Raw genomic sequence first — 461,373 nt, forward strand, 5'->3', positions numbered from 1 at the left:
ATTTGCCAATCGTTGGAGTACTTTCAGGAAGCCTACCGCTACGAGCATTTGTACGATCCCGCACAACCGGTGATCCAAAAAATTGGTCTGCAAGGCAGTGCCATGACGGTGGCGGTCTGCACCGAAAATGACAGCATTCGCGAGGATATTCAGGCGTTCAGCCGGATTTTGAATGACAACGGCGAAATGATCGGCGAACGGCTGCGTACGTTGTCGGCCATTTTGAAGGAAATGGGGTATTGACATGTTTTCCAATCGATACGTTCGGACCGTCATCCTTTCCCGAGTGCTGCTGCAATTGGGCATATGGATTCGGAACTACGCGGTTTTGCTGTTCGTGACGCAATGGACGAACAACAATCCCGTATACGTTTCCCTGATTTCGGTCGCGGAATTTGCCCCGATCTTTCTGTTCGGACTGATTGGAGGCACGTTTGCCGACCGCTGGAAGCCGAAACGAACGATGGTGTGGAGCGATCTATGGTCTGCACTGTCGGTGGTGGCCGTATTGTTGACCGTGATGAACGGGGGATGGATCGCGCTTCTCATCGGATCATTCGTTTCCGCCAGCCTGTCCCAGTTTTCGCAGCCTTCTGCGATGAAACTGTACAAACGCCATGTTCCGGCAGAACAAATTCAGGGCGTGATGGCCATGTCGCAAACGCTGGTGGCCACATTCATGGTGCTTGGTCCGGTGATCGGGACGTTTATTTTCATCCGGTTCGGCATTGAAGTGTCCCTTGTTTTGACGGCAGTTCTATTTCTGGGATCTGCGCTGATCCTGTCCTCACTGCCTCGCGACGAAGAAGAAAACCATTCCGGTCAAACGGGCAAATTCATGGCGGAATTGGCTGCCGGACTGAAGTACATTGGTGCCAACCGATCGTTAAGGACGCTTAGTTTGACGTTTGCCGCCGTCGGATTGGCCTCGGGATTAACGCAGCCGCTACAAATTTTTCTCGTGATCGAGCAATTAAGGCTGGACGTGTCCTATTTGCAATGGTTCGTTATGGCGAACGGGGCGGCGATGCTGATCGGCGGTGCCGTTATCATTTCCCAGGCCAGGAAGATGAGTCCGCAAACGATGCTTATGGCAGGTCTGCTCGTCTCTTCCGTTTGCACGATCGGCATCGGAGCCTCCACTTTGATCTGGCTCACGGTTCTGCTGCTTGTCGTTAGCGGTTTGGTCTACCCATGCATTCAAGGCGGTATCCAAACATTAATCGTAGGAAACAGCGAAGCGGCTTACATCGGGCGGGTATCCGGGACCATTACGCCTGTGTTTATGGGCATGATGGTCGTCGGCATGCTTGTATCCGGATATATGAAGGATTCGTTTTCGCTGCTGGCCGTCTATGCGGTGAGCGGAGGTTTGATTATCGTCGGGGCACTATTGCTTGTTCCGATCCTTCCCCGCAAGAAGGAGAAACAGGCCAAGATTCAACAGGTTTAAAAAGGAAGGTGAGTTTACATGAACAATCAAGGAGCTTACGTGCTGTCGCCGGAGAGGATATGGACGGAAGCGGAGCAAAAGCTGGTATGGCATAAACCGGATTCCCATAAAACGAGTCAGGAGGAACTGCGGATCACCGAAGAAATCAAACGCAATTGGCATCGCGGAGAGATGAAGATCGCCAATATTTTGCTGGAAGGCGATGCCGGATCGGGCAAAACACAATTGGCGAAGGCGCTGTCGGCCAACTTGGGGCTGCCGTATACGAAGGTCACCTGTTTTGCCGATATGGATAAGTCGGATATCATTGGCGCCATTCTTCCCGTCATCGGGCCGGAGCAGATGGAACAGCTCGATTCCTCGGATCAAAAAGCGCTTCAGGCTTTGTACGAGAGCGATGGGTTCCGAAGTATCGCCGAAGTGCTGACAGAGGCATGGGGAGTGACGCAGGAGCAGGCTTCTGCCCGAATGAAACGGTTGTTACAGCAGGTTAAAGATCACGCCAAACGTGAAACGGTCGAATACCGCTTCTATCCCTCCGAGATCGTCAGAGCTTATCGAAACGGTTATCTTCTGGAAATTCAGGAGCCTAACGTCATTCGCGATGCCGCGGTGCTGATGGCATTAAATTCGGCGCTGGAGCTGGACGGCAGCATCAATCTCCCGACAGAGATCATCCGCAGACATCCGGATTTTGTCGCGGTGATTACCGCGAACCGCAGCTATGCGGGCGCCAGACCGCTGAACGAAGCATTGCGAGACAGGGTGCAGCATTCGGAGAAAATGGATTTGCCGACTAAAGAGGTCATGGTGGAACGGGCGAGGGCGAAAGTTGGATTCCACGATGAAGCGGTATTGAGCGTGCTCGCGGAAATCATTATTTTGCTGGATCAGACGGCTCGGGCCAATGCCATCAAAGGCGTTGCCGGCATGCGCTCATTCTTTTACTGGACCGATGCCGTAGCCCGAGGGGCTTCTGCCCGCGAATCAATGTACTATAAAGTGATATACAAAATGACGACAGATGCCGAAGAAATCAGGCTATTGGAGGAAGCGCTCGAAAAACGCGGGCTGCTCGCGGAACTGGATGACGTTTTCGAAAAAAAAAACGGAATTTGAGCGAAGCGGCGGATATTCAGTTGGAGGGAGATATTTTTCAGCAAAGCAATGAACTTGAAGAACTCTCCGGGGAGCAAGGCGCTTCGTTCAAAACGTCGGCAGACCACGAAGGGAGAAGCACTGAAGTCCCGGATGACGCGGCTTACACCGAGCGATCGGAAACCGAGGGCGAAGCAGAACCGCAGTATCATCAGGTCGATCATAGGCAAGTACTGGAGGAGTCCCAACAGCAAGAGCGGGATATTCGCACAAGACTGAACCGGGATGCACGGCAGATCGCTGCCGATTCGGTCCACCGAGGGATCCGGCTTATCGTCCATCGTCCCGACTACAGTGTCCAGGATCAGGAAGCGTATCTTCGCATGAGCAAAGAGCTGTTCCCGATCATTAGGGAAATCGCCAGGAAGGCGCTTCCGCTGCTCCAGCATGAAGAGTCACCTGACTTTTCAAAGAATCGCTATTATGGCAGCAGGTTTCAAGCGGACCACGTGGCCTATGGGGATTATCGATATTTTGCCCAAAAACGTCCGCCTTCCGAATCTCCATCCCTGGTCGTTGGACTCAGGGTCGATGAATCGGCCTCCATGTCTGCGTTCGGAAGGCTGGAAGCCGCTAAGCGCGCAGTCCTCGCAGTGTATGAATTTTGCCGCATGTGCGATGTGCCTGTGCTGATCTACGGGGATACGGCGGATGTATCCAGGCTGGAGCAAATGTCCGTTTTTGCGTACGCGGATGGTGACAGAACAGATGATAACGACCGCTTTCGGTTGATGACCATCGCGGCCAGAAGCAACAATCGGGACGGCCTTGCGTTGCGGATCATTTCCGAACGACTGGTGGCTTCCACGCAGCAAACCAAGCTGCTCATCAGCATTAGCGACGGTCAACCGAAAGCGATGGAGAACTACACGGGCAGCTATGCGATGGGAGACATGCGGCAAACCATCGAAGAGTATGAACGAAAAGGCATTACGTTTCTGGCTGCCGCCATTGGGCATGATAAAGAGCTCATCGGCGACATTTATGGCCAAGAACGATTTTTGGACATTACGGATCTGAAGGAATTCCCGGCCAAGTTGGTGCGTACGATTGCGCGTTACCTTTAGATGCTGCGGATGAAGCTGAAGTGCTGTGCAGAAAACAATCGTTTTGGAGCCGTCGATGTTTGATTTTGCAAAATGGGTGTTATTGATATACATTCCTCGGAATACAAATTTATACTATGATTAGGGCGTACCTGAAACTTGCCTATAAGATGAGTTTTCAGGTACGCCTTAGTACTTCAAGTTTGGAGGAATCCCATTGTATAAAGCAGGTTTTTGGGTCAGACTCGCTGCAAGCATTCTGGATAGCATCATCATCACGCTGCCTTTGGCCGTCATTGCAGGCATCCTTACGGGAGATTATGACAGCAACAACCCGGTGGCGAACCTTCTTAGCGGGCTGTATTCGATGCTTCTGCCGGTATTTTGGCAGGGCCGGACGATTGGAAAGCGCATATGCGGAATTCGAATTCGGAAATACGACTCGCATGAGCCGCCGACCATCGGCACGATGCTGCTGCGCGTCCTCGTCGCCGGGATCGTTTATGCCATTACGTTTGGAATCGGAATCATTGTGAGTGCCTTTATGGTAGGTTTACGCGAGGATAAACGTGCCATTCACGATTTTATCGCAGGCACGGAAGTGGTCTGGGATTAGGGGAAAGACCGAAGCACCAAAAACGTCGTTCCTGCATGCGAACGGCGTTTTTGTTGTTGATCCTTTTTATGAAAGGGAAGGGGATGACTTTGCGATATAAGACAGAACAAGAAGATTTGATTTGTATTAACTCCTTGTTATATGCACCTTGTCGTCTGTGACAATCCGTAGGTTAGTTAAGTCTCCATCCAGTTTTTTCAGACTCGGCAGCCATATCGCTAAAGTTGCGCATACCAAAGGAAGAAGTCCAAAGGCGATGAACAAAAAAGGCAAACCATAACGCTCGGCTATTGCTGCGCCTGCCAGTGCACCAATAGGCTGCAATCCTCCGCCAATCAAAAAACGGATGGAATTGACGCGCCCTTGCAGCTGCCGGGGGACGAGCGTACCGTGCAGCGATGAGCTAAGCGATCCGAAGAAAGGGATGGCCACACCCGTTGCAAATAGAAGAACAAGCGCAGAAGGATACGTCGGGAACAGCCCAAGCAAAACATGGAACAAACCGATCGCAGCCAAACTGCCAAGCATAACGGTCCTCCTTTTTTGAACATCGCCCATCCAAGAGATGATGGTCAGCCCTGCCAATGTACCGATGGCTGAAGCTGTACTCAGCGTTCCAAGGGTGGCGGCGTCACGGTGCAGCACCTCCCGGACAAAAGGAACCATCATGGTCGAAATGGCAATGGAAGACATGTTGCTGACGGCTACCATCCCCATGATGGATAACATGGCAGGAAAGTGCAGATAAAACGTGAAGCCTTCTCCAATGTCTTTGATATACGACCGCAGCGAGAAGGATTTATCTGTTATTGTGTTTGGTTTCTGCATGGCAGGCAGACATAACAAGAAGCCAATGGCCATCATGTAACAAATGGCATTGATGCCCAGCGTCGGCAATGCCCCAGCGGCAGCGGTGGCAGCCCCTGCCAAAGAAGGCCCCAACAATGCTGCCGCATTACGGCAGCCATCGATCACGGCGAATGCCCGTACAAGTTTGCGTTCTTGCGCCACTCCAGGGACGACTGCCATGGCTGTAGGCATAAACAATGCGGAACAAGCACCGCTTAATACGGCAGCAAGAAATAACTGCCATAATTGCAATTGTCCTGCGAGGCCCAAGCCGAGAGGAAAAAGCAGGGCAAACAATCGTACAGCAGCCAGTCCGGCCATGAATCGGCCACGGTGCAAACGATCGGATAGGGGGGAGCCGATCAGCCGAAAAACCAGTTCGGGAATGCCGTAACAGAGTGCCAAGGCACCCATAGCCAGTTTGGATGCCGTCAATTCGTACACAAGCCATTCCATGGCCAAGAGGCCGAATGCATCACCGAACGAACTAAGAGTAATGGTGGCCAGAAGGCCGTAATAACTTCGCTTGAGCATGCGGGTTCCTCCAGTTGGTTGTATTGCACAGAAAGGGGCGGGATGTTCTCCTATTTGCCTTGAATGTATGAACCGATTTGCTGCGGGAGATCATGCAGTGCTTCAAGGCGCAGACTGTACGCGGTATTTTTTTGGTCGTAATGAACGATGACCAGTCCTGCTGCCCGCAGAGCGATAAGATGGTAGTGTATCGTGCTTTTGGACAATTTAACGTCACGAACGATCTCGGTAAAGGTCAGCTGTTGTCCAGCCAGCAGGCGCAGGATATACAATCTGGTTTCGTCGGACAATGCACGCGTCAGACGTAAAAGGGCATCTGTCGGCCGTCCCGGTTCGGGTGGCATAATATCGCAAGAATAGCTGCTGAAAATCACTTCATCATAGAACGCCGAAATAACAAAGGGACGGGCATGATATTGAGGAATCAGGACCACTTGTTTCAGTGCATCGCTAGGATACAATCTCATGCCCGCGGTAACCTGTTCGTAAACCTCAAGGCCATTGCTTCCGTTCAATGTGGAACGTCTCGTTTCTGCTTCCCGCGCAAGTCCTTCCAAAATGGCAGGGTCAATCTGCGAAAAATATTGCCGGTCCCATTCCCGTACGGCTTCAGCCGTCCGACTGCGCAGCTCCGGCAGATTGGAAGGGACGGTTAACTGTAGCTTTGCAGCGATATCGTACAGTTGCCCTGTGGACAAATCCTCCAACCAATTCAAAAAGCCATCTACCGATCGATCTCCCGGGCAGCTCCAGATATAAGGCGCAAGACTGAAATCGTCGGTGGCCTTCATGATTTCCCGCATTTGCTGCAGTTTTGTCGGTGCAAATCGGTCTTGCACATCACGCACCCATTGTTTTCCTAGATCGAGAACCCCATGATTTTGTTTGTTCATAAAAGCGGTCATGCTGCTGACACATTCATAAATCGGTGCAAAGTCAAACTCGACGTTGTCGTTCATGCGGATGGTTGCCCTCTCTTTCATTGGTTCTATATTTATAGAACAAATTCTTTGTTTTATTATATACGAACTATAAGAGAAGTATCAACTACCATTTCCACGAATAGATGAGTTAAGGGTGGTGGTTATTACGATTGTTCATTCATTCGTACTGCAAAACAAAGAGCAGGAGGAAAACCTCGCTGCTCTTTTGTGCATTAGGTATTCTTTTTTTTTAGATTCCAGTAGCTCACTATCTCACGGTGTATTCGAAAAGTTGATCCTGGATCTTGATTTCAGCCTTCAACGGCTTGTCGCTTTTGGCGACTTCGTTAGGAATTTCTACAAGATAAAGAAGGGTGCCTGATTTGAGCGGATCAATCGTAGTAATGTTCGTGTAAGTAAAGTCTTCACCGCCACCCTTTTCAATGGTACTAAACGTTCTGTAATCATATTGATTGTCGAATTTCAAATTGACCTCTGCAATTTCATCTGCACCGATTCCTTCAGTGTTCAGGTTTTTCGCTTTGATGGTCAAGGCAAAGTATGTGGAGTCTGCCTCTTTCGATTCGTAATATGTATAGAAAGTTCCTGGGTTGGAAGGCTCTATTTTTTTTGCAATTTTGCTTCCGCTCACCGTTATGTCGGCAAATTTTTCAATGGTTACTTTTTCTCCTTTCTTGAGTGGGGTAACCGTTTCTTCTTGTTTCTGTTCAACGACTTCTTCTGGTTTCGTTTCTTCGGTGTCGCTCGCATTCGAGTTCTCTGTCTGATTTTCACTTGTTGTTGAAGCATCCGTAGTCGTGGCCGACGGCGTGCTTGTCGTTGCTGTACTTGGAGTAGAAGAACAAGCTGTAAGCGTCAATAAAGTGGCAGCTAATAAAATTCCTGTAGCAATTTTCATTTTGTAATGTAGTCCTCCTGGAAATATTTATTTGTATAGTCTATCAGACCTAGGAATATTTTTCTACGTTTTATTGAAATTTGATTAAAATACAGGGCCAAGAAACTATTACGGCGATTCATGCTCCCGAGTTCACTCTTCTCGGTATTCATTCATTGGATCAGAAAAATTCGATTCGGAACAACATGCTGCCTTGAGGGGATAAGAAGAATATATGGAAATTTATGTTGACGGGCTGCCGCCGCTATGCTATATTACAACCAGTTAATAGTAATAATTACGATTAAGCGCAGGGAGAATCGAGGTCATATGGTGAACAAAATAGTCGATTTTGTCAAATTTAATCCAACGCAAAATATGACGATTCTTGTAACAACGAGTTATGAAGACGATCTTGGACGACTGCAAACGGCCAAAGAACTTATGGCATATGGCCATCTTCATGCCGAACAGGTCGGATTCATCGAGAAACCTCGCATCATTTCGGCTAGCGCGGCTCTTCGAATGGCCGGTGGCGAGTTTTGCGGAAATGCCTGTATGGCCTTGGCGGCATGGCTGTGGTCCGGTAACAACGATGACCGGCCGAATGAAGGTGAACTGATGCTGGAAGTTTCGGGAACCGATCGCTTGGTGGCTTGCCGGGTCAGAAGGGAAGGCGAGAATTACCGCTGCCGGGTTGAAATGCCTGTCCCTGTCGGCTTTGAAGCCTTCCACGTTTCGTATGGCGGCAGGATATGGCACATGGTCAAGCTCAACTATAGCGATGCCATCCATATCATTATGGAGATCCAATCTTTCAATGAGGCAATCCGGTCCCAAGCGGAAGAGTTGGCTCGTTTGCTGGGCAAAACGACGGGTCAATCGCTTGTCGGGATCATGCTGTATCAAGCCGACATTAGGCAAATGGCCCCGTTGATCTATGTCAGAACGCTCGACAGCCTGGTCTGGGAACGGGGATGCGGCTCCGGGACGGCTTCCATAGGAGCGTACCTGGCATGGAAGCTTCGGAGTCATGTCAGCGTGCAAGTCAAGCAGCCTGGCGGCATCATTGAAGCGGAGGCTTCGTACACGGACGGTGAGGTCACATCCGTCCGCATCGAAGGCAGCGTAGGTATCGTTGCACAAGGGAAAGCATATGTTCATGTCGGCGAAACAGCAGAAAAGGAGGAGGTCGGTATCGCATGGCAACGATGATCGATTTTCAGCGCGAGCTGCATTCCTTCATGGAATCATTCACCGATTTGGCCCGCGAATTTGATGGAAGCGCAGGGCATGGAGTACGGTTGGAGCACATCATCAATGAATATTCGGGCTTTATAACCAATGAAAGAAATGAAGCTTTGTGGACCAGGCTGCTGTATGAGAAGCCGGCCACGTCAAGAAGACTGGGGGCAGAGCTCAGGCAAATTTCCGCACGCTGCGTGAGCATGATGGAAAAGTATCGGGCTTGGAAGCTGGAGCGTGGGGAGATGCGGATCGACGACTACTTCCAAAACATCGAAGCTTGCATCGAAAAGGAGTTCGGCAGTTTTCGCCTGACGTCCGAATCTAGAGTGCTCATGGTCGGTTCGGGCGCATTTCCTATGACCCCGTTGATGATTGCGAGACGAACCGGAGCCGAGGTCGTCGGCATCGATATCGATGAAGATGCGCTTGCGCTTGGCCAAAATGTCATCCATACCCTTGGACCGGAGCTGAACGTCTCCTTCTCGTCATCGCCCTTGGATGACCTGGCCGGTATGGACCGGATTACGCATATTATTTTCAGTTCCACCGTGCCCGAGAAATACGAAATGCTCCATCGGCTCCACCCGCTGACTTCTTCAGAAATCGTGGTTGCAATGCGCTATGGAGACGGGCTGAAGTCCCTGTTTAATTATCCGATGCAGGAAGTGGATGAACGGGCGTGGAGGCTCGAAGGCTGCATTTTGCAACCCCGCGATGTGTTCGATGTCGCCTTGTATCGAAAGGTTCCGTAACGTTAAGGAAGAAAAAATAGACCAAGAAAGGATGGATGAGGTTTCGAATGAATCCATTTGAACGTGTGTTGATCGCTGGAACGGGTCCTGCCGCCATTCAGCTGGCTGTAACCATGAACCAGCAAGGCAGCTGCGCCGTTGCACTGGCAGGCAGGGAGTCTGCAGGCTCGTCGATCCTGTTCGCGGCGTTGGCGGAGAGTCGTGGGACCGTCCGAGCGGAAACACAGAACGAATCGCATCGCCGAATGCAAGGAGAGTGCAGGCTTGACCGGGTGTATCCGCGCTATGCGGACATTGATGAACCGTGGGATGTGCTCGTTCTAGCCGTTACGACAGATGCCTACTGCGAAGTACTTGAGCAGATGGATTCTTCTGTTCTGCGCCAGCTTCGGTGCGTCATTCTGGTGTCGCCCACATTCGGTTCGGGCAGTTTGGTCAGTCATTATATGCGTAACAGGGGCCATGATCAAGTGGAGATCATCAGTTTTTCCACATACTTCGGGGATACGCGATGGAAGGAAGGCACCCCTTCTTTCCAGGTTCTGACGGCAGGTATTAAGAAAAAGGTATACATCGGCTCAACTGCCCCGGCATCGCCTAACGTGGCACGCTTGACCGGGCTGTTTTCGCGGCTCGGCATTCAATTGCAGAATGCAGGAACGCCGCTTGCGGCCGAGACGCGCAACATTTCGCTGTACGTTCATCCGCCGCTGTTTATGAACGATGTCGCTTTGGAAGCCGTATTTCACGCATCCGCTCCAAGGCGATACGTCTACAAGCTTTTTCCGGAAGGACCGATCACCATGCGGTTGATTGAAGAAATGCTGGACTATTGGAAAGAAATCATGGACATCACGGAGCGTTTATCGCTTCCAAAATTGAATCTGCTCGCGTGCATGAACGAGGACAGCTATCCTGTCCGTCCGGAGAGCTTGGCGCGGGAAGATATCGAACGTTTTACGGAGCTGGAGCCGATCCATCAGCAATATCTACTGTACGTCCGTTATGCCTCATTGCTGATCGATCCGTTTTCCGATCCCGATCCCGAGGGGAAATACTTTGATTTCTCGGCCGTGCCGATTCGCCAGACTTACGTAAACAAGGAAGGGAAGCTGGATATTCCCCGAATGCCGAAGGAGGATTACTATCGCATCAAAATCATTCGCGGCATGGCCCGACGCCTCGGCGCAGCCAGTCCGGTGATGGACCGTTTGATCGCAAGGTACGAATCTGCCTTGGAACGCGCTGCGGCCATTCATGCCCCTTTTCCGTTATCCCGAGCCTTTGCTGCGTGCAGCTTCGATGATCACGTCGACATGATCTACAGCGATCCGATGATCAGGAAGAACGATGGTTCCGCGCAATCCATATAGCTGCCGGTCACGGCAGCCATGACCTATCATGAAATCGAATCAGGAGGAATCAAGGTGTTATCAATCAGGCATATCCCCAAATTAGCAGCATTGCTGCTCATCGCATCGCTATTTCTTGCAGGGTGCGGTACAACTTCAGGACAAGGAGAGACGTTCAACCAAACGGCAAGTTCGCCGGAGGATGCCGCACGGCCATTCGAATTGGTCTACGCGACTGCCAAGGATATCCAGGACATGAACCCTCACCTGTACACCGGGTCGATGTCGGCGCAGGGCATGGTGTATGAATCTCTCGTGGAGAACACCTCCGAGGGCATCAAGCCGCTGCTGGCGGAGTCCTGGGACATCACGGAAGACGGCTTGACCTATACGTTCCATTTGAGAAAAGGGGTTCAATTCCATGACGGCACGCCGTTCACCGCGGACGCCGCAAAGCAAAATATGGATGCGGTGCAGGCCAACGCCGAGAAGCACAGCTGGATCAAATTATCCACCAAAATTCAAACCATCGAAGCGGTGGACGAACACACGCTCAAGATTAAATTGAGCGAACCGTATTACCCGGCATTGGCCGAATTGTCCATGACGCGTCCATACGTGTTTTTGTCGCCCAACGATTTCAAGGACGGCGAGACGAAAGATGGCGTAAACGGATTTCATGGAACAGGCCCTTACCGGATCACAGAGCATAAACCGGATGAATATGCCGTGTTCGAAGCCAACGAAAACTATTGGGGCAACGCGCCGCAAATCCCAAAAATTACGGCAAAGGTGCTTCCGGCGGGAGAGACCACGTTCCTTGCCCTTCAAAAGGGCGAAGTCAATTTTGTTTTTACCGACGATCGGGGAGCGGATAGTTTGGACGTGCAGGCGATGGATCAGCTGATCCAGTCTGGAACGTACCAGATTATTCGCAGCGAGCCGATGAACACGCGCATGATCGTGGCCAACACGGGAAAATCCGGCAGCCCTGCCGCGGAAACGGCCGTGCGTCAAGCCATCTGGCTGTCCATCGACCGCGAAGCGATCAGTTCGGGGCTGACCGAAGGGACCGAGCTGCCTGCCAATACGCTGTTCTCCCCCAACGTCAACGATGCGGACGTGGAGTTGAAGGCAAGAAGCTTTGATCAAGCGAAAGCGGCGGAATTGCTGGACCAAGCGGGATGGAAAGCCGATGCGAACGGCACGATCCGCACGAAGCAAGGTGCGCCGCTGACGATGAATTTGTATTATGACAGCAATGCGCCGGCCCAGAAAGCGATGTCCGAGTTCATCCAGCATAGTCTTAAAAGCGTGGGTATGGAACTGAAACTTGTGGGCGAGGAGTCATCGTCCATTGCAAGCCGCAGGGCAAGCGGCGATTATGATTTGTTGTTCAACCAGACTTGGGGTCTCGCGTATGATCCGCAGAGCACGATCGCGGCATTCACGTCGGCGTCTGCGTACCGACATGCCACCAGCGGCATCGCGGAAGCGCAACAGCTATATCGGAAAATCGACGATGTGATGGTGTCCACGGAGGAAGGGAAGCGGAAATCGCTATACGCCGACATTCTCGGCATCGTGCACGACGAGGCCGTATTCATTCCGCTGACCTATGGCCGCGTAAGCATCGTTGCCCCAAGCGAGCTTCAAGGCATTGCTTTCAAACAGTCCCAATACGAGCTGCCTTTTGAGCAGATGTTCGTACGATAGGCCGCAGACGATGGGGAGTTATATGATTAAACGAATGGCGCTCACCGTGCCGCTGTTGTTTGTCATCTCTTTGCTTGCGTTTCTGCTTGTGAATCTTTCGCCGATGGATCCGGCGGAAATGGTGCTGCGGGCGCAAGAAGTTCCGGAGATTACGGAACCGCTGCTGGAACAAACGCGCGAACGTTTGGGGATGGATCAGCCGTTGTTGGTCAGGTACGCGCAGTGGCTGGGTGACGGCTTGTGGCTAAACTTCGGAGAATCCTATGTGTCCGGGCAGCCGGTCTGGTCCATGCTGGGACCAGCAATGTGGAATACGGTCAAACTGACGTTAATATCGTGCCTGCTCATCATCCTGCTGTCGGTGTTCTTTGGTGTCGTTTGCGCGCTGAATGAAGGACGAACGCTGGACCTTTCCGTGAGGGGAGTGACGTTTCTGCTGACGGCAATGCCTTCGTACTGGCTTGCTTCGCTATGCATCTGGTATTTCTCCGTGAAGCTGGATTTGCTGCCGACGAGCGGCATGGATTCGTATCTTAGCTACATACTGCCCGTGTTTGTCATTGCCTCGGGGTACGTCGGCTTGTATTTTCGCAACGTCCGCAGCGCCATGCTTGCCAACCTGCATGAAGGTTACGTTCGGTATGGCCGTGCTTGCGGATTGTCCGAAAGCACGATTCTGAAACATGTTCTTCGCAATTCGCTGCAGGTGGCCGTATCGATCTTCTGCATGTCCGTTCCCATCATCCTTGGCGGTACCGTGGTCATCGAAAACGTGTTTGCCTGGCCGGGAGCGGGCAGACTGGCCGTCAAAGCCATATTGGGCAGGGACTTGCCCGTGATTCAGGCCTACGTGCTCGTGTTGGCAGTCACTTTTGTCGCGTTTAACGCACTGTCCGATCTGATCCATGCCGCTCTCAATCCGCGGTGGCGGAAGGAGGCATCATAAACATGAACATCGTTCGCCGTTTGAGCCAAGACAAGCTTGCCTGCATCTGTTTGTCATGGTTGGGCCTGGTCATGCTGGCGGGACTGCTCGCTCCGTGGGTATCGCCGCATGCGCCGGATGCCGTCGACATGAGCCTGCGTTACGCGCCGCCTTCCTGGGCATATCCGCTCGGCAACGATCATCTGGGCCGATGCGTGCTGTCGCGGCTTATCTATGGGATTCGGCCGAGTTTGCTCGGGGTGCTGGCCACGCTGGGCATATCGCTTGGCATCGGAACGTTCGCGGGTCTGGCCGCCGGTTATTTCAAGGGAAGGATCGACAGCATCGTGATGCGGGCATGCGATGTCATGCTTTCCTTTCCGGGTTATGTCACGACGCTGGCGGTGGTGGGGCTGCTCGGGCCTGGCCTGGAAAACATTTTGCTCGCCTTTGTCATTTCAAAATGGGCTTGGTTCGCACGGGTAATTCGGACATCCGTCATGCAGCATTCGGAAGCGGGATACGTAAAGTTCGCCAAGGCTGCGGGGATCGGGCATTTCCGCATTCTACGCAAACATATGCTGCCGATGGCGCTGGCCGACATCGCCGTGGTCGCCAGCAGTTCGATGTGCTCCATGATTTTGCAAGTGTCGGGCCTGTCGTTTCTCGGGCTCGGCGTACAGGCGCCGACGGCGGAATGGGGGATGATGCTGGGTGAAGCAAGGGATGTTATGTTTTCGAAGCCCGAATTGATGGTTGCTCCGGGACTTGCGATCATTCTCGTCGTCTGTGCGTTCAATTTTGCGGCAGATGGATTACAGGCGGCCTTGGATCCCAAATTGGCTTCCTCCCGGCAAAGGAAAGAAGTAAAAAAGGAGCGTGGAACGTATGAATATGCTGGAAGTTGATCGTTTGCGCGTATGGGACGCGAAGAGCGGACACGTCATCGTGCACTACAGTTCTTTCCGGCTGGCCGCCGGAGAATGCCTGGCCATCGTGGGCGAGAGCGGCAGCGGCAAGTCGATGACCTGCCGCTCGATCCTGAGGCTCCATGATCCGTCCATTCGGCAATCCGGCGAGATCCGTTTTCAAGGCGAATGCTTGTCTGACCTGCCGGAGAGGGACATGAGAGAGCGAAGGGGGAAACGCATCAGCCTGGTCATGCAGAATGGCATGAATGCCTTCGATCCGTCCTGCAAAGTTCGCGTTCATTTCAGGGAAACGCTGGGGCGGCACATGGGCTGGACGCGCAGGCAAGTCGATGAACGGGCGGAAATCGCCCTGGCGCAGGTCCAACTGCGGCCTGCCAAGGACGTTCTGAATAAATACCCTCATGAGCTTTCGGGAGGCATGCTGCAGCGTCTGATGATTGCGCTATCCCTGCTGCTTGAACCGGAGTTGATCATCGCGGACGAACCGACAACCGCGCTGGATGCCCTTTCCCAATACGAGGTGCTGGTGCAGCTCCGACAATTGAAGGCGCGCATCGGCTGCGCAATGCTGCTGATCTCGCATGATCTGGGTGTGGTGCGCACGATGGCTGACCGGATTTTAGTGATGAGACAAGGAAGAATCGTGGAGGAAGGGGATGCCGGGAATGTGTTGTCTCATCCGCGCCATCCTTATACGCAGCATCTGATTCATACCCGGCGCCAGCTCACGGAACCGTTCAAAACGATGTTGGAGGAGGGCGGATATGCTGAGCATGAACGGCGTCGAAAAGTATTATAGTGCTGGGGGAATGTTATTCAGAAAGCGTCAGCACATCTTAAGGGACATCCATCTATCCGTTGCACCAGGCGAGTGCTTGGGAATAATCGGGGAGAGCGGCAGCGGCAAATCCACGATCGGACGCCTGCTCTTGGGCATCGAACGCCCCGATTCGGGCAAGGTGCTGCTGGAGGGACTCCCCGTCTCCCGCAGGTCCGTGCGTGCGGGCAGGGTCAGCGCCGTTTTTCAGGACTACACGTCGTCGATCCATCCGTTTTATACGGTGGAACAAGCGTTATGCGAACCGGTCGCCGCCCTTCCACGGTCAAGCGCATATCGCCAGGAGCTGCCGGAACGTCTGGACTTCTGGCTTGAACAGGTGGGGTTAAGTCCGGCATACCGCAAAAAATATGCGCATGAACTGTCCGGCGGCGAGGCCCAGCGCGTCTGTATCGCCCGGGCGGTATTGACCCGGCCGCAATTCGTTGTCATGGATGAAGCGATCAGTTCGCTGGACGTATCCGTTCAGGCACAGGTGCTCGAGCTGTTGAAACAACTGAAGGAAACGTATGGCATGGGTTATGTTTTCATCACACATGACATTCAGGCGGCGGCCTATCTGTGCGAGCGGCTTGTGATACTCAAGTCGGGACGGATTGAAGAAACGGTAGACGTGTCGAAGCTGGGACAGGTTCGGTCCGATTACGCCCGGCGGCTGTTGGCATCCTCGATCGTATTATGAGCGGGGCCGCAGGGGATTTCCTTCGAGTTTTGCGCATAGTCGCAACGGCGCAATCACAGTCAACCATTTTGAAGGAGGAACATGGGTGAATGGAGCTTTAGCTTGGCCTTTCATGCGCCTGTATCTGCTCACGCTGCTCTATTTCAGTGCCAATGCGGTGCTGAACGTCATCATTCCGCTCCAAGGCGCCGCATGGGACGCAAGCAGCGCGACGGTTGGCCTGATCATGGGCGCGTACATGCTGACCACGATGTTTTTTCGCCCGTGGGCAGGCCGCATCATTCAGAGGCACGGGGCCGTCAAAATACTTCGTATGATTCTGCTGCTCAACGGAGCAGCTTTGATTTTGTATACATTTACGGGCATTGGCGGCTATATAGCTGCCCGTTCGTTACAGGGCGTGTGCACGGCCTTTTTTTCCATGGCCCTGCAAATCGGCATCATCGAAGCCTTGCCTGACAACGATCGCGCGCAAGGCATCTCGATGTATTCCCTGTTCAGTTACATTCCCGGCATCATGGTTCCCTTTCTGGCTATTGCCTTGTGGCAAAGCGGAGGCATGCCGTCTTTTTCGGTGCTTCTGATCGTGATTGCCGTGGCGACGGCGATATTCGGATATACGATTCGCTCGGACCAACAGGAGCACCCTGACAAGAATAGCAAAGCGTTTGGCAGAGAAACGGAACAACGGAGCATGTGGGGCATGTTCGCTCAGCTGGTGAAGCAGCCTGCACTGCGAACTTGCGGCATGCTGATGTTGTCGGCATCCGTCGTGTTCGGGGCGGTCACGGCTTTTATGCCGTTATACGCGCAAGAGGTGGACGGGGCCAATGCGGGTGGGTACCTCGGCATACAGGCTGCGGTCGTCGTTGCCGCCCGGTTGTTCTGGGGGAAAAAGCTGCCTTCCGGGGCACGGTGGAGTGCCCCCTTGATCATGGGCATGATGACGCTAATCTCCCTTTCGGCATTGAGCATTAGTTACGCTGCCGGCGGCGGTGCTGCCTTCTTATATTTGGGGGCAGTGCCGATGGGCATCGCGCAAGCGATTCTTTACCCTGCACTCACCACGCATTTATCGTTCGTGCTCCCTGCAGAAGATCGGAATGTGCTGCTTGGCTTATTCATCGCCACGGCCGATTTGGGCATTTCGCTTGGCGGCATGGTGATGGGAATGGTGGCGGATGCCGCCAATTATGCCCAAATGTTCATCGTATGTGCCGTGCTCGGTCTGGTCATGCTGCCTGTTGCCTATCGCCGCTGATGTCTTGCGTGCATTGGAGCGGCAGCATGATTTCATGGTTTGAAAAAACGCTGAAACGTTGAAGGGGGTTGTTTAGAAAGCTGCCTGATATCTGTCGTTTTTTTGATTCTGCATCGTCCCGGGCGAATGCCAAATCCCGATCCGATGACTTTTTCGACATGTTCCCGACTTTAGAGACAACCACTTCATGATTGCAGACGTTCATTATATAGAAAGGAATGGAATATAATGCAAGTCGATTTCTTAGTATGGAGTTGATCATGATCGTGGACGAGTCGAAGAATAAACGATGGAAAAAGGCGTTGTGCGGAGCGGCTGCTCTAGCTCTGGTATTAAACGGTTGTTCGTTGTCCAATGCGAAACCGACTTCGGTGCAGGTAGAAACAGAACGTGAGGTGACCCAGCCCGAGACGAGAAAGCCTAACGATGCTGCCGTTGATTCGGTCGTTTTAGGCGAGAATAACGGGATCGTTATCACGACGCCGGCCAAGAAAGGGAGCAAGATGCAGCGTGAAATTACGGTGGATTTGCGGGGAGATGTCCAGAAAACGTTTGTCTGGAACGCCGATATGGACGCGAATCGCCCGCCGACGATTGAGGAAGTTGACGTGAATGGGGACGGAGAACGGGAGATTGTCGTAAATATGAATGCCGGCAGGGGAACCGGGATCTCCATCTATGAAATTCATATTCTGAATTCAAACACGCTGGAGGAACTGGCGGTGGAGGACCCCATCCAAGCGTTAAATAAGAGGGTTATTTCTTCCGTGAAGCATGAGTCCGGGAAAACGTTTGTCCATGCAGAGTTGAACGGCCAGCATTTGAGCAAGGTGTATGACTATGAAGAGGGAGCTTGGGGAAAAAGGGTCGGTTTTGGCTCCATCGTATATTATGAGGTGGTGGATGGGCGATTGCGGGCAAAACTCGATGGCCAGGCCTCCATTTCGGAATTTCCGCTGCAGGTTGTGGTCGATTACGGCCATGATCTTCATATCGCGAATGTAGAACTCCATAGCGCTTACTTTATGGAGACGCCGCTAAACGAGGAAGATATCAACGTCTTGCTGCAGCACTGGCTGCCGAACGATGAGTGGGAGGTCAAACAGACGGATGATCAGTATACCGTGACATTCGTCAAAAAAGACCAGGATGCCGAGGCCATGGTGATGAAGGTCAATCCGATGACGGGCACGGTGCATGACAGCACTTCCGGAAGCCCGCTGAAAAGCCTTGTCAACAAGGATGCGCCAGATCTTGCGAAAATCACGAATGGCACACGGTATCAGGCTGAGCTGTATAAGTTGGCCGGGCCTTTGCTGGAAGCTGCCGATTTGCAGCCGGTTAACCGGGAATGGATCGAAGGATTCATCGGTGATGGATATTTGTTCGGGCGGGTGAAGCACAACGATCGGCAATTCATCATTAAACTGGATGTATTCACCGGGCAGTGGGAAGAAATCAAGGATCCGTTTGGGGAGTCGCCATGATGGCGGCTTTTTGCCGTCAAGTGTAATCGTTCCTGCCCTTGGTCAGGAGATGCACTCCAGAGACAAGGACAGGAACGAAGGGAGTGTTACTCGAAGCGTTCAATCACGATTTTGCCTGTCATACGGCCTTCTTCCAATATGGCATGGGCTTTTCGCAGATTGGCTGCGTTGATCGGGGAGTAGATTTTTGCCACCGTAGTCCGCAAACGGCCCTCGTCGACCATGCGGGAAACTTCGTTTAACAGGTTGTGCTGTTCTATCATATCCGCCGTCTGGAACATCGGTCTGGTGAACATCAGCTCCCAGGCAAACGTTGCGCTTTTGTTTTTGAGCAAGGTCAGGTCGAGCAGCTCATCCGTCTCCACAATGGAGCAGATCTTCCCTTGCGGGGCAATAGCCTCGGCCATTTTGGCCCAATGCTTCTCCGTGCTGTTCAGACAAAAAATGTAGTCAACGTGTTCGAAGCCCATCGCTTGAAGCTGGGGAACGAATGGTTCGTAATGGTTGATGATATGGTCGGCTCCCATCGATCTGGCCCAGTCGGACGATTCGGGGCGGGAAGCCGTACCGATCACGGTCAATCCGGCGTATTTGGCCAGCTGCGTTGCGATGGAACCGACGCCGCCCGCCGCGCCGATGATTAGAATCGTTTTGCCTTCGTTGCGCTCTTTGTCTGCGGTTATGCCCAAGCGGTCGAATAGTCCTTCCCATGCGGTAATGGCAGTTAACGGCAGAGCGGCTGCATGCGCAAAATCCAACGTTGCCGGTTTGCTGCCGACGATTCTCTCGTCGACGAGATGGAGCTCGCTATTCCCTCCAGGGCGGGCAATGCTGCCTGCGTAATAGACTTCATCGCCGGGTTTGAACAGCGAAGATTCCGGTCCGGCTTGCTCGACCACGCCTGCAACGTCCCAGCCGAGAACTCTTGGCGTGCTTTCGGTCCGATTTTTGGGTGCCCGCACTTTAACGTCGACGGGATTGACGGAGATGGCTTTGACTCGGATCAGCAAATCCCTCCCTGTAGGCACAGGTGCATCGATCACCACGTCCAGCAGGCTTTCAGGGTGTTCGATAGGCAAATAGTTCAACAGTCCAACGGCTTTCATTTGTTTGGTTGACATTATGGTTTCCTCCTCGGATATGCATGTATTATTGATTTATGGTTGTAAATATAACGCATATCAACTACCATGAATAGTACGCACATTAATGTTATGTAGTATACATTTGTATACCAATAAAAGAGGAGGCTGCAAAATGCGTGACCGCAAATCCGGATACGGCTATTGCCCGAATGAAGAAGGCTGCCCGGTGGAATATACGTTGGACGTCATCGGCGGAAAGTGGAAAGGGGTGCTTTTGTACCATATGATCGAAGGACCCAAACGATTTAATGAATTCCGGAGGATTTGTCCTGCCATTACCCAAAGAATGTTGACCCTTCAGCTTCGGGAGCTCGAGGAAGATGGCGTCGTGCATCGCGAAGTGTATCAGCAAGTTCCTCCCAAAGTGGAATATTCGCTTTCGGAATTCGGTCGTACGTTAGTGCCGATCATTACGGAAATGAAAATCTGGGGGGAAAAGTACAAAAAGTTGTCGGGTGCGGCTTCCGAACATGCGGAGTCCGCTGTGAAGTCGGTGCCTGATTCGATGTAGCGGGTCGGTTTCGCAAAGCTAAAAAGTTAGATCGTAGACGAAGGATGGCTTGTTGAAAAATAAGGCGTTTGAACTATTTGAATTCCAAATATTTACTTATAGTATATAAATGTAAAAATAAAGGAGGAGAGTGTTATAAGTGAAAAAAAGTAAATTTATGCTTGTTTTTATGAGCATGATGTTGGTCTTGGCTTTCACCGGGCTGGGCCAGACCGAAAGGGCAGCGGCGGCAACGGCACGAACGCCCGTTGTTTTTGTCCACGGTCTAACAGGTTCGGATAGCAATTTTACGTTCATTGAAAGTTATTTGCGCAGCCAAGGCTGGGCGAAAGACGAATTGTTCGCCATTGATCTGCCGAGCAAACAGGGCAACCAACTGTTGAATTCGGCAGCGATCAGCCAATTCGTTGATGACGTGCTGCGCCAAACCGGCCATTCGAAAGTGAACATTGTGGCTCACAGTATGGGCGGAGCGAACAGTCTGTATTACATATTGAACCGCGGCGGAGCGTCCAAGGTCGACAAGCTTGTAACCCTTGGCGGAGCGAATCGCCTTACGACCAATACCGCGCCGCAAGGCATTTCGGTGACCTCGATCTATTCCTTGAACGACACGATCGTGTCGCCTGTGCTTTCCCGGCTGGAAGGTGCTACGAACATTCCGGTTTCCCTCGTGTCCCATGTCGGACTGCTGTTCAACTCGCGGGTGAACGGTTTGATCAAAACCGCTTTGAACGAATAGTTGAAACTCTACGCACCTAAAGTTAAAAAGCTCTCGCAAATCCCCATGTCCAACACGGCTGCTTGAAGCAGCCGTGTTTTTGCATGTCTTTTTTACATGTCTGCCTGCTCGGCGTCATGACCAACCGATATTCCACCGAATGAACCGATCTTCCAGAACAGGGTGCCCAGGTGAATTGGTTCATGCGGCGGAGGATTGCACGATTGATGCGCAGGTATCGGACCCTTAACATGTGAACCACAGAACCAGCTCATCAATCCCATCATCCATTGCAAAAGGGGGCAAAGACAGGTATGGCTGACCGATCGGAAGCATCGACGCCGCACCCCGGAGTCAGCATTAACCCAAGCATCCGTGAAGGTTACTTGAGGAACATTAGAAAACACTGGATGCTCTATGTCATGATCCTTCCCGGCATTTTGTTTTACATCATTTTTAAATACATCCCGCTGGGGGGAAGCGTCATCGCTTTTCAGAATTATCAAATCATGAGGGGGATCTGGAACAGCCCGTGGGTGGGACTGGATAATTTCAAGTTCATTTTTACGTATCAGGATTTCTATCACGTTCTCCGCAATACGGCATTGATTGCTTTTTACAAGCTGGTGATCGGCTTTCCTGCTCCGATTCTGCTGGCACTCCTGTTCAATGAAGTGAGAAAAATGCTCGCCAAACGATTTTTGCAAAGCTTGTTTTATTTGCCGCATTTCTTATCCTGGGTCGTCGTCGGCGGGATCGTGTTTGAAGTGCTGTCCTCCGGCGGTTTCGTCAACATGGTGAGAGGATGGTTTGGCTTTGAAGCGATTCTGTATATGCAGCAGGAAAAGTATTTCCGCTCCATCGTGGTGTTGTCGTCCATATGGAAAGAAGTCGGTTGGGGCACGATCATTTACCTTGCTGCCATCAGCGGCATTGATCCGAACCAATATGAAGCGGCCGTGATGGACGGGGCGAACCGGTGGAAACAGACGATGTATATTACGCTGCCCGCGCTGTTTCCGACCATTCTGATCCTGTTCCTGTTAAACATCGGCAACTTCCTGGAGCTTGGCTTCGACCAGATCTACAACCTGTTGACGCCGATGACGTACTCCGTAGGGGATATCATTGAAACGTATGTATACCGTTCAGGGGTGCTGCAAGGGCAATATAGCGTAACGACGGCCATCGGCCTGTTTCAGTCGGTGATCGGTTTCATCCTGCTATGGATTTTCAATCGGCTGGCCAAAAAATCCGGGGAGGGATTGTGGTGATGAAGCAGACGTTCGGAGAAAAAAGCTTTCAGGTCTTCAACTACGTCTTTCTTACGGCAGCCGCCCTGACGATGATTTTGCCTTTGCTTCAACTGTTGGCCGTTTCGCTCAGTTCGCCGGTTGCAGCCGATTCCCAAGCCGTCTTCCTGTGGCCGGTCGAATTTACGCTGGATTCCTGGAAACATATTTTGAAAAGCACAGGATTATGGCAGTCGTTTGGCGTAACTGTTTTCATTACGGTAGCAGGTACGGCGCTCAGCATGCTTTTTTCGGTATTCACCGCCTTCCCGCTGTCCCGCAAGGAATTTCTGTTCCGGAAACAAGTGATGCTTGGCATCGTGATTACGATGATTTTTAATGCTCCGATGATCCCGTTTTTTCTGACGGTCAGGGAGCTTGGCATGATGAATTCACTGTGGTCCTTGATCATTCCTGGGGTGATCGGTACGTTCAACATGGTCATTTTGCGTACGTTTTTCATGAATTTGCCCAAGGAGCTGGACGATTCCGCCCGAATCGACGGATGTCATGATTTCCGCATTTTGTTCCAGATCTACCTGCCGCTCTCCAAACCGGTACTGGCCACGGTCAGCTTGTTCTATGCGGTGGGGTACTGGAATACGTTCCAGCGGGCGGTGCTTTTTATCCGCGATCCAGGGTTATGGCCCTTGCAAATGAAGCTGCGTGCGTATTTGACCAGCCCGGAGGAATTGGCTCAGGTGAACATGTTTCTCGGTGATTACAACTTCAATACGACGACGTTGAAGGCAGCAACGATTCTTTTTGCAAGCGTTCCCATCATTTTGGTGTATCCTTATTTGCAGAAATATTTCGTGAAAGGATCGCTCTTGGGGTCGCTCAAAGAATAAACGAGGATTGAGGGGGACAATTTCATGAGACAAGAATGGACACGTAAAATCGTACCGGCATTTCTTAGTCTGGCGCTGCTGCTGATCGCAGGTTGTGGAAGCGGCAGCCCGAATGCCGGATCGCAGGACGGCGAGAATGAAGGAGGAAGCTCCGGTGCTGCCAAAGTCAAAGTATTCAAAAGCCACATGGGCGTAGGCACATTGCCTGCTGCGGATAATCCGCATGTGAAGTATGTCGAGGAGAAAACCGGCGTCCAATATGAACTGATCACGACACCTCCCGGATCGGAGCCGTCCGAATACTTGAATTTGTTGATCGCTTCGAATGAGCTGCCGGATATTTTGCGCCCGATCGGAGGCGTGGAGCAAACGCTGATTCAGCAGGGCGGTGCGCTGCCATTGGATGAACTGCTGCCCGAGTACGCACCCCATGTCTGGGAGAGCATTCCCCAGGAAGCGTGGGATATCGTGCGCTCCGCTTCGCCTGACGGCAAAATCTACTATGTGCCTAAAGTATTTCTGGTTCCCGAGCGTGCGCCACTCATTCGCAAGGATTGGCTGGATAAACTTGGATTGGAGATGCCTAAAACGACCGATGAATATGTGGAGGTACTGCGAGCTTTCCGGGACAAAGACCCGAACGGCAACGGCAAAGCGGATGAGCTGCCTACCAGCGGCAGGGAGTTCGGCCGATGGATGGACCAATTGTTTGCGATGTACGGGGTAGCCATGTGGGAAGGATATCCTGAATGGGACGAATATGACGGCAAAATCCAGTACGCAGGCGTAACGGACAACATGCGCGAGGCCATCAAGTTCATCCGGAAGTTATACGAAGAAAAATTGCTGGACAACGAAACGTTCCTCAACAAAGGGGAAGTATGGCAGGCCAAAATCAACAACAATCAAGTGGGCAGCTGGTATCATCTGCCTGCGAACGTGCGCGATCGGTACAATGCCATGCTGACGCAGGCGCCGGATGCTTACATTGCAGCGATGCCGCTGCCGAAAGCAGAGGGGTTCGAAGCATTTGTTACACAGAAGAGCATGGGTGAGCCGGAGTGGATGATTCCGACCGTAAACAAGGACAATGCCCCCAATGCCCTGAAACTGCTGGATTTTTTCTACAATGCTGAAAACGATGAATTTGGGCGCTTCGGCCTCGAGGGCGAACAGCATGAAGTCGTCAACGGACGCAAAGTGATCCTTCCGCCCGCAGACAACAAACCGCTTGCCCTGGGCATGAAAAATTTGACGACGGCAGAGGACATGGACAAACGGATCGAAGAAACGTATCCGGAAGACCAGCAGCAGATGGTCAAAGACATGTTCGTCGTCAGCACCGCCGATGCGCGCCAAATTGCCGGTGACGGACTCCCGGCCTCGGTATATGAAGGATTTCCGGATATCCAGTCCCATAAGTTGTTCCAGGAGGTTTTGACCAAAATCGTCATTGGTGAGCTCCCGATCGAGGCTTATGACGACTATGTGGACAAATGGTATGCTGCCGGCGGTGAAGCCGTGACCCAGCGAGTGCAGGAATGGTATGAGAAGGTTAAAAATTAAAAACATGCATTCGCTAACCTCCCCATGGCTTGCGAGCAGTTCGATGGCAAAAAAGGCGAAATTTCGTAGAAACGCGGGAAATGATGACGGGACGGGGGAGGAAAATTAGGAGGTAGGGCCGGGTCGTCTTGGTCACATCACCGCTGTATAATGGCGTTATCACGCAAATAAGGTGGGAGACGGCCATGCCCCTTTCGTTTTTGAAATGGTTGAAATTTAATTTGACCAATACCCAAACCCGGCTGCTGCTGATTTTGACGATTGCGGTGTTCGCCATCATCATCGCCGTTGGCATGACGACGTATTATTCCTCCAAATCCGTGCTGCAGCAGGAGCTTAGCGAACCCCAACATCAGATGCTGCGCATCGGCATGAACGACATTGACGAGATGATGCGGGAAAGCGACCAAATCGCGGTCAAAATCGCCCTGAACGGGAACGTGTATCAATTTCTGACGAGCGACGTCCAGGCTTCGTACCAAAACATCACGGAGCTGCTGAAGTTTATGGAAACGCTGATCAGCAGCACGTCTTTCATTAAAAGCGCTTACATTTATGACGTGGAACGTGGAAGCATGGTTGCTTTTCCCCAAGGATTCAGTTCAAGCAAAGCCAACTTTCCCGATTCCGATTGGGTAGACGTTGCCGATGATTTTAAGGACCGGCCCATGCTGGTCAAACAGCGGGAAATCCCGTCGGCCTCGGGCCCACCCGCCAGGCAAATCACGCTTTATCGCAAAATCATGATATCGGGCCAGTTCAAGGGCATCATCGCCGTGAATTTCAAATCGGAGCAGATGTTCAGGCATATGCTGCAATCGTCGGTCTCCCGCCTTGACAGCCGCCGTTTCATTCTGGATGTAGATCATCAACCGTTATACGAGCTGGGAAATTATCGCGTTGGGGCAGAAGTGGTGGATCAGGTTCTCGCACAGCTGGATGGGGAGAAGATCGGGGAATTCGAGCACGAAGGCAAAACCTTGCTTGCTTCGCAAATCGTGTCCCCGTATACCGGATGGCGCTACTTGTCCGTCATTTCGCAAGACAGCCTGCTCGCGAGCGCGCAGAAGATCCGCAATACCGTTTTTGTCGTATCGCTGCTTGCGCTTGCGGCCGGAGCGGCGGCCATTGCCTTCTACAATGCATCCGCCTTCAGGCCGGTGAAGCGGATGCGACAACTGCTCAGCGGTTATGACAGGGTACGGATGGATACGGGCACGATCGATCTGGAGAAAATCACGAGCCAGCTGCTCACGGACCATGCCCAGCAGGCGATGAATTTGCGGCAAACGCTGCCGGAGGCTTCGAGCAAATTTTTGATGGACATCCATGCCGGCCATATGTCCGGGACCCGGGAACTCAGCGAGAAGTGGGAGCGATATTTCAGGGAATGGGATCCAGCGCCGCTCATCATCGCAATGTTGTCGATCGACGACTATGAGGCGTGGTGTAAACGATTCAACAAACCGGATCATTCCCTGTTGAAGTTCGCCATCGCCAATATCGCAGCCGAGCTGCTGTCCGGGCAATGGCGCGTGCTGACCGCCGATCTTGGGAGAGATCGCATGATGGTGATGCTTCAGCCCCTTGGTCGTTTCAGTGACGGCGACGCAGTGACTGCCATCGGAGAGACGCTCCCGATGATTCGCAGGCTGCTCAAATTCCAGGTGTCGGCAGGGGTCAGCGCGAATCACGACGGATATATGCACTTGCAAAAAGCGATGCAGGAAGCCGAGCTCGCCTTGGACTATAGACTTTATCGGGGGTATGAACAAGCGATTCCGTTTCGTGAGGTGGCAGCTGCGCCATTGGACGATGGTGTTAGTGAAGATCAGGAGACGATGGCTCCTTTGACGGAGAGTATCGAAGCCGGTCAGGCGGAGGCGGCGCTCCATGTGTTGGATAAAATGCTCTCTCGCCTGCAGCAGGAGAATACGCACCCTTCGAGAGCCATGGCCTGTTTGCGATCCGTGGCTGAAACCTTGGAAACCCTTCGTTTAAGTCGTGCCGCGGAATGCCGCGATCTCGAATTGTCCAGCTTGCGCACGATGCATCTGGAGGATGTCCGGGCGCTGCTTAAAGAGCAGGTCGAGGCGATGTGCGCGTGGTTTGGCGGCATGCTGCTCAGCAAGGATTTCGTTCTGTGCCAGCAGATGATTGCGTTCATGAACGATCATCTGGAGGAGCCCATAGGCATTCAGGACATTGCCGAGCACGCCGGGATCGGTACCAGCCTGGCCAGCCAGCTTTTCAAACAGGAAATGAACGAAACCATCCATGGATATTTCACCAAATTGCGGATGGAGCGTGCATGCAGGCTGCTGGTGGACACCGATTATAAAATTTCGGAAATCGCTTCCATGGTGGGGTACCAGCACGAGAACAGCTTTATTCGCGTATATCGCAAAACGAAGGACATTACCCCGGGAAAATACAGGGAGATGATGCGCACCCGAAGGGATTCCCTGTTGGAACCTTGAAGATTTTGCTGTGTATTTCTCTGTTTTGAACGGAGTTGAAAAGGAGGAGCGGACATATGATGGATCGCCAATCGATCGTCACTAGAAACCATCCGGTGCTGACGCGGATCGAACCTCTATCCCCTTTATCAGTGGGCAACGGGGAATTTGGATTCAGCGCCGATTTCACAGGGCTCCAGACCTTTCCGGAAGCCTACGAAATTCCTTTGGGAACCCAATCCGCTTGGGGTTGGCATTCAACCGGAGGCCGCCATGTATTCGGTGACGAGCATATCGTCTTCCAGCCTTTCGATACCTATGGCCGGCAAGTATTATATCCGATGAAACCGGAAGGCAAAGACGAGGCCTATCATTGGCTGCGCCAAAATCCGCATCGTCTCCAGCTTGGACGCATCTCGTTTCGGCTGTTACGGCAAGACGGACAAGAGGCGGAGTTGAGCGACGTTGTTCCGATCCGTCAGGAGATGCATCTCTGGACAGGCGTGCTTCACAGCATCTTCGCGGTGCAAGGTACGGAAGTCAGGGTGGAAACGACCTGTGATCCGCAGCGGGATTGCATCGGCATTCGCGTGCACTCCGCTTTGATTCGCGAAAATCGCCTGCAGCTGTTCGTTGCGTTCCCTTCACCGGACATGACTCACCGCAGCTGGTCGAAGTCTGTTTTTCCGGAATGGAACCGGGATGACAGGCACAGCACGGCGCTGATCGAAACAAGGGATGGTTCCGCTGCATGGAAACGTTTGCTGGATGAAGACGAATATGCCGTGAAATGGATGTGGGACGAAGGGCGGCTGACGCAAACGGGAACTCACGAATTTACGCTAATGCCGCGCATGGATTCCGACTCGGAAAGCTGGGAATGCAGCATCGCGTTTGCTCCCCGTAATCCGGAGCCGCAGCCGGCGCATGCCATTATGCAAGCAAGCTCGGATCACTGGCAGCGATTTTGGAATGGCGGGGCCGCCGTCGATTTGTCCGGCAGCACGGACCCGCGCGCTGCCGAACTGGAACGGCGGATCGTGTTATCCCAGTTCCTCTCTGCCGTACACAGCGCAGGAAGCATGCCGCCGCAGGAAACGGGGTACATGTACAACAGCTGGTTCGGCAAAATGCATCTGGAGATGCATTGGTGGCATGCGGCGCATTTTCCGCTGTGGGGGCGTGCCGATCTGCTGCTGAGAAGCATGGATTGGTATGTGGCCATCCTGCCGGAGGCTCGCAAATTGGCTCGTTCCCAGGGCTATGCGGGTGCCCGCTGGCCCAAGATGGTCGCGTACGATGGGCAGCAATCGCCGTCGCCCGTCGCACCGGGTTTGATCTGGCAGCAGCCGCATCCGATAGCACTGGCCGAAATGTGTTATGCGGCACGCCCGGAGGTATCGTTGCTGGAACGATACAAAGACATCGTGTTCGAGGCGGCTGATTTTATGGTTTCCTATGCTCATTGGGATGACGAAAAGAAGGCGTATGTTCTGGGTCCGCCGCTCATTCCGGCACAGGAAAACCATGCCATGGCCGAAAGCCTGAATCCGCCGTATGAGCTGGAATACTGGAAATACGGGCTGGACATTGCGGTGCGATGGGCAGAACGGCTGGGCATAACAGCTCCGCCGGAATGGATCGATGTGGCCTCTCAAATGGCGAAACCGCGGCACGAGGAAGGCGTGTACCTAGCGCATGAACACTGCCCGAACACCTTTACCGCCAAAAATCAGGATCATCCATCGATGCTCGGAGCGCTCGGCCTGCTGCCTGGCTCCTTGGTCGACAAAGGCATCATGAAAGAAACGCTGCTCAAGGTAAAGCAATGCTGGGACTGGGAGTCTGCCTGGGGGTGGGATTTCCCGATGTGCGCCATGACGGCGGCCAGGCTGAACGAACCTGAGCTCGCCGTCGATTTCCTGCTGATGGAGGCGACGAAGAACACGTATTTGCCAAATGGACACAACTATCAAAGACCCGGACTATGGGCATACCTGCCCGGAAATGGCGGATTGCTGACGGCGGTGGCGATGATGGCCGCAGGATGGACGGGAGCCGCTGAACGGGAGAATCCGGGGTTTCCGCAAGACGGGAGCTGGAGCGTGAAGTGGGAAGGGCTTAAACCGTTGCTTTGATGACCAGTTTCATCTTTATTCATAACAACACCTGGCACATGCCGGACAATCGTTGAAGAACACGACAGGGGGAGAGCGATATGGGCGAAATGTCGGCAAACGCAATACAGCGGCAAAGCAGAATGTCCGCCAAAATCGCGGATACGCTGCTGTCCGAGTGCACGGACGGGAACCACCCGAAGCTTGCGGGAAAATGGGGCTACGTTGCCGGAATGACGCTGATGGCCCTAGAGCGTGCGGCAGCCTGGAATAAAGAAGCGAAATATGCGGAAATGGTCCACCGCCACATGGACGGCTTGATTGGCGACGACGGAACGATCCGGACCTACTGTCTGGAAGACTATAACCTGGACATGATCAATGAAGGGAAAAACCTCTTTTCCCAGTGGAGAAAAACGGGCGACGAGAAATACCGCCTGGCGATATTGCGGCTGGTCGCGCAGTTGAAAGGACAGCCGCGCACGAGCGAGGGCGGGTTCTGGCATAAGAAGATTTATCCGTATCAAATGTGGCTGGACGGCGTGTACATGTCCTCTCCGTTTTTGGCCGAATATGCCAGTACGTTTGATCATCCTGAGAGCTTCGATGAAGCGGCACGTCAAATATTGCTGATCGAGCGGAGAACGCGCAATTCCAAGACGGGGCTGTTGCATCATGCCTGGGACGAGAGCAGGGAGCAGCGTTGGTGCGACAAGGAAACCGGCCAATCTTTTCATGTCTGGGGCCGGGCGATGGGCTGGTATGCGATGGCTGTGGTCGATGCGTTGGAGCATTTTCCGATCGATCACTCGCAGCGCGGGCAGATCATGGGCATTTTCGAGCGGATGGCTTATGCGATTGCCCACGCGCAGGACCATGACAGCGGGCTATGGTATCAGGTCATGGACCAGAACGGCAGGGAAGGCAATTACCTGGAAGCTTCCGCTTCCTGCATGCTGACTTATGCGCTGGCGAAGGGACTGCGGCTTCGGTATTTGGCCGAGTTGGATCGCAGCGTCATTGAACGTGCGTATGATGGAATTTTGAACAGGCTGGTTACCGAGGATGAAAAGGGGATACACCTGCACCATATTTGCCACGGCGCAGGCCTTGGCGGCAAGAAATACAGGGACGGCTCATACGCTTATTACATTAGCGAAGAGATCGTGAGTGATGCGCAGATGGGCGTTGCTCCGTTCCTGCTGGCAAGCATTGAAATGGAGAAGCTCGGGGCAGGAGAACCATGAGCAGCTTGGCAGGAGATTCGAATGCCGCCAGACCGGACCAAAACAGACTGCTGTTGAAATATCCTGCATCGTGGTGGCAAGGCATGTGGCGTGAAGCGCTTCCTTCGGGCAACGGCAGACTTGGCGCTTCCGTTCAGGGAGGAGTTCAGGAGGAAATTGTGTTATTGCAGCATGCCGATCTATGGCATTGGGGCCAAAAGCACGAACTGCCTGACGTCAGTCATACGCTGCCGGAGACGCGTCGCCTGATGGATGAGGAACGTTATTTGGAGGCGAGCTGGCATTTGACGCGAACGCTGCAGTCGCTTGGATATGCCTCCCGATTGTCTTCGCGGTTTCCGCTCGCAGCGCTGACGGTAACGATGCCTGGCAACCGTGCTTTCCGCAGCTACCGCCGGGAACTGGAGATGGACACGGGTGAGGTTCAGGTTCGCTGGCAAGACGGCGAGCGGGAATACTCCAGGTGTTTGTTCGTCTCCCGGGCGGACGATTGCATCGTCTACAAGGTGGAAGGGAGAGAGCTGGAAAGAACAAACCCGATAAAGGGTACGGAAAACCGGGCTGAAGCACCGCCTGAAGGTCCGCTCGAAGGTTGGATCGAAGGAATGATCGGGCTGCGGTTTCACCCCGGCGACAAGGTGCGGGAGGATGACGAATTCAAGGCTTTGGCGTCTTCGATCACTGTACGAGTAGAAGACAACACGATTTATTACGGCGGCCGCAACGATGACGGGCAAGATTTTGGCGCGGTGCTTGTATTGAATCCTTTAGATGGCGGGCACACGGTAAGGAAGGATTCAACGGATGTAGGCAGTACTGCTCAAAAGGGCAGTGACAAGCAGGCAGAAGGTTCAGGCAAAGCTGATCAGAACGAAGGAAGCGGCCAAGCGCTTGCGGGTCATCTCCATTTTCGGATGCCAGGCACATGGCTGATTTTGGTCAAAGTGTTTGCGACCGGGGAAAGGCAGCGGCAATGGTCTCGTTTAAAAGAGGAATTGTCGCAGCTCGCCTCCGATTACGATGTTTTGCTCGCCAGGCATGTTGCGCTGCATCAACCGCTATTCCGCTCTGTCGGACTTGATCTGGATGATGAAGGCGATGATGGCCGCTGCAATGAAGAGATGCTTCTGGCAGCCTACGAAGGTACCGCTCCTGCGGGGCTGGTTCGCAAACTTTGGGCTTTCGGCAGGTACCTTTTCATCAGTGGAACGCATGAGCACGGGCAAACGCCTTTTGGTCTTTATGGTTTGTGGGGCGGGGATTACCGGCTGATCTGGGGCCATCACATGGCCAACGAAAACGTGCAAATGATGCATTGGCATTCCAATGTGGGCGGGTTGTCCTGCCTGAACCGGGCATTGTTCCGTTACTATAACGGTTTAATGGAGGATTTCCGGGATAATGCACGCAAGCTCTACGGCTGCCGGGGCATCTATATCCCTGCCGGAACGACGCCGGGCATCGGTGTGCCGAACCAGATCGTGCCGGTTATCATGAACTGGACCGGAGCAGCGGGCTGGCTTGCCAGGCATTATTACGAACATTACAGATATACCGGCGACCTGCATTTTCTGCGGGACGAAGCTTTGCCGTTTATGCGTGAGGCTTTGCTGTTTTATGAGGACTTTCTGGTGCCGGGCCCGGACGGGAAATATATCATCTATCCATCGGTCTCTCCGGAGAACACGCCGCAGAACTTCATGCCCAAAGACGGGCAGCAGCTTGCACATCCAATGCCCACCGCTATGAATGCTACCATGGATGTGGCCATCGTGAAGGAATTGCTTCAGCATACGATTCAGGCCAGCCATTTGCTCGGCATTCACAAAGAAGACATCCCGCGCTGGGAAGCCATGCTCGGCCGTTTGCCTGCGTATATGGTCAATCCGGCCGGCGCAGTGAAGGAATGGCTGCATCCCGCGTTCGAGGATCGGCAGGATCATCGTCATCTTGCGCATTTGTATCCGGTTTTTCCGGGACAGGAAATGAGCCGTGAGCAGCAGCCGGAGCTTTTCAAAGCATTCGAAACGGCGGTGCATCAGCGCCGACTCGGCGCCCAGAGCGGCTGGTCGCTTGCACATATGTCTTCCGTCTATGCACGCCTGGGCGATGGTGATCGGGCACTGGAGTGTCTGGACGTTCTCGCGCGCTCCTGCGTGCTCCATAACGGTTTTACCCTGCATAATGACTGGCGCCAAATGGGGGTGAGTATGACGATGCCTGCTGCACCCGTGCAGTTGGATGCCAATTTGGGCTGGGTCAATGCGGTACAGGAAATGCTGCTTTACGTTTCACCGCAGTGGATCAAACTGCTGCCGGCATTGCCGTCCTCATGGGTGAAGGGTTCTTTCCGCGATTGGCGCATACCGGAAGGAAGCCTGTCTCTCCACTGGGATCGGTCAGCAGGAGCATTCCGCGCAGAAATAAGCGCACTTCGTCCGATGGTTGCCAAGCTTCAATTGCCGCCATGGGTTCCAGGCATTCATGCCTATGGACGAAAGGATGGCATTTCGGGACCAACGGCGCCGGGTGAGTATAAGCTGCAACTAGAAGCCGGGGAGAGGCTTGTGGTTGAACAGGCATGATGTCAAAATGATGAACTGGATGTTATAATTTGGTTTTAATACATTAGCTGAGTAGAGCAGGGAAAGGTGAGATGAGGAGCATGGCTCAAGTCAAAATTTTCGGGATAAAGGAACGCCTGAATCCGGTGAAAGCGAGGTTGTCGGACATCGTCCATGAGTGCGTTGTCGCAAGCTTCGATTTGCCTGAAAGTAAAAAATTCCATCGGTTTTTCCCCATGGACCGGGAGGATTTTCATTATGCGCCCGGACGCACGGAAGCGTATACGATCATTGAATTGAGCATTTTCGAAGGCCGGTCGGAAGCGGCGAAGAAACAGCTGTTTCGTTCGCTTTTCGAACGAATCGAGCAAGAGCTGGCTATTGCCGTTCAGGATGTTGAAATCACGATCTTCGAGACGCCGAAATCCAACTGGGGCATACGGGGATTACCCGGAGACGAATTGGATCTTGATTATAAGGTGGATGTGTAATTAAGTAAGGAATAAAAGATGCCAAGCCGCCGAAAGGTGGCTTTTTTGGTTTTTATGAATCAGGATGGTGTTGGGGTTGCCGATGGAAGTTTAAGATGCGCAATTCATTTTTTTCTTGACATGTGATGAGAGATGCAATAGATTTTATCTATTAAATAAATCAATTGAATGATTTAGAGGTGGCCGAGAGTGGACGAAAGAGAATTTAGAGACGGCTTGTTTATTGAATTCGCTCGGATTGGTAAGTGTTTATCCAGTCCCAAGCGGTTGGAAATTTTGGACGTGCTGACGCAGGGACCGAAATCGGTAGAAAGCATTTCCAAAATGACTTCGATTTCTGTGGCGAACGCTTCCCAGCACTTGCAAACCTTACATCAAGCTAAATTGGTCGTATCCAAGAAACGTGGAAATTATGTGTTTTACGAGCTTTCCGATCCGGCAGTATTACATTTTCTCCATTCTCTTTACGGACTTTCAGAGAAAAAGCTGGTCGAAGTCCAACATATTAAAGAGCAATTTATGGGGCAATTTTCGGATGTGGAGGCCGTCACACTGGATGAATTGTCAAAGCGTATGGATGCAGGAGAAGTCGTGCTTTTGGACGTGCGTCCGATAGATGAATACGAAGCGGCACATATTCCGGGGGCGGTATCAATCCCCATTGAAGAATTAGCCGAGCAATTATCCTCATTGCCGCAAGATGCCGCCATCGTAGCTTACTGTCGTGGACCATATTGCCTTATGGCGATCAAAGCTATTGAAATGCTCAAGGCTCGGGGTTACGAGGCCTTCCATCTTGATCGAAGTGTTCATGATTGGAATGATTACGTGAGTAAGGAAGCAACCACTTCATAAACTTGGAACCAATCAGCAAGGTCTGACCGATATGAAAAATCAGCCTGATTCAGGGAAAGGTGTTAACAAGATGGGAATGGCAAGCTCTGTCACAAGGCAACAAGAATTGATTAATAGCTATGCGGAGTCCCCGGAGAAACAACGGGAGCTGTATCGGCGTACACTTGCAACAGTGATTTTCTCGCAAATTTTTGGAGGTGCCGGCCTTGCCGCCGGAATCACGGTGGGCGCTTTGCTGGCTCAGGACATGCTGGGTACGGACAGTTACGCGGGTGTACCCACGGCACTGTTTACGTTGGGATCGGCTGCGGCAGCCTACATGGTCGGCAGGTATTCTCAGAAAAAAGGGAGAAGGCTTGGCCTGGGTCTGGGATTTGTAATCGGGGGCATAGGCGCAATCGGGGTGATTTTCGCGGCACTCCTGAACAGCATTTGGCTGCTCTTACCTTCGTTGCTCGTATACGGTGCCGGGACAGCGACCAATTTGCAGGCGCGTTATGCAGGAACAGATTTGGCATCACCGAAACAGAGAGCAACTGCAGCGAGCATGGCGATGGTATTCACGACCTTTGGTGCGGTTGCTGGACCTAATCTGGTCGACGTTATGGGCGAATTTGCGCTTACGATTGGTGTACCTAAGCTTGCGGGACCCTTTATTCTGGCTACGGCCGCTTATTTTTTGGCTGGGATCATACTGCTGGTCTTTCTTCGACCCGATCCACTTTTAGTTGCGAAAGCTGCTGCTACGCGAACAGTGCACAATACAACATCTGCGGGACAAACGGAAACACTGCTTGAACGCAGAGGAATCATTCTTGGTGCTTCCGTGATGATTCTGACTCAAATCGTTATGGTTGCCATTATGACGATGACCCCGGTACATATGAAACATCATGGGCACGGGTTAAGCGAGGTAGGGATTGTCATTGGTTTCCATATTGGATCGATGTATTTTCCTTCGTTGATTACAGGCATTTTGGTGGATAAAATCGGTAGAACGACCATGGCCATCGCATCGGGGGTAACGTTACTCCTTGCGGGAATCACGGCAGCGCTTGCGCCAGCCGACTCCATGACACTGTTAATCATTGCCCTTTCGCTTTTGGGGCTCGGATGGAATTTTGGACTCATCAGTGGTACGGCACTTATCGTGGATTCAACGAGATCGACGAATCGTGCAAAAGTGCAAGGTTCTGTGGATGTATTGATCGCGCTTGCGGGTGCCTCTGGCGGAGCGCTGTCCGGTATGATGCTGGCACATACCAGTTATGCGGCCTTATCTTTTGCAGGAAGCGCGCTATCGACATTGCTGATACCGATTATGTTCTGGCCTCGTAAAAGGCAAGCGAACGTAGCATTGAATACAATGGGGCTTAACGAATCGAAGGGTGAATAAGGTGGATTGTGACTATCATTGGCGCCGCTGGGCACTCCATGTCTATTCTTGCGAACATATGTTAAAATGGAACAGTACTTACGTTTTAGCAAATAAGGAGGCCCACATGCAGCTGATACAACCCCAAGATATCCAATCCCGGATCGATCGGCTGGCCGATCAGGATCTGTACGTACACCTGGAACTGACGTCAGGTGCATATGCCAATCATTATGACAGCTCGAAACACCCGGCTTCGGCATTCATTACCAATGCGGTTATTCGATATACGCAAGGTTCCATCTCCGGTACAAACCCTTACCGTGTCGGTTTGAAGACAACGCAAGGCTGGATCTATGCCGAAGGACTTACTCACGTCGACGAAAACGAGCAGGAGCGATTGATCCTGGCCGGGCACGATAGCCAAGGCAAATTGGTTGTCGCCCTGCAGTTGAGCCGGGAACCCTTTTGAAGAAAGCGGAGGATCAAGCAAACATGAACAATAAAACATATGAAAATCAACGCATTCTTGTCGTGTTTCCCCATCCTGACGATGAAGCATTCGCTGCATCGGGAACGTTGGCCAAGTACATAGCCGGAGGTGCGCAGGTAACTTATGCTTGCCTTACGCTTGGCGAGATGGGTCGCAACATGGGCATTCCGCCGTTCGCCAACCGGGTCACTCTGCCGATCATTCGCAAAGAGGAACTGAGGGAGTCTGTCGAGGCGATTGGCATTCAGGATTTGAGAATGCTCGGCTTCCATGACAAAATGATCGAATTCGAAGACAAAGACCTGCTCGACGGTCAGATCATGGAACTGGTCAAGGAACTGAATCCCGCACTTGTCATTACCTTCTATCCAGGGTACAGCGTACACCCCGATCATGATGCGACCGGTGCCGCCGTCATTCGTACGATCCAACGGTTGCCGGCAGAAGAGAGACCGCTCGTATACTGCGTGGCGTTTTCCCGCAATCATGAAGAGGCGATCGGAAAACCGGACGTGTTGGTGGACGTCAGTGATTTTCTGGCCAACAAGGTGAATTCGATTCGTGCGCACCGTTCGCAATTCCAGGCAGCAGAGCTTTTCGGAAACCGTGAGCTGGACGATGAAGAAATTCGCGGGAGGTACGGCCGGGAAGCATTCTGGACCTTTCGTTTCGAGTAATTTCCATGCATCCGTCCATATGATTACACATCAAAAAGCCGCCATTGGCGGCTTTTCGTTTGATCAGGCCAGCCAGTATTTACTGGTTGGCCTGTTTTGCCGGTTTGGATTCGAAGGTTTCCCATCGTATGGCAACCTCCATCACAATGGCTACAATGACTCCGACGATGAGCCCGTTCGAAAAAATCGGCGACCACAGCGGCGGAAAATCCGCGAATGCGGAGGCAGGAATGTTCATGATGCCGATCCCGGTCAATACCGGAAGGGCCACGCGATAGATCGTTTTGTCGTTGAACGAAGTCAGCGTGAATGAGCGGATTGCCGTACCGAACATTTGCAGATACGCAATGAACAGCACCGCGCTGCCCACCGACATCGGAAGTGTGGCTAGCCAGTGGCTAAGGGCCGGAACGATCCCCACCAGCACGAGTAAGGCTGCCCCCAGCACAAATGCGGCGCGGCGCAGCACTTTCGTATTTTCCAGAAAGCCGATGGAGGAGGCAAACGTGCCGAACGGTATCAAGCCAAAGCATGCACCGATCACCGAAAACGATTTGGTGAACAATAACGAGCGCACAAATCGCTTGTTTTCAATGTTTTGCTGATACAGTTTGCCCGCCGCCGTGAGACTCGTTAAGGTGTTGGTCATGTTAACGAGGCCGGCGACGAGGCCGACGAGCAAAATTCCCGGTTCGAAGGAAGGCTTGCCCCAAGGCATCCAGTTCCATATAGCGATGCTGCCCGTGTTCGCTGATGCCGTCCCGTCATGCTGGCCGAACAATGCTGCATAAGCGATCCAACCGATAACCAAGCCGCCAAGCAGCGAAAATTGGCCGATTTTGCCCTTTCCTTTCATGTGGATCAGCGATACAACCACCATGACAAAAAGCGACAGTCCCGCAAGCTTCAAATCCCATTTGCCCTCTTCGTTGAAGCCGATCAGGCCTTTAAAAAACGTATTCGCCAGTTGGAAGGTCAGCAGGAGCAGATAAACACCCATAACGATGGGTGTAAATATACGCTGCAGCAGCTTCAAGAAGCCGAATAACGTCAATGCCATCGCCAGGACGCTGGACAAAATAAACCCGCCTGTCAAATTCGCCGCAACGGTGGCCGCATCCATGCCCATGGTCGGGGCGGAAGCGATGATGCCCAAAACAAGCCCCCACCAAACCCCGGCAGGTCCATCCATAAGTGCCAAACGATGTCCCCAGAGAGCTTGCACGATGCATAATATGCCGGTCAAAATAAACGAACGCTGCATCGAAGCAGCAAGATCCGGAGCGTTCAGCCCAAGCGCATGGCCGATCGACAGCGGCACAAGCACCGTGTTGGTAAACAAAAAGAAAAGCCACTGCACGCCTGCTAGAAGGGTGCTGATGGCATGTTTAGACTGTGCAAATTCCATAATTCATTCCCATCTTTCTGTACTATACAAACCGACTAATCAATACGGCTTCTATAAACATATTTGATTAAGCGTATTAGCGGCCGCCCGCCGCTTTCAGAATCGCGATCATTTCGATATATCCGCGTTTTTCCGCATGTGCCAACGGCGTTACTCCTTCGTTGTCGGGCAGGTTTACATCGGCCCCGTGCTCGGTCAACAGCTGCACGATCCGGGTGTGTTTGGTGCCGCCATGACCCAAAATAACGGCTTCCAGCAGAGCAGTCCAACCCAGATTGTTGATATGATCGATGTTGACGTCGGAGTGCTCAAGCAAGTACTGCACGATGTCCACATGTCCGCGGTCGGCGGCCGGAATGAGTGCGGTCCCGCCGAACCGGTTCGTAAGCGTCGTGTCTGCTCCCGCCTCCACGGTCAGTTTGACGATATCCAGCAAGCCTTCGGCACCTGCGTACAGCAGCGGGTTATCGAAGCGATGATCGCGCTGGTTGATGTCGGCCCCCGCATCGATCAGCGCTTTTAGCGTGTCCGGATGGTTGCCATGGGTGGCAGCTAATGCTGCGGTCCGTCCGCGTTCGTCGGTAGCGTTAATGTCGGCGCCGGCCTGAAGCAGGGCGAGGATCTTTGCGGTGTTGCCCTGTTCGGCAGCTGCGAACCATTCTTTTTGCATAACTTGATCTCCTTTCGTGTTAACCGTACAACCTGCCAGAATGATAACTATCGCAGCCAAGAGGCCTTGGGTTAAATAACTCACATTATCCCTCCATGAATAGGTAACGTTTTTATGTTATCATGGGATTTATCTATATGAAAAATATTAAATTTGTAGCGAAAGTATATGAAAAAAGTATGTTTGATCACGCCGTCAACCATTCATGTACGCATTTACCGAGTATGGAGGAACTCATGGATATCAAACAGTTGCGTTATTTCATCGCCCTTGCCGAGGAAAAGCAGGTGACTTCGGCAGCGCGCAGGCTTCATATGTCCCAGCCCCCGCTCAGTCAACAGCTGAAGCTGATGGAAAGCGAGCTGGGCGTACGGCTGTTTCACCGGAACGGGCGTCATTTGGAGATGACGGCTTCCGGGAAAACGTTGTACGAGCATGCATTGACGATTACCCGCCTGATGGAGGAAGCCAAAGAAGAGGTGCGCGAATCCGGCACGGATATTCGGGGGAAATTGTCCATTGGAGTCAATACGTTGTCCGATCCGGGGCTGCCGGGTGCACTAAGCCGTTTTCGAGAGCAATATCCCAAAGTGACGTTCAAGATCCAGCAGAACGAAACGAATACGCTCATCCGGTTGATCCGGGAAAAGATGCTCGACATGGCGATCGTCCGCATGCCCGTCGATATGGAAGGACTGGACTACACGCTGCTCGGGGAAGAGCCTCTTCAATTCGTTGTCGGGGAGAACGGACCGGCATCCGTAGCAAACCTTGCTCAGGCCGTATCCTACGAAACGATCGCGGGCTATCCGCTGCTGCTCCCCAGTACGGAAGGTCTCGGACTATACAATCTGTTGCTGGAGCAATTCCGCTCCAAAGGGCTAACGCCGGACATTATCGGAGAATGCTCCGACATCGGCATGCTGCTGGAACTCGTTTCCTCCGGATTCGGGGCGTCCATATTGCCCAAGACGTCACTGGCGAGATATATGGATCATCGCCTGCGAACGTATCGCATCGATGATGCAAAGGCGGTATCCGGTTCGGCCGTAGTCTGGCTGAAACGCCATTATTTGAGCAAAGCGGCCATGCTGCTGATCGATTCGATATCGGACAGGTCATCCCGCGAGCGTTAAAACCGGTATTGTTGCATCGGCATGCCGCATATGGGCAACCGGATCAAACTTGTGTTAACATGTGCACTAACGCATTCATAGCAACATGAAGAAGGTGAACCCATGTCGATTCGAATCAAAATGCTGTTGTCCTTTACGGGGATGGTGGTCATAAGCCTGTTGTTTGTCTTGTTTACGGCAAGTCTCTATACCATTGCAGCGACGGGGGATCTGCAAAGCTTCCGCGATATTTATAAAGTACATTACCAAGTCAACCCGCTAACCGATCAAGGAGAAGCCATCTTCCAGGAATTGAAATATACAGCCAAAAACAGCCCGGACGACCTTCAGGACGTCGTTTTGCTGCGCGAGTACGACATGAAGCTGCGAGTCGAGAAATCAGGGCTGTTCGTCAGGCGCGAGAGTCATCAGATTTTCGAATCGCTGACGTTCAATCAACCGGAACTGGGGAGGGCGCTGCCTCCCTATGATCTGAACAACAACCAAATCCGCAGCACGTTTAACATCAGCGAACGATTCTATGCTTACGCCAAATTCGATTTCACATTTTCGGACGGTGAGCGGGGGAGCGTGTTCGTCATTCGGGAGAGAAGCCCGGTTGCCGAACTTACGAGTAAACTGCTTCCGGTTATGTCGCTTTTGCTGATCGGCGTGCTGATCGTTACGAACCTGCTGCTTTACCGCTGGATCACTCGAAGTTTCATTAAGCCGTTGAATCAACTGAAAGACTCTGCAGAGCGAATCAAGGAGGGCAACCTCGCGTTCCAACTCAAGCGCAATTCCAATGACGAGGTCGGACAATTGAGCGAAGCTTTCGAGAGCATGCGCAACCAATTGCAGCGTTCGAACGAGCTCCGGAAACTGGACGAACAGAACCGAAAGGAGCTCATTTCCAACATTTCGCATGATTTGCGTACGCCGATCACCAACATTAAAGGATACATCGAAGGCATTCGCGACGGCGTGGCCAACACCCCTGAGAAAATGGAAAGCTACGTCAACATCATTCACGCCAAAGCCGTTAGCATGGACAAGCTGGTCGATGAGCTCTTCTTGTACTCCAAGCTCGACTTGAATCAAGAACCGTTTCTGTTCAAAACGGTGGACATCGTCGATTTTTTGGAAGACAGCATCGAGGAATTAAGATACGACATGGAAGGCAAAGGCGTCGTCTTCGGTTGGTTCAACCATGCGGCCGGGCCAGTCATGGCATCAGTGGATTTGGACAAGCTGCAGCGTACGGTGGTCAACATCGTGGACAATGCGCTTAAATATATGGAAACCGACGGACAGAGGCGATTCGGCATTACGCTGGATGCGGACAGCGAATGGATCACGATGGCGTTCATGGATAACGGAAAAGGCATACCGGAAGAGGCCTTGCCCCATATTTTCGAGCGTTTCTACCGTGCGGAGCCATCCCGCAATTCCGCAACGGGAGGGAGCGGACTAGGGCTTGCCATCGCCCGTCAAATCATCGACGGCCATGGCGGCTTGATCTGGGCAGAGAGCGAGAAGGGGGCAGGGACGACGATTTTCATCCAATTGAAACGGCTGACGGAAGAGGAGGTACGGCATGGAGAAAGCCAACATATTGATCATTGAGGACGAAACGACGATTGCGCAATTGGAGCGGGATTATTTTGAGCTTCACGGATTCGCTGTCGATCTTTGCCATACCGGAAACGAAGGGCTGAAGCTGGGGCTGGAGGAAGACTATAACCTGATCGTTGTTGACCTGATGCTGCCGGGATTGGATGGTTTCGAGTTGTGCAGGCGCATTCGCGAGGTGAAGGAAGTGCCTATTCTCGTCGTGTCCGCCAAAAAGGAAGAGATCGACAAAATCCGGACGTTCAATCTGGGCGTCGACGATTTTATCACGAAACCGTTCAGTCCAAGCGAATTGGTTGCCAGAGCCAAAGCCCATTTGATGAGATACGAGCGGCTGCTCGGCAAAAGCAAACCCGCGGAGCAGGATGAAATTCATGTTCGCGGACTGCACATCGACAAGGCATCCCGCCGCGTGTTTGCGAATGGCGAAGAAATCGCGATCACTACGAAGGAGTTCGATCTGTTAGTCTTCCTGGCCAGCCATCCTAACAGGGTATTTGGAAAAACCGAATTGTTCGAACGTATTTGGGGCATGGATTCCAGTGGGGATATCGCCACGGTGACTGTGCACATTCGCAAGCTTCGCGGAAAGCTTGAGGCTGATCCGTCGAATCCGGAGTATATCGAAACGGTATGGGGAGCAGGGTACCGGTTTACGGTCTGAGTTTCGATAAAAATTCGCCAAAGTTTATTTTTTGTTAATCTTTTTGCCCTTGGGAGTTTCTTTCTATCCTCTATGATAGGAATACAGGCAATAACAACCCATTAGAGGAGGAAATTCAGCATGAAACTCACAGCCAAAAAATTCGCCGCATTGTTAACCATAGCCGCATTAGGAACGACAGCACTTCCGACCTCTTATCATCAGGCATACGCAGCTCCAAGCACCGTGAACGTCTCGGCGACAGGATTGCAGTTGGCCTCACAGATTGAAGCCGCCATTAAGGAATTGAACGATCTCGGCATCATGAACGGATATGCAGACGGCTCGATGGGAGAGCAGCGGGAAATCAACCGCGCCGAACTCGCCACATTGTTATATAAAGGGTTTGGACTGGAAAACAAGTCGGGTGAAGGCGTGCAATTGTCCGACGTCAATGCCAATGCATGGTATGCGCCATACGCATCGAAGCTTGTTGAACTCGGCATCATGAAAGCCGACAACGGTCAGTTCAATCCGCAAGCCACCATAACGGATGCGGAGCTCGCTGAAGCCGTTTCCTCGGTGCTGCAGCGGGACATCAAATCCGTTCAGCACTGGATGAACGCATTTTACGTGGAGAGCAGCCCAGTAACGCGGGGAGAAACGGCGGTCTTGCTGCAAACGGCCCGTTTGGCCATTCCTTCCGAAGAAGCACAGGTGACCAGCGTTCGATCGCTGAACGCCATTACGCTGATCGTTACGTTCGACAGACCATTGACAGCAGCGGATGAAGTTTTTGCCAAAGCACAAACGGATTTGGCGATCAGCGGAGGGTTGAAATTAACCAACATGCCTCGTTTGAAAACAGGGTCGATCGCAACCTATATCGTTCCGACGTCCGTTCAGAACGAGGGCGAATTCTATCGTCTTACATACAAAGGGAAAGCTGCAGGCACATTCACGGGCAGCGGCACCAAACTGAATATGACGACAGCAACCCAGATCACGAACGATACATTTGAGCTTGAAGCTCTGCAAGCGAATGGCGTCGTCGACTACGGGTACGTCATTTCCGCATACAGCGGCGGACGTGGCGCAAACGCATTCGTGCTGGACGACAGCGAAGAAGCAGCAGGAAAAACGTATCAGATCATCTCTTCCATGCAAGCAAGAGAAGTGGTGATCACACCGGAAGGCGGCGAGCCGATTGTTGCGAAATACGTTCCGTTCACCCAATCGACGGATGGCAAACAAAAGCCGAAATTCCGCATGCCGGAAGGGCAGGTGCTGCAACCTGGCGTGAAATATACGGTGACTTCCGATTGGGCAAACATTGCCAATCCTTCGTTCGTGGCGTCAACGTTCGAACCGCTCCAGATTGAAAGCGCGCAGGCCTTGAGTGAAACGTCCGTGGAAGTCACGCTGGCCCAAGATCCTGGCGATGAACTGTTCTCCGGCCGCAGCGTCACGCTGACATCGCCGGAAGGAGACGTATTGACGGCGACATACAAATATTCGAGCCGCAAAGGCGCGACAGGCGTATTTGACCTGTCTGGCGACGGCAAGCTGGTAACTGGCACAACGTACACCGTGGCACCTGTCGGTGAATGGGCAGTCGCTGTTTCGGTAACGACGACATTTGAGTAAGAGAGCGGACGTAAACATTCCGGACCGAGGCGGCGTATCGCCGCTCACCCACGCCAAGTACAACGGATTTAAGGAAATAGAAGCCATCCCTGCTGCAGGCAATTGCCAAAGAGTAGACTTAGTTTCAAATTGCAAATCCCATCAAAAACGAAAACCGGCCTTCTCCTAATGTGGGGAAGGCCGGTTTTTTGAAATCACCAATGTTTATCGGTGCAATGACAAGGCTTAAAAATCGAAATTGTCCGGGTCGGGTCCGACGCGCAGATTTTCGTTCATCGCCGTAATTTGCTTCATTTCATCGGCGGACAGTTCAAAGTCGAACACATCGGCATTGGAAACGATCCGCTGCTCTTTGGTGGATTTCGGAATCGTCACCACGCCATTTTGCAGATCCCAACGGATGATGACTTGGGCCACTTCCTTGTTGTGTTTGTCCGCGATTTCCCGGAGCAGCGGATGGTCAAGCAATTGTCCTTGCATCAACGGTGACCACGCCTCCAATTGAATGCCGTGCTCGCGGCAGAAGTCGCCGACTTCCTGCTGGGTGAGACGAGGATGGTATTCCACCTGATTGACCATGGGCACAACTTTGGCGTCCTTCATCAAATCCTGCAGATGATGAACCTGGAAGTTGCTGACACCGATCGCTTTCACTTTGCCGGATGCATAGAGCGTCTCCAATGCTCTCCAGGCCTCTTTATATTTTCCGGCAACCGGCCAATGAATGAGGTACAGATCCAGGTAATCCAATCCCAATTTTTGCAGACTTGCCTCATATGCGGCAAGAGTGGACTCATATCCAAGATCGGCATTCCATACTTTCGAAGTGATGAACAATTCGTCACGGCTTATTCCGGCATTTTTCATACCTTGGCGGATGCCTTCGCCGACTCCTGATTCATTGCCATAAATAGCAGCGGTATCGATGCTCCGATAACCTTGCCCAATCGCATATTGAACCGCATGAACGAGTTCCTGTCCTTCTTCCACCTTGAATACGCCGAGGCCCAGGCCTGGCATGTTGACTCCATTATGCAGCGTGACTGTATCTTGCAAATTTTTTATCATGATTGTGCCTCCAATGAATGGTTTTGTTGGTATTGTGTTTGTTGCGGTTTATCGGCTCGGGCGTCGCGTTTTTCAAGCAGCCGGCTCCAGCCTGTAAGAATAACCGCGCCTGCGACCATCAGCGCTCCGATCCAGGCGGTGTGGATCAAGCCGATCGAATCGGTGATCACGCCGCCGAGATACGAGCCGATGGCGATGCCTGCATTAAATGCCGCGATGTTGATCGCGGACGCGACATCCACCGCTGATGGAACATAACGCTCTGCAAGCACGACGACATGCGACTGCAAGCCGGGAACGTTCATGAAAGCGAACAAGCCCATGAGAATTAAAGTTATGAGACCGGCAACCTTATACGGTGCTGTGAAGTACATGGCAAACAGGACGATGGCCTGAATGATGAACATGAAAAATAATGCGCGCAGCGTATTCCGGTTAGCCAGTTTGCCGCCAGCCATGTTGCCGATGGCGATCGCAACGCCGTAGACGAGAAGAATGATGGCAACGGTGCTTTCTCCAAATCCCGTAATGGTTTGAAGCATTGGCGACAGGTACGTGTACACCACGAAGGTGCCGCCGTATCCCAAAGCGGTAATCATGAACATCAACAACAAGCGTCCGTTCGTGATCAGCTTGTACTGATCCCGGAAAGAAGCCTTCGCGCCTTTGCGCAGATCGGACGGAACGAGCAGGGCGTTTGCGACAAATGCTGCTGCACCGATGGCGACGATAATGATGAATGCGACGCGCCATCCAAATTGCTGCCCGATAAAGGTACCGATCGGCACTCCGGTTACCGTAGCCACGGTAAGGCCGGTAAACATGATCGAAATGGCGCTCGCCCGTCGGTGCTCAGGCACGACGTCCGCGGCGATCGTCGACCCGATCGACATAAACACGCCGTGGGAGAACGCGGACACGACCCGTGCGGCCAGCAGCATGCCGATGCTGGTTGCCGACGCCGCCAGCGCGTTGCCGATGATGAATACGACCATAATCCACAGCAGCAACGTTTTGCGTGGTATTTTCGAAGTGACGGACGTCAGTACGGGCGCTCCGAACGTGACGCCCAGCGCATATAGTGAAACGGTCAGCCCTGCCGTTGTGACGGAAATATGCATGTCCTCCGCGATCAGGGGCAGCAGCCCGACGCTGATGAACTCGGTGGTGCCGATGGCAAAGGCGCTAATGGCCAAAGCCAACAGCGCAAGCAGGCTGCGTTTGTTGTCCGTAGACATGAATGTTCCCTCCTGTATAGGTTATGATGCAAAGTAGATGCCAGCTTGATTTGTTAATCCGTAAAGCGTGGCACTTCTCGGCGACAAATGCTATTATGGAGGATGAATTCAAAGGTTGGAAGTACGTACTTTTTTGTACTATAGGAACCTGAAAGTACGATAGGTACTTTTTGGTGCCTACCTTACGCAATGGAGAGATGAAGATGAAGGACAAAAAATATAACATCGGGGTAGAGGCAACGCTGGACGTCATCGGGGGGAAATGGAAATGCGTCATTCTGTGCCATCTGACCCATGGACGGAGAAGAACCAGCGAGTTGAAGCGGCTCATGCCAGACATCACGCAAAAAATGCTGACGCAGCAGCTGCGCGAGCTTGAAGCCGACGGCATTATCAAACGGATCGTGCACCATGAAATTCCTCCCAAGGTGGAGTATGAATTGAGCGAATACGGGCAAAGCCTGCAAAGCATTCTCGATGCGTTATGCGCATGGGGGGAACAGCACATCTGTAATGTGTACGGCCATTACGACGTGCTCGACCAAAATCCGCTGAACGAACATTTGCGATCCTCCGCGAATGAACCGCAATAACGAACCCGCAGAATGAACTTAAGCCGTCTCGTAGCCCTCTGGAAAATGACCAAAGCCCTGCCAATCCATGGATTGGCAGGGCTTTTGAAGGTTGTTACATCGTCTAACATGGATACTCTACAGCATGATGTATGCATGGGAGTTGTTTTGCATTCAACGCGGTTCCTTGGTTGCCCGTGCAGCTTTCACATATTTAAGCTGTGCAACGATGATCACGCTGATAATGACCAGCAAAAACCAGGAGCTGATCTTGCTGAAACTGACCAGATGCCAGGTTTCGTGCTGGTCCGGATATTTCCAGCCATTAAAAAAGGTAGCGATATTCTCGGCTGCCCAAATGAAAAATCCGACAATGAGGAACGCGATCGTTAACGGCATGCGATATGTTTTGGTACGTACTCTATAGATGATCCAAGTTTTCCAGAAGACGATAAACACCAACGCCGTCAACCACCAGCGAAAATCAGGAATGAAATGATGGGTGAAAAAGTTGAGGTATATCGCTCCGCCAAGCAGGAAGGAAGACGCGCCTCCAGGCCATCCGGTCATATCCATCCGCAGCCTGCGCCAGATCTGGCACATGAAGCTCGCCACGCTCGCGTACATGAACCCGCTGTAGAGCGGAACTCCGAACAGTTTGGTATACGCTTCTTCAGGGTACGACCAAGATCCCATCCAGACTTTATACAATTCAAGTGCCAGGCCGATGACGTGAAAGACGCAGATGACTTTGATTTCGTCGAGGGTTTCCAGTCCGCTGAGGTACATAACATACTGCACGCCGAGCAATATGAGCAGGATCGCATCGTAACGATGCAGGAAAGGAATCTCGATGATGCTGGTCAGGGCCAGCGTTCCAAAGATGGCGACCGGGAAAATGCAGCTCATCGCCTGATGATATCCAAAATGGAAAAGTTGAATGAAAGCTTTCAAAACGGTTGTGCTCCTTCCGATGCACTGCCTGAATGCGATGGATGACATGACGTCATTCATTCGTTTTAATGTCTATAGAAACCGCGTTAATCAATCACACAAGGCCACTGCGAGTGCAGTACCATCTTCCGATCGCTGTTATCCCCAGATTTTTTTGAATCCCCTTTCTAAGGGGAAAATCCGGTGATAAATGCGACCGCTTCGCTTCTCCAGACTGGTTCTGCCTCTCCGTTAACGTGTGTATGTTTTTTGCGGTTTATTTACATAGCCCATTCATCATAATATATGTGATCAGGCAGAAAAAGAGAAAAAAACGGATATACATCTTCTTGTTTTAGCCGAAAAGGAATGAAAGCGAACGACTGCTTTTAGCATAACGCACACAAAAAAAGCCGGACACGCCTGTTGCAGGCGGGACCAGCTTCTGAGGAATACGCGATAAAAGCAGCGCATGTGAATCAAACGGTTATTACATGTTCGTGTACTTCATCATGGTCTTAATTTGCAGCAGTGGTTGAAACGTACTTGGCACGGGCAATTTTAGTGGCATCGACCATGTTGCGCAGGGAAGCGATCGTTTCTTCCTGTCCCCGGGTTTTTAAGCCGCAATCCGGATTGATCCAGAACAGCTTCGGATCGAGCACCCGCAAGGCACGGTCGATCATGGTGCTCATTTCCTCGACGTTTGGAACGCGCGGACTATGGATATCATAGACCCCGAGACCGATGCCCAGTTTGTATGTGTTCAGCTCAAAGCTGTGAATCAGCTCGCCATGGCTGCGGGACGTTTCGATCGAGATGACGTCGGCATCCATCGCTTCGATCGAGTCGATCATGTCATGGAATTCGCAATAGCACATATGCGTATGGATTTGCGTTGTTTCCTGCACGGTACACGTCGTGATTCGGAATGCTTTGACCGCCCAATCCAGGTAATTCGCCTGCTCCGCTTCCTTAAGCGGCAAACCTTCGCGAACTGCGGGTTCATCGACCTGAATCATGCCAATGCCTGCCTGTTCTAAAGCTTCGACTTCTTGTCTAAGCGCGTAAGCCAGTTGATAAGCGATCTGCTCACGCGGGATATCGTCGCGCACGAACGACCAGTTCATGATGGTGATCGGTCCGGTCAGCATGCCTTTGACCGGGCGATCGGTTCGGGATTGGGCGTATTTGGTTTCTTCAACGGTCATTTCTCCGATAAAGGCGACATCACCATAGATCACAGGCGGTTTTACGCAACGGGAACCATACGACTGGACCCAGCCGAATTGCGTAAACGCAAAGCCGGCCAGTTTTTCACCGAAAAATTCAACCATGTCGGTACGTTCGAACTCCCCGTGTACGAGTACATCCAGCCCGATATTTTCCTGAATTTCAATCCAAGCATCGATCTGTTTCCGGATAAAGTCGGCATATCGTTCATCACTGAGCTCGCGTTTGCGCCACGATTGGCGTGCTTTCCGCACTTCGGCGGATTGAGGGAAGCTGCCGATCGTCGTCGTTGGGAAAAGAGGCAACTGCCATTTGGCTTGCTGCAAGGCGTAACGTTCCGCAAAAGGAAGGGAACGCTTCGGCTCTTGCTTACTCAATGCAGCCACCGCCTGATGAACGGCAGCCCGATTCCGCTCTGCCGATTGCTGAAGAGCCTGAAGGGCTTGCTCTGCATCATGCAATTCGGTTTCGATCTCTGCTTTCCCGGAAGACAGGGCTTTGGTCAACAGAACGATTTCATGGAGCTTCTCATCGGCAAAAGCGAGCGCGTTGTTCAACTCGGACGGAAGCTTCGTCTCTCGCTCCGTAGTAACCGGCACATGAAGCAGGCTGCAAGAGGACTGCACGATGATGCGTTCCGACGGCACGATTTTGGCCAAAGACTCCAGCAACAGCAGCTTGTCCTGAAGGGAAGCCTTCCAGATTCCACGCCCATCGATGACGCCTGCACCGAGCACCTTGTCTGCCGGGAAACCGGACGTTTGGATGGACTTCAGATTGCCGGAAAGTCCATGAACGAAATCAAGACCGATGCCTTGTACGGGCAATGCCACGATGTCGTCATAATGTTCCACCGATTCAAAGTAGGTTTGCAGCATGATGTTCAGGCCTGGTGCCGCTGTGGCAAATGTCTTGTAGATTTTGTTGAGCCGGCTGATATCCGCTGTATCCAAGGAAGTGACCAGAATCGGTTCATCGATTTGAACCCACTGAACGCCTTCGTCCGCAAGCTCTTTAAGAAGCTGCGAATAGAGTGGAAGGAGGCGATCGAGCCAAGCATCGGTTTCGGATTTGTCGTACCCTTTGGACAATTTCAGGAAAGTCAGCGGACCAACAATCACGGGTTTGCCTTCAATCCCCAGCTGTGCTTTGGCTTCGCGGTAAGCGACCAGCGGTCTGTTCTCGGTGAGCGCCGGTTCGGCGCCATCCAGCTCGGGAACGATATAGTGATAGTTGGTGTTGAACCATTTTGTCATTTCGCTGGCTGCCGCATCTTTCGTACCGCGGGCAATGCCGTAATAAACGGATAACGGAACGGCGCCGCCGTCGTAAGAAAAGCGTTTCGGAACGATGCCAAACATGACGGCCGTATCCAACATGTGATCGTAGAAACTGAAATCATTCACGGGAATGAGATCGACGCCTTTGGCCTGCTGTTTGCGCAAATGGTCTAAACGAATGTCTTGCAGCCGCTGCAAAAATTCCGTTTCTTCCAGTTTTCCCGCCCAAAAGGCTTCCAATGCTTTTTTCCATTCACGGTCCGCGCCGATTCGCGGATATCCCAATACACTGCTCTTCGTCATTGCTCATAACCCCTCTACAAATGTGTTACAGAAAAGGTATCATAGAATGCCCGGCACCATGTAATTCCAGAAAATTATATCTAGCTATAGCTAAAAGCTATAGTGGGAATGACGATGACTGCATGGAGCGAACCTGAAGAAGCTTCGGAAATGTACGGGAGATCGGCATCACGAATGGACCAATGGTTGTGGGGCATAATAGTCATCGAAATAGAGGGGGGATTACGATATTAAGTTACTATTCATTTAATTAGTAACTTTCGTAATTAAGTTATGGGGATACGATCAATGTTTCAAATCTAAGACGGAACGGTTACATATTCCAAGCGTTTATTTTGTGTATAGTAGCTTGATTTTCGTCAAAATCGTTTATACTGGAGGAATCAACATGACGGATCTTAAAGACAAGGTTGCCATTATTACGGGCGGGGCTTCCGGTATAGGTTTGGCAACGGTAAAAGCTTTTCTGGACAAAGGCGCGAAAGTCGTGATCGCCGATTACAATGAGGAGCACGGAAAAAGCGTGGAACAAGAACTGAAACAGACCTATAAAGATGTTGTTTTTATCAAAACGAATGTAGCCGATGAGAAACAAGTCGAAAACTTGGTGGCAGAAACAGTTAAACAATTCGGAAAATTGGACGTGATGTTTAACAATGCCGGCGTTGGCGTGCAGAAACCTTCGCATGAATTGACGGACGAAGAATACAAACGTGTCATTTCCATCAACCAAGACGGCGTATTCTACGGTTCAAAATATGCCATCCGCGAAATGCTGAAAACAGGTGGAGGTTCTGTCATCAGCACGTCTTCGATTCTTGGTTCCGTGGGTGAACCCACGTCCATGCCTTATGCAGCAAGTAAAGGTGCCGTCAACCAGATCACCAAATCGCTTGCTCTGGAATATGCGGATCGTAACATCCGCGTTAATGCCGTAGCTCCCGGATTCGTCGAGAGCGGCATGGTCAACAAAGAGGCACTGGGAGAATTCTACGACGGTTTGGTCGCGAAACATCCGCTGGGCCGCTTGGGCAGACCGGAAGAGATTGCTCATGCCGTCGTATTCCTGGCTGAAAATGATTTTGTTACAGGAACAACCGTGTTAGTGGACGGCGGATATCTGGCCCAATAACTACCCGATCTATAGCATTTGAAGCCGAAAAGCGGTACAAACCTGAAAATGGTTTGTGCTGCTTTTTTTGTTTGTTTTGGCAATGCCTCCATTCTTGATGGGAAGTTCTGTCAGTATAGCATGCTTGATTGGTATAAAAAGGGCTTTGGATCTTTGAATAATTCTCTCCTAGATGTATAGGCTGCTCCTGTGCTATGTTGTATGGTGCAGGAGGACGCCTGCTTATCGATGATGAGAAGCGAGGGACCATTCATGTATAAACAAAAGACGAAACAAACCGATTGCAGTGTCGTTGAATTCATCGAAAGCGTGGACAACCCGAAAAAACGGGAGGATGCCTATCGATTGCTGGATATATTCACGAAGGCTACGGGAGATGAAGCCAAGATGTGGGGCCCGACCATCATCGGATTCGGAGCGTATCATTACAAGTATGAATCCGGCCATGAAGGCCATGCGCCGCTGGTGGGATTCTCCCCAAGAAAAGCAAAAATCAGCTTGTATTTTGCGACAGGAGACCCGCAGCGGGAACATCTTTTGAAAGATTTCGGCAAACATACGACAGGAAAAGCATGCGTCTACATTAACAAGGTGGACGATATTAACGTCGGGATATTGGAAGCTTTAATCCAACAGTCGGTCCGCTTTTTGAAGGAAAGGTACCCCGCCGGCCCGGCTTGAGGCAAGATAACGTAAAAGCAGGAAAGCATCCGTGATGTACTAACATCTAACTATATGAAAAAAGAATGAGGCGGGAATGTCTATGAAGTTGGAACGATTGATCTCCATCATTTATAAGTTGATCAATCATGAAGTGATATCGGCTTCCACATTAGCCCAAGAGTTTCAAGTCTCGCAAAGAACGATCTATCGGGATATTGACGTGATCTGCGCTGCCGGTTTCCCGGTTGTATCGCACCAGGGAACCAAGGGCGGGTACGGCATGATGGAGGGCTACAAAATGGATAAAAGCCTGCTCGGATCGTATGACGTGAGTACCTTGATCACCGTGCTCCAAAGTCTGTCCACCGTGTTTGACGACGAGCGTGCGCAGGGAACCATCGAACGGTTGCAAACGATCGGGCCTGAACATCGGACGCCGAATGTATCGGTCGATTTGGAAACCCGCAGGACGGCACCCGAAGCACTTGAGCTTTTGCGTAAAGCCATAACGAATCGAAGCGTCGTTCGCTTTGACTATATCAATGCCAACAATGAACGTACGCTTCGCGAATTGGAACCGATGAGGCTTCATTATAAATATCGAAATTGGTACATTTACGGATTTTGCCGGACTCGGGACGACTGCCGGGAATTTCGGTTATCCAGGTTGATGAACTTGGTTCTGACTCAAGAAACTTTTCAACCGCATGAGGAGCAGCCGGAAGAAACAAGGGGATCGACCCAAGCATGGCAAGGCGAGTTGGAGGATGTTGTGATTCGCGTAGGACCTGAAGCTTTGGCGGAAGCGTTGGATCAATTTCATCACATGCACAAGCAATTTCATGCCGACGGCAGCATGACGATGCGAATTCCCGTGTATAAACCGTTGGAAGCGAAGTGGCTTTGGTTCATTCTGCTCGGATTCGGCAGCAGGGCAGAGGTGCTTGAACCCTATGAATTGCGGGGCATCTTAAAAAAACAACTTCAAAATACGCTCCAACTTTATGAAGAAGGCTGACACGCTGTTGTCAAACTTCTTTTTTTATAATCATGTTCAGAAACGTAAACAAAATCATTGCTAATTCAAAGGAGACGCTACGAATGACAAATCATGCAACGGAAATGTATCATTACCATGTTTGGGCGAACCAAACGATCTTAGGGAGAATTGGCGAGCTGCCATCCTCGGTGCTGCATCAGGAAGTGAACAGCTCGTACCCCACGATCGCCCATGCCCTCAGCCATATTTATGCGGTGGATACGATGTGGTACAAGGTATTGTCAGGAATGGGCATGCAAGAGGCGCTCCAGGAAGGTATGCCGCTAAACGCTCAGATTTTGCCGTCCATCGAAGAATATACCCAGGCTTTTGCCGAGTTGGCGGAACGATTGAAGCAATGGCTCCAAGGCCAAAACGATTTGGAACAAACCATTTTGCTCGATAATCCGTTTGCAGGCATCCGCGAAACGCGTCTATCGGAAATGGTGCTGCACCTTGTTAATCATGGGACTTACCATAGGGGGAACATATCCACAATGCTGCGTCAGTTGGGTCATGCTTCAACGATGAATGACTATGCTTTGTATTGGTATCAAGGCTTGGCGTGAATCCATTTAACTCGAAGGGAGCGATAATCAACACGATCCAAAGCTATAAAAGCCAGCCAAAAAATATACACTAGCCGATTGGACAATTTCATTGCGAACACGAGAGAAAACATCATGTATGGTCAGTGGAATGATCAGGGTCGTTTGTTGGATTATTAGCAGTTGATATTACTCGGATCGTGAAAATTAACCCAGGAAGTCGCCACAATGGCGGCTTTTTTGGCCTTTTGGAACAATTATGCTGTCATCTGTTTCAGATTCATTTAAGAAAAGTTTTTTAAGATGAATTTCAATAAACAGATTAAAAAGCAAAGAGGTGGATGAATCATGACAGTAAACAAATGGACCAAGTTGGTCGGGGTGGCGATATTATGTTCATCCATGTTGGCAGCATGCAGTTCGGGCAGCCAAGGAACTGCAAGCGAAACTGGCACAACCAATGAAGCGAGTACAGATAATCAAAGTACATCTGACGGAACTGCGCAAACAGCTTCATATGCGGAGGAGATCGATAAAACAAAGATCATGTCCATCTCCATCGACGCAGATGAAGATGCATGGCAGCAAATGCTCGACAATGCCACGAATGAAGAGTACATTTCTGCAGACATCACGATTAACGGAACAACGATCAAAAATGTCGGTATCCGTCCAAAGGGTAACTCCAGCCTTAGACAAGTGGCGTCAGACGATACGACGGACCGTTACAGTTTTAAAATTAAGTTCGACGAATTCGTTGAGGATCAAACGTGGGAAGGGCTTGACAAACTTGTCGTTAACAATATGATTTCGGACAGCAGCTATATGAAAGAATATTTGAGCTACGACATCATGAGTTATATCGGCGTGGATGCACCATTGTTCTCGTTCGCCAACATTAGCGTTAACGGGAACACTTGGGGACTGTATCTGGCAGTCGAAGACATCGATGGATCATATAAGGCTCGTGCCAAAAATGATGAAGGCGAAATATACAAGCCGAACAATGATGATAATGATATGGGCGGAGGCGGCATGGGTCAACCAGGAGGTAACCCGCCAACTCCAAACGAAACAACGTCTGACGGCGATCAACAGACGGATCAAGCACGGGCGGCTGGTATGGAACCGCCCGATGGTGCTGAATTTCCGGATATGTATGGGAAGCAAAGCGGATATGGCGAGAATGGTTGGCCGCAAGGTGGCATGGGGGGAAACCGTGGCCGCGGAGGCGGCATGAACGGCGGAGGCAACGGCGTTTCGCTGGAATACACCGATGATGAAATCTCCAGTTATTCTGCGATCTTCGACAATGCCAAGACGAAGACAACGGAAGAGGATGAACAGCGCGTTATTGAAGCGCTCAAAAACTTGAGCACAGGCACGGATCTGGAGAAGTACGTGGATGTGGATGCCGTACTGAAATATTTTGCGGCGCATACGGTCGTCGTAAATATGGACAGCTATACGTCCAGTATGGGACATAACTATTATTTGTATGAAAATGACGGTAAAATCAGCATGCTGCCATGGGATTACAATATGGCGTTCGGTGGCTTCCAGTCGGGCAGCGCGTCCGATGTCGTCAATCAGCCGATCGACACGCCGGTGTCCGGCGTCAGCATGGAAGAACGGCCGATCCTGAGCAAACTGTTAGAGGTGCCGGAGTATAAGGAGAAGTATCATGAATACTTGCAACAAATCATGGACGGCTACTTCGCAGATGGGAAATTTGAGGAGAAAGTGCAAAGTTTGAACGACCTGATCGCAGAATCCGTGAAGGCAGATTCTACGGCGTTCGTAACGTATGACAAATACGAAGAAGCTGTAGCGGAATTGTCCAAACTGGGCACATTGCGTGCGCAAAGCATCCAAGGCCAACTGGACGGAGATATCCCTGCCACGACTCAGGAGCAGCAAGCGAATTCGAACTCCCTGATTGACACTTCATCCATCGACTTGTCCAAATTGAGTGATGGCATGGGAGGTGGAGGACGAGGATTTGGCGGCGGCCAGCGTAAGGATCAAACTGAACAATCCACCGACACCAGCACGAGTACCAGTACCAGTACCAGTACCAGTACCAGTAACAACAGCAGCACTGGCAAGGAATCTAAATAATTTAGCGAAAACATATTCACGCAATCCATGTGCAGTACGATGCTAAATGAAACAGAGTATGTTGCAATACGAAATGTCAAAGAGGTCCATGCCGAAAGGCACAGACCTCTTTGTTGCGTTTATATAAATTGAAATATATAAACTGCAAAAAACATACACACGTTAACGGAGAGGCAGAACCAATCTGGGGATAACAGCGATCGGAAGATGGTACTGCACTCGCAGTGCCCTTGTGTGAATGATTAATGCGGTTTATATAGCCAACCACATGAGTTAACCTTTCACCGCACCGGCAGTAAGGCCGCTGACGATATATTTCTGGCCGAACAAATAAAGAATGAACACGGGCAGCGACGTCAGCACGAGGTTGGCGAAAATCAAGTTCCAGTCCCGGCTGTACTTGCCGTAAAAGTTGTAGATGGAAAGCGGCATCGTCCAGGTGGAGCTATCCGTCAGGAAATAAACCGGTATCGTGATATCGTTCCACACGGACATGAACACCATGATCGCAACGGTGGCGTTAACAGGCAGGATCAGCGGCGTGACGATTTTGAAAAAGACCCCGAAGACGCTCGCCCCTTCCAAAAAAGCCACTTCGTCCAGCGCTTTCGGAATCGTTTTGATGAAACCGCTGTACAGGAACACGCTGAATGCCGTATTCAGCGCGGCATAGATCAGAATGACGCTGGTGATGCTGCCGTAAAATCCAAGTCCTTGCACGACGCGAATCGTCGTGATGATGGACATCGGGGCGATCAATCCCATAAAGAAATACATATAGATCGCGCCGGAAACCTTCGTTTCCCTGCGTGCCAAAATGAACGATGCTGCCGAAGAGGCAACGATGTTAATGATGGACGAGATCCCCGTAATCCAGATGCTGTTCAAGAAAGCGCGGGATAATCCGCCTTCTTGAAATACTTTAACGTAGTTCGAGAACTGCCACTCTTTCGGGAAACTGAGCGAGAAGCTGAGCACTTCGGCACTCGTTTTGAACGAACCGGAAATCAGGATGATCAGTGGCAAAAGAATAAGCAGTGAAGCGAGAATCAGTATGCCCTCCACAATATAATTGCGAATGGCGAGTTTGCGTGTGTATCCCATGTTATTCGGTAACCTCCTTGCGCCGCATGAAAATCAGAAGCGGAATGGCGATGATGGTGACTGCCACGAACAATAGCGTATTGACCGCGGTACCAAGTCCCCAGTTGCCTTCGCCGAACGAACGCAAAATAATCGTACCGACGACCTGCGATGCATTGCCCGGGCCACCGCCGGTCATGACGTATACTTCGGAAAATACTTTGAGTCCGCCAATCAGCGTCAGCATCACGTTGATGTTGATGGCAGGCAGCAGGAGGGGCAGCGTAATTTTAAAGAAGCTTTTCCAGGAGCTTGCTCCGTCGATCCTGGCCGCTTCGTAGTATTCCTGGGAAATGGATTGCAATCCGGCCAGATAGATGGCCATTTGAAACCCGGCGCTCTGCCAGATGGACACGATGGCAATCGTCCAGATGACGAGCGAAGGATTCGTCAGCCAGGCTTGGCTAAGCGAATGCAGGCCGACCGCATCAAGTACGTTGTTAATCGTACCTTCCGTACGCAGCATCGGCGTGAACAAAATGCTGATCACAAGAATGCTGAGAATGGAAGGGGAGTAGAAAATCGCGCGCAGCAGGTTTTTCGTTTTCAATCGCATGTTCAGCGCTACCGCAAGCAGAAGACCGATGATGTTTTTGCCGGCAACCGTGACTACGGCGAAAATGGCCGTGTTTTTCAGCGCGAGAATAAGCGTTTTGTCGGAAAAGATTTTTTCGAAATTGGCCCAGCCGATAAATTTCAGGTCGATCCGGTCGAGCCGCCAGTCCGTAAACGAATAATAGAAGGCCGCAAGGGCCGGAATGACGAAAAAAATGGAGTAGATGAGGATTGCCGGAAGTATCATGTAATACGAATATAAGTTTTTTGCCCTTTTCATGTCTCACGCTCCGTTATGGCTTGGGCAGCACAACATCTGGAATGTCATGCTGCCCTTTATTTCGCTCTCTTAGAAACCGGCTACGCCTTTGTCTTGCATCAGTTGACTGAATTTCTCATCCCATGCTTTGAGCACTTCTTCCGGCGTCATGCCGCCGGCAAACTGATCCTGCAGCAAACGGTACAGCTCGCTGCGGTCAACCAGCATGTATGCATCCGTCGTCAGCACGGTTTTCTTCGGCGTAATGTAGTTGTCTACGATGTCTTGTTTGTAAGCCGGCAGCTCCGGCGTCGTTACGTCGCTGAGATTGGATACGTAGCCTTTGGAATCTACGATTTTCTGCGCTACGTCTTTGGAAGCGATGAAGTCCAGAAACTTTTTGGCTTCTTCCAAATGTTTCGCTTTTTTCGGAATGAACAGCTGACCGCCGAGTGGGCTTGCTCCCAGGCTAGCATCTTCGGATGAAGGGATCGGGAATACGCCCAATTCCATGCTCGGGTCTTGCTGGGCCACGCCTTCGATCAACCAGTCACCCATAAACATCATGGCGACTTCCTTGTTCAGGAACTTGCCAACCGCCATGTCGTAACTGTCGCTAAGCACGTCTGCGTTGGTGTACCCTTTTTTATACACTTCGTACTGCTGTTCCAGGAAGGTTTTGAATTCCGGGATGTCAGACCATTTTCTTTTGTTGCTGTTCAAGTCATCGAAGAAGGTCGGATCATTTTTGGACACAAAATCGGCAAAGGCTGCCGCAGGCCAGATGTTGGCTGCCCAAGCGTCTTTATATGGCATAAAGACCGGCGTAATGCCGCTCGCTTTGATTTTTTCGCTGACTTCCAGGAATTGATCAAAATTTTTCGGGATCGACAAGCCCAGGTCGGCAAAGATCTGTTTGTTGTACACAACGCCTTGCATACCCGTATCCTGGCTGACATGGAAGCTGTAAATATGGCCGCCTGCAGACAGAACGTCTTTGTTCACGATTCTGCTTGCCCAAGGCTCGTTATCCAGAATTTCGAAGTTGCGTTCCAGGTTTAAGTCCGTAACGGCGCTGGCCAGGTTGTATTGAATAATATCCGGCGTTTCATCCACGGCCAGCTTGGTTTGCAGGACGGTCGTCGTTTGTTCGGCCGGAATAAGCTGCAAATTCACGGCGATGTTGGTTTGCTTTTCGAATTCGTCCAAAATGTCCTGCTGGATAAAGGCCGAATCTTGAGAGCTTTTGGAGATGGCCAGCTCCAGCGTGACTTTGCCACCTTTGCTTTCGCCGCCTGCGGACGATCCTGAATCCGAGCTACCCGAGCCGCATGCCGTCAACGCGATGGACAATAATCCGGCCAGAAGAACGGACGCCGTTTTTTTTCTTTGATGAATCTTCAATGCAAATCCCCCTCTAAAACGTTTGATTGAATCCGCTTACAGACCTGATTATACGTTTTCCTCCATGCAGGGTACATGTCTGTGGTTGAGCGTTGATGTGTAAAATTCTGAACTTGAAATCGCTATCATTTCATGATCACTCGTGATACAGTAAGGAATGAATGCAAACGGATTCGACAACAAGACAGAACGGGAGGCGGTCTCGCAAGTGGCCAAGTTCATGCATCGCGCAACGCAATTCAGTTTGCAAACCAAGGTGTTTCTGACGTTTCTGGCACTGCTGTTGTTTGTGCTGGGTTGTTTCCTGGTGTACGTCAATGTCGTGGTCATCCGGCCTCTTAAAGAAAAAACGGTTCAGGATATGTTGATGACGGCGACCAAAGTCAGGGAGCAGGTCGACCTTTATATTGATCATCAGAACCAGCTGTCACAGCGGCTGCTGTCGAATAAAGACATTTTCGCTACCATGGACAAAAGCTATGAGGCCCAGAACAGCTATGAGAGACTAAAGCAAATTCGCAAGTTAAAAGATATCATGTTTCAAGCGATTGGGCCTAGCATGAATATCAAGGACATGTCCATTTATGATCCAAGAGGGGTCATGCTTACTTCGTACTTGGGAGCAACCAATCGGGAGTTGTCCTTGCAGCGGACGCTGGAGGGCAGTGAGGCGGGGCGGCAGTGGTCAGGCAGCGGATTCGTGTTGCTCCGGCATGCGGACACCATTTCGTTCATCCGCTCCATCAATGATCAGAATGGCACAATATACGGTTATCTGAACATTCAGATGGACCAGGATTACGTGCAAAAGCTGACCGAAGGAGTAACGGCTGGAGAGGTCTATATCCTTAATCAATACGGAGAGCAGATGACCGGCTTGGATGAGGGCGCTCAGCAAGTGAAACAAATTGAACCGTCGTCGTCCGAGGGGCTGGATGTCGATGAGCAAGGCAATTACATAACGCATTCCCAATCGTTGCATTCGGGATGGATTACGTATATCGTTACACCGAGAAAATCCGTATTTGGATCGGTGAATTCGGTGCAGCTGATTTCGATCCTGCTCATTACTTCCCTTATGCTGGTTTCTTTTGTGTACATTTTAGTTTCGACGCGGAACCTGCTGCTTCCCATCCGCAAGCTTCGCAGCCAGATCTGGCGCATCAATTATAGCAATATGAATTTAAAGGTTGACGATCGTCCCAAAAATAACGATTTGCTGCTGCTGAATGAAGCCTTCCAGGATTTGATGCAGCGGCTGCAGCAATCGATCGACCGGGAGAAAGTGGCGCTGCATGAAGAAGTCATGGCCCGGAATTCGGCGCTTCAGGCGCAGATCGCACCTCATTTCATTCATAATGTGTTATACCTCATCAGCATTGCAGCCCAAGAGGGCAAAACGAACGTTGTTTCCGATATGTGCAAACATTTGTCGGACAGCTTGCGTTATATCGTATCTTCTCCATACGCGCATGTGACTTTAGCCGATGAGCTTGAACATACGAGGCATTACTTGTCGTTGGTTCAACAGAAGTACGAGGAAGATTTGGAATGGGAGATCGTATCGGACGATTTGTCCAACGAAATTCAATTGCCGAGACTGGTGATTCAGCCCTTTGTCGAAAATTGCATTGAGCATGCATTTATGAATACGGCTCCTCCTTGGAGCATCCGGATTACCGTAAAACAATTCAACGGTTTATGGGCTTTGGAGATCAGAGACAACGGGGACGGATTCAGGGCGGAGAAAATACAGGAAATTATGAACAATATTCGAGAGAACGCTTCGAATGCGAGTCAAAGACAAAGCCGGCATACCGGGCTGGGCAACATGGGGATCGTCAACAGCGTCAACCGGCTCCAGCTGATGTATGCCAATCGGCTTATGTTTAATATTTTCAATCACCATTCTGATCAGGAAAAAGGCGCAACGGTACAGATTATTGGCTCCATGAGCCAAGATTTTTACCAAGAGTAGGAGGCGGAAGAGATGTACAACGTCATCATTGTAGAGGACAGCAAACCGATCTTGCGCAACATTAAGACCCTGTTGGATGCGCTCGACATGCCGCTTCGGGTCGTCGCCACGGCAACGAATGGAGAGGAGGCGCTTGAGGCGATACGCCATGAGTCCATTCATATATTGCTGACGGATATCCGGATGCCCAAAATGGACGGATTATCATTGATTGAACAGGTCAAACAACTGCACCCGAATCTTAAAGTGGTGCTGATCAGTGGTTATAGCGATTTTGAATATACGCGCAAAGCGTTGAATCTGCAGGTGTTTGATTATTTGCTCAAACCGGTGGATCGCAAAGCGCTGGAAGAGGTCATGGCTCGCGTCATCGACCAGTTGAACCGGCAAATGCCCAATGATGCGGAGCTGTTGAAGGATATCGTAGCCCCCGAGTTATACGCGAACTTCAAGCTGGGAGAAGACCTGTCCTTGGTCGGACAGGTGATGTTTGTTCTTCGCAGACAGCCTTTCACAGGCGGCGGCCAACAGTGGGGAAGAGAGACGATCCTGTATGCGCTGACGGAATATTTGGCTCCTTATCCTTGCAAGGCGTTTCCGGCGCAGAGCTCGCAACAAATCATTGCGTTCGTAAACCGTGCTGTTCTGGATCGTTACTCATCCGTGTATGAGTGCCTCGAATCCGTTCGGCGGCACTTATCGAAGCAGGGCATGGACGTAATGATCGGAGGACAGCTGTTAACCGGCGAATCCGGCAGATTGCCGGAGTTATACCATCGGATCTCCGGAATTATTGGGGAGCAGCAGCGGATCAATCAGGGATGTGCGCTGGACACGGGGAATCCCGTTTCGCTTGCCCGTTCGGAAACAGGAAGCATGGGCATCGCTCCGGAAACGGACGTTGTGCGCATGATCCAACGGAATCAGAAGGAACGTTTTCAACTGAAGCTGTCCGAGCTGCTGGTGAAATGGAAGGAACATAATGTACAGCTGGCGGAGCTGGAACGATTCATCGGTTTATTGGTCGATACGTTTGCCCATTTGCTGGAGGAGCGGGGGTCGGGGATTCGGCTTGGTCTTGAAGCACGTGCTAAACAGCTGCTTGAAGAAACGAATTATGCCGATTTTGGCATTGCGTTCATGGCGTGGACGGGACAATGCTTCGACATGCTGCAATCGCATTCCCGCAAAAGCAGGGAGGTGCTGTTCGAACAGATTGACGAATATATGAAAATGAACCGATACTCGTCATTGTCGATCAATGACCTTGCCGTAAAATTTCACGTGAGTCCGTCATATATTAGCAGAGTCATTAAAAACTTTACCCAGAGTACGTTTGTTCAGTATTATACAGGGTTGAAAATCAAAGAAGCATGCCGGCTGATGGAGAGCAAACCGCACATGAAATTCAGGGAGCTGTCCGATTTGCTGGCATTCAGCGATCAACATTACTTCTCCAAAGTGTTCAAGGAATACACCGGTTTCAGTCCCACAGAGTATAAGGAGCAGTTAAGGGAGGGATCAAGGTGAGTGAAAACAAGGAAACGCCGGAATACATGAGGGAACGTTTAATTCAAGAAGAACAACGTAAAGATTCTCCGATGGTGGTATTTAAGGACGGTATGGATCGGGCTGCGGGCGGCAGCCTGTCGGAACTGATGCGCGGTTTGGGGTGGAAGGGAACCTTGATCGTTGTGCTGGTGCTTGTCGTTGCGATCATCGTAATGCCGAGGTTTTTTTGAATGGGGCGTGTGGATCGAGGTGAAGTCGCCAAATCAGGTATTTTTTTAGGAAGGTTCAATAGAACTATTGGAACAGGAGGCAGATTTGGATAAAATATCCTTGATTCTAATCACATTCGCTTGGAAGGAGAAATACAAGATGACGGGTACCGAGAAGAGGAAAGGCACCATTCTACGAAGAGGTGGGCTGCTGGCCTTAAGCTTGCTGCTGATGTCCCTGGCCCTTCTGCCGGCGGGTTCCGCCCAGGCTGCAGACAGCAAATGGATCAACCAGATATGGGACAAATACAAGGCATATAACAAGAAAACGGTCTCAAATTATAACGCTTATATGAAAAAGGCGACGGATACATACAAAGCCTATCTTCAGAAACAAAACAGCCGCCTGGACGAACTGGAAAGCATTGTTTTGGAAGACCAAAAAAAGTGGAACGAATGGCTGAAGGCGGATTTGGCGAAACTTACGGAAAAATACGGGGATAACCGCGAGCTGCGGGATGCATTGAATCAGTACGAACGCGATATCAATCCGAACTCGCTCAGCAGCCCCATGGGTCTTTACTCCCGGGCGGCCAACCGCAATTCCCTGAGCAGCACGATGGGCATATATGACCGCGCAATCAACGAGAACGCACTGACCAGCTACATGGCCGAATATAAAAAAGCGGTTGATCCAGACAGTTTAACCAGTCCCGCTTTTGCGCTGAAAAAAACGGTATCGGATCGTTACCTCACCAGCCCGATGTATCTTTTAATGAAAAACTCCAGCACTGACTACCTCACCAGCCCGATGTATCGTTATTCGATCGGAAAGATCAGCAAATCCAAAGCACAGCAGCAATACAGCAAACTGTATAAAGACTATACCGCCCAAATTTCCAGGGATACTGCGGCTTACAAAAAGGAGATCGCCGAAAAGGTCGCATCCGCCGATCTGAAGATTCAGAAGCTTTATCTGGAAACCATCCAGGCGCTCGAGAAGCAGCGTAATGAAACGCTGCAAAACATTTCCGACCAGCGCAAAAAAATGGGCGAGGAAGGATTGACCTGGGAGCCACTGCTAGTAATCCCCGCAAAAAAGTGAATGGTAACCCTCAAGATGGACACTTTGAAAAAAAGGGACCGTCCTGCCGATTTTTATATGTTGAGGACAGGAACTTGGTTCCCGTGCCTTTAAAGGACGATAGCTGTTAGCCGAGGAGGCAGTCAAGGACAAATGCTTGTCCTTGGCTGCCTTTTGTCATCCAACTTACGGCCGGCTCATCGCGGTTTCCCCGGTTCGTGTCAGCTCAAGCAGGCCATATGGCTCGAGAAGCTGAAGCAGGGCATTGTTTTGCGCCATCTCGCCGACAACCTGCACAACGAGCGCGTCCAGACCGACGTCGGCAATGGTGCATCGAAACGTTTCCGCGATCGAGCCAATTTCCTGCCGCTGGACAGGCAACGCCTTCAGCTTCACGAGCATCAATTCCCGCGACAGCTTGGGAGCGGGATCAAGCGAATGGACTTGGATTACGTCGACCAGCTTGCTCAACTGCAAGATCAGCTGATCGCGCATTTGACGGTTGCCCGCGGCGACGATCGTCATCCGCGACAAACCTTCGAGCTCACAGCCGCCTACCGTAATACTCTCGATATTATATCCTCTGCGGCTGAATAAGTTGGCGACCCGCTGCAGCACCCCCGGATGATCATTGGTCAATACGGAAATGGTATGTCTATCCATTGGTTATCTCTTCCCCCGTCATCATATCGCTCAGCGCCATCCCTTGCGGCACCATAGGATATACTAGCTCATCCCGATCGACTACAAAATCGATCAGAACAGGTCCTTCCGTTTCCATTGCAAGCTGCCACACCCGTTGTGCTTCCTCTGGGTTCTGCGCCCTTAATCCCGTTATGCCGTAAGCTTCCGCGAGTTTGACGAAATCCGGACTGCCGGACAAATCGATATGGCTGTGGCGTCCTTCATAGACAAGCTCCTGCCACTGTTTGATCATGCCCAGCGTGCGATTGTTGATCACAACAATCTTCACCGGGATTTGGTGGATGGCGCACACCGCCAGTTCCTGTGCGCACATCTGCATTCCGCCGTCGCCATTGATCGATATGACAGTGCGCCCGGGATTACCGATTTGAGCGCCAATCGCAGCGGGAAAGCCGAATCCCATCGTACCGAGGCCGCCTGAAGTGATCAGCGTACGGGGGTGGTTAAAGCGGCCGAACAGCGCGGTCCACATTTGGTGCTGTCCGACGTCCGTCGTGATAATGGCTTCGCCCCCGGTGGTTTCGGCAATCATCTCGATGACATATTGGGGCTTCAGTTCCTGTCCGTCTTTGCGGTAACGCGGCGGGTGAAGCATTTTCATCCGGTTCAGCTCGGAAACCCACGATGCGGTTTGGTTGGCATGGCCGTACGTACCTGAATCTGCCCGCAGCTCATCAAGCAGTGCGCGGAGTACCGTACAGGCATCCCCCGTAACCGAGATGGACGAAGGCACCAGCTTGCCAATCTCGGCGGCGTCAATGTCGATGTGGGCAATGACCGCCTGCGGAGCAAAGCCGTCAAGCCTCATGGTCACCCGGTCATCAAACCGGGAACCAACGGCGACAAGCAAGTCGCACTGCAATAAAGCCCGGTTGGCGGTAACCGTTCCATGCATGCCTGCCATGCCGAGCGAAAGAGGATCATCGGAAGGAAATCCCCCGATTCCGAGCAGCGTGGTCGTCACCGGGATGCCGCAGTGACGAGCCAGTTCCGACAGCGCCTGTTCAGCCCCGGCGTGGATAATGCCTGCCCCCGCCAGAATGAGCGGTTTCCTGGCACTCCGCAGAACGGCGGCCAACCTGCCGATTTGATCCGGTCGGACAAAGGGAAGCGGTTGGTAGCCCCGTATGGAGATTTCCTCAGGATATATAAACTCTGTCATCTCAGCGGAAACGTCTTTCGGGATATCGACCAGCACCGGTCCTTTTCGTCCGGAATTGGCCAAATGAAACGCTTCACGAAGCACTCGGGGCAGTTCATCCGCCGTACGTACCATATAGCTGTGTTTGGTCACCGGCAGGGTCATACCGACGATATCGGCTTCTTGGAAAGCGTCGGTGCCGAGCAGCGACGTAGCCACATTGCCGGTTATAACGACCAGCGGAATGCTGTCCATATGAGCGGTCGCAATGCCGGTGATCAGATTCGTTGCACCAGGTCCCGATGTTGCCAGACAAACTCCTGTCCTGCCAGTGGAGCGGGCGTATCCGTCTGCGGCGTGAATGGCTCCTTGTTCATGTCTGGTCAGGATATGCTTGAAATCCGGGTTTCCATGCATCGCATCATATATATACAGCACGGCGCCCCCAGGATACCCGAAGACACATTCAACCCCTTCAAGAAGCAGGGTGCGCAGCAGTATCTCCGATCCGCTGATTCGGTCTCTCTTTAACAAACGTTCACGATCCGTTGGATTCATGCACATTCACTCCCTTCATTTACACGGTAACATGCGGAAACGAAGGAGAGTACTACCCATCCTGTTACTTTGATAGTATACTTTTGGCTAATAATTTAACCGGGAGCGTACCGAACATGGAAACGATAAGGGATGTCATGATCAGGCTTGGTGCCGAGGAATTTACGGGGAGAGCCTTCGAATGCCAATATTTCGGCAGGATGCTGGAAGCCGGCAGGGAGGGAACGGCACAAATATTAAACGTGCACGGCACGGGCGGAATCGGCAAAACCACGCTGCTGACGCGCTTTAGCCGCTTGGCGGACAATGTCGGTGCCGGGTTCGTGCGGATGGACATGCAGGATTATATGGGCAGCCCGGACCTTTTTATGCAGGATCTGGCGTCCAGACTGGACTCGGATGGGCAAAGACCTATGGGGACAGTGACTGCAGAACGAATTATCGAGCATCTCCACAACAGCACAGCGGGAAAAAGGATCGTGCTCGCACTGGATCAATACGAGGAGGCCGGAAGCATTGATTCTTGGCTCCGTGAAACCTTTTTCCCCCTTCTCCGGTCCGACCTGCTGATCGTCATTGCGGGGAGGTACCCGCTGGGCGGCCCCTGGAAGCTGTCTTCGTTATGGAGGAGGCTGATCGTTAATCTTCCGCTGACCGAATTGCAGTATGAGGAGGCTAGGACCTATCTCCGGCGGCAGGGAATCACGGACGAGTCGTTGATCGACCGGCTGTGGCTGATCTCATCAGGGCATCCGCTTTCCTTGTCGCTGCTCGCTGTCAATACGGGAAGCGGCCAATTCCGCAGCAGCGCTAAGCGGGAAACGCACGCGGAACTGCTGCAATATTGGCTTGAGGAGGTGCCTGACGAAACGCTCCGGTCCTTGGTATATGCGGCATCCGTTCCACGGAGCTTCGATCTCGAAATGCTGCAGCGGATGATGGAGGCAGAGCTGCCTCGCGAAGTATTCGAACGTTTGATCAAGCTTTCCTTTGTCGGAAGCTCTGCGAGAGGATGGCAGCTGCATGACCTTGTCCGTGACGCTGCCCGGCAGAGTTTTCGGGAACGGCAGCCGGATACGTTCGCGCTGTACCTTGAGCGGCTGATCGCGGTTCTTAACGAACGGATCCGTTCAAAAATGGAGGGGGGGTCAAGCGCCGCTGCGGATATATACGAGTTGATCAGCCACACCGGCCATCCGATTCTGCGCGCACATTTTCGGTACAATCGCAGCTCGGCAAATTATTGGGAGCCGGTGACGGAGCAGACACTGCCGGAAATGGAGAAGTATATCGAACGGCGGAAAGCCGCGGCCAAGACGGCCAGAATCGTATGCTCCGATCCGGACAGTGATGAGTGGTTCCGATATGAGTTGACGGGGCAAGAGAGCCTGCTCCGGTTAACCGGATGGCATCCAGCCGAATTGACCGCATTTGGGCTGGATTCGTTCCGTCTGCTGCGGGGACCGGATGGCGACGTTCTCGGGCTGGCGGCAATGCTGTCCGTTCGGGCCGATACGCTGCCGTATTTACTGCGGAACCCGCTTTCGGCTCCTTGCTTCCGTTTGTTAACGGAGGCACATGATCCGCAGGAGAACGAGACATGCAAATTTATATTCGCCGTAGATGTGATGGACCCGGAAAGCCGCGAATTGCGTTCGGACAGCGTTAATCTGATCATGGAACACGTTTTATCAGGGACTTTGCTCATCGCTTGCCCTCCGGCATTGCCCTTTTACCGGGATTCCCATATCAGCATGGGCTTTGAACCCTTACTCGGCATAGAATGTCCTTATGTTTACAACGGCGGCGTTCAGGCCGCAGCGTACCGTTTGGATACCCGTGGGAACAAGCTGCACGCATTTTTGGAGAAGACGGCAAGTTTACGAACGGAAAATGGTTCAATGAAAGAACATCCTCATTCGGCTCGACGAAAAGCGGAGGGCTCCCTGATAAGCCGACTAACCCCGCGGGAGCTTGAAGTAGCCGAACGCATTGCCAGCGGGTCCACGAATAAGGAAATTGCCGGCTCGCTGTTTATTAGCGAAGCGGCCGTCAAGAAACATCTGAATGCGATGCTGCAAAAGACGGGCCTAAAGAACCGTACGCAAATTGCTGCCGAGCTGCTGAATTCGCGGACAGACCTTTAAAAAATGCAATCCCATTTAGGCTGCCATTTAAGTCCGGTGATGAACCGGGCTTTTTGTTTGCGGTTATGAAGCTTTATCCACTTTATTTAACCCCGAGTTAAAATGGAATGCGAAAATGATCGTTATAATGTGGGTATATAAACCGTACTAATCAATCACACTAGGGCACTGCGAGTACAGTACCATCTTCCGAGCGCCATTATCCCCAGATTTTTTTGAATCCCTTTTTCAAAAGGGAAAATCCGGTGATAAGCCTATGCTTCCGATGCAGCTTTCTTTCAGAAAGCTTTTAGCGCACGCTTTGCTTCTTCAGATCGGTTCTGTCTCTCCGTTAACGTGTGTATGTTTTTTGCGCTTTATATTGTCGGGAAAAGGGAATAGATTTACTTCTCCGACACTGTGAAATGAATCGGATCCTGCAAACGAATGGTACAGGAGGAATCAAAAACGCGTGGAAAACAATAAAGTCGTAACCCCGCATGAACCGAAAAGCAAACTCAAAGCACTTCTTGAAGTGTTGACCGTATCCACCAAACTCGGCCTGACTTCATTCGGAGGACCGATTGCCCATCTGGGGTATTTTCATGAGGAATACGTGCGCCGCCGAAAGTGGATGGATGAACGTAGTTATGCGGATTTAGTAGCATTGTGTCAGTTTTTGCCTGGCCCTGCCAGCAGTCAAGTAGGGATTGGCATTGGCGTCATCCGTGCCGGATTGCTTGGGGGATTGACGGCCTGGCTGGGTTTTACGCTTCCATCAGTCATTGCTCTGATGTTGTTCGCTCTCCTTTTGCAAGGGATGGATATTGGAAGTGCAGGCTGGATTCATGGTCTTAAAATCGTTGCTGTTGCCATTGTCGCACAAGCCGTGCTTGGGATGGGGCAAAAACTGACGCCTGACCGCAGCAGGGCAACCCTTGCTATGGTTACCGCTTCCGTAATCCTCTTGTGGCAAACGGCCTTCACTCAAATCCTGATGATTGTTATTGCAGGCATCCTTGGAATGATGCAATATCGTAAAACAGCAACTTCTGAGATGACAGACTTGTCCGTACCCGTTAGCCGTAAATTCGCCCTTTTCTGTATAGCTGCCTTTGTTGGACTTCTTATTCTTCTCCCGTGGCTTAGCCCGTTGGATCGCTCGGGCTGGCTGTCTTTCTTTGATCGCTTCTACCGATCGGGAGCGCTTGTGTTTGGCGGTGGTCACGTCGTTCTTCCGCTGTTGGAACGTGAAGTCGTCCCTACAGGTCTGGTCAGCGAGTCCGACTTTTTGGCAGGGTATGGTGCGGCACAGGCTGTACCTGGACCACTATTCACCTTTGCTGGATATTTGGGAACAATGATAAGCGGGTTTACAGGCGCTTTGATTGCCACGCTCGCTATATTTTTGCCTGCTTTTCTTTTGGTCGTAGGTGCACTGCCCTTCTGGAATTCTTTACGCAAAAGCTCAAAAATGCAAGGAGCTTTAACCGGGATTAACGCAGCCGTTGTAGGCATCCTGTTGGCGGCGCTGTATGATCCGCTTTGGACTACGGCGATTGTGGCCCCTGTTGATTTTGCACTGGCATCCTTTTTATTTCTGATGCTCGTTTTTTGGAAAGTACCGCCGTGGGTCGTGGTTGTTGCCGGCGCATTGGGAGGCACCATCATTAACTTTCTTTCACCTTGTTTTTGTTAAAATATAGGGGAATGTGGAATTAATCGATTAATTATTCCAACAACGAAGGTGAAACCGGCGTAAAATTGGGCTGGTTTCACCTTTTTTAATCGCTATTTATATTATTACAATATATGAAAAATTCACAACAGAAAAAACAATCTCCGCTCATCATATTACGAATCCATACACATTCCCACGCCCATCGAAAAACCGCATGATGTGCCACACTCCTTTCAAAAAAGCAAATATACCCTCTACCATTATCATGGCATATATAGATTGAATTAGACATTTACACCAAAACGGAGAGGTCAGAAAGAATCTGGAGAAGCGAAGCGTTCTAAAAGCTTTCTGAAAGAAAGCTGCATCGTAAGCATAAGCTTATCACCGGATTTTGCCCTTGAAATAAGGGGATCACAAAAATCTGGGGATAACAGCGATCGGAAGATGGTTCTGACCACGTAGTGACTCGGTGTAAAAATCAATGGTTCCAGCTTATATAATAAAAAAAGTGAAGAAAAATTCGCTCTCGCTTGTCTACTAGATATCTCATCCAGAAAGGAGCGTCAGGGGTGAACGAGCATGAACTGTTTCAAACTTACAGCAAAGATGTTTATCGTACCTGCCTGTACATGCTGAAGAACAGCCAGGATGCGGAAGACGCTTGCCACGACGTATTCGTCATCGTGTTCCGCCAGGACTGGAGAAGCGTGACCTATCTGAAAAGCTGGATTATGCGCATTGCGATGAACCAGTGTCTGAACGTGATCCGAAAAAACAAAGTCAAACATGACAAGCAGCATCAATTGCAAGCATTGCACGACCAGATGAGCCAAAAAACCGATGCGGTGGACAACATCGTCATGACCAAATTTTCGAACGAGGAATTGGAGAAACAACTGCAGATGCTGCCGGACAAGCTGCGCAGCGTCATGACGCTGCGATTTATCGGTGATCTTACCATTGCCGAGATCGCGGCAGCGCTAGGCATACCCCAAGGGACGGTAAATTCAAGGCTGCACAAGGCTCTGAAGTTGATCCGAAAGAAGATGGAGAGTTACGAAAAACGCACCATGAGAGGAGAGAGTTATGTTGGACTCCGTTGAAACCAAGGTTAAAAACCATATGAATCATGCAAACCACGTCAATTATCCTGATTTTGATCAAATGTTTGCCAGCATTCAAAAGGATCAGTTGCGCATGGGCATTGAGGGCGTTGACTCACGCAACAGGTCAAAAACGAGAACGGCCATCGTGCTTGGTTTATCGGCTGCCATGCTTGCAACTCCCGTCTATGCGGCCTTCCAATACGATTGGAGCAGCATCCTTTCCAGCAAATCGGGCATCGAATCCGCGCTAAAGGCCGGTTACGGACAAGTCATCGAACAAAGCGTGACGAACCATGGAGTTACTTTAACGGTTCACACCGCTTTTACCGATGAAAACAGAACCGTTCTGTTGTATACGCTAAAGCCGGAAGCACACATGAACGGACAAGAAATCAGATATGACGAGATCGTGCTTAAAGACGCCAACGGGACGCCGCTTGGAGGACGTTATTATCAGGAGTGGAACGCGGAGCAGGGCGTATATCAAGGTTATTACGAAACAGAGCAGGTGATGGACAAGCCGCAGTCACAGCTTCAATTCTCCATTACCAACGTACGTTATCTTCAAGATGTGCAGCAATCCATTGCGTTGGACCCTGCGGATTCGGGCACACAGAGGTTCGATATTCAGAAAGACGGAATTTTATCGGTTGAAGTGCAGTCCTTCAAACATGCGGAAGGAGAGACGAGAATTCAATCCAGCGTGATCTTTGCTCAACCCGAATTGAAGGCTCAGACCTGGGCAAGAATTATGGCCTATGACAAGGATCAGAGCCTCATCAAAGAAACAGAAAGCCCGGGTTATGGCACGGACGGCCCAACGGGGGAATACTTCAGCAGGCAGATATTCGATGAACAGAAATGGCAGCAGCAGGGAAACCGTTTCACCTTTGCATACACACATGAACAGGCACGAACGGAGGGCACATGGAGCCTGGATCTGTCTTTGTCGGGGCAGCAAATGGAGACTGGGGCTTTTAAGAAGGCACTGAACCTACCGCTGTTTGACCATCCTTCCAAAGTGGACATCAACGAACTTGTTGTGACGCCAACGCAGATTCGCGTAACGTTGAACCATGATGAAGAATACTTCAGATTGCCATACCGGACTTATCAACTGGAGGTCGGCGGAAAAATCATGGACGGTTACGTCAATGTCGAGGGAACACCCGATCCCCACCAGACCGAGTTGAGGTTTGAACAGAACGACTCCATCCTGATGGACATGGACGAACTCGTCAACAAACCGATGACATTGATCGCGAAAGAGCGCGTAGACGAACATGCGGGGAGCGGAGTGCCCATCCGTTTGCAAAATATTTCAGAACAACCCCGGACGGTGACAATGGATTATGAAGGATTTTCGGTCAAGTGGACCTATTACAGCAAGGACGGGAATCTGTATGTCGATTCGGAAAGCACGGACGATACCTTTGGCGGGATCAACCAAACCTATTTCCTGAGCGGGGGCGACAAACAGTATTCGACGCCACAGTTTTATAACGATGCCGAAAACAAGCATACAGATGTGTTCAAAAACGTACACGCTGCTGAGCTGGATTTGTATGTGCACAACTATACCACCAGACAGAAACAGGATGAGCTGCGTATTCCGCTTACGACAACAAAGTGATATTTATCCATAGAAATTAGTAACAGAACGATCCTTTTCACAATATCGTATGAATTTCCTAAAGAGCTGCCTGCTGGCAGCTTTTTTAGCTTATATATAACCGAAAAAGACATACACACGCGTTTTAGTGCGTTTATTTAACTGTCACTTTGCCCAAAAGGGAAGCGCGTTTGCCCGTTCAGACAATGTATTAAATGTGGATCGGTTGTATGATAAAGGAATAAGACGACTATAGGGGGAACCTCATGTTTGGCAAGTTCAAAAATAAAGAGGATACAAATGAACTGTTTGCGTTCAGGCTGCCCATTCTGATCTGGCTTGGACTGGTATACGCAGCTACGATAATCATGCAGTCGATCAAGGAACCCATGATCGTTTCGTCATTGTGTTTTTCCTTACTGTTTATCATTCATGTCTATCTTCATCTCAGTTCTTATCGCTTCCTTGAAAAAAACTTCTGGTTATACTTTTTTTTACAAAGTATTTTGATTTACTTCTGCGCCATTATTATGCCAGAAGGGTATCAGCCTGTTCTGATCGGGCTGCTTCCGGCGCTGATTGCGCAAACGCTCGGATATTCCTTTAGCGTCAAAAGAGCCGTGTTCGTTTCCATCATTAGTGTCATGATCTTTTTTGATTCTGCCTTAACGGTGGGAGAGCGACAAGAGCTCTTTTTATTTATCCCCATCTTCATTATGATGCTGATTATCGTCATCGCGTATACGGTGTTGTTTTTTCGCCAAGTGCATGAACGGCTTCGTATTCGAAGCTTTCTCATGGATTTGCAGGAAGCGCATAAAAAGGTGGAGGAGCTGACCCTTTCCAATGAACGGCAGCGTATGGCAAGGGATCTGCACGATACGCTCGCACAAGGACTTGCGGGAATCATCATGCGGCTGGAAGCGACGAATGCGCATTTGGCGCAAGGACGCACCGAGCGGGCTCACGAAATTGTTCAGCAGTCGCTGACGCAGGCACGAAGAACATTGGCTGAGGCAAGAAGGGCCATCGATGACCTGAGGTCAACCTCAACGTCTGATATGAATTTCAAGGAAAGCATCGAAGACGAGATGATTCATTTCAAACATGCTACCGGCATTCCGATCGAAGCGACTATTCGATGGAGCAGACCTTTAACGAGACTCATCATGGAGCATAGTCTGCACATCGTTAAAGAATGCCTTACGAACATTGCTCGGCACGCCAAGGCGAACATGGTATTATTGACGGTGACCGATCAGCATGGTGCCTTAACCATTGAGATTAAGGATAACGGGGTCGGCTTTAACGTGGACACCATCGGCAAACTTTCCGGGCATTACGGATTGCTTGGCATTCAAGAGCGGGCCAGATTAGTGGGCGGAACGCTTACGTTGTCCAGCAGTGAAGACGGAACATGCATTACATTGGAAATCCCATTGGATGAGGGAGTACATGATGAATGATGAATACGTATAAAATCATGATTGTTGACGATCATTATGTGGTCCGTGAAGGTCTCAAGCTTATTCTGGAGACAGGCGAGCAATTTCAGGTCATCGCTGAAGCGGAAAACGGGAAACAAGCCGTACAAATGCTGGAGAAACAGCTGCCGGATATCATTTTGATGGATCTGAACATGCCGGTCATGGGCGGATTGGAAGCGATGCAAATCCTCAAGGATCGAAACTGTGAAGTGCCGGTCATCATTTTGACCACTTATAATGAGGACGAATTGATGATTAAAGGGCTTGCGCTCGGCGCCAAGGGGTATCTGCTTAAGGATACCAGCCGCGAAAGCCTGTTCCGCAGCATTGAATCCGCAGTGAGAGGTGAAACGCTGCTCTCCTCGGATATGTTGGAGAAGGTCATCCAGGCCAAGATGCAGCCCAAAAGCGAAAGCACCACGGTAAGCAGCAAGTTGGCACTGACTGACAAAGAACTTATGATTCTGCAATTTGTATCCAAAGGATATAAAAGCAAAGAAATTGCTGCAGCCATGGATGTATCCGAGCGTACGATCAAAGCGCATTTAACGAGCGTGTATAATAAACTTGGCGTCGATTCCAGATCACAGGCCGTTGCCATCGCCATGGAACGCGGCATATTAAAATCATAGAGGGTTAAAGGAATGCGAAACGATCAGATGGCCATCTGATCGTTTTTTGGTTGGTTACGGGCTTGCCCGTTTTTGCCCAAAGGTACATGCCCGATGGTACGATGCTGCTGCGCGCAATCTCCATTAACCTAATAACAGATCAAGAAATTTAATGTTATTGGATTGGAGTTGTTGGCGGAATGGCTAAAATGTTGTATCGACTGGGATGGTGGTCGGCCAAAAATCGATTGAAAGTGATATGGATCGGATTACTGAGCCTGCTGGTCACCGCAGGTTTTGCATTATCCATCGGACCGGCGTTTGGTGAAGGTTCGTCCATGCCTGGATTGAAATCACAGGATGCATTGGAACTGCTGTCCAAGGAGTTCCCTTCACCGAAAGATGATGGCGGAAAGATTCAAATGGTGATGAAAACGCCTTGGCATGAAGATCTGTCCGCAAGTTCAGCCCGGCAGTTCATTCAGCAGAATTTGAAAATAATCGCCAAGGATACAAGCGTACAATCGACTGTAAGTCCTTATGACACCAAAACCATTAGCGAAGACCAAACCATAGGGGTTGCGACAATTAACTACAAGGTTGCGGGTGACGAAGTTACAGACCAGTCCAAAGAACGGGTGGAACAGGTTGCTCATGCGATGCGCGATGCAGGCTGGGGAGTTGAGCTAACCGGCACGGGGTACGTGCAGATGGAAACCGGCGGGGCGACCGAAGCCATCGGCATCCTCTTTGCCTTTATCATTTTATCCATTACCTTCACTTCGTTTCTGACAGGCATGCTGCCCATTATTACTGCTATTGTGGGGCTCGTACTTGGGCTGATGGGCGTGCTTTTGGCTTCGAATGTAACGGAAATGACTTCAAGTTCGCTTTCATTGGCAGCCATGCTTGGACTGGCCGTGGGCATCGACTATGCGCTGTTCATCGTTTCCCGGTTCCGTCAGCAACGAGCAGAAGGATATGGCATACATGAATCCATTGCGATTGCCAATGCTACTGCGGGTAGTTCCGTCGTATTCGCGGGCATCACGGTCATCATCGGACTGATTGGGCTTTCCGTCGCACAGATTTCGTTTTTGACGGCAATGGGGATTGCAGGTGCATTGTGCGTATTCACGGCGGTCATCACAGCAATTGTTATTGTGCCCGCCATTCTGGGGCTGCTTGGAAAACGGTTGGATCCGGAAAAGAAAAACCGTTTCTTATCCCTGTTTGTGAGCAAGTCCAAAAAAACGGGCGTAGATAGCCGCTGGGGAAGTTTCGTGACAAGACGACCTTGGTCCATTCTGGTGATCGGGGCCGGCCTGCTTGCCATTGTTGCTTCACCATTCAGTCATTTGAATTTGGGCATGCCGGATGATGCGCAAAAGTCCACGGCCAAGACGGAGCGTCGGGCATACGATTTGTTATCCGAAGGTTTTGGTGCCGGATACCACAGTCCGATTATTGTGCTGGCGAAAACGTCGGGCAATGAAGAGAACGATTCGAATACGGAAAAGATAAATCAGGTGGTAAGCGAATTTAAAAAATTTCCGAATGTGGCCAGTGTGTCCCCTGCAATCCCAGGTTCGTCGGGAGAAGTCAGCATGATCCGCATCATTCCTTCCACAGGTGCGCATGATGTTCAAACGAAAGAGCTTGTGGAACAGATTCGCAGCAAAGCCCCTGAGATGCAAAAAGAACAAAACGTGCAGGTCATGGTGACCGGAAGCACGGTCGTCAGCATTGATATTTCACAGAAATTGAATGATGCAATCCCGAAATTTGGGTTGGTTGTTGTCGGTTTGGCCTTTGTTCTGCTTATGGTTGTATTCCGTTCCCTGCTTGTACCCATCAAGGCAGTACTGGGTTTTGTGCTCTCCTTTATGGCAACCCTGGGTTTCGTCGTTTATGTCGTTCAGGATGGCAAGCTGGGCCACTGGTTTGGATTCGAAGCTCCCGGGCCTGTGCTGAATTTCCTGCCGATTATCGTCGTCGGCGTTCTTTTCGGGCTCGCCATGGACTACGAAGTGTTTTTGGTCAGCCGGATGAGGGAAGAGTATAAACATACGGGGAATGCGCGACGAGCCGTTTTGGCAGGAATCAAAAATAGCGGTGCTGTCGTGACGTCTGCCGGCCTGATCATGATCTCGGTGTTTACGGGGTTTATGATGGCTGAAGATCCGATCGTTAAATCGATGGGGTTTGCGCTTGCATTCGGCATTCTGTTCGATGCATTCGTCGTGCGTTTAATGCTGGTGCCTGCCATCATGACGATCCTTGGGAAGTCTGCCTGGTATTTGCCGAAGTGGCTTGATCGCCTCATACCGAACCTTGATATTGAAGGCGAGAGCGTATTGCAGGAACTTGAACGGGACAAAGCGGCGTAAGGACAAGGCGGCTGTATAAACCGCCAAAAATATGCACACGTCAACGGAGAGGCAGAACCAATCCCAGATTTTCCCTTCGAAGAAGGACATTCGTAAAAATCGGGGATAATGGCGATCGGAAGACGGTACTGTACTCGCAGTGATCGAGTGTGATTGATTAGTGCGGTTTCTTTAGTCGCAAGTGTCTCCAGCCATGAAATGAAAAACGTTCTACCGGAGGTGAGCGAACCATGATGAATCTTTCGTTAATCATCCCTGTTTGCAATGACGAACGAAATATTTATGACCTGTATATGGATATTAAGGACGCTTTTCATGAGCGGCTGGAACGTTATGAAATTATTTTCGTCAATGACGGGAGCAAGGACGGCAGCGATCGGGTATTGCGTGAAATTGTGCAAATCGATCCTTGCGTGAGAAGGATCAGCCTTGACCGGACATACGGGAAAAGCGCGGCCATTCAGGCAGGCATCCTGCATTCCAGCTATCCGCTCATCGCGCTGATGGATGCCAGCATGCAAACCCATCCCAAAGATATTTTCAAATTAATGCCGTTTATCCGCAGAAAAGATTTTGTGAACGGAAGATGGCGCACATGCGACGACAAATTTCTGAATAAAGTGTCCATGGATTTGGGAAGCCGCATCCGATGTTGGATTACAGGCCATAAAAATATAGATTCGATATGTCCGCTGCAGCTTTTTAAAAGGGAAGTAGCCGATCGTTTGTTTTTCTTCAATGGCATCGATCGATTTCTGCCCGTGATGGCGAGGATGCATGGATTTTCCGTGATAGAGGTCACGGTTGAACGGAATCGTGCGAGGAGCAGCACACAACGTCGTTTCTTCCATAATATCTGTGCAGGCGTGATGGACGCCATCGTCGTCGCATTGCTGAAGACAAGAGTGATCCGGTATAAAACGAAGAGCGGATAACGGTTTCCACGATAGGCACCGTGAATAGCGCTTCACCGGCTTAGGAAGGATAGAACGCCCGTTTGATCCCTGCTTGTGTTAATATTATCCTGTGCCGAGCATAATCAAGCAGAGGAGATCAACTTATGAGCAGAACGATTCTGTTAACCGGTTTTGAGCCTTTCGGCGGGGATGCAATCAATCCGGCGCAAAAGGTACTCGAATGGTTTGAAGGGCGATCCATCGAGGGTTATTCGATCTATGCCAAGGAACTGCCGACCGTGTTTGGTTCGTCGATCGAGCAGCTTTGCGAAGCGATCGACGAAATAAAGCCGGAGTTGGTGATATGCCTTGGCTTGGCTGCGGGCCGACCTGACATTACGGTGGAACGGATCGCCATCAATGTGGATGATGCACGCATTCCGGACAATGAAGGCAATCAGCCTCCGGGCCAGCCCATCTTTCCGGACGGTCCGGCCGCTTATTGGTCGACGCTTCCCATTAAAGCTATGGTGAATGCGATGAACGAGCAGGGCATCCCGGCTTCGGTATCCAATACGGCAGGAACGTTTGTGTGCAATCATGTTTTTTACGGTTTAATGCATAAACTCGAACAATGCGGAGGCCGCGCTCGGGGAGGCTTCATCCACATCCCGATGCTTCCGGAACAAGCGGTATCGCGCAGCGGACCGAGCATGGGCATGGAGATGATCCTGAAAGGAGTGGAAGCAGGCATTCGCGCGGCCATCTTGCATCCGAGCGACATTGTTGCTGCCCACGGGCAGATATGTTGAAGTCCAGCTGTTGGTCTTTAAAAGTTAAACCCGGGAGCCGCGTTTATAGCGGCTCTTTTTTGTTAGGCAGCTTGAGCTTGCATCAAACGGAATCAAGTTCTTGCCAAAAACAAGCGGACAAGAACTTGATCCAACGTTTATTTGCCAAAAACGAGCGTGGTATTGGATGATCCGGCGTATTTGGTCACGAATTCGCGGGCATAGCTGGCATCCCGCACTTCGTAGCTGTAATTGCTGCTGGGTCTCCAATTGGTTTTGGGTGATTTGGGAGCGGTCAAGGCTGGCGTACTGCCTGTATCGGTGAATTCGCCATTGCCCTTGTCATCGAGAATGCCGCCTTTTTCGGCACCTGCTCCGAAGTAATTGTTTTCCGAGTAAATGCGAGCTTTTTCGCCGATGGTCATCGCCTGGTTGAAGTTGTTGGCGTAGTTATTTTTGATGTGAAAGTATCCGTATCGCATAAGACCGGGCCCGCGAACGTACAGGTTCTCGAAGTAATTGTTGGCCATCGTGACGTGAGGCACGCCATTATAAGCACTGTTACCATCATTAGGGTGCCCCAGAATGATTCCGTATTTGTGATTCGCGAATTTGGAGTTGCTGATCGTAATGTAGTCGGCACGATCGCCGATGTAAAGCAGCTTGTCCAAATCACTGCCGCTGGAACTGTACGCATGCCCCGAGAAGGTTACATGGTCAATCCAGTAGTTCGTGCCGGAGGTAATGTACATCTGGATGTCGTCATTTCCGTTTATGCTGGCAGAATGTTCAAACGTGAGGTTCTGGAAAATGACGTTGCTTGAGCTGGAGGTGGAGCGGAAATGAATATTGGTGAGCGTGTGGTTGTTGTACGAACCAACAATGGTTTTGTTGGCGCCAAAGTTCACTTTTTGCAATGTGGATGAAGAAATGTTTTTTTCAATGACAACAATTTTCGGCGTAGTATCTGCAACTTGGGTTCGCAGGTCGCTCAAGGTACTGATATAGACGATCTGACCGTTTTTGCCGCCGGTGACGGCCGACTTGGAAACGCCATTTTCGTTTTTGGCGTTCCCGGCGAAACCGGTAAGTCCCGTTGTGCCGGTGTTCGGAAAACTGGCTGCACCATAAGAGGGTGAACTTGCGGGGAAGTTCAACAAAAACAGCACAGCGGCGAGCAATAAAATTGAAAGCCTTTTCAAAACAGGTCACCATCCTTTGTTTTGTCCTTAATTTTACATATTGATTATATTATGTATTTCGTTTCGCATCAATAATAATGATTTAATACGATATAAACTGCAAAAAACATACACACGTTAACGGAGAGGCAATGTATATAGGATTAATAAGAGAGGCTTTGAACTCAGGAAATTGGATTTCCTTTTTCAAGAAATAATAAGCAAGTTATTTGTTTTTCTGCCAAAATCATAACAAAAAAACGAATCAATAAGTCCGGTGCTGCAAATCCTAATATTAAAATTTGAAATTTTTCATTTTCATGCAATGAATTGGAATGTATAATGGGCAATACACGTGAACAAACATGTCACGCTAAAGCGGGAAAGAAAGATGTTATCCGGTGAGGGCCGAGAAGAAGGAGGACACATGAAAACAACAAAGGTCTCATTTGCATTACTATCCATGCTGCTGTTTCTGGTGGCGGGATTAACCGGATGGGCAGGTACCACTGCCGCACAATCCAATGAAGTCAAAACGTACGTCATCGGTACGGATATTACGTTTGCTCCGTTCGAATTCCAGGATTTGAACGGTGATTTCGTCGGCATCGATATGGACCTGTTGAATGCGATCGCCAAAGATCAAAATTTCAAGGTACAAGTTAAACCGCTTGGATTTAACGCAGCCGTTCAGGCACTGGAATCCAATCAGGTCGATGGCGTGATTGCGGGTATGAGCATTACCGATGAGCGTAAGCAAAAATTCGATTTTTCCGAAGCCTATTTCCAATCGGGCGTTGTTATGGGCGTAAGTGCCAACAATGATACCGTGAAAAGCTATGAAGATCTGCGTGGCCAAAAAGTCGCTGTTAAAACAGGGACGGAAGGTTACACGTTTGCAGAATCGATTGCTTCGAAATACGGATTTACGATCGTTCCGTTCGACGACTCTTCGCAAATGTACGATGATGTCAAAACCGGAAATTCGATCGCGTGTTTTGAAGACTATCCCGTTATGGCTTATGGAGTCACCCAAAATAACGGATTAAAGATCGTGACGGATAAAGAACCGGGCGGTTCTTATGGCTTTGCGGTCAGCAAAGGACAGAATAAAGAGCTGTTGGTGAAGTTCAATGCAGGTCTGACCAATATTCAAGCAAGTGGCGAATATGACGCCATCCTCGCAAAATACTTGGGTGAAGGTTCCTCCACGGCTGCGCTTGGCCGCTGGGAATTGATCCAGAAATCGCTGCCTGCGCTGATTAAGGGCATGGGCAAGACGTTATTGTACACGATCGTATCGTTGTTCTTTGCGTTCATTCTGGGACTGATCTTCGGTTTCATGAAGGTTGGCCAGAATAAATTTCTGCGGGGCGTAGCTACGGTGTTTGTCGATTTGTTCCGCGGTGTGCCGTTAATTGTATTGGCTTTCTTTATTTATTTCGGCATTCCGCAGGCATTAGGATTTACGATGCCGTTGTTCTTGGCTGCGATTCTGACACTCAGCTTGAATGCTGGGGCTTACGTCACCGAAATCATTCGCGGGGGAATTCAGTCGGTGGATCGCGGACAATTGGAAGCGGCTCGCTCCCTGGGTCTGCCTTACCGCAAGGCAATGATCAAGATCGTTATTCCTCAGGCGATTCGCGTTATGATTCCGGCATTTGTCAACCAACTCGTGATCACCTTGAAGGATACGTCTATTCTGAGTGTCATCGGTCTGGTCGAGCTGACGCAATCCGGTAAAATCATCATTGCCAGAACCTTTGCTTCGTTCGATATCTGGTTGACGGTTGCCATTATGTATTTGATCGTGATCACCATACTAACCAAATTGTCAGGCTATCTGGAGGTGAAGCTTCGCCGTGGGTAAAATCAAAGTCGAAGGATTGAAAAAAAGTTACGGATCGAATCAGGTGTTGAGAGGCATCGACATGACGGTCAACGAAGGCGAAGTGGTTTGCGTCATCGGGCCGTCCGGCTCCGGAAAAAGCACGTTTTTGCGCTGCATCAACAAACTGGAAGAGATCACCGAAGGAAGGGTCATCGTGGATGACCAAGACTTGAGCGATCCAAAAACGGACATTAACAAAGCACGCGAAAATATCGGCATGGTCTTCCAGCATTTCAATCTGTTCCCGCATTTCAGCGTACTGAAAAACATCATGTTTGCGCCGATGGAACTCGGTAAGCTCAGCCAAGAAAAGGCCCGTGATACCGCGCTTCGTTTGCTGGAGAGAGTGGGATTGAAGGATAAGGCAGACAGCTTCCCGAGCCAGCTTTCGGGTGGACAAAAGCAGCGGGTAGCGATTGCCCGCGCGCTTGCGATGAACCCGGACGTGATGCTGTTCGACGAACCGACATCCGCGCTTGATCCCGAAATGGTCGGCGAGGTGCTTGGCGTCATGAAGGATCTTGCCCGTGAAGGCATGACCATGATGATCGTAACGCATGAGATGGGATTCGCGCGCGAAGTAGCCGATCGCGTCATTTTCATGGATGGCGGCTATATTTTGGAGCAAGGCAAACCTGAAGATATTTTTGTGAATCCACAAAATGAACGTACCATCACCTTTTTGGATAAAGTGCTGTGACGTGTCGTAACGTGTTAACCACAAAATCAAAACCTTCCGGACTTTTAGGTCTGGAAGGTTTTTTTGCGGCATGGCTGTCGATTGCTTCGATCGGCTAATAACAAAAAGCACCTTCGAGAATATTCCTTGCCCGAGAGACAACGGGGAATTCTCTAGGGTGCTTTTCATAAGTTTCAGCGTTTTTCTTGTGCATTCAGTTCTGCGATCAGTTTGTCTCCTTCGACGTCCAGGTTTGGAAGCATGCGATCCAGCCATTTCGGCAGCCACCAAGCTTTGTCGCCAAAGAGGGACATCACCGCAGGCACAAGTGCCATACGGACCGCGAAGGCGTCGATCAATATGCCAAGCGCAAGCGCGAATCCAATCTGTTTGATCATAATATCATGGGTGAAAATAAATCCGGCGAACACGGATACCATAATGATGGCTGCTGCGACAACGACGCGGCTTGCCATTTGATAACCATGTTTGACGCTGTCGTTTCCGCGATGTCCGTGCACATAGGACTCTCTCATCGAGGATACCAGGAAAACCTGATAGTCCATGGCCAATCCGTAGAGAATGCCTGTAACCATGATCGGAATAAAGCTAAGCAGAGGACCGCCCGTGTCAAACCCGAACCATTCTTTTGCCCAACCCCACTGGAACACGGCTGTAGTTAACCCGAACGTAGCAAGGATACTCAGCAAAAACCCGATGGTAGCCTTAATGGGTACCAGAATGGACCGGAAGACCAGGAGCAGGATGACCAATGAAAGGATTACAATGATTCCGATATATACCGGGAAAACTTCTGCCAGTTTGGCAGACATGTCGATGTTGACCGCAGTAAGTCCTGTAACGCCAAGCTTCATATCCTGATCGCGTGCAATCGCAGAATCTGGTGAACGCAATTCCTCGACCAGCTGTTTGGTCGCCTGATCCGTTGGGCCTGTTTCAGGAATGAGGCTTAGAATGGCCATTTTGCCGTCTTTGCTCACACCGGCAGGCGTTACAACCGAAACGTGGTCCAATTGTTGCAATTGCTGGGCAAGCATGCCCAACGTTTGAAGCGAGACCGTCTGCGACGCATCGTTAGGCTCGGCCACAATGAGCAGAGGCCCATTGAAGCCTTCTCCGAATCCCTTCGTAATGGCGTCGTAACTTTGGCGCGCGGTTGTATCCAGATTGGCCGTAGCGCCTGATGGCATGCCAAGTTCCATTTTGGCAACCGGGAGCGCAGCCGTGCCGAGAATGGCAATGACGGCGACGATGACGAGCCAGCGAAACTTCACGACGCCGGAAACCCAGCGATCCGCGAGTTTGTTTGCCTGTTTAGCCCCTTGTGTATGATTCTTTTCTCTTGCTTTGCGGGAGCAGATGCGTTCGCCCAACAGGCCGAGCAAGGCCGGAAGAAGCGTCAAGGCAATCAGCACGTTGAACAGTACGGTAACGGAGGCGACGAGCGCCATCATGCTCAGGAAGGAAATGCCGATCACCAGCAATCCGCACAGCGCGATGATCACGGTCAGACCCGCGAAGAATACGGCGCTGCCTGCGGTGCCGACGGCCCGGCTCGCCGCTTCGCGCGCGCTTAGGTTTTGGTCAAAAATCAGTCTCCGCTGCCGGTTGACGATAAACAGTGCGTAGTCAATGCCGACGGCGAGGCCGATCATAAGCGCCAATACCGGTGTAAAGGAGGTCATCGTCACGAAATTCGAGATGGCGAAGGCACCGCCTACACCAGCGGCTACACCGAACAATGCGATGACGATTGGCAAACCTGCCGCAACGACGGAGCCCAGCGTCATAAACAGAACGATTGCGGCAATAACCAGGCCGTAAATCTCATTGCTTCCGATCGGGATGCCGACTTCTTTCAACGAATCGCTCGGCAGGATGGTTATATTCGTTCCTTGTTCGGCTTGCGATACCGCCTGAATGACGGAATCCGTGACGCCTTTGGGCAAGGAGTTCTGCTGTACCGTGAACTGGAATTGGAACAATGCCACGTTGCCGTCTGAGGAAATATTCACGCCAGGTACGGGCATGCCATTAACTATAAGAGGCCCATAAGGCGGTAACTCCGTTTGCTCCGAGCTTGTTTGTCGGGATGCGGCGGCCTGCGCAGCCTGCTGCTGCATGGCTGAAGCGTCGGCACCGGCAGCAGCGGCCAGCTCCGCAGGATTGATAACGTAATCCAATTGATATACATCATTCACCGCTTTGGTGATGGCGCTAAGGTTATCGGGCGTATCCAAACGCTCTCCTTCGGGAGCGCTGAAAATAACGCTGCCTTGGCCTCCCGATGCTTCGGGCAATTCCTTTTCCAAACGGTCCAGCACTTGCTGGGAAGGGGTTCCTTCGAGTTTGATGTCGGACGAGACATGCACGCCGTTCATGCCCAAGGCCGCTGCGACGATGCCCAGAATCAGAACCCAGCCCAAGATGAAGTACCACGGTTTGTCGTAAGCTTTCCTTCCAAGTCTATAAAGTAGTTTTGACATCGTTTTTTCGTTCTCTCCTAACGTTCGTTAAATCTGGAATCCATTGCGCAAATAAGTAAACGCGGAATCGATATATTCATCGAATGAAACGGAACCCGGCGTATCCTCGGAAGGCAGCCCAGGAATGTTAACAGGGACGCTCCCATCCAGCAGGGGGATGATCGCCGCGCAAACGGCGCCGGCAAGAAAATGGTTATAGCCCACCGGATAACGGTTTTCGAACAGTCCATTCAGCGCTTCCTGGGCAGCGGTCTGCAATCGGTGCAACAGGCTGAGCGTGTAAGGAGCCAGCGTCGGATACGTTTTCGACAGTTCCAGAATTTGATGGATTCTCCGAAGGACCTCTTCCGTCAATTGCATTTTGATGAACTGGTACATGACTTCAAGCGGCGTCGTATCTTCGGGCAGCCGTTCAATCATGTCCAAATATTCGTCAATCCCGTGAAAATGCTCGCCCGCCATGACTACGGCTTCCTCCTTGCACGAAAAATGATTCGCGAACGTTCTGCGGGAATATCCTGCGCGCTGCACGATATCTTCGACCACGAAACCATCCAGCCCGCGTTCCAGGGCAAGTTGAAAAGCGGCTTCAGCCAAAGCGCTGGCGGTGGCTTCTTTTTTGATAGCGCGTAAACTGCGGTTCACGATGGTTCACCTCCGATTCCATAAAAATGTGGGAAAGATGCCTCAATCATATCAATTAATTGCCCAATGTGCAATTTTGCCTAAAGTGCAATATTTAAAATCGAGAAAGTTGCATGAAAAAAAGACCATAAGGCTGAGGGCCCAAGGTCTCACATGCAAGTCACATACGTCTATTGCTAGCGTACGTTACATACAACCAATCAGACACTGAACATGTGCCAGAGTGCCAATATGAACTGATAGGAGAAATAGAATGAAAATCCCAATAAAAGTATGCCTGCAATGACGGAGACAAAACGAATCATGGCCCGGCTCATCACTTTGCGCGAAACGGAAACGATGGACATCAAGCCCAAGTCATGAATCACAATGCCGCATAACACGCCGATGGCCGCAATGGCAAAGCTTTCTTTGCCTGAATTGTAAGAAGCCGATAACACGGCTCCGAAAACGGAGATCCAGAAGATCAGATTGCCGGGGGATACAGCAACCAGCAGTCCGCTGAAGAATGTGCTCCAGAACGATTTTTTCGTTTTTTCATCTGCCGGGGTGATGTCCTGGTCTGCGTTCCGGATCGAATCATAGCCCAGGTAGGCCAGAACGGCTGCGCCCGCAAGCCAAAGCGGAATTTGCACATAAGGCAATGCAAGCAAGGAAGCAAACCCGAAATACATCGCCAGGATCAGCGAAACATCGACCGTCATGCCGCCCAGACCCACGGCCCACCCGTGAACGAACCCGTTTTTTAATCCTTGCTTCGTCATCTCGACCGTAATAGCGCCGACAGGCATGGCTATGGCGAGACCGATTAAAACATATTTGATGTAAATTTCCATAAAAAAGCTCCTTTCACTATCGGGAATCCACGCGGAGACATGAAAAAAGACTGGATGGGCAAGCTACTTGAAGCAACATCACTCACTCATATGAAAAAGGAATGAATCCATGGGTACTGCATCAAATGCATCAGATAAGGAGAAAAAACTGAAATGGTGGCAGCTAAGCCTGCTTGGCGTTGCTGGCACGATCGGTACGGGTTATTTTTTGGGATCGGGACTGGCCATCTCCATCGGCGGACCGGCGGTATTGTTTGCTTATGTTTTGGCGGCGCTGGGGACCTATGTAGTGTTCGATGCCCTGGCTCGGATGACGGCCGGTCATCCCGAGCAAGGCTCCTTTCGTTCCTACGCGAAGAACGCGTATGGCAGCTGGGCAGGGTTTGCGAGCGGATGGATCTACTGGTTTTCGGAGCTGCTCATCATGGGAAGCCAACTGACCGCATTAGCTATTTTCTCGCGATTCTGGTTTCCTGCAGTTCCGCTCTGGCTGTTCGCTGCCGGTTTCGGACTGGCAGGCATGTGCATCGTCTTTTTCGGCAATAAAGGATTCGACCGGGTCGAGCACGTGTTGGCGATCATCAAGATTGCTGCCATTGCGATGTTTTTGATACTGGCATGTTCACTTCTGGCCGGATGGATCGGGGGAGCGAAATTCAATGCCGATATGCCCCTCGATGCTGCAGAGGTCCTGCCCAAAGGATGGAACGGGCTGTGGTCGTCTTTTCTGTTTGCGTTCTATGCTTATGGCGGCATTGAAGTGTTAGGTATCTTGTCCTATCGGCTAAAAGACCCCAAACAGGCGCCCAGAGCCGGGAAAGTCATGTTGATCACCCTTGCGGCAGTCTACGCCTTATCCATCGGACTTGCCGTAAGCATGGTTCCATTAAGCGCGTTTAATCCGAAGGAAAGCCCGTTTGTGTTGGCGCTGAGCAGCGATCATCTGAAATTCATCCCCCACGTGTTCAATGGAGTGTTGATCATTGCCGGATTTTCCACCATGACTGCATCCCTGTACGCCGTTACGTCGATGATGATCACCCTAGCACAGGAGGGGGATGCGCCTAAGCTTTTTTCGCGAAAATGGAAGAAAAAATATCCGCTGTTTGCGTTAACCCTCATCGGCTGCGGCTTGATCGGAACCATTGCCGTTTCCATAATGCTGCCGGAAAAAGTGTATGAATACGTCACGACGGCAGCCGGATTAATGTTGCTGTACAACTGGTCCTTTATTTTGATGTCTTCGGGCAAATTGGTAAAGGCGACGGTTTTCGCGAAAATCAAGCGCTGGGTCGGATTGCTGCTCATCGGAGCGGCCGTTACGGGAAGCTTGTTCCATCCGCTCAGCCGCCCCGGATTTTTCGTCAGCCTGCTGCTTGTTGCACTGATTGGTGCAAGCGACTTCATGGTCCAGCATGTCCGCAAAAAGAGGGCGCGTCTGTCAGAGCCCCATCCAGGGAATGCCGATGCGATGCATTTTTCCGAACGGATGCCGACATTTGCGAAGCGAAGAAACAAACTGAAATGATGAAGGCATGACAAAAGCCCTCTTTCGAAAGGACTGCTTTTAACATCTTATTCGAAGGAGGGTCCTTCTAGGACAAGGTTCTGTTAATTCGTTGACAAGCACGTTTCGAATCACTCCTGCCGCTGTCCTTTTTGCAGGGCGCGATGAAACGGGCACTTGGATAAAGAAGTCTCGTCATCCCGCAGAAAATACTGCCTGTATTCAAGGTTTCCTTGCGATCCGTACGGTTTCAATTCCGGGTGGGCGGGAGCAGCATCGTATTTGACCAAGCGCTCGCGGATTCTCGGAGCAATGGCAGCAGCCTTTTGGGGATGGGCATTCCAGCGATCAAGCACCCAACGGGGCGTTAAGGCTAACATGAAATAAGGGAAGCTGCGGCTTTGGCGAAGGACGTGCGCCGGCGTGCCGCAATAGACAAAATAACGTTCTCCGTCATAACAGTACTCCCACATGGCATTTTCCGGATCTTCCGGAATGTCGGACGGCCAGGATGCATCATCGAGACCGCTGACCTCACTTAACAGATTCCAGAATAACGTTTCATAACTCAATACGTCTTCAACATTATCCCCGGGTTCAAAAAAAACGACCAGGGAAGAATAATCGCCGAAAGAGCGTGAATATTGTCCATATTCTGCAATGATGGCTGCCAGTTGGCTGCCTGCAGACCCATTGCCCGAATTGGACACGAACCCATAACGGAGGTGGCCCAGTGCGAAGGCATGCGTTGCCGGAATGCAGGGAAACCGGTGTTCCCGATCGCCCATTTTGGAAGCGAATCGCTTACAGGCGTCTTTTTTCCAGTCATCCAGTGAAAGCTCTTCACGCTCGATCTCCGTATGTTCGAACAGCAGCGACATGAACAGTCCTCCTTTTCTCTATAGGATATCGCCCAGAAGGAAAATGGTGACTGTCCAGTTGACGTTTTGCGCAAGGCCTATAACGACAACAGGCGCGTGCTTTCTTGCCCGTGTAAACAAACAGCCCAGCGCACATCCGGAGATTGAATGGGCTGCTTTGTTTGCACGAAGGTATTCGGCAAGCCGTCCTTAATGGCGGCTTTTTCCCGCTTATGGATCTTTACATCCAACCTGATCCCATTTAAGATGAATATGATTTTGGCCTCGTTGAAATAATGACAAAGACAAGAACTAGGGGGGCCAGAATTTTTGATTTAATGATCTTTGGGAGATGGAACATATGCTCGAAATTACCCCTAATCTTGATCCGGCCTCGGATGAGCCGATGTATTTGCAGCTATATGAATACCTGAAAGACGAAATACAGAAAAAAAGAATTCCGGCTAACGGCAAATTGCCTTCGCAACGGCGCTTGTCCTCGTATTTGAACATCAGCCGCAATACGGTAGACGCGGCATACCAGCAGCTCGTTGCCGAAGGGTACGTCATCAGCGAAGAACGCCGGGGGCTGTTCGTCGCCGAGATGCAGGATACGTTTCTGCTGGCCGGCCTTCCGCATGATGCACTGCAGTCCGGAAGCGAAGGTGAAGCTGCCGGACTCGAGGGACCGGCGCAAAAGTACGCATTCGATTTTAAATATGGGGAAGTGGACCTGACTCATTTCCCCTTCAAGCTATGGCGTCAAATGATGATGAAAAGCATCATGGCCGAACAAAATAGCGTGATTTTGGCCGGGGAACCGCAAGGAGAACTTGGACTGCGCAAGCAAATTTCGGAGTACATCTATCAATCCCGCGGCGTAAATTGCCGGGAAGAACAAATCGTTATTGGTGCGGGCACGCAGTATCTGTTAAGCATGCTATGCAAGATCATCGGCAGGGAGCATGGTTTCGGGGTGGAAGATCCCGGGTACGATCAGGCCCTTCTGGTCATCAAGGATTACGCAAAACAAGTGGAACCGATCCCTCTCGACAAACACGGCCTGAGCGTGGTCGAGCTGATGAACACGGACGTAAAGGCCGTATATGTTACGCCTTCGCATCAGTTCCCGACAGGTACCGTCATGCCGATCTCCAGGCGGTTGGAGCTGATCGAATGGGCAAAAAATAACGACGGGTACGTCATCGAAGACGATTACGACAGCGAATTCAGGTATGAAGGCAGGCCTATTCCGTCACTGCATAGTTTGGATATGCATGGAAACACCGTGTATTTAGGCACGTTTTCCAAACTGTTGATGCCTTCCATACGAATCAGCTTCATGGTGCTGCCGGAAAAACTGCTAGGAACGTACAACGAGCGGTACGCGGGTTACAAACAAACCGTGTCCAAACTGGATCAGCATACGCTGGAGATGTTCATGGAAAGCGGCGAATGGAGCAAACATCTCAACAAAGCCAGAAACATTTATAAAAAAAGACATCATGCGTTATTGACGGCAATCAAGGATTACATGAAGGACAGCGTTCAAATCATCGGTTCGGCTTCAGGGCTGCACCTGGTGCTGGAGCCGCGCAACGGCATGACCGAGGAAGAACTTATCGCCGCCGCGCAGCATAATGGCGTTTTGGTCTATCCGATGTCTGCTTTTTATGAGAAAAAGCATCATTCGGGAAACGCGCAGGTCCTGCTTGGTTTCGGAGGATTGAATGAGGAACGGATCCGCGAAGGCGTTTCTCTGCTCTGCGAGGCTTGGTTTCGTGGACGATAATTTGTCCCGGTTTTGCACGGTAACGCGTTGTGGTCCTATATAAAATTTAAAATCTGGCCCTACCCATTACTCCCGGAATGGTTTAATTTATAAGAGCCAGTTAACAGAGACGAAATAAAAGCATGCAATGCTTGGATGGTTCGTTCGAATTCGGATAGGGGGACTACAGATGAATACAGGTACCGATCGTGTGAAAAGAGGCATGGCAGAAATGCAAAAAGGCGGCGTCATCATGGACGTCATGAACGCCGAACAGGCAAAGATCGCAGAAGCGGCCGGGGCAACGGCAGTCATGGCGCTGGAGCGCGTGCCATCGGATATCCGTGCCGCAGGCGGCGTTGCTCGGATGGCAGATCCAACGATCGTGGAAGAAGTCATGAAAGTGGTAACGATCCCGGTTATGGCCAAAGCACGCATTGGCCACTACGTGGAAGCCAAAGTGCTGGAATCCCTGGGTGTGGATTACCTGGACGAGAGTGAAGTGTTGACACCAGCCGATGAGGTGTACCATATCGACAAACGCGAATTCGTCGTTCCGTTTGTTTGCGGCGCGAAGGATCTGGGTGAAGCGCTGCGCCGGATCGGAGAGGGTGCTTCGATGATCCGTACCAAAGGCGAGCCGGGAACCGGAAATATCGTTGAAGCGGTCCGTCATATGCGTTTGATCAACAGCCAGATCAAGAAAGTGGCGGGCATGTCCAAAGACGAGCTGTATCATGAAGCCAAATTGCTCGGCGTTCCTTATGAGCAGCTGCTGGATGTACACGAAAACGGCAAACTGCCGGTCGTCAACTTTGCGGCAGGCGGTGTAGCCACCCCGGCGGATGCGGCGTTGATGATGCACCTGGGCGCAGACGGCGTATTCGTAGGATCAGGCATTTTCAAATCGGACAGCCCTGAGAAGTTTGCGCGTGCGATCGTGGAAGCAACGACGCACTACACGGATTACAAATTGATCGCCGAAGTATCCAAAAACCTGGGTACGCCGATGAAAGGCATCGACATTGCCACGCTTGCACCGTCGGAGCGCATGTCGGACCGCGGCTGGTAAGATCATCAAGACCACGGTGTGTGACCGTGGAGGACTATAGGTCAAGAAAGCACCACTCTTTATGGAGTGGTGCTTCTTCTTTTTACGCAGGGCAACTGTACGAAAAGGGGAAATGCCGAAGGAACGACTTACACTTTTAATACCCTGCCAAACCTTATACAATAAGGCATATCCGCAAGAAGAAAGGAAGATGAAATGATGCCACTGACCCCTGCAGGAATTCAAGCGATGGAGCTTCGGATGGACGTGAATGGGGAAGCGTTCGTCGTACATCCGACATTGTTGTGGGACGAGCAGCATGTCGTTCTCGTCGATACCGGCATTTCCGGGCAATTGGACCTGATCCGTACGATGCTGGAAAAGGAAGGGTTTGCTTTGGACAATCTGACGCATGTCATCATCACGCATCAAGACCGCGACCATATCGGCAGTCTGCCGGAAGTGGTGCAAGCCAGGGAAGGCCAGGTCGCGGTGCTGGCGCATGAGAAGGCCGTCCCTTATTTGACCGCAGCGATCCCGCTCATCAAAAGCAAGGTTTTTGCACCGTCCGTGCAGGTGCATACGGCACTTCAGGATGGCGACATTCTTCCGTTGGCCGGCGGCATTCAGGTCGTCTATACGCCGGGGCACACGCCGGATCACATGTCACTGTACCATATTCCGAGCAAAACGCTGATCGCCGGTGACGCATTGACTTCGCAAGAAGGCAATCTTCTCTCCTTTGACCCCCAACATACGTTAGATCCATCCACCGCTTTGCAGTCGATCGCGAAATTGCTGGAGCTCGACGTGGATGCAGTGATCGCTTATCATGGCGGTGCCGTCACGAATCATGTGAAGGAACGGCTGCAAGAAATCGTACATACGACACCCGTCATTCGACCATGTGCGGAGAGCGATGAACCTGCCATTTTCCGCATTATTAACGATGCAGCTATCGCCTATCAAGGGGTTATTCCGGAAGATCGGTATCATGTGCCGTATATGAGCCTGGAAGAGCTGAAGCAGGAGATGAACAGTGGCGTAAACTTCTGGGGCGTCGAGCTTGGCGGACAACTTGTCGGCGTCATGGGTATCCAAGACAAAGGGGATGTGGCGTTAATCCGTCATGCTTACGTACAAACGACAAGCCGCCAGGGCGGCATTGGCACCATGCTGCTGAATCACATCGTTGGATTTACCGACAAACCGATCCTGATCGGCACATGGGAAGCGGCATCGTGGGCCATCGCGTTTTATGAGAAAAACGGCTTCGCCCTGGTTCCGCCGGAGAAAAAAGCGGAGCTGCTGCAGCGATATTGGGACGTGCCGGAAAGGCAGATTGAAACGTCGGTCGTGCTGGCATCTCCGAATGTTTTAAAGTAAATATGTTCATCCGTGTACGGTTTCGATTCATGGTAAAATGGAAAGGCGATTATCATCGTCAACTGAAAATATTGCTCTTGAGGAGGGGGATTATGGAATTTTTTGCGGAATATTTGACGCGCATCGATCATCCGGAGCACCGTGCCCGAATGGAAGAAGTATTGAATTGGGTAAAGGAGTCTTATCCGGTCTTATCGCCCAAAATTGCATGGAATCAGCCCATGTTTACCGATCACGATACGTTTATTATCGGGTTTAGCGTGTCCAAACAGCACATCGCCGTAGCTCCCGAGAAGGTGGTCATTGAACGTTTTGCGGATGACATTACCCAAGCGGGCTACACCCATACCAAGGAACTGATTCGTATGCCGTGGAAAAATGAAGTCGATTTTGGTTTGCTTGCGAAACTGATCGAGTTCAATATATTGGACAAGGCTGAGTGCACTACGTTTTGGAGAAAATAGAAAGCAAGCTCGAAGCACACTACAAAAATAAAAAGGGAGATCCCGTCATGGCAAAAATCGGCCCTAAAATCAAAACGTTTTTGATGTTTGAAGGTCAGGCAGAAGAGGCGATGAACTTCTACGTGAGTCTGTTCGAAGACTCTGAAATCACAAGCATTCAACGATACGGCCCGAATGAAGATGGTCCGGAAGGTTCTTTGCATCAAGCAACATTCAAGCTGGCCGGGCAAACGTTCATGTGTATCGACAGCTACGTGAAGCATGCTTTTTCGTTTACGCCTGCCATTTCCCTGTTTGTGGAGTGTGAATCGGATGAGGAAATTGAACGCACGTTTGCCAAATTGCTGGATGGAGGAACCGTGTACATGCCGCTTGGCGCTTATCCATTCAGTTCCAAATTCGGCTGGGTCGGAGACAAATTCGGCGTGACGTGGCAGCTTAACCTGGCCTGATCCGTTCTCTGAAAAAGCGCGTAAATCGTATGCTGAAAGCAATCATGACGGAGCAAGATTGCGGACAAGCTTGCTCCGTTCAATGTCATCGATTGCTCCGATAAGCAATGATTTCAGGCTTCAAGACCCACGCCTTCATAAAACTGATACTTGTTTTTGCCGCTTGATTTGGCTTGATATAATGCGGCATCCGCATGCTCAAGCAGCGTGGACAGATCGATATTCATTTGTTCGGTATAAGGAATGATGCCAATGCTCACCGATAATTGGAATTTCTCCTTATCCCTGAGACTGTCCCAGGAGGATAACCGGCCCAGAATCAACTCTGCCTGCTTCACAATCTGATGCTGATCCGACAAATGATGATAATAAACCACGAATTCATCCCCGCCAAGCCGAACGACAAACCCGTCATTGTGCAGCATCAGCTCTTCCAAACGAAGGGACACTTCCTTCAATACCAAATCTCCCGCATGATGGCCGAACAAGTCGTTTACATTCTTGAAGCCATCCAGATCAAGGAACAACAAAGCTCCATATGCTGTTGGATGTTCATCAAAGTATTTATGCAGGAACTGTCTGTTGTAAGCCCCCGTTAACGAATCCCTGAAGGCCAATTTTTCCAAATCCAAATAATATGAAAACAGCCTCGCCACTTTTTGAAACAAATTCACGCTTGTGCGGTCAAATACCGAAGCCGTGGAATTCACGGCGCATAACGTGCCGAATACATCCCCGTTTCTCAGGATTATGGGAACCCCTAGGTAGGAACCGATACTGGCTTCCTTTAAAGCAGGCAGCAGATCATCCAACGCCGAGTCTTGGGTGATATCTTCATAGACCAACGGCGCATCGCATGAGAAATCAATCCGGTTGCATACGGTGGAGTCGACTTGAATCGTCATCCCTTCATGAATTCCGATCGTTTTATCATTGTCCAACACTTTCAGGATGACTTGCTCTGTGTCGGTGAGGGAACTCAGGAATAAAAACTTATCCCGGAGAATCTGATTGGCCATTTCCAAAATATCGTGCGTGACCTCGTTGAAATTTGTATAAAAAGGAAATTCTTTGATGGGCTGACTCATAATGTAACTCTCCTTAATATCAAATATATATAGTTGCAGACGATCAGGTTATCGCTGTGAAATATGTATTCAAGACCGGGTGTCCGGGTCTTCTTGTTGATTTCGTTTAAAAATAGTATCAACCTATATATTACTAAAAACTTACATTCAAAAAAACAAAAATATTTTTCAATTTTTAATAAAATGAAAAAACAGGACTTCCTAAAACGAGGTTTAGGAAGTCCTTCGTATAATGCTGACCAATTGGAAAATGTTCTAGGGAAAAGTAAAATGTTTAGTTGGATCAAAAAAGAGCATGAGAGGATCATCAAGCGGCTTTAGGCGCCGCAGGTTTGCTGTTTACGATCCAAATGCCGAACAGGACGAGGGCGATGCCTCCAAGCGTGGCGATCTTGAAGGATTCATGTAGGAAGAGCCAACCGGACAACACCCCGATGATGGGAACAGTCAACAATGTAATCGATGCTTTGCTGGCCTCAAGTTTGGACAGAATGTTGGTCCATAATACAAACGCAAGCGCGGACGCAACAATGCCGGAAAACAGCAAGTACAACACAGCGTTCAGATTCCAGTGGGTTGTCCCATGTTCGAACAGCAGGGAGCAAATGAACAGACCGATCGTTCCGAATGCCATCTGCCAGGTCGTGAACTGCACTTTGTCACAGTCCTGAAGCTTTTGTTTGATGATCAGGTTGGAGATTGCCCAAGAGATTGCGGACGAAAGAGCCAGCAGTAAAATCCAAGGATTCCCGGAGAAACGAATGTCCATCGCGAGTCCCAATCCCAGAATGCCAACGATGATTCCAATGGATTTGCGGGTCGTTAACCGGTCGCTTGGAATGACGTAATGTGCCATTAAGGAGAGAAACAAGGGCATGCTGTAGGTCAGCACGGACGTTAAGCCGGCACTGATGTAATTCAGGGATACCTGAATCGCAATGTTAAAATAGGACGTTTGCAAAATGCCGCAGATCACGTAGTTTTGATAATATATCTAAAATTGACTAAAATAGATTAAGCAATTTATTATGATCGAGGTGTATACATGTCGATAAAATCCTACCAATGGGAGAGGTTTTGGTGTGAACGTACAGAATCATATAGTTTGACTGAAAAGGGATACTTAATGGATCCAACTTCCGAGTATGGGAAGCTTGTTAATCATAATATAAAAACAACTGAAGATATTTCACGTTTTAAATGTGTTGTTTTATTAGGTGAACCCGGAATCGGAAAATCAGAAAGTATAGAAAATTTAGTGAATACAGAGGATAATCACAGCAAAACTTTGCGTATAAATTTGAGATCGTATGGTTCAGAAGAAAGATTGATCAAAAATTTGTTTGAAAGCCCTTTATTTTTGGAATGGGAAAAGACTAAAGAAAATAATATATATCTATATTTAGACAGTTTGGACGAGTGTTTGTTGAGGATTAATCATGTTTCTTCCATATTGGCCGATGAACTTCAGAAATATGATGTGCAACGCATTTACTTAAGAATTGCTTGCCGCACCTCAGATTGGCCACACCAGTTAGAAAAGGACCTTGCGGAGCTATGGGGGAAGGAACAGTTCTTGGCACTTGAGCTATTACCATTACGTGAAAAGGATGTTATCGAGGCAGTAAAGGACAAGGATTTTCAAATCAATAACTTCATGACTGCACTATCTGAAAAAGATATTGTCCCTTTTTCAATCAAGCCTATAACGTTACAGATGCTAATTGATATATGTCAGAACAGAGGGAGATTTCCAGAAACACAAAGTGAAATATATCTTCAAGGATGTCAAATCCTATGTGAAGAACCGAATGAGACCCGTAAAAGATCAACTCATGTTGATCCAAGGAGAAGATTGACTATAGCTTCTAGAATAGCTGCATTAACTGTATTTACAAATAAATACGCTATAGGGTATAGCAGAAGTATTCGAACTACAGCAGAAGAAGATATTCAAATATCAGATATTATAGATGGATCAAATAGAACCCTGGAAGATGTTTTAGTGTTGAATGAAAGTGATGTTCTTGAAGTACTCTCAACAGGACTTTTTACTTCGCGAGGAATTAATCGTCTGGGATGGGCTCATCAAACTTACGCAGAGTATTTAGCAGCTTTATATATTGTAGAGAATAAACTGGAATTAGAGCAGATAATTAGCTTAATTAGCCACCCAGAGGACGGGCATATAGTTCCTCAGCTGTATGAAGTAGCTTCTTGGTTGGCTTCATTTAATATGGATATTTTCAAGTATATCTGGTCGCGATCCAGAAGTGCTACTAAGAAGTGACATCAAAGGCACAGGCGATACAGCAAAAAAGGAATTGGTTACAGCTCTTCTAGATAGATATAATTCTGGTCTAATGCATGATGGAAATTACGAGATAATTCGTTACTTCGATAAGTTATGGCATAATGACTTGGGATCGCAGTTAGAACCCTATATAGTGGATAATTCCAAAGATATAATAGTTAGAAGAGTTTCGATACGTATAGCCAAGGCGTGTAATATAACAGAAGTAAAGCAACATCTTCTTGATCTTACATTCAATAAAAAAGAAGAGTACTATTTACGTGTAGCAGCAGGTAGTGCTTATATAGAAATGTGTGATGACGAAGAGATTGTAAAGTTGCTCCCCCTAATTCGTTTTGACTATGATGACCATCCTGACGAAGAATTGAAAGGGATGGTATTAAAGGCTTTGTGGCCTAATTACATTTCTGGTCAGGAGCTATTTTCAAATTTGAATTTACCAAAGAGGAGTAATTTGATAGGATTATATCGAGATTTTATAAGTCATGATATCATTACCACTCTACATGATGAGGACCTGCCATTCGCACTAGAATGGATAGAACAATTCGTTGATGTTCATAGAATAAAGTTAACCATACAGGGACTATTCCATGAAATTATGGGAAGGGCTACTGAACTTATAGAGATTCCATCTATTTTGGTGCCATTTATGAGAGTGTTGAAAAAGAGGATTAAACATTTTGATCATTTTGAATACCTACCAAGACTCAATAATGATGAGGTTTTAAGAAAAGCAATTATCACCACATTAATTAAAGAAATTGAAACTCCTTCGGACGCCACATATATTTCATCATCGGCGTTTTTACGTTCCTCGGATGTTCCATGGCTATTAGAAAAAATGCTCATGATAAAAGAAATTGAAATTCAAAGAGAATATGCAAAGATTATAAACAGAGTATTTAACCCGAATAATTACGAGCAGGTACATTTATTAATTGTTGCAGCTCAAGAGAATGATATAATAGCCCAAGAATTTAAATATTATTTTGAGAGTGTACAATTAAAATCGGAAAAAGGAATAAAGTTAAAAGAAAATTACTATTTTTTAAGAACTAGCCGTCAAACAGAGAGAGTTGAGATACCACCTCTATCACAAAGAATTAATAAATATCTATCGCAAATTGAATCAGAAAATATTAAGGCATGGAGACGTCTTTGTTACGAACTTTCTTTTGATAAGGATGGTGGTGGTTCAAATGAGCTGGAGTCAAGTTTAAAGAATTATGATAGCTGGTTAGAATTAAATGAAAATGATCGGAAAAGAATTATTAATTGTTCTGAAATCTATATAAAGCATATGAAATTAAAAAGAGATCAATGGTTTGGAGAGAAATACAATAAGTCATTTATGGCCGCTTATAAAGCAATAAGATTAATCTACGGTTCTAAGTATAATGTTATACTCGAACTAAACAATGATGTTTGGACAAATTTTTCACCAGTGCTTGTAACGCAGTATACTGACTCAAATCAAGAAAAGTCGATTCAACTAGAGCTTATTGAATTAGCATATTCTAGAATTCCTGATCAGGTAATATCTGATTTGCTAATCGTTATGCAAGAGGAAAACAAATCTCTTAATAACATTTTTGTGAATAAACTAATTGCAAATTGTTGGGATGAAAAAATGAAACGCGCCATCTTTAATTTTTTTATATCCTATGATTTAGCTCCTCAGTCTAAAAAAGCTATACTTGAAGATCTACTTTTACATCAAGTACATGGAGTAGAAGAGTATATACTAACTGAGATCGAATCTGTATTGATTAATGGTAACATGGAGAAGAAAAGTGTAGCTATTTTAGGGGCAGTAGCACTTTGTAATTATTCTACACAAGGGTGGAAAAGAGTTTGGAATTTTAATACTCAAACAGAGTTTCTAAAAGAGTTTTTTTTAGCAGTAGCAAATGAGAGCCAAGCGTCGCTAAAACTTAACTCTGTAAAAGAAACACTGCTTGCTGATTTATATATATGGTTGGTGAATCATTTTCCACATGAAGAGGATCCAAAATATGAAGACGATGAAATGGCCCATTTTGTAGGCCCACGAGAGAGTCTGACTGAACTTAGAGATAATATGTTGAAGCTTTTGAAAACACGTGGAACTAAGGAATCACAATTTGAATATAAAAGAGTTATTGATGAATTGCCGCATTTGAGTTGGCTGAAATGGGGATTAGCTGAGGCGGATCTGGCTGCTAGACGCAATACGTGGACTCCTCCTCGACCTATTGATATTATTTTATTTGCAAGTAATAAAGAAAAGAGACTCGTACGGAGTGGTGAAGAGCTTCTTGATGTCATTCTTGAAGCATTAAATAGAATTGAAAAAAGGCTTCATGGCGCCACCCCAGAAGTACGTTCTTTATGGAATGATTTAGGGAATAGTAAATTCACTCCTTGGAACGAAAATGAGTTTTCTAATTATATAAAACAACGTCTAGATGATGAATTAAGAGGGAGAGGAATCATTACAAATCGCGAAGTTGAACTTCAACCTACATTAGGATCGGAAATAGGAGAACGAACGGACATCCATGTAGATGCTGTTTTACCTGATAATAATAAATATGAGAAGATTACAGTTATAATAGAGGTCAAAGGGAATTGGCATCCAGAGCTTTTTGAAGCTATGCAAGACCAGCTATCCAACAGATATTTGAAAGAAGGAAAGACACTGTATGGGTTGTATTTGGTAGCATGGTTTGAGAGTGATAAATGGGACCCTAATGATCCGCGCAAAAGAAAAAGTTCTAAACACGATATTACAGAGGTGAAGAGAGTTTTACAGAAACAAGCAGAATGTTTATCGACTAATAAATTGATAAAACAATACGTAATGGACGTGACTTATTAAGTGTAAATATATAAACACCACAAAACGCGTAAATGCCCCCTTCGAATAAACATTGGAAAACACCTTGATTATTCCGATGAATTCTTAGGGGTGTGTTTTTGTGTCAGGATGACAACGGCTATGGATGAATCACAAAAAAGCTGATACGCTTTGCACAAACGCCAAATTAATAAGACATACCACACTGGGGAGCATGTGGCGGAGAATCTGTGTCGGCGAAACTTTACAGTAGCAAATCTGAATCAGAAAAAGGAATACTTTCCAAATTTATAGAACCCTCTTTATATAATATCAACTACACATACAAAGGAGGCTGTTATGGACCAAGAGAGATTTATGATCATCGTTAAAGGGGTTGACAGGACACGGGATGTATCCTCATATGAAATGGATCCTCCAAAAGTATGGATTAAATACGAAGGTTCTTCTAAGGCTTATTCTTATGGACTCAATGATGTACAGTTACTGACGCCGACTATTCAGGACATAACGGAGGATATGGCTGTTTTTCACGATGGATATCCTTTTGATAATGTAAAAAGAGTGCTAGATTTCGGTCCAAAGATTAGGGTGTGTTTCAACAATGAGAGTATTCGTACATACGATAGGGAGCGTATTCAAGTTAGAAATAGTAGTACTCAAAACGCTGAAGGGCGTGAGATGCTGGACTATTGGCGTGCGATTTCAAAACATGTGAAGAGTGAGGATGAATACGAGAACAAGGAAACTTTTTTAGCAAAACAATTTGCAAAACTAAACTATGTAGATCCAGATAGTGTTTTAAGTCAATATCTTCTGAAAAAACCTATAAAGAGCCATATCTCGGATACAAGGGAGCCGATTTTCCCGTTTAGGTACAATTTGAGTCAAAGAACTGCACTTGAGCAGGCTTTAAAAAGCACCATCAGTATTATCGAAGGCCCTCCGGGAACGGGTAAAACTCAGACGATCTTAAACATCCTTGCGAATTTGGCGGTTATGCAGGGAAAAAAGGTAGCGGTTGTTTCGGGTAATAATGCTGCAGTTCTGAATGTGCAAGAAAAGATGGAACGGCAAGGGTACCACTTTTTTATAGCTAGTTTGGGCAACCAAGAGAACAAAAAAAAATTCTTTGCCAATCTACCAAATTGGGATGTATCGGAATGGTCAAGCGAGTTGCCAGAGGACGAGTTAAACGCCACACTACAAGATTTGAATCAACGGATTCACTGTTTAATGGAACTGGATCGGGAGAAGGCACAGCTTATGCAGAAGCTGTCGGCCTACTTGCTTGAACAGGAGCATTTTGAGCATTATTATGCTAGGCAGGATGTTCAATCTATAGAGAAGTTTTCATTTTACCAGCAGACATCAAAGCGGATTTTAGAGTTTATGAAAGATAGTTTTCTGGCTGTTGAGATGAAAAGGAAATATAAACTCCTTTATCAATTCAAGTTATTTTTCAAGCATGGTTTTACGGATTTCAAAAGATTGAAGGAGCATGGGCTGGATGTCATCTTGAATGTTCAGCGTAAATTCTACATGTTAAAAGTTAAGGAGCTATCAGATCGTATTCAGGAGCTTGAGAATGAATTGGAGTCCCAAGACTATCAAACCTTAATGAATCAGCACCAGCAGATTTCTGAAACGCTCTTTCGTCACAGATTACATGAGAAATACCATAACCGTCCGGCTGTTGACTGCAATGAGAAGACATACACTCAGAGCAAAAAGTTCAAAACGTTTATCGAGCATTATCCAATTGTACTTAGTACAACGCATTCTTTACGGAATTGTGTACCCACAAACTACTTATTTGATTATTGTATCATTGACGAATCTTCGCAGGTTGATCTGCTGACAGGGGCTTTAGCTTTGTCCTGCTGCAAGCAGGCTATTATTGTAGGTGATACCAAGCAACTACCACATATCGTTGGGAAGGAGGTTGAACAGAAGATCCAGAGTCAGGTGGCTCCTAACATGAATGGAGCTTACAGTTATATCGAGCATAATTTGTTGTCATCCATGTTGGCTTTATACGGCGATTCAATTCCAAAAGTGATGTTAAGAGAGCATTACCGCTGCCATTCTCAAATTATTGAATTTTGCAACAGGAAATATTACGACGGCGAATTAATTGTTTTCACCGATCCAGGGATTTCTGAATCTCCTTTATTGATTTACAAGACGTCACCGGGCAATCACATGAGGGAAGTGACCCATGGTAAAAAAGGAAAGTTCAATGTCAGGGAACTTGATGTCATTGAACAGGAGATTCTATTGGGATACCTTGAAGCGGCAGTAGGTCATGCGGATATCGGCTTTGTAACGCCATATCGCAAGCAAGTGGAGAAAGCGACTCAGCAATTCACTGCAGATATTGAGAGTGACACGATCCATAAATATCAAGGCCGTGAGAAGTCTGTTATGATCATGTCTACGGTGCTCGACCGAACCAGAATAGGAGGCATGGGGATGAAATTTGTTAATGATCCCTGTATGATCAATGTGGCTGTGTCCCGTGCGAAGGAGAGGTTTATTCTGGTGACCGATCAGTCAGCATTTCGCAAGTATGGGAATGAAGTGGGAGATCTCATGAGATATATGGAATATAGCACGCTGGACAACAATGTAGTGGAGAGCGAGATTCATTCTGTATTTGACTTGTTATATAAGGAATATTCTAAAAGTCTTCAGAAATTTCGAGAAAGCGTTCGTTTCTATAATAAATCAAGGCATCGGAGCGAGAATATTATGCAGGCCTTGCTCGACCAAATGTTACAGGAGCCTATGTTTAAGGATTTTGAACTAGGGAATCAGGTTCTACTGATGAATTTGTTTAGCGACCTGGAGCGGTTAACTGAGGAAGAGCGTAGATTCGTGAAACATGGTTCTTCTGTTGATTTTGTGATTTATCATAAACTGGACCGATCGCTAGCGCTGGCGATTGAAGTAGATGGATTTGCCTTTCACGAGAACAATCCTGAACAACTAAAGCGAGATAAGAAAAAAGAAGAGATTTTCAAAAAATTTGGAATGGAATTAGAAAGGTTCCGTACCAACGAGAGTGGGGAAGAACAGAGGATTAGGGAGCTGTTAAACTCTATGTTATATAAGGCAGAGTGATTTAGATAGACTAATCATCTTCGATTTTATTTTATTAGTTCAACGTTTTCTCTTTAAACGTTCGACTCTCATCAGTGGTTTGATATTTTTTGCAACCGCGGCATTAGGTCCTTCCACAACTGGTTATCTGTAATGGTTTCGGTTTTTCTTTCAGATTGGCCTTGTATTTCGCAACGGCCTTTTTCCAAAAGAAGTATTGGCAATCACTACAAGCTTGGTTCCGTCAGGAGGTAGTGCTCTCAACGACATATATTTTTCCTTAAAAAGTAGCTCCAGTAAATTACGATTTCCAATATCCTCTTTTATTTGCTCCGAAAGGAAGCGGTCGATGGTACGGAAATCTGGAACTTATAGCCCGGCAAGCACATAAATATGATATTTCCCGGACAGTTTTAGCGATTTGACGGGGACGGCAGATTCTTTTGGTGAGCATATTGGATGATAGCTAAAAAGGCGAGCACCGGAGTACGCAGCAATGAATTTGAAATCACTCAGGCGATTGACAAGTATGGTTTACCATCGAACAAGGTGATTTTCGGGGGATGTCACTCTCTAAATCCATTGGCAAACAAAATTGATCCATTCTATATTGAAAGTACAAAGAAACCGTCTCCTTTCGGATGTTGGGTAGTACCTCCATTTAACCAAGGAATGGTTTCTTTTTTTATAATTTAAAAAAGGATGTATATAGCCATTTTTATGACTTTTTGGACAACTCCTTTAGTGTTTTTTGTATTGGAGGATAAATAACCAAAAGGGCTAAAGTAACAAATAGTCTTGTCAAAAGTGTACCCGCATGATAAAGTTGATAACGATTATCAATATCATTAAAAAAGGGTGGATTCATTTGTTGAAACGGACAACTTCAATCTGGCTTATGCTTGTACTGGCCATGGTGTTAGTGCTGAGTGCATGCGGCCAAAAAGCGACTACAACGACCGAGACGACAACGAATGCGTCTGCGGGAGCGGACCGTTCGACCGATACAAGTTCTTCGGAGGCAACAGCGGTAACGGAAGAAGAAACGGTGACGTATCAATCCGATGCAGGTGAGATACAAGTGCCTAAAAATCCGCAGCGCATCGTCGATCTGACGGCATTCTCGACAGGTTATTTCGTTGCGCTGGATGCACCGGTCGTCGGAGCGCTCTCGGGCGCGATGAACAACAAATACATTAAAGATCAATTGGCCGGCCAAGGTACGACGGACCTGGGCGAGCAGCCGACAGCCGAGCAAATCGTCAGCCTGCAGCCGGACTTGATCATCGCTTATACAGGAACCGAGGGAATTGATCAATTATCCCAGATTGCTCCCGTCGTACAGCTCAAGTATGGTGCGCTAAACTACAAAGACCTCATGCTGGAGCTGGGCAAACTGACCAATCGGGAAGATGCGGCCAAAGCATGGGTCGCGAACTGGGAAGCCAAGATTAACGAACTGAAGCCGCAGGTGAAGGCCGCGGTAGGCGACCGCACGGTTTCGATCCTCAACCCGTATTCGAAGGGGCTATATGTATTCGGCCATAATTTCGGCCGCGGCGGGGAGATCATCTATGGGGAATTTGGCCTTAAAGCACCAGCCAAGGCTCAAGCCGAAGCGATCGACAGCGGAACAGGCTGGGCTTCCATTTCAATGGAAGTGCTGCCGGAATACGCGGGTGACATCATCTTTACGAGTCCATGGTCGGGCGATACAAGTGATCCGCAGATTGTTTACGAGAACAAGATCTGGGCTAATCTGCCTGCGGTGAAGGCCGGACATGTATTCCAGCTTGACCCTACCTCGGACACGTACAATGATCCCATTTCTTTGGAAGGCCAGTTGAAGTTTATTACCGATAGCTTGCTTTCCGCCAAATAAATCCTTATCCGTCCATAACGTTTAACCATAAAAACGAGTATTCCTGAAAGGCTTCCTAGCGGCGGTTCAGGAGTACTCGTTTTATTTCACGTCTATTTAAATAGGATATAACGTTCGAAGAGAAGGGATACATCGAGAAATACAGAATATTTGAGGGTGTATGCTGGGAGCTTGCTTTGGGGTATTCGTCGTATCAGCGATTGTTACAAGTTATGATACAGGGAGGAAATGATCCGTGGTACTAGATGACGAAGCTTTTAAAAAGCTGATATCCACCAGAAATGTTGGGAAAGTCACGTATGGAATAGAAAAAAGGGAAGCAGAGAACGAAAAATGGATGAATGATTTATTGGTCAAAATGGGGCATAACTCGTCGAGAATCGAACATCATTGGAGATCGGTAACGAGGGAGTATGCCCATCAGATTCTTGAATTCATCTTTACCATGGAAATGACCCACAACCTGGCCATAAATTCTAAGCCGTTTGCGCACTCCATAAGCAACTGTTATCTGAATCAATTCGGACCAGAGGCAGAATTTTACACGAATGGACTGTTCGATACTTCTGACGGCTCTTTCAAGCTCTATGCCTGGACGTCTATTACAGATGGCGAAACGTATACCTATGATACAGGGGTCATCGGGATCGATACAGAGCGAATTGGAATTCTTTGGGCGACCGATCCTATGTAGATAAAAGAAAAAAGGCCTTCCCTCTCAACGAATTGGAGTGATAAAGCCGCTATTTCGCGATGCGAACCTGAATCTCCGTCAAAAATTCATCGGTATGGATCGTTTCCCGGTTGTCGATTTCATAGATTTCGAAAGGGGCATCCAGCAATGCATATCCGTTTTCACTGGCATGGTCCATGACGTCCATGATCCGCTTTGCACTCTGAGTATAATCCCCTCGGTAACAAAGTGAAAGGTACTCCCCGGCGGGAAGCAGATCATCGTAGTCGCGGGCGTTTCGATCCAAAATGAAAAAGATGGAGTCGAACACCTCCTTCATGCCTGCCTGCAATTCCTCGACGGCCACGGATGCTCCGAATAATTGATTGCCAAAATCACGGATTTTGCTTTCATGCTTTTGATGCAGCTTTTTGATCGCCAAGTCCATTTCCTCATCCCTCGTGATCCGCATCTTTAGCTGTAAGCAAGGCCGATCGGGATAGGATTTGATCGTGAATACTCCAGTTTCAATGTTCTTTGCTGCAGACAAGACATGGATTCGTTCCTGGATAAGTTGTTGCTTGAAACGCAGCCTTTCGATCTGTTCGCTGATCAGCGCCTCCTCCGTATGGAACAACGAAAGCGTACTATCAATGCTTTGATGGTCCAAGTACTCTTTGATCTGCTGCATGGAGAAGTCCAATTGGCGCAAATCGCGAATAATGTTCAATTTGTATATGTCATGCAAGCCATAGAGCCTATATCCATTGGTGTCCCGTCGTGGCTGGAGCACGCCCAATTTCTCGTAATAACGCAAGGAGTCCGCGCCGATTTGATACAGTTTGGATATTTCATTGATTTTAAAAACACTTTTCATGCCTCGATCCAATCCTTCTTCAATAAGTAATCAGTCAAAAAACAAACGATGGAACGCCAAATGGCTTTTTGCCTTGCGGAATTCGCCTGGCGAACATCCGACAATGCCATGAAAGACTTTGATAAAATAACTGCTTCCCGAGAAGCCCACTTGTTGGGCAATTTCCTCGATGCTAAGATCGGTTTCGCGCAGCAATCGCACCGCATGGCCGAGCCGGATCTTGGTCAAATACTGCAGCGGGGACATTCCTATGGTTGCCGTAAATCTTCGAATAAAATGAAACTTGGACAAACCTGCCGCCTGTGCACAAGCATCAACGCCTGAAATAACCGGATAATGCTCTTCCATCCAGGCCAAAGCCTTGCGAATCGCTTCCGGATGGTCGCCGTCTCCGTCTGTATGGCTGGTATAACGTCTCAATTCCATCATGAATCGGTAGACGGATGACGAAGCACGGAATGCATCCGATAGCTGACCATCCCTGGCATCGAGAAAAATATGCTCCAATGTATGGATTACCGAATGGTGACGCGGAATGGGAACGATCGGGCCGTACTTTTTTTTGACAGCATGCCAGTGGTCCTGCAGCCCTGTAGGACGAAACAGCAAAAAAAGGAATTCCCAGGATTCGTCACGGTCATCGAAGCGATAACAGTGATCGTCCGGGATTTCCACGAGCAATGCCGTCTCCTCCGGAACGAGGTACTCTTTGCTGCCTACACGGAGGCGTCCTTGTCCGGATAACGTATATTGAAAAAGAAAAAGGGGGCCGTCGGACCGCTTCAATCCGTCCCAGGAATAGAGGGGGGACGAGACCTGGTCGCGACCGACGGCATATAGTTCATAAAGGCCCATGGCTTCCGCTTCGGAAAAACGGAACCCGATCGTTGAATACTCAGGCTGATTCAATTTTGGTTTAGTCATCTTCTAAGTATATGGAAGTTTACGGTTCGAGTCTATACAATGCGGCTCCATGCGGAGCAATCTCGGCAGACAACGTCCCGTCATTGACGTTAACGTGCTTTCCTGTCCAAAGCTCTTTCGCGCCAGAGGAGCGGGTTACGCCGATTTGCTGCAATCGAACGGAGACGGTGGTCGCTTCGTCACCAACATTAAACAATGCGACGTACACGGAGCCGTCCGTATGATTGGCTTGCCATACAACCTTGTTATCCTCACGGGATACCTGGCGTGCGCCAAAGCCGTTTCTGTGCAGATCAAGCACGTCCCGGTTGGTCAAGAGGGATAGCGTCCAATCGTCGTTGTCCCGCATTTCTCCGCCAAACATGAGTGGCGAACGGAAAATGGACCACAAGGTCATCATCGTCAATTGTTCGTCCTTGGTAAACCGCGTCCACCGATCGCTGCCTCCGCCGTCCACGGAACGAATGCCGAGATGGCCGAGGGGCAGCATGTCGCAATCAGGCCACTGGCCTGGCTCCACATGTTCGGCCCACTTCTCGCAGCGTTCGAACATGCCGAGCAGCAGGGGCCACAGATCCCAGAAATCGTCGGTCATGCGCCACATGTTGGCATTGGCTTTGAATTCCTCGGCGTGCTCCAGAGGGGCTGGCCCCGGTGAAAGGCTGAGAACCATCTCTCTGCCGCTGCGGTCAATGGCTTTGCGAATCATTTCGATTTCAGGCAAATGGGCTTGATACAGGCGGGATGCAGCAATGTCATCCACTTTAACGAAGTCGACGCCCCAGGATGCATACAGTTCAAACAATGAATCGTAATAGGCCTGAGCACCTTCTTTGGCTGCATCTACGCCGTACATGTCCGTGTTCCAAGGGCAGATCGAATTCGGGTGGGCGATGTCCCGAGCCGTGGCCGAGGTGCCCAGAATCGGCGTTGCCGCATGGGCAGCTTGACGCGGGATGCCGCGCATGATGTGGATGCCGAACTTCAGGCCCAAACTGTGCACGTAATCCGCCAATGGTTTGAATCCTTTGCCCCCGGCGGCAGAAGGGAAGCGGTTAACGGCTGGCATCAGCCGAGAGTATTCGTCCATTTCCAGAGGCACAAACGGCCGATACTGCGAAGATATTGCTCCAGGTTCGTACCATTGGATATCGACGACCACGTATTCCCATCCATACGCCTTCAAGTGCTCTGCCATATACTCCGCATTTCCGCGAATCTCTTCTTCGCGCACGGCAGCACCATAACAATCCCAGCTATTCCAGCCCATAGGCGGGGTAAGTGCAAATTGGTGATGATTCATGTCCAGATCCCATCTTTCGTTGATAAAGTATGTTCTGGCTTCATTTTATGGGAACGAAGGATAAGGGACAATCATAAAGTATTGCTCAGGTTGTAAAATATTGCTGTTCTATTGGCGTGACGAACCACGTTGTAATGCCTGTAACGGGTTAGATAGGCTGAATCATGATATAATAGGCTGAAATGGAATAAATATGATGAACATCGAGACTACCAGAGGGTATGGAATGGAGGGAAACGTATGGACCACCGGCAGCTGCTTCCTTTGGTCGAACGGCTGGATGCGAGAGGCATCCGTTACGCTTTAGGCGGCAGCGGATTACTGCGTTATCTGAACTTGATTCAAAGCGTAAACGATTGGGACTTGACGGTTGAATGCTCCAAAGTCGAGCTGCTGGAAGCCATCCATGGATACGACTACAAAGAACAGCCGAGTGGAGACCCCCCGTTTGCCAGTGAATACCGATTGAGTTTGCCTTCATTGAACGTGGATATCATCGGGGGCTTTGCTATATATTCAGGCAAGGGTGTGGTTAAATTGCCCATCCGGCGTATGAGCTTCTGGGACGGAGTCCATGTTTCCCATCCGGAAGTCTGGTATGTTGCTTACAGATTAATGGATCGCGGAACGAAAGGCGATATGTTGTTTCAGTATTTGCAGTCCAATAAAAGGTTGGTCAATCAGGACCTCGTTCACGAGCTGCTTGCTGCCGATCATCTTGATCCGTTTTTGCGCAATGAGCTTAACGATTTGTCATTACCCGCAGAATGAGCATGACATGGAACAGGCGCTATCCTCATCATTGCAGCTCATTTATTTCCCTTTTACGACAGACATAAACGAAAGCCGGAGGGAAGTTGAGCGGAACGAATTCCACTTTATCGATGACGAATGTTTCGGTCAATTGCTTTTTCATTTGAAGCGAATACTGGAAAGCAATGAACTGCCCGCCAGGTTTCAGAGCCGAATGAATCTGTTCGACCAATGCATCCCTCAGTTTGCGCTCGAAATTGAAAAAGGGAAGTCCGCTAAAAATGCAGTCCAATTGCTCGACATTCGCTTGTTGGATCGTTTCCACCAGGTGGGTCGCATCGGCATGACAGGTGAAACGCGGATATTCGGCCTGCAAATTGTTTCTCATGGCCGCGTCCATTTCGAACAAAAACACCTTTGTCGCTTCGGTTGCCCGGGCTTGAATTTGGCGGGTGATTGCTCCCGTACCCGACCCAAGCTCCGCGGCGGCCTTCATTTCATGCCATGGCGCATGTTTCACCATGGTGTTCGCCAAAAAGCGGGAGCTCGGCATGAGGCTTCCGACCCGTTTCGGGCTTTGAATGAAGCTTCTCAAAAATAATAGATTTTCATTCAGAGTCAACGTTTCCACCTCCATTTCCGTTAACATTGCAAAAATAGAAGCGAAGCCAAGATATATGCTAACCAGCATACGTGCCTGCTGCAAAAAAGGTAATGGTCCAACATCACGCACTCGTGGTTGGAAGCAGGGCAATTTTTCGATGATCGGCTTCATGGCTATCTTAATGAACATAACTTAGGAACCACCGGGGATATTTCTAAAGAAATTCTAAAGAATTCGTTGCTATATAAACCGCACTAATTAATCACATCAGGCCACTGCGATTTATATAGCGATACGGAGTGGATATAAAGGCAACAAAAAAACCTTGCCAACCTTCGTTGACAAGGAACGATTACAGAACCGTGAGAAGTCGCTTTATGGCGGCTTTTTTGGCGTTTTAGCACGTACGAAGAATGGAGGAAAGGAGGGCGTTTTATAGAAAAAAAGGAATAGATCCGGTTTACAAATCGTAATAATTACGATAAACTAGCTTTTGCAAAACGTAATTATTACGATTAACAGGAGTGCCAGACATGATCTTATCCTCTTTGCGGGATGTTGTATTTGGCTATGGCCATGAACCGGTCATCGAACAACTCTCGCTAGACATTGCTGCCGGACGGTTCATCGGAATCACGGGGGCTAACGGAACTGCCAAAACGACCTTGCTCAAACTGATGCTTGGATTGCTCAAACCTTGGAGCGGTACGGTGTCGTTCAATAATGTGCGGGAAGACGGAACGAAGGTGATCGTGGGATACGTGCCGCAGCAAGTATCTTCCTTCAATGCCGGCTTCCCAAGCAGTGTCATCGAGCTGGTGCGTTCAGGTTGTTATGCGCGCTTGGGGTGTTTCGGCCGATTCAGCAAACATATGCATGACGTGGTTGAGCAAAGCTTACGGCAGGTCGGCATGTGGGAATACCGTCATCGCAAAGTCGGCGAGCTGTCGGGAGGACAGAAACAACGCGTATGCATCGCACGGGCGCTTGCCCAGGAACCGGATGTACTCGTGCTGGACGAACCGGTGACCGGTCTGGATGCCAAGAGTAGGATCGAGCTGTATCGATTTTTGAAGGATAACGTGACAGCGCATGGGAAAACGGTAATTATGGTTACCCACGGCCTGGAGGAATTGGCACAGTATCTTGACACGGTCATCGAACTGGAAAGAAGGGAGGATGAGGGATGGCGATGTTCGGTTACGAATTCATGCAGCGTGCTTTCTGGGCAGGCGCAATGATCGGCATCATTGCCCCGATTCTGGGAGTGTATTTGATGCTGCGCCGACAAGCGCTGATGGCCGACACGCTCTCACATGTCTCCCTTGCCGGCGTGGCGTTGGGATCGGCCTTGTCGCTTAATCCTTCGCTCAGCGGATTTGCCGTAGCGATCCTTGGAGGCATACTGATCGAGCAGCTTCGGCGCTCTTATCGCACCTACAGCGAGCTCCCGGTAGCGATTATCATGATCTCCGGCCTGGCACTCGCCGTTGTCCTGATGAGTCTTAAGCAAAATTGGAGCAAAAGCTTGAGTTCCTACTTGTTTGGTTCCATCGTTGCCGTAAACGACACCCAACTGCTGCTGATTGCTGCGGTGCTGCTTACAGGACTGGTGTACTTTATTATCTTAAGACGTCCGTTATACAACCTGACCTTTGACGAAGAGACAGCCACGATTTCGGGCGCAAAGGTGAAGCTGCTGTCCTTTTCCTTTGCCGTACTGACCGGCATGACCGTAGCGGCAGCGATGCCGGTTGTGGGCGTGCTTTTGGTGTCGGCATTGATCGTGCTGCCCGCCTCGCTTGCGTTAAGGATTGCGCCAGGGTTTGCAGCCGCGATACATATCGCGATTGGCACCGGTCTGGCCGGTATTTTTTCCGGTTTGAGCTTGTCCTACTACATCGACACACCGCCTGGCGGTACGATCGCATTGGTTTTGCTCGTTTTCCTGCTTGTCACGATGCTTTTCCAAAAGCTGCTGCAGCGCCGCAGCCGGCGAAGCGTGAAATATGCCAAAGAACGAATGAACAAAAGGAGTGCATGAATATGAAATTTTGGAATCGCAGTTTTATCTTTTTAGCTTTGTCGCTTGTATTGGTTCTGGCCGGATGCGGCACGAAATCGAACAGTGCGGGCTCTTCAGCATCCGATAACGCAGCGTCTTCAACGGCCGAAGCATCCACTGACGATGCTGCACAGAAAAAGCTGGAGATCAAGACCAGCTTCTATCCGATGTACGAATTCACTCGTCACGTCGCCGGAGATTTGGCCAATGTCGAAAATTTGGTGCCAGCAGGCATGGAGCCGCATGATTGGGAGCCGACCGCACAGGACATGGCAAAGCTGACCGAAGCCGACGTGCTGGTATATAACGGTGCCGGTTTGGAAAGCTGGGTAGGCCAAGCATTGGATAGCGCCACAGGCTCGAATCTGAAAGCCATTGAAGCAAGCCAAGGAATCGACATTATGGAAGGCTCGGAAGCGCATTCCGAAGAAGAGCATGACCATGACCATGAACATGGCGAGCATGCACATGAGGAACACTCGCATGATGAAAGCGGGCATGTTCACAATCACGGCGGTCTGGACCCTCACGTATGGTTGTCGCCGCAGCTGGCGATTCAAGAGGTTCGTAATATTGAAAAAGGATTATCCGAAGTTGCCCCGGAATACAAAGAACAGTTTAAAGCCAATGCCGATGCATACGTCACCGAACTCGAAGCGCTGGACAACGAATTTACGGAAGGTTTGAAGGATAGCAAACGCAAAGATTTCATTACGCAGCACGCGGCCTTTGGTTATTTGGCCAAACAATACGGGTTGACGCAGGTACCGATCGCTGGATTGTCCCCCGATCAGGAGCCATCTCCGGCCCAAATGGCAGACATCGTGCAGTTTGCCAAGGAGAACAACGTTAAAACGATCTTCTTCGAAACACTGGTCTCTTCCAAAGTGGCCGACACGATCGCTAAAGAGATCGGAGCGAAAACAGATGTTTTGAATCCCATTGAGGGACTTACGGAAGAAGAGCTTGCCGCAGGAAACGACTATGTGCGCGTGATGCGCAGCAACCTTGAAGCATTAAAAACAGCATTGAACGAATAGCGATACGTTGCAAACACGAATCCATGTATACAAATCCAATAAACGAGAAGGCGTTGACTTTTGTGGTCAACGTCTTTTTGTGCACTGCATATCATGGATTCCATCACAAATTGGACACAATTTCCAAATGGGTATAGCTACGTCGAGCTATATGGGAAAGAGGCAAATGTTTGTACACTAAACACAGTTTGTTGTTATCGATGACGTTGCAATCCTTTCGTGGCAATGACGAAACCCATGATGAAAGGAGGGAAATTCCATTCCAAAAGCAGCCGGATCAACGCGTTCGCTGTTCTTGTTTGATGAAAAGCTGTTATTTCGATGGCTTGTCAGCATGCTTGCTTTGGGACTAATGAGCATGTTGTCTTTTTACGGCATTGCCTTTGCTGAAAATAGCAGCGGCCCGATCCCCTTGCAGCCACGGATCGACCGCGCTGTTAATGGCGAAGTCATTACATTGGCACCAGGTACATATTCGGGACCGATCGTCATCGACAAAAGCGTTACGATTCAGGGCGATGATTCCGTCGTGCTGATCAATCCAAAGGCAGCTCCCGCCATTTCGGTTCAATCCGACGAGGTGAGATTAACAGGGTTTCGCGTGCGGCAAGAACATCTCGGCGAGCATGCGGCAATTCACGTGACGGCAAATCAGGTCGTTCTGTCCGATCTTGATATAGAGAGCCAAGGTTACGGCATCATTCTTAGAAAAGCCAGCCAAGGAACCCTGCAGCATAATCTCATTCGTTGGACGGGGCCGTCGAGCACGAAGAATGCGCTGAAGGGAAATGGGATCGACCTGTATGCATCGCAGGAAATCCGGATCACGGATAACGAAATTCACGATGTGCGCGATGGCATTTACATGGAAAACAGCCGCAGCATCGAGGTCGCCAATAATAGGTTATTCGGCAACAGATATGCCATTCACTTGATGTATGTTCACCTTTCGAACGTCACGGGCAACCTGGGCGAGAGAAATGTAACCGGAGCCATGGTCATGGGTGCCAATAAAGCTGTAGTTACGGGAAATACGTTCCGCAAACAAAGCGAAAATGTTCATTCCCAAGGCATTCTGCTCTATGACGTGCAGCGTTCGATCGTCGCGGATAATGTACTTGAGGGAAACCGTGTCGGATTGTATATCCAGGAGTCTTCCGAAAACGAGATCAGCCGAAACGATCTTTTGCGAAATTTCGTTGGCGTGCAATTCAACCATGCGGAGGGAAACGAGCTTCACTCCAACCGATTCGTATCAAACGTGATCGAAGCGCAAGCGGTGGAAAGCCGAAACAACGTCATCCGCCACAACTACTGGGATTCGTTTCAGGGCCTTGACCTCAATGGGGACGGGGTAAGTGAGGCGGCTTATGCCATCAACCCGTTTTATCAGCGTTTGATACAACGCAACTCGGCCTTTCAATTGTTTTTTCAATCCCCGGGCATGATGTTTCTGAGCGACCTGCATACGGAAGGCAGAAGCGAATGGCTCACCGATCTTTCGCCGCGAATGAAACTGGATGCTGCTTCCCGGGCTTACGCAGGAGATAACGAGAACAATCGGTTCGTGCCATGGCTTGGGGGACTGTTATTACTTGCTGCAGGATATATGTTCTATTTGGGAGGAAGACGAAAATGAAAATGAAATGCTGGACATTCACTTTAATCATGTTGTGGTCCATCTTTCTGTTATCGGGCTGCGGCGCGAAATATGCGGCTGTGCCCATCAATGAGGACGTCGATGTATGCGTGATTTGCAATATGCAGGTTAAAGACGATGCTTTTGCCACCCAACTGACGACAAAGGATGGCCAAACGTACAAATTCGACGACATCGGCTGCATGAATGAATGGAAACAACAGAACGGGACGGACCAAATCGGCATGGATTTTGTCCGTGATTATAATGACAAAGAATGGATCGAATACGGCAAAGCGACTTATGTCTACGATGCTTCCCTAAGAACGCCAATGGCTTACGGCATCGTTAGCTTCAAGGACAAGCCGTCCGCCGAAGCCTTCGTTCAGGAACAGGGCGTCGGCCGAATCATGACTGCCGAAGAACTCGCATCCCACGACTGGAAGCAAAATACGGAGGGCATGGACATGCATGGGGAAGGTCAGGGACATACCCACAGTCATCAACAGGAAGCAGGGAGTGAGGAAACGAATCATGCTAACGAAAAAGCAGGAGATGCCGGTCATCATTAATCCGAAAGTCGGTGGAATGCCATGATCTCGAACCTGATTTACGTCGCCAACCGGGAAATCAAACTGGGTTTCCGCAACCCTTGGGCTTATTCGTTCCTGATATTGTTCTGCATGTTCGGTTTGAGCCTGCTGGTGCTGAATGCTCAAAATGTCGTTGAAGGTTTTTCGGGTACGACGGGTTCCTTGCTAAATTTAATTCTCTATCTGCTGCCGTTGATGGCCCTCTTCATCGGATCGTTTTCGTTGACGTCGGAGAGGGAAGACGGCGCTTGGCAATTGTTGTCCACCTATCCTTTGCGTACGTCTTCCTTCGTGATCGGGAAATACCTGGGTTTGTGCTGCGTGCTGATTACGATTGTCTTCTTTGGTTACGGACTTATGGGGGTCGTCAGCGGATTCATGGGCAACGCATTGGACCTGTTGACGTATGGGCTGTTTACGATGTTTTCAGCAGGGTTGGTATGTATGTTCGTAGGGGTGGCTTTATTGATTGGTTCGATCTGCAGCAATCGGTGGCAAGCACTCACCATTTCGGTTTCCGTCTGGTTCTTCCTGGTCATTGCCTGGCCAGCCCTGCTTATTGCGATCCTGGGTTTCGTTCCTTACGCATGGGTGCAGCCGCTTTTGTCTGTTTTGACGTTGCTGAACCCGGCAGAGCTCGTCCGACTGTTCGTTGTCATTAAGCTTGGCGGCGGTTCGATCCTCGGACCCGAATATTATCGGTGGGTTTTCTGGATACAAAAACCCGGCGGAACAGCAATGTTCATGATTGCCTTATGCATTTGGATTGCCTTGTCCATGCTGATCGTTCATCGGATATGGGAAAGGAGGCGATACCTTGGCTGACCACGTTATGCCCTATGTAGTGCACGTCAACAAGTTATGCAAGGTAATGAAAGGAAAGGCACTTGTGCAGAACGTTTCATTCACCATCCATGCCGGACAGATTCTGGCGTTATGCGGCGGAAACGGGGCAGGCAAAAGCACCGTGCTGCGCATGATAGCAGGCATTATGCTCCCCACTTCGGGAGAAGTGAACGTTAACGGCCAAAGCCCAAAGTCGAAACGAACACGCTTCGCCGAGCAAATCGGATACATGCCCGACGATTTTCGCTTCAGCCACAGCCTTTCCGCCGAGGAGACGCTTCAGTTCTGGGCAGACTTGAAAAATGTCGGTACGGACAGAGTGACCGACGTTTTAGAAATGGTTGGGCTCGGGAATCACAAAAAGCAACGCGTCACGACGTTCTCCAAAGGGATGCGGCAAAGATTGCTTTTCGCCCAAGCCGTTCTGTCCAAACCGCCGCTGCTCATTATGGATGAGCCGACGAACGGACTAGACCCGTACTGGATGCAAGAATTCGCTCGGTTGATGAAAGGCATCCGGGCCGAGGGGCAGATGGTCGTTTTCTCGACGCACCAATTGGAGATTGCGGAGGACGTTGCCGATGAGGTGGTGTTTCTGAACCAAGGCCAGCAGGCGGACTTCGGCCCGACGTCCCGGTTCCGGGAACGATTCGGCACGCTGCATGCTGCGTTTCGCCACAGTTTGGGATTAAAGTGAGGTTAGCGTATTGCGATTTCTATCCATAATCATGCGGCGCGCACTGGCTTGGACGATCATCACTGCAGCAGTTGTATGCGCGGTTGCGGTTGTATTGCAACCATATGCAGATTCACGACAGAAGGCCGAAAAGGGGATTATTGCCGTGGGAGAGACGGCTCCCGATTTTGCAGCTGTCGATTTGTCAGGGGAACAAGTACAACTTTCGCAGTATCGCGGGCAGGTCGTGCTCCTTCACTTTTGGGCCTCCTGGTGTGCTCCCTGTGTCAGGGAAATGCCATTATTGAACCGGTTATCCCAATCCCATAATAAAAACGTAAAGACGATTTTCGTCAATGTGGGGGAGTCCAAAGCAACCGTCCGCGAATATCTCGCCGAGAACGGCTTTGAACTTGACGTCGTGATTGATGCGACCGGCAAAATCGCAGGATCCTACCATGTGCCGGGATTGCCTGCAACGATGATCGTCGATCGGAACGGAACGTTCGATCATATCCTTTTTGGCGAACTGCATGAGGACATGCCGATCGACCGATGGCTGGCTGAGCTTTGATCTTGAGCAGGGCACGGGCTCTTTTGGAAACCGGAGAATGAGAGCCGGAATCATCAAGTTGTAAAGGAGGGCTGCGCCCGAAGCGTTGGGATTTGCTTCGAGCGCAGCTGTTTTGGTCATATTGACACAGGGACCGGAAGATGGTTCAGACCGCGAGGCGATCCCGTGCATTCAACTTAGATTTTGGATGGCCAGTTGCCGTACCAGGCGTAGCCGGCCCGTCTCTCTTGGTCGATCTCGCTGAGATTGTATCTGACAATCCCGTCGCGGCCGACAAAGATCGGCTTGTCCGTGCCGATTTCATAGAAACGTGCCCACAGCGGCGTTGTGATGCTGGAGTCTTTAATGACTTTGCCGTCCCCGTTTTCTCTCACGAATTTGATGCCCGTCATCTTGACCTTGTCAAACCAAGCCTGGGCACCGTTAATGGACGCGGTAATCTTGGCATTGGCCGGTCGTGTTTTCAGGAATTTTACGATAGTGCTGCTCTCTGCGGCGGAGAGGGAGGGAACTTCGTATATCCGTGCTCCCGCTGGTTTCAACGTGCTGGAATCATGCTGCTGTCCCCAAGCCGTCAGCTTGCCGCCAACGACGACCTGTGTATTCAGAATGGCATCTACGCCTTTGTTAACGGCATTCCGGCTGCGATCGGCCAGGGAACTGTCAATAAAGGAGAAATCTCCCTTGCGGTTAGCGACTTCATCCAGCAGGTACATGACATTGATCATCGCGTCGTCATTATACGTGATGTGTTTGTGGTAACCCGAGCTTTGGTAAATTTGAGGCCATCCGCCGTTGGCATACTGCATGTTCAGCAAAAAGTTGATGCCTTTGATCGCTGCAGCGGAATATTGGGGATTGTTGGTCTTTTTAAATTCGCTGGCAAGTCTTCGGATTTCAGAATATGTAGCTTTGTTATCGATCGTGGATTTTGCCCATTCTCCGCTCGTTTCTTTGTAATCTTTTCTCCATCCTCCGTCAGGACGCTGGTTTTTCAAAATATCGGAAATGCTCGCCGTCGTTCCGGATGCATCCGCCGCATAGACTTGCCCCGCAGGTAGAATTGCCGTTCCGACAACAGGAAGTGCCAGGGCACAGGCCATCATCAAAGAAGTCACCGTTTTTTTCGCGTTCAACATCTCGTATACCCTCCTAAGTTTAAAATGATAACGGTTCCAAAATATCGATTACCGCTGCTACAGCCTCCTTTTTTGATTCTGGAAAACCATTTTCATCATGTCCATTCCAATTTGTGGATATGGACAAGCTCATTTTATGCAAAACTTTAAAAAATATCAATCTTTGCACATACCATATGGGTGTATATTTTGAATATATTGTTCATCAGAGATAATCTTTAATTAAATTGAATCATATAGACGTATAGGGATAATATACAAATTTTATATGAATATAGTTTCACAATAAAATGGAAGCACACATTTATTTTCAAAAAATGCATTGTGAATGAGCAAAGTTTGTGCTACGATCTTAATCGTTATTATTACGATTAATTTTCAGGAGGAAAACATGAAGTCTACATTTTTGATGGGAATGGTGCTTTTGCTGGTGGTGTTAACCGGTTGTGGACAGCAGGCTAACCAGGATGACGAAGCTGGAGCCGCCAAGGACGAATTGGTTTTTGCCAGCACTAAAGATATTCGCGACATTAATCCGCATCTGACGGGCGGAGAATTGGCGGCGCAAAATATGGTTTTTGAATCACTCGTCGTGAATACTGCGGACGGCGTGCAGCCTAAATTGGCCGAAAGCTGGGAAATCTCCCCGGATGGTTTGACATATACCTTTCATTTGCGCAAAAACGTTGTATTTAGCGATGGCGAAGCCTTCAATGCCGAGGCCGTAAAGAAAAATATCGATGCTGTCGTGTCCAATTACGATAAGAACGCCTGGCTCAATCTGGTGCAGGAAATCGACAACACGAAAGTGGTGGACGAGCACACATTGGCATTGACGTTAAAGCACCCTTATTATCCGACTTTGGAAGAGCTGGGGCTGACAAGACCGTTCCGCATGATCTCCCCCAAAAGCTTCATCGACGGCACGACCGCGAACGGGGTAAACGGTTATGCCGGGACCGGACCATACATACTGACGGAGCACAAAGACAATCAATATGCCTTGTTTGCTTCCAATGAACGCTACTGGGGAGAGCAGCCCAAAATCAAACAAGTGCGTTGGAAGGTCATGCCGGATCATCAAACGATCCTGCTGGGATTGCAAAAAGGCGAAGTGGACCTGATCTTCGGAGCCGACGGTGACATGCTGGACGCCAATGCGTTCAGCGCACTGCAAGAGGGTGGAAAATACGCGACGAAAATCAGTCATCCGTCCGGATCGCGCTCGATCCTGCTGAACAGCAATCGCGCGTTCACGAAGGACAAGCTCGTACGCGAAGCACTGCAATATGCCATCAACAAACGGACGATCGCTACAGGCATTCTGAACGATACGGAACAGATCGCGGATACGTTAATGTCCAAGGCCACGCCGTATGCGAACATCGATTTGAGCATCCGTTCTTACGACGCCAACCAGGCCGAGCAATTGCTCGATCAAGCAGGATGGGTAAAATCGGATGACGGTTACCGCTACAAAAACGGGCAGAAGCTTCATCTGCTGCTCTCGTATAACTCGGACAATGCGCAAGAAAAAACGATCGGCGAATCCATGCAAAGCGATCTGAAAGCGATCGGGGTGGAACTCGAAATTTTGGGTGAAGAAAAGCAAGCTTACTTTGACCGCCAAAAATCCGGCGATTTTGATTTGCAATATTCCCTGTCTTGGGGACTGCCGTATGACCCGCAAACGTACGTCTCCACATGGCGCGTACCTTCCCACGGCGATTACCAAGCCCAAGCGGGATTGGAAAAGAAAGCTTGGTTGGATCAAACCATTAGCGAAGTTTTGCTTGAACAGGACGAGTCCGCGCGAGCGGAAAAATACAAAGAAATCTTTACTTACGTGCATGACGAAGCCGTGTATTTGCCTTTGACGTATTCGGTCGTGAAAGCCATTCACTCGGATCGTTTGCAGGGCGTGGATTTCAATGTATCGCAATACGAAATTCCGTTTGAAAAGATGTATTTTCAATAACAGAGAGCGAGTCGAACGATGAAAGCATACCTGAGCAAACGAATCATCGGCGCCATCCCGCTGCTTGTGCTGGTTACCTTCCTGGCATTCATCCTGATCAACTTAAGGACAAGCGATCCGGCGGAAATTGCCTTGCGCGTCAACCAGATTACGCCGACGGACGAGATGGTGCAGAGCATGCGCGAGGAGCTGGGCCTGAATCAGCCGTTCCTCGTGCGGTACAAGAACTGGATCGTTGACAGTTTTAACGGGGAGTTCGGCACGAGTTATGTCAACAACAAACCCGTATTGGAGGAATTGCGGCAGGCGATTCCGCCAACCTTGCAGCTGGCAGCAGCAACGCTGGCGATCATCGTCATCTTCAGCATGTCGATCGGCATATTGTGCAGCGTGTTCGAGAACCGGTGGCAGGATCGTTTCCTGAGGGGCATCGTATTCGTGCTTGCCGCCATGCCGAGTTTCTGGATCGGTTTGCTGCTGATGTGGTATTTCTCGGTGCACCTGGGACTCCTGCCGACCAGCGGTATGGAGGGACCGACATCGATCATTCTTCCTGCGGTCACGCTGTCGCTTACGTTTCTATCGACGTATGTGCGCTTGATACGCAATAACATGGTTCAGAACAAACATGAAAATTTCGTCCTTTACGCCAAGGTGCGCGGTTTGAAGCAAAGCACGATCACATGGAAAATCTTCACGAATTCGATCCAGTCCTCCTTGACGGCATTCGGCATGTCCGTTCCACGGTTAATCGCGGGTACGGTCGTCGTCGAAAACATATTCGCCTGGCCGGGAATCGGCAGATTGTGCGTCAAAGCGATATTCAATTCCGATGTTCCCGTGATCCAGGCGTACATCTTCATGATGGCTGTGCTGTTCATCGTGTGCAACCTGATTGTGGACATCCTGATCGTGCTGATCGACCCGAGATTACGGAGGGAAGCAAAATGAGTTTTTTCAAACGTTTGCGCGGTGATCGACTGGGCATGGTGTGCCTTGCATTTCTGTCCATGGTTACGCTGGCCGGCCTGTGTGCCCCTCTCCTTGCACCCTATGATCCAACCTTGGTCAATGTCGCCGTGAAGCTCTCCCCGCCAAGCGCGGATTATTGGCTCGGTACCGATCATTTGGGTCGGGATTTGCTGTCGCGTTTGTTGTTCGGCATTCGTACAACCTTTTTCTACGCATTCCTGGCCATGATCGTGACCATTGCGTCGGGATTGATCTTTGGCTTGATGGCCGGGTATTCCAACGGAAAAGTGCGCGAGGTCATTCTGCGGTTCTGCGACGTGATGTTATCCTTTCCGTCCGAGGTCATGATCTTGTCCATTGTCGGCATATTGGGGCCGGGGATCGTCAATATCGTCATCGCCAACATCTTGTCCAAATGGGCCTGGTACACGCGGATGATCTACAGCAGCGTGCAGCAGTACCGTGCCAAAAATTACGTGAAGTTTGCCCAAGTTCACCAAGGCTCTTCTTTATATATCATGAGAAAACACATTCTCCCGGGCATCTCCGGCGAACTCACCACGCATTCGACGCTGGAAATGGGCTGGGTCATCCTGAGCATTTCCTCATTGTCCTTCCTTGGATTGGGCGTACAGGCACCCGTGCCGGAATGGGGCATGATGCTGAATGAAGCGAAAAACGTTTTGTTCACGAATCCATGGCAAATGATACCTGCGGGCGTTACGATCCTGCTTGTCGTTGCCGCGCTGAATTTCCTGGGGGACAGCATGCAGCATGCGCTGAACGCCCAATCTTACGTCACTGGCCGCAAACGACAACGAAAGCTGTTCCGATTCGGCAGAGAAAGGAAGATCAATGATGTCCATCTTGACCGTAAACCATCTTAATATCGTAGATACCAAAACCAACAAGGTCATCGTCAAGGATGCTTCTTTTACGGTGGAACAGCAAACATGCCTGGGGATCGTGGGGGAGAGCGGCAGCGGGAAGTCCATGACGGTTCGGGAAATCATGGGCGTGAATCCGCGCTGGATCCGTTCGGAAGGTGAAGTTCTTTTCGAGAATCGCAACCTCCTGGAGGATAACGACAAGCGCAGAAGATCGATTCGCGGCAAAAAAATCAGCATGATTTTGCAGGACGCCATGACGGCCTTCAATCCGATTGAAAAAATCGGAGCCCAGATGAACCAAACATTCGTACAATTGCTCAAGGTTCCGAAGAGAGAAGCGGAGCGGCTGAGTCTGGAAAGCCTTGAAATGATGAATTTCCAGGAACCGCGTACCGTTTATGGCAGCTATCCCCATGAGCTTTCGGGAGGCATGCTTCAGCGATGCATGATCGCCATTGCCCTTGTCATGAAACCCGACGTGATCATCGCGGATGAACCGACGACCGCACTGGATTCCATCAATCAGCTGGAGGTCGTCAAGCAATTCCGTTCCTTGAAGGAGCTGACGGGCACAACGATGATCCTGATCTCGCATGATTTGGGCGTCGTACAGCGATTGGCGGACAACGTGATCGTCATGAAGGATGGGGAGATCGTCGAACAAGGCGTAACATCAACCGTTTTCAATGATCCGAAACATGCGTACACGCAGTATTTGGTGAATACCCGCCTGCAGCTGACGAACAGCTTTAACGATTCTTTGCTGAGTGGAGTGAAAGCTAAACCATGATATCCGTAAAGCACGTCAAGAAAAGGTATAAAATGCCCGGAAAATTCCTTCGTCCCGTCCAAAAAAATGTGCTGACAGATGTCAGTTTTCATCTGAACGAGGGCGACTGCCTCGGAATCATCGGAGAAAGCGGCAGCGGCAAAAGCACGTTATCCCGCATGCTGCTTGGTTTGGAACAGCATGATGGAGGCGAAATCCAAATCGACGGTGTGCCGCACAAGAAATGGATCAGTCAGAATAAAGGCAAGATTAGCGTGGTGTTCCAGGACTACCGCACATCGGTCAATCCGAACTGGACGATCGGACAGATCATAGAGGAACCGTTGAACATGTTGGGCGACATGAAAACAAACCAGGTTGAACGAACGCAGTGGATTGCATCGCTGGTTGGAAAAGTACAACTTCCTGCCGACGTCTTAAGCAGGCATCCGCATGAATTGAGCGGAGGACAGCTGCAGCGGGTTTGCATTGCCCGTGCATTGACGACCCGCCCGAAATACGTCGTTCTGGATGAAGCGATCAGCTCCCTGGATGTGTCGGTACAAGCTCAGATTCTAACGTTGCTGAAGGACCTGCAGTCCGAATTTCGATTAAGTTATTTGTTTATCGCCCATGACCTTCAAGCCGTAGCCTATCTTTGCAACCGTTTGGCTTTTTTGCGGGATGGACGCATCATCGAAGAATTGGACTGCAATCATTTTACGTGCGCGGAGAGCGATTACGTCAATCATTTGCTGGAATCGATCATTCCTTTTAAATCCGATTATAACGGGGAGAAGAGCTTGTGATCCGGTTTGATCATCTTCGAAATGTAGAGAATGGACCTGTTTAAGACGCTGATTAGCGTCTTTTTTGGTTTTCAGTTTATCAGGAACAAAAGTATGCTAGTCGTAAGAACAGCGGCGGTTTACCATTAGTTTACGTTTCGTTCCCGGATGGTTTACCATTTTACATTATAATGGTTCTAACTACCTTGAGAGGAAGACGTATAACCATGAGCGTAAAACGCCGACTCTACATCTCCAACTTCCTGATGCTGGTCATGCCGGTTTTGCTTTTGATCTTGACGAGTATTTGCCTGATGTTAATCTACACAGGGATCACGGGAATTCGCGAGAAACCTCCTTTGAATTATGGAGAACTGTTTTCGAAACGCATGGAAAAGGTCGAAGAGCTGGCCGCAAAGCAAAAATCCGTCACCAGCAAGGAACCCATTCAGTCCGATATAGACGAATTCAACCGTCAGAACGAGGGAACGGGGATGAACTTGTCACTGTATCAGGGGCAACATCGGATTTATCCGGTTTCATCGACTAACGTTGAAATGCCTGACATGAACCATTCCCAATCCAACGTGATTATCGTGACCGACCAGCTCGCTGTTTACCGGGCCGAAGCGGGGGATTATGCGCTTGTACTGAGTGATTCTAATTTTACGGTCAATAACCATGACACATTCGAGAAACGGATATATGGCGGAGCTTTGATGCTGACGATCCTCATAGTCGTGGCCATCGTGACGAACAGGGCATTGACGAAGTTTGTTTTCCGCAGCATCATGGATCCGATTCAGATCATCGTGGACGGCGTGCATCAGCTTCGGGACGGGAATTTGAAGTATCGGATTCATTACGATAAACAGGATGAGTTTGCTTCCGTGTGTGTGGAATTCAATGACATGGCAGAACAGTTATCCAACATGGTCGAAGAGCGAAAAAAGAACGAAATTAATCGCCGGGAGCTGATCGCGGGTATTTCCCATGACTTGCGCACACCGTTAACTTCCATCAAAGCGTACTTGGAAGGGCTGGAGAAAGGTGTGGCGACCACGCCACAGATGCGAATGAAATATTTTGATACGATTAAAGCCAAAACGGCAAGCCTGGAACACATCATTAATCAGCTTTTCTTGTTCTCCAAACTGGATATCGGCGATTTCCCGCTGTACATGGAGCTTGTAGACATCGGTGCTGAAATGAAGAGAACCATGGCTGCTTTCGAAGTAGAGTACAGCCCCAAAGGGCTGAATCTTCACTATGAACAGCAATTTCCGCAAGCCGAGACGCTGATCGATGTGGTGCAATTCCGCAATGTGATTCAAAATGTTCTGGAAAATAGTCTAAAGTATAAAGACAAAGAGCGCGTCGACGTAACCATCACATGGATGGAAAATGAACAATGGGTAGAAATGCGTTTAACGGACAATGGTCCAGGGGTATCTCCTGAAGAATTGGGCAAGTTATTTGACGTGTTCTACCGCAGTGATGCATCACGGAAGAGGCCTGATCTGGGCAGCGGTCTGGGATTGGCCATTTCCAGCAAAGTGATTGAACGGTTGGGCGGACGCATTCATGCGGAACTGGAGCCAAGGGCTGGACTTTCGATTATTATAACGATTCCCAAATACAAGGGCGTAAAAGGAGAAGACGATGAAGAGAATCTTAATCATTGAAGACGATACGGCCATCGCCGAAATTGAACGGGACTTTTTGGAGATCGAAGGTTTCGAAACGAGCATTGCGACGGACGGACATGAGGGCTTGCTTTTGGCTTCCGGAGAGTATGACCTGATTCTTCTTGATCTCATGCTGCCCGGTATGTCTGGATATGACCTGTGCAGAGCTATCCGCGAGAAGACGAATATTCCCATTATTATGGTTACGGCCAAAAATGAAGTGTCGGACAAGGTTCGCGGGCTCGGTCTGGGTGCGGACGATTACATCGCCAAGCCGTTTTCACCAACGGAGTTGATTGCCCGCGTGAAGGCCAACTTGTCGCAATACGACCGCTTAACCAATGGTGGAGCCAAGCACTCTCGCGAAGTCGAAGCCGGTCCCATTCGTATCAACAGGTTAACCCATCGGGTTTTCGTCTATCAGCAGGAGGTTGAGTTCAAAAATAAAGAATTTGAATTGTTATTGTTCTTGGTCTCGAATCCGGACATCGTGTTTAGCAAAGAGCAGTTGTACGAACGGATATGGGGGATGGACGCGATCGGTGATCTCAAGACGGTTGCCGTACACATTAATCGGTTGCGCGAGAAGATCGAACAGGACCCTCAGAATCCGACTTACATTCAGACCATTTGGGGTGCAGGTTATCGATTCAGGTTATAAGAGATTTGAACATTGGTTTACCTTTTATTAAACACTTTCCCCCTGTCAGTTTAAATTCTGCTGTTATGATGAGCTCAGACATCAAATGAAGGGGGAAGTCATATTGAGCAAGTTAAGGCTGACAGACATCAAGAAATCATACCATAGCGGTGAAACCGTGCAGGCGTTAAAGGGGATATCCCTGGAATTCAGGGAAAGCGAATTCGTTTCGATCCTGGGACCTTCAGGTTGCGGCAAAACAACGCTGCTTAACATCGTGGGCGGACTGGACCGTTATGATGAGGGAGACCTTTCGCTTGGCGGGCGATCGACCAAACATTTCAAGGATCGGGATTGGGATGCTTACCGCAATCATTCCATCGGATTTGTATTTCAAAATTATAATCTGATCGCTCATCAAACGATTCTACAAAACGTGGAAATTGCCATGACATTGTCGGGAGTACCTGTTTCGGAACGGAAACAAAAAGCCAAAGCGGCTTTGGAATCCGTGGGCCTCGGCAGCAAGCTGGATAAAAGACCGAATCAATTGTCGGGCGGACAGATGCAGCGGGTTGCCATTGCCAGGGCGCTGGTCAACGATCCGGACATCATTTTGGCTGACGAACCGACGGGAGCACTCGATAGTCAAACCAGCGTTCAAGTCATGGAGATCCTCAAAGACATCTCCAAAACGAAATTGGTTATTATGGTTACCCACAACGCCGACTTGGCTGAGGAATACAGCAGCAGAATCATTCATTTGCGGGATGGAGAAGTGCAGTCGGACAGCAATCCGATGTTGAACGACAAAACAGGATATGAGCAGCAGAGCTCGTCCGGAGCTGAGAAACTTAGCTTGGGCAAAACCTCAATGTCCCTGGTGACAGCTGCCTCGTTGTCTTTCAAAAACTTGCTGACGAAAAAAGGGCGGACGCTCATCACCTCGTTTGCAGGCAGCATCGGCATTATCGGCGTTGCCCTTGTATTAGCCATATCCACCGGTTTATCCAATTACATATCCAAAATGCAATCCGAAACGCTGGCGGGATTCCCGCTGACCATATCCGAGAATGTGCAGCAAATCGAAGGACCGCCGGATTCGGCAGCAGGCATACTCACAGGAAATAGCGGTGGGGAAGACGATGAATTTCCAAACGGGGATGTTCTTTATTCGCACGACAGCGCGGCGAACACGCAACAGCATACCAACGTATTGACTGCGAGTTATTTCGATTATGTCTCCAAAATAGGACAAGAACTACCCGGTGCTGTAAATGCGGTAACCTACGGCCGTGACGTTGATATGAACATACTCGCTAAAGGCGACAAGGATGTCGTGAGATTTGAGACTACGGTGAACGCTTCGTCTGACATGTCCCCGGGATTCGGGTCCGCCCCGACCTATTGGCAGGAGCTTCCGGACAATGAAGAATTCATTACTTCCCTCTATGATTTCATTGGAGAGGGCAGCCGTTATCCGACGGCTGAAAATGAAGTTGCCCTCGTCGTTGATTCTTACAACCGATTGGATCAAGCGTTTTTTGAGAAATTGGGTATCTTCACAGAGAATGAAGAGTATAAACTTAGCGACTTTATCGGCAAAAAAATATTGAAGATCGTTCCGAACGATCAATTTTATACAGAAAAGGAGAACGGCATTTTTGCTCCGGCAACAGCTGAGTCGTATCCCGAATTGTATGAGGATGCAGATGGGATGGAGTTGACAATCACAGGCATTTTGAGATTGAAAGACGGAAATGCATCATCCAGCGGATACTTGTCCGAAGGAATCGTATACACGCCGAAGCTGACGGACTATATTGTGAACGATTCCGGAAAATCAGCGATTGCCCTGGCGCAGCAGGCTTCCGATCGGGATGTCGTTTTGAATACTCCTTTTGCCAATGAACAGGCCAAGGATGCTCGCCTGAGAGCGCTGGGTGCGGTCACGACACCTTCAAGCATTAGCATTTATCCAAAAGACTTTGGTGGCAAGGATGAAATCAAACAGTATCTGGATGCGTATAATGAAGGCAAATCGGAAGAGGACCGGATCGTATACACGGACATGTCCGAGATGATCGGATCGGCTATTCAGACCGTGCTGGATACGGTATCCTATGTATTGATCGGTTTTGCCGCAATTTCTCTCGTCGTCTCGACCATCATGATCGGAATCATCACGTATGTCTCCGTATTGGAGCGCACCAAGGAAATCGGTATATTGCGCAGCATCGGAGCAAGAAAAAAAGACATTTCCCGCTTGTTTAACGCGGAGACGTTAATCGTTGGTCTTGTGGCCGGAACGCTGGGCATTGTCATTTCTTACCTGTTGACTTTGGTCATCAACAGCGTGATCGCTAATCTGCTGAGCATTGAGGGGATTGCCCAATTGACGGTAACCCATTCCGCCATACTAATCATTGGCAGCATGCTTTTGACCCTGATCGCGGGGATGATTCCGGCTAGAGCGGCAACCAAAAAAGACCCGGTCATTGCTTTAAGAACGGAGTAACGCGCTTGACCGATGTTGACTGAACATTGCATGTAACATTTGAACGTTAACCAAAAGCAGCCATCCAAAGATCAATGTCCTTAAGATAAGTTCTAAACTTAATGACATTGATCCAAGGAAGGCTGCTTTTTTTTGGTTAATCGGATGCATGATCGCCAAACATGTCCTTTTGATTCTGTTTGCGGAAACTGCGCGGGGATTCGCCAACCGTTTTCGTAAAAAGAATCGTGAAGTAGTTCGGGTTGTCGTAGCCGACCAGTTTGGCAATTTCCCATATCTTTTTATTGGTCGAAACGAGAAGACGGGTCGCTTCGCCCATCCGCCGCTGAATTAAGTAATGATAGGGGGAAGTCCCGTAACGATTTTTGTACATATGGATCAAATAATAGAAGTCGATATGGAACTGTTCCGCCAGCTCCTTCAGCTTGATGTTTTGCCGATAGTTCGTGTCCAGATAATCTTTGATGCTTTCGGCGAGCGTGTTGCCGCGAACAATTTCTCCGGTGGCAAGCTGATGGCGTGACATGCGCTCAATGATCATTAACAGTGCTTTGAGTACATGCTGGGATACCACCTCGTAACCGTCTTCACGAATCGAAAATTCATTAAACAAGGTTTGCATCAAGGAGCGGATTTCTTCCGAATAACGGTTCGCGCGAAGGATGGGTTCACTGCCGGGGGGAACGACCCAATCATGATTTACGCGGGTACCTTCCTTGAAACGGAAGCCGCAATACAGCGTCGATAACGGGAAATCCGGGTTCGACTTTTCTTCGTGCAGCGTCCCTCTGTTGTAAATGAGCAGATCTCCCTTTTGGGCCAAATGATTGATCCCATTGATGGTAAACGAACCTTTGCCGTCATTGACGTAGATGATCTCGTGCAAATCGTCATGCTTATGCGTTGGAAAACTCCAATGAGGATGGTCGGCCAGCTTGCCTACATAAATAATGATGCAATCCTGATCCTCATGCCGATGGCCGGATTCATGGCGTGTATTCATTAATGATTAATGTCTTCCCTTCAACAATCTGAATTGAAATGACAACATATATAATGTTTTGAGACAACATCACAACAACCTTGATTGTCGCTTTTCATGTCTGACAGTACAATTTCACTATCCAATAAGTAATATATATTGAAACTGAAAGGAAGGGAAAGCAAAATTATTATAAAAAGAGGTCTGTTCAAGAAAATAAAGCGCTTGCAACATTAGAAAGGAATAGTGAGGGTTTATAAATGACCAGAAAAAGTGAAAATTTACTTATTTTAATACTCACGCTCGTCAGCTTTGTATTGGGGACGACCGAATATGTGATCGTTGGCGTGCTGAAGGAAATAGAAAGTTACATGCAAGTGTCGCTGGCAGCCGCAGGAACGCTGGTGTCCGGTTTTGCCATCGCCTATGCGATCGGAACGCCGTTTGCGGTTGCGTTTCTGGCCAAAATATCGAGAAGAAGCTCCATATTGATTGGATTTGCGATTGTGATTGCCTTGAATTTGCTGACCGTGTTTTCGACGTCATTTGCTTCCTTGATGGCGATTCGCATCGTTTCGGCCATCGCTTGCGGGCTTACGATATCGCTTTCGATCTCGATTGCCAACGATGCGGTCAGCCGGGAACGCAGAGGGGAAGCCATCGCGTGGATCTTGGGCGGCTTTTCCATCGCCAACGTGCTTGGCGTTCCGCTGGGTACCTTCATCGGCCAGCATTTGAACTGGCCCATGACCTTCGTGGTTACGGCATGTATCGGCGCTCTGCCGTTTGCGTTGATGTTTCGCGTGCTTCCGCGCCAAACGACGACGATCGTCGGTTCGTTCAGCGATCAGATGACGCTCTTTATGAAACCGCGCATTTTGCTGGCCTGCTTGATTCCGGTGCTTGGAAACAGCTGTATTTTCGTGACATTTACGTATATCACGCCGCTGCTGGGACAGTCCATGGGCGTGCCTGAACGCTGGATCAGCGCCGTGCTTCTCATCTATGGAGCCTGCAGCATTTTGAGTAACTGGATCGGCGCAAAAATCGCCAAGGGCGATTTTATGACCAAGCTCAAGTGGCTGTTTGTCATCCAGGCTGCCGTCTTTCTTGGGCTCAGCTTCGCCGTGTCCCAACTTTGGCTCGGCTTGGCGTGTTTGTTCCTGATCGGCTGCTTATCCTCCTCAATGAGCGCGGCATCCCAGCTGTACCTGTTCGAGGTAACCGGAGCGATTGCTCCGAACTCCAAGCCGTTTGCTTCGACGCTGCTGCCTGTTGCTGCTAACGTGGGCATCGCGCTCGGCTCCGGTGTCGGCGGACTTGCCGTTAATCTGGGCGGCGTCAACTGGGTGCCTCCGGTTGCCGTGATCCTGGCTTTGCTGGCATTTGTCATTACGAGAGTATGTCATAGCTCGATTCAATTGAAACCTGAAGAAGACAAAAGTACACCAAAGGTGTTACCTCAATCCCAGTACCAATGAGTAGAACAACAGATGTCATTCCAGGAAAAGTCGCGATGATGGCGACTTTTTTCGTTTTCAAAGAAATGAATTGGGGCTTGGGAAACGAGCTTTTGCCTAAGCGAACAAAAAATAGACATGAAGCGGCAACATTCTGCTTCCGCCATTCGTTTATTTCGTTGAGGTGATCCATATGAAAACGATGATGTTTGGTCGATCGCTAATGACGTTATTTTTAGTTCTGATGCTTCTCGTGGGTTGCAATACTGCGGAAAAAGGGCAGGAGACGTCGAAGTCAGCATGCAAGGAAGTGGTTGACTGGGTTGATTTTATGATCATCAACGAGATTACCTATGTCCGAAACAGCGATGAAACGATGGTCATCAAGCCGGAACAAATCGGGGATAAGGTAGGGGAGGTCAATTACACGTTGAGCGGTCATGCTTGCTCAGACCATGTATCCCAAAACGGGGATGCTGCATTTCTGCCCATCGGAACGGAAGTGCGTGAATTAAAAGGGTATCAATCGCAATTCCGCGTTGTCGCAGAAGGTAAGATTTACCAAGCCGACGATAACCCTAATGCCAGCACGCTGGGTGACCTTTTGGATATTGAAGGCAAAGTGCAGAAAGTTAGCCTCGAAAGCGGCATTGACGGCAGTAGGATCGGCGACTTCTCTAAAGATGCGGCAGCGGACTTCATTAGCGAACTGATTCCCTTGAAATATGTCGGGTTCGATGAGGTTTATAAAAAAGCAAAACATGAGTCCGGCGTTTTTTTGCGCGTGCACCTGCAGGACGGTACGTCATTCAGGATGGTGTTTTATCCAAAAGCAAATGCATTTACGGACGGAGCGTTTGGGACGGAAAAATTAAAGAGGTTGATCATGTCACAAAGACAACAAATTAAAGCAGCTGCAGGAATGTAACAAACATTCCGCAGCTGTTTTTTTATTTTAAAAGAATAATAATGTTTTGTTAAACAACAATAATTTATTGTAAAACGATAAATTTCATGATACATTCATTTCACGAAAACAAGCGAGGTGTTTAAAAGTGAAACGAGGTTCAACCATTTTTCTGAAGGCAGCCGTCCTGTTGATTGGGATTCCGGTTCTGGTTTTGGGCGTTTTTGGACTGTATTGGTTCATGAATCATCCGGCAAATCCTGAATATGCTCACATGCTGTATCCCGCGTTGTTGATTGCCTATGTCTCGGTAATCCCTTTCTTCATGGCGCTGGTACAGGCGTTCCGGCTTCTGGGTTACATTGATGCGAACCAAGCGTTCTCCGAGGTTTCGGTGAGGGCCTTGAAGAAAATCAAACAATGCGCCGTTGCGATCAGCATCCTGTATGTCCTCATGATGCCCTTTGTGTATCTCGTTGCAGAGAAAGACGATGCGCCAGGCCTCATTTTGATCGGAATGATCCCGATCTTTGCTTCACTGGTCATAGCAGTCTTTGCGGCCGTTCTTCAGCGACTCTTGCAGGAAGCTGCAGACATCAAATCAGAGAATGACTTCGTTATTTGAGGTGAAAGCATATGGCCATTATAATCAATATTGACGTCATGCTGGCGAAGCGAAAAATGAGTGTCACGGAGCTGTCCGAAAAGGTGGATATCACGTTAGCCAACATGTCCATTCTGAAGACCGGCAAGGCGAAAGCCATACGTCTATCAACGTTGGATGCGATATGCAAGGCGCTCCAGTGCCAGCCCGGAGATATTCTGGAATACGTGGATGAAGAAGAAAGCGATAATTGACGATGGTAGTACAGAATGTCTTACGCCAGGCCAAGAAGTCCCCAGCATCGGGGACTTTTTTGTCCCAAGAATTCATATTCCTTAAAAAGAAGGCTGTATTAGACTTACTTGTTGATTTGCATTACAAAAGTTAACCGCCCACTGAATGGCGGTTAACTTAAACCAATGACTATTCATCTATAAGTGCTTTTCATAAAATACCATCGTCATTTTGTCGTTAATTACTTTTGTTGAACCCGTTTTTTTATAGCCTATCTTTTCATACAAATAACAGTTTCCTTTCTCTTGTAAGATGGTACCCAATTTCCATGACTTTGCATCATCATAGATCTGCTCAACTATTGTAAAGACTTTTTGAGCAATTCCTTTTCCTTGATGTTCCGGCAGTATAAAAATTGGGCTAACACTATAGATTTGATTTTCTTTTTTCACAACTCTAATTCCACCAACAGCAACCTCAAGATGATGAATGATGAAATAATCTGTAAAAGATTGATTGATTTGAGTAATCATTCTTTCTACGGTTTCATTGGCGGGGCTTGTTTCAAAATCCTGATATTTTTCCAACAAGGGCATAAATGCTTTGACTTTCATTTCATGAATGGTCACTGCATCTTTTACATCTGCTTTGCATAATGAAACCTCCATTAAATATATACCTCCTATTGAGATGCTTGCTAAAAATACAATTTATAGTACATGCTCTGTGAACTTAGTACAAGAAAGATGTTCGTCTAAATATCAATATTAAGGATTAACATAGTCATTAAAAACAAAAAAAGCAACCTGCAAACGGCTGCTTTGGTTCGTCACTTCAGATCCTGCAAAAGATTTTTCATTTTCTTGTAATGTCCGCTGACGCGATCGACCATGTAGTTATACAATAGTTGGTTCTCGGCAAGATCTGCCATTTCGATATCGATATCGACGTTGTTGCGATTGTTGTTCATCGTTGTATCGGTATGTTCAACGATCCGGTAAGGGACTACCGACGAATGGGGAGCCTTGGCGGGCAGATGTTTCGGATGAGTCTGTTTCAAATCCAGCTCCGGGGTGTTGCCGTTTTCGATCATCCGGCGAAGCTCATCCTCGAACGCAACCGACTTCTTTTTGTAGTTGGGTGTGTCCGCATTGGCAATGTTATTGGTAATTACACCGTGTTTCGTATTCAGTATTTGTAAAAGCGATTCATTACGTCTTGAAGTGTTGGTTTCTATCACGTCTTAGCCTCCTTCACGGCGAATGCTTTCCATCCTCTCCATGATAGAAAGCAGCATGCAGACTGTCAACATAGCAGTTGTTACATATAGTTACATGTACATATCATTTATAACACTGATTTTTTACAAAATGGACATCCATTCTTTATTGGGCAATGAATGTTGAAAGTTCTTGAAATCTCCGCGGTTATACACGAGAATTACATTAAGTTCATGACGAGACGAGGCTGCAATGAGGCCATCGATGAAAGGGAGTGCGAATGTGGGAAATGCTTTGACGGTCAATCAGTTTTATTTGGGAGCTTGTTATTATCCCGAACATTGGGATGAATCGCTATGGGCGGATGATCTGCGAAGAATGAAGGAACTGGGATTCAACATTATCCGAATCGGAGAGTTTGCCTGGAGCATTTTTGAGCCGGAAGAAGGGAGATTCGAATTCGGGCTGTTTGATCGCTTTTTGGAGCAAGCGGTTACATTCGGGATCAGCGTGATCATGGGTACGCCTACGGCTACGCCGCCGGCCTGGCTTACGTATAAATATCCGGAAGTACTGAACGTATCTATGGAAGGGATTACATATCATCATGGGCAGCGGAGGCACTACAATTACAGCAGTCCCGTGTATTTAGAGCTCTGCGCCCGTATTACGAGGGAAATGGCGCAACATTACAGAGATCACCCTGCCATTATAGGTTGGCAGATTGATAACGAGTTGAACTGCGAAATGAACGTGTTCTATGCCGAAGCGGATCATGTGCAATTCCGTCGTTGGCTGCAAACGAAGTACGGCACGCTGGAACGGCTTAATCAAGCATGGGGCACCGTTTTCTGGAATCAAACCTATGATCGCTGGGATCAGGTTCATCTGCCCCGTCCAACCGTCTCTGGGTCACCGAATCCACATCAGGCGCTGGACGAGAAACGTTTTATCTCGGATAACGCCATTTCGTTTGCCAAAGCGCAAGCCGACATCCTCAGAGCTGAAGCGCCAAACCAGTGGATCACGACCAACGGTCTGTTTGGGCACCTGGACAGCCACCGGTTGTCGGATGAAAACCTGGATTTCATATCCTATGATTCCTATCCGCAGTTCAGCAGCATCTATCCTGACACCGGCGAACAGCCGCTCCTTGATCGAAAATGGAGTCTTTCCCTGAGCAATGTAAGGGACATATCCCCGAATTTCGCGATCATGGAACAACAAGCCGGTCCGGGCGGATGGGTAAACCGGATGGAGATGCCGGCGCCGCAACCGGGACAAATGCGTTTGTGGACATACCAGAGCATCGCTCACGGAGCGGACATGGTTCTGTATTTCCGCTGGCGAACAGCCATCTTTGGCACGGAAATTTACTGGCATGGCATCAATGACTACCACAACCAGCCCAATCGTCGCGTAGCCGAAGCAGGCCGCGTAGGTCAGGAGCTGCAAAAGGCAGGAGAACGCATTATCGGCAAACGTTACTTGGCCCAAGCTGCCATACTTCGCGATTACGATAACGAGTGGGATGGGGAATTGGACCAATGGCACGGTTCTTTGGCCAGACCTAGCGAGCTTGGCTGGTTTAAGGCGTTACAGTACGGGCACATTCCTGTTGACGTGGTCACCATCCGACCGGGAGCCGAAGAAGAGCAGGGAAGGGAGCTCGGGAAATACGATGTATTGATTTATCCTCATGGAGCCATTTTGCGGGAAAGCACGGCTGCGATGCTGCAGCAATATGCGGAACATGGCGGGACCGTGGTCTTTGGATGTCGCACAGGTTACAAAGACGAAGCAGGCCACTGCCGGATGCAGCCATTGCCGGGACCGGCTGCGGCGCTCAGCGGCATTGTCGTCGAAGACTTTACGATGGTGAATGGCACTGCGGCCCCCGTAGCGGTGAGATTCACAGATGAGGGGACAGAGATCGATGCGCCTCGTTTTAACGATATTCTAAGCGTGCAGGCTGACACGGTTGAAGTTCTCGCCACATACGAGTCAAGTTATTACAAAGGAAAACCAGCATTGACGGTGAATCGGATTGGCAAAGGGAGCGTTTATTATTGGGGAGCGTCCTTTGATCTTCCTGTGGCGAAGGAACTTCTGAAACGTTTGCCGTTAACTTCTCCGCTGCATGATTGGTGTGAGGTGCCTGAAACGGTGGAGGTTGCCGTTCGAGCCGATGCCGCGGAAGAGCTCGTATTTTTGTTGAACTACAGCAGCGAACAGGCGAGGGTCTATTTTCATGAGCAGGCTGAGGAATTGCTGACAGGTCAAACGCTTGAGGGGAACACCACATTGGAGCCTTTTGGGGTATGGGTTTTAATAAAAAGATAAAAAACAACAATGGCGCTGACAGTGATTGTCGGCGCCATTTTCAGTTGATAAATGCAGCACATAACAAGTACATAAAATCCAAATCGGGCGGTACTTGTTTGAATGTTTGAATTTACAAAAAGATTAAAAGAAGTATACCTGCAACAAAGCAGTAATACGAGAAGTAGATCAGGTTGCCCTTGGCCATAATGCCCATGAACCACCGCATGGCGAAATAAGTCGCAACAAGCGTGGTAATGAAAGCAATCAGATACGGAAAGGCCAGCTGGGAACGATTCGGATCGTGGGCAATATCGGATGCACCCAAAATTAAGCCGCCGATGCTGATTGGAATGTAAAGCATAAATGAAAATTTCAGTGCCGTTTCCTGCTTCATTCCGACCGCGATGGAAGCGATCACCGTCGACCCCGAGCGGCTGATGCCCGGAATCAGCGCGACGGCCTGTGCCAAACCTACCAATATCGCGTCGCGAATCGAGAGATTGCCGTCTCTCTTTTGCCCGCGCAAATTGCGAATCAGCCAAAGAGCAACGCCTGTAAGCAATAAACTAATGGCAACGGTATGTACGGAGGTGAAGATTCGTTCAATGGTGTCTTTGAAAAATACCGCAGCTACGGCTGCCGGTATGGTGCCGACGATGATGTAGACGCAAAACATGAAGTCGGTCCGATACTCGGTTTTGCGCGTCTGCAAATAACGTACCGCACCGATAATAAAGTCTTTGATGTCTTTGCGGAAAATGAAAATGATTGCGATCAATGACGCTGTGTTTGTCAAAATTTCAAAGGATAATCCGTTCTGTTCCATGCCGAGCAGTCGCTGCACAATGATCAGGTGTCCGCTTGAGGAGACTGGTATGGGCTCCGTCACCCCTTGCACGATACCCAGCAGCAAATATTTCAGCCAAGTTACCAGGTCTGCCATGATTCCCTCCCAATGGTGTATTCAATTTATGAATCTATCGATGCCACTCCAGTACATGGAAGCTGACGACAAGACTCACAATACATAATGATACAATAGGGGACGCATGTTCTACAAATTCCTTTTCATAGATAGAGTAAGCGTGGGTGCAATATAATTCTTTGCCATTTGATATAATGGTTGCAAAGTAGAGACGAGGAGGGGGATCGGATTGTCTGGCGTTATTTCAAAAGCAGTGCAAATATTGGATCTGCTGCTGCCCCAGGGCACGGAAAAGGACATGAGCGTTACGGAAATCAGCAAGGCGCTGAACATGCCGGTGCAGAGCGTGCATCGTTTGCTTTCCTCGCTTGCGGAGCATGGTTTTGTCACGCAAAACACAAAGACCAAACGGTACAAGCTCGGCCTGTCCCTGATGAAATACGGTTTCCTGATGTGGGATAGCCTGATGCTGCGTACGGTCGCAAGGCCGGTTATGGAGGAATTGTCGAAACGAACGAAAGAGACCGTATATTTGTCCGTTCGCGAAAATGCAGAAGGGATCTACATCGATTCGGTGGATTCGCCGCAAGTATTGAAAATTTCCGAGCCGATTGGCCTGCGCCTGCCTTTGTTCATCGGAGCCTCCAATCGGGTGATTCTTGCTTTCCTGAATTCGGGGTTGCAAAAAACATTGTTAGACTCGTTCGACTGGAATGACATTCCTTCGCTTAAGCCGCTTTCCCGCGAATATATCGAGCAGGAACTTGCGAAGATCAAACAGAACGGTTACGCCATCACGTCCAGCGAGGCAACGGAAGGCACCACCGGCATCGGTGCGCCGATCTTCTCTTACGAGAATACGGTCATCGGTTCGTTGAACGTAGCAGGTCCTTCCATTCGGTTTGATGAAGAAAACGTTGAAAAATACGCCAATTTGGCCATTAAATATGCCAATCTCATATCCAATGAACTGGGATATCGCGGCAAAAGCCGACATGGATGAGGTTCTTCGCAAAGGTTCGACCATCATATTCCAATGGAATATAACCATCAATACATGAGGCCTTCTGTCAATCAATGACGGAGGGCCTTCTGCTGTAATTGCCACGTTTTCACTTCCAGTAATGTGCTCCCTGCATCATTTTCAGCAGGTTTACGATCCATTCCGGAAGAGCATAAGGGAGTGTAACATCGAATTCATCCCGGTATTCGGGAAAGGGGATAAACCTATATCAAATTATTTTGTCATTATCTCATTATTCGGGATAACTGCATTGATGATATTGAAAAATGAGATATGATTATGATTATTCTTTGAAGTCGAGGTGAGCTTATGAAAATTATTGCTTTTCGTCATTTTGCATTCGATGATCCATCCGTGATCGTGTCATGGTCCGAACATGCCGGGCACGAATTGCTTTTGCATGATCCTGCTCAAGGCATTCCGCAAGAGTGGCTCCAAACGATGGACCTTCTTGTGGTGCTGGGTGGACCGATGAGCGTTTACCAAGAGAATGAACACCCGTGGCTCATCCAGGAAAAAGCGTTTGTAAAACGTGCCATCGACATGGGAAAAAAGGTGCTGGGCATTTGCTTGGGAGCTCAAATGATTTCGGAAATTCTGGGGGGAACGGTAACCTCCAATGGGGACAAGAAGGAGATCGGCTGGCACCGGATGCAAAGAACGAAGGAACGTCATCCGTGGCTCACGCACGTACCCGAACAATTCATGTCATTTGCTTGGCATGGAGATACTTTTACGCTGCCTGAAGGGGCTCGGCATCTGATGTATTCCGAAGCTTGCGAGCGGCAAGCGTTTGCGTACGGGAATCATGTTCTTGGTTTACAGTTTCACCTGGAATCCACGCCAAGCTGTATTGAGCAAATGTTGTCCGACTGGACTCATGAACTTACGGATTTGCCATTCATTCAGCGTGAATCGGAGATTCGAGATGGCATGGTACATAGCGAGAATTCCAAGATGCTGTTATGGGGAATTTTGGACAAGATTGCATTAAACAACTCGTTGAAGACAAATTCTGGTTAAGGCTCATTCGCTTACAAGCCAAGCTTTGGCGACCTCCGGATCATCAAAATATTTAATCGGGAACGAAATGGGATGGGGAATTTTCTTCATCTCTTGGCGCAAACGCAGCTTGTCCCAGAACGTGAAGCCTACAATCGCGAGTTTTTTCGTGTAGTTTTGGAGATGACCGATATTCTCCGCAAATTTGATCAAGACAGAAGTCGTTAGCTTCGTTTCGTAAAAATCAACCCATATATTGAGCTGGCGGTTTCGGCTTGTAATAAAATCTTCTTCTGCTTTCATTAACATAAATAACGCATCCGCATTGGTGTGAAAACTTCCATATTTCAGGCAGTGCAATTCGCCTCCTTTGTAATAATAAGGAAATAACGAGCCCCCGGGCGACTTTATGCTTCTCACTATGCATTCCTCCTTAAAATCATCAGCTATATAAACCGCAAAGCATCCACACGTTAAACGGAGGGGCAGAACCAATCCGGAGAATAACAGCGACGGAGGATGGTGCTTCACTCGCAGTGCCTTGTGTGAGTAATTAGTGCGGTTTATATAGCCATTTTTTTGGTTAAGGGGCTATGTTGAACGATTACAGATGCCTTTGAATCTTGACATCACATTCGGACGTTGTCGCCGTGACGTACTCCATGTAATTTACGGAACCATTAAAATTCAAATAAGCCTCGTAACGCATACGAATGGCAGGTAAAGTGATCAGATCCAGGACATGTTCCTTGGGAACCCACCTGCAATCGCTGGTTTCATCAGAAGTGGCTAATTCCCCACCTACAGCTTTGCACACGAAATCAAACATGACCTTCGTAGGTACGTCAGTCACGCCATCATACCACTTATGTATTGCTGTATTCGACACAACACTTATCATGTGGCTAACCGTCGCATCGATGCCGCTTTCCTCTTTAATTTCACGAATGACGCCATCGATCAGGTTTTCTCCAACTTCAGTGATCCCGCCAGGATACACCCAACCATCGTCATGTGCTTTAACCAAAAGAATATTGCCGTGCCCATCTTCTACGATTCCGCCTGCCGATACAATATGTGTTGGAAACGCCATTTAACGACCTCCTCATAAATATATAGATGTATATTTATTCCATGTAAATGTGGATATTTCCTGCTTGCGTCATTTTTTATACTTGAAGATACATACGGCGATTGAATGAACCTGTCTTTGCTCTTGTTGCTTTGTTGGATTCTTCTTGACATTTTGGTCATGCTTGAATCGGAGTGTCGGTGCATATATTTAGTGCGATGGGTTCCTCAGTTCTGAAAATAGGGCGAAGGCCCTTGAGTTCACAGTACCCCTTTTGTTATCAAATGCATTGACAACATGTATATACAGGTGTAAAATCGGTCTTGCTTGTATATACAGGATTATTCAAGTAGCATCGGAGGGGGTTCACTGTGAACAAGCGGAATTTAAACGATTGGTGGAGAACATCTACCGTTTACCAAGTCTATCCAAAGAGCTTTAACGATACGTCAGGTTCGGGATTGGGGGACATCCGGGGATTAACGAATAAACTCGATTACCTCAAACAGTTGGGCATTGACATCGTATGGCTTCAGCCGGTTTATGTCAGTCCCCAAAATGATAACGGTTACGACGTAGCCGACTATTACCGCATCGCTCCTGAATTCGGCACTATGGCCGACTTTGACGAGCTGGTCCGGGAATTGAAACACCGCGACATGCATCTCATGATCGATATCGTGGTAAACCATTCCTCGACCGAGCATGAGTGGTTCAAGGCTTCGCGTTCATCCAAGGACAATCCGTACCGGGATTACTACATTTGGCGAGACCCGGCACCGGATGGCGGCGTACCAAACAACTGGCAATCCAAATTCGGTGGTCCGGCATGGCAGTATGACGAAGCGACAGGTCAATATTTCCTCACCTTGTTCGATAAAACGCAGGCCGACCTGAATTGGGAGAATGAAAAGGTTAGAGAGGAAGTCGTGAAATTGCTGACGTTCTGGGCGGAAAAAGGCGTCAGTGGATTCCGAATGGACGTGATCAACCTCATTTCCAAAAATCAGGACTTCCCGAATGATGACGGATCAGTTGCGCCGGGTGACGGACGCATCCATTATACGGACGGCCCGCGCGTTCATGAATATCTGAAGGAATTGCACGAGAAGGTTTTCGCACCATATAACCTCGTCACTGTAGGAGAGATGTCGTCAACGACGCTTGAACATTGTATCCGCTATTCCAATCCGGCGGAAAACGAGTTCTCGATGACGTTTAATTTTCACCACCTGAAAGTGGATTACCCGAACAACAATAAATGGGAGCTCATGCCCTACGATTTCGAACAGCTCAAAAGCCTGTTGTCCGAATGGCAGACCGGCATGCAGCAAGGCGGGGGATGGAATGCGCTATTCTTTAACAATCATGACCAGCCAAGAGCGATTTCCCGTTTTTTGAATGACGATGTATATTTGGCCGAGAGTGCAAAACTGCTGGCAACGACGCTTCACGGTTTGCAAGGCACGCCGTACGTTTACCAGGGCGAGGAGATTGGCATGCCCAACCCGAAATGGAACGATATGAGCGAGTTTCGGGATATCGAATCAACGAACATGTACCGGATCTTGCTGGAACGCGGCAAAACGGCGGAAGAGGCCTTTGCCATCATCAAAGAACGCTCAAGGGACAATTCCCGCACGCCGATGTTATGGGAGAACAGCCCGCACGCCGGATTTACCACGGGAACGCCGTGGATCAAGGTGGATGAACGTTATCCCGAATGGAATGTGGAGCAGCAGCTTTCCGATCCGGATTCCGTGTTCCATCATTACCGCAAATTGATTTCGTTCCGCAAAACGATTCGTGTGTTCACCGATGGCACGTACGAACGTTTGGATCAGGCTCATCCCCAAATTTACGGCTACAGTCGCAGCAACGGGGACGAAACGTTGATTGTTATCTCCAATTTCAGCGGAGAAGCGGCAGCGTTTGAATTGCCGGATGCGTCGTGGCAGCACCTGGAAGGGAAGACATTTGAGCTGTTGGTCGGAAACACGGGGGAAGAAATGGAACTCCGGAAACAGCTGGAACTTGGTCCGTACGCGTCTTACATGTGGATCGTTCGCTAACGATTGGGGAGTATGAGAAATGAGGAGGAGTGAGGTATATGTCAGTGGATCGTAAAAACGTGGAAAAGATCATTGAAGCGATTGGCGGTTCTGCGAATATTGAAGCGGCCACGCATTGCGTGACCCGCCTGCGGTTTGCGCTGCGTGACGAGAGCAAGGTCGATGAGGCGTCATTGGAGAAGAATGATTTGGTCAAGGGTCATTTCTCCACGCAAGGCCAATTTCAAGTCATTATCGGACCAGGTCTGGTCGACAAAGTATATGAAGAAATGATTCAACTCACCGGGGTTGAGCGTGTATCCAAGGACGACGTGAAAAACATCGCCGGCAAAAAACAAAATCCGATTCAGCGTGCGATCAAAACGCTGGCGGATATTTTTATCCCGATCTTGCCGGCGATCGTTACCGCCGGTCTGCTGCTCGGGATCAACAACATTTTGACAGGTCCCGGCATCTTTTTTGAAGGGCAATCCTTAATTCAGGTTTATCCGCAATGGAAGGACTTTGCATCGATCATCAATACCATTGCCAGCACGGCGTTTACGTTTTTGCCTGCATTGATCGGATGGTCAGCCGTCGTACGGTTCGGGGGCAGTCCGCTGCTCGGTATCGTACTCGGATTGATCCTTGTTCATCCCGATCTGTTAAGCGCTTACGGGTATGCCGAAGCCAAGACGAACAATGCCGTTCCGGTGTGGAACCTGTTCGGCTGGGAAGTCAACAAACTCGGATATCAGGGTCAGGTGCTTCCGGTCCTTGTATCCGCTTATATTCTCGCCAAGATTGAAACGTTCCTGAACAAAAGGGTAGCCGACTCCATCAAACTGCTGGTTGTCGCGCCTGTTACCCTGCTGATCACCGGATTCCTCGCATTTACGCTGATCGGGCCGATTACGTTTGCGCTCGGTAATGCGATCACATCCGGATTGGTGTATGTATTTGATACCGTACCTGCACTGGGCGGATTGATTTACGGCGGATTGTATGCGCTTCTCGTTATCACGGGTATGCATCATACGTTCCTCGCCGTTGACGTTCAACTCATCGGATCTCAAGGCGGAACATTCCTTTGGCCGATGCTGGCTCTCTCAAACATCGCGCAAGGCGCGGCCGCGCTTGCCATGATGTTTGTGTTCAAACAGCAGAAAAGCAAAGGTTTGGCCGTCACGTCTTCGGTCTCGGCATTTCTGGGCGTCACGGAGCCGGCGATGTTCGGGGTGAACTTGCGCCACAAGTTTCCGTTTGTGTTCGGTATGATCGGTTCGGCATTGGCAGGTGTGCTGCTGACCATGAATCATGTCCTCGCATCCTCGATCGGAGTAGGCGGGATTCCAGGATTCCTGTCCATCTTCCCGAACCAATGGGGCGTATTTTTCATCGGCATGGCCATCGTACTGGTGGTTCCATTCGTTGCTACTGTGGTTTACGGCAAATGGAAAGGCAATGCGGTGTTGGCAGACGGTGATCCAGCGGATGTTCGTGACAGCCGTGCTTCCGGAGTACAACAGGCTTCTGCCGAAGTAGCCGTAGGCGAAGCCGGGGGCAACGTCGTATCTGCGGACAGAACGAAGCCAACTCTATCGGTATTGGAGATTCAGGCTCCCATCAAAGGAAATGCAGTCGCGCTTGATAACGTGCCTGATCCGGCTTTCGCCAGCGGAGCGATGGGGCAAGGGATTGCCATCGAACCGGAAGAAGGAAAAGTTTTTGCCCCATTCGACGGAACGGTGTCTCATGTGATCAAGAGCAAGCATGCAATCATTCTGGAGCATGAGAGCGGCGTTCAAATCCTGATCCATGTCGGCATCAACACCGTTGCCCTTAAAGGAAGCGGATATACGCCGCATGTACAGACCGGCGATCGCGTCAAAGCAGGCCAGCTTCTGTTGGAATTCGACCGTGAACTGATCGCCGATGCAGGGTACTCGTTGGTTACGCCGATTATTTTGCCGGATGGGCAGGATCGGGTCGATGTGGTCGAAGAGACGAAGCTGGGTCCGGTGCAGCATCAAGGTGACGTTATTTTGCGGGTGCATTTGAAGGCATAACGTTTCCTGCACAGCGTGTTCATGATATGACGAATCCGTATTCAGAGCGGCTTTTATGGATTTATGCCGATTCCGTGTTAGAATGAGTATGGTGATTACGTTGAACAAAAATATTTATTTGCAAATTTACAATGATTATTCCGAAAAAATCCAGAATGGCCGCCTGGCACCGGGGTCCAAATTGCCTTCGGAAAACGATTTTACGGCCGAGTATGGCACTTCCAGGGAAACGGTGCGAAAGGCCTTGAACCTGCTTGCACAGAATGGATACATCCATAAAGTAAGGGGAAAAGGTTCTTTCGTGCTGGACATGGGACGCATGGACTTCCCGATTACCGGACTCATTTCATTCAAAGAAATGTCGGAGAAGTTGGGCAGGGATACGCGAACCCATGTGGAAGAAGTCGCTCGGATCTCTGCCAATGCCGCGGTGGCCAGACATCTGCAAGTTCCCGCGAACGAGCCGGTCTGGAAAGTGATTCGGGCAAGGGAAATCGAAGGCGAACGGATTATTTTGGATAAAGATTACTTTCTTACGTCCGTTGTCGAGCAGTTGACGGAGGACATTGCCGCTCGTTCGATCTATGCTTATCTCGAAGGAGAGCTCCAATTAAAAATCAGTTACGCCAAAAAGGAAATCTCCGTCGAAGAGGTCACGGCCGAAGATCGAAGGCTGCTGGATCTGGGCGATTACCGACACATCGTCGTCGTCCGCAACTATGTATATCTTGAAGACACGATGCTGTTTCAGTTTACGGAATCGCGGCATCGGCTGGACAAATTCCAATTCGTCGATTTTGCGCGGCGGGTGCATGTGGAGGATCCTTCCAAGGATTTGTTCTAACATCGGTGCATACTGGCGTTGACATGCACCCCTTACCATGATTTACAATGAAATTGCAACAGATGGTTCCTGATGTTAATGAGCAGCCATCCCAGTTGCAATTTTTTTGCATACTTTATAAACATTCTTTATAAAGTGCGTACGAACCGTGAATTCGCGTGTTCCGCTTGTTTAGACGAAACGAAGGAGATGGACGTATTGCTGGAAGAAGAGCGGATTTTTAACGGCATTTTATTCAGTCCCGCGGACTCGGAACTGAGAGCAGTAAAGCGGCGTGCCCACAATCTGAGCAGTGAATACAGCCGCACATTCGAGGATCAAACCGAGGAACGCGAAGCATTGCTGGCGCAGCTGCTTGGCGGCAAAGGGAAGCATTGCTTCATGCAAGGCCCGATTTTCTTTCACTATGGCGTGCACACCAAGATTGGCGACCATTTCTTTGCCAACTACAATTTGACCGTACAGGACGACGCCAAAGTGACCATCGGCAACCATGTCAGTTTTGGGCCGAATGTCACGATCGTTACGCCTGTTCATCCGCTTATTGCCGCTGAGCGCAGGCAAATGATTCATCATGATGGAGAACCCAAGTCTTTATGTTACGCCAAACCCGTCACGATCGGAAATGACGTATGGCTTGCAGCCAACGTCACGGTATGTGGCGGCGTGACGATCGGGGACGGTGCCGTCATCGGCGCAGGGAGCGTCGTGACCCAAGACATACCGGCAAACACAATAGCTGCAGGCGTGCCTTGCCGAGTGATTCGCCCCATTACGGAGGCGGACAGCATGCGCCATAAACCGGAGATATTGGCCGATTGTCGTGTCATCGAATAATTTAGGAAGCACGGACTTGTCTGATGGAAAAGGCGAGAACGTGCTTTTTTTTATTGGAAAGAGAGTAAGGGTGAAAACGTAGTTATACTTATGTAAACTAGATTACGAACGGCTGATGCTTTATACAACCCATACATCGGAGGAGTTTATCCGTCAGGAATGTACGACCAGACTACTTCTGCTGAATCTATGGATTCCGAACGATAAGCCCATGAGGAAAAATGGCTGTTCTATGACTGCTATGCCCCTGCTTGGGCGATGAAATGTACGCAAATTCCCCAATTGTACCTACCCCGGAGACTTCAAATTACACTATTCTTTTCTCGTAAGGAAAGCGCTACCATCTATCGACTGAATTTCATTTACAGAGGAGGTAGGAATGAATTTGAAACGAATGGGGAACAGGTTGGCGACGGGGCTGTTGGTGCTAATCATGACGGCAGTGCAATTCGGCTTTATTGGAACGACACGCAACGTGGCTGAGGCGGCGGATGCCAGTTTGGCCGAGAAACCGTACATGGGCTGGAGCAGTTACAGCATGCAAGTGTATGAGCCCTCCGGTCAGTGGACATCCGCAGAGAGCATTAAGAAGCAATCCGATGCCATGCGTGAGAAACTGCAAGCCCACGGCTATGAATACATCAACATCGATGCAGGCTGGAATGGAGACATGGATGAATACGGGAGGCCCATTCCGAGCGAAAAGCTGTATCCGAACGGGTTTCAGGAAGTGATCGATTACGTGCACAACAATGGACAGAAGATCGGTATCTATCTGATCCCTGGATTGTCCATCGATGCGTATAACCAGAATCTCGAAATTTACGGAACGGATGGCGCCTGCCGCATGCAGGATATCGTGTACCAACCATTAACCGTAATGGATTATTGGAATTCTTATACGTACAAGATCGACTTTTCGAATCCGTGTTCCCAGAAATACGTGGATTCCATTGCGGATATGTTAGGTGAATGGGGAATCAACTTCGTCAAGTTCGACAGCGTAACTCCGGGATCGGGGATAAACAACCTGAGCCGGGATGCGCGCGGGGACGTAGAAGCGTGGTCGAAGGCGCTGGCGCGGCATGACATCTGGTTCGAGCTTTCCTGGGCGTTGGACCATAATTACGTAGACTTTTGGAAAAAGCACGCCAATGGATGGCGCATCGATTGGGACGTCGAGGCATACGACAGCAGCGTAGGGCTGACGCAATGGGCGAATATCGCCCGCTTGTTCCCGATCGCGGCATTGTGGTGGCGGGATGCGGGGCCCGGAGGATGGAACGACTTCGATTCCTTGAATGTCGGCAATGGTTCCATGGATGGACTCACGAAGGACGAGCGCAAAACGGCCATGACGTTCTGGGCGATTTCCTCTGCGCCATTGTATACGGGAAATGATTTGACCAGACTGGACAGCTATGGCTTGGAGCTGTTGACGAATGACGAGGTCATTGCCGTCAATCAGGCGGGCCGCCCGGCTCATCCCGTATCGATGGATACCAAGCAGCAGGTATGGTACGCCAACAACGGGGATGGAACATACAGCGTAGCCTTGTTTAACCTGGCTAACCGGAGCGCCGAGGTCAACGTCAAATGGAGCGATATCGGGTTGGAAGGTCCCGCTTCGGTTCGCGATCTGTGGAGCCATTCGGAGCTGGGCACCTTCAACGAGGGCTTCAGCGGAGGTTTGTTGGAACCCCATGCTTCGCGAATGCTGAAAGTGACGGCGCTAAGCGGCACGTCGACGGTGAACAACGATGACACAGGCATGCGGTATCACGGCGAATGGAAGCGCAACGGGGGCAAAGAACAATCCGAAGGCACGCAGGACCTGTCCCTTACAATTCAAGACTCTGCAACCGCTGGTTCGGAATCCGCGATTGCAGATTTGCCTGAAGGCGCAAATGCGACGAACGATGAACCCGCCGCCGTATTGGAAGACAAGGCTGCCGTAACCGATGTAGTTTACGTTAACGATGACAGCAGTGACATTCAATACACGGGAACATGGAGCCACAATTCGGGGCGTGGTTTGGGCGACCATAACGATGATGTGCATTTTACGGAAAAGAACGGCGATTATTTCGAATACACGTTTACGGGTACGGGGATTGAGCTGCTGATGGAAAAGCATGGGGAACAAGGGGACATGATCATCACGCTTGATGGCGGGGAGCCAGAGAAGGTGAGTGCATATACCGACGGAGACCGGGAAGTACAGCAGATCCTGTACAGCAAACGGGATTTGCCTAATGGCACACATACTCTAAAGGCTGTGAAAGATTCCGGGCAGTACATGCTCCTGGATGCACTTACAGTAACCAAGGAAGTGCCGACAGGCGAGCAGGACAGTACGATTCAACCGACCGTCACCAACTTCGACAAAGCGGTGGAACAGCAGAAGGATATCTCGATTACGCTGAACTTGAACGGCAATACCTTCGTAGGTGTCGAACGAGACGGCGTTCTTCTGGGCGAGAATGATGTTGAGGTGGCTGAAAACACGCTGACTATCAAGAAAGCATATCTTGCGCAGCTTCCCGTGGGCACAACGACGCTGAGCGTCACTTTTAGCAGCGGCAGCCCACAGGTCCTGACGGTGAAGGTCAGCGATACGACAGGCGTGCGCTTCGTGACGATCAACAACGATGACCCGGCCATCAAATATAACGGGAACTGGAACCGCAGCACGGGTAGAGGGTTTGGCGACTACAAGGACGATGTGCACTATGCCGAGCAGAACGGCGAATATTTTGAATACGAGTTCAGAGGAACGGGCATTCAATTGTTCACGGAAGTCGACCCGTCACAGGGGGACATGGATATCTACGTGGACGGCGAGTTTAAGGAAACGGTCAGCGCGTACCGCACCGATCGACTGGCACAACAGAACCTCTACAGCATCTCGGGTCTGACGAACGGATTGCACACGCTGAAGGCAGTGAAGAAATCGGGACGCTTCATGCTGCTTGACATGCTTAAGGTGGAGATTCCGAATAGCATCCAACCGGTAAGCGCCGTGTTTGACAAAGCGGAAGCCGCTCAGGCAGACATCGAAGTGAGGCTGCTGCAGGAGCCGGCAAGTTTCAGCAAAATCAAAAACGGGTCCAGTGAGTTGGTGAAAGGAACCGACTATGAAGTTTCAGGCGATCTGATCACCTTGAAAAAATCATATCTTGCCGCTCAGCCGCTCGGTACGTTAAACCTCACCTTTGTCTTTAGCGGCGACTACCTCAATGATGTGCACTATTCGGCAGAGAACGGCGATTATTTTGAATATGTCTTCAAAGGCACCGGCATTCGCATGATTACGCCGACCGGTCCGGAACAGGGAGAGGTCGACATTTACGTTGACGGACAATGGGTTCAAACGGTAGACGCATACAGCGCAGGCCGTAAAAACATGCAGGAGATATTCAGCGTATCCGGATTAACAGCAGGGGCGCATACGCTCAAGGCCGTCAAGAAATCCGGGGAACTGATGTTCACGGATCAGTTGAAATTCACGATTGCGTCTGGCAACGAGGGGCCTACGAACCCGACAAACCCGACAAACCCAACAAACCCAACAAACCCAACAAACCCGACCAATCCGACAAACCCATCGGGTTCATCTGTACCATCCGGCCCAAGCGGACCGTCAACGGCTGCACCTACTCCGGGAACAGGCACCCATGAGGAAACCGCAGGCAGCACGGATCAGGAGCTTCTTCGTCATCGGGCTTATATCCATGGCTATGCCGACGGATGGTTCAGACCGAATCGCCAGATTACCCGTGCGGAAATGGCGAGCATTTTGGCCAAGGTTTACGATCAAGAAGCAGCAGAAACCAATGCTGCATTCAGCGACGTACCTTCCGACCATTGGGGAGCGGAGGCGATTGCCAAGGTTGCCAAAACGGGACTGATGAAAGGATACAAGGACGGTACGTTCAAGCCGGATCAACCGTTAACCCGCGCAGAAATGGCCATCCTTGCTGTTGCTGCAGCCGCGTCGAAATCACCGGTGTCAGGAAGCGGATTTACCGATATCCGCGGCCACTGGGCAGAAGAGGCGATCCTCGCGGCGCAAGGCGCAGGCATGTTGAATGGCTACAAAGATGGAACATTCCGTCCCAAAGCGCTGTTGACGCGAGCCGAAGCCGTTGCTGTGATCAATCGTGCGCTGGGCAGAGGGCCGTTATCCGGCATTTCGCAGCAAAGATGGGGCGATGTTCCGGCTTCGCATTGGGCTTTCGGAGATATTGAGGAGGCATCGACCGATCATGCGGCGAAGCCAGGTGCAACAGGCGGAGAACAATGGGTGGATGAAACGCAGCAAAAATAGAAAGCGGAATAAACCGCAAAACAAACACACGTTAACGGAGAGGCAGAAGCAATTTGGAGAAGCGAAGCGTTCGCCTTTATCACCGGATTTTCCCCTTAGAAAAGGGGGATCAAAAAATCTGGGGATAACAGCGATCGGAAGATGGTACTGTACTCGCAGTGCCCTAGTGTGATGATTAGTGCGATTTATAGAGATTGTCTTTGGGGACCACGCGGTGGTCCCTTTTTTCTGAATAAAGGAAGTGGGCGCAGGTCAATCCATATGTCGCAGGAGATGCAGTCGTATAGAGGGGGAGCATCATGGAAAAAAACATTGGATGAAACGCGAAAGTGGTATAATCTGTGTTTATGATAACGCTACCAACATCTCTGCAAGGGGAGGGTCTACCCATTAGAAATTCCAGCGTGTTTCGGAAGTTTTTAATTTCCTACGTGATCATTTTGGTGATTCCCAGCATCGGCGGATATATGTCCTATTTGACCTCCATATCCGTTACCCGGTCGATCTCCATCGAAAACGGGGTTACCCAACTCCAGAAGGGCCAAGACATTTTGGAGCGCCGCATGGCTGAGGTGGAGGCGTTCACCAGACAGCTTGCGGTCAATCGGGAATTGAACGTGCTCATGAACGAACGGGACAACGAAACCAATGTGTACGGCATTTGGAGAACGATGGAGAACGTGCTTTCGTTTGGCCGCAGCAACGATTTTTTGCAAAATTATTATATTTACCTCGCGAACTACAATCTGATTCTGACGCCGGGTTCGTCATACAGGCCGAATCATTATTATGCCGATTTCCATTATAACGACCTGTCATTGGAGGAATGGACAAAGGACATATTGGATACCCACCACCGCAGCGAAATCAAGCCGCTCAGCCCGTTTATGACGAGAGGCCAGCAAACGTCGGTCATCACGTACATGCAGTCGTTGCCGTTGGACAGCTTTAACGATTCATCGCCGGCGGTCGCCGTCGTTTTGATTGACGAAAAGCTGATTACGGGCCTGCTGTCCGGCATGACGGAGCGGTACGGCGGTTGGGTTCGGATCAGCGATTCGCAGGGAAAAACCATTGCGTTAAAGGGAAGCGAAGAAGCGGAGATGGCCAACATGTCCCTTGATCCGAAGTTCGACCCGAGCAAGGCCAGCCAGTTTTATGGGGACGATCTGGTCATTACCACGCAATCCAAAACCAACGGGTGGGTGTACCAAGCGGGAATCCCGCGCGACCTGCTGCTCGAGAATGCCAACAAAATCAAGAAAACGAGCATGCTCATCACCGGCGGCACGCTGCTTATCGGACTTGTGGTGGGGTTAGTGCTGGCTTACCGCCACAGCGTACCCATCAACCGGCTGCTGAGCGTCATGAAAGAACAATTCGGGAAGGATGAGCGCTCGTCCAGAAACGAGTTCGACTTTCTGAGCGGGAATATCGCCGACATGATTACGAAAAACAAGCAGCTCGAATCCGAGCTGAACCGCCAGCTTCCGCTGGTGAGGGATGCATTCCTGAAAAGGATGTTCTCCGGCGAATTCAAATCCAGGGAGGAGATTCACTCCGCTTCGGAGCAAGCGGGAGTTCGTTTGCGGCAAAGTACGGGGTATGCAGGCATCGTCCAGATTAAAGGCTATGGCAGCATGGACAATGTCGAGATCCTGAATGAGCTGAACGCATCCCGTCTGCTGCTGAAACAGGCGATGGCGGATCTTGGCACCGATGCCTTGATGACGGATTGGGATTCGGACAAAGTCGCCATCCTGTTTTTCTCTGCCGAGGAGGATGAAGAATCAGATCGTGCCGTGAACGAGATCACGCATACGATGGAGAATCTGGCGGAATACCTCTTTAATGAATATCGAATAACCATCCAGTCGGGCTTTGGTCAGCTTTTTGCCTCCTTGACCGAAGTGAGCCTTTCCTTCGAACAAGCCCATCAAGCGCTGGAATATGCCATCCACACGAATCGAAAGGGCATGGTTTGGAACAACGAAGCCCATATCGAACATACGACCTATTATTATCCGTTGGATTCCGAGCAGCGCCTGATCACGACGATTCGGGCCGGAGAGCTGGAAGCAGCCGAGCGGATCGTTGAGGGCATCATCGCGCAAAACATGCAGCAGCGGGAGCTGTCCATCGAAATGAAGCATCAGCTGATCGGTGAGATGAAGGGAACATTCATCAAACTGCTGGATCAGAAAGTATTCACCGAATACGACGCTGCCGAGGATATTAAACGGCTTGTTATCGATATCTCGCTTTCAGAGCCGCTGGAAAGCATCAAAACCACCTTGTTTGCAATCATGAAAGAGCTGTGCGGATTCATTGCCAACAAAAAGAAAGACGTCCACGGCCAAATCGTCAAGCAAATCAAAGCATACACGGCCGAAATGTATTCGGATACCGAACTTACACTGTACAGAGTTGCCGAACATGTCGAACGTCCGGAGAAGTATATTTCGCAATTGTTCAAGGAATATACAGGCATCAATTTCTCCGATTATTTGATCAAGGTCCGCATGGATCAAGCGATGGTTCTGTTAAATGAGAGCAAATACACGGTGGACGAAATTGCGTCCAGAGTCGGATACAACAGCTCGCACTCCTTCAGGCGTGCCTTTAAAAGACTGAATGGCATATCTCCAAGCGTGTACAGACAATCGGGTGGCGGTTAAACGCTGCGGGTTCTTGAACCGGCTTTGGCATGTATGGGATAGAGCGGCCTTTTTAGGGGCAGATGTACCGGTGCAAACGGAAAAATGGCCGTTCTGGCGCTGTTTTGTGCCCTTGATCACAGGATAACTGTACGCCGAACGGCGCAATTGTACCTGTTTATGGGATGGCCGTTTCCTCTATGATCAATTTGTGGAAAGCGCTATCATTTTCCTGTTCCACAGACTGTCGTTAGGGGGGGTTGTTCTGAAGGAAGAAGTCACCGTAAATCGCAGGTCATTGCCGCAGAGAGCAGAAACGAGCTTTTGGATCGATGCCCGCAAAAAAATGAAGAAACACTGGCAATTGCATCTGCTGGTTATTCCGCCCTTGCTGTTTTTTCTCATATTCAAGTATTACCCGATGATCAATACGGTCCTTGCCTTCAAGGACTACAACGTCATCAAAGGAATATGGGGAAGTCCGTGGGTTGGATTCCAACATTTCCGACTCTTTTTCGAAAATCCGTTATTCTGGACACTGGTCAAGAACACGATCTTGCTCAGCGGGTATTTGCTGCTGGCCGGATTTCCGATCCCCATCCTATTGGCACTGATGATCAATGAAGTGAGGGGGACGAAGTTCAAAAAATTCGTGCAGCTCGTCTCGTTCGCTCCCTATTTCATTTCAACAGTGGTGATGGTTTCCATCATCATGCTGTTTCTGGCGCCACGGCTCGGATTTGCCAACATTGCCCTTCATTTCTTCGGGCTTGAATCGGTCAATTTCCTTGGCGAACCCGGCATGTTCCGTTCGATCTACGTGTGGTCCGACATTTGGCAGACTGCGGGTTATAGTGCCGTCATTTATTTGGCTGCGCTCGCCGGCATCGATCCGACGCTCTACGAAGCGGCCAAAGTCGACGGTGCCTCGCGGTTTCAAAAAATCCGCCACGTCGACCTGCCGGGAATTGTGCCGACCATCGTAATCATTCTGATCCTCAATGTAGGCAATGTCATGGCCATCGGCTTCGAGAAGGTGTACCTGCTGCAAAATCCGCTCAATCTTGCTAACTCGGAAATCATCGCAACTTATGTTTACCGGATCGGCCTGCTGAACGCCAACTATAGCTTTGCGACGGCAGTCGGCCTGTTCAACTCGCTGATCAATCTCGTTTTGCTGCTGACCGTGAACGGTTTGGCCAAAAAAGCGACCAACCACAGCATCTGGTAGGAAAGGAGGCTCCCCATGGCAGTACCCGTGCAGAAACGGATTCGAGAATCCGCCGCCGACAGGACATTCCTGATTGCGATTTACATCGTGCTCAGTCTTGTCGCGTTGGCCGTCATCTATCCGCTCATTTTCATTATCAGCAGTTCGTTCAGCAGCCCGGCAGCCGTCACGTCCGGTCGTGTATGGTTATGGCCGGTCGACGTTTCGCTCAGTGGATATAAAGCCTTGCTCCACACGCCCGAAATTTTGACGGGCTATGGGAATTCGATCTTTTATACCACAGCAGGAACCATCATCAGCGTGGTGCTGACCATCATGATCGCCTACCCGCTATCGCGGAGAAGCTTCTTTGGCCGAAATGCTTTGATGATGGTCATTACCTTTACGATGATCTTCAGCGGCGGTTTGATTCCGACGTACATGGTCGTCAAGCAGCTCCATCTGATCGATACCCGCTGGGCGCTTCTGATCCCGAATGCGATCTGGGTCTGGCAGGTCATCATCGCCCGTTCGTTCTTCAAATCCTCCATTCCCGAGGAGCTGCTGGAAGCGAGCGAAATGGACGGCTGCAGCGACATGCGCTTCATATGGAGCATCGTGCTTCCTTTATCCAAACCGATCATTGCGGTTCTGGTCCTCATGTATGCGGTAGGGCAGTGGAATGCGTATTTCGATGCTCTGATTTATCTGAAATCGGCGGATTTGTTCCCATTGCAGCTCATCCTGCGCAGCATCATCATTCAGAACAACAGCGCAGGGGCGATGGATGCAGCGAAAATGGTGGAGCGGCAGCAGCTGGCCGAACTGCTGAAATATGCTTTGATCGTAGTTGCCACGCTGCCCGTGCTGGTTATTTATCCGTTCGTGCAGCGCCATTTCGTACAGGGAATGCTGGTCGGTTCCGTTAAGGGATAATTCCGGCAGTCAAAAACTAAAGGGAGTGATCGGATTTGAAAAAAGGCCTCATCATGATGCTTATGCTGTTGATGCTGTTCACGCTTGCGCTGAGTGGATGTTCAAGCGATAATGCTTCCGCACCGGAGTCCGGGGGATCGTCAACGGGGAATGGTCCGGTGAATATTAGCGTATTTTCCGTGCAGGAATCCGGGATCGACATTCCGACCAACCAATTCACGAAATTCGTGGAAGACAAATTCAACATCAAATTCAACTGGCAGATCAATCCGTCTGACGGAGCCAAGGAAAAACGGCAAATCTCGCTGGCGAGCGGCGACTACCCCGATGCTTATCTGCTGACGCATTACATCGACCAATTTTCACAAGCAGACCTTCTGAAATACGGCAAACAAGGGGTTTTGGTGCCTCTGAACGATCTGATCGACAAGTATGCACCCAATATCAAAGCCGCGATGGAAAGCAACGAGAACCTGAGAACGTTGAACACCGCGCCGGATGGCAATATTTATGGTCTGGTTGCCTATACCGAGTGTTTCCACTGCTCGTATTCAAGCAAGATGTGGATCAATACCGAGTGGTTGAAGAAGCTGAACCTGGAGATGCCCAAGACGACGGAAGAATTCAAAAACGTATTGAAAGCGTTCAAAACGCAGGACCCGAACGGCAACGGCAAAGCGGATGAAGTGCCGCTCAGCGGTTCGATCGAGGAATTCGGCGTACGCGTCGTTCCGTTTCTCATGAACGCCTTTGTATACGACGATGACCGGAATTACCTGCAAATGTCCGGAGGCAAGGTGCAATCCGCGGCGATCACGCCCGAGTGGAAAGAAGGCTTGACGTACATCAAGTCTTTGTTCGATGAAGGATTGATCGATCCGGGTGCGTTTACGCAGAATGCCGAAGCGTTCAAAAAAATCGGGGAAAACGCGGATGCCGAAATTTTGGGCGCAGGCGCGGGCATGCATCCGGCGATCTTCGTGAACATCGATCCGGGCAACACACGATCGGCTCATTACAATGCTGTGCCACCGATTACAGGTCCTCATGGCGTGTCCTATGCGACGCATGACGGAGGAGGCGTGCAGCCTGGAGCCAAATTCGTCATCACGAACAAAGCCAGCGAAGAAGCGCAGATCGCCTTGATCAAAATGGTGGACTATATGTTCACTCCCGAAGGCCAGACGAACGGGGCTAGCGGCTTGAAAGGGATCGACTGGACCGATCCCGGAGAGGGAGACGTCGCACTGGGCAAGGATTCCAAGGCGGTCGTCAAACTGATCCCGATGGCCGAGGGAGAGGCACCGCGGAATGCAGGCTGGAGCGGCATGGCTCACTTCTACATGCCGAAAGAATATCGTGACACGTTTGTGCAAGGAACCGATATTTACGCATCCGACGGTTACGAACGCAGACTTTACGATGCAACGCTGCTGTATGAAGGACATGAACCGAAAGAGCTGTTCCCGATCTGGTCGGTCTGGATCGATCCGGCCGAGATCGATGAGGCCAGCTTGCTGCAAACCAACATCAAAAATTACATCGAACAAAATACGCTCCAGTTCATTACGGGCAACAAGGATCTGGACAAAGACTGGGACGCATACGTCAAAGGATTGCAGGATCTGAAGCTGGACCGTTATCTCGAGATTTTGCAAAAGGCGTATGAGGCTTCCAAGTAATTTGGGATAAAGCCGGTACACTCGGGTGCTGCCGCAAAAAGGGCACCTGAGTGTGCTTTGTCTATGAACAGGAGGCCGTTTGTTCGGTTCGGCACATTCATAGCACTGGACGAGGGGCTTACGAAGCGATTTCTCTGATGGGAGGACGAAATGGACGATTTCAAATTATGGTACTCTACCCCTGCGGTTACGTGGGCTCAAGGTCTGCCGTTGGGCAATGGAAGAATCGGTGCGGTGGTTATGGCCGATGTGCATCGCGAGGTGTGGAGCATGAGCGAGCTTACGTACTGGTCCGGCCAAGCGGACGCGGACTCCGCGTTTGCTTCAACGGGAGGCAGAGCAGCGCTGGATGAGATGAGGCATCATTTTTTCTCCGGCAATATCGATGAAGGCGATCGTTTGGCCAAGCAGCATCTGCAGCCGCCAAAGCGGAATTACGGCACAAATCTTGGATTGTGCGAAGTGGTGATCGAATTCAGCGATACCGACGTGGACAGCTATGAATATGCAAGCTTCAGGCGGGAACTCGATCTAGGCGAAGCGATAGCAAAGGCAGAGTGGGTGAGTAAGGGCACTACGTTGTATCGCGAGGTTTTTGCCACACATGCGGATGACCTTGTCGCCTCAAGAGTGTGGGGCAACGTCTCGGGAAACGTATCGTTTACCCTTTGGCTGGAAGGAAGTACGGAGTCGTTTCAGGCGATCGCCATTGATGACAGTACGCTGGGTTTCAACGGACAGGCAACAGAAACCGTGCATAGCGACGGGACTTGCGGCGTATGGGCCGAAGGCTGCGTAAAGGTAGTTGTTTCAGGCGGCACGGTGAGTGAGCAAAATGGGCGAATGACGGTAATGGGTGCAGATGAGGCAATCATCTATTTTACGGTCAGCACAGACTACCGCCGTATAGGTTCCGATTGGAAAAAGGAGAGCCGTTTCACGCTGGATCAGGCGCTGAGGAAAGGATATGCGCGTTTGCGACAGGACCATATCGACGATTACGCCGAGCCATTCGGCAAGGTGCGCATTCAGCTGGACGGCCCGGTGCATGCCGACCTGCCTACCGACCAACGCATCCGGTCACTGGCGCAGGACGGGGATGACGACCCGCAGCTGTTTGCATTGTTCCTGCAATACGGCCGTTATTTGACCATTGCGGGCTCACGCAGTGATTCCCCGCTGCCGATGCATCTCCAAGGGGCTTGGAATGACGGCGAGGCATGCCGCATGGGTTGGAGCTGCGATTATCATCTGGATATCAATACCCAGATGAATTATTACCCGACGGAGATCGCGAATCTGGGGGAAAGCCTCCTTCCTTTGTTCAAATATATCGAAGACTTGGCGGAGGCAGGCCGATCGACGGCTCGACAATTATACGGCAGCGACGGCTGGGTGGCCCATGTTTTCTCCAATGTGTGGGGCTTCACGCTTCCCGGCTGGGAAACGTCATGGGGGCTGAATGTTACGGGGGGATTGTGGCTCGCATCCCACTTGATCGAGCACTATGAGTACCATCAGGATCGCGAATTTCTGGAAAGCACGGCCTATCCGGTGCTAAAGGAAGCGGCCGTTTTTTTCCTGGATTATATGACAGTCCATCCGAAATATGGCTGGCTGGTGACAGGCCCGTCGAACTCCCCGGAAAATCATTTCTATGCCGATAATGCCGGATGTACCGTTCACCAGTTGTCTATGGGGCCAACGATGGACCAGATGCTGGTGCGCGAGTTATTCGAGTTTTGCCTGACAGCGGCGAAGCTGCTGAATCGGGATGAAGGGCTTAGAACAAGGCTGGAGGAAGCCGTCGCCATCTTGCCGCCGCTGCAAATCGGCCGGAAAGGTCAGCTTCAGGAGTGGTTGGAGGATTATGAAGAAGCACAGCCGGAGCATCGGCATTTGTCGCACATGGTTGCCTTGTATCCGCGGAACCGAATCACGCCTGAGCGGACACCGGAGCTGAGCAAGGCAGCGCGTGTGACGCTGGAGAACCGGATGTCCCAGGAAGAATTGGAGGATGTCGAATTTACGGCCGCCTTGTTCGGTCTGTGCTTTGCCAGGCTGCATGACGGTGAGACGGCATACAGACATATCCGCCATTTAATAAGCGGACTTTGCTTTGATAACCTGCTAACCTATTCGAAGTCGGGGATCGCGGGGGCGGAGAGCAACATATTTGTCATTGACGGGAATATGGGAGGCACCGCTGCCATTGCGGAAATGCTGCTGCAGGGCGATCAAGGAGAGATCCGTTTGTTGCCTGCGCTGCCGCAAGCATGGAGCACGGGAACCGTATCCGGTCTTCGGGTCAAAGGCAATGCCGAGGTGGATATGACTTGGGAGAGCGGCAAGCTAGCGTCGGCAACCATTCGCACATTATCGACAGGAACGTTTACCGTGTGTACGCAAGAGTTTAAAACGACGTTTCAGGCTGAAGCGGGTGGAAGAACTCATTTCAACGATAGACTGGAACGGGTCGAATAACGATATGAGCCTGCAGCCCGTCATGCGTTTTGATTCATGGTTGGAATGATGTTCACGATCAGAAGGAATACAACCGTTCTTTAAGCCGTTCATAAGCCGCCTTGGAGCGGCTTTTTCTGTTGTTTCTTGCTTAGATTAACTTGAGTAAACTGCCTGCCCAACCATCAACACCTGTAAATCAAGCACTCAACATGAAAGAATCCAACATTGACGCTCCTTCCTTGGAAGCGTTTTAATTATAGTAGTTACGCAAGAGGATCAAGGGGAGGTCATCATATGATGCTGAAAGTGAAAACGCTTCGATGCGAACATTTCAACAATCCGATTGGGCTGGGGTGCCCGAAGCCGCGGTTAAGCTGGCACATCGAATCCGACAGCATGCATGTCACGCAGAAACGGGTCCAACTGCAGGTCGCTTTGAATGCGGCATTCGATTCGCTGATCTGGAACCATTTCGCTTACTCGGAGCAATCCGTTCTTGTTCCATACGAAGGGCCGCCGTTGGAATCGGGCCAACGATATTATTATCGGGTCAAAGTATGGGCCCAAGGGGCAGGGGATGCGGAGCCGCAAGAGTCCGCGTGGAGCGAGCCGGCATTTTGGGAAATGGGGCTGCTGCATGAACAGGATTGGAAAGCGCAATGGATCACTGTCCAGAAGCGAAGCATCCACGAAGGCTTTCAGGCGCGGGCACCATTTGCGACCACCAAAACTTTCTCGGTAGAGGGCAAGGTTAGCAAAGCCGTTATTTATGCGACCTGCCTCGGATTGTATGAATTACAGTTGAATGGGCAAAGAGTAGGCGAGGCCTACTTCACCCCGGGATGGACGGATTATAACGATCGCATACAGGTACAAACCTATGACGTCACCGATCTTATTGGCGAGCAGCATAATTCCATTACAGCAACGGTGGGTGAAGGCTGGTACAGCGGTTATCTAGGATGGCAAAAGCGCAAGGACACGTATGGGGATACCAATGCCTTACTGCTGCAAATGAAAATTAGCTATGAAGACGGCCGTACCGAGCTGATCTGCTCCGATGCCACTTGGGAAGAAACGGGCTCCGCCATTCTGATGTCGGACATCTATAACGGCGAAATTTATGATGCAAGGCTTGCGTTGCCGAAAGACGGAAATCCAACCGTGAACGAACGCAAAATGATGAAAGTCATGCCGTTTCCTTTGAGCCATCTGGTTGCCCAGGAGAACGAACCCGTGCGGATCATGAATCGTCTCCGACCGGTTGAACTCATTCGAACGCCCAAAGGGGAGCTTGTGCTGAACTTGGGGCAAAACATGGTGGGATGGCTGGAATTCAAAGTCAAAGCACCAAGGGGCACGATCTTGAATCTGGTTCACGGCGAGGTGTTGGATCGGGACGGAAACTTTTACCGGGATAATATTCGGGATGCGGCACAGCAGATTACGTACATCTGCAGCGGAAATGGCACGGAAACGTATCGGCCGCATTTTACGTTCCAGGGCTTTCAGTACGTGAAGCTTGAAGGTTTTCCGGACGGGATCACGATTGAAGATTTCACCGGCGTTGTACTGCATTCGGGCATGGAGCCGATCGGTACGTTCGAAACGTCCGATCCCAAGCTCAATCAGCTGCAGCATAACATCGTTTGGGGACAGAAGGGGAACTTTCTGGATGTGCCGACCGATTGCCCGCAGCGTGATGAACGGTTAGGCTGGACCGGTGATGCGCAGATTTTTGCGAGAACGGCCAGTTTCAATATGAATGCGGCTTCTTTTTTTCGCAAATGGCTGAAAGATTTGGCTTACAACCAGATGGAAGACGGGGCGGTTCCTTTTGTCGTTCCGGACGTACTTAAAGGGACATTTGCGGATAACACAGGGAGAACGACAGCGGCTTGGGGAGATGCAGCCGTCATTTGCCCGTGGACGATCTATCAGTGTTATGGCGACAAGCAAATTTTGGCTCAGCAATACGAGAGCATGAAGGCTTGGGTCGACTACGTACGAGCACAAGGAAACGAAGAATGTCTATGGGATACCGGACTGCAGCTCGGAGACTGGCTGGCATTGGACAGCGAGGAAGGAAGTTATTTCGGGGCAACGGACGGAACGTTGGTCGCCACGGCCTACTTTGCGTATTCAACGCAGATCGTCGCGCAAACGGCCAAACTGCTCAACCGTTATACCGACTATAAAACCTACCAGTCTTTGCACGAAGGCATCAAAGCGGCATTTGCCGCCCGATACTTTAACGAGGCAGGCCAGCTCACCTCCAAAACACAGACTGCACAGGTCATCGCCCTGCACTTTGATTTGGTGCCAGAAGAGCATAAAAAGCAAGTCATCCAGGAACTCGTTCGGCTCATTGAACAGAAAAACATGCATCTGGATACCGGTTTTGTCGGCACACCATATCTTTGCCTGGTTTTATCCGACAATGGCTATGCGGATGTAGCCTATACATTATTGTTCCAAAACGATTACCCTTCATGGCTCTATCAAGTTGAACGGGGAGCAACGACCATGTGGGAGCATTGGGACAGCATCAGAGAGGACGGATCGTTCTGGAGTACGGCGATGAATTCGTTTAACCACTATTCATATGGTTCGATCGGCGATTTCATGTATCGCAGCATTGCGGGAATCGATCTGTTGGAGGCGGGTTACAAAAAATCGCGAATCGCCCCCAAACCCCCGGTTAATCTGACGTCGGCACGCGGCAAACTGGAAACGCCATATGGAGCCCTTGAGGTCCAATGGCAAATCGTGGAAGGGAAAATGCTGCTTGAAGTGAATATCCCGCACAATACAACAGCCGTAATTACGCTGCCAGGCGTAAAGGAACCGGATGTATTGCAGCGGACCATTGCCGCGCAGTATCCTTCGATTGCGAATCCGCCAGTTAACATTCCGCCGGAATTGGCCGGGAAAATGGGGATAGAGGGGAACGCGGAGGTGTTCCAACACAATGGAGAGAACGGATTGACATTTACAGCAGGTTCAGGACAGTACACGTTCCAGTATAAATACGAGCCGGCTCTTGCCCCCGTGCATGCATCCAGAAGATAAATCGCGTAAACTAGAGGAGAGACTTGTCATGAAGACGAAAAATCGCATTTTATTCAAAACCGCCCTGCTGTCCATTTCCTTGGTCTTGACGTCAGCGAGTGCCATTTCGGCCATTATTCCGATGATGCTGAACCAGTTATCGGACGTATCCAGTTCCCTGATCGAAAGCGTAGTCACGATCCCTTCCTTCTCCATGATGCTGTTTGTGCTGCTGAGCGGCCCGATTTCTTCAAGGTTGGGCAAGAAAAATACGGTAATGCTTGGGCTCCTGCTGGTGCTGGCCGGGGGAATCCTGCCGATGTTCACAACAAATATCACTTGGATTCTCGCGTTACGACTGGTACTCGGCGCCGGGCTTGGCATATTCAACTCGCTTGCCGTCAGCTTGATCAGCGACTTTTTCGAGGGAGACGAACGGGCCCAGCTGGTGGGATTCCAAAGCGCCGTTCAAGGGCTGGGAAGCAGCCTCGCTACCTTTGTAGCCGGACAGCTTGCCTTGATCGATTGGCAGTATGCTTTCTTATGTTATGCCATTGCGCTGCCTATTGCGTTGCTGTTTTTCCTTGTCGTACCTGAACCAAAGCGCGCCGAGCCTGTTTCACAGACTCCAGCAGAAACGGGCACCAAAAGCCGTGGAGTATCGATGCCCGTGCTTGGACTGAGTGCCGCATTGTTCCTGTTTATGACGTTTATCATGATCGTGTACACCAAAACGGGCATTATGATTAGCGAGAAAAGCATGTCGAATGCCGGATTTTTGGGGACCGCATTCACATTGTTTTCCTTGTCGTCCATGGTCGCCGGGTTCTTGTTTGGCAAAATATATACATGGTTCAGAAGTTACGCCCCGTTTATTTCAAGCTTGTTGACGGCAGCAGGTTTTGTGCTGTTGTGGGTTTCCCAGAGCGTAACCATGGTGACGATCGCTATGCTGATCATTGGATTCAGCTTTGCGTTGTTCATCCCTTATATCTTTACGACGCTGACCAAAATCGTGCCCAAAGGCAGCGAAACGATTTCCATATCAATTGCGATGGTAGGCTCCAATTTGGGAGCGTTTGCTTCACCTTACGTCATCAACGCAGTCGGCACGATGTTTGGCAATGATACTGCATCATTCGCATTTCTCGTATCTGCCGTCGTGTTCACGGTTGCTGCGGTGATCTGTCTGGGAATTGCCGTCAAAGGAAAGGCAAATCGAGATCAGGCAGCCGTGCTGGGCGGGTAACGGTTTCTCACTGAAAGTAGTATCCATCCACGGGCAGTCCGCTGCCCGCTTCTCCATGATCTAAGCAAAGAGGGGGTGTCGTTCATGGATCTTCAAGAGCTGGATCGCTTGCTGCGAACCAAAACGGACATCGAACGGTTGCAGCAGCGGAACAATGAGGTCATCAACGATCTTTCCGCAGAATCCGAAGACGAACGGTATTTCGACATGCAGCGGAAGATGTATCGCATGCCCGCATCGTTTTTCTTTGGCAAACACGATATTTATATTAAAAAGCACAACCGCTTCGCTCCGATGCTGGAACACATGCACGAATTCATCGAGTTGAACTATGTGTATTCGGGAACGTGCCATCAGATCATCGCCGGAAAAGAAATTCAGCTGGGCGAAGGCCAGATGTGCGTGCTGGACAAGGATGTGCCTCATAGCATCGCCCCGCTCGGGGAGAACGATATCCTTATTAATATTTTGCTGCAAAGGGAGACGATCTCTTCGCTGTTCCTGCAGCGGTTGTCGAAGAAAAAAAGCTTGATTGGCGAATTTCTGGCCAACTCGGTGCTTCAGCATCAGCACCATGATCACTTCATTATTTTCAAATCCCAGGATCACGACAACCTGCAATATATTTTGCGAAGAATGTTGATAGAGTACTATTCCGAGCAGGACGATTCGATGGAATTGGTGAAGGCGTACATGCAGATCGTGTTTGGGGAACTGGTCCGCGTATTGGAAAGCGAGCACAACATTCGCCTGAACGAGCAGGAGAACAACATCACGGCCATTTTGAATTACATGGAGGAACATTACAGGAATTTGAGCCTGCAGCAATTGTCCGACCATTTTAGCTATAACAGTACCTATTTGAGCAACAAGTTGAAAAAGGTAACCGGTTTGACGTATACGCAGCTGATTGCCAACATCAGGTTGAATGCAGCTTATTCCTTGGTCGTGAACACCCAATTGCCGTTTGAGACGATTTTCAAACAGGTCGGCTATGAGAGCATGAGTTTTTTCTATAAAAAGTTTAAACAAGTTTATGGGGCTACCCCGCAAACCATTCGCAACAATCCGTCGGCCGCGTTCTGAAGAGCAAACATCTGGCAGCGTTGGTTTGTTTTAAGTTCCAATAAAGAAAAGCTCTTGCCCGGAGTGACGGACAGGAGCTTTGTTCTATGAAAAAAATGCGGCAGGCCAGAGCACGGTTACAGATGGATATTCAGCCATGGTTCAACCTTCTTTTTTAATGTTTCCTTGTCGTATTGCACATATTGATTTGCCCGGTTGCGGGTCGGATCTCCCGCATAGAACCGTTCATAAAGATCATGCCTCGCTCCAAGCGGACTGCCCGTTATATCCCAAGCAAGCTGGAACAGGCGAATTTTTTCTAAAGCTTGCATCGTCGTTCCGCCAAGGTATTTGTCCAGCAAAGGTCTCAGCGGTTCATTACGATCGAAGTTTCCGGAGGGAATCTGGATCAGCCCGCCTGCAGCGATGGTTTTCAAAATTTCCACGGCACGCGGATAATACCGGCTTCCCAAATTGCGGGCGGTTTCGATGAATTGGAATGAAGGAAGCCAGTTGCCATGCGCGTCCGATTTGGCCTGGGCTTCAGAAGCGATGATCAGTCCCTCGATAGTTTGCATCTGACTGATCATCTCCCCAAGCTGTTCCTGAACGTTCAGGAAGGAATCCACGCCGATTTCGTTGGCAACCGCCGAGGTTACGGCCGTTATGAATTCCAGTTTTGCATGCAGACGAATGATGCTCTGGTGGTAAGCCAAGCTGGACGATGCGGCATTGCTGCGGATCTGCCACAATGCTTGCGGATTGTTATGTATGAGCACACGCTCCCAAGGGACCAGTACGTCGTCGAAAAAGAGGATCGCGTCCATTTCATCATAATGTGCACTGAGCGGATGACTTGGGTCGGGGGTCTTCGCAGCAAAAGATTCCCGGCATACCAGGTGCAAGCCCGGACTTGAGACAGGCACGATGACCATATGGGCCAGCTCCGGACGATCCGCCGGAATTCGCTGCACCGGATAAACGACGATATCATCTGCATAAGGGGCCGCAGTGGCCACCATTTTGGCGCCACGAAGGAATATGCCTTCGGCATTTGTTTTAACAACGCGCAGCATGGCGTCCTCATCTTGGCCGACAGGCAAGGATCGGTTGATCTGCGGATCGCGCTGCACAATGGTCAGGAACGCGTCTTTTCGTTTAGCTTCCTGATAGTAGGCTGCTAATTTGTCTGCATAATAAGGATCGTATATTGCCATGTCATGGCGAGTCGCATACCAGCCAGTCAGACGGGAGCGGGCGTAGTCCGATAACCGGCTCATGACGCCATGGGTCCGGTCAGCCCAAAGCCGAAAGGCACCCGCTCTGCGTTGGATATCGTTAGGGGAGAGGGGGAGTTGAAAAGCGCGGTGAACATATCCTGCCGTCTGCTCGTCCCAAAAAGCGACCGTATCCCTCGTTTCGGGTTCATCCGCCAGATTGAACAATCGTTCTATCGTTTGCAGCGTTCCCTGAAAAGCCGGGTGATGGGGAATGCTGACACGTTCACCGTCCAACCACACATTCCGATCGTCATTTAATCTGTGAATATATGCTTGTCCACGAGACATCGTTAAACTCATTATGTATGAGCCTCCTTATTGGCATAAGCTGCGAATCCTCGAGAAGCCAAGTTAAGTGAACAGAAGAAGTTGGGGTTCGATACAATTTGTATCTTCTGAAAGAATAACGCTCCTATGTCCGAAAAGTCAACGTTAACCGTCTAATGCAGCCAATAAGCTCGGCCATGGATCACAGCCAGGGTAGGACCAGATTCAACGAAGGTCGAAGTATCGCTTTCAAGAGAACATCAAGGACAACAAAAAAAGATGTTCCTCTCAACAGGAGGAGCATCTTTTCCTTTTTCAATAACAAGGTATGTTCAGTAATATCAAAAAAGAATTGAACTAAAACAAACGCCATGATATAATCAATAGCGTCATTGACAAAACAAATAAATTGTGTTACTAATTTTATCCCTAATTTAATTATACACTCTGGATTTGGGGTTGTCAATGCTCTTTTTCGCCCAACAACTTGGAAGAGGAGCGTGTCCTAAACGTGATCAAGAACAATGAATGGCATCAAGAACAGGAACGGCTGGAACAGGTCAAAATTAAACTGCAAGCGAGAATGGATGAACTGGAGCCCGAGGTTGCAGGGCTGGGAGATCAGGCCAGCGACATCCGCAAACGCTTCTGGGAAGAAGTCACGATCAATACGGCTACGGATGAAGACTTCGAGGAAACCTTCTATACGATTAAACAGCAATCCGCAGTGCTGGCAGAAAGGGAACGCAGTCATAAGCGGTTGGTCCAGCAATGGAACAATATGAAGCGTTTGTTAACGTCCCCGTATTTTGGACGGATCGACTTTCACGAGAAGGGGCTTAACTCCAGTGAACAGGTGTATATCGGGGTTTCTTCCTTCCTTGACGAAGACGGGTTGAATTTTTTGATCTATGACTGGCGTACGCCCATCGCGAGTTTGTACTACGACTATTCTCCAGGGCCAGCCTCCTATGTCACGCCGGTCGGAAAGATCGAAGGCACGATGGAGCTCAAGCGGCAGTTTCAGATACAGAACGGGAAAATTCGCAACATGTTTGACGCTACCGAGACGATCGGGGACGAGTTATTGCAGCAGGTGCTCGGCAAAGGCGCGGACTCGCAAATGAAGAGCATCGTGGCAACGATCCAAAAAGAACAAAATGCCATCATCCGCGACGACCATCACCGGATGCTCATCGTTCAAGGTGCAGCCGGCAGCGGCAAAACTTCTGCGGCACTGCAGCGGGTGGCGTACCTGCTCTATAAACATCGTCAGACCATCAGGGCGGATCAAATCGTTCTTTTCTCGCCGAATCCGATGTTTAACAGCTATATCTCCACCGTCCTTCCGGAGCTTGGCGAGGAGAACATGCAGCAGACGACGTTTCAAGAGTATCTGGACTATTGGCTGGGTTCCGCACTCCGTCTGGAGGATGTTTTTGATCAGATTGAATATGTGCTGACTGCGCGAGGTTCGGCAGGATATGAGGCCCGCATTCAAGGCATCGAATACAAAGCTTCCGAGGTTTTCATGCAAGCCCTGCAAAACTATGGAGTGTGGCTGGGGCAAGAAGGCATGCAGTTCAACAGCATCCGGTTCCGGGAACGTGAGCTGATTACGGCAGAGCAAATGAAGACGACATTTTACGGTTATGACCGTTCCTTGTCCGTGGTTAACCGCATCGCTCTTTTGCAGGAATGGCTGCTGAAAGAGCTCGCATCGCTTGAGCGTGCGGAACGGGATGCGCCTTGGGTAGAGGAGGAATTGAGTTACCTCGATAATGACCAATATGCGGAAGCTTACCGCTCATTGCACAAAGAAAAGGAATTGTTGGATCTAACGGAGCACTATGCCGTCGTTCGTGAGAAAATAACCAAGCAGCGCCGGGGCGATGAGGGCGATTTCGACTATGCCGTAAAAGAGGAACAGTTGCTGCGCCGCAAGGTCGTGAAAGAACGCTTTGCACCGCTGAGAAGAAGCGTAAGGAAATTTAAATTTGTGAATGTTCAACGCATATATGCCCAATTGTTTGCTGACGAGTCCGTTTATCGGGAGAGAACGAATGGCGCTGCAACGCCTCCGCTTTGGTTGGAAATATGCAAACAGACCAAGGAAAAGCTGATGAGGAACGAATTGTTTCATGAAGACGCGACGCCGTATCTGTATGTCAAGGAAATGATCGAAGGAGTCCGGACGAACACGGATATTCGGCATGTCTTTGTTGATGAGGGTCAGGACTATTCACCCCTGCAATATGAATATTTGAAAAAGCTTTTCCCGCGTGCCAGGATGACGGTGCTCGGCGACTTCGGGCAAGCGATCTTTTTGCAGGCGACAAGTCTGGACGCAGATGATTCGCCGCTGCTTCGTCTTTTTGGGGAAAACGAAACCAGACTTATTCGTCTTGTGCGCAGTTATCGTTCAACCAGGGAAATCGTCGAATTCACAAGATCGATGCTTGCGGACGGAGAGGGGATTATGCCATTTCAACGCGGAGGCCATAAACCGATCCTGGTGCAAACGGAAGGTGCGGATCAGCGCTATTCGCAAATCTGGGCAGACATCGATGGACTTATGGCCGAAGGGTTCGATTCGATCGCCGTCATTACGAAGAGTGCATCCGAAAGCCGGGAGGTTTACGAATCGCTGCGTGTTCATGGAGGTGAGAAGCTTCGCTTGATCACAAAGGATACTTTGGGATTTCATAAAGGAGTCATGGTGATTCCCGTATATCTCGCCAAAGGTGTCGAGTTCGATGCCGTCCTGATCTACGATGCTTCACCCGAAACATACGCGCAGGAAAACGAGCGAAAGCTTCTTTATACCGCGTGTACGCGGGCCATGCATCGTCTTCATCTGTATACGACCGGTGAATGGTCGCCGTTTGTGCAAGCACTGCCCGCGAATTTGTACGAATTGCGTTCTTATTGAAAATTTCAATATATGCGGCAATTGACGCTCGTACGGTATTGGTGATAGCTTATATACATCGATATTAAGCCAATAATTTCAATGTGAATGAAGGGGGTATCATACATGACGCATATAGTGCAAGCTGCCGCTGAAGATGTGCGCAGCAAGGATTCGGAACAATTGATTCGGGAGTTAAGCATCGAATTGGGTGCATTATATGGCGGCGACGGTACGGCTGGTTTCTCGCCGAGCGACGTGGAGGGACCACGCTCGGCCTTTATCGTGGCCCGTCTTGACGGATATCCCGTCGGTTGCGGGGCAATCAGGCCGCTTGACGAAGATTCGGTGGAAGTGAAACGGATGTATACCCGCTCGGATTTCCGGCGCAAAGGCGTGGCGCAGGCGATATTGGCCGAAGCGGAGCGGTTGGCACGGGAATTCGGCTATAGCAACCTGAAGCTGCAAACAGGACCGAAGCAACCGGAAGCGGCAGCGCTTTATGAACGGGTGGGTTATTATAGAATCCCGATTTTCAGCGGTGAATGGGAGGAAGTGCTGGCGTATCAGAAAGATGTCGTCCGCGAGCCGGTTTAATGTTTTGGGCTTGCAACGCGTGGGCACAGCGACCAAATAAATATGAAATTGGAGATTACTTTTACTTTGCGAATAGAAAAAGTATACGAATACGATATAAGCCATGAATTGCAATCAGAAATACAAGATTTATTGATCGCCAGTTTTCCGGATGTGTACCCTGAGCACCGGATTTATTTCAAGCAATTGCCGCATTTGCGATTTCTGGTTTACAACCAGGAAGATCGACTCGTCGGACATGTTGGATTGGATTACAGAGTCATGAATTTAAACAAGAAACCGATCAGGGTACTCGGCGTCATTGATTTATGCGTCTCACAAAGCGCCCGTTCCCAAGGAATAGGCTCGTCCTTGCTGGCGGAATTGGATCAATTTTGTGCGGGTCGAAATATTGACTTTATCCTTTTGTTTGCGGATAACATGACTTTATATTTGAAAAATGGCTACAAACCGGTGAAGAACAAATGCAAATGGTTGAAAATCGATGATGGATTTCAAACTTCCATTGGCTTAGGCCATGAAGCCATGGACGAACTGATGATCAAAAAAGTAGGCAAGATCGATTGGGAAGAGGCAGATCTGGACTTATTAGGCTACCTCTATTGAGGAGGAGAACGTGGGGTACGTTTGTTGAACAGGAGACGACGACTGATCTTAAAACGGTCAACCAGCAGGGCCGATAAAAAATAATACCGAAGAGAGTCGCGCAATTTGCGGCTCTCTTTTCATATTTATAAGAAATAACGCTGAAAGGAGGACAATGTAGTCAAACCTTTCACGGGCCCATATCTCCAATTTGATGATACGGCAACAATCAGTTTACCTTCTGCTTACATTGTTAGCGGGGGGCAGATATGCCCGTTACAGCGGGGAATACAGGCAGGACACGCATCCGTGGGGTTGTTGGCGATCATATGCAGCGGCTTGTTTGGTCAAAGTCATCTTGTTGAAGTTATCTGTTCATTTTACAGAACACATCATTTTACGCAGCGATCGTTGAATGCCCAGGACTTGCTTTTCCTGTGATCCACAAGGGTGGTGGAATATTCCTGAGTCGTGAACATTGTGTGACTTCCTACGGTCTTAGGGGGAAGGGGGTTGCGGACCCTGTGGCGAGTTATTATTGAAGCAAAAAAGCGTAAAAGCGTATCTATGAGCATATGAGAAAGTGTTAGTAAAACGTTAACAAATGTAACTCTATGTCAAAATTTTGATATACGCTTTCATTCCGTTGATCTTGTCCGCAACGTCCCTTATATTAACTTCGTTACATACACACAGAGGGATGGTGGACAATGTTGTTCGGGAGTAAAGGAAAGAAAATGCTGGCCATGCTTGCGCTGGTTCCGCTGACGACAGGCTTGGTAGCGGGAACAATCATGCCTGCAGGGACGGCACATGGCGATCCGGTAACGGGAAATAACCCCGTATCGACAACGAATGTCACAGGATCGTGGCAGACGGGAGATCTGCATGTGCATACGTTTGAGTCGGATGATGCACAGAATTCGCTCAAAAATGTGCTGGACAACGGTCTGAACAAGTATGGGCTGGACTGGATTGCGATTACGGATCATTTGCGGACGTCCAAGCGTGATGCTGACGGTAATGTCATTAAGAACGGGCCTATCCCCATGTCGCTCGGCATGAATGAATATCAAGTTCCGCAGATTAAAAAGCTGCAGGAAGAGGGGAACTACGCTGGCAAAACGATATTCTCCGGTTTTGAGTGGGACATGCCCACACACGAACATGTCGGCGTAGGCATTCTGACGAATGAACCCAATTCCACCGAGGCACTTGAAGCGGCCAAGGAATTTGAATATCGGTTCACGAATCGTGATGCCAATATGTTCGACGCCGAGGATGTAGCCAAATGGAATGCGGAAGGAGCGCGTGCCTATTCGACGCATCAGGATGCGCTTACCGCCATTGAATGGCTCTCCACTCATTATCCGATGACCAGTTATGCCATGATTAATCATCCTTCGCGCGGCAAAAACAAATATACGATCGCCGATTTTCGCGATTTCAACGATCTGGCCCCCGAAGTGGTCTTCGGTATTGAAGGTATGCTCGGCAACCAGATGGAACCGGATCGCGGCGGGTATAACACCTCTTACAATACATCGAATCCAACCGCCGATGACGGCTACAAGTACCGCACATATGGCGGTGTCGATTACATGGTTGCCAAAGTGGGCGGTCTATGGGATGCATTGCTTGGAGAGGGACGCCATTTCTGGAATTATGGCAACTCGGACTATCATTTCAAAACGATTGACCCGAATTCCAGCGGTTATTTCCCGGGCGAGTATGCCAAAACCTATGCTTGGGTAGAGGGTTCGGGCATGCAAGCGGTGCTTGACGGACTGCGCTCCGGCAAATCATTTTCCGTATTTGGAGACTTGATCAATGCCTTGGATTTCACGATTTCAAGCAACGATTCCCAATCCGAAATGGGCGAGGATTTGCAAGTGACCCAAGGGGACGACATGGAAATCAAGATCCGTTTCAAAAGCCCGTCGACCAACAATTATGAAAATCCGATCAACAGCGGCATCAAGGTAGGGCAAGCCCCTGTCGTGGACCATGTTGACCTGATCGCCGGCGATGTGACCGGCAAAGCCCAAAAAGGGACACCGGAGTACAGTAAGGATACCAATGATTCTACCCGCGTGTTGGCAACGTTCACCTCGGATGATTGGGCGACGGACGCGGAGGGATACAATGTCATCACGTATAAGATCAAAGCATCGGATAAGGATCAATATTTCCGTTTGCGCGGAACGAACCTGGGCATGAACGTGCAGGGAGAAACGGTAAACGGGGAACCGCAGCTGGACCCCAAAGTAACCACGGCGGATGCTGCAGCCCGATTCAATGAAATCAACGATAACAATTATCGCGATCTGTGGTTCTATTCCAATCCGATTTTCGTAAGCGCAGCGCCATACAGTGATGAGCAGGCCGTTAACGATACCATTCAGGGCATCGATCTGGGTGATCTGAACGCGGTCACAACCGACCTTACGCTTCCTGTCAGTGGCGAACATGGCGCAGCGATCCGTTGGTCCAGTTCCAGACCGGAGCTGATAAACGATGAAGGCAAGCTGTTAACCCAGCCGGATAACAATGAGCAGCTGGAGCTGACGGCAGCCGTAAGCCGCGGCGGCGTGACGGATACAAAGGTGTTCAAGATCATCGTCGAAGGACGGAACAATCAGGCATTGGTGTTGAAAGGAACGATGACCACGGCGGATGCGCAGCCGTATCGTACGGACACATGGACCAACCAGTCTGTCACGTTGAGCGTCACCAGTGCGGTATATGCTCCGGCAGCTTCGGCGACCATAGAGTTGTCCCGGGATGGGGGAGAAAGCTATGAATCCTATGAGGAAAATACGCCGGTTGAAGTCACCGAACCTGGTGAACATTCACTCTTGTTCAGAGCTACCGATAATCTGGGACAGCAGTACACACTTCCGCTTATCGTCAAAATTGATCGGGAGATTCCGGTGATTATGTTACAGGGCAGCAGCCAAATGACCCTGAATGTAGGAGATACGTATAACGAGCCTGGTGCACAGGCAGCGGACAATGTGGGCATCGACGGTTCCGTGAAAATAGAAGGTACAGTGAATACGCAAATACCCGGAATATATACCATTCGTTATCATGCGAAGGATTTTGCCGGAAATGAGGCACAAGAGGTAACGCGCACGGTGACTGTGCAGCCTCGTTCGAGCGGCGGAGGTTCCGGAGGAAGCGGCGGCTCTGGCGGCAGCAGCGGAGGCGGTAACCCGGGCAGCAGCACAGGTGGCAGCTCGCCAGCTGTACCGGCTGAACCTGCCAATCCTACAAACTCTACAAATCCTGCCAATCCGGGAGCGGAACCAGCTCCTGTGACCGAGGTCAAGATAGAGACTGGACCGGACCAGGCCGTGCGCACAGGCATTGATAACAAAGCTCAGTTTGACGCACCCGTTGGAACATTTCCAGGAAAGGAGACACTGCAACTTTCCCTGGTTCCTCAAGACGGATTGCCTAGTGCTTCATCGCTTAACGTTCTGGGAGAGGGAATCCGGATTACTAGAAACGAAGGACGTATTCTGAATAAGGACGCTTCCTTGACATTAAATTACGATTCTTCCAAACTATCCGACGGTGAACGCCCAGCGATCTATTATTACCATGAAGACCGCAAAAGTTGGGTATTCGTCGGCGGAGTCTCTCACGCCGCAGGCAGCATCACGGCAGATGTGAATCATTTGGGCACGTTTATCGTGGCCGGTTATGCACCGAAATCTCTTGTCGATCTGAATGGACATTGGGCGGCAGACTACGTGGATCGCTTGATGGGGATGAACGTCATTCAAGGTTATGGCGACGGCAGCTTCCAACCGTCCCGGAACGTCACGCGCGCGGAGTTTGTGACATTGCTCAGCAAAGCGCTGGCATTGAAACCTGCTGCGTCGGCTGCGGCCTTTGCAGATCAAACAACGCTGCCGTCCTGGGCTCGCGAGGATATTGCCGCTGCCGTAGAGGCTGGCATTGTAAAGGGATACGGCGATAACACGTTTAAGCCGGATCGTACGATTACCCGGGCTGAAATGGCCGTATTGCTCGCAAACGCGCTGAAGCTCAGCAGCGAGGTTCAAGTTGACACCAGCGGCCAAAATGGTAAGGCATTCGCGGATGCTTCGCAAACGCCGGCTTGGGCGCAGGAGGCTATGGATGCAGCGGTTCAAGCAGGCATCGTGGAAGGTTACGCCGACCATACCGTGCGTGCAGCAAACATGACAAGCCGTGCCGAAGCGGCAGCCATGATCTATAAGCTCCTGTCAGCTTTGCATATTTAAGATTGAACTCAAAGAAAAGCACCCATTGCGGGTGCTTTTTCGTTGATATGGCGAACACCCGGCTGATCCAATCCGGTTAAACGCCTTTCTTTATCGATTTGTTGATCATGAAGAGCTCTATACGGTTCACTCGAAGCGGAAATCGTCATCCGTCAGCGGTTCTACATTCAACGCACGAACGTATCCGTTGCCTTTTTTGGAGAAAAAGTCATGCTGTTTGGTGTGGGTGCTGATTCCGTTCAATACGATCGGGTTTACTTCCGCGTCTTCGAACAATGGCTCAAAGCCCAGGTTCATCATCGCTTTGTTGGCATTGTAACGAAGGAAAGCTTCCACGTCATCGGTCAAATGAATCGGCGTATACAATTCTTCGGTGTAACGCAATTCATTCTGATGTAGGGTCTGAATTAAATCGACCAGGTGCTGATAAAGCTCGTTCTGTTCCGCTTCGTCCAAACCGGCGTATATTTCTTGGGCCAGCACGCCCACGTATACGCCATGAATGCTTTCATCCCGCAGGATCAGGTCGATGATTTCACCGCTGCACGTCAGTTTGCCCTGCCCGGCCAAATAGAGCGGATAGAAGAACCCGCTATAAAACAAATAACTTTCCAAAAGCACGGAAGCGGCCATGGCCATGTATAAGTCTTTGGGCGTTTCAATGCTGGTGTAGTACTGGCGGATGATCGAAGCTTTCTTTTGCAAATACGGATTTTGTTCGACCCACCGGAAAATTCCGTCGATTTCCTCGGTCGTTGCCAGCGTCGTGAAAATGCTGCTGTACGACTTGGCGTGAATTTGCTCCATCATCGCCATAAAACCAAGCACGGCCTTGCGTTGGAGTCCATCGACATGTTCCATGATTTGCGGCATGCCCACGCCGCCCTGAATGGTGTCCAGGAGGGTTAATCCCCCAAGGACTTTCATGTAAGCTTCTTTTTCCTCATCGCTGAGCGTTACCCATGTCATCTTGTCATCGGATAGAGGGATTTCATCATCGATCCAAAATTGCATAATATTTTGATTCCAGAACATCAGCGTGAAATCATCATCCGGGCGATTCCAGTTCACGGCTTGAATAGGCTGCATCTTATATCAAACTCCAATCGTCATACCCGCAGGTAAATTAGTTTAAATGGAACAAGCGATGCACTCTTCCATCGTCAGCTTGTTCGTGCGTGTATAATACAGGGATTTTAACCCTTTATGAGCGGCATACAGGTAACAGCGGGCCAGGTCCCGGGTAGACACGTCGCTGTTGACGTGGAGAATCGTCGAGATCCCTTGGTCCACATGAGGCTGAATTTCCGCAATCAGATCAATCACTTTGAACTGGTCCATTTGATACGCCGATTTGTAATAGAACACATTATCCTTCTGCAGGTAAGGCATCGGGTAGTACGTCGTCGAATTCGCATAGGTTCGCGTTTCGATCTGTTCCACGATCGGCATGACGCTGGAGGTCGCGTTTTGAATGTAAGAAATGCTTGCCGTCGGCGCGATGGCCATTCTGTAGGCATGATATAGGCCGTGTTCCTGCACTTTGGACTTCAGCCAATTCCAATCATCCGTTGTCGGAACGAATATCCCCTTGAACAGCTCCTGCACTTTTGGCGTGCTAGGCGAGTAGTCCGTAGACAGGTACCGATCGAAATAAACTCCTGTCGCATAATCGGATGCTTCAAATCCGTGGAAACGTTGGCCCTTTTCTTTCGCAATTTCCATGCTTTTTTCCAAGGAGTGAAAATTCATCGTCATGAAGAACGTGCGTGCAAAATCCTTGGCTTCCAAACTTTCGTAAGCAATTTTGTTTTTGGCCAAATACCCGTGCAAATTCATGGCGCCGAGGCCGACCGAATGCATTTCCGAATTGGCCTTGGCTACGCCGGGAGCATTGGCGACATGGGTCATGTCGCTGACGGAAGTCAGCGCGATCATGCCCTCGTGAACGGATTCTTTGATTTTGCCGCTTTCCATGACATTCACGATATTGAGGGATGCCAGATTGCAGCTGATGTCTCTGCGAATGATATCGGGCTGGCCGTAGTCCGTAATTTCAGAGGTTTCCTGGAGCTGGAAGATCTCCGTGCACAGGTTCGACATTTTGATTTGTCCCACGTTTTTCAAAGGGTGTGCCTGATTGGCATTCGTTTTGTTAATGATATATGGATAGCCGGATTCCAGTTGAACCATGGCGATTTTGGTGAGCATATCCCGCGCCATCAACGATTTTTTCTTTTTCACGCGTTCGTCGGCGACCAAGGTGTCGTACATCTCGTCCAGATCCATATCATCCAGGTGAATTCCGTAATTTTGGTATACGCTATATGGTGCAAAGAGGTAAAGAGGCTCATTATCCTGGGCCAGCTTATAAAAACGATTCGGAACGATCAACCCGATGGAGAGGGTTTTCAGGCGAATTTTCTCATCGGCATTAATTTTTTTGCTATCGAGCAGTTCCATGACGTCCCAACCGAAAATATTGTAATAAGCCGCACCGGAGCCTTTGCGTTGACCCATCTGGTCCGCGTAGGAGAAGCCGTCTTCCATCAGCTTGAGCACGGGCGTGATGCCTTTGGCGGCACCTTCCACGCCTTTGATGGCTTCGCCCCGGGCGCGCAGCTTGGACAAATTCACGGCAACGCCGCCGCCGATTTTGGACAACTGCATGCATGTATTCAGCACATAGTTGATCGAGTTCAAGGAATCGTCCATTTCGAGCAGGAAGCAGGATACCAGCTCTCCGCGCCGGCTTTTGCCCGCGTTCAAAAATGTCGGAGTGGCTGGCTGCAGGCGCTGTTCCATCATGGAACGGGACAACAAAGAAGCTGTGTCGAAGTTTCCGCGACCCAAATGCAGCGCTACGGCTGCCACGCGATCCGGATATTGCTCCAGCACCGTTTTGCGATCATAGCTTCTCAGCGCGTAATCGGTATAAAATTTCGAAGCTGCCATGTAGGAAGGGAAGCGATGCTGGTAACTGCGCGTGATTTCAAAGATTCGTCTCACTTCATCGGCAGTGTAGGAAGCATAGAAGTCCTCGTAATAATCATTCTCAATCATATAGCTGACTTGATCGTCGATGGTGGCAAAACGCATGCTCTTTTCTTCGATCTCTTTCATAAACTCGGCTACAGCTTCCTGATCCTTATGTAACTGGAAAAAGCCATCGGAGTCGCGCTGCAGCAGCATGTTGTTCAATTCAATATGTTTCAAGGCGGCTTACCTCCTGTTCAAAATGCTCTACGTCTTTTTTGGTGCCGGATAGCTCGAATTTGCTGATTACAGGCACGTTATAGGATGCGGAAATCAAATCCGCGCTTTTGGCGAAACGTTCGCCCCAGTTGCGGTTGCCGCTCGCGGCAACGCCAATCAAATATTTGGAGTTTTTTTGCAAAAAAGAAGACACCTTGTCAGGTATCTGTCCAAAACCTGTTGTATATGTCACGAGTACGTATGGTTCGTCGATCGTCATTTGACTATTGATCTGGATGGCCGGCATGTGAAGCTTGGAGATGAATCTCTTCACATTGCCAGTGATGGAATCATACACGATCAGCAATATCATTAACCTCCTTAAACGTAAAAGCTATCTATAAATACGCTATATGTAGATTGCTTTTCTAATTCTATATCAATATATAGATTTGTCAATGAATATAAGGTGAACTCTTTCAAAATAGCGATGAGGGTGCATGGAATCAAATATGTGTGAAAATGGGAGAAGGATGAACCCGTTGTCCTGAATAACATTGTATTCCTGATCGATCGATTGCGTGATTCGGTGAGGAAGCGTAAGGAGGAAGGGAGAAAGCTTCGCAGTCGGGAGCGGCTAATTTTGTATGAGGAGACTCCATTTTGCTTGGGAGCTGAAGGTTATGTTAGGATACATAAGTGATTGGGAAAAAAATATAGAGGTGAGATCATAGTGAAAATAACATTACATAAGCAGAGCGATGTCGATATTTTAACTGAAATTTGGTACAAAGGCTCGGTTCAAGCCCATGATTTTATCGAGGAGGCTTATTGGCTTTCCAACAAAACCGAAATGAGAGACAAGTATATTCCGATGTCGGAAACCTATGTCATCTACGATCAAGAAGAAATCGCCGGATTCGTTTCGATGGTAGATGACTATTTGGCAGCGCTTTTTGTCGATCCATCGCGTCAGAATAAGGGATACGGCAAAGAGCTGCTTCGTTTTGTCAAAAGCAAAAAATCAAAAATCTCGCTAAAAGTGTACAAAGAAAATGCCTCGGCCGTACGTTTTTACGAGAAAAACGGCTTTCATGTCGTGGAAGAGCTTCTGGATGAGCAAACCGGTCATGAGGAATACCTGATGGAATGGAAAGAAACTGGAACAAATTTGTTTTCTTGATAAGTAAGCGAAAGTTCAATTCGAAAGTTCAATTAGGCATTCACAATAATCGATAAAGGCTCTGCGGGGTTATGTACCTCTAGCAGAGCCTTGTTCTTCATGATGTATTTCAATCTCTTTATTGTTACGTTTGTTTGATTGCCAATCTATACGACTTGGGGGCGATCCCCTTAGGTTCTTGAACAGCTGGGAAAAATACGGCGCGTTGTCTTGCCAACCGGATAACATCAGCGATTCCAGGCGACCGTACTTGCCGGAGATACGCCGTACACTTCCCGATAGAGCACATCCCTCACTTCTTCAAACTGTGAAGGGGTCAAATGCTCCGGATAACTCATGATCCGGAGTGACAAAGGCTGCTGTCCTGCGCGCAGCGGCGGTTGAACATAGGCAGCCTCCTCTAAATGGAATCCCAAACGCTCGTAAAATCCGATCCTTCTTCGCTTCAGCGAATTCTCGGGCAATTCCACCTCCAATACGATCGGCAGAGCAGACCTCTTCATGAAACGTTCCATCAGCCGCTTGCCGATGCCTCCACCGCGAATGCCCGGGGAAACGGCGATATTTTCAACGTACCGAAACGTCTCGAATTCCCAGCCTGCGAGGAAGGCAATGACTTCGTTCTGTTCATTCTTCTCGGTAAGAAGCAGATATCTCGAATTGGACAACAGCTTCAATTGCTGCGAATATTCACGATACTCAGCCTCCGGAAAAGATTGTTTCATAATGTCGTATACTTGATCGAACTGTTCTTGCAGCATCATACAACCACCCCTGAATGTAATAATCACTTTGGATATTCACCACGATAAACCTTGGTATAATACTAAGGTCAAGCGATCGGTCGCAAGGTGGTGTTATTATGATGGAGCAGCCCCTATTTAAATGGGGGAGTGGTGTAACGGATAGGGTAAGTTCGGAAAAAAAGCATTCAAAAATCCAGTTGTTGAAGGAGGCGAAGCATGGATTATTATTCACCGATGGAAGCTGCTTTAAAAGTAAAACCGTGGCCAAAAAATACGATTGCGGCAGGGCGCCGTCATTCCGTTGGAATTGCATCGGACGGCACCGTGATGGCTGTAGGCGATAACAAACACGGCCAATGTGATGTCGGGGACTGGCGAGATGTGGTGGCGGTTGCCGCCGGTAATGTTCATATGGCGACGAATACGGGAAATGCCCATACGATTGGCCTTATATCGAACGGCACGGTGGTTGCCGCAGGTTGGAACAAGCATCATCAATGCGATGTAAACGATTGGCAAGATATTGCAGCTGTAGCAGCGGGTTGGCGGTACACGATTGGGCTTGGAGCCGATGGGAAGGTGGTTGCTGCGGGTCGAAATCATGAAGGCCAATGCAATGTTAGCCATTGGCGCGATATTATAGCGATCTCCGCGGGTGACTGGCATACTGTCGGGCTTCAATCGGACGGTACCGTAATGGCTGCGGGCAATAATCGGTATGGCCAATGCAATGTAAACGACTGGGACAATATCGTAGCGGTGGCGGCAGGTTACCTCCATACTATTGGACTAAAGTCGGACGGCACCGTAGTTGCTGCAGGGCGTAATCACGAAGGCCAATGTGACGTAAGCCATTGGAACGGGATCGTCGCCATAGCGGCGGGCAGTAATCATACGATCGGTCTTGGAGCCGACGGCACTGTAAAGGCAGCGGGTTGGAACAAGTACAGCCAATGCGATGTAGACAGCTGGAGGGATATCGTGGCGGTAGCGGCAGGCTGCACGCATACCCTTGGCCTTCAACAGAACGGCATCATGGTCGCTGTGGGAGATAATGAGTACGGTCAATGCGATGTAAGCGGTTGGCGCGGCATTGGACTGCCGGGGGAATCGTTTCGGACATGCAGCGGCGAAATATAGTAAAGAGAATGCCATGGGGGCAGGCCAAACAGGTCTGCTTTTTTTGTTGGTCTTCATTTGTTAACTCGCCAAATCAACCATATCGCAAATTTAACACGATAACCGCTGAGACGACATGAAGACCAGGCGATCTGGCTGCAAACTGGCTGCAACAAAGGTGTTTCAGTGAGAGATTCAGATTTTGATAGAGTTCAGAATTTAAGATTTAAAAATCCCAAAAATTGATATAAATTTCTATTAGATTCAAATCTTTGCCAAGTTAAGACAGGGGATTCGGACAGGAGGTGGGTTGTTTAGTCATTTCCCGCAGGTTTGAATCGGTTAGAGTCAGTCGTTCCACATTATCCTACAGGAGGGATTCCATGCTTTATACCATTATCGTGCCAGTTAACCAGGACTATAACATTCTGAACCTCTTCACCGATTCGCTGCTTCGGACGGTTAGCCCGTCCAGCGAAATCATCTTCATTAACGATGGCTCGGGTGCGGCCGTCCTGCAGCATTTGGAAAAATTGAAGCAGGAAGTCAGAGAAGGCGTAACCATCGAAATTTTGCAGCATGATTTTCCGCTCGGATGTGCCGTATCCATCAATAGCGCGCTGCGCATCGCCAAAGGCGACTATATTTTCTTCCTGGACTCCGACACGATTCTTCAGCCCAACTGGCAATGGATGATGAAAGAGACGCTGGACAGGGATATTACGATCGGCATGACCGGCGGCGTGCTGTTATATCCGCAAACCGGCGGCGTACAGCACTGCGGCATCGCTTTTGCGGACACGATCGGCCGCCATCTCTTCCTGAACGCGTCTCCCGAAGATATCCCGAAAGAGACCTTTTCGGTTCAACTCGTCGTCTTCGCCATGTTCGGCATGAAGAGAGAAGTGTACGAGACGATCGGCTTGCTCGACGAAAAGTTCTTTAATGGATACGAAGACTTCGATTATCAAATGCGGGCACGGGCCGCAGGTTACGATACGGTCATCAATCCCGACATCCTTGCTTACCACTGGGAAAGAAGCAGCGGAATCCACCGGAACTTCAACCGCAAAAACAATCTGGCGCGGTTTTGGAAGAAATGGGGCAACGAAATCGAAGCCGATATCTGGCCGTTCGTATTCGGTCACTTGAAGTCACAGCTTGAAGGCCAAGGCGAAGACCGACATCTGCCGATCGTAGGCATTGATCTCGCCGAGGTGCGCAGCGATGCGGAAACGTTCTGGACGAAGCTGGAAGAAGCGGACATTGCGCCTGTTGCCGAAGTTCGGGACTATTCCAACCGTTTCCATTCGAATGGAGCCATCTGGCTACCGCAGGTACTCGGCAAGGAACTGATCCATACCGAGAACCGGCTGCTGTTTTTGGTGGACAATTTCGCCCGACTGCTGGAAAACCGGTATTGGATCGAGATGAGGCATGCCCAAAGGGCCAAAGACCTGATCATCGACTTGTATGGAAATGTCATTACGATGGATCGCATCTACGACGGGTGCTGGCCTGGAACGAAAGTACGCTAATCGAAAAAACCAAGCAAACAGGGAGGTACTGTCTGTGAATACAAAAGAGAGCGCGCTGGAGCGTGCCGTCAGGTTTAACCGGAATCTGGAGTGGTTGGAACAGGTCGAAAAAGTCATCCCGAGCGGATGCAGCACGCTTGCCAAGGCGCCGGAACGATTGTTTCCCGGTCACACCCCCGTCTGCTGCGCGGAGGCTCGCCATTCCCGCTTTACGGACATTGACGGGAACGAGTGGCTGGATTGCGAAATGGCCATGGGAACTGCCTCCTGGGGACATGCCCGGCATGAGATTCAGCTGGCCGTCATCCATCAGTTGAAAAAAGGAACCAGTTATTCCATTCCGGCCGAGATCGAGCTGCAATGCGCCGAATTGATTTTGAAGCGGTTCGAAGGCCGATATGCCTCGCTCCGATTTACCAAAAGCGGTGCCGATGCCGTCAGCGGGGCAGTGAGGCTTGCACGCGCAGGGAGCGGCAAAAGCAAAGTGATCGCGACGGCGTACCATGGGTGGCATGATTGGTCTGCTTACGGCTACTATGGCCGCGAAACCAAAGGCCGCGGCATTCCGGTGGATATCGAACGCACGACCATCTGGGTGGACAAACCCTCGCCTGAACGCATCGAACCTTTGATTGCATCTTCGGCCGAAGACATTGCCTGCATTGTGCTGTGCCCTAACGAATGGAAACGCGATGCCCTGGAGCGGGTCGTGTCGCTCTGCCGATCGCAGGACATCATCGTCATCTTTGACGAAGTCACTTCCGGCATTCGCATGGGCAAGCAGGCCACAGCGGGGGAGTACGGCATCTGGCCTGACCTGCTCTGCATTTCCAAAGGCATGGCGAACGGATTGCCCCTTGGTGCCGTGCTTGGACCAGAGCATCTGATGTCGTTGTCGGGACAGGTCAAATTCAGCAACGCCCATTCCAGCGAAACGACCGCGCTCGCGGCAGCGATCGCCTGCGAAAAATTGATGGAAAACGCGAAGACATGGCCGAGCTGGAGAGAGCCCGCTGCGCGGATTATGGACCGGATCGAGTCCGAACTGGTTTTGCTCGGATTAACCGATCAGTTGGCACTGAAAGGAACCTATGCGAGTTTCTACATCCAATCCATTTCGGAAGAGAATTTCCAGGCAGACCCGTTTCGTGAATTTATGGTGAAAAAAATGGCCCACTTCGGCATTTTCACCAAAGGTTATTTCTTGTTCTCGGACATGCATACCCGGGAAGAAATGCTTTGGGTAGAAGAAGCTCTCCTGCAAACGTTGTCGGATTGGAAAGAGGTTCAAAGACAGCAATACCTTTCTCGCGTAACCATAACCAAAAAAATCAAAGCGTAACCCGGATCGGGAAATCGACGAAGGAGGAACAACATTTGAAAGCACTCGTATATCAAGACCGCAAAGAGGTAGCCCTGCTGGACATTGAAGAGCCGCGCATCGAAAAGGCAAACCAGGTCAAAGTCAAAATTTACGGTTCGGGCATTTGCGGCACGGATCTGAACATCGTGAAAGATAAAATTCCTGCCAACCGGGGAACGGTGATCGGACACGAGGGCGTTGGCACGGTGGTTGAGGTCGGACCGGAGGTTCGAAGCCTTCGCGTCGGGGATCGGGTGTTGATCGACCCTACCCAGTCTTGCGGAATTTGCTCGTATTGCCGCGAAGGCCAGTTCATCTATTGCGAAAACTTTGAAGACCACCAGGTGGGCATGACCATTCATGGTACGTTTGCAGAATATTATGTCGGCGACGAGAAGTATATTTATCCGATCCCGGACTCCATGAGCTGGGAAACCGCGATGATGGTCGAGCCGCTCGGCTGCGTTCTGCAAACGTTCATGAAAGCAGGGGTCAAACCGAGCGATTCGGTTCTGGTCCTCGGTTCCGGCGCCATCGGTTCCCTGTGCCAGCTCGTCAGCAAACGATTGGCCAGGCTGACGGTCGGCACGGAGGTCGATCCGTATCGCATTCAATTCGCTTCTACCATTGCCGACCATGTGTTCCACCCGCAGGAGCTGACATTGGACAAGGTATACGAAATTAACAACAACCACAAGTTCGATATCGTGGTGGATGCTGTGGGGAACCAGCTTCACGTCGGATTCGAGCTGGTCGCCAAAGGCGGGAAAATCATTCCGATGGGGTATGACGACAGCTACCAGGTGACGTTCAAACCGACCGACGTCATCAATGAAGGTCTCAGCGTCATCGGTGCGGTCGCTTCCCACTCCATGATCAGCACCGCCCTGAAGTTTGCGCAGAGCATTCCGGAACTGGAACGAATGGTTACGTCCACGGAATTGCTGAGCGATTACGAGCAAGCCTTTAACGGTACAATGGGGTACCACCTGCGGACAGGAGAACCGCTGCCGATGAATTCGGTTAAAACCGCGCTGATCATATAGATAACTGACATACAAGGACATAAGCGTTCGCGGTTGCGCCGCTGCGACGAATGGTGATCGCAGCGGCTAACAACCGCAGAAAGAGGGGGATAAAGGTTGAAGCTGCTGCAAGATTTGCCGAGAAATCCACGGTACTCCATATTGCTCGAACCGGTGTGGGCCATACCCGGAACGATTGTTCTTTTTTACGCGCCTTTGTACATGAAGGAAGTTGGCCTTTCGGATATCGAGATCGGCTTGATCAATTCGGTAAATCTTTATTTTGCTTTCATTTTTCAATTGTTTGCCGGTTCCGTAACGAACAAGCTGGGGCGCAAACGGACAACGTTGATTTTCGACCTGCTTGCCTGGAGCGTTCCGATGTTCATTTGGGCGTTTTCGCAAAACTTCTGGTTGTTCCTGATCGCTTACCTGCTCAATGCAACGTCCAAATTCGTGACGGTTTCCTTCAATTGCCTCATCATCGAGGATGTGGAGGAGCACAAACGGTCCAAGGTTTTCGGCATCCTGAACATGATCATTACGGCGGCTGGCGTACTGACCCCGATTGCGGGGATCGTCATCGCGGATGTCGGCATCGTGCCGACCCTGGCGAGCATTTATTTTATCGGAGGCATCCTTATGACAGCGATGTTTTTCATTCGCAACCGCTACACGGATGAAACCGAGGTAGGGAAGGAACTCATGGGGCTGCACAGCCAAACCCGGGTGCTTGGGGGGCTTGCTTCCAGTTTGCGATTGTTCGGCAAATCGTTCTACAAGCGCAGTCTGCTGCCGATCATATTGATCACGGTCATCTCCAATCTGATTTTGCAGCTGAATTTTTTCCAGGTCGTTTTTTTCAAGGAGCAGTTGAAGTTTGACGATCGCGTCATTTCGTTTATCCCGGTGGTGACCGCCCTTACGGTCATGCTCCTCTATCTGGTGATTTTCCCGCGCCTGAAACGCCGGTCGGAGGAAAAGTACGTGAGCTTCTCCATTATGTTGAGTACGGTCGGTTCGGTGCTTTTTCTGCTCATTCCCGTCGGAAATGTGTCGATGCTGTTCATGACGCTAATCGTGCTCGCAGCAGGCAATTTCATTCTGCAAACTTATCGGGATTCGCTGCTCATGAACCGTCTGGGCACCCATGAAAAAGCCGACATGTATTCAGCCGTGCAAACGGTCATGACTTTGACGGCCATTCCATCGGGGTATTTGACCGGTTTGCTTTATCACCACAATCCCGTTCTGTTGTTCGGTGTCATTCTTGCGTTGTATGTCGTGCTGATGGTTATCATGCTGTTCCTGCCTGATCCCAAAAACCAACATGCTCAAGCGATTGAGACTTACAAGAATATGTAGAAGAAGGGGTTTTCTGTATATAAAAAGAATAACTATATAGGTTGAACTGGACTGGACATTTACACGATAACGGAGAGGTCAGAAAGAATCTGGAGAAGCGGAGCGTTCTAAAAGCTTTCTGAAAGAAAGCTGCATCGTAAGCATAGGCTTATCACCGGATTTTCCCCTTAATAAGGGGATCAAAAAATCTGGGGATAACAGTGATCGGAAGATGGTTCTGACCACGTAGTGACTCCGTGTAAAGATTATTTGTTCAACCTATATAATACGGAAAACGAACTTGGGAGGCAAAAACATGATAAACGCATTCGACAGCAATACGCGGGAACAATTGAGCTGGATCAATGAGCCGAAGGCCTGGTCTTATACGGATCAAGGAAGCCTGACCGTGGAAGCCCAGCCGGATACGGATTTCTTTCAAGACCCCGCTGGCATAAACGTCCGGGCATCCGCGCCTTTCCTGGGCATGCCCCTGCCGGGCGACTTCGAGATGACCGCGCAATTGACCGTAGACATGAAACACCAATACGATTCCGGCTGCCTGATGCTCATGGCCGATGAACGGAACTGGTGCAAGCTTTGTTTCGAATTCGACGGCAGCGTGCCAACCATCGTGTCGGTCGTTACCAGAGACGGTTTGTCCGACGACTGCAACTCGGTTGAAGTGACCGTATCCCATCCCTTTTTGCGCATTCGCAAAGTGGAGCACTGCATCTCGTTTTTTTATTCGCCTGATGGGGAAGAGTGGAAACTTATTCGATATTTCGGCATGCCGGTTAAAGGGGAACTCCGGGGCGGGGTCGTTGCTCAGTCGCCTACGGGAACAGGCTGTACCTGCCATTTTCTAAGCTTGCAGGTGACTCGTCCGGATTTGGCTGCACGTTTCTGAGCCGCCCCCCTGCCGATCAGAGGAGGGAGAATGCTTCATGGTCAAAGCGTTCATATTGGATTTTGATGGACTTATTGTGGATACCGAAACCCCTTGGTACTATGCCTTTCGCGATATTTATCAAGAGCATGGGCTTGAGCTGGGCCTGGAATTGTGGTCCCGTAACGTGGGCACCGATTTTGAAGACTTCCATCCTTATCTTTATCTGGAGAAAACGCTGCAAAGATCGATCGACCACGATCACATCAAGCGACTCTCGGAGCAGAAATACGCCGCCTATCTGGGGCAGGCAGCCATTCTCCCGGGCGTTCTAGAATTGCTCAAATCGGCCAGAGAACAAGGGATTCGTCTAGCCGTAGCCTCCAGTTCCACCCGGGACTGGGTGCATGGTTATTTGCAAACCCTCGGCATTTTCGACCAATTTGCGGTCATTCACACGGCCGAGGACGTTAAACGGGTCAAACCGGACCCGGAGCTGTACCTGCTGGCCCTGAAGAGCCTCGGCATCGAGGCGTCCGAAGCGGTTGTGTTCGAAGATTCGCCTAACGGGCTGAAAGCCGCCAAAGCAGCAGGCATTCGCTGCGTCATCGTGCCGAATGAAGTAACGCGCAATTTGCAATTTCAACTTCATGACCTGAGGCTGTCGTCGCTGATCGAGTTCCAATTGGAAAAACTCTAACCGAGGTATTGCTTGCGCAATTCGATCGGGGAGATGCCTTCATGTTTTTTGAATACGGCCCCGAAGTAACTCGCGCTGTTGAAACCGACCGCTTTGGCAATTTCGTGGGCCGGGGCGGCATGATCATGGATAAGCATTTCCTTGGCTTTCAGCAAACGGTATCGAAGCAGGTAATCTAGCGGCGTCATATGAAACTCTTTTTTGAAAATCCGGTTCAAATGCTGCTCGGTGATGTTCATCTGCTGGGCCAAGGTTGACAACGAGAGATCCTGGTGATAGTTCTGCTCGATAAAAGCAATGAGTTCAGCCAGCTTTAATCGGGCTTCGGAACGTTCAAACGTGCCCAAATGGTCGCCCTCGATGTTCAACCTGACCAGCAGCATGTACAGCAGTGCGGAAACGTGCCAGATCTGGTTCTTGTGCCTGGACTCCTGCGCCAGCGTTATTTCATGCAGCAGGATTTGAAGCAAACCGTCCGGCTTGAAGGCACGCAGTTTCCCGATTTTCAAGGATTGCAGGAAACGGGGCAATAAATAGCCATTGAACGTCAAACCATCGAACAATAGCGATTCGCTAAGATTGCGGTAACGGTAGGCAACCTCCGGAAACATAATAAGAGCGGTTCCTTCGCGGATCAGAAATTCGTCGTCGCTGGCTGCGATTCGCCCGGTTCCCTCGATGCATTTCACTATGGTGTAATCCCGCGAACGGTCGCTCCAGTGCATGAATTCATTTACGGTCAACTGGATTTGCCCTGTAATCATAAGCGGCATATCGGCATCCAGCGGATTCTCCATGCTAGGTTTCGGCATCGTTGTGTAATTCCTCTTTTCGTAAAAGGTTCGTTAGCATAAGTGGAGCGGCTGCAGCGTTAATAGAAACCTAAAAAGAATTATATTACATAAATGACAATAATTTAAATATATGTTTCGATCATTTTCTTGTTTTCGAAAACCTTTTATATAAGCCGTAAGATAACAAAGATCGAAAGGTGGTACAGCGCTTGCAGTGAACGGGTGTGAGACAACGCTGTGGACAACAATCCGCTCTCTCATTGATAATCATTTTCAGTTGGGTTAATATAGTTAACAGAGACTATATCATTGTGCCGGCAAACCTCGAACGAAAGCACGGGCAAGCCATGGCATCCAGGAGGAATATCGAATGTTAATCCAAACCCGAAGCATCCTTGTCGAGAAAGGGTACAGTAACCAAGTCGTAGAACGTTTCAGCGGTCCAACCCCTGTTGTGGACATGCCAGGCCTGATTGATTTCAGCGTGATGGTCAACAAGAAGAGCAAAGAACAAGAAGAAGTACTGATCATCATCCGCTGGGAATCGGAGGAGGCCTGGAAAAATTGGGAGAAGAGCGATGCACACATCAAGGGACACCGGGAACAAAGAAACCAGGAAAAACCGGCGTATCTGATCAGTACGACGGTGAACATGTATGAAGTGCAAACGGTGAAGAACGGAAGCGGGTCCGTGAGCGGAGAAGTTAACGCATAGCGTTTGGAAGGGCAGTGCCTTCACCTTGAAAATGTTGGTATAAGAAAAAGCATGCATCCTTTTCGGTGCATGCTTCTTTTTGTTGCCTTTTTCCACGCTCAGAATGTTCAGAGCGTTCATACATCAATCAAGGGCGCGTGTTCCGCTTGAAAAGGGAATGATTTTCGCGCAACGTCGATAAACGTCTTTACGGCAATGGTACAATCCTCCACGGGACCGGTGGCCATATGGATGTCACGATAGGCCGAGGGAGAGAGCCGTTTGACCGCAATGCCCTGCGGCAGGTCCAGAAGGGAAAGCTCCGACATGACCGCCAGACCTTCGCCTGCCAGGATCATTTGCAGCGAGGTTCTGTAATTATAGAGGATGTATTCCACTCGGGGCGTTTCTCCGGCGCTTTCAAACCACTTCAGGACAGGCGGTTCATATCCTGCTTTCCACAGCAGCATGGGTTCCCCTCGTAAATCTTGGGGGGTAATCACATCCTTCTTCGCCAGTGGATGGTCGTCTCTCATCACGGCATAGATACCTTCTCTGTAAAGCGGAAAAGAATGGGAGGTTTGATCCGAAGGAATCAACAGACCGACATCGATTTGCCGATTGTCCAACCAGGACTGAACTTCGGTAATGGTACCTTCCACGATGCTGAACTCCAGCTTTGGATAAAGCTTTTTGATCCGGCTGATCAGCTTCGGGACAAAGTAGGACGAGGCTACGGGGAAAGCGCCGATGCGCACTGAGCCGGTCTCCACCCCTTTTTCGCTGGATATTTCCTGATCGACTTTATCGTAACCTTGAAGAATTTCCCGAAAAATGCGGACGATCCGTTCGCCGACCGGCGTGAGCGCAACGCCGTTTCGCCGATCCCGAATCAACAGCGTGACGCCAAGCTCGCGTTCCAGCGTAGTGACCGCACGGCTGACGGCAGGTTGGGTCATATTCATTTTCTCGCCAGCAATCGTGAAACTGCGTGTCTCCGAAATGGAGACGATGAGCTGCAGCAATGATCTGTTCATATCAAAAATGGTATCCCCTTCATGATTTATATTCATTTTATTTATGATACAGCGTATTGTATCATGTTTATCAAGCAAGAGGGAAGAAGCAAAACACAGCATTGCCAGTGGCTAAACCCGGCACTGTAGTGCCAGGATCTGTAATATTACATGGATGGGAGCAGGATCAAATGAAAGCAAAAGCTTGGCTATTTTTAATACTGGCGAATCTGTTTTGGGCCGGAAACCTGATTTTCGGCAAAGCGGTAACGTCTGATTTCTCGCCGGTCTGGGCGTCCTTTTTGCGGTGGGGCATCGCGGCTTTGGTGTTGATTCCGCTGGCGCAGCTGGCGGAGAAGCCGAATTGGGTGAAAGTATGGAAGAACAACTGGGGAGTGCTGCTATTCCTTTCAGTGGTGGGCGTTGTTCTCTATACCCTTCTCACCTATACAGCACTCCGGTACACTTCGTCGACGAACGGAAGTTTGATCAACAGTTTGACTCCGGCCGTCATGATTATCCTTTCGCTGTTATTTCTCAAAGAGAACATTACCGGGTGGCAGGGAGTGGGGCTGGTGTTGTCTTTTTTGGGCGTGCTGACGGTGTTGACCAAAGGACATTTGCTGGGTGTATTCAACACGCATTACAACCAGGGAGACGGCATCATGTTTGCTGCCGTATTTCTGTGGGCCATGTATTCGCTGATCGGCAAACGGGCCCAGCATCTTCCGCCGATCACATTTGTAGCGTTTACGGCGTTTATAGGCGTCATATGCATGGTACCGCTCCTGTTTCTACAACCATTGTCTACGGAGCACATCACGTCTTCGGGCATTACAGGCGTCATCTATTTGGGCTTGTTCCCTTCCATTGGATCATTTCTGTTCTGGAACCAAGGCGTTAAGGAACTTGGACCGGGCAAAGCCAGCATTACGATGAATTTGATGCCCATCTTTACCGCGATTCTTTCCGTGATTCTTGGCCAGCAGCTGCTGATTTCACAAATCGTCGGCGGCGTGATCGTCATCGTGGGCATGCTGCTTTCGGCCAATCTGATGGCCCGGAGAGGAAAAGGCAGGACGCTGTGGAAGCGAACCGGCAGAACGGTATAACCCATTTTTCGTGGTTAAGAATCGTTGTATCCAGACTGATGTATGTCCATTCGCAAGAAGGACATGGTATAATGGTGAAAATATAATCGCAACGGCGATCCGTGCAGTCAAATGAAGGCGAAAGAAGACCCGAATTCCAACGAATTCGGGTCTTCTGCATGTTTCGCTTTAACGCTGTGATTCCAATTTTCTTATTGGTCAAATACCGCTTTTTCGATCCGACTCACTCATGTGCTTCTTCATAGGATTGAAGGTCTTTAAGAGTCGACTTTAATCTCTCCCGTGCTGAAGAATTCAATGGTTGCAGCGGAAGCGGGAGACTAGGGCTTGAGATCAAGCCGAGAATTTCTGCCGATGCCGCAGCGACGCGAAGACTGCCGTATTGACGAAATAGCGCCCAAATCGGTTCAAGCCGCGCTGAGCTGAGCTTGGCTTCGTCCGCACGGCTGCTCAGGGCCAATCGAGTGATGCTGAGGCATGTTTTTGGAAACAAACCTCCGAGAACCGAGTACCATGCGTCGCATCCTGCATTCAAGCCGGTGGCAGCAAACGGATCGCCACTTACGCCGATCGAAACATGGGAAGGGATGATGGACCTCAATTGATCAATGCGCGCCTTGGCCTTTTCAGGCTCAGAGGGGACGCCGGGAATTTTGATCGAACGAACAAACGGCAACCTGGAAATTCTTCCGTGGAGTTCGTCGCTAAAGTGAAAATGCGTCGTTGACGGATTATCGTAAACGCACAAGGGAATGGATAACGCATTCGTGACCTGTTCATACAACAAATAAACCTCTTCATCCGTAAGCGCTTGATAAGAGACGGGCGCCAGCAGCACTCCCTTTGCTCCTGCTTCTTGTGCGTCCTCCGCCAAGCGAAGCACGTCAAGCGTCCGAAGCGCGCTTATGCTTGTCATTACGGGAATGCCTTCAGCCGTCTTGACGGCAAGTTTAAGGACCCGCAAACGTTCTTCCCGGTTCAAATAGGCATAGTTTCCCGTCGAACCAAGCGCGCCGATCGAATCGACGCCAGCGGCAACCAATCGCTGAACCAATCCCGCAAATTCGTTGTCATGAATGCCTGCCTCGTTTAACGGGGTAAGCGGAAAAGCGGATAATCCATGGAACATCAAGCCACACTCCTTATATCTTGAATCTCGACAAATTGTATAAACAAAATGGACTGATTCACAGTACCAATAATGAGATAAATAACTAGGCCAATTTTTACTACCACAAGCAAACTTGCTATATAGGTTGAACTAAACATTTACACGATAACGGAGAGGTCAGAAAGAATCTGTAGAAGCGGAGCGTTCGCATTTATCATCGGATTCCCGGAAGGTCGACGTGACCGATCGAGAACATATGCCACCCAAACCTTTGCGAATGATGGGCATAAAAAAGTTCAGAATCAATCCTCCGAAACATACCGTTAATATCGTCCCGATTCCGATCGGCCCTTTTAAAAGGACTGCAACCAGCAAAAAGGCCAGGTAAACCAAAGTTCTCGCGAAAAACAGGTTGGTTTTTGTCAAATCCCGAATAATCAACGTTAACCGGTCTACCGGAATCGGCGCAAAGTTGGTGTATAAATACGTAGCCGTGCCCAGCCCGATAACGATGAGGCCGAATGCAAAACAAACCCATTGACCCGGCCACAACTCAGACCCCGGCCAGCCCTGCAGCAGAAAAAGCCACAGATCGATCCCGAAGCCTGTGATCATGGCTGTCAGCAATCCTAATATTTCCGGTCTTCGTTGGCTTAACAGTGCATTGCAGCCTATTAACATCAAAGCAACGATGATCTCCCAGCTGCCTACCGTAAGTCCAACATTTTCGGAAAGTCCGACCAAAAGGGCATCAAAAGGCGACGTTCCAAGATCCGATTGGATGGTGAGAGCGATGCCCAGCGTTAACACGAAAATACCGATGACGTAAAATACAAACTTCATATTGACTCGACCCCATCACTCTAAAATTTTGTTGCAAACTCAACAAAAATAATATACATTAAATATATTCCATTGCTCGTTGCATTTGCAACAAAAATATAGAACGGAAAAACACCAAAGACTTTGAATGATCTAGGAGTGAACCGATACCATGACGATACAGTGGACAAAAGCCAACCTCAACGATGTACAATTGCTTCAGGAACTGAGCATTCAAACGTTCAACGAGACATTTAAAGATCAGAATTCCCCTGAAAACATGAAAGCTTATCTGGATAAAGCGTTTAATCTGAAGCAGTTGGAGAAGGAGATGGCCAACGACTCGTCGGACTTTTATTTCATCTATTTCAATGAGCAGCTTGCGGGATACATGAAGATGAATACGAATGACGCGCAAACCGAAAATATGGGTAACGATTCGCTTGAGGTCGAAAGAATTTATATTAAGCGCGATTTTCAAAAACATGGGCTTGGCAAATACCTGCTGAACCAAGCGATCGAGATCGCCAGGAAACAGGATAAAAGGAAAATTTGGCTGGGCGTATGGGAGAAAAACGAAAACGCGATCGCTTTTTATGAAAAAATGGGGTTTATTCAAACGGGGGCGCACGCTTTCTACATGGGAGATGAAGAACAAACGGATTTGATTATGACCAAAAACCTCGTTTAGTTCCTCGTCGGATCAATAGGGTAGTAGAGTAATAGTGTAATGGGGTACGCATTGGCGTGCCCTATTTTTACGTGTTTTAACAGACGCTTTCTCACCCCATTCTCCCATCGCTAACCTATGGCATGATAAAAAGCTTTACAAGATATAGCAGTAAACGGTAAAGTAACGACATTGAAGAGGATGGTTCAGAAACTCCACAATTTAAACAAAGGAAGGTCTGCGGATGGAGCGCAATCACCGGATCAAAAGGTCGGGGTCATGGATTGGAAACTTGCGGTTTCAAAACAAATTGCTGATCAGTTATTTGCTGGCATGCATTGTTCCGTTATTAATTGTAAGCGTATTCATTTTCCGTTATTCTGCTGCCACGCTCGAAGATTCTTCGGAAGAGTTCGCTTCGCTGTACACGTCACAAATCAAGTCTTCGTTGAACGAATTCATCAAGGAATATGATAAAGTCACGAAGTCGGTGCTGGTCGACAACCAGCTGATTTACAACCTCGGAGAAGAGCGGAACATGCCCATGGACGAGGTGGTCAATCAAAGGGTCGCCGTACAGCAACTGCTGATGCGGGTCGCGATGCTCAAATCCGAGATTGGCACGGTGATGCTGATCAGCCGGGATCACCACGTGTATCAGTACACAACGACAACAAGCAGGGTGAACGAAAAGAGGCTGCTTTCCCAAGCGTGGTACCAAGGAATCCAGAGTTTAAACGAAACCTTCTTCATTACCGGTTTGCATGACCGTTCCTATTATGAAGATCAAGGAGCGGGAGCCGTCGTGACGTTGGGAAGAGTGTTATATAACTCTAATGGTGCGTATGCAGGCTTGCTGCTGATCGATCTCGATCCCTTTGCATTGCTGCAGCTTGATCACGAATTTATCACGACCAGGGACAAATATGGCATCAATGTCGTCATTTACAACCGGCAAGGAGAAATCGTGTACCATTCCGACGCGGCCAGCGGCCAAATTCCGTGGGAAGAATGGATCGGATTGAAATCGGAGCTTATTGGCGAAAGCGGCAGCAAAGACCAGATCCGCTTATCCGGCAGCACTGCCGGGGGGGAACTAAACATCCAAACCGATATTCCACGGTCAAAGCTGCTGCAAAAGATCAATCAGATCAAAGGCATGAGCACCATCGTGATTCTGGTCAGCTGCCTGATTGTTGTCCTCATCTCATTTTGGTTAAGCCATAGAATTACCCGGCCGATCATTCGTCTGCGCAGAAGTATGAAACGAGCGGAAATGGGAAATTATCATCCGATCGAAAAAGAGCATACCAACGACGAAATCGGCGGCCTGGTGCACAGCTACAACAAAATGATCCGCACGATCAAGGCATTGATCGAAGACGTGTACATGGCCGAAATCAAGCAGCGTCAAGCGAAACTCACCGCACTTCAAAATCAGATCAATCCCCACATGCTGTACAACACCCTGGAATCCATCCGCATGAAAGCGCTGGTGAACGATGATGAAGAAACTGCCGGAATGATTAAAATTTTGGCTCGCATGTTTCGTTTGACCTTGGGCAAAGAAGGAAAACGCCATTCCGTGAAAAATGAACTGGATTATACGATCAATTATTTGCAGCTTCAAAACATGCGTTTCGATCATACGTTCGAATGGGTGATTGATATCCCGGACGAAATGTTGGAGTGCAGCATCCTTCCATTGATTTTTCAGCCCATCGTTGAAAATAGCATCAACCACGGATTTATCGACTACAACCGCAAATTGACGATCACCATTACGGGAAGCTGGACGAAAGATGGGGACCTCCTGTTCCGGATTTCGGACAACGGGAGCGGCATGACCTCGGACAAATGGATGGAGATTCAACAGTCGTTGAAGGAAGCCGGTACGAACAAATCCAAGTTGGAGCAGGAGGAGGATTCTGCAGAAAAAGGGCTGGGATTGCAAAACATTTCGGAGCGAATCAAGCTCAATTATGGCGATGCGTACGAATTAACGATGATGTCGGAAAGCATGAATGGAACAACCGTCGAGATTCTGATCCCAAAACATAATTCGTAAGTTGGTTTGAAATGACCGAAGGGGGTGTGCTTGGATGAAAATTATCGTGGTGGACGACGAAAAAGGCATTGTGGAAGGTCTTAAAAAAATGATCCATCGCTACATTCCGGAATGCGAAATTGTGGGGACCGCCTATAACGGGCTGGAAGGCATGGATATCATTCAGAAAAGGAAGCCGGATATCGTCATAACAGACATACGCATGCCGCAGGCGGGCGGCCTGGAGATGATCCAAGCCCTGAAGCAAAGCAGCTGCACGGCAAAGTTTATTTTGCTCAGCGGATATGCCGACTTTGAATATGCAAGGACAGGCATGCGGCTCGGCGTAAGGTTCTATATGAACAAACCGGTTGAGGAAGAGGAGCTGCGCGATTGCGTCCGCCAGGCCATGGAAGAAATCCGTGCGGACAATGCCTCCCTGCAGGAAATGAAACAGCTGAAACAGGAAGTTCACGGCAGGAATCAGGAAGAAGCTTTGCGGAACATCCTTGAACTTGGCGGCGGTCATGCGGAACTTGTACAGGAACTGCTTCAGATCGCCCAAATCCCTAGAGACAACAAGGTTTTCACGTCGATGATGATCGAATTCCACGGGCCTGTCGAGGTTCTGAAAGAGTCGGGTTTGGAACCGTTGTATCAGCGCATTGATCTGGCTTTAAAGAGGTACGAGGGCGTCTACCGGTTCCGATATTCGGGTCCCCAAATTGCTGTGTTGATTGCGCATGGCGGAGCGATTGGCTATGGTGAACTGGTGCGTTCGATGCGCAATCTGAGAGAGGATGTGCATCGGAATTTGAACTTATCCATCGCTATTGGCATCGGTTCCGTGCAGGAACGTGCAGAAGGCATCGGTCAATCGTTTGAGGAAGCCCGGATGGCACTGAGTTATAAAGTCATCAAAGGCGGGAGCGCCGTCATTCCGTTCACGGAGATCGTTAACTCGGGAGAAAGCAGCCAGCCGGTACCCGAGCATTTTATCAATAAACTGGAAAGTGCGCTCGATAACATGGAGGAGGCGGAATGCACAGGCGTGATCCGCGAGATTTTTCGATGGATGGAGGCAGGGTCCAACATGGGACTGCAGGATTTGCAGTTAAAGTGTCTGCACATCCTTGTGGCAAGCACGCGCAAGATGTCTTTCCAGCAGCTGCAGCAGAATGAGTCTTTGGGACGCCATATTCTTTCATTGGAGGGCATTTCGCGGTTTCGAACGCTGGCAGAGCTGGAAACGTGGATGATTCAAACCTTTCGCGGCATCATCGGGTTCAAGCTGGAACACCATGTGCCCAAAAAGAAAGACATGATTACGGAGATGCAGGAATATATCGCGGAGCACTACAATCAACCGCTTGGCCTTGCGGAATTGGCCGCACGTTTTTATATGAATCCGTATTACCTGAGCCAGTTTTTTAAACAAAAGACGGGGGAGACTTACCTGAATTTTTTGACCCGTATCCGGATCGACAAAGCCAGGGAGCTGCTGGAGAATACCGATTTGAAGATATACGAAATTTGCCATAAGGTAGGTTATTCCGATGCGCAGCACTTTGCCCGGATGTTCGAAAAGCTGACCGGCTGCAAACCGCGGGAATATCGCAAAAACTTGCCGACGAATTAAGCGAATGTTCACTTGCCACCCCGAAAGGGGTGGTTTTTTCACCTTAAAAATAGCGTGTTTAAACTTAAAAATGCCCAATTGAGAGACGTTCATTCGAATTGTATAGTTAGCATGTAAGCGGATTCATCCAAGAGATGCCAGGGAGGAGGAAGGACTTGAAGTCTATTGCGTTCCATCGTATGAAAGTCTATTGGCCCTTGTATGTGATGGCCATTCCGGGAATCGTTTTTCTTATCGTTTTCAAATTCATTCCCTTGGGCGGCGCGGTCATTGCCTTCAAAGACTACTCGGTTTTCCAAGGATTTGTGGATAGCCCTTGGGTAGGACTCAAGCATTTTAACACGCTGCTTCACCATCCTGACTTCGCTCGTGTATTCGGCAACACACTGATGCTGGGGCTGCTTAAGCTGGTCATCGTGTTTCCGGTCCCGGTGATCCTCGCGTTGATGATCAATGAAATCCGAAAATCAGCATTGAAGAAAGGAATCCAGACCGCGCTGTACATCCCGCACTTTTTATCATGGGTTATCGTGGGGGGCATTCTGTTCGATTTCTTTTCGTTAAGCGGATTATTCAATACGGTCATCGGCTGGTTTGGGGGAGAAGCGGTTTTGGCCATGCAGGAGAGCGCCTATTTCCGGCCGATTTATGCCCTGTCTTCGATATGGAGGGATGCCGGGTGGGGGACCGTGGTGTATATGGCGGCCATCAGTGCGATCGATCCGCAGCTGTATGAATCGGCGATGATCGACGGGGCATCCAAGTTCAAACAGATTCGCCACATTACGTTCCCGCTCCTTTTGCCAACCGTGACGGTGCTGTTTTTGCTCGAAATCGGGAATTTCCTGGACCTTGGCTTCGATCAGGTGTATAACCTGCTCACGCCGATGACCTATAACGTGGGAGATATTCTGGACACGTACGTATTCCGAACGGGCATTCAGCAGGCTCAGTACAGTTTTGCGACGGCGGTCGGCCTGTTTCAGTCAGTCATTGGATTCATGATGGTATACGTCTTCAACAGGCTGTCGAAAAAAGTATCGGACGGGGGGCTCTGGTAACATGCTCGAATCGAGAAGCGAAAAAGTGTTCACCACGTCGATTACCGTCTTTCTCATTCTATTTTCCATTGTGGCCATCATCCCGCTTCTATCCGTGATCGCGACCTCATTCAGCTCGAAAAGCGTTGTGGACATGAATCTGGTCACCTTGTGGCCCAAGCAGTTTACGCTGGATTCGTGGAAGTACATTTTCGACCGTCCCGATCTGTGGAAATCTTTCTTCATTACGCTCGGCTCAACGTTAATCGGAACCGTGCTGGCATTGATCATGACTGCTTTGTTTGCATACCCGCTCTCCAAGTCGGAGTTCCGCTGGGGTTCATTCCTGATGGTGGCCGTGGTCATTGCGATGATCTTCAAAGCGCCGATCGTGCCTTATTTCCTGACGGTTCGCAGCATCGGCCTGTACGATAATCCATTGGTGCTGATCTTGCCTCACATCCTGAACCCGTTCAATCTAATCATCATGAGAACGTTCTTCAAGCAATTTTCCAAAGAGTTGGAGGAAGCGGCCTTCTTGGAAGGCTGCGGATATTTCCGCATGCTGTTCCAATTCGTGCTCCCGTTATCCAAAGCCGTACTTGCAACGCTTGCCCTGTTCTATGGCGTAGTGTTATGGAATCAGTTCCAGCATCCATTGTTTTTTCTGCAAGACGCCAACTGGTTTCCGCTTCAGATCAAGATTCGGCAATTCATTACGGATGACAGCGTCATTATGGCCGGAGCTGCCTCCACGGTGGACCTGAACTACAATGAACGGACCCTAAGAGCGACTACCGTCATCTTTGCGATTCTCCCGATCATTGTGGTCTATCCTTTCCTGCAAAAATACTTTGTCAAAGGCGCCATGATCGGCTCCGTGAAAGGCTGAAGCAAAGTCTGCGGTTGGCTACACCTAAACTATAAATCTATGAATAGGGGGAATACAGCATGAATCTTAAAAAGTTCTGTATGGTGCTTGCGGCAAGCGTGCTTGCGATCTCTACGGTTACGGCTTGCAGCGGGAGCAGTACTTCTTCCGAGGCTCCAGCTTCCGGCAGCGGGGATGGCGTGATCGACTTGGAGGTATGGGGAACGAACATCGGGTACAAAGCGGTGACCAAAGGCAGCAAGCTCTACGAGTTTTACAAAGAAAAACTTGGCGTTGGCGTAATTAATCCGTACGTAGAGTGGAACGGCGGCACCAATTACCTGAATCAGCTGAATCTGAAGATCGCCGCGAACGAAATGCCCGATCTTTTTATCCCGCAGCAAGGCATTGAGGACAGCTTGGCCAAAAACGGCGCGATTGCCGATTTGACGGAACTTTTGCCAAAGCATGCGCCTAACGTGTGGGAAGCTATTCCCCAGGAAATGTGGGATGTGGTGAAAGCAAACGATCCGACCGGCCAGGGCAAAATTTATTATATTCCTGGTGTCGTGGAATACGGACGTTATGCCGGCCTGATCCGCCAGGATTGGCTCGACAAGCTCGGGCTGTCCATGCCGACGACTCAAGACGAATACGTCAATGTGCTGAAAGCATTTCGGGATATGGACCCGAACGGCAACGGTCAAAAGGATGAACTTCCGACCGGTGGCCGCGAACAGGCGCGCTGGATGGACCATTTGTTTGCCATGTATGGCGTAGCGATGTTCGAAGGTTATCCGGAGTGGGATATCTATGACGGCGAATTGACGTATGCCGCAGTGACTCCGAATATGAAAGCCGCCTTGGAATTTATCGCCAAGCTCTATCAAGAAGGGCTGATCGACAAAGAATCGTTGTTAAACAGCAAAGACAAGTGGGGCGGCAAGATTCAATCGGACAAGGCAGGGAACTATTTTCATTGGGTCGAGAGTGGAAATTTGGTTTTGGAGAATCTGAACAAGAATACGGGCGTGAAGGCCGACTTTACCGTGCTGCCTGTACCGAAAGTCGAGGGCTATGAAGGGTTCTACACGATGAAAAGGTTTGCGCCGCCGCAGTGGGTCGTGAAGAACAACAAGGACGAGGACAAACTTATGGCGACGTTGAAGCTGCTCAACAACATGTATAACAAAGAAATTTGGAAGGACTTGTTCCTCGGCGTGGAAGGTATGCATTACGAAATGAAGGACGGTAAAGCCGTCAGACTCCCCGACGACAAGAGCAGCCAGGAAAATATGATTTTGAATACTTCATCATCGTTAGCAACGCTTGATTTTACGATGGAATTGCTCAACAGCACGGCCTCCGAGGAAAGCAAATGGGCCATTGATCAAGTCACACGAAATATGAAGGAAGCGCAAAAGTATGCCAAAGTCATTGCGGGAGACGGCATGCCGGCCAGCATTTACGACGGTTTCCCCGACATCAACAACCGCACATTGTATGTGGAATACGCTACCAAAATCATTTTGGGACAGTACCCGATCAGCAAGTTCGATGAGTTTGTCGAAAAGTGGTATCAGTCAGGTGGGGAAGAAGTGACGAAACGGGCCAGGGAATGGCATGCCAAAGTGAAAGAGTAACCTTCGAACAGGGGGAAAAGCGATGAACCATCGATTACAAGATGTGCTTGATGGCCGGGAAAGCAATTATATTCTTCCTTTTCTATGGCAGCACGGAGAGGATGAACAGACGATTCGGCAAGAGATCGCTCGCGTGCATGAAGCCGGGATCGGAGCGGTATGCGTCGAATCCCGACCTCATCCGGATTTTCTGGGACCGAAATGGTGGGAGGATATGGATGTCATTATGGACGAAGCCCGAAATCGAGGCATGAAGGTATGGATTCTTGATGACGATCACTTTCCGACGGGACACGCAGGAGGGAGGGTCAAACAGGCTCCCGCGGAACTGCATCGCAAGTTTCTGGCGGAGAGGCACATCGACACGTTGGGACCGGCAACAGGGGCTTCGCTGCTGCTGGAACCGATATTGGTGAACGGCAACAATGAATTGATATCCGCCGTGGCCGTGCAAAGGGACTCCATAAACGGGGGGCTATGCGGTGCTGCGGTTGATCTTACCGGACTCGTTCAGGATGGAATTTTGTACTGGGACATTCCTGCAGGATTCTGGCGTGTGTTTGTCATTTCGGTGAATCCGGATGGCGGCAGCAAAAAACAAGAGCATTACTTGAATCCGCTGGACCGGGATTCGACCCGTATTTTGATCGACACGGTGTATGAGGCGTTCTTCGAACGATATCGTGAAGATTTCGGACAAACGCTGGCAGGCTTTTTTTCCGACGAGCCCGGATTTTATAACGATCCGGAAACGTTCGATTTCGACTCGAAGCCGGGTAAACCGGGAGTACCGCTGCCCTGGAGCCGCGACATGCCCGGTTTGCTCAAGCGGTCGTTGGGTCCCGATTACCAGCAGCAGCTGCATTTGTTGTGGCATGATGCCGGAGAAGCGTCCAGCAAGGTAAGGTATGCCTACATGAATGCCGTCAGTCAGCTGTACGCGGACCATTTCTGCAGCCAGATCGGAGATTGGTGCCGGGAGCGGGGCGTGGAATACATCGGACACGTGCTGGAGGACAACAACATTCATGCGCGATTGGCAGCAGGTGCCGGACACTTTTTTCGCTCGATGTGGGGACAGGATATGTCAGGCCTTGACGTTGTGTTATGGCAGATCGTTCCCGGTTTCGACGAACTGCCATTCCGATGGAAGGCAGGAGAGACGGACAGCGAGTTTTTCCACTATGGTCTCGGCAAGCTCGGTGTGTCACTCAGTCATATGGACCCGAAAAAAAAAGGCCGGACGATGTGTGAACTATATGGGGCATACGGCTGGACGGAAGGTTTGAAATTGATGAAATGGCTTACCGACCATATTCTTGTGAGGGGGGTTAACCACTTTGTTCCGCATGCGTTTACCCAGAAAGCATTCCCGGACCCGGATCATCCGCCGCATATGTATGCCAGCGGGAAAAATCCGCAATATCGCTACTATAAAGTGCTGAATCAATATATCAACCGCATCAGCCATCTGATCTCGGGAGGCAGGCATGTGGCCTCTGCGGCCGTACTGTATCATGCCGAAGCGGAATGGTCCGGGGAATCGATGTATTTTCATAAGCCGGTCAAGGAGCTGATGCAGCATCAAATCGATTGCGATGTCGTTCCCGTTGACGTTCTATTGGAAGGAGCCAGCGTTACCGGCGGAAAACTGCACATCCATCAGGAGGATTACGGGTGCCTGATCATACCCTATGCAGAAGCGCTTCCAGCAGCAATGATTCAGCGTTTGGCGCAAATGGCCGAGCAAGGGTTGCCGGTCCATTTTATCGACGGGCTGCCTCGACGATCGAGCGAGGGAGTTCAAGTGTTGGCTGAACTGTCACAGCTCGCCAGCGATCCGAGCGTAAACGTCTCAAGCCTGAAAGGGCTGGCAGCTTCGCTCATCAAAGAAGGACTTTTCGACATTCGGGCAGAGGGAGACTTGCCATACCTTCGGAATTACCATTATGTGCATGACGATTTGCATGTGTTCATGTTTTTTAACGAATCCCCGCATCAACCTGTTCAAACGAAGATTCATTTGCCGGTGTCGGGAAAGTTATATGCTTATGACGGGTTTCTTAATCGGCTAACAAGGGTAGATGCCAGTCAGGATATGGACGGCGGCAGCATGGCTGAGATCGCGCTTTCCCCCTATGAATCCGTCGTTTGGTTAAACGGGGCTATCGTTGAAGGGAGCGTTGAGGCGATGCCTTGCCCTGCAACCGAATCTACTATCGCTGTTGAGCTTAACAGGGTATGGACAGTGTCTACGTCCCGAGCGGAAAAGTATCCGCATTTCGAAGCATGGGGATCGTTAAAAGACTTATGCAGCATGAGCGGTCCGGACGTTTTGCCGCGATTTTCGGGAACGTTCCGCTACGAAACGGATGTTGGATGGGGTGAAACCTCAGATCGGGTTCTGCTGAACTTAGGCGAGGTGTACGAAACGGCCGAAGTATGGGTGAATGGGGAGCATGTAGGGGTCCGAATCTGTCCTCCGTATCAACTAGACGTTAGCAGATTCCTCATAAAAGGGAACAATCGTCTGGTCGTTGAAGTGACGAATACGCTCGTGAAAGAGCAGCGGGACAATTTATCGTCGTTTGCGCAGCAGGAACCGAGCGGCCTTCTTGGGCCCGTGCAATTGGTCGTGTTTGAATAGAAATCAAAAAAGTCGCCAGAGGCGACTTTTGCTATTCATCGGACGAATAAGCCGAATTACAAGTTTCGCTGTGCTTCTGCTGCTTGCAGCAGTTGACCGTCTGTTGCCGAACCGTCAAGGAAAGTCAACAATTCCCGATTGAATTTCTCCGGTTCATCGAATAACATGGCATGGCCGCTATGTTCAAACATCACCAAGCGGGCATTCGGTATGCTCTGTGCTGTCAGTTCACCCAATTCCGGCTGCACGATTTTGTCTTTCCGCCCGTGGAACACAACGGTCGGAACGTTGATGGCCGTCAGATCATTTCGGAGATCCTCGTCCCTTAGCGAAACGGCGGCTTTGATCGTTCCATGATGGGATGCTTGATAACAGAGAGACTCGAGCCATACCATCATGCCAGGCTGCGTTTTGGTCCGGGTGAATTTCAAACCTAATTTATTGAGCATCGCCGGCCTGTTCTCGTAAGCAGCATCGATAAGCTGCGAAGTGACATCGTCCGGCTCCATGCCATAATCGATCCCGGGACGCCGTGTAAACACCGGCGTCGCGGCACCGGCCAGCAACAACCGATGAATGCCATAACCCTGATGGCGAGCCATATATCGAACCGCGATCGCTCCGCCCATGGAAAAACCGACCAAAGCCGCGTTTTCGAGGCGAAGCTCATCAATGATGCTGCGGAGGTCATCCGCCATGCGGTCATACGAATAATGTTCCCACGGCGCATCGGATTTGCCAAAACCGCGGAGATCAACGCCGATGCAGCGGTAACCTTGCTCCGCGAGCAGCGTGTATTGATACTCGAACATCAGATGATTGGCCGGCCAGCCGTGCAGAAAGATGACCGGAACGCCTTCACCGATATCTTCAACATAAATGTTGACGTTGTCCTCAGTCTGTACGTAATGTCCCATTTTGGTTCCCTCCCACCTATTCAATGAAAATACTCTGTTCAGCAATCAAGCTGCTATGGTTTGGCAATTCGGTTGTGTTGATACACTATTAAACGCATATCGATAAACGCAAACAAAGTAGTTCCACGACCAAGAAAAGTGCAAGATCCGTTGAGTGAACCACCTTATTGAAAACCATCGAAAACGACGATCCAGCCAAACGGTGAAAAATATAAACATAAAAAGAAGCCCGAAGACGTAAGAACGGTCCGTCTTTGGGCTCTTTTCTTAGTCGGCCGCTTTGGCAGCCAAGTTCATTTCCGCACACATCAAGATGAATGCGCCTGCTCCATGAAGGTCGTTTTCGCTCGTAGGACGAGCAATGTAATGGTCATAGTCGCCAATCCCTGTACCGATGCATATGTTGCCGATGACAACGTTGCCGTCGTCGTCAAATTTCAACGTATCAATCACGCCTTGGTAGCCCTTCCAGGCATACTTCAAGTATTGCGGGTCCAAATATCCGAACCGAACGGCTTTGGCAATGGCGTGCACATACAGCGCGGTGCAGGAGTTTTCGTGCCAATTGTCTGCGCGGTCGCCTTTATCCACCACTTGATACCACAATCCGGTGGCAGGGTCCTGGAAGTTCGTCAGTGCGATCAATAGATCCTGTACAATCGCTACAAGCTTTTCCTTGTCGGGATGATCCTCAGGCATGTATTCGAACATTTCGAGCAGCGCGACCGGATACCAGCCGATGGCGCGGCCCCAGAATTCCGGCGCAAGGCCAGTGACCGGATCGGCCCATTTGGCTTCCTTCGTTTCGTCCCAGCCATGATACAGCAAACCGGTAACCGGGTCTTTCGTATGTTTCTCCATGAGCAGCGCTTGAAAGGTCATCATGTCGATGTATTCGCTTTCACCAAACGTGTGGGCAAATTGCACCGCAATCGGTCCGGCCATGTACAAGCCGTCGAGCCACATTTGGTTCGGGTAATGCCCTTTGTGCCAGAATCCGCCGGATTCGTTCGTTGGCCATGATTTCAACAATGGAACAAGTGTATACAGCGCTTTTTTGTACCGCTCGTCTCCGGTTTGTTCGTAAAGGGTGAAAAGAAGCACGCCAGGCTGGATGTCGTCCAGTTCATCAGGCTTGAATTTTTTGATGCTCCCGTCCTCAAGGACCTGGCTGTCGACCCAACCCTTCATATAGTCATATAATTTCTGTTCTCCGGTCTGCCGCCAGCACTTTTCCATGCCGGACAGGAAGACGCCTTGATGGTAATGGAAACGGTCCGGCGGAAGGTTCTCCGGCTCGAATTTGTTCATTAAGGCTTCACAAGCTTTGAGCGCCCATTGGATCGGGGTGGTTAGAGATGAAGCAGTTTGCATGCGTATCCTTCCTCCTTGGGTTATTTGTACTCTCATTTTAGCATCGGAATATGTACATGTTTTGCGGAAAAACTCCATTTCTTCTTATTTCTTGCGGTATAATGAACTACAGGGATGGGAGGGAGATCGAGGTTGGGGAATCTTTATTTTGAGAACAATGCTGGTACTTTCCTGGTATCCCACCGCAAAGCGTTAAGTCACCATATGCCGGAAAGCCATTTTCACAGCACCTACGAAATTTATTATTTGATGTCCGGCCATCGGGCGTTTTTTATTCAAGATCGGACGATTACGATTAACGAAGGCGATCTCGTTGTGATCGCGCCCAACATTTTGCACCGTACCACCAATGCGGAACGGCCGAAGCATGAACGGCTCATCATCAATATGCATGAACGGCTTTTCTCGCCGGACGGTTCCCATCAGGACGTGTTTCGGCCTTTACTCGAACGGGATTATCTGGTCTTGAAACATTCCTTGCGCAGCAGGCAACCCATTGAAACGCTTGTCGGTGCGATGATCCAGGAAATGCAGGAACGCAGAAAGGGCTTTGAGTTGTTTGCCCAGACACTTGCGCAGCAGCTCCTCGTTACATGCTGCAGGCATTTCATGCAGCACGATGCGGAGCCGATGGCCTCACCGAGCCCCATGCACGAACGAGTGTCGGAGATTGTCCGCCATATTAACGAGCATTACATGGAAGAATTATCGCTTCACTTGCTGGCAGACAGGTTCTATATCAGTCCTTATTATTTAAGCCGATCCTTCAAAGAAGCGACGGGGTTTGCGTTTGTCGAATACGTGAACAGCGTGCGGATCAAAGAAGCAAAAAAGCTGCTTGAGAATACGTCCATGAAAGTGAACCTGATCGCAAGGAAGGTTGGCTTCGGGAGCGTTACACACTTCGGAAGGGTGTTCCGGTCGGTCACGGGCAATGCCCCGTTGCATTATCGAAGCAAAGAATAACACTTCTCAAGTGATGGCTATATCAAGCTTTGCGTAAAAAAGGCTAACCAATGAGTTTCCCGACTCATCGGTTAGCCTTTTTGCTGTTTCGTATTCATGGGCATCAAAAAAGAACCTTGTAGGCGAGGCTCTTTGGCAAACTTATTGTCGCTGCTGGTTCGGGAAGCTCCCGAATGACTGGGAAGGCATTCCGATGCCGTGGTTGGTATTATACGGCTGCTCAAATGAATTGACATGTTGAGAAGTCGTATTGGCCAGTTGTTGTGCAAGGTTAGCGATTTGTTGCAGCTGTTGGATCGCTGTTTGATGGCCTTGCAGCGCGGTTTGAATGATATGTGCCGCCTGCTGTTCGCGCTGAGCGAGTTGTTCAAGCTGCTGCGCGTTGCTTTGCTCTTGTCTCAAAAGCTGTTGATACTGCATGGATGCTTGCTGCGTTTGCTGCGTGAGCTGTTGTGCAAGCTGAGTAATTTGCTGAGACTGTGAAAATTGGTTCATGTCGAATCCCTCCAATGGTCATTTGAATAACAACTGTAGTATGGAATAGGCAATTGGAAAATATTCAGTAAAAGTTGGGGGGCGGGGGCACAGATCTTGAAGGTGGAAAACACTCTGTCATTCCAGGCCGTTATGCATATTTTCAGAAATAGGTAGACATATTAACCGGAAAATAAAGGAGGTGGAATTGTGCTGACCCGTTGGATGAAAAAGGCATTTGCAAAGCCTAAAGAGAATGCTCCACAGGCAGTACAAAATCATCCTTCCGAGAGCATGGGAATATCGTTTCGAGATAAAGTGGAGGCGATTCAAAAGGCGTTTGATCAAAGTCCCGATTTGGTTGTTCGGGAATTTTCCGCATCGTCTCCAGATGATTCCGTTTTGGCGATCTGTTACCTTGAAGGATTGACAGACCCCGCCTTGATCATTGAAATGATGGATTCCGTTCTTCGAATGGTCGACTCCATTTCCTCGGCCGAAGAACAATCTATCGATGCATCGGTTAGGAGACTTCTACCTTCTGGAAAAATTCAAAATTTGCATACGTATTCCAAGGTTTATGAGGCCATGCTAACTGGCCATGTCATTATTTGTATGGACGGCGTACAGCATGTGTTGTCCGTTCCCGTGAGCGGAGGAGCAAGGAGGTCGGTGGAAGAGCCTACCTCGCAGACGGTGGTCAGGGGTCCGAAAGAAGGTTTCACGGAAGAATTGAGCACCAATATGACCCTGATCCGGAGAAAACTCCGGACAGCGGATCTGAAGTTTCAAATGCACCATATCGGTTCGGTTTCTCAAACGTCGGTTGCGCTGGTTTATATTCAAAACATCGCGAAGCCTGAAGTCGTGGAAGAAGCGACAAGGAGGCTTAATGCCATTTGCACCGACAGCATTCTTGAGAGTGGATATATTGAAGAATTTATTCAGGATGCGCCCTTGACGCCTTTCCCGACGATGCTTAACACAGAGCGGCCGGATACGGTCGCAGGCAGTCTTTTAGATGGTCAAATCGCCATTCTCGTGGATGGAACCCCGTTTGCGCTCGTTGCTCCCGTAAGCTTTTTTAATTTCTTTCAAACGACCGAGGATTACTACCAGCGGTATGATATTTCTACATTTCTCAGAGTCATCCGCATGCTGTGTTTCTTCATTTCGCTTTTGCTGCCATCCACGTTCATCGCATTAACGACCTTTCAGCAAGAAATGATACCTACGACCTTATTGGTCACCCTTGCAGCCCAACGGGAAGGTGTTCCATTTCCAGCTTTGCTCGAAGCACTGCTCATGGAAATTACGTTTGAAGTCATTCGCGAAGCGGGAGTTCGAATGCCTCGGGCCATCGGACCGGCAATATCCATCGTTGGCGCATTAGTGATCGGACAGGCTGCGGTCGAAGCAGGATTAGTTTCGGGAGCCATGGTGATCGTCGTGTCTTTTACCGCGATCGCCAATTTTGTCATTCCATACTTCAGCATGGCGACAGCCGTTCGTTTGCTGCGGTTCCCGTTCATGCTGCTGGCGGGCACGCTGGGCATATTCGGAATATTGGCCGGGGCCGTGCCTTTATTGGCTCATTTGGTTTCGCTGAGGTCCTTCGGCATTGATTATTTAATGCCATACAGTCCGTTCTACAAGTCCAATATGAAAGACCAATTGCTGCGGGTTCCTTGGTGGGCCATGAAAACAAGGCCGGATGAAAAGGCAGGCGCAAACAAAACAAGGCAAGCGGCTCATCAATTTCCTTCGGGATCAAACAATGCCATAAACAGTATCCCTGATTCCGAAACGGACGAATAAAGGAGCAAAAAGCTATGATTAAACGCTGGTTCAGCGTCCTGATGCTTGCTTTGTCCATGGTTGTGGCCGGGTGCGGCAATCTCACGGAAATGAACGATTTGGGCATTACGACGGCAACAGGGATTGACAGGCAGAACGGAAAATGGCTGGTGACCTATCAAACGATTGTTCCCCCCGCGAGTGCAGGGAAATCTTCATCAGGGGGGTCCCAAACATCCGTAAATACCTTCACATCAGAAGGCAAAACCATAAACGAAGCCGTCTCCAAAAGCAGCTTGGAAAATTCCAAAAAATTATATTTTGCCCATACCCATGTCCTTCTGATCGGTGAAGAAGCTGCACGTCACGGCATTGCGGAAGTCATGGATGAGTACTATCGCAGTATAGATGCGCGGGAATCGGTTAAAGTGCTCGTTGCGGACGGGCAAGCCAAAGAGTATTTAAAATTTCAAGTTCCTCCAGAGAAACAACCTGGTCGGGCGTTATCGGGAATTCTGAATCGAAATACGGAAATGGGCTCTTTTTACCCCGTGATGACTCTTCACGAAATCGCACTGAAAATGACCTCGGACAGCAGGGCAGTCGGAATACCTACAATAACGGTTAAGGGAAAAGAGCGCAGCGAATTGGAATCCACCGATATCTTCAAACAAACTTCTCCGCCAGTCAAATTGAGATTAGCGGGATTAAGCGTATTCTCCAAAGACAAAAAAATCGGAGAACTAAGCGAGAGCGAAAGCTTGGGCATCTCTTGGCTGACGAATCGGATCAAAATCGCCAACCTGACGTTTTCGGGTGATAACGGAGAGATCAACTCTTTTCTTGTCCGAAAAGCAGTCGTTAACGTGAAACCCCTGAAGTCCGGTTTACATTATATTGTTCATGTCGATGTAAAGGTCAACGCCGAATTAAGCGAGAGCACCTCCCAAAAGGAGATCACAAGCGCCAGCGATATTCGCATCTTGCAGCGACAAGCCGAACAAGTCATTAAAGCACAGGTTGTACAGGGGTGGACCGCGAATCAGCGGCTTCGCGTCGATTTGCTGGGCCTCGCAAACAAAATTCATCAAAGACATCCGAAGGACTGGAAAGCGATTCAGGAAAACTGGCCCCAAGAGTTGGCTCAAATGGACGTAGAGGTGGACGTAGGCGTCAGCCTCAAACGGGTCGGACTTCTGCAGGATTCGTTCAGCAAGTTGCTCAAATCGAAAGAGCAAGAGGAGCACTAAAACCAAAAGGGGATGTACAACATGGCTTTGGCCAAGACGCTGCGGGTATCCGAACTGGCGGTATGCCTTTCCCTGTTTGAAGTAGGGAGCACCACCTTGTTTCTCATTGGCGGAGAAGCCAAGCAGGATGCATGGATGGCCATGCTGGCCGGGGCCTTTGCCGGCTTGCTGCTATTGCTTCTGTACCTGGGAATCCACCGCGAAGCGCCTGATTTGGATTTGTTTATGCTGTTTCGGCGCTACATGGGGAAAGGGTTGGGAACGTGTTTAAACGTGTTGTTCATCGGCTATTTCGCTTACGAAGCATCCCGGAATTTGCGCGATCTTAGCGAGGTCACCGAGTTGACGCTGCTAAACAAAACGCCCATGTGGCTCATCAGCATAATCACGATCGTGGTGGTGTCCAACACCGTGCGATACGGATATCGCGTGTTGTTTCTTATGTGCATGATCTTGTTCCCCGCCATGCTGCTGGGTTATGTGTTGATCAGCATTCTAATACCTGCTACGGGTCTGTTCCACTTGGAGCTTAGCTTGCCGGTTCTGGACCAGGGATGGGGAAGCATCTTCAGCGCCGCATTTCCGGAAATCGTTTCTTTTCCTTTTGGGCAAGTTGTGTTGTTCCTGGTTTTTTACCCCTATGTGCGTCAAGGCGGAAACTTGAACAAGGTGGTCATCATCGCCTATACCATAACCGCTCTTGCGTTAACGTTTATCAATCAGCTTGTCATTTTCGTCATGGGTCCGCAAATTGCAGCATTCAGCACGCTTCCGCTTCTGCAGACCGTCCAGCTGATTGACATAAGCGAGGTATTTGAGCGCATGGACGCCTTGTTTACGCTGCTTCTTTTTTTAGGGCTGGGCATCAAGCTGGCGGCGTTTTTCCACGGTGCGGTCATCGGGCTTGAACGAATAACACGCGTGACTTACAGGCGCTGGGTTCTGCCGGTTGGACTGGCTCTGTACGGCGTGTCTTTCTTGTCGCCCACGTATACTCAACACATCGAGGTGGGGCGCGGGTTTACGGTAAATTATATTTCTCCCGTCTTTCAAATCGTCTTTCCGGTACTGCTTTATATCATTGTGGTCTTAAAAAGGAGAAAAAAACGCAGCGTCTCATGATCCATCAATGAAATAAAAAAATGATTCGCTGGCCCGTCCCCGGACGGTTGCAGCGCAATATCGAAAAGAGTCGAATGGTTTGCCAAAATAGTGAAAATTATTATAGACTAATTTTATTCATCATTGTCCAAGGGGGAAATTGAGTGATTCAAAGCAAAGGCAGAGTGCAGAAATCGAACAAAGTAAGAATCGTTTCCAAAGTATTGCTGATTATGATCGGGGCTTTTATTACCGCATACGGCCTGGAAGCCGTATTGATACCCAACAATGTATCCGACGGAGGGGTGACGGGTCTCAGCATCGTTGGTTCCAAGCTGTTCGGGCTGCCGCTGGGGCTGTTAATCGGCATCATTAACATTCCTTTCGTTTGGCTCGGATACAAACAAATCGGCAAAAGCTTTGCCATATATTCGGTGATCGGCATTGCCTCTCTGGCCGTCGGCACCAGTTTAATGCACCATGTTCCAACCATTATTGAAGGTGATACGCTGTTGATTACCGTGGTCGGCGGGATTATCATCGGTTTCGGTATGGGTCTTGCGCTGCGTAATGGCGGGGCGTTGGACGGAATCGACATGCTGGCCGTATTGCTTTCGCGCAAACTGCCTTTCGGAACCAGTGATCTGATTTTGTTTTTGAACATGTTTGTCTTTATTGTCGTTTCGAGCGTATTCGGTCTTCAGGGAGCCATTCTCTCCGGACTTGCTTATTTCATTGCTTCCAAAGTCATACATATCGTTGAAGAAGGTTTGAGCGGCTCCAAAACGTTCAAAATCATTACGAACCAACCCGAAATCATGGTGGAGACCATCCGTGACCGGTTAGGACGGGGAGCAACATACACCGATGCTTACGGCGGCTACACCAATGAACAGTTCAAAGAAATCACTTGCGTCATCAACCGGATGGAAGAGAGCAAAATCAAAGAGATCATCCACGAGATTGATCCCGGTGCTTTTGTTGTCGTATACGATGTAGCAGAAGTGAAGGGCGGCAATTTCAAAAAGAAAGACATCCATTAATGGCCTGCGCCGTTGTTGGAAAAGTGAACATCATATTTGAACAGCCGCTATTTTAGCGGCTTTTTTGTTCCTCCACGGCAAGGATTACGCTGCCGACTCCAGGCACGATACATTCAGGATTGAAAGAGTGCCCTCCGGTGGTCTATAATCAATTTCACGCCAAATGGTACCGATAAAGTTGAAAACGGTTTACAATCAAACGATTAAAGCCGGATCGTCATTGAAACAATTTATAATTGAAAGGGGTTGCTATCAATCATGCAAGGCGAACGAAATACAAAGATCGATCCATACTTCAATAAACTCAAACAGTGGAAGGAAGAGTTCAATCTGCTGAGGGAAATCATTCTGGACTGCGGTTTGACCGAGGAGTTCAAATGGATGCACCCGTGCTACACGTTTGAAGGCAAAAACATCGTGTTGATTCATGGCTTCAAAAATTATTGCGCCCTTTTATTCCACAAAGGAGCATTGCTGAAGGACCCGCACGGGATTTTGGTACAGCAAACGGAAAACGTACAGTCCGCGCGCCAGATCCGATTTACCGAGGCGGAGAAGATCGAAGACATGCAGCTGATCTTGAAGGCATATATTGCCGAAGCGATCGAGGCTGAGAAGTCCGGTTTGCAGGTGGAGTTCAAAAAGAAGGAAGAGTATGCCGTACCCGAAGAATTGGAAAACAAATTCGTGGAAATTCCAGACTTGAAGGCAGCATTCGAGGCTCTGACGCCGGGGCGGCAAAGGGCATATCTTCTGCATTTTTCTTCACCCAAGCAGTCCAAAACCCGCGAAGCCAGAATTGAAAAATATATGGTGCATATCTTGAATGGCAAAGGGATGAATGACAAGTAACAATCTGTGATCTGGACAAGATGGTTGGATTCTTTCAAAAGGTCGCTAATGTATATAAACCGCACGAGTCAATCACACAAGGCCACTGCGAGTGCAGACCATCTTCCGATCGCTGTTATCCCCAGATTTCTTTGATTCCCTTTTCTAAGGGGAAAATCCGGTGATAAATGCGAACACTTCGCTTCTCCAGATTGGTTCTGCCTCTCCGTTAACGTGAGTATGTTTTTTGCGGTTTATATAGCGACTTTTTTTCTTTGCCTTAGGGAGATGTAAAAACGAGTAACAGAAATATTTTGAATTTTATCTTTACAAGAGATGATGTCTATGATATATTCTAATTCCGGGAGCAAAATTGATAGGACTCCGGTAAGCAAACTCTGCATCATACATAGAAGACAGTTGTTGATTGATGTGAGATGAATATTTTTTAATTTTCCCTGATAGCTCAGTTGGTAGAGCACTCGACTGTTAATCGAGTTGTCACAGGTTCGAGTCCTGTTCGGGGAGCCATAAGGCCCGTTGGTCAAGGGGTTAAGACACCTCCCTTTCACGGAGGTAACAGGGGTTCGAATCCCCTACGGGTCATCGCAATTTTATTGCAGCATACGGGGTGAGAACCCCAAAGGTTCGTCGGAGGATCAGCTTCGCAATTGCAGGCTTCGCAGTCTCGAACGAAGTGAGAGTATCCCCTACGGGTCATCGCAATACTTTATGATTCACTAATATGGCGGTGTAGCTCAGCTGGCTAGAGCGTACGGTTCATACCCGTGAGGTCGGGGGTTCGATCCCCTTCGCCGCTACCATATTTGCCGGTGTAGCTCAATTGGTAGAGCAACTGACTTGTAATCAGTAGGTTGGGGGTTCAAGTCCTCTCGCCGGCACCATGATGCGCGTGTGGCGGAATTGGCAGACGCACTAGACTTAGGATCTAGCGTCTTTGACGTGGGGGTTCAAGTCCCTCCACGCGCATATTCGTAGTTCGTGAAACCCTTGGGAGCAATCCCAAGGGTTTTTCTCTTTTACGGAAAGTCTACATCAACTTTAAGAAACCTGTTCCTGATCCGAATGATCGGACCCCTGCATTTATGACTCCAATAAATATTGGAAACGATCTACTGTTCGTACAATACCTTCGGTGATATAATGTCATAGCTTTAGATTGAAAATAAATTAGTAAAGGAGAGTTGGAGATGATTCACCCCAAGTACAATGCCAGAACGGCTTACCTGGTAATACTGACCCTGGTATGTTTTGTTTTCAGCGCATTGTTGCTGCATCCAGTTAAAGCAGCTGCAAAAGGAGAGCAAATTTCTGCGGAACAGCTCAAGAGCATGAGTCGCCTGTCGTTCACGGTCCGCGACGCCAATCAGACCCCTTATACGGTGTATATCTTCGCTGACGATGAGCAGAAGAGCACATTGACCGAACCGAACAATTGGACCAACAATAAGAAGGGCGATGCTAGTTATTCAGGTACATATCGCGCAGCACTGTTGAAAAAGGGAGCAAAGTACGGAGTCGTTCAAGCAGCCAAACTGGATTTGAGTACAATCATTTTACCGCAAACCTGGAATTTCGTCGTGAAAAGCAAAGAGTCCGGAACTCCCGATATGCTGATTATTTCAGATTGGGGAACGTCCAACTTCAATGAAGTAAAAACGTATATTGTTCGCTCAGGCGAACTGCGCCGCGTGAACTTCGTAGACAACAATGGCAAAAAAATCGGTGATCGCTATTCGGCCATCCGAGGCGATGGTATACGTACTCTGTCTGGGGCCAGAGTGCAGTTCAAAAATTATAACAACCTGCAATTCGTTTACGGCGTGGATACGTTCAAATTAAATGCAAGCAAATTGGAACTGCGACTGGAAGATACACGGAATACCCGTACGAAAGCTTGGCCGAATTCAGGTACTGGAGATCGTGCTTATTTGAAAAGCCTTAAGGATGCGGCCGTAAAAGGCGTATTGCCTGGCCGCACCGATATCAAGCTTGGAATGTCCATCCAATCCGCTCAAAAAAAGCTGGGCAAACCGAAGTCCAAATCAAATGGGGAGTGGGGAGCGATCTACTATTACACCCAATTCGGCCTGGGTTTGGATGGTTATATGCATGAGCTTAACAATAAATCCCGCATTGCCATGTTCGAGTTGAACAACGAAAAACGATACCTCTCCCCGCTGAATGTCAAGCAATGGATGGGAAAACCTTCGTCTGAATATTATAATGAAGCCGCTGGAGGCTATGAGATGGTGTACAACGTAGGGAAGCATACGATCGTTTTCAATTATGAAGAAGAACATGATCTGATTGATTTCACGAATATTTATTAGTTTCAGTGTAGACAAACCAATCTGGAGAAGCAAAGCGTTCGCCTAAAAGTTTTCTGAAAGAAAACTGCATCGGAAGCATAGGCTTATCCCCGGATTTTCCCTTAGAAAGGGGAATCAAAAAATCCGGGGATAAGAGCGATCGAAAGATGGTACTGCACTCGCAGTGCTTTGTGTGATTGATTCATGCGGTTTATATAGCGGCTTTTTTTGGTGGGTCATTTTTGGGCGGCACGATTCCAAACGGAGGTTGCGCGTTGTACACGATTGACCATATAAATTCCGACCGACACGAACAGCAGGGCAATCAGGTTTTTCAGTTCGAAAATGGTTTCCCCCAGAAATAACGCCGATAACAATGCGCCGAAAACGGGAATAAGAAAGTTAAAGACGGAGATTCTGCCCACCTTGTTGTACTTCAGAAGCAAATTCCACAAACCAAACGCAGCTGAGGACAGCACAACCAAATACAGCAGGTTGCCAGTAGACCCCGGCGTAAAGTGCGTCACGCTGCCCCCAAGCAAAACACCTAGCAGGGCAAGTGCCAATCCGCCGACGAACAGGCTGAACCCCGTTACAATCAACACATCAATGGAGCCTGTCAAATGTTTGGCATAAATGGCCGTAATGGAAAAAATGAGTGCAGCGATAATAATGAACCCTTCCCCTGTAAATGAGACGGAGAACGTCAGCAGGTCTGAGTGAAAATTGACGATGATTACGCCGATAAATCCGAGTAAACAACCGAAGACTTTATTTTTGCTGAGCTTATCGTTTTGATATAGGAAATGGGCCAGGACAACGCTGAAAAAGGTCGCCGTTGCATTCATGATCGATCCTTTGACACCGGTCGTATTTGAAACGCCTATATAGAAAAACATATATTGCAAGCCTGTTTGCAATACGCCAAGCATGGCGAGGCTTGTCCATTGACGCCCGGACAATTCGAATTTCCGTTTTCGAAAGACACGAAATAGAATCAGGAGCAGCAGCCCTGCCAATATGAACCGATACCCGGCAAAAACGAATTTGGACGCAATGTCTTCCGGGGCGATCTCAAAAGCGATATACCCTAGTTTAATGGACGGGAAAGCACTTCCCCACAACAGGCAGCATAGGCTGGCAACTACGGTTACAAATAAAGGTTTGCTAAATGGGTGTTTTTTTTCGATTGCCGATTCTCCGTGCACGTTCAATCTTCTCCTCGCACATTGTATATGTATATGTTCGAATAACACATCCTTCTGACCATATCACAAATGGCCGCCGCTTGTAATCAAAAATGATAAAATCACGTTCTTTGTCCGACATAGGCAGAGTTTGAGGTTCCGGTTCATCCACCAGGAAAACGTTCAACGGGGCGATGGCCTGGCCATCAACATTTAAAGGTTGACATTCCTTCGTTTGTTCATGTAAACTCTTTAACAATTAACCAACAATGATATTTAGGCGATGAATGGAAAGAGTAGTTGTGCGAATTCGTCCAAGCGAGCCGGCGATTGGTGAGAGGTCCGGCACGAGGCAGCGCAATGAATGGGTCCATTCGCTTCAATCCGAACTTCGTACTGCGAACAGTAGGCGTTGACGGCATCCCACCGTTATTCCAGGGAGCCCTGTTAGTCGTTTTGACAGGTTAGAGTGCGGCCTTTGGCCGAATTCGGGTGGTAACGCGGAGCCAAACACTTCGTCCCTTTACGGGATGAAGTGTTTTTTTTGTTTTGGAAGCCTCGGGATGAAGGACGCGTAAAAGAGGAGGAATAACAATGAACAAACAAATTTTGTCAGGCATTAAGCCTAGCGGCGACTTGAATATTGGAGGTTATGGCGGGGCACTCAGTCAATTCGTCCAGTATCAACATGATTTTGAGTGTTTTTTCTTCGTTCCTGATTTGCATGCCATCACTGTGCCGCAGGATCCGCAACAATTGGCACGGCGGACCAGAGAAATCGCGGCGTTCTATATTGCGGCCGGCATTGACCCGGCGAAATCCGCCATTTTCCTGCAATCGCAGGTGCCCGCTCACACGGAGCTTGCCTGGTTGCTTGAAACCCAAGCAAGCTTTGGCGAATTGGGCAGAATGACCCAGTTCAAAGACAAATCGAACGGGAAAGAATCGGTAAGCTCGGCCTTGTTCACGTATCCGGTCCTTATGGCAGCCGATATCCTGCTCTATCAAGCGACCCATGTACCTGTCGGCGAAGACCAGAAACAGCATCTGGAATTAACGCGCAATCTGGCCGAACGCTTCAATCATCGTTTCGGGGAGACGTTCGTTGTACCTGAACCGCTGATCCAGGACATTGGCAGTCGAATCATGGGATTAGATGATCCCACCAAGAAAATGAGCAAGAGCAATCCGAACCTCAGCAGTTATGTGTTGATGCTCGATCCTCCTGACACGATCCGGAAGAAATTTGCCCGCGCCGTCACCGATTCGGAGGGCAGCGTACGCTGTGACTGGGACACCAAGCCTGCCGTCAGCAATCTGATCGAAATCTATTCGGTGTTTGCCAACGAACCCGTGGAAATCATCGAGAAGAGATACGCCGGTGAGGGTTACGGCACGTTCAAAAAGGATTTGGCAGAGGTCGTGGTTGACAAATTAGTACCCATTCAGGAAAAATTCAAGGAAATCGTAGATTCCCGGGAGTTGGACGATATTCTGAAACGAGGTGCCCAAAAAGCATCCGAGAAAGCATATGACACCCTAAAACGCGCCAAACAGGCGATGGGTTTGGTCACATTTTAAATGAAAGCCTGGATTCGTGTTTTTGAAACATGAATAAAAGCAGCCTACGAATGGCAACATAAAAAAGTGGTATACTTCTATTTTCCAGAGGAGGTCTCCTTTTATGGCACGCCAGAAAAGAAGGCAGGAAGCTGCTTGGAAGTCACGAAAGCAAGAACAGCATCCTCATGGCAAAATCAAATCGCTCAAAGAATTATCAAGCGAATATGACGAGAAGCATACTACGTTATAGGTGGAAGGCTGTCGGTATTTTACCGGCAGTCTTTTGCATTTTAGAAGCTTGCCAAATGGCTCAGGATCGACCTAGGCCTAACATGTTCACCAATATATATCCCATAAATGCAAGCAGCACCGAACCGATAAAACCGGCGGCCAAAGCGTTTAAACCCATTCGTCGAAATGTACCTGTATCTACATTGAGTCCCAGGCCAGCCATCGCCATCGCAATGAGCAAATAAGCCGCGAAAACGATCTGGTTTGCTGCCGCTGCAGGGATGATCTGCAATGTATTCACCGCACTCATCGCAAGGAAACCAAAAATGAACCAAGGGATGGGAATAGATTTCCAACCTTTCTTATCCGGAACGCCCGTTTCTGCATGTTTGCAGCCTTCCTTGCGATGAGTCCAAAATCCGATCAGGAGCGCAACGGGCACCAGCATCGCTACACGGGTTAGTTTAACGATGACGGCCAGATCGACAGCCTCTTTGCCAACAGGTTCGGCGGCTGCGATGACATGTGCGATTTCATGTAAAGTAGCTCCGGCGAAAATGCCGTACCCCGAAGGGGATAAATGGAGCATAGGATATAGCAGCGTATAGCCGAGTGTAAAAATAGTGCCCAGAATCGCAACGGCGGCAGCAGCGATAGCTGTTTCTTCGTCTTTGGCTTTCATTTGCGGGGAAATGGCAACCACCGCCGCGGCTCCGCAAATGGCTGTTCCGCATGCCGTTAACAGTCCCAATCGTTTCTCTACTTTGAACAGTTTTGCAATGCCGTACACGGCACATATCGTTATCGTTATGTTCAGGATGGAGATCAGGGCGACCTTCGGTCCGGCGTGAACAATATCCCGCATATTCAGCCGCATGCCAAGCAAGATGATTCCGTAACGCAGCAGTTTTTTTGCTGAAAATGAAATTCCGTTTGCGATACGTTGCGGTACTCCCATAACCATTCTCCAGAGCATGCCGAACAGGATGGCAAGCACGAGTTGTCCCATAATGCTAAGAAAAGGAAAGCCGGCTGCATATTTGGCGGCAAGCGCAAGACTCAAAGTAAGACCAATCCCCAGCGTAAACCCCCATTTATTCGTTTTTACTTGTTGCAAGGCAGAGGTTTGAATCATTGTTATCACATCCATTTTTAGTTGTTCATTTTCATGTATAACTATAATGAGTTATGATTACAAAGAGAAATATGAGGTTGAAATGCTTATCATAACAAAACATAATGATTGATCGAAATGTATATGGATATTAAGTTGGAGGGAAACCATGATTGTCGAAACGTTGAAAGTATACGTAACCGTGGTGGAGCAGCGCAATTTCTCTCGGGCCGCGGAAATATTGCATTTATCGCAGCCTGGCGTCAGTTTGCACATTCGCAATCTGGAAAAGGAATTTAATGTAAAGCTGCTGCATCGTTCACCGAAGTGGGTAAAGTTGACCGAAGCGGGCGAGCTGCTCTATGTTCGTGCCAAGGAAATGCTGAATGTGTACGAGTCGGTAAAATTGGATATTGCTCGATTGCATGATGACGTAAGCGGAACGTTACAGATCGGAGCCAGTTTTACAATCGGTGAATATGTGCTGCCTCGTCTGTTTGCATCGTTTGCGAAGCAATACCCCGAAGTCGAAATGGGGGTGTTTATCGGAAATTCCGCTCAAGTTGTTGAGGCTATTCGGGATAACAATATGGATATGGGCTTGATCGAAGAGGATATCGAGGCCCATGATCTGGCGGTGACACCTTTTATGAAGGACGAGTTGATTATCGTGGCGGCTGAAGGACACCCACTGACGCTGTCGGATGTGGTTGACGTAGAGCGATTACAGGATCAGGTATGGGTTCTTCGCGAGAGCGGTTCTGGAACAAGGGCTGCCAGCGATCGGTTCTTGGCTCAGACGGGTTTAAGGATTGAGCGTTCATATGTATTTAACAGCAGCCAGGGCGTCAAAGAAGCCGTGTTCTCCGGATTGGGCATGGCCATGTTGTCTCGCTGGGTCGTAAAAAGGGAACTCACCGCCGGATTGTTGAAGGAAATATCCATTCCAGGAATCCGTCTCGAACGGAACTTTTCATTCGTTCGCCGCACGGGTCAAGTTCCTTCCAGAGCAAATGAAGTGTTTTCGGAAAGATTGCTTACATTGGACAACCATTTTATATAATCAGATTGGCCTGAAGACTTCTAAACCTTTTGACGCCAGTTTGGTTCATAAGTATAATAAATTGTTATTGATTGCTAATCATACGACGTAAAAGGAGCAAACCGCAGTGGCTTTAAAAAAATGGATATCCACCTTACTTATTATTCTATCTACATTATTGTTCGCAGGCTGTTCTCTTCAATCATTGCCCGATATCGGTTCATCGCAAGCAGGGGCGGCGCAGACGCAATTTGATGAAGTTGCCGAGTATATCAGTGAACATCATGAACTTCCGGATTATTATATTACCAAGAAAGAGGCCAGGGAGCTTGGATGGAAGCCAAGCGAGGGCAATTTGGACAAAGTTGCTCCCGGCAAAAGCATTGGCGGTGACGTATTTCAGAACCGGGAAGGGTTGCTGCCCAAAAAGAAAGGGCGGACCTGGTACGAGGCTGACATAAATTATTCAGGCGGCACGCGGGGAAGCGACCGGATTTTATACTCCAATGACGGACTGATCTATAAAACGACTGACCATTACCAAACATTTGAACAAATAAAATAAACGTGAAGATCAAGCGCTAGAATCATAACTGAAGGGAAAAACCAGATTTTTACCCATGAAAGCCAGGAGGCCGCTGCTAGCGGCTTTTTTTTGCGTACAAAAGGATTATAAACAAAAGGGGATGTGATAAAATTTATCATGAAAGGGAGGTATCGATGAAGACGTTTTATTATACTCCACCAAAGCTGAAAGCTTCGACCCGACGGATTGAGGTAAAGGATGAACAGGGAAATGTATCCTGTACATTCCGACGAATTTATCCGAATGCTCTAGTAAAGTGGGGCAATGTCATTTTTGATATCGATTGGTCTGCGAGTGTTGAAGTGTATTCTTCAGAAGGTCAACCGATATTTCAATGCTCCAAAAAGACGCCATGGATCGGTAAACCGGAATACTTCGTTAAAAACAATCGTACTCAAGATACTTTCCGTGTAACCTACACCACATGGCAAAAGGTTGCTCCAGAGTTTAAGGTCACCCATCGAGATCAAGAGTATGTGGTAAAAAAAGATCTGTTTGATTGGGCCAAGTTCATGCAATCGGGCGAAGTATTGGCAAAATGGCAAATGAAACCAAGCGAATGGTTTAAGGTAAGATTGGAGATTGAAGCCGATTGTCCCATACAAGAGCCGGGATTTTTCGTGGCACTGTTCCAAAGCATTTTCTATATCGGGGATTGACGACATCAGCATGACAAGCAAAATATATGATAAGAGGGGGGACGATCATGGAACATGTATCCGATGCAGTAAAGCAGGAATCCATAACATCTTTTCAATCGACCATAAACAAGTGCGAAAATGCATTGGCGCAAATGACGGAGAAAGGCGCAAATACCACCTTAATCAAGAAAAGGCTGCATGCGCTGTACATAGGCTTGGCGATCTTGAATCACACTTGGGATCAGAGAACGCATTCGTTTGCCCGGGAAGATTTGACGGAAGCTCGCCATATTCTTACTGGTTTGTTTCCGTCCCTAGAGCGCGCCTATGCCAAGTCGAAAGAAGGCAGCCCTCAAAGAACGCTGCTGGAACGAAGAATGAAATCGCTGGATCTCGCGGTGCAAGCCATAGATGATCTTTTGAATGATCCTTCTTCTAACTGCATAACGTAGGGCCGAGTTCAAAGCCGCCTAAGAAGAACTTCCATGAAGTAATGGGGGTTCTTTTTTTGTCAACACAAGAGCATAAGATTGTTCAGGCAAAGTAATACTACAAAAACAGTACCTTGACAGTCACAGTAATGTATCGTATTATGCAATTGTGGAGGTGATTGTATGAGCGAAAACAAAATCACATCCGACCTGCTGCGCGGACATACGGATACGATGATCTTACGGCTCTTGTTCGAAGCTGACCGCTATGGCTATGAAATTGTGAAGCTGATTGCCGAGCGCTCGGGTGGCAAGTATGAATTAAAAGAAGCCACGATGTACTCCAGCGTCCGCCGGCTCGAGGCAGACGGTGATATCGAGTGGTATTGGGGCGATGAGTCTCAGGGCGGACGGCGTAAATATTTCCGAATTACCGAAAAGGGCAAGGAGACTTACGCCAACAACAAAAGCAATTGGGAGTATGCAAAACGCGTGCTCGAAAACCTGTTATAGGGGGCTTGATGTGATGACTGAAAGATTGAACCATTATTTAAATGGCGTGTTCGCACCGTATGATGGGGTGAAAAGCGTTGCTGAATTAAAAACCGATCTGCTTTCCGACTTGCAGGAGCGATTCCGTGAACTCAAAGCCGAAGGCAAGGACGATGAAACGGCCTTTGCGATGACCATTGACAGCATCGGTGACATTGAGCAAACGGTACGAGAAGTGGCTAATCTTTCCCGTTCATTGGAACGACAAGTAGTGACAAACTTTAGTGCAAGTAATCTGGCCAAAAGCGATTTTGCCGGCGTCACCGCGCATCAAGGGAAATTTTCGGGAAGCGCGCTGCGAGGCTCCGATTTTACCGGTGCTGACTTAACCGGCAGCACATTCGCAAGCAGTGATGTGAGAGATTCCATTTTTGACCATGCGAATCTGACGGATTGCAACCTATCTGCCATCGACCTTACGAATTCAAGTTTCTATAAATCCATCCTTGTACGTACCAACATCAGCAAGTCGGGTCTGGATCGGGCAAAATTCACGGATGTGAAGTTAACGGATGTGATGTTAAATATGGCCGATCTTAGAAAAACGGTCTTTGATCGCTGTAGCTTTACCGGTGTAGATTTCAGATATTCGGATCTGCGGGGGCAGCGATTTGACGGGCAGACTTTCATCGGGGTCAAGTTTGACAAGTCGGCACTTAACGAAGCTTCGTTTAAAGGCGCGATACTCAAAAATGTTTCGTTTGTTTCCGGCTTTACTTTGTCCAAGAAATACTATCGTGCCATCAAAACCGTCTGCTTTGATGACGCTATGATGGATAAGTTGACATACGCGGCTCTTAAAGGCATGGAGGCGGACTTGTCGAAAGTTACTGTTATTTAAAAACAGTTCGAGGAGGAAGGAATATGCAAAACGCTGCAATTCAAGTGAAAGGACTGCAAAAGTCCTACAAACAGCTTCACATCCTCAAAGGCGTAGATTTCGAAGTGGATCAAGGGAGTATTTTTGCCCTGCTTGGCTCCAACGGCGCGGGCAAGACGACGATTGTCAAAATACTCACCACGTTGTTGAAACAGGATGGAGGGACTGCTTCCGTAAACGGATTCGATGTTGCATCAAGCCCCGACAATGTGCGACAGGCGATCAGCCTGACCGGACAATTCTCCGCTGTAGACGAGATTTTGACCGGAAGGGAAAATCTGATCATGATTGCCAAACTGCGATACCTCAAAAATCCGCGTCAAGTGGCGGATCACATGCTTAAACGCTTCAGCTTGACAGATGCCGCCGATCGCAGAGCTTCCACCTATTCCGGAGGGATGCGCCGCAGGCTCGATATCGCCTTAAGCCTTGTGGGAAGCCCTCAGGTCATTTTCCTTGATGAGCCAACGACCGGGCTGGACCCGGAATCGCGCATTGAGGTTTGGAAAATTATCAAAGAGCTTGCCGACGGCGGTACGACGATTCTTCTTACGACGCAGTATTTGGAGGAAGCAGAGCAGCTTGCCGACAAAATAGCCATCTTGCATGAAGGCAAAATTATCGCAAACGGCTCGCTCGCGGAGCTGAAAAAACGGCTTCCATCCACAAAGGTGGAGTATGTTGAAAAGCAGCCGACGTTGGAAGAGATTTTTCTCGCCATCGTTGGCAAAAAGGAGGGAGCGTAAATGGAGACGACAAAAAAACATTTTTTTAACGATCTGGGTGTCATGCTCGGACGCTCAATGCTCCACATTTCTCGCAGTATGGACACCATCATTACAGTCACCGTCATGCCGATCGCATTCATGCTGCTGTTCGTCTATGTATTCGGAGGTGCAATTGAATCCGGAACGGATAACTATGTGAACTATCTGCTGCCAGGCATTCTGCTTATAGCCATCGCCAGCGGCGTATCTTACACGGCTTATCGCCTGTTTATTGATGTACAACGAGGTATATTTGAGCGGTTTCACACCATGCCCATTTCACGTTCCACCTTGTTGTGGGGGCATGTGCTGACATCACTGGTATCCAACGCCATATCGGTTGTCATCATTATTCTCGCAGCGCTTATTATGGGGTTTCGTTCGTCAGCGGGAATCCTGTCATGGCTTGCCGTAGCAGGCATACTCATATTGTTTACACTCGCGTTAACCTGGGTTGCGACGATTGCCGGGCTGTCCGCGAAATCCGTGGATGGTGCAACCGCTTTTTCCTATCCGATGATATTCCTGCCGTTTATCAGCTCGGCGTTTGTCCCGACTGATTCCATGCCATCGATTGTGCGTGCCTTTGCCGAAAATCAGCCGGTGACCGCGATCGTTGAATCCATTCGGGCGCTACTGTCAGGTCAGCCGGTGGGTAGTAATCTGTGGGTGGCTCTTGTATGGTGTGTCGGAATTATGCTCGTAGCGTATGGATTGGCGATGCAAGTGTATAAAAAGCGCGTAAGAAGCTAAAGAAAGCATAAATTCTGTTCTGCTGGTGGTGCCAGGTTTCGCGGGTACCATTCTTTTTTTTTTGCATCATTATCGGTACTGCGGCATCAAAAAAAGAACCTGATAACATGTATCGGGTCCTTTAGTATTGCATATACAGAACTACAATGTTACAATCGGAATGCGATTCTATATTGTGAATTTTGCATAAGTAGTTCATCTTATAATTTAATTATAGTACGCTGATGAACTCTTGTCAAATGATTTTTTCTGAATTCATGAATAAGGAGTGACATGGAATGAACCCTTTGGTACTCGGTTTTCACGAAATGAACAATGACCAGCTTTTGCTTGTTGGCGGAAAAGGGCTGAATCTCGGGGAATTATCGAAAATTCCAGGCATTCATGTGCCCGATGGATTTTGCGTGACAACATTGAGCTACCAAAAAGCGGTTGAACACAATCCAATTTATGATGCATTGCTGGAGCAGCTCGCTCTGATCCAAGCAGAGGATCGGGACCAAATCGGGGAAATCAGCCACAAAGTTCGGCAATCCATCATGACAAGTGAGATCCCTACAGACGTTGCGAAAGCAGTCACGGACTACGTATCACAGTTTGGCGAAGAAGAGGCTTATGCGGTACGTTCCAGTGCAACTGCCGAAGATTTGCCGCATGCCTCTTTTGCCGGCCAACAAGACACATATTTGAACATCATCGGCACAGAAGACATTTTGCAGCATATCCGGAAATGCTGGGCGTCCTTGTTTACGGATCGCGCCGTCATTTACCGGATACAGAACGGATTCGACCATAGACACGTTTATTTATCCGTCATCATACAAAGGATGGTTTTTCCCGAGGCTTCAGGTATTTTATTTACCGCCGATCCGATGACCTCCAATCGGAAAATGGTATCGATCGATGCCGGTTATGGCCTTGGAGAAGCACTGGTTTCCGGGCTGGTATCCGCAGACGGTTATAAAGTACGTGAAGGAGAAATCGTCGAGAAGAGAATTTCGGATAAAAAACTGGCGATCTATGCACGTCAAGGCGGAGGCACAGAAACGCGGCAGCTCGGTCCTGAGCAGCAGAAGACCCAAACGCTTACGGATCAGCAAATTGTGCAATTGGCACGGATCGGAAAGCAGATCGAAGCATATTTCGGCTGTCCGCAAGATATTGAATGGTGTTTGGCTGATCAAACGTTTTATGTGGTCCAGAGTCGGCCGATCACAACGTTATACCCGATCCCTGAAGTGAACGATCAAGAAAATCATGTTTATATATCCGTCGGTCACCAACAAATGATGACGGATCCCATGAAACCGTTAGGCTTGTCCTTTTATCTGTTAACCACGCCGGCACCCATGCGTACAGCAGGAGGAAGACTGTTCGTTGACGCTACTCCCATGCTCGCTTCTGCCGCCGGCAGGGACACCCTCCTGAACGGCCTGGGCCAATACGATCCGCTGGTCAAGGACGCTCTTATGACGATTGTGGAGCGAAGGGATTTCATTCCTACGTTACCCCAAGAAGCGAACGAACAAGGTTCGGGTAAGGGCAGACCAAAAGTGCCGCATGCAGGTCATGAAGCCCAGTTGGCGAACGATCCGGACATCGTTTCCCGTTTGATCAAGAAAAATCAAGCCTCCATAGAACAGTTAAAACATGACATCCAATCGAAATCGGGTTTAGATGCCATGGATTTCATTCTGGAAGATATCCAGCAATTAAAGAAACTTCTATTTGACCCGCAAAGCTCGGCCGTCATTATGACGGCGATGAATGCTTCTACTTGGATCAATGAAAAAATGAACGAGTGGCTGGGGGAGAAAAACGCAGCAGACACGTTATCACAATCCGTAACAGGTAATATTACTTCGGAAATGGGCCTCGCCCTGTTGGACGTTGCGGACGTCATTCGTCCTTATCCGGAAGTGATCGACTATTTGGAACAGGTCAAAGAGGACCGGTTTTTGGACGGATTGGCCCACGTGGAAGGTGGACGAGAGGCTCGACATGCAATCCAGGCGTACCTCGATCAATACGGCATGCGGTGTGCCGGAGAAATCGATATTACGCGAACACGCTGGAGCGAGAAACCGAGCACACTGGTTCCGCTAATCGTCAACAATATCAAAAACTTCGAACCGCATGCGGGGAAGCGCAAGTTTGAGCTCGGACGGCAGGAAGCTTTAAACAAAGAACAAGAGTTATTGGAACGACTGAAAGAACTACCGGACGGGGAGCAAAAAGCCGAAGAAACCAAACGCAAGATCGACCTGATCCGAAATCTCAGCGGTTATCGGGAATATCCGAAATACGGCATGATTCATCGCTATTTCATTTATAAACAAACATTGTTGAAAGTAGCCGAGCAGCTTGTACAGGCAGAAGTGATCCGCGAAAAAGAAGATATCTTCTATCTCACTTTTCAGGAGCTTCATGAAGTCGTTCGCACAAATACGTTGGATGAACGGATCATTAGCCAGCGAAAAGCGGAATACAAAACGTATGAAAAACTAAAGCCGCCGCGCGTGATCACGTCGGATGGCGAAATTATTGCAGGCGAGTATAAGCGTGAAAACCTGCCTGCCGGAGCGATCGTTGGTTTGCCCGTTTCTTCCGGAGTCATTGAAGGGAGGGCTCGCGTCGTTTTTAACATGGAAGATGCCCATTTGGAGCCAGGGGATATTCTGGTCACGCCTTTCACGGATCCAAGCTGGACGCCATGCTTTGTTTCCATCGCAGGACTGGTTACCGAAGTTGGCGGCCTGATGACCCATGGAGCCGTTATTGCCCGTGAATATGGCTTGCCGGCCATCGTCGGCGTAGAGAAAGCTACCGAGCGAATCAAAGATGGGCAGCGGATTCGCTTGCATGGTACGGAAGGATATATCGAGGTGCTGTAACATCCAGAGTCGGTTCAAAACAGACCCCAAAAAACCGTTGATCGTTTCGGATTAACGGTTTTTTGATCTGACAAACGTTTATGATGCTTTCTTGCATGTAATCATTAAAAATGGCATCGAAGGTTTATTGGCCATGCTTTTGTTCGGTTCGTTTATTTCCGAAATCTCGACCAGCCCGAATTTACCGAATTGATCCGTAATGGAATCCGTGTCATAGAAGAACAGGTTGACGCCATCCTTGGTCTCGAAATAGTTTTGATCCAAAAGCTTGCCTGTACCGAACATCGGAGCTTTTTTGGAAATCGTGGTAAAGACCATATAGCCGCCTGGCTTTAGCTGAGCATAGCAATCTTGAATGAATTTTTCTCTTTCACCTTGGTTCAATAAGTGGATCAGGGCGTGGCTGAATATGCCGTCGTAACGTTTGTCATCAAACGGCATGCCGGTTACCGAACCATGTACGATATCGATGTCAATCCCGTTTTGCCTCGCCAAATCGATGGCTGTTTGTGAAATTTCAATGCCGGTGACAGCGATGCCCGCATCCATAAAAACCTTCGCGTTTCTACCATACCCAACACCCGGAATCAGCACATGCTTCACATGTTCCGCAAGGAAAAAATCTCTGGTCAACATGGCCGAATCTGCAGGTTCAAATCCCCACATCGTTTGTTTCTCAATAAAGCTGGATTCCCAAAATTCCATGATGCGTTGATCTCCTTTCGTTTCATTCGCAAGTTTTGAGAGGTTTTTATTCTTATTATAGATATATAAACTCTTTAATAACTATAATTGATAATCTTCCGACTGTAAACAGTCATCGCTTAACGAAGTCCAAGTCATACCTTTACTTCAAATAGCGGTTGACGTTATTTTTGAAATCCCTCGGAGTCATGCCGTAAATCGATCGTAACACCCGATTGAACGTACGCTGGCTGTCAAATCCCGCATTTGCACAAGTAGTTCCGAAAGTTCATCTTTATTTCCTCTCTGTGCAATTTTTGGCTGATTTTTTATGTGTTATGTCTACACTGCCATCCTCCGCCATGGTAAAATTCAAGTGTATGACGCATGCAAGCGATTACAAAAGAGAGGCAGAATCAATCTGGAGCAGCGAAAGCGATAACTTGCATTTAACGAACTCAAGAGTGGAGGGGCGTTCCGTGCGAAAAAGCAAAACGTTTTACAATATCTTTGTTCCAATTCTGCTCCTCAGCGTGGGCATCGTTGTTTGTTTCGGAAGTTATATTTATATTTCTACCACGAAGTCCGTGATCGAACGGCTCGGAGAGGGACGCCAAAGTCTCATCATGCAGGTCCGCAATACATTGGAGCAAAAAATTCAGACGATCGAGTATGCTTTCGCCACATACAGCACAACGCCATCGTTCCGCACGGTGATCGACAGTCCGCTGACCGGACAGGATTACGAAGCCTATCGGGAATTGAACTCCCAATTGGGTTATATCGCAACGATGGGCCTGGATGGTATCCAATATACGCTGGTAAGCCTAAAGCAAAACTGGAGTCTGTCCAACGGATCCTTAACCCGGATGACGGACACGGAAAAAGAAGGATTGCAGCACCTATTCGCCGATGCCGACGGCAAAGGGCTGTATTGGACCAAAACCGAAGACGGCATTCGGTTATTACATGCCTTACCCGTGTATTCCAAGGAAAAAGAAGCGATCGCCATGTCGGATATTTCGCTCCGTACGTTGAATCTTTCGCTGCAGACCCAACCTGATGCCGCCATCTACATATTAGACAAACAAGGAGAGCTGTTATACGCAAGCCAGACGGAGCAAAAGGCGCTGTCGAGCGAGCAGATGGGGTGGATAAGCAGTCAGACAGTGAGCGAACCGCGTGCAGGGCAAATGGAAATTCCCGACCCGTCCGGTGGAACCTTGATCGGATTGTATGCCCGCTCAGCCTATAATGGTTGGACCTATGTCACGCTTCTGGATCAGAAGGAAGTCAGCCAGGCATTGACGACGACTCGTGTCGGCCTTATTGTCATGGGCATCGTGATTTTGGGCTTGATGGTCGTTCTTGCCTATATCATCTCGCTGTATCTTGCCAAGCCTTTCCGCAAAATCCGGCACAGTCTCGGGAACCGCTCCGAGAGAACGATCAAGGACGAAGTCGACTGGATTATTCAATCGATCGATTCCATCGTGTCTGAAAACCAAAGTCTGGAACAGCTGATGCATCTGGAGAAGCCGAAGCTGGAAACGCAGTTTGTGCTTAATATGCTGCAAAATCGGCTGACCCGCGAAGAAGTGGCGGATAATCTGGAGCGGTTCGGTTACCGCATCACCACCGATGTTCTGTTCGTCACCATGCTGATTCAGATCGATCGTCGCGGGGAAGGTCCCTTGGCTGACAAAGATACGCTGCTTCTCGCAGTAAACCAACTTGTACAGGAGATCGTGCCGGAATCCGAACGAATGCTGCCGGTAGTGCTTAATGAACGAACGCAGGCAACGCTGCTCTACTTCGATGCCGAACGAGCCCAAGAGATGCGCGATGTCATGATGGCTTACGCCAAACAAGTGATCATGCTGGCCCGCGAGTATTGGTCGGCTTCCGTGAGTGTAGGCATCAGTGCTCCTTACGGAGATCTGATGAACAGCCGCGAGGCATCGGATATGAGCCTTGAAGCGCTTTATCAACGCCTGAAGCTGGGCAAAGAGTCCGTTATTTTCTACGAGGACATTTCCCGCAGCGGTGGGCCGACATTGCTGCATTACCCTACGGAGCTGGAAACCCGTCTGTTCGACGCGATTCGGTTAGGGGACAAAGAAGAAGTGTCGCGCACGTTATATCCGTTTTTGGCCGACATGATGAAACACAGTCCGAACCCGATGAATCTGGAGATCACGCTGATCCGCTTTGTGAACAATTTGATTCAGCTGGAGCAGCTGATCGGGGCCGAGATATTGCTTACGCAAACCAATTCCACGTTGTATCACAGGCTGCTGAATACGCTGAATCCGGAAGAGATCGAACATATTCTCGTTCATGAAGTCATCTATCCGATGGTCGCGAGCATGCAGGAGAGAGCCAACCAGCAATTCCGTTCCATCGCGGACCGCATGGCATCCATCGTTCGTACGGAATATGACCAGGACTTGTCGCTTGAATCCATCAGCGAACGTTTGCATTACACGCCCAACTATCTAAGCAGCATCTTTCGCAAGGAATACGGCACAACCTTTAGCGAATATCTCATGAACTTCAGACTGGAAGTTGCCCGAAAATGGCTGGTGGATACCAACATGCCCGTCAAAGACATCGCGGAACGCCTGGGCTATCAGAATTCCCAAAATTTCATTCGCTCTTTTCGCAAAAAAGAGAATCTGACCCCCGGTGCATACCGGCGGATGAAGATGGAAAGCTGACCAGATTTATATTGCTATATTCATCACGGTTGAGACCCAATCGAAATCCCCTCAGGTTGCATACCCGAGGGGATTGTTGTCTGCCGGCTCGAAACGGAGCGACATGAAACGAAACATATGAACGGCTCATCCTTTCACCGAACCAAGGAGGGCACCCTTCGTGAAATGCTTTTGCACGAAAGGATAGGCGATGAGCATCGGTATGGTGGCCACAACGATGACGCTCATCTTGATCGTTTGGGACGGCGGCACGATGTCCACGGCCGAGCTGTTGCCCTCCATGCCGCTGGAGACGATGACGATCTGACGAAGCAGCACCTGCAGCGGCCACATTTTGGATTCGTTCAGATACAGAACGGCATTCATATACGTGTTCCAATAGGACACGCCGTAGAACAAGGAAAGCGTGGCGATCGACGGCAGGGCAAGCGGAAGCATGATCTGCAGCAGTACGCGAAAATCATTGGCCCCGTCCATCTTCGCCGATTCCTCCAGACTGTCGGGGAGAGCCTGAAAGAAATTGCGCATAATGATCAGATTGAACGCATTGATCGCAGTCGGAATGATCATCGACCAGTAGGAATCGATCAATCCAACGGCTTTAACGACCAGAAACGTCGGGATCATGCCCCCACTGAACAACATGGAGAAGACGATCAGAAAGTTAATGAAGTTTCTGCCCAGAAGATAGCGGCGGGAAAGTCCGTATGCCATGAGTGCCGTCAGCGTCATGCTCACGATGGTCCCCGCAACCGTAATGAAAACCGATACGCCAAGCCCTTTGAAGATGGTAGGTGTAGAGAAGATGTAGCGATAGGCATCCAGCGAGAAGGTCGTCGGGAATAAAATGAATTTCTTTTGCACGATTTCTTGCGTAGATGCGAAGGAGCTGGCAACGACATTGACGAAGGGCAGCAGGCATGCCAGGGAAAAAAGGAGCAGCAGCGTATAATTCATAACATTGAATACGATGCTGCCGATGCTTTCTTTTCGGAGTGCGGATTTGGACAACATGGTTGTTCCTCCTTGATGGATAGTGGTGTATGCCCACCATAACAACGGTGAAAGATTCCGTATATAATCATCACCTACGGACATTGGAACAGGCCTTAATACCGAATCCGGACAGAAAACATCGACGATAATCCGGGAGTTGAATAATAATCATGAGCTACGATCGACTTCGATAAAAATCGGAAAAAAGCCCGTGTTATGAGGAATCCTGCAACCCCAGTAGCTAATGATTATGTACGGAATAGCCTCCATGACATATGCTTGGGAAGCAATCAACCACGAATCCAGATCAAGGAGGTCAGCAAGCAGTGAAAGAGCCAGATTCCACAGTCGTTCCATTGCAACGCAAGGTATACGGAAAGTCCGGCCTAAACCATTATTTAAGAAACGCGGCATCCAACAAACTTCTCTACTTAATGATTCTTCCCGGCTTTGTGTACTTCGTCATCTTCAAGTATTTTCCGATGGGCGGCCTCATCATTTCGTTCCAGGATTATCAGCCGTTTCTCGGGATCAAGGACAGCCCGTGGGTAGGCTTCAAACATTTTATCCGCCTGTTCACGGAGCCCACCTTTGCCCTGCTGCTTAGCAATACGTTGATTTTGTTTGCACTGGAACTGATCATTTTCTTTCCGATTCCGATCATTCTGGCTTTGATGATGAATGAAGTAAGACATAAGCTGTTCAGAAATTCCGTGCAAACCATCGTCTACATTCCGCATTTCATGTCTTGGGTCATCATCGTTTCGATTACGTACGTGTTCTTGAGCGTGGATGGCGGCGTTGTCAATGAACTGATTGCTGCCTTCGGTGGAACCAAAATCAGTTTCCTGACATCGCCCGAATGGCTCCGCCCCATGTACATTTTGCAGATTATATGGAAGGAAGCCGGATGGTCCACGATCATTTACTTGGCGGCGATTACCGTCGTGGATACGCAGCTTTATGAGGCGGCAGAGATGGATGGTGCATCACGCTTGCGCAAAATGTGGCATGTGACATTGCCGGCCATTCGTCCGGTCATTATCACGCTGCTCATTCTTAAAATCGGAAATACGCTTGAACTCGGCTTTGAGCACATGTATTTGCTGTTGAATTCGCTGAACCGGGAAGTGGGAGAGATTTTCGATACGTACATCTTCACGGCAGGTTTAAAAAACGGACAACTAAGCTTCAGCACGACGGTCGGGCTGTTCAAAGGGTTGGTAGGGCTCGTTCTTGTCATGTTTGCAAACCGGCTTGCCAAAAAGTTTGGTGAAGACGGCGTCTACTAGTTTTGGGTCTCTCGCTCGACTAACTACAATCACGAAAAGGGGAATGAACCATGAAATTTGGCTATGCAAAGTTGATAGCGCTTACGATTTGCGGCAGTCTGATGCTCTCCGCGTGCTCCGGAGGGAAAAGTGAAACAGGAACCAGTGCAGATGGCAAAACGACCATTACTTGGCTGAACATCATGCATACGGCTTCGCCGCCAACGGATACGGTGCTTGACAAAATCGAAGAGCTGACGAATGCGGATATCCAGTTTTCCTGGATACCGGATGCTTCAAAGGAAGAGCGCCTGAATACCTCGCTGGCTTCGGGTTCCCTGGCTGATATCGTTTCGCTGACGATTCTGGAAAACTCGTCGGTTCGAAACGCGCTAAAAGCGGGAGTTTTCTGGGAAGTTGGACCCTATCTGGATGAATTCCCGAACTTGAAAGGAATCTCCCAAGACATGCGAAATTCCGCTTCCATTGAAGGAAAGCTGTACGGGATCCCGATGCAAAAACAGGTTGCGCGCAACGGCGTTATCATTCGCAAAGATTGGCTGGACCGACTCGGATTGCCTGTGCCCAAAACGACGGCAGAACTGATGCAGGTAGCCAAAGCGTTTACCGAACAAGATCCTGACGGCAATGGGGTCAAAGACACGACAGGGTTCATGGACCGCAGCGATCTCGTGTTTGGAGCATTCAAAACGCTGGGTTCCTACTTCGGAACGCCTAGCAGCTGGGCCGTCAGCGAGGATGGCAAAGTGACGCCCGAATTCGAATCGGAGGGGTACATCCAGGCGATGGATTTCATGAAGGAGCTGTATGACAACGGCTACATCAATCAGGATTTCGCGGTCACGGCGAAAAAGGATCAACAAGAGGGCTTCGCGCAAGGCAAAGCCGGCATTTACGTAGGCGCTTTATTTGATAGCAAAGGACTGCTTAATTTGGCCAAAGGCGTTCAAGATGACATGGAACTCGTTATGGTGAACGATATCACGTCCACGGGCAACGAAAGCGATCGGGCCATTTGGTCCACATCCAACGGCGTAGGCGGACTGCTTGCGTTCCCGAAATCGGAGGTGAAGGACGAAGCCGAATTAAAGCGGGTGCTGAAATTTATGGATGATCTCATGAGCGAAGAAATCTACACGTTAATGACGTATGGCATCAAAGACGTGCATTACAGCCTGGATGCCAACAATGGAGCGACCATCATTGACACCAAGCTTTGGGAGCAAGAGGTTCAACCCTTTTCGTCATCCCGGCCCAACGAGAACGGATACAGCATTCAGGATGCAGACCCGCTGCGCATCGAATCCACGCGTTTGATCGAGGAAAACACCAAGTATGCCGTGCTCAATCCGATGTACTCGCTGGAATCGCCGACGTTTTCGGAGCAAGGCTCCGAATTGCAAAAGATTATTACGGATGCCACCTATAAATACATTCTGGGCAAAACCGACCTGAACGGCTTCCGAGACGCGGTGAACACCTGGAGATCATCAGGCGGCGACAAAATCATTGCGGAATACGAGGCGGCATACCAAGCCGTGCAAGGGAGCAAGTAAAGCAAAACAATAAGGAGAGTCAACGGCCCGGATCGTACGTTCAAAAGAGGATTGACGAAACGGGCTTTTTTAAAGATGCAGCGAGTTCATATCTTGTTCATTGGCTGTGCCTTCATTCGCTAAGGAGGTGATGTTTGGCCTGCTGAAAGGTTAGCTGCCTCTCGGCAAACACGGCATTGAACCGAATAGACGATACCGGAGGAGGAAGATTCTTTTGAAAAGGATTGTGTCACTCGTTTTGGTCATATCCATGCTATTCAGTCTGCTTCCAGCGATGGCTGCTGCGGAAGAAGCGAACGAAGCCGGTTCATTGCCTGCCTTTCCCGGAGCTGAAGGCGGCGGAAAATATGTAACCGGCGGCAGGGGAGGCGCGGTGTACGAAGTAACGACCTTGGCGGATTCCGGCCCCGGTTCCCTGCGCGAAGCGGTCAGTCAAAATGACACTACAGTGGTGTTCCGGGTCGGCGGCACGATTCATCTTGAATCCCCGCTGGCCATCACGGGCTCCAACCTTACTCTTGCGGGCCAGACGGCTCCCGGCGAAGGCATCACCGTTTCGGATTATTGGACCACGTTTCAAGCCGATAACATTATCGTGAGACATATGCGTTTTCGCCTTGGAGACAAACATCCCAGCGAGGATGACGTGTTCGGTGGGCGTTACCACAAAAACATTATCATCGACCATTGCTCGTTCGCTTGGTCTGTCGATGAAGTGCTCAGCATGTACGTCAACGAAAATACGACCGTACAGTGGTCCGTCATTGCCGAAAGCATGCTGATGACTACCCACCAGAAGGGAAGACATGGCTACGCGGGCATCTGGGGCGGCAACAATGCTTCTTTCCATCACAACATCATCGCCCACAACGTAAGCCGTAACCCGAGATTCGCCGGTTCCCCCGGTTTCAACACCGAATCGTACAACAACGTCGTTTATAACTGGGGATTTTTCTCAGCCTATGGCGGTGAAGAAGGCAATTATAATTTGATGAACAATTATTACAAATACGGGCCAAACACGTATCGTTCGGCTCGGGATCAGGTTTTTCTCGATGTGAGCCCCAATACACGCCTCTATGTCGGAGGCAATGTCGTGGACGGTTTCCCTGAAGTCACGGCAGACAACTGGCTTGGCGTCGGCGAACTGGCAAACCCGGAGTCCAAATTGTCCTCTCCAGTGGAGATGGCCCATCCTTCGCCTGTTGACGATGCAGAAACCGCATATGAACGCGTCCTTGCCGAAGCGGGAGCCGTTCTACCCCGCAGGGATGCCATCGATGCCAGAATCGTGAACGACGTCAAAAACCGCACCGGGCAGCACATCAATTCGCAAAAAGAAGTCGGAGGATACCTCGAATTCGAGGAAGCCGTATCCACGTTGGCTGATCGTGACCGCGACGGCATGCCGGATGATTGGGAAATCAGCATGGGACTGAATCCCGACGATCCGAACGACCGGAACGGAATACACGAATCCGGTTATACCTATCTTGAAGTTTACCTGAACGGCATTGTCGGCAACGGCTCGGCCAACCCGGCAGTGACGATCGATTCGCCTGCCAACCATACCATCACGACGCAAGGAGCTTCTGTCGAGATCACAGCTTCGGCATCCGATTCAGACGGTACGGTGTCCAAGGTGGAGTTTTACCAAAACGACGTCAAATTAGGTGAAGATGATACGGCTCCGTACACCTTTACATGGGAAAATGTTCAGGACGGAACGCACTATCTGACGGTTCGCGCCATCGACGACACAGGAACGGCGACCCAATCCAACAATGTCACGGTTCATGTCCATAAAGAAAGCGACATTGCCCCATGGCAATCCACGGATATCGGGACGCCGGGCATTGCCGGACATACGCAGATCGGTTCAAGCGTGACCGATATCACCGTCAAATCGGCAGGCGATATTCATGGAGATGCTGATCATTTTCATTACGCTTATCAAACTCTGGAAGGCAACGGTGAGATTGTAGCCAAGGTGGAACGCGTAACAGCCACGGATGACGGAGCGGAAGCCGGCGTGATGATCCGTGGCGGGCTGGAACCGTCTGCTCCATTTGCCGCACTCATGGTCTCTTATGCCAAAGGCGGGCAAAAAGCGGTTGGATTGACGCGTGAAAACGCGGGAAAAGATGTTATCTACAAAGAAACGGATACCTTTATCAGCCTCCCTTACTGGGTAAAGCTCGTTCGGCTCGGGGATCGGGTGACCTCGTCGGTATCCAAAGACGGCAATGATTGGTCTGTCACGGATTCCGTCTATTTCTCCAAGGATGAACCGGTATACATCGGTCTGGCCGCAGACGCGTCCAAGCCGGACGACGAGGTGGATAAACTGAATACGTCGGTGTTTTCGAATGCTGCAGTCCATGAGCTACCTGCCGATTTCCCATTGCCACCGAGCCATCTTTCTGCAGTACCCGGTCCCAAATCCGTGGTATTAACATGGGATGAGGTGGAAAACGCAAGCTCGTACTCGGTATTCCGCTCCGAAATTTCCGGCGGACCTTATACGAAATTGCAGCAGGGCCTCGGCTCCAATTCATACACAGATTCAAATTTGACGGTGGGCAAAACGTATTACTATGTCGTCAAAGCCGAGAATGACAAGGGCATCAGCCTGGATTCGAGCGAAGCCAGTGCCGTGCCCGAAGGGGATTTGGAAACGATCTATTATATCGACGAGGACTTTGAGGAGCAGGAGACCGATACAACGCCAACGGGATATGTAGTGTCGCCGGATCCGCAGGATGCAGACCACAAAGTGGTCATCGCAGGCGTTCCTTCCGGAACAAGCGGCAACTCATCGGCCAAAGCGTTGATGCTCTACGACAATGCGCCGGGCACAACGCAATTCATTCGCGCGTTCCAGCCTCCGCAGGGAAACTTTGTTTTCGAAACGGATATCATGTCGCCGGGATGGCCGGGAACTTCATATCTCCTGCAGCTGCAGAACAGCTCGGGAAGTCGTACGGCGCTATCCATCGAAATCCGCAAACCGTCCGCTCCCGTGGCCGAAGATCAGTATACGTTGGTGTACAAAAAAGACGGAGCGGATCACAAATTGATGGATGTGCCTGCCGCCAATCAATGGTACAACCTGAAAATCACGGTCAATGCCGCCTCTCAGAAAGCCGATATTTATATCGACAACGTACGCGTTGCGGACAACGTTCCTTTCCAGGCCGACGTAACCGGCGAAGGAATTGGCCGGATTTCGGCAAGAACGCCGGGCACGGGCAAAGGAACCATTTATTACGACAACATTCGCCTCTATGTTGAACCCGTTGCCACGCCCAAGGGACTCGTGGCCCAGCCCGGGAACGGCATGGTCCGGCTGGATTGGGAAGAAACGGAGGGTGCTTCGACGTACAATGTCAAACGCAGCGATCAACAAGGTTCCGAGCATGAACTTGTCGCTTCGAACGTGGCCGAAACCCATTACATCGACGAAACCGTCGTCAATGGCACGACCTATTCTTATGTGATCACTGCAACAGGCCCGTTAGGCGAGAGCGGACCTTCCAACCTGGTCCAAGTGACGCCATCGGAAGATGCCGTAAGACCGGATGCCCCCGAAAACTTGCAAGCCTTGGCGAGAGATTCTCAAGCAAAGCTGACATGGCAGGGGGTGGACCAGGCGAGTTACTACACGGTTAAACGCGGTACCCGGGAAGAAGGCCCTTTTGTCACCGTGGCTTCCCGCACGACGCGGCCTTTCTATCGGGATGGCGGATTGGAGAATGGCACGACATATTATTACGTCGTGTCTGCGACCGGCATCGGAGGAGAGGGAGCTGATGCCGTCCCGGTCGCCGTGACGCCGACGGCAGCGTTGTCCACGCCAACAGCAGCAGTAGAGTCGCTGCCGAATGCGGTCCGTCTTGTATGGGAACCGGTGGAAGGAGCGGCAGCGTATCTCATTAAGCGGGCAGATTCGGTGGAGGGGCCATATGAAATCATCGCTGAAGGCGAAACAGGAACCTCCTACACAGACACCGGCCTTCGAAATGGCAAGCCATACTACTATAAAGTAGTTGCGGTGAGCGGTCATACACACAGCTTGGATTCAACAGCGGCGGGAACCCGCCCCGCCGCGAATGACGGCACGCCTCAAATCCCGTCCGGACTCAGGGCCGAAGCGCAGGACGGCGGCGTTGTTCTCCGTTGGAACGAGGCAGAGGGGGCAGACGGTTATGCCGTTAAACGCAGTCATTTGCCGGAAGGACCGTTCGTACCGATTGCCTCGGATTTGAACGGGACAACGTATACCGATTTAGAGCTGGACAATGGCAGCACGTACTACTATGTCGTCACGGCGCACAATGAGGCAGGAGAAAGCATGTCGTCCGTTCCGGTATCGGAAATTCCTGCGCCCGTACTGACCGTGGCTTCCGATGGCAGCGCGCAATTCGAACGGGTTCAGGATGCCATCGATGCGGTGCCGGATCAAAGTCCGACGCCGACCATCATCCGGATTCAGGATGGAACATACCGCGAGAAGCTGAACGTGCCTTCCAGCAAGACGAATTTGCGGATGATTGGCGAGAGCCGTGAAGGAACCGTCCTGGTCTACGGCGATTCGGCAAGCACGCTGGATGCGGCCGGCAACCCGCTGGGTACTTCGAACAGCTACAGCTTCCGGGTGCAAACGAACGATTTTACGGCCGAACATCTGACGATCCAGAATGATGCCGGCGACAATGCCGGGCAGGCCGTGGCCCTCTTCGCCCGCGGCGACCGTCTCGTGTTCCGGGATGTCAGCCTGAAGGGATGGCAGGATACGCTCTACGTCAACGACGGCAGACAATACTATGTGGATAGTTACATCGAAGGCGACGTCGATTTTATTTTCGGCAACGCAGCGGCAATGTTCGAGAACAGCATCATTCACAGCCTGAGCAGCGGCTATGTGACGGCAGCTTCGACGGCTGAAGGAAAACCCGGTTATGTGTTCCTGGGCAGCCGAATCACGGCCGAGCCGGGCCTAACCGGCAAAGTGGCTCTTGGAAGACCATGGCGGCCTAATGCCAACGTCGTCTACATCAACAACTACATGGATGATCATATCAGTCCGTCAGGTTGGAACAATTGGGGCAATACAGATAACGAACGGACGGCCCGTTTCGCCGAATACGCCAGTTATGGTCCGGGTGCGGCGGCCAAAAGCCGTTACAATTGGTCCAGCCAGCTGACGGCAGAAGAAGCGGCCGAATATCTTCCTGCCCGGCATTTAGCCGGAGAAGACGGCTGGAATCCTGCTTCTAAACTTTCATGGGTTGACGCCAACAGAGAGTTGTCAAAGGTATTCGTGGATGGCGAGCCTGTAGCGGATTTCGATCCGACTCGCAAGGAGTATTCGTTGGTGGTTGCGGACGCAGGTGAGCTGCCTGTCGTGACGGCGGAAGCCGCTTCTGCGAAGGCCAAAGTGCACATTGAGCAGGCCGATTCCATGCCTGGCCAAGCGACGATCCGGGTTACGGGGCAAGACGGCGGCGAGTCGGAATATGTCATTCATTTTACGGGTGGGGAAGAGCAGGATACAACACCGCCAACCCTGCGTCTGAAGGTGAACAAACCGGTCCTGAAGGCCAAGGGGAACAAGCTGGAAACAATCCGGGTCACTGCGAATGCCGAGGATGAAGGATCTGGCGTTGCTTCCATCGTCCTTGTATCGATTACAAGCAATCAGCCTAAGCAGGGGAAAGGGAAGGGAAACTCCTCGCCTGATATTGTAGGAGCCAAGTATGGCACGCCCGATTATGAATTCAAGCTTCGTGCCGAACGATCGGGGAAAGGCAAAGGAGAAGACCGCATTTACACGATCACTTACGAGGCAGCGGATCATGCAGGGAACAAAACGAGATCTTCCGTTACGGTAACGGTCAAAAAGTAAGATTTACATGGCATAATAAATGGTTCACTCGCATTGAAATGAAAAGCCGCTAATCTAATTTAGCGGCTTTTTGTCTATGTCTGCCAAACCATGCAATTCAAAGTCTTGAAGAAGAGCGGCTTCGTGACAAGAGTCATCGGACTCAACCCTTTTGTTGAATCCTATAAACGCAGCTTCTTCCTCCCGCTAAAATATACTCTACCCGCTCAACGGCAACGTCATTTCCGAGAACGTGATGAAACAATTGCAGTTCGTTCTTGCATAATCCGGTGCAGGCCGCCGCTGCTTCACAAATCGGGCAGTGCTTCTCGATAAACAATAGACTGCCATCGTCTTCTTGCTTGATCTCCGCCATATACCCTTCATTGGTTCGAACTTCCGCCAGTTTCTCCAGTCTCTCTTCGATGATAGAAGTGTCGCCGATGTACTCCAAATATTTTTCTTGCATTTTTTTATTCCTAACAGTCAGCAGTTTATCCATGCCTTCGCTTCCGAAAGCCTCTTTCATCGAATGGATCAGACTGAGCGATAAATCTGAATAGCCGCTTGGGAAAAAACGATCCGCTGCAGGCGTTAATCTCCATAGCTTGGTTGGCCGGCCCATCGGACGAGCCTCTTCTTCGTATGTAACCAATCCTTCTTCCTGCAAGGCATTCAAATGTTGGCGAATCGCCATTCCTGATAACGAAAAATGAGCAGAAAGGGCTACGACATCCATTCCCGCGTGTTCTTTTAATTGATTGATGATGGCCCTCCGAGTACTCGTGGAGGCATCTTTTTTCGTTTGGTTTCGACTCATGTAGACCTCCGCTATAAACCATGATATCTAAGGGAATGTGTACATTTTAAACAATAATGTTGACAAAGTAAAGGGAACTCCAAACGGAGGATTTGGTTACAAGAACCTGTTTGAAGCAACCACATCAAATCATGTATGCACTGACCCCCAAAGGGTCTGCGCTTGCTGCATTCATTCCCGGTTTGACGGACTGGGTTGCGTATAAAGAAGAGGAGTCGCCTTGACTGCCCTGGCTGCTTTTTATAACCATTACGATTTACAAAACGATTCTATGGAGGGATATGAAAATGATTCAGGTCACCGAAACAGCATCACGAAAATTGCATCATCATCGCTAGCGCCAACCTGCCTAATGCGTCTTTAAGAGTCGGTATTGAAGAAGGCGGGATGATCGGGGGGTTCACCATGAATAATCCAAATGCAAAAGCGTCGATGTCATTCAATGTTTACTTCCACTGCGACTATATTGGTACTTTATATCCTATTGGTTATTGTATTGAAAACGTTCTGTTTTTAGCAACATAGGCAGTTGTAAAATTATCTGAGGACAAATCTTATCTAGATTAAGGGTAAGGTTTGTTCTCAGCGTAAATTAAACGTTTCCGTTCGTGATCATGTTCTTAAGAGCATGTATTTTTTATTTTCAAAAATGATTAAAGTACATATTAGTTTAGGCTCCCATTATTAAGTCGCACAATGAAGCAATGAAATGAAAAAAAACATTGAGGCACTCATCCTAAAATGCCAGCAGCATGAGATCGATCCTTGCGGCTGGATGAGGAACTCACCAGCTGCCTTCTTTCCATTCACATTTAGTTCATAAAAGTACGATATTCTTCCCCTATCAACGATATGGGAGGAACCACAATTGATCAAACCATTGGAAAGAGCAGCGCATCATGCCTCTGGAGATTGGGCTATTGAAGCACAAGGGCTCGTGAAAACTTTTGGAGATAAGCGGGCGGTAGACGGTGTCAATCTGAACGTAAAGGCAGGTACGATCTACGGCGTACTGGGTCCCAACGGGGCAGGCAAAACAACGACGATCCGCATGCTGGGCACCTTGCTGCGTCCGGATATGGGATCAGCCCAAATCTTTGGACATGATGTGGTAAAAGAGTCACACATCGTACGCCAGCTGATCGGACTGACCGGCCAATATGCCTCTGTTGACGAATCGCTGAGTGCGAACGAAAATTTGATGATCTTTTCCCGCCTTCTCGGTCTTGGACGTGCTGAAGCAAAGCGCAAGACGGCAGACCTGCTGGAAGAGTTCGGGTTGACGGATGCGGCGAAACGCCCGATTAAAGGTTTCTCGGGAGGCATGCGCCGCCGTCTGGATCTGGCAGCAAGCTTGATCGCACAACCGCCGCTGATCTTTCTGGACGAACCGACGACAGGGCTCGATCCGCGGACCCGCGCACAGATGTGGAACACGATCCGGCAGCTGGTCCAATCAGGTTCGACGGTCCTGCTGACCACTCAATACCTCGATGAAGCGGATCAACTGGCCGATCGCGTCGCCGTGATCGATCAAGGACACGTGGTTGCCGAGGGCACGGTGGACGATTTGAAAGCATCGGTGGGCACGGCATCTCTTCAGCTGCGCATTCAGGAGATGACGCAGCTCGAACAGGCACGTCAGATTGTCGAGCAGATCCTTCGGACCGAATCCAACGTCACGGCGGAAGCGGGGAAGATTACTGCGCCCATGGCGGATGCCAATATCGCGGCAGATCTGTTGATTGCCTTTCGTGCCGCAGGCATTGATTTGGCAGAGATGAGCGTGCAGAAGCCTACGCTGGACGAAGTGTTTCTCGCCATTACTGGCCAGGATGCTCGCGGCAATGAGTCCCATCCATCTCCGGAAACCAATGCAGTGAAGGAGTTGCAAGCATGAACAGTACACTATTGAAACAAAGCACAGGTCGGAAGTTGAGGAAACACACCAGTTTGGGGCAAACCGTCCGAAATTCGTTAACGATGGCTTACCGCGGAATATTAAAGGTGAAACGAACTCCGGAGCAATTGTTCGACGTTACGCTGCAGCCGATCATTTTCACATTGATGTTTACGTATATTTTTGGCGGAGCGATTTCGGGAAATATTCAAGCGTATTTATTGGTCATCATTCCGGGGATCCTTGTGCAGACCGTGATTACGAGTTCGGTCGTTACCGGCGTGCAATTGCGAGAGGACATGGACAAAGGGGTATTCGACCGATTCAAATCACTGCCTATTGCGCGTATTGCACCGCTGGCGGGAGCTTTGCTGGCCGATACGATCCGATACACGATCGCGACGGTGCTTACCTTTGCCATTGGATATATATTGGGTTATAGCCCGGCAGGTGGACTCGGCCACGTTGCTTTGGCTGGTTTGCTGGTTATCGTCTGCTCTTGGGCCATCAGTTGGATTTTTGCTTTTCTTGGTGTTATCGCGCGCACGGCATCCAGCGTACAAGGGATTTCCATGCTCGTCCTGTTTCCGCTCACCTTTGCCTCGAACGCTTTCGTACCTGTAGAGACGATGCCGAATTGGCTGCAATGGGTGGTCAACGTCAATCCGATCTCCCACCTGGTCTCCGCCGTTCGCGAACTGGCGAACCAAGGAACGATGGGAACAGATCTTATGACCACCCTTGCTGGAGCGGCGGTTATTGTAGCCATTTTTGCACCATTAACCGTACGGGCATACATGCGTAGAACATAATTGGGAAGGGAATATCATTTAAGCAGCGGTTTGATGTCAGGAATGAGAGGTGATGTCTTCTCGGCATGGCGTCTCTTTCTTGACAGGATTTGTGGCATAGGGCAAGGTTGGAAATGGAGGTGCTCACATTGGCAAGCATACTGGTCGTAGACGACGACCCGCATATCAGGGAACTCGTTAAGCATTTTTTGCAACAAGAAGGTTTGCACGTCATCGAGGCCGTGGATGGCCTGGATGCGCTGCGTGTGCTCGATGATCACAAGGTTGATTTGGTCGTTCTCGACATCATGATGCCGGGCATGGACGGATGGGAGTTATGCCGCCAACTGCGGCAGCAGACGGACCTGCCTCTCCTGATGTTAACGGCCAAGGGGGAAACCTCGCAGATTGTCAAAGGATTTTCGCTGGGTACGGATGATTACCTGGTGAAGCCTTTTGATCCGCTGGTGCTCGTCGCGCGGGTGAAGGCGCTGCTGAAACGATATCATATCATGACTTCACAAGTGATCGTTCTCGGCAGGCTGGTCATGCGGGGAGATACGTTTGAATGCAAAAATGGCGAACAGGATATGGTTCTCCCGCGTAAGGAATTTGAATTACTGTTTACCCTGGCAAGTTATCCAGGCAAAACGTTTACACGCGATCAGTTAATCGAAAAAATTTGGGGGTATGATTACGAAGGGGACGAACGAACGGTTGATGTGCATATCAAGCGGCTTCGTGAACGGTTTCCCGAGGAAGAGCATGCTTTCGTCATTCGTACGATGCGAGGACTAGGGTATCGCTTGGAGATCAGGACATGAAGCGGGAATCCGGATTTCTTCATATGGCCAGAAACATCATTCTGGTATCCCTGGCGCTGTTTGCCTGTTGGACCGCGGCCTTCTATATTACGAGAAGCGTATATTCCCTGATCCCGTGGGAACCGCATGAGCTCATCGCTTTTCTGATCAATGCCATGCTCGGGTTCATCCTCTTTGGTATAGGCATTACTTGCATCGGTCCACTGGTTAAGGGTAGGGATAATGAGCATTTTAATGAATTGATTCAGGCACTGAAGAGTATTTCCCGGGGGGATTTTCGCGTGAATCTGGATGCGGCGTTTGCCCGTCGAGGCGGGAGACAGGGACATACACATCCTTATGCCCAATTGGTGGAAAGCATCAATGACATGGCGGCGAAGCTCAAAGCGATGGAGGATTTGCGTCAGGAGTTCATTTCGAACGTGTCCCATGAAATTGGATCGCCACTGACCTCTATCATCGGGTTTGCAAGAGCACTGAAGGACAAAAAGATGGACCAGGAGCAGCGTGACCAGTATTTGACGATCATTGAAACGGAGTGCGTCCGTCTGTCCAGACTCAGCGATAACTTAATGAAGCTTGCCGTCCTGGACGCCTCGGAACACGCATCACATCAAACCACGTACCGTTTGGACCGACAATTGGTTACGCTGATTCTGGCCTGCGAGCCCCAATGGGACGACAAAAAAATCGATATGAACGTGGAGATGGAAGAGCTTGAAATCACCGCTGATGAGGATTTGATGATTCAGGTGTGGGTCAACCTTCTCCATAATGCAATCAAGTTTACGCCACCGGGCGGAAAAATCGATGTTTTACTTACGCAAAGCGAAGAAAACGTATCGGTCCGTATTACGGATAGCGGACCCGGTATCGCCCTTCAGGACCAGCTTCGGATTTTTGAGCGTTTCTACAAAGCGGACGAATCGCGGACCCGTGCCTTGGGCGGCAGCGGGCTGGGCCTGTCGATCGTGCATAAAATCGTGGACATGCATGACGGTACGGTCGCTGTTTCCAGTATACCGGGTAAAGGTGCGACGTTCACCGTACACATACCGCTGAATAAACGAATCGATACTGGCGAAGATGAAGGCTAGGGAGCCGCGTTTGATGGGTCGGAAAAAGCGCCTTTCGCAAAGGTCAGCCGCATGCCCGGTCCCTGCTTAAGGGCAGAATGACCCTAGCCTGTTTTTTACGCTGTACAACACCTCTTCAGGCACTTCCTTGAATTGGATGTCTTCGCCTAAAAATAACAGCCAGTTCGCGATTTCGGTTAGCTCCTCGGGATGATCGACTTGCACATACATTTTGAGCAGCGCCGTGGTCTGGAACGGATTGGTATAAGCAAGCGAAGCTTTCAAGGGATGGTATTTGCGAAACTGCGCAATGGCTTTGGGGCCGAGCTCAAGGGTCAGGTTGCTTTTTTGTTTCTGCTCGTGTAAGGCTTCCATGATCTTTTTTGCGCTGACCCTTTTTTTAGGTTGAAACGGTTCGGCCTCTACAACGTGATCGACAGGGATAATCCGACGCTGCTCCTCCATTAAATCAAATCCCTCCATCAGCCAAAGACTGTTTTCGCGATGAAGATGCAAAAGGTACAGCTGAACCGTTTTTATTTGCTGGCCTTCCTGGACGGCAACCGTCAAACAGCGATCCGAAAGCAGCATGTGAATGATTTGCTCCAGCATCGGATGGGGAAGATCCGAAAGGTCAAGCAGATCGGGATGATGGGGGTTCGTTCCTTCAAAAAGCAGCAGTTGATTCAACAGGACAAGGTCGTCCTGCTGATTTTGCGAAATAAGGCCAAGCAGCTTTTCCGCCAAAGACTGGCGGCTCTGAAGATAAGGCAGCTGTTGATTTCTTGTCGCCATAAAGGCGATGAACAGCGCTTTGATCTCATTGTCGGTAAAGCGGGCTGCTGGCAGGACCGAGTTGTTCATGACAAAATATCCGCCGTCCCGCCCAACCTCAGCCACAAGCGGCATGCCCATGGATTCAATTTCCTTGATGTCCCGGATGGCCGTCGAACGGGAAATATCGAATTCCCGCATGATTTCCGAGATGGTAAAGCGGGAACGATTGTTGATATACCGCATCATCGTATTAACCCGTTCAACTTTTTTCATGCAGCCTCCTAAACAGTTTCATTTTCTGACATGATTTAAGGTTATTATAAACCTATCAAGGGATAAGACAAAGCCCTGATCAAACCCAAACAAAGGCAGGTTATAAAAATGGCAAATTATACGTTGGAGCAAAAAGAAAGTTTTATGGTATCGGGGATCGGCGTGGAGCTGAAAAGCGACTATACGGACTATGTCGGCATAAACAAAGAGAAGTCCGATTTCTGGACGGCGATCGAAGACAATGGGAAGCTTGAAGCGTTAAAATCCATTGCCACGAACGACTATATTTTTGCAGTAAACGAAGCAGTAAACAACAAGATGATGCATTATGCGGGTGTCATGACCGATGCATCCATGCCGGATATTACGAGAGTCATCCAGTTTCCGAAAGGGGAATACCTCGTCGTCAAAGGGGAAGCGAAGACGGCGGAGGAGCTCAACCAGCTGCTCACCGGCATTGCCTTTGGTCAAGCGCTGCCTGAAGCAGATCATGTGGCCTATGTCGGCGGACCGAATACAACGGTAGAGATGGGGCAGCGGGACGGAACGGTCTTTGGCGAAATGTGGATTCCGGTTGTCAGAAAATAAATAAGAGAAAACATTTTAAGGAGAGACGCAGATGTCATATATCGTTGATTTTAAAGAGGTGTCCACGGTTGGTTTGGAATCGTCGCCAGTGGCTGCCGCTCTTGCGGGCTTGCGCGCCAATGAAGCCAGATATTTCATGAACAAGTACAAGCATGAATTTACGGTTGTGCCTGCAAGCGAAAGTCAGGACGTGCTGGATTACGTGAACCGCATTTTAAAGGAGGAGCGTGATTTGACGTTTGCAGCCAAACCGCTTGAGACGTCGCGCTTCCAAGTAGACAATATTTTATTTACTTACGTGTTCTATGAAGACGGCCTTGGACTTAATGTGATGTATACGGTGGATGACCCCAAGAAGCGGGCCGTCGGTTTGAAGCTTTCGGAAGGCATGGAGATTCCACAAGAGCTTGAAGGGAAATTTAAGTTTGCGCGGCAAAAGTCCAAATTAGCCGGAACGATCCGCGGTTCGTTTTTTGTGATCAAGGGAGAGTATTAATCTTATCGACGATGCGGAAAAAGAGCAGCAAGCATTTGCGGCTCTTTTTTGCTTTTTGTACAGGGAAAACCTGGTGCAATCTTCTTGCATAAAAATGAACGGAACTTTCCGCTATGCGTCAATTGACCTGCTTATTTTCAAAGGTTTGCGCTGATATACATTATTCTGGATCAAAGCAAAAATGACGAGCAGGGCACCGTAAAATTCATTCATGCTGATGGAATATCCCTGAAACGCCATGACAATGAACGTTGTTACAGGCACCAAACTGATGAACAGAATGCCATTGACAGGCGAAAGCCATTTCATGCCCGCATTCCAGCTTAGCAAAGCGATCGTTCCCGGGAACAAGACCATAGAACTCATCATCGTGGCAAAGAGTGATTCCTTTGTGATCGAAGATGCCGCAACGATACCGCTATTGTTATTCAATAAAGGATGCAGTTATCGCGAAAGGCTGGAAGGTTGGTTAAAAGCCGAGGGCATCATTCCTCGGAAAGTAATGCAGTTCGGAACCTTCGAAACGATCATCGGAAGCGTCGCGGCCGGCATCGGAATTACAATCGTTCCGAAATCGTCCGTCAGTCCATGGATCAATGATGGCAAGCTGCATGCATACTGCATTCCTGAACCGTTTAACAATGTGTCCACCGTATTCATCCGCAGGAAAGATATTTTTTATACCAACACCCTTCGATCCTTCGTTCAAGCGTTATCGCCATCGGAGAACGATCTTTTCGGGGAACGTGTTGCTGTGGAAAGTCGCTGAATTAGCGGCTTTTTTGCTTTGAGGCAGGCATATTCTCACCGAATGCGAACAATGAGTTGCGGAAAAAACAGGTAGACATCCAGAGCAATCTCATATAAATTAATACTTATTAAAAGTATTATAAAAATATAAAAAGAAAGAATGTCGGAGTATGCATGACCACATTCGAAGAATAGGAGGGTAACACAAATGACGACAGCATTACATCAGCAGTGCATGATTCGTAATATATTATTTCTGTTGTTTGCCTTGCCAGGGTTATCTTTCGCTTCCTGGGTAGCGCGAACTCCCGCCGTCCGGGATGCGTTGAACGTGTCTACGGCAGGAATGGGAATCATTATTTTCGCTTTGGCCATCGGTTCGCTCACCGGATTGCTTACGGCTGGATCCGTCATTGCCCGCAAAGGTGCGCGTTTGGTCATTATGATAAGTTCTTTGATGATCGTCATCGGGTTTGTTGCTATTGGCATCGGCGCGAGCGTAAAAGTTACGGCGATCGTCATGGTCGGCCTATTTATATTTGGGTGCGGGTTCGGTGCGGCTGAAGTAGGGCTGAATATGGAAGGTTCGGCGGTCGAAAAGGCATTGAACAAGATTTTGCTGCCTGCTTTTCATGGCTTCTTTAGCGTAGGTACATTAGCGGGGGCAGCCATTGGAGTAGGTGCAGAAGCGATTCAACTTCCGATTATCGTACACTTTTCCGTGCTTGCCTTGTTGATTGCCGTTACGTTATGGTACTGCTTTCGATATCTTCCGGAGGCGACAGGCAAGGAACCTGCACAGACGGTCGGTCACAAAGGGGGCGCGTTCAAAAAACAGCTTAAGGTTTGGACGGAAAAACGAACGTTGTTGATCGGGGTCATGGTTCTGGGCATGGCATTTGCCGAGGGATCTGCGAACGATTGGTTACCGCTCATTATGGTCGATGGTTATGGCGTTAGTGCATTAACAGGCTCATTTATCTATGGGTTGTTTGTTGCAGCTATGACCATTGGGCGCTTTGCAGGCGGTTGGATCCTAGATCGGTATGGAAGAGTGCGGGTACTCGCGGGATGTGCCATTTCAGCCGTTCTCGGTTTGGTGCTCGTGATCTGGGGTCAACATTATATTCTGTCTGCGATGGGTGTCGTTCTTTGGGGGCTTGGAGCCTCGTTAGGTTTTCCGGTGGGTCTGTCTGCAGCAGGGGATGAACCTGAAGGGGCAGCGGCAAGAGTAGGCGCTGTAGCAACTTCAGGTTATATCGCATCATTGGTGGGGCCGCCCGCTTTGGGGTTCCTTGGAGAGCATTTTGGATTATTAAATGCAATGATTGCAGTGCTTATCGGAGTTATGATCTCGCGATCATTGATCCGGTGGGCCAGACCCAGCGATGAACAGAATACTCCCTTTGGGCAGGAAAAAGACGGAGTCATCCCCAAGGATATCGCATAACCAACTGAAGCTCTTTATTTGGACAGAAAACCGCGTTTCAGCGGTTTTTTATTTCGGCTGGAGCATTTTTCAAAAGATGACGTTCCGTTTATAGGGATGCCGCGCGCTGTTTACGATATTGCGACGGTTTGACGCCGTAATATTGAGTGAACATTCGAGTAAAGTAATCGGGCGAGTGAAAGCCCACGCTCAGCGCAATCTCCGTAATTGGGCGCTGCGTATAACGCAGCAGCTTCTCCGCCTGCTTCAGCCGATATTTGTTCAGCGTTGCGACGATGGAATCTCCGACCTGCTCTTTAAACAGGTGGGACAGCCGGGAAGGAGAAAGGAATACTTGATTCGCCAAATCTTCGATCAGATGGTTTTCTGCAAAATGGAGCGCAAGAATATTCAGCACTTCTTTCACTCTGGGATCGAGAAGCTTTCGATCGGCATGCTGGCTGGCCAAAATCAAAATGATCTCTTCCAGGGCATTTAACATAAGCTCCTCTTGAAAGGCGATTACGGGCTCGACGCGATACGAGAGGATGCGGCGGAATGCATGTTCAATGGATGCACGAGTCTGCGTGCTGTCAATCTGCAGGTGGTAAATCGCCCCGTCTGTTTGGCTTGCCGGCAACCAGTCCGACCAAGCCATGCGGGGAGTATAGTGGGCCCACATTTTCTCCCAGACTTCATGTTGTTCTGTATAAAAGTGATGTTTAACCCCAGGCGGAATAATGGTAACCGTCCCCTCCGCACACTCAAGAAACCCATGGTCTTCATGGTTGACCACACCTTTTCCGGAAAGTGTATACATGATCAGCCAGTCTTTCGTTCCGTTTGGTCGATAACACGTGTAACCGTAAGGCATGCGATAATAATCCGATACGAGGATGCCCGGTGGGTGCGTATACTGTTCATCGTTTTTTGCCATAGCAGGATTGTTAGGATTTTCAGCCATATCATCATTCCTTTCCCATATGCTCTATCTTACAATAAACACCGGATGTCCAGTATAAAGATTTGTTTGTTCAAGTCATTCGCCATCTTGGTGTGGAGGTAGAACAATGATAAAAGCTCAGCAGGAAATGACGTGTTTGAATTTGGCAGGAGCATGGGCATATGCGTTGGATCCGAATGATATCGGCCATCAGGAGGGGTGGTCCGGCGATCTCACTCCCTATGAGGAGGGGACGCTGCAGCTTCCGGGCACATTGGCGGAGAACGGCATCGGCGACGAGAGGGTTTGGGGCGACGAGATGAATCGCGAAACCGTGCGTTCCCTGAGGCCGCGCTATAGCTATGTAGGCAAGGCCTGGTATGCAAAAGAGGTTCTTGTTCCGGAAGCGTGGGCGGGGCGGCACATGGTTCTTTTTATCGAACGGGTAATGGTCCAATCCACCCTATGGGTCAACGGTCATCTTGCAGGTGAGCAGGACAGTCTTTCGGTTCCGCATCGTTTCGATGTAACTCCGTTCATCCTGCCAGGCGGGACCAACAGAATCATGATCTGTATCGATAACCGGGATATTCATCGGTTAGGCCAGCATCCAAGCGCCTACACCGATGAAACGCAAACGATCTGGAACGGCATGATCGGCCGCATCGAAATGCAAGCGATGCATCCGATCTATCTGCAAGAAATGCGGATCTTTCCGGATATGCACAACAGCAGGATCAAGGTAACGGGAATGTGGACGAATACGACAGCAAGCCATGCGGAAGTATCATCACGGCTGTCTGTACGGTCCCTGGAGTGTTCCGAATGGCTTCAAACGAACAGCGATCCGTATAAGTCAACGCTTCCCCCTTATAGCTCGGTTCCTTTCGAATGGTTCTGTGATATGCAGGACGACCATGTTCAGCCGTGGGATGAATTCAGTCCCCATCTCTATGAAATGAATGTCGAGTCGACGGTGACAACGCCAGCGGAATCCACGAAAATAGAGCAAAAGCAGCGTTTCGGCATGCGCTCGTTTACTGCCGTGGGGACCCATTTCGCAATAAATGGACGCCCAACCTTCCTGCGGGGAACGCTGGAATGCTGTATCTTTCCGCTGACAGGCTATCCGCCAACAGACCTTTCGGCCTGGCTGCGCCTTTTCCAAATCGTGAAGGACTATGGGTTAAACCATGTTCGTTTCCATTCATGGTGCCCGCCCGAAGCCGCGTTCGATGCAGCGGATCAGCTCGGCATCTATGTGCAGGCCGAAGGGCCGGCATGGTTGGACACGTGGAATACGCCCGTTGGTGCCCACCCGGAACACTACGACTATTTGCCGAAGGAAGCTGGGCGCATTATTCATGAATATGGAAATCATCCATCGTTTTGTTTGTTCAGCAACGGCAATGAACTAAACGGGGATTTCCATCTTCTTCATCGCATCATTGCGGAGTTGAAAGCAAATGACGATCGGCGCGTATACACGCTGACCTCGAACTGGGACCGGCCGCTGGACCCGGCGGATGATTTGTTTTGCGCACAAACGGTCGACGGAATCGGTGCGAGGGGGCAATATTTTCCGGATGCACTGTCGGGCGCTACAATGCTCGATTTCAGAGAGGCCGTTGCGCAGCGAAACGTGCCGCTGCTGAGTCACGAAATCGGCCAATATGCGGTATATCCCGACGTGGAGGAAATCCACAAATATACGGGCGTGCTCAGGCCGGTTAACCTGGAAGCGATTAGAGCCGATCTGGAGCGCAAAGGGATGCTGGGCGACATTAAGAAGTTCGTCTACGGCTCGGGGATGCTTGCCCTTCAACTGTATCGCGAAGAAATCGAAGCAGCGCTGCGAACGCCCGGTCAAGGCGGGTTTCAACTGCTGGATCTGCACGATTTTCCGGGTCAGAGCACGGCAACGGTCGGTGTTTTGAATGCGTTTTGGGAGTCCAAAGGGTTGATTGAACCGGAACAATTCCGGACATTTTGCAATGAAACGGTGCTGCTGCTGAAGATGCCGAAGCGTATTTTCACACACGGAGAAGCGTTTTCCGCCCAAGTGTGTATTGCCCATTTCGGTCCGCAAGTTTTGCGGTCATGCGATTGGATATGGAGCATCGCGAACGAGCAGGGCGAAGTGTTGGACCACGGTGTAATCCATACATCGGATATCGGGCAAGGATCGGGCATTCCGATCGGCTCGATTTCTTCAAACGCTTTTCATAAAGTGAAAACAAGCGTAAGATTAACCGTCCTCATTCAATCCAAAGGTGGAACGATACGGAACGAGTGGCCGATCTGGGTATTCAGCGATTCGGAAGAAGAAACTGCCCGTGATCAAACAAACATATGGATAACGGACGTTTGGAACGAAGAAACCGAGCAAAGGCTTGGAGACGGCGGATCGGTATTATATACCGTAAATGCCGAGGCTCATCATACCTTTCCAGGCAAATCTATTCCCGTCTTTTGGAGTCCTGTGCATTTCGCCACTGAAGATCCATGCGGCATTTATGTCGGTGAACACCATCCCGTCTTTGCTTCGTTCCCGACGAAATCGTATGCCGAACATCACTGGAAGGAGCTGCTGGATCGCTCCGTGTCGTTGTGTCTCGATGAATTTCCCGGCAGCACAGAGCTGATCGTACAGGTGATTCCGAATTTTTATCATAACCGCAAGCTGACCAATCTGTTTGAATGCCGGGTTGGCCCGGGCAAGCTTATGGTCTGCGGAATCGACATCGTTAACGATTTGGGCGCAAGGCCCGCGGCAAAGCAGCTGCGCCGAAGCATTGTTTCCTACATGAGCGGCGATGCTTTTCAGCCGAACAATTCGGCCGCCACAGCCGACCTGCAACAACTGCTGCAAACCAAGCTGGATTTTCAAAATGGGGATCAGCTTTGACGTTTTCGAACCCTATGACGCTCGTAAAAGATATCATCCTGTAAGGCGAAAAGTCGGCTTACATCATGTTCTAACGAAATGCTGTCCAGATCATGCTAATTCACGACCTTAAAATCCAGAAGAGCGGCTCGGATGTGAAGTATAATGAATATTCGAGCCTATCCAAAAATCGGTGTACACCCGTTCAATTCATGCTGAAATGCAATGGACTTTTTGAACGAGTGAAACAGTGATTCAGACAGAAATGAAGGAGTGACGGCATGCACACAGACTTGGACAAAACATTTCCGTATTGGAATCCGGATCTTGCCCTCGAAGAGCGGGTGAACGATCTGGTTTCGCGTTTGACGTTGCAAGAAAAAATCGAACTGATGCCACAATATCAAGCAGGCATAGAAAGGCTTGGCATCAAGCCGTACAAGCACGGCACGGAAGCCGCTCACGGTATAGCCTGGCTTGGCGAGTCGACCAATTATCCCCAGCCGATCGGTTTGGCGTGCACCTGGGACAAGGACTTGCTGCAACGGATCGGAAGCGCGATCGGAGATGAAGCGAGAGGTTTTTATCAGCGGAATCCGGAGCATAACGGATTAACGTTATGGGCGCCGACGGTGGACATGGAGCGGGACCCGCGTTGGGGCAGAACCGAGGAGGCATACGGGGAAGATCCCGTGCTTGCCGGCAAATTAGCCGCAGCGTTGGTGAAAGGCATGCAGGGCGACCATCCCTTTTATTTGAAATCGGTCGCAACGTTGAAACATTTTATCGGCAACAATAACGAGGTTGATCGGGGAGAGGCCTCCGTTAGCCTGGATCCGCGGAATTTGCGCGAATATTATTTGAAAGCGTTCGAGATTCCGTTTAAGGAAGGGGGAGCTCTGTCGATGATGACGGCGTATAACGCGATCAACGGCGTGCCTGTGAATCTTAGCCCCTTGGTTAACGACGTCGTGAAGGGCGAGTGGGGGATGAACGGCTTCGTGGTGAGCGATGCATTTGATGTAACGGGGACGATGAGGGATCATCATTACGTCGACACCGTCAAAGAGGCCGTGGCACGGTCGATTCGGGAAGGCGGTATCGACAGTATAACGGATGAGGCCAATGTCGTGACAGAGGCGATCCGCTTGTCGCTTGAGGATGGGCTGCTGACCGAAAACGATCTCGACACGGCATTGCAGAACACGTTCCGCGTGCGATTCAGGCTGGGAGAATTCGATCCCGAGGAACGAAATCCGTATGCCGCGGTGGGGGAGTCGCATATTTTGAAATCCTCGCATGCGGAATTGGCGCGTGAAGCCGCGCAAAAAGCGGTCGTTCTGCTCAAAAACGATAAAGAGACCTTGCCGCTTCAAGCAAGCAAAATCAGCAAAATCGCCGTCATCGGTCCACTTGCCGATGCCGTTTACAGCGATTGGTACAGCGGAACGATTCCATACGCGGTCAGCCCGCTGCAAGGAATCCAGGATCGTCTTGTCACAGAAGGAAACGAAGCAGAGGTTCGTTTCTCCGGCGGCTCGGACCGCATCAGACTCAAGTCGACGCGAAGCGGAAAATATGTACGGAAGGTCAGTGACGGAAAGGAAACGCTCGCGGCTTCCGGCGTTACCAAGGAAGAAGCCGATATCTTTGAAACCACCGATTGGGGATGGGGGAGCCATACCTTACGGGCGGAACGAAATGGCCGGTATTTAACGACGGACGACAGACATGTTTACGCTTCAGCCGACCGGATCTGGGAATGGTTCACCAAGGAAGTGTTCCTGATTCATCCGTTGAATCCAAACAAGTCATTGGCTACCATCTCCACATGGAATGATACCGCACTTAACGTGGACGAACAAACCGAATGGCTCGTCGTCGGTGACGGAACCGCTGCCGAAACAACGAACGAAATCAATGTTGGCGGCGCGGCGGAAGTGGCCAAAACCAATGCAGCGACCGCCGAGCCGTTTGAGCTGGAGTATGCAGGCATCGGCGTAGAGGAAGCCGTTCGTGCTGCCAGTGGAGCAGACGCGGCCATTGTTTTTGTCGGGAACCATCCGCTGATCAATGGCAAGGAAACGATGGACCGACCTGACATCACGCTTCCTGCCTCGCAGGAAAAATTGGTGCTGGAGGTGCTGAAGGCCAACCCGAATACAATCGTGGTTGTCGTCGGCAGTTATCCGTTCGCGTTGAACGAATTGCAGGCCAAAGTCCCCGCGATTCTATACACGTCCCATACGGGGCAGGACCTTGGGCGGGTCGTTGCGGATGTGCTGTTCGGCGACGTCAACCCTGCCGGGCGCCTAAACATGACGTGGTATTCCTCTGTTGAGCAATTGCCGCCGTTCATGGACTATGACATTATTCAGGGTGGACGGACTTATCAATACTTTGAAGGCACGCCGCTGTACCCGTTTGGGCATGGACTTTCCTATAGCGCCTTTCACTATGAAGCGCTGCGGATGTCCGTAAATCAAGTCGAGCTTGGGCAAGACACGGCGGTTGATATATCTTTCCGTCTGACTAATACCAGCTCGCGAACAGGCGAAGAAGTTGTGCAGTTATATGTGAGGGCAGGTACTTCGCGGGTGAAACGACCGCTTCTGCAATTGGCCGATTTTCAGCGCATTTCGTTGCTGCCTGGCGAAACGAGAGAGGTCACATTCCGCCTGCCGTTGGAATCACTGCGTATTTGGGATGTCACCCGGGAGCGGTTCTGCATCGAAAGCGGTCGATATTCCTTGATCATCGGTTCTTCTTCCGCTGACCTGCGACTGGAAGAACAGCTCACGGTCGTTGCCGAGACCATTCCTCCACGCGACCTGATGTCTTTGACAAGGGCCGTCAACTATGATGCATGTCACGGCGTTTTGATCGGCGAATGCCGGGAGGGAGGAAGTTCGACCGAGGTTATAGAAAACACGGGTTGGTTGTTGTTTGCGGACGCATCGTGGGAGGAAGGTATTAGCATAATGGAACTGCGGGCCGCAAGTCCGGAAAAGGCAACGATTGAGGTCAGACTTGACGCATTGGACGGACCGCTCGTTGGCAGATGCGACATTTCTGCCGGAGGGTATCAGGAATGGAGGGATTTTTCGTGCGAATTGATCCTGCCTTCCGGACGGCACGATGTATATCTGTTGCTGCAAGGTCCGATCTCGCTCAGTTGGTTTAGAATGTTAGCGTAATTCATGCAATTGCTGCACCATAAAGTCGATTTCAAAAAGAGGACTGCCAATGCCATGGCAGCCCTCTTTTTAGCTTTAACCTTAACAACTTAGCAGGATGTAGGAACTCGGAAAATCACCGATATGAATTCAATGATACTCGCATTTAAAATTCGTGAACGTTGCCGCCGACCCTTTCCCGTGTGCATATAGACCGATAAGTACGCCTGTAAATCCTCCGGCAACCTCAGAAGAAAGGTATCTGGTTTGGGCCGTCCCCAGAACGACATTTTTGCCGTCCGAATTGAACAGGAAGGCGTACCGTTCAGCGCTTGCCCGGATAATCAGCGTCGCGTGATTGCTTGTCCCTATGCTTTCCTCCGACTCCACGGATTTGATGTCGCCGACATTCAACCGTCTGGCCACTTTGTACTCGTTCCCGACTTTGCGGAAGGCCAGGTCATAATGGTGATTTTCATCCATGTAAAGCGTAATGCCGGCTTCTCCGTCCGTCAAAGTCACGTCGCAAGTGATGACCGCATTGAAATCTCTCTGACGTAAGCCGATGAAGGTAGGGGATAGCGGCGTATCCAACGTAATATCTGTACCTTTAAGCGTAACTTTGTTGGACGCAAGTTCATATTGTTCAGGATCGGGGTGACGAAGGTAACACCAATCCAGGTTCCAATCCGTATTTTCAAACGTATATACCGTTTTCTCCTGTTGCACGACGGCGTCCGGAATCCGGTCGGTTTCGAAGCTGGTCAGCGTAGTGCCATCCTGTCCTGCCGTAAACCACCCATCTTCACCAAAAGTAACCGGAGTAAGAAACACTTCCCGTCCCAGATGGTGATAAGTCAGCCAGCGTCCGATCTGGCGGAAGCCCAGATGCAGCATCCACCAATTTCCGCGATCATCCTGAACCAGGTCCCCGTGACCGGCGCCCTGCAGCTCGTAACCACCCAAATTGCGATTGGTCAGCACAGGGTTGTGCGGATAGGCTTCAAACGGACCAGAAGGGGAGTCTCCTCTCGCATATGTGACCATATGACCGTACTCCGTACCCCCTTCGGAAGCCATGAGATAATACGTTCCGTTGATTTTATACAAATGAGGGCTTTCCAAATAACGACCACCCGTTCCGCTCCAAATCACGCGGCCTGGGGTCAGCTTGCGGCCGGTTTCGATATCGATTTCACACTGAATGATGCCGCCCACGCCATGCTCATCCGTGCCGTTGCTCATGAAGAATGCTTTTCCGTCTTCGAAATACAAATCGGGATCAATCCCGCCTTGATCGACGTAAACAGGGTCCGACCATTCACCGTAAATATCGTCTGTCCACACATAGAAATTTTGCCGGGTCGTGTCATTGGTCGTTGTCATGTAGAACCGCCCGTTGTTATGACGGATCGTCGGGGCAAAAACGCCGCCGGAGCTGCTTACCGTTGCCAATTGCACCTGGCTTGTCCGAGTCAGGCAATGCCCGATTTGCGTCCAATTGAGCAGATCTTTACTTTCAAACAGGGGTACGCCAGGGAAAAACTGAAACGAACTGCATACGAGATAATACGTGTCGCCTACTTTGCAGACGCTTGGGTCCGGATAAAATCCTTTAATTACAGGATTATTGTAGTTCATGTTAAATATGCACCTCACTAAATTCACGTTGATAAGAATTCAAACCATTGGTATCATCAAAATTAAACAACAAAGCGTGTGAATTTACAATAATCCGTGATGGAATCTGCAACTTAAATCCATTGGATTCACATAAATAAGATTTCAACAAGGAGAGTAAGGAGAGATTCGAATAATGAAAACAAATGGAGATTTGAAATACATGCTGTTATATGAAGCATTGGCAAGCGAAGTGCGGTGGAGGATCATGGACCTCATCTCCGATGGCGAAATGAATGTCAAGGATATCGCCGACAGGCTGGAGCTTAGTCCTTCCATCGTGACAATGCACGTACGGAAACTGGAGCAAGCCGAGCTCATCGGCAGCCGAAGAATTCGGCTCAACGGCGGAACGCATAAAATGTGTTTCCTGAAGCAGAAATCGATCGAGATCGAACTGCCGTCAGCCAGATCAGTCAGGGATATCGTGAAGGAACAGACGATTTCGGTAGGGCATTATACGGCTTTTGAGGTGCATCCGACTTGCGGGCTCGGGACTCATGAGAAGGAAATCGGAGTATGGGACGATCCCCGGTACTTCCTTGATCCCGAACGTGTTCACGCGGCCATTTTATGGTTTGGCAGAGGATATGTCGAATATAAAACGCCTAATTACTTGCTGCCCGCGGAGACGGCCGACGCCATTGAAATTTCGATGGAAATCGCTTCCGAGGCGCCGGGATTGAGGGATGATTGGCCATCCGACATTACGTTTGCGTTTAATGGAGTGCGACTTGGAACCTGGACCAGTCCTGCCGATTTCGGCAGAGCTGCCCGCGGAAAATATACGCCCCCATGGTGGCATAGAAACGTGAACCAGTACGGATTGTTGAAAACGATTCGAATCGATCATGCGGGAACGTATATGGATGGCGAGTGGATGTCCAACATAACGATCAGAGACGTCAAGCTCGAAGAGTTATTCTGGACGCTTCGTTTTTCCGTCGAGGAGCATGCCGCAAATGTGGGCGGGTTAACGTTGTATGGGGCCGGTTTCGGAAACCATAATCAAGATATCGTCATCCGAACGATCCAGAAAAAAGATACGCTTTTATGAGAATGGCGTGATGCGCGAAACTCGATGATTGGGGGGTACTCAAAATGGAGATTACTCAGGCTTCACTTCATAGTTCCTGCAAGGAGACAAAAGGGAGAAGGGCTTATAGCTGGTCCTTCTCCAATTTCTCGATCAAGGTGGAAAAATCGACGCCCAGGAAGATTATTTCTTCTGGCTCTCGAACAACTTCAATAGGCGGCATATTAAACATCGGGAAGTTATCCTCCCGTAGATCGTAGCTGTCAAACCGTCTCTGGTACTTAGGCATACGCTGCTTTTTAAGTTCCTCTGTAAAGAGTATTTTGGCTCGTAAGGCTTCAAAAGAGTATCCTCTGCCTAAATGATTAATGACTCGAATAAGGCTATTTAGAGATTCCGTATAAGCATCTGAAATGCGATGTTCGAAGCAGGCGAATATTTCCTCTTCCCAGTACTTCATAGCCATTGTAAGTGGTTCAAAAGCGGATTGCAGTTCAGTTGGTATTTTAACTTTCCATTCGTTGTATTTAAGAAATGCCGTCTGTCTGTTATCACAATCCCAAATATCCAAAAATGATTCCTTTAAGTCATAAGCAGTGCCAAGAGGAGGGTGATTTTTTGTCCAAAGGTCAAGCGTAATTTTATCCGTCTCTGTAAGCTCTATATGGCGTTTGAGGAGGATAAAACGGTCGTGCATCAGCTTGCGGCGTGCTTTTGGCGATAATCCTTCAAGGATCTGCTTACGTATGGTTTCTAACGCTTGGTTTGCCAAACGGACAACGTGAAATTTATCTACGATGACAAGAGCTTTTGGCAATATAGCCCTCACGGCATCCTTATAAGGTTGCCACATATTCATTGTGACGTATCGGATTCCCCCTATATTTGGAAGACGCAAGAGGTAATCTACAACGGTCTCCTTGTTACGATTGGGCAAAACATCCAACAAAGTACGTTCCTCAATGTTGGTTAAAACACATCTTGGCTTAATGATGTGTATTTCGCCAATCCCAAGCCAATGAGGAGTTTCATATCGATGCGTTTCTTTAAGACGATTGATGTAATCACGAAAGATGTTACGTATCGTTTTTTCATGCAATCCAACCTCTTCGGATATGCTGACAAACGTGCGTTTAAGGCTTTGCTTCTCTATATAAGACAATAATCGTTTGGTGCAGTTTCGCTTTTCGTCTATGGTGTGGTCTAAGTGTTCCCAAAAGGTTCGATTGCAGTCTCTACAGCGATATCTTTGACGTTTTATAAGAAGGCCTACACGCTTGCCGTGAATAGGTAGGTCCATGCAGACCTGTTCCCTGCTATCGTGTTTGTAGAGGTTGGCTATACATCCACAATGAGGGCAAGCCAAAGGTGGAGAGTTCGTCACCACTTGTATTAGAAAATCAAATTCCTTCTCACTAATACTCAGGATGTTGAATTTTGAAAGATTCAGACGATCCATATGAATTTCTTCTATCATTTATGATGCAAACTCCTTCTTTGTTTTCGTATGACTGGTCAGAATACCGCTGAATATGAAAGATAACAACGAACCGGCAAAGCATATGGCCGCAAACATGCCTACGGCGGAAAAACCGTTAAAAGTCGCGTAAATCAGGCCTGCGATCCAAGAACCGAGCGTGGTCGCAGCGTACATGATTGAATTGGCCAAGCTGGAGATCGTGCCGCGGATGGTCGGATTTAATGAATTCAGCATTCCCAATATTAGGGGAAAAGCGATCCCCATATTAACGAATATGAAAAAGTAAACACTTTCGAAAACCGCAACCGATGGCAAGTGAGGCAAGACCATAAAACATGCGATAGAGACAAGAAAGCCCACAACCAGCGTATTGAAACGGTTTAACGTTTTGATCACATAGGCACCGCCGAAGCTCCCGACGATATTCCCGAGACCAAGAAAAAACATCACGTACCCTGCTTGATCAATGGAAAGGTGAAAGCGATCCGTCACCCATTTTCCAATGAAAGAAAAGGCAGCAAAAAATCCACATTGAAATAAGAAATGAGCGAGGAAAGCCCTTCTCGCCATACGGCTATTCAATAGGGGGAGGTATCTGCTGAACATCGGAGTCTTTGTTTTTGGGCTTTGATTCGGCTTCATTTCGGGTAAAGCATAGAAGATAAATACCGCAACCAGTAATGCACATGCTCCGATCGTAAAAAAGGGATAAGACCAATGGGTGGAGGCAAGCAGGCTTCCAATAGGGATGCCGAACGCTTGGGATGAAGCCAAGCCTGCCATGACGATTCCCGATACTTTGGCGATTTTTGAGGTTGGAAACAGAGCGGGGATGGAGGCCCAGACTTGAGGCGCCGTAAAAGCTGCGCTGACTCCGGCTAAAAAACGGAAGAAGAACATCGACCAAAAACCTGTGGCAAAGCCGCATAATATCGTTGAAACCGAGAAGCAGACCATGCCGGAAAGCATGACTTTTTTACGATCCCAACCATCGGAAAGCGGTCCAGCAATTAGTGCAAAAATGGCATAACCTAAAGCATAAGACCCCACCATCCAACCCGAATATTCGGTCGGGATATGAAACAAGTCCTGAAGAGTGGGGATGAGCGGAGAAATCAAAAACGTATCCGTACCGATAACAAACATGATCAGGAAAAATAAAGCAGTTAATTTGATCATTCTATATTCACCCTTTATAGTTAGTTCTATAGTTCAAAGATTATTGAACTAATGATTAAAAAAAGAATTTCTTTCTACAATGTATCCAGAAATCCGGGTAAGTAAGTTTGAAATGTCTCCAAATCGATGCTCATATACTTCGTTTGGGCTTCTTTTCGTACCTTGATCAATTTCGCCTCCTTTAAAGCACGCAAGTGATACGAAGTATTCGATTTCGTAGTATCGCGAATGTCTCCTACTTCTCCACAATTCATCTCCTTCCTGCTGGTGTATAGAGCTCGTATGATGTCCAATCTTGTTTCATCGGCTAATGCCTTGAATATTTTGACTCTGAGTTCATCATTTATCATTTTTTGAGTAGTCATAAAACCATTGTACTAAGATATCGCTACAAATCAAGTCTTCAGAAAAATACCACCATATTCTCCGATTTTTAAGTCCAATGTTTGGATTTTGTTTCCGCCATAAATTCCGGTTAACCCCAAAATTTTACGCCTTCGAACTTGTAGGCATTCCTTTAACTTCCCCTGAAATTCATCTCTCACTTCTAAATCTTGCTAAGCTTAACGAAAGTGTGAGAAGAATTTCGGTTGGTGAAGCTTAAAGTCTTTATGTTGGTGGTCGCATTGGCAAAAAGCCGAGGACACCCGTTCCCGTGGTGAGCGGGATAGAGAAATGCAATGGACTTTTTACAGGCCGTCGCAGTATCCCCAAACCAAAAAAGGGGAGAAGGGGCAAATCCCCAACTCCCCCTTGTTTTCAATTTTCCTTCTACGGCTCAATGCCCCATACAAGCTGGTCGTTCAGATATCCGGTAACCTGCTCATGGTTTGCGAACTGGCTTTCGGATGCCTGGAACGAGTAGTCGTCAGCCTGATTGTAATTGGACCAATCGGTTTTGGAGAACCGGGTTTGAATTTCGGCACTCTGGCCAGGAGCCAGCGTCCCGGCCGCAGTTGTGAAACCAACTTCCAGATAGTGGTCTGCCCCGGCCGCCGGAGCTGCCAGTTTGACGAATTTGCTCGTCACGTTTGCGCTTCCGATACTGGCCCAGTCGCTCCAGAAGTTCTGATCTTCTTCGCCGTCAATCGTGTAATAGTACCGCAGCTTCACGTCATTCAATGAAATCGCTGAATTCCCGGAGTTAATGAGTTTGAATTTGGGAGAGATCCCGTTCGTAGAGGCACTTGTGTTGCCGTTAAAGGCTTGAATCGTTAAATCTCCTTTGGCCGCAGGAACACTGCTGTCTACCACATTCACGGTAAGAATGGCATCATTTCCTCCGCTGAAATGAAAGGTGATCGTATTTTGACCCAGCGGCAATGAGGAAAGGTAACCTTTGTTCAGAACGACGGAAGCGTTGGATGCCGTATAATCCTGTCCCGGTATAAGCGTATAATTACCGTTTGTGATGCTTGTCAGTTGATGCCCGTTTAACGTCAGGGTAAGGGGAATATCCTGCTGCAAGTTCACGGCTTGATCAAATGTCGCATTCGTGAGCGAAAGCGAAGCGCTTGGCGTTGAATCGATAATGCTGACTTTTAATACAGGATCTTGCCCTTGATTAAAATCCAAAATGATCGAATGCTGGCCAACCGGCAATTGGGACAAAAACTCTTTTTTTAGCAGCAGCGTGCTGCCATTTAACGTATAATCCTGCGCTGCCGTCAATGCATTCGTACCTGACCGGAGAGCGGTCAACGTATTGCCGTTGGCATTCACGGTAATGGTTTGGTCACTCTGGTGGGGCGCGTATTTATCAAATTCAACATGTGCAGGAGTGATGGAAGCGCTTGGCGTTCCTGCGTCAACCTTTAAATCGGGCAGCTCATCCAGCGTAATGACATAGTCACTTTGATAAAGCGTTTTCAGCGTGGCCGGATCGTTAAAGGCAGGGCTCATCAAATGCTCGCCGTACCATGGACAGAAGTAGAGCCATCCTGACTTTTCCTCCGTCAGATTCTGTACGCTCGGTACGGTGTCGTTCTCCGTCATGGCCACCATTTTTTTGCCGTCCGTCAAATCAACAAGCTGATAGAAAATCGAAGTAATGGCATCTTCGTTGGGTACGCCGGACAAACCGTCATAACGATTGTAGATCGTATTGTATTTATCATAACCGACGAGATCCACCTTGTCGTCGCCGGGATACCATGCGGGAGAAGTGCTGTACACGTAGCTGTTGTAGGTCCAGATCAAGTTGTGCAAGTCATACGTCTCCGTAAGCTCGGTATAAAGAAGGTCCCACAGCTGTTTATATACGTCCGCGCCTGCCGAAGCCCACCAGAACCACGCGCCTTCGCCGTTCAATCCGCCATTGCCCTCGGCCTCATGGTAGGGACGGAAAATAACGGGCACGTCGTTGTCCTGCAAAATCTGCAGATGTTCCGCCAAATCTTCAATGGTCAGCATCACATATTGATATTCTTTCGTTCCGGGAATGACCGCATTGGCCGTATTAAAATTGGTTTCGGTCGGTTTGTAGGTCGCTTCTTTCCAATCCACGAAATCCCCGAGTTGATAGGTGTCGAATTTGCGGGGGACATTGATATGCCATGAAGCTGTCGCGATCCCGCCGCGGGTATTCACCCAATCGATCATGCGAGCGGTTGTGCCGTCTTCCCAGCCATACAACGGATTGTAGTTCATGAAATCGAAGCCGCGAATGGCCGGATACTTTCCGGAAAGATCGTGGATCCATTCGAACTCCAGCTCGGTATTTCCGTCATTTCCGCCCCCGTAAATCTCTTGTTGGCCTGAAATGATATGGTTGCCGTACACCTCTGTCAAATAATTCATCAGAAGCTGGGTTTCCGGCGTGGCCGCAGGATCGGTGAGGACAGGCTGCACATCCAGCGGATCAAGATCGGCATGATCCACAGTGAAAGTGTCAAAATAAGCGAAGCCCCAGCCTGCCTTGACTTGTATGGTATTGCTTCCCTTATTCAGCTTGTGAAACCCAAAATCGTAATTCGACCATGCAGTCGTGTAGGGCAGCATGTAAGATCCTTTGGTGATACCGTTAACGGTCAAATATTGGAGCCTGCCGTCAGGGCTCAATTCCTGCATGTATCGAGTGGAGATCGCGTACATGCCTGTTTCCGGAACAGTCACGGTAAAGGTGATCGTGCCGGAATTTTGCATCCAGACAAATCCCGTCCCGGAGAATCCGGGTTTGGGTTGTCCGTAAATTTCAGTGACGACTTGCAGATCGGACGTGAGCTGAGCGTTTTCGCTTTCAATCGTGAAGAGTGGAGGATCATCTGCATGAACAGGCACGGTCATCCATCCAAACAACAGGGTAATGGCCAACATCATTGCGCTTGCCTTTTTGAGCCGATTTTTCATTCTCATCTCCCTTTCCATAAATGAAATAAGATAAAGAAAGATCAATAAACCCACTCATGGATGCGCTTTCAAAGTAAACATAGCATATGCATCAAACTTTGTAAATATATGGTATAAAAAGTTGGCGATTTGCTGCTCTTTAGGAGAAGAAGAGAATGAAGCGGGAAAATACGCCTCTCACAGATCGTGGAAGCACAAGAATAGGCTGCAGAAAAAGTAAAGCATCAATATTCCTTGACAGGAATATACTTGATGGAGTATATTCTTCTCAGAAGTTGAAATGATCCTGGATCAAGGAGATGATTCGACGGGAAACCATACTAACAGAGGTGAGCAACATGTCCGGAAATAGCCCGGGAATGGACATAGCAACATTGACTGCGTTAGCTGAGGCGAATCGGTTGAATATTGTCCAATTGTTGCGCAATGGTCCGCTGCCAGTTGGCGAAATCGCTGATCGTCTGGGCATTCGCCAACCACAAGCTTCGAAACATTTGAAAGTGTTAAGCGATAGCGGAATCGTGGAAGTGCGTGCCGATGGAAACCGAAGGATCTATGCGCTTCGATCGGAACCTTTTCAAGCGATGGATTTTTGGGTACAATCCTTCCGGCATATTATGGAAGAACGTTTGGATAATTTGGACAACTATTTGCGCGAAATTCAAAACAAGAAAAAATAAGACTAATTTCCTTTCATAAGGAGGAGTACAGAACATGCCCGACAACAAAATGGTTTCGAATGTAGAGGAAGGACGCATCCTGGTGCTGGAACGCGTATTCGATGCGCCGCGCGAACTCGTATTTCAAATGTTCAAAGAGCCGGAACATCTCAAACGCTGGTGGGGACCGAGGGGTTGGGAAATACCGGTTTGCACCGTCGATTTCCGTCCCGGCGGCGCGTGGCATTACTGCATGAAGTGCGTCGATCCGAATCAAGGTGAGTTTTACGGCATGGAAGCTTGGGGCAAAGCCGTTTATAAGGAAATCGTTGAGCCTGAGCGAATCATCTACAACGATTATTTCACGGATGCCGAGGGCAATGTTAACGACGACCTGCCATCTTCCCTGATTACGATGGAATTTATCGATTTGGGCGGCAAAACCAGGCTGGTGAACCGTTCTGAATTCGTGTCCGCAGAGGCGCTTCAAATCGTGATGGATATGGGCATGCTGCAAGGAATCACGGAAACATGGGATCGCTTGAGCGAATTGTTGGAAGGAGAGCTTAAATAAATGATTAATCAACTTGGGCAAGTGATGTTATATGTCAACAATCAGGATGAATGCAAAGCATTTTGGACCGAAAAACTGGGGTTCGAGGTCATCTCCGAAGAAGTTAGCGGCCCCATGAGATGGATTGAAGTGGCTCCAAAGGGGGCGGCAACCAGCATTGTTCTTCACAATAAAGAACTCGTTGCCGAAATGAACCCCGAGATGAATCTGGGAACGCCTTCTCTCATGTTTTATACGGAACAATTCGACCAGTTGTACCGTGACTTGGCAGACAAAAGCGTAACCGTTGGCGAAATCGTGGAGCTTCCCGCAGGCAGAGTCTTTAACTTTGCAGATCAAGAGCAGAACTACTTCGCCGTCATGGAAAAGAAATAGAGGGACACGCACAGCGTAACGGTCAAAAGTCGCTAAATTAGCGGCTTTTTTCCATTGGATTGCAACTATTGCCTCGATTGCAGCAAACGGATTTGGCTCAATGTCTGGATTAGTATTTTGAAATATGCATATAATGGATTGATTGTTCCAGCTCCAAATTCTCCACTTTGTATAGTGCAGTATACTCTATGAAAACGGAAATCGGAGGATTTTCATGTATAAATTGATGATCGTCGATGACGAATTGCTGATGCGAGTTGGCATTCGTTCCATGCTTGATTGGGAGGAACACGGATTTTATGTCGTTGGTGAAGCGGCGAATGGAAAGGAAGCGCTGGAACTTGCGCTGGACGTTTCGCCCGATCTCATCATCACGGATATCAAAATGCCTGTCATGGACGGGCTGCAGCTTATTCAAAAGGCCGCTGACGCTTTAAAAACCTGCAAGTATGTCATTTTGAGCAATTTTGACGAGCTTCATTATGTGAAAGAGGCGTTGAAGTTAGGTGCCTCCGATTATTTGATCAAAAGCGAGATCACAGAGACCACGCTCGCAGAACTGCTTGCTTCGATTCGTCAGAAGCTGCGGAAGGAGTTTGGAAGCCAAGCCGGAATGCCCGTCAATCCACATACGTACACGCAGAGTCTCAACCATCTAAAGGATACGTTTTTTCATGATCTTGTAAGCGGATTCATAGAGGAGGGGGATATTGCCGCGAAGGCCGAAGAGCTGCGTGTACGCGTGAGATCGGACAAGTTGGTGGTCATCAAGTTTATCGTAAACTATTACGAGGATACAAAGAAGAAATATGTCGAGAAGGGGGAAAAGCTGCTCCGTTTTTCCATTCTAAATATTATGGAGGAGATCATTCCATCCAGGTGGGAGAAGGAGATCGTCGTTGATAGTTCATCTGAATATTGGGTCATCGTCAACATTCCTCCGGATCGTGCATCAGTAGGTGCCGATATCAGGAAACTGTGCGACAAGCTGCTTTCTTCCATCAAAGATTTGATGAATGTAACGCTCACGGCTGGCGTAAGCACTGCCGTAACGGGTTTCGGCAGCATCAGAAAGGCGTATCAGGAGGCGGAATCTGCTCTCCGCCAGGGATTCTACGCAGGCAGCAAACAGGTACTGTTTTATGAAGATGTGGTCCATGCTCCGCCCCGGAAAGAAGTGAATGCGATCCTGAACGCGCAGCAGGAACAAGATTTTTTGAAAATATGGATAAGCAAAGACGAGAAAAAGGCGGGGGCCTTTCTTGAAGCCGTCCGTTCGGAGCTGGAGGCGCTGCATGCGGATGAAAATAGCATTCGTGAAAACTACATCCTGGTTATGGAGATGATACACGCACATGTATCCCGGACTGCACAACGGACACAACCTGCTTTTGCAGAGAAGTCGCCCTACGAAACCGTCCTGAAAGGGGAGTGCTGGGATGATATTCATCAAGCTTTGCTGGCTCAGATCGGAATTTATTTCAAGGCCGATTCCCGGGTCATGCAAGAGCGTACCTACGCGGACCTCGCGATCGAGATCATCGACAAATACTATGCCGAGGACATTTCTTTGCACAGCGTAGCCAACCAAATCAACGTCAACCCGTCGTATCTTAGCCGAATGTTCAAACAGGAGAAAGGGGAGAACTTTATCTCTTATTTAACCCGGGTTCGAATCGAATGCGCAAAGAGCTATCTCATGAGCAGGGAATGGAGAGTTTATGAGATTGCAGACAAGGTAGGGTACCACAACTACACCTACTTCAGCAAAATATTCAAAAAAACGGTAGGCGTCAGTCCAGAGGAGTATCGAGAAATGCAGCAAGGCTCCCATGTGATTCGCGAATAGAGGTGCATCGTGAGGAAGCATGTCCGGCTGGTTCAAATTAAATACAAAATTATGGTGATTTGCATAACGGTCATTATTCTTCCGGTATTCGTCATGACGATTAATTCGTATTATTCTTCCGAACGGCTGCTCGCACAAAATTATACCACGCTGCTCAGCGATCTGACCAAGCAGACGAACATTCGCATTGACGAGTTTCTTAAAGAGATTGAGAAAATTTCGCTGCTGGCCAGCAACGGACTTAGCGGCAGTTTATCTGCGACCCATGAAGGAAGTTTTCCGATTCAGGATTTTTTGAGGGACGGGGGTGAGCAGAATGAAAATGCCGCTTATGACATTTTGATGAATTACATCATGATGAAGGACCGTGTATTCTCGATTTACCTGTACAACCTGAATGGGGGGCAAGATTTGTTCGTCAGCCCGAATCAGCCGATCGACCGAAACTTCAACATGCAGAACGAGCTGTGGTTCAAAAAATTCATGCATACCAAAGATCGAACTATTACGCTAACGACCCGAATCGATCAACAGTTGAAAAATAAAATATTAGCCGTCTCGCATGCTCGGAAAATTCATGATGTGACTACCGGAAGGCTGCTTGGCGTCATCGTTGTGAGCATCGACATCAAGTTTATCGAAATTGTCAATCGCAACTTGCAGGAAGGTCTGCGTTCAAGGTTCATGATCGTCGACGCGGACGACAAAATTGTATATAACGTCAATGAGAGGTTGATCGGCACGTTGTTCCGAGACAATGTTCGGCCAGATGAAGCATTAAATGTCGTAGTGACCAGTCCGCTGAGCCAGCAGAAATGGACGACCTACTTGTACATGCCTCTGGATGAGTTGACTGCCGACGGCAAAATACTGGGCCGCAATCTGATCATGCTGGCCATGGTCATGTCCCTCTTTGCTGCGATTATTTCCATCTCTTTATCCCATGTCATAACACGTCCCATAAAGAAACTAATGCGTAATATCACCTTGGTTGAACAGGGACATTTCGATCAAGTCGAACAAATCCGTTCCCGGGATGAAATTGGACACTTGTCCATTCGTTTTAACAAAATGTCGTATGAATTGAAGCGCATGATCGAGAGGGTTCAGCAGGAAGAAATGGAGAAGGCGGCAGCCGAGATGCGGGCGCTGCATGCCCAGATCAACCCTCATTTTTTGTATAACACGCTTGGTTCGGTGAAATGGATCGCCTCCATGCAGCAGGCTGACAAAATCGTGGACATGACGGATGCGCTGATTTCGATGCTTCGGTACGCGACAAGGTCTGACGGGACCTTGGTAACGATACGCGAAGAGTTGGAAAACATCGCCAATTACGCCACCATTCAGAACGTGCGGTACTATGGCAGCATTCAAATGAAATACGAGATCGAACATGGATTGTCGGCGTATTATATGCCCAAAATGATTTTGCAGCCGCTGATCGAAAACGCGATTTTCCATGGCCTTGCCGATCTTGAAGAGGATGGGGTGATCACCATTCGAATCCAAGCGCAGGGCAGCGATATTGCCGTCGAAGTTTGCGATAACGGTGTCGGTATGGACCATCATACGATCCGGAACGTGATGGACGAAAGGGAGGATAGGGATACGGGAGCGAGGGGGATCGGCCTGCATAATGTGCATCGGCGCATTCAGCTTCACTTTGGCAGGCCCTATGGAGTGCAGGTGAACAGCAAGCTTGGCGAAGGTACGGTTTTTACCATTTTGCTGCCTGCCATACCAGAATTGCCGGAAACGAAATCATGAGCCTGTGGATGGAATCCGAAGATGGATCGGCAGGCTGGGTAATATTGAATTTGAAAAAAAGCTTGCAGACCATGCTGCAAGCTTTTTTGCCTACCCTTTGACGCTGCCAAGCACCAACCCTTTGGTAAAGTATTTCTGAAGGAACGGATAAACGAGCAAAATCGGAATGGCGCCGAGAAACATTTGAGCAGCGCGTCCGGTTCTAGCATTCATCATGGAAAGGAGCTGAGTGTAATCGCTTCCCGATTTCAACATGATCTGCTCAAAGCTCTGCAGAAGGGTCTGCAGGTAGCTCTGTAACGGGTAGTTATCCGGATTGTTCATATAAATGATGCCATCGAACCATGAATTCCAATGGCCGACGATGCTAAACAAACCGACGGTTGCAAGGGCAGGTTTGAGCAGGGGGAGTAAAATCCGAACCAGGACCTGCATCGGTCCCGCACCGTCGATAATGGCCGATTCTTCAATTTCCTCCGGCAAACCTCTAATAAAGTTCATCAGAATGACCATGCTGAATACCGGAAGGGCTCCGGGCAGAATCAGGGACCAGATGGAGTCGATCAAGCCCATTTTGACCACAACCAGATAGGTTGGAATCAACCCTCCGTTAAATAACATCGTGATGATAAAGAATCCCATATACATGTTGCGTCCCATCAACTTTTGTTTCGATTTCGAGAGTGGATACGCGGTAAGTACCATTAAAACGAGATTGACCAGCGTACCAAGCAAGGTGCGTTTAATGGCGATCCAGAGAGAGGTATAGAACGAACCTCCGGATAATGCAAATTCATAAGCCTTTGTCGAGAAATCGACAGGCCAGAACGTAACGCTGCCGGCCGAGACGGCCGAGCTGCTGCTGAACGAAACCGCCAACAGGTTGATAAACGGCAGAATGCAGAGGAGTGAAATTACAATCAGAATCGTGTAGTTCACAACATGAAACAAGCGCCTGCCCATGCTTTTATCGTTGATCATAATGAGGGTTCCTCCTTAGAAGATACGATAGCCGGCTACCTTGTAAGCCAGAAAATAAGAGAGCGCCATGAGCACGCTGGAAATGACGGACTTGAACAACCCGACGGCCGTGCCGATGGAATATTGTGCCTGCTGAATCCCTAGACGATATACATAGGTATCAATAATATCACCGGTCTGATACACAACAGGGGAGTACAGGTTATAGATTTGATCAAAGCCGGCGTTGAGCACGTTGCCGAGCGATAGTACGGTCATTAACACAATCGTAGGCATAAGGAGAGGCAGTGTAATATATATCGTTTGTTTCCAGCGTTTGGCTCCGTCAATCACTGCGGCCTCATAAAGCCCCGGGTCAATGCTGGTCAGCGCTGCCAAGTACACCACGGTGCCAAAGCCGAAGCCTTTCCAGATGTCGCTCACGATCATGGTCCATGGAAAGATCGAGGGTGTGCCGAGAAAAGAGATGGGGGCAATCCCGAATATGCTCAAAAACGTGTTAATAATGCCGTCGGCGCTAAGGATGTCCAGCATGATTCCGGCCATGATGACCCAAGACAGGAAGTTCGGAATATATACGAGCGTTTGGAAGGTACGTTTGACGGCACTGTGTATCACTTCGTTCAGCAATAAAGCGAAAATAACGGGAACGACAATACCTCCGACGATTTTGAACGCGGACATGTACAGCGTATTCCAGATGGTTCTCACGAAATTCGGTTGACTAAACACATGTGTAAAGTTGTCCCAGCCCACCCAAGGTGAATTGAATCCAAGGCCCGGATTGTATTTCTGAAACGCAATGATTAGTCCGTAGAAAGGGATGTAGCTAAAAATGAACACCAAGACCAAGCTTGGGATGAGCATGAGATGGTAGGAGCTTTGCTGTCTCCATTTTCTCAGCATTCGAATTCCCCCGTTTCTAATATGATGAGGATCTGTTCTTCAAATAGAGAACGGGACGAGAACAGGCTCATCCCGTTTGGAGTATGGCTCGTTATTTTCCGTAGGCTTCATTCACGGCCTTGGTAGCCTCGTCACCGCCAGCTGCTCTCCAGTTCTGGACGAGCACATCGAAATAGTCAATGCTTTCCGTACCCATGATGATCTTGGTAAACCCTTCCGTCAAAAGGTCATCCAGAGTTGTGCCGTAGCTTGCCAGCACTTCGGGGGTTACTCCCCACAGTGCCGTCTTAATGTAGTTTTGGTCGTCCAGGACTTTCTTGGCAAGACCGTACGCGTTCTTTGGAGCACCTTGCTGCAAATAATCGCCGACGGCTCCTGGCGTTGCATTCTTCATGAACTCGACGCTATTGTTATATTTCTGCCACATGCCCGAAGTGGTTAGGCCGCTGGTGTCTTCGGATTGAAGTGCCGCGGATACGGCCTCGTATTGCTCGTAGTCGGAGTTCGGGTTGAGCACACGGAAGGCACCGACGACATGAGCGATATCGTTGTCCAGCAGGGCGGATAACGTTTCCTTGGATTCCTTGCCCTGACCTTCATCGACGATATAGGCATAATCGTTCAAGATGTCGATGACCTCTTTTGGATTCGCGAAGCCTTTTTTCATGACCACATAACTGTTATTTGCAAAGAAAATCGATTGTTTGGCTTCTTTTCCGTCGACGGTAGGAATGGTATAAGGGTAAAAGATGGCGTCCTTGCCCAAATTGGCCACCGTATCTACACCAGGATTGTACCCCCACCATTGATAATACGGCTGCATGCCAACCTTGCCGGCGACGATATCTGCGTTCATGGCGTTGAAGTCTTTGATCGCGAATTCCGGATCGATAATGCCGAGTTTGTACCATTCTGCCCATTCGGCTAACGCCGCTTTCATTTCAGGTTGGATCGAACCGTATACCAAGCTCCCGCTCTGGTCTTCGATCCACAGATCCGGATGGGCGTTCCAGCCAATGGCGAGCAAGTTAAGGTAATCCAACGATTGGTCAACCGCCATGCCATACCCGCCGTGTTTCTCCATCAATTTCAGCGCAATGTTTTTGACGTCGTCCATATTTTTCGGATCTTCCAAACCAAGTTCTTCTTTCCAATCATTCCGTATCCAGATAAAGTCGGGCTGTTCGATCAATCCCCAGTGCATTTGCGGGATTCCATATAACTTGCCGTCCTTTTTCCCCGACTCGAAACTGTCAGCATCCGCCTCCATATACCCTTTAAGACGTTCCGAAGCATTTTGCTCAAAGACATCCGTAAGATCCATGATCATATCCGCTTCAATTAACTGCTGCAGTTGTGATGGATTAACTCTGAATACATCGGGCAGATCGTTCGAGGAAATGGCCAAGTTCAATTTGGTATTATACTCATCGCTCACCCAGTCTGTTTTGACATCAACACCCAGTTTCTCTTTGTATCGCCGGATCCAAACATTGTTGGTAATATCATCGCCCTTCGGATACTTTGCGGACGTGTACTCGGAGGTTACCGTGTGAATGGTTACCGTTCCTGATTCAGCGTTACCCGAGTCCGAACTTGTCGGATTTTTGCCGGTGCTGCCGTCATTACTGCACGCGGTCATAAGAATGGTGGACATGCATAAAGTCAAAATCAAGGATTTCGTTTTCTTGGCCATGCTCGTTCCCCCTATGAAATGATTTCAGTGAAGACTTGCTTGAACACATTGTAAAGGTGGAAGGGACAGAGTGGTATAAAAGTTATTGACGGATATCCACAACTTTTTTTACCTGTTGATCTGACGTGGAACAATACAAATAGGGGAGCATGCACTTTTTTTACTTTTTCCATACTTTTCTTTACTGTCTACACTTGTGTGTATGTAAAAAAACAAGCTTCAAGCCCCAATGGAGGGACAAGAGCTTGCTTCAAATTACCGATGGGTTTTTATTGCGCAATAGCCTCCAATTCCGGCTGCAATTTGTTTCGCAGAAGAAACATCATGGCCGCACCCACAAGGAATGCCACAGCATCGGCAATGACGAGCGACCAGACCACGCCGTGGAAACCGTTCGTATGATTGGCGATAAAGAGCACCGGAATCAAGGTAACGCCTTGAATAATAGACATTATAAATGCGGCGGTTCCTTGTGCTGTTGCCTGGAAAATACCCGTGAACAGCGTCGTCATTCCTGAGATGAACAGGGATAAAAACGTCACATGAAGAATGTAGCTGCCCATTTCAATGAGCTGCGGATCACTCGTAAACAACCCGATTAAATGATCGGAGATCAGATAAACGATGACGCCGAAGCCGACGGCTAACGCAACCATGGTTTTGATCGTAAATCCTATCGTTTGTTTCATCCGCAGTTTATTCGCCGTAAAAGTGAAAGCGATGAGCGGCACGACTCCCTCGCATAAACCCATCAAAATAAACTCGGGGAATTGCAGCAGACGTGATGATATTCCGTACCCTGCCACGGCCTGATCCCCATAATCGGCAAGAAAATGGTTCAGCACGAGTGACATGGCACCCAGGAAGATACTCATTATAAACACGGGAACGCCGATTTTGAGCACATTGCCGAGAATGTCCTTGCTGACCTTGAACCATTTTGCCGAGATGGTCAGGAAACGGCTTTTTGTTCCCATATGGAAGGCGTAGAACGCACTCGCAACCAGATTCGAGATAACCGTGGCCGATGCCACGCCGATGATGCCCCAATGAAAGACGTAGATGACCACGGCATCCAGAATGATATTTACGACCACGCTAAGGATCATACCAGCCATCGATGCCATGGCTGCTCCCTCCGAGCGCACGATATTTTCCAGCGTGAAAAACAAGATCACGAATGGCGAGCCGATCAGCATCACGGTGACATATTGTTTCGTGAATTCAAAAGCTTCCGGCGTTGCTCCCAAACCATGAACGATCGGATCGATTAACGGAAGGCCGACGGCCATCACGATCAAACCGAGAACTAAACTGCTATAAAAGGCAAAGGAAGACACATGTTTTACGTCATCATACTTGTGTTCACCTAATAGACGGGAGATGAAGGTACCGCTGCCCATGCCAATCAAGCTGCCTAATGCCATAATGGCGGCGAATAAAGGCAAGGTAAGCGCAAGGGCGGTTAACATGGCCGTATTGCCCAGCGTCCCCAGGAAATAGGCATTCAAGATGGAGTATATGACATTCATTGATGTGCCGAGCATCATGGGAATCGCAAAATGAGCTACGGCTTTGGTGATCGGTGCTTTTTCAAAGTAATGGAGATGTTCTGCATCCATGCGGATCACTACTTTCTTCATGTATTTTGTTCTTATGGTAATCTAACAGTGTTAGATTGTACCTTACGGTGTAAGATGATATCATGAACGTATGAACCTGTAAAGTAAAACTTACACTGTTAGATAAAAGGGCGGGTAATGGATGAAAAAACAACAGCCTCAAATCTCGGAAGATAAAATATTGGAAGCTTCGTGGGCGCTTCTGGGGGAGGAGGGCATCGAGAAATTCAGCATGCGACGATTGGCCGACCGTTTGGGAATACAGGCTCCGTCCATATACTGGTACTTTAAGAGCAAGCAGAATCTCTACCAACGTCTGGCCAACCAGATATCGAAAATCATTCTGGAGGAGTTCCACTCCGATGGGGATTGGAAAGAGCAGATGGAGGGAATTGCCGTCACGATACGAAATGTGCTCAGCCGGTATCCCTGCTCCACACAGCTCATGATGATGACGCTGCCTCATGAGCCGGACATGATCCGATTCACCAACAGGATGCTGCTCTGCATCGAATCGACGCCACTTGAGCAAGAGCAGAAATTGCAAGCCGTGATTACGCTTACGAACTATGTGTTCTACTTCGTTCTGGATGATTATCAGCATCAGCGCAATATTACCGTGATGCTGGAGGACGAGGGAGTTGTTCCGGGCGGGCAAATGACCGCTCTTCTGGACTCGATGAGCGAAGCAGAAGCGGGATTGTTCCGTGGGATGTACAAGAGCGGATTGTTTGAGGTGATGGGGACCGATCAGGCGTTTGAATTCGGCTTGAGGCTGATTCTGCTGGGAATTGAGCAGGTGATTAAGGAGCATGAAAAGAAATAGAACGTAAAAAACCGCTCATCCGGCGATCGGATGGGCGGTTGTTATGAAATTTTGCAATGATATAATCCGCAAGAAACATACACACGTTAACGGAAAGGCAAGGCGGAACCGGCTGCAGTTTCTTTAAATCATAAGATCATCAACGGTTTTTAACAAGATGGAGGCGTTATGCCCGCCAAACCCAAAGGAATTTGACATACCGATCTTTAAATTTGCCGTTCTGGCGCGATTCGGAACATAATCCAAGTCGCATTCGGAATCTGGCGATTCCAGGTTAATCGTCGGCGGGATGACACCCTGTTGCAAGGTTTTTACGAGGGCAATGGCTTCTACCGCCCCCGAAGCGCCAAACATATGGCCTGTCATCGATTTATTTGCAGTCACGGGGATGTGATAAGCCTGTTTGCCAAAAACCTGTTTTAATGCTGCTGTTTCAGAGCGGTCTCCAACCACTGTACTCGTTGCGTGGGCACTGATGACATCTACCTGCTCGGGGGAAAGCTGTGCTTCCGACAAAGCAGAACTCATCGCTCTTGCTGCACCTTCGCCGTCCGGCGGCGTAGCAACCATGTGATAGGCATCTGAACTAGCTCCATAACCGATGACTTCCGCAAGGATATTGGCCTTTCTTCGCAGAGCATGCGTGAGTGATTCGATAATCAGGATGCCGGAGCCTTCTGCCATCACAAACCCATCACGATTGGCATCGAATGGACGGCTCGCCCGTTCCGGTTCCGTATTTCGCGTGGACAATGCGGTTGCATTGGCAAAACTGGCCAAGGCAATATCGGTCACGGCCGCTTCCGCTCCACCTGCAATAATGACGTCCGAACGTCCGGATTGGATATTGTAAAAGGCTTCTCCGATCGCGGTATTTCCAATCGAACACGCGGTTACAGGCGACATGGTGGAGCCTTTCGCTCCGTATCGAATGCTGATGAATGCCGCCGCCATATTTGAAATCATCATGGGCACAAGGGTGGGGCTAATTCGCCCCGGTCCCCGCTGTTTAAGGACATGGCTTTGATCCATCAACGTTTGAATTCCTCCGACGCCTGATCCAACATAGACGCCCATTCGATTTCTATCCACCGTATCCAGATCCAGACCCGAATGCTGTATGGCTTCTTCCGCAGCTGCAAGGGCGAATTGACAGAATCGATCCATTTTGCGGGCTTCTTTGATGCCAAAGAGCAACGTTGGATCAAAATCACGAACGACACCGGCAATCTTCACTTTATGATCGGATGAATCCAATATATCCAATGCAGAAATCCCCGATTTACCCTTAATAAGATTAGACCAAAATTGTTCTACATTGTTGCCGAGAGGGGAGATTACGCCCATTCCTGTAATTACGACTCTTTCCATAAATCAGATCCTCCTGAACGCAAATAAATTTGTGATTTACGGATATCATGTCATGGTGTGTATCCTATTACAAGTTGTAGTTTATCCTAGTATAATTACTACTATCATCATTTCCGTATAAAAGCGTACAAGGAGGCCAGTAATGAATCGTCAAGTCAGACTGCAGGAACTATCGACATTTTTAAAAGCAAAACGTGCCCGGATTTCTCCCGAATCCGCAGGTTTTCCGGAAGGTCAGCGAAGAAGAACGCCAGGGCTGCGAAGAGAGGAAGTCGCCCAACTGGCAGGGGTGAGCACGACGTGGTATACCTGGCTTGAACAAGGGCGAGAGATCAAGGTTTCTTCTTCCGTGCTGGACAGTGTGGCTAACGCGCTCCAATTAACTGCCGATGAGCGGAGATATGTATACTCCTTATCATTGGAGGCGGGGAGTACAGCTTCTTCTCCCATGAAAGAACGGCCGCCAATCGTAAGTCCTTCTTTGGAAAAAATCATTACGGAGTTAAGCTATTGTCCGGCCATCATTTCGGATCGAAAGTGTCGAATTGTAGGATGGAATCGGGCCGCCGCCTATGTATTTCTGGACTTTGATCAGCTTCCCGATGAAGAACGGAATATGATATCCTTGCTGTTCTCCCGCCGGGAATTTAAACGTTTGGCCGTGAATTGGGAGCAATTTGCCAATGAATTTCTTGCGATGTTTCGTTCGTATTATGGCCAGCATGTTGAAGATGAGTGGTATGAACAGTTTCTGAATAACATGAAAGAGCGTCATCCCGAATTCGATGAAATGTGGAAGCAGAGCCCTGTCAATTATGCCCCGGATGTGCACCTGGAGTTCAGGCATGCCAAAGCAGGAAAAATGATATTTGAGCTAACGTCCCTTCAAGTGTACGGTGAACATGATTTGCGCTGCAGCATTTACACGCCTGACAAAAAAACGGAAGAAAAATTGATCAGCATGATGTAAGAGAGAGCTTCGTGATTCCATTGAAAGTCGCTAATTTAGCGGCTTTTTTTACTGTGGTCGCGGCGTATTCTCGTTTAAAAGGACACCATGCTCATGGAGCAGTTGGACAGTAAGCTGGATTCGTTGTATAATAATCCCAAAATTTCTGTACGATACCGTACAGAAAAAGGAGAGGAACTTCTTGCCAAAGGTGCTAGTTACAGAAGAGCAATGGATCCAGCTCGGAATCGAGAAATTTTCGCAATCCGGGCTGGATGGCCTGGTCATCGAGAGAATGTCATCGGAATTGGGCTGCAGCAAGAGCAGTTTTTATTGGTACTTCAGAAATCGGAACGAGTATATCACCAAACTGGTGGAACGATGGGTCGAGCTATCGACCAATGAGGTCATCCTTCAGTCCTCCTTGGCCATAAATCCGGAGGATCGATTAACTTATTTGCTCCAGCAAATGTTCTCTGCAACGGGTAAAGGTGACTTTTTGTTTTTCTTCCGAAAGCTGGGGAGTAACCATGCAAACTTCCAAGAGATGCTGGAGAAGATTGAGCAAACAAGGATCGATTACGCTGTGCAGGTTTTAGAAAGCATGGGGATGACGACCTTAAACGCCCAACAAAAAGCCTTTATCCTATACCACTATTATTTAGGCTGGTATGAGCGCTTCAAAAACAGACAGGTAGAAAAGGACGAATTGCAACAGCATATCGACACGCTGAAAGCTCAATTGTTGAGTTCATCTTTGGAGGGATGACAATGAATGTGATGGCATGGATGCTGGGAACGATTTTATTTTTACTCGGCGGTCTACATATCTATTGGATCGTAGGCGGGAAATTCGGAGCTTTGGCGGCTATTCCAAGCAATGGCTCGGAATTGTTGTTCAAACCGAAGAAAGCAGGCACGGCCTTTGTGGCAGGAGCATTAATTTTTTCAGGATACATTGCATTAGCTCTTGGGGAGGTTGTTCATACCTTCATTCTGGCAGAATGGATGGTCAGCACCGGCGGCTGGATCATCGCGCTCGTGTTTTTCATCAGAACGATTGGAGACTTTCATTGGGTCGGTTTCTTTAAAAAGAAAAAAGGAACGTTGTTTGCCCATTGGGATACACGACTTTATTCCCCGCTATGTTTGTTCATCGCGATCCTTTGGGTGACTCTATTGATGAGATAGATGCCTTAGTCAGGTCAACAGCACAGTTTGTATGCATTCCCCTTATATTTCGCATAAAATAGAAAGGAAACCATCGACATCTTTAGAAAATTTCATTGTATGCCAGTGTCGGTATGGTACATGGATTATTAAAAAGGGACCGCGCATCATTGTTGGAGGTGGCTCACGTGAAGAGAAGGCATGGTGTACCCCATGTTTAAATGGATGCTGAACTCCCGTTTAGTCAAGTTTGGTTTCCTATTGATCGGACTCATCGTACTTTTTTATTCTTGGGAATCATTCCAGCATATTGATCTTAAAGGGTGGCTGTTGGAACCCAAGGAGTGGTGGATCGTTTGGGCCGTCCTGTGGGGACTGTCTCTCGTTAAATCCATCCTTTTTTTCTTGCCCATTCAACTGGTTTACGTTACTTCTGGAATATATTTTCCTATGGAAACGGCAGCACTTCTTTGCCTGCTGGGCCTGGTGCTGGAGATGACGATCACTTATTTTATAGGCATCAAGGCTGGGAGAAAAACGGTTGCTCGCTTCATATCGAAGGAAAACAAATGGAGCAAATGGTTCAATACCTACAAACAACATGAATTCTCAGGCATGTTCTGGGCAAGGCTTACTCCGTTCTCGATTGAAGCAATCAGTTTATTGTTAGGAGCTGCCGGGGCGAAGTATAAACCGTACATCATCGCTTCCACGCTCGGTTCGCTGCCTAAAATTGTTTTCTTTGTCATGATCGGCTCAATCATCAGCCAAGGAGAGGTCGGTGCATCCCTGTTGACTTTTCTGCTCATGACATTGGGGTGGTGCATCGTCATCGCATTTTTGATCGGACGAAAGCAGATTGTTTGGAGAAAGCAAACCAAACAGAACACTTCAAATACGTTGAACAGTTACGATGGGAAGTAACGGGGTTACGTTTATTCAAGACGAAACGAATGGTCGACCCACCTTTTACGGTACTGATGGGGCGTGACGTCCATCTGTTCTTTGAATAATTTGCAGAAATACGACACATTGGTCAAACCGATTTCCTCGGCAATGAGCGCGATCGGTTTGTTTGTCGTCGTCAGCAATTGAACAGACTGATGAATCCTTCGAGCAGCAATATATTGCGATATGCTGACTCCGGTTGCTTCTTTGAATAAATGCGAAAGGTGATAGGAAGAAAGGTGCAGCGATTGAGCCAGATCGTGCAAGCGATAGGGTACATGATAGTTTTTTTCGATCCAGTTCAGGATGCGCTCGACCTGGTGGTTTTTGCGTCCGGCAGGAGAAGCTGCCGAATTTCCCTCAAAGTCATTCCATAACGGTTTGAGATGATGAAAGAAATTCACAAGAAACAGTGAAATTTCCTCCGTACGATTCGATTCGTCCAAATAAGGTATACGCTCCTGAAAGTTTTTAAATTGATGCACCAAGATATGCTGATCGCTCAGGTCGTAGAGGCAGGGAGAGGGGAGTTTCCCTAAATAAATATGCTTAAAGAAAGCATGTAAAACAGGCCATTTCTCGAAGTAGGCTTCAAACATGGAGGGTTCGAAAACGGCCAAAGACCGTTCAAAACATCGGTTATTCGAGTAGTCCAATTTGAGATGATGAAGCTGAAAAGGCTGAAAAATGCAAAGCATGCCCGGTTTAATCTCATAGCTTCGGTTATTCACGATCATCGTTCCGCTTCCTTCATGGATAAATAACAACTCAATGCCTAAATGGGAATGGAACGTTTCGTTGTTTGCGCTTTTGCGTCTATACGCGAAATGAATGGAGTGTTTATTGAAATCGTAGAGATCATATCGCACATCGGATTACCTCGCTTTGCACGGTTTATTTTTCCATGAGTTCACTATAACGAAGCGTTCCAAAAACAGCAATATAGCGTTATTTTATCCACATTACAGGATCACAATGGACCCTCTCCCTGAGGTACTATTTTGTTGAAGACATCAACGGAGTAAGAGGAGGGATTCACCATGTTAAAGATTGCGATTATAGGCGCAGGAGCCATTGCCAACGCGCATATCAACAGTTATTTGCAATTTAAGGAACGCTGCGAGATTGTTGCCCTGTGCGATTTGTATCCCGACAAGGCCGAAGCGAAGAAAAACGAGTTTGGATTGAACGCCAAAGTTGTTAGCGATTACAAAGAACTGCTTGATAAGGAAATCGATCTGATTTCGGTCTGTTTACCTCCTTATGCGCATGCACCGGTTACGGTGGATTTTCTGAATGCAGGAAGTCATGTTCTGGTGGAGAAGCCGATGGCATCTTCCTTGGAGGAATGCGATCTCATGATCGAAGCAGCGCAGAAGAGCGGCAAAATACTGTCGGTTGTGGCGCAGAACCGGTTCACCAATCCGATCATGAAACTGAAACAAATGCTGGATACCGGACTTGCCGGTCCGATCCTGCATGCTCAGGTCGATTCCTTCTGGTGGCGCGGTCATTGCTACTACGATCTCTGGTGGCGTGGTACATGGGAAAAAGAGGGAGGAGGTTGCACGCTGAACCATGCGGTGCATCATATTGATGCTTTGCTATGGATGATGGGACGCCCCGATCAAGTTCAAGCGTTCATGAGCAATGTGGCGCACGACAATGCGGAAGTCGAAGATTTATCCATTGCGATGCTTCGTTATCCGAATGGTGCATTGGGACAAATCACGAGTTCGGTCATCCATCATGGCGAACAGCAGCAGTTCATCTTCCAAGGACGGGATGCCCGAATCTCTGCGCCTTGGAAAATCACCGCTTCATTGTCCAGACCCAATGGTTTTCCGGAAAAGAATGCCGAGCTCGAAGAGCAGCTTCAACAAGCATACGACCGTTTACCGAATTTGCCGTACGAGGGGCATTCCGCCCAAATCGACAATGTCTTGCATGCCATCGAGTCAGGGGAACCACCGTTGATTGACGGCAGTAGCGGCCGCAGTACGTTGGAACTGATTATGGCCATTTACAAATCGGCGAGCACCGGAGAGAATGTCAAGCTTCCACTCGTCGCCGGCGATCCGTTCTACACGCGAGCAGGCGTCCAGCAGAATGCCATCCATTTTTACGAGAAAAGCGGTTATGTTGAAAATTTTGCCGCGGATGAGCAGATTACGATCGGCACAACGAAGGAATAGCCAATCTTATCATTCGAGGTGGACCGGAAAAACAAGAGGGTTGCTCTCTAAAGCGGCCCTCTTATCATGTGTCTTTTCTCAATTCCCCCAATTGTGGTCGCCCTCCGAGGATGATCTTTATCTTCGCTATGCTATCGCCTGCTTGGCGGTATTTTCAACGTTTGCAAGTCAGAACCCTTCGGCGTATAACGATACAGGCAAATTTAGCAGGTTTGTTCCCATCTCAAACACGGCGTTTTATGCCCTTTTGTTGGACAAACCTCTCCAGAACCGAAAAATCCTCGGTCACGTTCTTAAACGGCAACGTTTCCAGCACCTGTTCCCGGTAATTTTTTTTTGCCGCTCCGCTGAGACGCGAATCGAGGATGCTAAGTACGCCAAGATCCGTTTCGCTGCGAATCAAACGTCCGCTTCCTTGCCGTAACCGAAGAAGCATGTCCGGCACAAATACGTCCATGAACGGATTCTCCGCCACCAATGACTTATATTCATAAATGGGATCCGACGGAACGGGAAAGGGCAGCCGGAAAATAATGACCTGCGACAGGTCGGAGCCTTCGATATTCACGCCTTCCCAGAAAACACCGGTACTCAGAAGCACACCTTTGCTTGCCCGAAATTCAGTGATCACGCCGTCCTGGGAAGATCCCTCTTTTTGAATATGCACTGCCCATGCATGCGTATTGGCACTCGACATCAGCTTCTTGTGAATATACTTCATGTCTTCCTTGGCTGAAAAAAGGACCAATGTTCGTCCTTGCGTCAGATTACAGAGTTTGACCATTTCTTTGTAGGCTGATTCAAGGTAGATTTCACGCCGATCATGATGATAGTGCGGAACATGGTTCGAAATGTACATCATGGCATGATTGGTGTAATCGAAAGGGGATGGTTTGCGGTCCATATAATCCCCCCTGTAACCAAGCGATTGCGTCAAATAAGAGTATTGTTCTTCCAGCGTTTCCCCGCCCTGGCACATCGTTGCAGACGTGAGGATCACCGAAGTCTTGCCGTGAAATAAAGTATGTTTCAGAAACTGGCTAATATCTTTGGGACAGATGCTGACCGTGGCTTCCTGCAGAGGTTTGCTTGCCCATATGAGAGTTGTCCTCCGCTCTAGCCAGAACATCGATGAGGGAGATAAGCCCGTTCATGGCTTCATAAACGTCATCGATCTCACGTTCGTTGCGGGAGGTCAAAACCGATAGGCTGAGACTCAGGTCTTTCAACACATGCGAGACTCGAGTCAACGGCGTTTCTTTGATCTCGGATACTTTGATCCGGTCGCTGTCCTGTTTGGCCGCACGGAGCAAGTCCGTGCCGATCTGTTTGAAAATGCGTTCAACGCATTTTTTCAGAAATTTGGATTGCGAAAGAAGGCTTTTATCCCCGGATTTCTTCATGAGCAATTGCACAGTATCGTCCAGAATGCGGCAGATTCCTCGAAAAGTGAACTCCAGAGTTCGTGCGTCTCTAACTTTGGCTTCCAGATTATGAGCTTCATCAATGACAATCAGAGCCGGCCGTTCCGTAATAAGGCCTCGGGTTCCTTCTTTTTTCTTCATCAAATCCTGGATGAGCAGGTCCTGATTCACGATTATAAAATCGATTTCATTTACCCTTGCATTGATTTTGGCACGCATATCGTAAAATAAGCAGCCATTTTTATGATGGCAGCGTTCGAATTTGCAATCGTTCACGGAAACATTGGACCATTCGGCATCACGAATGCCGCCCTTTATATCCGCTCTTTCGTCAATCTCAAAATTTAATACACGCTGTGCAAGGGTAGAGAAGGGGGAGCCTGGATCATCAGGGTTGAATAATTCCGCTGCCCTGTTTCGGCAGGCATACTGGCCCATGCCTTTCCCTACGACAGAGCGAACCGTTGTAAAGCCTAACCGGCTGCCGATGATCCTAAGGTCTTTATGTATCTGTTCCGAAAGCTGAATGGAGGATGTTGCGATAATAATCGGTTGGCGCGATACCTGATTAATGAGCAGGCCGGGAATGAGATATCCGAAGGACTTGCCGATACCAACCCCGGCTTCAATCATGGCGTTGCGTCCATTAATATAAGCATCAGCTATATCCAGTGACATATCCTGCTGCCCGACCCGCTCTCGGAGGCCCATTCGGGGAAACCGGTCATACACTCGGAAGATGGCTTCAACCAACGAGCGCTCGAGGTCCTTTTTCGGCTCCCGCTTCTGTGAAGTATAGAGTTCATTTAACCAATTCATAACGATCACCTCTTTTCCAAATGAAAATCATCCTTTTTGGATATTTATAGTGAAACTTTAATTATCTTTGAAGCCGCCGCCACAGTCAAGTGTTCGGAATGGCAAAATGGCTGAACGCAACAAAATCGGTTCAACAGCGTCTATTGAGCATAAATAGAGAACATCAACGGGAGTGAAACAGATGCATATCAAACGGTTGACGATCATCGGTGCCGTACTCGGCTCCATGTTTTTATGGGCAGGAAGCGTGGCTGCGAACGAGCGCTTTACCGATCTGCAGCATTCGAAGTGGGCCGAAGACGGTATCGAATATATGGCTAAACGGGGAACCGTGGCCGGATACGGCAATGGGAAATTCAAGCCCGCAGCGCCTGTGACAAGGGCGCAAGCGGTCACTTTTATGGTACGGGAGCTTTATTCGCAGCAGCTTGAGAAGCCGGTGCAGGGTACGACATATGGGGATGTTCCGACAACACACCCCTTTTACCGGGAAATCGCCATCGCGGCCAAAAACGGTCTTGCCAGCGGGTTTCCGGACGGAACCTTCCATCCGGATGCACCTCTTAGCCGCGCAGAGACGGCGGCATTCCTTACACGCGCATATTTACTCGTCGAAGGCAAGCAGCCTGCCAATTGGTCGGATACGGAAAAGCACTGGGCCGCAGCGCCGATTCTCATCATGAGCTCGAACGGTTTGGTCGGCGGATATGCGGATGGAACCTATCGTCCGAATCGTACGGTCACGCGTGCGGAGTTTGCCGTATTTATGTCGCGCGTGATTCGGTTTGAACGTGAATCAGCTATTCGGGCACAAGATTGGGACAAGTTGATTTCATATATGACCGTGAGCGAGCAGGTTGGCCAAATGCTCATGCCTGACATTCGGCAATGGAACGGTAAGGTGACAACAACTGTTAATGATGGTTTGAAAAGCAGCATCCATGATCAAGATTTGGGCGGTTTGATCCTTTTCGATAAAAATATTGTAGACGCTAAACAGGTCACAATATTCACGCACAATCTGCAAAACGAAGCAGGCGACATTCCGTTGTTTCTAGGTATCGACCAAGAAGGCGGCGTCATAAAACGAATTCCTGGCGGGACGAATCTGCCGGGGCAAATGGCCCTTGGCGCCACAGGGGATGCGGCACTGGCCGAAGCGGCCGGACAGCTGACAGGAGAAGAGCTGAAGGCGCTCGGACTGAACCTCAACTTTGCGCCTGTGCTCGACATAAACAGCAACCCGGACAATCCGATCATCGGCATGCGTTCGTTCGGCTCGAGTGCGGATTTGGTGACGCGGTTTGGTCTCGCAACGATCAAGGGACTGCGTCAATCGGGCGTGATCGCGGCAGTCAAGCATTTTCCGGGCCATGGCGATACAACGGTGGATTCCCATCTCGGAATGCCTGTGTTGACGCATCATCGGGAACGGCTTGATGCGGTGGAACTGAAACCGTTCCAGGCTGCGATCGAGAATGGGGTGGATATGATCATGACTGCGCATATTGCTTTTCCTGCGATCGATAATGAACAGGTCACTTCGCTCAAAGACGGAAGCCGTGTGCCGATCCCTGCCACATTATCCAAAAAAGTGCTCACCGGGTTACTTCGCGAAGAGATGGGATATGAGGGTCTCATCATTTCCGATGCCTTCACCATGAAGGCCATTGCAGCGCATTTCGGGGAAAATAAAGCGGTGGAACGCGCCGTCTCTGCAGGCGTGGATATCATCCTGATGCCACAAGATTCGGAAGCCGCTCATCAGACGCTGGTGAACGCGGTGAAGGACGGGACGATCCCGACCCAAACCATCCATGCGTCCGTTAAACGAATTTTGGAGCTGAAATCGAAATATGGTTTGTTCGAACCTGGCCCAAGCCTTGCCCAAAAGTTAGCCGACCTTAAACAGGTCATCGGAACAGAGGAGCATCGCACGGTGGAGCGGAAAATTGCAGAAAAAGCCGTCACCTTATTGGCGAGCCGCGACGGTTTACATCCGGACCCGATCCATCAGGGCGACCGCGTTGTGATCGTTGCAGCCGAGGAAGAGCAGGCAAAACAGCTGGAGAAACAACTGAAGCAAGCCACAGATGACTTGTCGTTCAAAACGGAAATTTCCGTGATCGACCAAGGACAAACCAACGCTGCCATGCAAGCGATCAATCAGGCTGATTACGTTATTCTGGCCTCCTACCAATTCCGCAATGTGGCCAGTCAGTTCGGATGGAATGAGGTTCAATCCTTGATCGACGAGATGAACAAGCGGAATAAGCGTTACACGTTGTTATCGCTAGGGAACCCATACGAGATGGTCTATTTGCAAAACGTGCGCTCCGCGCTTGCCGTTTACGGGAAGCAGGAGCCGAATACGGCAGCCGGAACGAAAGTCTTGCTTGGCCAACTGGAAGCGACCGGGGTGCTGCCGGTGCAAACGGATTGAGATGTATGCTATCCGGGATAAGTCCGGGTTGTTACCAAAAAGCCCCCGCCTTGAAGGCGGGGGCGGTTTAATATAGACAACTATTCCCATAATGGGCCTGTAATTATCAGAATTATAGTTAATTGTCTATGCCCCCCCGTGATTTTTACACATAGTATGTGGAGAAATATCACGGAGGTGAGTTCATTGATAAAACGTCATGGAAAACTGATTGGTAAACGTAAATTAAAAAAACATGTGCATTGTGCTAAGGTTAAGGTGGTAAAAGTTAGACCAAAAATTGTTGTTAATGCACCGCAAGGCGCACAAGGGGTTCCTGGCCCGCAAGGACCTATAGGTCCGATAGGTCCAATCGGGGCCACTGGCGCACAAGGGATACCAGGCCCTGCCGGCCCGCAAGGACTTCCTGGCCCCGTCGGTCCTGTCGGCCCCGTCGGCCCTGCTGGAGCAACAGGCCCCGCCGGCCCTGCCGGAGCAACAGGCCCTGCCGGTCCTGCCGGCCCTACTGGAGCCGGAATATCCGATTTCTTGAGCGTATTCCGGGCAGATCCGGGCACAGGTACGGACACCGTTCCAGGAAACGCGCCCATAACTTTAACCGGCGTTTTGGCTAATGTTGGAGGTGCATTTACCTTCGTGCCGCCATCCCCGACGATCACCATCAACGAAACAGGAAGCTACCTGATCTCTTTCACCATTCATAATCAGAGCAATGCTGATTTCAACCTCACAGTGAATGGAACGCCCATAACACCCGTGCCTTTCACGGGTAATGGAGGAGGACCCATATCTGCTGAAGTTATTATTACGGTCACAACAGTTCCGACGACGATCCAGCTTGTAAACGCGAGTGCAACTCCTGTACAGTTGCATAACAATCTAAATACCACTGTGACCATTCTGAAACTGGCTCCTTAACTTCGATTCTCAATATAGTTTATGTCTGCATAAAAATAAAAGATTATGTCTTTTATCCGGTCAATAAGTCTATTTATTCGAAAAGATAGTCTGAATGATCGGGGGCTGGAGAGCGGCGGGGCGAAAAAGCTAGAACATATCGCCCGCTGCTCTCTCCGTTACCGAAGGCAAACCCTCAAAATCTGGTAAGAATATCCCGGTGCCGGCAACTACCGAAGATATGAAGGTTACTGAAACCGTGGTCACGTTCAAGCTGGACAAGATACATAAGCAAGGGGAAGTTCTGTCCGGAACATGATCAGTCTAAAAAAACGACATCATGAATGTTTCACTCCTGCAAAACGGCTTGGAACTGGAGGTAAACGGTTGAGTATCCTGATATCAGCTTTTTCAGGTGAGAAAGATTACGATAGTATATGGTGAAAACATGGGAATGTGACCATTCGTATCGTTTCCGGATTATCCGAATTTTTGTTTTTTCTACATCCGTTCATGCTCGGGTTCAATATGAATCAAAATTTGGGCACGATGAAAAACTTGTTTAATGGCCTGCTCCATTTCATCGGAAAGTTGATGGGAAGTGATCACGCTCATGGTAGACGGGACGACAAGGTGAAAATCAATAATCTCCTCCGGACCGGATCGCCGGGTACGAAAGTTATGAACCTCGATGTATTTTTCCTCGAACGATTGAATAATGCGAAGGATGTTCTCTTCCTCCTCTTCGGACAATCGGGCATCGATCAGTGGTGGGAAGGATTCTTTCATCAATTTGTAAGCTTCTCGCATGATATAGAACGCCAGAATAATCCCAATGACCGGATCCAATATATGCCAGCCTGTGATCGTAACGAGCAATAAGCTAAACGCTACTCCTAGGGAGGTGAAAACATCCGTAAGTAAGTGCAGTGCATTTGATTTCATGGCGACTGAATTCATTTCTGCCGCTGTTTTTTTGAGCTTTCGCGCAACCCAATAATTGATGCCGGCTCCAATAAGCATAACAATGATTCCTAAATAGGGGAGTTCTAAGGGACTCGGATGGATGATTTTATGAACACACTCATAAATGATCCAAATGCCTGCCACAAAAATGAGTATGGTTTCGATCGTTCCAGAAACGTTCTCTACTTTTCCATGTCCATATGGATGCTGTTGATCTGCGGTGCGCCCGGAAATACGGATCGAAAAGAACGCAATGAGAGAAGCGGCCAAATCCAAAGCAGAATGGATCGCCTCGGAAATGATGGCCACCGACCCCGTCAAAAGTCCAACAACGAATTTGGATATAACGACAAAGGCATTGCTCATGACAGACAGAAATGCAACATTTGCCCCTTTCAAACGATCTACCTCCATTTGGAAATTAGTTTGCTGCCATCCGGATATTATGTTCACTATTTGGAATCCTTAATCACCAGAAGTCTCAAAGAACATGAAGCGTTATCTGATTCGTGCAACCGATGGTGTTGTCAAATGAGGAGCAAGATTTTATAATATATGAATAGTTGATCATATATTTATAAAAAGGATGATGATGATGTATGATGTATTGGTTGTTGGAGCGGGGCAGGCGGGTTTAGCAACCGGCTACTATTTAAAGGAGGCCGGGCTGAATTATTTAATGATCGATGCAGGATCCTCCATTGGCGACTCTTGGCGTAATCGGTACGACTCTTTGCAATTGTTTACTCCGAGAGCATATGACGCGTTACCGGGACTGCCGCTTCATGGCCATAAAAATACGCTCCCAAGCAAAAATGAAATAGCGGACTACCTGGAAGATTATGCCGCTTTTTTTAAACTTCCCGTCGTTTTGAATGTTCTCGCCAGACGTTTGTGGAAAAAAGACGGCATTTTTTACCTTGAAACAACAAAAGGCCTGTTTGAGGCCCGGAGTATCGTCATTGCCACAGGACCTTTTCATAGGGCAAACATCCCTGATTTTTCAAAACAGTTACCCGAAAATGTAATTCAATTCCACTCCTCTGAGTACAAAAATCCTTTACAGCTATCACCAGGCAGCACACTCGTTGTAGGCGGCGGTAATTCAGGAGCACAAATCGCGGCCGAGATTGCATTGCATGCCAAACAATCCGTGGCCATATCGATTTCCGGAACAATAAAGTACAAACCTCTTTATATTATGAAACGAAGCATATTCTGGTATTTTGAAAAACTCGGGATTCTCCGAGCGGGTGCGGATACCTTAAGGGGAGCGTGGTTGCGCAAACAACCTGAATACGTTTATGGATATGATTTAAAAAAACTCGTGCATAAGGGGAAAGTCCGTGTGTACCCTCGGACATTGCATGTTGAAGGACAACGCGTCATTTTCGAGGACCGGAACGAACTCGTTGTGGATAATGTGATTTGGGCTACGGGATTTAAACAAAATTACGCCTCATGGATGGATATTGAGGGAGCACTTAACTCCAATGGTGAGGCTGTACATAACGAGGGAGTATCACCGATCGATGGCCTTTACTTTGTCGGATTACCTTGGCAAACAGCCAGGGGATCAGCACTTATAGGCTGGGTAAAATACGATGCAGAACGAATTGTTTCTCATATCAAAAAATCAACATCTTAGTCTGTTGAGTGGGATCTCGGATTAAAGATGGCTGATGGAACAGCTTTCTGATGTTGCGGACACGTACTTAACCCGAGATGAGGGCCAGTACGTGTGCCGAATATCAACGATCACCTGCAGTTCAGACTTCCGTCTCTGGCAGTTGCAGTGCTTCCGTTTCATAGGCCTGATACGCATTCTCTATGCCCATAATAACGTCTTTAATTTTCATATATCCTTTGGTATACGGCTCCGAATCCCGAATTTCCTCCCACATATAGTGATATTGCTTCAAGTCCTCGGTCTCGCACACTACAAAATCAGTAAAATCCTTGCCAGGCAGAGCTTCCGCATCAAAAAACCTCACTTGCACAGATGGACTGTACTTGGATATGATCTCTTGCAAGCCACCCGCAAATGTTCTTCGCTCCTCCCGCGGCAGCGCCAACCAGGTTGGGTAGAACTCCAATAATACAATCATCATTTGTCGCATATTCATTCTCCTCGCTCAACTATGTTTTCGCTTTGCTGCCAACCCATTGTACCCTGACCCGATTCGTTCGGCATTAACATAGGTTAATCCAGTTTATCCATGAAGCAAGCGGCTGAGAGATACGGGGGAGACGCCGATATAAGAGGCAATATGATATTGGGGAATTCTGTGTTCCAAGCCGGGATACTTTGCCAAAAAAGCATGGTACCGTTCCAATGCCGACAGGCATAACAGTTCCTTCTCCCGCTCTTCTTTGCGAATGTACAACCGTTCCACGGCCTTTCTAATAAATCTTTCCCACATGTGGCTTCGATCCATAAGCAGCTTTAGCGTGTCATAGGGAATTTCAATAACTACAGAATCCTCCAATGCCTCGATGTTGAATAGTGATTTCGAGCCCGTCACCATTGCACCATAGGATGTGGCATAGTCGTCCTCCAACGTAAAGGCAACGTTGAAATCCTTTCCGTCACGCAGCGCATAGTACAGCCGAAATAATCCCTGCACGCAATAATAGGCATGATTCACTTCTTCATCAGCTTGAATGATAGTGAAGCCGCTAGGGATATGTCTGATCGTAGTCAGCTGCACGAACCATTCCCACTCTCGGGGCGAGATGCCTCCTTGAACAGCCGCATTGTGAAGCGATCTATAATAATGCTGCATAAATTCCTCCTGTACGTGCCGTACCATCGTATTTCGGTGATAAGTATATTACAGCTTTCACTTGGATTTCTACAAGATCAGGGAAAAGGGGCTGAAAATAAAAAAACACCCTTTTCAAAGGGTGATCGTCGTTATGATTTCGTTAATCGACTCAACTGGCGAACACTGAATTCGAGCTGTTCAATGACATCTTCAAGCTGCTTCCGCTCAATGAAATGTTGACGCCATTCCTGCTCTCCGGATTCCTTCAAAGATCGAATTTGCTCTTCATGCTCTTTTTGTTTATCCATCAGGTCCGCGATGTGTGCATAGAAACGCTCATAATCCTTGACGACTTCGTCAAGGAACCGGTCTACCGCCTCGGTATCATAACCGCGCAGCTTATAATCAAACTGTTTTTCGTGAATATGCTGAGCGTCCATGCCTATGCCTAATTGCTTGAACAGCTGCTTCTGTTTTTCCAGCCGCCTTTTCAAAACTTCTTCCATGTTCACTCTAATAGACCCCCATATGAATCTGCAATGCCTTTTTCTTTATGCAGTTGGACTCAGGTATACACTTTTTTATAATCGACAGAGAGCGACTCAATAATCTGCTCATATTTTTGACTGGCACGCGGGGCATAAAAGCGAAAGAATTTATCCTGCAGTGCTGCCTGTGCAAGCCAATAAAAAAAGTCATTGCTAAGCCTGTTTTTGCCGATCGAGTAGGAGTACATGACACTATGTTGATACATGTTCTTCCATTCGAACGTAAAACGCTGCTTTATTCCTTTGTTTTCCAAACCGAACGAAAAATTTCCCTTCCTTAGAAGGTAAAACTTTTCCCTCCAGAAATACATCGGTCCGTCCTTCGTGCCAACAATGCCGGTAAAGCCGTTCTCGAAATTCATATAAAAGCCACGGATGAATGCATTGCCATCGATTCCGCGGGTATCTACTTCCTTAAAAGATTGCAGGTCCAGGCATTTGGTGTCATTTTTGGGTGGAGCATTAAAATCTCTGACATACATTGTGTGCATTCGAAAAGCACCTCCAGGATAAACATACTTTCATGTAACAGACACGTCCAAGAGAACGACAAACCTTCCCCAGAGACAATGATCCTTTAAGTATAGTTGATGGATATATACATTTTCTTAACACTTGCCGTCAGATCGAGGCTGTTCCAAAGCACGCTTCAATTTTAAAAGGAGGATAATCATATTGGATTTGTACTTGATTCATGATCATTTGGCGATTATGATGGAGCTTGGCAAGAAGGGGCATAGAGAGCTGCAAAATTTCAATTTCAATAGAAGCCGAGAAGCAGAAGGAGGTCAGTCATCCTAGAATTCCGAACAAAACAAATTAGCTGCAGTTATTAAAAACATACGAGGAATTGGAGATTTAATCATTAATGACAACCAACCATAAATGGAATGTGGCTGGCCTGGCATTGCTGCTGGGTTTATTTTCGACGTTAGGCCCGTTTACCATCGATATGTATTTACCGGCATTTCCCGAGATTGCCGAAAATCTTAATACAAGCGCTTCTCTGGTTCAATTCAGTCTTACTGCCTGTTTATTGGGCCTGGCGGTGGGACAGCTTGTTATGGGTCCTTTGAGCGATGCTTATGGCAGACGTACACCGCTGCTGATTTGCATGGCTGCCTACATCATTTGTTCCGTAGCGTGCGCCTATTCCCCGAATATCGGGCTGTTGATTCTGTTTCGTTTTACTCAGGGATTTTCAGCTTCGGCTGGTATCGTCATTTCTCGCGCAATCGCTCGTGACTTGTACAGCGGACATGAACTCACCAAATTCTTTTCTTTGCTTGTGCTTGTAGGCAATCTGGGGCCGTTGGCTGCCCCGATCGCCGGCAGTGGAGTTCTTTCATTTACGACTTGGGTGGGCGTGTTTATTTCACTGGCTATTCTAGGCATTTTCTTATTAGCGATGACCAAATGGGCTTTGAAGGAGTCGAATCCACTCGAACGACGTGTGGCTCCCAACTTCAAACAACAGCTGCGTAGTTACGGGCAGCTTCTGCGTGATCGCAAGTTTGTCGGCTACATGCTGGCTCAAGGCATCATGACGGCCGGAGTCTTTGCCTATGTAGCGGGAACGCCTTTTATATATCAAAATATTTATGGCGTTACGCCCACTGTATTTGCCATATTATTCGCATCGAACGGCATCAGCTTGATGATCGGCTCGCAAATTGTGGGGCGGATGTCACAACGTATACCAGAGCAGACTTTGCTGCTATCCGGACTGTGGGTTGCCCTGGCGTCAAGCGTTGCCGCACTGGTCGTAACCATCGTTCATGGCCCGCTTTTCGCTTTGGTCATTCCATTGTTCTGCTTTGTGTGTTCGATTGGTATTACGTCAACTGCGGCATTCCCGCTGGCCATGGAAAGCCAAGCCAAAAGTGCCGGAAGCGCTGCAGCATTGCTTGGGGTCGTTCCCTTCCTGTTAGGTGCATTGGTCGCTCCTTTGGTTGGGGTGGCAGGCGAGGACACTGCGGTTCCGTTGGGTCTGACTTTATTGGGGACCAGTATTGTTGCAATCATCACTTATTTTGTACTCGTTAAAAAGGTTTCGCAGGATGCCCCTCAACATGCCCAGTCTGATCTTGATTTTTAGGTATATTCGATCATCACAGAAACAAGCTGCCTCAAGACAGCTTGTTTTTTCTTTTTTATACTCGATTACCGTGTCACTGCATAAATCGGGGTGTTTTTGCTGGTTGATAAAGCGGCGAGCAATGTGTTTGCCTCTATGAGAAGCGATGTGAATTACAGTAACCCTGTTGGAAATTTGCTTTAACTATGTCATGATGGAAAAAAGCTGAAAAGCTCTGTCGTTAACAACTTATTTTGGGTTAGGGGATGAATTTTATTATTATCAGAGAAGCGAGTAAAACAGACTATCCACTGTTAAGACAAATATATCTTGAATCACGTCGCAAAAGCTTTCACTGGGCGAATGCAGAAGAGATGGGATTAAATGATTTCGATCGGGATACCGTCGAAGAACATATCCTGTTAGCTGAGGAACATTCGCAAATTCTTGGATTTGCTTCCTTATATTTGCCTGATCGTTTTATTCATAATTTGTTTGTACACCCCGATTTTGCCGGCAAAGGGGTTGGCGCTCAGTTGCTCAAGAAGGCCATAGAGAAAATGGGTACGCCTGTAACTTTGAAATGTGTGTCCGAAAATCACAAAGCGATGAATTTTTATGAAAAATGCGGTTGGAGGAAAGTTGTTGAAGAAGGAAAGCCGGGGAAGAAGTATTGGGTTCTAACATATGACGGGGTGACAAGTTAATGAGGGTTTCATCGGATTTCGTTTAGTCAGGGCGAAGTACCGCAACTACACCTTCAGCGTCTCCTCCTGTTTTTGAATGCAAAAAAACCACACAAATGTCCTGTATAAGGCCTTTGTGTGGCGAAAATGGAGATTTCTCTCCACAAAAGTCCACATCTCCAAGTGATTTTAGGTGTAATATTCCGTTGTAGTAAGTATAAATGGACTCCTTCATTGTTGTTAATAGCTTACCAAGTACAAGCTGTACGTTCTATCCAAATTATTGGTTGCCTTAACCAAAGCTATGCTCTTCTGTCAATAAAGTGGACACTCTCGTTTATGAGGTTTTTTGGTAATACTGTTGCTCGAATTCCAAAGGAGACAGGTAACCCAGTGTACTGTGTGAGCGTTTGCGATTATAAAAGAATTCCAAGTAGCGATATAGTGTTTCATAGGCTTCTGCCTTCGTTTTAAATCTAGGGATGCGATAGATCAGTTCTCGCTTCAATGTGCTGTGAAAGGCTTCAATACAAGCATTGTCATAGCAGTTTCCAGGCCTGCTCATACTCGCTTTCATCCCATACTGTTCCAACTTGCGTCGATACTCTTTGGAAGCATATTGTGCTCCACGATCAGAGTGGTGGATGAGCCCTTTTGCTGGCTTTTTCGCAGTATAGGCCTGGTTTAATGCATCCATGACGAGATCAGTGGTCATGCGGTCGCTCAGCTTCCAACCTACAATTTGCTTGGTATACAGGTCCAAAATGCTGGCTAAATACAGTCTGCCCTGACGGCATGGGATATAGGTGATGTCTGCGACCCATTTTTCGGCCGGTTTTGAAGCTGAAAAGTCTTGCTGGAGCTCATTAGGCGCTACCGGAAACGTATGTCTGGAATCCGTTGTACACACTTTAAACTTAAGCGAAACACAGGAACGAAGTCCGTTTTCGCGCATGATGAAGCCGACCGTACGCTCCGATACGACCCAACCTTCTTTTAAAAGTTCATTGCGAATACGAGGACTACCATACCTCGAATCCGAGTCATGATAGTGCCACAAAATTCGATTCGTAAGGCGTTTCCTCCGCTGATCTCGGTTGGATGGTGCAGCCAAACGCCATTTGTAGTAGCCACTCCGAGACACTTGCAAGACCTTGCACATCTTCTCCACTCGAAAGTCGGAGCGATACTCTTCGATGAATTGGAACCTCAGTTCTTTTCCTTGCTGAAGATGTGCAGCGCCTTTTTTAGGATAGCCAATTCTTCTTTGAGATCTTCAATTTCACGGTCTTTCCGGCGTTGTTCTGCTTCATTGGCCCGTAGTGTTTGTTCGAGATTTCGGATCTTTTCAGGATGGTTGACGTTTTCCTGATCGAATTGCCGGTACTTAGTCATCCATTGACTCAGCGTACTTTTAGGAATATTTAAATCTTCCGCTACATCGGATAGCGTCTTTGTTTGCTCCTGAATGTACTTTACCGTTTGTTTCTTAAATTCTTCATTGTAACGTTGCCGTTGTTCTCCCATGCCGTGGACACCTCTTCTTTCGTTAGGTCTATTATTTCTGTTCCTTAACGATGTGTCCACTTTTTATTCTAGCTGCACTAAGCGTGTTTTTTGATAAAATGAAGCAATGTTTGTCCCAACGCTGTTAAAATGACGCCTTTGCCATCACATTTAGAACAAGGTTCTTTTTCGTCATTGAGAACAACATATTTTTCTCCGTTACAGTTAGGGCAGGGGAGCTCTAAATCGTCTGTTGCAATAATTACTGACATCCTGATCACCTTTACGTTTTATTTAAGGAGGTTGAAGGTAGAACGCCTCGCTTTGATTTAACATATCAAAAGTAAGTCACTTATTCAACCTTGAGAATGATTATAATTCTCATTTACGAACTTCGACATTTACGGTATACTGACAATGATTGCTATACATAATGTCGGTAAATAAAAGAGGAGAGGATTGAAATGTCGGGAAGGATCAAACAAGGAATGTTCATTAGTTTAATGGCTGTAATGGTTTTTGTGCTTGCAGCCTGCTCCAGCAATAATGGCAGCAGCGATGCTGAAAGCATCAGCTCACAGCAAGCATCGACGAATAGCTCTGCAAAAGCTGCAGCGGATGAGGAAAAAACGAGCGGGAATGGTTCGGATGCGGCCCAAACAGCGTACCCGCTAACCGTTTCAAACTATAAAACAGAAAACGGTGCATGGGTGGCCAACGAACAAACTTTTGACAAGGCACCCGAACGAGTTGTTGCGAATACGCAAGGTGCTGCCGAACTGTTGATTCGCCTCGGTTTGACCGACAAGATTGTCGGCGTGGCAGCGCTGTTCGGTAGTGTCCCTGAAGACATTGCTGAGGAGTTTAAGAAAATCCCTGTATTGGCTGATAGTTATGTTGGCAAGGAAGTAACGATCGGCGCTTCCCCCGATCTGGTCATGGGACGTGGCGGATTGTTTGAGGATGCCGACTGGGGCGTTGGCACGGTAAGCAGCTTGAATGAAATGGGTATCAAAACGTATGTGCAGCGGACAAGCGTGACGGATGCATCGCTAGATAGTCTATATGAGGATATTGCTCAGCTAGGCGAAATCTTTAACGTACAAGGAAATGCAGCAGCATATATAGAGAAGCTTAAAGTTCGCGAGAATGCACTCAAAGCGAGAGCAAGCGCCGAACCGATCAACTATGCATCTTTCTTTGATAATGGGGATGGAACCATCGGCATTTACAATGGAAACGGAGATACGTTTATTGAGAGTGCGATGTCATTAATAAATATGCATAATATGCTTATTAACGAGACAGGCACGCTCAGCTTGGAGAAATTAATCGAAATTAATCCGGATGTCATGATTATTTCTAAATATGCCGGTGGCATCGACCCGCAGCAAACGATTGAAAAACTGTTAGCCAACAAGCAGGTACAAAGCGTTAATGCAGTCAAAAACAAGAAAATTCACGTTATTGATTTCAACAATTTCTGGGGCTATGGAGATTCCATCTTCACCGGAGTTGAAACGCTTGCCGATGATATGGGCTTGTAATGAATTGGATATCATTTATTTGGGTTAACGCCCAAGCAGGAGCCAATTTTATGCGTCGGCTCCTTTTCATTTGGTTCATCCTATGGTTCATCCTAACGGTTTAACCATTTGCAGCAAACGAGGAGGCAGACACCATACAACACCATTGCTGTTACTTCCCAGGGAGTACCGGGGAAAAAGGTATGTGCGGCCATCCGGGACGAATAGCCCAGCGGTATGCCGATGAATAATATGACGAAGCCCCATACAGCCATTTTGCTCCAGAATGTGCATTTCAGCAGCCTTCTGAGCGCAAAGACATTGGCTGAGAGGACGATCAGCTCCATAAGCAGAATGCCAACCACGGCTCCGTTCAAATGCAGGTAGGGAATAAGTATGTAGTGGCAGCATACGGCAAAAGCGATGCTGACTGCTGTGCTGATGAACGTGATTTTTCTTCGGTCCTGAGCCCATAGAATGCTGGTCGTGATTTCTCTTAGGCCGACAATTAACGGGATTGGTGACAGCCATTGGATCAACTGGGCGGCATCTGTAGAATTAAACAATAACAATGAAAGCTCTCTTGAATATATCCAAAAAAAGAGGCTGGATACCAAGCCCCAATTCCATGCATATCGGATGGCTTTGAAACTGTATGCCTGAAAGAGGTTTTCCTGTTGTTTTTCCCAGCTTGCCGAAAGTTTCATGGTCATAGTATGGGAGATCGCCGCTGTAACAATAGTCGGCATATAAGCGACCAGAAGGGCCATACCTGTCAGCAAACCAAAAAGGGCGGTAGCTTGGTTGACGGAATACCCGGCGCTCTGAAGCCTTGCAGGTATAATAATGGCATCGATCATGTCTGAAAACGGTATGAGCAGACGTGTCAGACAAATCGCGAAAGAACTCTGAAGGAACCATTTTTTATCCGTCCCCGACGGGGAGAACGGAGAGCCGATTTCAGCAGTATTCCTTGCAGTAAAGGCAAGCAGAATGACAAAAGCGGCAATTCCCCCCAATGTCGTCCCCATCATACTCATCCCGCCGGCATAGTGCGCACCTTTAGGTAACAGGAGAAAGCATAACGTTAACATCATTGCTATTCTGACCAACTGCTCAGCTACCTCGGAAAAGGCTACCGCTTGATAATGTTCCAGACCCTGGAGATATCCGCGCAGCAGGGCAAGGGGCGGAACAACAACAAAAGCTGGCGCCAATGCGCGAATAAAAAAGTAGCTGTCTGCGCTTCCCATAACATGCGAAAGCTCTGCTGTAAACGCAAGGGTCAGCAAGAAGGCGAGGGCTCCGCCGATCAAAAGCAGAACCGCCAGCCGCTTAAACCATGTCCATCCTTGATGTTTCGTTCTGGCAGTGTATAACGCTAGCGATGTAGGGAAGCCGCCTGTGATCAGCATAAGCACAAATCCGAAATAAGCATAAGCAATCTGAAAGAGGCCGATCCCTTCGGCACCGATCATCCGTGTTAACGCTACTCTGCCTGTAAACCCTATGGCTTTGGTCAACGCGATGGCGCCAAGCCGCATTCCCGTTTGCATCATGAGCGACGACTTGTCCATTGCTCTGGTCCTCCTGTTCTAACTTGTCCGTTCAAATATATGAACTTTATGAACAAGTAAGAACATAGGGAATGCGTGACCTAGTCCCGAATATGAATGAACAGATACTGGGTTTCGTCATCCCATCCCAGATCAAAGGGAGCCTTGTATCGGTCGGCCGTATGCGAGTTAACGAGCGGATAGCCGTGATCGTCAAAGCCGGTGACGATCGAGAAATGATCGACATCGTTGTGCATAACGTGGGCAATCAAATCACCTGAAACCAGCTCACCGATGGCTCCGTATGGACGCTTGTCTGTTCGCTGTGTAAGATCACCGAAATGCCCCCTGGCGATAACCGTTCCATACCCGCTGTTTAGAAGAAAATGCTTGAATGAATCGGTTTGCACCCAGGTACGGGTACCTCCATTCGGATAATGATATCTCCATGGTCCCCTCATCTTTAAGCCGCCTCCTTCTTCGGGATCACCCAAAGCCTGGGATGCAAAGTTGGTGCAGTCTCCACCCAAATGATTATAATTTTTATATTTCCGGTTATATTTTCCTTCGTTTCCGGCTCCCCATGCCAAGCCGGCATACTTATTCGCATAGTCGACTGCACGTTGGCGATTATACTGTTTGCCTGAAGGGATGCTCCGGTCGGATGGAGAGGGTGGTAACACGCCTGCAGGAATTTTCTTGGGATTTTCCTCCAATGGATCAAGAAACCATTCCTTGGCCACAACCCAGCGGTTGTCTTTTTTGGTCAGCGTCATTACATGCCAAGTCCCCAGACCAAACCAATTCATCTTGGAAGGAGTATCATGATACGTATATGCGATTTGTTGTGAATGTCCCAAAGTTAATTTGACCTGGTTGCCCGTAAATTTCATCCTGCCAATCCGAACCTTCGATTGCGCATCGACGACGGCCATGCTGCGGTGGTCGGCCCAAGCATGCAAATAGGTGGCTCTGATTTTCTGAATGTTGAGGGCGTGCCGTCCAGAACTGGAACCGAGGTCGTAATCCTTCTCCAGATTGACGCTTGTTCCGGCCAGATGCTTGGAACGCGTGTGAAAAAGATCGTTCAGGAACACTTCTACTTCTTTAGTCTCCATGTCGGATGCATCTTGGGCATTTGCGGACGACGGGAAGTCTGCAAATGAAAAAGATGTTGAGATCAACAACATGGCAATCCAACCAATGATGTGACGTAACTGCATTTGCCTGCTCCCTTTTCCATAAATTATTGGATCAGCCGCGTATAAACAATCAAGCGCTGTTCATGCTCTTTTTTGGCACGGTTGTATATCCCGGTACAAGTAATCAGGTTTAAACGAAAGTCGGACGTTTCACCAAAAATCCGATCCAAGGGAGCTTCATCCGTAAAATAGGATTCAACGGATTCCACTTGATATACCAGAGAACGATTGCTTTCATCAAACAAAAGCACAAAAGCGCCGGGACCTTTATAATCATCCACATGTCCGGAAATTAACGCATTGCCTGCTTCTCCTGGCAGCACGCCTCCCGCAAAATATCCGGCAATCTCGCTTGATTTGGGAAAACCGAGCCGGCCGTCTTTTTGAACGTCGACAGGAACGACTGGTGCACTAAGGTTAACCGAGGGGATACACAATCGTACAGGTTTAAGTGCAGACCATGATGTAGAATCGATGTTTTCTTGCTCATGATCGGGATCAGGCTTTGCTTGAAATGCTTCATGGTGAGCCTGAAATTGGCCCTGGCTTGTTGACCATAACCCAATGCTAGGGCCAAGACAAATCACGAGAAACAGAAACCATAAAAGATATCGTTTTGTCATTGTTCCCATCCTCAATGTTTGAAAGGACAAAGGCAAAATGGATTCCCTTTGTCCTTTCGTCGGCTGTTACTCGCTTACTCCGCCATAACCGGATTTCGGAAGTGCATGTGGCTTAACGCTTTTTGCACGCAGTTTGTGTTCCTCTTTAACGCTTTTCGAATGCAGCTTATGCTCTCCGCCAGCCGATTTCTGATGCAGCTTGTGTGCTTTTTCGTGCGCTTTTGTTTTCATTTTGTGCTCTGTCTTGTGCAGTGGCAGCAAACAACATACAAGCAGCAATCGCTGTGATGCTTGATTTTTTTATGGATTTTTCCTCCTCGGAATTAGGTTGCGTGTTTACTGTTGCCTGTTGTGACGGGATTTATTTGATATTTTTTTGCATAACTTCTCAAAAAATTCCAAAGGAGAAGTAGCGCTCATTTCAATAAATCGCTTTACAAATCGAAACGGTAAAAGCAGCAAACGGTTAGTGTTACCCATAAAAAATTAGAACCCCCTCCTCCGATAACCATCTTATCGGAGGAGGGGATTCTTGATACCAAACGGTTTCTTTATTGGGATTCTGAGTCAGGTGATTCCCCCAATTTTAATTTCAGCCAGCCTTCTACTGCACGAAATGGAGGTGGAACCAGAAAGGCATTTCCATTGGATGGATGGAGATTCGAAGTTTCGACCCATGCCCCATCCTCTCCGGGCGTGATAAATTCCCATTCCCGGTTAGGCAGCTGCGTCAGCGGCATAACATAGCTTTCTCCTCCGGCCAGCAGCGGACCTAAATAAAAGGTCAGATAAAGCCTGTTTAAAGCAGCTTCGATCCGATCCGGCGGAAGGCGGTGTTCAGCGACAGGCAGCATGCCGCTTATGAGATGTATTGTTGCATAAGGGTCCATAATCAGGGACAAGGCCGTCCCGTCCGTACGGTCGCCAGCGGGAACATCGACCCGATGATTATGCCTGAAATAATCGGAGGTGTACCCTGTATCGGCAAAAGCGCTGTTGAACTGCTTATAACCAGTCTGGTCGTCACGAACAAAAAAGCCGATCATACCATCCCCCGTATGATGGGTTTCGCCAATCCATAACGGCATCTTAAACTGGCTAATGGAGATATCCGGAGGGGAATCCGGGCCCTTGAAGGTTTCAAAAAATTTATAAGCCGCAGGCGGCCCGGCCTGCACCAGCTTGACATGTGCTTTCACCAATGCCAGCGGTTTTCCGGCATATTGGCTTAAACCGGTTGAGCCTGTGGACTCGGGCTGATGAATCTCCCACATGGCCGAGTCGACCAGGTCAAGAAACGGGGTGAGCACATCCTCCTTATGTTCACGGCTTCGGCGCAGAAACTCACTTAAGAAAGCCTTCAAATCCGGATTTATTCCATCAGGTAGTTCTGCAGATCCTCCTCCCGACGGCTCTCTCTCCGGTGTGCCCGGCGAATTTCTCCAATGGACCCGATCTCCGTCGTAGGCTGTCACGATCAGGCTTCCAAGCATATAGCCGTCCTCATCGTAAATCAACAAGCTTTGATCCATATAATTCGGAATCATCCAGCCGCAAATGGGGGAATCCGGAAGATTAAAGTCGCAGTTTTCCCCGGTGCGACCCTGAATCCAGTTAAAATCCAGCCGGGTGGGCTGCATAAAGCGCGGAGGAAGCATCATGTACTGTCCAATCGGGAAAGGCAGCATTCTCATATCTTCAGCGATGGCATATTGGCTGCATTGAACCTCCTGGAATTGACCGAAGGTATCGATCAATCTGAGTTTATCCAGTTTACACCAACCTCCCCTTAAAGGAGAAAAGAACGTATTGAACAGCGGCTTTTCTACGGCAAACTCTCCTAATGCCTCCCTGACCCGCGCTGCCAGTTCCGCACTTCCAATATTAAACACCATGACAGGGAAACGCAGCGCAAGCTGACTCATTAAAAATCGTTCATTAAAGCCTTCCAGGGTCTGAGAGAGATAGTCCAGCTGGGTCAGGTCCCCAAATTTCTTCGTTTCCTCTGCGCCCAATTGCTTGAGCGTCATCGCATAAAGCTGCTCCGCGATATGGGGGGTCAAAAAAATGCTGCCCTCGATCACCACAGACTCATGGGTATCCGGTTCCGAATTGTGATATACATAGTCCGTGCCTTGAAAATTCCAGTGATCCAGCTGCGGATGACTGCTGACAAGTTTTTTGTCCGGATAGTAGAGGGCCCGCCAGCTAAGGATCACAGGATTCCAAGGTTCACTCCATACATTTAAAAACAGCGGGTCGGGCAGCTGCTGCCCTTTATCCAATATGCCTTTTTTCGTAATGTCCTCCAGTGCCTGATTAAAGACTTTTAGCAAATCGTCATATTCATTTTCCGACAACGGCAAGAGATCCAGCTGCTGCGCAATGACGTTAACCAAGAGATCCGCGCAGTTCGATGTAAACAGTACCGCCTCAAGCAGCAGTTCAGGATAATTTCCTTTAACCTGCTTCTGGGCAAGCAGCTGATCGGTGTGACAGGATACCGAATAGGCGTTTTCTCTGAATTTAAAGTCAATCGTAAAGGAGCGGATCGTCTCTCCAAGCAGTCTGCATTTTAAAAGCTCTCCCTGGGATCCGTTTGAATCAAAGAGATTTCCCCGGCTTGCGCCCGAGAGAAGAAGAACCGGAGAATTCGGCTCGTAGAACCGATGGTCCGCCGTTTGCTCCAGATCATAGAAGCTGTGAATAGAACCGAGCAGTTGTTGTTCAAGGATCTTGAGGTGTTCGGCGAGCTGCTCCAAGCCGGACTCCGTAAGGTCCAGCGCCTGGATTTCCTTTGCCAGAGCCTCCTCATATTCCCTCATATTTATTCTTGCCTGGTCATTTCCTAACGGTTCGACGGTGTAGCCTGTAATGATATATTTGCACCAAAGATCATAGATTAACGATCGTTTGGCATCGGCTTCAAATCGCTGCTTATAAAGTTCTTCAAGCCCCTGCTGCAAGCTCCTGAACAAACGCTCCTCGTCCGGGGTGAGTTCCGGCAGCTCCTGATGATCACTGTCGCTGTTGCTGATTTTGCTCTGAAGTGAATAACTGTTCTGTTCCGCAACGATTTGAAACCGTTTTTTATGGTCCGTATAGTCTGCCTGATAAATCCCGTCCAGGTTCATCAGTTTATGACTTTGATCATTTAGTAACACCCGCATTAAGCGCTCGTTCGACATATGATTTGCCGCATTTAAAGCGGCAACCGCTTCAACGGATGAATTGCCAACGGCCAGTTTGGGCATCGGAAGATTGCTGATGAAGTGGCCGTTGTAATCCTGTTCGTCATCCCCCCAATGAAGGCCGGTTACAACTCCGTGCAGCACCGGATAGGCGGGGTAGGCCAAGCCTTCCGGAGGCTTCCATCCGAACCGGTACCTGCAAATTTCTTCCGATTCGATCAAAGCCGGCTGATTTTGATAATAACCCCGTATCACGTAGCTGACTCTGACATCTTTAAGACGATTCCCGAATTTGTCGCCCGCCAATAAATCATCATAAAAGCCGAATACATTGACATGATAAGGATACATGACAGAGAAAGCGGGATTACCGGGCCCAAGCGCGTGAAGGTCTTGAAATCTCTCCAAAGGCTCATTCACGTTCGTGTCGATCGGGAAGGACCGGCCCAAGATCCGGTATGGGAAATCGGGATCATCAAGCTTGGGAAACGTCAAGCTGTCTTCATTCCAGAAAACCGGGCCTTTTTCTTTTTCCATCGCATCGCTTTCCACAATCCAGTGTTTGCAGGATACCCGATCGGGTTGCTTTTTCGAGGACCACAGCCGGGAGACGATCCACCGGTTAGGCGCCCTTGGATATTCGGGCTCAAGCTCTTCGTGGGTTTGATATCCCTGTCTCAGGCCCTCAGGCAAAATCCAGCTCAGATGGATTCCCGGTTTTTCCTGATTCTTTTCACTCATTATCGGAGCGGGAACCTGATCGCCCAGCGGATCTCTGCCGATTTTGGAGAAATTATCGGTGATATCGGCAAAAACGGTGGGCGACGGAGTTGTTCCGACCATCATCGCTTGGACCTTGATTGGAACGCACAATGTTTTATTTTTAGGTAAACGTGGGATTTCCATTCCCTTACACCTCGCCCTCATTCCATGTTCAACACCGCGAAAGGTATTCGTTTTATTCGTCGGTTCTTATAACTCTTCCGATATATGGAGTTTTAATCATCTGGAGTGCAAACTCGGCGGATGTGATCTCCTTTTGAAAATAAGCCTCCATATGCTTTGCCGTTTGATATATATCAATGGTTCGCAAATTCTCGTTCTGCACGACGACTTCAATCGAATCCGATTCAGGGAGCAGCTCGCCGCTGTCCAAATTTCTCATCCGCTTCATGTACCTGCCGTTGATCTGATTAAACCCGAAAAAAAATCCTTCCGGCGGTTGAGCCATTTCAAGCGTATACGGGACCCCTTCAAACAAACCGATTAACACATCATCGGACAAAGTTTCAATCCGGAGTGCCCGCAGGGGGGTGCCCTGAGAGGAAAGGGCTCTAAACTCCAGCCCTCGCCAGCCGGGGACCAAAGGCGAACGAAGGAGAAATCCCCCGATGGCTTGTACTTCATCGTCCAATTCCTTTGCCGTAACGGACTTGTTTTGAAGCAGGGGACGGACAGCCTTCATTCGTTTGCCGATTTGGGATATGACCGCATCGATTAATTCCTGATCATGGGTCAGATCCAGGGAAGCGTTTCTTCCCAGGCTGCAAGCTCCGTCAATCAACGCCTGAAGCCAGTTGGGATTCACATAAAACAGACGGATGGAGTCGGAGGGCAGCATCGATTCCGTGGGGATCAGATAATGAAAAGGCAGGTTCACCAGCAGACCTAATTGGCTCAGCCAGCCGATCAATTCATCGTCCTGATGTTCCAGGCGTACAGGCTGATTTTTCGTGAGCGCAGCAAGCTCGCCAAACACACGGCGAATATGCGTGCGGACGACCTGAGGCGAATTATCCCAATCCATCCGGGCTTGCATCCGAAATCACCTCATTCAGCAAAGTTTTGTATCGATCGTTCAACTGTTCCAGCAGGATTTGTTTTCCGCTGGATCCGGGTTGAGGGTCAGTTCCTTCTGGTGACCGGGCTGTTTTGACAAAAGAATATCCGATGGAGCTCTCATCCTTCCAATCATGAACCCGTTTTTCATTGGACGGTGAAGAAAGGTGAAGGCTTAAGAGCCCTTGATAGACCGAAGTCCTGGCCAGTGTTTCATTGCTCTGGCGCCACGAATACAGCTTTTGGGCAAAAGACTGATCCGCCAGCGCCATCGATTTTCCGATCTGCCATGCGCTGGAATAGCGAATATCCATCATTCCTATATCGGGATCATAGGCCAGCAGCTGGTCGGCGAAGCGCGCGCACTTGACTGGGGTCCTCGGATCCTCATAAGGAATCAGCGGAGACTGGTACCAGGAAACAACCTGACTTCCGTCCCGTACAACATGATTCATCGGAAAGTACCCGAGCTTGCACAGCTTCTGAATTTGCTCGCTGCTTCCCTGGTAAGGGGTAGACAGCATGTCGGCATCCAGGGATGCGAATGCCGATCCGAAATCAAAGGCGGCTTTTGCCATGGAGAAGCTCCAGTTTGCCAGCACGATCATTCTGGCCGTTTGGACATGTGCCAATGCGTCACGGCGGCTTTGCTGGCTGCTGAGACAGACCTCGTATCCTTCCAAAGATACGAGGCAGGCGGTGTGCCGAATGGCTTGGCTGTCGTCGCCGGGGGCCAGGCAGAACCGGTTTGAGACGACCGTTGCAAACCAGTCGTCATTGACGGAAGCGTCGGTCACCTTCCGATCCAGGCTTACGCCTTTTCCGTGAGCCAGCAGCGATAATGCTTCAGGGTAAGGTAATATTTCTGCTAGAAGATTCGCCGGAATATGTACATAGGTGCACGGATCTTCCGGCTTCTCATGGTCTTCCAGCGGGAGAGAAGGAACAAAAACGCCGGCTTCCGGCTGCAGCGCGTTTCCCACCGTGCTTTCGTGGAGCTGGATGCTTTCCGTCTCGTCGAACACAAGGAGGGCGAGCCAGGGCATATGGGACTGGCCCTTCAGCAAAGCCCTTTCCCAGGGAAGGGTTCTGCGGTTCAGCACGATATGGGGAAGACATTCCGCATAGTTGCCCACAGCTTCCCTAGGGGGATAGACGGAGTAGATTTGATCCGGAGACAAGTAAAATCTTTCGGATGAAACCTTGAAGTCGGTCGTTTCACTAGAGAGCCGGCAGTTGATATTGGTAACCTGCTCAACCTGAACCCGGTAGGTTCCGGCCTTCAGCGGCGGTTCACTTCTTTGCGCGAAGCGGATGGATTCTCCCATGGACAGGCTCCTTTCTTTGTTTCTTGGCATGATCTAGCTTCCCTGGCTGCCTGTGGTACGAAGAACGGGAACCGCGAAAAGCACGGCCTGCGGATTATCGGCCAAAGCTCGCGTCTGTACCTGATTCCAAGTTCCAAAGGCTTCCGCTGTATCCATTAGAAGACGGTCTCGTCTGGGATTGCTGCCAATCGTGGTTTTTACGATATTCAATACGGTTTCAGGCTCGGCGGGATACACCTTTGCCGGTTCATATACGGGAGGGTGATAAACGGCAGTTCTGATGATCAGCTCTGATGAGCTTAGAACCGATTCTGCATAGCTGCCTTCCCGGGGAAGGATATGAATTAACGAAACCGGATTATGAACGGTAATGGACATGCCTACGGGCATATCCCTCATCAAAGAAGCATCCGGTCCCGGCGCCTGGTTTCCCCATAAGGCGGACGGCATGTTTCTTACTTCGGGAACGGCTTGCAGAAACGGAACAGCTTGATCATCTTCCAGTCTTTTGATGGTGACGTGCTGTTCCATTCGAACATCGCTCAGACCCATGGGCACGATCCCGAATTTCGTTTTGTTCTGCAGCAGCCTTTGTCCGTTAAAGTACAAATCGGAGCAGGGCGTTTTCTGTTCGATCATAATTCCGGCTCTAAAACCGTCGACGATATAAACGACGCTGCCATCCGCTTTTTGATATTGGGTGAGAAGTCCGCTGGCAATGGAGATGCTGCCCAGTCTGGCTGCTCCGGCTGCCGCAGAAGCCGACGCTGCAAGCCTGGCTTTACCGTCTCCGAAGGATCCGGGAATAAAACTGTCCGCGAATTCATCCCAGCCGATGGTTCGGGTCTCCTGCGGATTGTCATCCCCGAAACCGATGGTAAAGGAGATAATGGTCCAATTGATTCTGACTTTTCCTGAAAATTTGGGTCCCCAAAGCGACAAATCTGCTCCCATCTCTACCTTGAACGTTTTGCCGATGCCGAATATTTTGATGCGGTAGGATACGCCGACGGATACCCGAACTCTGGCTTGATAAAAGAACGGCTTCCATTTCAAAATAAAATCGGCTGCAGCATAGAACCAGGCTTTCAGATTTCCCGACTCAAACAGCAGCTGCAGGCTGACGCCGGCCATCATACAGGAAGGGGTTACGGCAAAATAGGCGTCACCTTTAATTGAAATATTGCGATTGATGATCCAGGAAACACCGAGCGCCGGGATATATGGATAATGGATGTTATGGAATGCCGGATGGTGGCATCCGCCCAGGGTGATGATGAAGTCTCCTTGATAGGTTCCGCTGAACCAAAACCCGATCGCAAAGCCTCCCTGGAGCTTACAAGCCGGGTCAAACAGGAAAGAACGGTCTGTCAAAGCTGCCATGACCAGCAGTTGGCCATTTCCCGGATCGAATACGGCTTTCAGCGCAAGTTCAGCCCGCATAATCGGGCTTACTCCGGTTAATTTTGGCGGCATTGATGCATTGGATAAACCGAGCAGGGAAATGACCAGTCGATTACCCATTTCGATATTGAGCAGCGCAAAGCTTTCCAACACGCCATACGTCGTAAATCGAACCCCTGCCGATATGAAATATTGGCCCGAGGCGGGAACGATCGACTTGCTCAAAGCGCTTAAGGCCACCATCGGCGGTGTGTCCGGCCGAAGTCCCGTGTTGTCTCCCATAGCCGCTTCCACCAAAGGGAAGGACCGGACCTGGGTCAAGTCGGGCAGCTTTAAGGACCGATTCACCCCGAGCCCAAATGCCAGACCATTAACAAAGAAGAAGGGCGGTCCGCCGAGCGGCAAGCCAAGCATCAGGTAAGCAAAAAAGGTCATTTCTCCGCTGCCGGGCATCTCGCCGTAGGAACCGAGGGCCTGCAGGCTGTATTGGCCGATTTTTAAGCCTAAAACCCCATTGTAAAGCGTCTTTTCTTCGGGTGATTTATATAATCCGCCCGTCAGGCTGAACCCGGGCTTCTCCAGCGTGACCATTAAACCGCTCAGTCCAAAATCGAAGTCGCTCAGGTCTTTTAAAGAAGTCGACACGTTAAGTTCAAAAAAGTCCAGCCGGATGAACGAGATCGTAAAGCTTGCGTCGAGATATAACGTAAGCTCGGATTCGATCAGACTGACTCCGATTTTGGAGAAGTACAGGACGCCGAAGCCTTTATGGATATCAAGCCAATGGATGGTGTTTGTCGGAAGTTCCGAAGCATTCCCCGGTAGCTGAGGAAGTGCAAGCTTGTTTTTCAAGGATTGGATATAATCTATATCGAGGTTAACGGCCAGCTGTTTAATGACTAGCTGGGCAAGAAAAGTAAATTTAAATTCAACATTTTCCGTGTAACTCAAATTCAACCCTTTAAAGATAAAGCCGTCTTCGGGATTACAGAACCGGCCGATGATCGGGATGCTGGTGAGCTCCAGTTTCCGGTCAAAGTCCAAAGCCAGCTTATAACTATCTGCCGGTTTATTCGGACTTTTCCATGCTTCCAGCAACAAATGGCCAAAATGACGTATGTCACCATCGAAGACGATTTTGTTTTCGTCGGATAAATAATCGATTCCGATGGATTCGATAACCAATTCGAAGTTCAAAAACTCCGGAAGCAGGATGCCAAAATTATCGGCCACCTCACTCATTTCAAAAGAGATGTCCGGGTTGACCCATTTCCCTGCAACGACAAGGCCTTCTTTTTTCTTGAGAAAAACAATTTGAAAGAGGGCTTCCCCGATGTAAAACTCGCTGTGAAGCACGGCGGTCAGTGATTTGACGGATTCAGCATCGTAAGCTTTCATTTTATTGACGGCTCCTTAGTCTAAGTTAAGAGCTGGTTAATATCTTCAAGCTGCATGCGCTCTATAATTTTTTGGCGGTTGGTGTTATAAACGGCAATGCCGAGAGATTTGATATTAAAGAGCTTCAAGCTTTCATCGGGATGAACCGGATTTAAGATGACAAAGTTAAATGCATACTCGCAAGGCTTGGAATTGGCCTGGATGCTGGACGAATCGACGTAAACGAAGAGCTGGCGGATTTGCACTTGAATATCCGCGAGGTTTTTCAGGCCCAGCGATTCCAACGTAGACTTCATGCTCTCTTCGTTGACCTTCTGACCGCCGCCGAACGACTGGATAATGTTATTGATTTCGGTGACCAGCTCCGTCAGCGTCATGCTCTGGGCTTCAGGATCGGTAGGCATGACGAGGATTTTCGTTTTCTTTTCGTCCTTGGTCACCTCATACTGATAGACGCCTTTGAGACTACAGTTCAGAATCGTCAAATCCACGAAAGCCAGAACATTGTTGCCTCCTGCGGCTTCGATGTTGAATACCTCTTGACTCATTTCGTTCATCCTCTCCACGTAAATGATTAAAGTTTGTATAAGCTGATGTATAAGAAAGCTGCGATGCTGAATCGCCAAGAGTTACCGGACATTGAAGTCAAAAAATTCGGTTTGAAAATTGTCCGATTATACAATATGTGATGAGCTGGAAAATCAGTACGTGTGTTATGACTTGGAATTTCAAAAGCAAAAAAAGCCGCTAAATTAGCGACTTTTTCCTGTATGTCACGTGTCTTGAGCGCTCACAGCTCAACGATATCCGTGGCGATATTTTCGCAAAATTCGCTGTCATGCTCCACAAAAAGAAGGGTAGGGGCGTGCTCGAGCAGCAATTCCTCGATCTGCATTCGGGAAATGACATCCACAAAATTGAGCGGTTCATCCCATACGTACAAATGAGCCTGCTCACTGAGGCTTTTGGCGATCAGCACTTTCTTTTTTTGGCCTGCGCTAAACGTCGAAATGTCCTTCTCCAATTGCAGCCTTGAAAAATCAAGCTTTCTTAATATGGATTTGAACAGACTTTCATCAATGTGCCGGGCGGCGGCAAATTCGGATAAGCTTCCTTCAAGGCCTGACGTGTCCTGGGATACGTACGAAATTTTAACTTGGGGATCTTTTCGGAGATGGCCTGTATACGTGATCCGTTCATCACAGATCAGTTTCAGGATGCTTGATTTTCCAGATCCGTTTTTGCCGAAAAGAGCGATGCGATCCCCCTGTTTGACCGTGAAATTCACATCTTTACAAACCGTCTTGGAGCCATACGATATCGATACATGTTCCAACTGCACAAGTTCATCTTTGTGAAAATCCAATGGATGGATCTGCAAACGTTCCGCACTCTCGATATTTTTGAGGAGTTTGGATTTTTCGCGGATGGCTGCTTGCTGTCTTTGCTCCAAGTTTTTGGAACGTTTCATCATTTTGGCAGCCTTATGTCCGATATATCCTTTGTCCACCTTGGAACCTGAATTTCGGGTGCCGTTTTTCGTCCGTTCGACTTCATGCGACCAGCCTCCCGTGCGTTTGGCGGAATCGGATAAACGTTTAATGTCTTTTCTTAATTTATCGTTGCTTGCGAGCTCGAATTGATCTTGTCTTTGTTTGTTTTCCCACCAAGCGGAAAAATTCCCTTTCTGAATCTCGATATTGGTTTTATTGATGGAAAGGATGTGGTCTACGCAATGATCCAGGAAGGAGCGATCGTGGGATACCAAAATAAAACCGCTTTTGCTGCTGATGTAATTGCTGACGAGTTTTCTGGCATGGATGTCCAAATGATTGGTAGGCTCGTCAATGAGCAAAAACCGATTTTCCTTCATAAACAAGGCAGCCAGCAATATTTTCGTCTGCTCCCCGTTCGACAGTGAACTGAAAGGCCGATACAATACATCTTCCGAAACCTTTAGCAGGTTCAGTTCTCGTACAAGTTTCCAATGCAGGTACTCTGGATAAACGTCCTCGACGACCTCGATCGTCATCGCATCTTTATTTTCGACGTGGAAAGGAAAGTACTCGAAACTAACGTTCGCAGATATCGTACCACTATATTCGTATTTGCCGAGCAGCAGGTTAAGAAACGTCGTTTTTCCTCTGCCGTTCCTTCCCGTAAAGCCCAATTTCCAATCCGTATCCAATTGAAAGCTTACATTCTCGAATATGTTATCGTAACTGCCTTCATAGGCAAAAGTCAGGTTAGAGACGTTTATTAATGACACAAGGGATCATCCTTTTCATTTAATTTAGATGGCTAAATGATAGAGGAAATGACCATGACATGGATCCCTTTTTTGATAATCTGAATAAGCTTTCTAATCAGAGTTCCGATTTAACCGTATGGTGGACCATGTCAATGTTCATCCTCAGCGACAGGCCCACATAAACATCTACAACCTCTAATTCGGTCATCCTCTGGTCCCCCCTTTAAAAGTTCTGTATTTCAATAGAGAAAACTTAACATGGTTTATAATCATGGGTCAAGTTGCGGGGACTCGGCATCATCATACCGGTTTTGCAACGATACAGCCAAGTCCTATACTTTATCCGGTTGCTGTTAAAATATGTAAGCGCTACACTCGGAGAGAAGGAGCGAATCGAAACCAAGGCCATTCGAGTTTCATGCTCCTTTAGCCTGCTTTTCTTGGAATGTAAATTCACGCAGAAAGGAAGGTGGTGTCGTAACGTGCTTGGCGATGCAGGGGAGTAGCTGGAAACCGGGGATCTGCTGCAAGCGAAATTCAGAGGGAGAAGGAATAATGTTGTCATTGTAAAGCTGTTCGATCGAAGAACGCAAACCTTGAAGGGAGCACCGTACATGATAACTTCGGCACCTGAAGGATTTGACCAATACCGCGATAACATACCGCGCGGCGTGGTCGAGACGGTGGAGTATGACTCCGCAACGGTCGGCAATGTACGTAAAGCATTGGTGTACAAGCCGCCAGGATTTTCTTCGGCACTTACGTACCCTGTCCTTTATCTGCTGCACGGGATAGGCGGGGACGAAACGGAGTGGCACAACCATGGCGCTCCACAGACCATTCTCGACAATCTCTACAACGACAGCCTGCTTGAACCGATGATTGTTGTATTTCCCAACGGCCGCGCCATGCCTAATGATCGCGCGGAGGGAGACCTTTTTGATCCCGAGAAAATAAGAGCTTTCGAACGGTTTGAATCCGATCTGCTTCATGACCTTATCCCTTATATCGAGTCCAGTTATCCTACAAGTACAGCCAGGGAAAACAGGGCAATCGCCGGCTTGTCCATGGGGGGAGGACAGTCCTTGAACATCGGACTCAGCCATCTTGAGCATTTCGCTTGGGTCGGCGCCTTTTCGGCAGCTCCGAACACCAAAGCCCCGGAGCTGCTCGTGCCCGATCCGGCCAAAGCGTCTTCGCTGCTCTCGTTGTTATGGATTTCCTGCGGCGATCAGGACAATCTCATCCAGATCAGCATCGGCGTACATCAATACCTGGAGCAGCAAGAAGTACCTCACATTTGGTATGAAGAGAGCGGAGGACATGACTGGCCGGTGTGGAAGAACGATCTGTACCTGTTTTCGAAACGCCTTTTCAAATGATTGCCCGCATTCAATCACTCGTTGAAAGAAGTCCGTAAAGGTTGCTGTGACGATGTTAAATCAGTATCCATTAAAATATCAGGAGGTATTCCGATATGTTTAAATTTGGGAAAAAATTGATGACCGTTGTTCTTGCAGCTTCCATGAGCTTTGGTGTCTTCGCCGCAACTTCTGGAGCCGCGACGGATTATTGGCAGAACTGGACAGATGGCGGAGGTACGGTCAATGCCGTGAACGGTTCAGGCGGAAACTACAGCGTAACCTGGCAGAATACGGGGAATTTCGTTGTGGGTAAAGGCTGGACGTACGGGACGCCTAATCGTGTAGTAAATTATAACGCTGGTGTATTCTCACCTTCGGGTAACGGATACCTGACTTTTTATGGCTGGACCCGAAATTCCCTGATCGAGTACTACGTGGTAGATAACTGGGGAACATACCGTCCGACAGGTACGTATAAAGGCACCGTAAACAGCGATGGCGGCACGTACGACATCTATACCACGATGAGATACAATGCCCCTTCGATTGACGGCTATCAAACATTCCCGCAATACTGGAGTGTCAGACAGTCCAAACGTCCCATCGGAGTAAACTCCACGATCACGTTCAGCAATCACGTGAATGCATGGGCAAGCAAAGGCATGTACTTGGGCAGCAGCTGGTCTTATCAGGTAATGGCAACCGAAGGATATCAAAGTAGCGGAAGCTCAAACGTAACCGTCTGGTAATCGTTTTCATTGTGAAGGGAATCGGAAAGCAGGGGTATCCTGAATTCCTGAACTGAACCAAAGCAGGACAGGTCCATGATCTGTCTTGCTCCCAGCTTCAGTTTCGAAGGAGGTCGTTGAATGGGAAAGTGGATGATATTGCTTTCAATTCTAGCTGTTGCTGCTTTGAGTGCTTGTTCAACCGCCGGCTCCGCAGTGAGTGATGATCTTATTCTGGTTGAGGGTGGTACGTTTAAGAGCAGTAAGTCCGCTTATAGCGGCAAGGGCGTTACCCTGTCTGATTTCTATATCGGGAAAACCGAAGTGACTCAGAAGCAATGGATGGAGGTCATGGACAATAATCCGTCCGGCTTCAAAGGAGAAGACCGGCCGGTTGAGAGGGTAAGCTGGTATGATGCGGTGGAATATTGCAACAAGCGCAGCATCAAGGAAGGTTTGAAACCTTATTATACAATTGATAAGGATACAATCGATCCAAATAATAAAAATGAATATGATAACCTGAAATGGACCGTTACCATCAACGAAGGATCAAACGGTTATCGCCTGCCTACAGCAGCGGAGTGGGAATATGCTGCAAGCGGAGGGCAGAAAAGCAAGAATTATACGTATAGCGGCAGCAACAATGCTGATGAAGTGGCCTGGTACTGGATGAATGCGGGGGACAAGCCGTTAACCGGAGAATGGAGCTGGCCGGTCATTGAGAACAACCGCACACAAACGAAACCTGTCGGTACACAGAAGGCCAATGAGTTGGGTATTCATGATATGTCCGGCAATGTAAGAGAATGGTGCTGGGAATGGCACAGCCACCCCGAAAGCCCGGAGAATACTTGGCGAGTAACCAAGGGCGGAGGCTGGGTCAGCGGGATGAACAATATGGAGATTTCTTTTCCAGGCAAATTCGATGCTAATGGCTTAGGGCCCGATCAGGGTTTGAGGGTTGTACGAGGAAAATAAAGGGGGCCCCTTCAATAGAGAAGGGCTCTTTCCTTTGAAACTAAAAAGATCATTTTGAACCAATCATCTTTAAAAATGAATATCTGTTCTTTCAAGTTTGTTATAGTTCGAATAAGGAGAAGTGTATAAAATGGGTACAACACCCATGTAAGCGCTTTAAACTAAGTGGGTGAATTTGAATGGAGGTGTATGATGAAAAGGAAGACATGGGTTGCGTTAATGGTTTCGGGAGTGGTTTCATTATTATTTTCAGTAAGCGCTTTCGCGGGGTATGTATTTTGGGAGCCGCTAACGTACCACAACCCGAGCACATGGCAAAAGGCTGATGGTTATTCCAATGGTTCGATGTTTAACTGCACCTGGAGGGCGAATAATGTTAATTTTACGAGTGACGGCAAACTGAGGCTGGGTTTGACAAGTTCTGCGTACAACAAATTCGATTGCGGGGAATACCGAACAACCAACAAACATGGGTATGGTCTGTACGAGGTGAGCATGAAGCCTGCCAAAAATACGGGAGTCGTATCTTCCTTCTTCACCTATACAGGGCCTGCGGACGGGACGCAGTGGGATGAGATTGATATTGAATTTTTGGGAAAAGACACGACGAAAGTGCAACTCAATTATTACACGAACGGCGTCGGCGGTCATGAAAAAATCATCAATCTGGGCTTTGATGCGTCCCAAGGCTTTCATACGTATGCATTCGACTGGCAGCCCGGTTATATCAAGTGGTATGTCGACGGTGTTCTGAAACATACGGCCACAACGAACATTCCGAAGACGCCGGGTAAAATTATGATGAACCTGTGGAACGGAACTGGCGTGGATCACTGGCTTGGACCGTACAATGGAGCCAATCCGCTGTATGCCGAATACGACTGGGTGAAGTATACAAGCAACTAAAATGGCCAAAGCACAATAAAGTAAAATCATGAAAGGGAAAGTGGAGAGGTATGCTCTCCGCTTTCCCTCTTTTTAATTGCATAAAAAAGGGAGTCCGGAAGCGAAAAATACAGATGATTAAACGAAAAAACGGCTGTTTTTTTGCATTTTTACAAGGAACATTGCACTAATACAACATTCATATCCATTTTCCAATATCCTAAATTAATGCAATAAATGTTGTAATATTAGTATGGGCATACATACGGATCATTCATTATGATGGACTCTGTAAACAACATTACTACATAGACAGGGGGAACAAAGGTTGGACATGAGCAAAAAAAGAAAAATAGGCAGTTTGGCACTCGCCGGAGTGTTCGCGCTTTCCGCTGTACTCAGCGGGTGCGGCAGCAGTGGACAGAGTAAAGAAGCTGCGTCGGGCACACCAAGTGCTGCACTGGAGATGAAGGATGGTAAATATGATCCGCCTGTCAGCATCACGTATTTGCGGCCATGGGGTCCGGATGTGAAGTTCAAATCAGGTGAGGACCAGGACAACAACGTACACACCAAATGGGCAAAAGACAAGCTCGGCATTGAATTGAAAAATCAGTGGGTTTCACCGTCCACCAATAATGCATTCGAAACCAAGCTGCGCCTCTCGCTTGCTTCCAATGCGGAGATGCCAGACATTATTTCGTATCGCGGGGAATTCAATCTGGTGCGCGAGTTGATCGAAACTGGCAAATTTGCAGATGCTGGCGAATTGTTTGATCAATATGCGAGTGATACGTGGAAAGCAGCCGTTAATGAAGATCCTTCCGTATGGTACCCGTACATGCAGGACGGCAAACGAATCGGCATTCCGATTCTCGACTATGCCTATAACGGAGATCCGGTGATGTGGATTCGGGAAGACTGGATGAAAAAATTCAATCTGAAAGCACCGGAAACATTAAGTGATCTTGAAGTAATCATGGAAACGTTTACAAACAAAGATCCGGATGGAAACGGCAAAAAAGATACGTATGGTCTGACGATCGGATTCAAAAATTGGTTGAACACCTGGATGTCTGATGCAGGCTGGATTTTCGGAGCGTATGGCACGATGCCGAATCAATGGAACCTGAATGCAGATGGCAAGCTTGAATATGGCTCCGTCACACCTGGTGCAAAACAGGCTCTTGCCACATTGCAGGACTGGATGAGCAAAGGGTATATCCCGGAAGAAGCGGGCGTTTATGACGAGACCAAAGCTGCGGAAGAATTTACGGCAGGTAAAGCAGGCATTGTTGTAGGACCTCACTGGATGCCGTCATGGCCGCTGGAGGATGTGAAGAAAAATAATCCGGAAGCTGAATACAAAGCTTATCCCATTCCGGCCGGACCAGATGGCAAAGCAGGCAGACGTGGTACATCGAACGGTAATGGCGTGATCCTGATTAACAAGGACATGAAGAACCCGGAAGCCTTCTTCACCTACCAGAACTATCTCTTTGACCACTATGCGAATCCAACAGAAGGCGATGAATTCGAACACGGCTTCGCTGAAGGATATGACTGGGCTATGGTTGACGGCAAACCTTCTACAGATGCCGGTGCGACCGGCGGATATTTGCCTGAGAAGTACACGTTGACATTTGACGGTGCACGGATTCCAAGTCTGAGCATGACCACACTCGCGAAGCTTGCAAGCGGGGAAGAAGCAACAACGCCTTTCGAGAAAAAAATGAAATCCGGCGTGCCGGAACCGATGCTTGCAGCAGCCAAAATTGTTATGGATCAAAAAGATATCGTCTATAACCAAATGTTCACAGGCGCTCCAACCATGACGATGCAAATGAACAACGATATTCTGTCGAAGATGGAGAAGGATTTGTTCTCGCAGATCGTTTATGGCAAAGCTCCGGTAGACGCGTTTGACGGCTTTGTCGAGAAGTGGAAATCTTCCGGCGGGGATCAGATTACGCAGGAAGTAAACGAGTGGTATCAATCCGTAACAAGCGGAAAATAAAGCGAAAGATTAATTACAACAGCTGCATGAGCAGTCTTGTTCGTATGAATAGACTAAGTCGTGTGAACAACTGGACCAAGAAGCAAACGAAATTGAAAAGGCATTGTCGGAGATCATTCCGGCAATGCCTTTTGGCTGTACGGGCGTTGGAACAAGCGCGTCTCACATCTCTAGGTTCGGGCAATCGAACAGCCAGCCTTTGGATTCCGCGTTGTATCACACGGGCAGATTCTCCCTGTACTCTTGCGGGGTCACGTCATAGAATTTTTTGAACACCCGGATAAAATAGGCGGTATTGTTGTACCCGACAAGCTCGGCAATCTCAAATACTTTTGCACTGGATGAACGCAGGTAATACGCTGCTTTTTCCATACGCAACCGATACACATAGGCGGTAAGAGCTTCTCCTGTCTCTGCCTTGTATACCTTGGACAAATACACCGGATGAAGGTGAACATGCTCTGCTATAGCGGGCAAGGAAACGTCATCAGCGAGGTGATGGTCTACAAAGCTTTTGACACTGCGCACGATCGTGCTGTGATTGTCCTTCAGCTCTTGTTCCGCATCCTCACTGATCGAATGAAGCGTCCGGATGGACCAGTCTTTCAGCTGCTGCGCGGTGGCATAACTCGGTGCCTGAAAGTATCGATACGTTTCGGCAGGAAGCACGGAAGAGATCTGTTTGCCGTTCTTGTGAATGATGTAAGCAAACGCCCCCGCCAAGGCATGATACACTTCGATGGTCGTTTCCGCAATGTCATGATGCTCGCCTGAATGCAGCAGTTCATCAAAGATTACCTCGATTTTCTGCTCCACTTCGTCAAAACGTCCGGCTTCCAGCAAACTGATCAGCGTAGGCGGTTTGTACAAGGAACGGATCGCCGGCACCGGATGCACATCCGGATCATCCGAAGCCGTAACGAACAGGCCTCGTACCTGACCCATCCGCTTGCGCATGGAACGTACGGCTCCCTCGTAAATTTCACCGATCTCGTAAGGAAACTTGCCCCAATGGGAGACCGAGATGGAGATGGCGCCTTTCAAGTAGAGCTGTACATTCGTTTGAATCTGGGCTGCATACTGCTCCAGCAGGGCTTGCGGTTTCTCATCCTTGGTCAACCCTGTTGATGCGCCGTGTTTAACGCTGGCCAGTACAACGAGATAATCGTGGACATCCCGTGTGTGCCAGATATGAAAATGATGCTGCATCACTTCACTGATGATATTGCATATCGCGTATTCCATTAGAGAAAGATCATGCTGGCCCATCTCGGATAAATGCTCCTCCATACGGATCACCAGCATGCCCAGTTCTTCACCGACCGAGTAGGGCAGCTCCAGCAATTCAAGCTTGTCCGACAGGGCTTGCGGAGAATAGGTTTTGCCTGTGAGGAGTTCATGAAGCATGGTCGATTGCAATAGAGGCAGGTTCTCCTGAAAAGCATGCAAGGCACGTTGATATGACGCAGCAGTTTCCCATTTTTGCTTGATCCGGTCCACGAGTCGCTGCACGGTCTCGATCAGGTCTTCATCACTAACAGGCTTGAGCAAATAGTCGAAACTTTCCAGCGCCATCGCCTGTTTGGCATATTCAAAATCGGCATATCCCGATAAAAGAACGGTCTGCACATGCGGCCAGCGTTCGTGAATGGCTGAAATCAGCGCAATGCCGGACATCTCCGGCATGCGAATGTCTGTAATAACGATATCAATATCGTGATTTTCCATGATTTCAAGCGCTACCGCGCCGGACAAGGCTTCGTGAACCGTGCCGATTCCGCAGCTCTCCCATGGAATCGTTTCGGCTAACGTTTCCACGACCGATTTTTCATCGTCAACCAATAAAATCTGTAACATGCGTATCACCTACTCTTTGATATTGTCGTGCCATGTGATGCTTACTTTAACGCCGCCGGTTGGCGAATGTTCATAATGTAGTCCGGCCCCGTCACCATACAAAAAGTACAAACGTTGATGAACGTTCCAGGTGCCGCAACCCATATGTTCATCCAGTGGTTTCAACAGATTGCTCTTCAATTGATTCAGCTGTTCATCCGTCATGCCAAGTCCGCTGTCTTCAACGGTAATCTTGTACTTGTCATCCTTGCAATCTGCAAAAATGGTAATATGGCCGTCCTCGGATCGAGGCTCAATGCCATGAATGATAGCGTTCTCTACGATAGGCTGAAGCGTGAGTCTTGGAACGGTTTTGTCCAAAATATCATCAGGTACGTCGATCGTAAAATGCATCCGTTCCAGTCTCAACGACTGGATTTCCAAATAATTTTTGACCATTGTCAGTTCTTCCTTGACCGTGGCTTGATCCTTCTCCGACCTTGTTATGTATCGATAATACTCACCCAGATTCAGAGCCATGGCGACCACGGCTTTTTCGTTTTTCATCCTGGCCATGTTTTTGATGTAGAAGAGGCAGTTATAAAGAAAATGCGGATTAATCTGCGACTGCAATTGCTTCAGCGTAGCTTCGCGTCTTCTCAGCTGCTCCTCGTACACATTCTCGATCAATTCCTGAATGCGCTGTGCCATGATGTTAAATCGTGCAAACAGCAGACTGAACTCGTTCCGTGACGAATGCTGCAAACGAACGGAAAAGTCCCCGGTCGACAAGCGATTCGTACCTTTCACCAGTTGAAGAAGCGGGAGTTGAACGCTCCGGTACAAGACATACAACACAACCACGCTCATGGCGATCAGTACCGTGATGGAAGCAAAAAAGAGATTGCGGCTGCTCGTAATCGGTCTCAGAATTTGCTGCATGGGAACATAATCGACATAATACCATCCCAGGCTGCCGGATTGAATATAGGAAACATAGTATTCGGTATGATCCAGGTTGGTAGTAAAGCCGCCTTTGCCTTGCAAGTCCATCTCCCGCAGTTTGCCTTGAACCGCTTTCAAGGTGTCATTGCCGCTGCTGTTGCTGATCAGGCCGAGTTCGGGATGAAACATGAAGGGATCGCCCTTGTTATTTAACTTGTTCTGATCCAGCATCGCCGTCAAATGACGAACAGGGAAGCTGATCTTTGTGATTAATCTGGCTTTGTCCGGTTTGATGCTCGCTGTGGTCGGGTCCGTGGTGTACCATTCAAACTGGTTAAGCGTATACGTCCATGATTTCGAGAGCGGTTTCGTGAATTCGTCTTCCCGGTACGGAATAGAAGCATAATAATCCGTCGAGATGACTTTTTGCAAACGCGGAAAATACAACGTAATCGTTGAATGCCATTTGCTGGCCGCATTGTACAGGTTCAACTTTTCAAGAATGGCGCTGCCTACCTTGACACGTTCATAAGGGTTATCTTTATAGTCCGGACGCTGGTATTCCTGAATGCTGGAATCCTGGCCAATGGACATGCCGTAAAGAGACAACTGGTAAATATTGGATTCTACCGAATCGGCAAAAGTCGATAGATGATTCATCGAATTATTCTGGATTTCATGTTCGATCACGCGTACGCTCTCCCTGTTCGAGTACGTGTACAGAAACAGCACCAGTACCAGCAACACGATGAACAGCAGGGTGATTTTGGTAAAGACATTCAGACGGGCGAACAACGTTCAACCTCCTCAACTCATTTAAATATTGTTATCGTTGTTGCAATATTAGGATATAGATCGCAAATGGCCGTTGCTATAATTTTAATATACAAGTTCATGCGGACTTGTAAAATACAAAATTTAGAACATGGGGGATGTTGGGGTGAAGGAACATACGTTGGAAACGCCGCATAAACGGCGTGCCGCCAAGACGAAAAAACGCTGGAATATGCGGCGAAACTGGTCCTTGCATATGATGCTTGTACCGGCTGTTTTGCTGGCGATCATTTTTCAGTACATACCAATGGGCGGCATCGTCATCGCTTTTCAGGATTTCAAGCCTTACTTGGGATTTACTGAATCCAAATGGGTTGGTTGGGATAATTTCAAATATTTGTTCTTGTATCCGGATGTTGGGCAAGTGATCTGGAACACCCTGGTGATTGCTTTTTTCAAAATCATTGCAGGGCTGATCGCTCCATTTTTGTTCGCCATCTTGTTAAACGAGGTTCGCTTGGTCGCTTTTAAAAGGGTCAGCCAAACGCTCGTATATCTGCCGCACTTTCTCTCATGGGTCATTCTCGGCGGAATTTTGCTGGATATCCTGTCTCCGCAAGGAGGCATGGTGAACAAACTTATCGTTGCGCTGGGCGGGGACCCCATCTTTTTCCTGGGGGATGGAACGTGGTTTCGTATAACACTGATTGTCAGTGATGTCTGGAAGGAATTTGGTTTCGGCACGATCGTATTTCTGGCTTCTCTCTCGGGCATCAATCCGGCGTTGTACGAAGCGGCCGAAGTGGATGGAGCCAACCGGTTCAAGCAGACGCTGCACATCACCATCCCTGCGCTGATGCCAATTACGATCGTACTTATGACACTCTCCATCGGAAACATTCTGAATGCAGGATTCGATCAGGTATTCAACCTGTACAATCCGCTCGTTTACGACAAAGGAGACATTATCGATACTTTCGTATATCGACTCGGTATCTTGAACGGCAAGATGAGTTTTGCCACAGCGGTAGGTTTGTTCAAATCCGTGGTTGCGACCATTCTGATCGTTATCTCATACCGACTCGCTTACAAACTGGCTAACTATCGCGTGTTCTAGAGAGGAGAATAGGGCTTGTATTACAAAACAAAAGGATATCGAATATTCAGCGTTGCCAATTATATTTTTCTCGGCGTATTATCGCTGCTCTGCATATTGCCTATCATTCATATTTTGGCCGTTTCGTTCAGCAGCATGGCGCCAGCTTCTTCGAATCTGGTCAGCTTCTGGCCGGTCGGCTTTACGACGGACGCCTACGTAAAGACGTTTGGCAATTCGAATTTTATTGACTCCCTCTGGGTCTCGGTGAAACGGACCGTCATCGCTACCATCCTCGGTATGGTGATCATGCTGATTACGGCATTTCCGTTATCGAAGGAGGATATCAACTTTAGGGGCCGTTCGATCTACACATGGTTCTTCGTATTTACCATTTTGTTCAGCGGCGGCCTGATTCCAAGTTATATCCTGATTCAAAAACTTGGTCTGATGGATACCATTTGGGCGCTGGTTCTGCCGGGAGCACTGTCTGTGTGGAATGTCATCCTGATGATGAACTTCTTCCGGGGCCTGCCCAAGGAACTGGAGGAAGCTGCCTATCTGGATGGTGCAGGTCATATCAAAACGCTGGCGCTGGTCTACGTGCCGCTGTCTCTTCCGGCCATTGCCACGCTGTCACTTTTCACCATGGTAGGTCAATGGAACTCCTGGTTTGACGGCATGATCTATATGTCGGACGTTAAAAATTATCCGCTTGCTTCGCTGCTTCAGACGATCATTGTGCAGCAGGATCTCAGCAAAATCAATGTAGACCCGTCCATGCTGGAGAACGTTTCCCAGCGTACGGTTCGGGCCGCTCAGATCTTTATCGGGGCACTGCCCATCCTGGTGATCTATCCATTTTTGCAACGCTTTTTCGTAAAAGGCATCGTCATCGGGGCAGTGAAGGAATAGCACTGCCCTGCATGTCAACATACATTAGGGGAGGAATACGAGTGAAAAAAGGATTGGCTTGTCTCGTGGCAGGAAGCATGATGGTTTCCCTGGTCTGTCCGGCGGTTGCCGGAGCAGAAAGCACATCGAAGCAAGCGGAGGCGGGACAGGTGCAGGCGGGCAGCCTGCATTCCGCCCCGTATCGGGATATGACGGGACACTGGGCAGAAAATGCCGTGATGCGGATGCAGAATCTGGCTTTGATCAAAGGGTATACCGACGGCACGTTCAAACCGAATGAACGCATCAGCCGCGCCGAGTTTGTTGTGATGCTGGACCGGATATTTGGTTTTGCCGGCGGGCAGCAATCAGCGTCAACAGCATTTTCAGACATGAGCGAAAAGGATTGGTACTATGATGCCCTGGTTCGAGCGAATGGATCGGGAATCATTCAGGGAACCGATGCTGCACATCTGTCACCAGACATGCCTATCACAAGGCAGGATGCCGCAGTCATGGCAGATCGGGCGTTCCAACTATCGACAGGCAATGAGGACGAGCAAGCGCTAACCGGTTTCAAAGATGAGAAAGAAGTGGCAGACTACGCCAAAAAAGCGTTCAGTTATTTGATTCAGGAGAAAATTGTAAACGGATACAATGGAAAACTGGCTCCGAAGTCAGATATTACGCGAGCACAGGCAGCAACGTTGATGTCCAACATGATCACGGATGTGAAAAGTGCTCCCGGTACGTATGAATCAAGTGTTGATGGCAATCTGGTTATCCGATCATCTGACGTCACGCTCAAGGATATGACCGTTAGCGGCAATTTGCTGCTCACCGAAGGTATTGGCGAAGGCAGAGTGACGCTGGATGGTGTGACGGTTACGGGAAGTGTCATTATAAAAGGTGGAGGAAGCCACTCCATCGACATTCGCAGCTCCAAACTGAAGCAGGTTGTCGTCGATAAAGCTTCCGGTTCCGGCTTGGTGCATGTGGACATCGCTGGAAACAGCTTGGTGGGAGCAATGACCGTCATACGCAAAGCAACGGTTGAACTGTCTGACGAGAGCGTGATTGATACGTTGAGCGTGAACAGCAAAGCTCGACATACCCGTATTGATGCCAAAGGCAAGATCAAGCTGCTCGATGTGGAGGCTGGCAGCGTGCTTGTCAACGGGAAAACGGTTACAAAGGGGCGGCACAGCGTTAATATGACGTCAGACAACGAGCAGTCTGCACAACCGAAACCTTCCACGCCTGGCAGCGGTTCAACCGTTTCATCACCGTCCTCCCCGGCTGGAGAGACACCTTCCGTTCCAGGTAATCCGGCGGGGGAGAAGCCGATTCCGGCAACAACGATCCCGGACGAGGATTGGGAAATGACCTGGAATGACGAATTCGACGGTGCTGGCGTGGATGATTCCAAATGGACGGTTCAGGATACCGGACTTGTCTATAACAATGAACTGCAATATTACAGTCCGGATAATACACGCATCGTCAAAGATGGCGCTCGAAGGGTACTGCAAATTGAGGCGAAACGGGAGCAAAAAAGTGGCAAATCCTATACTTCAGGCAAACTGATCACGATGGGGAAAGGAGACTGGACCTACGGCAAAGTTGTCGTTCGGGCGAAGCTTCCGGTGCAGCAGGGCATGTGGCCGGCCATCTGGATGATGCCTACGGATGAATCGCATTACGGTGGATGGCCGGCTTCCGGCGAAATCGATATTATGGAGCTGATCGGCGGCAAAAACAAAGACCACGAAGTGTACAGCACGATCCACTATGATGCCGTGAAGCCTGATGGCTCGCACGGGCATGACCAAGGCAAGTTTACATTGCCCGCCGGAGAGTCCTTTGCAGATGAATATCATGATTTTCAGGTGGAATGGCTGCCTGGCATGATTCGTTTCTACGTGGATGGCAAGCTGCATCATCAAGTGAATAACTGGCAAACAACCGCGGCAGGACAGCCGGAGAGCTACACTTTCCCTGCACCGTTCGACCGGCCGTTCTATCTGATTCTTAACCTTGCGGTAGGCGGAGACTGGCCGGGTTCACCTGAAAACGGATTTGTGTCCGAGAAGATGAATGTGGATTTTGTTCGGGTATATTCCTATAAAAAAATGAACGAATGGCCCGACGTCACTTCGAATCCAATCGAGCCTGAACGGAAGCGGGATCCGCAAGCAGATGGCAACCAGATATATAATGAACGCTTTACCGAAGGCGTCGATGCAGCCGGTGTACCGAATGAATGGAAGTTCATTACGAATGCAGGCGGAGCTGGTAAAGTGGAGGTTGTTGACGATGAACAGAAGGGCAAAGCGGCGAAGGTGACCGTCTCACAGCCCGGAACCGAGGGTTATTCCATACAGCTGACACAAATGCCGATGTACGTGAAGAAAAACAGAAAATACAGAGTGCAGTTTGATGCCAAAGCATCTGCCCACCGTGTCATTCGTTCGAAAGTGACGCAATTCGAGAAAAGCTGGACGAATTACTCGGAGGAACACAGCTTTTCGTTGACTACGGATTGGCAGCCCTATGAATACACCTTTAACATGCGAAATGGCTCAGACAATAATGCCCGATTTGAATTCAATCTGGGGCTGGATGACGCTGCAGTCATGGTATCCAATGTCAGACTGATCGATATCGGTGAGGCTGACGCTGTACCTGTGGAAAGAAAAGCACTGCCGGATGGAAATTTGGTGTATAACGGTACATTTGATCAAGGCAAGGGGCGGCTTGGTTTTTGGTCCAATCGGATTGAATCCGGTGCCGAAGCCCATATTTCCGTGAATAACTTCCTGAAGTTCCCGATCATGGAACGGCAGCTCGTGGTTGATGTGAAGCAAACCGATGGTCAGCCTGATCAAGTAGCTGTGGTACAGCCGGATATGAAGCTGGAAGCTGGCACCACCTATGGATTCTCTTTTGATGCAAAGGCGGATGCGCCTCGTACGATGGACATCGGCTTGTCAACCGCAGAGGGACATGACGTGCAAATCCATCAAGGACAGCAGATCCAGCTCGGGCAAGAGATGAGAAACTACACCGGTGAAATCGTGATCGGACAGAGCGGAACGACAGCAACAACCGCAACAGCCGAACTGAAGCTTTTATTCGGCAGTTCTTCAGGCAAGGCCTACGTCGATAATGTAAGGCTGACCAAGCGGGGAAAACCGGTTTCGGTTCAGGGCTATGCCCATATTCCTGCAACTGAGGCATGGATGATGCAAGGTTTGCAGCTCGAAAATTCCGATGAAGGCGGCCAACATGTCAGCTACATGGACGAAGGCGATCTGCTGCAATTTAAAATCGATGCAGCAAACGATGGGGCATATGCCTTTTCCACCCGGATGGCGAGTGCCAAAGCGGATTCAAAAATCCGATTCAGCGTCAAAGATGAACAAGGCAATACGGTTGCAAGCTCGGAGCTTCTGCTTGGAGATACGGGCGGGTGGCAAACCTACAAAACCGTGTATCTGCCAGCGGTTTCCCTGAAAGCGGGAAACTCTTATTATGTTAATTTTGAAGGGAACGAATATAATACACGCTGGCTGGACGTTTCTCAGAATAAGCTGCAGAACGGCGAGTTGACGCAGGATCGAAGCGGTTGGGAACTGATTCCTGATGATCTCGTGGCTTCACATGGGGAAGATGAGGGCATTCGCATTACTTTGCCGGGTGCAAGTGAAAATGGACGGGAAGCGTTATTGCAGCAAGGTCAGCTTTCCCTGGAGTCGGGCAAGACGTATCGCTTGAATTTTGATGCCTCTGCATCCGCTCCAACATCCGTGCAAGCGGTAGTCTCGCAGGAGGGAAGCGGAGACAGGTATATGGATGAAACGGTAAACCTGACTGAAACCAAACAGCGATACACTTATACATTTACAACGGGGGACACCGCGGGTGCGGCTGCCTTGTTGGACTTTGGTTTTGGTACTGCTCCAGCGGGCGAGCACAGCGTATCCATTCAAAATGTGATGCTGTTCGAAGTGAATCCCGATGCGGATCAGGGCGGACAGCCGGTACACGTCAATCTGATATCGAACGGTGACTTTGCCAAAGGAAGCGACGGCTGGTTTAGTCATTCTGACGGGAATAACTCGGAACTGGTATTTACCGTCGAGAATCGGAAGCTGCAGGCTCGTATTGGTCAGGCGGGGAATAATCCGTGGGATCGGCAAGTGATTAATGAAGGTTTCGCGATGCAGCAGGGTTACAAATACAAACTGACGTTCAAGGCCGAAGCGGATAAAGCACGAAAAATGGGCCTTGGCGTCGGCTGGGTTGACGTTCCCGCAGGATACGCATGGCATGGATTTTTCGGTGAGCGAGTGGACTTGTCCACCGATGAGCAAGAATACACCTTCACGTTCGACACAACCGAGCAAAGCTATGCGAACAGCCGTATTGTATTTGATATGGGCAGCATCAGCGGTGCCGAAGACGGGAATACAAGCATTACGTTGTCCGATGTGAGGCTCATCAACATGGGACCAGTCCAATAGAACGTAAGGAACCAAGTCCATTCGCGGCCTGGTTCCTTTCATTCTTATGTTAAAAAACCTCTATATAGGTTGAACTAGAAATTTACACGAAAACGGAGGGGGCAGAAAGAATCTGCAGAAGCGGAGCTAAAAGCTTTTTGTAAGAAAGCTCCATCGAAAGCATACGCTTCGTGTTTATCACCGGATTTTCCCTTTGAAAAAGGGGATCAAAAAAAATCTGGGGATAATAGCGATCGGAAGATGGTTCTGACCACGTAGTGACTCTGTGTAAAAATGATTGGTTCAGCCTATATAGATAGCCTGCAAACGTCTACCACACCATCGCAATACGAATAACATCTTCTTTCGCCAGGTCCTTACCCAGCACAACTTCCATTAGTTCAAGATCGGTAAGTGCCTTAATTCCATGTCTGGTTCCAGCCGGAATTTGCAGAACATCGCCCGCCTTTAGCTGGCGTCGTTTACCCTCCATAAGGATTTCCGCGCTGCCCGTCACAATCGTCACGATTTCTTGCCGCTCGAGATGCTGATGGTAGCTCGTATATTTTCCGTGGATCAGCTTCACCTGCTTGATCATCACTCCATTTCCCGTTTCATCGTTCCAATCGTTCAGAACCCGGTAGGAGCCCCATCTTTTCTCTTCATACTTCGCAAATCGCGGCATATGTTCGAGCTTATCCTTGATTTGATTTGCTTTGCCCTTGTTAGCAATGAGGATGCCATCGGAACTGGCCGCTACGATGAGATCGGAAACGCCGATCATTTCGATCGGATAGGAAAGCTCGTTAATGATATGGCTGTTAGAGGAGTCGTCCGATATTCGCCCTGACCCGATGACATGGCTCTCGAAATGATCGCTTAACGCCATCCAACTCCCGAGATCATTCCAATAGCCGTCATATCTCATGACAACAGCAGACAATGCGTGTTCCGCGACTTCCCGGTCGAAACTGGTGTTTGCAAGCTGTTCGTAATTTTCCAGCCAATGCTCAACTTGGATCGGATGCCCCTTGTCTTTCAAAAATGTCAGCATGAACTTCAAGGAGAATGCGAATACGCCGCAATTCCACATCGCTTGATGTTCGATGAGGCGACAGGCTGTCGGCTCATCGGGCTTTTCGATGAATTGGTGAATGAAAGAAAAGTCGTCATTTCCATTGGGCTGAGCAGGAACGATATAGCCGAACTGATCGGAAGGATGGGTAGGTTTGGTTCCGAGGAGAGCGAGATCTGCTTTAGAATGCATCAGAACATCAGGAACGCGAAGGAGCAGTCGAAAAAAAGCGGTATCTGCGTAAGTGTCGACTGGAAGAACGCAGATGGTTTCATTTGGATCCATTTGCAGCTTTTCATGAAGATAACTTACCGCATAAGCAATGGCTGTGAAGGTTCCTCTTTTAAAGGGTTCGGCCAGGATCGGGATATGCTCGCCAACATAGGAACGGGTAATTTCCACTTGACTGTGATGGGTAACGATGCATGTGGATTGAAGCAGCCCCGCCTCATTTAATTGCCGGCATATTCGCTCAATCATCGATTCTCTGGCCCCGGCATCGGATTTCAAAAGCTTAAGGAACACCTTGGAGCGAATCTCATTGGACAAAGGCCACAGCCTTTTTCCGGATCCTCCGCATAACAGGATAATACGCAAGCCGATTCCTCCTTTCTTGGGGATATCGCCCTCCATTCTTATTTCTTCGATCGAATGATTTCTTCAATCGCATGCTTCATCAATACCCCGGACCGGTCCCAGGATAAGCGAAGTATATCCTTTCTGCCTTGTTGTCCTTTTTGTTTGCAAAGTCCGGGGTTTTGGTACGCTTCCCTCATCCGTTTTTTTAAATAGCCCAGATTCGGTTCCGCCCATCGTTGTCCCTTTTGCGCAAACAGGTTGCTGAATTTTTTAGAAATGGCTCTGTTCATACTGCTTGACGGGCTGCGCAGCTGGTACGGAATCAGGAACGAGTTGCTGTGCGTCAGAAAATCCATTTGCCCGCCCCAACTCGTAGTGATGACCGGTACGCCGCTCGCAAGCGATTCTAGAAAGGGCAGTCCAACCCCCTCGCCGCGAGTCGGGAGGACGAAAGCATCGCCGAGCGTATACAAACCTTTTAATCTGCTTTCACGAAGATGACGGCCGATCACGACAACGGGGGCCGTATCTTTTTGGATACCCAGCTTTTTTTTGTATTGCGTTATTTTGGCCTGGATCCATTTTTCGTTCTCATGCGGCGCATATCCGTTTGTTTTGATCACAAGCACGACGTTATCTTTAGAGGAAAACTCTTCCCAATATGCCCGCAGCAGGCCCTCCGGATTTTTACGGTGCTGGAAGCCGAAGACGGACACGAACGTAAACTTGCCGGCCGCACCCGGCACGGACATTTTCTTGTTATTCGGATGAAACTCCTTTGCATTTACACCATGAGGAACGACAAAAATCGGGACATTCACGCCGCTGTTCCTTAGTGTTCTTTTATTATGCTGGGAGGGCACACAAACGGCATCAAATTGATTCATATGGGGAAGCCAAGCCTTGGGGAGCTTGCTTGTTTCCCAAACCGTATTCAAAATAATAAGATCATACAGGCTGCGCTCTTTTTTCCATTGAATGCTATTGGGGAGGTGGTGATAAATCAGCACCCGTGTGTATCGGCTGCCGTTTTTGCGCTGTTGTGCCGCTCCTATACTAACGGCTACGCCTTGCCGCTTTAGTGACTGGGCATACGCTCTGCTGGCACGGCCAAGCCCGCTTGCTTTGTGTACAGGGCCCTTCCAAACGACGTGATAAGGTTTCATATGACAACATCCCTCGGATAATTACTTTGCTCATCTCTATACTTTTAATATATGGATTATCATATGACGGAAGAATAAAAAGGTATGGGTGTAGGGAGTGTGTAAAGAACACACAATCAGTGATCACTCAATGGCTTCACGTCGTTGTTTAATATACTTTCCTGGAGAAATGCCAACCATCTTGGTGAAGCTTCGTATAAAATTGGCGTAATCGCCAAAGCCCGATTGAAAGCAAGCATCGGTGATGCTCATCCCGTCAGACAGAAGAAATTTGGCAAGTTCGATACGACGACTGAGAATATAGGAACGAAGGGTCAGCCCGGTATGCTTTTTGAACTGGCGGCTGATCGAAGTGCTGTTCATGTAGAACGCTTCGGCAAGTTTGCCAAGCGTAATATCTTGCGTGATATGTTCGTCGATGTAATCCATTGTCTTTCGCACCAGATCGGGCATAATATCATGCGGCTCAAAAGAATTGTTGCGAAACCATACGTTGATCAACACCAATAATTGCGCGATTGCAGCATTGGTTTTGACGTCTGCCCCATAAGCATCCGAAGAGAGCGATTCTTCGATCCGGTTCGTCCAATATGTGATCTGGTCCAAACGATCGTCGTCCAGGTGTATCATGTTGCCTTCGCCTTTGCGGCGGCAATCAAAACAGGAAGATAGGTTCGTTGAGGCCGTGGACAATTGGTACAGGTATGTTTTTTTGAGATTGATCGTAATCCGTTCATACTCCGTTTCATCCAATATAAACGCACGATGCATTTCTTTGGGGGACATCACGAGCAAATCGCCCCGCTGCATATGATAACACCGATTTTCTACATAAAAGTGCACATGACCGCGAAGGAACAGATAGATCTCGTAGGCATTATGCCGATGATAGCTCGTTTCCAGCTTGTAAGTCGTGATTCGATGCAGGTACAAAAGCTCCGGCTGAATGGGGTCATAGAAAAAGTCAGAGGATCCGCTCATACAGCACCTCCCGTCATTTCGCGCAATAAATGGAACAAATAACGCAATGAAATTGTGTTCAGATTACCTTAAAATGTAATCATCCTACCATGAAGTGGTTTGTTTTGCAAACGCTTACTATCTAAACCTATCTTTACAATATCGTAAACGCGTCAGAGCAATATGATCTTACGACTATATTCATTCCAACTGAACCGGGGGGCATGTCGCCATGCACAAGAGATGGATGTACAGATCAAGATGGGCCTTCATTATCCTCCTTGCGGTGAGCATACCTGCCGGCCATACGCAAGGAAATTCAGGGCAACCACCTTCGACGTTTGCCGGGCAGCAGGTACAACCTTCCGGAAGTGCAGGGAGATACGATCCTCCTATACGGGTTACCTTTGTCCGAGAGACTGGTGAAGACCTGCAGCGAATGCTTGATCAGTTGCCGGGCGAGAGTTTGGTAGATAATCGCTGGACCCGTTTGTATGAAGAAGAATTGGGTATTCGGATACACTATGACTGGATCGCGAACGGTGACGTATATAATCAGAAACTGGGAGTGTCCCTTGCAGCAGGCCGTTTCCCGGACGTGGTCAAAGTCAATCCATATCAACTCAGGCAATTAAGCAATGCCGGATGGATTGAAGATCTGACCAAGGTATACCAGGCCTATGCCTCTCCGCTTACGAAAAATATATTGGAGGCCGAGGGAAAAGGAGCGTTCGACGCCGCGACGATTGACGGTAAACTCATGGCGATCCCCGAATCATCCTCTTCTATTGAAACGGCGCAGTATCTGTGGATTAGAAGCGATTGGCTGAATAACCTGGGCCTGCATCCGCCTGAAACGATGGAAGACGTGCTTCAAATTTCGAAAGCGTTTACAGAAGAAGACCCCGATGGAAACGGAAAACAAGACACCTATGGACTTGCGTTAACGAGTTATCTGTGGGACCCCGTCATGAGCGCGTCAGGATTCATGGCCGGTTACGGAGCTTTCCCGAATATATGGATCAAGGACAAGGAGGGCAATCTTGCATACGGCGGCATACAACCCGAGGTGCGAAAAGCGCTGGAAGCGTTGCAGACCTTATACCTTGAAGGCCAGCTTGATCCCGAGTTCGCCTACAAAAACGGAAGCAAGGAGTACCGCCTGATTCAGGACGGTAAAATAGGCATGCTCTATGGTGAACAGTGGACTCCTTTCATGATTCAGACTACCCGGGACACGGATCCGGATGCGGAATGGCAAGCGTACCCCTTGGTAGCTGAATCTGGCCGAAGCGTGTTTGTCCCTCTTCGTTCCAATACAGGACATTATTTTGCAGTAAGGAAGGGATTTGCGAGTCCGGAGGTTGTCGTAAAGCTCATGAACCTGCATCTGGACAAAAACTGGGGAGAACAAGCCGAGTATGAAACGTACTACAATGACGATTCGCGTGCCGTATGGATGCTCTCGCCGGTAACGCCTTTCCCCGGCATGAAAAACATGGATGCCTACAGAGACATCCGTGACGCCAGAAAGACAGGGGATTTCTCTACCCTGGAGAACGAGGCGCTTGCGATTCACAAGCGGATTGCTGCGTATGAAACAGAAGGCTTGAAGAGCGGATGGGGTTGGAAACAAACCTATGGACCGACAGGAGCCTTCAGCATTGCGGATGCCTATGAGCGGAACGGCCAGCTTCTATACGACGAATTCACCGGCGGCATCACCGAAACGATGATCGATCGGCAGATCATTCTTCGGGATCTTCAGCTCGAGGCATACATGAATATCATTCTTGGATCGCCGATAGAAGAGTTCGATCAGTTCGTCGAGAATTGGCGCAAATTGGGTGGAGATGAGATCACATCGGAGGTGAATGCGTGGTTCAGAACCAATGCCGCACGGGGTCACCAATCGTTCGCCTTATCCTATTAACACAGGTGTCCCGATTCAACCAGGGAGACGGGAGGTGAATGCATTGTTGAAGATTCCTGCGCAGTCCTGGCTTAACAGCATATTTGCACGGCTAATCATGACCTATCTGATCTTTGTGATTCCTCTGATTCTTCTGGGTGTGTATTTATATCACTGGAGTTACGACACGGCAAGCCAGGAAATTTCCCTGTCGACGGAAAGGCGATTGAACCAATTTGCGATAGAACTGAACAGGGAGATTGAATGGATGGAGCTGCAGCAGTTTGATATTGCCGAGGACCGCAAACTGAATCGGCTTGCGATCCTCTGGAACATCATGGACCAGGTGGAAAGGCGTGAAACGCTGAATTATTTATCTGAGCGACTGGCCGCCTTTAAGAACAGCAGTGCTTATATCAAGAACGTTTATGTACATATCCCTGCAGTCAACAAGAGCATATCGGCAATGCAAGGCATCGATGATTATGATCAGGCGTCCTTTGACTATTTCAGTTCAGCTATGGAAGGAAAGGATATCCGTTTTACTGTAAAAGGAGACACGCTGAACCTGAGCGCTGTCCGGCTCACGGGAAAAAAAGGGGAAGGTCCTCTGTTTGTTGTACAGGTAGAACTGGATAACGCTCAGTTTCAGAATGAATTATCGCAGCTAAACCTGTACCCTGAAAGTGCCACACTCCTGATCGAAGAGAAGACCGGGAATGTAATCTCGGATCACCAGCAGCGAGATGTCATTCTGTCCAGTTACCGCGAGCATCGTCGGAAAAATCCGCATGACAGCTTTCAGGTCAAGGTTGAGGGCGTTAATTATCACGTCAATCAGCTGCACGTGGATGCTCTGGGCTTATCGGCTGCAACGTATCTGCCGGAGAAAATGGTAACCAAACCGCTCAGCAAATTTTATACATGGGCCTGGATATTTGCTATCACGTCTTTCATTGCCATTACGGCCTATCTCTATTCCAGCTACAAGCTGATTCATATTCCGCTGCTGCTGCTTGTCAAAAGGTTTAAAAAAATGGAGGGAGGCGTGCTCGATATTCCGATCGTACACCATCGCAAGGACGAGTTCGGTTTTCTATATGCACGCTTCAATCATATGATTGAAAATCTGCAGCAACTGATCGATCGGGATTTCAAACAGACGATGATGATGCAGCGGGCTGAATTGAAGCAGCTTCAGTCCCAGATTAATCCACATTTTTTGTATAATAGCTTTTTCATTCTGAACTCGCTTGCCAGAACTGGAGAAACGGAGCGCATTGAACAGTTTACGAACATGCTCGGCGAATATTTTCGTTTTATCACCCGAAACGGAACGGATCATGTGCCTTTGAAAGACGAAGTGGAGCATTCGCGAATCTATATGGAGATTCAGCAATTACGCTTTTCACGGCGGATCAAAGTAGACTTCGGGCAGTTGCCATTTGGAATGGAGCAGCTTCAGGTCCCCAGATTGATCATTCAGCCGATCATAGAGAATGCTTATGAACATAGTCTGGAGAAGAACACGGGTACGGGACTCCTGCGGGTTCAATTCCATATGAAGTCAACCTACATTGAAATTACGGTGGAGGACAATGGGGAGGGGTTGCAGACGGAGGAGATCGATATGCTTCAGGCACGTCTGCACAATGATGCCGATACGGATGAAGTGACCGGTTTAATGAATATTCATCGACGTCTGGTGTTGACCTATGGGGAAGGAAGCGGGCTTTCTCTCTCTCGGAGCGATCTGCAGGGATTGAAAGTCGCGATTCGAATCCGATGGAAGAGAGGGGAGAGCGCATGTACCGACTTCTGATTGTGGATGACGAGGAAATTATAACGGACAGCCTGTATGAGACATTTGCCGGACATATGCCGGACCGGCTTGATGTTTGCAAAGCCTATTCCGCTGCAGAGGCCCTGGACTGGATGCGGCGATCCAGAATTGACATCGTTCTGACGGATATTCGCATGCCTGGCATAAGTGGTCTCGAACTGACCGAGGAGATCCAGACACGCTGGCCTCAATGCCGCGTTATTTTTCTCACGGGACACAGTGATTTTGATTATGCATACCGAGCCCTCCAGATGCCCAATGTGCGTTATTTGCTCAAAACGGAAGGTTACGACAAGGTGATGACGGTCATTGAGCAGGTCATGGAAGAGATTCGGCAAAGTCACAGCATGCATGAAGTGTTGGAAAAGTCCCGCCAAATGACTTCCCGGCTGGCTGCGCTGCACCAGGAGGAATATGTGCGCAAGCTTCTTCAGGATAGCCCGTCCGCTCACTCCTCTTCGATGGAGCTTCAAGCCGAACTGGTGTCAAGAAACATAGGCTTGCAAGCGGACTCCCCGGTGTATCTGGTCCTTGGACGATTCAATACGCCGCCTGGAATCGAAGAAGGACCGAATCGTTTGCAGGAGTCGGTCCGGATTATCGGATCTTCACTATTGAGTGAACATGCGATATATATCAGTGTTACAGATCACTATGGCGATGTGGTCTGGCTGCTTCAGCCTAAAACAGGGAAAAACAATGCAGAAGAGCACTTTTCCACTTATATCGAAGGCACATTGGAGCTGGTTCAGGAAGCCTGCATGGCGTCGCTTGACGTGTCCATTGCCTTTACATTGAGCGGACGCGGTTGCCCTTGGTCCCGAATTCCAAGGCAGTATGAACGGCTGCGGTTGTTACAGTGGATGAAAATTGGCGATGGGGTCTCTATGGTATTGACGGATAAAACCGAAGGCACTGCAGGAGGAACATCCAAGGAATCCGTTCGGATCTCAAGCCGGATTGACGTGATGTCTGGTTTCTTGGAAAGCGGACGCTTTCAGCCCTTTTACGATGTTTTTGAAGAGCTTGTAACGGAACTGCAGCAGCAGGACCTGACCATGGAGCGGGCTATGGAAACCTACTATTATCTGGCTCTGATGCTGTATTCCACATGTAATCGCTGGGGGCTCCGGCAGAACGTCCCTGATCAGCCAAGTTTGCTTCAACTGAGTGACTTTACATGCATGAAGGAAGCAGTGCACCACCTGTACTGCGCTGCGGATGAACTGGTTCATTTCAAGCGTTCCAATGAAGAGGAACGTGTGAACCAGGTCATCCATACTCTATGCGGCTATATCAGGGACAATCTGGAAAAGGACCTTTCGCTGGTCAGACTCGCCGAGTTGAATCATTTCAACCCGTCCTATCTATCCCGCTTCTTCAAGCAGGAGACGGGGATCAACTTGTCGGAGTTTATCGACGACACCCGTATCCGAAGAGCCAAGGAGCTGCTGTGCAACAGCGATCTGATGGTGCGAGAAGTAGCGCTTCAAGTCGGATATGAGTCGGCACATTCGTTTACCCGCCTGTTCAAGAAGCTGACGGGCATGACGCCCCAGGAATATCGGGAATCTGTGCTCGTGCGTTAGAACCGTTGTTATGGACACCTTCATCAGAAGTAAATGGAAAAGGATAACACGTAAAAACGCAGGCGCTGCTGGCCTGCGTTTTATGGTTTGATCACCCGCCAGAAAGGCTGCCGAGGAGGCAGCTGATCAGTCATGCCTAGGCAGAGTGATTCTTTTGTCTGCGATAGGCGTTAGGACTTGAGCCTGCATAGGCCTTGAACTTTTTGTAAAACCAATCGATGTCTTTATAACCTACCTCCAAAGCGATTTCATATATCCGCATATCGGTAGTTAACAGCAGATGCTTCGCTTTTTCCATTCGCTGCTGCAGCATGTAATCGTTGAAGGATACTTTCTCCTCCAGTTTAAATTTTTGTCCAAGATATGCACAGTTAAAGTGGAGCATGTCGGAAATTTTCCGGAGTGTAATTTCGTCGCTTAGATGATCTCTCACGTAAGCTTTGACAATTCGGATGACATGACTGGACTCCATCGCTTTGCCATTGAGCTGAACGGGTGGTTTCACAGGCAATCTTTCTTTAACAGGTTCCGGTCCCAGTCGCGTCTGAAGTGCCTGCAAACTTTGCAGTAAAGCTGAAGCGCTGACAGGAGAGGGCAGATAATCATTCACTTGATAAGTTAACGCTTTGCGCACAAGTCTGAAATGGTCTCTTCCACCCACCAGCAGAATCGGAATGTCGCTTATTTGGCGAATGCGATGGCATAACCATAAACCGGCCGTATCACATCGCTCAGTATGGATGAGCACTACCGCGAATTCCTGTTTCGACAGGGCGATCAGTGCATCGGAGGAAGAGAAGGCCGATTCCCCAATTGTATATGGAGAGGTAGAACGACTCAGCAACGGTCCAAGTTCTTTGCACAAACGCCGGCTGTAATCAACAAGTAATATGTTGTACATAAAGCATAACCTCACCTTCTTCTGAATTTCCGGTCCGGATTCCAATCCATAAGGCTTACTTTCATTATGAGAATAAAAGAAAGCGCATACAATGTGCATTTTTTTGCAGACAATGCATTTCTTTACCAATTTCTATTGAAATGTGTTCGTAATCCTTCACTAGCATGCCTTTCTATAATTTGACCGGGTGAATACCTGCATTTCGGCGGGTTGTTTGCGTTTTCATATGAGGGATACACTGTGGGAGCAAACGACAATCAGGGGGGAAGACGATGAGAAACAACAAGTTTATGCTGCTGAGCCTTGTATTTGCGGTCATGCTGATGATTGCTGCATGCAGTTCTGCTCCGACCGCACAACCGGAGCCGGAAAAGCCGGCACCGCAGGAGGAACAAAACACCGCGGAAACCGAGCCCAAAAATGAAAATTCAACGCCGGAGATGGACTTTGACATGGGTGGCAGAACCATCAAGGTTGTTGCTTGGTGGGATATGGAGATCCAGGGTAACAACCCGGATAACATTCAGCGCCTGGAGAACCTTGAAGCACTGAAGAAAAAACACAACTTCAATATTGAATACATCTCCATCGATTTCGGAGAATACCAGGAAAAAGTGGTTGCTTCGCTGATGGCAGGGGAACCGCTGGGCGATTTGGTGAGACTGGGCAAAAACTATGCCATTCCGGCATTGACCAAACAGGATCTGTTATGGCCGGTGGATGAGTATACCAAGAACGATAAGGTGTTCAATCAAAAAACGACCAACGAGTATATGCAATATGAAGGCAGAGGCTACGGTTTTACCGAAGATCAATCCTCCTTTATCAACGGGATTTTCTATAACCGAACGCTTATGCAGGAACTTGGTTTGAAGCCGCTGCAGGAATATGTGGATGCCGATGAATGGAACTGGGATACGTTCCTCAGCGTTGCGAAACAAGCGAACAAGGATCGTAACAATGATGGCAAGCTGGACACGTGGGGACTCGCTCAAACGGGTCTGCTTGAACCCATTCTGTACTCCAACGAAGCTTCTCTGACCAAAGAGGATAAGCAGAACCTGGAGGATCCCAAGACGAAAGAAGCACTGAACTTCCTGTCCAAGCTGGCAACAGAAAAGGTTGGCAGACCAACTGAGGGTGGCGACTGGACAGAACCTTCCACCTTCTTCCGTCAAGGCAATACCTTGATGTATGCAGGTGCGATGTACGAAGTCGAAGGCATTATGACGGACATGAAGGATTATGATATCGGTTTTGTGCCGTTTCCAAAAGGACCAAGCGCTTCGGCGTATCACTCCGGCGAATCGCGTTACCAAGCGATCACCATCCCTAAAGCGGTGGAGAATCCGGAACAACTGATGTACATCTGGGAAAAAATCAACGAGATCGATTCGATCTACGAGTATCCGGGTCAGTCCACGCTGGAGACGCATCTGACCGACGAGGCGGACATCAACAACGCCAGAAAGGTCGCTGAGGGCATGCTTGTTCTCGACCATAACACCTTCCCGTCCTTGCCTTACTGGGATTTTGATGCGGAGCTCAAAGAAGGGGTATCCGTATCCACTCTGATCGAGAAATACAAGGCTCCTTTCCAGGCCGCGATTGATGAGGTATATAAATAAACCATTTTACTAAATCACGGGCAGAACGCACCAGTCATGGCGCGGTCTGTCCGGGTCAGTCCATCGTCCCATTGTCGCTACGCCTAGAGGAAAGGGGATACATTCAGACATGCGGTCACGTAAGAAAAAGGGACTAATCCTGGTGCTTGTCCTGGCCTTGGTGTTCTCGATATGGACCATCTATCCATCGCGGGATCGTACTCCGGGCACGGCTTATGCGCTTGAAGATTTTGAAGCGATCTCCAACACGGACGATGAAAGCAGCTATGAACATTATCTGGCGGGTCATCAGAACACTCCCAAACCGGATAACGTGGTGCGGATTGAAGGCGAGTCTTATGTTCGGACGGAGGGTGGAACGTTTGAAGTGGTGCAGGGATATGCCGGATTGGACGGCAGTGCCGTCATTACACCCGAAACCGGAACCATTCGCTGGGATGTTCCCGTTCAATGGAGTGGTTTGTACCACGTTCGCATCCATTATTATCCGGTGGAGGGCAAGAGTTCCGGCATCGAACGCAGACTGGAGATAAACGGACAGGTTCCGTTCAGGGGTGCTGACGTCCTGCTGTTCGACAGGGTGTGGGGCAATCGCGAAGATAACGTTCGCCGGGACGATCGCGGCAACGATCTCAGACCGAGGCAAGTGGAACAGCCGGAGTGGCAGCTCGCTTCCTTCAGGGACAGCGCAGGTTACTTCGAGGAACCGTTCCAGTTTTATTTTGAAAAGGGCAAACAGCAGTTATCGCTCACTTCGCTCCGGGAGAGCATGGCGATCGATTATATCGAGCTGTATCAGGAGGAGGATGTTCCGTCCTATGCAGACTTGCGGGCGAGTTATGAAACGCGCGGCTTGAAACCGGCCGGTCCGGTCATGCTGAAGGTCCAGGCAGAACAGGCTGCAAGCAAATCTTCGCCTACGCTTGCACCGATCTCGGATCGTTCCAGCCCTTCGCTGGAGCCGTATGACGTATCCAAAATTCGCATCAACGCCATCGGCGGCATCAACTGGAAGCTGCCCGGTGAATGGATCGAATGGGAGATCGACGTGCCGGAGGACGGATTGTATCAAATCGCGCTAAAAGTAAAGCAGGATCAACTTCGCGGCATCTATGCGACCCGCAGTCTGACGATTGACGGCAAAGTGCCGTTCAAGGAAATGAAACGCATTCGTTTTAATTACAGTCCATCCTGGCAAACGCAAGTACTGGGAGCCGGAGAAGACCAGCCCTATCAATTCCATCTCGAAAAAGGAACACATCGCATACGGATGACGGTCACGCTCGGCGACATCGCTCCGCTTCTGCGCACCGTGGAATCCAGCGTACTGGAACTGAATGGGATGTATCGCAAAATATTGATGATCACCTCCAATAAGCCCGATCCGCTCCGGGATTACCAGCTGGAACGCCGTATCCCGGAGATGACGGAGGTCTTTGAACGGCAGGCGGCAACGCTTAGCTCTGTAGCCGCGTATCTGGAACAAGCAACCGGAGAGCAGAGCGATAAAGTCGCCGTTCTGAATGCGATGGTGGTCCAGCTTAAAGATATGGCAGCCAGACCGGAGACGGTTCCGAAACGGCTCGATACGTTCAAGATTAACGTAGGCGGCCTCGGCACCTGGATTTTGTCCGTACGCGAACAGCCGATTACGCTGGATTACCTTCTCGTATCCCCGCCTGGCGAGCCATTGCCGAAGGCGGAAGCGACGGCGATCCAGCAGGTGAAGCACGAACTGGGTGCATATGTCGCATCCTATACCGAAGATTACGACAGCATCGGCAATGTGGAGCAAAAGAAGGACGCGATTACCGTCTGGATTACGACCGGACGGGATCAGGCCCAGGTGCTCAAGGGTTTGATCGACGATTCGTTTACCCCGGATACGAATGTGTCCGTGCAATTGCGGCTCGTTCCACCTAATATTTTGCTGCCTGCCACGCTCGCTGGGGAAGGTCCGGACGTAGCGATGCAAATGGGCGAAGATATCCCCGTGAACTATGCGATGAGGAATGCGGCAGCCGATCTGAGCAAATTCCCGGATTTTGAGGAAATCTCGGGCAGATTCCGCGAAAGCGGACTGACGCCTTACCGTTATAACGGAGGAGTCTATGCGCTGCCGGAGCAGCAGCATTTTCCGATGCTTTTTTACCGCAAAGATATTCTGAACGAGCTGGGTCTCGAACCGCCGAAGACGTGGGAGGACGTCTATAACGCTATCGCTGTCCTGCAAAAGCACAACATGGAGTTCTATCTGCCCATCGAGGATACGCTGAACAATGCCAATCTGGTTCCGAACTCGACTTTTGCGATGCTGTTGTATCAGAATGACGGCACCTTCTATACGGAAGATCAGAAGAAGAGCGCGCTGGATTCGGAAATTTCGATGGATGCGTTCAAACGGTGGACCCAGTTCTATACCAATTACAAATTTCCGCTCAAGGCCGACTTTCCAAACCGTTTCCGCACCGGGGAGATGCCGATCGGCATCGCCGATTACACTACGTACAACATGCTTACGGTCATGGCTCCGGAAATTCGCAACCTCTGGGATTTTACCATTGTACCAGGCACTCAGCTCCCCGACGGCTCTGTAAGGCATGAGGTAGCCAGTGCGACCAGCGCTGTGATGATGCTCGAAAACGCGGCCAACAAGGAAGCCGCCTGGAAGTTTATGAAATGGTGGACCGATGAGCAGACCCAGATGGAATACGGAAGAGAAATGGAAGGTCTCATGGGCGCGGCGGCCCGCTACCCGACAGCCAATATCAAGGCGCTGGAGCAGCTGCCTTGGCCTGTGAAAGATTATCGGAATTTGGAGAAGCAATGGGAATGGGTACAAGGTATCCCGCAGCTTCCGGGAGGTTATTTCACAGGCAGGCATCTGGATAATGCGTTCCGCAAGGTCGTCAACGCCAACGAAAATCCGCGTGAGGCCCTATCGGACTATGTCCTGTATATCGATGATGAAATTGAGTTGAAGCGCAAGGAATTCAATCTGAAGTAGAAGGAAGGGAGGGTAACGGTTGCAAGCCAAAACAACCAAGACAGCAGCCGCTCCTGCCGTCCATACGCGTCCGGCGGGCTGGTGGTCCCTTTTGAAACGGGATCTGTACCTCAGCAGGCACTATTACGTATTGATGGCGCCGTTTATGTTGATCTTTTTCCTGTTCACTGTCATTCCAGTCGGCATTTCGCTAGGCCTCAGCTTTTTCCACTTCAATATGCTGGAGGTGCCGCGTTTTATCGGCTGGCAGAACTATTCACGTCTTTTTCTGGGCGACGACGTCTTTTTGATTGCGCTGAAAAATACGCTGCTGTTCGCCGTTATCACTGGCCCTGTCAGTTATATTGCCTGTTTTTTGTTTGCATGGATCATCAACGAATTGTCGCCCAAAATCCGGGCGGTCATGACGCTGGTTTTCTACGCACCGTCCATATCAGGCAACGTGTTCTTCATCTGGCTGATCATCTTCTCCGGTGACAGCTACGGGTACATGAATGGTTTCCTGATGCGCCTGGGCGTCATCCTGGAACCCGTGCAATGGCTCGCAAACGAGAAATACGTGCTGGCCATCGTCATTATTGTTCAGCTGTGGCTTAGTCTGGGAACCAGCTTTCTGGCGTTTATCGCAGGTCTGCAGACGATTGACCGATCTCTGGTGGAAGCCGGTACGGTAGACGGGATCAAAAACCGCTGGCAGGAGCTCTGGTACATTACGCTGCCATCGATGAGGCCCCAGCTCATGTTCGGTGCCGTGATGCAGATTACGGCTTCGTTCGCCGTAGCCGAAATTTCGATCGCCCTGGCCGGCTTCCCAAGCGTCAACTATGCGGCGCATACGGTCGTTACCCACTTGATGGACTTCGGCACCATTCGCTTCGAGATGGGATATGCCTCGGCCATCGCAACGGTGCTGTTTGCACTGATGCTTGGCACGAACGTTCTGACGCAAAAAATGCTGAGAAGGATAGGTGAATGACGATGACCAGCAAAGTACGTGCCGCGTTAGGCATGCCAAAAAGACTGAATCGGTCATTTGCCGTCAGCCTGATGCTGTTTGCCCTGCTGGCCGTGTTTGGATCATTTATGGTGCTGCCGCTCATCTATGCCGTTAACAATGCATTCAAGCCATTGGATGAGCTGTTTATTTTTCCGCCGCGCTTCTGGGTGAACAATCCGACAACGGAAAATTTCGCGGATCTGATCAATCTGATGGGCAATTCGTGGGTACCGTTATCCCGCTATATTGCCAATACATTGCTTATTACGATATTGGGAACGGCAGGGCATATTCTTCTGGCCTCAGCGGCCGCTTATCCGCTGGCGAAATATCGCTTTCCCGGCTCCAGAGTGTTGTTCACCATTATCATTTTGTCGCTGATGTTCTCGCCCCATGTCACAGCGATCCCGAACTACATGGTCATGTCCTGGCTCGGCTGGATCAATACGCATGCCTCCATTATTGTGCCGTCGCTTGCGTTCTCGCTGGGGCTCTTCCTGATGAAGCAGTTCATGGAGCAAATTCCCGATGCGCTGCTGGAGGCAGCCAAAATCGACGGGGCCAATGAATACCGGATATTTTGGAGCATCGTGATGCCTAATGTAAAGCCGGCCTGGCTCACACTGATGATTTTGCAGTTTCCGGCCCTCTGGGGAACGGACGGCGGAAGTTTTATTTACAGTGAAAACCTCAAAACATTGCATTATGCGCTCAGCCAGATTGTTCAGGGAGGGATTGCGAGAGCAGGGGTGGGTGCTGCGGTTGCGCTGCTGCTCATGATCGTGCCGATCACCCTGTTCATCATCTCCCAGAGCAGCGTTATGCAGACGATGGCTACATCGGGCATGAAAGAGTAGAGAGGAGGCAGCGAGGTGCGGAAAAGCACATGGAACAAGCACAGCTGGATCATGATGGGCATGGTCTGCCTCCTGTTGTTCAGCCAAGCGGCTGCACCGGCAAGTGCAGACGGCAAGCAGGATGCTTACCAATACTCCTACTGGGGCGATTCCGTTCCGGCGCCGGCGGCGTATGAGGCCACGTCCATCATCACGGGCAATAAACTGGACACCGGTGCGTTCAAAGAACCGAGCGACATGCATGTCACAGCGGATCAGCGTGTGTTCGTACTGGATTCCGGCAATGGCCGCATCGTGGAGCTGGATCGCGATCTGAAGCTGGTGCGGACGATTGATTCCTTTGAACGGGCGGGCAAGGAGGAGCAGTTCAACAATCCGCAAGGGATCTATGTCAGTAAAAAAGGAGATCTCCTCGTTGCGGACACGGACAATCACCGGGTCGTTCATCTGGATGAACAAGGCCATCTGGTCAAAATTGTGGCTGAACCGAAATCGGATCTGTTACAAGCGGATTTTCAATTCAAACCCGTGCGGGTTGTCATGGATCAGGGAGAACGGATTTACGTCATGGCGGCGGGTGTATTCGACGGATTCATGGAGTTCAGTGCGGACGGCACATTTTCCTCCTTTATCGGAGCGAACAGGGTTCAGGTTGATCCGGTGGAGTATTTGTGGAAACGGTTGGCCACGCGCGAGCAGCGCAGTCAGATGGTGATGTTCACGCCGACGGAGTTCACCAACCTGGATCTGGATGAAGAGGGGTTCATCTACGCCACAAGCGGCGACCGCGGCAAAGATCCGATCAAGAAGCTGAACGCCCAGGGCACCGATATTTTGCGCAGACAAGGGTATCATTACCCCCAAGGCGATCTGATGTACACGAACGAAGCAGGGCCTTCGCGCCTGGTTGATGTAGATGTAGGAGACAGCGACATGTATTCCGTGCTCGACTCCAGCAGAGGACGAATTTTCACTTATAACGGCGACGGATACCTGCTCCATATTTTTGGCGGCATTGGCAATCGGTTGGGACAATTTAACACGCCGGTCGCATTGGAACGTGCAGGAGACCGGATGCTTGTGCTGGATAAGGCGCTCGGTGAGATTACGGTATTCCAGACAACGGAGTACGGTCGCACGTTGCATGAAGCGGTACGCAGTTATTACAACGGCGACGAGGACCAATCCTCGATGCTCTTCGCCAAGGCTGCCGAAATGAATGCGAATCTGGAGTATGCCTATGCGGGTATTGGCAAATCGCTGCTTCGCCAGAAGGAGTATGCCGAATCAGCGCAATATTTTAAACGGAGCATGGAGCGGCAGGGGTATTCGAAAGCATTTCTTCTGTTCCGCAAAGAACTGATGCGCGAGCATTTCTCGTGGATGATGTCCGGTTTATTCCTGGCTGCAGCTGCGTTTGTCACCGTCGTCATCGTTCGCAGGCATAAAAGGAGGATAACGAATGCAAGCGCCAAGTAAGCAGCTTTACCAGTATCCGCTGCATCTCATCTTTCACCCTTTCGACGGATATTGGGAACTGAAATATGAACGCAATCAACGAACGACATTACTGATAGCCTGCATGATCATGCTGCTGCTGGTGGTTACCAAAATTTTGCATGCCCAGTACAGCGGCTTTCTCATTAATTTTAACAATCCCAAGTATTTGAATAGTCTGCTTGAAGTGTTGTATGTCGTGATCCCGATCCTGTTCTGGTGTGTGGCCAACTGGTCGTTAACCACCCTGATGGACGGAGAAGGCAAGTTTTCGGAAATTTTTATGTCAACGTGTTTTGCATTGGTGCCGCTGCTCCTGATTCATTTTCCGTGGATCTGGCTAAGTCTCGTCATTTCCGCGCAGGAAGCAGCCTTTTATTATTTCTCCAATGCGCTTGCCGTTGCCTGGACGGTGTATCTGTTATTCGTGGGCAACATGACCGTTCACCAGTACACGCCGGCGAAGACGGTGCTTACGATGCTGCTTACACTGGCTGCCATGGCTTTTATGGCCTTTCTGTGCCTGCTATTTTTCAGTCTCGTACAGCAGATCGTATCGTTTGTCGTCACCATCTATCAGGAATTAGTGCTTCGGGGCTAAGGAAGGAGGACATCCAGTGAAATATGCTGTAGCGAAAAAAATAACCGGAATGCTGCTCATTGGCAGTCTGCTTCTAAGCGGTTGCCAGTTCTCGCCATCATCGCAGGTTCGCGAGGCGGCCGCTGTAGAACAGACCGATTTTCCCTCCCTGCCTCCCGGAGAAAAACTGAAATCTTCCTTTAGCGATGCGCGACTTCAAAGCATGATTGGCATTGCCGGGAATGAGGCCTTACGGTTGTTTATCAATGAAGAGACTGCAGAGATTGCTGTCCTGCACAGAGAGAGCGGACAAATCTGGCGCAGCAATCCTGCAGACCGGGAGCAGGACGGAGTTGCGGCAGGCATCAACAAAGACCTCCTGTCGTCTCAAGCAAGGCTCAGCTTCTTCAACAGCCAGGGCCAGAGCAGCATGGTGAACTCGTTTACAGATAGCATCGGACATAAGCAGGTTAGCTATGAGGCTATGCCAAACGGGGTTCGGGTTCACTATCAGTTCGGGAGCACCGAGCGCTCGATTGAAGACTTGCCGGTCAAAATCAGCAAGGAACGATTTGAGCAGAAGCTGTTGGCACAGCTCGACAAGGCCGGGGAACGCGCCCTGAAGATCGGTTATACGGAGGATAAGGACGAAGGAGTCTACGTTCGAATTGACAAGGCACTGCAGGGACTTCAGCTGTCCCGTGCCCTTAAGGCTTTTGACGCGGCCGGTTATACGGAAGAAGACCTGGCACAGGACAATGCCGAACATGGGATTGATCAGGAGCGCAGCGGACCGCGGCTCTTCATGATGACTTTGGAATATGAACTGGATGGCGAGAATCTGCTGGTGCGTGTACCTGCATCCGGCATACATTTTCCGGAGGAATACCCGATCAACACCATATCCGTGCTGGAATATTTCGGAGCCGGAGGGACGAATGAAGAAGGCTCCATATTTGTGCCGGACGGCTCCGGAGCACTGATCCATTTTAATAATGAAAAAATCCAGTATCCGGGTTATCAGCAAGATATTTACGGACCGGACTTGACGATGAAGCTCCGGGAAGCCGGCTCGAATGAAACTAAAGCGAGATTGCCGGTCTTTGGACTGATTCGGAAAGAGGGTGCTTTCCTTGGCATCATCGAGGAAGGTGACGCTGTGGCCGTGGTGAATGCGGATATCAGCGGCAAGCTGAACAGCTACAACAACGTTTATCCCAGCTTCTATGTCGTGAACAAGAGCGATGTGACGCTTCAGGCCAGCGATATGGTGCGTACGCTTCCGAAATTTCAGAAGAGGCCGACAGCCTCGGACTTTGTTGTCAGATACGCTTTCGTTGGTGCGGAGAAGGCTTCGTACTCGGGACTCGCCGCATTGTATCGGAATTATCTGCTGCAAACCGGCGGACTTCCCGAACAGCAAGCAGGCGAAGAGCAGCCGGGTATTCCATTTTATCTGAAATTGATTGGAGGCATGACAACCCGGCAGCATATGCTGGGGATTCCTTACGATTCTACAGAGGCACTTACGACGTTTGAGGAAGCCAAGCAGATCCTGTCCACGCTGAAGGAGAAGAACGTGTCGAACATTCAGGTTCGCTACGCCGGATGGTTCAACGATGGGCTGCATCACCGTCTGCCGGATTCCATCTCGGTGGACGGCGCGATTGGCGGGAAGAAGGGCATGCGTGATTTTAGCGATTATGCACGGGAAGCGGGGATCGGGTTTTATCCGGATATGGCTCTGCTGAATGTGCAATCCAAGAAAGGGTTCAAACCGTCCAGAGAGGCATCTCGAACGTTAACCCAAGAACCGGCTGTGGTATATCCGATGAATCAGGCTTTGCAGCAACGGGATCGGGACCGATCTCCATCCTATGTACTCTCGCCCAACAAGCTGAATCAGCTGACGGAAGAGATGCTGGAAGAGATGAAGTCTATTCAAAAAGAGGAGCACTCGCAATCACTGAGCCTGAAAGATCTGGCTGAGCAGCTGAATAGCGACATGAACCCGAAGAAGCTGCTGGATCGAACGGAAGCGTTGGGCGTGGTCACCAAAGCGCTGGAACGGATCAAACAGCAGGCAGGCTCCGTTGTGGCCGAAGGTGGCAATGGCTACGCACTGCCTTATGTTACTGGGTTGACGGATGCTCCGATGAGCAGCAGCCAATTCAAACTGGAGGATGAAGAGGTTCCGTTCTTCCAATTGGTCGTTCACGGAAATATCAGTTACACCGGCTCTCCATACAATCTCTCGACCTATACGAACCCGAGACAGTATGTATTGAAGCTGATTGAATATGGTGCGAGCCCGTACTTCGCCTGGTTTAATGCGCCGAACCATGTGGTCAAACAGACCGACTATGACGATCTGTACGCGGCAAACTACGAGCAATGGATAGATCTGGCTGCCGAGATGTACAACGAGGTCAATCAGATCAATCAGCCATTTGCCGGGCGTTCCATGAAATCGCATGAATCATTGGCGGAAGGTGTGTATCGAACAACTTATGACGGCGGTGGCTTCGTGATCGTGAATTATAATGACTTTCCTGTAAAGGTTGAGAACCAAACCGTGGAAGCTCAAAGCTATATGACTGGTGGTGAGCAGCTCTGAAGACGCTCCTGAAATGGAAATGGGGAAGTCGTACGTATGCTCAACAGAAAGCCATGTGGGGCGTCATCTACGTGCTTCCGTGGCTGGTCGGATTTGTTTTGTTTTTCTTTATCCCGCTGCTGGCGTCTCTGCGTTACAGCATGAGTGCGATTCAGGCCAATGCGGAAGGCATTGCCATTCAATTCACTGGTGTCGCCAACTATATTCAGGCACTCACCGTCAATACAAGCTTTAACCGCGCGCTGATCGAGTCCGTTACCGATGTGCTCGTCAATGTGCCTCTCATCGTCATATTCAGCCTGTTTCTCGCCGTCATCCTGAACCAGAAGTTCAGAGGCCGGGCCGTGGCACGCTCCATCTTTTTCCTGCCCGTTATTCTGGCTTCGGGAGTCATCATGTCGCTGGAGAGCACCAGCTTGATTGATGCCGTTAATCAAAACAGCACCGGTGGAAGCGCACTAGGTACATTTGAGCTGGAATATCTGATGCTGGATGCCGGGGTAAGCGAATGGATCGTGACGTATCTGAGCAGTGCCGTCGATCGGATCTATCAGATTGTCAGCCAGTCAGGCGTGCAAATTTTGATCTTTTTGGCAGGCATTCAGACGATCTCGCCTCAGCTCTACGAGGCATCCAAAATGGAGGGGGCCACCGGATACGAAGCCTTCTGGAAAATTACGTTCCCGATGGTCAGCCCGCTGATCTTTGTCAACGCCATCTATACGATTATCGACTCGTTTGCCAATAACGCCATGACTGAACTGATCCGGGATACCGGATTCGTGAAGTTCGACTTCGGCCTAAGCTCTGCCATGGCATGGGTGTATTTCCTGGCCATTGCGATCATTCTCGTGATTGTATCCATCATTTTCTCGAAACGAGTCTTCTATCAAGATTAGAAAGGAGGACGTTCAGCGTGACCACTTCACGATTATTATCGCTGGAACATTGGAAAGGCTGGCTCTGGTCTGTCGTTCGATTTGTACTGATTACCGGACTTTCCTTTGTTATCCTCTTTCCGATATTCCAGAAAATCTCAACGTCCATCAAAGACAAGGGTGATCTGTATTCCGCGGTGGTGGTATGGATACCCCAAAATTTCTCGCTGGATAACTTCCAGCAGGCCATTCGGGTGATGGATTACTGGGCGACGCTGTTTAATACCTTCGCGCTGTCAGCCTCGACAACGCTCTTGACGACAGCGTCCTGTGCTCTTGCCGGATATGGTTTCGCACGATTGAAGTTCAAGGGGAGCAACTTGCTGTTCGCGGGCGTCATTCTCACGATTCTCGTTCCGCCAACGACCATCCTGATTCCGGTGTATCTGAATCTGAAAAGCTTTGACCTGATGGGCCTGATGACACTTATTGCCGGCAAACCGGTGAATCTGCTGAACACCTACTGGCCGTTCATTCTGACCGCCATTACGGCCAATTCGCTTAAAGCCGGATTGTATATTTTCATCTTCCGGCAGTTCTTCCGCGGCATCCCGAAGGAAGTGGAGGAGGCTGCCTACGTGGACGGTGCAGGCATCGGGCGAACCTTTGCCCGAATCATGCTGCCGAATGCGATTCCGTCCATGGTGACCGTGATGCTGTTTTCCTTTGTATGGCAGTGGAATGACAGTTTCTACACGACCACGTATCTGACATCAAGCAAAGTCATGTCGACCCAACTGTCATCGCTTCCATACAATCTGGCGCAGCAAGTGAGTGATGGCGCCTCCAAGGCAGACCCTTTCTATCTCAGCATGATCCAGGATACGGGGATATTGCTTGCCATTCTGCCTTTGATCGTCATCTATCTGTTCGTGCAGCGTTATTTCGTGGAAAGTGTGGAACGTACGGGGATCGTTGGCTAACGTTTGGCCGGTACAGTAAAACTGGAGACTTAAAAATAAACCGTGGAAGGAGGGAAATTCATGCAGCTGCACGGATGGAACGGGGTGCGGGAGCGGGCACCAACGGATATGAACGGCTCGTAAAAGCTGTGCTTGAATTCAACACATATCGAATAAGGGAAAGCCATCGATCATGAGAGGAGGAACCAAAGTGAAGAAGATGTGGATGTCTTGTAAACTTTTACTCGTTATGGCTTTACTGATCACGATTGCTCCATGGGGAGGCGGCCGTGCCGAGGCATGGGTGGGCATGCCTATGGGCAAGCTTCACGTCAGCGGCAAACATCTGGTGAACAGCAACAATCAGCCTGTGCTTCTGAACGGCTGGCATCAACCGTCAGGTGCCTACTGGACGTATCAGGACAGCAATTACTATCTTAATCTGCACGGCAACAACCGTCATGCGGCTACACTGGCCTACCTGAAGGACATTACCGATACGTTTGCGGACACAAGTCCGAAATACGGCAGCAATCATGGCTGGAATATGAATCAGGTTCGTCTGTTCATTGATCGTCAGGACATGGGTGATGTGGCGGCGGGTACATACAATTTTGCCGGTGTGCAGACCGTTACGCAGAACGTCATTATTCCGTATATTCAGTATGCCAAGACAAAAGGTGTATACGTTGTCCTGGGTCTTGACTTCACGTTGAAGGATGATCAGGCAACGACCGCTGCCAATCTGCAAAAGTTCAATCAAATCTGGGGTTATCTCGCCTCCCGTCCAGAGATTAAAAGTGCGGACAACGTTCACTTCGAGCTGATTAACGAGCCGGTGAAGTCATACGCCAATGGACATTGGGGCGGCTACAACGGGGAAAACGACTTTGTCGATCACTGGAACGACTTGCGTAACTTTCAGAACTCCATCATCTCGACGATTCGCAGCCAAGGCGCGGACAATGTGATCTGGGCGGCAGGTCTGGGCTACAACCAATTCTATAGTCTGACGGCAAGCCATCCTTTGACCGACCCGCTGAACAACTACGGATATGCTGTGCACTGGTATCCTGGTTACGGCGCGTATGATAACTTCTCCATTTTGCAAGATCAGTGGAATACGAACGTCAAGGCGGCCGCAGACAAATATCCGATCAACATTACCGAAGTAACCTGGTTTAAGAATAAACCCGGCGACTCAGCATACTGGAACTTGTTTAATGGCAGCAACGAAGGTTTTGGCACCAATACGAAAACGATTTTCAATGCGGCAGGTAATGTCAGCATCGCTGCCCATATGAACGGCTTCATTCTGGAGCCGGGTCAACGCAGTTCTTTTGCCGACCCTACGGCAGGACTGAAATGGGACGGGGATGCTTCGCGGAGCGCGATGGGCCGTTTCCTGTTCAACTGGTATCATGAACGTGCACAAACGTATCCCGGCGGCGGAAATGGTGGTGGACCGACAACCGGGCTTGTATCAGGCGAAACGTACAAAATTGTAGCCAGACATTCGAATAAGGTCATCGATGTTCCCGGCGGGCAAAACCAGAACAATCTGCAGCTCCAGCAATGGAGCGATCTGGGCGGCAATCCGCAGAAATGGGTTCTGACTTCGATCGGTGGCGGAAGCTACACGCTGACCAGCGTGAACTCTCCCGATAAAGTGATTGATATTCGCAACGGTACCCTCACAAACGGCGAAGCGGTGCAGCTTATGAGCAATCTGAACACGACCGCACAGCATTTTAAAATTAACGATCTGGGCAATGGGTACTGGAGTATCATCAACGTAAACAGCAACAAAGCGATCGAAGTGGCGAATGCTTCGTCGTCAGACGGAGCAAAGCTGCAGCAAAACGATTATACCGGCGGGCTCCATCAACAATGGAAATTTGTTGCCGTCAGCAATTAACATCCATGTAAAAGAGGACCTTTCCGGCCGTAATGCCTGAAAGGTCCTCTTTTCGTTGAAATTTCGGCCTGCGTGGTGCAATGTGATGCGTGTGATTTCCATTTGCGATGATTCATTGTTGGATGATCATTGTCGGATAATCAATATATGCGATATCTGCCGCTTAAAGCCAGCAGACTGAAGAAATATAGGCAATTGTCGTAGTATCGGCGTTCTCCTTGTCGCAGCGGCGTGTTCCAGAACCGGCGAACGAATGGTTCGACATCCGGACCGTCCGCAGCCAGCGAAGCCATCGCGTTCGTGGCGAGCAAGCCTACAGGATGCAGGGAAGGTTCGTCGAAGGGTTCACCTTCGATGGTATATCGACGATATTCGGATACGTCAATGCCACTGAAGAAGGACTGAATCCGATTGGATTGTTCGACCTGCCACGGATCTTTGTGGAACCATTCCCAATCCAGAGCAATATTTGCCGCAACCCGGTAAGCATCGCTGTAAAAATGTCTAAAATCACCATGCGGCTGAACCGGAGCGGGTGAGCCGTCGTAATTCGCATATTCAGGCGAAAGCCCGGTTACAGGATGACAGGCGGTATGCAGATAAGCCCGACTTGCCGCCGCTGCTTCCTTCCAGAAGGCTTGATCCCCCTCATCCGCATATATTGCGAACAGTTCGTAAAAGTGGGGGAGATGGTAGGAGGGGTCGCTGAATGGTGATTCCGGAACAAACTTGATCAGCCGGGTATCCGGGTCCCACATCGGATCTCCCTCGCCATTTTCACCTTGATGGATGCAGGCGCGGAGGATTTTTCGGGCTTGTTCCTTGTAATCGTAAGGCGCAGCACCATCACCCCAGCGGTTGGAGGCAAAGAACAGGGCCATGGCGAAAAACTCCTCGCCGTCAGGGGCAGGACCTTGCGACAGGCGGGTACCGTCAGGCTTGCAATGCCAAGCAAAATAATCCTTGTATCGGCCTTCGGTATGCTGCATATACGTACGGGAAAAATTCCAGAGTCGATCAAATTCTTCTTTCTTATCCATTTGCACGGCCATCATCATGCCGTAAGACATGCCTTCCGAGCGTACATCGTGGTTACCGGTGTCGAGGAAGTACCCTTTGTCCTCACCCATCGGGTAATAAATTCGTGTATTCTCGTCTCCATAGAACAGCTCGTTCCATGTCTGCTCCAGTTTTGCCTCAATTTCCTTCTCGTCATAGCCCAGTTCCAGGAACAAATTCCTGTATGCTCCTGTATGGAACGCCCCATTTTCGTTGGTAGCCATGGATATCCTCCTTCGTTGGTCACGTTTAGCCAAATTATAGCATGACAGGCAGTACCCAAATTAAAGCGTTTTCTTTGAAAAGCACGGATCATTGCATCCTGATCTTGTACGGCATGACCATGCCGTTTAACAATCTCTGCAGGGTAAGTGCAGGCAATGTAGGGCGTTCGAACGGTTCCAAATATGGAACTGTAAACGGGACGAAAGTCATCAGTAATGCCCCTTTTACGGCAACCGGAGACTGGGGAGCCTGGGGAGAGAAAATGGTCTCCGTGCCGATGAACCAAGGGATCAATACGTTGAAATTAATAACCACCGGAACGGAAGGACCGAATATAGATCGAATATAGATCGAATAGTGATTTCAGCTCCATAGGCTTTCTAAACATTTGGCGACGACTTACGACCCCGGTGACCGGTTCACGGATCGAATCGATGACGAGTTTGGAGAAGCTCGCACTGCAGGAGATATCCACTTACTATTTTTAATCAACATATGGGAATATATCGGGTCGAACTTTTCGGAATGACTCACTATTTTAAGTTTTCCTCTTGCGGATAGTACAAGTGAAACTGCACCACCCGCAAAGTAGATGGGATGTTATTCAATTATAGTTCCTATCTTCCAGCGCCAGGGGAATTTTCATCACAAACCAACCTGGTTTTACTGGATCGTATCACCAGGACATATATCATAAACCGTTAAATCTTCAATATCAGAAAGCAGAGCAGAAAGTTCGCTTGGTCGACCGGTTAAAAAATCAAATACGCCAAAATGTGTCGGGATTACATTTTTTATATTTAGAAGGCGGACTGCCTTAGCTGCCTCTCGAGGGGACATCGTATAAGCATCGCCAATTGGCAATAGTGCCAGCTCTGGCTCGTATAATTCCGCAATTAGAGCCATATCGCCAAATACGTTTGTATCCCCAGCATGATAGACCGTGTATCCATTTTCGAATTTGATTACGTAGCCCATGGGCTCCCCACCATAAATAATCTGATCATCATCAACGAAAGCCGAGGAATGGTCTGCATGTACAGCAGTAACCGCAATGTCTCCTAATTTTCGAGTTCCACCTTTATTTATCGAAACAACATTTTGGACACCCTTTTTCTGGAGAATAAATGCCAATTCCCAACCCGCCAATACTATGGCACCTGTCGTTTGCGCAAGCCAAACGGCATCTTCAGCATGATCTCGATGTGCATGTGTGAATAAAATGTAATCTACTTTTTCAATGTTTTTTATTGTCTCGGGGCAGGAGGGATTATTTTTAATCCATGGATCAATAAGTATTTCTTTATTTCCGGGTGTTTTTATATAAAATCCGCCAAAACCAAGCCAAGTAAAAGAAATATTCCGGTTTAACATGTTGATATTCCCCTCTTATAAATTTCTAGTTGTAAAAAACTTCCTTAGCCGCATTCAGTCCATTTAAAGCAGCGGGGAAACCAGCATAAACTGCCATTTGCATCATTATCTCTACAATCTCTTCTTTTGTGCATCCAACATTTAAGGCACCATTAATATGAACTTTCAGTTGAGGAATTGCGTAACCAAGAGCGGTTAAAGCAGCGATGGTTGCAATTTCACGAGATTTCAGATCCAATCCAGGTCGACTATAGATATCACCAAATGGGAATTCAACTAAGAAACGTTCGAAATCAGGGGCAATGCCTTTCAAAAAATCACGAGTATGACCTCCAGATTCTCCGACTACCTCATTCATTAATTGTATACCGACTTCATATCTTTTTTTCGTCATCTTTTAAATCCTCCGTCTCTATTTTACCCGATGCCTCAATGTACTTTTCGTAGAATGAAATTTTTTGAGCCACGGCATTAATAAGTAATTCAATATTTTGTTGTTGTTCAAGTAACTTATTCTGATGATTCAAAAGAATCGATAGTCGATTGCTAACTGACTCTTTGGGCATTTCTCCAGATTCCAAACGTTCCAGTATGCAGCCTTCTTTTGTAAACTCCGAAATATCTTCAAGGGACATCCCTGTTTTTTTGAGAGTTACCATAAATATAAGAAAGTTTACTTCAGAATCCGTAAATTCTCGTATTCCGCTATCGTTTCTCTTAATTTTTGGAATCAACCCACTTCTTTCATAAAATCGAATGGTATGTGCAGAAAGCCCGGTTCTTTCCGCAACTTCTTTAATATTCATTCAAGGAACTCCTTTTGTTGTCGACTTGGTCCCATCTTACACCTTTAAGTTTACTCTAAGTCAAGCTACCTCTTTTGGGAATTTGTAGACTTTCAAACTTTTCGGACACCGAGATTACGGAGAAGTTCCGTTAGGTTCTTTGCGGTTTTACCTCCAAACTTTAAACATTTTTCTGAAAACAAGGCTATACCCGTAAGCTAAAACGAAAGGCAGAAAGTAGGACAAAAACGTCCAGTAAATGTTCCAATCATTGAAATAGATGACCTTGCCCATTTGTTTAGCGATCCACTCCAGAATCGTTAAAATGAAGGATGATGCCAGTATTGTCGGCCAAGGCTTCATCCCTTTTTCAAGAATGGCATATATCATAAGACATCCGAACATGGGATATAAACCTAAATCCATAGGGAGGGCTGCATACGATTGATTGTTGGTGTTCGGGAGGATATTCCAGAAGAAATTAAAACCCACATTGTTGACGCAGCTGGAGGTAGCCACTCCCAATGGATAAAAAGCAAGTAGGATGTTGAGGTTCCTGCGCAGAATCCATCCGCCAATGATCACGGGAATCACAAAAGCGATAATGACATTACTCAGCATGCAATCACTCCCCGAAGTTTCATTCGAATCAATTTCTTATTATTGGCTTCATCGAACCGTTTCATAATGGATCAAGGAAGGAAAGCAGAAAAAACAAATGATTCAGGGTCTGAAGCGAAGTCCAGGAAGTTAGAGTTGCAAACCCTTAATTGACATATTATTACACGTAAAGTATAGTGGGCTATGTAAAGCTGACTTTACATTTTGGTTTTTGGAGGACTAACGTGCAAAACCATATCCGCGCTAAGCGCATGGATGCGTCATTGACGCAGGAAGAATTGTCTCGTCTGCTCAAAGTGTCCAGGCAAACGGTCGTTTCCCTGGAAGCAGGGAAGTATAAACCTTCGCTTGTGTTGGCACACAAGTTAGCCCAAACCTTCAGGTGCAGCATTGAGGAATTATTCATTTTCGAGGGGGACGAAAACATTGAATCCTGAAGTCATGAACCAGATTGTAGGCGTCGGAGGGATCATAGCAGGGATGCTTGCAGCCATAATCACGGTCATCGTATCCCGGAGCAGGCTCAAAAAGCGGTACGAACTCGATGAAAGGTACACGTATTGTATTACCAAATCAAAGGCTTTTTCATGGAATGCTACAACAGTCACGCTTGCCGTTGCTTGGATTGTCGCCATGGTTATGGAAGGAGTCTCTCTATCGTTCTTTATCATTACGGGTATATTCGTCGTTCATTGTCTGTCCTCGATCGGCGCGAATCTGTATTATTCAGCAAAAAACTGACGTTATGCATAAGTTGGATCTCTGTAATGACAGGGATACAACAAAATACAATTTCTATCTTGAAGCTGCCAGATCGAGCCCGGGCGAAGTGTTAGAGCTTGCGTGCGGTACAGGATTGGCAACCATTCATTTAGCAAAATCGGGGATTCATATAACCGGCGTTGATATTTCTGCAGCGATGCTTGAGTATGCGCGGTTTAAGGCTCAAGGCTTGCCTGTGGAGTTTATTGAAGCGGATGCTCTTACCTTCGATTCCGATAAGCGCTTTTCTTTGATTTATTTAACCGGAAATGCATTTCAAGCATTTTTGAGCGAAGAAGATCAAGTGGCCTTACTCGGAACAGTGTACAAACACTTAAAGCCCAATGGAATGTTTGTTTTTGAAACACGGAACCCCTTGGGGACCGATTTATCTGACGAAGAGGAGACGACCTGGGGAGAATTTACGGATCAGGATGGAATTAAAGTCAAGGTATCCGGAACGCAATCCTATGATGCAAGGAACCAAATCATGCACTGGGTCACTTTCCGTGATTGGGGATTCAGGAAAACAACTTCGCGAATTGCATGTCGTTCTACGGATAATGATACGCTTAAGCATCTGTTGACCCGTCACGGCTTTCATATCGAAAGCCAGTATTCGGACTGGGATAAAACACCCTTCACGCCTTCGTCTTCTTCCATCATCAGTGTTTGTCGAAAAAAACAAGGTGAATAGTTCCGGTATGCTGAGGAAGCAGCTGATGCATATTATCGTGGACAAAGAAACAGACGATGCAAAGTCGCTAAAAATAGCGATTGTCTCTTTAAAGAATGGAACCACGATCTAGTCCCGAGCTCAGGTCAAGATCGTGGTTCCGTCATTAACATTCACGAATACGGAGACGGGTGGGTTGATCTTTTTGGGATAGGCTTCCGATATCCGCGTACCCTATATTCAGAATTGCCGCTATTCGCTCATGATCCCGTATCCCCAATCTTTGGCGAACCGTCTCGTCATAGATCCAGCCCTCGATGCAAACCTCAATGCCTATGCCGTTGTCCATCCCGAGCAGCTTTAAGTTTTGAATCAAGCAGTAAACGGCGGCCAAATCTTCCGCTTGTTTGTGCATGGCGCCTTCGGCATTCGCAATGGCGACCAGATGCGCCGGGGCTTCGCGACGGTGGAGAGGCAGTGCTTCTTCACGGTGTTTGCCTTCCACGAACAGGAAACGCCAGGGTTCCCGCAGACCATCATTCGGTGCCCATACCGCTGCATCCAATAGACGCAGAATCGCTTCAGGGTCGACCGGTTTTGGTTCGAAGGAAGGAAATCGATCGTTTTTGTGCAATACATCCGAAATTAACATGATCTTCTGCTCCGTTTCTTTAAGTGATATAAGCCGGGGAAGTTAAATCAAGATTGGTATATAATTGGTTTATATTCGTTGTTATACAAATAAATTAGAGATGGGAACGAGTGCATCAAATCGTTCAGGTTTGCGGCCAGCGACTCCATTTTTTTGCGGCAGGCGTCCGCTTGCGGGGACGGGGTGTTTTGTCAATGAAACCAAAGATCAAAATACCGACCAATCGTTCACGTTCTGACATGCCCAGTTGTTCAAAAAAGGACCTGGTATACAACATTTCATCTGTGCGCCAAAACATGCCGATCCCGTTTTCCCAAGCTAACAGCTGCAGGTTTTGCAGGTAAAAACAAACATTTGCATACTGCCGGTCTCGTTGCTCCGGCGAACCATGATCTTCCACAACAACGGCCACGAGGCCGGGGACCTCGGAAAAGTACTTCACCATCGTTTCCTTTAGGGGCTTGGGGGTGAGCTTGCCAAACCGGGTAACCGCAAAAGAATCCATCATATACCGGGAAAGACGAGTTTTGGATTCGTGCGACAGGGCCAACATAAGCGTCATGGCATTCAGCATTTGTGAGTCGCACAAATTAGACGCTTGATTCAATACATCCTGAATAAGGTGATCGGGCACAGGCTGATCGGAGAACTTCCGTATGCTCCGGCGTTCCCTAATGATGGATTCAACCTTCATTTGGAATCACTCTCTTTCTTATTGTTTCTGAAGAAAACATAATAATTTAGATGAATAAGTACATACTTTTAATTACGACAATAATATTGTTTCATATGAAACAATATTATTGTACAGTATGCTACCTGTAGTGTCAACCCGGGATTGCGACGTGAGGCAAGCTTGGAGCATTGCGTTGAGAAGGCAAGCAGGTACAGGTCCTCTTTGTTTCTTAGGAAAACATGCAGTGATATAATAAAAGAAATAAGTCAAGGAGCCAAGCAGATCATGGAGACTTTAAATAAAAACAAAAACGCAATTCATGAAAGCTTCATTCAATTCCTTCAACACAAAGAACAATACGAATCTCGGATATCCGCGTCATACCTTGAGGATCTCCGAAAGCACATCGGTGCCAGCTTCAGCTTGAACATGACGGAACTGCATACCATTGCATGCATCGGAGAGCAAGAACCGATCAATATCACGTCCATCGCGGAACGGATTCATGTAAGCAAAGGCAATACCTCCAAGATCGCCAATAAATTGCTTAAGGCTGGTTGGGTACGAAAAGCTCAGCTTAACGATAACAAAAAAGAAGTATACTTTCGATTGACGCCTGTCGGGAAAAAGCTGTTCGCTGCCCACGACGAGCTTCATGCGAAAGAAAAGCAGCGCATGTACGATTTTTTGGGTCAATACAGCAATGCCGAGCTTGAATTTATCAAAAAATTGTTCGATGATATGGCTGCCTTTTACCAATGAGAATAGGAAATGCATGTCTTTTGGGGCTTATGCCCGTGAATAACGTTTCCCCTAAAGCAGAATATCCTGCAGCGAAAAGCGGGTTCGGAGCCCTCTTTGCTGCAGGATATTTTTTTGAGCCGGCTACTGCCTCTCTTGTCGGATTACTCCCAAGCGCTGCTGCAGCTGGTTGGCGTAGAAAGACAATTCGGGCTCCGCAGCCAAATCCCGAAGCAATGCTTGAATCAGAAAAGTCCGCGGCTTGTCCCCGGCCAACTCCTCCTCAAGCAGCATTGCCACTTCTTGAAGCTCCTTCTTTCGGGCATTCGGAACATACAGATCAGGAATGGTCGATTGTATGGTTCGAAACAAGGTAGAGATTCTGCCTGAATTTGTGGGTACCGCTGAACCCAAATCCACTTCCTCGTATTCTTTCATAAGCTCGGGTGTTAATAAGGGCAGGGGAGAAGCTTTGCCCAGGCCATCCACCAAATCATCCATCCGTTCCGCAATAAATACCGCCAGTTTTTCGGCCGGGATCGGTTTGTATGCAAACAACAAATGAAAAGTATACTCCCGAACAAGACCGCTGAACAGGGCTGTCACGTCCCACTTCCAATTCGAGATGGCCGAACCGTATTGCCTCGACAACAGATTCTCGTAGTAGTTGAACATTTGAACCTGAATCTGATGAATGAGAGAGGAAATATTGTCGCTGCCTCCCGGAGGAAATTCATTATAATCCCGGGAAATATAGTAGCCATGGCGGCCAAAGAATTGAAACAAACACGTAATTTCGGATAAGTACGTTTCCCGGCGTGGCAGTGCCAATTTACGAATTCGCTCCACCCCATCCATCATCGATTGCTGACGTTGTTTCAAAATGCTGACGAACAAGTCTTCTTTGGATTCGAAAAATTTGTACAGAGATCCTTTCGCGATGCTGCAATCGTCTGCGATGTCTTGAATCGACGTTGCCCGATAGCCTTTTTCCATAAAAAGGCGGACGGCGGATTGGATGATTTTGTCCTTCAATAAACTCATGTTCAGTTCTCCTTATCACTCGTTACGGATCAGGTTTAATGCCTCTCCAGCTCCTTAGTCAAGTATAACCAATATTCGAAGAGCAAAAAAGAAGGATTGCTTCGGGGACGCCTAGATCAAAGCGAGCCATAACATGCAAATTTGCAATAGAGCCAGTACATAAATAAGCCAGCCGGCACCTTCCCTCCATCGGCGATAGAGCAGAACAATCATCAAGACAGGAAGAGCAAACAAGCCGACCCATCGACTGACAAACCTGTCGGCTTGACCATTCGTAAAGTGAATGGGGAGCTCCGATGGAGCAAACCATACCGCAATGATGGCCGCTAGCAATGCCAGCACTGTGACGAGAATAGGCGTTTTGGGATTAAAGAGGAAATTGATCATGTTCATGTATCCTTTCGTTTGAGTCATTCACAGAGGAAGAGGAGCCTTTCTTTGCGGACGGCGTTTTTTTCTTCAACAAAAAGCTGCATACCAATCCCACCGTCGCGATGCAAGCGGCCAGCCAAAATGTGTCACTAAAAGCAGCGGTGTGAGCATCCATGGCAGACAGCTCTTTGCCTGCGTTATTCGTGATGCGTGACGAGAGATAACCCGTAAAACCGGCAATCGCAAAGGATGACACCACTTGTTGGGAAGCGCTCGTTAGCGGAGTAACCCGGCTAACCATCTGGGGCGGCGTGGCGTTCAATACGTAAGTGTTAAGCGACATCATTGACAGACCCATCCCTGAACCGAGCGCAAACAAAATGAGCATGATGAAGGAAGGACCGTAATCCGTTCCCACAATCGACATGGCAAAAAGCCCGCCTGAGATCAGCAGCATGCCCACAGTCAATGGAGGACGCGCCCCCATTTTGTCAAACCATTTTCCGGCCAATGGCATGAAGATCATCGAACCGATCGCCTGAGGCAAAAGGTGAAGGCCTGTTGCCAGTGGTCCCAATTGCTTGACCTGCTGAAGGAGCAGCGGAAATAACAGCACGGTACCGAACAGAGCCGTTTGCATGATCCAGGAGGTTATTATTCCGATCGTAAACGGCCCGGACTTCATAACGCGCAATTCAAGAAGCGGTTCTCGCTGCACTAAACAGGAGATGACGAAGAGTGCCAGCAAAACGGTACCCGCCGACAAGCCCCAAAGAGCGTATGAAGAGGCCAAGCCGCTCCCTGCTTCGCTGAAGCCGAACGTCAGACAAGCAAAAGCAGCAGGGCCGAGAAATAAGCCCAACACATCCAAACGAGGGTTTGCTTGGGATTGGAAGGAGGGCAGGTGCTTCATGCCGATCCATATTCCTGCCAACCCGATCGGAAGGTTAATCCAGAAAATCCAATGCCAGCTCACGTATTCAACCAACCATCCGGATATAACCGGCCCGAGAGCAGGAGCGAGAAGCATCGGTATGCCCAGCATGCCGATAATTGACCCACGTTTGTCAGGAGGCGCCAGGCGATACACCATCGCCATTCCGACCGGAGAAACCATTCCTCCTCCTAAACCTTGAATGACCCGAAAAAGAATGAGCTGTCCGGACGTTTGAGCAAATGCGCATAGCAGAGAACCAAGCGTGAAAAATCCGATGGAACTCAGGAACACTCGCTTAGCGCCAAATTTGTCCGAAAGCCACCCTGCCAGTGGAATGACTGCAGAGAGAGCTAACGTATAAGCGGTGACCGCCCACTGCATCGTTTGGAGCGTAACGCCGAAATCCCGCACCCAAGTCGGAAGGGCGACGTTCACCGCCGTACTATCCAGAATAACCATAAACGTTCCGATGACGATCGCGATCAGCGGCGGTAGATACGGTCGAATGGAAAATGAACTTTCTTTGGGCTGTTCCTGAAGTAATGAATGTTGAGACATGCATGAATACCTGCTTTCATGAGGATTTGACGGGACGAGGCTGGCCGGCTTCAGCCCGTTCCGCAAGGCATATTTTTGCCTTTCTTAACCTATTAGTTTTATATAAAACCAATAAGTCACGATACATCATATCCTTCACATGACGTTGTGTCAATCATCAGACGAAGCGATAAAACACATTTTTGAACATATGGTTCTTTACAAAACCAGTTAGTCAAATTATGATGGTTATTAGTTTTCAAGAACGAGTATCGGTGTAAATACTTTACATGAATGTGAGATCAGAAAGTAGGAAGCGAACATGGACAAGAACAACAAAGAGCACGGCATCATATCTTCTTTTGACGGGTTGGGCAACTTCAGGGACTTTGGGGGTTATGACACAACCGACGGCAAGAGAGTGAAGAGAGGGCATTTGTTCCGCTCGGACGATTTATCCAAGCTTTCGAGAAGGGACATTGCGCGGCTGGAACAGACCGGCATGCAATTGATTTGTGATTTGAGGACGGAGACTGAACAACAGTCCAAAAAGAGCCGCATGCTGAATCGGGGGATCGAGGTCGCTAATCTGCCTATGCAGGACAAAAGCCAAGCGTTTACCAGGCTTGAATTCATGAAATATTTGATCCGGCATGGGAGCGAGATTAACTTTGAACAACAGATGAAGGACATGTATTTTCATATGGGGAACGGATCCCAATCCACGATCAAAAACATTTTCAGTTTGTTATCCAGGAAAGAAAAATTGCCCGTTCTGATTCATTGCACCGGAGGCAAAGACCGAACCGGATTTATCGTGGCGATCATCCAGCTTTTTCTCAACGTTCCGTATGATCACGTCCTGAAGGATTACCTGTATTCCAATGTACGCATTGGACCTCGCATGAAAAAAGCGGAGAACATGATTCGTTTCATGAGTTTTTACCGCGTGCCGGCAGAACGGATCAAACCTATATTGGAGGTAAGGCGCGACTATCTGGAGGATGTGCTTCAACCCATTCTGGCTCGCCATGGCACCATAGAAAACTATTTGATAAACGAATGCGATATTCCCGAAAAGCATCTTGAAACCTTCAAGGAACTCGTACTCGAATGAGGCATAACGGCAGCATACGTAGTACTTTTAGAAACGATAGGTTCTTGAAAAAACTAGTGAGTAGGATTACAATTGACACTAAATCCGGAATAACAGGAGGAACAGAAACAATGAATTCGATTGGAAAACAAACATTGTCCAGATTCGTCAAAACAGGATTAGCCATAACTTTTCTCTTATCGCCAGTCTCATCGTTTTGGGTGGATACCAACCAGGTATCGGCCCAGTCTGCAGACAACGTTGCGTCCACGAACCTGAAACCCGTTTGGACCAAAGCAGTTGGTGACCTGAATCAAATGGACATAAAGGCCACACTAATCAAGAATGATTTATACTACACGGTTGGTGGTAAATACATTGCCTTTGATGCTTTGTCCGGCAAAACTCGCTGGACTTATCGGGCTGCTGCGTCTTCACAAACAGTTACGGATGGCCAATCGGTGTGGGTTACGGATACAACGGGGCAGCTGCTGAAACTGAATGCAAAAACAGGTAAATTGCAATGGAAAGTTAAAACGCAATTACGCCCAGGAAAAGGGGAGAGTTACTCCAATTTCAGTTTGCATCTGGCGGATGGGGTGATTTATGTCGGGGACGAATATGGTCTAACCGCATACAACGCCTCAAACGGTAAAGTGAAATGGAAATTAAAAGGCGGCGAACATGGGTATAACGTTCTTCTTACCGGGAAAATGCTTGTCGCATCTACGACCATCTCGGGAGGTTTAACAACGAGCAGTTTGAAAGGGATCGATGCCGCGACCGGTAAAGTGAAATGGACGCTAAACGATGGGGACCATCAGGACATCCTGTATTCAAACGGAAAAACGTTTTACTCCCGTGACGTAACCGAAGGCATCGATGCCGGTTATGCGGCAAATATTGATGAAATTGAATTAAGCAGCGGAAAGATTAAGGCTACCCGTTCTTATGTCCCTGTAGACTTTGTGGAAGAACTTAGCGCGGTCGATGTCGTATCCGATGGAAGTTACTTCTATGTCATCGGCAAATACGATGAACGTCAAAAACAAGCGGTCGTTTCACGCTTTCCCGTGAACGATCCTTCCATCACCAAGCCCGATAAAACTTACGTTTTCCCGGTGTCGGTCGTGGATTGGTCAATTCCGGGCCGTGATGGCATTGCCTATGCCCGTTTAGGGAACGGCAATCTGGTGGCCATAGATACGAACAGCGGAAAAACGTTGGCCTCCGTATTGTACAAAGGGACCCCATTGCCAACCCTCGTTGGCCAAGACGTAATGATTGTCCAATATGGCTCGAAAATCAGCGGAGTAAAGACCGGTCGCTGACCGATTGAAAACCAATGCTCTATTTGGACATGTCGTCCTAAGTTTAATCATGATCGGTTCATTTGGAGTAAATTCCTTATGAAGTGCCGGCAGCCCTCAGGGGCTGCTTTTTGCGGTGAAATGCTTGCTGACAGAGTTGATGCAGCACAAAAATGATCTTTCCACGAGTCCAAGTTTATAGTATTCTGTACATATAAGGGAGGATGGTAAACTGTGGCAATAGATCTGATTATTGGCGATGCCAAACACGAGCTGGCTTCTACCCGCCGCATCCTGGAACGCTTGCCCGATGAGCATATGGAATGGCGTCCACACACTAAATCGATGACGCTCGGCGGGCTGACCACGCACTTAATCAATCTGGTAAACTGGCAAGTCGCGATTTTTGTTGGACCTGAACTGGATCTGGCGACTGTGCCGCCCAGACGGGAAGCTTTGACAAGTCGAGCGGATGTGTTGAACGAATTCGACGAGAACGCCGCAAAACTGGAAAAGCTGTTATCCGAATGCAGCGAGGAAATGCTGGGCGAGGAGTGGACCTTGCGAAGCGGGGATTATGTCATTTTGCAGCGCCCGCGGGCAATCGCATTGCGCACCTTCGGTCTTAGCCATATGATCCATCACCGTGCACAGCTTGGAGTTTACTTCAGACTCCTGGACATTCCCGTTCCTGGATTGTATGGCCCCTCGGCCGACGACAGCGTGAATTAAAAGAAAATTTGAACAGAACAGTCGCAGTATATCGGTTCGATGACCGATGTGCTGCGACTTTTTTGACGATTGACGTTAGTTGCTAAAGAGAAAGGGAAGAGCAGGCTTTAAGGCATTCAACGGAAAGTGTGAGGTTAAGTCATGTGCCTAACTTTAATAGTATACAACATAAATATTATGTAAACCTAAATAGAAAAGAAACTACTTTGCATTACAAGGCATTGAATAAGGTGAAATTCAGATGAGGTATACACCCCGCATGACATGATGGTTATGCGGGGGTATCCATCGACTTCGTATCGCTTATATATAACCCGACATCAAAGATCCCATCCCCATAATCCCTCTTCCGCTTTAGGCGGGGAACATCGGGTTGCCTTTCAAGCCAATCCAGAGCTCGGATGCTTCAAGCTGTCCGGCCAAATGAAACAGCCAGTCCTCACGGCCTTTAGTCGCCATGATCTGAGCTCCCATAGGCAGGCCGTCCGGGGTCATGTGTATAGGTACGCTCATGGCAGGCTGACCCGTCAAATTGGCAAGCTGGGTAAATGGAGTATAGGTCAAGCTCGGCTCAAACATTTCATAAATAAGCTGCTGCTGCCGATCCTTGTCCAATTCGCTGACCATCATCAATTCGTCGATCCGTTTGGCATCGGCCGTTAATTCCCCGATTCGTGGTGCTGGAAAAGCGTTCGTGGGCGTTACGTAAAAATCATATCGTTCGAACAGCTTGGACATCTGCGCAGCGGCAACATCCCACTCAGCCAAACTGTGAACGAACTCGGCGGCAGATACTTTTTTGCCTGCCTCGGCAATGACCCAGGCTTCGATTTCCATATCTCTTGCGGTCAGCTCACGTCCGATGGAGCGTTCAATGGAGGAAACCATGGCGGCCATTTCTCCACTGTTCATCATGTAGTAATTTTCGATGAGACGAACGCCGTTGACGGGACTGAGTTTTTCTTCAACGTCGTGGCCTTGCTCTTCGAGCCAGCGAACGAGCTTGTACACCGCTTGTTTGGCTTCTTCGCTGACAGGTGTTCCTACAGGCGAAGCCGTAGTATATGCGATTTTCAGTTTTCGTTGGTGTGGATAGTTCATGTCTGCCAGGTAACTTCCCGGAAAAAGAGGGGCGTGGAACGCCGCTTCCGGCTGGACGACTTGCAGCACATCCAACAGTGCCGCACTGTCGCGAACGGTGCGGGACAAGGCAAAATCGATGGAGGCGCCCTGCCATTGACGGCCTGCGCCTGGACCAACCGGCGTCCGGCCGCGCGTAGGCTTCAGACCGAACAGTCCGCTAAACGCTGCAGGTATGCGGATCGAGCCGCCGCCGTCGCTTGCACCTGCCAGTGGAACCATTCCCGAGGCAACGGCTGCCGCCGCTCCGCCGCTGGAACCGCCTGGCGAGTGCTCCGTGTTCCATGGATTGCGCGTCGGGCCATGCAGGCTGGGTTCTGTGATGTTTTTCAAGCCGAACTCCGGCGTATTGGTATGCCCGATAATAATAAAACCGGCCTCACGCAGGCGTTGGACGAAATTGGAGCTGCGCACAGCGCGGTGCTCGCTGAACAAACGTGAACCGGAAGTGAGAAGCTCGTTTTCCAAGGATTGCGAAATGTCCTTCAACAAGAGCGGTACGCCGGCAAAAGGTTGTTCCCCCGGCCTTGTCTGGTTGGCTTCCTGCCTTGCGCGTGTCTCATACGTGCGGATCACGGCGTTTAACCGGGGATTGAACTCGTTCAGTCGGGCAAATGCCGCATCCAATAGCTCGTTTGGCGATACTTGCCGCGCACGCACAAGCTCTGCCAAACCGACGGCGTCATAGGATGTATATGGAAATGAAGACATGTGTATCGTTCCTCTCAATATGTATTGGGCTGAGCATGTTCCATAGTCATCGTACCATCAGGTGGACGAAAAGACAAAAGCGCAATGTAATGCGATGCTGCACGTTCAACCATAAAAAAACACTGTTTGCCCAGAAGGAACAAACAGTGTGGATATACAAATCAAGCCATTAATGATATGCTATCTTGATTCACTCTGTGCGCAATCTTCGCGCAGCTTCAAGGTTGGTGTTGGATGGCGAACGATCTTGCTGTCTGGAGATGGCGAACAGGGCGATCCAGATCAGGACGAAACCGATGAGCTGCTCCCAAGTAATCAGCGTACGGAAAGCGATCCAGTTCACCAGCACACCTGCCATCGGAAAGCTCAATTCAGCCAAAGTAGCCACCGATGCCTTGGTCGAAGAGAGACCTTTGTAATACAGCAAAAGACTCAACAATCCAGGCAGCAGCGCTTGGCCCAAAATGTTCAGGATGACCGCAGCCTGGGCACCCGTACCTGAAGGGAAGGACCATGGTGCGCCTTCATTCCAGGTCATGAAGATGAGCAGCGGCAGGGCAACGACGAAACGAAGGGAGGTTACCGTTTCATACCGCGTTTGTCCCAGCATCAGCCGGCCCATAACCGTGGAGCCTCCCCATAGCGCGGCAGCGCCCAGGGACAACAAGCTGCCTGCATGGACCCAGCTGTCCCATCCGGCCGAGGGGAGCGTCAATCCAAAGGTCAGCAAGTAGGTTCCTGCCAGCGCAATGATGAACAACCCGCCAAAGCGGCGCGGCAGCGATTCTTTTAACAGCAGCTTTGCCATCACGATCGCGAACAAGGGCTGCATTTTTTGCAGCAGCAGTACCGTGTTTGGATCATTATGAGTGAGGGCCAGCGTGAATAACACCGTGGCAAGCGCAGAACCGCCCCAGGAAATGAAAATGACGGCAATCCAATGGCGTGCACGCAGATTTTTCAGGTCGGCCCTGAATTTCCAAAGTACGGGAAGGGCGATCAGGCTTACAATGATATGTTCCACCAGGACGATCTGGGTGGAGGTCATCGTTTCGAGCAAAAGAATGCGGAAGAGAGGGTCGACGCCCCAGAGGGCAGCGCCTAGCACAACCAGCCAGAATCCGGTGTTGCCTCGTTGCTTGGTCGGAACGTTTGATGCAGTTTGATGGTTTTCCATATTCAGGACTCCTTCGTCAGAACACGGAATCTTCAGTTGGCAGATTCGACAAAAGCCCCCGTTTCGGCGTACGCCAAATAACGGGGGCTCACACGCATGAATATGGCGTCGGGAAAAAGGCGTTCCCGAGAACGGCCGTATTCATGTGTTGATCTTCTCTCATCCGGACTATACCGTCGGCCCTGGAGTCGCACCAGGTCAGTCGCTGTCCAAAACTGGTCAAACAGCGAGTCGCGGGCTGGTTCCGAAGAACATCACCGCCGGTTGGGAATTGCACCCTACCCCGAAGATCCTATTCGATTGGTTTATAGGTTCGTTACACAAGCTGTAACATCAATAGATTCATCTTAAATGTGAAAGCGCTAGCAGTGCAAGAGTTTTTGCGAAATAAATATTTAATTTCCATAAGAATAATCGGAATAATACGCTGGAATATCGTCAAATCGTTGAAAGGTGCTTTAGACGAGCATAAACGTTCGTTTAAGAAATAATTCGGAGCTTAAGGGGTTGCTGAAATGGAAGTCGTAGGTATTTTGGGAGTCGTACATGATGAAGAGCTGCGAGTGCAGCACCATTTAACACTTGAAACCATAGAAAGGTTAATTGTTGATTTTGATCCGGATGTAATCTGCGGCGAGGTTTTGCCATCCAGTTTCGAGAAATACAAAAAGGAGCCTGCAAATAGAGGGTACTGGGGCGAACCCCCAAGCGAATATTACGACCTGATCTTTCCGTTATGCGAAGAAAAAAAGATCAAGTTTGTTCCCGTGGATTGGGTGGAACTTGATGTTTGGAACGATTTCGATCCTTTGCGAAGCTATACCGGGCCCGAAAAAGAACGGTTGGAGAATGAATTGGATCATTGGTGGCACAAACAGCTTGCGGCTTCCGGTAAGGGTGCTATTCCATTTAATACGGAAGCATTCGACCATGTGACCCGACTGAAATATCAGTGGCTGAAAAAGTTGGATCCAAAAGCGCATGCCATACGATGGGAATGTCGGCATGATATCATGCTTCAACGAATCATAAACGCAATCAAAGACAATGCGGATGCACGTATGTTGTGTATTGTGGGTGCCGATCATAATCATGCTTTGTATGAGGGACTCATGCCGTTGAATCATATACAGCTTATCTATCCATTGAAATAATGGTTATCCCATGGATTGAACTGATCTTATTATTGGATGGGTATTCATTCCATGATTGTGCGTCATTAACATGTGCTATATAATCGTTATATCCTTGAAATAATACACTCATAATCTTGCATCCATGAACAGACAACCTTTCATCAACAACTTGTGTAAGTACCTGAACGTACCCATAACATGAGGATTGGAGATGTGTCTTGTGGAAAAAGGTTATTTGCTCAAAAATGGCTGCGTATTGTCCATGGATCCTTCGGTAGGTCAGTATGCCCGGGCGGATGTACTGATTGAAGGTTCAATCATTACGGCAATAAGGCCTGATCTGGAATGTGAGGAAGCGATCGTGATCGATGCTTCCGACATGATTATTCTGCCCGGGTTGGTGGATACCCACCGCCATGTATGGGAATCGCTGCTGCGTACCGCGGGAACGAACTGGTCCTTGCCCGTTTATTTGCAAAATCTTTATTATGGGGCGATGGGCAGCAAGCTTCGACCGCAAGACAGTTATATCGCCAATTTGCTCGGTTCATTGGAAGCGCTTAATGCAGGCGTGACCACGATCCTCGATTGGAGCATGCCCTATACGCCGGACCATACGGATGAGCTTGTTCGGGGGTTGCGCGATGCCGGCATTCGGGCTGTGTTTGCGTACGGGGTTCCCGGAGAGACCGAATATTGGAATCGGGAAAGCCGTTTGACATATTCAGCCGATGTGAGAAGGGTGAAGCTGCAGCATTTTTCTTCGAACGACCAATTATTAACGTTTGGACTCGCTATACGGGGACCCGAATTCAGTCACTGGGATACAGCGGTGGACGAAATTCGTCTTGCCCGCGAGCTGGATGCGATCTGCTCCATGCATGCAGGGTTTGGCAGCTGGGGCTCGGTGGACCGCTCGGTGGCCAGGATGGCTGAACACGGTTTGCTTGGCCCGGACGTCAATTTGGTGCACGGCAATACCATGGGCATCGACGAATATAAGCTGCTCGCCGATAGCGGTGCTTCGTTATCGGTGACGCCGGAAGTGGAAATGATGATGGGACATGGCTATCCTGCAACGGGTGCTTTTCTGGAGCAAGGAGGCACGCCGACGCTTGGCGTCGATGTCGTGACATCAACGGGTGGAGACATGTTCTCCCAGATGAAATTTGCGTTGCAAGCCGAACGGGCCAAAATGAACGAGCTCGCGCTGGAAAACGGAGAGATGCCCGGCGAGCTGAATTTGCAGTCCAGGCAAGTGTTGCGGTTTGCAACATCGGCAGGTGCGCAGGCGCTGGGACTTGGAAGCAAAGTGGGTACGCTTGCCCCAGGCAAGGAAGCTGACCTGATCATGATCCGCACCACGGATCTCAATCTGTTCCCGGTGCATGATCCGATAGGCGCCGTCGTGCAATTTGCGAATCCTTCCAACTTGGATACCGTATTTGTCGCAGGACGGCTTGTGAAGCAGGGGGGCAAACTCATCGGCGTGGATTTGGACAAGATTCGACGCCAGGCCATGGAAAGCAAAGTGTACTTGCTTCAGCAATATCGGTTTAGCGACGCAGAACGAATCGTATATTCCTGATGAGGGAGCAACCGCCTGGTTTTGGTGGAAGGATCCATATATCCATATAGGACAGGTTCATTCAAATCTATATTATGAAGGAGGCCGCATGGGAACATGCGGCTTTTTTGACGCATTTTTCGTTTGTTTCATCAAACTACAGATAACAACAGCATAATGCTGCATCTCCACGCGGAAAATGGAGATTAAAAACTGCGCATAATATAAATTATACGCAGTTTTGTTTTAAAACGATTTTTTCTTTCGTTCGTGTCCAACAGTTCGTGATATGAAATGATAAATTTCGGGTGAAAAACACAAAATAAGCCGCTTGAGTGCTTTGCAAAAAAATATTTTATTAGAGCAAAGCGGCAAAGTGTAGAAAACGGTAGTTTTTTATAGATGCCGGGTAAGATAGAACAAACGGATTTTTCATAGAACAGATGTACCAACGACCACACCTTGTTACGAGAGGAATATGTCCATGAGCAAAAACGAAGCAAGAGCTGCATTATTCAGAAAAAAGCAAATCTCGGTTGAAGGTGATTCAGGCAGTGGTTTGAAACGGGCGCTTGGAGCTTTGGATCTGACGACCCTTGGAGTAGGGGCCATCATTGGAACAGGAATTTTTGTCCTCACCGGTGTAGCCGCTGCCGAACATGCCGGACCTGGACTGGTGCTGTCCTTTTTGTTGGCAGGCCTTATTTGTTCCTTTGCCGCGTTATGTTATTCCGAATTCGCTTCAACCGTGCCTGCTTCGGGCAGTGCATATACTTACAGCTACACGGCTTTTGGCGAGGTCATCGCCTGGGTTTTGGGATGGGACCTTATTCTGGAATATGGATTTGCCAGCGCGGCGGTCGCGAGTGGTTGGTCGGGGTATTTTCAGACATTGCTTTCGGGTTTCGGCATTCAATTGCCGCACGCATGGACAAGCGCCTTTGATCCGGAAAAAGGAACCTACTTTGACGTTACGGCCGCTGTGATTACGTTAATCATTACGTTTCTGCTTACGCGCGGCGTCAAGGAAGCGGCACGCGCCAATGGCATTATGGTCGGGATCAAAATCATCGTGGTGCTGATCTTCATCGGCGTTGGGGTATTTTATGTGCAGCCGGCGAATTGGCAGCCGTTTCTGCCGTTTGGCCTTTCGGGCGTAACCGCCGGTGCGGCTACCGTGTTTTTCGCTTATATCGGTTTCGATGCGGTGTCCACGGCAGCCGAAGAGGTCAAACGACCGCAGCGCGACCTGCCGATCGGCATCATTGCATCGTTAGCCATTTGTACGCTCCTTTATATTGTCGTGTCGCTGATTCTGACCGGCATCGTTCCTTTCCATATGTTAAACGTTGCGGATCCCGTAGCCTTTGCGTTTGAGTTCGTTCATTTGACCGGATTATCCTGGATAGTCGCTCTGGGTGCCATTACGGGAATAACGACGGTGCTGCTTGTCATGATGTACGGACAGACACGTTTGCTTTATTCGATGTCGCGGGACGGCCTGTTGTCTCCCGTCTTTTCCAAAATCAGCGGCAAAAGCCAGACTCCGGCTGCGGGCACTTGGCTCGCAGGCATCATCATTGCGCTGTTCTCCGGATTCATTTCCCTGGGGCGCTTGGCGGAGCTGACGAATATCGGCACGTTGTTTGCTTTTGCCGTAGTGAGTCTCGGGATCATCGTATTGCGTAAAAACCATCCGGACTTGAAACGAGGATTTAAAGTGCCATTGGTGCCGTACATTCCGATCCTTAGTGCCATAGGCTGCGTATATTTGATGACTCGGCTGGAAATGTTGACCTGGATCGTGTTTTTTGTGTGGCTGTTCATCGGATTGTTGATCTACTTCACGTATGGCAGGCATTACAGCCACTTGAATCCACTGCGCCCCGTTTCGAAGCAGAGCGAAAACAAGGGCAGACGATGAGGTATCCATTCCATCTATTAGCTGAAGCTGAACCATGATCGACATGCGAAGCAAAGTTCATATCTGACGCGAGTTCGTGTTGGTTATGGGCTTTTTTTCATGCGCAAATCATAAAATGTGATCCACCGAAGCTGAGAAAACAGGCGATAAAATGAAATAAGATGGGTCCCGGCCAAAGCTTCCGGGGTTGCACCCTTAAGAAATATGACATATATTTGGGAGAACAGGCGATGCGCCATCAAGGGAGCGAGAGAACGCATAAATTCGCAAAACTAACGGATGTGTGGTGAACGAAACGAATGATCAGCGAGGAGATTCAGGAGCAATATGCCGACGAGTTGGAGGCTTTTCACATCTGGATGAAGGATGCCGGATATACTCGGTACACGGTAAAATCTTACACAGGCGACGTGGCTGAATTTCTCATGTCCATCCAAGGAAAATCGTTGGAGCAGGTTAAAAAGCTGCATGTGCTGTCCTTTCTGTCCCGTGCCCGCGAACGCGGGGTCAGTGACGCCACGCGTAATCGCAAGCATGCGGCGGTGAACTGTTTCTTCAAGTCTCTGATCGAACTGGAAGTGCTGACCAACAACCCGGCGTCTGGCATCAAAAAGTCGAAGACTGAAAAAAACCGTGCCCCCGTTTTTCTGGACGAGCATGGATTGGAACGTTTTTTGCAATCCGTCGCAGGTAAATACCGGACGCGCAATCTGGCCATTTTCCTGCTGATGGGATATATGGGGCTGCGTGTAGGCGAAGTTCATGCATTGAACTGCCAAGATTACAATGCCGAGCGGCGGACGCTCGACGTATTCGGGAAGGGAAGGAAGTGGCGGACGTTACCCGTGCCCGAAATGGTCGCGGATATACTGTCCCAAGCGGTGAAGGAACGATTGGCTCCTTGGCGTGAAAAGGAAGAGGCGATGTTTGTTTCGCAAAAAGGGAAAAGATTATCCATTCGGAGCATTCAGTTGATTTCAACCGAAACGTTCGACCGTTTCCAGCAGGAATCCCCATCGAATCAGCGTCTGCATTACTCCAGCCATAAGCTGCGGCATTCGTTTGCAACGATGATGCTGCGGCGTGGAGCCGATCTGCGAACAGTTCAGGAGTTGTTGGGTCATGCCTCGATCCAGACGACGACGGTATATACCCACGTCACCAGTCGCGAGAAGGAAGAAGCGATGGCGCTGCTTGACGTCAAGCTTCCTTCGTTTGTCGGCGAGTAGCCGGGCGAAATGGGATAAGATCCGGCCTTTGTTCAAAATGAATCATTAAAACAAGTTCTATCTGAACGGATGGAACTTGTTTTTTTGGTTTATTTTTGGAAAAAAGCTGAAACCACAAGAACTAGGTCGACGAAATTATTATTATGTAAACTTAATTATTTGTATTTGACTCCATGGGCACCGCCGGTTTAGTCGGTGATGCTGCACAAGAGGCAAAAGACCAACCTTTCTGGCCAGCGGTAGAATGGTTGGTCTATTTTTATCCGTTTTGGTGAGCCATGACGTTAGCGGATAGCCTGCTGGCTATTCCAGCCCGGAAATTTGCTCCTTTAGTTTGTTGGCCGAAGCCTGGAAAGCAAGCTTTTCCGTTTCGTTCAACGGCAGAGGCAAAATTTCGCGAACGCCGTTTCGGTCAACGATGCAAGGTACGCCAAGATATACATCCGATACACCATTGTAATCCTCAAGCAAGGTGGATACGTTCAGCACGGAGCCTTCGTTGCCCAGAATGGCGGCGACGATGCGATCGAGAGCAAGCGCAATGGCATAGGATGTGGCTCCTTTGGCATTAATAATCTCATAAGCCGCGTTTTTGGTGCGGTCAAAAATGTCTTGTTGTTCTTCTTCGCTTAGCTCAAGATCCGTGCCGGCCACGTTGGCCAAGCTCCATACCGGGACTTCGGAATCACCGTGCTCGCCGATAATATGGGCATGGATGCTGCGCGGATCGATGCCTTTGTTTTTGCCGATAAGGTAGCGAAAACGCGCACTGTCAAGCAGTGTGCCGGAACCGATGACCCGCGAAGCCGGCCAACCGCTTTGCTTCCAGGACGTATAGGATAAAATATCTACAGGATTCGTCGCAATGAGCAGAATTCCATGGGAATTGACTGCCGTAATGCGCTCGATAATGTCTTTGAAAATGCTCGCATTTCTTTTCAACAGATCAATCCGGGTTTCGCCCGGCTTCTGGGATGCCCCCGCCGTAATAATGATGATATCTGCATCCTTGCAATCCGAATAATCGCCTGCCCATACCTTGACGCCTCCTGTGAACGGTAGGCCGTGGTTCATATCCAGCATTTCACCGACTGCTTTGTCATGATTTACGTCCACGAACACCAGCTCGGAAGAACGCTGCCGCAACATGAGCGTGTACCCGGTCGTTGTTCCTACCGCACCCATGCCTACAATAACGACACGGCTTGGCTTAAGCATTGCATGATCTACCATATCAGATCCTCTCCTTTTGGGTATGCCTTCATCCATATTAAGGGATATTTAACCAAAAAGCGAGACTGTCTATGTTATTTGTCATATTTTAGGTCGCAAAACCGGAATTAGTGTCTAACGTCCTGATCCGGCCGAATCAAACGTTTCATGGCATTCAACTTCAGTCTCCCTTTCTGTCCAGGTTTGTCGATGGGCCTTTCCAAGAGGTTTATGGTAGAATGGGAGAGATGGATTTGCATGAACGGTTTGGCTTTATAGTTAACGATGAATGCAAATTATGAAAACACCAGGTAGAACAGGCTTGTTTGCCTGTCGATTGGACAAGAAAGGTGGAGACCACTTGCGTTCGCGATGGATCAAGCTAACCCAGGCAGCGCTTCTGTCTCTGGGGATCGCAACGTTGCTTGCTGCTTGCACGGACTCGGGTCAGACTCCTGCAGCACAGCCGCCGCAGGCACAGGATGAGGATCTGGATGGCGGCAATGCCGGACAGACTTTAACCGTCGTTCCCCCAGTAAGCACGAATACACCGGCTGCGGAAACAACCAAATATCAAATTCAAACCCGGCTGACCGATTTTCAAATGCTCAACGAAAACGGTGGCTTGGCATGGGGCGTGACGCGCAACGCATTGCGTTTGTACTATACGCAGGATCAGGGGGCAACCTGGAGCAACATTTCTCCATCGGAGAATGTGCAGTTTCCGTCCAACCCCGTATATGGACAGAACATTTATTTTGTGGATAGCATGCATGGCTGGATCGTCCGGGAAGGAATGGGCGGAACGGATACGATCGTGCTGCGCACGAATAACGGGGGAGCCAGTTGGAGCTTGTCTTCGTTATCCAAAACGGATAAAGTCGCCGCGGTTTCTTTTGTCTCTCCCGAAAAGGGCTGGATTTTGACCACGGTGGACTCGACCATCGGAAAACAGGAGAAAAAGCTGTACATCACCGAAGATGGAGGTATCAGCTGGAAGCTCATGGAATCCAGTGATGAAGCCGAGAATACGTCCGCTGGAGAGATTTCGAAGCGCGGTTATGCGACAGGCATGACTTTTTCGGATTCGCATCACGGATTTCTGACTGCCGTCGAGTTTGGCTTACCGAAGCTGTATGTAACCACTAACGGAGGAAAGGAATGGAAAGCCGGACCTTCCTTCTTCGACCGCAGCAAATTCAACGCATGCGGCAACTTTAATCTCGGTTCTCCGCAGTTTTTCGGACGGGAAGCAAAGAGCGCTTGGATGTCGTTAGCCTGTTCGTCCGGGGAAACGACAAAATTCAGCGGTTTTTTCACAGCCGATGGCGGAAAGAGCTGGACATTGTCCACATTTGGTTTGAATCAGCAAGCAGGCCTGAACCGGAACCTGGCCCCAGCTTTCTTGAATGAAAAGGAAGGTTGGGCCATCCAAGGAGATGTGACGTATCATACGAAGAATGCAGGGAAAACGTGGGAACCGCTTCCCGAAAGCAGGGTATTGCAGAAAATATTGGATGAATATCCCGAAATCAATAAACTGCAGATGATTTCCCGAAAATTGGGCTGGGTCCTGGTGGAGAATACGGATAATAAACGTTCGCTGCTGCTGCAAACCGTGGATGGAGGCGTGCACTGGAAAGTATTATAGCCAGCAAAACGTTAAAGAGAAGAACCGTTGGGTTCTTTTTCTTTCGCTTACTTTGTGAAAATAATCACAAAAACAATTCTGAAATGATGTTATATTGAGATCAAGAAGAGATGGGAGTGATGATGATGAGAACCAACGAACAAGTTCAACTCACACAGGCGGACGATTTAACTCGATACATGCTTCAATTATGCTACACCTGTGAGGATGCATGCTTCTGTACGACGGAGGAAGAAGTGAGGGAATGCATGGCCAAACATGCGCAACAGGCTGATCCCGAACAAGCTGACGGCGCGGGAATCACTCGCGGATTCATGGATGAGATGTATGCATAGACTATAAAGTAATAGTAATCTCATGGCCCCTTTAAGGGGCTTTTTGATGTTGGAGAACCCGGCCTGAATTTGAATCCGGCTAACAAGTTCTGCGCCGAAGTGCATATACATTACTGAAAGAAGGGCCAAGACTACGGCTGTCCCAGAACGGAGGGGGAGACTTGGGAATTGAATCATCATGGATGTTTGATTTTTTTGGAACCGTCTTTCCGGTCGTATTTGTCCTGATTATCGGTATCGTTCTTCTGTCGATGGGAAAAGAGATATGGAGGTGGGGGAAAAACAACGCCGAACCGCTGCTTATGGTTTCCTCGCGAATTACCGGAAGAAGAATGCAAGTCCAGCAATCGCACGCCGAACCCGGAAGCTCTGCCCGTACATTATACTATGTCACGTTTGAAGTCGAGAGCGGGGACCGAATGGAGTTCAGGGTTAGCGGCGAAGAATACGGCCTTTGCTCTGAAGGAGACGAAGGGCGTCTCTCTTTCAAGGGAACCCGTTATGTGGGATTTGAACGGAACAACCGACTGTATACGGAGCGCGTGCGCGGGTAATCGTTCAGCTTGTGCCTTAAAGGTGCAAGTTTTTTTTGCGTTCTCCTGTAAGAAAGTATTTCATGATTTAGATCGGAATGCGTTTCTTGATGGTGTATAAATGAGTAATAACGTTTATGATAAATGAATCATTGCAATTCAGGGAGGACAGAGGCATGTCATTTACAGATCAAGTTGTCATCGTTACGGGAGCCGCGCAAGGAATCGGAAGAAACGTGGCGGAGGCCTATGCGCTGGCGGGTGCCAAGGTGGTGCTTGCCGACCATCAGGAAGCCGAGGGAGCTGCCGCCGCAGCTTCGATCCGCCATGAAGGCGGAGAAGCTGTTTTTGTTCACTGCGACGTCCGAAAGGAAGAAGAGATCATTCGGCTGGTGGGTACGGCGGTGAAGGAGTTCGGGCGCGTGGACATTCTCATCAACAATGCCGGCGTGGCACGCTGGAAATCCCCTTATGATCTTACGGTAGACGAATGGGACGATGTGCTTAACACCAATGCTAGAAGCTGTTTTCTTGCGAGCCGTGAGGCGGCCAAGTATATGAGAAACAATGAACGGGGCGGGTCCATCGTCAACATGGCATCCACGCGTGCTTTGATGTCCGAGCCTGACACGGAAGCGTATGCAGCATCCAAAGGTGCCATCGTGGCTCTCACTCATGCGCTCGCCATATCGCTTGGCAAGGATCGAATTCGGGTCAATTGTATCAGTCCGGGATGGGTCGAAACAGGAAATATAGACGAGTTGAAGCCGGAAGACCATGAGCAGCACCCTTCAGGTCGGGTTGGAGTCCCTTCGGATATTGCCCGCGCTTGCTTATATCTGACTGATCCGGACAATACCTTTGTCACGGGTACCAACTTGACGGTGGATGGAGGAATGACCCGGAAAATGATATATGAGGACTAGAACCGGGATGATCTCGCGCTGATGCGTTTTGCTATGAAATGAAGCGGCCAAGCCCAAGTTAAGCACTTGGGCTTATTTGTTTTTGGTACTCCCGTTGCTATAATAGGTGTGATTTCAGAACAATGCAGAGAAATGGAGGGAGAATATGCTCGGGAATCCATCCCGAAGAGGGCTGTGGCTTCTTTTGTTGATTGGAGGGATCATCATGACGGGTTTTGATTCATCTGAGGAAGATGACGCCAATATAAGGGCGGCGTGGGTATGGCAGGCTTCATCCATATACGACGGAGGTGAGGCCTTGCTTGCCCAGTCGGCCAAACATAACGTGAATCGACTGTATGTCAGCGTGGATATGAATTTGAAGCATGAGGTCTATCAATCTTTCATTGCGAAAGCAAGCAATGCGGGTATTACGGTAGAAGCACTCGGCGGCGATCCGTCTTGGGGGGTCAAAGGCCGCGAGGGTCCCATGCTTGCGCTAGCTTCCTGGGTAAGCGAATATAACGCCTCGGTTGGACCGGAAGAACGGTTTGCAGCCCTTCACCTGGACGTTAAGCCCTATGTGCTGCCCGCATGGAAGGACAATCCTGTCCCGTTGATCGAATCTTGGATGAACAACATGGAATTGCTCCATGAACGAGTGGAACAAGAAAGTTCGCTTCAGGTGAACGTAGACTTGCCGTTTTGGCTGGATTCGTACACCGTTGCAGGTCATAAAACATCGGAGGATACGGATAACGAACCGTTATCGCGTTGGTTCATGGATCGTTTCGACCAAATCACTTTATTAGTTTACCGCGATAATGCAGAGGGCAGCAATGGAATTATTCGACTGATTGAGCAGGAAATGAATTGGGCGCAAGACAGGAATGTGTCAATTACGGTCGGCGTAAATACCAAACCGATGCCTGGCGAAGAATTCACCAGTTTTGCAGGAAAGGGAACGGCCCGATTGGAGCAAGTGCTGTCGGAAGTCGCGAATTCGTTTGCGAATCATGCCTCCTACGCCGGAACGGCGGTCCATGACATTGTATATTGGGGGCAGCTTGATTCAAGCGAACCAAGCAAACCGGAAACGCCAGGCAACGAAACAGGCATTCGAGGGACCTATATTTGGGAGGCTTCGGAGGTGACGGATGACGGCGGTGAGCATATCCTCGAGTTTGCCAAAGCGCAGCGAATAAACTGGTTGTACGTTCGCCTAGATCTGGAGCAGCCGTATTCCAGCTACCGTTCGTTTGTGAAACGGGCTCACGCTCAGGGGATTCAGGTTCATGCCATGGGTGGCCATCCCATCTGGGCAAAGGAAGAAAACAGGCCCCGCATTCAACGTTTAGTCGATTACGTCAAAAACTATAACGCCGAAGCGCAACCAGAGGAGCGATTTGAGGGCATCCATCTGGATATCGAACCGTATACACTTCCCGAGTGGGAAGCGAACCGGGATCGACTTTTGACCGAATGGGCGAGCAATGTTGCTTATTTTCAGGAGGAGACAAAGAAGGACAGCCATTTGGAAACAAGCGTGGACTTGGCGGTTTGGCTGGATATCTATGAATTGCCGGGCAAAGATATGTCGGTATCGGAGTTCATGATTCGTACCCTCGACCATGTATCGTTAATGGCATTCCGCAATAAGGCAGAGGGCTCGAACGGAATTGCGGCAGTGGTGAAGCAGGAAATGGAAATCGCGGATCGTCTGGGCAAAAAGCTGCTTGTCTCCGTGGAAATGAAAGAAAATCATGAAGGAGCGCACATCTCGTTCCATGACGTTGGCGCGGTCGAAATGGAACGTCAATTGGCTTTGCTTCCTGATCTGATTGGCGAGCATGCTGCCTATTACGGCAATGTGGTCCATGCATACGACTATTGGGTCGGAGCCAAGCCCTGAATGAAAAGCTTATATAGGAAACGCGAAATCTCGGGGTCCCCTGCGGGGGAGTTCCGGGATTTTTTTTGTGCCGATCGTGTCACAAAATGGGCATCCGCACAATACGATATACGGTGATGAAGAGCTCAACGAGGGAGGGAACGGTAATGGCTGTAATCAAGGCCAATACGAACGACGTCAGGCTGCTTGCGCGACTGATGAGAGCCGAAGCCGAAGGTGATGGCGATCAGGGTATGCTTATGGTAGGCAATGTCGGCGTCAACAGAGTGTTGGCAGATTGCCTGGATTTTGCCGACATCAGGGACATCAACCGTATGGTATTTCAGAATCCCGGAGGCTTTGAATCCACGCAAAAAGGCTACTTTTATCAGCGTGCAAGGCAATCCGAAATTCGCCTGGCCCAGCGCGTCATCAATGGCGAACGAATCTGGCCGGCCAGCAATTCGCTTTGGTTCTTCCGTCCGGCAGGCGAATGTCCGCCAACCTGGTTTAACCAGCAAAATACGGGACGATTCAAGGCACACTGTTTCTTCAGTCCGACTGGCGAAGATTGTCCGAGTGTATATTAAATTTGGGGAGGAATTAACATGATTAACCAACCTTATCAACCAACCATGCAATCTCCGGCCTATGGCCAACAAGCCAATTCTCAGGTGCAAGGATTATCCGCGTACAAAACGGGGAATGGCATGCCTTCCATGTCGCCGACGCCGGGTATGACCTCCATGTCACCCGCACCGGGCATGTCTTCCGTTTCGCCGACTCCAACCATGGTGTCTCCAACGGCTACCAGCGTGCCGCCGCTTGTTTCCAGCGGAGCGCCCATGACACCTGCCGGCGGCGTAGTCACAACAACGGCTCCCCAGTTTGAGCAGTCTTACATCGAGAACATTTTGCGCCTGAATCTCGGCAAATTCGGTACGTTCTACATGACCTATGAAGGAAACAAAGAATGGAACGCCCGCATTTTCCAAGGCATCATCGAAGCGGCCGGCCGGGATCATATCATTATCAGTGATCCAAAAACAGGCAAACGCATCATGCTGCTTATGGTGAACTTCGATTATGCAACATTCGATGAGCCGCTTACTTATCAATACCCTGGCGTGATCGGCAACGTTCCTCAAGCGCCAAGCAGATACTAATCCGCGTACGCGATAAATCAATACCAAAGGACATAACCAAGAACCGTTTCGATGCGGCATTCGTCGCAAAGAGCCGGTTCTTTTTTTCGAAACATTTAAAAGTAACCTTAATGTGATAAGATGGCACTTAATTAGTAGAACGGAACAAACCATTGGAAGGAGCAGACATCATTGAAGTCATGGATCGAAGCTGCCATCGAGGGAAAAGCGGAAGCTCAGGAACAATTAATGAAGCAATATCGGGGAATGGCCCTTGCGGTAGCGCGACGCCGGTTGGGGAGCATGCTGTGGGCAGAAGATGTGGTTCAAGAAGCGTTCGCCGAGGCTTTTGCAAACTTGGGTAAACTGGACAAGCCGGAAGCTTTTCCCGGATGGTTCAAAGTCATCGTGGAGAGGCAGTGCCATCGGCACGAAAGACGTAAACAACATACGGTCGTACCGATCACCGAGCTGCTGCATGTGGACTTGGACCGCGACTCGCGGCATAATCCGGAAGAGCAGGCGCTGTTGAACGAAAAATATCGGAGCCTGCATGATTCGATTGACGATTTGCCGTCGGCCTTGAGCAGGGTAGTCCATATGTTTTATTTTCAGGGTTACTCCCTAAAAGAAATCTCGGATGCGCTGAACGTGTCCGTATCGGCTTTGAAAAAAAGACTGTACGATGCCCGGGCAAAGCTTAGGCATTCATTACCCGTAACCGACATGTTAAATGTATTCAATGAACTGTATGAGGGAGGAAAACACATGCTTCATATCACGAACGGGGATCATGCGGCGGATCGAATCCGGCAAAGCGGAATCCAGGGAGAGGTCGTCGCTTGGCGCGAGCTGTATACGTTCGGTCCCGTATTTCCCGATATGAGCAAAAGAAACGAACGAGCACGCCGTGCAGACTATTTGGAAGCGCAATTGGGCATTCCGAAGTCGGAATACATGAAGATTCGAGAGCTGGAACAAAAACTGGATTCGTTGGATCGCCATCGGGAAGTGGTTCTATGGTTTGAATACGATCTATACGACCAGACGATGCTTTCTTATTTGCTGCATGTTCTTCATGAAAAAGGAGCAAATCAGGCGAAACTCCATTTGTTATGCCTGGATTCCCATCCGGAGATTTCCCGTTTTCGGGGACTTGGACAGCTCACGCCCGTGCAGATCGAACGTTTGTCGGGAACTTGGCATGTAATAGAGGAAGAGGAGATGGAGGCCGGACGCCGTTTCTGGGAAGCGTATGTGTCCCCTGATCCACAGGATCATGCCCGGTATTTTCTGGAAGACAAAGCTGCACTCCCATATGCGCAAGCGGCCTTTCAGGCCCATTTGTCGCGACTGCCTTCCACCGCCAACGGGCTTGGAATGATCGAACAGACGACCCTGGAAATCGTGAAAAACGGGACGGTTCATCCATTTGACGTATTCCAGCAAGTTTCCGAGAAACTTCACCTGCTTGGTCTGGGGGATTTACAATATTGGGCACATTTGCGGAGAATGGCTGACGGACCCCATGCTCTGCTGCATGTGGAGGGAGCAAAAGCGTTTCCGAATTTTCGCCAGCAGGACGAATCATTCCGGTTCGCCGTCCTGGCTTTGACGGAGCTGGGTGAAAGGGTGCTGCATGGCGAAAGGGACGGGGCAGCACTCTGGACCGATGAATGGTGGATCGGCGGAATCATGACGGGAGCAGGCAAATCCTCGGATTGGAGATGGGATCCGGAAATTGGCGCTCTCGTGAATATCAGGGAAATGTAAAATGAAGAGCTTGTTTGCGTCGATTCGCTGTCATAGGACATGGATTGACTGTGTAGCTTAGAGTTATATAATAAAAGAAGCATATGTTTGCTATATTGCTAAAAGCAAGGGAGGTGAATCCATTGGGAAGTTGAAGCGGTGGATGAACGGCAGAACGGTTAATATCCTACAATTTCGAAGGAGGTGGACCTATTTGCCGAAGAGTGACGGCGAATAGGATGAACATTTGAGTGACCCCTTACCGAGTATTTTAAACTTGTTAGCAATTGCATTTTTGGTGCTGATGAATGGCTTTTTTGTCTCGGCTGAATTTGCCATGGTGAAGGTGCGCGGCAGCCGGATTGAAGCTTTGGTGGAAGCAGGAAACAAAAAGGCAGTTTATGCCTCCAATATCGTGAACAATCTCGATGCTTATTTGTCCGCTTGCCAATTGGGCATTACGTTGGCCTCGCTTGGGTTGGGATGGCTGGGGGAACCTGCCATTGCACATCTGCTTGAGCCGATGTTTACCGCATTTGGACTAGGTCCGATCTATGTACATGGAATCTCGATCGTGATTGCTTTTGTTATCATAACGATTCTGCATATCGTACTGGGGGAACTTGCTCCCAAAACGATGGCAATCCGCAAGTCCGAGACGATTACGTTGTGGTCTGCGGCATTGCTGACGTATTTTTACAAACTGATGTATCCGTTCATCTGGGCACTAAATGGCATGGCCAACAGCTTGCTCAAAGCGTTCCGCATGGCCCCGGTATCCGAACTCGATGAGGCCCATAGCGAAGATGAACTACGTATTCTGATGAAAGAAAGCAATAAGAGCGGTTTAATTGACAATACTGAATTGGCGCTTGTTGATAATATATTCGATTTTACGGCAACAACCGCCCGTGAAATCATGATTCCGCGGACGGAAATGATCTGTCTGAACGCCAATCAGTCCATGCTTGAAAATTTGGAGATTGCCAGTGAAAGCATGCGAACCCGCTATCCGGTCTATAATGGCGATAAAGACCATATTATCGGTTTTATCCATATCAAAGACTTGATGCGTTCCCAGCTTACGGACACCATCTCCATTATCAGGCCTATTCTCGCCGTGCCGGAATCCACGCCGATCAGCGAGCTCCTCAAACGCATGCAGCGCAGCAAAAACCAGATTGCCATCCTTATTGATGAATACGGAGGTACCTCCGGTCTGGTTACCCTTGAGGATATCATGGAAGAGATCGTGGGCGAGATTCAGGATGAGTTCGACCAAGAGCGTCCTGCCTTTGTGAAGGTTGGTGAGACGGAATACTCCATTGACGGCCTGATGCTGATTGAAGAGGTCAATGGACTGTTGGGTTTGGAAATGGATCATGACGATTACGATACGATTGGAGGATGGCTGTACTCAAGAGTACAGACGATCCCTCCGGAAGTCGGGCAATCGGCAGAATACGACGGTTATGTATTTGTCATTCAGGAAACCGAGCATAAACGAATCTCCCGCGTTAGCGCGATCAGACTGGAGCAGCTCTCCGAAGGGGAGGGAGCCTAAGACCCTGGGCTGCTTTGCTGACGTCATGCTAAAGGTTATCGGATGCAAGTATAAAAATAAAAGCTGCACAGTGGGAGCGTATCACTAGACGCCACTGTGCAGCTTTTTTTATGAAGGAACGAGAGAATACATAAAATGCTGTAAAAAAGTTAAGGCATTATTTTGAAACCTTTATTATGCTTGATTCGTTAAATAACTATGATTATCCCAAACTATGGAATTGGAGGAAAACCGAATGTCGACAAAGAACTTGCACCCGATTTTGAAAGCAACCCTTGCTGCAGCGATAATTGTACCAGCAGTATTTACAATTCCTGCTGCCAACGTAGAGGCGGCTGCGGAGATCCAGCCATCTGTACAAGCGCCGGTCGCTCTCACAGCACCTCCACCAGAGTACCATAACATTCAGAGTTTAGCTCAACTGAAATACATTTATAATGCGGTTGGTGCGGTAACTCCCGGAGGGGGACTTACTGCAGTCGTAGCTACGACGACCTCGACCTATCAGAAAATGAGCTCGATCAAGGTAGACTATCGTCTTGAACGCTGGACAGGAACAAGCTGGGTGACGTATCGCTCGGATTCCGACTCGGCAACAAACGTATCGGTCTTAAATGCAAAGTCAAGCTGGACGGTGATCACCGGATATTATTATCGCGTGGTAAGCACACACACGGTACGTGACGGCTCCACTACCGAAACGACAACACATACCTCTCCAAGTACGCTTTTCTAATCCAAGCTAAGGATTGGTAGAAGGAAAACGTTGTTTCTGCAGGTCATTGGCAATGGCCAACATTTCTTCCTCGCTAACGGTGCCAAACAAGCTTACGTTGGTTGAACCCATCATCCATTGAAACGTATTATAAGGCGGTCCAAGGGACATAAATGCTTCACTGCCATCCTTTAAATCAACAACGCTTGTTTCTCTTAACATTGGACCTTCGACAATCTGTCCGGGATAGATCCATACATAGTCGAATTGGATCACTTCCTCTTTACCATCCTTGTCTGTACCGGAATAACGGACTCTCATGTGATCCGATTTCTCCGGATCAGGTGAATTTGCAGGCCGATCCCGATCCAGCAACAGTTCAAACGTAACATCAGTAAACCGCTCGGGGATTGCATTCGATAGCAAGAAGTCCCCAATGAATCCCGAGCGGGCTTCTTCCTCCGTTACTTCGACCGGGACAAACACCTGGGAAGTTTCCGCTTCTGCGTCCATATTGGGCTGATCCTGCTCTTCACTCGGGAAGATTTGCGGAGCTTCATCAATTCCACGTTCAGGTGGCGGTGCTGTCTTGGCGTGCGATGGATCTGGAGTCATCAAATCGTTCGAACGATCCTGAATAATGATGGACTTTACCCCATTTCCCCAGTCTTTCATCGTCTGTACAAAAGGGGAAACCGCCTGCATGCCTGTAGGCATGCTGAAAATGACGGCACCTAGCATAATCGAAGCTGCCACTACTCCTGACAGTTTCAGCGTCCGCATTCTTTTTCTCTGTTTGCCCATTTTGTTGATTTCTCGCTGTACCTTGAGCCAGGAATCGCGCATATTCTCTGTAACGTCATTGTTGCCTTTTAAACTCGCTGGGGCAGAAGTCGCTTGCTCGAAAGCTTGGTCAAACGCGGCGTCAAAAGCTGCATCAAAAAATTCATCATCAAATTCCGCATATTGATGGTTCTGTTTATCGAATTTGCCTTTGCTCAACGTTTCCACCCCATTCCTTATGTAATTGCTTCTTGATACTGCCCCTGGCTCTAAACAGGCGCTGTTTAACGATTTCCTCGGATGTATCCAACAGATCGGCCATTTCCCGATAGGACAAGCCTTGCTTCCAGCGCATTTCCACCAGCACCCGGTATTCAGGTTTGAGCTGGGCCAGATAATGTTCGATCGATTCCTGCATCATCTGCGTTTCAACGGTCGTTTCAACCGATGCGCTTGTTTGATTCATCGCCTCCATATCTATAAAAACACCGTCTACATCCAACTGGTTACGGTTTTTTTTATTTTTTCTCAAATAATTAATGGCCGTATTCCGGGTTACTACTTTCAGCCATGCCTTCAATTTGGCTTCATCCTCGAAAACCGGCTTGTTTTTAATAATTTTGATGAAGGCTTCCTGGATAATGTCTTCAGCAGCGCTGTATTCCTTGATCATATATACAATGAGTCCATGAACCATATTGTAATATTCGTAATATACTTCTTCCTGCAGTGCAGGGCTCAAATGGTGAAAATCGGAAGCTAACAATAATTGAAGCCGATTGGCCATGATGTTCTCCTTTCTGGCGAACAGTCCACAAACATTGGTATCCTTACATTTTACAACATGATATGGAAGGCTTACAATGGGTAGACAAGCAAATGGAACATGTCCGGCTGCATCCAAAAAAAGCCATCCTGCTCCATGGCCGCAAGGCTACATGGGGCAGGACGGCCGAGATGAAACAACGGAAACCGATGCTCTCAGAAAGCCCAATCCCCGTTGAGGAATACCGGCTCTCGATCGCCGTTAGCCGTGATGCCGTAAATGCTCGTTTCAGGCGAACCCATCATGAAGTCGACATGAGTCATGCTTGAATTCATGCCGCGGGCTGCAAGTTCCTCGGGAGACATCGTTTTACCGCCTTCCAGATTGGAAGCGTAAGAGCTGCCAATGGCAAGGTGGCATGAGGCATTCTCGTCGTACAGCGTGGTATAATACAAAATTCCGCTCTCCGAGATCGGAGAATGATACGGAACAAGAGCGACTTCTCCTAAATAACGGGATCCCTCATCCATATGAATCAGCCTCTCCAACGATTCCTGACCTTCTTCCGCATGATATTGGACTATACGCCCGTTTTGGAACGTTAGCGTAAACCGGTCAATGATGTTGCCGCCGTAGCTCAGCGGTTTCGTGCTGGTTACCGTGCCGTTGACCCCTGTTCTGAGGGGAGCGGTGTAGACTTCTTCGGTAGGAATGTTGGCGACGAAAGGGGTGCCTTTTTCGTTTACGCTTCCAGCCTGCGCCCAAATATGACCTTCGGGCAGTTCCACCGTCAGGTCGGTACCTGGGGAAATGAAATGCAGTGCACGGTATTTTTTGCCGTTCAGCACCGAGGCTTTACTGTCGAGTCGTGCAATATGCTGTTCCCAGGCTTGCACGGGATCTTCCTGATCGGCTCGCACTGCGGCAAAAATCGCATCCCACAGCCGGGCTACCGAATCCTCGGCAGGAAGGCCGGGAAATACCTTGGTTGCCCAGGCCGGAGAAGGGCATGCAACGCCGGTCCAGCTCATTTTGTCGGCTTGCAAATATCGTCTGTAGGTGGACATGGCTTGACCGAAGGCGCGCTGATGGGCGGCGATGCGCTTCGGATCAATGCCTTTCATGGCATCCGGCCCGGAAGAGAGCACCGTGAGGAAGACCGCATTGTTTTCAGCCAGTTCCTGCACTTCCCGAGCATGCCATACTGGAGGTTCCTCCAGCACGGCTTCGTCAGCCTTTTCCAATCTCAGCCGATTGACGGTTTCGTCCGAATATTTCACGATGACCTGTTTGGCGCCGGCTTCGTATCCTTTTCGTGTCAATAGATGCACGAATTCAGCAGCATCAATCATGGCATTGATGACAAACACTTGTCCAGGCTGTACGTTCGCCCCGACTTTAACGGCCAGTTCGGCGTAACGGTCCAATTTTTGTTCAAACGTCAACATTTTCTGTTTTCCGCCTCTCTTTTTCTATTTGGTCTTCCGGTCACATCGAAAGACAAAAATAGAGAGGAGGCGAGCTCCTCTCCAAGCTATTCGATCATGATTCAGAAAGCCCAGTTGCCTTTACGGAAGATCGGTTCTTCCGTTCCGTCCGCAGTCACGCCGTTGATGTCCATTTCGCCCGAACCAATCATGAAGTCCACATGAGTCAGACTGGAATTCAACCCGCTTTCCGCCAATTGCTGCTGAGACATCGTTTTACCGCCTTCCAGACAGAACGCATAGGCATTGCCGATGGCGAGATGGTTCGATGCATTTTCGTCAAACAAGGTGTTGAAGAACAAAATATTTGTATCGGAAATCGGCGATTGATGCGGCACTAGAGCCACTTCGCCAAGGTAATGAGCACCCTCGTCCATTTCGACCAGGCTTTTCAATGCTTCCAGTCCTTGTTCGGCCGTATAATCCACGATCCGCCCGTTTTCGAATGTAATGGAGAAACCGTCGATCAAATTACCGCCATAGCTCAGTGGTTTTGTGCTGCGAACGGTGCCGTTAACTCCGGTTTTGAGCGGAGCCGTAAATACTTCCTCTGTTGGCATGTTTGCGACGAAAACATGTCCTTGTTCATTGATGCTGCCGCCGGATACCCACAGATGTCCTTCCGGAAGCTCGATCGTCAGATCCGTTCCAGGTGCGGTATAATGCAATTTTTTGTATTTTTTCGAATTCAGCAGGTCCGCGCGGGAGTCGAGGTTTTGCAAATGGCTCTTCCATTCGGCAACGGCATCCTGTTCGCCGATTCGAACGGTTTTGAAAATAACGTCCCACAATTTTTCGACTTGTTCGTTCTCCGGCAGATCCGGGAATACTTTGGCAGCCCATTCCGCAGACGGTACGGCCACGATGGACCAACTGAATTTGTCGGCCATTTGATACTCGCGGTATTTCTCCAGCGCTTTGGCGCGCACCTTTTGCGTCGTGACGATGCGTTCCTGCGGAACGCCGTTCAGCAGGTCCGGGTTCTCGGCGATGACGTGCAGTACGGCTGCGCCATTTTCCACGAGTTCGGTCATTTCACCGGCAAACCACTTCGGTTCGATCGAGAACGCTTCGTCCGGGGCCAAATCATAGTGGATGCGGGTCACTGTTTCATCGCTCCAGTTGACCTTTACGAGCTTGGCGCCCACGCTGTAAGCTTCTTTAACGATGAGACGCACGAAATGCGCGGCCGAGATCGGAGCGTTTACGACCAGCGTTTGTCCCTGATGGACATTGACGCCGACTTGGACGGCCAGAGCAGCATATTGCTGCAGTTTTTTTTCAAATGAGTTCATGCTATGTTCTCCTCCAGTATGATAGAAATGTTGTAGCTCAAGTGTTGCGTCCCCATTAAGTGTATGTAAGGAATGGTTCCTTCATTAATTAAGGTATACGTTGCTACAATATATATTGTACAATTAACCAATAATAATTACCAAACCCCATTTGAACAAAATGCGGTGAACTGGCGCAAGACCAGAGAGCAAAAGGAGAGAATGACGGTGAATGTTGTGATTGTTTCCGCCGAAATGCATCGCGGCGACGAGATGATGTTTGTGGGAAGTACGGTATTTCGGGCAGAGGGCGATAAGTCCCTTTACGAAATTACGTTTATGAGCAAGAACGGAAAGGACTGGGATTACAGTTTGCATTTCACGGAAGAGTCCGGGGATGAAGAGGAATTGCTGCGCATGGACGAGCTGCTGGAGAACGATGACGATCTTTATAACATGCTGCTGGATGCCGCTTTGGATGCATATCCTGCTTGATTTTGGATGAAATTGGTTCTAACCCCGTGTTGAACAGACTATACTAGACGGTGTGTGCCTGTACTTGGCATGCATCGTCTGTTTTTTTGATGCTTCGAATGAACTGTTGCAAAAAGGGAAGTCTACGACAGAGCAACGCAATCCGGGTCACGATCGCCTGAAGAGGAGGTAAGCGTGTATGTCATTAGACCAATGGTTTACATCCGGCATGACAGGGCTTGAAGAAGTCGCGCACGATATCCTCAGTATGCGGACGCTATTTGTCAATGTTGTGTTTGTCGGGGAAAAAGGAAGCAGGAACTGGATTCTTGTCGATACAGGCATGACGTCGTTTGCCGAGGACATCAAACAGGCTGCAGAACATAGATTTGCAGGCCCGCCTTCTGCGATTATACTGACCCATGGCCATTTCGACCATGTGGGAACGGTGATCGAGTTGGAGCAGTTTTGGGGAGTGCCGGTGTATGCCCATCCATTGGAAATGCCTTATTTGACGGGACAAAAGGATTATCCGCCGGCCGATCCGTCCGTGGGCGGCGGCCTGATGTCCAGATTGTCGTTTGCCTATCCGAACGAAGCCATTAATTTGGACGATCGCGTGTTCTGCCTGCCAAAAGATCATTCTGTGCCCGGAGCTCCTGGCTGGCGCTGGATCCATACGCCTGGCCATACGCCGGGACATATTTCGCTGTTCCGGGATGCAGACCGCTGCCTGATTGCCGGAGACGCCATCGTAACGGTGAAGCAGGAATCGTTATGGAACGTGCTTCTTCAGGATTTACAGATGCACGGGCCTCCAGCCTATTTTACGACAGATTGGGATGCGGCCCATCGCTCGGTCAGTTGCTTGCGAAGCCTTCAACCGGAAGTCATCGTCACCGGGCACGGACATGCGCTTCGCGGAACGGCGTTAACGGATTCATTAGAGAAGCTGGATGAAACGTTTGAAGACCAGATCGTACCGGAACACGGCAAGTTTGTGGATTGACCGTTACAATGGTGACATACGGCGGCCTGCGATGATCTGCAGCCGTCTTTAATTTTGGCGGATGAGTTTATCTGAAGGTGAGAAGACTCCCTCCTCAAAAGCGTCAGCTTTAGGTGGGGGATGAATCGCCATCTTTTCTATTCAGAACCGAACATATGTGCTATAATAACTGCAAGGAACGGAGGTGTATGGCATGCTCTTCCATAAAGCATACAAGTATCGGATCTACCCCAATCGTGAACAGCAGCAGCTAATCCATCAGATGTTTGGATGTTGCCGTTTTGTGTTCAACTATTTTCTGGGACAATGGAAGGATACGTTTGCCGCCACGGGTAAGGGCTTGTCGTACCATGCTTGTGCCACTCAGCTTCCAGATCTAAAGCAAGAACATCCTTGGTTGAAAAAAACGGACAGTATTGCCCTACAATCGGCTGTTCGGCATGTAGCCGATAGCTTTGATCGTTTTTTCAAGAAGCAGACGCAGGCTCCGCGTTTCAAAAACCGTAAACATCCGGTTCAAAGCTACAAGGGCCCGATATACGAATGGAAATATCGCTGTGAATGGGAGGGAGCTCAAGCTACCCAAGCTGGGGTGGCTGCGTTTTGCAAACTCCCGCCCCTGTGTAGGACGCATTCTCTCGGCTACGGTACGGCGAAATGCCGCGGGGAAGTATTTTGTTTCGCTCGTCTGTGAAGTGGAGATGGAGCCCTTACCGCATAACGAGAAGTCGGTAGGGATCGATCTGGGACTAAAAACGTTTGCGGTATCGTCCGAGGGTATGCAGGATACTCATCCAAAAGCCTGGAGCCAATATGAAAAGAAGTTGGCAAGCTGGCAGCGGAGGCTGGCCCGGCGTACGAAAGACGGATTCAATTGGCAAAAAGCCAAACGGAAGATCGCTCTGATCCACGAGAGAATGGCGAATATCCGCCATGACTTTTTGCACAAGCTGTCCACCAAGCTGATCCGTGAAAACCAAACGATCAGCACCCTCGGACTTAAAAGTTTCTAACATGCTCAAGAATCACAAGCTGGCCAAATCGATCGCTGATGCGTCCTGGAGTGAGTTCAGAAGGCAGCTCACGTATAAAGCGGAATGGTACGGGCGCACCCTCAAGATTGCGGATAGATTTGCTCCGACAAGTCAAACCTGCCATGTATACGGAGCACTGCACCGAGAGGTGAAAGATCTTTCGGTACGGCAATGGGTGTGCCCATCCTGCGAGACCCTCCATGATCGGGATGTCAATGCAGCCCGAAACATTAAGGATGTTGCCATATCAATCGTCATATCGCCCGAGAACTGTGGGGACCACAGGGATCGCTTGGTCCACTTCGAACCAAGAGGTTCGATTACCCAAAAATCCCCCACTTCAAGCGAAAGCTAAGTGGTGGGAGTGTTCAATCTCTATCATAGATTGGTATTTTTGCCGAAGTCATGATATAGTCGAGCCGTATAGTTATAACCTTAGAATGCAGGAGGTACATAATCCATGACACGACAGAATTCGGCAGTGGAAGGGCAATTCGGGGGCATCCCGGCTATCTGGCTTCATTATGGCGCGTTTGAAGCGGCCGTTATTCCAAGCATCGGCGCTAATTTGGTTGCATTCCGCGATGTGGAGCGCGGCCATCGTTACTTGCGGGAACCGAATGAGGCACGGATCGAAGAGTTCAAGGCAGCGCCTGCGGTATACGGAATCCCGGTGTTGTCTCCGCCGAACCGTTACGAAGACGGACGTTTTCCTTGGGACGGGAAGGTATACCAGTTACCCGTCAACGAACCGGCTACGGGCAACCATTTGCACGGCTTTTTGCATGATATCGAATGGAAGGTTGAAGGATATGGCTCCGACGATCTTGAGAGCTATGTATTGTTGAGCCAGCAAGTGAAGGAAGGGCATGTTTTCCATAAATATTTGCCGTTTACGTTTACGGTAACCTTGCGCTACTCTCTTAGCGTCGACGGGCTTCAAATCCAGTTGAAGGCACGTAATGAGGGTGCAGAACGCATGCCTGCCCTGTTTGCTTTCCATACGGCGATCAACGTGCCTTTCGTGCCGGATAGCGCAGCATCCGACTATACGGCGAAAATTACGATTGGACAACGCCGCGAACTGAATGGACGTTCTTTGCCGACAGGCCAATTTCAACCGCTTTCACCGGAAGAGCAGCAAATGAAGGCTGAAGGGGTCAGCCCATTCTTCGAGGCGATGGATCATCATTACACGTCGGAACCTCAGGATGGCCGCAATTATATGGAGCTGACCAACCTGCGTACAGGGGACAAGCTCGTATATGATGTGGGGACGGCATACAAGCACTGGATGATCTGGAACAACAACACGGAAGGCGGATTTTTCTGCCCCGAGCCGCAAATGAACCTGGTAAACGCACCAAACCTGCCTGAAATTCCCGCAGAAGAAAGCGGTTTGATCGGCCTGGAGCCAGGGGAACTGTTTGAACAGTCGAGCCGCCTGTATCCGATTCGTCCACGCAACTAAGTTTTGCTTTTTTGTGATGCGCTTACATCTTTGTCGAAAAGGTGAAAGTTTGCACGGCAATCATGTATAATATGACAAGATACGCAAGCTCTGCCCATGAAATCATTCATATTTGGAAAGCTCGAAACCATCTTTCCGGAGGAGGACAAGCAAGTGGAATATCGCATTGAGAGAGATACGCTAGGTGAAATGAAAGTGCCCGCAGACAGACTGTGGGGAGCTCAAACGCAACGGAGCAAGGAGAACTTTCCGATCGGGAACGAACAGATGCCGATGGAGGTTGTGCGAGCTCTCGCTATATTGAAAAAAAGTGCTGCAGCCAGCAACCACTCTCTGGGCAAGCTGTCTGCGGATAAAGCAGCGGCCATTGCTGAGGCTGCCGATGAAATTATCGCCGGACGCATCGATGACCATTTCCCGCTCGTTGTTTGGCAAACCGGAAGCGGCACCCAGTCCAACATGAACGTGAACGAGGTCATTGCCAACCTGGGCAACCGATTGCTGGAGCAAAAAGGCAAAGAAGAGCGCCTGCATCCGAATGATGACGTTAACATGTCCCAAAGCTCGAACGATACGTTCCCTACGGCACTGCATGTGGCCGGTGTCATTGCTGTTGAGGATCAGCTGCTCCCGGCGATCGCCGTGCTCAAAAAAACGCTGAACGAGAAAGCGGAAGCGTTCAAGGATATCATCAAAATCGGCCGTACGCATCTGCAGGATGCCACGCCGATCACGCTTGGACAAGAAATCAGCGGCTGGTCCGCTATGCTCGACAAGAGCGAGCGCATGATTCGCGACAGCGTGCAGTATATGAAGGAGCTTGCCATCGGGGGCACCGCTGTCGGCACAGGAATCAATGCCCATCCTGACTTTGGCGACCTGACCGCAAAGGAAATCGGCAAACATACCGGCAAGGATTTCGTGTCTGCTCCGAACAAATTCCATGCGCTGACAAGCCATGACGAAGTCGTATATGCGCATGGGGCGGTAAAAGCGCTTGCGGCAGACCTCATGAAAATCGCCAATGACGTACGCTGGCTTGCGAGCGGTCCGCGCAGCGGTCTGGGCGAGATTCGCATTCCGGAAAATGAGCCGGGCAGCTCGATCATGCCTGGTAAAGTGAATCCAACGCAGAGCGAAGCCATGACGATGGTGGTTACGCAGGTTATGGGCAATGATGCTGCCATCGGATTTGCCGCAAGCCAGGGGAATTTCGAGCTGAACGTGTTTAAGCCGGTCATCATCTATAACTTCCTGCAATCCGTTCAATTGTTAGCCGATTCCATCATAGCGTTCAATGACAAATGTGCCGTTGGCATTGAACCGAACCTGGACCAAATTCAGCATAACCTGAATAACTCGCTGATGCTGGTCACTGCGCTAAACCCGCACATCGGTTATGAGAATGCGGCGAAAATTGCCAAGCTTGCGCACAAGGAAGGGCTCTCTCTGAAGGAAGCTGCCTTGCAGACGGGTTTGCTGACCGAAGAGCAATTTGATCAATACGTCGACCCGGCAAAAATGATCGCACCCAAAGCCTGATCTATTTCATAGCCAAGGGTATGGTTAACTTGCTTGGCGTTGATCTTTGTTACGAAGGACCTGCGGTTGGCAGGTCCTTTTACCATGATATTTAAAAGTTTTTCAGTCCATGGATGCGTCGAATAACGATCGTTCTACACCATGATTAACCAAATTACATGCATTCACACAAAATACGGATCCATAGAATACGCATGCGCATTGAACGACGTTTCCCAACCAACTTTGGTCGTTGGACGTTACGGTGCGGCAGCCAAATTCAATGGTTGCGATATTGTGCGTTCCACTGGAGGTCCCCATGCTGCCCAAAATGCAAAGATTCTCGATACGCTCCAAAATTTTGCTGGGATATCTCGTCGTACTCCTGTTATTCGGTATCTCGCTCTCCGTTTTATCGGTACAGATCCATACTTTACAGGAAGAAAACGATTATATTAGCCATCATGATCTTGAAGTACATAATCTGACCAATGCCATTGAAAAAAACGTGCTGAACATGGAAACCGGACAGCGCGGATATATGCTTACCGGTGACGAGGATTATCTTGAACCTTATCGGTCGGCCAATTCGGAATGGAATTCGAATTACAATCTTCTCTATGAACTGATCGGCGACAACCCCACCCAGCAGCGCAACCTGGAAATGATTCGGAACCATATCGAGCGCTGGCTGGAGGTTGCGGGGGAACCTGCGATTGCGTTGAAGAAAGAAGGAAGTCCAGGCGAAGTGCTCGCCTTTTTTCGGGCTGACCCCGGAAAAAACGAAATTGATCTTCTTCGCGACCAATTAACCCGGTTTCGGAATACGGAGTTACAATTGACGGATGCCCGCGTATCCGAACTTTCCGATCGTTCCTCCGTGTTGTTAAAAGTCATTTACGCCCTCTGGTTCGCAATCACGGCGATTACCGTTGCCGCTGCTCTCGCGATCTCCGGCAATATCGTAAAAACGTTGAAAGAAGTGATTCAGACGATCAGCGACATCTCACGCGGCGGAAGTCTGACTCAACGGGTTCATGTACGTTCGCGGGACGAAGTCGGCGATCTGGGGATGGAAACCAACCGGCTTCTGGATACTGTTCAGGAACAGAATCGGATTAAGGAGCGCATTGCAGCAATGGCCACGATGCTGCAAAACCAGGCCAGTCTTGAATCGCTGTCCCAATTGTACCTGAACCACCTGTCGATCGTTTTGGAGGTCCCTTACGGGGTGCTCTATCATTGGAATAAACATCAACAGTTGACCAATCTGGCATCCTACGCCGCAAGTGGAGAATTGCTTAAACCGAATCAAACCATATTAAATGTCGGCGAAGGACTCGTCGGACAATGCGTGGCCGAAAAACGGATGCTGCACTTGCATGAGCTGCCGCCTGGTTATATCCGTATCGGTTCTGGTCTGGGGTATGCGGAAGCACGCTCATTGACGGTAGCTCCCGTATTATTCGAAGGCAAAGTGATCTCGGTCGTCGAGATTGCCGCTCTCCAGCCTTTGTCTCCGGATCAAGCGGCTGTGCTGAGCGAGTTGAATGAGATTTTCGGAGTATCCCTGCACTCTGTCATGACGCGCATGGAACTTCAGCAGTTGTATGATGAATCCCAAGTGTTAAACGAGGAGCTGCAGGCCCAATCGGAGAGGTTGCAGCAGCAGACCGAAGAGATGGCTTCCCAAACGGAGGAGCTTCAGATGCAGACCGAGGAACTTCACGTCCTCAACGATCGCCTCGAAGAGCAAAAGAGCGCTGCCGAATTATCGGCGAGCGAAATGGCCGTTCTGGCAGAGCAATTGCGTGCTAGTTCGGGGTACAAATCGGAATTTTTGGCGAATATGTCTCATGAATTGCGCACGCCGCTCAACAGCATGCTTATATTGTCCGAAATCCTTGCAGCGAACAAACAGGGGCATCTGGATGCGGAAGAACAGAAATATGCTTCGGTCATTCACGCGTCCGGCAAGGATTTGCTGCACCTGATCAATGACATTCTGGATCTGTCGAAGGTTGAAGCCGGCAAAATGGACATGGCCTGGAGTAACGTAAGGATTGCAGACTTGCCTGAGGCCATGTACCGGTACTTTCAAAAAATGGCGGAACAAAAAGGGCTTGATTTTCGCGTTATATTGCAAGGGGAACTTCCCGAGTACATTGAAACCGACGAGATGCGTTTGCAACAAATTTTGCGGAATTTGCTCTCCAATGCATTCAAGTTTACAAGTAAAGGCGAAGTAATTCTTACGATTTCCCGCATGCATTTGGAAGGCTCCCATAAAGACGGGAAACCGGCCGAGGTTGTCTCCTTCTCCGTAAGCGATACGGGGATCGGGATCCATGAAGATCAGCTGCAGCCCATTTTTGAAGCGTTCAAACAAGCAGATGGGGCCACTGCGCGAAAATACGGCGGGACGGGGCTCGGATTGTCCATATCCCTGTCGCTTGCCAACCTGTTAGGCGGATCCATTTCAGTGACGAGCAGGATCGGCGAAGGGAGCACGTTCTCGCTAATTCTGCCATTGAACAGGGACAATGGCGTCGTTTCGTTATCTCCATCAGATGCGCATGGCGCGAGGTTATTTTTGAATGAGGCGGCTGCTGCAGCCGAACGTTCGGGTCAAAATTCGATGGACGAAGAACCCGATTGGAAAACGGACCCTTGGTTAACGCCGTTGGAGAAAACGCTGCTTCATGGCAAGGAAGTATTCGTCGTAGACGATGACATCCGCAACGTATATGCGCTTGCGAATGCACTTGAGCAATACGGCATGAAGATCGCGACGGCCCAGAACGGGCATGAATGCCTGGAGATGCTGGAGCGGGGAGAGGTTCGGCCGGATATCATCATGATGGACATCATGATGCCGGAATTGGACGGGTACGAAGCGACGCGGCAGATCAGAAACAGACTGGGAATGACGCGAATTCCGATCATTGCGCTGACTGCCAAGGCGATGAAGGAAGATCGCGATAAATGCCTGGCTGCAGGAGCTTCGGACTACATTAGCAAACCGCTTAACATGAGCGAAGTGATTTCCCGCATGAAATTATGGCTGGGGAGTTAAAGGAACAGACGCAAGGCGGATGATCAACATGCGGGCTTGAAAAAAACTACACCAATACGCTGCACGATATGCAATCCAAGAAGCTACCACAGCATGGCTGTGAACAGCCCTTGGGTTGTATTTTTTTTGGATGTCAGCTTTAATCCGGAATTTGATGTTATAATACTTAACAAGAATTAATGGTTCCAGCCGATTTATTACTTTCAAAACTACAGATCAACCTGGAAACGACAGTGAAACTAATTCGTTTATGGTTTTAATGTAATGTACATGGGAGGTAATGTCCATGCAGCTCACGGTTAAAGAGGCTTTGCAGGTGTATCCGCTGTCCGAGGCCAAATTGGTCGCCGGCGGGGAAGGAACTTCGCGTATGATGAAATCCGTCAACGTCATGGATGCTCCGGATATTGCGGACTGGATCAAATCGGGCGAGATGTTGTTTACGACCGCCTTTATTATGAAGGACAACGAAACGGATGCATTGCGCCTGATGCGGCGCCTGAATGAACGGGGATGTGCTGGGCTTGGCATCAAACTGGGACGTTTCTGGCAGTCCATTCCTCAAGGCATCATCGAAGAAGCGGATCGTTTGCGAATGCCTTTGCTGGAATTGCCGTTCCAATTCACATTTTCCGACCAGATGAACGCATTGTTCAAAGCCGAGCACGAGCGCTCCCATCGTTTGCTGCACGAGGTGATGCAAAAGCAGAAAAGGCTGATGAAATTCGCCCTGCATCAACAGCCTTATCGCAACGTGTTTGCCGAGCTGGCGGCGATCCTGAGTCATCCGCTTGCGGTAATCGGTCCTCGCGGACATGTGCTTTTCGGAAGTGAAGGCATTGCTGCGGATTCGGCGGTACAGGGGTGGCCTTGGAGATCGGTCATGCACCGCGTCAAATGGAATCAAGGGAGCTGCCATCGCGTGCCCATCAAGCATAATGACGAGGAGTACGGTTTCCTGCTCGTATTCACGGATTCGGCATTATCGCTCAAGGCTGAGGAAGAATTGTTTCAACAAGCCGCGGACGTGCTTGCCTTCTATATGGATATGACGTATCGGGAACACATTAACCCGACCGTGCAAGACGAGATGCGCACATGGCTGACTCAATATCTGGGCAATAAACTGACGATCGAAGAGCTGAACATGCTTAGCGAAAACAAAGGCGTTTACCTGTTCCAGGGCACGTACCAATGCGTGCTTACCACGTTGGAGCCTGCCGCAGTTGCCGATGGCAAGCTTTTGAAACAGATTCACCGCGAGCTGCAGTACAACCCGCTGATGCAGTTTGCGTCCTCGCAGCATTTTCAGATCGAAGACGGCATTCTATCCCTGTACACTTGTCCGACTGGAAGGGACTATGGAGAAGAATTATCCGCGTTTCTCCTTAACCGTTTTGCTGACGTGCTCGCAGCGCAGGAGGCGAAGGGAGCTTCCGCTCCGCGTTTTTGGATCAGCAAAATGAAACATGAACCCAAATCGCTGCGCGAAGCTTACCAAGAATGCCTGGATACCGGGCAGCTGGCACGCCGATTCGGGATGAAAGACCGGGCGCTGCAATTTGAAATGGTGGAGTTTGCTTATGTATTTCAACATGTGCCGGATCACATCATGGAAAATTACTGCAACAAAGTGTTGGAGCCGCTGCTCGCGCACGAGGGGGATCCGAATCAGGTATTGATGAACACGCTGGAATCTTTTATCGAGAACGACGGTCTGATCAATGAGGCAGCCAAACGATTGTACGTGCATCGCAACACGGTGACGTATCGCATGGAGAAGATCGGCAGCTTGCTGCAAATGGACTTCAAAAAAACGAACGATTTGCTGAAATTGAAGCTGGTCTTTACATTCCGCAAATTCATCCGTGACAAAAACAATCCTCGTACTTGAAGTGAGTTTTAAGTTAGATAATATGCCACCATCCAACTAGAAACCAAGGAAATGTCGCCGTGCTTCCGTTGAGAAGCATGGTTTTTTGTGCTTAAAGGGACATATCAGTAAAAAAGAGCCGTGCACGGCAAACAATTCAACTCACATATGTTATGTTATATTACAAAGTTGCATGATTATTATTGTTGCTCCAAGAACCTGCACGTACAATGAAATACAACAATCTACCAAAGACCGGAGGTGATGGAATGGATGAGTTCATTACACGCATTAACAACTGGTCTGCGGAACAATACGTGCAAACGTTCGGCGGGCTTTTCGAGGAATCGCCGTGGGTAGCCGAGCACTCTTATGGTATGCGTCCCTTTGCCTCTTTTGAACACATGATGAACGTCATGAAACAAGTTGTTCTGGCAGCCGATACCGAGGTCAAGCTGCAGTTGCTTCGCAATCATCCTGATCTTGGGGCACGCATCCGCATGAGCGACAGTTCGGTGCAGGAACAGGCCGGAGCCGGCCTGAACTCCCTTTCTCCGGTGCAATTCGAAGAGATGAACCGATTGAACAGGAAGTATACGGACCGACTGGGGTTTCCGTTTATAATGGCGGTGAAAGGACACCATCCCGATTCCATTTTGCATGCCATGCGGCAACGCAATGAGCGGAGCTGGGACGAAGAATTTCGGACGGCGCTCGGTGAAGTGTTCAACATTGCTTCGATCCGTTTGGAGCAATGGATCACGCAGGCGGGAACTATGTCAGCCAGCTCGGGAGGACGCATCACCACGCATGTACTGGATACGTCCAGAGGCGTTCCCGCAGCTGGAGTGAATGTGGAATTATACAGGATGACGTGCAATAAGGAAATGGAGAGCTGGTCAAGGGAAGGTGCGTCCTTAACCAATACAGACGGGCGGCTGGATGCGCCGTTGTTGGATGGAAGCGGGCTTCAAAAAGGCATTTATGAGCTTCGGTTTCATGTGGAGAAGTATTATTCGGAGCGGTTGGGCGAAGGAGACGGGCCGTCGCTGCTCTGGACCGTGGTTCCGATCCGGTTCACCGTTTCCGATGCGAACAGTCACTACCATATCCCTTTATTGATCGCGCCAGGGGGATACAGTACATACCGGGGGAGCTAAGTAAGCCGAGTACCGGTTTTGAGGCGGAGGGCAGGACGATGGCAAACATGGATACAATCGTCCGGGGCGGCCGGGTAGTGCTGCACGTTCCGGGTGTGCTGGAAGCGGTAATGCTGCTTCACAAATTTGCTTTGCCTGCGGGGGAGGCGGTACAAGCGGCACTCGATGTCTATGCAGGAAAGGAGGGAGCATTATGCTGAACCAGATGCCGGTTTCCAGAAATGCCATGGTTACTACGCCGCATTATATCGCCAGTGCGGTAGGGAGCTCCATCCTGCAGCAGGGCGGAAGCGCGGTCGATGCAGCAATAGCGATCAGCGCAGCCTTGGGCGTTGTCTATCCGCATATGACAGGGTTGGGCGGAGACGCATTCTTCCTTGTTCACGATGGGCAAAGCGGCAGGATTGCGGCTTACAACGGGAGTGGACGCTCCGCTGCAGGCATAAACGCGGATACTTTCAAGTCGATGGGGATGAGTGCCATTCCGCAGCGCGGCGTGCTTAGCGCGATCACCGTTCCCGGCATGGTCGATGCCTGGTGGGAAGTGTGGAACCGCTTCGGCAAGCTGGAGTGGGCGGTATTGCTGGAGCCCGCGGCGCGTTATGCCGAGCAGGGGTGCCCGGTCTCCCGCAATCTGCGCCTGTGGATGGAAAGAGATGAAGAATTGATTACGGGATATGCGCCGCTTAGGCGCATTTACGCCCCGGAAGGCACTCTTTTGCAGGAAGGAGGCCTGCTGCTGCAGCCTGAACTTGCGGCCTCCATTCGTTTGCTCCAAAGCGGGGGACGCAAAGCTTTTTATACAGGGGAACTTGCCGAACGCATCGCTGCAGCCATGCTTGAAGACGGTGGCATGCTGACCGCGAAGGATTTTGCCGATCACCGGGGTGCATGGGTAGAGCCGGTCAGCACGGATTATCGGGGCTATCAAGTGCATCAAATGCCGCCGAACTCGCAAGGGTTCTCGATGCTCATGATGCTGAACATGCTGGAAAACATCAATCTTTCGGCGGTGGCGCGCACGTCGCCCGAGTTCTACCATCTGATGGCCGAAGTGGTGAAGAAGGCTTTCCGCGATCGTGATCGGTATTTGACGGACCCGGATTTCAGGAAGATCCCGCTTGAGCGCCTGTTGTCCAAAGCTTACGGCAACGAGCTCTGGAACGAAATTCATGCGGCACCGCCTTCCGCGCAGCCTTTCATCTCCCAAACGATGGGGCAGGATACCGCGTACGCGGCCGTGGTTGACGGCGATGGTCATGCCGTTTCGTTCATTCAAAGCCTGTATTTCGATTTTGGCTCGGCCTACGTGCCTGGAGGCACGGGGATCATCATGCAAAACAGAGGTTCTTTTTTTTCGCTCGATCCGAAGGATGCCAACGTGCTGGAGCCGGGCAAACGTTCCTTGCATACGTTGATGCCTGGCATGGTCACCCGGAACGGAAAGCCTTGCCTGCTTGTAGGCACTCAGGGTGGCGAAGGTCAGCCGCAAACGCAGCTGTCCGTGCTGACCGGCGTGTTGGATTACGGGCTAACGGTTCAGGAAGCGATCGGGCTGCCGCGTTGGGTTTACGGCCGCACTTGGGGTGAGGATGGGGACACCATGCGCGTCGAGAACCGATTTCACGATGATGTATGCGACACGCTTGCCCGCTGGGGACATCAGGTAGAAGCGGTATCGCCGTGGGATGACATTATGGGCCAATCGCAAGGCATTGCGATTAGCGAGGACGGCATGATCAGCGGCGCGGCCGATCCCAGGGGAGACGGCATGGCGATCGGATGGTAGCCGATAACCCAACCACGCATTAGGGTGATTGCCTGGTCTTTGCTGCAGGATATAGACCAGTTCAAGGGCACAGATTGAAAACGGATGGGGGAAAAGACATGGGAACGATCCTGCTGAAAGGTGCTCAGCTCGTTACGATGAATGCGGACGAAGAAGTATTTACGGGCGATCTCTTCATCGAAGACAACCGGATCAAGCAAATGAAGGAGAATATCGACGCTCATGCCGATGAGGTCATCGATGCCCGCGGCAAAGTGCTGCTGCCGGGTTTTGTCCAAACGCACATCCACTTGTGCCAGACCTTGTTTCGCGGCCGCGCGGACGATCTGGAACTGATGGATTGGCTGCGGCAGCGCATTTGGCCGCTGGAGGCCGCGCATGATGAGGAATCTGTCTATTATTCGGCCATGCTCGGGCTCGGCGAACTCATCTCGAGCGGCACAACGACGATTCTGGACATGGAGACGGTCCATCATACGGAATCTGCTTTTCAAGCAATGGCACAGAGCGGCATTCGCGTCATTTCCGGCAAAGTCATGATGGATCACGGCGACGAGGTGCCGGAGCCGCTGCGCGAGAGCACGTCTGCTTCGCTGCAGCAGAGCGTGGACTTGCTGGAGAAATGGAACGGTTTCGGCGGCGGGCGCATCCAGTATGCGTTCTGCCCGCGTTTCGTCGTCTCTTGTACCGAGGATCTTCTGATCCAAGTCAGGGAGCTGTCCAATCAATACCATGTTCGCGTCCATACCCATGCATCCGAAAACCGGGGTGAAATCGAACTCGTCGAGCATGAACGCGGCATGCGCAACATCACGTATCTGGATCACATCGGGCTCGCCACGCCAAGGCTGGTTCTGGCTCACTGCGTGTGGCTGAGCGAAGAGGAGAAGGAGATCATCCGCAAACGCGGCGTCAAAGTAACGCATTGTCCCGGATCCAACCTGAAGTTGTCCTCCGGGATTGCAGATATTCCGGACCTGCTGAACCGACAGATTGCAGTGGGCATCGGCGCCGACGGCGCGCCGTGCAACAACAATCTGGATATGTTTCAGGAGATGCGTTTGACGGCGCTGATCCAAAAGGTTCCGCACGGGCCGACGATGATGGATGCACGCACGGTGCTGCGAATGGCCACGATGGGAGGAGCCGAGGTGTTGGGTATGTCGAAGGAGATCGGCAGCCTGGAGGTCGGCAAAAAAGCAGACGTCGTGCTGCTTGATCTGGACGATTTTCACACCTATCCTTCTTACGATACGGATGTGTACTCCCGCGTCGTGTATTCGGCAACGCGGAGCTGCGTGGATACGGTGATCATCGACGGTCGCATCGTGCTTGGCAACCGCAAAATCCGGACGATCGACCGTGGTATGGTGCTGCGGGAATCGGATAAAAGCATCGCGCGGTTGATGAAACGAATCTGAGTGAATCGGCTTTCAGCAGAAGCGAATGGAGGAACAGCCATGGAGATGCATGATCTGTGCGCGGCAGCCATCCGCGAAACGAGCTGTGTACTGGCAACGGCGGTGAAGGTGGAAGGCCATGCTTACCGCAAGCAAGGGGTTTCCATGCTGCTCACCGAACGCGGAGACATGTTCGGGAGCATCAGTCCCGGCTGCCTGGAAAGCGATCTTCAGGCTCGCGTTGGCCACGTCTTGGAGACGGGGAAACTGGAATGGGTCGAATACGACATGCGTCCGGAGGAGGATTGGTCCTGGGGAGAGACGATTGGCTGCGGAGGATTCGTGTTGGTTCTTCTTGAGCCTGTGCATGAAGAACTGCGTTCGGTGATGCATGAGATGTACGCTTGTCTGGAGGAAGGGATTGCCGTTGAGCTCTTGCGCCGTTTTCATGCGGATTATTCCCGGACGGAGTATGTTTTGAAGCGAAGGAACGGGATTCTCGGCCATATGGAGATTCCTTCGACTAACTTGGCAGCCCTTCACGCTGGAAAAGAGAGCGAAAAGGAAGAAACGGTTGGCGGGACCGAACGGATGAACCCTGATAAAGCAGAAGAAACCGAAGCATTATCGAACAGTGCTATGGCGGCTGAACAGCGTTGGAACATGCCGCGCTGCCTGAGCAGCGTCCATTCTCCCAAGCCACGCCTTGTCATTGTGGGTGCCGGCAATGACGCGATACCGGTAGCGGGACTTGCGGGAGCTTCCGGCTTCCGCGTCGTGGTCGCCGACTGGCGGGAATCGCTCTGCAATGCGAAGCGATTTCCCCAGGCGGAGCGCGTGCTGGGTTTTCCAAACGAGATCATGCCTGTCCTGCAGATCCGAAGCGGGGATTACGTCATACTGATGAGCCACCAGTTTCCGCGCGAACGCGAGTTTTTGGAGCTGTTGGCAGCTTGCGAGTATCGATATCTAGGAATTCTGGGTTCCAAAACAAGAACAGTAAGACTGCTGAAGGGTCTGCCCATGCTTCCCAATTTGCATGCACCGGTGGGGCTGTCCATCGGGGCGGACGGTCCGCAAGAAATTGCCGTTAGCATCGTGGCTGAACTCATCGCGGACAGAAGAGCCGTTTCGGCGAGAAAGCCGACTGCCGGAGGAGGAGGAGCCTGTGAAACTGACAGGGATCGTGCTCGCGGCCGGTCGGAGCAGCCGACTGGGGCGTGACAAGTTGGCCGTTACGATGCCCGGGGGCAGAAGTCTTGCGGCTTGGACATTGGAGGCCGCTCTAGGCTCATCAGCCTTGGCGAACGTGGTTTGCGTGGTGAAGCCTGAGGATGATTTACGGTGGGTGCCTTCGGAATGGATGGGCGAGGCAAATGCACGTAATAGCAGCGCTTCTGTCCGTATTCGGCAGACGAAGCTGCAGCTCACGGCATGTACCGATGATCGCGAAGGCATGGCCAACTCGCTGCGTTGCGGCATCCAGGCTGCGATGCAGACCCGCCCGGAAGGTGTCGTGATTTTGCTCGCGGACCAGCCCTTGCTGCAATCCCGGCACATCGACCTTGTAGCACGTGTTCTGGCGGAAGATCCCTTACTGGATTACTCGGCAGCGATGGACGACACTCCCGGAGATTTCGGCAAACCGCCGATCGCGTTCCGGTGTCACATGATGGAACGGCTGCTGCTGCTTCATGGGGACGAAGGGGCGCGAACGGTATTGCGTGAGCCATGTTATAAGGGCGGTCAGGTGATCCTGCCAGACTTTGCCTTTTGGGATGCCGATACGGAGCCGCAGCTGGCGCGCATTATCGATTTCGCGGAACGTGCGCAAGTGAAGTGAGAGTGTGAATGTGATATGAGCAACGATTTGGATCGATTCCCGACGCCAGAACTATGAAAGAAAAAGGAGATGGGGCATAATGGCTGTTCCTGTATACGGATCGGGTGCAAGACCACACGTATGGCAGCCCGCAGACCTGGATGAGCTGCAAATGGCAAAACAACGCTGTGGCGATAACTTTATATTTGTGGCGGGCGGCACGCTGCTTCGCACGCAGTGGGAAGGCGGGATCGCCCCTTTCCCCCGGCATCTCATCAGCCTTGAACGAATTGCGGAGGCATCCGGGATTTTCGTAGAAGAGGACCGGCTTGTGCTCGGGGCGCTGAATACGTTGAATGAATGTGCGGCGAATCCATTGTTGCAGCGGTTCCCGCTGGTGCAGGATGCCGCGAGGGCCATTGCGGCCCCATCGATTCGCAACCTGGCGACGATTGGCGGCAATGTGGTGTCCGGCGTAGGCGATGCTATTCCGGCCTTATTGGTATATGACGCAGGCTTGCAGTGGATGACGGACGCGGGCATACAGGTTCAGAGCCTTTCTTCTTGGCTGGCGGAAATGAAGACGGGGAAACACGATCCTCATCGCATGCTGCTGGCCGTTCAGCTCCCTCTGAGTTCGGCAAACGGAATCGGGACTGCATGCCAGGAACAGCCGTTGACATTGAAGCAGGTTTCATTCTTCCGTAAGCTGGGCCGACGGGAGACGTTCACTGCTTCGCTGGTCACCATTACTTATCACGGACTCATCGGGTCAGACGGACGCTGGATCGAAGTTCGCATTGCGGCAGGCGGAGGATCCGGTTTGGCGATGCGCCTCAACGAAACGGAGGCACTGCTTGGCGGCAAGGTAGCGGACATTCAACAGTCAACAGCGCTGAGCCAGGCTGCAGCTTCCGAATTCTTGACCTATGGAGACGCATTTGCCACAGACCTCTACCGCAGCCAGGCGGCGGGCAATCTGCTGGGAGGCGGCTTGTGGGAAGCACTTGGCCGATCATAAACCGAGATCGATATGAAAGGGGAGCGGGTACATGCTGATTCATCGGGAAAACAGCGGCAAACGATGGCATCTTCGACCTGACGGGGCGGGCAAAGTAACGGGGCAGCTTCAATATCTGACCGATATGTCGCTGCCGGACATGGTATATGGAAGGGTTTTGCGCAGCCCGTACCCTTATGCTCGGATATTGTCCATTCATACAGAAGAAGCCGAGTCCATGGAAGGCGTTCATGCGGTGCTGACGGCCAAGGACGTCCCGGGATTAAATCGCTTCGGAATCGCCACGCCTGACCAACCCGTGTTCTGCGAAGATGTCGTTCGTTATGTCGGCGACGCCGTTGCCGCCGTCGCCGCGGATACGCCCGAACGCGCAGCGCTTGCGCTGGAAGCGATCCGGGTGAGCTATGAAGAGCTCGTCCCTCTCGATAGCACGGATGCCGCCTTGGCGCCTGAAGCCCCGGAGCTGCATGAGCACGGACCGGGCAATGTGCTCCATCGAACCGAGATCAAACGCGGCAACGTGGAGGAAGCTTTTGCCGCATGCGAGCATGTGGTGACCGAAACATACTACACGCCAAGGCAAATGCATGCGTACATGGAGACGGAAGGCGGGCTTTTCGTTCCGGAACGGGATGGAAGGCTTCATGTGTACGCGGCAACGCAGCATGGTTATAAAGACCGAATGCAATTGGCCCGCATTATCGGCTGTTCGGAAGAAGATATCCGGGTCGTATCATCTCCGATCGGCGGATCGTTCGGCGGCAAGGACGAACTCAACGTACAGCCGTACGGCGCATTGTTGGCATTACGTTGCGGACGTCCGGTCAAAATGCACAACTCCCGTAAGGAATCGGTTCGGGCGGGATTGAAGCGGCATCCGATGAAAATCGAAATGCAAACAGGCATCAGCCCCGAAGGCATGATACTGGCCCATAAAGTCCGCATTACCGCGGATACCGGAGCCTATGCCACCTTGGGAGCACCGGTGCTTAATTTTGCCACGGAACATTGCCTCGGTCCTTATGCGATCCCGAACGTGGACGTGGAGGGCGTCTCGGTATACACCAACAATGGCGTATCGGGCGAGTTCCGCGGATTCGGAGGGAATCAGGCGATCTTTGCGATGGAGGGCCAGATGGATCGTCTTGCCGCAATCATGAACATGGATCCGTGGGAATTCCGCAGACGGAACCTGAGGGCCAAAACCGATCCGGGACCGCTCAACCAGCGCATTCTCGTCACGGATGGGTTGGCGCAGGTATGGGAAGCCATGGACCGTTCGGAGCTATGGCAAAAGCGCCTGCGTCCTCAAGCGGCTGCAAATCTGCCGCCATGGATCAAACGGGGCGTTGGCGCGGCCATCGCCATGCACGGCGCAGGGCTGGGCTACGGCATTCCCGATCCCGCAGGGGGCCGCTTGTCGCTGAACGCGTCGGGACGGATCGAAGCCGCGTTCGGCTACGAAGAATTCGGGCAAGGCCTCGTGGCGACGCTGGAAATTATGCTGTGCGATCTGTTCCAATGCAGCCGATCCGACCTCAGCATCATCATCGGCGATACCGACAAGGTTCCGCACAGCGGTTCGAGCACGGCCTCGCGCTCGACCACGATGGCCTGGATGGCTTTGCAGCGGCTTCAGGTTCCCTTTCGCGCCAGAGTACTTGAGGCAGCGTCAGGCTTGTCGGGAATCCCGAAAGATGAACTGGCGACCGGGCCGGGAGGCGTATGGCGCGCGAAAGATCTGGCCTGCATGGAGGATGGGAGCGAAGCTGAAAAGCCGGAAACAGAGTTTCCGGAGATAACGAGAAATGAAGATAAAGTGCGAGTTGGCACAAGGTCGGGTGGACCTGCTGCCATCGTGTCATATCAAGCATTGGTTCAGCAGGGCGAACCCGAGGATTGGGTATTCGATACGCATTTTGAGTACCCGACTACCCCGGACAACGTTGTCGGCGGGCACTATCTTTATACGTATGCCGCAGTGGCTGCCGAGGTGGAGGTCAATACGTTAACGGGTGAAGCCAGGCTGCTGGATACGCGCCATGTGGTTGCCGCAGGGCCTGTCATCAACCCGATGGGTTTCTTGGGACAGATCGAAGGCGGCAGCGTGATGGCGCTTGGCTTTACCCTGACGGAAGATGCAGTGATGAAAGATTCCCGCTACGTAACCACGAATCTCGATACGTACCTGATTCCAACCATTCGCGATATCCATGCGTCCTTGGAAGTGGAAGCGATCGAGGATTTGCCGGAAGGGGACCCGTACGGTCCTCGGGGCATCGGCGAGATCGGATCGGTTGCGTTGGCGCCGGCCATCACGGCAGCAATCCATCAAGCTACAGGCGAATGGTTGACCCGGCTGCCGGTTTCACGCGAGCAATTGATGAGGCCGCTGGATGTACCGCTTGAGGAAGGAGTGAGTCATGGATGAAAGAACCACGAGGAACCGAGTGGAACGCCATCGTAAATGGTGAGACAAAGCAACTGCACGTGGATCCGTCGACTCGCCTTGTAGATGTGCTGCGAAACGAGCTGAAGCTGACGGGAACCAAAGTATCGTGCGAAATCGGGCGTTGCGGGGCATGCATGGTGCTGGTCGAAGATGTTCCCGTCAATTCGTGCCTCGTCATGGCCTATCAATGTGCAGACAAGGCCATCACCACTATAGAAGGCCTGCACGGCGAAGGGAAGGAGGATCTTCACCCCATCCAGCGTGCTTTTGTCGAGGAAGGCGGGTTTCAATGCGGATATTGCACTCCCGGCATGATCATTTCCGCCAAGGCGTTATTGGATGCGAATCCGCAGCCGACTCAAGAACAGATTGAAACGGCACTGTGCGGCAATCTATGCCGGTGCACCGGATATGGGGGTATATTGAGAGCAGTGAGCAAGGCTCGAGAATTCTACCCTACCGAGTGTTCAACATCCGCCGGTTCCCAAGGGAATGCTTCCAAATCAGGATGACACGGACAAAAATGCCAAAGTTAAACCTTGTTGCCGGGAATGAACCGTCCGAAGTGGCGGTTTTTGTCGTTGAACAGCAAAGAAAAGCAATCGTTTTTTGTGGAACCATGCGATAAAAACGCGAAAATGATATGTACGAAACGATAATGACGGAATATAATGGAAAGGAAGTTTTGATTTATAGAGCAGGACGCTGAACAGCCCCAAACAGACGCAGGAGGTGAATGATGCGATTCCGGTGTTTTTTGATCCATGGAGTCACCAGATACCCGATCGAGTGCATAGGGTCTATTTAGCACGCAAAAAAGAAAATACGGTTTTCCGGCCGGGTCATGAGTGAATTTCGATCGGAATAACACGGCATCCAGGAGGATTTTGCAATGGTAGCAAATCGAAGCGTAGCGTTATCGGTAATACTTACTCTAATTACTTGCGGTTTGTATGGACTGTACTGGTTCTATACGATTACCGAGGATACAGGGAGACTTAGCGGAGATCGAGACTTCACCGGCGGCAAACATCTTCTGCTCTCCATTATCACGTGCGGGATCTGGACCTTCATCTGGTCTTACCAGGTGGGTAAACATCTGGCTTATGTGCAGCAGCAGCGTTCCCAATACATAACGGATAACTCCGTACTCTATCTGGTGCTCAGCCTGTTCGGCTTGGGAATTATCAACTACGCGCTCATGCAGTCGGAACTGAACAAGTATTCGTATGCTCCGCATTAATACCCCCTTTCGAAAAAAGGCGGTTGGCACCATCCTGTTAGGAATTACGGGTTATGCGTATTTAAAGGTATGGCTGCCTTGGACGGGATTAAGCATTCCATGCGTCTTTCATGAAATGACGGGATTATACTGCCCGGGTTGCGGGATTACCCGAACGCTCCTCTCTTTGATCCAGGGGGATCTGCCTCAGGCTTTCCGCTTTAATATGCTTGTGTTTGTGTTAGCACCCATGTATCTGGCGTATACCATCTCATCGAAATACAGGTGGGACATGACCAAAAACGCCATTATGGCCAGCATGCTGGGGCTAACCCTGTTATTCGGCATGATGAGGAATACCCCTATGTTCGGTTGGATGGCACCCACGTTGCTGGGGTGAAAATAAGGGATGAAGCAGGTATGTCCGACAGGGCATGCCTGTTTTTCTTTTGTTTTTGTTGCTTGAGCGGCTTCATTTTTTCTATTTTGACCACGTAAATAAATCGCAAAAACTCATTCCGGGAAAATTCACGACAATTTAATACGTAATTATTATTATGTAAACTTATATTTTTCGATGGCCCCTATAAGCAGCATCTATGCAAGGATTCGATTGAAAAGTTTGAAAATAAAGCATTCCCGCATCAAACCTCCTATACAACTTTCCTCGATTGTTCCGACTTCATCGTTCCATTTCTACCATTTTTCGAAGCTGATCAAGGCTTACAGCGGTCTCATGAAAATCGTTTTCGAAAAAATGAACTCGCCGAAGTTTTGGCGACATACTTCATAATAACGATGTTAACATTCCCTTGTTTTACGAATTATCGAGCTATAATATGCGGTTTGGATGGTAAATATGACGTGCACACGGTCATGGGAGGTATTTTCCTTCAAAAAAGCGGTCGGCATTCAGCCTCTGCATCCATGATCTTCGTTGAAAATGGATTGAAAATCGGTCCGCTTAGAAGGTCCCACGTCTAACTGCAATAAAGTTAATATTTTGAAATGGCATGGGGAGAGGCATGTCTTAGATCATTTTCATACCGATTTGCGATGGATTTCCACTCCGTTCTGCCTGTATGCTTTGGAAAACTGGAAAGGAAGTGGGAAAATGGAACGCGAACTGGCGTTGGAAATTGTCAGAGTAACAGAATTGGCAGCATTGGCTTCTGCCCCATGGATGGGTAGGGGAGACAAGAACAGTGCAGATGAAGCGGCTACTTTGGCCATGCGCGCCATGTTCGATTCCGTGTCCATTCGCGGCACGGTAGTAATCGGTGAGGGAGAAATGGATGAAGCGCCCATGCTGTACATCGGCGAAGAAGTCGGCAATGCCGAAGGGCCTGAGGTGGATGTGGCTGTTGACCCGCTCGAAGGCACCGAAATTGTCGCCAAGGGGCTGAACAACGCTTTATCGGTTATTGCAGTGGCGGGAAAAGGAAATTTGCTGCACGCCCCGGACATGTATATGGAGAAACTCTCCGTGGGGCCTGAATTGGTAGGTAAAGTCAGCATTGAAGATCCGATTGAATTGACGCTTGAAAAGGCGGCTGCCGCTCTGAACAAAAACATTTCGGACTTAACGGTCATGATCCTGGACCGCACAAGACATGAAAGCACGATCAAAACGCTGCGCAGAGTGGGCGTGCGCATCAAATTCCTCAGCGACGGCGACGTGGCAGGAGCGATGGCGCCGGCATTTCCTGAAGCAGGCATCGACCTGTATGTTGGATCAGGGGGAGCGCCGGAGGGGGTTCTGGCAGCTGCGGCATTATCTTGCCTCGGAGGAGAAATACAGGGCAGATTGATGCCTGCCAATGCGGACGAATTCCAACGCTGCTTGCAGATGGGAATCGATAATCCATACAAGGTGCTGACGATGGAAGACATGATCGGCACGGAAGACGTCATTTTCGCCGCGACGGGCGTAACCCCCGGCGAAATTCTGGGAGGCGTCCGATATCTTGCGGATGATCGGGCAGAGACCTATTCGATCGTAATGCGGGCCAAAACCAAAACAATCCGCTTCATTCGCTCCATGCATTTCCTTCCCAATAAAGAAGTGCTTCATAAAGTCAGACAGCTGCAGTCCAAACCGAAGCCCGCGGATCGCATTCCGAAAGTGTTCGAACAGGCCGAATTCAGCCAGTCTTCCGCCGATGCCGGAGTAACGGGAGTAAGCGGTTAGTTCATCAGAGAAATAAAAGCCAGCAGTCTTTTTGCAGCTTGAAATAAAAGATGTTCACCCGATTTGCATCGAATAAAGACAAGACAAAAAAGGAGGGGTTCTGCTTATGGTCAGAGCCCGTCCTTTTTACGTAAAAAGTATTGACAACGTTTACAACACATGAGAAAATGTACGCGCGTACATAAAAGTTAACTGAGGGATTGAGCGTTGATCACACCATCGTTTATGCCCTGTTTCGTTAACTTTTGATTTCATAATTACATGAGAGGGGTGAGGCGATGGCTACGCGAAAAGAGGTCGCGGACCTTGCAGGCGTGTCCGAAGCCACCGTATCCCGCGTGCTTAACGGGGTAGGCCCCATCAAGGAAGAAACGCGCCGCAAAGTGCTTGCAGCTTCCAAAAAGTTGGGATACGTACCGAGCGCGCTCGCCAGCCGTTTCGCACGCAGCAAAAGCGGAAATCTGGGCGTTGTGTTGCCGTACGTTCCAAAGGCCCATCTATTTTCGGCCTATTTCTTCTCGGAAATGCTAAGCGGCATCGGCAGCAAGGCCAGGGACAACGGCATGGACTTGCTCGTTCTGTTCAGAACGGCGGACGAAGTGATGGACTATGCGGATCTGTTTCGCCGCCATAAGGTGGACGCTTGCGTCATTCTAGGGGCGCAAGATGACCCGAGTGAACTGGCGGCCCTGCGGGAACTGCATAATGAAGGGCATCCGTTCTGCGTGATGAACCAGCATTTTGCCGGCGAATCGTTCATGGAAGTGGATGCGGATCATGTGGAGGGCAGCAGGCTGGCCATCAGGCATCTTGCGGATCAAGGCTATCGCAAAATCGCGTTCCTCAACGGTCCTGACCGTTATTCCAACAGCCAGGAGCGCCTGCAGGGGGTTCGTATCGGCTTGGCGGAGGCTGGGCTGGGAGCTGAACCGCATCTTCTCCTGCAGGGCAATTACAGCCGCAGGAGCGGCATGGAGGCTGCCGCAGCCATTGCGAATCGGATCGGCGAGATCGATGCGGTGTTCGCAGCCAATGACCGGATGGCAATTGGCGTCATGCATGGCCTGCGCGAGCGCGGCATAGCTATAGGCGATTTCCCGGCATTCGTCGGTTACGACGACTCCGACGCAGCAGAGATGGCGGTTCCGCCGCTAACCAGCGTAAGGGTTCCTTTTTACGAAATGGGCGAGCTGGCCGCCGCAAAGCTGATTCGCCACTCGCTTGGCGAAAGCGATTACACGGAAGATGAAAGCTCGGCGTTCAACCCGGCAAGGCAGCTGCTGCCGACGAAGCTCATCATCCGGGCGTCTTCGGAACGTAAAGCTTAAAGATTGGTTGCAATGTTAACGATGGCAATTTCCAAAGGAGGAAACGATCATGTCAAAACGTCTTCGTGTCGGAATGGTAGGATACAAATTCATGGGAAAGGCCCACAGCAACGCTTACCGCGCTCTGCCGATGTTCTTCCCTTCGGCTCCGCTCCAGCCTGAGATGTCCGTGATCTGCGGACGGAGCGAGCAGGGAGTTCAAGCGGCTGCTCAGCAGTTCGGATGGGCTGAAAGCGTAACGGACTGGCGGGAGCTCGTGAAGCGCGACGACATCGACCTGATCGATATCAACGCGCCGAGCGACGCGCACAAGGAAATCGCGCTAGAAGCGGCACGGCAGGGCAAGCACCTCTTCTGCGAAAAACCGCTGGCGCTTTCGCTGGCGGATTCCCGCGAAATGCTTCAGGCAGCGGAGGAAGCGGGCATTTCCCACATGGTCGGATTCAACTATCGCTTCTCTCCGGCCGTGCAGTTGGCGAAGGAGCTGGTGGAGAGCGGACGTCTCGGCAAAATTTATCATTTCCGCGCGTTCTTCCTTCAGGACTGGATTCTCGATCCATCGTTCCCGCTCGTTTGGCGCCTGCAAAAAGACGTGGCCGGGTCCGGTTCGCACGGCGATCTTGGTGCTCACCTGATCGATCTGGCGCGTTTCCTGGTCGGCGAATTCAAGGAAGTCATCGGCATGAGCGAAACGTTTATCAAACAGCGTCCGCTGGCTTCGGAAATGACCGGACTGACCGCTAAAGGCAATTCGGGCACCGATGCGCCGATGGGCGAAGTTACGGTGGATGATGCGACCTTGTTCCTCGCACGTTTTGAGAACGGTGCGGTGGGCAGTTTCGAGGCGACTCGTTTTGCGGCAGGCCATCGCAGCACCAATTCGTTCGAGATCAACGGCAGCTTGGGCAGCGTGCGCTTCGATTTCGAACGCATGAACGAGTTGGAAGTGTACTTCACGAAGGATGAGGAAGATGTGCAAGGTTTCCGGCGCGTGCTTGCGACCGATGCGGCGCATAAGTATGCCGAGGCTTGGTGGCCGGCTGGGCACACGATCGGCTTCGAGCATACGTTCACGCATGAAATGCTGGAACTGGTGACGGCAATCTCCGAAGGACGCCAGCCTCAGCCAAGCTTCCATGACGGCGTAGCTTGTCAGGCCGTATTGGAAGCCGTGGAACGTTCCGTAACGGAACGGCGTTGGGTCGGACTGGAAGAAATGTAGGGTTGAGGCAACAAAGTACAAAGTGCCATGGCAGCGAATATAACAAACTTTCGGGAAAGCGAGTGATTGGCGATGAGCAAAGCTTTGATCGTATGGGGTGGCTGGGATGGTCACGAACCGGAACAGGTAGCGGCTATTTTTGAACGCATTTTGAAGGAAGAAGGATTTGAGGTAGAGGTATCCAACACGCTGGACTCCTACGCCGATGCACAGAAACTGCTTGACCTGGATCTGATCGTTCCGTTGTGGACGATGGGGCAGATTGAACAAGAGCTGGTCAATAACGTATCCGCGGCCGTACAGAGCGGGGTCGGTCTTGCAGGCTGCCACGGCGGCATGTGCGACGCGTTCCGCAACAACGTTGATTGGCAGTTCATGACGGGTGGACAATGGGTTGCCCATCCCGGCAACGATGGCGTCGAGTACACGGTGAACATGAAGCGCGGGTCAAGCCCGCTCCTGGATCATATCGAAGACTTCGAAGTCAAAAGCGAGCAATATTACCTGCATGTCGATCCTGCGGTGGAAGTATTGGCAACAACCCGCTTCCCGATCGTTAACGGTCCTCATGCGGCGAACGGTCCTGTCGACATGCCTGTTGTCTGGACGAAGCGCTGGGGAGCCGGCCGCGTGTTCTACAACTCGCTCGGACACCATGCCGACATCGTGGACATGAAACCCGTGTCCGAAATGATGCGCAGCGGTTTCAAATGGGCGGCGGCAGGCAAAGCCGTGGCCAAAGAACGGAATGTTGCGAGCACGGAAGCATACACAGGCATGGCGGATAATCAAACGGTATAACGCGGCTTAAAGAAGCTCCAACAATTCAATTAACGCCCGAAGGGAGTACGGACAATCATGGACAAAATGAAAGTCGGCATTATTGGTTGCGGCAAAATCAGCGGCATCTACATGGAAAACTGCCACCGATTCGAGGTGCTCGAGCTTGCAGCCGTAGCGGATATCGACCGGAAGCGCGCGGAGGAACAGGCTGCTGCCTATCAGGTTCCGAAAGTATATTCGGTGGAAGAGATTTTGGCGGATCCCGAAATCGAACTGATCATCAACCTGACGATCCCCGCCGTACATGCGGATGTCTGCTTGAAGGCGCTTGAAGCAGGCAAACACGTCTACGTCGAAAAACCCCTTGCCGTTACCCGCGAAGAAGGTCAAGCCGTGCTGGAGCTTGCCCGCGAAAAGGGCTTGCTGGTCGGCTGCGCACCCGAAACGTTCTTCGGTTCCGGCATTCAGACATCGCTGAAACTCGTCGAAGACGGGGTAATTGGCAAGCCGATGTCTGCGACCGCTTTTATGATGAGCCGCGGCCACGAGCACTGGCATCCGGATCCGGAGTTTTACTATGCATCCGGCGGCGGCCCGATGTTCGACATGGGTCCTTATTATTTGACGGCACTGGTGCAGCTGCTCGGACCGATCTCCAAAATTGCGGGCATGACGGGCAAGGCCATGGACCAACGCACCATTAGCAGCGAGAAAAAGCGGGGCCAAACGATCCAAGTGGACATTCCGACGCACGTAACCGGTCTGCTGCAATTCGAGCAAGGGGCGATCGGCACGCTCATCACGAGCTTTGACGTATTTGGCGGAAGCGCACTGCCTCCGATCGAGGTTTATGGAACGCATGGCACGCTGCAAGTTCCCGATCCGAACACCTTCGGCGGTCCGGTCCGGTATCGCTTGACGGGCGAGCAGGAGTGGACCGAGGTTCCGCTGCTTCCCGGCTATCAGGAAAACACGCGCGGAATCGGCGTTGCGGATATGGCATACGCTGCGCGCAGCGGCCGCGCTCATCGGGCAAGCGGGGAATTGGCATACCATGTGCTTGAAGCCATGTGGGCCTTCCATGACTCCTCCGATACCGGAACGTTCTACGAGATGAAGAGCACCTGCAAACGTCCGGCGGCGCTGCCGGAGAACTTGCCGTTGTACACGCTGGATCAATAAAAAAACTTCGTCAATAGCAGCTCATTCAACCGGCTGCAAGACCATGAAAACAGCCCCGCGTCCTTATCATTAAGGAGGCGGGGCTGCTGCTTTTCACGATCGAGTTACAATAATTCAAGGTTTACCGATATAAGGTTCAAGGTTCAAAACCCGCCTGGCTGACCCGGATTTCGTCCGGGGAGAAGCATGTCCGCATGCGCTCCAGCACGATTCGGTAAGCATCCGGACCGTACCATTCCTCATATCCGCCTTCTTCATAAAGGGCATCCAAGCCAAGCCTGCGCGTGCGTTTGCCTTCGCTGCCGTCGCCCATGAAATAATCGTCGATGCAAATGCGCTGCGTAAGCGGCCTCAGCAGGGAAGCGAATCGTTCGCTGCTTGGCAAAACCGGAGCGATCGCTGCCTGCGTCGGAATGCCTGCGTCGCGCAGTGCGGCAAGCGCTTTTAATCTTGCAGCGATCGGCGGCGCAGCCGGGCTGAACAGCTTGCGGACATGCTCCAGATCGGTTTCCACCGTCATGCTTACACGCACGCGCTGACCCAAGGATTGAAGCAGGTCGATATCCCGGGTGACGAGAGGACTGCGGGTCTGGACCAGCACGAAGTCTGGTGGATCGTCGGCCATCACCTCCAGCAAAGAGCGCGTGACACGTTCTTTATGTTCGACTGGCTGATAAGGATCGGTGCTGGAGGACATAAATATCGTCACAGGACCTTTGGCCTTGGCACGTTTGAGCTCGCGGACAAACACGGCGGCGGCCTGCTGCTTCACATCGACCCAACTGCCCCAGGCCTCACCGCGAAACAGCGCCACCGGCATCTGCCTGACATAACAATATGAACACGCAAAGGAACATCCGGCGTACGGATTCAACGTGTGGGAATACCCTTGAAGGAAGCCGCTTCCTTTGTTCATCAGCGATTTTGGCGTTTTATGGAAAATGGTCGCTTTCATGAGTCATCACCTAACTTTTCCCGATACTGTGCGGGCGTGAGGCCGGTCGATTTTCGAAAGAGGGTACTAAAATAAGCGGCATTCGGTATGCCGACCTTGGGCCCGATCTCGGCAATGGAAAGGCTCTGGTCGCGCAGCAAGCCTTTGGCTGCAGCCATCCGTTTCGTTTGAATGTATTGAACCGGCGTCATGCCGGTGACCCGCTTGAATACGCGGTGCAAATGATAGGGACTGCCGTGACTCGCAGCGGCCAATGCGTCCAGCGTAATTGCTTCGGCATAATGGACATGAATATAGTCGGTAACGACGGCAATCCATTCCTGGTCCGGAACCCGTTTTCCCGTAGGCTTGCAGCGTTTGCAAGGTCTAAACCCGCGATTCAGCGCCTCATCGGCGTTTGCGAAGAGCAGAACGTTTTCGGGAAGCGGAGCCTTGGATTTGCAGGAAGGACGGCAGAAGATGCCTGTTGTCGCGACGCCGTAAAAGAATCGCCCGTCCCAGGACGCATCGTTGCCGATGATGGCTTTCCAGTGTTCCTCGCTCAAGGATAACGATTTTGCGCCGGCTCGACGGTCTGCGGCATGTTTCATGGCACTCACCTCCAGTTCCATTATAACCGTCTTGAGATCGTCAACAACGGTGAAAGAACGTAAAAGCAAGATTTCAAAACGAATTTCTGAGAAGTCCAATAGAGCATGCGATGAGGTGAGGTGCTGCCTTCAATCTGAATGCAATATAAGCTACAATGTACTGGAGACTGATAATAATATTTACTCATCGATGAAAGAGGTAGGTAGACATGGTTCGTTTTGGCGTGGTAGGTACGAATTGGATTACGGAAAGGCTGCTGGAGGCTGCCGTGCAGGTCGAAGGTTTCGAGTTGACGGCCATCTTTTCGAGAACCGCGGAGAAGGCGAATGCCTTTGCCGATCAATATCAAGCAGAACATCGGTTCACGAATTTGGAAGAAATGGCAGCGAGCGAGCATCTGGATGCCGTATACATCGCTACGCCCAATACGCTTCATGCCGCGCAGGCAGAATTGTTTCTGCGTAACGGCAAACATGTGTTGTGCGAGAAGCCTTTGGCGGCCAACAGCGCCGAAGTCGGTCGCATGATCGAGGTTGCGCGCAAGCACGATGTCCTCTTGATGGAGGCCATGAAATCGACCGTGCTGCCCGTGTTCCGGATGGTGCAATCGCATCTGCACAAAATCGGGCCTGTTCGCAAATACGTGGCCAGCTATTGCCAGTATTCCTCGCGTTATGACAAATACAAGGAAGGCGTCGTGCTGAACGCATTTAAACCGGAACTGGCGAACGGGGCGCTGATGGATCTTGGGGTGTACTGCCTGTATCCGCTGATTACCCTGTTTGGCGCACCCCAGCAGGTGCAGGCGCAAGCGATGATGCTGGATTCCGGCGTGGACGGCCAGGGCAGCGTCCTTTTGAATTATGAAGGATTGGAAGCCGTCGTGACGTATTCGAAAATTTCGAATTCCTATGTTCCTACCGAAATTATGGGCGAACGGGGCAGCATCCTGATCGACAAAATCGGATCCCCTGAACAGGCCGAAATCCGGTACAACGACGGCACCGTCGAGAACATTGCGGCGGATCAGACGCACCCGGTCATGTATTATGAGGTGGAGGAGTTCGTGAAGCTGATCGAAGAGGGCAGACGAGAGTCGGACATCAATACGTATGAACGCTCCCTGGTCACGATGCAGGTCATGGATCGGATTCGGAAGCAAATCGGACTTGTTTTCCCGAATGATTGAATGAAAAATTGGAAAGTCGAGGCGAGTAGAGATGAGCGAGAACAGAAGAGAAGAGCAAACGGGACGGTCGTCCGCTTTGGAGCTGGACCAGATCGTGTTTATCGGAAGAACGTTTGAAGAATACGTGCGCATGTTCGATCTTCGTCCGGAAGAACTGCGTGGCACATCCATTCTGGATTGTCCGGGAGGCGCATGTTCCTTTACGGCGCGAGCCTGCGAGCTCGGTGCCCGTGCCGTTGCGGCCGATATCGCGTATGCGTTTGATTTGGAGAGTTTAAGGTTGAAGGGGCAGGCAGACATCGATCATACGATGCGGCAGTTGTCCAAAGTAAGCGACGGCTTTCGTTGGGAGGAGCACGGGTCGATCGACGGCCTGAAAGTGGAACGATTGCGTGCGCTCAGAGAGAGTACCGATGACATGGCCAACTTTCCGGAACGTTATGTCTCAGCCGTGCTGCCTGGTCTGCCGTTTGAGGATGAACGGTTCGATTTGACGTTATCGGCCCATTTCCTTTTTACCTACGCAGATCAGCTGGATCTGGATTTCCATGTGCGTACCTTGCGGGAGCTGCTGCGGGTGACCAAAGGGGAGCTGCGCATTTTCCCTACGGCAGATCGTTCGGGGAAACGCTACAGTCAAATGGATGAGCTGCTGGCTTCGGTGGCGGATTCCGGGTATTCCGTATCGGAAGTGAAGACCGCATACGAGTTCCAGTCGGGCGCACACACGATGCTAATCATCCGAAAATGATCTTATCAGGCAGGGATTTTCCTCCGCTGTGGAACATCAGTGGTTGAAATCAGGCAGGTTGCCGCTTTCCGGAATTTGTTGTTCTTCGTCAGCGCCCGTTATAATTTGGTTTAAGTCAGAACGTGCAGAGGAGGTTAAATGGGAATGAAAAAAGTGCTTATTCTTGGCGGTACGCGTTTCTTTGGCAAACGTCTGGTAGACCATCTGTTATGGGAAGGCCAATCGGAGATTACGATCGCTACGCGCGGCAATACGGATCCAGGTTTCCCAGAAGAGGTGAGAAGGATCAAATTGGACCGGGAAGATCCGCAATCCCTTGCGGCTGTCGCGCAGTCAGACCACTGGGATGTCGTCTACGACAACATCTGTTATTCGCCGAATGACGCCACATCCGCTTGTGAGGCCTTCAAGGGAAGAACGCGGCGTTATGTGCTGACGTCAACGTTGTCCGTCTATGGCGATCCGCGCCCCGGGTTTACGGAGACCGATTTTGATCCATATACATATCCGGTCCAACCGGGAGGCCGCGACGATTTCTCCTACGGTGAGGGCAAACGGCTGGCGGAGGCGGTATTTTTCCAACAGGCAGATTTTCCGGTGGCTGCGATGCGCATCCCGATTGTGCTCGGCATCGATGATTATACGAAACGTCTGCATTTCCATGTCGAACATGTTCAAAAAGGCAAGCCGATCGGCATTCCGAACAAAGATGCGGAGATTGCCTTCATCAACTCGACCGAAGCGGCGAGGTTTCTCGCATGGCTTGGCAAACATTCGTTGACGGGTCCTGTCAACGCTGCATCCAAAGGCACGATCACCCTGTCGGCGATGATGAACCTGATCGAAACCGTGACCGGCATGCAGGCCCAGATCCTGACCCGGACAGGGCCGGAAGACATGTCGCCGTTCGGCGTGGCGCAATCGTGGTTCATGGATACAGCGAAAGCGGAGCAGGAAGGGTATTCGTTCGAGGCATTGATGGACTGGTTCCCGGGTCTTGTCAGAGAAGTCGCGCTGGCGCTTCAATCCAACGTTTGAACGATAATGTCCCAGAGTATGATTAATGCGACCACGAATCTACGATCGAGCTGAGCATACGCGGTTATTATAAAGAGACCATGCATCCAACGCGATGCATGGTCTTTGTTTATCAAGCGGCGGATGAAACCATACCCGGAACCATCCGCGTATTCAGCAAATTGCTCCATCACTCACCACGGTGCAGATCGTGGTGAAGTCGCCGACGCGCGTATGCGCAGCTCCGATGGCAGAATGACCGTCTGGGGCTCGGCTGGCGCCTTGTCCTCGATCCGATCGATCAGCATCCGCATGCCTCGGGCGCCGAATTCATAGGCCGGCTGCGCCGCAACGGTCAGGAACGGATCGAACGCGGACGCTGCATCCAGATCGTCGAAACAGACGACCGAAACGTCGTCAGGCACGGCAAGCCCTTTTTTTCGCAAAATCCGAATGACTCCGATCGCAACGAGATTGTTCGCGGCAAAAATGGCCGTAGGGCCGTCCGGGCCGTCCAGTAATGAATGGAGCGCTTGCTCGTCCCGGAAATCCCGGTAGTCTGTCCGCAGCACGAAGGATGGATCGGCATCTAGTCCGGCTTCCTGCAATCCCTCCATATACCCCTGTTCCCGCAAGCGGGCCGTCGACACATCGGGAGAACCATTGACGAGCGCAATGCGCCGGTGGCCGAGTTTCACGAGGTAACGCATCAGCTGGAGGGCGCCTTCGCGGCTGTCGCCGGCAATAACGTCTGACGTGATGCCCGGAACGGTGCGGTCCAGAATGACAAACGGAATGCTGCGTGCCTGCAATTGCTGCAAATGGTCCAGCGATCGGTCTCCGGCAGGCGCAAACAGTACGCCGTCGACCCGAGTGGACAGCAGGGCCTCGACATAACTTTTCTCCTTCCCGTAATCTTCATCGCTGTTGGCGAACAGCAGACGGTATCCGCGTTCATGGGCTGCATCCTCCGCTCCCCGTGCCAGGGTAGTATAGAACGGATTGGTAATATCGGTAATGAGCAGGGACAGTATGCCGGTACGCTGAAGCACGAGACTTCGTGCGTTTGAATTCGGAATATATCCGAGCTCGTCAATGACCTGCTGCACGCGCTCACGCGTTGCGGAGCTGATTCGCCCCGTCTGATTGATGACTTTGGAAACAGTCATCGCAGAGACGTTGGCTTTTTTGGCAATGTCATAAATGGTAATCAATATGATCGAACCTTTCTCGGGTGATGTTCCTCCCATTTTATAGGATGACCGCGATTGACAGCAAGAGAAGTGCATGCTATGTTAGGGTTACCGATAACCCTACTAACAAAAGACTTCATTTTCACAGCATCCTTCTTGCCTAAAATGGCTGTTTACATCATAGAAGGGTGAAGTACATATCCATTGAAAATGAGGTCCCATGCGCAGAGATTGTATCGGTGTTTTTAACCAAAGTTATGTAAACGCATTCAAAACGAGCGAAACCCCGTATACAAGGCTGTGGGCACAAGAAAATAAGGCATCGTAACGTGATTCGCGAAATTCCATGGACCCATTAAAGGAGGACGCTTAACGATGACACATCAGGATTACCGTTATAAGCAGGCTTTTCCCAAGATTGGCATTCGTCCCACGATTGACGGAAGACGCAAGGGAGTTCGCGAATCGCTGGAGGAGCAAACGATGCGCATGGCCACCAGCGTGGCCGAATTGATCTCGGCTGAACTTCGATACCCCGACGGCTCGCCGGTAGAATGCATCATTGCCGAATCCTGCATTGGCGGCGCCGCCGAGGCTGCGGCTGCAGGTGAACTGTTCAACCGCTCCAACGTTGGCGTTACGATTACGGTCACCCCTTGCTGGTGTTACGGCACGGAAACGATGGATATGTCTCCTTCGACGCCGACGGCGATTTGGGGATTCAACGGCACGGAGCGGCCGGGTGCGGTATATTTGGCGGCTGTACTTTCGGCTCATGCCCAGAAAGGGATTCCGGCGTTCGGCATTTACGGTGAACATGTTCAGGATGGGGGAGACTCTTCGATTCCGGACGATGTGCGGGAGAAGCTGCTGCGTTTCAGCCGCGCAGCGCTCGCAGTAGCGACGATGAAAGGCCGGGCTTATCTGTCGATCGGTTCGGTTTCCATGGGGATTGCCGGCTCCATCGTGAACGATGCGTTCTTTCAAGAATATCTCGGCATGCGGAACGAATATGTGGACATGAGCGAACTGACGCGCCGCATCGAGGAAGAAATCTACGATCCCGAGGAATACAAGCTGGCGCTCGCTTGGGTGAAAGAGAACTGCATTGAAGGCCCGGATAACAATCCACCGCATTTACAGACGGATCGCAAGCGGAAGGATTACGAATGGGAAACGGTCGTGAAAATGACGCAAATCGTGCGGGATTTGATGGCCGGAAATCCAAGGCTTGCCGAGCTCGGTTATGCCGAAGAATCGATGGGTCACCATGCGATCGTATCCGGTTTTCAAGGACAACGCCAGTGGACGGATCATGCGCCGAACGGGGATTTCCTCGAATCGATGCTGAATTCCTCCTTCGACTGGAACGGAAGACGTGCGCCTTATCTTGTCGCTACGGAAAACGACAGCTTGAACGGCGTATCCATGCTGTTCGGTTCCTTGCTGACACATACCGCGCAGATTTTTGCCGATGTGCGTACGTATTGGAGCCCGGACTCCGTCAAACGGGTAACAGGACATCAGCTGGAAGGCCTTGCGCAGGACGGTATCCTTCATCTGATCAACTCCGGTTCGGCGGCGCTGGACGGCACGGGCGAACAGACCCGGGACGGTAAACCGGCGCTGAAGCCGTTTTGGGAAATAACGGATGAAGAAGCCAAGGAGTGCCTGGGGGCCACATCCTGGAGACCGGCATCGGTGGAATATTTCAGGGGCGGCGGTTTCTCGGCGGATTTCCTTACGCGGGGCGGCATGCCTGTCACGATGACCCGGCTCAATCTGGTCAAGGGACTTGGCCCGGTGCTTCAAATTGCCCAAGGATATACGGTGGATCTGCCGGAGGACGTGCACGATGCGCTCGATCAACGCACGGACCCGACTTGGCCATCGACCTGGTTTGCCCCGATCCTGACCGGTTCGGGAGCCTTTACCTCCGTGTACGAAGTCATGAACCAATGGGGAGCGAATCATGGCTCCATCTCATATGGCCATATCGGCGCAGACCTGCTGACGCTGGCTTCCATGCTGCGCATACCGGTCAGCATGCATAACGTGCCTGCTGAAGACATTTTCCGGCCGCGAGCATGGGGACTGTTCGGAACGAGCGAACCGGAAAATGCCGATTACCGCGCATGCAGCACCTTTGGCCCATTGTACCGCTAGGATCTGCTTACAGACATTGTCGATCATCGGTTCTAAAAGGAGGAATAGCGGATGGGAAAGCAGGCAATCCGCGTGCTTGCCGCGGATTTCGGGGCCGGAAGCGGCCGGGTGGTTCGGGGCAGCTATGACGGCGCAAAGCTTGAGTTGCAAGAGGTGCACAGGTTCGCCAACGATCCCGTGCAGCTCGGCGCAGACCTGTATTGGGATTTCCTGCGGCTCTATCATGAACTCAAGGAAGGCATCGCGAAAGGGGCACGGTCCGTGTCCGGGATCCGTTCCATGGCGGTAGATACATGGGGCGTTGATTTCGGCCTGGTGGACGAAACCGGGAGGCTGCTTCGAAATCCGCGCCATTATCGCGATGCAAGCAACAAAGCGTGGATGCAGGAGGCCGTGCGCCTCGTTAGCGAACGGGAACTGTACCGGATATCCGGCGTATTGCCCCAGCAGATCAACAGCGTGTTCCAATTGTTCGGACGTGCGCGGGAGCATGCCGGACATCTGGGTTCGGATACGCGGATGATGTTCATGCCGGATCTGTTCCACTATTATCTCTCTGGCGTGCAATCTTGCGAATATACGATCGCAAGCACCAGCGGGTTGCTTCAGGCTGGGCGATCGCAATGGAACGAACCGCTTTTACACCGGTTGGGGCTGCCGGAAACGTTGTTCCCCGAGGTCGTTCCTTCTGGAACGATCCTAGGTGGACTGTCCGGCGACCTGCGCAAAGAATTGCAGACTGGCCCCATTCAGGTTGTGGCTGCGGGTTCACATGATACCGCCTCCGCCGTTGCGGCCATTCCAGCCACAGGTTCGGACCATGCGTTTATCAGCTGTGGAACATGGTCGCTTATGGGCATGGAAATGGATAAGCCGGTATTGAATGATACGGCCCGCGACCTGGGGTTTACCAATGAAGGTACGGTAGATGGCAGGATTCGCCTGCTCAAAAACCGATCCGGCCTGTGGCTTCTACAGGAATGCAAGCGACAGTGGGAGCGGGAGGGGCGATCGTTCTCGCACGAGGAACTGGTCCAGCTCGCCGCCACGTCCACACCGCACCTGTGTTACGTCTCCTTGGCTGACGAAGCGTTCATGGCACCGGGCAACATGCCAGAGCGGATTCGCAAGCAGTGCGAGGCCAGCAGGCAAACGGTGCCCGTGACGGTTGGAGCCGTCGTGCGCTGTATCATCGAAAGCCTTGCCCTGGAGTTCAGGCAGACGCTGGAAGAACTTGAACGGGTTACGGGGGTTGAGCCGCGCGTGATTCATATGGTGGGGGGCGGGGTGCATAACCGGCTGCTGTGTCAGTTGACCGCAAATGCTGCCGGCATTCCGGTCATCGCTGGCCCAGCCGAGGCTACCTCGGCCGGAAACTGCATGGTCCAGTTGATGGCCCAGGGCGAATTTGCCCATCTCGGCGAGATCCGGGAGGTCATGAAGGTTTCTTTTTCACCACAGACGTATGAACCCCAGGAAATGGCGCAATGGCAGGAAGCATACGGCACGTATCAGCGCTTGAACATGCAGACGTAAATAGAATGATCTAAACCTTGGATATAAAGGAGTGGAGAGGACATGTTGGAACAGACGGAACAGCAGGTGCGGGAGGAACTGACGAAGTATGCCAGAAAAGCGGTCGCGCAAGGACTGGTGGTAGGACCCGGCGGAAACATCAGCGCACGCGCGGGCGACACGATGCTGCTTTCCCCGAGCGGTTATGCGCTGGAAGAACTGGAACCGGATGAGTGGGTTGCCGTGGATATTTCCACGGGGGAGACGCGGCCAGGCTCTCCCCGCCCTTCATCCGAAGTGCTGATGCACTTGTTCGCGTATCGCGTTAATGCGGGCATTCAAGCGATCGTACACACGCATCCGGCCTACACCATTGCGCTCAGCCTGGTATACGACGAACTGCCACACCTCTTTCCCGATCAATCCGCACTCGTGGGGGACATCGGTATGGTCCCTTATGTACTGCCAACCACCAAACGCCTTGCCGATACCGTCTCCGCGAAAGTGGGACCAGGGCAGCATAGCGCCTTGATCCTGGCGAACCATGGTCTGGTGACGATCGGCAAAAATCTGCGGGAAGCCTATTATCGTACACAAGTCGTTGAGGAAAGCGCCAAGGTGTACATGATCGCCCAGTCGGTCGGAGAACCCAGAGCGCTCACGGCTGAACAATATAAAGAGATCCAATCTCTGGAAACGGAGGCGTACCGCGTCCAGCTGCTGCAGCAGCTTAAATCCTGATTCGTGAAAATAAATGAATTTCTTTTTTCGACAACTATTGCATATCCGCTATTTCCGAGTATAATACTTGGTAAACAAACCGTAGGGGGATGCAATAAACGATGAAAACATACGATGAATTGAACTCGCTGCTTGTCGACGATTATCTGGATCTCCTGAACATGGCTGACCGGCTTGGGGATGATGAATGGAAGCAATCCATTCTGGATGCACTCCGCGAAGAGGTAGAGGCAAACCGCCATCGGGATTCGCATGAGGTCAGACACGACCTCTGGGTACAGTTTGAACATATTAATGAACAAATGCATGCTTTGCTGCTGCAGTTGAAGGATACGGACGAACCGGACGAAAAAGAAAAAATCATCGAGGAATTGTGGGGGCTTAAAGTCGACCGCAATGCCATTTCACGCAAGTTGGAAACGATCACCCGATCCGGTGCCGGCAGATAATACAACAGCTTTCGCTCTAAATATATATAATCATATAGATATATACCGCCAAGCTTGTCTATCCTAGCGCTATGCTAGGAGAGGCAGGCTTTTTGTGCGGGAATAGTGACCCTTGCAGCGATTCATGTATAATGAACAGGACGCGTTTTCCAAGGCTTGTGGTGGGACAACGTTAAGTCAGGCATAATTGGGCTTATAGTGAAGCGAGGCGAGCAGGGATGGATTTGGAAAAGCAAAGACTGAGCATTGAAGCAGCCAAATTGTACTATCAATCGGATTACAGCCAGCAGGATATCGCCGAGAGGCTCGGCGTGTCGCGCCCTACGGTATCCCGTTTGTTACAGTACGCCAAGGATCGCGGGTATGTACGCATCGAAATTATGGACCCGCTGGAGGACATCGACATCATTGCCGACGAGTTGAAAGCCAAATATGGGCTTGAAACGGCGCTGGTCTGTTTTGCTCCGATCAAAAGCGATGAAGAGATCCGGAAACACATCAGCAAACGTGCGGCCGATTATATGCATGAGATCGTGCAGGATACCGATATCATCGGCGTGACCTGGGGAACGACGATGCATGACGTGGCCCGGCAGCTGCGCCCAAAACAAGTCAAGGGCGTTGAAGTCGTTCAGCTGAAGGGCGGAGTCAGCCATTCACATGTGAATACTCATGCGGCAGAGATTGCGCATTTGTTCGCCGAAGCCTTTCATACCGTTCCGAGGTATTTGCCGTTGCCGGTCATTTTCGACAATATCGAAGTGAAGAAAATGGTCGAAGCCGACAGGCATATCGGAAGGATCGTGGAACTCGGGAGACAGGCCAACATCGCGGTCTTCACCGTGGGAACGGTGAAAGAAGATGCGCTTCTGTTCAAATTGGGCTATTTCAACGAAACGGAGCAGCGGCTTCTGATGGAAAACGGCGTGGGAGACATCTGTTCCCGCTTCTTTGACGCGGAAGGCCGATTGATCAGCGATGAGATCAACAGCAGAACCGTGGGGATCGATTTGGGCGAGCTGCGCAAAAAAGACAAATCGATTCTCGTTGCCGGTGGGCAGCGTAAGATCGAAGCCATCCATGCGGCATTGAGAGGACATTATGCGAACACCCTGGTTACGGACCAGTACACGGCGCAAGCACTGCTGCGAATGTAAAGCCGCCGCCGAATCGCGGCAGATCCTTAAGCCGCCGTTGGAATAATGCTTGCCAGGGGCAAACCGGTTAATATAGAAAGCAGTTACAACATCTGCCAAAGACAATCGGTGGATGTTTTGTTTTTTTAGGCAAAAGATAAGTCGTATGGCAACCCAAGTTATCTTAACAGGTTGAACGAAAGTTCAAATTGATTTTTACATATGTTCATGGTAGTGTAACAGTATGGAATTCATCAGTTCAGAAAACTAAGGGAGAGATTCGATTGAATACATCACAACTCGCAAAAATGATTGATCATACCTTGCTGCGCGCCGATGCTACGCAAAGTGAAATCCATAAACTGACGGAAGAAGCGAAACAATATCAATTTGCTTCCGTTTGCGTCAATCCGGGCTGGGTTGCTTACGCCACCGAACAGCTTCAAGGCACTGGCGTCGATATTTGCACGGTCATCGGTTTCCCTCTGGGTGCGTCCACATCCGAAACGAAAGCATTCGAAACCAAAGATGCCATTGCCAAAGGTGCTACCGAGGTGGATATGGTCATTAACATCAGCGCTTTGAAGGACGGCAAGGACGATTACGTGGAGCAGGACATCCGTGCGGTCGTGGAAGCTGCAGCAGGCAAAGCGTTGGTGAAAGTCATCATCGAAACCTGTCTGCTTACCGATGACGAGAAGGTTCGTGCTTGCGAAGCGGCAGTTAGAGCAGGTGCTGATTTCGTTAAAACGTCCACAGGATTCTCCACGGGCGGAGCCACTCCGGAAGACATCGCGCTGATGCGCCGTACGGTAGGCCCGAATGTAGGCGTTAAAGCATCCGGCGGCGTGCGCAGCCTCGAAGACATGCAAAAAATGATCGAAGCAGGCGCAACGCGCATCGGAGCCAGCTCCGGCGTGAAAATTATGCAAGGCGGACAATCCACATCTTCTTATTAAGGCAAAGCTATATAAACCGCACGAATTAATCACACTAGGGCACTAGCATACAGGCCTAGTTCCATTAGCCATGCAGTAGATTCCGCTCTTTTCCATAAGAGAACAACTCAACGCTGGCTATTTGGATTCCGGCTCTATTGTAAGCGCTTCACCTTGTTTCTGAAAGGTTAATTCATGGCAAAGCAACCTTTGATCCGAAGACTTGCATCAGGCCCAACCAACTTCAAAGGAGTGAAGACATGAAATTTCTGATCGCGATTGTCGGTTTGCTGGTGGTGTTTGGACTAGCTTATCTCGCCAGCAACGGCCGAAAGAACATTCGTTACCGTCCCCTTGCCGTCATGATCGTTCTGCAGCTAATACTTGCTTATTTGCTGCTCAATACTGAGATCGGCACATTTTTGATCGGCGGTTTTGCGTCTGTTTTTAAAAACTTGCTCGATTACGCGAACGAAGGGATCTCGTTTGTGTTCGGCGGATTGACGACCGTCGGCGCGGAGAGCGGAGGCGTTCCGTTCTTCTTGAGCGTGCTAATGCCGATCGTTTTTATCTCGGCGCTGATCGGCATATTGCAGTATATCCGAATCTTGCCTTTTGTTATAAAATATATTGGTCTGGTATTAAGCAAAATCAACGGAATGGGCAAACTGGAATCGTATAACGCGGTTGCTTCAGCCATACTGGGGCAATCGGAAGTGTTCATTTCGGTCAAAAAGCAAATCGGCCTGCTGCCAAAGCATCGACTGTATACCCTGTGCGCCTCGGCCATGTCAACGGTATCCATGTCGATCGTCGGGGCCTATATGTCCATGATTGACCCGAAATATGTGGTTACGGCACTGGTGCTGAACCTGTTTGGCGGTTTTATCATCGCGTCCATCGTCAACCCTTACCGGGTTACCGAGGAAGAAGATATATTGGAAGTGCAGGAAGAAGGGAAGCAATCGTTCTTTGAAATGCTGGGCGAATACATCATGGATGGTTTCAAGGTCGCCATCACGGTAGCGGCGATGCTTATTGGCTTCGTGGCTTTGATTGCGCTTGTGAATGGCATTTTTAGCGCCGTGCTCGGCATTTCATTCCAGCAACTGCTCGGTTATGTGTTTGCCCCGCTTGCGTTTGTGATGGGTATTCCCTGGGGAGAAGCGGTGCAGGCAGGAAGCATCATGGCGACAAAGCTGGTCTCGAACGAATTTGTGGCCATGCTGAGTCTGACCCAGCAAACGGCGCTGTCTGCCAGAACGACAGGCATCGTATCCGTCTTTCTGGTGTCGTTCGCCAATTTCTCCTCCATCGGCATTATCGCCGGTGCGGTGAAGGGCCTTCATGAAAAACAGAGCAACGTGGTGGCCCGCTTCGGTCTGAAGCTGCTTTACGGTGCATCGCTGGTCAGCGTGCTGTCCGCGGTCATCGCCGGACTGTTTTTGTAAGCCGGATCATTTGGAAGGAGTGCTTCAACTATGTCAACATTCAAAAGAATACACCTGATCGTCATGGATTCCGTCGGAATCGGCGAGGCGCCGGACGCAGCGGATTTCGACGATTATGACGTCGATACGTTCGGCCACATCGCGCGTGAGCGCGGCGGGCTGAACATGCCTCATATGGCCAGCCTGGGGTTGTCCAACATCAAGGAAATCGAAGGCGTGGCGGTAGCGGATGCGCCGAAGGCGTTTTACACCAAAATGCAGGAAGCGTCCAAAGGAAAAGATACGATGACAGGTCACTGGGAGCTGATGGGGCTGTACATCGATACGCCGTTTCGCGTATTCCCCGACGGCTTCCCGGATGAGCTGATCCGGCGCATCGAAGAAAAAACGGGCCGCAAAGTCATCGGCAACAAGCCGGCGAGCGGTACGGAAATCATTGACGAGCTGGGCGAAGAGCATGTAAAGACCGGTGCGTTGATCATTTATACCTCCGCAGATTCGGTGCTGCAGATCGCTGCGCATGAAGACGTCGTTCCGCTGAAGGAATTGTACGAAATTTGCGAGTTCTGCCGCGAAATCACGCTGGATGACCCGTACATGCTCGGCCGCATCATCGCACGTCCGTTCGTGGGTGAACCAGGCAGCTTCAAACGTACGGCGAACCGCCATGACTACGCGTTGAAACCGTTCGGCCGCACCGTGATGAACGAGCTGAAGGACGGCGGTTTCGATGTCATTGCGCTTGGCAAAATTTCCGATATCTATGACGGCGAAGGGGTGACCAAGGCGATTCGTACCGTTTCCAACATGGACGGCATGGACAAGCTTTCCGAAACGATGGACGAAGCGTTCACTGGCCTTAGCTTCGTTAACCTGGTGGATTTCGACGCGTTATATGGCCATCGCCGCGATCCGCAAGGTTATGCGCAAGCGCTGGAAGACTACGATGCACGCCTGCCGGAAATTATGGGTAAAATGACGGAAGACGATTTGCTGATCATCACAGCAGACCACGGTAACGATCCAACCTATCGCGGAACGGATCACACGCGCGAGTATGTGCCGCTGCTGGTATACTCCCCTCGCTTTGCAGGAGGCAAACGGCTGGAGCAGCGACGTACGTTTGCCGACGTAGGAGCAACCGTGGCCGACAATTTCGGCGTAAAACTGCCGGAACATGGCACAAGTTTCCTGAGCGAACTTAAATAATCGGGAGGAGCAATGAGCCGGGGCAGTCCTGCTGCTTCGGCTTAGCTTCGCCCATGGTCGATGAAAGTCGACACACCTGATAAACGAACACAATTCATTGGTTAATGGAGGAGAACATACGATGAGTACACATATTGGAGCAAAACCGGGAGATATTGCGGAAACGATTCTGTTGCCGGGAGATCCTTTGCGGGCAAAATACATTGCGGATACGTACCTTGAAGACGTGGTGTGTTATAACGAGGTGCGCGGCATGCTTGGTTTCACGGGTACATATCAAGGAAAACGGATTTCGGTGCAAGGTTCGGGCATGGGCATTCCTTCCTTCGCGATCTATGCGAACGAGTTGATCCGCGATTATGGCGTTAAAAACCTGATTCGCGTGGGCACTTGCGGAGGCATGCAGGAGCACGTTCGCGTTCGCGATGTCATTTTGGCCCAAGCGGCTTGTACGGATTCCAGCATGAACAAGCTGGTGTTCGGCGGATACGACTTTTCTCCAATCGCGACGTTCTCTCTGCTTAAGGCCGCATATGACCGCGCTACCGAAAAAGGCATGAACATTCATGTCGGCAACGTGTTCAGCTCCGATTCCTTCTATCGCGACGACCGTTCCGTGACAGAAAAGCTGATGCAGCACGGCGTATTGGGCGTGGAAATGGAAACGACAGCACTGTATACGATTGCAGCGAAGTTCGGTGTAAACGCGCTGACGATCCTTACCGTAAGCGACCACTTGTTGACAGGCGAAGAAACGTCGGCCGAAGAACGCCAAAAAACGTTCAACGACATGATGGTTGTCGCCCTGGATACAGCCATTACGCTGTAAGTATGACACCAATTCACAATATAAACCTCAAAGGAGAGATCAGGCCATGAGAATGGTAGACATTATAGCCAAGAAACGCGATGGGAAAGAGCTGACGACGGCCGAGATCGATTTTGTCGTTCAAGGATATACCCAAGGCGAAATTCCGGATTATCAAGTCAGTGCATGGGCGATGGCCGTGTATTTCAATGACATGACGGACAAAGAGCGTGCTGACCTTACCATGTCCATGGTGAATTCCGGCGAAACGATCGACCTTTCCGCCATTGAAGGCATCAAGGTAGACAAGCACTCCACCGGCGGCGTAGGCGATACTACGACGTTGGTGCTGGCACCGCTTGTAGCGGCATTGGACGTACCGGTAGCGAAAATGTCCGGACGCGGCCTGGGCCACACCGGCGGTACTACGGACAAGCTGGAATCCGTTGCCGGTTTCCACGTCGAGCTGGAAAAAGAAGAGTTCATCCGGCTTGTGAACGAAAACAAAGTTGCGGTCATCGGACAAAGCGGCAACCTTACGCCTGCGGACAAAAAGCTGTACGCATTGCGCGACGTGACGGCAACAGTCAACTCCATTCCATTGATCGCCAGCTCGATCATGAGCAAAAAAATCGCCGCCGGCGCTGACGCGATCGTGCTGGACGTCAAGACGGGCGCGGGCGCGTTCATGAAAACCGCAGAGGACGCCAAAGAGCTTGCGCACGCGATGGTCAGCATCGGCAACAATGTCGGCCGCAAAACGATGGCGGTCATCTCCGACATGTCCCAACCGCTTGGATTCGCGATCGGGAATGCGCTTGAAGTGAAAGAAGCCATTCTGACGCTGCAAGGCAAAGGGCCGAAAGATTTGGAAGAGTTGTGCCTGGCACTCGGGCGGCAAATGGTGTTCCTCGCAGGCAAAGCGGATTCGCTGGAAGATGCCGAGGAAAAACTGAAAGAAGTCATCCGCAACGGCAAAGCGTTGGAGAAGTTCAAGCAGTTCCTCGCCAATCAGGGCGGCGACGCTTCGGTCGTGGATCATCCGGAACGTCTGCCTCAGGCTCAATATCTCATTGAAGTGCCTGCGGATAAAGATGGATACGTAGCGGAAATTATCGCTGACGAGATTGGTACGGCGGCCATGCTGCTTGGTGCCGGACGCGCAACGAAAGAATCCGAGATTGATCTGGCCGTTGGCCTGATGTTGAACAAAAAAGTGGGGGATGCCGTCAAAGCGGGCGAATCCCTTGTTACGATCCATGCCAATCGCGAGGATGTCGCAAGCGTGATCGAGAAAATCAAGGAAAACATTACGATTGCCGATCATGCGGAAGCTCCGGTATTGGTACATGGTATAGTAACCGAATAAAAGGACGAAATACATTACGAAAAACCGCAGGCATGGTGGAAACCCATGCTTGCGGTTTTTTCTTTAGGCTCTGTTTTATTCTAATGTTTAACTGAATACCCAGATGGAATCTCTCCATCCGAGTAGTAACGGATGGTTTTACCCTGCTTTTCAGCATACTCAATTTCTTTTCGCGTGCTGTTGCCAATGTAACCATCGACATTAATAACGAATATTTCGTCCGAAATATCAATCTTTCTCAAATGAATGTTTCCCAGTAATTCAGCTTGTTCTTGTGTGATTTTAAAACCTTCGCTTTGTTCAAAGAAGGCTAAGCCAATAACTACATTTCCTTGAAGAGTAAGATATGCATTTGCTTGTTCAAATTGATTCTTGAATTTTGTAGAACCGCATAAAGTGATAACCTTCATGATTACATCCTTTCTCAGTTATCATAGGAGACAAGAGGTGACATGCATGTTTTTATTATTCGACGTTGTGTTTTCATATTCCTTGCTGTCTACGTAGCGAAACTAAGCCGGATTATGTTTCTAAATACTTAGTTGTACATCGTTAAAGTGGTCCATCCTGCGTTTCAAGCGGCTGTGTTCGTAAACATCAAATATCAACATTAAGAATTAAACATAGCTTTCTTTTATATGCTTTTTATTGCCCCGTATCGCTATTCTGAAGTTGGTCATAGGCTTCCACCGAATCTGCGTTGGTGTAGATGTAAGGCGTCGACGGTTCAGCCACAGGAATGACTTTGTCAGCACGAATTTCCAGCCGATCTTTGCCGTCCACCTGCACGGAACCGATGCTGCCGTCGATTTGGACCCAGCTGTCGGTGGGGAAGGCCGCAGCGTCGGGCACATGGATCATAATGCCGAAGGGAGCGGCGTCCGCCGGGCAGCACATGACCAGGAAACGACCAAGGGCAAAGTGGGAATCCTGATTCATGTCTTCATCCCGGTATACGAAGCCCGTTAACGAGATGGATTTGCCTGCAAATTGACGTTGAAACATGTCGATGGCACCAAGCGTTTCCGAGAAAATCGCCGGATGGACCTGAATGACCTGTTCGCGGTACAGCTTTTGGGCGAGATCGGCGAACTCCTGGCTGTATTCGTCAGGCGGTATGAATTGCACTTGCCCCGCGGCAGCTGCATTGGAAGCTTTGGACGCATCCATTCTGGATGGGAGCCCGTTAATATCCTGCACCTTCATGGCGTTTGCTTCCGGCAAAGGCTCTTTGCGTCGGATTTCGGGAGGTGCGTAAGAAAGCGCCATGCCTTTCTGACTAGCCATCGCGCTGCCCAATGCAAGATCAGGCAACAAAAAGCCGAGCAGTAAAGGAAAACAAACCAACCCGTAGGTAAGGGAGGTACGAATCCATCCCGAAGGCGGTGGATGCTCGCAATCGCAATGCACATGCTTATGACCGAAAACGCCTTGCCAACCCATGATTGCCGAGATGAACAAGAGCGGCACCGGACAGCACAAGAGCAGCGGGTGCAGCGAGGGAGCCAAATAATAGTGCAGCGAATCGGTTTCGTTGAGCCGAATAATGTATATGGCCAGCGCACCGAGCCAAACGGAACGAAACAGGCTGTGCCATTGCACGCGAACTGAACGGGAAAAGCTAGTACGCATTTTTGGGGATGATCGTAACACGGCAGCCATGGCATCGACTCCTTTCTTTTCTTCTGCGGTTCGTGTATCTTCAGCTGCGAGCAGGCAAGATGCTCAGAATCTTCGGCAGCCTTAAAGCTAAGCTACCTCATGCAAATGCATTGATTAACCACGATCCCGCAAACACCAGAACGATGATGGCGATCGCAAGGCCAATGACAAAGCGGGTGCGGAACGTGGACAGCAGCATCAAGGTGCTTTTGAAATCGAGCATTGGTCCGAGCACGAGAAAAGACAACAGCGGCCCAAGGGCAAACGTATGTGAGAAAGCTGAAGCAACGAAGGCATCGGAAGTAGAACACAGGGACAGCACGTAGGCGAACGCCATCATGAATACATAGGACGAGATCGGCCCGTTTCCGAGGGAAATCAAGTCGGCCCGGCTGACAAAGGTTTGAATGCAGGCAGTGATCACGGCGCCAAGAACCAAATATTTGCCCATGTCGAACAGCTCGTCTCCCGCATGAATGAAAAAGCTGCGCCAGTTTTTGGGATGTTCATGATCCGAATGATCATGTCCGTTATGGACGTGCGGATGTGCCATCTTGAAGCCGGGATGCGTTCTCACCGTCGTTTGTACGGACAGTTCGTCCGGTACATTTGTTTTGCGGAGCGGATTTTGTTTTGCGAACAGATAGACGAGTCCCCCGACGATGGCCGCAACGGCGAAAGCCAGTCCCATGCGGGCGATCACGATTTCGGGATGGGATGGAAAGGCAAGCAAGGTGGCCGTGAACACAACCGGATTTACTACAGGTCCACTGAGAATAAACGTCGTGGCGATGTAGGCAGGCATGCCTTTGCGCATTAACCTGCGCACGACCGGAATCATGCCGCACTCGCAAATCGGAAACGCGATGCCGAGCAGGCCTGCGGCGATAATCCCCAGCACGGGGTTTTTTGGCGTCAGCCTGCGCACCATGTCTTCGGACACAAACCATTGCATCAGGGAAGAGAGCAGTACGCCAATGAGGAGGAACGGCATGGCTTCGAGCAGGATGCTGACCAATATCGTTTTTATGCTTTGCATACTCCCGCTGTTCCAGGCTTGCTGCAGGTCCGGCGCCATGAGAACAAGTACGGGGATGAGAAATGCGCAGGGAATAAGGAAGGTAAGGAGCTTCAGATTGGCCGCCAGCTTCATCGACAGACCTCCACAATCGTTTTGTTTAAGATATATGCTTGTACCTTGGACAACATAACTGTTGGCAGGCATCTAATCATAAAAATTACGATTTATTAGCATGTAAAGACATAGCGCCGTTGACATTGCATTTGCTATAAGGTATATTACTACTTGTTAATCGTAATTATTACGATTAACAAGAGCATTCTGTTTATTATACAGGTTGAACTAAACAATTAAACGATAACGGAGAGGGCAGAAAGAATCTGGAGAAGCGGGGGAACGATACATGGAACAACGACAAGCACGCAGCCTCATTCCCGTCACCGTATTGAGCGGATATTTGGGAGCGGGCAAAACAACTTTACTGAATCATGTGCTCCATAATCGCCAAGGCATGAGAGTGGCTGTGATCGTCAATGATTTGAGCGAGGTGAATATCGACGCTGGGTTGATCCGGGATGGCGGAGGTTTGTCTCGTATCGATGAGAAACTGGTGGAAATGTCCAATGGGTGCATCTGCTGCACCTTGCGCGAGGATTTGCTGAAAGAGGTGGAGCGACTCGCTTTGGAAGGCTCCTTTGATTATATTTTGATCGAATCGACAGGGATTGGCGAGCCTGTGCCTGTTGCTCAGACGTTTACATACATCGACGAAGAACTCGGGATTGATCTGACGAAATTTACACGCCTCGATACGATGGTAACTGTGGTGGATGCAGCCCAATTTTGGCGGGATTTCTATTCAAGGGAGACGCTGATGGATCGCGGCCAGGAAGCCGGTGAAGGAGATACGCGGGGGATCGTGCACCTGTTGACCGATCAGGTCGAGTTTTGCGATGTATTGGTCTTGAACAAATGTGATTTGGTGACGGAAGAGGAATTGCTCAAGCTGGAGAAGGCGCTCCGCGCGATGCAGCCGACAGCCAAACTGATCCGAACGACGAATGGGCGAATTGATCCGCATGAAATTTTGAACACGGGGCGTTTCGACTTCGAAAAGGCAAGTCAGTCTGCGGGCTGGATCCGGGAATTGATGAAGGAAGAGCATACGCCCGAGACGGAGGAGTATGGCATTCACTCGTTCGTATATCATCGCAAACGTCCTTTCCATCCCGAACGCCTGCTTCGATGGATTGCCAAGTGGCCGGACAGCATCGTTCGTTCGAAAGGGCTGATGTGGCTTGCGACGCGCAACCATATGGCCGTTTCCTTTAGCCATGCCGGTACATCGAAGCAGCTGGCTCCGGCAGGATTGTGGGTCGGCGCGATGAGTGAGGAGGAACGTCATTTGCATTTTGGCGATACGCTGCCGAACATTCCGGATTGGGATGAGACGTGGGGGGACCGGGTAACCAAGCTTGTGTTCATCGGCATTGACATGGACCGTTCGGAGATTGAACGGACACTGGACGAAACGCTGCTGACGGATGAAGAGATGCAGCGGAATTGGAGGGATTTGAAGGATCCGTTTCCGACGTGGCATTGACAACAGAAAACAATTCAGCTACTATGATTAAATAGTAATTATTACGATTTAAGAAGACGAAGGAGGCATCACCCATGAGAGTCATCGTAACCTTAGCCTGCACCGAGTGCGGGGACCGCAACTATACCACCACCAAGAACAAACGCAATCACCCGGAGCGGCTGGAAATGAAAAAGTATTCCCCCCGCCTGAAAAAAATGACGATTCACCGCGAAACGAGATAAACCGGTTTGCTAGCTTGTACATAACAAGTGTACAATATATGTAGCCAAGTAACAGGGGGGTAGCACCCTCCCAGAACTTTTGAGAGCACAGCAATGTGCTCTTTCGTTATTTTTGGATTGGCTATACCGTGTAGTTCCAGAAGAAACGATCTTGAGGCGCACAAGCATGTTCTTGTTTTTGCATACAGCCCAATGGGCGTTTTAGTAATAGGAGGTTTGGATATGGATGAAGATGCCCGTTTAACGACCCGTTCGAATGCCGATTCTCAGGATGACAGCGATTCAGCTTCAACATTACATAACCGTTCCCGTGCGGTGGAAGCAGCAACGATCCTTCCGCCCTCGGCGGAACAGGAAGTGCTGTTCAGCAACCAACCCGCTCACCTCTGGAAAAGGCGCAGGCAAGAGCTTCTCCAGTGGACGGAACGCGATAAAACAACCGTTTCTCCCAAACGAACGACGTTATGGAATGGGATCGAAGTGGATTTCGAGTTGGTTTCTGCCTTGGATCTGATGTCTCAAAAGGGAATGCTGACCGAATATTCTTGTGCAGGAGTAAGCCCCCTCGATGAACCTGTGGACCATTCCTTGTATGCATATGTTACACTGGTACAGAATGGGGCGGCTGACCAATTCGTAGAGTTTGCGATGAACCGTATGCGAAATAGGCTGCTTGTCACACTGGATCAGCTCACCGGCCGTTATGACCTGTCATCCTTCTTTATCGGCCATAACCGCAGTTTCTGCTGGTGGATGCAGCATTGCGCTGCGCGGTTCGAAATCCGAAACGAATAGTCGGCTTCGTCCGTATTTTCGCGAATATGATTGAATGGAAAGCAGGGGTGGCACCACATTTGAACAAATGGCTCAAGACGATATTGTTTTTGCTGGGCTCGGCGTTTCTTACACGTTTTATTCCGTTTTCATCGTTGTTCCGCAATTTGGATACGATGATCCACGAGTTCGGCCACGCGCTTGTTACGCTGCTATTATCCGGCAAAGTGCTGCGCATTGAGTTGTATGCCGACCATAGCGGCGTTACGTATTCCTCGATGCTTACGCCCGGCAGGTCGATCCTGGTTTCTCTGGCCGGTTATATGTGCGCGTCGCTGTTTGCCTGGCTGTTGTTTGTTCTTTATCGAAAAGGACGGCACATGTGGGGACTCGGGATCATGACCGCGGTCGCTGCCGTCTCGCTTCTGCTGTATGTCCGGGGAGAATTCGGCATGTTATGGCTAACGGGTTTTATCGCGCTGAATGCGGTCATCATGATTTTTGGCGCCAAATTCGCCAAGTTCTATTATCTTTTGCTGGCGTTTCTTACGTTGGAAGAATCCGTAGTTAGCGCCATGTACGTGGGTTGGATGTCCTGGACGCATCCTTCCGCTGCGGGAGACGCAACCAATCTGGCCGGCCAGACCTTTATGCCTGCATTGTTTTGGGGCACACTTTTTGCCTTGTTTGCGCTATGGTGTGCCAAAGGAGCGTTGACTTCCTTTTTTGGCAAAAACGCCGCATCCGGGGCCCGCTCTCGCAGAGTACGACAACGCAGTGCATAGTTGAATGGGAAAAGAGCAAATCCTGCGGGCAGGGAGTAGTAATCTTCCACCGCAGTCCAAAAAGCGCCCCCTTGAAAGGGAGCGCTTTTCTCGTGAAAATCAATCGCCCAAATTTTCCCACAGGACATAAAAATAATAAATTTCCTCCATAATCGCCTTATCGTCTTTTGCGGCGACGCCGCCCTTCATGCGGGCAAGCGTGCCCAGAATGTCATAAATCGTTTCACGCTCCACGCTGAACTGGATGCGATCCACGATTCGGTCCCACGCCTTCAGGGCATATTCGATTTCTGACTTGGCTTGGGTCCACTGTTTGGCTTCAACTTGTTTCTCCAGCGATTGCACCGATTCAACCAAGCGATCATTCTCGCCCCACGGTTTTTTGAGAATCGTTCCCGTAGCCATGACGGCGCAAAAGATGAGAATCAGAACGATGGGAACCACATAGAGCAGCCACAATCGTGCTTTCATCGTATCCCCTCCTGCAGTGTAATCTTTCCGTTAGAACGGCCCTTCGTAGTCGCCCATGTCCGTTTTCTCCGTGATTTTGTCTTCGAAAAGGTCGATGTACAGTTTATCATTGGGCAAAATGGCGGCAAAGGCGATGTCTTGGATCGTTATTTTTTTCTTTTTAAGCTGCTCGGTGAGCCAATGAATGTCCTTGTTTCGTTCTTCGAGATTTTGTTTGATCAGTACACCGTCAATGATCAGCTCTGTCATGAGCTTGTTCGGGCTTGTCTTCATGTGCATATCCTTGGCCGTCACCGGTTGGTTCTCCGGCTTCAGGACAACGGAGAGACTGCCGTCCGGTTCAAGAATGCCATAGTCGACCGTCGTAATGTCGAACACGTCTTTTTGCCGCAGCATCATCGTCAGTTCATCGAATTTCACGCGCATTTTATGCATGTTTTGTTCCAAAATTTTGCCGCTCTGGATCACCAGCGTAGGATCGGAGTCAAACCATTTGGACACGGTACGATTTTTCAAGGTCACATATTGAAAAATAATCGTAACCAACGTAAAAATGGTCAGCGCGACGAAATGAATCCATGCTTTGGAGGAAAGGTCCGTGGCGAACGTTCCCGCAATCGAACCGATCGTAATGCCGTTTATGTAATCAAAGTACGTCAGGTTGCCCATTTGCTGTTTGCCCAGCACCCGCGTGTAAATCATGAGGGTCAGAAAAGCGATAACCGAGCGTACTGCGACCACCCATGTTTCTTCCATCATCGAGAAATCACCGTCCTTTGTATACCAGCTTTTCCCGTCTCTTAACATCTTATTCCACAAAAAAAGAAGCCCGGAATGTAAATTCCGGACTTCGACTGAAACGTGAGAGCATAACGAATGATTCCGTTCATCGTGCATGGATTTGGCAAAAAGGTGCTCCGACGACCGCAAGATCTTAGGTCTTATACGCCGGAGTAGGCCATAAAGCCGCCGTCAACGGGAATGACGGTCCCTGTTACAAATCCGGATTGGCGTTCGTCGGCAAGCCACATCAGCGTGCCGAGCAGATCTTCCGGTTTGCCGAAACGACGCATCGGCGTATGGGAAATGATTTTGCTGGAGCGTTCGGTCGGCGAACCATCCGGATTCAACAGCAGATTGCGATTTTGCTCCGTCAGGAAAAAGCCGGGAGCGATCGCATTTACCCGAATGCCGGATTCGGCCAGATGAACGGCCAGCCATTGCGTGAAATTGTTGATCGCCGCTTTGGCCGCGCTGTAGGCAGGCACCTTGGTCATCGGGGAAGGGGCGCTCATCGATGAAATGTTGATGACCGTTGCCGGTACGCTGCGTTCGATCATTTGTCTGGCAAAGATTTGCGTAGGAATCAGCGAGCCGACAAAATTCAAGTCCATCACTTGTCGAAATCCGCTTACGCTTACGTCAAAAAAAGTTGTGATGTTTTCCTGGTGCAGGTCTTCGAGCCGAAAAATTTCATTCGTTGTATTGGCGCTGGCATGATTGCCGCCGGCACCGTTAATGAGAATGTCGCATGGCCCAAGCCGTTCAAGCACCGCATCCGCGGCGGCCTGGACGCTATCCGGCTGCGTGACGTCGCAAGCAACGGCAATGGCTTTGCCGCCTGTGGCCGTAATGGCAGCAGCCACTTCTTCACCTTTTGATACCGTGCGGTTAAGTATCGCGACTTGAGCACCATGTCTGGCCAGTTCCTCGGCCATCGCGCGGCACAGTACGCCGGCACCGCCCGTAATGACCGCCGTTTTTCCTTGCAGTCTCGACGAGGTCTCGCGAATGAGTTCGTTCATGCTTTTGCCCTCCTTTGCAGGGAATCCCAGGCGCCCCACAGATACATAATGCCCAGCGCGCGATCATAAAGGCCATACCCTGGTCTGCATTTCTCTCCCCATAAATGGCGTCCATGGTCCGGACGGGCGTACCCCGTAAATCCGGTGTCATGGTAGGCTTCCACGATGCCCACGATGTCCACGCTTCCGTCCTGGGTCCGATGCGACGTTTCGATGAAATCGCCATTCTCGTACACTTTTACATTGCGGATGTGGGCAAAAGGAATCCGATCCTTGAACTCATGGATCATGCCGATGATATCGTTGGCCGGATTCGCTCCGAGCGAGCCGCTGCACAATGTAACGCAGTTGGATGGACTATCATGCAAATTCAAATATTTGCGAATGTTGTCCTGGGTCGTAATGATTTTCGGCAGGCCGAAGATCGACCATGGCGGATCGTCCGGGTGGATGGCCATCTTGATGCCTAGCTGCTCCGCGACAGGGATGATCTCGTCCAAAAAGTACTTTGCGTTCTGCCACATATCATCTTCCGAGACGTTTTTATACGCTTCGAACGCGCTTGTCAAGTACTGGAGACGCTCAGGCTCCCAGCCCGGCATCGTCAATTCGGAGTTTTCCGTAATGCGGCGGACCAGTTCGAACGGGTCCATGTCTTCGAGTTTGTTTTTTTCGTAGAAAAGGGCGGTGGAGCCGTCCTCCATCTCCTTATACATGTCGGTACGCAGCCAGTCGAAGATCGGCATGAAATTATAACAGATGACTTTGACGCCAACCTGCGCAAGCTTTTCCATCGTTTTTTTGTAGTTTTCGATATATTTGTCCCGGGTGGGGAGACCGAGTTTGATATCTTCATGGACGTTAACGCTTTCAACGACATCCATATGTAGTCCGGCCCGATCCGCCGCCTTCTTGATTGCCAAAATGCTCTCCATGGGCCATTCTTCGCCTGCAGGCACATCGTGCAGTGCCCATACAATGCCTTCAACGCCCGGGATCTGACGGATGTCATCCAGCGATACCGTATCGTTGCCTTCGCCAAACCAGCGAAAAACCATTCTCATGACGTTCACCTCATCATTTTATATAGGAAAGAATACAACGCTCAATTACCATACTACCATACAAGTTTGAATGTTGGAAGCGCTTTTAAGGAAAAATTTGATGACGGATCTCCCAAAAATGTGAACTCTCTCTCATGAATGGTCTTAACTCTTGTGGATCGTCAAGGAAAGAAGTAAAATAGCTATAATGGTTTAAATGTTTAAACATATCAACTTTATAGAGAAAGAAGGAAGGAAACCCGATGGGACAAAAAGCACTATCCATTTTTCAATCCTGCATGCCTTTGTTTCAGGTGCTCAGCGACTCACATCGCCAATCCATCCTGATGCTGCTGACAGAGAAGGGGAGAATGACCGTCAATGAAATTACGGAGCAATCCAGCCTCTCGCGCCCGGCTATATCCCACCACCTCAAGCTGCTGCTGGACAAAGACTTGATTTCGGTGGAGCAGCAGGGAACCCAACGCTATTATTCCGCTTCATTGCAGGCATCGGTTCAATTACTGAAGGAATTGGTGGCGGCATTGGAAGAAGAGTGTTTATAGGGAGGAGCAGATCATATGACAAAAATACGTGAAATAACCAGCCCGGAAGTAGAGGAAATTTTGGAGCTGCAGCAGCAATTTTACCGCTCGGGCTCCACCCGTTCGCCGGAAGCTCGCATTGAACGTCTTATTTGGCTTAAGGATGCGATTCGAAAATACGAGAAACCGTTGACCGAAGCGCTGTATCAGGATCTCGGCAAAAGCGAATTCGAATCATACACGACCGAGATCGGTTTTATGCTCGACAGCATCTCGCACACGATTCGGAACGTGAAACGCTGGGCCAAACCGAAAAAGGTCAAAACGCAGCTGGCCCTCATCGGTTCCAAAAGCTATATCATTCCCGAGCCTTACGGATCGGTTCTCATCATCGGGCCGTTCAACTATCCGTTCCAGTTGCTGATCGAGCCGCTCGTGGGTGCCATTGCGGCTGGCAATACGGCTGTGCTGAAGGCATCCGAACATACGCCGGCCGTTTCGGCCGTCGTGCGGGACATCATCACATCGGTATTCGAGCCCGGGTACGTCCAGGTCATTGAAGGAGCCAAAGATACGACGACGGCTCTCATTCACGCGAAATTTGATTATATTTTTTTTACGGGGAGTGTGCCCGTCGGCAAAATCGTCATGGAGGCCGCTGCCAAAAACCTCATTCCGGTTACGCTGGAGCTGGGCGGCAAAAGCCCGGTCATCGTGGACGAACATGCCGACCTCAAAGTCGCCGCGCAGCGCATTATGTGGGGCAAGCTGCTCAACACAGGTCAAACGTGCATCGCACCGGATTATCTGCTCGTCCATGAGCGGGTGAAGCAAACGTTGATCGAGGAAATGAAGGCGGCCGTGCACAGCTTCTACGGCTCGGACGTTCGGCATAATCGGGATTATGGCCGGATCGTCAATGAAGCCCATTTCAAGCGGTTGAGCCATATGATCGAGCGGGATAAGGCAAACCTGATTTTTGGAGGACAAACGGACGAGGCAGATCGCTTCATCTCGCCTACGCTGCTGGACGTGGAGTCTTGGGAAGCAGCGAGTATGGAAGACGAAATTTTCGGCCCGATCCTCCCGATTATCAGTTATCATGATATTGACGAAGCCATCGCAGGCATTTTGAAACTTCCCAAACCATTGGCTTTGTATCTGTTCACTTCCGATAAGCAGGTTCAGAAGAAGGTGCTGCAGGAAGTGTCCTTTGGCGGAGGATGTATCAACGATACGATTACCCATGTGGCCAATCCGCGGCTGCCTTTTGGCGGGGTAGGGAATTCCGGAATCGGCGGATACCACGGGCGATACAGCTTCGAAACCTTTTCGCATATGAAAAGCATACTCCGAAAAAGCACGCGGCTGAATCTGCCGATCTTGTACCCGCCTTATGCCGGCAAGTTACAAACGATCAAACGGCTGTTGAAATAAGCCATACGGGTTTCGGATCAAACGAACTCGGTTTTTTAGTGCTCTCACCCGGCGGGGTCAACACTTTGCCATATCGCGGCGAGAATCGACGGAAACGAAGTGCTGCGCCCAAAGACTTATTCCGAACCAGGAGGATCCTGCCTGTACCGGGATGGGGATATTCCCGACCAGCGTTTGAACTGACGGCTGAAGTGGGCGATGTCTTTGTAACCCAGCATGACGGCGATATTTTGAATGGACAATGCCGGATTTCCGAGCAAAATTTTCGCTTCATGCAGAACCATCTCGGACAGCATGGCGCGTGGGGATTGGCCGAATACCTGCTTGAATACGCGGTTGCAATGGGACGTGCTGATCCCGAGTTCTGCTGCAATGTCGTCGATGCCATAGTGACTGGCCGATTCATGTCCCTGTTTGAACTGCTGGCTCACCAGCCCCTGCAAACGATTACGGATCTGATGGGCAAGCTCGATCCGGTCGTAACCGTCGGCATACGTATGCGCAACCTCCTGGGAAACGGCTTCCCAGAGGTGGCCGAACAGCTCGAACACGGCCGATTGCAATTGCATGCGCTGCACCATGGTGCTGGCCGACGGGGCAGTGGCCGAGTTCATCAGTTTGCGCAGCACGGGTTCGATGTTTTGGGTAACGACGCTGTCGGCGCCAAACAGGACTTGTCTGATGCGGGCAAGCAGGGAGAGAAACAGCTGATCATCGATATCGAAATGCATGCAAAAATAGGTGAAGCCTTTTCCGTCAGGGCTATGGCTGGAATGAACGCTGCCCGGAGGGATCAGAAGCAGTTCTCCGGCTTTTTGCCTGTACAATTGACCTTCGATGACCATGTGCTGCTCGCCTTCGGTCACATAGTTAAGCTCGTATTGCGGGTGTTCATGGGCAGGATAGTCCCAATCGGAACCGACGCTGCGAAGATGGATGGCAAACAGGTTTACCGTCGTTTGCACGTCGGGATAGAACACTTCGTGCACGCTTTCCCCAAGCTGGGGAGGCAAATAGGTGGAAGACATGTGGGACCTCCTTTTTTCGGATGCATAGCCAAGATGCAAGCTTGATTCGGCGTAACCTTCCCGCGGTGTACTGAAACATTTCTTCATGCGCCAAAGCATGTAACCGCTTTAGTACGATTATAAACCATAAGCCCGATTTGGGTAAATATCTGCTTGATTTGACCATGGTCTGGCCGGAAATGCCATGATAGGATGGGGCTATGAAAACGCATGCAAATCATTTGAGAGGGGTCGCATCCCATGAGCACATCCAAATCGATTTTCTATAATGCCCACCATGCGCCGATCGGCGCTTTTGCAAGCTTTACGCTTGGATATAAAGGAGCCAAAGGCGGTCTTGGACTCGAATTGGGCAAGCCTGCCGACGAAAACATTTACATCGGCCTTCAGGCACGGGACGGCGAACATTACGAGGCTTTGCCCTTTTTTGCAGCAACCGAAGACGAAAGTGCCCGTTATGACGTAGAAAAGCCGGATCACACTGACGCGTCGGCGGCCGAAGCGGCCAAACCGTTAGTCTCCGCGTTTCGCGACGAGGACATCAGCCGTAAACTGACGATCGGCACGGATACATGGACCGCAGGCGATCTGACTTTCCGCATTTATTCGCCGGTACGTCCGGTGCCTCACCCGGTTGAAGGGGATGAACAAGCGCTGAAAGATGCCTTGGTGCCAGCCGTGCTGGTCGAGCTTGTATTGGACAACCGCCAGGGACAGCAAACGCGCAGAGCGTTCTTCGGTTACCAGGGCAGCGATCCATATTCCGCGATGCGTATGATTGGCGGGCCAGAAGGCGGTTCCGTGACGGGCATTGGCCAAGGGCGCCATACGGCGATCCTTTCGAAGGATAGCGGACTTTGGCCCGCGCTCGGTTTTACGCTGGAGAAGATTTTGCTTGAAAAACACGTGGAAAATCTGGCCTTCGGCCTTGGCGGCACAGCCGCTTTGCTTATGGAAGTTCCCGCAGGAGAACAGCGCACTTACCGTTTTGCGGTAAGCTTCTATCGCGGAGGCATTGCTACTTCCGGCATGGACACGACCTATTGGTATACCCGGTATTTCGCAAACATCCAGGAGGCGGGAACATACGCGCTGAATCGCTTCGATGAACTGGCAGCTTCGTGCGAGGAAGCGGATCGGCTCTTGGGCGTTTCCGCATTGTCCGAGGATCAGTCGTTCATGCTGGCGCATTCCGTCCACAGTTATTATGCAAGCACGCAGCTGCTCGATGCAGATGGAGAACCGCTCTGGGTCGTCAACGAAGGCGAATATCGCATGATGAACACGCTCGATTTGACCGCGGACCAGCTGTATTTCGAGTTGGCCATGAATCCGTGGACGGTACGCAATGAACTGGAGTGGTTCGTGAAGCGGTACAGCTATACCGATGAGGTCCGATTCCCGGGAGAGGAAAAAGCGCATCCGGGAGGAATCACGTTTACGCACGACATCGGCGTAGCCAACGTATTTTCGAGACCCGGACATTCGGCATACGAACTGGTCGGCATCGATGACTGCTTCTCGCAGATGAGCCATGAGGAGTTGGTCAACTGGCTCTGCTGCGCGACGGTGTACATCGAGCAGACTCGGGATCGGGATTTTGTGCAGAACATGCTGCCTGTCATCCAAGACTGCTTCCAGAGCATGGTCAACCGTGATCATCCGGAGGAAAATCAACGAAACGGGTTGATGGGCCTGGACAGCACCCGCACCAAAGGCGGAGCAGAGATTACGACCTACGACAGCCTGGACGTGTCGCTGGGACAATCCCGAAACAACATCTATCTGGCGGGCAAATGCTGGGCGGTGTATGTAGCGCTCGAGAAGTTGTTCGCTGCGGAAAAGCTGAACGACTTGTCGTACCAAGCAGGTCGTCAAGCTGATCGCTGCGCGGCCAGCATCGCCGCGCAATTGACGGATGGCGGCTACATTCCGGCCGTCATTGCGGAAAATAACGATTCGCGCATCATTCCGGCGATCGAAGGGCTCGTATTCCCGTATTTCACAGGCTGCGAGGGCGCATTGGACGCAAACGGCCGCTTCGGCGCTTATTTGCAGGCGCTGCGTACGCACTTGAAGACGGTTCTTGTTCCAGGCACCTGCCTGTTCGCGGACGGCGGCTGGAAGCTGTCCTCGACGAGCAACAATTCGTGGCTGAGCAAAATCTACCTTTCCCAGTTCATCGCCAGAGAGCTGCTGGGCGTGGAGTGGGACGAAACAGGAAAAGCGGCGGATGCCGCACATGTCGATTGGCTGCTGCATCCGGCAGAATCCTATTGGTGCTGGAGCGATCAGATTCTGTCCGGCGTAGCGGTCGGCAGCAAATATTACCCGCGCGGCGTAACATCGATACTATGGCTGCTCGAAGGCAAGGGCAACCGACTGACACAGATCTATGCAACCAAGGAGGCGGCACAATGAGTTCAATCGTACAATCCGGGCTGGCCGGACCGCAATATGACGCTTGGCTGGGATATCTCGCAGGAGTCCCGGGAAAAAACGGGGCTGGATCGGCCAAGGCACCGCTCTGGGCTCGCCAGGTGATTACTGAAGAAGCTCATCCGGTTGTCAAAACAGCTGCTGCAGAGCTGACGATCGGACTGGAAAAGCTGTATGGCAGCAAACCTGAAACGACGGCTGCCGGAGATGTTCACGCATCAACGGCAGGGATATGGATCGGTACCTGGGCGGGCAGCGCAACCCTTCGGAATACGTTTACCGATGCCGAGCGCGCTTCGGTTCATGGCGAAGGTTACGTCATTCGCGAAGATGCGGACCGCGGACATCTTTACATCGGTTCGGAAACTCCCCAAGGCGTTTTGTACGGTTCATTCCATGTATTAAGAGAGCTTGTGCTTCGCATAGGGCGTCCGGATGGGGCCTCCGCGGAGGTGATCGGCCAGATTGCCGAGCAGCCGCGCAACCTGCTGCGCATGCTCAACCAGTGGGATAATGTGGACGGAAGCATAGAGCGAGGGTATGCAGGCAGGTCTATCTTCTATGAAAACGGGGAGATCCTATCCGACACCGCTCGGATTCGCGATTATGCACGTCTTCTTGCATCGACAGGGCTGAACGCGATCGCGATTAATAACGTCAACGTGCACCAAAGGGAAAGCCTGTTCCTGACGGAACCATTCCTTGGCGACGTGGCACGGGTAGCCGCGGAATTCAGGGATTACGGAATCAAGCTGTTCCTGAGCGCCAATTATGCAAGCCCCATCGAGATCGGCGGACTGCATACGGCAGATCCGCTCGATGAAGAAGTGCGGGAGTGGTGGAAATCGCAGACCGCCAAGGTCTATGCGGCCATTCCGGACTTCGGCGGATACCTGATCAAGGCGGATTCCGAAAACCGTCCTGGACCTTTCACGTATAACCGTGATCATGCCGACGGAGCCAACATGCTGGCCGAAGCGCTTCAGCCGTTCGGGGGGATCGTGATCTGGCGCTGCTTCGTGTACAACTGCAAACAGGACTGGAGAGACCGTTCGACCGACCGCGCGCGTGCAGCATACGATCATTTCAAACCGCTCGATGGACGGTTTGCCGACAACGTCGTTTTGCAGATCAAAAACGGCCCGATGGACTTTCAGGTCCGCGAACCGGTATCGCCGTTGTTCGGGGCGATGGAGCATACAAATCAGGTGCTTGAATTCCAAATTACGCAGGAATATACGGGCCAGCAGCGTCACCTCTGTTATTTGATCCCGCAATGGAAAGAAGTTCTGGATTTTGACACACATGCCAAAGGCGAGGGTTCGCAAGTGAAACGCATCGCCGACGGTTCGTTGTATGGCAGGTCCCTAAACGGCTTTGCGGCGGTTTCCAATATCGGCGCGGATGCTTGCTGGACGGGACATCCGTTGGCCCAGGCCAATTTGTACGGGTATGGACGTCTCGCATGGAACCCGGAATTGTCCGCCGAACAGATTGCGGACGAATGGGTGAGGCTGACGTTCGGCAGCGACGACGAAATCGTAGCTATCATTACAGGCATGCTGCTCCGTTCGCTGGACATCTACGAAAGCTACACCGCACCGCTTGGCGTAGGCTGGATGGTTAATCCGGAACACCATTACGGTCCGAACGTAGACGGTTACGAGTATTCCAAATGGGGCACGTATCATTTCGCGGATTGCCATGGCATCGGCGTGGATCGGACGGCGAAAAGCGGTACGGGTTATGCTTCGCAGTACCATGCCGCGAATGCGGACAGATACGAATCGCTGGAAACCTGCCCGGACGAACTGCTGCTCTTTTTCCACCATGTTCCTTACACGCATGTGCTGCACTCCGGCAAAACGGTTATACAGCATATTTACGACACCCATTTCGACGGGGCCGATCAGGCAGCAGCATTGTTGAACGATTGGAAGCGGCTTGAGGGCAAGATCGATCCGACCATATTCAACAAAGTGGCTGCGCTGCAGGAAGGCCAGGCCGAACATGCAAAGGAATGGCGCGACATGATCAATACGTACTTCTACCGCAAAAGCGGGATCGAGGATCGATGGGGAAGAACTATATATTAATGAAGAAAAGGCAGAAGGAGGAGTACCATGCGACATCAAGAGATTCCCGAAACGATGAAAGCCGCGGTCATGACAGAGCCGGGTTCGATCCGCATCGAGGAGCAGCCGGTGCCTGAACCGGCACCCGACGAAGTGCTTGTCAAAGTAATGGCAGTGGGCGTGTGCGGTTCAGACGTGCATTACTTCGAGCATGGGCGAATCGGCAGGTTCGTCGTTGAAAAGCCGATCATTCTGGGACATGAATGCGCGGGCATCATCGCCGCCGTCGGCGCAGACGTTACGCGACTGAAAGAAGGAGATCGGGTAGCCATCGAGCCGGGCGTCACATGTGGACGTTGTCCAGCGTGCAAAGAGGGGCGCTACAATCTCTGCCCGGATGTGCAATTTCTGGCGACGCCGCCGGTGGATGGCGCATTCGTGCAGTACATGACGATTCGGGAGGACATGGTGTTCCCGATCCCGGATCACCTCAGCTTCGAGGAAGCCGCCATGAACGAGCCGTTTTCCGTCGGCATTCATGCGGCCCGCCGCAGCAAGCTGGCTCCGGGAACGACGCTGGCCATCATGGGCATGGGCCCTGTCGGCCTGATGGCCGTGGCTGCAGCGAAATCCTTCGGCGTGGACCGCATTATCGTGACGGATCTGGAAGAGGTGCGTTTGGAGGCTGCCCTCCGTCTGGGAGCGACGCATGCCATCAATGTTCGTAAGGAGGATGCGGTTCAAGCCATTCGTGAATTGACGAACGGGATCGGCGTGGATACTGCTTGGGAAACGGCGGGGAACCCGAAAGCGCTGCAATCCGCCTTGTACTCGCTTCGTCGCGGAGGCAAACTTGCGATCGTCGGGCTGCCCGCCCAGGACGAGATCGCGTTGAACGTGCCGTTCATTGCGGATAACGAGGTTGACCTCTACGGCATTTTCCGTTATGCCAACACGTATCCGGCCGGAATCGAGTTCCTTGCTTCGGGACAGCACGACGTGATGTCGCTCATTACGGACAGATACGACCTTGAAGAGACGCAGCAAGCGATGGAGCGGGCGCTGCACAACAAGAGCGGAAGCCTGAAAGTCATGGTATATCCAAACGGTCGATAAAGAGATGAAGGAAGCCCTGTATCCGGGGCTTCTTTTGCATTTCATGAGTCTATCAGCAGTTGGAGCTGGCCGTTGTTATGGTTTTTTCGATGGCCATTGCGGGCTTTTTTTCCGGCAAGGATTAGACAACCTGTCATATCGTGGTATAATGCTGAAAGAATTCAATATGCAACGATAGGCATACAATGGATTATCGCAACTTTTGCTGAAAGGAACTGAGCGTCGTGAGAACACATGAATTTACGATTCACTCCGATTTTGACCGGGATGACCTGATCGCGGTTTCATCTCAAGCATCGCGTTTTGCCTCGGACATCTCCTTGTCATTCGTAACCACTGATCACGAGCATCGGGTGGATGTCAAAAGCTTGCTCGGCATGGCCATGCTTCCGATTCGTCACGGCAGCGTGGTCCGATTGCAGACCAGAGGGAGAGACGAGCTGGAGGCGCTGGAATACATCCTGGACGTATTGGAGAAGGGCCGCTCATAGACTGGACTCACTGCAGAGCTTGCAACCAGCATGCATCAAATTCCAGATATTGTTGATTTTTGATGTAAAATGGAGTATAATCGAATTTGGTTCAATTCAAGGGAACACTTACTCATATCACAAGGAGTGAAGATAGATATGCCAAAAGCAGATATCCATCCAAAAACGCAGATCGTTATTTTCTATGACGCCAGTGCCGATTACAAGTTCCTCAGTTCTTCCACCAAACATTCGAACGAAACGATGGAATGGGAGGACGGAAACACGTATCCCGTCATTCGCGTGGACACCAGTTCCGCATCACACCCGTTCTTTACAGGCAAACAAAGAGTGGTTGACGTGGGCGGTCGCGTGGATCGCTTCAACCGTAAATACAATCTCAAAAACTAAATGTTGTTGGACGTTCATACGGAAGCCTTGGGCACTGCCCCAGGCTTTTTTTGTTGTTTAAATGGGAATAAGTGGGAAATAGATGTAAATATAAAGATTGCGCTTACACACTGTTCGGAGGTACTATTAAGTAGATCGTTATATATACATTGGAGGAGGAGTTTAGAGATGAGCATCACGCATATGGTAACGTTTTCGTTGTACGCAGGCAAGGGGACGGCTGAGGCAGAAGCCTTCTTGCAGGAAAGCAAAAATGTGCTCGAGGTCATTCCGGGTGTGGAGCAATTTCAGGTATTGAAGCAAATTAGCGCCAAAAACGAATTCGACTACGGATTCTCCATGGTATTCGCCGATCAGGCTGCTTACGACAGCTATAATGATCATCCAGCGCATCGCAAATATGTGGAAGAGCGTTGGCTGAAGGAAGTCAGTCGTTTCCAGGAAATCGATCTGATTCAACATCAATAATAGCGGTTTGCAGCAATCATTTATTTCTAAAACGAAACCGTTTTCTATATAGTGCCCTTTACTGTGGGTGTTT

378 protein-coding genes, 5 tRNA genes, 5 pseudogenes, 1 riboswitch and 1 other annotated feature (1 of these 390 only partly in view) are annotated in these 461,373 nt (G+C 49.7%); of the genes and pseudogenes, 269 read left to right on the forward strand and 119 right to left on the reverse strand.

The genetic code is table 11. The features are described 5' to 3' along the window. The 5 genes from MKY59_RS13775 to MKY59_RS13795 all read left to right on the forward strand — a co-directional run. A protein-coding gene (locus tag MKY59_RS13775) for a DUF6530 family protein (RefSeq protein ID WP_236413793.1) crosses the window boundary here: on the forward strand, positions 1-243 show its 3' portion. It extends 237 nt beyond the left edge of the window; only the last 243 of its 480 coding nucleotides appear in the window; its start codon lies beyond the left edge, outside the window; the stop codon is at positions 241-243. Between the two features lies 1 nt (position 244). Next, positions 245-1,453 (forward strand): MFS transporter, encoded by a 1,209-nt coding sequence (locus tag MKY59_RS13780; RefSeq protein WP_339278043.1) that lies wholly within the window; start codon positions 245-247, stop codon positions 1,451-1,453. Between the two features lie 18 nt (positions 1,454-1,471). After that, positions 1,472-2,572, forward strand: coding sequence for an AAA family ATPase (locus tag MKY59_RS13785; RefSeq protein ID WP_236413795.1), 1,101 nt, complete (start codon positions 1,472-1,474; stop codon positions 2,570-2,572). Then, positions 2,569-3,678, forward strand: coding sequence for a nitric oxide reductase activation protein NorD (locus tag MKY59_RS13790; protein ID WP_339278044.1), 1,110 nt, complete (start codon positions 2,569-2,571; stop codon positions 3,676-3,678). The genes MKY59_RS13785 and MKY59_RS13790 overlap by 4 nt, the downstream gene beginning before the upstream one ends. A 190-nt stretch (positions 3,679-3,868) precedes the next feature. Then, positions 3,869-4,273, forward strand: a complete 405-nt coding sequence (locus MKY59_RS13795; protein WP_339278387.1) for an RDD family protein — start codon at positions 3,869-3,871, stop codon at positions 4,271-4,273. Positions 4,274-4,399: 126 nt separating this feature from the next. On the opposite strand, the gene MKY59_RS13800 is transcribed toward MKY59_RS13795, so the two are convergent. The 3 genes from MKY59_RS13800 to MKY59_RS13810 form a co-directional block, all read right to left on the reverse strand. Further along, positions 4,400-5,656, reverse strand: a complete 1,257-nt coding sequence (locus tag MKY59_RS13800; protein WP_339278045.1) for an MFS transporter — start codon at positions 5,654-5,656, stop codon at positions 4,400-4,402. A 50-nt stretch (positions 5,657-5,706) separates the two neighbouring features. After that, on the reverse strand, positions 5,707-6,615 hold the full coding sequence (locus MKY59_RS13805; protein ID WP_339278046.1) for a winged helix-turn-helix domain-containing protein: 909 nt from the start codon (positions 6,613-6,615) through the stop codon (positions 5,707-5,709). A 232-nt stretch (positions 6,616-6,847) separates the two neighbouring features. After that, the gene (locus MKY59_RS13810; RefSeq protein WP_236413800.1) at positions 6,848-7,498 is read right to left on the reverse strand and encodes a bZIP transcription factor; all 651 of its coding nucleotides are present in this window, start codon (positions 7,496-7,498) and stop codon (positions 6,848-6,850) included. A 309-nt stretch (positions 7,499-7,807) separates the two neighbouring features. Between MKY59_RS13810 and MKY59_RS13815 the strand changes: the two genes are divergently transcribed. From MKY59_RS13815 to MKY59_RS13860, 10 genes are all read left to right on the forward strand, one after another. Further along, positions 7,808-8,692: a diaminopimelate epimerase gene (locus MKY59_RS13815; protein WP_339278047.1), complete on the forward strand. Its 885-nt coding sequence runs from the start codon at positions 7,808-7,810 to the stop codon at positions 8,690-8,692. Then, complete coding sequence (locus MKY59_RS13820) at positions 8,680-9,477, forward strand: SAM-dependent methyltransferase (RefSeq protein ID WP_339278048.1); 798 nt, start codon at positions 8,680-8,682, stop codon at positions 9,475-9,477. The genes MKY59_RS13815 and MKY59_RS13820 overlap by 13 nt, the downstream gene beginning before the upstream one ends. 47 nt (positions 9,478-9,524) lie before the next feature. Further along, complete coding sequence (locus MKY59_RS13825) at positions 9,525-10,850, forward strand: opine metallophore biosynthesis dehydrogenase (protein WP_339278049.1); 1,326 nt, start codon at positions 9,525-9,527, stop codon at positions 10,848-10,850. 54 nt (positions 10,851-10,904) lie between these two features. Next, a complete protein-coding gene (gene nikA, locus MKY59_RS13830; RefSeq protein ID WP_339278050.1) occupies positions 10,905-12,545 on the forward strand; it encodes a nickel ABC transporter substrate-binding protein in 1,641 nt (546 codons plus the stop codon). 10 nt (positions 12,546-12,555) lie between these two features. Beyond that, entirely contained in the window at positions 12,556-13,491 is a 936-nt protein-coding gene (gene opp1B / locus MKY59_RS13835; RefSeq protein ID WP_339278388.1) for a nickel/cobalt ABC transporter permease, read from the forward strand. 2 nt (positions 13,492-13,493) lie between these two features. Then, positions 13,494-14,378, forward strand: a complete 885-nt coding sequence (gene opp1C, locus MKY59_RS13840; protein ID WP_236413805.1) for a nickel/cobalt ABC transporter permease — start codon at positions 13,494-13,496, stop codon at positions 14,376-14,378. Then, a complete protein-coding gene (locus MKY59_RS13845; RefSeq protein ID WP_339278051.1) occupies positions 14,359-15,201 on the forward strand; it encodes an ABC transporter ATP-binding protein in 843 nt (280 codons plus the stop codon). Before opp1C (MKY59_RS13840) ends, MKY59_RS13845 begins: the two co-directional genes overlap by 20 nt. Next, positions 15,167-15,922: an ABC transporter ATP-binding protein gene (locus MKY59_RS13850; RefSeq protein ID WP_339278052.1), complete on the forward strand. Its 756-nt coding sequence runs from the start codon at positions 15,167-15,169 to the stop codon at positions 15,920-15,922. Before MKY59_RS13845 ends, MKY59_RS13850 begins: the two co-directional genes overlap by 35 nt. Positions 15,923-16,007: 85 nt before the next feature. Further along, the gene (locus tag MKY59_RS13855) at positions 16,008-17,183 is read left to right on the forward strand and encodes an MFS transporter (RefSeq protein WP_339278053.1); all 1,176 of its coding nucleotides are present in this window, start codon (positions 16,008-16,010) and stop codon (positions 17,181-17,183) included. Positions 17,184-17,443: 260 nt separating this feature from the next. Further along, the gene (locus MKY59_RS13860) at positions 17,444-18,670 is read left to right on the forward strand and encodes a hypothetical protein (protein ID WP_339278054.1); all 1,227 of its coding nucleotides are present in this window, start codon (positions 17,444-17,446) and stop codon (positions 18,668-18,670) included. 86 nt (positions 18,671-18,756) lie between these two features. On the opposite strand, the gene MKY59_RS13865 is transcribed toward MKY59_RS13860, so the two are convergent. Next, positions 18,757-19,791 (reverse strand): zinc-binding alcohol dehydrogenase family protein, encoded by a 1,035-nt coding sequence (locus MKY59_RS13865; RefSeq protein ID WP_339278055.1) that lies wholly within the window; start codon positions 19,789-19,791, stop codon positions 18,757-18,759. Between the two features lie 136 nt (positions 19,792-19,927). Between MKY59_RS13865 and MKY59_RS13870 the strand changes: the two genes are divergently transcribed. From MKY59_RS13870 to bshB2, 14 genes are all read left to right on the forward strand, one after another. Then, entirely contained in the window at positions 19,928-20,326 is a 399-nt protein-coding gene (locus MKY59_RS13870) for a helix-turn-helix domain-containing protein (RefSeq protein WP_339278056.1), read from the forward strand. Between the two features lie 169 nt (positions 20,327-20,495). Then, entirely contained in the window at positions 20,496-21,068 is a 573-nt protein-coding gene (locus MKY59_RS13875) for an alpha/beta fold hydrolase (protein ID WP_236414332.1), read from the forward strand. Positions 21,069-21,457: 389 nt separating this feature from the next. Beyond that, positions 21,458-22,321, forward strand: a complete 864-nt coding sequence (locus MKY59_RS13880) for an ABC transporter permease subunit (RefSeq protein ID WP_236414334.1) — start codon at positions 21,458-21,460, stop codon at positions 22,319-22,321. Further along, positions 22,321-23,190, forward strand: a complete 870-nt coding sequence (locus MKY59_RS13885; RefSeq protein ID WP_339278057.1) for a carbohydrate ABC transporter permease — start codon at positions 22,321-22,323, stop codon at positions 23,188-23,190. The genes MKY59_RS13880 and MKY59_RS13885 overlap by 1 nt, the downstream gene beginning before the upstream one ends. 24 nt (positions 23,191-23,214) lie before the next feature. Further along, positions 23,215-24,756: an extracellular solute-binding protein gene (locus tag MKY59_RS13890; protein ID WP_339278058.1), complete on the forward strand. Its 1,542-nt coding sequence runs from the start codon at positions 23,215-23,217 to the stop codon at positions 24,754-24,756. A gap of 185 nt (positions 24,757-24,941) precedes the next feature. Further along, complete coding sequence (locus MKY59_RS13895; RefSeq protein ID WP_339278059.1) at positions 24,942-27,236, forward strand: AraC family transcriptional regulator; 2,295 nt, start codon at positions 24,942-24,944, stop codon at positions 27,234-27,236. A 59-nt stretch (positions 27,237-27,295) separates the two neighbouring features. Continuing rightward, positions 27,296-29,353, forward strand: a complete 2,058-nt coding sequence (locus tag MKY59_RS13900) for a glycoside hydrolase family 65 (RefSeq protein WP_339278389.1) — start codon at positions 27,296-27,298, stop codon at positions 29,351-29,353. An 80-nt stretch (positions 29,354-29,433) separates the two neighbouring features. Beyond that, positions 29,434-30,579: a glycoside hydrolase family 88 protein gene (locus MKY59_RS13905; RefSeq protein ID WP_339278060.1), complete on the forward strand. Its 1,146-nt coding sequence runs from the start codon at positions 29,434-29,436 to the stop codon at positions 30,577-30,579. Continuing rightward, positions 30,576-33,164 carry a glycoside hydrolase N-terminal domain-containing protein gene (locus MKY59_RS13910; protein ID WP_339278061.1) on the forward strand — a complete coding sequence of 863 codons (2,589 nt, stop codon included), beginning with the start codon at positions 30,576-30,578 and terminating at the stop codon, positions 33,162-33,164. Before MKY59_RS13905 ends, MKY59_RS13910 begins: the two co-directional genes overlap by 4 nt. A gap of 80 nt (positions 33,165-33,244) precedes the next feature. Continuing rightward, a complete protein-coding gene (locus MKY59_RS13915) occupies positions 33,245-33,634 on the forward strand; it encodes a tautomerase family protein (RefSeq protein ID WP_236413823.1) in 390 nt (129 codons plus the stop codon). Positions 33,635-33,823: 189 nt separating this feature from the next. Further along, a complete protein-coding gene (locus MKY59_RS13920; protein ID WP_236413824.1) occupies positions 33,824-34,489 on the forward strand; it encodes a metalloregulator ArsR/SmtB family transcription factor in 666 nt (221 codons plus the stop codon). A 70-nt stretch (positions 34,490-34,559) separates the two neighbouring features. Continuing rightward, positions 34,560-35,885, forward strand: coding sequence for an MFS transporter (locus MKY59_RS13925; RefSeq protein ID WP_339278062.1), 1,326 nt, complete (start codon positions 34,560-34,562; stop codon positions 35,883-35,885). A 106-nt stretch (positions 35,886-35,991) separates the two neighbouring features. Further along, complete coding sequence (locus MKY59_RS13930) at positions 35,992-36,336, forward strand: YojF family protein (protein ID WP_236413826.1); 345 nt, start codon at positions 35,992-35,994, stop codon at positions 36,334-36,336. A 23-nt stretch (positions 36,337-36,359) separates the two neighbouring features. Then, positions 36,360-37,034, forward strand: coding sequence for a bacillithiol biosynthesis deacetylase BshB2 (gene bshB2 / locus MKY59_RS13935; protein ID WP_339278063.1), 675 nt, complete (start codon positions 36,360-36,362; stop codon positions 37,032-37,034). Positions 37,035-37,113: 79 nt separating this feature from the next. On the opposite strand, the gene MKY59_RS13940 is transcribed toward bshB2, so the two are convergent. After that, entirely contained in the window at positions 37,114-38,442 is a 1,329-nt protein-coding gene (locus MKY59_RS13940) for a uracil/xanthine transporter (RefSeq protein WP_339278064.1), read from the reverse strand. A gap of 76 nt (positions 38,443-38,518) precedes the next feature. Further along, a complete protein-coding gene (locus MKY59_RS13945) occupies positions 38,519-39,112 on the reverse strand; it encodes an ankyrin repeat domain-containing protein (RefSeq protein WP_339278065.1) in 594 nt (197 codons plus the stop codon). Positions 39,113-39,348: 236 nt separating this feature from the next. On the opposite strand from MKY59_RS13945, the gene MKY59_RS13950 reads away from it, so the two are divergent. The 4 genes from MKY59_RS13950 (at position 39,349) to MKY59_RS13965 (ending at position 44,149) form a co-directional block, all read left to right on the forward strand. Then, a complete protein-coding gene (locus MKY59_RS13950; protein ID WP_339278066.1) occupies positions 39,349-40,248 on the forward strand; it encodes a LysR family transcriptional regulator in 900 nt (299 codons plus the stop codon). A gap of 102 nt (positions 40,249-40,350) precedes the next feature. Beyond that, a complete protein-coding gene (locus MKY59_RS13955) occupies positions 40,351-41,853 on the forward strand; it encodes a HAMP domain-containing sensor histidine kinase (RefSeq protein WP_339278067.1) in 1,503 nt (500 codons plus the stop codon). After that, positions 41,825-42,523: a response regulator transcription factor gene (locus tag MKY59_RS13960; protein WP_339278068.1), complete on the forward strand. Its 699-nt coding sequence runs from the start codon at positions 41,825-41,827 to the stop codon at positions 42,521-42,523. The genes MKY59_RS13955 and MKY59_RS13960 overlap by 29 nt, the downstream gene beginning before the upstream one ends. Before the next feature lie 120 nt (positions 42,524-42,643). Next, positions 42,644-44,149, forward strand: a complete 1,506-nt coding sequence (locus MKY59_RS13965; RefSeq protein ID WP_339278069.1) for an S-layer homology domain-containing protein — start codon at positions 42,644-42,646, stop codon at positions 44,147-44,149. 225 nt (positions 44,150-44,374) lie between these two features. Here the strand turns inward: MKY59_RS13965 and MKY59_RS13970 are convergent, their stop codons facing one another. Next, on the reverse strand, positions 44,375-45,217 hold the full coding sequence (locus tag MKY59_RS13970; RefSeq protein ID WP_339278070.1) for an aldo/keto reductase: 843 nt from the start codon (positions 45,215-45,217) through the stop codon (positions 44,375-44,377). Further along, positions 45,214-46,455, reverse strand: a complete 1,242-nt coding sequence (locus tag MKY59_RS13975; RefSeq protein WP_339278071.1) for an MFS transporter — start codon at positions 46,453-46,455, stop codon at positions 45,214-45,216. The genes MKY59_RS13970 and MKY59_RS13975 overlap by 4 nt, the downstream gene beginning before the upstream one ends. Before the next feature lie 203 nt (positions 46,456-46,658). Between MKY59_RS13975 and MKY59_RS13980 the strand changes: the two genes are divergently transcribed. Then, complete coding sequence (locus MKY59_RS13980) at positions 46,659-47,048, forward strand: helix-turn-helix domain-containing protein (protein WP_236413836.1); 390 nt, start codon at positions 46,659-46,661, stop codon at positions 47,046-47,048. A 153-nt stretch (positions 47,049-47,201) separates the two neighbouring features. Here MKY59_RS13980 and MKY59_RS13985 read toward each other — a convergent pair whose 3' ends face one another. Both MKY59_RS13985 and metE read right to left on the reverse strand, forming a co-directional pair. Beyond that, complete coding sequence (locus MKY59_RS13985) at positions 47,202-47,981, reverse strand: DUF817 domain-containing protein (protein WP_339278072.1); 780 nt, start codon at positions 47,979-47,981, stop codon at positions 47,202-47,204. A 497-nt stretch (positions 47,982-48,478) separates the two neighbouring features. After that, a complete protein-coding gene (gene metE / locus MKY59_RS13990) occupies positions 48,479-50,776 on the reverse strand; it encodes a 5-methyltetrahydropteroyltriglutamate--homocysteine S-methyltransferase (protein ID WP_339278073.1) in 2,298 nt (765 codons plus the stop codon). A 388-nt stretch (positions 50,777-51,164) separates the two neighbouring features. Here metE and MKY59_RS13995 point away from each other — a divergent pair, with 388 nt between their 5' ends. The 6 genes and pseudogenes from MKY59_RS13995 to MKY59_RS14020 all read left to right on the forward strand — a co-directional run bounded on the left by MKY59_RS13995 (position 51,165) and on the right by MKY59_RS14020 (position 56,279). Next, positions 51,165-51,908 (forward strand): SDR family NAD(P)-dependent oxidoreductase, encoded by a 744-nt coding sequence (locus tag MKY59_RS13995; protein WP_339278074.1) that lies wholly within the window; start codon positions 51,165-51,167, stop codon positions 51,906-51,908. A gap of 252 nt (positions 51,909-52,160) precedes the next feature. Continuing rightward, complete coding sequence (locus MKY59_RS14000; RefSeq protein ID WP_236414338.1) at positions 52,161-52,589, forward strand: DUF1801 domain-containing protein; 429 nt, start codon at positions 52,161-52,163, stop codon at positions 52,587-52,589. A gap of 82 nt (positions 52,590-52,671) precedes the next feature. Beyond that, positions 52,672-53,589, forward strand: coding sequence for a YafY family protein (locus tag MKY59_RS14005; RefSeq protein WP_339278390.1), 918 nt, complete (start codon positions 52,672-52,674; stop codon positions 53,587-53,589). 83 nt (positions 53,590-53,672) lie between these two features. Next, on the forward strand, positions 53,673-54,179 hold the full coding sequence (locus MKY59_RS14010; protein ID WP_339278075.1) for a DinB family protein: 507 nt from the start codon (positions 53,673-53,675) through the stop codon (positions 54,177-54,179). Between the two features lie 26 nt (positions 54,180-54,205). Next, positions 54,206-54,338: pseudogene (locus tag MKY59_RS14015) on the forward strand (thymidylate synthase); the annotation flags it as partial. Between the two features lie 168 nt (positions 54,339-54,506). Then, a complete protein-coding gene (locus tag MKY59_RS14020; protein WP_339278076.1) occupies positions 54,507-56,279 on the forward strand; it encodes a CotH kinase family protein in 1,773 nt (590 codons plus the stop codon). Between the two features lie 273 nt (positions 56,280-56,552). On the opposite strand, the gene MKY59_RS14025 is transcribed toward MKY59_RS14020, so the two are convergent. From MKY59_RS14025 to MKY59_RS14035, 3 genes are all read right to left on the reverse strand, one after another. After that, positions 56,553-57,383, reverse strand: coding sequence for a carbohydrate ABC transporter permease (locus MKY59_RS14025; RefSeq protein ID WP_339278077.1), 831 nt, complete (start codon positions 57,381-57,383; stop codon positions 56,553-56,555). A 1-nt stretch (position 57,384) separates the two neighbouring features. After that, a complete protein-coding gene (locus MKY59_RS14030; RefSeq protein ID WP_236413846.1) occupies positions 57,385-58,257 on the reverse strand; it encodes a sugar ABC transporter permease in 873 nt (290 codons plus the stop codon). Positions 58,258-58,326: 69 nt separating this feature from the next. Then, complete coding sequence (locus MKY59_RS14035; protein ID WP_339278078.1) at positions 58,327-59,640, reverse strand: ABC transporter substrate-binding protein; 1,314 nt, start codon at positions 59,638-59,640, stop codon at positions 58,327-58,329. 208 nt (positions 59,641-59,848) lie between these two features. Here MKY59_RS14035 and MKY59_RS14040 point away from each other — a divergent pair, with 208 nt between their 5' ends. The 4 genes from MKY59_RS14040 to MKY59_RS14055 all read left to right on the forward strand — a co-directional run bounded on the left by MKY59_RS14040 (position 59,849) and on the right by MKY59_RS14055 (position 64,444). Further along, positions 59,849-61,618 (forward strand): histidine kinase, encoded by a 1,770-nt coding sequence (locus MKY59_RS14040; protein WP_339278079.1) that lies wholly within the window; start codon positions 59,849-59,851, stop codon positions 61,616-61,618. A gap of 12 nt (positions 61,619-61,630) precedes the next feature. Beyond that, complete coding sequence (locus MKY59_RS14045) at positions 61,631-63,148, forward strand: response regulator (RefSeq protein ID WP_339278080.1); 1,518 nt, start codon at positions 61,631-61,633, stop codon at positions 63,146-63,148. Further along, complete coding sequence (locus MKY59_RS14050) at positions 63,145-63,360, forward strand: DUF6366 family protein (RefSeq protein WP_339278081.1); 216 nt, start codon at positions 63,145-63,147, stop codon at positions 63,358-63,360. Before MKY59_RS14045 ends, MKY59_RS14050 begins: the two co-directional genes overlap by 4 nt. 85 nt (positions 63,361-63,445) lie before the next feature. Beyond that, a complete protein-coding gene (locus MKY59_RS14055) occupies positions 63,446-64,444 on the forward strand; it encodes a hypothetical protein (protein WP_339278082.1) in 999 nt (332 codons plus the stop codon). A 165-nt stretch (positions 64,445-64,609) separates the two neighbouring features. Here MKY59_RS14055 and ilvN read toward each other — a convergent pair whose 3' ends face one another. After that, complete coding sequence (ilvN, locus tag MKY59_RS14060; RefSeq protein WP_339278083.1) at positions 64,610-65,086, reverse strand: acetolactate synthase small subunit; 477 nt, start codon at positions 65,084-65,086, stop codon at positions 64,610-64,612. Next, positions 65,079-66,827: a biosynthetic-type acetolactate synthase large subunit gene (ilvB, locus tag MKY59_RS14065; protein WP_339278084.1), complete on the reverse strand. Its 1,749-nt coding sequence runs from the start codon at positions 66,825-66,827 to the stop codon at positions 65,079-65,081. The genes ilvN and ilvB overlap by 8 nt, the downstream gene beginning before the upstream one ends. A 116-nt stretch (positions 66,828-66,943) precedes the next feature. Between ilvB and MKY59_RS14070 the strand changes: the two genes are divergently transcribed. From MKY59_RS14070 to pcp, 9 genes are all read left to right on the forward strand, one after another. Further along, the gene (locus MKY59_RS14070) at positions 66,944-68,974 is read left to right on the forward strand and encodes a LuxR C-terminal-related transcriptional regulator (protein ID WP_339278085.1); all 2,031 of its coding nucleotides are present in this window, start codon (positions 66,944-66,946) and stop codon (positions 68,972-68,974) included. Positions 68,975-69,425: 451 nt separating this feature from the next. Continuing rightward, positions 69,426-70,652, forward strand: a complete 1,227-nt coding sequence (locus MKY59_RS14075) for a chromate transporter (RefSeq protein WP_339278086.1) — start codon at positions 69,426-69,428, stop codon at positions 70,650-70,652. Positions 70,653-71,206: 554 nt separating this feature from the next. Continuing rightward, positions 71,207-71,740 carry a sigma-70 family RNA polymerase sigma factor gene (locus MKY59_RS14080; RefSeq protein ID WP_339278087.1) on the forward strand — a complete coding sequence of 178 codons (534 nt, stop codon included), beginning with the start codon at positions 71,207-71,209 and terminating at the stop codon, positions 71,738-71,740. Next, a complete protein-coding gene (locus MKY59_RS14085) occupies positions 71,724-73,376 on the forward strand; it encodes a DUF4179 domain-containing protein (protein ID WP_339278088.1) in 1,653 nt (550 codons plus the stop codon). Before MKY59_RS14080 ends, MKY59_RS14085 begins: the two co-directional genes overlap by 17 nt. A 245-nt stretch (positions 73,377-73,621) precedes the next feature. Beyond that, on the forward strand, positions 73,622-74,821 hold the full coding sequence (locus MKY59_RS14090) for a sensor histidine kinase (protein ID WP_339278089.1): 1,200 nt from the start codon (positions 73,622-73,624) through the stop codon (positions 74,819-74,821). Next, entirely contained in the window at positions 74,821-75,474 is a 654-nt protein-coding gene (locus MKY59_RS14095; protein ID WP_339278391.1) for a response regulator transcription factor, read from the forward strand. The genes MKY59_RS14090 and MKY59_RS14095 overlap by 1 nt, the downstream gene beginning before the upstream one ends. Positions 75,475-75,653: 179 nt before the next feature. Beyond that, positions 75,654-77,843 (forward strand): MMPL family transporter, encoded by a 2,190-nt coding sequence (locus MKY59_RS14100; protein ID WP_339278090.1) that lies wholly within the window; start codon positions 75,654-75,656, stop codon positions 77,841-77,843. Between the two features lie 230 nt (positions 77,844-78,073). Continuing rightward, positions 78,074-78,778, forward strand: a complete 705-nt coding sequence (locus tag MKY59_RS14105; RefSeq protein ID WP_339278091.1) for a glycosyltransferase — start codon at positions 78,074-78,076, stop codon at positions 78,776-78,778. A gap of 125 nt (positions 78,779-78,903) precedes the next feature. Beyond that, a complete protein-coding gene (gene pcp, locus MKY59_RS14110; RefSeq protein WP_339278092.1) occupies positions 78,904-79,551 on the forward strand; it encodes a pyroglutamyl-peptidase I in 648 nt (215 codons plus the stop codon). 137 nt (positions 79,552-79,688) lie between these two features. On the opposite strand, the gene MKY59_RS14115 is transcribed toward pcp, so the two are convergent. Continuing rightward, positions 79,689-80,717 (reverse strand): pectate lyase, encoded by a 1,029-nt coding sequence (locus tag MKY59_RS14115; protein ID WP_339278392.1) that lies wholly within the window; start codon positions 80,715-80,717, stop codon positions 79,689-79,691. Between the two features lie 457 nt (positions 80,718-81,174). Here MKY59_RS14115 and MKY59_RS14120 point away from each other — a divergent pair, with 457 nt between their 5' ends. Next, positions 81,175-82,584: an amino acid ABC transporter substrate-binding protein/permease gene (locus MKY59_RS14120; RefSeq protein WP_339278393.1), complete on the forward strand. Its 1,410-nt coding sequence runs from the start codon at positions 81,175-81,177 to the stop codon at positions 82,582-82,584. Next, positions 82,577-83,305 (forward strand): amino acid ABC transporter ATP-binding protein, encoded by a 729-nt coding sequence (locus MKY59_RS14125; protein WP_339278093.1) that lies wholly within the window; start codon positions 82,577-82,579, stop codon positions 83,303-83,305. The genes MKY59_RS14120 and MKY59_RS14125 overlap by 8 nt, the downstream gene beginning before the upstream one ends. Before the next feature lie 173 nt (positions 83,306-83,478). On the opposite strand, the gene MKY59_RS14130 is transcribed toward MKY59_RS14125, so the two are convergent. The 3 genes from MKY59_RS14130 to MKY59_RS14140 all read right to left on the reverse strand — a co-directional run bounded on the left by MKY59_RS14130 (position 83,479) and on the right by MKY59_RS14140 (position 87,272). Beyond that, positions 83,479-85,791, reverse strand: coding sequence for an MMPL family transporter (locus MKY59_RS14130; RefSeq protein WP_339278094.1), 2,313 nt, complete (start codon positions 85,789-85,791; stop codon positions 83,479-83,481). 27 nt (positions 85,792-85,818) lie between these two features. After that, entirely contained in the window at positions 85,819-86,436 is a 618-nt protein-coding gene (locus MKY59_RS14135; protein WP_236413867.1) for a TetR/AcrR family transcriptional regulator, read from the reverse strand. A 200-nt stretch (positions 86,437-86,636) separates the two neighbouring features. Beyond that, positions 86,637-87,272, reverse strand: coding sequence for a LysE family transporter (locus tag MKY59_RS14140; protein WP_236413868.1), 636 nt, complete (start codon positions 87,270-87,272; stop codon positions 86,637-86,639). Positions 87,273-87,381: 109 nt separating this feature from the next. Here MKY59_RS14140 and MKY59_RS14145 point away from each other — a divergent pair, with 109 nt between their 5' ends. Continuing rightward, positions 87,382-88,800: an amino acid permease gene (locus MKY59_RS14145; RefSeq protein ID WP_339278095.1), complete on the forward strand. Its 1,419-nt coding sequence runs from the start codon at positions 87,382-87,384 to the stop codon at positions 88,798-88,800. Between the two features lie 110 nt (positions 88,801-88,910). Here the strand turns inward: MKY59_RS14145 and MKY59_RS14150 are convergent, their stop codons facing one another. Further along, on the reverse strand, positions 88,911-89,660 hold the full coding sequence (locus MKY59_RS14150; protein ID WP_339278096.1) for a YqcI/YcgG family protein: 750 nt from the start codon (positions 89,658-89,660) through the stop codon (positions 88,911-88,913). A 340-nt stretch (positions 89,661-90,000) separates the two neighbouring features. Between MKY59_RS14150 and MKY59_RS14155 the strand changes: the two genes are divergently transcribed. The 5 genes from MKY59_RS14155 (at position 90,001) to MKY59_RS14175 (ending at position 94,763) form a co-directional block, all read left to right on the forward strand. Continuing rightward, a complete protein-coding gene (locus MKY59_RS14155; RefSeq protein WP_236413871.1) occupies positions 90,001-91,431 on the forward strand; it encodes a PLP-dependent aminotransferase family protein in 1,431 nt (476 codons plus the stop codon). Between the two features lie 169 nt (positions 91,432-91,600). Continuing rightward, on the forward strand, positions 91,601-92,482 hold the full coding sequence (gene pdxS / locus MKY59_RS14160) for a pyridoxal 5'-phosphate synthase lyase subunit PdxS (RefSeq protein ID WP_236413872.1): 882 nt from the start codon (positions 91,601-91,603) through the stop codon (positions 92,480-92,482). A gap of 195 nt (positions 92,483-92,677) precedes the next feature. Continuing rightward, complete coding sequence (locus MKY59_RS14165) at positions 92,678-93,847, forward strand: GNAT family N-acetyltransferase (RefSeq protein WP_339278097.1); 1,170 nt, start codon at positions 92,678-92,680, stop codon at positions 93,845-93,847. Between the two features lie 92 nt (positions 93,848-93,939). Further along, entirely contained in the window at positions 93,940-94,311 is a 372-nt protein-coding gene (locus MKY59_RS14170) for an iron chaperone (RefSeq protein WP_339278098.1), read from the forward strand. 47 nt (positions 94,312-94,358) lie between these two features. Continuing rightward, positions 94,359-94,763, forward strand: a complete 405-nt coding sequence (locus MKY59_RS14175; protein WP_236413877.1) for a VOC family protein — start codon at positions 94,359-94,361, stop codon at positions 94,761-94,763. Positions 94,764-94,876: 113 nt separating this feature from the next. Here MKY59_RS14175 and MKY59_RS14180 read toward each other — a convergent pair whose 3' ends face one another. Together MKY59_RS14180 and MKY59_RS14185 are read right to left on the reverse strand one after the other, a co-directional pair. After that, entirely contained in the window at positions 94,877-95,851 is a 975-nt protein-coding gene (locus tag MKY59_RS14180; protein ID WP_339278099.1) for a sensor domain-containing diguanylate cyclase, read from the reverse strand. Positions 95,852-96,158: 307 nt separating this feature from the next. Then, complete coding sequence (locus MKY59_RS14185; protein ID WP_339278100.1) at positions 96,159-96,827, reverse strand: DMT family transporter; 669 nt, start codon at positions 96,825-96,827, stop codon at positions 96,159-96,161. 69 nt (positions 96,828-96,896) lie between these two features. Between MKY59_RS14185 and MKY59_RS14190 the strand changes: the two genes are divergently transcribed. From MKY59_RS14190 to MKY59_RS14210, 5 genes are all read left to right on the forward strand, one after another. Beyond that, positions 96,897-98,141: a hypothetical protein gene (locus tag MKY59_RS14190; RefSeq protein WP_339278101.1), complete on the forward strand. Its 1,245-nt coding sequence runs from the start codon at positions 96,897-96,899 to the stop codon at positions 98,139-98,141. Then, entirely contained in the window at positions 98,125-101,028 is a 2,904-nt protein-coding gene (locus MKY59_RS14195) for a hypothetical protein (RefSeq protein WP_339278102.1), read from the forward strand. The genes MKY59_RS14190 and MKY59_RS14195 overlap by 17 nt, the downstream gene beginning before the upstream one ends. Positions 101,029-101,346: 318 nt before the next feature. Then, positions 101,347-104,133 carry an AAA domain-containing protein gene (locus tag MKY59_RS14200; protein WP_339278103.1) on the forward strand — a complete coding sequence of 929 codons (2,787 nt, stop codon included), beginning with the start codon at positions 101,347-101,349 and terminating at the stop codon, positions 104,131-104,133. 847 nt (positions 104,134-104,980) lie between these two features. Next, positions 104,981-105,994: an ABC transporter substrate-binding protein gene (locus MKY59_RS14205; RefSeq protein ID WP_236413886.1), complete on the forward strand. Its 1,014-nt coding sequence runs from the start codon at positions 104,981-104,983 to the stop codon at positions 105,992-105,994. Between the two features lie 235 nt (positions 105,995-106,229). After that, the gene (locus MKY59_RS14210; RefSeq protein WP_339278104.1) at positions 106,230-106,688 is read left to right on the forward strand and encodes a hypothetical protein; all 459 of its coding nucleotides are present in this window, start codon (positions 106,230-106,232) and stop codon (positions 106,686-106,688) included. 49 nt (positions 106,689-106,737) lie between these two features. On the opposite strand, the gene MKY59_RS14215 is transcribed toward MKY59_RS14210, so the two are convergent. The 3 genes from MKY59_RS14215 to MKY59_RS14225 are packed head-to-tail and all read right to left on the reverse strand — an operon-like array spanning position 106,738 to position 109,771. Next, positions 106,738-107,544 (reverse strand): MerR family transcriptional regulator, encoded by an 807-nt coding sequence (locus tag MKY59_RS14215; protein WP_339278105.1) that lies wholly within the window; start codon positions 107,542-107,544, stop codon positions 106,738-106,740. Between the two features lie 30 nt (positions 107,545-107,574). Then, a complete protein-coding gene (locus MKY59_RS14220; RefSeq protein ID WP_339278106.1) occupies positions 107,575-108,453 on the reverse strand; it encodes an AraC family transcriptional regulator in 879 nt (292 codons plus the stop codon). Positions 108,454-108,487: 34 nt separating this feature from the next. Then, positions 108,488-109,771 carry a glycoside hydrolase family 27 protein gene (locus tag MKY59_RS14225; protein ID WP_339278107.1) on the reverse strand — a complete coding sequence of 428 codons (1,284 nt, stop codon included), beginning with the start codon at positions 109,769-109,771 and terminating at the stop codon, positions 108,488-108,490. Positions 109,772-110,011: 240 nt separating this feature from the next. Here MKY59_RS14225 and MKY59_RS14230 point away from each other — a divergent pair, with 240 nt between their 5' ends. Further along, the gene (locus tag MKY59_RS14230; RefSeq protein ID WP_339278108.1) at positions 110,012-110,542 is read left to right on the forward strand and encodes a hypothetical protein; all 531 of its coding nucleotides are present in this window, start codon (positions 110,012-110,014) and stop codon (positions 110,540-110,542) included. 28 nt (positions 110,543-110,570) lie between these two features. On the opposite strand, the gene MKY59_RS14235 is transcribed toward MKY59_RS14230, so the two are convergent. Beyond that, positions 110,571-111,146: a methyltransferase domain-containing protein gene (locus tag MKY59_RS14235; protein ID WP_339278109.1), complete on the reverse strand. Its 576-nt coding sequence runs from the start codon at positions 111,144-111,146 to the stop codon at positions 110,571-110,573. A 515-nt stretch (positions 111,147-111,661) separates the two neighbouring features. Between MKY59_RS14235 and MKY59_RS14240 the strand changes: the two genes are divergently transcribed. The 8 genes from MKY59_RS14240 to MKY59_RS14275 all read left to right on the forward strand — a co-directional run bounded on the left by MKY59_RS14240 (position 111,662) and on the right by MKY59_RS14275 (position 118,561). Beyond that, a complete protein-coding gene (locus MKY59_RS14240) occupies positions 111,662-112,369 on the forward strand; it encodes a metal ABC transporter ATP-binding protein (protein ID WP_339278110.1) in 708 nt (235 codons plus the stop codon). Further along, positions 112,315-113,172, forward strand: coding sequence for a metal ABC transporter permease (locus MKY59_RS14245; protein WP_236413894.1), 858 nt, complete (start codon positions 112,315-112,317; stop codon positions 113,170-113,172). Before MKY59_RS14240 ends, MKY59_RS14245 begins: the two co-directional genes overlap by 55 nt. Positions 113,173-113,174: 2 nt before the next feature. Next, positions 113,175-114,233, forward strand: a complete 1,059-nt coding sequence (locus MKY59_RS14250) for a metal ABC transporter substrate-binding protein (RefSeq protein ID WP_339278111.1) — start codon at positions 113,175-113,177, stop codon at positions 114,231-114,233. A gap of 358 nt (positions 114,234-114,591) precedes the next feature. Next, a complete protein-coding gene (locus MKY59_RS14255) occupies positions 114,592-115,872 on the forward strand; it encodes a NosD domain-containing protein (protein ID WP_339278112.1) in 1,281 nt (426 codons plus the stop codon). Continuing rightward, positions 115,869-116,444 carry a nitrous oxide reductase accessory protein NosL gene (locus MKY59_RS14260; protein ID WP_339278113.1) on the forward strand — a complete coding sequence of 192 codons (576 nt, stop codon included), beginning with the start codon at positions 115,869-115,871 and terminating at the stop codon, positions 116,442-116,444. Before MKY59_RS14255 ends, MKY59_RS14260 begins: the two co-directional genes overlap by 4 nt. 24 nt (positions 116,445-116,468) lie before the next feature. Next, on the forward strand, positions 116,469-117,290 hold the full coding sequence (locus MKY59_RS14265) for an ABC transporter permease (RefSeq protein ID WP_236414348.1): 822 nt from the start codon (positions 116,469-116,471) through the stop codon (positions 117,288-117,290). Further along, positions 117,283-118,008 (forward strand): heme ABC exporter ATP-binding protein CcmA, encoded by a 726-nt coding sequence (gene ccmA, locus MKY59_RS14270; RefSeq protein ID WP_339278114.1) that lies wholly within the window; start codon positions 117,283-117,285, stop codon positions 118,006-118,008. The genes MKY59_RS14265 and ccmA overlap by 8 nt, the downstream gene beginning before the upstream one ends. Before the next feature lie 10 nt (positions 118,009-118,018). Continuing rightward, positions 118,019-118,561 (forward strand): TlpA disulfide reductase family protein, encoded by a 543-nt coding sequence (locus MKY59_RS14275; protein WP_339278115.1) that lies wholly within the window; start codon positions 118,019-118,021, stop codon positions 118,559-118,561. Positions 118,562-118,737: 176 nt separating this feature from the next. On the opposite strand, the gene pelA is transcribed toward MKY59_RS14275, so the two are convergent. Continuing rightward, positions 118,738-119,700: a pectate lyase gene (pelA, locus tag MKY59_RS14280; RefSeq protein ID WP_236413903.1), complete on the reverse strand. Its 963-nt coding sequence runs from the start codon at positions 119,698-119,700 to the stop codon at positions 118,738-118,740. 391 nt (positions 119,701-120,091) lie between these two features. Here pelA and nikA (MKY59_RS14285) point away from each other — a divergent pair, with 391 nt between their 5' ends. The 8 genes from nikA (MKY59_RS14285) to MKY59_RS14320 all read left to right on the forward strand — a co-directional run bounded on the left by nikA (MKY59_RS14285) (position 120,092) and on the right by MKY59_RS14320 (position 129,943). Continuing rightward, complete coding sequence (nikA, locus tag MKY59_RS14285; protein WP_339278116.1) at positions 120,092-121,678, forward strand: nickel ABC transporter substrate-binding protein; 1,587 nt, start codon at positions 120,092-120,094, stop codon at positions 121,676-121,678. Between the two features lie 18 nt (positions 121,679-121,696). Next, complete coding sequence (gene opp1B / locus MKY59_RS14290) at positions 121,697-122,629, forward strand: nickel/cobalt ABC transporter permease (RefSeq protein ID WP_236413905.1); 933 nt, start codon at positions 121,697-121,699, stop codon at positions 122,627-122,629. Then, positions 122,626-123,537, forward strand: a complete 912-nt coding sequence (opp1C, locus tag MKY59_RS14295) for a nickel/cobalt ABC transporter permease (RefSeq protein ID WP_339278117.1) — start codon at positions 122,626-122,628, stop codon at positions 123,535-123,537. The genes opp1B (MKY59_RS14290) and opp1C (MKY59_RS14295) overlap by 4 nt, the downstream gene beginning before the upstream one ends. After that, positions 123,509-124,330, forward strand: a complete 822-nt coding sequence (locus MKY59_RS14300) for an ABC transporter ATP-binding protein (RefSeq protein ID WP_339278118.1) — start codon at positions 123,509-123,511, stop codon at positions 124,328-124,330. The genes opp1C (MKY59_RS14295) and MKY59_RS14300 overlap by 29 nt, the downstream gene beginning before the upstream one ends. After that, entirely contained in the window at positions 124,327-125,118 is a 792-nt protein-coding gene (locus MKY59_RS14305) for a dipeptide/oligopeptide/nickel ABC transporter ATP-binding protein (RefSeq protein ID WP_339278119.1), read from the forward strand. Before MKY59_RS14300 ends, MKY59_RS14305 begins: the two co-directional genes overlap by 4 nt. Before the next feature lie 206 nt (positions 125,119-125,324). Beyond that, positions 125,325-126,782: an ATP-binding protein gene (locus tag MKY59_RS14310; RefSeq protein ID WP_339278120.1), complete on the forward strand. Its 1,458-nt coding sequence runs from the start codon at positions 125,325-125,327 to the stop codon at positions 126,780-126,782. Then, positions 126,760-127,446 carry a response regulator transcription factor gene (locus MKY59_RS14315; RefSeq protein WP_339278121.1) on the forward strand — a complete coding sequence of 229 codons (687 nt, stop codon included), beginning with the start codon at positions 126,760-126,762 and terminating at the stop codon, positions 127,444-127,446. The genes MKY59_RS14310 and MKY59_RS14315 overlap by 23 nt, the downstream gene beginning before the upstream one ends. Positions 127,447-127,549: 103 nt before the next feature. Then, positions 127,550-129,943 carry an ATP-binding cassette domain-containing protein gene (locus tag MKY59_RS14320; protein ID WP_339278122.1) on the forward strand — a complete coding sequence of 798 codons (2,394 nt, stop codon included), beginning with the start codon at positions 127,550-127,552 and terminating at the stop codon, positions 129,941-129,943. Positions 129,944-130,079: 136 nt separating this feature from the next. On the opposite strand, the gene MKY59_RS14325 is transcribed toward MKY59_RS14320, so the two are convergent. Beyond that, positions 130,080-130,946 carry an AraC family transcriptional regulator gene (locus MKY59_RS14325; RefSeq protein ID WP_339278123.1) on the reverse strand — a complete coding sequence of 289 codons (867 nt, stop codon included), beginning with the start codon at positions 130,944-130,946 and terminating at the stop codon, positions 130,080-130,082. 239 nt (positions 130,947-131,185) lie between these two features. Here MKY59_RS14325 and MKY59_RS14330 point away from each other — a divergent pair, with 239 nt between their 5' ends. The 4 genes from MKY59_RS14330 (at position 131,186) to MKY59_RS14345 (ending at position 134,150) form a co-directional block, all read left to right on the forward strand. Continuing rightward, complete coding sequence (locus MKY59_RS14330) at positions 131,186-132,406, forward strand: MFS transporter (RefSeq protein ID WP_339278124.1); 1,221 nt, start codon at positions 131,186-131,188, stop codon at positions 132,404-132,406. A 172-nt stretch (positions 132,407-132,578) separates the two neighbouring features. Beyond that, positions 132,579-133,313 carry a hypothetical protein gene (locus MKY59_RS14335; protein ID WP_339278125.1) on the forward strand — a complete coding sequence of 245 codons (735 nt, stop codon included), beginning with the start codon at positions 132,579-132,581 and terminating at the stop codon, positions 133,311-133,313. 127 nt (positions 133,314-133,440) lie between these two features. Continuing rightward, positions 133,441-133,917, forward strand: coding sequence for a DUF2975 domain-containing protein (locus MKY59_RS14340; RefSeq protein ID WP_339278126.1), 477 nt, complete (start codon positions 133,441-133,443; stop codon positions 133,915-133,917). Between the two features lie 11 nt (positions 133,918-133,928). Next, entirely contained in the window at positions 133,929-134,150 is a 222-nt protein-coding gene (locus tag MKY59_RS14345; protein ID WP_339278127.1) for a helix-turn-helix transcriptional regulator, read from the forward strand. Between the two features lie 177 nt (positions 134,151-134,327). On the opposite strand, the gene MKY59_RS14350 is transcribed toward MKY59_RS14345, so the two are convergent. Then, positions 134,328-134,798 (reverse strand): GNAT family N-acetyltransferase, encoded by a 471-nt coding sequence (locus tag MKY59_RS14350; protein WP_339278128.1) that lies wholly within the window; start codon positions 134,796-134,798, stop codon positions 134,328-134,330. Positions 134,799-134,959: 161 nt separating this feature from the next. Continuing rightward, positions 134,960-135,370 (reverse strand): flagellar basal body rod protein FlgB, encoded by a 411-nt coding sequence (gene flgB / locus MKY59_RS14355; protein ID WP_339278129.1) that lies wholly within the window; start codon positions 135,368-135,370, stop codon positions 134,960-134,962. Positions 135,371-135,632: 262 nt separating this feature from the next. On the opposite strand from flgB, the gene MKY59_RS14360 reads away from it, so the two are divergent. Further along, positions 135,633-137,693, forward strand: coding sequence for a beta-galactosidase (locus tag MKY59_RS14360; RefSeq protein ID WP_339278130.1), 2,061 nt, complete (start codon positions 135,633-135,635; stop codon positions 137,691-137,693). A gap of 112 nt (positions 137,694-137,805) precedes the next feature. Here MKY59_RS14360 and MKY59_RS14365 read toward each other — a convergent pair whose 3' ends face one another. After that, a complete protein-coding gene (locus MKY59_RS14365) occupies positions 137,806-138,618 on the reverse strand; it encodes an undecaprenyl-diphosphate phosphatase (RefSeq protein ID WP_339278131.1) in 813 nt (270 codons plus the stop codon). A gap of 211 nt (positions 138,619-138,829) precedes the next feature. Between MKY59_RS14365 and MKY59_RS14370 the strand changes: the two genes are divergently transcribed. Both MKY59_RS14370 and MKY59_RS14375 read left to right on the forward strand, forming a co-directional pair. Next, positions 138,830-139,603, forward strand: a complete 774-nt coding sequence (locus tag MKY59_RS14370; protein WP_339278132.1) for an IclR family transcriptional regulator — start codon at positions 138,830-138,832, stop codon at positions 139,601-139,603. A gap of 330 nt (positions 139,604-139,933) precedes the next feature. Further along, entirely contained in the window at positions 139,934-140,647 is a 714-nt protein-coding gene (locus tag MKY59_RS14375; RefSeq protein ID WP_236413926.1) for a type 1 glutamine amidotransferase, read from the forward strand. Between the two features lie 3 nt (positions 140,648-140,650). Here MKY59_RS14375 and MKY59_RS14380 read toward each other — a convergent pair whose 3' ends face one another. After that, the gene (locus MKY59_RS14380) at positions 140,651-141,046 is read right to left on the reverse strand and encodes a hypothetical protein (protein WP_236413927.1); all 396 of its coding nucleotides are present in this window, start codon (positions 141,044-141,046) and stop codon (positions 140,651-140,653) included. A gap of 184 nt (positions 141,047-141,230) precedes the next feature. After that, positions 141,231-141,719: an NUDIX domain-containing protein gene (locus MKY59_RS14385; protein ID WP_339278133.1), complete on the reverse strand. Its 489-nt coding sequence runs from the start codon at positions 141,717-141,719 to the stop codon at positions 141,231-141,233. A 350-nt stretch (positions 141,720-142,069) separates the two neighbouring features. On the opposite strand from MKY59_RS14385, the gene treC reads away from it, so the two are divergent. The 13 genes from treC to MKY59_RS14450 all read left to right on the forward strand — a co-directional run bounded on the left by treC (position 142,070) and on the right by MKY59_RS14450 (position 166,166). Next, positions 142,070-143,770, forward strand: coding sequence for an alpha,alpha-phosphotrehalase (treC, locus tag MKY59_RS14390; RefSeq protein WP_236413931.1), 1,701 nt, complete (start codon positions 142,070-142,072; stop codon positions 143,768-143,770). 38 nt (positions 143,771-143,808) lie between these two features. After that, on the forward strand, positions 143,809-145,818 hold the full coding sequence (gene treP / locus MKY59_RS14395) for a PTS system trehalose-specific EIIBC component (RefSeq protein ID WP_339278134.1): 2,010 nt from the start codon (positions 143,809-143,811) through the stop codon (positions 145,816-145,818). 100 nt (positions 145,819-145,918) lie between these two features. Then, positions 145,919-146,662, forward strand: a complete 744-nt coding sequence (gene treR, locus MKY59_RS14400) for a trehalose operon repressor (protein WP_339278135.1) — start codon at positions 145,919-145,921, stop codon at positions 146,660-146,662. A gap of 189 nt (positions 146,663-146,851) precedes the next feature. Beyond that, positions 146,852-147,499, forward strand: a complete 648-nt coding sequence (locus MKY59_RS14405) for a sugar O-acetyltransferase (protein WP_236413937.1) — start codon at positions 146,852-146,854, stop codon at positions 147,497-147,499. A gap of 379 nt (positions 147,500-147,878) precedes the next feature. Then, positions 147,879-151,829: a X2-like carbohydrate binding domain-containing protein gene (locus tag MKY59_RS14410; protein ID WP_339278136.1), complete on the forward strand. Its 3,951-nt coding sequence runs from the start codon at positions 147,879-147,881 to the stop codon at positions 151,827-151,829. 443 nt (positions 151,830-152,272) lie between these two features. Next, complete coding sequence (locus tag MKY59_RS14415; protein WP_339278137.1) at positions 152,273-154,507, forward strand: helix-turn-helix domain-containing protein; 2,235 nt, start codon at positions 152,273-152,275, stop codon at positions 154,505-154,507. Positions 154,508-154,832: 325 nt separating this feature from the next. Next, the gene (locus tag MKY59_RS14420) at positions 154,833-155,717 is read left to right on the forward strand and encodes an ABC transporter permease subunit (RefSeq protein WP_236414349.1); all 885 of its coding nucleotides are present in this window, start codon (positions 154,833-154,835) and stop codon (positions 155,715-155,717) included. 15 nt (positions 155,718-155,732) lie between these two features. Further along, entirely contained in the window at positions 155,733-156,632 is a 900-nt protein-coding gene (locus tag MKY59_RS14425; protein ID WP_339278138.1) for a carbohydrate ABC transporter permease, read from the forward strand. A 35-nt stretch (positions 156,633-156,667) separates the two neighbouring features. Continuing rightward, positions 156,668-158,314 carry an extracellular solute-binding protein gene (locus tag MKY59_RS14430; RefSeq protein WP_236413942.1) on the forward strand — a complete coding sequence of 549 codons (1,647 nt, stop codon included), beginning with the start codon at positions 156,668-156,670 and terminating at the stop codon, positions 158,312-158,314. A 150-nt stretch (positions 158,315-158,464) separates the two neighbouring features. Beyond that, positions 158,465-160,798 carry a glycoside hydrolase family 95 protein gene (locus tag MKY59_RS14435; RefSeq protein WP_339278139.1) on the forward strand — a complete coding sequence of 778 codons (2,334 nt, stop codon included), beginning with the start codon at positions 158,465-158,467 and terminating at the stop codon, positions 160,796-160,798. A 279-nt stretch (positions 160,799-161,077) separates the two neighbouring features. After that, positions 161,078-163,852: a family 78 glycoside hydrolase catalytic domain gene (locus MKY59_RS14440; RefSeq protein WP_339278394.1), complete on the forward strand. Its 2,775-nt coding sequence runs from the start codon at positions 161,078-161,080 to the stop codon at positions 163,850-163,852. Between the two features lie 28 nt (positions 163,853-163,880). Further along, on the forward strand, positions 163,881-165,080 hold the full coding sequence (locus MKY59_RS14445) for an MFS transporter (protein WP_339278140.1): 1,200 nt from the start codon (positions 163,881-163,883) through the stop codon (positions 165,078-165,080). Positions 165,081-165,164: 84 nt separating this feature from the next. Next, positions 165,165-166,166: a helix-turn-helix domain-containing protein gene (locus MKY59_RS14450; protein ID WP_339278141.1), complete on the forward strand. Its 1,002-nt coding sequence runs from the start codon at positions 165,165-165,167 to the stop codon at positions 166,164-166,166. 116 nt (positions 166,167-166,282) lie between these two features. Here MKY59_RS14450 and MKY59_RS14455 read toward each other — a convergent pair whose 3' ends face one another. Then, positions 166,283-167,725, reverse strand: coding sequence for a 4-hydroxyphenylacetate 3-hydroxylase N-terminal domain-containing protein (locus MKY59_RS14455; protein WP_339278142.1), 1,443 nt, complete (start codon positions 167,723-167,725; stop codon positions 166,283-166,285). Positions 167,726-168,206: 481 nt separating this feature from the next. Between MKY59_RS14455 and helD the strand changes: the two genes are divergently transcribed. From helD to MKY59_RS14475, 4 genes are all read left to right on the forward strand, one after another. Beyond that, positions 168,207-170,624 (forward strand): RNA polymerase recycling motor HelD, encoded by a 2,418-nt coding sequence (gene helD / locus MKY59_RS14460; RefSeq protein ID WP_339278395.1) that lies wholly within the window; start codon positions 168,207-168,209, stop codon positions 170,622-170,624. Positions 170,625-170,729: 105 nt separating this feature from the next. Next, complete coding sequence (locus MKY59_RS14465) at positions 170,730-171,200, forward strand: GNAT family N-acetyltransferase (RefSeq protein WP_236413950.1); 471 nt, start codon at positions 170,730-170,732, stop codon at positions 171,198-171,200. 42 nt (positions 171,201-171,242) lie between these two features. Next, entirely contained in the window at positions 171,243-171,806 is a 564-nt protein-coding gene (locus MKY59_RS14470) for a GNAT family N-acetyltransferase (RefSeq protein WP_339278143.1), read from the forward strand. A gap of 689 nt (positions 171,807-172,495) precedes the next feature. Next, entirely contained in the window at positions 172,496-176,062 is a 3,567-nt protein-coding gene (locus MKY59_RS14475) for an S-layer homology domain-containing protein (RefSeq protein ID WP_339278144.1), read from the forward strand. A gap of 126 nt (positions 176,063-176,188) precedes the next feature. Here MKY59_RS14475 and nrdF read toward each other — a convergent pair whose 3' ends face one another. From nrdF to nrdI, 3 genes are read right to left on the reverse strand one after another with little or no spacing between them, the layout of a single operon-like run. Then, a complete protein-coding gene (gene nrdF / locus MKY59_RS14480; protein WP_236413953.1) occupies positions 176,189-177,151 on the reverse strand; it encodes a class 1b ribonucleoside-diphosphate reductase subunit beta in 963 nt (320 codons plus the stop codon). 42 nt (positions 177,152-177,193) lie between these two features. Next, positions 177,194-179,278, reverse strand: a complete 2,085-nt coding sequence (gene nrdE / locus MKY59_RS14485) for a class 1b ribonucleoside-diphosphate reductase subunit alpha (protein WP_236413954.1) — start codon at positions 179,276-179,278, stop codon at positions 177,194-177,196. Next, the gene (gene nrdI, locus MKY59_RS14490; RefSeq protein ID WP_339278145.1) at positions 179,265-179,624 is read right to left on the reverse strand and encodes a class Ib ribonucleoside-diphosphate reductase assembly flavoprotein NrdI; all 360 of its coding nucleotides are present in this window, start codon (positions 179,622-179,624) and stop codon (positions 179,265-179,267) included. The genes nrdE and nrdI overlap by 14 nt, the downstream gene beginning before the upstream one ends. A gap of 366 nt (positions 179,625-179,990) precedes the next feature. On the opposite strand from nrdI, the gene MKY59_RS14495 reads away from it, so the two are divergent. Further along, positions 179,991-180,440, forward strand: coding sequence for an N-acetyltransferase (locus tag MKY59_RS14495; protein ID WP_339278146.1), 450 nt, complete (start codon positions 179,991-179,993; stop codon positions 180,438-180,440). Positions 180,441-180,667: 227 nt separating this feature from the next. Here the strand turns inward: MKY59_RS14495 and MKY59_RS14500 are convergent, their stop codons facing one another. Beyond that, positions 180,668-181,204 (reverse strand): GNAT family N-acetyltransferase, encoded by a 537-nt coding sequence (locus tag MKY59_RS14500; protein WP_339278147.1) that lies wholly within the window; start codon positions 181,202-181,204, stop codon positions 180,668-180,670. Between the two features lie 198 nt (positions 181,205-181,402). Between MKY59_RS14500 and MKY59_RS14505 the strand changes: the two genes are divergently transcribed. From MKY59_RS14505 to MKY59_RS14535, 7 genes are all read left to right on the forward strand, one after another. Then, positions 181,403-182,326, forward strand: a complete 924-nt coding sequence (locus tag MKY59_RS14505; RefSeq protein ID WP_339278148.1) for a chromosome condensation regulator — start codon at positions 181,403-181,405, stop codon at positions 182,324-182,326. A gap of 362 nt (positions 182,327-182,688) precedes the next feature. Continuing rightward, complete coding sequence (locus tag MKY59_RS14510) at positions 182,689-183,843, forward strand: glycosyltransferase (protein WP_236413960.1); 1,155 nt, start codon at positions 182,689-182,691, stop codon at positions 183,841-183,843. Between the two features lie 34 nt (positions 183,844-183,877). Continuing rightward, a complete protein-coding gene (locus MKY59_RS14515) occupies positions 183,878-185,185 on the forward strand; it encodes an aminotransferase class III-fold pyridoxal phosphate-dependent enzyme (protein ID WP_339278149.1) in 1,308 nt (435 codons plus the stop codon). A 35-nt stretch (positions 185,186-185,220) separates the two neighbouring features. Continuing rightward, the gene (locus MKY59_RS14520; protein ID WP_339278150.1) at positions 185,221-186,252 is read left to right on the forward strand and encodes an alcohol dehydrogenase catalytic domain-containing protein; all 1,032 of its coding nucleotides are present in this window, start codon (positions 185,221-185,223) and stop codon (positions 186,250-186,252) included. 96 nt (positions 186,253-186,348) lie between these two features. After that, entirely contained in the window at positions 186,349-187,596 is a 1,248-nt protein-coding gene (locus tag MKY59_RS14525) for an MFS transporter (protein ID WP_339278151.1), read from the forward strand. A gap of 295 nt (positions 187,597-187,891) precedes the next feature. Beyond that, on the forward strand, positions 187,892-188,485 hold the full coding sequence (locus MKY59_RS14530) for a DUF1349 domain-containing protein (RefSeq protein WP_339278152.1): 594 nt from the start codon (positions 187,892-187,894) through the stop codon (positions 188,483-188,485). Positions 188,486-188,522: 37 nt separating this feature from the next. Beyond that, complete coding sequence (locus MKY59_RS14535; protein ID WP_339278153.1) at positions 188,523-189,164, forward strand: HAD family hydrolase; 642 nt, start codon at positions 188,523-188,525, stop codon at positions 189,162-189,164. Here MKY59_RS14535 and MKY59_RS14540 read toward each other — a convergent pair. Beyond that, positions 189,161-189,976, reverse strand: a complete 816-nt coding sequence (locus MKY59_RS14540) for an AraC family transcriptional regulator (protein WP_236413967.1) — start codon at positions 189,974-189,976, stop codon at positions 189,161-189,163. The genes MKY59_RS14535 and MKY59_RS14540 overlap by 4 nt on opposite strands. Positions 189,977-190,328: 352 nt before the next feature. Here MKY59_RS14540 and MKY59_RS14545 point away from each other — a divergent pair, with 352 nt between their 5' ends. Further along, the gene (locus tag MKY59_RS14545) at positions 190,329-190,673 is read left to right on the forward strand and encodes an antibiotic biosynthesis monooxygenase (protein WP_339278154.1); all 345 of its coding nucleotides are present in this window, start codon (positions 190,329-190,331) and stop codon (positions 190,671-190,673) included. Between the two features lie 116 nt (positions 190,674-190,789). Here MKY59_RS14545 and MKY59_RS14550 read toward each other — a convergent pair whose 3' ends face one another. Further along, a complete protein-coding gene (locus MKY59_RS14550) occupies positions 190,790-191,689 on the reverse strand; it encodes a LysR family transcriptional regulator (RefSeq protein ID WP_339278155.1) in 900 nt (299 codons plus the stop codon). A 170-nt stretch (positions 191,690-191,859) separates the two neighbouring features. On the opposite strand from MKY59_RS14550, the gene MKY59_RS14555 reads away from it, so the two are divergent. Then, complete coding sequence (locus tag MKY59_RS14555) at positions 191,860-192,780, forward strand: DMT family transporter (protein WP_339278156.1); 921 nt, start codon at positions 191,860-191,862, stop codon at positions 192,778-192,780. Between the two features lie 223 nt (positions 192,781-193,003). Here MKY59_RS14555 and MKY59_RS14560 read toward each other — a convergent pair whose 3' ends face one another. Together MKY59_RS14560 and MKY59_RS14565 are read right to left on the reverse strand one after the other, a co-directional pair. After that, positions 193,004-193,909, reverse strand: a complete 906-nt coding sequence (locus MKY59_RS14560; RefSeq protein ID WP_236413971.1) for a dihydrodipicolinate synthase family protein — start codon at positions 193,907-193,909, stop codon at positions 193,004-193,006. A 159-nt stretch (positions 193,910-194,068) separates the two neighbouring features. Next, the gene (locus tag MKY59_RS14565) at positions 194,069-194,734 is read right to left on the reverse strand and encodes a YitT family protein (RefSeq protein ID WP_339278157.1); all 666 of its coding nucleotides are present in this window, start codon (positions 194,732-194,734) and stop codon (positions 194,069-194,071) included. 151 nt (positions 194,735-194,885) lie between these two features. Between MKY59_RS14565 and MKY59_RS14570 the strand changes: the two genes are divergently transcribed. The 7 genes from MKY59_RS14570 to MKY59_RS14600 all read left to right on the forward strand — a co-directional run bounded on the left by MKY59_RS14570 (position 194,886) and on the right by MKY59_RS14600 (position 205,270). Continuing rightward, complete coding sequence (locus MKY59_RS14570; protein ID WP_339278158.1) at positions 194,886-195,404, forward strand: GNAT family N-acetyltransferase; 519 nt, start codon at positions 194,886-194,888, stop codon at positions 195,402-195,404. A 223-nt stretch (positions 195,405-195,627) separates the two neighbouring features. Further along, positions 195,628-197,451 carry a sensor histidine kinase gene (locus MKY59_RS14575; protein ID WP_339278159.1) on the forward strand — a complete coding sequence of 608 codons (1,824 nt, stop codon included), beginning with the start codon at positions 195,628-195,630 and terminating at the stop codon, positions 197,449-197,451. Positions 197,452-197,485: 34 nt separating this feature from the next. Further along, entirely contained in the window at positions 197,486-199,069 is a 1,584-nt protein-coding gene (locus tag MKY59_RS14580) for a helix-turn-helix domain-containing protein (RefSeq protein ID WP_339278160.1), read from the forward strand. Between the two features lie 155 nt (positions 199,070-199,224). Then, on the forward strand, positions 199,225-200,130 hold the full coding sequence (locus tag MKY59_RS14585) for an ABC transporter permease subunit (RefSeq protein WP_236413981.1): 906 nt from the start codon (positions 199,225-199,227) through the stop codon (positions 200,128-200,130). 1 nt (position 200,131) lies between these two features. Continuing rightward, positions 200,132-201,001: a carbohydrate ABC transporter permease gene (locus MKY59_RS14590; protein WP_236413983.1), complete on the forward strand. Its 870-nt coding sequence runs from the start codon at positions 200,132-200,134 to the stop codon at positions 200,999-201,001. Positions 201,002-201,060: 59 nt separating this feature from the next. Next, positions 201,061-202,623: an ABC transporter substrate-binding protein gene (locus MKY59_RS14595; protein WP_339278161.1), complete on the forward strand. Its 1,563-nt coding sequence runs from the start codon at positions 201,061-201,063 to the stop codon at positions 202,621-202,623. A gap of 22 nt (positions 202,624-202,645) precedes the next feature. After that, entirely contained in the window at positions 202,646-205,270 is a 2,625-nt protein-coding gene (locus MKY59_RS14600) for a glycosylhydrolase-like jelly roll fold domain-containing protein (protein WP_339278162.1), read from the forward strand. A gap of 56 nt (positions 205,271-205,326) precedes the next feature. Here the strand turns inward: MKY59_RS14600 and MKY59_RS14605 are convergent, their stop codons facing one another. Both MKY59_RS14605 and MKY59_RS14610 read right to left on the reverse strand, forming a co-directional pair. Then, positions 205,327-206,187, reverse strand: coding sequence for an alpha/beta hydrolase (locus MKY59_RS14605; RefSeq protein WP_339278163.1), 861 nt, complete (start codon positions 206,185-206,187; stop codon positions 205,327-205,329). Between the two features lie 267 nt (positions 206,188-206,454). Then, positions 206,455-207,561, reverse strand: coding sequence for a glycoside hydrolase family 88 protein (locus MKY59_RS14610; RefSeq protein ID WP_339278164.1), 1,107 nt, complete (start codon positions 207,559-207,561; stop codon positions 206,455-206,457). Between the two features lie 132 nt (positions 207,562-207,693). Here MKY59_RS14610 and MKY59_RS14615 point away from each other — a divergent pair, with 132 nt between their 5' ends. Continuing rightward, positions 207,694-208,527 carry an AraC family transcriptional regulator gene (locus MKY59_RS14615; RefSeq protein WP_339278165.1) on the forward strand — a complete coding sequence of 278 codons (834 nt, stop codon included), beginning with the start codon at positions 207,694-207,696 and terminating at the stop codon, positions 208,525-208,527. A 141-nt stretch (positions 208,528-208,668) separates the two neighbouring features. Here MKY59_RS14615 and MKY59_RS14620 read toward each other — a convergent pair whose 3' ends face one another. Next, positions 208,669-209,022: an AMP-dependent synthetase and ligase gene (locus MKY59_RS14620; protein WP_236413995.1), complete on the reverse strand. Its 354-nt coding sequence runs from the start codon at positions 209,020-209,022 to the stop codon at positions 208,669-208,671. Between the two features lie 189 nt (positions 209,023-209,211). Here MKY59_RS14620 and MKY59_RS14625 point away from each other — a divergent pair, with 189 nt between their 5' ends. The 11 genes from MKY59_RS14625 to MKY59_RS14675 all read left to right on the forward strand — a co-directional run bounded on the left by MKY59_RS14625 (position 209,212) and on the right by MKY59_RS14675 (position 217,377). Beyond that, positions 209,212-210,819 (forward strand): spore germination protein, encoded by a 1,608-nt coding sequence (locus tag MKY59_RS14625; protein ID WP_339278166.1) that lies wholly within the window; start codon positions 209,212-209,214, stop codon positions 210,817-210,819. 14 nt (positions 210,820-210,833) lie between these two features. Further along, positions 210,834-212,048 carry a Ger(x)C family spore germination protein gene (locus MKY59_RS14630; RefSeq protein ID WP_339278167.1) on the forward strand — a complete coding sequence of 405 codons (1,215 nt, stop codon included), beginning with the start codon at positions 210,834-210,836 and terminating at the stop codon, positions 212,046-212,048. Positions 212,049-212,069: 21 nt separating this feature from the next. Then, on the forward strand, positions 212,070-213,170 hold the full coding sequence (locus MKY59_RS14635; RefSeq protein ID WP_339278168.1) for an endospore germination permease: 1,101 nt from the start codon (positions 212,070-212,072) through the stop codon (positions 213,168-213,170). Positions 213,171-213,313: 143 nt separating this feature from the next. Continuing rightward, positions 213,314-214,192: a YitT family protein gene (locus MKY59_RS14640; protein ID WP_236414000.1), complete on the forward strand. Its 879-nt coding sequence runs from the start codon at positions 213,314-213,316 to the stop codon at positions 214,190-214,192. Positions 214,193-214,450: 258 nt separating this feature from the next. Then, positions 214,451-215,044 carry a YdeI family protein gene (locus MKY59_RS14645; protein ID WP_236414002.1) on the forward strand — a complete coding sequence of 198 codons (594 nt, stop codon included), beginning with the start codon at positions 214,451-214,453 and terminating at the stop codon, positions 215,042-215,044. A gap of 434 nt (positions 215,045-215,478) precedes the next feature. Continuing rightward, positions 215,479-215,554 (forward strand) — tRNA-Asn (locus MKY59_RS14650). Between the two features lie 3 nt (positions 215,555-215,557). Next, positions 215,558-215,629 (forward strand) — tRNA-Glu (locus MKY59_RS14655). 141 nt (positions 215,630-215,770) lie between these two features. Beyond that, a tRNA-Met gene (locus tag MKY59_RS14660) sits at positions 215,771-215,847 on the forward strand. A gap of 5 nt (positions 215,848-215,852) precedes the next feature. After that, a tRNA-Thr gene (locus MKY59_RS14665) sits at positions 215,853-215,928 on the forward strand. Between the two features lie 4 nt (positions 215,929-215,932). Continuing rightward, positions 215,933-216,013, forward strand: a tRNA-Leu gene (locus MKY59_RS14670). 221 nt (positions 216,014-216,234) lie between these two features. Further along, positions 216,235-217,377, forward strand: a complete 1,143-nt coding sequence (locus MKY59_RS14675; RefSeq protein ID WP_339278169.1) for a DUF4309 domain-containing protein — start codon at positions 216,235-216,237, stop codon at positions 217,375-217,377. 215 nt (positions 217,378-217,592) lie between these two features. On the opposite strand, the gene MKY59_RS14680 is transcribed toward MKY59_RS14675, so the two are convergent. Beyond that, positions 217,593-218,564, reverse strand: a complete 972-nt coding sequence (locus MKY59_RS14680; RefSeq protein ID WP_339278170.1) for a DMT family transporter — start codon at positions 218,562-218,564, stop codon at positions 217,593-217,595. A 253-nt stretch (positions 218,565-218,817) separates the two neighbouring features. Continuing rightward, positions 218,818-219,069: a binding site (T-box leader), on the forward strand. A gap of 68 nt (positions 219,070-219,137) precedes the next feature. Here MKY59_RS14680 and trpS point away from each other — a divergent pair. Both trpS and MKY59_RS14690 read left to right on the forward strand, forming a co-directional pair. Beyond that, positions 219,138-220,124, forward strand: coding sequence for a tryptophan--tRNA ligase (trpS, locus tag MKY59_RS14685; RefSeq protein ID WP_339278171.1), 987 nt, complete (start codon positions 219,138-219,140; stop codon positions 220,122-220,124). Positions 220,125-220,227: 103 nt separating this feature from the next. Continuing rightward, on the forward strand, positions 220,228-220,356 hold the full coding sequence (locus tag MKY59_RS14690) for a DUF6254 family protein (protein ID WP_236414007.1): 129 nt from the start codon (positions 220,228-220,230) through the stop codon (positions 220,354-220,356). A 60-nt stretch (positions 220,357-220,416) separates the two neighbouring features. On the opposite strand, the gene MKY59_RS14695 is transcribed toward MKY59_RS14690, so the two are convergent. Further along, on the reverse strand, positions 220,417-221,472 hold the full coding sequence (locus MKY59_RS14695) for a YeiH family protein (protein WP_339278172.1): 1,056 nt from the start codon (positions 221,470-221,472) through the stop codon (positions 220,417-220,419). A 148-nt stretch (positions 221,473-221,620) separates the two neighbouring features. Here MKY59_RS14695 and MKY59_RS14700 point away from each other — a divergent pair, with 148 nt between their 5' ends. The 9 genes from MKY59_RS14700 (at position 221,621) to ppsA (ending at position 229,997) form a co-directional block, all read left to right on the forward strand. Continuing rightward, positions 221,621-222,514: a LysR family transcriptional regulator gene (locus MKY59_RS14700; protein ID WP_339278173.1), complete on the forward strand. Its 894-nt coding sequence runs from the start codon at positions 221,621-221,623 to the stop codon at positions 222,512-222,514. A gap of 106 nt (positions 222,515-222,620) precedes the next feature. Beyond that, positions 222,621-223,058 carry a ribonuclease domain-containing protein gene (locus MKY59_RS14705; protein ID WP_236414011.1) on the forward strand — a complete coding sequence of 146 codons (438 nt, stop codon included), beginning with the start codon at positions 222,621-222,623 and terminating at the stop codon, positions 223,056-223,058. 155 nt (positions 223,059-223,213) lie between these two features. Beyond that, positions 223,214-223,738 carry a hypothetical protein gene (locus tag MKY59_RS14710; protein WP_339278174.1) on the forward strand — a complete coding sequence of 175 codons (525 nt, stop codon included), beginning with the start codon at positions 223,214-223,216 and terminating at the stop codon, positions 223,736-223,738. A gap of 47 nt (positions 223,739-223,785) precedes the next feature. After that, positions 223,786-224,172 carry a hypothetical protein gene (locus MKY59_RS14715; protein WP_339278175.1) on the forward strand — a complete coding sequence of 129 codons (387 nt, stop codon included), beginning with the start codon at positions 223,786-223,788 and terminating at the stop codon, positions 224,170-224,172. A 162-nt stretch (positions 224,173-224,334) separates the two neighbouring features. Further along, positions 224,335-224,664: a PadR family transcriptional regulator gene (locus MKY59_RS14720; protein ID WP_236414015.1), complete on the forward strand. Its 330-nt coding sequence runs from the start codon at positions 224,335-224,337 to the stop codon at positions 224,662-224,664. A gap of 13 nt (positions 224,665-224,677) precedes the next feature. After that, entirely contained in the window at positions 224,678-225,544 is an 867-nt protein-coding gene (locus tag MKY59_RS14725; RefSeq protein WP_236414016.1) for a pentapeptide repeat-containing protein, read from the forward strand. Between the two features lie 23 nt (positions 225,545-225,567). Next, a complete protein-coding gene (locus MKY59_RS14730) occupies positions 225,568-226,329 on the forward strand; it encodes an ATP-binding cassette domain-containing protein (protein ID WP_339278176.1) in 762 nt (253 codons plus the stop codon). Further along, the gene (locus tag MKY59_RS14735; protein WP_236414018.1) at positions 226,330-227,103 is read left to right on the forward strand and encodes an ABC transporter permease; all 774 of its coding nucleotides are present in this window, start codon (positions 226,330-226,332) and stop codon (positions 227,101-227,103) included. A 278-nt stretch (positions 227,104-227,381) separates the two neighbouring features. Further along, the gene (gene ppsA / locus MKY59_RS14740) at positions 227,382-229,997 is read left to right on the forward strand and encodes a phosphoenolpyruvate synthase (RefSeq protein WP_339278177.1); all 2,616 of its coding nucleotides are present in this window, start codon (positions 227,382-227,384) and stop codon (positions 229,995-229,997) included. A gap of 78 nt (positions 229,998-230,075) precedes the next feature. On the opposite strand, the gene MKY59_RS14745 is transcribed toward ppsA, so the two are convergent. Together MKY59_RS14745 and MKY59_RS14750 are read right to left on the reverse strand one after the other, a co-directional pair. Beyond that, positions 230,076-230,702 carry a class I SAM-dependent methyltransferase gene (locus tag MKY59_RS14745; protein ID WP_339278178.1) on the reverse strand — a complete coding sequence of 209 codons (627 nt, stop codon included), beginning with the start codon at positions 230,700-230,702 and terminating at the stop codon, positions 230,076-230,078. A 142-nt stretch (positions 230,703-230,844) separates the two neighbouring features. Further along, a pseudogene (locus MKY59_RS14750) lies at positions 230,845-230,952 on the reverse strand (AraC family transcriptional regulator); the annotation flags it as partial. A gap of 208 nt (positions 230,953-231,160) precedes the next feature. Here MKY59_RS14750 and MKY59_RS14755 point away from each other — a divergent pair. Next, positions 231,161-233,401 carry an AraC family transcriptional regulator gene (locus MKY59_RS14755; protein WP_339278179.1) on the forward strand — a complete coding sequence of 747 codons (2,241 nt, stop codon included), beginning with the start codon at positions 231,161-231,163 and terminating at the stop codon, positions 233,399-233,401. 126 nt (positions 233,402-233,527) lie between these two features. Here the strand turns inward: MKY59_RS14755 and MKY59_RS14760 are convergent, their stop codons facing one another. Beyond that, positions 233,528-234,415, reverse strand: a complete 888-nt coding sequence (locus MKY59_RS14760) for a carbohydrate ABC transporter permease (protein WP_339278180.1) — start codon at positions 234,413-234,415, stop codon at positions 233,528-233,530. Between the two features lie 416 nt (positions 234,416-234,831). On the opposite strand from MKY59_RS14760, the gene MKY59_RS14765 reads away from it, so the two are divergent. The 3 genes from MKY59_RS14765 (at position 234,832) to MKY59_RS14775 (ending at position 243,153) form a co-directional block, all read left to right on the forward strand. Then, on the forward strand, positions 234,832-235,689 hold the full coding sequence (locus MKY59_RS14765; RefSeq protein WP_236414353.1) for an ABC transporter permease subunit: 858 nt from the start codon (positions 234,832-234,834) through the stop codon (positions 235,687-235,689). 50 nt (positions 235,690-235,739) lie between these two features. Continuing rightward, on the forward strand, positions 235,740-237,245 hold the full coding sequence (locus tag MKY59_RS14770) for an extracellular solute-binding protein (RefSeq protein WP_339278181.1): 1,506 nt from the start codon (positions 235,740-235,742) through the stop codon (positions 237,243-237,245). 214 nt (positions 237,246-237,459) lie between these two features. Continuing rightward, on the forward strand, positions 237,460-243,153 hold the full coding sequence (locus MKY59_RS14775; RefSeq protein WP_339278182.1) for a pectinesterase family protein: 5,694 nt from the start codon (positions 237,460-237,462) through the stop codon (positions 243,151-243,153). 142 nt (positions 243,154-243,295) lie between these two features. Here MKY59_RS14775 and MKY59_RS14780 read toward each other — a convergent pair whose 3' ends face one another. Beyond that, on the reverse strand, positions 243,296-243,952 hold the full coding sequence (locus MKY59_RS14780) for a metalloregulator ArsR/SmtB family transcription factor (protein WP_339278183.1): 657 nt from the start codon (positions 243,950-243,952) through the stop codon (positions 243,296-243,298). Positions 243,953-244,823: 871 nt separating this feature from the next. On the opposite strand from MKY59_RS14780, the gene MKY59_RS14785 reads away from it, so the two are divergent. From MKY59_RS14785 to MKY59_RS14800, 4 genes are all read left to right on the forward strand, one after another. Next, positions 244,824-245,852, forward strand: coding sequence for an ATP-binding cassette domain-containing protein (locus MKY59_RS14785; protein WP_339278396.1), 1,029 nt, complete (start codon positions 244,824-244,826; stop codon positions 245,850-245,852). Then, entirely contained in the window at positions 245,849-246,664 is an 816-nt protein-coding gene (locus MKY59_RS14790; protein ID WP_339278184.1) for an ABC transporter permease, read from the forward strand. Before MKY59_RS14785 ends, MKY59_RS14790 begins: the two co-directional genes overlap by 4 nt. Positions 246,665-246,792: 128 nt before the next feature. Next, positions 246,793-247,467 (forward strand): response regulator transcription factor, encoded by a 675-nt coding sequence (locus tag MKY59_RS14795; RefSeq protein WP_339278185.1) that lies wholly within the window; start codon positions 246,793-246,795, stop codon positions 247,465-247,467. Further along, positions 247,464-248,564: a HAMP domain-containing sensor histidine kinase gene (locus MKY59_RS14800; RefSeq protein ID WP_339278186.1), complete on the forward strand. Its 1,101-nt coding sequence runs from the start codon at positions 247,464-247,466 to the stop codon at positions 248,562-248,564. The genes MKY59_RS14795 and MKY59_RS14800 overlap by 4 nt, the downstream gene beginning before the upstream one ends. A 66-nt stretch (positions 248,565-248,630) precedes the next feature. Here the strand turns inward: MKY59_RS14800 and MKY59_RS14805 are convergent, their stop codons facing one another. Continuing rightward, positions 248,631-249,593, reverse strand: a complete 963-nt coding sequence (locus MKY59_RS14805; protein WP_339278187.1) for an HTH domain-containing protein — start codon at positions 249,591-249,593, stop codon at positions 248,631-248,633. Between the two features lie 108 nt (positions 249,594-249,701). On the opposite strand from MKY59_RS14805, the gene MKY59_RS14810 reads away from it, so the two are divergent. After that, entirely contained in the window at positions 249,702-250,181 is a 480-nt protein-coding gene (locus tag MKY59_RS14810; RefSeq protein ID WP_339278188.1) for a GyrI-like domain-containing protein, read from the forward strand. Between the two features lie 31 nt (positions 250,182-250,212). Next, complete coding sequence (locus MKY59_RS14815; RefSeq protein ID WP_339278189.1) at positions 250,213-250,677, forward strand: phage tail protein; 465 nt, start codon at positions 250,213-250,215, stop codon at positions 250,675-250,677. Positions 250,678-250,788: 111 nt separating this feature from the next. Here the strand turns inward: MKY59_RS14815 and MKY59_RS14820 are convergent. Next, positions 250,789-251,043: pseudogene (locus MKY59_RS14820) on the reverse strand (transporter); the annotation flags it as partial. Between MKY59_RS14820 and MKY59_RS14825 the strand changes: the two are divergent. Beyond that, positions 250,985-251,446, forward strand: a complete 462-nt coding sequence (locus MKY59_RS14825) for a LysR substrate-binding domain-containing protein (protein WP_339278190.1) — start codon at positions 250,985-250,987, stop codon at positions 251,444-251,446. The pseudogene MKY59_RS14820 and the gene MKY59_RS14825 sit on opposite strands and share 59 nt — an antisense overlap. A 189-nt stretch (positions 251,447-251,635) precedes the next feature. Then, a complete protein-coding gene (locus MKY59_RS14830; RefSeq protein WP_339278191.1) occupies positions 251,636-252,877 on the forward strand; it encodes an MFS transporter in 1,242 nt (413 codons plus the stop codon). 88 nt (positions 252,878-252,965) lie between these two features. Here MKY59_RS14830 and MKY59_RS14835 read toward each other — a convergent pair whose 3' ends face one another. Then, entirely contained in the window at positions 252,966-253,820 is an 855-nt protein-coding gene (locus MKY59_RS14835) for a helix-turn-helix domain-containing protein (RefSeq protein WP_339278192.1), read from the reverse strand. A gap of 106 nt (positions 253,821-253,926) precedes the next feature. Here MKY59_RS14835 and MKY59_RS14840 point away from each other — a divergent pair, with 106 nt between their 5' ends. Beyond that, positions 253,927-256,707, forward strand: coding sequence for a sugar-binding domain-containing protein (locus tag MKY59_RS14840; protein WP_339278193.1), 2,781 nt, complete (start codon positions 253,927-253,929; stop codon positions 256,705-256,707). Positions 256,708-256,967: 260 nt separating this feature from the next. Continuing rightward, entirely contained in the window at positions 256,968-259,883 is a 2,916-nt protein-coding gene (locus tag MKY59_RS14845; RefSeq protein WP_339278194.1) for a glycoside hydrolase family 3 C-terminal domain-containing protein, read from the forward strand. A gap of 129 nt (positions 259,884-260,012) precedes the next feature. On the opposite strand, the gene MKY59_RS14850 is transcribed toward MKY59_RS14845, so the two are convergent. Then, positions 260,013-261,503 (reverse strand): glycoside hydrolase family 43 protein, encoded by a 1,491-nt coding sequence (locus tag MKY59_RS14850; protein WP_339278195.1) that lies wholly within the window; start codon positions 261,501-261,503, stop codon positions 260,013-260,015. A 172-nt stretch (positions 261,504-261,675) separates the two neighbouring features. On the opposite strand from MKY59_RS14850, the gene MKY59_RS14855 reads away from it, so the two are divergent. After that, a complete protein-coding gene (locus tag MKY59_RS14855; protein ID WP_339278397.1) occupies positions 261,676-262,599 on the forward strand; it encodes an ArsR family transcriptional regulator in 924 nt (307 codons plus the stop codon). A 103-nt stretch (positions 262,600-262,702) separates the two neighbouring features. Here the strand turns inward: MKY59_RS14855 and MKY59_RS14860 are convergent, their stop codons facing one another. The 4 genes from MKY59_RS14860 to MKY59_RS14875 all read right to left on the reverse strand — a co-directional run bounded on the left by MKY59_RS14860 (position 262,703) and on the right by MKY59_RS14875 (position 268,585). Continuing rightward, on the reverse strand, positions 262,703-264,055 hold the full coding sequence (locus tag MKY59_RS14860; RefSeq protein ID WP_339278196.1) for an ISL3 family transposase: 1,353 nt from the start codon (positions 264,053-264,055) through the stop codon (positions 262,703-262,705). Beyond that, positions 264,056-265,237 (reverse strand): MFS transporter, encoded by a 1,182-nt coding sequence (locus MKY59_RS14865; protein ID WP_339278197.1) that lies wholly within the window; start codon positions 265,235-265,237, stop codon positions 264,056-264,058. Between the two features lie 74 nt (positions 265,238-265,311). After that, positions 265,312-265,602 (reverse strand): metalloregulator ArsR/SmtB family transcription factor, encoded by a 291-nt coding sequence (locus MKY59_RS14870; RefSeq protein WP_236414051.1) that lies wholly within the window; start codon positions 265,600-265,602, stop codon positions 265,312-265,314. A gap of 406 nt (positions 265,603-266,008) precedes the next feature. Continuing rightward, positions 266,009-268,585, reverse strand: coding sequence for a glycosyl hydrolase (locus MKY59_RS14875; protein WP_339278198.1), 2,577 nt, complete (start codon positions 268,583-268,585; stop codon positions 266,009-266,011). Between the two features lie 338 nt (positions 268,586-268,923). Here MKY59_RS14875 and MKY59_RS14880 point away from each other — a divergent pair, with 338 nt between their 5' ends. The 5 genes from MKY59_RS14880 (at position 268,924) to MKY59_RS14900 (ending at position 273,812) form a co-directional block, all read left to right on the forward strand. Further along, positions 268,924-269,265 carry a metalloregulator ArsR/SmtB family transcription factor gene (locus tag MKY59_RS14880; protein ID WP_339278199.1) on the forward strand — a complete coding sequence of 114 codons (342 nt, stop codon included), beginning with the start codon at positions 268,924-268,926 and terminating at the stop codon, positions 269,263-269,265. A gap of 34 nt (positions 269,266-269,299) precedes the next feature. Continuing rightward, complete coding sequence (locus MKY59_RS14885; RefSeq protein ID WP_339278200.1) at positions 269,300-269,818, forward strand: SRPBCC domain-containing protein; 519 nt, start codon at positions 269,300-269,302, stop codon at positions 269,816-269,818. Further along, the gene (locus MKY59_RS14890) at positions 269,819-270,193 is read left to right on the forward strand and encodes a VOC family protein (protein WP_339278201.1); all 375 of its coding nucleotides are present in this window, start codon (positions 269,819-269,821) and stop codon (positions 270,191-270,193) included. Between the two features lie 214 nt (positions 270,194-270,407). After that, the gene (locus MKY59_RS14895; protein ID WP_339278202.1) at positions 270,408-272,042 is read left to right on the forward strand and encodes a response regulator; all 1,635 of its coding nucleotides are present in this window, start codon (positions 270,408-270,410) and stop codon (positions 272,040-272,042) included. Positions 272,043-272,051: 9 nt separating this feature from the next. After that, entirely contained in the window at positions 272,052-273,812 is a 1,761-nt protein-coding gene (locus tag MKY59_RS14900) for a sensor histidine kinase (RefSeq protein ID WP_339278203.1), read from the forward strand. A 90-nt stretch (positions 273,813-273,902) separates the two neighbouring features. Here MKY59_RS14900 and MKY59_RS14905 read toward each other — a convergent pair whose 3' ends face one another. From MKY59_RS14905 to MKY59_RS14920, 4 genes are all read right to left on the reverse strand, one after another. Beyond that, a complete protein-coding gene (locus MKY59_RS14905; RefSeq protein WP_339278204.1) occupies positions 273,903-274,793 on the reverse strand; it encodes a carbohydrate ABC transporter permease in 891 nt (296 codons plus the stop codon). A 15-nt stretch (positions 274,794-274,808) separates the two neighbouring features. Then, positions 274,809-275,699: an ABC transporter permease subunit gene (locus tag MKY59_RS14910; protein ID WP_236414064.1), complete on the reverse strand. Its 891-nt coding sequence runs from the start codon at positions 275,697-275,699 to the stop codon at positions 274,809-274,811. A gap of 91 nt (positions 275,700-275,790) precedes the next feature. Further along, complete coding sequence (locus MKY59_RS14915) at positions 275,791-277,395, reverse strand: hypothetical protein (RefSeq protein WP_339278205.1); 1,605 nt, start codon at positions 277,393-277,395, stop codon at positions 275,791-275,793. 269 nt (positions 277,396-277,664) lie between these two features. After that, positions 277,665-279,017 (reverse strand): MATE family efflux transporter, encoded by a 1,353-nt coding sequence (locus tag MKY59_RS14920; RefSeq protein WP_339278398.1) that lies wholly within the window; start codon positions 279,015-279,017, stop codon positions 277,665-277,667. A 142-nt stretch (positions 279,018-279,159) separates the two neighbouring features. Between MKY59_RS14920 and MKY59_RS14925 the strand changes: the two genes are divergently transcribed. Further along, complete coding sequence (locus tag MKY59_RS14925; RefSeq protein ID WP_339278206.1) at positions 279,160-279,843, forward strand: TetR/AcrR family transcriptional regulator C-terminal domain-containing protein; 684 nt, start codon at positions 279,160-279,162, stop codon at positions 279,841-279,843. Between the two features lie 123 nt (positions 279,844-279,966). Here the strand turns inward: MKY59_RS14925 and fabF are convergent, their stop codons facing one another. Then, a complete protein-coding gene (gene fabF, locus MKY59_RS14930) occupies positions 279,967-281,214 on the reverse strand; it encodes a beta-ketoacyl-ACP synthase II (protein ID WP_339278207.1) in 1,248 nt (415 codons plus the stop codon). A gap of 142 nt (positions 281,215-281,356) precedes the next feature. Between fabF and MKY59_RS14935 the strand changes: the two genes are divergently transcribed. From MKY59_RS14935 to MKY59_RS14950, 4 genes are all read left to right on the forward strand, one after another. Next, positions 281,357-282,184, forward strand: coding sequence for a helix-turn-helix transcriptional regulator (locus MKY59_RS14935; RefSeq protein WP_236414071.1), 828 nt, complete (start codon positions 281,357-281,359; stop codon positions 282,182-282,184). Positions 282,185-282,365: 181 nt separating this feature from the next. Further along, a complete protein-coding gene (locus tag MKY59_RS14940; RefSeq protein WP_339278208.1) occupies positions 282,366-282,932 on the forward strand; it encodes a TetR/AcrR family transcriptional regulator in 567 nt (188 codons plus the stop codon). Between the two features lie 2 nt (positions 282,933-282,934). Continuing rightward, complete coding sequence (locus tag MKY59_RS14945) at positions 282,935-283,354, forward strand: DUF3995 domain-containing protein (RefSeq protein ID WP_339278209.1); 420 nt, start codon at positions 282,935-282,937, stop codon at positions 283,352-283,354. 192 nt (positions 283,355-283,546) lie between these two features. Continuing rightward, the gene (locus MKY59_RS14950; RefSeq protein WP_339278210.1) at positions 283,547-284,257 is read left to right on the forward strand and encodes a VTT domain-containing protein; all 711 of its coding nucleotides are present in this window, start codon (positions 283,547-283,549) and stop codon (positions 284,255-284,257) included. Positions 284,258-284,268: 11 nt separating this feature from the next. Here MKY59_RS14950 and MKY59_RS14955 read toward each other — a convergent pair whose 3' ends face one another. Beyond that, positions 284,269-284,727, reverse strand: coding sequence for an AraC family transcriptional regulator (locus tag MKY59_RS14955; protein ID WP_339278399.1), 459 nt, complete (start codon positions 284,725-284,727; stop codon positions 284,269-284,271). Between the two features lie 117 nt (positions 284,728-284,844). Next, positions 284,845-285,150, reverse strand: a pseudogene (locus MKY59_RS14960) (AraC family ligand binding domain-containing protein); the annotation flags it as partial. A 171-nt stretch (positions 285,151-285,321) separates the two neighbouring features. Between MKY59_RS14960 and MKY59_RS14965 the strand changes: the two are divergent. Then, entirely contained in the window at positions 285,322-286,476 is a 1,155-nt protein-coding gene (locus MKY59_RS14965) for a Gfo/Idh/MocA family oxidoreductase (protein ID WP_339278211.1), read from the forward strand. A gap of 223 nt (positions 286,477-286,699) precedes the next feature. Here MKY59_RS14965 and MKY59_RS14970 read toward each other — a convergent pair whose 3' ends face one another. Both MKY59_RS14970 and MKY59_RS14975 read right to left on the reverse strand, forming a co-directional pair. Beyond that, positions 286,700-287,380 carry a helicase C-terminal domain-containing protein gene (locus tag MKY59_RS14970; RefSeq protein WP_339278212.1) on the reverse strand — a complete coding sequence of 227 codons (681 nt, stop codon included), beginning with the start codon at positions 287,378-287,380 and terminating at the stop codon, positions 286,700-286,702. Between the two features lie 136 nt (positions 287,381-287,516). Beyond that, positions 287,517-288,719 carry a DEAD/DEAH box helicase gene (locus MKY59_RS14975; RefSeq protein ID WP_339278213.1) on the reverse strand — a complete coding sequence of 401 codons (1,203 nt, stop codon included), beginning with the start codon at positions 288,717-288,719 and terminating at the stop codon, positions 287,517-287,519. Positions 288,720-288,900: 181 nt separating this feature from the next. Between MKY59_RS14975 and MKY59_RS14980 the strand changes: the two genes are divergently transcribed. Beyond that, positions 288,901-291,162, forward strand: coding sequence for a glycoside hydrolase family 3 N-terminal domain-containing protein (locus MKY59_RS14980; protein WP_339278214.1), 2,262 nt, complete (start codon positions 288,901-288,903; stop codon positions 291,160-291,162). A 186-nt stretch (positions 291,163-291,348) separates the two neighbouring features. Beyond that, positions 291,349-292,080: a collagen-like protein gene (locus tag MKY59_RS14985; RefSeq protein ID WP_236414372.1), complete on the forward strand. Its 732-nt coding sequence runs from the start codon at positions 291,349-291,351 to the stop codon at positions 292,078-292,080. Between the two features lie 480 nt (positions 292,081-292,560). On the opposite strand, the gene MKY59_RS14990 is transcribed toward MKY59_RS14985, so the two are convergent. Then, a complete protein-coding gene (locus MKY59_RS14990) occupies positions 292,561-293,439 on the reverse strand; it encodes a cation diffusion facilitator family transporter (RefSeq protein WP_339278400.1) in 879 nt (292 codons plus the stop codon). Positions 293,440-293,620: 181 nt separating this feature from the next. On the opposite strand from MKY59_RS14990, the gene MKY59_RS14995 reads away from it, so the two are divergent. Then, entirely contained in the window at positions 293,621-294,673 is a 1,053-nt protein-coding gene (locus MKY59_RS14995; protein WP_339278215.1) for an NAD(P)/FAD-dependent oxidoreductase, read from the forward strand. A gap of 121 nt (positions 294,674-294,794) precedes the next feature. Here the strand turns inward: MKY59_RS14995 and MKY59_RS15000 are convergent, their stop codons facing one another. The 4 genes from MKY59_RS15000 to MKY59_RS15015 form a co-directional block, all read right to left on the reverse strand. After that, positions 294,795-295,145 carry a darcynin family protein gene (locus MKY59_RS15000; protein ID WP_236414083.1) on the reverse strand — a complete coding sequence of 117 codons (351 nt, stop codon included), beginning with the start codon at positions 295,143-295,145 and terminating at the stop codon, positions 294,795-294,797. A 93-nt stretch (positions 295,146-295,238) separates the two neighbouring features. Next, positions 295,239-295,811: a Crp/Fnr family transcriptional regulator gene (locus tag MKY59_RS15005; RefSeq protein ID WP_339278216.1), complete on the reverse strand. Its 573-nt coding sequence runs from the start codon at positions 295,809-295,811 to the stop codon at positions 295,239-295,241. A 131-nt stretch (positions 295,812-295,942) separates the two neighbouring features. Next, positions 295,943-296,299, reverse strand: a complete 357-nt coding sequence (locus tag MKY59_RS15010; protein ID WP_339278401.1) for a DivIVA domain-containing protein — start codon at positions 296,297-296,299, stop codon at positions 295,943-295,945. Between the two features lie 59 nt (positions 296,300-296,358). Next, on the reverse strand, positions 296,359-296,832 hold the full coding sequence (locus MKY59_RS15015; RefSeq protein WP_236414085.1) for a hypothetical protein: 474 nt from the start codon (positions 296,830-296,832) through the stop codon (positions 296,359-296,361). Positions 296,833-297,209: 377 nt separating this feature from the next. Here MKY59_RS15015 and MKY59_RS15020 point away from each other — a divergent pair, with 377 nt between their 5' ends. Then, entirely contained in the window at positions 297,210-298,439 is a 1,230-nt protein-coding gene (locus MKY59_RS15020) for a multidrug effflux MFS transporter (protein WP_339278217.1), read from the forward strand. Between the two features lie 254 nt (positions 298,440-298,693). After that, positions 298,694-299,125, forward strand: a complete 432-nt coding sequence (locus MKY59_RS15025; protein ID WP_339278402.1) for a GNAT family N-acetyltransferase — start codon at positions 298,694-298,696, stop codon at positions 299,123-299,125. 316 nt (positions 299,126-299,441) lie between these two features. Here MKY59_RS15025 and MKY59_RS15030 read toward each other — a convergent pair whose 3' ends face one another. The 3 genes from MKY59_RS15030 to MKY59_RS15040 form a co-directional block, all read right to left on the reverse strand. After that, positions 299,442-300,365: an IS3 family transposase gene (locus MKY59_RS15030; RefSeq protein ID WP_339278403.1), complete on the reverse strand. Its 924-nt coding sequence runs from the start codon at positions 300,363-300,365 to the stop codon at positions 299,442-299,444. Continuing rightward, complete coding sequence (locus tag MKY59_RS15035) at positions 300,314-300,631, reverse strand: transposase (protein ID WP_236415676.1); 318 nt, start codon at positions 300,629-300,631, stop codon at positions 300,314-300,316. The genes MKY59_RS15030 and MKY59_RS15035 overlap by 52 nt, the downstream gene beginning before the upstream one ends. A gap of 77 nt (positions 300,632-300,708) precedes the next feature. Beyond that, a complete protein-coding gene (locus tag MKY59_RS15040; RefSeq protein WP_236414089.1) occupies positions 300,709-300,882 on the reverse strand; it encodes a tryptophan RNA-binding attenuation protein in 174 nt (57 codons plus the stop codon). A gap of 192 nt (positions 300,883-301,074) precedes the next feature. Here MKY59_RS15040 and MKY59_RS15045 point away from each other — a divergent pair, with 192 nt between their 5' ends. Beyond that, positions 301,075-302,157: an ABC transporter substrate-binding protein gene (locus MKY59_RS15045; RefSeq protein ID WP_339278218.1), complete on the forward strand. Its 1,083-nt coding sequence runs from the start codon at positions 301,075-301,077 to the stop codon at positions 302,155-302,157. 92 nt (positions 302,158-302,249) lie between these two features. Here the strand turns inward: MKY59_RS15045 and MKY59_RS15050 are convergent, their stop codons facing one another. The 9 genes from MKY59_RS15050 to MKY59_RS15090 all read right to left on the reverse strand — a co-directional run bounded on the left by MKY59_RS15050 (position 302,250) and on the right by MKY59_RS15090 (position 316,946). Continuing rightward, positions 302,250-303,713 (reverse strand): oligosaccharide flippase family protein, encoded by a 1,464-nt coding sequence (locus tag MKY59_RS15050; RefSeq protein WP_339278219.1) that lies wholly within the window; start codon positions 303,711-303,713, stop codon positions 302,250-302,252. Between the two features lie 80 nt (positions 303,714-303,793). Next, positions 303,794-304,915: an amidase domain-containing protein gene (locus MKY59_RS15055; RefSeq protein WP_339278220.1), complete on the reverse strand. Its 1,122-nt coding sequence runs from the start codon at positions 304,913-304,915 to the stop codon at positions 303,794-303,796. Between the two features lie 23 nt (positions 304,916-304,938). Beyond that, positions 304,939-305,517, reverse strand: coding sequence for a class F sortase (locus MKY59_RS15060; RefSeq protein WP_339278221.1), 579 nt, complete (start codon positions 305,515-305,517; stop codon positions 304,939-304,941). Between the two features lie 551 nt (positions 305,518-306,068). Then, positions 306,069-309,614, reverse strand: coding sequence for a hypothetical protein (locus MKY59_RS15065; protein ID WP_339278222.1), 3,546 nt, complete (start codon positions 309,612-309,614; stop codon positions 306,069-306,071). Positions 309,615-309,666: 52 nt separating this feature from the next. Continuing rightward, positions 309,667-310,527, reverse strand: a complete 861-nt coding sequence (locus MKY59_RS15070; RefSeq protein ID WP_339278223.1) for a hypothetical protein — start codon at positions 310,525-310,527, stop codon at positions 309,667-309,669. Continuing rightward, positions 310,502-311,905 carry a hypothetical protein gene (locus MKY59_RS15075; protein ID WP_236414098.1) on the reverse strand — a complete coding sequence of 468 codons (1,404 nt, stop codon included), beginning with the start codon at positions 311,903-311,905 and terminating at the stop codon, positions 310,502-310,504. Before MKY59_RS15075 ends, MKY59_RS15070 begins: the two co-directional genes overlap by 26 nt. 3 nt (positions 311,906-311,908) lie before the next feature. Then, entirely contained in the window at positions 311,909-314,677 is a 2,769-nt protein-coding gene (locus MKY59_RS15080) for a DUF6603 domain-containing protein (protein WP_339278224.1), read from the reverse strand. 20 nt (positions 314,678-314,697) lie between these two features. Beyond that, positions 314,698-315,225 carry a hypothetical protein gene (locus tag MKY59_RS15085; protein ID WP_236414102.1) on the reverse strand — a complete coding sequence of 176 codons (528 nt, stop codon included), beginning with the start codon at positions 315,223-315,225 and terminating at the stop codon, positions 314,698-314,700. A gap of 242 nt (positions 315,226-315,467) precedes the next feature. Then, a complete protein-coding gene (locus MKY59_RS15090) occupies positions 315,468-316,946 on the reverse strand; it encodes an Lsa family ABC-F type ribosomal protection protein (protein WP_339278225.1) in 1,479 nt (492 codons plus the stop codon). A 596-nt stretch (positions 316,947-317,542) separates the two neighbouring features. Here MKY59_RS15090 and MKY59_RS15095 point away from each other — a divergent pair. From MKY59_RS15095 to MKY59_RS15115, 5 genes are all read left to right on the forward strand, one after another. After that, positions 317,543-318,310: an alpha/beta hydrolase-fold protein gene (locus MKY59_RS15095; RefSeq protein WP_339278226.1), complete on the forward strand. Its 768-nt coding sequence runs from the start codon at positions 317,543-317,545 to the stop codon at positions 318,308-318,310. A gap of 95 nt (positions 318,311-318,405) precedes the next feature. Next, entirely contained in the window at positions 318,406-319,041 is a 636-nt protein-coding gene (locus MKY59_RS15100) for a glycoside hydrolase family 11 protein (protein WP_236414105.1), read from the forward strand. A gap of 120 nt (positions 319,042-319,161) precedes the next feature. Further along, the gene (locus MKY59_RS15105) at positions 319,162-320,001 is read left to right on the forward strand and encodes an SUMF1/EgtB/PvdO family nonheme iron enzyme (protein ID WP_339278227.1); all 840 of its coding nucleotides are present in this window, start codon (positions 319,162-319,164) and stop codon (positions 319,999-320,001) included. A gap of 192 nt (positions 320,002-320,193) precedes the next feature. Next, entirely contained in the window at positions 320,194-320,907 is a 714-nt protein-coding gene (locus MKY59_RS15110; protein WP_339278228.1) for a glycoside hydrolase family 16 protein, read from the forward strand. Between the two features lie 307 nt (positions 320,908-321,214). After that, positions 321,215-322,903 carry an extracellular solute-binding protein gene (locus MKY59_RS15115; RefSeq protein WP_339278229.1) on the forward strand — a complete coding sequence of 563 codons (1,689 nt, stop codon included), beginning with the start codon at positions 321,215-321,217 and terminating at the stop codon, positions 322,901-322,903. Positions 322,904-323,119: 216 nt separating this feature from the next. On the opposite strand, the gene MKY59_RS15120 is transcribed toward MKY59_RS15115, so the two are convergent. Beyond that, positions 323,120-324,760 (reverse strand): response regulator, encoded by a 1,641-nt coding sequence (locus tag MKY59_RS15120; protein ID WP_339278230.1) that lies wholly within the window; start codon positions 324,758-324,760, stop codon positions 323,120-323,122. Between the two features lie 9 nt (positions 324,761-324,769). Then, positions 324,770-326,479, reverse strand: a complete 1,710-nt coding sequence (locus MKY59_RS15125; protein WP_339278231.1) for a histidine kinase — start codon at positions 326,477-326,479, stop codon at positions 324,770-324,772. A gap of 211 nt (positions 326,480-326,690) precedes the next feature. Between MKY59_RS15125 and MKY59_RS15130 the strand changes: the two genes are divergently transcribed. Genes MKY59_RS15130 through MKY59_RS15140 form a run of 3 tightly spaced genes read left to right on the forward strand, consistent with a single transcriptional unit; the run spans position 326,691 to position 332,974 of the window. Beyond that, the gene (locus MKY59_RS15130; RefSeq protein WP_236414365.1) at positions 326,691-327,575 is read left to right on the forward strand and encodes an ABC transporter permease subunit; all 885 of its coding nucleotides are present in this window, start codon (positions 326,691-326,693) and stop codon (positions 327,573-327,575) included. A 15-nt stretch (positions 327,576-327,590) separates the two neighbouring features. Further along, positions 327,591-328,469: a carbohydrate ABC transporter permease gene (locus MKY59_RS15135; protein ID WP_236414113.1), complete on the forward strand. Its 879-nt coding sequence runs from the start codon at positions 327,591-327,593 to the stop codon at positions 328,467-328,469. Between the two features lie 41 nt (positions 328,470-328,510). Then, positions 328,511-332,974, forward strand: a complete 4,464-nt coding sequence (locus tag MKY59_RS15140) for a carbohydrate binding domain-containing protein (RefSeq protein WP_339278232.1) — start codon at positions 328,511-328,513, stop codon at positions 332,972-332,974. Between the two features lie 310 nt (positions 332,975-333,284). On the opposite strand, the gene MKY59_RS15145 is transcribed toward MKY59_RS15140, so the two are convergent. The 3 genes from MKY59_RS15145 to MKY59_RS15155 form a co-directional block, all read right to left on the reverse strand. Further along, positions 333,285-334,625, reverse strand: coding sequence for a sugar phosphate nucleotidyltransferase (locus MKY59_RS15145; RefSeq protein WP_339278233.1), 1,341 nt, complete (start codon positions 334,623-334,625; stop codon positions 333,285-333,287). Positions 334,626-334,663: 38 nt separating this feature from the next. After that, positions 334,664-335,773: a glycosyltransferase family 4 protein gene (locus MKY59_RS15150; RefSeq protein WP_339278234.1), complete on the reverse strand. Its 1,110-nt coding sequence runs from the start codon at positions 335,771-335,773 to the stop codon at positions 334,664-334,666. A 123-nt stretch (positions 335,774-335,896) separates the two neighbouring features. Then, on the reverse strand, positions 335,897-336,754 hold the full coding sequence (locus MKY59_RS15155; protein ID WP_236414120.1) for an AraC family transcriptional regulator: 858 nt from the start codon (positions 336,752-336,754) through the stop codon (positions 335,897-335,899). Between the two features lie 211 nt (positions 336,755-336,965). Here MKY59_RS15155 and MKY59_RS15160 point away from each other — a divergent pair, with 211 nt between their 5' ends. From MKY59_RS15160 to MKY59_RS15170, 3 genes are read left to right on the forward strand one after another with little or no spacing between them, the layout of a single operon-like run. After that, positions 336,966-338,666, forward strand: a complete 1,701-nt coding sequence (locus MKY59_RS15160; protein ID WP_339278235.1) for an extracellular solute-binding protein — start codon at positions 336,966-336,968, stop codon at positions 338,664-338,666. 34 nt (positions 338,667-338,700) lie between these two features. Continuing rightward, a complete protein-coding gene (locus tag MKY59_RS15165) occupies positions 338,701-340,467 on the forward strand; it encodes a histidine kinase (protein WP_339278236.1) in 1,767 nt (588 codons plus the stop codon). Further along, the gene (locus MKY59_RS15170) at positions 340,452-342,077 is read left to right on the forward strand and encodes a response regulator (protein ID WP_339278237.1); all 1,626 of its coding nucleotides are present in this window, start codon (positions 340,452-340,454) and stop codon (positions 342,075-342,077) included. The genes MKY59_RS15165 and MKY59_RS15170 overlap by 16 nt, the downstream gene beginning before the upstream one ends. Before the next feature lie 136 nt (positions 342,078-342,213). Here MKY59_RS15170 and MKY59_RS15175 read toward each other — a convergent pair whose 3' ends face one another. Further along, the gene (locus MKY59_RS15175) at positions 342,214-342,978 is read right to left on the reverse strand and encodes a helix-turn-helix domain-containing protein (protein WP_339278238.1); all 765 of its coding nucleotides are present in this window, start codon (positions 342,976-342,978) and stop codon (positions 342,214-342,216) included. Positions 342,979-343,250: 272 nt separating this feature from the next. Here MKY59_RS15175 and MKY59_RS15180 point away from each other — a divergent pair, with 272 nt between their 5' ends. From MKY59_RS15180 to MKY59_RS15225, 10 genes are all read left to right on the forward strand, one after another. Next, complete coding sequence (locus MKY59_RS15180) at positions 343,251-344,606, forward strand: extracellular solute-binding protein (protein WP_236414130.1); 1,356 nt, start codon at positions 343,251-343,253, stop codon at positions 344,604-344,606. 109 nt (positions 344,607-344,715) lie between these two features. Then, the gene (locus MKY59_RS15185; protein WP_339278239.1) at positions 344,716-347,613 is read left to right on the forward strand and encodes an extracellular solute-binding protein; all 2,898 of its coding nucleotides are present in this window, start codon (positions 344,716-344,718) and stop codon (positions 347,611-347,613) included. Positions 347,614-347,632: 19 nt separating this feature from the next. Beyond that, the gene (locus MKY59_RS15190; RefSeq protein WP_339278240.1) at positions 347,633-348,589 is read left to right on the forward strand and encodes a sugar ABC transporter permease; all 957 of its coding nucleotides are present in this window, start codon (positions 347,633-347,635) and stop codon (positions 348,587-348,589) included. A 2-nt stretch (positions 348,590-348,591) separates the two neighbouring features. Then, positions 348,592-349,467, forward strand: a complete 876-nt coding sequence (locus tag MKY59_RS15195) for a carbohydrate ABC transporter permease (RefSeq protein ID WP_339278241.1) — start codon at positions 348,592-348,594, stop codon at positions 349,465-349,467. A 15-nt stretch (positions 349,468-349,482) separates the two neighbouring features. Next, the gene (locus MKY59_RS15200; RefSeq protein WP_339278242.1) at positions 349,483-350,946 is read left to right on the forward strand and encodes an NHL repeat-containing protein; all 1,464 of its coding nucleotides are present in this window, start codon (positions 349,483-349,485) and stop codon (positions 350,944-350,946) included. After that, the gene (locus MKY59_RS15205) at positions 350,930-351,565 is read left to right on the forward strand and encodes a Yip1 family protein (protein ID WP_339278243.1); all 636 of its coding nucleotides are present in this window, start codon (positions 350,930-350,932) and stop codon (positions 351,563-351,565) included. The genes MKY59_RS15200 and MKY59_RS15205 overlap by 17 nt, the downstream gene beginning before the upstream one ends. Before the next feature lie 16 nt (positions 351,566-351,581). Beyond that, entirely contained in the window at positions 351,582-354,161 is a 2,580-nt protein-coding gene (locus tag MKY59_RS15210; RefSeq protein WP_339278244.1) for a DUF5696 domain-containing protein, read from the forward strand. Between the two features lie 53 nt (positions 354,162-354,214). Further along, positions 354,215-355,060 carry a sugar ABC transporter permease gene (locus MKY59_RS15215; RefSeq protein WP_236414144.1) on the forward strand — a complete coding sequence of 282 codons (846 nt, stop codon included), beginning with the start codon at positions 354,215-354,217 and terminating at the stop codon, positions 355,058-355,060. A gap of 17 nt (positions 355,061-355,077) precedes the next feature. After that, the gene (locus MKY59_RS15220) at positions 355,078-356,022 is read left to right on the forward strand and encodes a carbohydrate ABC transporter permease (protein ID WP_339278245.1); all 945 of its coding nucleotides are present in this window, start codon (positions 355,078-355,080) and stop codon (positions 356,020-356,022) included. A 199-nt stretch (positions 356,023-356,221) separates the two neighbouring features. Beyond that, complete coding sequence (locus MKY59_RS15225; protein ID WP_339278404.1) at positions 356,222-357,919, forward strand: RICIN domain-containing protein; 1,698 nt, start codon at positions 356,222-356,224, stop codon at positions 357,917-357,919. Positions 357,920-358,059: 140 nt separating this feature from the next. Here MKY59_RS15225 and MKY59_RS15230 read toward each other — a convergent pair whose 3' ends face one another. After that, on the reverse strand, positions 358,060-359,202 hold the full coding sequence (locus tag MKY59_RS15230; protein ID WP_236414148.1) for a glycosyl hydrolase family 8: 1,143 nt from the start codon (positions 359,200-359,202) through the stop codon (positions 358,060-358,062). Positions 359,203-359,243: 41 nt separating this feature from the next. On the opposite strand from MKY59_RS15230, the gene MKY59_RS15235 reads away from it, so the two are divergent. Next, positions 359,244-359,552: a hypothetical protein gene (locus MKY59_RS15235; protein WP_339278246.1), complete on the forward strand. Its 309-nt coding sequence runs from the start codon at positions 359,244-359,246 to the stop codon at positions 359,550-359,552. Between the two features lie 314 nt (positions 359,553-359,866). On the opposite strand, the gene MKY59_RS15240 is transcribed toward MKY59_RS15235, so the two are convergent. The 4 genes from MKY59_RS15240 to MKY59_RS15255 all read right to left on the reverse strand — a co-directional run bounded on the left by MKY59_RS15240 (position 359,867) and on the right by MKY59_RS15255 (position 361,983). Continuing rightward, positions 359,867-360,577: a metal-dependent hydrolase gene (locus MKY59_RS15240; protein ID WP_339278247.1), complete on the reverse strand. Its 711-nt coding sequence runs from the start codon at positions 360,575-360,577 to the stop codon at positions 359,867-359,869. Positions 360,578-360,602: 25 nt separating this feature from the next. Continuing rightward, entirely contained in the window at positions 360,603-360,971 is a 369-nt protein-coding gene (locus tag MKY59_RS15245; protein WP_339278248.1) for a carboxymuconolactone decarboxylase family protein, read from the reverse strand. Further along, on the reverse strand, positions 360,952-361,383 hold the full coding sequence (locus MKY59_RS15250; RefSeq protein WP_339278249.1) for a MerR family transcriptional regulator: 432 nt from the start codon (positions 361,381-361,383) through the stop codon (positions 360,952-360,954). The genes MKY59_RS15245 and MKY59_RS15250 overlap by 20 nt, the downstream gene beginning before the upstream one ends. Before the next feature lie 147 nt (positions 361,384-361,530). Beyond that, the gene (locus MKY59_RS15255) at positions 361,531-361,983 is read right to left on the reverse strand and encodes a CBO0543 family protein (protein ID WP_339278250.1); all 453 of its coding nucleotides are present in this window, start codon (positions 361,981-361,983) and stop codon (positions 361,531-361,533) included. A gap of 224 nt (positions 361,984-362,207) precedes the next feature. Between MKY59_RS15255 and MKY59_RS15260 the strand changes: the two genes are divergently transcribed. The 3 genes from MKY59_RS15260 to MKY59_RS15270 are packed head-to-tail and all read left to right on the forward strand — an operon-like array spanning position 362,208 to position 363,442. Beyond that, positions 362,208-362,420, forward strand: coding sequence for a helix-turn-helix transcriptional regulator (locus MKY59_RS15260; protein WP_236414160.1), 213 nt, complete (start codon positions 362,208-362,210; stop codon positions 362,418-362,420). Then, entirely contained in the window at positions 362,410-362,724 is a 315-nt protein-coding gene (locus MKY59_RS15265; protein WP_236414162.1) for a hypothetical protein, read from the forward strand. Before MKY59_RS15260 ends, MKY59_RS15265 begins: the two co-directional genes overlap by 11 nt. A 4-nt stretch (positions 362,725-362,728) precedes the next feature. Continuing rightward, positions 362,729-363,442, forward strand: coding sequence for a class I SAM-dependent methyltransferase (locus tag MKY59_RS15270; protein ID WP_339278251.1), 714 nt, complete (start codon positions 362,729-362,731; stop codon positions 363,440-363,442). 145 nt (positions 363,443-363,587) lie between these two features. Here the strand turns inward: MKY59_RS15270 and MKY59_RS15275 are convergent, their stop codons facing one another. Together MKY59_RS15275 and MKY59_RS15280 are read right to left on the reverse strand one after the other, a co-directional pair. After that, positions 363,588-364,073 carry a nitroreductase family protein gene (locus MKY59_RS15275; RefSeq protein WP_339278252.1) on the reverse strand — a complete coding sequence of 162 codons (486 nt, stop codon included), beginning with the start codon at positions 364,071-364,073 and terminating at the stop codon, positions 363,588-363,590. 124 nt (positions 364,074-364,197) lie between these two features. Further along, the gene (locus tag MKY59_RS15280; RefSeq protein WP_339278253.1) at positions 364,198-364,767 is read right to left on the reverse strand and encodes a nitroreductase family protein; all 570 of its coding nucleotides are present in this window, start codon (positions 364,765-364,767) and stop codon (positions 364,198-364,200) included. Between the two features lie 267 nt (positions 364,768-365,034). Here MKY59_RS15280 and MKY59_RS15285 point away from each other — a divergent pair, with 267 nt between their 5' ends. Then, entirely contained in the window at positions 365,035-365,511 is a 477-nt protein-coding gene (locus MKY59_RS15285; RefSeq protein WP_339278254.1) for a MarR family transcriptional regulator, read from the forward strand. Between the two features lie 123 nt (positions 365,512-365,634). Here MKY59_RS15285 and MKY59_RS15290 read toward each other — a convergent pair whose 3' ends face one another. The 3 genes from MKY59_RS15290 to MKY59_RS15300 form a co-directional block, all read right to left on the reverse strand. Further along, positions 365,635-366,534: a TetR/AcrR family transcriptional regulator gene (locus tag MKY59_RS15290; protein ID WP_339278255.1), complete on the reverse strand. Its 900-nt coding sequence runs from the start codon at positions 366,532-366,534 to the stop codon at positions 365,635-365,637. A gap of 111 nt (positions 366,535-366,645) precedes the next feature. Then, on the reverse strand, positions 366,646-366,921 hold the full coding sequence (locus MKY59_RS15295; RefSeq protein ID WP_339278256.1) for a DUF1648 domain-containing protein: 276 nt from the start codon (positions 366,919-366,921) through the stop codon (positions 366,646-366,648). Next, positions 366,902-368,401: an MDR family MFS transporter gene (locus tag MKY59_RS15300; protein WP_339278257.1), complete on the reverse strand. Its 1,500-nt coding sequence runs from the start codon at positions 368,399-368,401 to the stop codon at positions 366,902-366,904. Before MKY59_RS15300 ends, MKY59_RS15295 begins: the two co-directional genes overlap by 20 nt. A gap of 301 nt (positions 368,402-368,702) precedes the next feature. On the opposite strand from MKY59_RS15300, the gene MKY59_RS15305 reads away from it, so the two are divergent. From MKY59_RS15305 to MKY59_RS15315, 3 genes are all read left to right on the forward strand, one after another. Next, the gene (locus tag MKY59_RS15305; RefSeq protein ID WP_339278258.1) at positions 368,703-369,497 is read left to right on the forward strand and encodes a tyrosine-protein phosphatase; all 795 of its coding nucleotides are present in this window, start codon (positions 368,703-368,705) and stop codon (positions 369,495-369,497) included. 110 nt (positions 369,498-369,607) lie between these two features. Next, the gene (locus MKY59_RS15310) at positions 369,608-370,807 is read left to right on the forward strand and encodes a PQQ-binding-like beta-propeller repeat protein (protein ID WP_339278259.1); all 1,200 of its coding nucleotides are present in this window, start codon (positions 369,608-369,610) and stop codon (positions 370,805-370,807) included. A 213-nt stretch (positions 370,808-371,020) separates the two neighbouring features. Next, entirely contained in the window at positions 371,021-371,518 is a 498-nt protein-coding gene (locus MKY59_RS15315; protein ID WP_339278260.1) for a DinB family protein, read from the forward strand. A 354-nt stretch (positions 371,519-371,872) separates the two neighbouring features. Here MKY59_RS15315 and MKY59_RS15320 read toward each other — a convergent pair whose 3' ends face one another. Together MKY59_RS15320 and MKY59_RS15325 are read right to left on the reverse strand one after the other, a co-directional pair. Beyond that, on the reverse strand, positions 371,873-373,369 hold the full coding sequence (locus MKY59_RS15320) for an amidase (protein ID WP_339278261.1): 1,497 nt from the start codon (positions 373,367-373,369) through the stop codon (positions 371,873-371,875). Between the two features lie 190 nt (positions 373,370-373,559). Beyond that, entirely contained in the window at positions 373,560-374,546 is a 987-nt protein-coding gene (locus MKY59_RS15325) for a DMT family transporter (protein ID WP_339278262.1), read from the reverse strand. A 147-nt stretch (positions 374,547-374,693) separates the two neighbouring features. Next, a riboswitch (FMN riboswitch) is annotated at positions 374,694-374,841 on the reverse strand. A gap of 220 nt (positions 374,842-375,061) precedes the next feature. Between MKY59_RS15325 and MKY59_RS15330 the strand changes: the two genes are divergently transcribed. From MKY59_RS15330 to MKY59_RS15345, 4 genes are all read left to right on the forward strand, one after another. Beyond that, positions 375,062-375,700: a hypothetical protein gene (locus MKY59_RS15330; protein WP_339278263.1), complete on the forward strand. Its 639-nt coding sequence runs from the start codon at positions 375,062-375,064 to the stop codon at positions 375,698-375,700. A gap of 193 nt (positions 375,701-375,893) precedes the next feature. Continuing rightward, a complete protein-coding gene (locus MKY59_RS15335; protein WP_339278264.1) occupies positions 375,894-377,270 on the forward strand; it encodes an amidohydrolase family protein in 1,377 nt (458 codons plus the stop codon). A 463-nt stretch (positions 377,271-377,733) separates the two neighbouring features. After that, positions 377,734-379,173, forward strand: coding sequence for an amino acid permease (locus MKY59_RS15340; RefSeq protein ID WP_339278265.1), 1,440 nt, complete (start codon positions 377,734-377,736; stop codon positions 379,171-379,173). A gap of 299 nt (positions 379,174-379,472) precedes the next feature. Beyond that, on the forward strand, positions 379,473-380,402 hold the full coding sequence (locus tag MKY59_RS15345) for a tyrosine-type recombinase/integrase (protein WP_236414186.1): 930 nt from the start codon (positions 379,473-379,475) through the stop codon (positions 380,400-380,402). Positions 380,403-380,705: 303 nt separating this feature from the next. Here the strand turns inward: MKY59_RS15345 and MKY59_RS15350 are convergent, their stop codons facing one another. Next, positions 380,706-381,635, reverse strand: coding sequence for an L-lactate dehydrogenase (locus MKY59_RS15350; RefSeq protein WP_339278266.1), 930 nt, complete (start codon positions 381,633-381,635; stop codon positions 380,706-380,708). A 340-nt stretch (positions 381,636-381,975) separates the two neighbouring features. Here MKY59_RS15350 and MKY59_RS15355 point away from each other — a divergent pair, with 340 nt between their 5' ends. The 10 genes from MKY59_RS15355 (at position 381,976) to MKY59_RS15400 (ending at position 392,126) form a co-directional block, all read left to right on the forward strand. Continuing rightward, positions 381,976-383,265 (forward strand): hypothetical protein, encoded by a 1,290-nt coding sequence (locus MKY59_RS15355; protein ID WP_339278267.1) that lies wholly within the window; start codon positions 381,976-381,978, stop codon positions 383,263-383,265. 125 nt (positions 383,266-383,390) lie between these two features. Beyond that, positions 383,391-383,600: a hypothetical protein gene (locus MKY59_RS15360; RefSeq protein WP_339278268.1), complete on the forward strand. Its 210-nt coding sequence runs from the start codon at positions 383,391-383,393 to the stop codon at positions 383,598-383,600. 161 nt (positions 383,601-383,761) lie between these two features. Beyond that, the gene (locus MKY59_RS15365) at positions 383,762-384,154 is read left to right on the forward strand and encodes a DUF2500 domain-containing protein (protein ID WP_339278269.1); all 393 of its coding nucleotides are present in this window, start codon (positions 383,762-383,764) and stop codon (positions 384,152-384,154) included. 155 nt (positions 384,155-384,309) lie between these two features. Then, the gene (locus MKY59_RS15370; RefSeq protein ID WP_339278270.1) at positions 384,310-385,059 is read left to right on the forward strand and encodes a glucose 1-dehydrogenase; all 750 of its coding nucleotides are present in this window, start codon (positions 384,310-384,312) and stop codon (positions 385,057-385,059) included. Between the two features lie 205 nt (positions 385,060-385,264). Then, positions 385,265-386,950, forward strand: coding sequence for a hypothetical protein (locus MKY59_RS15375; protein WP_339278271.1), 1,686 nt, complete (start codon positions 385,265-385,267; stop codon positions 386,948-386,950). A gap of 146 nt (positions 386,951-387,096) precedes the next feature. Continuing rightward, entirely contained in the window at positions 387,097-387,519 is a 423-nt protein-coding gene (locus MKY59_RS15380; RefSeq protein ID WP_236414199.1) for a cell wall hydrolase, read from the forward strand. A gap of 174 nt (positions 387,520-387,693) precedes the next feature. After that, on the forward strand, positions 387,694-388,095 hold the full coding sequence (gene gerQ, locus MKY59_RS15385; protein WP_339278405.1) for a spore coat protein GerQ: 402 nt from the start codon (positions 387,694-387,696) through the stop codon (positions 388,093-388,095). Between the two features lie 171 nt (positions 388,096-388,266). Continuing rightward, entirely contained in the window at positions 388,267-389,847 is a 1,581-nt protein-coding gene (locus MKY59_RS15390; protein WP_339278272.1) for a sigma-70 family RNA polymerase sigma factor, read from the forward strand. A 247-nt stretch (positions 389,848-390,094) separates the two neighbouring features. After that, positions 390,095-391,390, forward strand: a complete 1,296-nt coding sequence (locus MKY59_RS15395) for a hemolysin family protein (RefSeq protein WP_339278406.1) — start codon at positions 390,095-390,097, stop codon at positions 391,388-391,390. A gap of 235 nt (positions 391,391-391,625) precedes the next feature. Next, complete coding sequence (locus MKY59_RS15400) at positions 391,626-392,126, forward strand: hypothetical protein (protein ID WP_339278273.1); 501 nt, start codon at positions 391,626-391,628, stop codon at positions 392,124-392,126. Positions 392,127-392,132: 6 nt separating this feature from the next. Here MKY59_RS15400 and MKY59_RS15405 read toward each other — a convergent pair whose 3' ends face one another. From MKY59_RS15405 to MKY59_RS15420, 4 genes are all read right to left on the reverse strand, one after another. Then, a complete protein-coding gene (locus MKY59_RS15405; protein ID WP_339278274.1) occupies positions 392,133-393,107 on the reverse strand; it encodes a hypothetical protein in 975 nt (324 codons plus the stop codon). Beyond that, entirely contained in the window at positions 393,085-393,675 is a 591-nt protein-coding gene (locus MKY59_RS15410; protein ID WP_236414207.1) for an RNA polymerase sigma factor, read from the reverse strand. Before MKY59_RS15410 ends, MKY59_RS15405 begins: the two co-directional genes overlap by 23 nt. Before the next feature lie 194 nt (positions 393,676-393,869). After that, positions 393,870-395,102: an aminopeptidase gene (locus MKY59_RS15415; RefSeq protein ID WP_339278275.1), complete on the reverse strand. Its 1,233-nt coding sequence runs from the start codon at positions 395,100-395,102 to the stop codon at positions 393,870-393,872. 101 nt (positions 395,103-395,203) lie between these two features. After that, complete coding sequence (locus MKY59_RS15420; protein ID WP_339278276.1) at positions 395,204-396,436, reverse strand: aminopeptidase; 1,233 nt, start codon at positions 396,434-396,436, stop codon at positions 395,204-395,206. A 201-nt stretch (positions 396,437-396,637) separates the two neighbouring features. Here MKY59_RS15420 and MKY59_RS15425 point away from each other — a divergent pair, with 201 nt between their 5' ends. From MKY59_RS15425 to MKY59_RS15530, 22 genes and pseudogenes are all read left to right on the forward strand, one after another. Further along, positions 396,638-396,910 (forward strand): hypothetical protein, encoded by a 273-nt coding sequence (locus tag MKY59_RS15425; protein WP_236414212.1) that lies wholly within the window; start codon positions 396,638-396,640, stop codon positions 396,908-396,910. A 178-nt stretch (positions 396,911-397,088) separates the two neighbouring features. Further along, complete coding sequence (locus tag MKY59_RS15430) at positions 397,089-397,898, forward strand: MBL fold metallo-hydrolase (RefSeq protein WP_236414215.1); 810 nt, start codon at positions 397,089-397,091, stop codon at positions 397,896-397,898. Positions 397,899-398,091: 193 nt separating this feature from the next. Further along, positions 398,092-399,287, forward strand: a pseudogene (gene tnpB, locus MKY59_RS15435) (IS200/IS605 family element RNA-guided endonuclease TnpB). 105 nt (positions 399,288-399,392) lie between these two features. Further along, entirely contained in the window at positions 399,393-400,403 is a 1,011-nt protein-coding gene (locus MKY59_RS15440) for an aldose 1-epimerase (protein ID WP_236414216.1), read from the forward strand. 153 nt (positions 400,404-400,556) lie between these two features. After that, positions 400,557-401,945, forward strand: a complete 1,389-nt coding sequence (gene fumC, locus MKY59_RS15445; protein ID WP_236414218.1) for a class II fumarate hydratase — start codon at positions 400,557-400,559, stop codon at positions 401,943-401,945. Between the two features lie 298 nt (positions 401,946-402,243). Further along, on the forward strand, positions 402,244-405,000 hold the full coding sequence (locus tag MKY59_RS15450; RefSeq protein WP_339278277.1) for a CHASE3 domain-containing protein: 2,757 nt from the start codon (positions 402,244-402,246) through the stop codon (positions 404,998-405,000). Positions 405,001-405,286: 286 nt separating this feature from the next. Further along, on the forward strand, positions 405,287-406,894 hold the full coding sequence (locus MKY59_RS15455) for a PucR family transcriptional regulator ligand-binding domain-containing protein (protein WP_339278278.1): 1,608 nt from the start codon (positions 405,287-405,289) through the stop codon (positions 406,892-406,894). Positions 406,895-407,142: 248 nt separating this feature from the next. Beyond that, a complete protein-coding gene (gene uraD / locus MKY59_RS15460; protein WP_339278279.1) occupies positions 407,143-408,033 on the forward strand; it encodes a 2-oxo-4-hydroxy-4-carboxy-5-ureidoimidazoline decarboxylase in 891 nt (296 codons plus the stop codon). A gap of 38 nt (positions 408,034-408,071) precedes the next feature. Continuing rightward, positions 408,072-408,233 carry a hypothetical protein gene (locus tag MKY59_RS15465; protein WP_339278280.1) on the forward strand — a complete coding sequence of 54 codons (162 nt, stop codon included), beginning with the start codon at positions 408,072-408,074 and terminating at the stop codon, positions 408,231-408,233. After that, entirely contained in the window at positions 408,227-409,822 is a 1,596-nt protein-coding gene (gene ggt, locus MKY59_RS15470) for a gamma-glutamyltransferase (RefSeq protein ID WP_339278281.1), read from the forward strand. The genes MKY59_RS15465 and ggt overlap by 7 nt, the downstream gene beginning before the upstream one ends. Positions 409,823-409,920: 98 nt before the next feature. Next, a complete protein-coding gene (locus MKY59_RS15475; RefSeq protein WP_236414224.1) occupies positions 409,921-411,243 on the forward strand; it encodes a 5'-deoxyadenosine deaminase in 1,323 nt (440 codons plus the stop codon). Positions 411,244-411,282: 39 nt separating this feature from the next. After that, positions 411,283-412,446: an XdhC family protein gene (locus MKY59_RS15480; protein ID WP_339278282.1), complete on the forward strand. Its 1,164-nt coding sequence runs from the start codon at positions 411,283-411,285 to the stop codon at positions 412,444-412,446. Then, a complete protein-coding gene (locus MKY59_RS15485; RefSeq protein WP_339278283.1) occupies positions 412,391-413,065 on the forward strand; it encodes an NTP transferase domain-containing protein in 675 nt (224 codons plus the stop codon). Before MKY59_RS15480 ends, MKY59_RS15485 begins: the two co-directional genes overlap by 56 nt. Positions 413,066-413,144: 79 nt before the next feature. Then, on the forward strand, positions 413,145-414,065 hold the full coding sequence (locus tag MKY59_RS15490; protein WP_339278284.1) for an FAD binding domain-containing protein: 921 nt from the start codon (positions 413,145-413,147) through the stop codon (positions 414,063-414,065). 31 nt (positions 414,066-414,096) lie between these two features. Next, entirely contained in the window at positions 414,097-416,496 is a 2,400-nt protein-coding gene (pucD, locus tag MKY59_RS15495; RefSeq protein ID WP_339278285.1) for a xanthine dehydrogenase subunit D, read from the forward strand. Next, on the forward strand, positions 416,493-417,029 hold the full coding sequence (locus tag MKY59_RS15500) for a (2Fe-2S)-binding protein (protein ID WP_236414230.1): 537 nt from the start codon (positions 416,493-416,495) through the stop codon (positions 417,027-417,029). The genes pucD and MKY59_RS15500 overlap by 4 nt, the downstream gene beginning before the upstream one ends. A 380-nt stretch (positions 417,030-417,409) precedes the next feature. Then, entirely contained in the window at positions 417,410-417,760 is a 351-nt protein-coding gene (locus MKY59_RS15505) for a DUF4234 domain-containing protein (RefSeq protein WP_236414231.1), read from the forward strand. A gap of 1,093 nt (positions 417,761-418,853) precedes the next feature. Further along, complete coding sequence (gene glpX / locus MKY59_RS15510) at positions 418,854-419,930, forward strand: class II fructose-bisphosphatase (RefSeq protein ID WP_339278286.1); 1,077 nt, start codon at positions 418,854-418,856, stop codon at positions 419,928-419,930. 278 nt (positions 419,931-420,208) lie between these two features. Beyond that, positions 420,209-421,258, forward strand: coding sequence for a LacI family DNA-binding transcriptional regulator (locus MKY59_RS15515; RefSeq protein WP_339278287.1), 1,050 nt, complete (start codon positions 420,209-420,211; stop codon positions 421,256-421,258). Positions 421,259-421,307: 49 nt separating this feature from the next. After that, positions 421,308-422,480, forward strand: coding sequence for a Gfo/Idh/MocA family oxidoreductase (locus MKY59_RS15520; protein ID WP_236414235.1), 1,173 nt, complete (start codon positions 421,308-421,310; stop codon positions 422,478-422,480). A gap of 72 nt (positions 422,481-422,552) precedes the next feature. Then, on the forward strand, positions 422,553-423,281 hold the full coding sequence (locus MKY59_RS15525; RefSeq protein WP_236414237.1) for a ThuA domain-containing protein: 729 nt from the start codon (positions 422,553-422,555) through the stop codon (positions 423,279-423,281). 57 nt (positions 423,282-423,338) lie between these two features. Then, positions 423,339-424,445 carry a Gfo/Idh/MocA family oxidoreductase gene (locus MKY59_RS15530; RefSeq protein WP_236414239.1) on the forward strand — a complete coding sequence of 369 codons (1,107 nt, stop codon included), beginning with the start codon at positions 423,339-423,341 and terminating at the stop codon, positions 424,443-424,445. 136 nt (positions 424,446-424,581) lie between these two features. Here the strand turns inward: MKY59_RS15530 and MKY59_RS15535 are convergent, their stop codons facing one another. Further along, a complete protein-coding gene (locus MKY59_RS15535) occupies positions 424,582-425,400 on the reverse strand; it encodes a radical SAM protein (RefSeq protein WP_339278288.1) in 819 nt (272 codons plus the stop codon). Continuing rightward, entirely contained in the window at positions 425,397-425,990 is a 594-nt protein-coding gene (locus MKY59_RS15540; protein ID WP_236414243.1) for a bifunctional transcriptional activator/DNA repair enzyme AdaA, read from the reverse strand. The genes MKY59_RS15535 and MKY59_RS15540 overlap by 4 nt, the downstream gene beginning before the upstream one ends. A 209-nt stretch (positions 425,991-426,199) precedes the next feature. Between MKY59_RS15540 and MKY59_RS15545 the strand changes: the two genes are divergently transcribed. The 3 genes from MKY59_RS15545 (at position 426,200) to MKY59_RS15555 (ending at position 428,969) form a co-directional block, all read left to right on the forward strand. Beyond that, positions 426,200-427,180 carry a Gfo/Idh/MocA family oxidoreductase gene (locus MKY59_RS15545; protein ID WP_339278289.1) on the forward strand — a complete coding sequence of 327 codons (981 nt, stop codon included), beginning with the start codon at positions 426,200-426,202 and terminating at the stop codon, positions 427,178-427,180. Between the two features lie 31 nt (positions 427,181-427,211). Continuing rightward, the gene (locus tag MKY59_RS15550; RefSeq protein WP_339278290.1) at positions 427,212-427,931 is read left to right on the forward strand and encodes an SAM-dependent methyltransferase; all 720 of its coding nucleotides are present in this window, start codon (positions 427,212-427,214) and stop codon (positions 427,929-427,931) included. 144 nt (positions 427,932-428,075) lie between these two features. Further along, positions 428,076-428,969: an NAD-dependent epimerase/dehydratase family protein gene (locus MKY59_RS15555; protein ID WP_339278291.1), complete on the forward strand. Its 894-nt coding sequence runs from the start codon at positions 428,076-428,078 to the stop codon at positions 428,967-428,969. A 173-nt stretch (positions 428,970-429,142) separates the two neighbouring features. On the opposite strand, the gene MKY59_RS15560 is transcribed toward MKY59_RS15555, so the two are convergent. Further along, positions 429,143-430,162 carry a LacI family DNA-binding transcriptional regulator gene (locus MKY59_RS15560; protein ID WP_339278292.1) on the reverse strand — a complete coding sequence of 340 codons (1,020 nt, stop codon included), beginning with the start codon at positions 430,160-430,162 and terminating at the stop codon, positions 429,143-429,145. A gap of 354 nt (positions 430,163-430,516) precedes the next feature. On the opposite strand from MKY59_RS15560, the gene MKY59_RS15565 reads away from it, so the two are divergent. From MKY59_RS15565 to MKY59_RS15610, 10 genes are all read left to right on the forward strand, one after another. Then, positions 430,517-432,307, forward strand: coding sequence for an L-fucose isomerase (locus MKY59_RS15565; protein ID WP_339278293.1), 1,791 nt, complete (start codon positions 430,517-430,519; stop codon positions 432,305-432,307). Between the two features lie 51 nt (positions 432,308-432,358). Beyond that, complete coding sequence (locus MKY59_RS15570; RefSeq protein WP_339272162.1) at positions 432,359-433,843, forward strand: rhamnulokinase family protein; 1,485 nt, start codon at positions 432,359-432,361, stop codon at positions 433,841-433,843. A gap of 42 nt (positions 433,844-433,885) precedes the next feature. Continuing rightward, positions 433,886-434,563: a class II aldolase/adducin family protein gene (locus MKY59_RS15575; protein WP_236414252.1), complete on the forward strand. Its 678-nt coding sequence runs from the start codon at positions 433,886-433,888 to the stop codon at positions 434,561-434,563. A gap of 101 nt (positions 434,564-434,664) precedes the next feature. Further along, complete coding sequence (locus MKY59_RS15580; RefSeq protein WP_339272165.1) at positions 434,665-435,012, forward strand: hypothetical protein; 348 nt, start codon at positions 434,665-434,667, stop codon at positions 435,010-435,012. A 218-nt stretch (positions 435,013-435,230) separates the two neighbouring features. After that, positions 435,231-436,169: a sugar-binding transcriptional regulator gene (locus tag MKY59_RS15585; RefSeq protein ID WP_236414254.1), complete on the forward strand. Its 939-nt coding sequence runs from the start codon at positions 435,231-435,233 to the stop codon at positions 436,167-436,169. Between the two features lie 287 nt (positions 436,170-436,456). Then, the gene (gene deoC, locus MKY59_RS15590; protein ID WP_236414371.1) at positions 436,457-437,107 is read left to right on the forward strand and encodes a deoxyribose-phosphate aldolase; all 651 of its coding nucleotides are present in this window, start codon (positions 436,457-436,459) and stop codon (positions 437,105-437,107) included. A 239-nt stretch (positions 437,108-437,346) separates the two neighbouring features. Next, positions 437,347-438,537 (forward strand): NupC/NupG family nucleoside CNT transporter, encoded by a 1,191-nt coding sequence (locus MKY59_RS15595; RefSeq protein ID WP_236414255.1) that lies wholly within the window; start codon positions 437,347-437,349, stop codon positions 438,535-438,537. Between the two features lie 30 nt (positions 438,538-438,567). Further along, entirely contained in the window at positions 438,568-439,746 is a 1,179-nt protein-coding gene (gene deoB / locus MKY59_RS15600; protein WP_236414256.1) for a phosphopentomutase, read from the forward strand. 121 nt (positions 439,747-439,867) lie between these two features. Beyond that, a complete protein-coding gene (gene deoD / locus MKY59_RS15605; protein WP_236414257.1) occupies positions 439,868-440,575 on the forward strand; it encodes a purine-nucleoside phosphorylase in 708 nt (235 codons plus the stop codon). A 46-nt stretch (positions 440,576-440,621) separates the two neighbouring features. Then, positions 440,622-441,923, forward strand: coding sequence for a pyrimidine-nucleoside phosphorylase (locus MKY59_RS15610; protein WP_236414258.1), 1,302 nt, complete (start codon positions 440,622-440,624; stop codon positions 441,921-441,923). Between the two features lie 80 nt (positions 441,924-442,003). On the opposite strand, the gene MKY59_RS15615 is transcribed toward MKY59_RS15610, so the two are convergent. From MKY59_RS15615 to MKY59_RS15625, 3 genes are all read right to left on the reverse strand, one after another. Continuing rightward, positions 442,004-442,333 (reverse strand): hypothetical protein, encoded by a 330-nt coding sequence (locus MKY59_RS15615; RefSeq protein WP_339272168.1) that lies wholly within the window; start codon positions 442,331-442,333, stop codon positions 442,004-442,006. Between the two features lie 235 nt (positions 442,334-442,568). Beyond that, positions 442,569-443,585: a TIGR03943 family protein gene (locus MKY59_RS15620; RefSeq protein WP_339272170.1), complete on the reverse strand. Its 1,017-nt coding sequence runs from the start codon at positions 443,583-443,585 to the stop codon at positions 442,569-442,571. A gap of 97 nt (positions 443,586-443,682) precedes the next feature. Beyond that, complete coding sequence (locus MKY59_RS15625) at positions 443,683-444,738, reverse strand: permease (RefSeq protein ID WP_339272172.1); 1,056 nt, start codon at positions 444,736-444,738, stop codon at positions 443,683-443,685. Positions 444,739-445,009: 271 nt separating this feature from the next. On the opposite strand from MKY59_RS15625, the gene MKY59_RS15630 reads away from it, so the two are divergent. From MKY59_RS15630 to MKY59_RS15645, 4 genes are all read left to right on the forward strand, one after another. Next, positions 445,010-446,209 (forward strand): GTP-binding protein, encoded by a 1,200-nt coding sequence (locus tag MKY59_RS15630; RefSeq protein ID WP_339272174.1) that lies wholly within the window; start codon positions 445,010-445,012, stop codon positions 446,207-446,209. A gap of 74 nt (positions 446,210-446,283) precedes the next feature. Continuing rightward, positions 446,284-446,433, forward strand: coding sequence for a 50S ribosomal protein L33 (gene rpmG, locus MKY59_RS15635; RefSeq protein WP_036613813.1), 150 nt, complete (start codon positions 446,284-446,286; stop codon positions 446,431-446,433). A 222-nt stretch (positions 446,434-446,655) separates the two neighbouring features. Continuing rightward, complete coding sequence (locus MKY59_RS15640) at positions 446,656-447,228, forward strand: hypothetical protein (RefSeq protein WP_339272176.1); 573 nt, start codon at positions 446,656-446,658, stop codon at positions 447,226-447,228. Positions 447,229-447,287: 59 nt separating this feature from the next. Further along, entirely contained in the window at positions 447,288-447,992 is a 705-nt protein-coding gene (locus MKY59_RS15645; RefSeq protein ID WP_339272178.1) for a M50 family metallopeptidase, read from the forward strand. A 99-nt stretch (positions 447,993-448,091) separates the two neighbouring features. On the opposite strand, the gene MKY59_RS15650 is transcribed toward MKY59_RS15645, so the two are convergent. The 4 genes from MKY59_RS15650 to uxuA all read right to left on the reverse strand — a co-directional run bounded on the left by MKY59_RS15650 (position 448,092) and on the right by uxuA (position 451,332). Continuing rightward, positions 448,092-448,463, reverse strand: a complete 372-nt coding sequence (locus tag MKY59_RS15650) for a DUF4363 family protein (protein ID WP_236414264.1) — start codon at positions 448,461-448,463, stop codon at positions 448,092-448,094. 30 nt (positions 448,464-448,493) lie between these two features. Further along, a complete protein-coding gene (locus tag MKY59_RS15655; RefSeq protein ID WP_236414265.1) occupies positions 448,494-449,222 on the reverse strand; it encodes a DUF421 domain-containing protein in 729 nt (242 codons plus the stop codon). 182 nt (positions 449,223-449,404) lie between these two features. Continuing rightward, positions 449,405-450,268, reverse strand: a complete 864-nt coding sequence (locus tag MKY59_RS15660) for an SDR family oxidoreductase (RefSeq protein WP_339272180.1) — start codon at positions 450,266-450,268, stop codon at positions 449,405-449,407. Then, positions 450,265-451,332, reverse strand: a complete 1,068-nt coding sequence (uxuA, locus tag MKY59_RS15665; RefSeq protein WP_236414267.1) for a mannonate dehydratase — start codon at positions 451,330-451,332, stop codon at positions 450,265-450,267. The genes MKY59_RS15660 and uxuA overlap by 4 nt, the downstream gene beginning before the upstream one ends. A 242-nt stretch (positions 451,333-451,574) precedes the next feature. Between uxuA and MKY59_RS15670 the strand changes: the two genes are divergently transcribed. Next, a complete protein-coding gene (locus MKY59_RS15670) occupies positions 451,575-451,877 on the forward strand; it encodes a metalloregulator ArsR/SmtB family transcription factor (RefSeq protein ID WP_236414268.1) in 303 nt (100 codons plus the stop codon). 15 nt (positions 451,878-451,892) lie between these two features. Then, positions 451,893-453,293: an aldehyde dehydrogenase gene (locus MKY59_RS15675; protein WP_339272183.1), complete on the forward strand. Its 1,401-nt coding sequence runs from the start codon at positions 451,893-451,895 to the stop codon at positions 453,291-453,293. Between the two features lie 116 nt (positions 453,294-453,409). Here the strand turns inward: MKY59_RS15675 and MKY59_RS15680 are convergent, their stop codons facing one another. Beyond that, positions 453,410-454,321: an AraC family transcriptional regulator gene (locus tag MKY59_RS15680; protein WP_236414270.1), complete on the reverse strand. Its 912-nt coding sequence runs from the start codon at positions 454,319-454,321 to the stop codon at positions 453,410-453,412. A gap of 240 nt (positions 454,322-454,561) precedes the next feature. Here MKY59_RS15680 and MKY59_RS15685 point away from each other — a divergent pair, with 240 nt between their 5' ends. The 6 genes from MKY59_RS15685 to MKY59_RS15710 all read left to right on the forward strand — a co-directional run bounded on the left by MKY59_RS15685 (position 454,562) and on the right by MKY59_RS15710 (position 461,300). Continuing rightward, a complete protein-coding gene (locus MKY59_RS15685) occupies positions 454,562-456,742 on the forward strand; it encodes a glycoside hydrolase family 52 protein (protein WP_339272185.1) in 2,181 nt (726 codons plus the stop codon). Next, a complete protein-coding gene (locus MKY59_RS15690) occupies positions 456,739-458,856 on the forward strand; it encodes an alpha-glucuronidase family glycosyl hydrolase (protein WP_339272187.1) in 2,118 nt (705 codons plus the stop codon). Before MKY59_RS15685 ends, MKY59_RS15690 begins: the two co-directional genes overlap by 4 nt. Before the next feature lie 27 nt (positions 458,857-458,883). Next, entirely contained in the window at positions 458,884-459,951 is a 1,068-nt protein-coding gene (locus MKY59_RS15695; RefSeq protein WP_339272189.1) for an NAD(P)-dependent alcohol dehydrogenase, read from the forward strand. Positions 459,952-460,175: 224 nt separating this feature from the next. Further along, positions 460,176-460,442, forward strand: a complete 267-nt coding sequence (locus MKY59_RS15700) for an HPr family phosphocarrier protein (protein ID WP_339272190.1) — start codon at positions 460,176-460,178, stop codon at positions 460,440-460,442. 138 nt (positions 460,443-460,580) lie between these two features. Beyond that, entirely contained in the window at positions 460,581-460,832 is a 252-nt protein-coding gene (locus MKY59_RS15705; RefSeq protein ID WP_236414278.1) for a type B 50S ribosomal protein L31, read from the forward strand. A 168-nt stretch (positions 460,833-461,000) separates the two neighbouring features. Continuing rightward, positions 461,001-461,300 (forward strand): Dabb family protein, encoded by a 300-nt coding sequence (locus tag MKY59_RS15710; RefSeq protein ID WP_236414279.1) that lies wholly within the window; start codon positions 461,001-461,003, stop codon positions 461,298-461,300. The last annotated feature ends 73 nt before the right edge of the window (positions 461,301-461,373 follow it).

The organism is Paenibacillus sp. FSL W8-0426 (genome assembly GCF_037969725.1).
Classification (GTDB): domain Bacteria; phylum Bacillota; class Bacilli; order Paenibacillales; family Paenibacillaceae; genus Paenibacillus; species Paenibacillus hubeiensis.

Excerpts from the sequence above, each read along its gene's own strand:
- MKY59_RS14800 (WP_339278186.1), top strand. The coding sequence starts at position 247,464 with ATGAAGCGGGAATCCGGATTTCTTCATATGGCCAGAAACATCATTCTG.
- MKY59_RS15540 (WP_236414243.1), bottom strand. The coding sequence starts at position 425,990 with ATGAAACATGCCGCAGACCGTCGAGCCGGCGCAAAATCGTTATCCTTG.
- MKY59_RS14000 (WP_236414338.1), top strand. The coding sequence starts at position 52,161 with ATGTATAAACAAAAGACGAAACAAACCGATTGCAGTGTCGTTGAATTC.
- MKY59_RS13915 (WP_236413823.1), top strand. The coding sequence starts at position 33,245 with ATGGCTCAAGTCAAAATTTTCGGGATAAAGGAACGCCTGAATCCGGTG.
- MKY59_RS14250 (WP_339278111.1), top strand. The coding sequence starts at position 113,175 with ATGAAATTTTGGAATCGCAGTTTTATCTTTTTAGCTTTGTCGCTTGTA.
- opp1B (WP_236413905.1), top strand. The coding sequence starts at position 121,697 with ATGAAAGCATACCTGAGCAAACGAATCATCGGCGCCATCCCGCTGCTT.
- pelA (WP_236413903.1), bottom strand. The coding sequence starts at position 119,700 with ATGTTGAACGCGAAAAAAACGGTGACTTCTTTGATGATGGCCTGTGCC.
- MKY59_RS14455 (WP_339278142.1), bottom strand. The coding sequence starts at position 167,725 with ATGAGTTTAACGATGTCTCGTGGACAAGCATATATTCACAGATTAAAT.
- glpX (WP_339278286.1), top strand. The coding sequence starts at position 418,854 with ATGGAACGCGAACTGGCGTTGGAAATTGTCAGAGTAACAGAATTGGCA.
- MKY59_RS15500 (WP_236414230.1), top strand. The coding sequence starts at position 416,493 with ATGAAAGAACCACGAGGAACCGAGTGGAACGCCATCGTAAATGGTGAG.
- MKY59_RS14085 (WP_339278088.1), top strand. The coding sequence starts at position 71,724 with ATGTTGGACTCCGTTGAAACCAAGGTTAAAAACCATATGAATCATGCA.
- MKY59_RS15175 (WP_339278238.1), bottom strand. The coding sequence starts at position 342,978 with ATGTACAACATATTACTTGTTGATTACAGCCGGCGTTTGTGCAAAGAA.
- MKY59_RS13945 (WP_339278065.1), bottom strand. The coding sequence starts at position 39,112 with ATGCAAAAAGAATGGTTCGCAGCTGCCGAACAGGGCAACACCGCAAAG.
- MKY59_RS14545 (WP_339278154.1), top strand. The coding sequence starts at position 190,329 with ATGTTAATCCAAACCCGAAGCATCCTTGTCGAGAAAGGGTACAGTAAC.
- MKY59_RS13860 (WP_339278054.1), top strand. The coding sequence starts at position 17,444 with ATGATCGTGGACGAGTCGAAGAATAAACGATGGAAAAAGGCGTTGTGC.
- MKY59_RS15450 (WP_339278277.1), top strand. The coding sequence starts at position 402,244 with ATGCTGCCCAAAATGCAAAGATTCTCGATACGCTCCAAAATTTTGCTG.
- MKY59_RS14790 (WP_339278184.1), top strand. The coding sequence starts at position 245,849 with ATGAACAGTACACTATTGAAACAAAGCACAGGTCGGAAGTTGAGGAAA.
- MKY59_RS13850 (WP_339278052.1), top strand. The coding sequence starts at position 15,167 with ATGCTGAGCATGAACGGCGTCGAAAAGTATTATAGTGCTGGGGGAATG.
- MKY59_RS14695 (WP_339278172.1), bottom strand. The coding sequence starts at position 221,472 with ATGATTCAAACCTCTGCCTTGCAACAAGTAAAAACGAATAAATGGGGG.
- MKY59_RS14435 (WP_339278139.1), top strand. The coding sequence starts at position 158,465 with ATGGACGATTTCAAATTATGGTACTCTACCCCTGCGGTTACGTGGGCT.
- MKY59_RS14565 (WP_339278157.1), bottom strand. The coding sequence starts at position 194,734 with ATGAAGTTTGTATTTTACGTCATCGGTATTTTCGTGTTAACGCTGGGC.
- MKY59_RS14725 (WP_236414016.1), top strand. The coding sequence starts at position 224,678 with ATGACTGAAAGATTGAACCATTATTTAAATGGCGTGTTCGCACCGTAT.
- MKY59_RS14365 (WP_339278131.1), bottom strand. The coding sequence starts at position 138,618 with ATGGCAGACCTGGTAACTTGGCTGAAATATTTGCTGCTGGGTATCGTG.
- MKY59_RS15005 (WP_339278216.1), bottom strand. The coding sequence starts at position 295,811 with ATGCAGCATTATTATAGATCGCTTCACAATGCGGCTGTTCAAGGAGGC.
- MKY59_RS14315 (WP_339278121.1), top strand. The coding sequence starts at position 126,760 with ATGAAGAGAATCTTAATCATTGAAGACGATACGGCCATCGCCGAAATT.
- MKY59_RS15675 (WP_339272183.1), top strand. The coding sequence starts at position 451,893 with ATGACAAAAATACGTGAAATAACCAGCCCGGAAGTAGAGGAAATTTTG.
- opp1B (WP_339278388.1), top strand. The coding sequence starts at position 12,556 with ATGGGGAGTTATATGATTAAACGAATGGCGCTCACCGTGCCGCTGTTG.
- MKY59_RS15425 (WP_236414212.1), top strand. The coding sequence starts at position 396,638 with ATGACGGTGAATGTTGTGATTGTTTCCGCCGAAATGCATCGCGGCGAC.
- MKY59_RS14090 (WP_339278089.1), top strand. The coding sequence starts at position 73,622 with ATGTTTGGCAAGTTCAAAAATAAAGAGGATACAAATGAACTGTTTGCG.
- MKY59_RS14025 (WP_339278077.1), bottom strand. The coding sequence starts at position 57,383 with ATGGGATACACACGCAAACTCGCCATTCGCAATTATATTGTGGAGGGC.
- MKY59_RS15570 (WP_339272162.1), top strand. The coding sequence starts at position 432,359 with ATGGGAAAGCAGGCAATCCGCGTGCTTGCCGCGGATTTCGGGGCCGGA.
- MKY59_RS15370 (WP_339278270.1), top strand. The coding sequence starts at position 384,310 with ATGTCATTTACAGATCAAGTTGTCATCGTTACGGGAGCCGCGCAAGGA.
- MKY59_RS15465 (WP_339278280.1), top strand. The coding sequence starts at position 408,072 with ATGGCAAACATGGATACAATCGTCCGGGGCGGCCGGGTAGTGCTGCAC.
- MKY59_RS15280 (WP_339278253.1), bottom strand. The coding sequence starts at position 364,767 with ATGAAGGTTGAATCCATCATTAGGGAACGCCGGAGCATACGGAAGTTC.
- MKY59_RS15565 (WP_339278293.1), top strand. The coding sequence starts at position 430,517 with ATGACACATCAGGATTACCGTTATAAGCAGGCTTTTCCCAAGATTGGC.
- MKY59_RS15420 (WP_339278276.1), bottom strand. The coding sequence starts at position 396,436 with ATGAACTCATTTGAAAAAAAACTGCAGCAATATGCTGCTCTGGCCGTC.
- MKY59_RS15680 (WP_236414270.1), bottom strand. The coding sequence starts at position 454,321 with ATGTCTTCCACCTATTTGCCTCCCCAGCTTGGGGAAAGCGTGCACGAA.
- MKY59_RS15035 (WP_236415676.1), bottom strand. The coding sequence starts at position 300,631 with ATGGGAGAACAACGGCAACGTTACAATGAAGAATTTAAGAAACAAACG.
- deoC (WP_236414371.1), top strand. The coding sequence starts at position 436,457 with ATGATTGATCATACCTTGCTGCGCGCCGATGCTACGCAAAGTGAAATC.
- MKY59_RS14810 (WP_339278188.1), top strand. The coding sequence starts at position 249,702 with ATGGCAAATTATACGTTGGAGCAAAAAGAAAGTTTTATGGTATCGGGG.
- MKY59_RS14325 (WP_339278123.1), bottom strand. The coding sequence starts at position 130,946 with ATGAATACACGCCATGAATCCGGCCATCGGCATGAGGATCAGGATTGC.
- MKY59_RS15245 (WP_339278248.1), bottom strand. The coding sequence starts at position 360,971 with ATGACGAAAAAAAGATATGAAGTCGGTATACAATTAATGAATGAGGTA.
- MKY59_RS14840 (WP_339278193.1), top strand. The coding sequence starts at position 253,927 with ATGATAAAAGCTCAGCAGGAAATGACGTGTTTGAATTTGGCAGGAGCA.
- MKY59_RS14765 (WP_236414353.1), top strand. The coding sequence starts at position 234,832 with ATGATTCTTCCCGGCTTTGTGTACTTCGTCATCTTCAAGTATTTTCCG.
- MKY59_RS14165 (WP_339278097.1), top strand. The coding sequence starts at position 92,678 with ATGATGCCACTGACCCCTGCAGGAATTCAAGCGATGGAGCTTCGGATG.
- MKY59_RS15670 (WP_236414268.1), top strand. The coding sequence starts at position 451,575 with ATGGGACAAAAAGCACTATCCATTTTTCAATCCTGCATGCCTTTGTTT.
- MKY59_RS14020 (WP_339278076.1), top strand. The coding sequence starts at position 54,507 with ATGACAGTAAACAAATGGACCAAGTTGGTCGGGGTGGCGATATTATGT.
- MKY59_RS15155 (WP_236414120.1), bottom strand. The coding sequence starts at position 336,754 with ATGAGCGGATCCTCTGACTTTTTCTATGACCCCATTCAGCCGGAGCTT.
- MKY59_RS13980 (WP_236413836.1), top strand. The coding sequence starts at position 46,659 with ATGAAGGACAAAAAATATAACATCGGGGTAGAGGCAACGCTGGACGTC.
- MKY59_RS15535 (WP_339278288.1), bottom strand. The coding sequence starts at position 425,400 with ATGAAAGCGACCATTTTCCATAAAACGCCAAAATCGCTGATGAACAAA.
- MKY59_RS14535 (WP_339278153.1), top strand. The coding sequence starts at position 188,523 with ATGGTCAAAGCGTTCATATTGGATTTTGATGGACTTATTGTGGATACC.
- MKY59_RS13815 (WP_339278047.1), top strand. The coding sequence starts at position 7,808 with ATGGTGAACAAAATAGTCGATTTTGTCAAATTTAATCCAACGCAAAAT.
- MKY59_RS14895 (WP_339278202.1), top strand. The coding sequence starts at position 270,408 with ATGTATAAATTGATGATCGTCGATGACGAATTGCTGATGCGAGTTGGC.
- MKY59_RS14605 (WP_339278163.1), bottom strand. The coding sequence starts at position 206,187 with ATGGGACATTACGTACAGACTGAGGACAACGTCAACATTTATGTTGAA.
- MKY59_RS15410 (WP_236414207.1), bottom strand. The coding sequence starts at position 393,675 with ATGGCCAATCGGCTTCAATTATTGTTAGCTTCCGATTTTCACCATTTG.
- MKY59_RS13965 (WP_339278069.1), top strand. The coding sequence starts at position 42,644 with ATGAAACTCACAGCCAAAAAATTCGCCGCATTGTTAACCATAGCCGCA.
- MKY59_RS13805 (WP_339278046.1), bottom strand. The coding sequence starts at position 6,615 with ATGAACGACAACGTCGAGTTTGACTTTGCACCGATTTATGAATGTGTC.
- pucD (WP_339278285.1), top strand. The coding sequence starts at position 414,097 with ATGCTGATTCATCGGGAAAACAGCGGCAAACGATGGCATCTTCGACCT.
- MKY59_RS15095 (WP_339278226.1), top strand. The coding sequence starts at position 317,543 with ATGATAACTTCGGCACCTGAAGGATTTGACCAATACCGCGATAACATA.
- MKY59_RS15055 (WP_339278220.1), bottom strand. The coding sequence starts at position 304,915 with ATGCAGTTACGTCACATCATTGGTTGGATTGCCATGTTGTTGATCTCA.
- MKY59_RS14990 (WP_339278400.1), bottom strand. The coding sequence starts at position 293,439 with ATGGAGGTAGATCGTTTGAAAGGGGCAAATGTTGCATTTCTGTCTGTC.
- MKY59_RS15440 (WP_236414216.1), top strand. The coding sequence starts at position 399,393 with ATGACACGACAGAATTCGGCAGTGGAAGGGCAATTCGGGGGCATCCCG.
- MKY59_RS14620 (WP_236413995.1), bottom strand. The coding sequence starts at position 209,022 with ATGAACCAATTTTCACAGTCTCAGCAAATTACTCAGCTTGCACAACAG.
- MKY59_RS13970 (WP_339278070.1), bottom strand. The coding sequence starts at position 45,217 with ATGATAAAAAATTTGCAAGATACAGTCACGCTGCATAATGGAGTCAAC.
- MKY59_RS15380 (WP_236414199.1), top strand. The coding sequence starts at position 387,097 with ATGGCTGTAATCAAGGCCAATACGAACGACGTCAGGCTGCTTGCGCGA.
- MKY59_RS13950 (WP_339278066.1), top strand. The coding sequence starts at position 39,349 with ATGGATATCAAACAGTTGCGTTATTTCATCGCCCTTGCCGAGGAAAAG.
- MKY59_RS14500 (WP_339278147.1), bottom strand. The coding sequence starts at position 181,204 with ATGATGCTGCAAGAACAGTTCGATCAAGTATACGACATTATGAAACAA.
- MKY59_RS14975 (WP_339278213.1), bottom strand. The coding sequence starts at position 288,719 with ATGAATTGGTTAAATGAACTCTATACTTCACAGAAGCGGGAGCCGAAA.
- MKY59_RS15490 (WP_339278284.1), top strand. The coding sequence starts at position 413,145 with ATGGCTGTTCCTGTATACGGATCGGGTGCAAGACCACACGTATGGCAG.
- MKY59_RS14875 (WP_339278198.1), bottom strand. The coding sequence starts at position 268,585 with ATGAAAAATCGGCTCAAAAAGGCAAGCGCAATGATGTTGGCCATTACC.
- MKY59_RS15180 (WP_236414130.1), top strand. The coding sequence starts at position 343,251 with ATGAGAAACAACAAGTTTATGCTGCTGAGCCTTGTATTTGCGGTCATG.
- MKY59_RS15100 (WP_236414105.1), top strand. The coding sequence starts at position 318,406 with ATGTTTAAATTTGGGAAAAAATTGATGACCGTTGTTCTTGCAGCTTCC.
- MKY59_RS14385 (WP_339278133.1), bottom strand. The coding sequence starts at position 141,719 with ATGGCGTTTCCAACACATATTGTATCGGCAGGCGGAATCGTAGAAGAT.
- MKY59_RS14145 (WP_339278095.1), top strand. The coding sequence starts at position 87,382 with ATGGGTACTGCATCAAATGCATCAGATAAGGAGAAAAAACTGAAATGG.
- pcp (WP_339278092.1), top strand. The coding sequence starts at position 78,904 with ATGAGCAGAACGATTCTGTTAACCGGTTTTGAGCCTTTCGGCGGGGAT.
- MKY59_RS15120 (WP_339278230.1), bottom strand. The coding sequence starts at position 324,760 with ATGTTACAGATTTTATTGGTTGACGATGAAAAATCGGTCGTGGAAACG.
- MKY59_RS15285 (WP_339278254.1), top strand. The coding sequence starts at position 365,035 with ATGGAGACTTTAAATAAAAACAAAAACGCAATTCATGAAAGCTTCATT.
- MKY59_RS14980 (WP_339278214.1), top strand. The coding sequence starts at position 288,901 with ATGCATATCAAACGGTTGACGATCATCGGTGCCGTACTCGGCTCCATG.
- MKY59_RS14240 (WP_339278110.1), top strand. The coding sequence starts at position 111,662 with ATGATCTTATCCTCTTTGCGGGATGTTGTATTTGGCTATGGCCATGAA.
- MKY59_RS14910 (WP_236414064.1), bottom strand. The coding sequence starts at position 275,699 with ATGCTGAGAAAATGGAGACAGCAAAGCTCCTACCATCTCATGCTCATC.
- MKY59_RS14870 (WP_236414051.1), bottom strand. The coding sequence starts at position 265,602 with ATGACTACTCAAAAAATGATAAATGATGAACTCAGAGTCAAAATATTC.
- ilvB (WP_339278084.1), bottom strand. The coding sequence starts at position 66,827 with ATGAATCCAACGGATCGTGAACGTTTGTTAAAGAGAGACCGAATCAGC.
- MKY59_RS15040 (WP_236414089.1), bottom strand. The coding sequence starts at position 300,882 with ATGTCAGTAATTATTGCAACAGACGATTTAGAGCTCCCCTGCCCTAAC.
- MKY59_RS13940 (WP_339278064.1), bottom strand. The coding sequence starts at position 38,442 with ATGGAATTTGCACAGTCTAAACATGCCATCAGCACCCTTCTAGCAGGC.
- MKY59_RS15710 (WP_236414279.1), top strand. The coding sequence starts at position 461,001 with ATGAGCATCACGCATATGGTAACGTTTTCGTTGTACGCAGGCAAGGGG.
- MKY59_RS14860 (WP_339278196.1), bottom strand. The coding sequence starts at position 264,055 with ATGATAGAAGAAATTCATATGGATCGTCTGAATCTTTCAAAATTCAAC.
- MKY59_RS14735 (WP_236414018.1), top strand. The coding sequence starts at position 226,330 with ATGGAGACGACAAAAAAACATTTTTTTAACGATCTGGGTGTCATGCTC.
- MKY59_RS14675 (WP_339278169.1), top strand. The coding sequence starts at position 216,235 with ATGATTCACCCCAAGTACAATGCCAGAACGGCTTACCTGGTAATACTG.
- deoD (WP_236414257.1), top strand. The coding sequence starts at position 439,868 with ATGAGTACACATATTGGAGCAAAACCGGGAGATATTGCGGAAACGATT.
- MKY59_RS13810 (WP_236413800.1), bottom strand. The coding sequence starts at position 7,498 with ATGAAAATTGCTACAGGAATTTTATTAGCTGCCACTTTATTGACGCTT.
- MKY59_RS15085 (WP_236414102.1), bottom strand. The coding sequence starts at position 315,225 with ATGAGTCAAGAGGTATTCAACATCGAAGCCGCAGGAGGCAACAATGTT.
- MKY59_RS14130 (WP_339278094.1), bottom strand. The coding sequence starts at position 85,791 with ATGTCAAAACTACTTTATAGACTTGGAAGGAAAGCTTACGACAAACCG.
- MKY59_RS14720 (WP_236414015.1), top strand. The coding sequence starts at position 224,335 with ATGAGCGAAAACAAAATCACATCCGACCTGCTGCGCGGACATACGGAT.
- MKY59_RS14850 (WP_339278195.1), bottom strand. The coding sequence starts at position 261,503 with ATGAACTACAATAATCCTGTAATTAAAGGATTTTATCCGGACCCAAGC.
- opp1C (WP_236413805.1), top strand. The coding sequence starts at position 13,494 with ATGAACATCGTTCGCCGTTTGAGCCAAGACAAGCTTGCCTGCATCTGT.
- MKY59_RS14590 (WP_236413983.1), top strand. The coding sequence starts at position 200,132 with ATGCTCGAATCGAGAAGCGAAAAAGTGTTCACCACGTCGATTACCGTC.
- MKY59_RS15350 (WP_339278266.1), bottom strand. The coding sequence starts at position 381,635 with ATGGTAGATCATGCAATGCTTAAGCCAAGCCGTGTCGTTATTGTAGGC.
- MKY59_RS15610 (WP_236414258.1), top strand. The coding sequence starts at position 440,622 with ATGAGAATGGTAGACATTATAGCCAAGAAACGCGATGGGAAAGAGCTG.
- MKY59_RS15615 (WP_339272168.1), bottom strand. The coding sequence starts at position 442,333 with ATGAAGGTTATCACTTTATGCGGTTCTACAAAATTCAAGAATCAATTT.
- MKY59_RS15400 (WP_339278273.1), top strand. The coding sequence starts at position 391,626 with ATGTCGACAAAGAACTTGCACCCGATTTTGAAAGCAACCCTTGCTGCA.
- MKY59_RS15045 (WP_339278218.1), top strand. The coding sequence starts at position 301,075 with ATGTCGGGAAGGATCAAACAAGGAATGTTCATTAGTTTAATGGCTGTA.
- MKY59_RS14935 (WP_236414071.1), top strand. The coding sequence starts at position 281,357 with ATGAATCGTCAAGTCAGACTGCAGGAACTATCGACATTTTTAAAAGCA.
- MKY59_RS14150 (WP_339278096.1), bottom strand. The coding sequence starts at position 89,660 with ATGTCGCTGCTGTTCGAACATACGGAGATCGAGCGTGAAGAGCTTTCA.
- uxuA (WP_236414267.1), bottom strand. The coding sequence starts at position 451,332 with ATGAGAATGGTTTTTCGCTGGTTTGGCGAAGGCAACGATACGGTATCG.
- MKY59_RS14425 (WP_339278138.1), top strand. The coding sequence starts at position 155,733 with ATGGCAGTACCCGTGCAGAAACGGATTCGAGAATCCGCCGCCGACAGG.
- MKY59_RS14595 (WP_339278161.1), top strand. The coding sequence starts at position 201,061 with ATGAATCTTAAAAAGTTCTGTATGGTGCTTGCGGCAAGCGTGCTTGCG.
- MKY59_RS15160 (WP_339278235.1), top strand. The coding sequence starts at position 336,966 with ATGCACAAGAGATGGATGTACAGATCAAGATGGGCCTTCATTATCCTC.
- MKY59_RS14890 (WP_339278201.1), top strand. The coding sequence starts at position 269,819 with ATGATTAATCAACTTGGGCAAGTGATGTTATATGTCAACAATCAGGAT.
- MKY59_RS13880 (WP_236414334.1), top strand. The coding sequence starts at position 21,458 with ATGCTCTATGTCATGATCCTTCCCGGCATTTTGTTTTACATCATTTTT.
- MKY59_RS15630 (WP_339272174.1), top strand. The coding sequence starts at position 445,010 with ATGGAACAACGACAAGCACGCAGCCTCATTCCCGTCACCGTATTGAGC.
- MKY59_RS15240 (WP_339278247.1), bottom strand. The coding sequence starts at position 360,577 with ATGTTAAACCGGAATATTTCTTTTACTTGGCTTGGTTTTGGCGGATTT.
- MKY59_RS14845 (WP_339278194.1), top strand. The coding sequence starts at position 256,968 with ATGCACACAGACTTGGACAAAACATTTCCGTATTGGAATCCGGATCTT.
- MKY59_RS13975 (WP_339278071.1), bottom strand. The coding sequence starts at position 46,455 with ATGTCTACGGACAACAAACGCAGCCTGCTTGCGCTGTTGGCTTTGGCC.
- MKY59_RS15105 (WP_339278227.1), top strand. The coding sequence starts at position 319,162 with ATGGGAAAGTGGATGATATTGCTTTCAATTCTAGCTGTTGCTGCTTTG.
- ilvN (WP_339278083.1), bottom strand. The coding sequence starts at position 65,086 with ATGGATAGACATACCATTTCCGTATTGACCAATGATCATCCGGGGGTG.
- MKY59_RS14905 (WP_339278204.1), bottom strand. The coding sequence starts at position 274,793 with ATGATCAACGATAAAAGCATGGGCAGGCGCTTGTTTCATGTTGTGAAC.
- MKY59_RS14445 (WP_339278140.1), top strand. The coding sequence starts at position 163,881 with ATGAAGACGAAAAATCGCATTTTATTCAAAACCGCCCTGCTGTCCATT.
- MKY59_RS15375 (WP_339278271.1), top strand. The coding sequence starts at position 385,265 with ATGACGGGTTTTGATTCATCTGAGGAAGATGACGCCAATATAAGGGCG.
- MKY59_RS14475 (WP_339278144.1), top strand. The coding sequence starts at position 172,496 with ATGTTGTTCGGGAGTAAAGGAAAGAAAATGCTGGCCATGCTTGCGCTG.
- MKY59_RS14505 (WP_339278148.1), top strand. The coding sequence starts at position 181,403 with ATGGATTATTATTCACCGATGGAAGCTGCTTTAAAAGTAAAACCGTGG.
- MKY59_RS14530 (WP_339278152.1), top strand. The coding sequence starts at position 187,892 with ATGATAAACGCATTCGACAGCAATACGCGGGAACAATTGAGCTGGATC.
- MKY59_RS14230 (WP_339278108.1), top strand. The coding sequence starts at position 110,012 with ATGGACCACCGGCAGCTGCTTCCTTTGGTCGAACGGCTGGATGCGAGA.
- opp1C (WP_339278117.1), top strand. The coding sequence starts at position 122,626 with ATGAGTTTTTTCAAACGTTTGCGCGGTGATCGACTGGGCATGGTGTGC.
- MKY59_RS15275 (WP_339278252.1), bottom strand. The coding sequence starts at position 364,073 with ATGTTAATTTCGGATGTATTGCACAAAAACGATCGATTTCCTTCCTTC.
- MKY59_RS15640 (WP_339272176.1), top strand. The coding sequence starts at position 446,656 with ATGGATGAAGATGCCCGTTTAACGACCCGTTCGAATGCCGATTCTCAG.
- MKY59_RS15050 (WP_339278219.1), bottom strand. The coding sequence starts at position 303,713 with ATGGACAAGTCGTCGCTCATGATGCAAACGGGAATGCGGCTTGGCGCC.
- MKY59_RS14120 (WP_339278393.1), top strand. The coding sequence starts at position 81,175 with ATGCTGCTGTTTCTGGTGGCGGGATTAACCGGATGGGCAGGTACCACT.
- MKY59_RS14225 (WP_339278107.1), bottom strand. The coding sequence starts at position 109,771 with ATGAATCATCACCAATTTGCACTTACCCCGCCTATGGGCTGGAATAGC.
- MKY59_RS15695 (WP_339272189.1), top strand. The coding sequence starts at position 458,884 with ATGCGACATCAAGAGATTCCCGAAACGATGAAAGCCGCGGTCATGACA.
- MKY59_RS15525 (WP_236414237.1), top strand. The coding sequence starts at position 422,553 with ATGAGCAAAGCTTTGATCGTATGGGGTGGCTGGGATGGTCACGAACCG.
- MKY59_RS14170 (WP_339278098.1), top strand. The coding sequence starts at position 93,940 with ATGGAATTTTTTGCGGAATATTTGACGCGCATCGATCATCCGGAGCAC.
- MKY59_RS14555 (WP_339278156.1), top strand. The coding sequence starts at position 191,860 with ATGAAAGCAAAAGCTTGGCTATTTTTAATACTGGCGAATCTGTTTTGG.
- MKY59_RS14550 (WP_339278155.1), bottom strand. The coding sequence starts at position 191,689 with ATGAACAGATCATTGCTGCAGCTCATCGTCTCCATTTCGGAGACACGC.
- MKY59_RS15080 (WP_339278224.1), bottom strand. The coding sequence starts at position 314,677 with ATGAAAGCTTACGATGCTGAATCCGTCAAATCACTGACCGCCGTGCTT.
- MKY59_RS13845 (WP_339278051.1), top strand. The coding sequence starts at position 14,359 with ATGAATATGCTGGAAGTTGATCGTTTGCGCGTATGGGACGCGAAGAGC.
- MKY59_RS15415 (WP_339278275.1), bottom strand. The coding sequence starts at position 395,102 with ATGTTGACGTTTGAACAAAAATTGGACCGTTACGCCGAACTGGCCGTT.
- MKY59_RS13930 (WP_236413826.1), top strand. The coding sequence starts at position 35,992 with ATGCAGCTGATACAACCCCAAGATATCCAATCCCGGATCGATCGGCTG.
- MKY59_RS14570 (WP_339278158.1), top strand. The coding sequence starts at position 194,886 with ATGACGATACAGTGGACAAAAGCCAACCTCAACGATGTACAATTGCTT.
- MKY59_RS15215 (WP_236414144.1), top strand. The coding sequence starts at position 354,215 with ATGTGGGGCGTCATCTACGTGCTTCCGTGGCTGGTCGGATTTGTTTTG.
- pdxS (WP_236413872.1), top strand. The coding sequence starts at position 91,601 with ATGAATACAGGTACCGATCGTGTGAAAAGAGGCATGGCAGAAATGCAA.
- MKY59_RS14815 (WP_339278189.1), top strand. The coding sequence starts at position 250,213 with ATGTCATATATCGTTGATTTTAAAGAGGTGTCCACGGTTGGTTTGGAA.
- MKY59_RS14180 (WP_339278099.1), bottom strand. The coding sequence starts at position 95,851 with ATGAGTCAGCCCATCAAAGAATTTCCTTTTTATACAAATTTCAACGAG.
- MKY59_RS15550 (WP_339278290.1), top strand. The coding sequence starts at position 427,212 with ATGAGCGAGAACAGAAGAGAAGAGCAAACGGGACGGTCGTCCGCTTTG.
- MKY59_RS15015 (WP_236414085.1), bottom strand. The coding sequence starts at position 296,832 with ATGCACACAATGTATGTCAGAGATTTTAATGCTCCACCCAAAAATGAC.
- MKY59_RS15660 (WP_339272180.1), bottom strand. The coding sequence starts at position 450,268 with ATGAACGAACTCATTCGCGAGACCTCGTCGAGACTGCAAGGAAAAACG.
- MKY59_RS14070 (WP_339278085.1), top strand. The coding sequence starts at position 66,944 with ATGGAAACGATAAGGGATGTCATGATCAGGCTTGGTGCCGAGGAATTT.
- MKY59_RS14420 (WP_236414349.1), top strand. The coding sequence starts at position 154,833 with ATGAAGAAACACTGGCAATTGCATCTGCTGGTTATTCCGCCCTTGCTG.
- MKY59_RS14690 (WP_236414007.1), top strand. The coding sequence starts at position 220,228 with ATGGCACGCCAGAAAAGAAGGCAGGAAGCTGCTTGGAAGTCACGAAAG.
- MKY59_RS15480 (WP_339278282.1), top strand. The coding sequence starts at position 411,283 with ATGGAGATGCATGATCTGTGCGCGGCAGCCATCCGCGAAACGAGCTGT.
- MKY59_RS14710 (WP_339278174.1), top strand. The coding sequence starts at position 223,214 with ATGAAGACGTTTTATTATACTCCACCAAAGCTGAAAGCTTCGACCCGA.
- MKY59_RS14630 (WP_339278167.1), top strand. The coding sequence starts at position 210,834 with ATGATTAAACGCTGGTTCAGCGTCCTGATGCTTGCTTTGTCCATGGTT.
- metE (WP_339278073.1), bottom strand. The coding sequence starts at position 50,776 with ATGACGAAGAGCAGTGTATTGGGATATCCGCGAATCGGCGCGGACCGT.
- MKY59_RS14260 (WP_339278113.1), top strand. The coding sequence starts at position 115,869 with ATGAAAATGAAATGCTGGACATTCACTTTAATCATGTTGTGGTCCATC.
- nrdF (WP_236413953.1), bottom strand. The coding sequence starts at position 177,151 with ATGCAGCCTATTCAAGCCGTGAACTGGAATCGCCCGGATGATGATTTC.
- MKY59_RS15070 (WP_339278223.1), bottom strand. The coding sequence starts at position 310,527 with ATGCAAGCCCGGATGGATTGGGATAATTCGCCTCAGGTCGTCCGCACG.
- MKY59_RS13875 (WP_236414332.1), top strand. The coding sequence starts at position 20,496 with ATGAGCATGATGTTGGTCTTGGCTTTCACCGGGCTGGGCCAGACCGAA.
- MKY59_RS14995 (WP_339278215.1), top strand. The coding sequence starts at position 293,621 with ATGTATGATGTATTGGTTGTTGGAGCGGGGCAGGCGGGTTTAGCAACC.
- fabF (WP_339278207.1), bottom strand. The coding sequence starts at position 281,214 with ATGGAAAGAGTCGTAATTACAGGAATGGGCGTAATCTCCCCTCTCGGC.
- MKY59_RS15650 (WP_236414264.1), bottom strand. The coding sequence starts at position 448,463 with ATGAAAGCACGATTGTGGCTGCTCTATGTGGTTCCCATCGTTCTGATT.
- MKY59_RS15060 (WP_339278221.1), bottom strand. The coding sequence starts at position 305,517 with ATGACAAAACGATATCTTTTATGGTTTCTGTTTCTCGTGATTTGTCTT.
- MKY59_RS14100 (WP_339278090.1), top strand. The coding sequence starts at position 75,654 with ATGGCTAAAATGTTGTATCGACTGGGATGGTGGTCGGCCAAAAATCGA.
- MKY59_RS14300 (WP_339278118.1), top strand. The coding sequence starts at position 123,509 with ATGTCCATCTTGACCGTAAACCATCTTAATATCGTAGATACCAAAACC.
- MKY59_RS14255 (WP_339278112.1), top strand. The coding sequence starts at position 114,592 with ATGTTGTCTTTTTACGGCATTGCCTTTGCTGAAAATAGCAGCGGCCCG.
- MKY59_RS15430 (WP_236414215.1), top strand. The coding sequence starts at position 397,089 with ATGTCATTAGACCAATGGTTTACATCCGGCATGACAGGGCTTGAAGAA.
- MKY59_RS14880 (WP_339278199.1), top strand. The coding sequence starts at position 268,924 with ATGTCCGGAAATAGCCCGGGAATGGACATAGCAACATTGACTGCGTTA.
- MKY59_RS15515 (WP_339278287.1), top strand. The coding sequence starts at position 420,209 with ATGGCTACGCGAAAAGAGGTCGCGGACCTTGCAGGCGTGTCCGAAGCC.
- MKY59_RS14005 (WP_339278390.1), top strand. The coding sequence starts at position 52,672 with ATGAAGTTGGAACGATTGATCTCCATCATTTATAAGTTGATCAATCAT.
- MKY59_RS13995 (WP_339278074.1), top strand. The coding sequence starts at position 51,165 with ATGACGGATCTTAAAGACAAGGTTGCCATTATTACGGGCGGGGCTTCC.
- MKY59_RS15300 (WP_339278257.1), bottom strand. The coding sequence starts at position 368,401 with ATGTCTCAACATTCATTACTTCAGGAACAGCCCAAAGAAAGTTCATTT.
- MKY59_RS15290 (WP_339278255.1), bottom strand. The coding sequence starts at position 366,534 with ATGAGTTTATTGAAGGACAAAATCATCCAATCCGCCGTCCGCCTTTTT.
- MKY59_RS15305 (WP_339278258.1), top strand. The coding sequence starts at position 368,703 with ATGGACAAGAACAACAAAGAGCACGGCATCATATCTTCTTTTGACGGG.
- rpmG (WP_036613813.1), top strand. The coding sequence starts at position 446,284 with ATGAGAGTCATCGTAACCTTAGCCTGCACCGAGTGCGGGGACCGCAAC.
- MKY59_RS15270 (WP_339278251.1), top strand. The coding sequence starts at position 362,729 with ATGCATAAGTTGGATCTCTGTAATGACAGGGATACAACAAAATACAAT.
- MKY59_RS13905 (WP_339278060.1), top strand. The coding sequence starts at position 29,434 with ATGGGCGAAATGTCGGCAAACGCAATACAGCGGCAAAGCAGAATGTCC.
- MKY59_RS14915 (WP_339278205.1), bottom strand. The coding sequence starts at position 277,395 with ATGGCCAAGAAAACGAAATCCTTGATTTTGACTTTATGCATGTCCACC.
- MKY59_RS15655 (WP_236414265.1), bottom strand. The coding sequence starts at position 449,222 with ATGATGGAAGAAACATGGGTGGTCGCAGTACGCTCGGTTATCGCTTTT.
- MKY59_RS15555 (WP_339278291.1), top strand. The coding sequence starts at position 428,076 with ATGAAAAAAGTGCTTATTCTTGGCGGTACGCGTTTCTTTGGCAAACGT.
- MKY59_RS14580 (WP_339278160.1), top strand. The coding sequence starts at position 197,486 with ATGAAAATTATCGTGGTGGACGACGAAAAAGGCATTGTGGAAGGTCTT.
- MKY59_RS14140 (WP_236413868.1), bottom strand. The coding sequence starts at position 87,272 with ATGGAAATTTACATCAAATATGTTTTAATCGGTCTCGCCATAGCCATG.
- MKY59_RS15330 (WP_339278263.1), top strand. The coding sequence starts at position 375,062 with ATGGAAGTCGTAGGTATTTTGGGAGTCGTACATGATGAAGAGCTGCGA.
- MKY59_RS15620 (WP_339272170.1), bottom strand. The coding sequence starts at position 443,585 with ATGGCTGCCGTGTTACGATCATCCCCAAAAATGCGTACTAGCTTTTCC.
- trpS (WP_339278171.1), top strand. The coding sequence starts at position 219,138 with ATGAACAAACAAATTTTGTCAGGCATTAAGCCTAGCGGCGACTTGAAT.
- MKY59_RS15320 (WP_339278261.1), bottom strand. The coding sequence starts at position 373,369 with ATGTCTTCATTTCCATATACATCCTATGACGCCGTCGGTTTGGCAGAG.
- MKY59_RS14330 (WP_339278124.1), top strand. The coding sequence starts at position 131,186 with ATGACCAGAAAAAGTGAAAATTTACTTATTTTAATACTCACGCTCGTC.
- MKY59_RS15020 (WP_339278217.1), top strand. The coding sequence starts at position 297,210 with ATGACAACCAACCATAAATGGAATGTGGCTGGCCTGGCATTGCTGCTG.
- MKY59_RS14645 (WP_236414002.1), top strand. The coding sequence starts at position 214,451 with ATGCAAGGCGAACGAAATACAAAGATCGATCCATACTTCAATAAACTC.
- MKY59_RS15705 (WP_236414278.1), top strand. The coding sequence starts at position 460,581 with ATGCCAAAAGCAGATATCCATCCAAAAACGCAGATCGTTATTTTCTAT.
- MKY59_RS14560 (WP_236413971.1), bottom strand. The coding sequence starts at position 193,909 with ATGTTCCATGGATTATCCGCTTTTCCGCTTACCCCGTTAAACGAGGCA.
- MKY59_RS14345 (WP_339278127.1), top strand. The coding sequence starts at position 133,929 with ATGGCCATTATAATCAATATTGACGTCATGCTGGCGAAGCGAAAAATG.
- MKY59_RS14190 (WP_339278101.1), top strand. The coding sequence starts at position 96,897 with ATGTCGATAAAATCCTACCAATGGGAGAGGTTTTGGTGTGAACGTACA.
- MKY59_RS14410 (WP_339278136.1), top strand. The coding sequence starts at position 147,879 with ATGAATTTGAAACGAATGGGGAACAGGTTGGCGACGGGGCTGTTGGTG.
- MKY59_RS15195 (WP_339278241.1), top strand. The coding sequence starts at position 348,592 with ATGACCAGCAAAGTACGTGCCGCGTTAGGCATGCCAAAAAGACTGAAT.
- MKY59_RS13895 (WP_339278059.1), top strand. The coding sequence starts at position 24,942 with ATGCCCCTTTCGTTTTTGAAATGGTTGAAATTTAATTTGACCAATACC.
- MKY59_RS15250 (WP_339278249.1), bottom strand. The coding sequence starts at position 361,383 with ATGAATATTAAAGAAGTTGCGGAAAGAACCGGGCTTTCTGCACATACC.
- MKY59_RS14335 (WP_339278125.1), top strand. The coding sequence starts at position 132,579 with ATGAAAACGATGATGTTTGGTCGATCGCTAATGACGTTATTTTTAGTT.
- MKY59_RS14600 (WP_339278162.1), top strand. The coding sequence starts at position 202,646 with ATGAACCATCGATTACAAGATGTGCTTGATGGCCGGGAAAGCAATTAT.
- MKY59_RS13910 (WP_339278061.1), top strand. The coding sequence starts at position 30,576 with ATGAGCAGCTTGGCAGGAGATTCGAATGCCGCCAGACCGGACCAAAAC.
- MKY59_RS13785 (WP_236413795.1), top strand. The coding sequence starts at position 1,472 with ATGAACAATCAAGGAGCTTACGTGCTGTCGCCGGAGAGGATATGGACG.
- MKY59_RS13865 (WP_339278055.1), bottom strand. The coding sequence starts at position 19,791 with ATGTCAACCAAACAAATGAAAGCCGTTGGACTGTTGAACTATTTGCCT.
- MKY59_RS13825 (WP_339278049.1), top strand. The coding sequence starts at position 9,525 with ATGAATCCATTTGAACGTGTGTTGATCGCTGGAACGGGTCCTGCCGCC.
- MKY59_RS15340 (WP_339278265.1), top strand. The coding sequence starts at position 377,734 with ATGAGCAAAAACGAAGCAAGAGCTGCATTATTCAGAAAAAAGCAAATC.
- MKY59_RS15010 (WP_339278401.1), bottom strand. The coding sequence starts at position 296,299 with ATGGAAGAAGTTTTGAAAAGGCGGCTGGAAAAACAGAAGCAGCTGTTC.
- MKY59_RS14510 (WP_236413960.1), top strand. The coding sequence starts at position 182,689 with ATGCTTTATACCATTATCGTGCCAGTTAACCAGGACTATAACATTCTG.
- MKY59_RS15185 (WP_339278239.1), top strand. The coding sequence starts at position 344,716 with ATGCGGTCACGTAAGAAAAAGGGACTAATCCTGGTGCTTGTCCTGGCC.
- MKY59_RS14105 (WP_339278091.1), top strand. The coding sequence starts at position 78,074 with ATGATGAATCTTTCGTTAATCATCCCTGTTTGCAATGACGAACGAAAT.
- MKY59_RS15295 (WP_339278256.1), bottom strand. The coding sequence starts at position 366,921 with ATGATCAATTTCCTCTTTAATCCCAAAACGCCTATTCTCGTCACAGTG.
- MKY59_RS15625 (WP_339272172.1), bottom strand. The coding sequence starts at position 444,738 with ATGAAGCTGGCGGCCAATCTGAAGCTCCTTACCTTCCTTATTCCCTGC.
- MKY59_RS14780 (WP_339278183.1), bottom strand. The coding sequence starts at position 243,952 with ATGAGTCGAAACCAAACGAAAAAAGATGCCTCCACGAGTACTCGGAGG.
- MKY59_RS14610 (WP_339278164.1), bottom strand. The coding sequence starts at position 207,561 with ATGCAAACTGCTTCATCTCTAACCACCCCGATCCAATGGGCGCTCAAA.
- MKY59_RS15325 (WP_339278262.1), bottom strand. The coding sequence starts at position 374,546 with ATGGAAAACCATCAAACTGCATCAAACGTTCCGACCAAGCAACGAGGC.
- MKY59_RS14540 (WP_236413967.1), bottom strand. The coding sequence starts at position 189,976 with ATGCCGAAACCTAGCATGGAGAATCCGCTGGATGCCGATATGCCGCTT.
- MKY59_RS15230 (WP_236414148.1), bottom strand. The coding sequence starts at position 359,202 with ATGGCTACCAACGAAAATGGGGCGTTCCATACAGGAGCATACAGGAAT.
- MKY59_RS15475 (WP_236414224.1), top strand. The coding sequence starts at position 409,921 with ATGGGAACGATCCTGCTGAAAGGTGCTCAGCTCGTTACGATGAATGCG.
- MKY59_RS15065 (WP_339278222.1), bottom strand. The coding sequence starts at position 309,614 with ATGGAAATCCCACGTTTACCTAAAAATAAAACATTGTGCGTTCCAATC.
- MKY59_RS13900 (WP_339278389.1), top strand. The coding sequence starts at position 27,296 with ATGGATCGCCAATCGATCGTCACTAGAAACCATCCGGTGCTGACGCGG.
- MKY59_RS14805 (WP_339278187.1), bottom strand. The coding sequence starts at position 249,593 with ATGAAAAAAGTTGAACGGGTTAATACGATGATGCGGTATATCAACAAT.
- MKY59_RS15575 (WP_236414252.1), top strand. The coding sequence starts at position 433,886 with ATGTTGGAACAGACGGAACAGCAGGTGCGGGAGGAACTGACGAAGTAT.
- MKY59_RS14305 (WP_339278119.1), top strand. The coding sequence starts at position 124,327 with ATGATATCCGTAAAGCACGTCAAGAAAAGGTATAAAATGCCCGGAAAA.
- MKY59_RS15335 (WP_339278264.1), top strand. The coding sequence starts at position 375,894 with ATGTGTCTTGTGGAAAAAGGTTATTTGCTCAAAAATGGCTGCGTATTG.
- MKY59_RS15520 (WP_236414235.1), top strand. The coding sequence starts at position 421,308 with ATGTCAAAACGTCTTCGTGTCGGAATGGTAGGATACAAATTCATGGGA.
- MKY59_RS14215 (WP_339278105.1), bottom strand. The coding sequence starts at position 107,544 with ATGAAAAGTGTTTTTAAAATCAATGAAATATCCAAACTGTATCAAATC.
- uraD (WP_339278279.1), top strand. The coding sequence starts at position 407,143 with ATGGATGAGTTCATTACACGCATTAACAACTGGTCTGCGGAACAATAC.
- MKY59_RS14045 (WP_339278080.1), top strand. The coding sequence starts at position 61,631 with ATGTACAACGTCATCATTGTAGAGGACAGCAAACCGATCTTGCGCAAC.
- MKY59_RS14465 (WP_236413950.1), top strand. The coding sequence starts at position 170,730 with ATGACGCATATAGTGCAAGCTGCCGCTGAAGATGTGCGCAGCAAGGAT.
- MKY59_RS15235 (WP_339278246.1), top strand. The coding sequence starts at position 359,244 with ATGACAGGCAGTACCCAAATTAAAGCGTTTTCTTTGAAAAGCACGGAT.
- MKY59_RS15585 (WP_236414254.1), top strand. The coding sequence starts at position 435,231 with ATGGATTTGGAAAAGCAAAGACTGAGCATTGAAGCAGCCAAATTGTAC.
- MKY59_RS14350 (WP_339278128.1), bottom strand. The coding sequence starts at position 134,798 with ATGGAGGTTTCATTATGCAAAGCAGATGTAAAAGATGCAGTGACCATT.
- MKY59_RS15685 (WP_339272185.1), top strand. The coding sequence starts at position 454,562 with ATGAGCACATCCAAATCGATTTTCTATAATGCCCACCATGCGCCGATC.
- MKY59_RS14010 (WP_339278075.1), top strand. The coding sequence starts at position 53,673 with ATGACAAATCATGCAACGGAAATGTATCATTACCATGTTTGGGCGAAC.
- MKY59_RS15530 (WP_236414239.1), top strand. The coding sequence starts at position 423,339 with ATGGACAAAATGAAAGTCGGCATTATTGGTTGCGGCAAAATCAGCGGC.
- MKY59_RS13960 (WP_339278068.1), top strand. The coding sequence starts at position 41,825 with ATGGAGAAAGCCAACATATTGATCATTGAGGACGAAACGACGATTGCG.
- MKY59_RS14885 (WP_339278200.1), top strand. The coding sequence starts at position 269,300 with ATGCCCGACAACAAAATGGTTTCGAATGTAGAGGAAGGACGCATCCTG.
- MKY59_RS14405 (WP_236413937.1), top strand. The coding sequence starts at position 146,852 with ATGGACGTATTGCTGGAAGAAGAGCGGATTTTTAACGGCATTTTATTC.
- MKY59_RS14375 (WP_236413926.1), top strand. The coding sequence starts at position 139,934 with ATGAAAATTATTGCTTTTCGTCATTTTGCATTCGATGATCCATCCGTG.
- MKY59_RS14155 (WP_236413871.1), top strand. The coding sequence starts at position 90,001 with ATGCTCGAAATTACCCCTAATCTTGATCCGGCCTCGGATGAGCCGATG.
- MKY59_RS14470 (WP_339278143.1), top strand. The coding sequence starts at position 171,243 with ATGAAATTGGAGATTACTTTTACTTTGCGAATAGAAAAAGTATACGAA.
- MKY59_RS14700 (WP_339278173.1), top strand. The coding sequence starts at position 221,621 with ATGATTGTCGAAACGTTGAAAGTATACGTAACCGTGGTGGAGCAGCGC.
- MKY59_RS15170 (WP_339278237.1), top strand. The coding sequence starts at position 340,452 with ATGTACCGACTTCTGATTGTGGATGACGAGGAAATTATAACGGACAGC.
- MKY59_RS14945 (WP_339278209.1), top strand. The coding sequence starts at position 282,935 with ATGAATGTGATGGCATGGATGCTGGGAACGATTTTATTTTTACTCGGC.
- MKY59_RS14095 (WP_339278391.1), top strand. The coding sequence starts at position 74,821 with ATGAATACGTATAAAATCATGATTGTTGACGATCATTATGTGGTCCGT.
- nikA (WP_339278116.1), top strand. The coding sequence starts at position 120,092 with ATGAAGTCTACATTTTTGATGGGAATGGTGCTTTTGCTGGTGGTGTTA.
- MKY59_RS15075 (WP_236414098.1), bottom strand. The coding sequence starts at position 311,905 with ATGCCAAGAAACAAAGAAAGGAGCCTGTCCATGGGAGAATCCATCCGC.
- MKY59_RS13870 (WP_339278056.1), top strand. The coding sequence starts at position 19,928 with ATGCGTGACCGCAAATCCGGATACGGCTATTGCCCGAATGAAGAAGGC.
- MKY59_RS14175 (WP_236413877.1), top strand. The coding sequence starts at position 94,359 with ATGGCAAAAATCGGCCCTAAAATCAAAACGTTTTTGATGTTTGAAGGT.
- MKY59_RS14245 (WP_236413894.1), top strand. The coding sequence starts at position 112,315 with ATGGCGATGTTCGGTTACGAATTCATGCAGCGTGCTTTCTGGGCAGGC.
- MKY59_RS15455 (WP_339278278.1), top strand. The coding sequence starts at position 405,287 with ATGCAGCTCACGGTTAAAGAGGCTTTGCAGGTGTATCCGCTGTCCGAG.
- MKY59_RS14715 (WP_339278175.1), top strand. The coding sequence starts at position 223,786 with ATGGAACATGTATCCGATGCAGTAAAGCAGGAATCCATAACATCTTTT.
- MKY59_RS13780 (WP_339278043.1), top strand. The coding sequence starts at position 245 with ATGTTTTCCAATCGATACGTTCGGACCGTCATCCTTTCCCGAGTGCTG.
- MKY59_RS13925 (WP_339278062.1), top strand. The coding sequence starts at position 34,560 with ATGGGAATGGCAAGCTCTGTCACAAGGCAACAAGAATTGATTAATAGC.
- MKY59_RS13885 (WP_339278057.1), top strand. The coding sequence starts at position 22,321 with ATGAAGCAGACGTTCGGAGAAAAAAGCTTTCAGGTCTTCAACTACGTC.
- MKY59_RS14310 (WP_339278120.1), top strand. The coding sequence starts at position 125,325 with ATGAGCGTAAAACGCCGACTCTACATCTCCAACTTCCTGATGCTGGTC.
- MKY59_RS14635 (WP_339278168.1), top strand. The coding sequence starts at position 212,070 with ATGGCTTTGGCCAAGACGCTGCGGGTATCCGAACTGGCGGTATGCCTT.
- MKY59_RS14835 (WP_339278192.1), bottom strand. The coding sequence starts at position 253,820 with ATGGCTGAAAATCCTAACAATCCTGCTATGGCAAAAAACGATGAACAG.
- MKY59_RS15580 (WP_339272165.1), top strand. The coding sequence starts at position 434,665 with ATGAAAACATACGATGAATTGAACTCGCTGCTTGTCGACGATTATCTG.
- ggt (WP_339278281.1), top strand. The coding sequence starts at position 408,227 with ATGCTGAACCAGATGCCGGTTTCCAGAAATGCCATGGTTACTACGCCG.
- MKY59_RS15505 (WP_236414231.1), top strand. The coding sequence starts at position 417,410 with ATGGTAGCAAATCGAAGCGTAGCGTTATCGGTAATACTTACTCTAATT.
- MKY59_RS15345 (WP_236414186.1), top strand. The coding sequence starts at position 379,473 with ATGATCAGCGAGGAGATTCAGGAGCAATATGCCGACGAGTTGGAGGCT.
- MKY59_RS14950 (WP_339278210.1), top strand. The coding sequence starts at position 283,547 with ATGTTTAAATGGATGCTGAACTCCCGTTTAGTCAAGTTTGGTTTCCTA.
- MKY59_RS14830 (WP_339278191.1), top strand. The coding sequence starts at position 251,636 with ATGACGACAGCATTACATCAGCAGTGCATGATTCGTAATATATTATTT.
- MKY59_RS13955 (WP_339278067.1), top strand. The coding sequence starts at position 40,351 with ATGTCGATTCGAATCAAAATGCTGTTGTCCTTTACGGGGATGGTGGTC.
- MKY59_RS14030 (WP_236413846.1), bottom strand. The coding sequence starts at position 58,257 with ATGAAAAGGGCAAAAAACTTATATTCGTATTACATGATACTTCCGGCA.
- deoB (WP_236414256.1), top strand. The coding sequence starts at position 438,568 with ATGTCAACATTCAAAAGAATACACCTGATCGTCATGGATTCCGTCGGA.
- MKY59_RS15000 (WP_236414083.1), bottom strand. The coding sequence starts at position 295,145 with ATGCGACAAATGATGATTGTATTATTGGAGTTCTACCCAACCTGGTTG.
- treP (WP_339278134.1), top strand. The coding sequence starts at position 143,809 with ATGTCAGTGGATCGTAAAAACGTGGAAAAGATCATTGAAGCGATTGGC.
- MKY59_RS14440 (WP_339278394.1), top strand. The coding sequence starts at position 161,078 with ATGCTGAAAGTGAAAACGCTTCGATGCGAACATTTCAACAATCCGATT.
- MKY59_RS14730 (WP_339278176.1), top strand. The coding sequence starts at position 225,568 with ATGCAAAACGCTGCAATTCAAGTGAAAGGACTGCAAAAGTCCTACAAA.
- MKY59_RS15545 (WP_339278289.1), top strand. The coding sequence starts at position 426,200 with ATGGTTCGTTTTGGCGTGGTAGGTACGAATTGGATTACGGAAAGGCTG.
- MKY59_RS15310 (WP_339278259.1), top strand. The coding sequence starts at position 369,608 with ATGAATTCGATTGGAAAACAAACATTGTCCAGATTCGTCAAAACAGGA.
- MKY59_RS15150 (WP_339278234.1), bottom strand. The coding sequence starts at position 335,773 with ATGAAACCTTATCACGTCGTTTGGAAGGGCCCTGTACACAAAGCAAGC.
- MKY59_RS14865 (WP_339278197.1), bottom strand. The coding sequence starts at position 265,237 with ATGATCAAATTAACTGCTTTATTTTTCCTGATCATGTTTGTTATCGGT.
- MKY59_RS15110 (WP_339278228.1), top strand. The coding sequence starts at position 320,194 with ATGAAAAGGAAGACATGGGTTGCGTTAATGGTTTCGGGAGTGGTTTCA.
- MKY59_RS14770 (WP_339278181.1), top strand. The coding sequence starts at position 235,740 with ATGAAATTTGGCTATGCAAAGTTGATAGCGCTTACGATTTGCGGCAGT.
- MKY59_RS14450 (WP_339278141.1), top strand. The coding sequence starts at position 165,165 with ATGGATCTTCAAGAGCTGGATCGCTTGCTGCGAACCAAAACGGACATC.
- MKY59_RS14920 (WP_339278398.1), bottom strand. The coding sequence starts at position 279,017 with ATGGATGCAGAACATCTCCATTACTTTGAAAAAGCACCGATCACCAAA.
- MKY59_RS14200 (WP_339278103.1), top strand. The coding sequence starts at position 101,347 with ATGGACCAAGAGAGATTTATGATCATCGTTAAAGGGGTTGACAGGACA.
- MKY59_RS13820 (WP_339278048.1), top strand. The coding sequence starts at position 8,680 with ATGGCAACGATGATCGATTTTCAGCGCGAGCTGCATTCCTTCATGGAA.
- MKY59_RS15205 (WP_339278243.1), top strand. The coding sequence starts at position 350,930 with ATGCAAGCGCCAAGTAAGCAGCTTTACCAGTATCCGCTGCATCTCATC.
- MKY59_RS13800 (WP_339278045.1), bottom strand. The coding sequence starts at position 5,656 with ATGCTCAAGCGAAGTTATTACGGCCTTCTGGCCACCATTACTCTTAGT.
- MKY59_RS15225 (WP_339278404.1), top strand. The coding sequence starts at position 356,222 with ATGTGGATGTCTTGTAAACTTTTACTCGTTATGGCTTTACTGATCACG.
- MKY59_RS15595 (WP_236414255.1), top strand. The coding sequence starts at position 437,347 with ATGAAATTTCTGATCGCGATTGTCGGTTTGCTGGTGGTGTTTGGACTA.
- MKY59_RS15690 (WP_339272187.1), top strand. The coding sequence starts at position 456,739 with ATGAGTTCAATCGTACAATCCGGGCTGGCCGGACCGCAATATGACGCT.
- MKY59_RS13890 (WP_339278058.1), top strand. The coding sequence starts at position 23,215 with ATGAGACAAGAATGGACACGTAAAATCGTACCGGCATTTCTTAGTCTG.
- gerQ (WP_339278405.1), top strand. The coding sequence starts at position 387,694 with ATGTCTTCCGTTTCGCCGACTCCAACCATGGTGTCTCCAACGGCTACC.
- bshB2 (WP_339278063.1), top strand. The coding sequence starts at position 36,360 with ATGAACAATAAAACATATGAAAATCAACGCATTCTTGTCGTGTTTCCC.
- ppsA (WP_339278177.1), top strand. The coding sequence starts at position 227,382 with ATGAACCCTTTGGTACTCGGTTTTCACGAAATGAACAATGACCAGCTT.
- MKY59_RS14925 (WP_339278206.1), top strand. The coding sequence starts at position 279,160 with ATGAAAAAACAACAGCCTCAAATCTCGGAAGATAAAATATTGGAAGCT.
- MKY59_RS14745 (WP_339278178.1), bottom strand. The coding sequence starts at position 230,702 with ATGGAATTTTGGGAATCCAGCTTTATTGAGAAACAAACGATGTGGGGA.
- MKY59_RS14825 (WP_339278190.1), top strand. The coding sequence starts at position 250,985 with ATGCCCGCATTCCAGCTTAGCAAAGCGATCGTTCCCGGGAACAAGACC.
- MKY59_RS14965 (WP_339278211.1), top strand. The coding sequence starts at position 285,322 with ATGTTAAAGATTGCGATTATAGGCGCAGGAGCCATTGCCAACGCGCAT.
- MKY59_RS15130 (WP_236414365.1), top strand. The coding sequence starts at position 326,691 with ATGCGGCGAAACTGGTCCTTGCATATGATGCTTGTACCGGCTGTTTTG.
- MKY59_RS15255 (WP_339278250.1), bottom strand. The coding sequence starts at position 361,983 with ATGCTGAGTAATGTCATTATCGCTTTTGTGATTCCCGTGATCATTGGC.
- MKY59_RS14970 (WP_339278212.1), bottom strand. The coding sequence starts at position 287,380 with ATGGACCGCAAACCATCCCCTTTCGATTACACCAATCATGCCATGATG.
- MKY59_RS14575 (WP_339278159.1), top strand. The coding sequence starts at position 195,628 with ATGGAGCGCAATCACCGGATCAAAAGGTCGGGGTCATGGATTGGAAAC.
- MKY59_RS15360 (WP_339278268.1), top strand. The coding sequence starts at position 383,391 with ATGAGAACCAACGAACAAGTTCAACTCACACAGGCGGACGATTTAACT.
- MKY59_RS14760 (WP_339278180.1), bottom strand. The coding sequence starts at position 234,415 with ATGTTGTCCAAATCCGCACTCCGAAAAGAAAGCATCGGCAGCATCGTA.